At 47.8% G+C, this 402,720-nt stretch carries 372 protein-coding genes, 1 tRNA gene and 6 pseudogenes (1 of these 379 only partly in view); 247 read left to right on the top strand and 132 right to left on the bottom strand.

Features of this window, described 5'->3' with window-relative positions:
- Window positions 1–597: 597 nt before the first annotated feature.
- The 3 genes from gntK to PUW25_RS25245 all read right to left on the bottom strand — a co-directional run bounded on the left by gntK (window position 598) and on the right by PUW25_RS25245 (window position 4,548).
- A complete protein-coding gene (gene gntK, locus PUW25_RS25255; protein ID WP_047912555.1) occupies window positions 598–2,145 on the bottom strand; it encodes a gluconokinase in 1,548 nt (515 codons plus the stop codon).
- Window positions 2,146–2,323: 178 nt separating this feature from the next.
- The gene (locus tag PUW25_RS25250) at window positions 2,324–3,685 is read right to left on the bottom strand and encodes a GntT/GntP/DsdX family permease (protein WP_047912556.1); all 1,362 of its coding nucleotides are present in this window, start codon (window positions 3,683–3,685) and stop codon (window positions 2,324–2,326) included.
- Between the two features lie 194 nt (window positions 3,686–3,879).
- A complete protein-coding gene (locus PUW25_RS25245; RefSeq protein ID WP_047912557.1) occupies window positions 3,880–4,548 on the bottom strand; it encodes a GntR family transcriptional regulator in 669 nt (222 codons plus the stop codon).
- A 518-nt stretch (window positions 4,549–5,066) separates the two neighbouring features.
- Here PUW25_RS25245 and rpmH point away from each other — a divergent pair.
- The 12 genes from rpmH (at window position 5,067) to PUW25_RS25185 (ending at window position 16,997) form a co-directional block, all read left to right on the top strand.
- The gene (gene rpmH, locus PUW25_RS25240) at window positions 5,067–5,201 is read left to right on the top strand and encodes a 50S ribosomal protein L34 (RefSeq protein WP_039295761.1); all 135 of its coding nucleotides are present in this window, start codon (window positions 5,067–5,069) and stop codon (window positions 5,199–5,201) included.
- Window positions 5,202–5,376: 175 nt separating this feature from the next.
- Window positions 5,377–5,730: a ribonuclease P protein component gene (gene rnpA, locus PUW25_RS25235; RefSeq protein ID WP_047912558.1), complete on the top strand. Its 354-nt coding sequence runs from the start codon at window positions 5,377–5,379 to the stop codon at window positions 5,728–5,730.
- Window positions 5,731–5,800: 70 nt separating this feature from the next.
- Window positions 5,801–6,682, top strand: a complete 882-nt coding sequence (locus PUW25_RS25230; RefSeq protein ID WP_193746059.1) for a YidC/Oxa1 family membrane protein insertase — start codon at window positions 5,801–5,803, stop codon at window positions 6,680–6,682.
- A gap of 33 nt (window positions 6,683–6,715) precedes the next feature.
- On the top strand, window positions 6,716–7,420 hold the full coding sequence (jag, locus tag PUW25_RS25225) for an RNA-binding cell elongation regulator Jag/EloR (RefSeq protein WP_047912559.1): 705 nt from the start codon (window positions 6,716–6,718) through the stop codon (window positions 7,418–7,420).
- A 116-nt stretch (window positions 7,421–7,536) separates the two neighbouring features.
- Complete coding sequence (gene mnmE, locus PUW25_RS25220; protein WP_047912560.1) at window positions 7,537–8,913, top strand: tRNA uridine-5-carboxymethylaminomethyl(34) synthesis GTPase MnmE; 1,377 nt, start codon at window positions 7,537–7,539, stop codon at window positions 8,911–8,913.
- A 236-nt stretch (window positions 8,914–9,149) separates the two neighbouring features.
- Window positions 9,150–11,036: a tRNA uridine-5-carboxymethylaminomethyl(34) synthesis enzyme MnmG gene (gene mnmG, locus PUW25_RS25215; RefSeq protein ID WP_047912561.1), complete on the top strand. Its 1,887-nt coding sequence runs from the start codon at window positions 9,150–9,152 to the stop codon at window positions 11,034–11,036.
- Window positions 11,037–11,038: 2 nt separating this feature from the next.
- Window positions 11,039–11,764 (top strand): 16S rRNA (guanine(527)-N(7))-methyltransferase RsmG, encoded by a 726-nt coding sequence (rsmG, locus tag PUW25_RS25210; RefSeq protein ID WP_047912562.1) that lies wholly within the window; start codon window positions 11,039–11,041, stop codon window positions 11,762–11,764.
- A gap of 844 nt (window positions 11,765–12,608) precedes the next feature.
- Window positions 12,609–13,427, top strand: a complete 819-nt coding sequence (gene noc / locus PUW25_RS25205) for a nucleoid occlusion protein (RefSeq protein ID WP_047912563.1) — start codon at window positions 12,609–12,611, stop codon at window positions 13,425–13,427.
- Window positions 13,428–13,546: 119 nt separating this feature from the next.
- On the top strand, window positions 13,547–14,308 hold the full coding sequence (locus tag PUW25_RS25200; RefSeq protein ID WP_047912748.1) for a ParA family protein: 762 nt from the start codon (window positions 13,547–13,549) through the stop codon (window positions 14,306–14,308).
- A complete protein-coding gene (locus tag PUW25_RS25195) occupies window positions 14,301–15,149 on the top strand; it encodes a ParB/RepB/Spo0J family partition protein (RefSeq protein ID WP_047912564.1) in 849 nt (282 codons plus the stop codon). Before PUW25_RS25200 ends, PUW25_RS25195 begins: the two co-directional genes overlap by 8 nt.
- A 121-nt stretch (window positions 15,150–15,270) precedes the next feature.
- Window positions 15,271–16,434, top strand: coding sequence for an aminotransferase class V-fold PLP-dependent enzyme (locus tag PUW25_RS25190; RefSeq protein ID WP_047912565.1), 1,164 nt, complete (start codon window positions 15,271–15,273; stop codon window positions 16,432–16,434).
- A 62-nt stretch (window positions 16,435–16,496) separates the two neighbouring features.
- Window positions 16,497–16,997: a DUF4446 family protein gene (locus PUW25_RS25185; RefSeq protein ID WP_047912566.1), complete on the top strand. Its 501-nt coding sequence runs from the start codon at window positions 16,497–16,499 to the stop codon at window positions 16,995–16,997.
- Here PUW25_RS25185 and yyaC read toward each other — a convergent pair.
- Window positions 16,972–17,577 carry a spore protease YyaC gene (gene yyaC, locus PUW25_RS25180; RefSeq protein WP_047912567.1) on the bottom strand — a complete coding sequence of 202 codons (606 nt, stop codon included), beginning with the start codon at window positions 17,575–17,577 and terminating at the stop codon, window positions 16,972–16,974. The two genes, PUW25_RS25185 and yyaC, sit on opposite strands and share 26 nt — an antisense overlap.
- 105 nt (window positions 17,578–17,682) lie before the next feature.
- On the opposite strand from yyaC, the gene PUW25_RS25175 reads away from it, so the two are divergent.
- From PUW25_RS25175 to PUW25_RS25160, 4 genes are all read left to right on the top strand, one after another.
- Window positions 17,683–17,958 (top strand): putative Se/S carrier protein, encoded by a 276-nt coding sequence (locus PUW25_RS25175; protein ID WP_047912568.1) that lies wholly within the window; start codon window positions 17,683–17,685, stop codon window positions 17,956–17,958.
- A complete protein-coding gene (locus tag PUW25_RS25170) occupies window positions 17,958–19,049 on the top strand; it encodes a mechanosensitive ion channel family protein (protein ID WP_081872563.1) in 1,092 nt (363 codons plus the stop codon). Before PUW25_RS25175 ends, PUW25_RS25170 begins: the two co-directional genes overlap by 1 nt.
- Window positions 19,039–19,251, top strand: a complete 213-nt coding sequence (locus tag PUW25_RS25165) for a DUF951 domain-containing protein (protein WP_047912569.1) — start codon at window positions 19,039–19,041, stop codon at window positions 19,249–19,251. Before PUW25_RS25170 ends, PUW25_RS25165 begins: the two co-directional genes overlap by 11 nt.
- 55 nt (window positions 19,252–19,306) lie before the next feature.
- Window positions 19,307–19,398: transfer RNA gene (locus PUW25_RS25160), tRNA-Ser, on the top strand.
- 486 nt (window positions 19,399–19,884) lie between these two features.
- Here PUW25_RS25160 and PUW25_RS25155 read toward each other — a convergent pair.
- Window positions 19,885–20,079: a YjzC family protein gene (locus PUW25_RS25155; protein ID WP_047912570.1), complete on the bottom strand. Its 195-nt coding sequence runs from the start codon at window positions 20,077–20,079 to the stop codon at window positions 19,885–19,887.
- Between the two features lie 217 nt (window positions 20,080–20,296).
- On the opposite strand from PUW25_RS25155, the gene rpsF reads away from it, so the two are divergent.
- The 26 genes from rpsF (at window position 20,297) to PUW25_RS25025 (ending at window position 49,475) form a co-directional block, all read left to right on the top strand.
- Window positions 20,297–20,587 carry a 30S ribosomal protein S6 gene (rpsF, locus tag PUW25_RS25150; RefSeq protein ID WP_047912571.1) on the top strand — a complete coding sequence of 97 codons (291 nt, stop codon included), beginning with the start codon at window positions 20,297–20,299 and terminating at the stop codon, window positions 20,585–20,587.
- Between the two features lie 50 nt (window positions 20,588–20,637).
- Window positions 20,638–21,126, top strand: a complete 489-nt coding sequence (gene ssb / locus PUW25_RS25145) for a single-stranded DNA-binding protein (protein WP_047912572.1) — start codon at window positions 20,638–20,640, stop codon at window positions 21,124–21,126.
- Window positions 21,127–21,145: 19 nt separating this feature from the next.
- On the top strand, window positions 21,146–21,418 hold the full coding sequence (rpsR, locus tag PUW25_RS25140) for a 30S ribosomal protein S18 (RefSeq protein ID WP_047912573.1): 273 nt from the start codon (window positions 21,146–21,148) through the stop codon (window positions 21,416–21,418).
- Window positions 21,419–21,558: 140 nt separating this feature from the next.
- Complete coding sequence (locus PUW25_RS25135) at window positions 21,559–22,185, top strand: M15 family metallopeptidase (RefSeq protein WP_047912574.1); 627 nt, start codon at window positions 21,559–21,561, stop codon at window positions 22,183–22,185.
- Window positions 22,186–23,148: 963 nt separating this feature from the next.
- Entirely contained in the window at window positions 23,149–24,918 is a 1,770-nt protein-coding gene (locus PUW25_RS25130) for an ABC transporter substrate-binding protein (RefSeq protein ID WP_047912575.1), read from the top strand.
- 78 nt (window positions 24,919–24,996) lie between these two features.
- Window positions 24,997–25,962, top strand: a complete 966-nt coding sequence (locus PUW25_RS25125; RefSeq protein ID WP_047912576.1) for an ABC transporter permease — start codon at window positions 24,997–24,999, stop codon at window positions 25,960–25,962.
- Window positions 25,963–25,974: 12 nt separating this feature from the next.
- Window positions 25,975–26,898 (top strand): oligopeptide ABC transporter permease, encoded by a 924-nt coding sequence (opp4C, locus tag PUW25_RS25120; RefSeq protein WP_047912577.1) that lies wholly within the window; start codon window positions 25,975–25,977, stop codon window positions 26,896–26,898.
- 12 nt (window positions 26,899–26,910) lie between these two features.
- Complete coding sequence (locus tag PUW25_RS25115) at window positions 26,911–27,888, top strand: ABC transporter ATP-binding protein (RefSeq protein WP_047912578.1); 978 nt, start codon at window positions 26,911–26,913, stop codon at window positions 27,886–27,888.
- Entirely contained in the window at window positions 27,885–28,898 is a 1,014-nt protein-coding gene (locus PUW25_RS25110; protein WP_047912579.1) for an ABC transporter ATP-binding protein, read from the top strand. Before PUW25_RS25115 ends, PUW25_RS25110 begins: the two co-directional genes overlap by 4 nt.
- A 390-nt stretch (window positions 28,899–29,288) precedes the next feature.
- Entirely contained in the window at window positions 29,289–30,221 is a 933-nt protein-coding gene (locus PUW25_RS25105; protein ID WP_274337847.1) for a D-alanyl-D-alanine carboxypeptidase family protein, read from the top strand.
- A 387-nt stretch (window positions 30,222–30,608) separates the two neighbouring features.
- Complete coding sequence (locus PUW25_RS25100) at window positions 30,609–32,204, top strand: MFS transporter (RefSeq protein WP_274337846.1); 1,596 nt, start codon at window positions 30,609–30,611, stop codon at window positions 32,202–32,204.
- A 256-nt stretch (window positions 32,205–32,460) separates the two neighbouring features.
- Window positions 32,461–33,558 (top strand): LCP family protein, encoded by a 1,098-nt coding sequence (locus tag PUW25_RS25095; RefSeq protein ID WP_274337845.1) that lies wholly within the window; start codon window positions 32,461–32,463, stop codon window positions 33,556–33,558.
- 158 nt (window positions 33,559–33,716) lie between these two features.
- On the top strand, window positions 33,717–34,151 hold the full coding sequence (locus tag PUW25_RS25090) for a CBS domain-containing protein (RefSeq protein ID WP_047912583.1): 435 nt from the start codon (window positions 33,717–33,719) through the stop codon (window positions 34,149–34,151).
- Window positions 34,152–34,281: 130 nt separating this feature from the next.
- Window positions 34,282–34,584 carry a MazG-like family protein gene (locus PUW25_RS25085; protein WP_047912750.1) on the top strand — a complete coding sequence of 101 codons (303 nt, stop codon included), beginning with the start codon at window positions 34,282–34,284 and terminating at the stop codon, window positions 34,582–34,584.
- A 5-nt stretch (window positions 34,585–34,589) separates the two neighbouring features.
- Window positions 34,590–35,507 (top strand): DUF2232 domain-containing protein, encoded by a 918-nt coding sequence (locus PUW25_RS25080; protein ID WP_047912584.1) that lies wholly within the window; start codon window positions 34,590–34,592, stop codon window positions 35,505–35,507.
- Between the two features lie 11 nt (window positions 35,508–35,518).
- Window positions 35,519–37,522 carry a DHH family phosphoesterase gene (locus PUW25_RS25075; RefSeq protein WP_047912585.1) on the top strand — a complete coding sequence of 668 codons (2,004 nt, stop codon included), beginning with the start codon at window positions 35,519–35,521 and terminating at the stop codon, window positions 37,520–37,522.
- Complete coding sequence (rplI, locus tag PUW25_RS25070; RefSeq protein WP_047912586.1) at window positions 37,519–37,962, top strand: 50S ribosomal protein L9; 444 nt, start codon at window positions 37,519–37,521, stop codon at window positions 37,960–37,962. The genes PUW25_RS25075 and rplI overlap by 4 nt, the downstream gene beginning before the upstream one ends.
- Window position 37,963: 1 nt before the next feature.
- Window positions 37,964–39,325, top strand: coding sequence for a replicative DNA helicase (dnaB, locus tag PUW25_RS25065; protein ID WP_047912587.1), 1,362 nt, complete (start codon window positions 37,964–37,966; stop codon window positions 39,323–39,325).
- A gap of 417 nt (window positions 39,326–39,742) precedes the next feature.
- Window positions 39,743–41,029: an adenylosuccinate synthase gene (locus PUW25_RS25060; RefSeq protein WP_047912588.1), complete on the top strand. Its 1,287-nt coding sequence runs from the start codon at window positions 39,743–39,745 to the stop codon at window positions 41,027–41,029.
- A 282-nt stretch (window positions 41,030–41,311) separates the two neighbouring features.
- On the top strand, window positions 41,312–42,082 hold the full coding sequence (locus PUW25_RS25055) for a hypothetical protein (protein WP_274337844.1): 771 nt from the start codon (window positions 41,312–41,314) through the stop codon (window positions 42,080–42,082).
- 298 nt (window positions 42,083–42,380) lie between these two features.
- A complete protein-coding gene (locus tag PUW25_RS25050) occupies window positions 42,381–43,859 on the top strand; it encodes a peptidoglycan DD-metalloendopeptidase family protein (protein WP_274337843.1) in 1,479 nt (492 codons plus the stop codon).
- 164 nt (window positions 43,860–44,023) lie between these two features.
- Window positions 44,024–44,749 (top strand): response regulator YycF, encoded by a 726-nt coding sequence (gene yycF / locus PUW25_RS25045; RefSeq protein WP_047912590.1) that lies wholly within the window; start codon window positions 44,024–44,026, stop codon window positions 44,747–44,749.
- The gene (gene walK, locus PUW25_RS25040; RefSeq protein ID WP_047912591.1) at window positions 44,750–46,573 is read left to right on the top strand and encodes a cell wall metabolism sensor histidine kinase WalK; all 1,824 of its coding nucleotides are present in this window, start codon (window positions 44,750–44,752) and stop codon (window positions 46,571–46,573) included.
- Window positions 46,574–47,854 (top strand): YycH family regulatory protein, encoded by a 1,281-nt coding sequence (locus PUW25_RS25035; RefSeq protein WP_047912592.1) that lies wholly within the window; start codon window positions 46,574–46,576, stop codon window positions 47,852–47,854.
- 60 nt (window positions 47,855–47,914) lie between these two features.
- Window positions 47,915–48,655, top strand: a complete 741-nt coding sequence (gene yycI, locus PUW25_RS25030) for a two-component system regulatory protein YycI (protein ID WP_047912593.1) — start codon at window positions 47,915–47,917, stop codon at window positions 48,653–48,655.
- Between the two features lie 13 nt (window positions 48,656–48,668).
- Entirely contained in the window at window positions 48,669–49,475 is an 807-nt protein-coding gene (locus PUW25_RS25025) for an MBL fold metallo-hydrolase (protein ID WP_274337842.1), read from the top strand.
- Here PUW25_RS25025 and PUW25_RS25020 read toward each other — a convergent pair.
- On the bottom strand, window positions 49,444–49,650 hold the full coding sequence (locus PUW25_RS25020) for a hypothetical protein (protein ID WP_274337841.1): 207 nt from the start codon (window positions 49,648–49,650) through the stop codon (window positions 49,444–49,446). The two genes, PUW25_RS25025 and PUW25_RS25020, sit on opposite strands and share 32 nt — an antisense overlap.
- Before the next feature lie 432 nt (window positions 49,651–50,082).
- Here PUW25_RS25020 and PUW25_RS25015 point away from each other — a divergent pair, with 432 nt between their 5' ends.
- Window positions 50,083–51,327 carry a S1C family serine protease gene (locus PUW25_RS25015; protein WP_274337840.1) on the top strand — a complete coding sequence of 415 codons (1,245 nt, stop codon included), beginning with the start codon at window positions 50,083–50,085 and terminating at the stop codon, window positions 51,325–51,327.
- A gap of 155 nt (window positions 51,328–51,482) precedes the next feature.
- Here PUW25_RS25015 and PUW25_RS27565 read toward each other — a convergent pair whose 3' ends face one another.
- The gene (locus tag PUW25_RS27565; protein WP_420800549.1) at window positions 51,483–51,788 is read right to left on the bottom strand and encodes a DUF4181 domain-containing protein; all 306 of its coding nucleotides are present in this window, start codon (window positions 51,786–51,788) and stop codon (window positions 51,483–51,485) included.
- A gap of 261 nt (window positions 51,789–52,049) precedes the next feature.
- Between PUW25_RS27565 and PUW25_RS25010 the strand changes: the two genes are divergently transcribed.
- The 5 genes from PUW25_RS25010 to PUW25_RS24990 all read left to right on the top strand — a co-directional run bounded on the left by PUW25_RS25010 (window position 52,050) and on the right by PUW25_RS24990 (window position 61,002).
- Window positions 52,050–52,595: an SMI1/KNR4 family protein gene (locus PUW25_RS25010; RefSeq protein WP_274337839.1), complete on the top strand. Its 546-nt coding sequence runs from the start codon at window positions 52,050–52,052 to the stop codon at window positions 52,593–52,595.
- 330 nt (window positions 52,596–52,925) lie between these two features.
- On the top strand, window positions 52,926–53,093 hold the full coding sequence (locus PUW25_RS25005) for a CxxH/CxxC protein (RefSeq protein ID WP_076314175.1): 168 nt from the start codon (window positions 52,926–52,928) through the stop codon (window positions 53,091–53,093).
- Window positions 53,094–53,351: 258 nt separating this feature from the next.
- Window positions 53,352–56,573 carry a glycosyl hydrolase 53 family protein gene (locus PUW25_RS25000; protein ID WP_274337838.1) on the top strand — a complete coding sequence of 1,074 codons (3,222 nt, stop codon included), beginning with the start codon at window positions 53,352–53,354 and terminating at the stop codon, window positions 56,571–56,573.
- A 95-nt stretch (window positions 56,574–56,668) separates the two neighbouring features.
- On the top strand, window positions 56,669–59,572 hold the full coding sequence (locus PUW25_RS24995) for a glycoside hydrolase family 3 protein (RefSeq protein WP_274338502.1): 2,904 nt from the start codon (window positions 56,669–56,671) through the stop codon (window positions 59,570–59,572).
- Between the two features lie 167 nt (window positions 59,573–59,739).
- On the top strand, window positions 59,740–61,002 hold the full coding sequence (locus PUW25_RS24990; RefSeq protein ID WP_274337837.1) for an ATP-binding protein: 1,263 nt from the start codon (window positions 59,740–59,742) through the stop codon (window positions 61,000–61,002).
- 28 nt (window positions 61,003–61,030) lie between these two features.
- On the opposite strand, the gene PUW25_RS24985 is transcribed toward PUW25_RS24990, so the two are convergent.
- Together PUW25_RS24985 and PUW25_RS24980 are read right to left on the bottom strand one after the other, a co-directional pair.
- On the bottom strand, window positions 61,031–62,167 hold the full coding sequence (locus PUW25_RS24985; RefSeq protein WP_274337836.1) for a DUF4179 domain-containing protein: 1,137 nt from the start codon (window positions 62,165–62,167) through the stop codon (window positions 61,031–61,033).
- Window positions 62,136–62,702, bottom strand: a complete 567-nt coding sequence (locus PUW25_RS24980) for an RNA polymerase sigma factor (RefSeq protein WP_274338501.1) — start codon at window positions 62,700–62,702, stop codon at window positions 62,136–62,138. Before PUW25_RS24980 ends, PUW25_RS24985 begins: the two co-directional genes overlap by 32 nt.
- A 225-nt stretch (window positions 62,703–62,927) precedes the next feature.
- Here PUW25_RS24980 and rlmH point away from each other — a divergent pair, with 225 nt between their 5' ends.
- The 3 genes from rlmH (at window position 62,928) to PUW25_RS24965 (ending at window position 64,295) form a co-directional block, all read left to right on the top strand.
- Window positions 62,928–63,407 carry a 23S rRNA (pseudouridine(1915)-N(3))-methyltransferase RlmH gene (gene rlmH, locus PUW25_RS24975; protein ID WP_274337833.1) on the top strand — a complete coding sequence of 160 codons (480 nt, stop codon included), beginning with the start codon at window positions 62,928–62,930 and terminating at the stop codon, window positions 63,405–63,407.
- Window positions 63,408–63,579: 172 nt separating this feature from the next.
- Entirely contained in the window at window positions 63,580–64,038 is a 459-nt protein-coding gene (locus PUW25_RS24970) for a hypothetical protein (protein WP_274337832.1), read from the top strand.
- 47 nt (window positions 64,039–64,085) lie between these two features.
- On the top strand, window positions 64,086–64,295 hold the full coding sequence (locus PUW25_RS24965) for a hypothetical protein (RefSeq protein ID WP_274337831.1): 210 nt from the start codon (window positions 64,086–64,088) through the stop codon (window positions 64,293–64,295).
- Between the two features lie 198 nt (window positions 64,296–64,493).
- On the opposite strand, the gene PUW25_RS24960 is transcribed toward PUW25_RS24965, so the two are convergent.
- Window positions 64,494–64,955, bottom strand: a complete 462-nt coding sequence (locus PUW25_RS24960) for a DUF4365 domain-containing protein (RefSeq protein WP_274337830.1) — start codon at window positions 64,953–64,955, stop codon at window positions 64,494–64,496.
- Window positions 64,956–65,028: 73 nt separating this feature from the next.
- On the bottom strand, window positions 65,029–65,256 hold the full coding sequence (locus tag PUW25_RS24955; RefSeq protein ID WP_274337829.1) for an HTH-like domain-containing protein: 228 nt from the start codon (window positions 65,254–65,256) through the stop codon (window positions 65,029–65,031).
- 220 nt (window positions 65,257–65,476) lie between these two features.
- Here PUW25_RS24955 and PUW25_RS24950 point away from each other — a divergent pair, with 220 nt between their 5' ends.
- Window positions 65,477–65,770: a hypothetical protein gene (locus PUW25_RS24950; protein ID WP_274337828.1), complete on the top strand. Its 294-nt coding sequence runs from the start codon at window positions 65,477–65,479 to the stop codon at window positions 65,768–65,770.
- Here the strand turns inward: PUW25_RS24950 and PUW25_RS24945 are convergent, their stop codons facing one another.
- The 10 genes from PUW25_RS24945 to PUW25_RS24900 form a co-directional block, all read right to left on the bottom strand.
- On the bottom strand, window positions 65,771–67,441 hold the full coding sequence (locus PUW25_RS24945; RefSeq protein ID WP_274337827.1) for a recombinase family protein: 1,671 nt from the start codon (window positions 67,439–67,441) through the stop codon (window positions 65,771–65,773).
- A complete protein-coding gene (locus PUW25_RS24940; RefSeq protein WP_274337826.1) occupies window positions 67,438–68,997 on the bottom strand; it encodes a recombinase family protein in 1,560 nt (519 codons plus the stop codon). Before PUW25_RS24940 ends, PUW25_RS24945 begins: the two co-directional genes overlap by 4 nt.
- A gap of 11 nt (window positions 68,998–69,008) precedes the next feature.
- On the bottom strand, window positions 69,009–69,161 hold the full coding sequence (locus PUW25_RS24935) for a hypothetical protein (protein WP_274337825.1): 153 nt from the start codon (window positions 69,159–69,161) through the stop codon (window positions 69,009–69,011).
- A gap of 383 nt (window positions 69,162–69,544) precedes the next feature.
- Window positions 69,545–71,398: a DNA primase family protein gene (locus PUW25_RS24930; RefSeq protein ID WP_274337824.1), complete on the bottom strand. Its 1,854-nt coding sequence runs from the start codon at window positions 71,396–71,398 to the stop codon at window positions 69,545–69,547.
- Entirely contained in the window at window positions 71,350–71,898 is a 549-nt protein-coding gene (locus PUW25_RS24925; RefSeq protein WP_274337823.1) for a bifunctional DNA primase/polymerase, read from the bottom strand. Before PUW25_RS24925 ends, PUW25_RS24930 begins: the two co-directional genes overlap by 49 nt.
- A 35-nt stretch (window positions 71,899–71,933) precedes the next feature.
- Window positions 71,934–72,971 (bottom strand): hypothetical protein, encoded by a 1,038-nt coding sequence (locus tag PUW25_RS24920; RefSeq protein ID WP_274337822.1) that lies wholly within the window; start codon window positions 72,969–72,971, stop codon window positions 71,934–71,936.
- Window positions 72,972–73,286: 315 nt separating this feature from the next.
- A complete protein-coding gene (locus PUW25_RS24915) occupies window positions 73,287–73,943 on the bottom strand; it encodes a hypothetical protein (protein ID WP_274337821.1) in 657 nt (218 codons plus the stop codon).
- A gap of 108 nt (window positions 73,944–74,051) precedes the next feature.
- Window positions 74,052–74,552: a JAB domain-containing protein gene (locus PUW25_RS24910; RefSeq protein WP_274337820.1), complete on the bottom strand. Its 501-nt coding sequence runs from the start codon at window positions 74,550–74,552 to the stop codon at window positions 74,052–74,054.
- Between the two features lie 315 nt (window positions 74,553–74,867).
- On the bottom strand, window positions 74,868–76,175 hold the full coding sequence (locus PUW25_RS24905) for a hypothetical protein (protein ID WP_274338500.1): 1,308 nt from the start codon (window positions 76,173–76,175) through the stop codon (window positions 74,868–74,870).
- Window positions 76,176–76,224: 49 nt separating this feature from the next.
- Complete coding sequence (locus PUW25_RS24900; RefSeq protein ID WP_274337818.1) at window positions 76,225–77,805, bottom strand: hypothetical protein; 1,581 nt, start codon at window positions 77,803–77,805, stop codon at window positions 76,225–76,227.
- 220 nt (window positions 77,806–78,025) lie between these two features.
- On the opposite strand from PUW25_RS24900, the gene PUW25_RS24895 reads away from it, so the two are divergent.
- Window positions 78,026–78,394, top strand: a complete 369-nt coding sequence (locus PUW25_RS24895) for a helix-turn-helix domain-containing protein (protein ID WP_274337817.1) — start codon at window positions 78,026–78,028, stop codon at window positions 78,392–78,394.
- A 231-nt stretch (window positions 78,395–78,625) separates the two neighbouring features.
- Here PUW25_RS24895 and PUW25_RS24890 read toward each other — a convergent pair whose 3' ends face one another.
- The 3 genes from PUW25_RS24890 to PUW25_RS24880 are packed head-to-tail and all read right to left on the bottom strand — an operon-like array spanning window position 78,626 to window position 80,493.
- Window positions 78,626–79,657, bottom strand: a complete 1,032-nt coding sequence (locus PUW25_RS24890) for a hypothetical protein (protein WP_274337816.1) — start codon at window positions 79,655–79,657, stop codon at window positions 78,626–78,628.
- On the bottom strand, window positions 79,658–80,074 hold the full coding sequence (locus PUW25_RS24885; RefSeq protein WP_274337815.1) for a hypothetical protein: 417 nt from the start codon (window positions 80,072–80,074) through the stop codon (window positions 79,658–79,660).
- On the bottom strand, window positions 80,071–80,493 hold the full coding sequence (locus PUW25_RS24880) for a hypothetical protein (RefSeq protein WP_274337814.1): 423 nt from the start codon (window positions 80,491–80,493) through the stop codon (window positions 80,071–80,073). The genes PUW25_RS24885 and PUW25_RS24880 overlap by 4 nt, the downstream gene beginning before the upstream one ends.
- Before the next feature lie 359 nt (window positions 80,494–80,852).
- Between PUW25_RS24880 and PUW25_RS24875 the strand changes: the two genes are divergently transcribed.
- Both PUW25_RS24875 and PUW25_RS24870 read left to right on the top strand, forming a co-directional pair.
- Window positions 80,853–81,062, top strand: a complete 210-nt coding sequence (locus tag PUW25_RS24875; RefSeq protein WP_274337813.1) for a hypothetical protein — start codon at window positions 80,853–80,855, stop codon at window positions 81,060–81,062.
- A gap of 88 nt (window positions 81,063–81,150) precedes the next feature.
- A pseudogene (locus tag PUW25_RS24870) lies at window positions 81,151–81,303 on the top strand (DUF2188 domain-containing protein); the annotation flags it as partial.
- A gap of 589 nt (window positions 81,304–81,892) precedes the next feature.
- On the opposite strand, the gene PUW25_RS24865 reads toward PUW25_RS24870, so the two are convergent.
- The 6 genes from PUW25_RS24865 to PUW25_RS24840 all read right to left on the bottom strand — a co-directional run bounded on the left by PUW25_RS24865 (window position 81,893) and on the right by PUW25_RS24840 (window position 91,260).
- The gene (locus PUW25_RS24865; RefSeq protein WP_274337812.1) at window positions 81,893–83,089 is read right to left on the bottom strand and encodes a phospholipase D family protein; all 1,197 of its coding nucleotides are present in this window, start codon (window positions 83,087–83,089) and stop codon (window positions 81,893–81,895) included.
- A gap of 270 nt (window positions 83,090–83,359) precedes the next feature.
- On the bottom strand, window positions 83,360–85,009 hold the full coding sequence (locus PUW25_RS24860) for a class I SAM-dependent methyltransferase (protein WP_274337811.1): 1,650 nt from the start codon (window positions 85,007–85,009) through the stop codon (window positions 83,360–83,362).
- 331 nt (window positions 85,010–85,340) lie between these two features.
- Window positions 85,341–87,119 carry a hypothetical protein gene (locus PUW25_RS24855; protein ID WP_274337810.1) on the bottom strand — a complete coding sequence of 593 codons (1,779 nt, stop codon included), beginning with the start codon at window positions 87,117–87,119 and terminating at the stop codon, window positions 85,341–85,343.
- Between the two features lie 1,457 nt (window positions 87,120–88,576).
- Window positions 88,577–89,443, bottom strand: a complete 867-nt coding sequence (locus tag PUW25_RS24850) for an SDR family oxidoreductase (RefSeq protein ID WP_274337809.1) — start codon at window positions 89,441–89,443, stop codon at window positions 88,577–88,579.
- A 96-nt stretch (window positions 89,444–89,539) separates the two neighbouring features.
- On the bottom strand, window positions 89,540–90,388 hold the full coding sequence (locus tag PUW25_RS24845) for a helix-turn-helix transcriptional regulator (RefSeq protein ID WP_274338253.1): 849 nt from the start codon (window positions 90,386–90,388) through the stop codon (window positions 89,540–89,542).
- Between the two features lie 152 nt (window positions 90,389–90,540).
- A complete protein-coding gene (locus PUW25_RS24840) occupies window positions 90,541–91,260 on the bottom strand; it encodes a MerR family transcriptional regulator (protein WP_274337808.1) in 720 nt (239 codons plus the stop codon).
- A gap of 180 nt (window positions 91,261–91,440) precedes the next feature.
- Here PUW25_RS24840 and PUW25_RS24835 point away from each other — a divergent pair, with 180 nt between their 5' ends.
- Window positions 91,441–92,049, top strand: a complete 609-nt coding sequence (locus PUW25_RS24835; RefSeq protein ID WP_274337807.1) for a VOC family protein — start codon at window positions 91,441–91,443, stop codon at window positions 92,047–92,049.
- Window positions 92,050–92,233: 184 nt separating this feature from the next.
- Here the strand turns inward: PUW25_RS24835 and PUW25_RS24830 are convergent, their stop codons facing one another.
- Entirely contained in the window at window positions 92,234–92,980 is a 747-nt protein-coding gene (locus tag PUW25_RS24830) for an alpha/beta fold hydrolase (RefSeq protein WP_274337805.1), read from the bottom strand.
- Window positions 92,981–93,107: 127 nt separating this feature from the next.
- Here PUW25_RS24830 and PUW25_RS24825 point away from each other — a divergent pair, with 127 nt between their 5' ends.
- From PUW25_RS24825 to PUW25_RS27560, 3 genes are read left to right on the top strand one after another with little or no spacing between them, the layout of a single operon-like run.
- On the top strand, window positions 93,108–94,055 hold the full coding sequence (locus PUW25_RS24825; protein ID WP_274337803.1) for a helix-turn-helix transcriptional regulator: 948 nt from the start codon (window positions 93,108–93,110) through the stop codon (window positions 94,053–94,055).
- A 24-nt stretch (window positions 94,056–94,079) separates the two neighbouring features.
- Window positions 94,080–94,352: a type II toxin-antitoxin system Phd/YefM family antitoxin gene (locus PUW25_RS24820; RefSeq protein ID WP_090724999.1), complete on the top strand. Its 273-nt coding sequence runs from the start codon at window positions 94,080–94,082 to the stop codon at window positions 94,350–94,352.
- A gap of 27 nt (window positions 94,353–94,379) precedes the next feature.
- Window positions 94,380–94,493 (top strand): type II toxin-antitoxin system RelE/ParE family toxin, encoded by a 114-nt coding sequence (locus PUW25_RS27560; protein WP_420799961.1) that lies wholly within the window; start codon window positions 94,380–94,382, stop codon window positions 94,491–94,493.
- A gap of 63 nt (window positions 94,494–94,556) precedes the next feature.
- On the opposite strand, the gene hepT is transcribed toward PUW25_RS27560, so the two are convergent.
- Window positions 94,557–94,964, bottom strand: a complete 408-nt coding sequence (gene hepT / locus PUW25_RS24815) for a type VII toxin-antitoxin system HepT family RNase toxin (RefSeq protein WP_274338252.1) — start codon at window positions 94,962–94,964, stop codon at window positions 94,557–94,559.
- Window positions 94,965–95,069: 105 nt separating this feature from the next.
- Window positions 95,070–95,366: pseudogene (mntA, locus tag PUW25_RS24810) on the bottom strand (type VII toxin-antitoxin system MntA family adenylyltransferase antitoxin); the annotation flags it as partial.
- A gap of 81 nt (window positions 95,367–95,447) precedes the next feature.
- Here mntA and PUW25_RS24805 point away from each other — a divergent pair.
- The 5 genes from PUW25_RS24805 (at window position 95,448) to PUW25_RS24785 (ending at window position 100,186) form a co-directional block, all read left to right on the top strand.
- Complete coding sequence (locus PUW25_RS24805; protein ID WP_081872580.1) at window positions 95,448–96,449, top strand: sigma-70 family RNA polymerase sigma factor; 1,002 nt, start codon at window positions 95,448–95,450, stop codon at window positions 96,447–96,449.
- 64 nt (window positions 96,450–96,513) lie between these two features.
- Window positions 96,514–96,939: an SRPBCC family protein gene (locus PUW25_RS24800; protein ID WP_047912632.1), complete on the top strand. Its 426-nt coding sequence runs from the start codon at window positions 96,514–96,516 to the stop codon at window positions 96,937–96,939.
- Between the two features lie 43 nt (window positions 96,940–96,982).
- On the top strand, window positions 96,983–97,405 hold the full coding sequence (locus PUW25_RS24795; protein ID WP_047912633.1) for a VOC family protein: 423 nt from the start codon (window positions 96,983–96,985) through the stop codon (window positions 97,403–97,405).
- A gap of 177 nt (window positions 97,406–97,582) precedes the next feature.
- On the top strand, window positions 97,583–98,671 hold the full coding sequence (locus PUW25_RS24790) for a 5-methyltetrahydropteroyltriglutamate--homocysteine S-methyltransferase (RefSeq protein ID WP_047912634.1): 1,089 nt from the start codon (window positions 97,583–97,585) through the stop codon (window positions 98,669–98,671).
- 24 nt (window positions 98,672–98,695) lie between these two features.
- The gene (locus PUW25_RS24785; protein WP_047912635.1) at window positions 98,696–100,186 is read left to right on the top strand and encodes an aldehyde dehydrogenase family protein; all 1,491 of its coding nucleotides are present in this window, start codon (window positions 98,696–98,698) and stop codon (window positions 100,184–100,186) included.
- Between the two features lie 155 nt (window positions 100,187–100,341).
- Here the strand turns inward: PUW25_RS24785 and PUW25_RS24780 are convergent, their stop codons facing one another.
- From PUW25_RS24780 to PUW25_RS24770, 3 genes are all read right to left on the bottom strand, one after another.
- Window positions 100,342–101,073 carry a pentatricopeptide repeat-containing protein gene (locus PUW25_RS24780; protein ID WP_047912636.1) on the bottom strand — a complete coding sequence of 244 codons (732 nt, stop codon included), beginning with the start codon at window positions 101,071–101,073 and terminating at the stop codon, window positions 100,342–100,344.
- A 214-nt stretch (window positions 101,074–101,287) separates the two neighbouring features.
- On the bottom strand, window positions 101,288–101,689 hold the full coding sequence (locus PUW25_RS24775; protein ID WP_052512081.1) for a hypothetical protein: 402 nt from the start codon (window positions 101,687–101,689) through the stop codon (window positions 101,288–101,290).
- On the bottom strand, window positions 101,658–102,413 hold the full coding sequence (locus PUW25_RS24770) for an SDR family oxidoreductase (RefSeq protein WP_047912637.1): 756 nt from the start codon (window positions 102,411–102,413) through the stop codon (window positions 101,658–101,660). Before PUW25_RS24770 ends, PUW25_RS24775 begins: the two co-directional genes overlap by 32 nt.
- Window positions 102,414–102,538: 125 nt before the next feature.
- Here PUW25_RS24770 and PUW25_RS24765 point away from each other — a divergent pair, with 125 nt between their 5' ends.
- On the top strand, window positions 102,539–103,087 hold the full coding sequence (locus PUW25_RS24765) for a TetR/AcrR family transcriptional regulator (protein ID WP_047912638.1): 549 nt from the start codon (window positions 102,539–102,541) through the stop codon (window positions 103,085–103,087).
- A gap of 168 nt (window positions 103,088–103,255) precedes the next feature.
- Here PUW25_RS24765 and PUW25_RS24760 read toward each other — a convergent pair whose 3' ends face one another.
- Window positions 103,256–103,666 (bottom strand): Rrf2 family transcriptional regulator, encoded by a 411-nt coding sequence (locus PUW25_RS24760; RefSeq protein WP_052512083.1) that lies wholly within the window; start codon window positions 103,664–103,666, stop codon window positions 103,256–103,258.
- 136 nt (window positions 103,667–103,802) lie between these two features.
- On the opposite strand from PUW25_RS24760, the gene PUW25_RS24755 reads away from it, so the two are divergent.
- On the top strand, window positions 103,803–104,561 hold the full coding sequence (locus PUW25_RS24755) for an SDR family NAD(P)-dependent oxidoreductase (RefSeq protein ID WP_047912639.1): 759 nt from the start codon (window positions 103,803–103,805) through the stop codon (window positions 104,559–104,561).
- 83 nt (window positions 104,562–104,644) lie between these two features.
- Here PUW25_RS24755 and PUW25_RS24750 read toward each other — a convergent pair whose 3' ends face one another.
- Window positions 104,645–105,319, bottom strand: a complete 675-nt coding sequence (locus PUW25_RS24750; protein ID WP_047912640.1) for a class I SAM-dependent methyltransferase — start codon at window positions 105,317–105,319, stop codon at window positions 104,645–104,647.
- 142 nt (window positions 105,320–105,461) lie between these two features.
- On the opposite strand from PUW25_RS24750, the gene PUW25_RS24745 reads away from it, so the two are divergent.
- Entirely contained in the window at window positions 105,462–106,442 is a 981-nt protein-coding gene (locus PUW25_RS24745; RefSeq protein WP_047912641.1) for an alpha/beta hydrolase, read from the top strand.
- Window positions 106,443–106,517: 75 nt separating this feature from the next.
- On the opposite strand, the gene PUW25_RS24740 is transcribed toward PUW25_RS24745, so the two are convergent.
- The gene (locus tag PUW25_RS24740; protein WP_047912642.1) at window positions 106,518–106,949 is read right to left on the bottom strand and encodes a hypothetical protein; all 432 of its coding nucleotides are present in this window, start codon (window positions 106,947–106,949) and stop codon (window positions 106,518–106,520) included.
- The gene (locus tag PUW25_RS24735) at window positions 106,946–107,152 is read right to left on the bottom strand and encodes a helix-turn-helix transcriptional regulator (protein WP_047912643.1); all 207 of its coding nucleotides are present in this window, start codon (window positions 107,150–107,152) and stop codon (window positions 106,946–106,948) included. Before PUW25_RS24735 ends, PUW25_RS24740 begins: the two co-directional genes overlap by 4 nt.
- A gap of 276 nt (window positions 107,153–107,428) precedes the next feature.
- Here PUW25_RS24735 and PUW25_RS24730 point away from each other — a divergent pair, with 276 nt between their 5' ends.
- Window positions 107,429–108,112, top strand: coding sequence for a hypothetical protein (locus tag PUW25_RS24730; protein WP_047912644.1), 684 nt, complete (start codon window positions 107,429–107,431; stop codon window positions 108,110–108,112).
- Here the strand turns inward: PUW25_RS24730 and PUW25_RS24725 are convergent.
- On the bottom strand, window positions 108,081–108,950 hold the full coding sequence (locus PUW25_RS24725) for a helix-turn-helix transcriptional regulator (protein ID WP_047912645.1): 870 nt from the start codon (window positions 108,948–108,950) through the stop codon (window positions 108,081–108,083). The two genes, PUW25_RS24730 and PUW25_RS24725, sit on opposite strands and share 32 nt — an antisense overlap.
- Window positions 108,951–109,375: 425 nt before the next feature.
- Here PUW25_RS24725 and PUW25_RS24720 point away from each other — a divergent pair, with 425 nt between their 5' ends.
- Complete coding sequence (locus PUW25_RS24720; protein ID WP_274338499.1) at window positions 109,376–110,911, top strand: BCCT family transporter; 1,536 nt, start codon at window positions 109,376–109,378, stop codon at window positions 110,909–110,911.
- A gap of 120 nt (window positions 110,912–111,031) precedes the next feature.
- Here the strand turns inward: PUW25_RS24720 and PUW25_RS24715 are convergent, their stop codons facing one another.
- The 5 genes from PUW25_RS24715 to PUW25_RS24695 form a co-directional block, all read right to left on the bottom strand.
- On the bottom strand, window positions 111,032–111,862 hold the full coding sequence (locus PUW25_RS24715) for an ABC transporter ATP-binding protein (RefSeq protein ID WP_047912646.1): 831 nt from the start codon (window positions 111,860–111,862) through the stop codon (window positions 111,032–111,034).
- On the bottom strand, window positions 111,862–112,893 hold the full coding sequence (locus PUW25_RS24710) for a FecCD family ABC transporter permease (protein WP_047912647.1): 1,032 nt from the start codon (window positions 112,891–112,893) through the stop codon (window positions 111,862–111,864). Before PUW25_RS24710 ends, PUW25_RS24715 begins: the two co-directional genes overlap by 1 nt.
- Entirely contained in the window at window positions 112,890–113,930 is a 1,041-nt protein-coding gene (locus PUW25_RS24705) for a FecCD family ABC transporter permease (protein ID WP_274338632.1), read from the bottom strand. Before PUW25_RS24705 ends, PUW25_RS24710 begins: the two co-directional genes overlap by 4 nt.
- Window positions 113,923–115,023 (bottom strand): iron-siderophore ABC transporter substrate-binding protein, encoded by a 1,101-nt coding sequence (locus PUW25_RS24700; RefSeq protein WP_274338498.1) that lies wholly within the window; start codon window positions 115,021–115,023, stop codon window positions 113,923–113,925. The genes PUW25_RS24705 and PUW25_RS24700 overlap by 8 nt, the downstream gene beginning before the upstream one ends.
- Window positions 115,024–115,099: 76 nt before the next feature.
- Complete coding sequence (locus PUW25_RS24695) at window positions 115,100–116,194, bottom strand: iron-siderophore ABC transporter substrate-binding protein (RefSeq protein ID WP_274338497.1); 1,095 nt, start codon at window positions 116,192–116,194, stop codon at window positions 115,100–115,102.
- Between the two features lie 419 nt (window positions 116,195–116,613).
- Between PUW25_RS24695 and PUW25_RS24690 the strand changes: the two genes are divergently transcribed.
- The 7 genes from PUW25_RS24690 (at window position 116,614) to PUW25_RS24660 (ending at window position 126,159) form a co-directional block, all read left to right on the top strand.
- The gene (locus tag PUW25_RS24690; protein ID WP_274338496.1) at window positions 116,614–118,149 is read left to right on the top strand and encodes a malate:quinone oxidoreductase; all 1,536 of its coding nucleotides are present in this window, start codon (window positions 116,614–116,616) and stop codon (window positions 118,147–118,149) included.
- 235 nt (window positions 118,150–118,384) lie between these two features.
- Window positions 118,385–119,341: an ABC transporter permease gene (locus tag PUW25_RS24685; RefSeq protein ID WP_047912652.1), complete on the top strand. Its 957-nt coding sequence runs from the start codon at window positions 118,385–118,387 to the stop codon at window positions 119,339–119,341.
- Window positions 119,328–120,287: an iron chelate uptake ABC transporter family permease subunit gene (locus PUW25_RS24680; RefSeq protein ID WP_274338495.1), complete on the top strand. Its 960-nt coding sequence runs from the start codon at window positions 119,328–119,330 to the stop codon at window positions 120,285–120,287. Before PUW25_RS24685 ends, PUW25_RS24680 begins: the two co-directional genes overlap by 14 nt.
- The gene (locus PUW25_RS24675) at window positions 120,284–121,051 is read left to right on the top strand and encodes an iron ABC transporter ATP-binding protein (protein WP_274338494.1); all 768 of its coding nucleotides are present in this window, start codon (window positions 120,284–120,286) and stop codon (window positions 121,049–121,051) included. Before PUW25_RS24680 ends, PUW25_RS24675 begins: the two co-directional genes overlap by 4 nt.
- Before the next feature lie 266 nt (window positions 121,052–121,317).
- Window positions 121,318–122,391 (top strand): siderophore ABC transporter substrate-binding protein, encoded by a 1,074-nt coding sequence (locus PUW25_RS24670; protein ID WP_274338493.1) that lies wholly within the window; start codon window positions 121,318–121,320, stop codon window positions 122,389–122,391.
- Between the two features lie 351 nt (window positions 122,392–122,742).
- Window positions 122,743–124,374 carry a rhamnogalacturonan lyase B N-terminal domain-containing protein gene (locus PUW25_RS24665; protein WP_238546419.1) on the top strand — a complete coding sequence of 544 codons (1,632 nt, stop codon included), beginning with the start codon at window positions 122,743–122,745 and terminating at the stop codon, window positions 124,372–124,374.
- A 198-nt stretch (window positions 124,375–124,572) separates the two neighbouring features.
- A complete protein-coding gene (locus PUW25_RS24660; protein ID WP_274337798.1) occupies window positions 124,573–126,159 on the top strand; it encodes an enhanced serine sensitivity protein SseB in 1,587 nt (528 codons plus the stop codon).
- Between the two features lie 139 nt (window positions 126,160–126,298).
- Here PUW25_RS24660 and PUW25_RS24655 read toward each other — a convergent pair whose 3' ends face one another.
- The 5 genes from PUW25_RS24655 to PUW25_RS24635 form a co-directional block, all read right to left on the bottom strand.
- Window positions 126,299–127,015 carry a glycosyltransferase family 2 protein gene (locus PUW25_RS24655; RefSeq protein WP_274337797.1) on the bottom strand — a complete coding sequence of 239 codons (717 nt, stop codon included), beginning with the start codon at window positions 127,013–127,015 and terminating at the stop codon, window positions 126,299–126,301.
- A gap of 3 nt (window positions 127,016–127,018) precedes the next feature.
- The gene (locus tag PUW25_RS24650; RefSeq protein WP_274337796.1) at window positions 127,019–127,753 is read right to left on the bottom strand and encodes a glycosyltransferase family 2 protein; all 735 of its coding nucleotides are present in this window, start codon (window positions 127,751–127,753) and stop codon (window positions 127,019–127,021) included.
- Window positions 127,754–127,870: 117 nt separating this feature from the next.
- On the bottom strand, window positions 127,871–128,629 hold the full coding sequence (locus PUW25_RS24645; protein ID WP_274337795.1) for a MerR family transcriptional regulator: 759 nt from the start codon (window positions 128,627–128,629) through the stop codon (window positions 127,871–127,873).
- A complete protein-coding gene (locus tag PUW25_RS24640) occupies window positions 128,620–129,357 on the bottom strand; it encodes an ABC transporter permease (RefSeq protein WP_047912659.1) in 738 nt (245 codons plus the stop codon). The genes PUW25_RS24645 and PUW25_RS24640 overlap by 10 nt, the downstream gene beginning before the upstream one ends.
- Window positions 129,357–130,076, bottom strand: a complete 720-nt coding sequence (locus tag PUW25_RS24635) for an ABC transporter ATP-binding protein (protein WP_047912660.1) — start codon at window positions 130,074–130,076, stop codon at window positions 129,357–129,359. The genes PUW25_RS24640 and PUW25_RS24635 overlap by 1 nt, the downstream gene beginning before the upstream one ends.
- Window positions 130,077–130,232: 156 nt before the next feature.
- On the opposite strand from PUW25_RS24635, the gene PUW25_RS24630 reads away from it, so the two are divergent.
- Complete coding sequence (locus PUW25_RS24630; RefSeq protein ID WP_274337794.1) at window positions 130,233–130,793, top strand: pyridoxamine 5'-phosphate oxidase family protein; 561 nt, start codon at window positions 130,233–130,235, stop codon at window positions 130,791–130,793.
- 21 nt (window positions 130,794–130,814) lie between these two features.
- On the top strand, window positions 130,815–131,948 hold the full coding sequence (locus PUW25_RS24625; RefSeq protein WP_274337793.1) for an SGNH/GDSL hydrolase family protein: 1,134 nt from the start codon (window positions 130,815–130,817) through the stop codon (window positions 131,946–131,948).
- A 79-nt stretch (window positions 131,949–132,027) separates the two neighbouring features.
- Here PUW25_RS24625 and PUW25_RS24620 read toward each other — a convergent pair whose 3' ends face one another.
- Both PUW25_RS24620 and PUW25_RS24615 read right to left on the bottom strand, forming a co-directional pair.
- Window positions 132,028–132,645 carry an acetate uptake transporter gene (locus tag PUW25_RS24620; RefSeq protein WP_274337792.1) on the bottom strand — a complete coding sequence of 206 codons (618 nt, stop codon included), beginning with the start codon at window positions 132,643–132,645 and terminating at the stop codon, window positions 132,028–132,030.
- Window positions 132,646–132,769: 124 nt separating this feature from the next.
- Entirely contained in the window at window positions 132,770–133,681 is a 912-nt protein-coding gene (locus PUW25_RS24615; RefSeq protein ID WP_274337791.1) for a phosphatidate cytidylyltransferase, read from the bottom strand.
- A gap of 147 nt (window positions 133,682–133,828) precedes the next feature.
- Here PUW25_RS24615 and PUW25_RS24610 point away from each other — a divergent pair, with 147 nt between their 5' ends.
- From PUW25_RS24610 to PUW25_RS24570, 7 genes are all read left to right on the top strand, one after another.
- Window positions 133,829–134,374 (top strand): hypothetical protein, encoded by a 546-nt coding sequence (locus PUW25_RS24610; RefSeq protein ID WP_274337790.1) that lies wholly within the window; start codon window positions 133,829–133,831, stop codon window positions 134,372–134,374.
- A gap of 87 nt (window positions 134,375–134,461) precedes the next feature.
- A complete protein-coding gene (locus tag PUW25_RS24605) occupies window positions 134,462–134,926 on the top strand; it encodes a DUF6944 family repetitive protein (RefSeq protein ID WP_274337789.1) in 465 nt (154 codons plus the stop codon).
- A gap of 284 nt (window positions 134,927–135,210) precedes the next feature.
- Entirely contained in the window at window positions 135,211–139,611 is a 4,401-nt protein-coding gene (locus PUW25_RS27605; RefSeq protein ID WP_338000039.1) for a LamG-like jellyroll fold domain-containing protein, read from the top strand.
- Between the two features lie 283 nt (window positions 139,612–139,894).
- Window positions 139,895–140,650 (top strand): SDR family NAD(P)-dependent oxidoreductase, encoded by a 756-nt coding sequence (locus PUW25_RS24585; protein WP_205054717.1) that lies wholly within the window; start codon window positions 139,895–139,897, stop codon window positions 140,648–140,650.
- A gap of 206 nt (window positions 140,651–140,856) precedes the next feature.
- Window positions 140,857–141,525: a YdeI/OmpD-associated family protein gene (locus tag PUW25_RS24580; protein WP_205054718.1), complete on the top strand. Its 669-nt coding sequence runs from the start codon at window positions 140,857–140,859 to the stop codon at window positions 141,523–141,525.
- A gap of 115 nt (window positions 141,526–141,640) precedes the next feature.
- Entirely contained in the window at window positions 141,641–142,696 is a 1,056-nt protein-coding gene (locus PUW25_RS24575) for an LLM class flavin-dependent oxidoreductase (RefSeq protein ID WP_274337788.1), read from the top strand.
- A gap of 259 nt (window positions 142,697–142,955) precedes the next feature.
- On the top strand, window positions 142,956–144,518 hold the full coding sequence (locus PUW25_RS24570) for a histidine kinase N-terminal 7TM domain-containing diguanylate cyclase (RefSeq protein ID WP_274337787.1): 1,563 nt from the start codon (window positions 142,956–142,958) through the stop codon (window positions 144,516–144,518).
- Between the two features lie 3 nt (window positions 144,519–144,521).
- Here PUW25_RS24570 and PUW25_RS24565 read toward each other — a convergent pair whose 3' ends face one another.
- Window positions 144,522–145,412 carry a diacylglycerol/lipid kinase family protein gene (locus PUW25_RS24565; protein ID WP_274338250.1) on the bottom strand — a complete coding sequence of 297 codons (891 nt, stop codon included), beginning with the start codon at window positions 145,410–145,412 and terminating at the stop codon, window positions 144,522–144,524.
- A 199-nt stretch (window positions 145,413–145,611) separates the two neighbouring features.
- Between PUW25_RS24565 and PUW25_RS24560 the strand changes: the two genes are divergently transcribed.
- Both PUW25_RS24560 and PUW25_RS24555 read left to right on the top strand, forming a co-directional pair.
- Window positions 145,612–146,430: an alpha/beta fold hydrolase gene (locus PUW25_RS24560; RefSeq protein ID WP_274337786.1), complete on the top strand. Its 819-nt coding sequence runs from the start codon at window positions 145,612–145,614 to the stop codon at window positions 146,428–146,430.
- 312 nt (window positions 146,431–146,742) lie between these two features.
- Window positions 146,743–147,966: an MFS transporter gene (locus PUW25_RS24555; protein WP_274338492.1), complete on the top strand. Its 1,224-nt coding sequence runs from the start codon at window positions 146,743–146,745 to the stop codon at window positions 147,964–147,966.
- A 135-nt stretch (window positions 147,967–148,101) separates the two neighbouring features.
- Here PUW25_RS24555 and PUW25_RS24550 read toward each other — a convergent pair whose 3' ends face one another.
- From PUW25_RS24550 to PUW25_RS24535, 4 genes are all read right to left on the bottom strand, one after another.
- Window positions 148,102–150,033 (bottom strand): FtsX-like permease family protein, encoded by a 1,932-nt coding sequence (locus PUW25_RS24550; protein ID WP_274338491.1) that lies wholly within the window; start codon window positions 150,031–150,033, stop codon window positions 148,102–148,104.
- Window positions 150,030–150,785, bottom strand: a complete 756-nt coding sequence (locus PUW25_RS24545) for an ABC transporter ATP-binding protein (RefSeq protein WP_047912670.1) — start codon at window positions 150,783–150,785, stop codon at window positions 150,030–150,032. The genes PUW25_RS24550 and PUW25_RS24545 overlap by 4 nt, the downstream gene beginning before the upstream one ends.
- 101 nt (window positions 150,786–150,886) lie before the next feature.
- Window positions 150,887–151,891 carry a sensor histidine kinase gene (locus PUW25_RS24540; protein WP_274338490.1) on the bottom strand — a complete coding sequence of 335 codons (1,005 nt, stop codon included), beginning with the start codon at window positions 151,889–151,891 and terminating at the stop codon, window positions 150,887–150,889.
- Window positions 151,888–152,577, bottom strand: coding sequence for a response regulator transcription factor (locus PUW25_RS24535; protein ID WP_274338489.1), 690 nt, complete (start codon window positions 152,575–152,577; stop codon window positions 151,888–151,890). The genes PUW25_RS24540 and PUW25_RS24535 overlap by 4 nt, the downstream gene beginning before the upstream one ends.
- Window positions 152,578–152,758: 181 nt before the next feature.
- Between PUW25_RS24535 and PUW25_RS24530 the strand changes: the two genes are divergently transcribed.
- A complete protein-coding gene (locus tag PUW25_RS24530; RefSeq protein ID WP_274338488.1) occupies window positions 152,759–152,887 on the top strand; it encodes a hypothetical protein in 129 nt (42 codons plus the stop codon).
- A 69-nt stretch (window positions 152,888–152,956) separates the two neighbouring features.
- On the opposite strand, the gene PUW25_RS24525 is transcribed toward PUW25_RS24530, so the two are convergent.
- Entirely contained in the window at window positions 152,957–154,315 is a 1,359-nt protein-coding gene (locus PUW25_RS24525) for a multicopper oxidase domain-containing protein (RefSeq protein ID WP_274338487.1), read from the bottom strand.
- Window positions 154,316–154,523: 208 nt separating this feature from the next.
- Between PUW25_RS24525 and PUW25_RS24520 the strand changes: the two genes are divergently transcribed.
- Window positions 154,524–155,897 carry a leucine-rich repeat domain-containing protein gene (locus PUW25_RS24520; protein ID WP_274338486.1) on the top strand — a complete coding sequence of 458 codons (1,374 nt, stop codon included), beginning with the start codon at window positions 154,524–154,526 and terminating at the stop codon, window positions 155,895–155,897.
- 82 nt (window positions 155,898–155,979) lie between these two features.
- On the opposite strand, the gene PUW25_RS24515 is transcribed toward PUW25_RS24520, so the two are convergent.
- Window positions 155,980–156,567 (bottom strand): hypothetical protein, encoded by a 588-nt coding sequence (locus PUW25_RS24515; RefSeq protein ID WP_274337782.1) that lies wholly within the window; start codon window positions 156,565–156,567, stop codon window positions 155,980–155,982.
- Window positions 156,568–156,890: 323 nt separating this feature from the next.
- Here PUW25_RS24515 and PUW25_RS24510 point away from each other — a divergent pair, with 323 nt between their 5' ends.
- From PUW25_RS24510 to PUW25_RS24480, 7 genes are all read left to right on the top strand, one after another.
- Window positions 156,891–158,354, top strand: a complete 1,464-nt coding sequence (locus PUW25_RS24510) for a copper amine oxidase N-terminal domain-containing protein (protein WP_047912675.1) — start codon at window positions 156,891–156,893, stop codon at window positions 158,352–158,354.
- A 202-nt stretch (window positions 158,355–158,556) separates the two neighbouring features.
- Window positions 158,557–159,393, top strand: a complete 837-nt coding sequence (locus PUW25_RS24505; RefSeq protein WP_238546423.1) for an alpha/beta hydrolase — start codon at window positions 158,557–158,559, stop codon at window positions 159,391–159,393.
- A gap of 172 nt (window positions 159,394–159,565) precedes the next feature.
- A complete protein-coding gene (locus tag PUW25_RS24500; protein ID WP_047912677.1) occupies window positions 159,566–160,441 on the top strand; it encodes a helix-turn-helix domain-containing protein in 876 nt (291 codons plus the stop codon).
- A gap of 136 nt (window positions 160,442–160,577) precedes the next feature.
- Entirely contained in the window at window positions 160,578–161,609 is a 1,032-nt protein-coding gene (locus tag PUW25_RS24495; protein ID WP_047912678.1) for an ABC transporter substrate-binding protein, read from the top strand.
- Window positions 161,610–161,627: 18 nt separating this feature from the next.
- Window positions 161,628–162,638, top strand: coding sequence for a FecCD family ABC transporter permease (locus PUW25_RS24490; protein WP_047912679.1), 1,011 nt, complete (start codon window positions 161,628–161,630; stop codon window positions 162,636–162,638).
- Entirely contained in the window at window positions 162,631–163,653 is a 1,023-nt protein-coding gene (locus PUW25_RS24485) for a FecCD family ABC transporter permease (protein WP_047912680.1), read from the top strand. Before PUW25_RS24490 ends, PUW25_RS24485 begins: the two co-directional genes overlap by 8 nt.
- Before the next feature lie 185 nt (window positions 163,654–163,838).
- Window positions 163,839–164,234, top strand: coding sequence for a rhodanese-like domain-containing protein (locus tag PUW25_RS24480; protein ID WP_047912681.1), 396 nt, complete (start codon window positions 163,839–163,841; stop codon window positions 164,232–164,234).
- A 99-nt stretch (window positions 164,235–164,333) separates the two neighbouring features.
- Here PUW25_RS24480 and PUW25_RS24475 read toward each other — a convergent pair whose 3' ends face one another.
- Window positions 164,334–164,714 carry a winged helix-turn-helix transcriptional regulator gene (locus tag PUW25_RS24475; protein ID WP_047912682.1) on the bottom strand — a complete coding sequence of 127 codons (381 nt, stop codon included), beginning with the start codon at window positions 164,712–164,714 and terminating at the stop codon, window positions 164,334–164,336.
- 141 nt (window positions 164,715–164,855) lie between these two features.
- Between PUW25_RS24475 and PUW25_RS24470 the strand changes: the two genes are divergently transcribed.
- The 3 genes from PUW25_RS24470 to rlmN all read left to right on the top strand — a co-directional run bounded on the left by PUW25_RS24470 (window position 164,856) and on the right by rlmN (window position 168,280).
- Window positions 164,856–166,028, top strand: a complete 1,173-nt coding sequence (locus tag PUW25_RS24470; protein ID WP_274338485.1) for an MFS transporter — start codon at window positions 164,856–164,858, stop codon at window positions 166,026–166,028.
- A 29-nt stretch (window positions 166,029–166,057) separates the two neighbouring features.
- The gene (locus PUW25_RS24465; protein ID WP_205054727.1) at window positions 166,058–166,906 is read left to right on the top strand and encodes an aldo/keto reductase; all 849 of its coding nucleotides are present in this window, start codon (window positions 166,058–166,060) and stop codon (window positions 166,904–166,906) included.
- A gap of 285 nt (window positions 166,907–167,191) precedes the next feature.
- Window positions 167,192–168,280 carry a dual-specificity RNA methyltransferase RlmN gene (gene rlmN, locus PUW25_RS24460; protein WP_205054728.1) on the top strand — a complete coding sequence of 363 codons (1,089 nt, stop codon included), beginning with the start codon at window positions 167,192–167,194 and terminating at the stop codon, window positions 168,278–168,280.
- 242 nt (window positions 168,281–168,522) lie between these two features.
- Here the strand turns inward: rlmN and PUW25_RS24455 are convergent, their stop codons facing one another.
- Both PUW25_RS24455 and PUW25_RS24450 read right to left on the bottom strand, forming a co-directional pair.
- Entirely contained in the window at window positions 168,523–168,732 is a 210-nt protein-coding gene (locus PUW25_RS24455) for a hypothetical protein (protein WP_081872586.1), read from the bottom strand.
- A 247-nt stretch (window positions 168,733–168,979) separates the two neighbouring features.
- Window positions 168,980–170,470, bottom strand: coding sequence for a peptide MFS transporter (locus PUW25_RS24450; protein WP_274337781.1), 1,491 nt, complete (start codon window positions 170,468–170,470; stop codon window positions 168,980–168,982).
- Between the two features lie 477 nt (window positions 170,471–170,947).
- Here PUW25_RS24450 and PUW25_RS24445 point away from each other — a divergent pair, with 477 nt between their 5' ends.
- On the top strand, window positions 170,948–171,856 hold the full coding sequence (locus PUW25_RS24445) for a helix-turn-helix transcriptional regulator (protein WP_205054730.1): 909 nt from the start codon (window positions 170,948–170,950) through the stop codon (window positions 171,854–171,856).
- Between the two features lie 121 nt (window positions 171,857–171,977).
- Here PUW25_RS24445 and PUW25_RS24440 read toward each other — a convergent pair whose 3' ends face one another.
- The 3 genes from PUW25_RS24440 to PUW25_RS24430 form a co-directional block, all read right to left on the bottom strand.
- The gene (locus tag PUW25_RS24440) at window positions 171,978–173,174 is read right to left on the bottom strand and encodes a M20 family metallopeptidase (RefSeq protein WP_274337780.1); all 1,197 of its coding nucleotides are present in this window, start codon (window positions 173,172–173,174) and stop codon (window positions 171,978–171,980) included.
- Between the two features lie 132 nt (window positions 173,175–173,306).
- Complete coding sequence (locus tag PUW25_RS24435; protein ID WP_274337779.1) at window positions 173,307–174,353, bottom strand: FecCD family ABC transporter permease; 1,047 nt, start codon at window positions 174,351–174,353, stop codon at window positions 173,307–173,309.
- Window positions 174,353–175,393 carry a FecCD family ABC transporter permease gene (locus tag PUW25_RS24430; protein ID WP_274338484.1) on the bottom strand — a complete coding sequence of 347 codons (1,041 nt, stop codon included), beginning with the start codon at window positions 175,391–175,393 and terminating at the stop codon, window positions 174,353–174,355. The genes PUW25_RS24435 and PUW25_RS24430 overlap by 1 nt, the downstream gene beginning before the upstream one ends.
- Window positions 175,394–175,582: 189 nt before the next feature.
- On the opposite strand from PUW25_RS24430, the gene PUW25_RS24425 reads away from it, so the two are divergent.
- The gene (locus PUW25_RS24425; RefSeq protein ID WP_274337777.1) at window positions 175,583–176,380 is read left to right on the top strand and encodes a hypothetical protein; all 798 of its coding nucleotides are present in this window, start codon (window positions 175,583–175,585) and stop codon (window positions 176,378–176,380) included.
- Between the two features lie 17 nt (window positions 176,381–176,397).
- Here PUW25_RS24425 and PUW25_RS24420 read toward each other — a convergent pair whose 3' ends face one another.
- On the bottom strand, window positions 176,398–177,255 hold the full coding sequence (locus PUW25_RS24420) for a helix-turn-helix domain-containing protein (RefSeq protein ID WP_274337776.1): 858 nt from the start codon (window positions 177,253–177,255) through the stop codon (window positions 176,398–176,400).
- A gap of 204 nt (window positions 177,256–177,459) precedes the next feature.
- Here PUW25_RS24420 and PUW25_RS24415 point away from each other — a divergent pair, with 204 nt between their 5' ends.
- From PUW25_RS24415 to PUW25_RS24390, 6 genes are all read left to right on the top strand, one after another.
- Window positions 177,460–178,341, top strand: coding sequence for a sugar phosphate isomerase/epimerase family protein (locus PUW25_RS24415; RefSeq protein ID WP_274337775.1), 882 nt, complete (start codon window positions 177,460–177,462; stop codon window positions 178,339–178,341).
- A gap of 14 nt (window positions 178,342–178,355) precedes the next feature.
- Entirely contained in the window at window positions 178,356–179,390 is a 1,035-nt protein-coding gene (locus tag PUW25_RS24410) for a Gfo/Idh/MocA family protein (protein ID WP_274337774.1), read from the top strand.
- Between the two features lie 435 nt (window positions 179,391–179,825).
- Complete coding sequence (locus tag PUW25_RS24405) at window positions 179,826–180,746, top strand: macrolide 2'-phosphotransferase (RefSeq protein ID WP_274337773.1); 921 nt, start codon at window positions 179,826–179,828, stop codon at window positions 180,744–180,746.
- A gap of 185 nt (window positions 180,747–180,931) precedes the next feature.
- Entirely contained in the window at window positions 180,932–186,112 is a 5,181-nt protein-coding gene (locus PUW25_RS24400; protein WP_274337772.1) for a rhamnogalacturonan lyase family protein, read from the top strand.
- Window positions 186,113–186,271: 159 nt separating this feature from the next.
- Entirely contained in the window at window positions 186,272–188,365 is a 2,094-nt protein-coding gene (locus PUW25_RS24395; protein ID WP_274337770.1) for a catalase, read from the top strand.
- A gap of 218 nt (window positions 188,366–188,583) precedes the next feature.
- On the top strand, window positions 188,584–189,696 hold the full coding sequence (locus PUW25_RS24390) for a mechanosensitive ion channel family protein (protein WP_274337769.1): 1,113 nt from the start codon (window positions 188,584–188,586) through the stop codon (window positions 189,694–189,696).
- Window positions 189,697–189,826: 130 nt separating this feature from the next.
- Here PUW25_RS24390 and pepT read toward each other — a convergent pair whose 3' ends face one another.
- The gene (gene pepT, locus PUW25_RS24385; RefSeq protein ID WP_274337768.1) at window positions 189,827–191,062 is read right to left on the bottom strand and encodes a peptidase T; all 1,236 of its coding nucleotides are present in this window, start codon (window positions 191,060–191,062) and stop codon (window positions 189,827–189,829) included.
- Window positions 191,063–191,276: 214 nt separating this feature from the next.
- Between pepT and PUW25_RS24380 the strand changes: the two genes are divergently transcribed.
- Together PUW25_RS24380 and PUW25_RS24375 are read left to right on the top strand one after the other, a co-directional pair.
- Window positions 191,277–191,690 (top strand): SRPBCC family protein, encoded by a 414-nt coding sequence (locus PUW25_RS24380; RefSeq protein WP_205054740.1) that lies wholly within the window; start codon window positions 191,277–191,279, stop codon window positions 191,688–191,690.
- 5 nt (window positions 191,691–191,695) lie between these two features.
- Window positions 191,696–192,031: an ArsR/SmtB family transcription factor gene (locus PUW25_RS24375; RefSeq protein WP_047912699.1), complete on the top strand. Its 336-nt coding sequence runs from the start codon at window positions 191,696–191,698 to the stop codon at window positions 192,029–192,031.
- A 49-nt stretch (window positions 192,032–192,080) separates the two neighbouring features.
- Here PUW25_RS24375 and PUW25_RS24370 read toward each other — a convergent pair whose 3' ends face one another.
- Genes PUW25_RS24370 through PUW25_RS24360 form a run of 3 tightly spaced genes read right to left on the bottom strand, consistent with a single transcriptional unit; the run spans window position 192,081 to window position 194,152 of the window.
- Complete coding sequence (locus tag PUW25_RS24370) at window positions 192,081–193,043, bottom strand: DNA-3-methyladenine glycosylase family protein (protein WP_274337767.1); 963 nt, start codon at window positions 193,041–193,043, stop codon at window positions 192,081–192,083.
- A complete protein-coding gene (locus PUW25_RS24365; protein WP_274337766.1) occupies window positions 193,003–193,551 on the bottom strand; it encodes a methylated-DNA--[protein]-cysteine S-methyltransferase in 549 nt (182 codons plus the stop codon). Before PUW25_RS24365 ends, PUW25_RS24370 begins: the two co-directional genes overlap by 41 nt.
- Window positions 193,552–193,588: 37 nt before the next feature.
- Window positions 193,589–194,152, bottom strand: a complete 564-nt coding sequence (locus PUW25_RS24360; protein ID WP_274337765.1) for a bifunctional transcriptional activator/DNA repair enzyme AdaA — start codon at window positions 194,150–194,152, stop codon at window positions 193,589–193,591.
- 307 nt (window positions 194,153–194,459) lie between these two features.
- Between PUW25_RS24360 and PUW25_RS24355 the strand changes: the two genes are divergently transcribed.
- Window positions 194,460–195,521, top strand: coding sequence for an LCP family protein (locus PUW25_RS24355; protein ID WP_274337764.1), 1,062 nt, complete (start codon window positions 194,460–194,462; stop codon window positions 195,519–195,521).
- 69 nt (window positions 195,522–195,590) lie between these two features.
- Here the strand turns inward: PUW25_RS24355 and PUW25_RS24350 are convergent, their stop codons facing one another.
- Window positions 195,591–196,424 carry an AraC family transcriptional regulator gene (locus PUW25_RS24350; protein ID WP_274337763.1) on the bottom strand — a complete coding sequence of 278 codons (834 nt, stop codon included), beginning with the start codon at window positions 196,422–196,424 and terminating at the stop codon, window positions 195,591–195,593.
- 205 nt (window positions 196,425–196,629) lie between these two features.
- Here PUW25_RS24350 and melA point away from each other — a divergent pair, with 205 nt between their 5' ends.
- Complete coding sequence (gene melA / locus PUW25_RS24345; RefSeq protein WP_274337762.1) at window positions 196,630–197,928, top strand: alpha-glucosidase/alpha-galactosidase; 1,299 nt, start codon at window positions 196,630–196,632, stop codon at window positions 197,926–197,928.
- 110 nt (window positions 197,929–198,038) lie between these two features.
- On the opposite strand, the gene PUW25_RS24340 is transcribed toward melA, so the two are convergent.
- Window positions 198,039–199,499: an alpha-amylase gene (locus PUW25_RS24340; protein ID WP_047912704.1), complete on the bottom strand. Its 1,461-nt coding sequence runs from the start codon at window positions 199,497–199,499 to the stop codon at window positions 198,039–198,041.
- Between the two features lie 269 nt (window positions 199,500–199,768).
- On the opposite strand from PUW25_RS24340, the gene PUW25_RS24335 reads away from it, so the two are divergent.
- Window positions 199,769–201,175: an MATE family efflux transporter gene (locus tag PUW25_RS24335; protein ID WP_274338483.1), complete on the top strand. Its 1,407-nt coding sequence runs from the start codon at window positions 199,769–199,771 to the stop codon at window positions 201,173–201,175.
- Window positions 201,176–201,482: 307 nt separating this feature from the next.
- Entirely contained in the window at window positions 201,483–202,667 is a 1,185-nt protein-coding gene (locus PUW25_RS24330; protein ID WP_274338249.1) for an acyltransferase, read from the top strand.
- A 347-nt stretch (window positions 202,668–203,014) separates the two neighbouring features.
- Here PUW25_RS24330 and PUW25_RS24325 read toward each other — a convergent pair whose 3' ends face one another.
- The 3 genes from PUW25_RS24325 to PUW25_RS24315 are packed head-to-tail and all read right to left on the bottom strand — an operon-like array spanning window position 203,015 to window position 204,950.
- Window positions 203,015–203,689, bottom strand: a complete 675-nt coding sequence (locus PUW25_RS24325; protein WP_274337759.1) for a hypothetical protein — start codon at window positions 203,687–203,689, stop codon at window positions 203,015–203,017.
- Entirely contained in the window at window positions 203,689–204,582 is an 894-nt protein-coding gene (locus PUW25_RS24320; RefSeq protein WP_274337758.1) for an ABC transporter ATP-binding protein, read from the bottom strand. Before PUW25_RS24320 ends, PUW25_RS24325 begins: the two co-directional genes overlap by 1 nt.
- Window positions 204,582–204,950 carry a GntR family transcriptional regulator gene (locus PUW25_RS24315; RefSeq protein ID WP_047912709.1) on the bottom strand — a complete coding sequence of 123 codons (369 nt, stop codon included), beginning with the start codon at window positions 204,948–204,950 and terminating at the stop codon, window positions 204,582–204,584. The genes PUW25_RS24320 and PUW25_RS24315 overlap by 1 nt, the downstream gene beginning before the upstream one ends.
- 334 nt (window positions 204,951–205,284) lie before the next feature.
- Between PUW25_RS24315 and PUW25_RS24310 the strand changes: the two are divergent.
- From PUW25_RS24310 to PUW25_RS24290, 5 genes and pseudogenes are all read left to right on the top strand, one after another.
- Window positions 205,285–206,744: pseudogene (locus PUW25_RS24310) on the top strand (circularly permuted type 2 ATP-grasp protein).
- The gene (locus tag PUW25_RS24305) at window positions 206,745–207,746 is read left to right on the top strand and encodes an alpha-E domain-containing protein (RefSeq protein WP_274337757.1); all 1,002 of its coding nucleotides are present in this window, start codon (window positions 206,745–206,747) and stop codon (window positions 207,744–207,746) included.
- 7 nt (window positions 207,747–207,753) lie between these two features.
- Complete coding sequence (locus tag PUW25_RS24300) at window positions 207,754–208,620, top strand: transglutaminase family protein (RefSeq protein WP_274337756.1); 867 nt, start codon at window positions 207,754–207,756, stop codon at window positions 208,618–208,620.
- A gap of 97 nt (window positions 208,621–208,717) precedes the next feature.
- The gene (locus PUW25_RS24295; RefSeq protein ID WP_274337755.1) at window positions 208,718–208,861 is read left to right on the top strand and encodes a hypothetical protein; all 144 of its coding nucleotides are present in this window, start codon (window positions 208,718–208,720) and stop codon (window positions 208,859–208,861) included.
- Window positions 208,862–208,980: 119 nt separating this feature from the next.
- Entirely contained in the window at window positions 208,981–209,589 is a 609-nt protein-coding gene (locus PUW25_RS24290; protein ID WP_274337754.1) for a TVP38/TMEM64 family protein, read from the top strand.
- Here PUW25_RS24290 and PUW25_RS24285 read toward each other — a convergent pair.
- Both PUW25_RS24285 and PUW25_RS24280 read right to left on the bottom strand, forming a co-directional pair.
- Window positions 209,565–210,086 (bottom strand): cupin domain-containing protein, encoded by a 522-nt coding sequence (locus PUW25_RS24285; protein WP_274337753.1) that lies wholly within the window; start codon window positions 210,084–210,086, stop codon window positions 209,565–209,567. The genes PUW25_RS24290 and PUW25_RS24285 overlap by 25 nt on opposite strands.
- Window positions 210,087–210,221: 135 nt before the next feature.
- Window positions 210,222–210,374, bottom strand: coding sequence for a hypothetical protein (locus PUW25_RS24280; protein ID WP_205054753.1), 153 nt, complete (start codon window positions 210,372–210,374; stop codon window positions 210,222–210,224).
- 182 nt (window positions 210,375–210,556) lie between these two features.
- On the opposite strand from PUW25_RS24280, the gene PUW25_RS24275 reads away from it, so the two are divergent.
- The 9 genes from PUW25_RS24275 to PUW25_RS24235 all read left to right on the top strand — a co-directional run bounded on the left by PUW25_RS24275 (window position 210,557) and on the right by PUW25_RS24235 (window position 220,056).
- A complete protein-coding gene (locus PUW25_RS24275) occupies window positions 210,557–211,021 on the top strand; it encodes a DIP1984 family protein (protein ID WP_047912715.1) in 465 nt (154 codons plus the stop codon).
- Window positions 211,022–211,844: 823 nt separating this feature from the next.
- On the top strand, window positions 211,845–212,279 hold the full coding sequence (locus tag PUW25_RS24270; protein ID WP_205054755.1) for a DUF1641 domain-containing protein: 435 nt from the start codon (window positions 211,845–211,847) through the stop codon (window positions 212,277–212,279).
- Window positions 212,280–212,315: 36 nt separating this feature from the next.
- Window positions 212,316–213,497: an NAD(P)/FAD-dependent oxidoreductase gene (locus PUW25_RS24265; RefSeq protein WP_047912717.1), complete on the top strand. Its 1,182-nt coding sequence runs from the start codon at window positions 212,316–212,318 to the stop codon at window positions 213,495–213,497.
- A 263-nt stretch (window positions 213,498–213,760) separates the two neighbouring features.
- Window positions 213,761–214,405 carry an SDR family oxidoreductase gene (locus PUW25_RS24260; protein WP_274337751.1) on the top strand — a complete coding sequence of 215 codons (645 nt, stop codon included), beginning with the start codon at window positions 213,761–213,763 and terminating at the stop codon, window positions 214,403–214,405.
- Between the two features lie 50 nt (window positions 214,406–214,455).
- Window positions 214,456–215,172: a response regulator transcription factor gene (locus PUW25_RS24255; protein ID WP_274337750.1), complete on the top strand. Its 717-nt coding sequence runs from the start codon at window positions 214,456–214,458 to the stop codon at window positions 215,170–215,172.
- Window positions 215,169–216,545, top strand: coding sequence for a sensor histidine kinase (locus tag PUW25_RS24250; RefSeq protein WP_274337749.1), 1,377 nt, complete (start codon window positions 215,169–215,171; stop codon window positions 216,543–216,545). The genes PUW25_RS24255 and PUW25_RS24250 overlap by 4 nt, the downstream gene beginning before the upstream one ends.
- A 75-nt stretch (window positions 216,546–216,620) precedes the next feature.
- Entirely contained in the window at window positions 216,621–217,403 is a 783-nt protein-coding gene (locus tag PUW25_RS24245; RefSeq protein ID WP_177178728.1) for a PepSY domain-containing protein, read from the top strand.
- 179 nt (window positions 217,404–217,582) lie between these two features.
- Entirely contained in the window at window positions 217,583–218,206 is a 624-nt protein-coding gene (locus tag PUW25_RS24240) for a PepSY domain-containing protein (RefSeq protein WP_090724868.1), read from the top strand.
- A 236-nt stretch (window positions 218,207–218,442) separates the two neighbouring features.
- On the top strand, window positions 218,443–220,056 hold the full coding sequence (locus PUW25_RS24235) for an alkaline phosphatase family protein (protein WP_090724867.1): 1,614 nt from the start codon (window positions 218,443–218,445) through the stop codon (window positions 220,054–220,056).
- 1 nt (window position 220,057) lies between these two features.
- On the opposite strand, the gene PUW25_RS24230 is transcribed toward PUW25_RS24235, so the two are convergent.
- On the bottom strand, window positions 220,058–221,092 hold the full coding sequence (locus tag PUW25_RS24230) for a Leu/Phe/Val dehydrogenase (protein ID WP_090724865.1): 1,035 nt from the start codon (window positions 221,090–221,092) through the stop codon (window positions 220,058–220,060).
- A gap of 242 nt (window positions 221,093–221,334) precedes the next feature.
- Here PUW25_RS24230 and PUW25_RS24225 point away from each other — a divergent pair, with 242 nt between their 5' ends.
- Window positions 221,335–221,850, top strand: a complete 516-nt coding sequence (locus tag PUW25_RS24225) for a DUF2179 domain-containing protein (RefSeq protein ID WP_076314316.1) — start codon at window positions 221,335–221,337, stop codon at window positions 221,848–221,850.
- Window positions 221,851–222,148: 298 nt separating this feature from the next.
- A complete protein-coding gene (locus PUW25_RS24220; protein ID WP_274338482.1) occupies window positions 222,149–223,582 on the top strand; it encodes a pectate lyase family protein in 1,434 nt (477 codons plus the stop codon).
- Window positions 223,583–223,709: 127 nt separating this feature from the next.
- Here the strand turns inward: PUW25_RS24220 and PUW25_RS24215 are convergent, their stop codons facing one another.
- Window positions 223,710–224,414 carry a GAP family protein gene (locus PUW25_RS24215; RefSeq protein WP_090724863.1) on the bottom strand — a complete coding sequence of 235 codons (705 nt, stop codon included), beginning with the start codon at window positions 224,412–224,414 and terminating at the stop codon, window positions 223,710–223,712.
- Between the two features lie 161 nt (window positions 224,415–224,575).
- Here PUW25_RS24215 and PUW25_RS24210 point away from each other — a divergent pair, with 161 nt between their 5' ends.
- From PUW25_RS24210 to PUW25_RS24180, 7 genes and pseudogenes are all read left to right on the top strand, one after another.
- Complete coding sequence (locus PUW25_RS24210; protein WP_090724862.1) at window positions 224,576–225,121, top strand: TetR/AcrR family transcriptional regulator; 546 nt, start codon at window positions 224,576–224,578, stop codon at window positions 225,119–225,121.
- 311 nt (window positions 225,122–225,432) lie between these two features.
- The gene (locus PUW25_RS24205; RefSeq protein ID WP_256209735.1) at window positions 225,433–226,086 is read left to right on the top strand and encodes a glycerophosphodiester phosphodiesterase family protein; all 654 of its coding nucleotides are present in this window, start codon (window positions 225,433–225,435) and stop codon (window positions 226,084–226,086) included.
- Between the two features lie 436 nt (window positions 226,087–226,522).
- Window positions 226,523–226,726: a cold-shock protein gene (locus PUW25_RS24200; protein WP_047912726.1), complete on the top strand. Its 204-nt coding sequence runs from the start codon at window positions 226,523–226,525 to the stop codon at window positions 226,724–226,726.
- A 124-nt stretch (window positions 226,727–226,850) separates the two neighbouring features.
- The gene (locus PUW25_RS24195; protein ID WP_076314321.1) at window positions 226,851–227,066 is read left to right on the top strand and encodes a cold-shock protein; all 216 of its coding nucleotides are present in this window, start codon (window positions 226,851–226,853) and stop codon (window positions 227,064–227,066) included.
- Between the two features lie 149 nt (window positions 227,067–227,215).
- A complete protein-coding gene (locus tag PUW25_RS24190) occupies window positions 227,216–228,214 on the top strand; it encodes a glycosyltransferase (protein WP_274337748.1) in 999 nt (332 codons plus the stop codon).
- Between the two features lie 111 nt (window positions 228,215–228,325).
- Window positions 228,326–228,466, top strand: coding sequence for a hypothetical protein (locus PUW25_RS24185; protein ID WP_177178727.1), 141 nt, complete (start codon window positions 228,326–228,328; stop codon window positions 228,464–228,466).
- 114 nt (window positions 228,467–228,580) lie between these two features.
- Window positions 228,581–230,218 (top strand): annotated as a pseudogene (locus tag PUW25_RS24180) (ABC-F family ATP-binding cassette domain-containing protein); the annotation flags it as partial.
- 148 nt (window positions 230,219–230,366) lie between these two features.
- On the opposite strand, the gene PUW25_RS24175 reads toward PUW25_RS24180, so the two are convergent.
- Both PUW25_RS24175 and PUW25_RS24170 read right to left on the bottom strand, forming a co-directional pair.
- Entirely contained in the window at window positions 230,367–231,272 is a 906-nt protein-coding gene (locus PUW25_RS24175) for a DUF6612 family protein (protein ID WP_274338481.1), read from the bottom strand.
- 128 nt (window positions 231,273–231,400) lie between these two features.
- On the bottom strand, window positions 231,401–231,850 hold the full coding sequence (locus tag PUW25_RS24170; RefSeq protein WP_274337746.1) for a DinB family protein: 450 nt from the start codon (window positions 231,848–231,850) through the stop codon (window positions 231,401–231,403).
- Window positions 231,851–232,050: 200 nt separating this feature from the next.
- Here PUW25_RS24170 and PUW25_RS24165 point away from each other — a divergent pair, with 200 nt between their 5' ends.
- The 3 genes from PUW25_RS24165 to PUW25_RS24155 all read left to right on the top strand — a co-directional run bounded on the left by PUW25_RS24165 (window position 232,051) and on the right by PUW25_RS24155 (window position 235,234).
- Complete coding sequence (locus PUW25_RS24165) at window positions 232,051–232,998, top strand: nucleoside hydrolase (protein WP_274337744.1); 948 nt, start codon at window positions 232,051–232,053, stop codon at window positions 232,996–232,998.
- 260 nt (window positions 232,999–233,258) lie between these two features.
- On the top strand, window positions 233,259–233,726 hold the full coding sequence (lspA, locus tag PUW25_RS24160) for a signal peptidase II (RefSeq protein ID WP_274337742.1): 468 nt from the start codon (window positions 233,259–233,261) through the stop codon (window positions 233,724–233,726).
- Between the two features lie 590 nt (window positions 233,727–234,316).
- On the top strand, window positions 234,317–235,234 hold the full coding sequence (locus PUW25_RS24155; protein ID WP_047912730.1) for a prenyltransferase: 918 nt from the start codon (window positions 234,317–234,319) through the stop codon (window positions 235,232–235,234).
- Between the two features lie 70 nt (window positions 235,235–235,304).
- Here the strand turns inward: PUW25_RS24155 and PUW25_RS24150 are convergent, their stop codons facing one another.
- Window positions 235,305–235,841, bottom strand: a complete 537-nt coding sequence (locus PUW25_RS24150) for a nucleoside 2-deoxyribosyltransferase (protein ID WP_274338480.1) — start codon at window positions 235,839–235,841, stop codon at window positions 235,305–235,307.
- A gap of 130 nt (window positions 235,842–235,971) precedes the next feature.
- On the opposite strand from PUW25_RS24150, the gene PUW25_RS24145 reads away from it, so the two are divergent.
- The 11 genes from PUW25_RS24145 (at window position 235,972) to PUW25_RS24095 (ending at window position 247,973) form a co-directional block, all read left to right on the top strand.
- Entirely contained in the window at window positions 235,972–236,943 is a 972-nt protein-coding gene (locus PUW25_RS24145) for a quinone oxidoreductase family protein (RefSeq protein ID WP_274337736.1), read from the top strand.
- Between the two features lie 308 nt (window positions 236,944–237,251).
- Entirely contained in the window at window positions 237,252–238,460 is a 1,209-nt protein-coding gene (locus PUW25_RS24140) for an ABC transporter substrate-binding protein (protein ID WP_420799973.1), read from the top strand.
- 19 nt (window positions 238,461–238,479) lie between these two features.
- Entirely contained in the window at window positions 238,480–239,346 is an 867-nt protein-coding gene (locus PUW25_RS24135) for a carbohydrate ABC transporter permease (RefSeq protein ID WP_047912734.1), read from the top strand.
- Complete coding sequence (locus PUW25_RS24130) at window positions 239,346–240,176, top strand: carbohydrate ABC transporter permease (RefSeq protein ID WP_047912735.1); 831 nt, start codon at window positions 239,346–239,348, stop codon at window positions 240,174–240,176. The genes PUW25_RS24135 and PUW25_RS24130 overlap by 1 nt, the downstream gene beginning before the upstream one ends.
- 293 nt (window positions 240,177–240,469) lie before the next feature.
- Window positions 240,470–241,363 (top strand): oxygen-dependent tRNA uridine(34) hydroxylase TrhO, encoded by an 894-nt coding sequence (trhO, locus tag PUW25_RS24125; RefSeq protein WP_047912736.1) that lies wholly within the window; start codon window positions 240,470–240,472, stop codon window positions 241,361–241,363.
- A 41-nt stretch (window positions 241,364–241,404) separates the two neighbouring features.
- Window positions 241,405–242,031 carry a helix-turn-helix transcriptional regulator gene (locus PUW25_RS24120; protein ID WP_205054779.1) on the top strand — a complete coding sequence of 209 codons (627 nt, stop codon included), beginning with the start codon at window positions 241,405–241,407 and terminating at the stop codon, window positions 242,029–242,031.
- 388 nt (window positions 242,032–242,419) lie between these two features.
- Window positions 242,420–243,469 (top strand): ABC transporter substrate-binding protein, encoded by a 1,050-nt coding sequence (locus PUW25_RS24115; RefSeq protein ID WP_274337730.1) that lies wholly within the window; start codon window positions 242,420–242,422, stop codon window positions 243,467–243,469.
- A gap of 96 nt (window positions 243,470–243,565) precedes the next feature.
- Entirely contained in the window at window positions 243,566–244,489 is a 924-nt protein-coding gene (locus PUW25_RS24110) for an ABC transporter permease (protein ID WP_420799972.1), read from the top strand.
- Entirely contained in the window at window positions 244,489–245,283 is a 795-nt protein-coding gene (locus PUW25_RS24105; RefSeq protein WP_047912740.1) for an ABC transporter ATP-binding protein, read from the top strand. Before PUW25_RS24110 ends, PUW25_RS24105 begins: the two co-directional genes overlap by 1 nt.
- Window positions 245,284–245,408: 125 nt before the next feature.
- Window positions 245,409–246,581, top strand: coding sequence for a winged helix-turn-helix domain-containing protein (locus PUW25_RS24100; RefSeq protein ID WP_274338479.1), 1,173 nt, complete (start codon window positions 245,409–245,411; stop codon window positions 246,579–246,581).
- Window positions 246,582–246,641: 60 nt separating this feature from the next.
- Window positions 246,642–247,973, top strand: coding sequence for an MFS transporter (locus PUW25_RS24095; RefSeq protein ID WP_274337727.1), 1,332 nt, complete (start codon window positions 246,642–246,644; stop codon window positions 247,971–247,973).
- Between the two features lie 3 nt (window positions 247,974–247,976).
- Here PUW25_RS24095 and PUW25_RS24090 read toward each other — a convergent pair whose 3' ends face one another.
- From PUW25_RS24090 to PUW25_RS24080, 3 genes are all read right to left on the bottom strand, one after another.
- The gene (locus PUW25_RS24090; protein ID WP_205054785.1) at window positions 247,977–248,558 is read right to left on the bottom strand and encodes a hypothetical protein; all 582 of its coding nucleotides are present in this window, start codon (window positions 248,556–248,558) and stop codon (window positions 247,977–247,979) included.
- A gap of 31 nt (window positions 248,559–248,589) precedes the next feature.
- The gene (locus tag PUW25_RS24085) at window positions 248,590–249,123 is read right to left on the bottom strand and encodes a hypothetical protein (RefSeq protein ID WP_274337726.1); all 534 of its coding nucleotides are present in this window, start codon (window positions 249,121–249,123) and stop codon (window positions 248,590–248,592) included.
- Between the two features lie 200 nt (window positions 249,124–249,323).
- Complete coding sequence (locus PUW25_RS24080) at window positions 249,324–249,728, bottom strand: hypothetical protein (protein ID WP_274337724.1); 405 nt, start codon at window positions 249,726–249,728, stop codon at window positions 249,324–249,326.
- A 235-nt stretch (window positions 249,729–249,963) separates the two neighbouring features.
- Here PUW25_RS24080 and PUW25_RS24075 point away from each other — a divergent pair, with 235 nt between their 5' ends.
- From PUW25_RS24075 to PUW25_RS24060, 4 genes are all read left to right on the top strand, one after another.
- A complete protein-coding gene (locus PUW25_RS24075; protein WP_274337722.1) occupies window positions 249,964–252,552 on the top strand; it encodes a DUF6385 domain-containing protein in 2,589 nt (862 codons plus the stop codon).
- An 86-nt stretch (window positions 252,553–252,638) separates the two neighbouring features.
- Window positions 252,639–254,921: a TPR domain-containing glycosyltransferase gene (locus PUW25_RS24070; RefSeq protein ID WP_274338478.1), complete on the top strand. Its 2,283-nt coding sequence runs from the start codon at window positions 252,639–252,641 to the stop codon at window positions 254,919–254,921.
- On the top strand, window positions 254,914–256,737 hold the full coding sequence (locus PUW25_RS24065; protein ID WP_274337719.1) for a glycosyltransferase: 1,824 nt from the start codon (window positions 254,914–254,916) through the stop codon (window positions 256,735–256,737). The genes PUW25_RS24070 and PUW25_RS24065 overlap by 8 nt, the downstream gene beginning before the upstream one ends.
- 16 nt (window positions 256,738–256,753) lie before the next feature.
- Window positions 256,754–258,733: a tetratricopeptide repeat-containing glycosyltransferase family 2 protein gene (locus PUW25_RS24060; RefSeq protein ID WP_274337718.1), complete on the top strand. Its 1,980-nt coding sequence runs from the start codon at window positions 256,754–256,756 to the stop codon at window positions 258,731–258,733.
- A 31-nt stretch (window positions 258,734–258,764) separates the two neighbouring features.
- Here the strand turns inward: PUW25_RS24060 and PUW25_RS24055 are convergent, their stop codons facing one another.
- The 5 genes from PUW25_RS24055 to PUW25_RS24035 all read right to left on the bottom strand — a co-directional run bounded on the left by PUW25_RS24055 (window position 258,765) and on the right by PUW25_RS24035 (window position 263,869).
- Window positions 258,765–259,427, bottom strand: coding sequence for a class I SAM-dependent methyltransferase (locus PUW25_RS24055; protein WP_047911268.1), 663 nt, complete (start codon window positions 259,425–259,427; stop codon window positions 258,765–258,767).
- The gene (locus tag PUW25_RS24050) at window positions 259,424–260,767 is read right to left on the bottom strand and encodes a glycosyltransferase family 4 protein (protein ID WP_047911269.1); all 1,344 of its coding nucleotides are present in this window, start codon (window positions 260,765–260,767) and stop codon (window positions 259,424–259,426) included. Before PUW25_RS24050 ends, PUW25_RS24055 begins: the two co-directional genes overlap by 4 nt.
- A gap of 2 nt (window positions 260,768–260,769) precedes the next feature.
- A complete protein-coding gene (locus PUW25_RS24045; protein WP_274337717.1) occupies window positions 260,770–261,519 on the bottom strand; it encodes a glycosyltransferase family 2 protein in 750 nt (249 codons plus the stop codon).
- A gap of 11 nt (window positions 261,520–261,530) precedes the next feature.
- Entirely contained in the window at window positions 261,531–262,709 is a 1,179-nt protein-coding gene (locus PUW25_RS24040) for a hypothetical protein (protein WP_047911271.1), read from the bottom strand.
- Window positions 262,710–262,909: 200 nt separating this feature from the next.
- Window positions 262,910–263,869, bottom strand: coding sequence for an MraY family glycosyltransferase (locus PUW25_RS24035; RefSeq protein WP_081872347.1), 960 nt, complete (start codon window positions 263,867–263,869; stop codon window positions 262,910–262,912).
- Window positions 263,870–264,189: 320 nt separating this feature from the next.
- Here PUW25_RS24035 and PUW25_RS24030 point away from each other — a divergent pair, with 320 nt between their 5' ends.
- The 7 genes from PUW25_RS24030 to PUW25_RS24000 all read left to right on the top strand — a co-directional run bounded on the left by PUW25_RS24030 (window position 264,190) and on the right by PUW25_RS24000 (window position 272,422).
- Window positions 264,190–265,509: an ABC transporter substrate-binding protein gene (locus PUW25_RS24030; protein WP_047911273.1), complete on the top strand. Its 1,320-nt coding sequence runs from the start codon at window positions 264,190–264,192 to the stop codon at window positions 265,507–265,509.
- 90 nt (window positions 265,510–265,599) lie between these two features.
- Window positions 265,600–266,478 carry a carbohydrate ABC transporter permease gene (locus PUW25_RS24025; protein WP_047911274.1) on the top strand — a complete coding sequence of 293 codons (879 nt, stop codon included), beginning with the start codon at window positions 265,600–265,602 and terminating at the stop codon, window positions 266,476–266,478.
- An 80-nt stretch (window positions 266,479–266,558) separates the two neighbouring features.
- On the top strand, window positions 266,559–267,359 hold the full coding sequence (locus tag PUW25_RS24020) for a carbohydrate ABC transporter permease (protein ID WP_370510330.1): 801 nt from the start codon (window positions 266,559–266,561) through the stop codon (window positions 267,357–267,359).
- A gap of 371 nt (window positions 267,360–267,730) precedes the next feature.
- Entirely contained in the window at window positions 267,731–269,248 is a 1,518-nt protein-coding gene (locus PUW25_RS24015) for a DUF4127 family protein (RefSeq protein WP_370510326.1), read from the top strand.
- A gap of 30 nt (window positions 269,249–269,278) precedes the next feature.
- The gene (locus PUW25_RS24010) at window positions 269,279–269,998 is read left to right on the top strand and encodes an N-acetylmannosamine-6-phosphate 2-epimerase (RefSeq protein WP_047911277.1); all 720 of its coding nucleotides are present in this window, start codon (window positions 269,279–269,281) and stop codon (window positions 269,996–269,998) included.
- Window positions 269,976–270,800, top strand: a complete 825-nt coding sequence (locus PUW25_RS24005) for a MurR/RpiR family transcriptional regulator (RefSeq protein ID WP_047911278.1) — start codon at window positions 269,976–269,978, stop codon at window positions 270,798–270,800. Before PUW25_RS24010 ends, PUW25_RS24005 begins: the two co-directional genes overlap by 23 nt.
- Before the next feature lie 35 nt (window positions 270,801–270,835).
- Window positions 270,836–272,422: an FAD-dependent oxidoreductase gene (locus tag PUW25_RS24000; RefSeq protein WP_047911279.1), complete on the top strand. Its 1,587-nt coding sequence runs from the start codon at window positions 270,836–270,838 to the stop codon at window positions 272,420–272,422.
- A gap of 115 nt (window positions 272,423–272,537) precedes the next feature.
- On the opposite strand, the gene PUW25_RS23995 is transcribed toward PUW25_RS24000, so the two are convergent.
- The 3 genes from PUW25_RS23995 to PUW25_RS23985 are packed head-to-tail and all read right to left on the bottom strand — an operon-like array spanning window position 272,538 to window position 275,627.
- The gene (locus tag PUW25_RS23995) at window positions 272,538–273,365 is read right to left on the bottom strand and encodes a carbohydrate ABC transporter permease (RefSeq protein ID WP_047911280.1); all 828 of its coding nucleotides are present in this window, start codon (window positions 273,363–273,365) and stop codon (window positions 272,538–272,540) included.
- Window positions 273,366–273,380: 15 nt separating this feature from the next.
- Window positions 273,381–274,322: a carbohydrate ABC transporter permease gene (locus PUW25_RS23990; RefSeq protein ID WP_205054793.1), complete on the bottom strand. Its 942-nt coding sequence runs from the start codon at window positions 274,320–274,322 to the stop codon at window positions 273,381–273,383.
- A 45-nt stretch (window positions 274,323–274,367) separates the two neighbouring features.
- Complete coding sequence (locus PUW25_RS23985) at window positions 274,368–275,627, bottom strand: ABC transporter substrate-binding protein (RefSeq protein WP_047911282.1); 1,260 nt, start codon at window positions 275,625–275,627, stop codon at window positions 274,368–274,370.
- A gap of 355 nt (window positions 275,628–275,982) precedes the next feature.
- Between PUW25_RS23985 and PUW25_RS23980 the strand changes: the two genes are divergently transcribed.
- Window positions 275,983–276,741 (top strand): GTP cyclohydrolase II, encoded by a 759-nt coding sequence (locus tag PUW25_RS23980; protein WP_047911283.1) that lies wholly within the window; start codon window positions 275,983–275,985, stop codon window positions 276,739–276,741.
- A 68-nt stretch (window positions 276,742–276,809) separates the two neighbouring features.
- Here the strand turns inward: PUW25_RS23980 and PUW25_RS23975 are convergent, their stop codons facing one another.
- Entirely contained in the window at window positions 276,810–278,285 is a 1,476-nt protein-coding gene (locus PUW25_RS23975) for a PTS transporter subunit EIIC (protein ID WP_205054794.1), read from the bottom strand.
- A 333-nt stretch (window positions 278,286–278,618) separates the two neighbouring features.
- Between PUW25_RS23975 and PUW25_RS23970 the strand changes: the two genes are divergently transcribed.
- The 3 genes from PUW25_RS23970 (at window position 278,619) to PUW25_RS23960 (ending at window position 280,942) form a co-directional block, all read left to right on the top strand.
- Window positions 278,619–279,176, top strand: a complete 558-nt coding sequence (locus PUW25_RS23970; protein WP_205054795.1) for a glycerol-3-phosphate responsive antiterminator — start codon at window positions 278,619–278,621, stop codon at window positions 279,174–279,176.
- A gap of 25 nt (window positions 279,177–279,201) precedes the next feature.
- Window positions 279,202–280,695, top strand: a complete 1,494-nt coding sequence (gene glpK, locus PUW25_RS23965) for a glycerol kinase GlpK (protein WP_274337715.1) — start codon at window positions 279,202–279,204, stop codon at window positions 280,693–280,695.
- 82 nt (window positions 280,696–280,777) lie between these two features.
- Window positions 280,778–280,942, top strand: a complete 165-nt coding sequence (locus PUW25_RS23960) for a hypothetical protein (RefSeq protein WP_193746015.1) — start codon at window positions 280,778–280,780, stop codon at window positions 280,940–280,942.
- A 401-nt stretch (window positions 280,943–281,343) separates the two neighbouring features.
- On the opposite strand, the gene PUW25_RS23955 is transcribed toward PUW25_RS23960, so the two are convergent.
- The 5 genes from PUW25_RS23955 to PUW25_RS23935 all read right to left on the bottom strand — a co-directional run bounded on the left by PUW25_RS23955 (window position 281,344) and on the right by PUW25_RS23935 (window position 285,840).
- Window positions 281,344–282,351, bottom strand: a complete 1,008-nt coding sequence (locus PUW25_RS23955; protein ID WP_047911287.1) for a tyrosine-protein phosphatase — start codon at window positions 282,349–282,351, stop codon at window positions 281,344–281,346.
- A gap of 84 nt (window positions 282,352–282,435) precedes the next feature.
- Window positions 282,436–283,275 carry a phosphonate ABC transporter, permease protein PhnE gene (phnE, locus tag PUW25_RS23950; RefSeq protein ID WP_274337714.1) on the bottom strand — a complete coding sequence of 280 codons (840 nt, stop codon included), beginning with the start codon at window positions 283,273–283,275 and terminating at the stop codon, window positions 282,436–282,438.
- Complete coding sequence (gene phnE, locus PUW25_RS23945) at window positions 283,272–284,063, bottom strand: phosphonate ABC transporter, permease protein PhnE (protein WP_205054524.1); 792 nt, start codon at window positions 284,061–284,063, stop codon at window positions 283,272–283,274. Before phnE (PUW25_RS23945) ends, phnE (PUW25_RS23950) begins: the two co-directional genes overlap by 4 nt.
- A 1-nt stretch (window position 284,064) precedes the next feature.
- On the bottom strand, window positions 284,065–284,832 hold the full coding sequence (gene phnC / locus PUW25_RS23940) for a phosphonate ABC transporter ATP-binding protein (RefSeq protein ID WP_047911290.1): 768 nt from the start codon (window positions 284,830–284,832) through the stop codon (window positions 284,065–284,067).
- 78 nt (window positions 284,833–284,910) lie between these two features.
- Window positions 284,911–285,840, bottom strand: a complete 930-nt coding sequence (locus tag PUW25_RS23935) for a phosphate/phosphite/phosphonate ABC transporter substrate-binding protein (protein ID WP_047911291.1) — start codon at window positions 285,838–285,840, stop codon at window positions 284,911–284,913.
- A gap of 237 nt (window positions 285,841–286,077) precedes the next feature.
- Between PUW25_RS23935 and PUW25_RS23930 the strand changes: the two genes are divergently transcribed.
- The 4 genes from PUW25_RS23930 (at window position 286,078) to PUW25_RS23915 (ending at window position 290,084) form a co-directional block, all read left to right on the top strand.
- On the top strand, window positions 286,078–286,734 hold the full coding sequence (locus PUW25_RS23930) for a GntR family transcriptional regulator (RefSeq protein ID WP_052511847.1): 657 nt from the start codon (window positions 286,078–286,080) through the stop codon (window positions 286,732–286,734).
- Window positions 286,735–286,982: 248 nt separating this feature from the next.
- The gene (locus PUW25_RS23925) at window positions 286,983–288,638 is read left to right on the top strand and encodes a glycerol-3-phosphate dehydrogenase/oxidase (RefSeq protein ID WP_274337713.1); all 1,656 of its coding nucleotides are present in this window, start codon (window positions 286,983–286,985) and stop codon (window positions 288,636–288,638) included.
- Between the two features lie 118 nt (window positions 288,639–288,756).
- Window positions 288,757–289,068 (top strand): hypothetical protein, encoded by a 312-nt coding sequence (locus tag PUW25_RS23920; protein ID WP_152557685.1) that lies wholly within the window; start codon window positions 288,757–288,759, stop codon window positions 289,066–289,068.
- 35 nt (window positions 289,069–289,103) lie between these two features.
- On the top strand, window positions 289,104–290,084 hold the full coding sequence (locus tag PUW25_RS23915) for a Gfo/Idh/MocA family protein (RefSeq protein ID WP_047911294.1): 981 nt from the start codon (window positions 289,104–289,106) through the stop codon (window positions 290,082–290,084).
- A gap of 82 nt (window positions 290,085–290,166) precedes the next feature.
- Here the strand turns inward: PUW25_RS23915 and PUW25_RS23910 are convergent, their stop codons facing one another.
- The 4 genes from PUW25_RS23910 to PUW25_RS23895 all read right to left on the bottom strand — a co-directional run bounded on the left by PUW25_RS23910 (window position 290,167) and on the right by PUW25_RS23895 (window position 292,331).
- Entirely contained in the window at window positions 290,167–290,478 is a 312-nt protein-coding gene (locus PUW25_RS23910; protein ID WP_047911295.1) for a winged helix-turn-helix transcriptional regulator, read from the bottom strand.
- 136 nt (window positions 290,479–290,614) lie between these two features.
- Window positions 290,615–291,151, bottom strand: coding sequence for an AbrB/MazE/SpoVT family DNA-binding domain-containing protein (locus PUW25_RS23905; RefSeq protein ID WP_047911296.1), 537 nt, complete (start codon window positions 291,149–291,151; stop codon window positions 290,615–290,617).
- Window positions 291,152–291,262: 111 nt separating this feature from the next.
- Complete coding sequence (locus PUW25_RS23900) at window positions 291,263–291,937, bottom strand: LrgB family protein (protein WP_047911297.1); 675 nt, start codon at window positions 291,935–291,937, stop codon at window positions 291,263–291,265.
- Complete coding sequence (locus PUW25_RS23895) at window positions 291,873–292,331, bottom strand: CidA/LrgA family protein (RefSeq protein WP_274337712.1); 459 nt, start codon at window positions 292,329–292,331, stop codon at window positions 291,873–291,875. The genes PUW25_RS23900 and PUW25_RS23895 overlap by 65 nt, the downstream gene beginning before the upstream one ends.
- Window positions 292,332–292,506: 175 nt before the next feature.
- Here PUW25_RS23895 and cidR point away from each other — a divergent pair, with 175 nt between their 5' ends.
- From cidR to PUW25_RS23875, 4 genes are all read left to right on the top strand, one after another.
- On the top strand, window positions 292,507–293,394 hold the full coding sequence (gene cidR / locus PUW25_RS23890; RefSeq protein WP_047911298.1) for a cidABC operon transcriptional activator CidR: 888 nt from the start codon (window positions 292,507–292,509) through the stop codon (window positions 293,392–293,394).
- 101 nt (window positions 293,395–293,495) lie between these two features.
- Window positions 293,496–294,350 carry a carbon-nitrogen hydrolase family protein gene (locus tag PUW25_RS23885; RefSeq protein WP_274337711.1) on the top strand — a complete coding sequence of 285 codons (855 nt, stop codon included), beginning with the start codon at window positions 293,496–293,498 and terminating at the stop codon, window positions 294,348–294,350.
- A gap of 22 nt (window positions 294,351–294,372) precedes the next feature.
- The gene (locus PUW25_RS23880; RefSeq protein WP_274337710.1) at window positions 294,373–295,035 is read left to right on the top strand and encodes a GNAT family N-acetyltransferase; all 663 of its coding nucleotides are present in this window, start codon (window positions 294,373–294,375) and stop codon (window positions 295,033–295,035) included.
- 22 nt (window positions 295,036–295,057) lie between these two features.
- Window positions 295,058–295,729, top strand: coding sequence for a hypothetical protein (locus tag PUW25_RS23875; protein WP_047911300.1), 672 nt, complete (start codon window positions 295,058–295,060; stop codon window positions 295,727–295,729).
- 155 nt (window positions 295,730–295,884) lie between these two features.
- Here PUW25_RS23875 and PUW25_RS23870 read toward each other — a convergent pair whose 3' ends face one another.
- Entirely contained in the window at window positions 295,885–297,783 is a 1,899-nt protein-coding gene (locus tag PUW25_RS23870; protein ID WP_081872399.1) for an LTA synthase family protein, read from the bottom strand.
- An 819-nt stretch (window positions 297,784–298,602) separates the two neighbouring features.
- Here PUW25_RS23870 and PUW25_RS23865 point away from each other — a divergent pair.
- Entirely contained in the window at window positions 298,603–299,094 is a 492-nt protein-coding gene (locus PUW25_RS23865) for a hypothetical protein (protein WP_274338477.1), read from the top strand.
- 160 nt (window positions 299,095–299,254) lie between these two features.
- On the opposite strand, the gene PUW25_RS23860 is transcribed toward PUW25_RS23865, so the two are convergent.
- The gene (locus PUW25_RS23860) at window positions 299,255–300,244 is read right to left on the bottom strand and encodes a hypothetical protein (protein WP_274337707.1); all 990 of its coding nucleotides are present in this window, start codon (window positions 300,242–300,244) and stop codon (window positions 299,255–299,257) included.
- A 401-nt stretch (window positions 300,245–300,645) separates the two neighbouring features.
- On the opposite strand from PUW25_RS23860, the gene PUW25_RS23855 reads away from it, so the two are divergent.
- Window positions 300,646–301,950, top strand: a complete 1,305-nt coding sequence (locus PUW25_RS23855; RefSeq protein WP_274337706.1) for a hypothetical protein — start codon at window positions 300,646–300,648, stop codon at window positions 301,948–301,950.
- Between the two features lie 105 nt (window positions 301,951–302,055).
- On the opposite strand, the gene PUW25_RS23850 is transcribed toward PUW25_RS23855, so the two are convergent.
- Window positions 302,056–303,306 (bottom strand): ISL3 family transposase, encoded by a 1,251-nt coding sequence (locus PUW25_RS23850; protein WP_274337705.1) that lies wholly within the window; start codon window positions 303,304–303,306, stop codon window positions 302,056–302,058.
- Between the two features lie 144 nt (window positions 303,307–303,450).
- Here PUW25_RS23850 and PUW25_RS23845 point away from each other — a divergent pair, with 144 nt between their 5' ends.
- The 13 genes from PUW25_RS23845 (at window position 303,451) to PUW25_RS23785 (ending at window position 309,564) form a co-directional block, all read left to right on the top strand.
- Window positions 303,451–303,675, top strand: coding sequence for a hypothetical protein (locus tag PUW25_RS23845; RefSeq protein WP_274337704.1), 225 nt, complete (start codon window positions 303,451–303,453; stop codon window positions 303,673–303,675).
- The gene (locus PUW25_RS23840; protein WP_274337703.1) at window positions 303,672–304,043 is read left to right on the top strand and encodes a hypothetical protein; all 372 of its coding nucleotides are present in this window, start codon (window positions 303,672–303,674) and stop codon (window positions 304,041–304,043) included. The genes PUW25_RS23845 and PUW25_RS23840 overlap by 4 nt, the downstream gene beginning before the upstream one ends.
- Before the next feature lie 75 nt (window positions 304,044–304,118).
- Entirely contained in the window at window positions 304,119–304,505 is a 387-nt protein-coding gene (locus tag PUW25_RS23835; RefSeq protein ID WP_274337702.1) for a hypothetical protein, read from the top strand.
- Between the two features lie 15 nt (window positions 304,506–304,520).
- The gene (locus tag PUW25_RS23830) at window positions 304,521–304,709 is read left to right on the top strand and encodes a hypothetical protein (protein ID WP_274337701.1); all 189 of its coding nucleotides are present in this window, start codon (window positions 304,521–304,523) and stop codon (window positions 304,707–304,709) included.
- A gap of 37 nt (window positions 304,710–304,746) precedes the next feature.
- Window positions 304,747–305,004, top strand: coding sequence for a hypothetical protein (locus PUW25_RS23825; RefSeq protein WP_274337700.1), 258 nt, complete (start codon window positions 304,747–304,749; stop codon window positions 305,002–305,004).
- A gap of 58 nt (window positions 305,005–305,062) precedes the next feature.
- Window positions 305,063–305,257, top strand: coding sequence for a hypothetical protein (locus PUW25_RS23820; protein WP_274337699.1), 195 nt, complete (start codon window positions 305,063–305,065; stop codon window positions 305,255–305,257).
- 318 nt (window positions 305,258–305,575) lie between these two features.
- Window positions 305,576–306,118: a hypothetical protein gene (locus tag PUW25_RS23815; RefSeq protein ID WP_274337698.1), complete on the top strand. Its 543-nt coding sequence runs from the start codon at window positions 305,576–305,578 to the stop codon at window positions 306,116–306,118.
- Window positions 306,119–306,123: 5 nt separating this feature from the next.
- Window positions 306,124–306,336, top strand: coding sequence for a hypothetical protein (locus PUW25_RS23810; protein ID WP_274337697.1), 213 nt, complete (start codon window positions 306,124–306,126; stop codon window positions 306,334–306,336).
- Window positions 306,337–306,457: 121 nt separating this feature from the next.
- Window positions 306,458–307,054 (top strand): hypothetical protein, encoded by a 597-nt coding sequence (locus PUW25_RS23805; RefSeq protein ID WP_274337696.1) that lies wholly within the window; start codon window positions 306,458–306,460, stop codon window positions 307,052–307,054.
- The gene (locus tag PUW25_RS23800) at window positions 307,048–307,179 is read left to right on the top strand and encodes a hypothetical protein (RefSeq protein ID WP_274337695.1); all 132 of its coding nucleotides are present in this window, start codon (window positions 307,048–307,050) and stop codon (window positions 307,177–307,179) included. Before PUW25_RS23805 ends, PUW25_RS23800 begins: the two co-directional genes overlap by 7 nt.
- Before the next feature lie 183 nt (window positions 307,180–307,362).
- A complete protein-coding gene (locus tag PUW25_RS23795) occupies window positions 307,363–308,709 on the top strand; it encodes an ISLre2 family transposase (RefSeq protein ID WP_074730242.1) in 1,347 nt (448 codons plus the stop codon).
- 150 nt (window positions 308,710–308,859) lie between these two features.
- On the top strand, window positions 308,860–308,991 hold the full coding sequence (locus PUW25_RS23790) for a hypothetical protein (protein ID WP_274337694.1): 132 nt from the start codon (window positions 308,860–308,862) through the stop codon (window positions 308,989–308,991).
- A gap of 141 nt (window positions 308,992–309,132) precedes the next feature.
- Window positions 309,133–309,564: an EamA family transporter gene (locus PUW25_RS23785; protein ID WP_074728884.1), complete on the top strand. Its 432-nt coding sequence runs from the start codon at window positions 309,133–309,135 to the stop codon at window positions 309,562–309,564.
- A gap of 52 nt (window positions 309,565–309,616) precedes the next feature.
- On the opposite strand, the gene PUW25_RS23780 is transcribed toward PUW25_RS23785, so the two are convergent.
- Window positions 309,617–310,249 carry a DsbA family oxidoreductase gene (locus tag PUW25_RS23780; RefSeq protein ID WP_217437424.1) on the bottom strand — a complete coding sequence of 211 codons (633 nt, stop codon included), beginning with the start codon at window positions 310,247–310,249 and terminating at the stop codon, window positions 309,617–309,619.
- A gap of 155 nt (window positions 310,250–310,404) precedes the next feature.
- Between PUW25_RS23780 and PUW25_RS23775 the strand changes: the two genes are divergently transcribed.
- From PUW25_RS23775 to PUW25_RS23740, 8 genes are all read left to right on the top strand, one after another.
- Entirely contained in the window at window positions 310,405–311,232 is an 828-nt protein-coding gene (locus PUW25_RS23775) for a sigma-70 family RNA polymerase sigma factor (protein ID WP_274337692.1), read from the top strand.
- A 281-nt stretch (window positions 311,233–311,513) separates the two neighbouring features.
- The gene (gene pdaA, locus PUW25_RS23770; RefSeq protein WP_274337691.1) at window positions 311,514–312,296 is read left to right on the top strand and encodes a delta-lactam-biosynthetic de-N-acetylase; all 783 of its coding nucleotides are present in this window, start codon (window positions 311,514–311,516) and stop codon (window positions 312,294–312,296) included.
- 184 nt (window positions 312,297–312,480) lie between these two features.
- Window positions 312,481–313,587, top strand: coding sequence for a Fe(3+) ABC transporter substrate-binding protein (locus PUW25_RS23765; protein WP_377472887.1), 1,107 nt, complete (start codon window positions 312,481–312,483; stop codon window positions 313,585–313,587).
- A 2-nt stretch (window positions 313,588–313,589) separates the two neighbouring features.
- Window positions 313,590–315,242 carry an ABC transporter permease gene (locus PUW25_RS23760; protein WP_274337690.1) on the top strand — a complete coding sequence of 551 codons (1,653 nt, stop codon included), beginning with the start codon at window positions 313,590–313,592 and terminating at the stop codon, window positions 315,240–315,242.
- Window positions 315,239–315,880: an ABC transporter ATP-binding protein gene (locus PUW25_RS23755; RefSeq protein ID WP_274337689.1), complete on the top strand. Its 642-nt coding sequence runs from the start codon at window positions 315,239–315,241 to the stop codon at window positions 315,878–315,880. Before PUW25_RS23760 ends, PUW25_RS23755 begins: the two co-directional genes overlap by 4 nt.
- 121 nt (window positions 315,881–316,001) lie before the next feature.
- Window positions 316,002–317,348 carry an ISLre2 family transposase gene (locus PUW25_RS23750; protein WP_074730242.1) on the top strand — a complete coding sequence of 449 codons (1,347 nt, stop codon included), beginning with the start codon at window positions 316,002–316,004 and terminating at the stop codon, window positions 317,346–317,348.
- Between the two features lie 191 nt (window positions 317,349–317,539).
- The gene (locus PUW25_RS23745; protein ID WP_274337688.1) at window positions 317,540–318,259 is read left to right on the top strand and encodes a DUF3990 domain-containing protein; all 720 of its coding nucleotides are present in this window, start codon (window positions 317,540–317,542) and stop codon (window positions 318,257–318,259) included.
- Window positions 318,225–318,617: a hypothetical protein gene (locus tag PUW25_RS23740; RefSeq protein ID WP_274337687.1), complete on the top strand. Its 393-nt coding sequence runs from the start codon at window positions 318,225–318,227 to the stop codon at window positions 318,615–318,617. Before PUW25_RS23745 ends, PUW25_RS23740 begins: the two co-directional genes overlap by 35 nt.
- A 311-nt stretch (window positions 318,618–318,928) precedes the next feature.
- Here the strand turns inward: PUW25_RS23740 and PUW25_RS23735 are convergent, their stop codons facing one another.
- Window positions 318,929–319,432 carry an antibiotic biosynthesis monooxygenase family protein gene (locus tag PUW25_RS23735; protein WP_274337686.1) on the bottom strand — a complete coding sequence of 168 codons (504 nt, stop codon included), beginning with the start codon at window positions 319,430–319,432 and terminating at the stop codon, window positions 318,929–318,931.
- Window positions 319,433–319,660: 228 nt separating this feature from the next.
- On the opposite strand from PUW25_RS23735, the gene PUW25_RS23730 reads away from it, so the two are divergent.
- Together PUW25_RS23730 and PUW25_RS23725 are read left to right on the top strand one after the other, a co-directional pair.
- Window positions 319,661–320,488 carry a glycerophosphodiester phosphodiesterase gene (locus PUW25_RS23730; protein ID WP_274337685.1) on the top strand — a complete coding sequence of 276 codons (828 nt, stop codon included), beginning with the start codon at window positions 319,661–319,663 and terminating at the stop codon, window positions 320,486–320,488.
- Between the two features lie 187 nt (window positions 320,489–320,675).
- Entirely contained in the window at window positions 320,676–322,997 is a 2,322-nt protein-coding gene (locus tag PUW25_RS23725; RefSeq protein WP_274337684.1) for an ATP-dependent DNA helicase, read from the top strand.
- Here the strand turns inward: PUW25_RS23725 and PUW25_RS23720 are convergent.
- From PUW25_RS23720 to PUW25_RS23705, 4 genes and pseudogenes are all read right to left on the bottom strand, one after another.
- Window positions 322,978–323,250, bottom strand: coding sequence for a hypothetical protein (locus tag PUW25_RS23720; RefSeq protein WP_205054537.1), 273 nt, complete (start codon window positions 323,248–323,250; stop codon window positions 322,978–322,980). The two genes, PUW25_RS23725 and PUW25_RS23720, sit on opposite strands and share 20 nt — an antisense overlap.
- Window positions 323,243–323,989: an MBL fold metallo-hydrolase gene (locus PUW25_RS23715; protein WP_205054538.1), complete on the bottom strand. Its 747-nt coding sequence runs from the start codon at window positions 323,987–323,989 to the stop codon at window positions 323,243–323,245. The genes PUW25_RS23720 and PUW25_RS23715 overlap by 8 nt, the downstream gene beginning before the upstream one ends.
- Before the next feature lie 87 nt (window positions 323,990–324,076).
- Window positions 324,077–325,014: pseudogene (locus PUW25_RS23710) on the bottom strand (dihydroorotate dehydrogenase).
- Window positions 325,011–325,703, bottom strand: a complete 693-nt coding sequence (locus PUW25_RS23705) for a dihydroorotate dehydrogenase electron transfer subunit (RefSeq protein ID WP_205054539.1) — start codon at window positions 325,701–325,703, stop codon at window positions 325,011–325,013. Before PUW25_RS23705 ends, PUW25_RS23710 begins: the two are co-directional and overlap by 4 nt.
- A gap of 259 nt (window positions 325,704–325,962) precedes the next feature.
- Here PUW25_RS23705 and uxaC point away from each other — a divergent pair, with 259 nt between their 5' ends.
- The 4 genes from uxaC (at window position 325,963) to PUW25_RS23685 (ending at window position 331,855) form a co-directional block, all read left to right on the top strand.
- Window positions 325,963–327,390 carry a glucuronate isomerase gene (gene uxaC, locus PUW25_RS23700; protein ID WP_047911306.1) on the top strand — a complete coding sequence of 476 codons (1,428 nt, stop codon included), beginning with the start codon at window positions 325,963–325,965 and terminating at the stop codon, window positions 327,388–327,390.
- A gap of 261 nt (window positions 327,391–327,651) precedes the next feature.
- Window positions 327,652–328,281 carry a MarR family winged helix-turn-helix transcriptional regulator gene (locus PUW25_RS23695; RefSeq protein WP_052511851.1) on the top strand — a complete coding sequence of 210 codons (630 nt, stop codon included), beginning with the start codon at window positions 327,652–327,654 and terminating at the stop codon, window positions 328,279–328,281.
- A complete protein-coding gene (locus PUW25_RS23690; protein WP_274337683.1) occupies window positions 328,278–330,005 on the top strand; it encodes an ABC transporter ATP-binding protein in 1,728 nt (575 codons plus the stop codon). Before PUW25_RS23695 ends, PUW25_RS23690 begins: the two co-directional genes overlap by 4 nt.
- Window positions 330,002–331,855 carry an ABC transporter ATP-binding protein gene (locus PUW25_RS23685; RefSeq protein WP_205054540.1) on the top strand — a complete coding sequence of 618 codons (1,854 nt, stop codon included), beginning with the start codon at window positions 330,002–330,004 and terminating at the stop codon, window positions 331,853–331,855. The genes PUW25_RS23690 and PUW25_RS23685 overlap by 4 nt, the downstream gene beginning before the upstream one ends.
- A 158-nt stretch (window positions 331,856–332,013) precedes the next feature.
- Here PUW25_RS23685 and PUW25_RS23680 read toward each other — a convergent pair whose 3' ends face one another.
- Window positions 332,014–332,538: a hypothetical protein gene (locus PUW25_RS23680; protein ID WP_205054541.1), complete on the bottom strand. Its 525-nt coding sequence runs from the start codon at window positions 332,536–332,538 to the stop codon at window positions 332,014–332,016.
- A 166-nt stretch (window positions 332,539–332,704) separates the two neighbouring features.
- On the opposite strand from PUW25_RS23680, the gene PUW25_RS23675 reads away from it, so the two are divergent.
- Both PUW25_RS23675 and PUW25_RS23670 read left to right on the top strand, forming a co-directional pair.
- The gene (locus PUW25_RS23675; RefSeq protein WP_205054542.1) at window positions 332,705–334,015 is read left to right on the top strand and encodes a serpin family protein; all 1,311 of its coding nucleotides are present in this window, start codon (window positions 332,705–332,707) and stop codon (window positions 334,013–334,015) included.
- A gap of 104 nt (window positions 334,016–334,119) precedes the next feature.
- Window positions 334,120–335,019, top strand: coding sequence for a diacylglycerol/lipid kinase family protein (locus tag PUW25_RS23670; RefSeq protein ID WP_047911311.1), 900 nt, complete (start codon window positions 334,120–334,122; stop codon window positions 335,017–335,019).
- A gap of 10 nt (window positions 335,020–335,029) precedes the next feature.
- Here PUW25_RS23670 and PUW25_RS23665 read toward each other — a convergent pair whose 3' ends face one another.
- A complete protein-coding gene (locus PUW25_RS23665) occupies window positions 335,030–335,647 on the bottom strand; it encodes a TetR/AcrR family transcriptional regulator (protein WP_047911312.1) in 618 nt (205 codons plus the stop codon).
- A 185-nt stretch (window positions 335,648–335,832) separates the two neighbouring features.
- On the opposite strand from PUW25_RS23665, the gene PUW25_RS23660 reads away from it, so the two are divergent.
- The 21 genes from PUW25_RS23660 to PUW25_RS23560 all read left to right on the top strand — a co-directional run bounded on the left by PUW25_RS23660 (window position 335,833) and on the right by PUW25_RS23560 (window position 357,558).
- Window positions 335,833–338,064: an MMPL family transporter gene (locus PUW25_RS23660; protein WP_274337682.1), complete on the top strand. Its 2,232-nt coding sequence runs from the start codon at window positions 335,833–335,835 to the stop codon at window positions 338,062–338,064.
- A gap of 175 nt (window positions 338,065–338,239) precedes the next feature.
- Entirely contained in the window at window positions 338,240–339,193 is a 954-nt protein-coding gene (locus PUW25_RS23655) for a nucleoside hydrolase (protein ID WP_047911314.1), read from the top strand.
- Window positions 339,194–339,420: 227 nt separating this feature from the next.
- Complete coding sequence (locus PUW25_RS23650) at window positions 339,421–340,143, top strand: hypothetical protein (RefSeq protein WP_152557687.1); 723 nt, start codon at window positions 339,421–339,423, stop codon at window positions 340,141–340,143.
- A gap of 330 nt (window positions 340,144–340,473) precedes the next feature.
- Entirely contained in the window at window positions 340,474–340,818 is a 345-nt protein-coding gene (locus PUW25_RS23645; RefSeq protein WP_047911316.1) for a hypothetical protein, read from the top strand.
- Window positions 340,819–341,042: 224 nt separating this feature from the next.
- A complete protein-coding gene (locus PUW25_RS23640) occupies window positions 341,043–342,083 on the top strand; it encodes an ABC transporter substrate-binding protein (RefSeq protein ID WP_047911317.1) in 1,041 nt (346 codons plus the stop codon).
- An 11-nt stretch (window positions 342,084–342,094) separates the two neighbouring features.
- Window positions 342,095–343,036, top strand: a complete 942-nt coding sequence (locus PUW25_RS23635) for a nucleoside hydrolase (RefSeq protein WP_274337680.1) — start codon at window positions 342,095–342,097, stop codon at window positions 343,034–343,036.
- Window positions 343,037–343,858, top strand: coding sequence for an ABC transporter permease (locus PUW25_RS23630; RefSeq protein ID WP_047911319.1), 822 nt, complete (start codon window positions 343,037–343,039; stop codon window positions 343,856–343,858).
- A gap of 5 nt (window positions 343,859–343,863) precedes the next feature.
- The gene (locus PUW25_RS23625; RefSeq protein ID WP_047911320.1) at window positions 343,864–344,652 is read left to right on the top strand and encodes an ABC transporter permease; all 789 of its coding nucleotides are present in this window, start codon (window positions 343,864–343,866) and stop codon (window positions 344,650–344,652) included.
- A 21-nt stretch (window positions 344,653–344,673) separates the two neighbouring features.
- The gene (locus PUW25_RS23620) at window positions 344,674–345,735 is read left to right on the top strand and encodes an ABC transporter ATP-binding protein (protein WP_047911321.1); all 1,062 of its coding nucleotides are present in this window, start codon (window positions 344,674–344,676) and stop codon (window positions 345,733–345,735) included.
- Between the two features lie 152 nt (window positions 345,736–345,887).
- Window positions 345,888–346,304 (top strand): hypothetical protein, encoded by a 417-nt coding sequence (locus PUW25_RS23615; protein ID WP_274337679.1) that lies wholly within the window; start codon window positions 345,888–345,890, stop codon window positions 346,302–346,304.
- Between the two features lie 96 nt (window positions 346,305–346,400).
- The gene (locus tag PUW25_RS23610) at window positions 346,401–348,107 is read left to right on the top strand and encodes an adenine deaminase (protein WP_205054545.1); all 1,707 of its coding nucleotides are present in this window, start codon (window positions 346,401–346,403) and stop codon (window positions 348,105–348,107) included.
- A 93-nt stretch (window positions 348,108–348,200) separates the two neighbouring features.
- Window positions 348,201–348,317 carry a putative holin-like toxin gene (locus PUW25_RS23605; RefSeq protein WP_274337678.1) on the top strand — a complete coding sequence of 39 codons (117 nt, stop codon included), beginning with the start codon at window positions 348,201–348,203 and terminating at the stop codon, window positions 348,315–348,317.
- A 216-nt stretch (window positions 348,318–348,533) separates the two neighbouring features.
- Window positions 348,534–349,277, top strand: a complete 744-nt coding sequence (locus tag PUW25_RS23600; protein WP_047911323.1) for an HAD family hydrolase — start codon at window positions 348,534–348,536, stop codon at window positions 349,275–349,277.
- A gap of 329 nt (window positions 349,278–349,606) precedes the next feature.
- Window positions 349,607–350,086, top strand: coding sequence for a Dps family protein (locus tag PUW25_RS23595; protein ID WP_047911324.1), 480 nt, complete (start codon window positions 349,607–349,609; stop codon window positions 350,084–350,086).
- A 173-nt stretch (window positions 350,087–350,259) separates the two neighbouring features.
- Complete coding sequence (locus PUW25_RS23590) at window positions 350,260–351,426, top strand: nitric oxide synthase oxygenase (protein ID WP_047911325.1); 1,167 nt, start codon at window positions 350,260–350,262, stop codon at window positions 351,424–351,426.
- 166 nt (window positions 351,427–351,592) lie between these two features.
- The gene (rocF, locus tag PUW25_RS23585; RefSeq protein ID WP_047911326.1) at window positions 351,593–352,498 is read left to right on the top strand and encodes an arginase; all 906 of its coding nucleotides are present in this window, start codon (window positions 351,593–351,595) and stop codon (window positions 352,496–352,498) included.
- A 298-nt stretch (window positions 352,499–352,796) separates the two neighbouring features.
- On the top strand, window positions 352,797–353,933 hold the full coding sequence (locus PUW25_RS23580) for an ABC transporter ATP-binding protein (protein WP_047911327.1): 1,137 nt from the start codon (window positions 352,797–352,799) through the stop codon (window positions 353,931–353,933).
- Window positions 353,923–354,744: an ABC transporter permease gene (locus PUW25_RS23575; RefSeq protein WP_047911328.1), complete on the top strand. Its 822-nt coding sequence runs from the start codon at window positions 353,923–353,925 to the stop codon at window positions 354,742–354,744. The genes PUW25_RS23580 and PUW25_RS23575 overlap by 11 nt, the downstream gene beginning before the upstream one ends.
- Entirely contained in the window at window positions 354,731–355,534 is an 804-nt protein-coding gene (locus PUW25_RS23570; RefSeq protein ID WP_047911329.1) for an ABC transporter permease, read from the top strand. Before PUW25_RS23575 ends, PUW25_RS23570 begins: the two co-directional genes overlap by 14 nt.
- Entirely contained in the window at window positions 355,531–356,601 is a 1,071-nt protein-coding gene (locus PUW25_RS23565; protein ID WP_047911330.1) for an ABC transporter substrate-binding protein, read from the top strand. The genes PUW25_RS23570 and PUW25_RS23565 overlap by 4 nt, the downstream gene beginning before the upstream one ends.
- A 339-nt stretch (window positions 356,602–356,940) precedes the next feature.
- Window positions 356,941–357,558 (top strand): nitroreductase family protein, encoded by a 618-nt coding sequence (locus PUW25_RS23560; protein WP_047911331.1) that lies wholly within the window; start codon window positions 356,941–356,943, stop codon window positions 357,556–357,558.
- Window positions 357,559–357,653: 95 nt separating this feature from the next.
- Here PUW25_RS23560 and PUW25_RS23555 read toward each other — a convergent pair whose 3' ends face one another.
- From PUW25_RS23555 to PUW25_RS23535, 5 genes are all read right to left on the bottom strand, one after another.
- A complete protein-coding gene (locus PUW25_RS23555) occupies window positions 357,654–357,836 on the bottom strand; it encodes a hypothetical protein (protein ID WP_205054689.1) in 183 nt (60 codons plus the stop codon).
- On the bottom strand, window positions 357,817–358,977 hold the full coding sequence (locus PUW25_RS23550) for a hypothetical protein (protein WP_047911333.1): 1,161 nt from the start codon (window positions 358,975–358,977) through the stop codon (window positions 357,817–357,819). Before PUW25_RS23550 ends, PUW25_RS23555 begins: the two co-directional genes overlap by 20 nt.
- 18 nt (window positions 358,978–358,995) lie before the next feature.
- Window positions 358,996–360,192, bottom strand: a complete 1,197-nt coding sequence (locus tag PUW25_RS23545) for an MBOAT family O-acyltransferase (RefSeq protein WP_274337676.1) — start codon at window positions 360,190–360,192, stop codon at window positions 358,996–358,998.
- Window positions 360,193–360,446: 254 nt separating this feature from the next.
- The gene (locus PUW25_RS23540) at window positions 360,447–361,376 is read right to left on the bottom strand and encodes an aldo/keto reductase (RefSeq protein ID WP_274337675.1); all 930 of its coding nucleotides are present in this window, start codon (window positions 361,374–361,376) and stop codon (window positions 360,447–360,449) included.
- A 154-nt stretch (window positions 361,377–361,530) separates the two neighbouring features.
- Window positions 361,531–362,043, bottom strand: coding sequence for a hypothetical protein (locus PUW25_RS23535; protein WP_420799971.1), 513 nt, complete (start codon window positions 362,041–362,043; stop codon window positions 361,531–361,533).
- Window positions 362,044–362,204: 161 nt separating this feature from the next.
- On the opposite strand from PUW25_RS23535, the gene PUW25_RS23530 reads away from it, so the two are divergent.
- Window positions 362,205–362,591 (top strand): hypothetical protein, encoded by a 387-nt coding sequence (locus PUW25_RS23530; protein WP_205054554.1) that lies wholly within the window; start codon window positions 362,205–362,207, stop codon window positions 362,589–362,591.
- A gap of 86 nt (window positions 362,592–362,677) precedes the next feature.
- On the opposite strand, the gene PUW25_RS23525 is transcribed toward PUW25_RS23530, so the two are convergent.
- Entirely contained in the window at window positions 362,678–363,154 is a 477-nt protein-coding gene (locus tag PUW25_RS23525) for a DUF2798 domain-containing protein (protein ID WP_205054555.1), read from the bottom strand.
- Between the two features lie 157 nt (window positions 363,155–363,311).
- Between PUW25_RS23525 and PUW25_RS23520 the strand changes: the two genes are divergently transcribed.
- Window positions 363,312–364,346, top strand: a complete 1,035-nt coding sequence (locus PUW25_RS23520; RefSeq protein ID WP_274337673.1) for an AraC family transcriptional regulator — start codon at window positions 363,312–363,314, stop codon at window positions 364,344–364,346.
- A 117-nt stretch (window positions 364,347–364,463) separates the two neighbouring features.
- Window positions 364,464–365,258 carry an SDR family NAD(P)-dependent oxidoreductase gene (locus tag PUW25_RS23515; RefSeq protein ID WP_274337672.1) on the top strand — a complete coding sequence of 265 codons (795 nt, stop codon included), beginning with the start codon at window positions 364,464–364,466 and terminating at the stop codon, window positions 365,256–365,258.
- A gap of 137 nt (window positions 365,259–365,395) precedes the next feature.
- Here PUW25_RS23515 and PUW25_RS23510 read toward each other — a convergent pair whose 3' ends face one another.
- From PUW25_RS23510 to PUW25_RS23490, 5 genes are all read right to left on the bottom strand, one after another.
- Window positions 365,396–366,619: an NAD(P)/FAD-dependent oxidoreductase gene (locus tag PUW25_RS23510; protein ID WP_274337671.1), complete on the bottom strand. Its 1,224-nt coding sequence runs from the start codon at window positions 366,617–366,619 to the stop codon at window positions 365,396–365,398.
- A gap of 57 nt (window positions 366,620–366,676) precedes the next feature.
- The gene (locus PUW25_RS23505) at window positions 366,677–367,894 is read right to left on the bottom strand and encodes an NAD(P)/FAD-dependent oxidoreductase (protein WP_274337670.1); all 1,218 of its coding nucleotides are present in this window, start codon (window positions 367,892–367,894) and stop codon (window positions 366,677–366,679) included.
- 95 nt (window positions 367,895–367,989) lie between these two features.
- The gene (locus PUW25_RS23500; protein WP_052511853.1) at window positions 367,990–368,949 is read right to left on the bottom strand and encodes a DUF4097 family beta strand repeat-containing protein; all 960 of its coding nucleotides are present in this window, start codon (window positions 368,947–368,949) and stop codon (window positions 367,990–367,992) included.
- Complete coding sequence (locus PUW25_RS23495; protein ID WP_052511855.1) at window positions 368,950–369,597, bottom strand: HAAS signaling domain-containing protein; 648 nt, start codon at window positions 369,595–369,597, stop codon at window positions 368,950–368,952. It abuts the gene before it with no gap.
- Window positions 369,594–369,920 carry a PadR family transcriptional regulator gene (locus PUW25_RS23490; protein ID WP_047911339.1) on the bottom strand — a complete coding sequence of 109 codons (327 nt, stop codon included), beginning with the start codon at window positions 369,918–369,920 and terminating at the stop codon, window positions 369,594–369,596. The genes PUW25_RS23495 and PUW25_RS23490 overlap by 4 nt, the downstream gene beginning before the upstream one ends.
- Window positions 369,921–370,124: 204 nt before the next feature.
- Between PUW25_RS23490 and PUW25_RS23485 the strand changes: the two genes are divergently transcribed.
- On the top strand, window positions 370,125–370,505 hold the full coding sequence (locus PUW25_RS23485) for a YrhK family protein (RefSeq protein ID WP_274337669.1): 381 nt from the start codon (window positions 370,125–370,127) through the stop codon (window positions 370,503–370,505).
- Between the two features lie 104 nt (window positions 370,506–370,609).
- Here the strand turns inward: PUW25_RS23485 and PUW25_RS23480 are convergent, their stop codons facing one another.
- Window positions 370,610–371,833, bottom strand: coding sequence for an NAD(P)/FAD-dependent oxidoreductase (locus PUW25_RS23480; protein ID WP_274337668.1), 1,224 nt, complete (start codon window positions 371,831–371,833; stop codon window positions 370,610–370,612).
- A gap of 244 nt (window positions 371,834–372,077) precedes the next feature.
- Window positions 372,078–373,634, bottom strand: coding sequence for an FAD-dependent oxidoreductase (locus PUW25_RS23475; protein WP_274337667.1), 1,557 nt, complete (start codon window positions 373,632–373,634; stop codon window positions 372,078–372,080).
- 312 nt (window positions 373,635–373,946) lie between these two features.
- Here PUW25_RS23475 and PUW25_RS23470 point away from each other — a divergent pair, with 312 nt between their 5' ends.
- The 18 genes and pseudogenes from PUW25_RS23470 to PUW25_RS23385 all read left to right on the top strand — a co-directional run bounded on the left by PUW25_RS23470 (window position 373,947) and on the right by PUW25_RS23385 (window position 398,148).
- Window positions 373,947–375,575, top strand: coding sequence for an extracellular solute-binding protein (locus tag PUW25_RS23470; RefSeq protein ID WP_047911342.1), 1,629 nt, complete (start codon window positions 373,947–373,949; stop codon window positions 375,573–375,575).
- 49 nt (window positions 375,576–375,624) lie between these two features.
- Window positions 375,625–376,548 carry an ABC transporter permease gene (locus tag PUW25_RS23465; protein ID WP_047911343.1) on the top strand — a complete coding sequence of 308 codons (924 nt, stop codon included), beginning with the start codon at window positions 375,625–375,627 and terminating at the stop codon, window positions 376,546–376,548.
- Between the two features lie 11 nt (window positions 376,549–376,559).
- On the top strand, window positions 376,560–377,441 hold the full coding sequence (locus tag PUW25_RS23460) for a carbohydrate ABC transporter permease (RefSeq protein WP_047911344.1): 882 nt from the start codon (window positions 376,560–376,562) through the stop codon (window positions 377,439–377,441).
- A 31-nt stretch (window positions 377,442–377,472) separates the two neighbouring features.
- Window positions 377,473–378,594, top strand: a complete 1,122-nt coding sequence (locus PUW25_RS23455; RefSeq protein WP_081872355.1) for a glycoside hydrolase family 88 protein — start codon at window positions 377,473–377,475, stop codon at window positions 378,592–378,594.
- Between the two features lie 261 nt (window positions 378,595–378,855).
- The gene (locus PUW25_RS23450) at window positions 378,856–381,192 is read left to right on the top strand and encodes a helix-turn-helix domain-containing protein (RefSeq protein WP_047911346.1); all 2,337 of its coding nucleotides are present in this window, start codon (window positions 378,856–378,858) and stop codon (window positions 381,190–381,192) included.
- Window positions 381,193–381,207: 15 nt separating this feature from the next.
- On the top strand, window positions 381,208–382,569 hold the full coding sequence (locus PUW25_RS23445) for an extracellular solute-binding protein (protein ID WP_274337666.1): 1,362 nt from the start codon (window positions 381,208–381,210) through the stop codon (window positions 382,567–382,569).
- Between the two features lie 3 nt (window positions 382,570–382,572).
- Window positions 382,573–382,860 (top strand): hypothetical protein, encoded by a 288-nt coding sequence (locus PUW25_RS23440; protein ID WP_274337665.1) that lies wholly within the window; start codon window positions 382,573–382,575, stop codon window positions 382,858–382,860.
- Window positions 382,861–382,999: 139 nt separating this feature from the next.
- Entirely contained in the window at window positions 383,000–385,423 is a 2,424-nt protein-coding gene (locus PUW25_RS23435; RefSeq protein ID WP_047911348.1) for a bifunctional diguanylate cyclase/phosphodiesterase, read from the top strand.
- Window positions 385,424–385,606: 183 nt separating this feature from the next.
- Window positions 385,607–386,086, top strand: a complete 480-nt coding sequence (locus tag PUW25_RS23430) for a hypothetical protein (protein ID WP_047912465.1) — start codon at window positions 385,607–385,609, stop codon at window positions 386,084–386,086.
- A 1-nt stretch (window position 386,087) separates the two neighbouring features.
- The gene (locus PUW25_RS23425) at window positions 386,088–386,426 is read left to right on the top strand and encodes a hypothetical protein (RefSeq protein WP_274337664.1); all 339 of its coding nucleotides are present in this window, start codon (window positions 386,088–386,090) and stop codon (window positions 386,424–386,426) included.
- A 5-nt stretch (window positions 386,427–386,431) separates the two neighbouring features.
- Window positions 386,432–386,893, top strand: a complete 462-nt coding sequence (locus PUW25_RS23420) for a glutathionylspermidine synthase family protein (protein WP_274337663.1) — start codon at window positions 386,432–386,434, stop codon at window positions 386,891–386,893.
- Window positions 386,851–387,846, top strand: coding sequence for an ABC transporter substrate-binding protein (locus PUW25_RS23415; protein ID WP_274337662.1), 996 nt, complete (start codon window positions 386,851–386,853; stop codon window positions 387,844–387,846). Before PUW25_RS23420 ends, PUW25_RS23415 begins: the two co-directional genes overlap by 43 nt.
- 37 nt (window positions 387,847–387,883) lie before the next feature.
- Window positions 387,884–389,233, top strand: a complete 1,350-nt coding sequence (locus tag PUW25_RS23410) for an ABC transporter substrate-binding protein (RefSeq protein ID WP_274337661.1) — start codon at window positions 387,884–387,886, stop codon at window positions 389,231–389,233.
- 267 nt (window positions 389,234–389,500) lie between these two features.
- Window positions 389,501–390,979, top strand: coding sequence for an Lsa family ABC-F type ribosomal protection protein (locus PUW25_RS23405; protein WP_205055311.1), 1,479 nt, complete (start codon window positions 389,501–389,503; stop codon window positions 390,977–390,979).
- A 743-nt stretch (window positions 390,980–391,722) separates the two neighbouring features.
- Window positions 391,723–392,302: pseudogene (locus tag PUW25_RS23400) on the top strand (TetR/AcrR family transcriptional regulator).
- 31 nt (window positions 392,303–392,333) lie between these two features.
- Window positions 392,334–395,522 carry a bifunctional cytochrome P450/NADPH--P450 reductase gene (locus PUW25_RS23395; protein WP_205055318.1) on the top strand — a complete coding sequence of 1,063 codons (3,189 nt, stop codon included), beginning with the start codon at window positions 392,334–392,336 and terminating at the stop codon, window positions 395,520–395,522.
- Between the two features lie 122 nt (window positions 395,523–395,644).
- Window positions 395,645–397,360 carry a M28 family peptidase gene (locus PUW25_RS23390; RefSeq protein ID WP_205055317.1) on the top strand — a complete coding sequence of 572 codons (1,716 nt, stop codon included), beginning with the start codon at window positions 395,645–395,647 and terminating at the stop codon, window positions 397,358–397,360.
- Complete coding sequence (locus PUW25_RS23385) at window positions 397,357–398,148, top strand: GNAT family N-acetyltransferase (RefSeq protein ID WP_205055316.1); 792 nt, start codon at window positions 397,357–397,359, stop codon at window positions 398,146–398,148. Before PUW25_RS23390 ends, PUW25_RS23385 begins: the two co-directional genes overlap by 4 nt.
- 551 nt (window positions 398,149–398,699) lie before the next feature.
- Here PUW25_RS23385 and PUW25_RS23380 read toward each other — a convergent pair.
- The 4 genes from PUW25_RS23380 to PUW25_RS23365 all read right to left on the bottom strand — a co-directional run.
- Complete coding sequence (locus PUW25_RS23380) at window positions 398,700–399,743, bottom strand: NADH:flavin oxidoreductase/NADH oxidase (RefSeq protein ID WP_274337659.1); 1,044 nt, start codon at window positions 399,741–399,743, stop codon at window positions 398,700–398,702.
- A gap of 71 nt (window positions 399,744–399,814) precedes the next feature.
- On the bottom strand, window positions 399,815–400,711 hold the full coding sequence (locus PUW25_RS23375) for an SDR family oxidoreductase (protein ID WP_274337658.1): 897 nt from the start codon (window positions 400,709–400,711) through the stop codon (window positions 399,815–399,817).
- Between the two features lie 130 nt (window positions 400,712–400,841).
- Window positions 400,842–401,996 (bottom strand): GNAT family N-acetyltransferase, encoded by a 1,155-nt coding sequence (locus tag PUW25_RS23370; protein ID WP_274337657.1) that lies wholly within the window; start codon window positions 401,994–401,996, stop codon window positions 400,842–400,844.
- On the bottom strand, window positions 401,993–402,720 hold the 3' portion of the coding sequence (locus PUW25_RS23365) for a F390 synthetase-related protein (protein WP_274337655.1). The gene runs 601 nt beyond the window's last position; only the last 728 of its 1,329 coding nucleotides appear in the window; its start codon lies off the right edge, out of view; it ends in the stop codon at window positions 401,993–401,995. Before PUW25_RS23365 ends, PUW25_RS23370 begins: the two co-directional genes overlap by 4 nt.

The raw sequence follows: 402,720 nt of genomic DNA, 5'->3' as shown, positions 1-402,720 counted from the left end.
AGACTGTCACTCCTTTTAATCGTCCAAATGTGGCCCAGAGCCATGAGCGGAATGTCGAAATAAAATTTATAATGTAGAATTTATCCCCAGTGTCCAAAAGACCTCAGACAAAAAAAGAATGAACAACTCAAAATTGTTCACAACTTTATCCACAGGCTGTTGATAATATTATGGATCAAAACATATATTCACATCCAAAAGTAATATAATCATAGCAAAAGAAAGCTTATATTTCAACGGATCTCAGGATTTTATCCACAAATTCAATAACTTGTGTATAATTTTTAATCACAACACTATATATTGTTTATAATCTGTTTAGTTTTCGACAAGAATGCCCAAAAGGCGATAATAATTATTCACAGCTTGTCCTCTAGCAAGGAAGAAAACTGTTGAACAATTGGAGTCAGTCTGTGTACTTCTACTGAAGTTAAGTCTGTGGATAACGAAGGGAAGTAAGAAAATCACTCTCGAGGATATGTGTGAGAGGTGTAATTATTGCCGGGCAGTTTATATAACGATTCATTATTCGTATTGAGATTAGAGTATGCAAAAGAGCCGATCATTATGATCGGCTCTTTGTGCAAAATGTTAAATCTATTCGCTTACCGTAATATGCTCTCGCTGGAACTTCGCAATATCCTCATACTCTTCGGTCAGCTTACGGGATATGCGGATAAAGATTGGAAGCAGCTCCTGATAGATCGCTACATGGTTTTGATCCGGCTTGTGGGCATGAGTCGTTCCCACCATCTCTGAGACGATCTCAAGTGAATCTGTGCGTCCTGTAGCATAGAGACCGAGGACAACGGCTCCAAGGCATGAGCTCTCGAAGCTCTCAGGTACAACGACTTCCTGATCAAAGATATCGGCCATCATCTGACGCCACAGTGGAGAGCGTGCAAATCCGCCTGTAGCCAGGATGCGGCTTGGCTGACCCATCTGTTCCTTCATGGCAAGCAGAACCGTATAGAGGTTAAAAATGACGCCTTCAAGTACGGAACGAATCATATGCTCCTTCTTATGGTGCAGTGTAAGTCCGAAGAAGGAGCCTCTGGCATCTGGATTCCATAGCGGGGCTCTCTCACCAGCTAGGAATGGATGGAAGAGCAGTCCGTCCGCACCAGGGCTGACACGTGCAGCGATACGGGTAAGTACATCATACGAGCTGATACCGAGGCGTTTGGCTGTTTCTATCTCGCTGGCCGCCATTTCATCACGAACCCAGCGGAAGATCATGCCTCCATTATTGACAGGTCCGCCGACAACCCAATGCTTCTCTGTCAGAGCGTAGCAAAATGTGCGCCCTTTTGGATCAGTTACCGGCTTGTCTACAACGGTGCGGATCGCTCCGCTTGTCCCGATCGTAGCTGCCACTTCACCAGGACGTATGGCATTTACACCGAGATTGGATAGTACACCATCGGTAGCACCAACAACGAATGGAGTGGAGGCGGACAAGCCCATCTCTGCCGCATACTTTTCATTTAAGCCTTCGAGAATATGGGTAGTAGGTACAAGCTTGGACAAGCGTTCTGAAGTAATTCCCGCAATCTGCAGCGCTTCTTCATCCCAATTGAGCTGTTCAAGATTCATCAGTCCTGTTGCAGAGGCTATAGAATGATCGACTACATATTCATTGAACAGCTTAAACGTAACGTATTCACGGATCGAAATGAATTTGGCCGATTGATTAAACAGCTCATTGTGGTCATGTTTGAGCCATAGCAGCTTGGCCAGAGGGGACATCGGATGAATTGGAGTCCCGGTGCGGCGATAGATCTCGTGCCCGTTCAGCTCATCCTTTAATTTTCTAGACCATTTGTTACTGCGATTATCTGCCCAGGTGATGCATGGAGTAAGGGGATTCCCTGCTGCATCCATCGCGATGATACTATGCATTGCTGTACTAAATGAAGCAAACATCACTTGCTCTGGTGCAATGCCGCTAGTCTTCATGACTTCCTTAACTGTATGAATGACGGCATGGAAGATTTGCTCCGGATCCTGAACCGCTGCATCGGGAACAGGGGTGTGAAGCGGGTATTCCTCACTTGCTTTTGTAACCACTTGTCCATTTTCTTCAAACAGGACAGATTTCGTGCTCGTTGTCCCGATATCAATACCTAGCATGTATGATTTCATTACGTAAGAGCCTTCTTTCTAAAATATAATGGAATCAATTTCATAAAATCATTAATAAGGTGAATATGAAATTGATTCATTGGTAACGCAATTTGCCTAACACGAAGCTAGCAGTTCAGCTTCGTGTTAGGCAATTCTCATTGAAGTGTACATATATCCAGTGTACTATATGGAGTTTTTAGATGACAAAGCTTAATAGCAAAATAAGAATCAGTGCCACTACAGAAAGAATACATTCCATAACGGACCAGGTTTTTAACGTTTGGGATACAGACATATTAAAGAATTCTTTGATCATCCAGAAACCGGCATCGTTGACATGGGACAAGAAGAGAGATCCTGCACCTGTTGCCAGTACGACGAGCTCGACACTTACATCTGGAGACATTCCGAGAACCGGAGCAACAATGCCGGCTGCTGTCGTCATCGCAACAGTTGCAGAACCGGTTGCAACCCGGATCAGAGCCGCTACGAGCCATGCAAACAGAATAACGTTGATATTAATGCTTGTCGCAAGCTCAGCAATCGCATTACCGACGCCGCTGTCGATCAGCACTTGCTTAAATGCACCGCCGCCGCCGATGATCAGAATAATGCTTGCTGTAGGAGCCAGACATTCGCTGGTAAACTTCGAAATTTCGCTCTTGTTAAAGCCGCGTGCAAATCCAAGAGAGAACAGTGCAAAGACGACAGAAATCAGAAGTGCAACAATTTCGTCCCCGATAAACTCAAGAAAATGGGTTAGACCATTTGAACCTGCGGGGTCTACAATCATCGCTACTGAACCGGCAAGCATAAGAATAACCGGAAGCAGAATCGTTAGCAGCGTGATACCAAAGCCAGGGAGTTCGCGTTCGCTTTTCAATGAGAATTGTTCAGCGAGCTCTGCAGGCGGCTCAACTTGTACTCTTTTGCTAATAATATTACCGAATACAGGACCTGCAATAATCGCAGTAGGCAAACCAACCAGGATACTGTAGAAGATGGTCATACCTAAGTTTGCATCAAATGCATCGATTGCAATCATTGGAGCCGGATGCGGCGGCACCAGACCGTGCACGGTTGAGAGACCAGCCAGAATTGGAATACCAATCTTAATAATGGACAATCCCGTTTTTCGAGCGACAGTAAAGACGATCGGGATAAGCAGGATAAGACCTACTTCAAAAAATACAGGAATACCGACAATAAAACCGACGATCATCATTGCCCAGTGTACACGTTTTTGACCAAACCGATTAACTAGTGTTGTAGCAATACGTTCAGCACCGCCCGACTCGGCCATCATTTTACCGAGCATCGTACCAAGACCAATAACAATAGCTATCGTTCCGAGTGTTCCGCCAACCCCGCCAGTTATAGAACCAATAACATCTTCTGCGTTCATTCCTGTAAGTAATCCAAGCATTAAGGCGGATATTAACAGGGAGACGAATGGATTCCATTTATATTTAGAGATCAATACGATAAGAAAAACTATCGTAATTAATGTCCATATCAGCATTGTTGCCGTATGACTAAGTCCAAAAATACTATCCATAATTCAAAATCTCCTTTGCAGCCAATTAAAGTAAAATTCTTAAGTTGTGTAAACGAGAAACGCTTACAAAAGCATTTTAAAAGTCTTCTTATCGAGTACGAGTATACTTGTCGACAAGTTTGAGCGAAAAAGAGAAAGTACAGCGCTTGCACATTTCTCAATTTGAATATCTCGGTACTTATTGTGGAGAGAAATCATAAGGTTTTATGCAAAGTTTGCCGTGAATCATCAAAATAAAGCTTAACCTCATCCGCTACAACCTCAGAATCACGAGACTCGAGCCCACGTATAAGTCTGCGGTGCTTCTCAATCACGGTTTCGATCCGCTCATGACCATGCGAGAAAACTTCCTCTGTCGTAAGCAGCAGAACCGTCATAATGATCTGCCGGATACTCTTCCATAGATGCAGCATTCGAGTGTGGTTTGCTTCTATAATGATTGTTTCATGGAAACTCAAGTCTTGATAAGCAAATTCGACATGATCCTTATGTTTTGCCGAGAGCTCCATCTTATCAATGATCTGCTGCAGCTTCATAATCAGCTGCTCCGGCAAATCGGACGATAATCGCTCCTGAACAAAGCTTTCAATAAGGTATCTAACGTCATACAGTTCATCCATATCACGTTGACTAAGACCAAGCACGACTGCACCCATCCGTTCTAATCGAAGCAGGCCTTCATTTGAAAGCGTTTTAAATGCATCTCTAACGGGAGAACGGCTGCTGCCAAATTGAGTGGCGATTCGATTCTCGGACAAAACCTCTCCTACCGGAATGGCGCCATCGATAATTTGCAGTCTTAATTCGCTTACAATATATTCACCAAGAGACTCTCCTTGTAACCAAGCAGCAGGATATCGCATGACGTGACGCTCCTATCCAAAAGTATACTTGTATACAACTTGCTGTGACTTATCCTACACTATGATTGAATGTTTTGTAAACGATTAATTTAGGACAAACAAGAAGAAATTAATTGAATTTCCTAATTTAATCGATTCAAATTAATCGCAGGATGACGTATTAAGCGTATAGCTGGAGGATCACAGAATCATAATGAAGAAGTGAAAATTGAAGAAAAAATAAATTATCCACATGTGCATAATTTATTTTATATCAAAAGAATAACGATAATATTTGATATTGTGGACAATTATAAGAAAATAAATCATTATCTTGGCAAGTTAAATCATGATAAGCTGTATGAAGTCAGTTGACTTTTTGACTTGATCATGTTTAAATGTATAAAGGCATTTTCTGTGTTTATGAAAATGATTAAATTTCGATAATGTTATGGATTGCGCTAAGCAAATTAATACAGTTCATAAGCTCTACAAGATAGTTCAATCTGTACAGGATTCCTTTAAGGGGGTGCATACACATGAGACCAACATTTAGACCGAACGTAAGCAAACGTAAGAAAGTTCATGGTTTCCGGAAAAGAATGAGCACGAAAAACGGCCGTAAAGTTCTGGCAGCCCGCCGTCTAAAAGGCAGAAAAGTATTAAGTGCGTAATGCGTGCATAAAGACCACTACGGTGGTCTTTTTTTCTTAATATCACTCATTTGATTGATAAATATATAGGTAGCACTACACTTTGGATGGATTCGTTTATGTTCTTGGCGGATCGTCTATACTAGTTATGTTCATTTTTTTGAGGATTGTCAGGTAAGCAAGGAGAAGATTGCTCGTGCATAAAAGATTACGTTTACGAAACCGGGACGACTTTAATCGCGTATACCGTTATGGAAAGTCCTTTGCCAACTATCAATTTGTGGTATATGGATTGCGTCGCAAAGATGTCGATCAGTTTCGAGTCGGCGTATCTTGCAGCAAGAAAATAGGCAATGCTGTCGTTCGCAATCGTATTAGAAGGATTATTAAAGAAATCATTCGTCATCATGAAGCCGAAATAGTAGAACATATGGATCTTGTTTTTATCGTTAGAAAAGGCGCTGCTTCTATGAGCTATCAGGAGATGGAGAAGAGTATCCTTCATGTCTTGCGAAAAGCTTCATTGCTCAAGAAAAATCGCTTGAAATAGCGTTTTCTTTGTTCTTCTAATTATGGTATTATTTACGGTGGAATGGAAAGGTTAAGAGAGGGGTTATGAAGTGTCGCGATTCATGTCAATGAAGGGTAGAAAATGGCTCCTTCTTATCGCTGTCATTGCATTGGTCTCTGTGCTAGCAGGTTGTGCTCCTTCGGGTACAACGCATCTAACTACGGAAGACTTGAAAAACAGTGATTCATTTTGGAGAAGTAACGTCGTTTACTGGTTCTCATTCGCTCTAGATACTTTTGCGAATTGGTTTAATGGAGAATATGGTCTAGCAATCCTAATCTTGGTGCTTATCGTCCGTACGCTAATTCTTCCATTAACTATTAAACAAGTCAAAAGCTCTAGAAACATGCAAAAGGTTCAACCTTTAATTAAGGAAATCCAAACGAAGTACAAGGATAACCCTGAGAAGCTCCAACAGGAAACAATGAAGCTGTTCCAAGAGCATAAAGTCAATCCGATGGCAGGATGTTTACCTTTGATCATCCAGATGCCGATATATATTGCTCTTTATAACTCGATTTATATGAATTCCAATATCAGTCAGCATACGTTCCTGTGGCTGGAGCTCGGTTCACCGGATACGCTGTTTATCCTGCCGGTTCTTGTTGCGGTATCGATGTGGTTCCAAACTTGGTACATGATGAAGCAAAACCCAAGTCAGCAGCAAGGTCCTATGAAATTCATGCTGTGGGTTTATCCGATTCTGATGTTCGTCATGTCGTACCAGTTCGCATCTGCTTTGCCGTTGTACTGGTTCTATTCCAACATTTATACCATCGTACAAAACTTCTTCTTGTATCGTAATAACGATAAGCATGTGGCTGCTGCTAATGTTCAGGCTGCGACTAGCTCCAGCAAGGGACAAGCTAAACCAGGCAATGGTGCAAACAGACCGCAAGGCAACAAGAAAAAGAAAAAGAAAAGAAAGTAATCAGCTTGTGGTGAAGGAGGCAGGGCGTTCTATATGACCACCGTCATTGCGACAGGTAAAACGATAGAAGATGCTGTCATGAAAGGATTAACTGAGCTTGGTGTCAGCCGGGAATCGGTTACGTTAAACGTCTTAGAGCAGCCATCCAGAGGATTTCTTGGACTTATCGGCGTTAAGCCCGCTAAAGTGGAACTAACCCTTATACCTAAACGCAAGAGTGAGTCCGTCGTAACTGAGCCTGACCTGATCCAAATATCGAGCTTAACAGAATCGATATCTTCTGTGTCTGAGACAGACCCCTATTACGAGGCAAGCCAATTCGTTAAAGAAGTGGCTGCTGGCATGGGGCTAGAGGTTGATATTGATATAAAGAAAAACAGAGACGGAAAGATCTTTAATATAACCGGTGACAATTTAGGTCTGATTATCGGCCGTCGAGGGCAGACGCTGGATGCACTTCAATACCTCGCGAACATCGTTGCGAATAAGCACTCTTCAAGCTTTGTCCGAATCGTGCTGGACGCAGAGAACTTTAGGCAGCGGCGCCGCAAGACATTGGAGGAGCTGGCTGAACGTCTCGCGGGACAGGTTATTCGTACAGGAAAAGAAGTTATTCTTGAACCGATGTCGTCTCAGGAACGCAAAGTTATTCATGCGAAGCTGCAGCATCACCGTCAGATTAAGACCTACAGTAAGGGCGAAGAGCCGAACCGTAGAGTGGTAATCACACCTAAATGATGTAATTCAATGAGAAATTTTGCGAATACGCAATGGCTTTCTGCGGCATGCAGGAGCCATTGCTTTTTTCATAGTATGGGCGAGTCTTTATATAAATGGTAAAGAAGGTGAACCTCTTGATTAGTGATAATATAGCTGCGATCTCCACGGCCGTTGGTGAAGCGGGAATTGCAGTGATTCGAGTAAGTGGTCCGGATTCAATTACGGAAGTGGAGAGAATTTTCAAAAGTAAAAAGCCTCTTCATCTTGTAGATTCCCACACCGTACATTATGGACACATTATAGATTCAGACAGCAAGGAGCATATTGAAGAGGTGCTCGTTACTGTCATGAGAGCTCCGCGCTCTTTTACAACGGAAAATGTAGTCGAAATCAGTTCTCATGGCGGCGTTATTTCGGTTAAGCGGATTATGGATTTACTGCTTCAGCTGAATATCCGGGTCGCCGAGCCTGGTGAATTTACGAAGAGGGCTTTTTTGAATGGTAGAATTGATCTGTCGCAGGCAGAAGGAGTGATGGATCTGATTCGCTCGAAGTCAGACCGCGCATTCTCTGTCGCTTTGAAGCAAGTAGAAGGATCGCTGTCCTCCAAGATTAAAGATTTGAGACACACGCTGGTGGAGACACTTGCTCATATAGAGGTGAACATCGACTATCCAGAGCATGATGTGGAGTCACTTACCTCGGAATTCATTAAAGAAAAATCATCTTTTGTAATGAACGAGATCGCCAAGCTTTTAAAAACAGCAGAACAAGGAAAAATATTAAGAGAAGGCATTACAACAGCGATCGTAGGAAGACCAAATGTTGGCAAATCCTCGCTGTTAAATACGCTCGCCCAGGACAATCGTGCGATTGTAACAGATATTCCCGGAACAACCCGGGATGTCATTGAAGAATTCGTTACGATTAACAACATTCCGCTGAAGCTGCTCGATACCGCTGGGATTCGGGAGACGATGGATGTCGTAGAGAAGATCGGGGTAGAACGTTCGAGAACGGCTTTTAGTGAGGCAGACTTGATCTTAATGGTAGTCAATGCGAGCGAGCCGATTCACGATGATGAGATTGAGCTGCTCGAACAGATCAAAGGAAGACAAGCGATTATTGTCATGAATAAGATCGATCTTCCAACCCAGGCTAATCGAGAGATTCTTGAACGCTACGTCGATCCTGAACTCATTGTCCCGATGTCTGTAAAAGCCGAGGAAGGAATCGATGCGCTTGAAGCAGCCATATCCCAGTTATTCTTCAGCGGAAGCCTTGAATCTGCGGATCTGACTTATGTGAGCAATGTGCGCCATATTTCCCTGTTGAAAAAGGCAAACCAATCTTTACGTGATGCCTACGATGCCGCTGAGCAGTATATTCCGATTGATATGATTCAAATTGACGTACGAATGGCATGGGAGCATCTGGGAGAGATCGTGGGGGATACGGCACATGATGCGCTGATTGATCAAATCTTCTCTCAATTCTGTTTGGGTAAATAAAGGGTAAGCTGTTAGCCTACAGCTGACAATGCTGTTCACGTTATGCACGAATCATGAATGTAGTAAGCTGCATCTTAACTTAAGCAGAAGGATTCGTTATAATGAAGGATGGTGCTTGAGAAGAGCATTCTTATGCTCAGTACTATGTTTATAACCAATCGGATGAATAGTAGCCCGATTTTATTGTATAAGAAGCAAATAAGGGAGTATTCCCTGATTATAAGGAGGTAAGGACAATGGGATATGATGGCGGAACGTTTGATGTCATCGTCGTTGGTGCCGGTCACGCAGGTGTAGAATCAGCGCTGGCGGCTGCACGGATGGGTTGTAAGACGCTGATGGTGACCATCAATCTGGACATGATTGCATTCATGCCGTGTAACCCGTCAATTGGCGGACCTGCGAAAGGGCATGTCGTTCGTGAGATTGATGCACTTGGCGGTGAGATGGGCCGCAATATTGATAAGACCTTTATTCAAATGCGGATGTTGAATACAGGGAAGGGACCTGCCGTTCATGCGCTGCGGGCGCAGGCAGATAAATTCTCTTACCAGCATACGATGAAAGAGACGATGGAGAAGGAGCCGAACCTCACGATGCGTCAAGGCATGGTAGATCGTCTGATCGTAGAGGATGGACAATGTGTTGGTGTGATCACCCAGACAGGAACGGAATACCGGGCTAAATCGGTTGTTATTACAACAGGCACCTATTTGCGCGGGAAAGTCATTATGGGTGAGCTGATGTATGAGAGCGGTCCTAACAACCAGCAACCGTCCATTAAGCTATCAGATCACTTGAAGGAGCTGGGCTTTGAGCTCGTTCGTTTCAAGACAGGAACACCGCCGCGGGTGCATAAGGATACAATTGATTTCTCGAAAACAGAAATTCAGCCAGGTGATGATGAGCCTAAATTCTTCTCATATGAGACCGAAGGCTCGGATAATGAGCAGCTCCCATGCTGGCTGACATATACGTCGACAGTGACCCATCAGATCATTAATGACAATCTTCACCGTGCTCCGATGTTCTCTGGTGTAATAGAAGGAACAGGACCAAGATATTGCCCATCGATTGAGGATAAGATTGTTCGCTTCAGCGATAAGCCGAAGCACCAAATTTTCCTTGAGCCGGAAGGCAAGAATACGAAGGAGTATTACGTTCAAGGTCTGTCCACCAGCTTGCCAGAGGATGTTCAGCTGCAAGTGCTTCGATCCATCCCTGGGATGGAAAATGTAGAGATGATGCGAAATGGGTACGCGATTGAATATGACGCCATGGTGCCGACACAGCTGCTTCCTTCACTGGAGACGAAACGTCTGCCAGGTCTCTTCACAGCTGGTCAAATTAACGGTACATCCGGATACGAAGAAGCGGCAGGACAAGGGATTATGGCAGGTATTAACGCGGCACGTAAAGCCCAAGGTAAAGAGGCAGTGGTGCTGGATCGTTCGCAGGGCTATATCGGTGTGCTGATCGATGATCTGGTAACGAAGGGGACGAATGAGCCATACCGTTTGCTCACCTCACGTGCCGAATATCGTTTGCTGCTTCGCCATGATAATGCAGATCTACGACTGACACCTTTGGGCAAAGAGATCGGCTTGATCTCAGAGGAGCGTTATGCTCGATTCCTCAATAAGAAGGAAAAAGTAGATCAAGAAATTGAACGTCTGCGCACAACAAGAATCCGCCCATCGGAAGTGAATGAGCTGCTTGCAAGTCTGGAATCAGCTCCGCTTCAGGATGGTACAACGCTGCTTACGCTGATGAGACGTCCTGAGATTTCCTACAGCATTATTGAACAAATCTCTCCTGCACCTGAAGCGTTGAATGCTGAAATGAAGGAGCAAGTTGAGATTCAAATTAAATATGCAGGCTATATTGAGAAGCAATTAATTCATGTAGAACGTCTTCAAAAAATGGAGAAGAAGAAGATTCCAGACTCCATCCATTATAGTGAGATTCATGGTTTAGCGATGGAGGCCAAACAGAAGCTTGAACAGATTCGCCCCATCTCCATCGGTCAAGCATCCCGTATTTCAGGTGTGACACCTGCCGATATTTCGATCTTGCTCGTGTATTTGGAACATTACAATCGGGTAACGGCATCTAGGGGGTAACGATGGATCAAATACAGCAGCAGCTGCAGGATCGTTTGGATCCACAGGGTATATCGCTTACGGAGAAACAGTTGGAGCAATTCGAGCTTTATTATAAAGAGCTGGTATCCTGGAATGAGAGAATGAATTTGACGGGAATTACGGAGCGGGAGCAGGTCTATACGAAGCATTTTTACGACTCCGTTTCCCTTTCTTTTTATGTGGATATGAACAAGATTCAGACGCTTGCAGATATAGGGTCTGGAGCCGGATTTCCCGGTATCCCATTGAAGATTTGCTATCCGCATTTGAAGCTTACGATTATCGATTCATTGAACAAAAGGATTAACTTCCTTCAGCATATCGTGGATACGCTGGGCCTTACCGATGTCGAGCTTATCCATGGCCGTGCAGAAGAGCTGGGAAGACGTACAGGATATCGGGATCATTATGACCTGGTTACGGCTCGAGCTGTCGCTCGATTGGCTGTACTGAATGAATTCTGTTTGCCTTTTGTTCGGAAAGAAGGCATCTTTGCCGCAATGAAGGGAAGCGATCCTACTGAAGAATTGCTGGATGCTCAATTCAGCCTGAAGGAGCTCAAGGCGAAGGTGATCAACACGCACGCATTCCAGCTGCCCGTTGAAGAATCGGCAAGACATATTATTGTCATAGGCAAAACAAGCAGCACACCGAAGAAGTATCCCCGCAAACCAGGGATGCCTCTGAAAATGCCGCTTGTGAAATAGAGAGAAAGAGAATGTTTCACGTGAAACATTCTCTTTCTTTTTTTGTATATGGAATGTGCACCATTTGTCGGGCTCTCAAGCATAAGGAATTGAGCTCTAAGAGAAGATGGAGCCGAGTGGAGAGGAGAGGGATGAGGTTACTAATCATAGATAAGAAGAGAAGGTAGAAAATAAAAGGATTGAACGTATAGATGAGGTTGTACAGTTGCCTATTCAAGCTCGACTTGAAATTTAAGTTCCTACTCGTATTCAAGTCCCCATTCAAGTCCCCATTCAAGTCCCCTTCTTGCTCAACGAATAGTGCCCGTGCAGCAGCTCTGATTTGAGCTCTCACCTGTCATCAAGCTTAACTCATAGGGGATTAAAATGAGGTTTCTCAAACCATGCTCCTCTCCACTGATCATGTCACTTAAGATGAAATTCCCTCTACTGAGTTCTACAATGGATTCAAACTTGTATAAATAGAAAAAAAGAGTGGATAAAGCATGAAACAGGTGGTGTTTTCATAGCTTATTTTCATAGTGGAATTGAAAGAAATAAATCGATAGTTGAATAGGATTATGCGAGAAAAAGTGATAGAATACATAGTAGAATGAATGGGAGATTCAGACATCAGTTTGATCTATGTCGTATTCAGATGTCGGAAGCTCCATTATAGTTCAATCTGAGTGAATATCGAGAGTTCATGTCGTTTAAAGTGGAGCATCAACACCATCCCTACTGATATTTTTAACTTTTACATAGTCAGGTGTAGCATGCTGCAATTCTTTGTATACCGAAGCGAAGGTAAGACAGTGAAGTGTCCTTCAAGGCACTATTATGAAATTAGGTGGTAATATACGGAATGAAAGAACAATTTTCTAAGTTATTTGGTTTGACGGAACGCAGTAGCGGGGATGAAGTAAAGCAAATTCCGATTAACGAAATTGTCAGCAGCCCGTATCAGCCCCGTACGATTTTTGATGACGAGAAGATTGATGAGTTATGCCAGACGATCAAAACGCATGGTGTTATTCAACCGATTGTAGTCCGTATTCGTAATTCCCAGTATGAGATTATTGCTGGTGAGAGACGCTGGCGTGCCGTGAAGAAGCTTGGAATGGACCATATTCCAGCGATTGTTCGAGAATTTAATGATTCTCAAGCGGCTTCCATTGCTCTCATTGAAAATCTACAGCGTGAAGGGCTTACGGCCATAGAAGAAGCAGTTGCCTATCAGAAATTAATAGACTTACATCAGCTGACACAAGAGAGCCTTGCACAGCGTCTTGGCAAAAGTCAGTCTACGATTGCGAACAAAATCAGACTTCTGCAGCTTCCTGAGGAAGTGAAGAACGCACTGATGGAACGTAAAATTTCGGAGCGACATGCCCGAGCATTATTGTCACTGGATCAATTGGAGCTGCAGCTGAAGTTATTAGAGGAAATTATCAGCAAAGAGCTGAATGTTAAACAAACCGAAGCAAGAGTTGCTTTTTATAAGGAAGCGACCACCGTTAAGAAATCGAAACGTATCTCCTTTACAAAGGATGTGCGTCTGGCATTAAATACGATTCGTCAATCCATAGACATGGTGTCTGGCTCAGGCATGGATATTAAGACGAAGGAATCCGATCATGAAGATCATTACGAAATCGTGATTCAGATCCCTAAACGCAAGTAAGGAATAGATCAGAAGCGGCAATTTAGCCGCTTTTTTAGATAGCAGCTCGAGGAAGGCTAGCTATCAGTATCATGTATCTCATACCCCAAGGAATGACTTCTATATTTGAGGTGAATGAAGTGTCGAAGATTATTGCCGTAGCAAACCAGAAGGGCGGAGTAGGGAAGACCACAACTTCCGTCAATTTGGGTGCGGGGATGGCCTCGTTAGGTAAACGAGTGCTTCTCGTAGATATAGATCCCCAAGGGAATACAACCAGCGGGGTTGGTATTAATAAAGCAGACGTAGCCCATTGCATTTATGATGTTCTTATTGAAGAGATTCATCCCAGAGAAGCCATTGTAGAGACCCGTATTCAAGGCCTGCATATTATTCCAGCGACAATTCAGCTTGCAGGCGCAGAAATTGAGCTTGTTTCAACGATATCTCGTGAAGTAAGGCTTAAGAAATCACTGCAGCTCGTCAAGGACGAGTATGATTACATCCTCATCGATTGCCCTCCATCCTTGGGCATGCTCACTATTAATTCGCTAACAGCATCCGATTCGGTCATTATCCCTATACAGTGTGAGTACTATGCGTTGGAGGGACTGAGTCAGCTATTAAACACCATTCGTCTTGTACAAAAGCATCTGAATACCTCACTGCAAATTGAAGGTGTCTTATTGACGATGTTCGATGCACGTACTAATCTAGGTATACAAGTTATTGAAGAAGTGAAAAAGTATTTCCAACAGAAAGTATATCAAACGATTATCCCGAGAAATGTACGTCTGAGTGAAGCTCCATCACATGGACAGTCCATCATTACTTATGACCCTCGTTCAAGAGGAGCAGAAGTATATTTAGAGTTGGCAAAGGAAGTGATCTCATATGAGTAAGCGTTTGGGTAAAGGCTTGGATGCACTTATACCTTCGCTTTCGATTAACGAAGATGACAAGATTGTGGAAATACCACTGAGCCAGCTGCGAGCAAATCCCTACCAGCCTAGAAAAACGTTCGATGAAGATTCTATACAAGAGTTAGCCGAATCGATTCGACAGCATGGTGTCATTCAACCCATTATTGTACGGAGTGTACTGAAGGGCTATGAAATTATTGCAGGAGAACGTCGTTTTCGGGCATCTCAATTTTGTGGTAAATCCACCATTCCTGCGGTCGTAAGAAACTTTACGGAACAACAGGTGATGGAAATTGCCTTGATCGAAAATTTACAACGAGAAAATTTGAATGCCATGGAGGTCGCCGTTGCATATCAAGGACTGATGGATCAATTTTCTCTCACCCAAGAAGAGTTATCCATGAAGGTAGGTAAATCAAGATCGCATATCGCAAATTTTTTAAGACTACTGGCCCTGCCTGAGGAAGTGAAGGAGCATGTTTCACGTGGAACATTATCCATGGGACATGCGAGAGCCATTGTAGGAATCAAGGAGCAGAAGGTCGTTAAAGAATTAGCGAAGCAATGCATCCAACAGCAGTGGAGTGTGCGGGAGCTGGAAGAAGCCGTACAGCAACTGGATCGCAAAAATGAAGATCAAAAGGTGAAGGTTAAACAAAAGAAGAGAGATCCTTATATTGAAAATGTAGAAGAAAGCCTGCGCAATCGATTCCAAACGACAGTGAAGATCAAAGCGAACAAAGATAAAGGTAAAATCGAACTGAACTATTATAGTCAACAGGATCTGGAAAGATTGCTAGAGCTGCTGCAATTGCAGTAGACAGCTGCGATCAAAGGATAGGCAAGGTAATGAAGGGTGTTCGTATGAGATGACATATCGTCCTCTTACCGTAAAGGGAAGATGAGGTATGTCATTTGTTGTGTTTAGGGAGGACGGATATATGAAGAGGAACAGAGAAGACATTGTCTATTTAGATCATGCTGCCACGTCATGGCCGAAGCCGGAATCGGTAAAAGAAGCGATGGTGCAGGCGATGGACATCGCAGGGGCCAACCCGGGCCGGGGAAGCCATCAGATGGCGGTACAAGCCAGCAGAGTATTATTTCATACGAGAAGGAAGCTGGCAGAGCTGTTCCATATTCATAACCCAAATGATATTGTGTATACTTTTAACACGACACTAGCTTTAAATATGGCGATCAAAGGAATTGTAAATTCAGGTGACCATATCATTACCACGATGATGGAGCATAACTCTGTCCGAAGACCGCTTGAGTATCTGAAAAAACAAAAGCAGGTGGAAGTGGATTATCTTCCTCTTGATGATCAGGGACAAATCTCCATCTCCAAGTTAGAACAAAGCATTCGACATCATACCAAGCTGATCGTTGTATCTCATAGCTCAAATTTATTAGGAAGTATTCTTCCTCTTGAAGAGATCGGACGGATTGCAAGGAAACATCACATTCACTTTCTTGTCGACGCTGCGCAAAGCGCGGGAGTTCTGGATATTGACGTAGAACGAATGAGTATAGATATGCTGGCTTTTCCAGGACATAAAGGATTGCTCGGTCCGCAAGGTACTGGAGGGTTATACATTCATCCATCGATCGATGTAGAGCCGCTGATCCACGGTGGAACCGGAAGTCAATCGGAGGCGATTGATCAACCCACCGTAAGACCGGACCGTTATGAATCGGGAACCCCCAATACGATAGGCATTGCCGGATTAGGTGCAGGTGTAGATTATGTACTGGAGATGACGACGGAGCGAATCTATCAGCATGAATGGAAACTGACACAGCTACTGATGGAGGGTCTAGGTCAAATCCCTGGTATTCAGACACTTGGCCCAGGTTTGGGTGAACCGAGAAGTGGGCTTGTTGCTTTTTATAGTGAGAAGATAGATGCTGCAGAGCTTGCCTTTAAATTAGATAGGGAGTTCGGAATTGAAGTTCGTGCAGGGTATCATTGTACTCCACTGGCTCATGAAAGCGCAGGTACAGCGAAGCAAGGTGCAGTCAGGGCTAGTTTTGGTGTAAACTCTAATGAGAGAGAAGTGGCTATGTTGATTGCGGCTGTTCGTGAGCTGGCGAATAGTTAGGTAAGGATTCTGCGTGAGTCCCAAAAGAACAATGTAAAAGACGTTAGGAGTAGGAGCAATAAATGACAGATATGAATGAGCTGATTCTGGAACAACTGCCTTTGATTGTGTTTGGGATTGTATTGGTACTGATTATTTTATTGATCATGTTAATTGTGCAGACTGCAAAAGTTAGTAAACTGCGCAAAAACTACAACAAATTTATGTCCAGTACGGGCGTGGAAGATTTGGAGTCCTTACTATTGAACCTGAAGGTGCAGATGGATGCGATTGAGGACGAGCAGGCTGTGAATAAAGATATGGTAGCCACAATGAATAAGAAGCTTGATAGAATCCAAGGGAAAATGGGTATTAAACGTTATAATGCTTATGGTGACCGTGGAGCAGATCTGAGCTTTTCCATTGCTATGCTGAACGAGAGAGAGGATGGGCTTGTCCTGACAGGACTCTACAATAGAGATGGCTCCTATGTATACGCCAAGCCCCTGCAAGGGGGAGAGTCCACATATACGCTCTCAAACGAAGAGAAGGAAGCCATTACTCTTGCACGGCAAGCAGAGTAGAGCGATTATGCCATTCTACTAACGCAGCATACAGGCTGTGTGCAATAATATTGGACATCCGGACAACGAGACTTAGCCGGGTATTCTGCAGAACGAAATATTCCATGAAGCCGCCGACATTGACGATACCTGTTAAATGGATATCGCCTACCGGCGGCAGTTCTTTATTTACACCTGCTCCTGGTTTAAGTGGACCTGACGCGACCTGAATGCAGCCCACACTGGAGGCCTGACCTAAACAGGCATCAATTCCGATAATATAGGGATCTCTGTGTTTGCTGTATATCATGGTGAGCGTATCCTGAAGATTCATGGCGTGAACCGGATCTTCCAATGTCCCATAGAGATGGAAGAAAGGACTGTTATGCTCGGATAATGCGGTTCCAACAAGTGGGCCCAGGCAGTCGCCTGTAGAACGGTCAGTACCAATGCATACGATAACGATCTCTTTGTGATGAGGTGCCTCGAACAGATGAAATAATAAACGATGAATAATAGCTGATTGTACTCCCGGATCGGTATGCTGTAGTTTTAAACCAGGCATGTCCTGCAAATTTATCGCTTTTGGAATCCGATTCATAGCGCACTATCTTCCTTTCGTGCTTGGATTAGTATTAAATAGTATATGGAAGAAGCTTAGTTTTTATACTTGGTGCGTTTCGTATTCATAGACTGGAGGTATAGGATGGAGCTGTGGCTGACCATCGCATTTGATTCAACGCAGCAGGCGCTTCGCGCAGAAATGCTGCTCGAATATGCAGGGATTGATATTGATACCTATCCAACGCCGAAGGAAATAACGGCAGGCTGCGCACTGTCCATCCAGTTTCCATCGGAGGATTTAAGACAAGTCCATCAAATCATCGTGAGTGAAAAAGTGGAGATTCGCGGCATCTATGAAAAAAAAGGTGCTGAGTATATACAAGTGGAATGGTGTGAACAAGAAGGGGAGGAGTATTAATGTGGTTTGAAGCATCAGGAACGACTCCTGAAACGGAAACAAATGAAACACAGGAAGAGACTACTGGAACAGAGGAAACGGCACCGACTGAAGGAAATACAGATACAGGCACAGATACAGGAGGAAGCACTTCTGATCCTGCGGCTACCCCCGATGACGGAACACTCTCCGAAAATGTAGGGGAAGCGGTTCAAGGGACCGTTGATGAAGCGAAGCGTTTAAGTGATGTCTTCTGGAACTGGGTCACGGACACCAATATGTGGATTCATTACGCAGGAATTGCACTACAGATCATTATTGTATTTATTCTGACCCGGATCGCGATTAAGGTACTTCATAATGTCATTGATCGGTCCCTGTTGAATCGTCAGTCAGAGCGAAAAATTAGAATCAATAAAAGACGTGTAAACACAGTAGGCGAGCTGCTCAAAAATGTGGTCTCTATCGTATGTAACTTCATTCTTGTACTCCTCATTTTATCTCAAATGGGTGTGAATCTCGGACCCGTACTCGCCAGTGCTGGGGTACTCGGGTTAGCCATCGGTTTTGGTGCGCAAAGCTTGGTCAAAGATATTATTACTGGATTCTTCATTATATTGGAGGATCAGTTCGCGGTAGGCGATGTCGTTCAGTCAGGAACACTGAAGGGTACAGTAGAGGTCATTGGTCTTCGAACAACAAAGATCGTTAGCTTTACTGGTGAAGTGCATATTATTCCTAATGGAACCATTACGACGGTAACCAACTATTCGATGGCCAATTCCCGTGCGATTGTGGATATACCGATGAAAGGCGAGGAGCAGCTGGGAGAGAGTATGAGAATGGTGAAGGAAGCCGTTCAAAATCTGCCTGAGCGCAACAGCAACGTTTTAATGGTGCCGGAGGTCGTTGGCATACAATCCATGACAACCGCTGAATATGTGATTCGAGTAGTGGCTGAGTGTCTGCCCAATACTAATCATGAGGTGGAGCGTCTCATCAAGATGGATGTAAAAGAAGCGCTGGAATATAAGGAGAGCGTAAGGCTTGCTGAACTGGAAGCCGCTGCAGCCAATGAAGAAAATACGGGGGATGGTTCGAATGGAGCGTAAAGTGTTTAACCTGGGGGACATCGTTCAGATGAAAAAGCCTCATCCTTGCGGCAGCAATGAGATGGAAATTATCCGCATGGGGATGGATATTCGAATTAAGTGTGTAGGCTGCAAGCATAGTGTGCTTGTGCCCCGTCCTAAGTTTGAAAAGAATTTTAAGAAAGTTCTTCGCTCGGCAGCGGATCCGCAAGGACAAGAGTAGGCTGCAATCCATGCTTGCCAACAGACAAGCAAAAGTGTATAATATAAAGTGCTGCGGAAAGGTACCCAAGAGGTTATAAGGGGACTGACTCGAAATCAGTTAGGCGCCTTGCGGCGTGCGAGGGTTCGAATCCCTCTCTTTCCGCCACACCATTTAACTGTTCAATATATAGAGATTAGGCCCTGCATCTAATGCAGGGTCTTTTGTCGTTATGGACGCGGACGTTATAGATGGCTTGTTGACTAAAATAGTCACCAAAAAAGGACCCTTTCGGGCCCTTTATGGGGGGCAGTGCATTTTTTTAAAGAAAACATCTTTTACGACAGCTTCGGTTAGAAGCTCGGTGTACTGCTACGCAATACCAGTGCATCTGAATCCATAATTACTTCATCAATTGCACATTACCTTCCGCTTCTATCGCCACGTTAAAGACCCTCCTTCAAATGAATAAGTCCGGCTCTGTCTTCAAATCATCCAACGGAACCACACCTCTCTGTGAAGCACTGCCTTGATTGTATTATATCCGCATCAGCGAATTATAACCGGGAATTATATTGGTAAAGTTTGGATTGAAGAAGATCGAGCTTGCTTACGTATAACATGACCATGCTGATCGCTTTTCTGCTCATCGCCTTAATGAACCCGGGCTTTGGTCAGCTTTTTCCATTTTCGATTATGATTTGAGGTTTCAGGGAAAGTCTCTCCTTTTTTGAGCTTGATCCGCTTAGGATCGTTGATCTCGGTATGGAAGCTTCTTTCACCAATCTCCGTGTACTCTCCATCATTAGGTGCTTTGTCTCCTGGTTCAAACTCCGTTTTCTCACCCATTTGAATTGCCCTCCTTCGTTATTCTGATCTAAATATGTGTCACATTGGCTATTGTGCGCAGTCTCTTGAAGGAACATGTCTGATCAACATTGGTAAAAGAGAACATGTGCTTGCACTCGTTTATTGAAAATGGTATATTGATATGGTGCGAGTTTAATCTCGTTCCTTGCTCTTAAGCGATGACTTGAGGGCCTTAAGTCCATAAGGAGGTGCTAGTATGCGCAAATACGAAGTGATGTACATTATTCGTCCTGACATTGAACAAGAAGCTGTTCAAGCTGCAGTCGAAAAATTCCAAGGCATCATCTCCAACGGCGGTGGTGAAATTACAAAACACGACGTAATGGGTAAACGCCGTCTTGCGTATGAGATCAAGAAATTCCGTGATGGTCATTATGTGTTGGTTAACTTCACTGCTGAACCAGCTGTCGTTTCCGAAATGGAACGTATCATGAAAATTTCTGACGAAGTAATTCGTTATCTCATCACGAACGACGTTGTTGCTTAATTCGTTTCAAGTGATTTTGTAAGAACTACGCTCAGAAGGAGGGGATTAGATTGTTGAACCGAGTCATTCTGATCGGCCGGTTAACTCGTGACCCAGAATTGCGGTACACACCTGCAGGGGTAGCCGTAACGCAGTTTACCATTGCTGTAGACCGTCCGTTTACAAGCCAAGGCGGGGAAAGAGAAGCTGATTTTATACCGGTCGTTACCTGGAGACAGCTAGCGGAGACTTGCGCAAATTATTTGCGTAAAGGACGTTTGACAGCCGTCGAAGGGCGCATCCAAGTAAGAAACTACGAGAATAACGAAGGCAAGCGTGTATACGTAACTGAAGTTATTGCAGATAACGTTCGTTTCTTGGAATCCAACCGTGATGGCGGCAACGCGAACAATAACGGTGGTGGTATGCGTGAAGAGCCTTCCTATGGAGGCAGCGGCCGCGGGAATAATAGCAATAACAATTTCTCACGGAACAATCAGGATCCTTTTTCCGATGACGGAAAACCGATTGATATTTCGGATGATGATTTGCCATTTTAATTAGGAAGGACTGAATAGCATGAGCTTCAAACAAAGAGAAGGCGGAGACAACGATAAAAGACCGGCTCGCCGCGGCGGCCGTAACAAACGTCGTAAAGTGTGCTTCTTCACTGTTAACAAAATTACTCACATTGACTATAAAGATACGGATCTGCTTCGTAAATTTATCAGTGAGCGCGGAAAAATTTTGCCACGCCGTGTAACAGGTACAAGCGCAAAATACCAACGCATGTTGACGATTGCAGTTAAACGCTCCCGTCAAATCGCATTGCTTCCGTACACAACTGAATAGTTAACGATTCAGTGAACGGGAAGGACAGTCTGCTACTTAGCAGGCTGTCCTTTTTTTGTAGGGTTGTTCCTGGAATGGTAGAACGAATATAATAGAATACATAGATTTCATCATTTATCTAAAAAGCTTGAGGAGTGGTTATGAACAGACAGCGGCAGTATAAACAGAAGCGAAGATCAAGTGGACCTGTTCTTTTTGTATTTCTTGTATTGGGTCTTGTCTATTATATCTCTCAAACGGAATCATTTAATATAGATTGGGGAAGTCCTACGCATCTGTTTGAAGAGGATGAGCCGAAGTATGTAACAGAGCTCCATCCTGAAGTGGCAGCGAAGAAATCTCAGCTGGTAGAGCTTGCGAAGCAAAAAGGTATACAAATCATGATCACAGAAGGTCATCGCAGTGAAGAGAGACAAAATGAGCTGTATGAGCAAGGTAGAACGACGGAAGGGCAGATTGTCACCTCTGCTCGTGGAGGGGAATCGTATCATAACTATGGCCTTGCAATAGATTTTGCAATTCGGGTATCCGAAGACAAAGTGATATGGGACATGGAGTATGATGGGAACAACAATGGTGAATCCGACTGGATGGAAGTTGTCGCTATTGCCAAAAATCTTGGATTTAAGTGGGGCGGAGACTGGGTCAATTTCCCCGATTATCCACATCTGCAGTATGACTTTGGCTATAGTATTGCTGAACTACAGCGTGGAAAGAGACCGCCTGGTTATGAGATCAAGCCAGAAGATTTGGAAGCAAGTGAATAACCTATGAATGAGTCATTATATGATAAGGAACAAGCTAAGAAATATAGGAGAAGTAAGCTCTGTACATGGTTAGAGCTTACTTCTTTTCGTAGAATGTGAAGAAATGATAGCAGGCCGCTTCATTTTTCGATTTATTCGCGAGATTCATCATTTTTGACTTGAAATTAATAAAGATAATTGTATAATAGGAAAAAAGTTCTATTATAATCAACAAATATAATAGAAGTATAAAGCACCTGTTAATTTACTTTTGACGAAATAGAACCACGCTAATTTATCGTACAAATCCACTATCCGCCTCATTTACAGAATCATCATAGCAGATAAATCCAATTCAACTGAGTTAATTACATGTTATATTATATTACACTTAATAATGCTTTATAAGCTGATATTGGCTATGAAGTGTAAGTGGTATGTCATGTTTTGTTTGAAAAACAGATATTTTATGAAGAAAGTCCTCAACACAATCTAGAAGTTTAGATCTACAAAAACAGGTCTATATACCCCGTCTCTAAACCTTTAAACAACATTTTTAATAAAAATACGAAAAAATTATTGACGTTAGTAATATTTACACGTATTATTACAATAACTTATTCGGAATTGAAAATGTAGGTACATCTTACATTTATTGACCTTTGGTCTAAAAGTTTCTATCCTTTTCACATTTCGACCTCATAGACTCAGCAATAAGACCATCGAATTATGACTTAGATCCACTCCACAACTAGAGAAGCCCACATCTTGCGAGACTTGCCATCAACGACTAAACATTATTTACTCTACACAACGTCCTATCACTTACAAACTAGCATTTCGCTCTATTTCTTTCATTACACAACAGTGCATCATGATTAAATTTACTCACCTCTGTAATTATTCATGGATAAGTATTCATACATAATTATCCTGATAATTTATAAGCAACAAGCATTATAGAATTTTACGAGGAGGATTTTCATGAGAAAGAGATTTTCGCTAATGCTTGTGATCATGCTCATGCTGGTTACTGTGCTGGCAGCATGCTCCGGCGGATCAACAGCTGAAGAACCAACGACGGGGGAACCACCTGTAGAAACAACTGAACCGGCAGAGACACCAGAAGAGCCGGCAGAAGAACCAGCAGCAGAAGATGCTACGCAAAATGATGGTTTGTTCGAAGCATCGGACATGTCAATGAATCCAGGAACAGCAACAAACCGTACTGACACTTTAATTGTAGGGATTACATCTCCTGCAGGCGTATTTAACCCGATTTTTGCAAGTACTACCTATGATGTATGGGTAAACGATCTTATTTTTGAATCATTCCAAGGTATCAATGCAGACGGAACGTACTCTCCTCGCCTTGCTGAGAGCATCGAGGTTAGTGAAGACGGATTGCAATATACCTTCAAGTTGAAGCCAGATCTGAAATACACTAACGGTTCTCCAGTAACCGTAAACGATTATTACTTAGCTCTTAAGATGTACCATGACAGCAGCTATGATGGTCAATCCGATCCACTCTCTTGGAAGATCAAAGGTGGACAAGAGTATTATGATGGCACGGCTGATGAAATCTCTGGTGTAACCATTGTTGATGATCATACTGTAGAAGTTGAAGTTACAGAAGCAACAGCTCTGACTCAAGTATATCTCGCAGGCGTTCCTTTCATCCCTTCAGACTACTATGGTGAATCTTATACTCAAGGGAACCTGGATGGGGTTAAAGCACTGAACGACAAGCCAATCGGTTCTGGTCAATATGTAATGAAGTCATTTGTGCCAGGTCAAGAGGTTGTATTTGAAGCAAACCCAGATTACCACTTGGGAGCTCCAAAAATTAAGAATGTAATTTACAAAACGACGACGGACGAAACAAGACTTGCGATGCTTGAATCCGGTGAAATTGACATGGATATGCTCACAGTCGATGAAGATAACGTGGAAATGGCGCAGCTCCTTGGATTCTTGGATCTGAACATCTTCCCAACGAATGGATATGGCTACATCGGTATGAACCATGAAAGTCCGAAATTCTCTGATGTAAAAGTGCGTCAAGCCTTGGTGTATGGACTCAATCGTGCTGAAATTGTAGAAGCGGTATACGGTAAATTTGCCGATGTTATCAATATTCCACAATCCAAGCAATCTTGGGCTTATACCGAAGAAGGTATTGAAACCTATGCATTTGACACCGAAAAGGCTAAAGCACTTCTTGATGAAGCAGGCTGGACTGTAGGTGCAGATGGTATTCGTGAGAAAGATGGAGAGAAATTTAAAATTGACTTCTCTGCTACAGCGGATAATGTCGTAGTAGATGCACTTCTTCCAATCATGACAGCGAACTATGAAGAGCTTGGCATTGAAGTCGTAGCTGAGGTACTTGATTTCAACGCAATTACGGAAAAAGCGGAATCAGGAAACTTTGAGATGTTCTTCATGGCATGGGGCTTGACTCCAGATCCAGATACAACGGTTTATACAACAGAAGGTGCTCAGAACCGCCTTGGATATTCTCATCCAGCCTATGACGAGTTGGCAGCACAAGGTAAGGCAGAGCTAGATACAGAGAAGCGTAAAGAAATCTACGCTAAGGCATATCAAGAGCTTAATGCAACGATTCCGGATATCTTGATGTACCAAAGACGTGACGGTTGGGCAATCAATGGCCGTATCAACGGTCTAGAAATTACACCTTACAAAGACTTCACGATTGATCTGTACAAAGCCGAAATCGGAGAATAATTAAATCAGCATGATAACGATAAGCTCAGCTCTGGCAAGAGCTGAGCTTATCTACTTTTCAAACCCGGGAGGAATATTATGAAGCAGTACATTATCCGGAGGCTGCTGCAGATGATTCCGACGATGATCGGAATCACCATTATCTTGTTTGCCATAACAGCATTGGTGCCTGGAGATTTCATTACTTCACAGCAAAACCCGCAGATGACAGAAGAGAGAGCGGCTCAGCTTCGCGCAATATATGGTCTGGATAAACCCCCTGTAGAACGGTATTTCACATGGGTAGGTAATATGATTACGGGAAACATGGGTGAATCTCTTCAACATAAGCGTCCGGTAACAGATGTCATCGGCGATTATGTATGGAATTCTTTCGTTATTGCCTTTTTTAGTATGATCTTCAGCTGGATTATTGCCGTATTTACTGGTGTATTCTCTGCTAAGTTTCAATACTCATTCTTTGATAAGATGGTAACTTTGTTTGTGTTCCTATGTATGTCGCTGCCTTCCTTCTTTATTGGGCTCGTATTAATTAAGTTCGTGTCTGTAGATTTGGGATGGTTCCCTGTAGGGGGCATGAGTTCAGCAGGAGCGTCGAATATGTCCACTTGGGATTATCTAGTTGATGTAATACATCACAGCTTCTTACCTGTATTAGTATTAACGATGCTAAGCACAGGAAGTCTGACTCGTTATTTCAGAACGAGTATGCTGGAAGTTATACGCCAGGATTATGTTCGTACAGCCCGTGCCAAGGGTTTGAAAGAGAAAACGGTTATTTTCAAGCATGCGCTTCGTAACGCATTGCTTCCTGCCATCACAATTATGGGATTTGAGCTTCCTGGCTTGTTCGGAGGAGCCATTATCCTTGAGAAAGTATTTGTATGGCCAGGTGTTGGACAAGTGTATATGGAATCCATTAATATGCGGGATTATCCGTTTATGCTTGGTTTTACAGTCTTCATATCGGCGTTAACCTTAGTAGGTACGCTGCTGTCGGATGTGTTATATGGAACTGCAGATCCTAGAATAAGGTTAAAGTAGGAGGAGATTACATTGTCGATTGAGGCTGCACCCTTAAAATCGAATACTCAAGTTCCTGTAAAGCAGCCGGATTCACCATGGCGCATCTCGATGCGTCGATTTACTCGCAACCGGCTCGCAGTATTAGGACTTTTCATTCTAGTATTTATGGTTGTGTTCTGTTTAGTTGGTCCTATGCTTTCTCCATACAGCTTGACCGATTATTCTGTAGCGAACAAGAACCAGCCGCCCAATGCACAGCACTGGCTTGGTACGGATAAGCTCGGCCGCGATATTTTGCTGCGAATTATGCTAGCCGGCAGAATATCCTTATTTGTTGGATTTGTAGCAACCTTGGTTGCTGTTGTTTTGGGTTCTGTCCTAGGTGCATTAGCAGGATTTTATAGAAAATTTATAGATACGTTCATTATGCGTGTAGCTGAAATCTTTATGGCAATTCCTCAGCTTCCTTTGCTGATCATCATGGGAGCGATCTTGTCTGACTTGAAGGTGCATCCGGATTATCGTATCTTCTTCCTGGTTCTAATTATGGGAGTCATGGGCTGGACATCCCTGTCGAGATTGGTACGTGGGCAAATTCTTTCTCTACGCGAGCAGGAATTTATGCAGGCAACCGAAGCGCTCGGACTTCGAGATGGGCGTAAAATATTCAGACATCTAATACCAAATACAGTACCGATCATTATCGTAACATCTACTTTGCTTGTAGCAGGCATGATCTTGAGTGAATCCGCACTGAGTTATCTGGGACTTGGCGTTGTACCACCTACTCCATCTTGGGGGAACATGATAGCAGATGCCAACAGTCTGATTGAATTCCGTAAGAGACCTTGGGTCTGGATTCCACCAGGAGTTTGTATCCTGGTAACAGTAATAGGCATTAATTTGATCGGTGACGGGCTTCGTGATGCGCTCGATCCTAAAATGAAAAAGTAGGGAGATGCGAACATGGCAAAAGAACTTGTAGAATTTCGTAACTTAAAAACGCATTTTCATACATCCGCCGGGATCGTCAAAGCCGTAGATGACGTCAGCTTTACTATACGAGAAGGCGAGACTGTATGCGTCGTTGGAGAATCAGGGTGCGGCAAGAGTGTAACGGCGATGTCCCTCATGCGCTTGCTCGATACACCTTCTGCCGGAGGAGAAATTATGTTCGAAGGCAGAGATCTATTGAAGCTGAGCAATAATGAAATGCGCAAGCTTCGAGGCAACGAGATCTCGATAATATTCCAAGAGCCGATGTCTTCCTTGAACCCGGTTCTCACGATCGGGGAGCAAATTAGTGAACCGCTCATGCTGCATCAGCTGCTGGATAAGAAGGAAGCACGCAAGAGAGCCATTGAGCTGATCAGTCTTGTTGGCATTCCACGTCCTGAGGTAATTGTAGACTCCTACCCTCATGAACTGAGTGGAGGCATGCGTCAGCGGGTTATGATTGCAATTGCTCTCAGTTGTAATCCGAAGCTGCTCATTGCAGATGAGCCGACTACAGCACTTGATGTTACGATCCAAGCTCAGATTCTTGATCTAATGCGGGACATTAAAGAGAAGTTCAACACTTCAATCATGCTCATTACGCATGATCTTGGCGTTGTAGCCGAAATGGCAGATTACGTTGTCGTTATGTATGCTGGTAAAGTCATTGAGGAAGCTTCCGTATATGAGCTGTTCAGAGAACCGAAGCACCCTTATACCAAGGGATTACTTAAAGCAAAGCCAATTATTAACCAAAGACAAGAGCGCCTCTACTCTATACCAGGCCAGGTACCTAATCCTGTAGACTTGGAGAATAACTGTCACTTCCATGATCGCTGTGAGTTCTGCATGAGCATTTGCCGTGAGAAGGAGCCGCCGCTTCGGAAGAATGAGCAAGGACATAAAGTGGCTTGCTGGCTGTACGAGGAGGAGGCGAAGGTACGATGACAGAAGTAACTAGTGCGACAGTAACTGAAGCAAGACTAAGTCATTTAGCAGAACCGCTTATGGAGGTCAAAAACCTCAAGAAGTACTTTCCGATCACAGGCGGTGTTTTTCAGCGCCATGTGGGGGATGTAAAGGCGGTAGATGATGTATCATTTACGATCTATAGAGGGGAATCCTTCGGACTAGTCGGCGAGTCTGGCTGCGGCAAGAGTACGATCGGCAGAACCATTCTTCGTCTGTTGGAGAAAACAGAGGGAAGTGTTCTTTTTAAAGGTCAGGACATCCATAAGCTGTCTAAGCAGCAGCTAAGAAGCATCCGTCCACAGATGCAGATTGTATTTCAAGACCCGTTCAGCTCCCTGAATCCACGGATTAAAGTTGGAGAAGCGATTGGCGAGGCGCTGCTGGATCATAAGCTGATTCCCAAAAAAGAGCTTCGGGAGCGTGTAGAAGAAATTCTTCGTATCTGTGGTCTGTCGAGCTACCATTACAATCGTTTCCCGCATGAATTCTCAGGCGGTCAGCGTCAGCGTATCGGTATAGCGCGCGCGCTCATCCTTAATCCTGATTTTATTGTGGCGGACGAGCCTGTATCTGCTCTGGACGTATCGATCCAGGCTCAGATCATTAACTTGCTGAGTGATCTGCAGGCAGAGAAACAGCTCACTTATTTGTTCATATCCCATGATCTTAGTGTTGTCGAGCACTTGTGCAACCGAATCGGAGTGATGTATCTGGGATCGATGGTAGAGATGGCCAGTAAGGATGATCTATTCCAGAATCCACTGCATCCTTACACCAAAGCACTGCTGTCAGCTGTACCGATTCCAGATCCGACGATTAAACGGGAGAGAATTGTGCTGAAAGGCGATATCCCTAGCCCGGCGAATCCGCCTTCGGGCTGCAAGTTCCATACCCGCTGCCCGCTCGCTTCGGATATTTGCAAGCAGGAAATTCCAGAGTACCGCAACATGGGTAATGATCACTATGTCGCTTGCCATTTTGCATAAATAACGTCAAAAGTGTGGATTTGGGGTCCTGCTTGTGTACGGATAATATCATATGTTTGATTGCTCAGGAGCATCATTTCCATATCCGTTAGGGTAGAGGGGAGGGTGCTTCTTTTTTGTTTTTTTATTGGATTATATGGAAGCAGGGCCAAGGGAGGACCAATGAATCAAGATGTATAGTTTCATAAAAAGCAGGCATTTATGAAGGAGTAAGAAATTGGAATGAAAAAAAGAGAAAAAAATTTAAAAAAATGCAGACAAAATTGTCATTTCATACGTCTATATATATAGAAGTGTTTAATAAGAACTATAACGAAGGTCATTTACATAGAAGATAGCAACATCAACATATGAAATGCGGCAAATTCAGGAGAATGGAGGACAAGCTATATGAAAAAATGGATCCTGCGAAGCAGTGCTATAGTCGTTATTCTTGCACTGTTTGTGATTATCATCAGACCAGGCATATTAGTAGGTAAGCCTGCCATTCAATCGAATGCTGCACTGTTGATGGACGTAAATACAGGGGAAGTCATTATGAATATGAACGGTGATGTTCCGTTGCCAACAGGAAGTATCACCAAATTGATGACCCAGCTGATTATTATGGATGAGCTTTCCGCAGGACATATTTCTTGGGAGGATCAAGTTGAAATCAGCCAAAATGCCAGCGAAGTAGAAGGGCAGCAGGTGGCGCTTCGCCCTGGAGATCAAGTTACAGTACGAGAGCTGCTTGAAGTTGTATCGGTATATTCCGCTAATGATGCGATTGTTGCTCTTGCTGAGCACGCCTTAGGATCTGAGGATGTATTCATTGATCGAATGAATGACAAGGCCAAAGAATTAGGGCTCTCGGTCCATACGATATATCATAATGTAACAGGCAATACTTCCTCGGCAGGCGGCCCTACAGACAATTATATGACCGCCAGTGATATTGCGTTATTATCAGCCCATCTCATCCAAGAGCATCCGGAAATTTTGAAGATGGCAAGTCGTCCGCAGGTTGAATTAAGGGGTAAAGGACTCTACATGAGCAATACCAACTGGATGCTGGAAGAGATCAGCGGACCTTATTCCTATGAAGGGGTAGATGGCCTCAGAACAGGATATACAGAGGAAGCCGGATATTGCTATGCCGGTACGGCCGAGCAGAACGGTAAGCGGCTAGTTGCAGTCGTGCTTGGTGCAGAATCACAGGAACAACGATTTAATGAAGCTAGGGATTTGCTAAACTACGGATACTCACACGGATACACGACGGGAGGCTGGCATAAGCAGTGGGCATTGGCACTGCGGCAGGCCGTCGATCGAACCATATAACTTTATTGTAACTTTTTTGATTTTAGCCGATAACAGGATTGAAAAAACAGTCGCTGCAATAGAAAGGCATGAGTAAGGAATAGCGAGGAAGAGCAGAGAAAGAGCGAGGAAGAGCAGAGAAAGAGCAGAGAAGAGAAGAAAAGAGCAGGGAAGAGCAGGGAAGAGCAGGGAGTCACAGCCACCTCGCTCTTTTTTTATTTTTGGCAAAGTGAGCTGAGAGGGTTCAAGTTACAATATATATCATTTTGGAAGCAAAACTAACCTCGATATATGTTTATAGTTACATAATTTTTTCTTTACTTTTAAATTTATAGGCGTATGATAATAATTGACTCTTGGGTTAATTATAGGCCTTGAGTTGTAATCCTGAGTCTCGGAGGGATATGGATGAAAAAGCAATTACAATGGCCGCTTATTATTTTTGCGGTCGGTGTGTTCATGGCTGCCTTGGATAATGGCATTATTACTTCCTCTTTAACAACACTAAACGCTTCATTCGGTGTATCACCGAACTGGGGAGCATGGACCATCACTTTATACACACTAGGCCTGGCCATAAGTGTACCGATTGCAGGCAAGCTGTCGGACCGATATGGGCGGAAGAAGCTGTTTATGATCGAAGTGGCTTTATTCGGGCTTGGATCATTGCTCGTTGCATTGAGCCCAAACTTCATATTGTTCTTGGGTGCCAGACTAATTCAGGCTTTAGGAGGCGGCGGAATATTCATTATTGCAAGCTCTTATGTGCTCAGTACCTATCCTAAAGAGAAACAAGGCGGGGCACTAGGGATGCTGGGTGCGATGAATGGAGTAGCTGCCGTACTGGGGCCTAATGTCGGTTCTCTGCTGCTTCAGCTCACGGGTAACTGGCACTGGTTGTTTCTCATTAATGTGCCTATTGCGATACTTCTACTATTTCTCGGCTACAGATTCATTCATGAGGAGCAGGAGCTGAGCACAGCGAAGATGGATTGGATCGGTGTCAGTCTGCTCTCCTTAGGGGTACTCGGTGTCATGTTCAGCTTCACGAACCTGGAAGGAGTCAGCCTATTGACCAGCATGGGCGAGCCTGGATTTTATGGTTATTTTGCTGGCGGGTTAATCATGCTGATTCTATTTTATTTTTGGGAGAAAAGAATGGAGCTTCAAGGAGCAAGTCCGGTCATTTCCACGCAAATGCTGCGAGTGCCGTCCTTTTTATGGACCCTGCTCATCGCCTTTTTTTCGGGTGCGATCCTGGCGTCTGTCATTTTCATTCCGGGATTCGTGGAGCAGTATCTTGGTGTATCCAGCACGGCATCCGGGTATTGGTTTACTCCGCTCGCCCTCGCTGCTGGTGTCGGTTCAGCGCTCGGCGGGATGTATGTAGATCGCAAAGGGCCGATCTGGACTCTAGCGGTAGCTGGTTTAATAAGTGCGTTTGGCTTCCTTCTATTTGCTCTATGGGTCGACAGCTTATGGGAAATGGTCGTTTCAAGCCTGTTTGTCGGGCTTGGATTTAGTGTGATGCTGGGAGCGCCGGTCAATGTGCTCATTACCGAGGATGCCAAGGACTCAGAACGCGGCATTGCGCTTGCAACCAGTTCTTTATTCAGGCAGATGGCGATGGCCATTGCACCAACGGTCTTTGCCGGCTTTCTCGCTCGTTCCTTCTCAAGCTTCGGTGCCAACATAGAGGCAAGTTTTGCAGAAGAGGGGATTCAGGCAGATCCCGCTATCCTGCAGCAATATATGGGAGAAACGCAGTCGGCTTCAACCGATGTGAATTCCATTCGTGAAGCCTTCGCTTCCATTCCGGATACCTCCATATCGGATGCATTAACACAGGCACTTGAACTGACGGTGAACCAAGGGTACAGCCGATTATTCTGGTCCGCTCTGATCTTCAGTGTTCTTACGGCAGCAGCCTCACTGGTGACGGGAAAGATACGCAGCAAGAAGAGAAGTCAAAGGGAGCAAAGCACACAGACATCTCATCTATAACAAATACTGAAAACGTTAGAGAAGAAGCTCTTTCCGCGTGAAGGGCTTCTTCTTTGACTAAATATGACAATTTGCAGCATGCCTAACTTCTGATTATTATGGTAATATAGCAAAATGTACAAGTTGCAGGATGAAAAATAATAGGCCATCATAATAGAGGGATACATTCTAAGGCAGAATGTGCCGAAAATAATACTGTTATGACGTTGCTTTCACATAAGACGAATCTACAAATCTAATAGAGAAGGAATGAACTATGAGATCTAGAAGCAGAAACAGGCATCGTAGAAAGAGGAGAGGAAGAGGCTTACTCATCACCCTCCTGACTCTTGTCGTTGTAGTCGCGGTCGCTTATCCGTTCCGTCAACAGATTGCTATAGCCGCATTTGATCTATTCTTATCAGGCACGGTCAAGAACCAGCTTGAAAAATCATATAAACCATCTGGGAGTGCCAGCGCAGAGCCTGTTGTATATCAGGATGAGCCCTTCTCTGTACTCCTGTTAGGTACGGATGCAAGACCGTATGAGAAGACCCGCGGACGTTCAGACACCGTCATTTACGCTGTAGTCCGTCCTCAGGAATCCCGGGTACTGCTCGTCTCTATTCCACGCGACACTTATGTGGAGATTGTAGGACATGATGCAGATGAGGACGGCATGAATGATTACGATAAGCTGACGCATGCTTTTGCCTTTGGCGAAGAGGAGATGGCGATCAACACGGTTGAGAAATTCCTCGGGTATGAGGTGAATAATTACGCAACGGTCAACTTTATGGCTATTCAACAGGTTGTTGATGCTATCGGCGGCGTAGAGCTTCCGATCACGGAAGATATCGTTAATAAAAATCCGAATCATGTGCAATTTACTATCGAAGGCGGTAAACCAATATACAGTGGCGAAGAGGCATTATACTATATCCGTTACCGCGAAGATAGTGATTTTAAACGTGCAGAAAGACAGCAGATTTTCTTGAATGCGGTAGCGAACCGCATGTTGAATGTGAATCAGATTTCCCAAATTCCAGAGCTGTTTGATATTATGGGAGAGAATTTCCAGACGGATCTGCATCCAACATCTATAATTAACCTTGCCAAGCAGGTTCTTACACAAGGTAACCCAGAAATTTTAAGTTTCACGATGATGGGTGAAGGGGTAAGAAAGGATGACGGTATATTCTATACCGAAGTCGACGAGAAATATTATGAGTATTCGAAAGAAATGATCGCAAACTGGCTCGATCCGAATACGACGGAAGAAACACTGCTCAAGCCGGAGGATTTTAACAAAGAAGACGAAACCGAGAGCGATGTTACAGAGAGCAACGAAACCGTATCTTCTCAATCTCAATAACATAGACGTACGACAATCAGCACTGACGACATTCTTTTAGTCGGGTGCTGATTTTGTTGTCTTATATGAATATAATGGAATAAGAAGTTATTTTTCGCAAAATCCCATACTAATGGGTTGTTCTCATAATTGTGTGTAAAGAGGAGGAATAACTCGATATGAATATTGCTTTTTTCTTGCTTCCGAAACAAGAGGTGGCGACAGTAACCTCGGATGCAACGCTCAGACAGACCCTTGAACGGATGGAATATCACAGATTTACAGCGGTACCGATTCTCAGCAAGGACGGTAAGTACGAAGGTACGGTGACAGAGGGAGACCTGCTGTGGCATATGAAGAATTCCAGAGGAGAGATTACATTTGAAAACGCTTCAAAATATGTGCTGAAGGATGTACCCTTGCGCTTACATATCAAGCCTGTATCGATTGATGCCAACATGGAGGATTTGATCAAGCTGGCGAAGGTTCAGAATTTTGTTCCTGTCGTGGATGATATGCAGCGGTTCATCGGGATCGTACGACGGAGCCAGATTATTGAGTATTGTGAAGATGTCATGTCTAGAGGTTCTGTGAAATCTGATGCAAATTTATAACTAGCAGGCATATTCATTAGAGATTGACTACATCCTATAAGCTGTAGGACCGCGGGTCGCCTTTTTATGGATATTCCCTTATGCTATAATGGAGAATAAAGCATTTTACGGGAGTGTGACGAGCATGAGCATGCCAAAAGAACTAGATGTCGCAAAGCGCGCAAAAGTGATTGAATGGCTCAAAACCGAAGTGCTGGATCAAGTGTCACGATTGTTCAAGGCTCTATGGGAAGGAAGCAACGCTCGAATCAGTGACAGCCTTGCGAGTCTTATCATGAGCAGCTATATTCTTGGACGGAGGCTCGGCATATCGTTTAAAGATATGGATGACCTGCTCGTTGACAAGCTCAAGAAACACAAGAAGGAAGGTCACCAGCTTGAGGACTGGTACCAGGACATTTCCGCTCTCGAAGACCATATGCGTAAGAGGTGAACATTTTGAAATTCCGCTGGAAAACAGCTGTATGGAGTCTGATCTATCTGCTTCTGTTATTATCACTGTTAACTCCTTTAACAGCGATTAGTGTGTTTCTGATTATTTTACCAGGGGTTATACTTTATACCTCATTAAATTTGAAGTCATTCTTAGTACATGTTATACCCGTACTCTTGATTGGGCTAATCATAAGTCCGATTTATTTAATTTTCGGGATATTTTTCTTGATTCCAGCGATCGTAATCGGTCATTGTTATAAGAAGCAAAAGCCTGCGTTAAATACCTTAGTGCTTGGAACAGGCACAATCCTGGCTGAATTTTTGCTATTGCTCTTGATCAGTACAACCTTGTTCCAGATTGATTTTTCTGAATATATTCGTGAAACGATTGAGTTTACGATGACACCGGTAACCGAATCGGGCGGTAACAACGCCTTGACGAATGGATTGGTAATGGATGAAGAAATGGCCGAGGCAGTGAGCAGCGCGACCGTTCAGATGATTCCTTTTGCGCTTATCGTCACTTCACTGGTTATGGCTTCTCTAACCCATGTTATTGCTCGTCCTATTCTAGGCCGCATGGGAATCCGGGTGAACCGGCTCAAGCCAATCCGCGAGTGGAGACTACCGAAATCCCTGATATGGTACTATTTCTTGGGCATTATTCTTCAGCTGGTAGCTGGCAATACAGACAACGGCTTTCTAACGATGATTGCACTCAACTTCTCACCGCTGATTAATTTCTGCTTCATGATTCAAGCCATCGGATTTTTCTTTTTTGCTGCACATGCGAGATCATGGCATCCGGTCATTCCGTATCTGCTCGCTGTTGCCACGTTTCTGATTGGACCCATGCGGATTATCGGAATCATAGACCTTGCCTTCCCGCTCCGTGAAGCCATTTCGAAACCAAAACGATAGGATGAACCATGATGCCTAAATTTCTGTTAAAGCGTTGGCACGGTTATCAGACCGTCTGGGCGTTTGCTTTATTATTAATACTGGATGCATTTCTGGTTGCATATAACTGGCCGCTGGGTCTGGTTTGCTTCGTTCTTATCGCTGTACTCGGATTTATCATGGTCAAGAAAGAGTTCGTATTTCGAAGAGAACTGGTCGATTACATGGGCAGTCTGAATCTTCGGATCAAAAGAGTTGAAGGCGAAGTGTCTGCGAGCATTCCGCTTGGCATCGTGCTGTACAGTGAGGACCGTTCGATTGAATGGCATAATCCTTATGTATCCAGAATGTTTGAAGAGAAGACGCTGATCGGGAGTGAACTGACTTCTTTTTTTCCGCAGCTTCCATTCAAGCAGAAGGATAAGAAGGATGGCAGCAAGGAAAATGTGCATGGGAACGCTCATGAAATCAGATTTGAGTATCAAACGCTGGATCGGGTGTATGAGCTATTTCATTATCCCGAGGAACGGCTCATTTACATTTATGAGATAACAGAGCTCGCTACCTTGCGAGAGAAATACGAGAATGAGAAGATTGCACTAGGCATCATCATGCTCGATAATCTGGATGAAGCGTCGCAGGGGATGGATGATCAGCAGCGTACAGCACTCATTGCCCGTGTTGCCAGTGAGATTACAGCTTGGGCTAAGGATTATCATATCTATCTAAGAAGATTATCGTCCGAACGATACCTTATGGTGCTTCATTACAGCTCACTTCAGCAGCTGGAGATGAGCAGATTTGTTATATTGGACAATATCCGGGAGATGACGGCAGATCTGAAGGTACCGATGACACTGAGTGTGGGACTCGCCTTTGGATCAGAGAATATCCGGGAGCTGGGTGAGCTGGCTCAGTCGTCCCTTGATATGGCACTTGGCCGGGGCGGGGATCAGGCAGCGGTGAAGGCGGGACAGCGTCTTTCTTTTTACGGCGGTAAGACCAATGCAGTGGAGAAGAGAACCCGGGTCAGAGCCAGAGTGATTGCCCATGCCCTGCGTGATTTGATGCAGGAGAGCGATCGCGTCTTCATCATGGGGCACAAAATGCCAGATATGGATGCGATCGGTGCTTCCATTGGACTATGGAAAGCTGCTAATCTATATCATGTAGAGTGCTATATTGTGCTCGATTCTTCCAATCCATCCATCGATCGTTTGATGGAGCAGGTGAAGAAGGATGAGCGGCTGATGGAGGCATTTATTCTGCCTGAGGAAGCCATGCAGATGATGACCGAGCATAGCCTGCTCGTTGTCGTGGATACACATAAGGCCTCCATGACCATTGAGCCGAAGCTGGTGGACTCCATTTCCAGAGTTGTTGTGGTGGATCATCACCGCAGAGGCGAGGAATTTATTAATGATGCTGTGCTGATCTATCTGGAGCCGTATGCTTCATCGGCAGCAGAACTGGTCACAGAGCTGCTGCAGTATATTCATGATAAGCTGCAGCTCACTCCACTTGAGGCAACGGCATTACTGGCAGGAATTACGGTGGATACGAAGCATTTTGCCATGCACACCGGTTCAAGAACGTTTGAGGCGGCAGGATACTTGCGTAGAAACGGTGCGGATTCCATGCTGGTTCAGCGGCTGCTGAAGGAAGATTTACAGGAATATATTGCGAAAGCAGAAATCATAAAACATGCTAAAATGATGTATGGGCATATTGCGGTCGCTGTGACAGAGCCGGGACAGGTGATCCCGCAGCTTCTGATTGCACAGGTAGCCGACTCGCTGCTCAACATGACGGATGTCGTTGCTTCATTTGTTGTCAGTGAACGGCCGGACGGCGTAATTGGTATTAGTGCCCGTTCACTTGGTAAGATGAATGTACAGGTTGTCATGGAACGCTTGGGGGGCGGAGGTCATTTGACCAATGCTGCCGTACAGCTGGAAATGTCAATTGGGGAAGCAGAAGAAAAATTGCTGGAAGTATTGGCTGAAATCGAGAAGGAAGAGGGGTTGTTCGAATGAAAGTCATTTTTATAAAAGATGTAAAAGGTCAAGGGAAAAAAGGTCAAGTTAAAGAGGTATCCGAAGGATACGCATCTAACTTTTTGCTGCCAAGAGGTTTAGCACGTGCGGCTACGGATGGCAATATGAAAACATTAGAGAACCAGAACGCGGCTGAAGAGAAGCGCAAGCAGCAGGAGAAGGACGATGCAGCAGCACTGGGCAAGAAGCTTGAAGAGGCAACCATCGTGCTGAAGGCGAAAGCCGGAGAAGGCGGACGCCTATTCGGAGCAATTACGAGCAAGCAGATCGCAGAAGCACTTGCCGGGCAAGGCTTTAAAGTGGATAAACGCAAAATTGAACTGGACGAGCCAATCCGTAACTTGGGAGTGACTCAGGTTCCGGTTAAGCTCCACCCTGATGTCAAAGCTACGCTCAAGGTCCAAGTAACGGAGGAATAGGATGGGCGGCGAGATTTATTTTGATCGTGTTCCGCCGCAAAACCTGGAAGCCGAGCAAGCGGTTCTAGGTGCAATTCTTATTCAATCGGAAGCACTCATCACTTCGATGGAGCGAGTGACGACCGATGATTTCTACGACAAGCCCCATCAGCTGATCTATGAAGCAATGATTGAGCTTGGAGAAGGCAATCAGCCCATTGATCTTATTACACTGACCTCTCTCCTGCAGGATAAAGGGCAGCTTGATGAGATCGGCGGGGTAACCTATTTGGCCAAGCTGGCACATGCGGTGCCGACCGCAGCTAATGTTGATTATTATGCACAGATCATCGAGGAAAAATCGATGCTGCGCAGACTCATTCGCACAGCGACGCAGATCGTTAGCGAAGGCTATGCCGGCGGCGAAGACGTATCCGGCATGCTCAGCGATGCAGAGCGGCGTATTCTGGAGATCTCGAACCGGCGCTCAAGCAGCGGGTTCATCGCCATTCGTGATGTCGTCATGGAGGTCTTCGAGAAGGTAGAGTCACTGTATCAGAACAAGGGGAATACGACAGGAATTCCTTCGGGCTTCGTTGATCTGGACAAGATGACAAGCGGATTCCAGCGGAATGATCTTATTATTGTGGCTGCCCGTCCTTCGGTAGGGAAGACGGCATTTGCACTGAACATTGCTCAGAACGTAGCGGTTAGAGCGAACGAGACCGTAGCGATCTTCAGTCTTGAGATGTCCGCTGCACAGCTGGTACAGCGTATGATCTGTGCGGAAGCCAATCTCGATGCTGGCGTGATGCGGAACGGGGAGTTTAAAAGTGATGACGACTGGTCCAAGCTGACCATGGGCATCGCTGCTCTGTCAGAAGCCGAAATTTATATTGATGATACACCAGGGATTACTGTGGCTGATATTCGTGCCAAATGCCGCCGTCTGAAGAAGGAAAAAGGGCTCGGGATGATCGTCATCGACTACCTGCAGCTGATTCAGGGACGGGGCAAGGCCGGCGAGAACCGGCAGCAGGAAGTATCAGAGATCTCTCGTACGCTCAAGCAGATTGCACGGGAGCTAGACGTTCCGGTCATTGCTCTGTCACAGCTCAGCCGGGGTGTCGAGCAGCGCCAAGATAAACGGCCGATGATGAGTGACCTTCGGGAATCCGGTTCAATCGAGCAGGATGCCGATATTGTAGCCTTCTTGTATCGTGATGATTACTACAATCAGGAGACGGAGAAGAAGAATATCATTGAGATTATTATAGCCAAGCAGCGTAATGGTCCCGTGGGCACTGTCGAGCTGGTCTTCTTGAAGAACTTCAATAAATTCGTTAATTATGAACGTGTGCATTCGGATGCCTTTGCCGGGTGACATGCATTCTTATCTATAAGCATATCCATCCACTTCTCGCGTGCTGAATGCACCGGGCAGTGGATTCTTTCATTTTCAGCCAAGTTGCTCAGCAAATCCCGAACGATAAATTTTACTTATAATTTAATGTTCGCTTTTTTATTTGACTTTGATAGGAGTGACTGGTACACTTGAATTGCTGCTTTTTGTGGCAAACCTTACAGCAACAGTCATGTCCAGATGGAATGGCGATTAAGGTAGGGCTTTTTGCCGTGATATGAGGGCAGTTCGTGATCTTGTGAAATCTAGGACATTCGAATGTCTGTGAGAGCTGCAGTTATGAAGTAGCTGCGATATAGTAATCGTTTTTCTAATGTATATTTAAGTTCAAGTGTTAAGAAAATAAGGAGTGCAAAAGACACTCACGGGGGAATGAACATGTCAACAGTAGTCGTTGTGGGTACACAATGGGGAGACGAAGGCAAAGGCAAAATTACAGATTATCTTGCGGAAAGCGCCGATGTGGTGGCACGGTACCAGGGTGGTAACAATGCCGGTCATACTATTCTGATTGACGGTAAGAAATACAAGCTGAGCTTGATTCCATCCGGTGTTTTTTATGAGGATAAGAAGTGTGTCATCGGGAACGGTATGGTCGTCAATCCAGCCGCTCTATTGGAAGAGATCAATTATATTCATGAGAACGGCTTCTCCACGAAGAATCTGGTCATCAGTGACCGTGCTCATGTCATTATGCCATATCATATGGTGCTGGATGCACTTGAGGAAGATCGCAAGGGTCCTAATAAGATTGGAACGACACGTAAGGGAATCGGCCCTGCGTATATGGATAAAGCAGCCCGTAACGGTATCCGTATTGCTGACCTGATGGATGCTGAGGAGTTCGAATTGAAGCTTCGCCATATGGTGAAGGAGAAGAATCAAGTGATCGAGCAGGTGTACGGTGCAGAGGCGCTGGATGTAGAAGAGATTTTGCAACAGTATCTGGAGTACGCAGAACTCATTCGTCCATATGTAACGGATACTTCCGTTGTTCTTAACGATGCGATTGATGAAGACAAGAAAGTGCTCTTCGAGGGTGCACAAGGGGTTATGCTCGATATCGACCAAGGTACTTATCCGTATGTAACGTCCTCCAACCCGTCGGCTGGCGGCGTATGTATCGGTTCCGGGGTCGGCCCGTCGAAGATCAGTCAAGTGATCGGGGTTGCGAAATCCTACACAACACGTGTTGGAGATGGACCATTCCCAACTGAGCTGAATAATGAAGTAGGAGACTATATTCGTGAGAAAGGTCATGAGTATGGTACCGTAACTGGACGTGCTCGCCGGGTGGGCTGGTTTGATACGGTAGTGGTTCGTCATGCTAGACGTGTCAGCGGCATTACCGGATTGTCTCTGAACTCTCTTGATGTACTTACAGGTCTGGATACCGTTAAGATTTGCGTCGGATACAAGTATCGCGGTGAGTTCATCACTCATTATCCGGCAAGCCTCAAAATGCTGGCAGAATGTGAAGCTGTATATGAAGAAATGCCAGGCTGGAGCGAGGACATTACTGGAGCGAAGACGCTTGAGGATCTGCCAGAAACGACTCGTAATTATGTAAATCGTGTATCCGAGCTGACAGGTATTCCGATCGCGATCTTCTCGGTTGGACGTAATCGTGAGCAGACAAATCAAGTACTGCCAATCTATGTTTAATCTATAGACAGCTGTTAACTTCATATTGATATCCATAACCCTCTTCCCTTCTAGTATAGAAAGGATGGGGGTTTTTTGGTGTTCTTATCGGAACCAAGCGTAATACTGCTGTGAAAATATGAAAATTCGAAGGATAGAATCAAGAGAATTACGTCAATACTGAGTCTATAGCCTTCTTCGGGATGAATTAGACAACGTAAAATTAACGATGGACTGAATCATCCAGCTCATCTGCTAGATTAGGCGGCGAAGAGGGAGATCGATAGGAGGAGGCGTAAACGAATGAAATGGCTGAAATGGACGGGGCAGCTCCTGCTGACCGTCATCCTGGTGAGCACCCTGACCCTGCTGACAACAGGACTAATCGTGCAATCTTATATCTCATCACTGCTGGCTAGCTTCAACATTACCTGGGAAGGAGCGCCGAACAATCTTGCCGCGGTGTTTCAAGGTGCGCTGGGCATGAATCAGACAGCGAACACCTCCGAGAGCGCAGAGTCTAATTCTGAAACCGCATCTGGCAGCAATATGAACTCAGATCAATCCATGAATGGAACGGGTGACGAAGCGGATTCGGGTGCTAATGCAAATGATGAAACGAGTCAAACAGGCGAAACGGATCCAAGTCAGGCTGATCCTAACAATCCGGAGACAAACGGCGAGGAGGGAGTGAGCGGCGAAACAGACAGTGAAGCTTCTGGTGGAGGAGAATCAACAGGCGGTCCGTCAGGAAGCTCAGTGGACAGTTCGTCAGAGACTCCTTCCTCAAACACTACAGAAGAGGGAGCTGAGGCAGGCACTACTGAAGCGGATGATCAGATTGTCATCACACCAGAGGACATTACAGATCAGAAGGACTCTATCTCCACCGAGGATAAGACAGCGGTATTCGAACTCCTCATGAACAAAATTCCTGCCGATGAAATGCAGAAGATCTCTAGTACGATGGAAGGCGGCTTGACGGAAACAGAGCTGCAGGACATGGAGCAAGTGATTGCAAAATATTTAACAGAGGAAGAATATAATGAGCTGATGGCCGTATTGACACCCTAAAGGAAAGTTCAGGAAACCCGCGTTTTTCGCGGGTTTTTGGTATGTTTTGGTGAGTTGATCTAGTACTTCCGGCTGTGGTAAAGTAAACAAGTAAGCAAAAGGTTAAATTTTTGATACTATTTAGCAACCTTTTCTTCATATATCTAAGTAATCAAAGCGATAAGTGAGGACCAAACGTACAATCATACATATCGTTTACCGCTTGGATTGAAACTATGAATAAATTGGCTCATAAGTGATGCAATGGAGAGCAATAATATAGCTTGAACTTTTATAGGGCAGAGAAAAGGAGAAAATCATGAGCAGTATGAAAGACAACATGAAGAGCTCTGACAACTCGTTACCGAAAAAGGAGTTATCTAAGCCACGCAAATGGCTTCTTGTAACGGCGGCAGGACTATTTGTTACCATGTCAGCAGGGTTTGCGAGTGAGACGTATGTAACTGCGAATACGATCCCTTATTACAATGTATATGTTAAGGGAGAGCATATCGGAGCGATCAAGAGCGAGAACGAAATTGCGAAGCTGTATGAGAGCAAGACAGAGCAGCTTCAGCAGCAATATCCAGATGCTCTTATGCAGCTGGACATCAGTGGTGTTGAGCTTAAGGAAGAGCAGGCATATAAGCCTGAGATCGACAGCGAAGCCACACTTGGTAAGCTGAACGGATTACTGACCGGTTATGCGGAAGGTGTTAAGCTTAAGATTGATGGTAAAATGATCGGAATTGTTAAAGACCAGAAAACAGCGGATCAAGTCATCCAGAATGTTAAAAATAAATATATTACAGCTGAGGAAGAAGCGGCTCAGCCGGCTTCCAAGATCAGAACGGTTGCTGCGCTATCTTCCAATAGCTCACAAGGTTCAGAGGAAGAGCAGGTCAGCCTTGAATCCGTCGAGCTTGAAGAGCAGGTCGTGCTTACTGAAGTGAAGACTGATCCGAGTAAGATCCTCTCCAGTGAGGAAGCCATCGAACGACTGACCGAGGGACAGGAGCAGGAGACGGTATATGTGGTGAAGGAGGGAGATACGCTGAGTTATATCGCCCAGCATCACAACACAACGATTGCTGCTCTCAAGCAGCTGAATCCTGAGCTTGAAGAAGACAGTCTACGGATCGGAGACGAGCTCACACTCGTGCTTCCTAAGCCTCCGCTTACGGTAACGACGGTCGAGACGGTTGTCGAAGAGATTGAGACTGAACCTCAGGTGGAGATTCGTGAGACAGACGAACTGAAGTCAGGTGTTACCAAGGTCGTACGGGAAGGTCAGACCGGGCTTAAGCAGGTCGAGTTTCGGATTACCAAAGAAAATGGTGAAGTCGTAAAAGAGGAATGGCTCGGCCAGGAAGTGATTGAGGCTTCGGTATCTAAAGTCGTTCTCCAGGGAACGAAAGTGACGGGTGAAGGCAGCGGTATCTTCAAGTGGCCTGTAGCCAATGCAACGATTACCAGCGGATTTGGTGAGCGCTGGGGCAAGCAGCACAAAGGAATTGATCTCGTGGGTAACCGATCCATTACCGCTTCTGATGAAGGTGTTGTGACCTTTGCAGGACAACAAAGCGGATATGGCAATGTCATTATTATTAATCATCGTAATGGATATGAAACGGTATATGGTCATCTGGACAGCATCGGTGTCAAAGAAGGACAGATTGTTGACCAAGGCCAAAGCATTGGGATAATGGGGAATACGGGACGCTCTACAGGTACACATCTTCACTTTGAAATCAAGAAGAATAGTGTAGCGCAAAATCCGATGAAATATCTCCCTTAAAATAGGAAAGCATGATCTGTATAGGCAGATCATGCTTTTTTGTTGAGCGGATGAAAGAGCTCTTTTCACCTAGTGAAGTTGCCAGTTTAGGTATGTTAGAATGAGTATACGATTATAAAAAAAGGCAGTTATAGAAGACGCAAAATCAAAGGTGGGGCGAACGGATGCAGGGAAAGATTCTAGTGGTCGATGACGAACAGCCGATTGCAGATATCCTGAAATTTAATTTAGAGAAAGAAGGATACGAGGTTATCTGTGCATTTGACGGTATTCAAGCAGTGGAGCTCGCTCTATCCGACAGACCGGATTTGATCCTGCTTGATCTGATGCTCCCCGGCAAGGATGGAATGGATGTATGCCGGGAAGTTCGAGCTCAGCTGGAAACCCGGATTATTATGCTCACAGCAAAGGACTCCGAGATTGATAAAGTGCTTGGGCTTGAGCTCGGAGCAGACGACTACGTGACGAAGCCGTTCAGCACACGTGAGCTGCTTGCAAGAGTCAAGGCACAGATGCGAAGACAGCAGAAGTCAGAGACAGCAGCAGAGCCTCCACAGACTGAGGAAGAAGCACAGGGACTGAAGCTGCACGATCTTTATTTTGATACAGATATGTATACCGCCTACAGGAATGGACAAGCTCTTGATCTTACGCATCGAGAGTATGAGCTGCTCTATTATATGGCGAAGAATGCAGGCAAGGTCATGACTAGGGAGCATTTGCTTCAGGCCGTATGGGGGTTTGAATACTTTGGCGATGTCCGCACAGTGGATGTGACGATCCGAAGGCTGCGGGAGAAGATTGAAGAGAATCCGAGCAAACCGGAAACGATTGTTACCCGCCGAGGACTGGGGTACTTGATTCGGGGATCGAAGAACGGGGTCTTGTAGATGAAATGGACCTCTTATTTCCGCACGGTGCAGGCGAAGCTGATCATTGTATATGTGCTGCTTATTCTGGTGGCAATGCAGCTGATCGGGGTTTATTTTGTCAGTGCCATGAAGACCTCTCTCACGAGCAATTTCACAGAGGATTTGCATGCGCGAGCCGAAATGCTGTCTGTTCTGGTTGCTGAAGCGCTGGTTACAGGTGACAGTGAGGGAGAAGAGGACAGCACAGAGAATCTGGGCACGCTCGTCAACAATCTCTTTAACATCAACGGAGCCGAGATTCAGGTACTGGATGCAAGCGGACGGGTGCTGACGACGACGCTCAGCTCACATAATGATTATATCGGACGTAAGAATACGCAGACGGTGGTAAGCCGTGCGCTGCAAGGAATCCGTGATAATGAAGAAAACATTATTGATGAAGACAATGTCCGCAAAAAAGTCGTGGCTAAGCCCGTTTCGTCTGGGGGCAAAATCGTAGGTGCCGTGTATATCGCAGCATCGATGAATGAGCTGTATACGACGATGGAGCGGATTAATAACATATTTATCTCTGGGGTGCTGATCGCACTTGGCCTGACAGCTGTACTGGGCGTCATTCTGTCACACACCATCACGGCCCCTATCAAGGAGCTTACACGCAAGGCTAACGCTGTGGCAGAAGGCGATTTCAGCACCAAGATGCCTGTGCTCGGCAAGGATGAGATCGGACAGCTGAGCAGCACCTTTAACTATATGACGAGCCAGCTCAGAACGGCACTGTCCGAGAATGAAGAGGAGAAGGACAAGCTGTCTTCCATTCTGGCCAATATGAGTGACGGCGTAATCGCCATCGATGAGCTCGGCCGGATCATTCTGGTCAACAAACGGGCGAGCATGATGCTGGGCCGGGATGAAGCTGCGATGAGCGGCAGGCATTTTGCTGTCGTGCTCGGGCTTGAGGTTGAAGAAGCAGAGACGATGCTGAGCGGCATTACCGCGTCAACACTGCTTCAAATCCAGCCGTCCGGTCAGAACGATTCGGTAGTGATTCGGGTCACCTTCACACCGGTGCAGCGGCGCGATCAAGAGCGAACTGGAGCTATCATCGTGCTGCAGGATGTTACCGAGCAGGAGGAGCTGGAGGCCTCACGGCGAGAATTCGTGGCCAATGTATCTCATGAGCTGCGGACACCGCTGACGACGATTAAGAGCTACGCAGAAGCACTGGATGACGGAGCCATTGAGGATCCAGAGCTCGGAGGACGATTTGTTGGAGTTATTCAAAATGAAACCGAGCGTATGATTCGGCTTGTCACCGACCTGCTACATTTGTCCCGGCTTGATTCCAATGAAGCACCGCTGCGGAAGCAGCCGACCGTGATTATGGATGTGCTCGACGAGGTAGCCGACCGGTTCTCCTTCCAAATGCAGCAGAAGTATATGAATGTGGCGGTCATCGTGGACCAGGATGTACCGGAGGTGCCGCTGGACCGGGATCAGATCGACCAGCTGCTGGACAATCTGGTGTCCAATGCGCTGAAGTACTCGCATGAAGGCGGCAGCGTTACTTTATCCGCTACTCATATGGGAGATACGGTCGCTATATCCGTGGAAGATACCGGAATCGGCATACCGAAGAAGGATATCGACCGTATTTTTGAACGCTTCTATCGGGTTGAGAAAGGGAGATCGCGCAGCATGGGTGGAACGGGTCTTGGACTATCTATTGCACGTGAGATCGTCAAAGCCCATGGGGGAGACATTGAGCTGGAATCGGAGCTGGGCAGAGGGACGAAGGTCACCTTTACACTTCCGCTGGAGCAGGAAGGGAGTGAGCTGTAGATGAAGGAAAGATTCAAGACGATCGTGCTCGCGATCTTGATCACCGCAAGCTTGTTCCAGAGCTATTTTCTCATCTATCGGCTGCCGGGCAGCTATTCGGTTGTTACGAGCGAATCCAATTACATCAAGACCGAGAATATGGGTCAGGAGCAGCGAATCGAGAACTTAATCTTCCCTGATCATATGGTGATTCACATGGGTGAAGACCGGCATACACTCTTCTATCCGGAATCGACCTTCTATCAGCTGATCTACTCGCGTCTAGCGGGGCGCAGCTTCGGAGAATTCCAGAGACAGAGTGTGAGCTCGGAGAACTGGAATGAGCTGAAGAAAGAGAATCCGGGAATTGAGCTGTCTTTTGACGGGGGAATGCCGGTTGCGCTGCTGCAAAGAGTGATGCAGCTCGGCAGTGATCCATTATTTGAGGCCGAGACGATCAATAAAATATGGATATATACAGACAGTGATGACAAGGCACGTGCCTTGTTCTTTAGTTCACAGGGCGATGTGGTGTATGAAGCTGCCGATGTGGATCTTACAGTGCAGGATATCAAGCAGCATGTTGACTTTGGAGCAGGCTGGACTCCTTATAGGCTGACCAGTGAAGGATATTATCTTCCGGAGGAAGCGCTGGAGATGGTTCAGGTCGAGCTGGGTACCCAGCAGTACACGGTGGAGCAGATGCAGCGAAGCCTATTCTTCGATCCCAGCATGACACGGAACATCCAGGAGAAGGATGGATCTGAAATCTATACGGACAGCAAGCGCAGTCTGCAGGTGAACTTCAATCAGCGCTGGATCAGCTATAATGATCCGGCAGCCGTGCAGGCGAGTGAGGGCGATCGGACGAAGGATACCCTTGCGGCAATTGATTTTGTTAATCAGCATGGGGCGTTCAATGGTACGTCCCGGATGGAAATTGATTCCGACGGAGACAGCACGGAGGTCCATCTGTTCCCCTATTACGAGAGTTATCCGGTGCTCGATCTGCCGGAGTACGGATATGAGCATATGCGACTCGAGGTTCAGAAGGAGCTCGTATCCACGTATGAGCGTTCACTGCTGTATCTTGATGAAGCTGAAGAGATCAGCAAGGAGATGGTACAGCTTCCTTTTGGGGAAGAGCTGGCTGAACAGATCAAGGCGGCAGCAGGAGACCAGCAGGTTATCCGGCTGAATCCAGCTTATCAGCCGGTCGTTTCAGAGTCCGGCATGAAGCTGGTTCCGGTATGGGAAATCACGCTGGCCAGCGGTCAGGTGAGTACTATTCCATCTTCTTGATGCGCTTCGGTTACCCTGGACTTGTGCTGTCAAAGGTCTATAATGAAATGAGGTGAGGAAATGGATTGGGGCCGTGCTAAGAATGTGTTAATCTATGCTTTTTTGCTGCTGAATCTGGTACTCGGATATCAGCTCTGGATGGATGCGCGGGAATCTGCAGGCTCAAGTCTGGACTTCACCTCGCTGGGAGAGAGCACACAGCGGCTCATGGAAGAGAAGGGAATCGAAATTCTCGCTCCCATTCCAAGTGAAACACCTGCCATGCCCAAACTAACCTATCGGTATGTGAATGGAAGCAAGGCAGCCAAACCGATTCAGCTGGAAGAGCCGATTGACAGCAAGCTGATCTTCTCTGAGCAGGAGATGGAAGCCGCGCTGCAGCCATATATTCCGAACATTGCGGAATATAAGCTTGATCCGCTGGCCAATCCGGACGTGCTCGATCGTTTCATCCTGCATCCGCTGGCTGAACAGAAGTGGCCATTGTTTCATGTGGACCTAGCGCTGTATTATTCCAATCAAAAAATAACGGCTTATGAGCTGTCACCAATTGAAATGTCGACATTTGAAGAAGAACAACAGGTGCTTCCGGCTTCGAAGGCGCTTGGCACATTGGTTGAACTATTCTTGCCCGATGAAGCCGTCGTTCAGGATATTGAACTCGGATATTATGGAGAGGAGTTCAACTCGGACAGCCAGGTCGCAGCCCCTGCATGGCGATTCGTGCTCGAGAGCGGGCAGCAGTATTATGTGCAGGGCATCAGCGGAGAGGTTATTAGTCCGAAGTCAGATAAACCGTAAGGAGTTTTAAGCTATGGGGATCGCTTTTACCGTATTATCGAGCGGTTCGACAGGCAATGCGACTGTCGTGCGTAATGATGATACAGCTTTATTAATAGATGCTGGCCTAAGTGCCAAACGAATAGACGAGCTGCTGCTTGAACGGGACATGCTTGGGTCTCAGCTGGACGGAATCTTGGTAACGCATGAGCATTCCGACCACATTCGAGGACTAGGCGCAGTGGCACGCAAATATAATTTACCGATCTATGCTAACACGAATACTTGGAAGGCCATGCACAAGGCACTTGGCAAAATTCCGGAGGAGAACATCCGGATCATGGAGAGCGGAGAGGTCCGTGAGTTTGAGTCACTGCGTGTGGAATCCTTCGGGATCTCTCATGATGCAGCCGAGCCGGTGGGTTATTCATTTTATGATGGCAAGGAGAAGCTGAGTGTAGCCACCGATCTCGGTTATATGAGCGACAAGGTTAGACTTGCCATATCGGATGCAGATGTGCTCGTGCTCGAATCCAATCACGACATTGACATGCTTCGGATGGGACGGTACCCGTGGAATACGAAGCGCCGTATCATGAGTGATCTGGGACACTTGTCTAACGAAGCGGCAGGAGCAGCACTTAGTGAGCTGCTGAACGGCCGAACCAAACGAGCGTATTTAGCACATTTGAGCCGGGATCATAATATGATGGAGCTGGCGAAGTTGACCGTTCGCGGTGCGATGGAGGACCGGGGCTGCTTCTACAAGGATAGTGAATTTCAGCTGTGCGAGACGTATTATGACCGGCCTACACCGTGGGATAAGGTGGGCTCTCCATAAAGCTGTCGAGCTCGGCTGCTTTTTTCTCCACCTCTTCACGGGTCAGGATATTCTTCTCAACGAGCAGCTCGATCATTACACTGAGGGCGAGGGTATTGCGGTAATGTTCTTCCTTCAGATCAGCCAGCTTGGCTGCCATTTGGATCTCTTCCATTGCAGAGTAGACACGATTCATGTGTAGACCTCCTTCTATTAATCTCTTTAATTCGGCTTGTATTCTATTGTAGTCAGGAGAGCATAGAATCATTCCTGTTTTTTCCTCTGTAACGAAATATAGAGCCGTGGTATGCTAAAAAAGCTGTTTAAATCGTATGTTATACTGCTTAAATCTTCTAATTTTTGGTGAAATGAAGGTATATGTTTATCGTGTTTGGGATGATGCAGTCAGAGTTTGGAAAAAGTGATTAGAAACTTTTTATACCAATGAAGTGTCTTATATAGTGAGGATTAATCGTTGTCCTAATTAAGGGATGGTGATGGAGCCCATGTTCAGGATACTTACAGTAGGATAAGAATATTTATGTTTTGTTATATATAACAAAGTAACAAGTGTTAAGGCGAGCAGAATAGGTCTTGATGCGTAGTGATACGAAGGGGAGAGGATTTAATGGGTTTGTTTGATGACGAATTTTATTCCACCAAAGTATCGAAACGGACCGGAAAATCATTAGGGCGGGTAAGGTTCAGCCGTAAGAAATTCTGGCCAAAAACAGTAAGCAGTACATCAGGGTCCTCCTCTCTTTCCATGCTTCAAGTAGCCATTATTAGCTCGGTGATTAGTGCAGTTGTCTCTGTCGGTCTATTTGCACTCGTTGTGATGCCAGGGGATGCTCAGACGGCTTTCTCCGGGACCTCACTCAGAACAGCGCAAGGTGACCCGTATGAACGCATTATTACTGCCGGTGACAAGGTAAGGCCTGCCGTGGTCAGTATTGTCAGCCATCGTGAGATCGACGGCTCCCGCATAGAGGATGCAGCTCTGGGATCAGGAGTCATCTTTAAGATTGAAGGCGATACCGCCTATATCATGACCAATCATCATGTTGTGGACAGTGGAGATAATCTGGAGGCTGTTACTGTGGATGGGGTATCCAAGGAGGCTCAGCTCATCGGCAAGGACCGAATCAGCGATATAGCCGTACTGTCCATTGACAGCAAAGGTATCAATACAACGGTTGAGATCGGTGACTCGAAGCAGATTCGCCGGGGAGAAACCGTACTTGCGATCGGTAATCCGCTGGGGCTTGGCGGTACGATGACTTCGGGGATTGTAAGCTATACGAACCGAATGATCCCTGTATCGATTAACCAGGACGGAGTATATGACTGGGAGCAGAATGTTATTCAGACCGATGCTGCCATCAATGAGGGCAACAGCGGCGGAGCGCTGATCAATATGCAGGGCGAGCTGATCGGGATCAATACGATGAAGATTGCAGACATGGGCGTCGAAGGCTTGGGCTTTGCGATTCCGACGGAAGATGTGATGAAGATTGTGACCGATCTGATGGAGGATGGCAAGGTATCGAGGCCTTTCCTCGGCGTGTACACGATAGATCTGTCGAGCTCCTATGCACCGCTTGACGAGGAGCAGCGCAAGGAGCTGAAGCTGCCTGATTCGGTAGAGGAAGGCGCTCTGGTGCTGGAGTCATCCGGACCAGCGGGCGAAGCGGGACTGAAGCTGAATGATGTCATCGTTGAATTTGACGGCGAGCCGATCCAATCGACGATGGATGTGCGAAAGTACCTGTACGATAAGAAGAAGATCGGGGATGAGATGGTCATCTCTTATTACCGGGATGGGAAGCTGAAGGAAGCAACCGTGAAGCTGACCGATAAACCGGTGGAATAATGGTGGAACGAGTGGTGAGAGTAGAAGCTTAGACAGCTTGCTCCTCACCATTTCGCTGAAGTCCGACATGATGATGTCGGACTTTTTTTATGTGGATCAAGATGTGAAGTCTGATAAGAATTGAGTGAGGCTGCCTAGGCTGAACTGCAGCTGGCTTAGTGGTAGACGACAAAGGCAGTCACGGTGTATGCAGTACTGAAGATACATAGTGACAATGAGCGTAAATACTCTCTTGAGGGTCGATTGAGTTTCCATTCTTTAAACGCATTATAGGCATGAATCAGGGTAAACGCGAAAAATAGTAAGGCATTTGGCTGTTCCATGATATACACGCTAACCATGACAAGAGCCATCAAAATTATCGCACTTGCGATATCTATCCTCTTCAAGGCGGTTGTTTTCTCTATGGGCTCAAATCTTTCTATTTCAAAGCTCCAGGAGAACAGAAAGTAATACAGCACATTTAGAATAAAGAACGTAACTATCAAGAGAGAATTAAGATCGGAATGGATAGGGTTTCCCTCCTTATGTATACTGCCTACTATATCACATTGAAAGATGTGATTATTGAAAATAATTACATATATGGATGGTCATTGATATAATTGTGTTAGCTGAAAATATTCAATGGCCTAACTTGATACAATAGAACATCCAGGTGTAACAAGCAAGCCTGGTTCCACGATTACTACATATATACACAGGGAGGTAGTGATAAAACTATGAATGAAGAAGAATTTTTCCCAGCCTTAACCATTGAGTCTTTGATTGATATGCTCAGAAAGTTCAGCAAAGATGAATCGAAAATCTATCATTTGGGTGTTGTAGTCGATTATTTCTTTAAACTGAATCCGCCTGCTCCCAGCTCTGAAATAGCTTGGATTGAAAGAGAATGTGGATTAATTTTACCTAATGAGTATAAACGCTTCTTAATGCTTGTTGATGGACTACGATTTGGCAATGCAGAATGTGCAATTTGCTCATGTAAAGATGTAATGGATTTTTATTTTGTATTTGAGGATTTCTACCCGTCTAACATGCTAGTCATTGCTACTGCTGCAGGATCATATACACATATTTTGCTTCAGGTTAATGAAGATGGGTACAAGTTATTCGTAACCTCCGCTATAGGGGATGACTATATGTGGTTACTAAGTGATGATAATATATTGACCTTTTTTGATAAGTTTATTAGTACCTATGGCTTTCCTTTTTGGAAGGTGTACAAAGATGAAAGTACCGCGATAATGAAATTTAATGTAGATTAAAAACATGGAGCGTTCAGGCACTCCATGTTTTTTTTATCTGTGTGATATGAGGATAATTATTTGTATATAACTTGTTTGCCAATCACAAGTTCTTCAGTTCACATAGAATTTTTATTTTAAACTTATAATTAAGGTTCCCTGTGGGACAAGATAAGGATAGGAAGGATCATTTCTCTTCAACACGAAAACAGGATTTGAAGGGATTAAGGGTTTATTTTCTAGGACAGGTATGGTAGAACAGGAGAAGGGGTTATTAATTCATGCATTGCATGAAGACAGAGGATGACCCCATATAAGAAAGGCCTCAAGACAGAAAGGATGCTTGAATGAATGTACACCGTATGTAAAGAGCATGTGGAGCATGCCATTGATTTGTTCGTCGATGAGTTCGAGGACGCACCGGATATTGTCGATCTGAAGGAAACCGAATTCTCGGATTGGGATCCGCCGGTGAAATGCTCCGAATGCGACAACAATGCGGAATTTCTGGTCGTGTAGCATCGTAGGAAGCTAGAGCTTGATGTTCAATATAGGGATGGGAGAAGAGCGTATTAATGCGCTCTTTTTGTGTTTTATAGAGCCTTGTGCCAAAGTAGTTGCTTTAGCACACGAAATGTTCATTTATTATCCGTTCACGCCCCGCGCCCCCATTGATATAGTATTTGTAAAGCGCTTACATATATTCGATAGATTAATTACTAGGATCAGCATGAGTGTGCTTTTATTTTATTGGGATAAATGATGGGGGATGATTGAATGGGAAAAAGGATAGGCAGTCTTATACTGGCTGCGATGGTGGGGTTTACGGGATTCAGTATACCGGCGGGAATCGGAGGATCTGTGGCACATGCGAACCCACACGATGCGTACCTGATGAATGGCGGATTTGAGTCTGATTTTTGGACAGATGGATCATGGAATATTACTCCTGATGATTGGAATAGCGTGGATATTCAGCGTTTTGCTTATCAGGATGATTCCTTTATTGAGGGGGTTGAAGGAGAGCATGCCTTTAAGTATTGGATGAAGGATACGGCCGATGGAGAGCAGACAATTACACTTACACAATCGGTTTCAAGTCTGCCAGCAGGAACCTATGAGCTATCAGTGCATTCCATGGGTGGCGATGCAGCTACGGCGGGTAGTGTAACCTTGTTCGCGGGAACGGATATGGGTGATGAGACGCTTACGACGGGCTATAACGAATGGGGGAAGCTGAGTCTGCAATTCATTCTGGAAGAGGAGACGGCGGATCTGAATATCGGGGCAATCATCAGCGGTGCACCAAGTTCCTGGGGATACCTCGATCAGGCCGAGTTAAGACAAGTGAGCACGGATACGACGAAGCCGGTAGATGCAGATATTTTTGTGCAAAAGGTAGAGGGGCTGTCTCCCGACTTCATCAAGGGAGTGGATATCTCCAGCATTATCGCGCTAGAGGAGAGTGGTGTCCAGTTCTATAATGAGGCAGGTCATACCCAGGACATATTTACAACACTGCATGACGCAGGCGTCAATTATGTGCGTGTTCGGATCTGGAACGATCCCTATGACGCATCTGGCAATGGTTATGGCGGCGGTAATAATGACCTCGCTCGGGCGATTGAGATCGGTAAGCGGGCAACGGCTAACGGAATGAAGCTGCTGGTGGATTTTCATTACTCCGATTTCTGGGCAGATCCGGCTAAGCAGAAGGCGCCGAAGGCATGGGAAGGCATGAGCTTGGATGAGAAGAAGGCAGCGTTGTACCAATATACGAAAGACAGCCTGGAAGCGATGCGGAGCGAAGGCATTGACATTGGGATGGTTCAGGTTGGCAATGAAACGAATGGACAGTTTGCAGGGGAGACGGAATGGTCACATATTAGCGAGCTATTTAATGAAGGAAGCCGGGCCATTCGAGAGGTGGATTCGGAAATTCTAGTTGCCCTGCATTTTACGAATCCTGAAACCTCAGGAAGATACATGCACTATGCGGAAGAACTTGAGAGAAATAATGTAGATTATGATGTGTTTGCAAGCTCCTATTATCCATTTTGGCATGGAACATTGTCTAACCTGACAGCAGTCCTGACGGAGGTTGCGGATACGTACGGCAAAAAGGTCATGGTAGCCGAAACCTCATATACCTATACGGATCAGGATGGGGACGGGCACGGTAACACAGCACCAAGCAATTCAGGACAAACCCTTGAGTATCCTATTACGGTTCAAGGACAGGCTACCTCGGTACGTAATGTCATTGAGGCAGTAGCCAAGGTAGGGGAAGCCGGCATTGGGGTGTTCTACTGGGAACCGGCATGGCTTCCGGTGGGTCCCAAGGATCAGCTTGAACAGAACAGAACGATCTGGGAAGCACATGGTTCAGGCTGGGCATCCAGCTATGCAGCGGAATATGATCCGCATGATGCCGGGAAGTGGTATGGAGGAAGCGCCGTGGATAATCAGGCGTTGTTTGATTTTGCAGGACATCCCTTGCCATCACTGAATGTATTCAAATATGTTCATACGGGTGCTGTGGCCCCGATTGTCATAGATGCCGTTCAGGACATACACCTATCGGCTATCGCGGGCGAACCAATCTCATTACCTAGTGTAACAAGTGTGACCTACAACGATGGAACAACAGGGACCGTGACGGTAACCTGGGATGAGACGCAGCTGGGTAATGCCATAACAGCAGGCCCTGGCAGCTATGTGATCGAAGGCACGGCAGAAGGCGGGCATAGCGTACAGGCATTTCTGCAAATAAAGAAGAGAAATTGGATCGTGAATGGAAGCTTTGAACAGAGTGACCGGAGCATGTGGAGTATTACCTATCCGGAAGGTGCAGTACCGCACACGGATTATCAGAACAATGCAATGGATGCCAAGACGGGCAGCTACTCGCTGCATTTCTATTCTGCAGATCAGGTGGATTTCAAGGCCCAGCAGACCGTAGAGGGGCTGGATCCTGGCTACTATAATGTGTCCATGAATCTTCAAGGCGGCGATGCGGCGAATTCGGAGATGTATTTATACGCGATAGTGGATGGGAATGAAGTGAGAGCAGACACCGCGGTGAATGGATGGGTGCAGTGGAGCAACCCTGAAATCAAGGATATCCTTGTGACAGAGGGCGAGATCACGATTGGTGCAGCCATAAAAGCAGATGGAGGCGCATGGGGGACCTTGGATGATTTTTATCTGAGCTATGAGCGTGCTTATGAACCGGGATCGGGGTCAGGATCGAATCCAGAACCGACACCAACTCCACAGCCAGGCGTAGATGCTGGAACAGGGACTGTACCTGTACCTGACGGCTCTGCGGGTGAGAATGGGAATGGTCAGAACGACGATGCAAGTGAAGTAGACGCTGGAGATCCATCGGAGACGGAGGATAACGAGGATGCTACCTTCCGAGATGCGTATATAGCAGGCTATCCCGATGGCACGTTCCGCCCAGGTCAGGCCGTTACCCGTGCTGAGATGGCAGCCATGCTGTATCGGGTTCAGGCTGCAACAGATGGAACAGAGCATGCTGTGATGTACAACGACATTGATGCACTGGGATGGGCAGGCAATGAAATTGAACAAATCACAATGAGTGGTTTGATGTTCGGATATCCGGATGGTACCTTCGGGCCAGAGCGCTCGATTACAAGGGCAGAGATGGCAGCGATTGTTGTTCGCTGGGCAGGTCTGGAGTCGAAGCTGATTCAAGGCAGCACAGCCACTATTTTTACGGATGCCATAAATCATTGGTCTGAATCCAACATCGCATTGGTTGCCGAGGCAGGATATATGATCGGAACAGCAGGCGGACCCTTCCATCCGGATCAGTATTTGACCCGAGCGGAAGCCGTAACGGTGATCAATCGCGTGCTCGGACGTTCTGGGGTAACCGATGTGCAGCAGCAGTTGTGGACCGATGTTCCGCGAAGCCACTGGGCATACCATGCGATTCAGGCGGCTTCAAACCGCATTCCGCAACTCTAATATTCTATGAAAACGCCTCTAATTTTTCGGGTAGCCCCTATATCGGATATGTCATAAAATACGCTTGAGGGAGTCTACCCGAAGGAGGATTCAATATGTCGAGTACAACACAATATCCATTCCAGAACACTTCCCTTCCACTTGAAGAACGGGTAAATGACTTGGTTTCTCGCTTCACTTTGGAAGAAAAAGTGGGACTTATGATTCAATATCAAACGGCAGTAGAACGCCTTGGTGTTAAGGCTTATAAGCATGGTACAGAAGCGGCTCACGGTATGGCTTGGCTTGGTGAAGCAACTGGGTATCCACAGCCGATCGGTCTCGGATGTACGTGGGACACAGAACTCATGCAGCGAATTGGAAGCGCAATCGGTGACGAAGCGCGGGGCTTCTACAAAAAGAATCCGGAGATCAAAGGTCTGACCTTATGGGCACCGACGGTCGATATGGAACGCGATCCTCGTTGGGGCCGTACAGAGGAAGCTTACGGTGAAGATCCGGTACTCGCCGGTAAACTCGCATCCGCTCTGGTTAAGGGAATGCAGGGTGATCATCCGAAGTATATGAAAGCGATTGCGACACTGAAGCACTTTATCGCGAACAATAACGAGGTTGGCCGCGGCGATGCATCAGTCAGTATTGATCCGCGTAATATGCGTGAGTATTATTTGAAAGCGTTTGAGATTCCGTTTAAAGAGGGCGGCGCTCAGTCCATGATGACAGCGTATAATGCCATCAACGGCGTTCCAGCTAACCTTAGCCCGGATGTTAACGCGATTGTGAAGCAGGAATGGGGCATGGACGGATTTGTTGTCAGCGATGCGTTTGACGTATCCGGTACGGTCCGTGATCATGGCTACCTGGAGACTTACAAAGAGGCTGTTGCTCGTTCCGTTAAGGAAGGCGGCATTGACAGTATTACAGATGATGGCGAGCTCATTAAGCAGTCGCTTCGTGAAGCATTAGAGGAAGGACTCCTCAGTGAGAGCGATCTGGATGTTGCACTCCGCAATACGTTCCGTGTTCGCTTCCGTCTTGGTGAATTCGATCCAGAGGAAGGCAACCCGTATGCGGCGATCGATGAGTCGGTCATTATGCATCCAGAGCATGCCAAGCTGTCGAGAGAAGCAGCGGGCAAAGCGGTTGTTCTGCTCAAGAACGAAGGAAACATACTGCCGCTACAGGCAGATAAGCTGAAGAAGGTTGCCGTTATTGGCCCGCTTGGCGGTACGGTATATCGTGACTGGTACAGCGGCTCGCTGCCTTACGCGGTTACTCCGCTCCAAGGTATTCAGGACAAGCTGAGCAGCCATGGCGGTGAGACGGCGTTTGCTGGCGGTACAGACCGGGTGAAGCTGAAATCAAAAGAAAACGGTCGTTATGTGCAGGTGCGCAAAGAGGATCAGTCCTCTCTGGCTGCTGCGGGTGAAGCGGCTGATCAAGCAGCCATCTTCGAAATGACCGATTGGGGCTGGGACAGCCACACGATCATTGCAGAGGACAACGGTCTGTATCTGACCACAGATGATCGAATTTTGAAGGCATCTGCAGATCAGATCTGGGAATGGTTCACCAAGGAGGTCTTCCTTGTTCGTCCTGAAGGAGAGAATGCCAAGCAGGTTACCTTCTCCACATGGAACGACACACCGGTTACCGTGAACAAAGACAGCGGTGAGTTGCTCGTGGGAACAGGCCGTGCGGAAGAGACTGCGAACGAGATTAATGTATCCGGCGCCGCTTCGGTAGCAGGCGGAGAAGAGAAGATCAGCGCTGACATCTTCGAGGTGGAGACGGTGACCGATAAGTTCGCAACAGCGAAGGAGACTGCAGCCGATGCAGACCTTGCCGTTGTATTTGTCGGTAACCATCCGCTCATTAACGGTAAAGAAACGATTGACCGTCCGGACATTACACTTCCAGCCTCTCAAGAGCAGCTGATCAAGGAAGTTCTATCCGTCAACCCGAATACGATCGTTGTTGTTGTGGGCAGCTATCCTTATGCTCTGAATTGGACAGATGAGCATGTTCCAGCGATTGTGTACACGACCCATGCAGGTCAAGAGCTCGGAAATGCAGTAGCCGATGTTCTCTTCGGTGATGTGAATCCAGCGGGACGTCTGAACATGACATGGTACAAGTCGACAGATCAGCTTCCTGAATTTATGGATTACGATGTGATCAAGGGAGATCGTACGTATCAATACTTCCAGGGTGATGTGCTGTATCCATTCGGACACGGTCTATCCTACAGCTCCTTCCGTTATGACGGAATCAGCCTGGATACGAATATAGTATCAACAGATCAGGATCGTGAAGTAGGCATTACTGTTCGCATTACGAATACAGGAGCACGTGCAGGAGAAGAAGTCGTGCAGCTGTATGGACATGCAGAGCAGTCTCGTGTGAAGCGTCCACTGAAGCAATTGCATGCGTTCGAGCGTGTGCAGCTGCAGCCTGGTGAATCTGCCGATGTAAGCTTCAAGCTTCCGCTGAGCGAGCTGGCGATCTGGGACGTAACCCGTGAGCGCTTCTGTATCGAGAGCGGCAGCTATATGTTCATGGCAGGGGCTTCGTCTGCGGATCTGCGAGTGAATACGGAGCTGAAGGTAGAAGGTGAAGTCATTCCACCGCGTGATCTGAAGCAGCCTGTAAAAGCGATCAACTATGACGATTACGAAGGTGTACTGATCGGAGAATGCCATGAAGGCGGCAGTGCGGTTGAAGTGAAGGAGCAGTCCGGCTGGATCGTGTTCCAGGACGCTGAATTTGGTGAAGGTGTAAGCAGTGTAACCCTGCGTGCAGCAGCCCAAACGGCGGCAACCGCCGAGCTTCGTCTGCAAGGTCCGGAAGGCCCGGTGGCAGGAAGCGTAGAGCTTGAGTCCACGGGAGCACAAGGATGGCGTGATTACACGGTGACAGTAGAAGGCGTGAGCGGGCGTCAAGACGTATACATCGTGCTGAGCGGTAAGGCATCTCTAAGTACGATTCAATTTCAATAAATAAAATGCATAAGCCAGATTTCCTCACGATGAGGAGATCTGGCTTTATTTTTGTATAATTTCCCTAATATTTAAATAATGAGTTTAATTTACTTGGAAGGAGTAATTGGAGTAATATATTCAAATATAACATAGACATGCTATACCGATGAAAGGAAGTAGCCCCTTTGCTCGAAACGCTGTTGTTAAACTTTTTGATTTTGCTTTTTCCGGTCGTTATTTTCCTGATCTTCTTTGAAAATAAACCGCTCGCTTACAATAAAAAAGTGATGGTCTTATTATCCGCTGCGGCGATGTGTCTGTGTATGCTGATGCCTTTCAGATTGGAGTATGGGTATACATTTGATCTGAGGTATATTCCTTTTCTACTCGTTGCTTTGTTTGGAGGATATCGCTGCAGCTTCCCGCTATATGTGGCGCTCATCGTGTGCAGATTGTATGTTGGTGGAGAAGGAGTCTTACCGGCCGTTCTATTTGCAACCAGTATATTTATAGCGACTCCCATGTATAGCAGAAGATTTCTGGGATTGACGCCTAAAAGACGCATTGCAGGTGCGGCGGCAGCGGCTTTGGTGACGATGATCTGGTACTTGATCACCTTAATCATTGTGATTGAGCAAGTGGATCATACCTTCTGGATCCTGGCTGGACATGCGCTGACGACATATACCGTCTTCATGGTAATTACGATGCTTCTGATTGAAAAAATGATAGCCAATGTCCATTATCGGGATCGCGTGCTGCAGTCTGAACGATTGAACGTCGTCAGTGAGCTTGCAGCCAGTGTATCTCATGAAATCCGGAATCCGCTGACCGTCACGAGTGGTTTCTTGCAGCTGCTTAGTAAATCGGAGACGATGACAGAGAAGGAACGGGGATATATTAAGCTGTCGCTTGAAGAGCTGAAACGAGCCGAGAAAATTGTGAGCGACTACCTGTCCTTCGCCAAGCCGCAGTCACAGAACATGGTGTACGCGGACTTAAGCGAAGATCTGGAATATACAACGAATATTATTTTACCGTATGCGATGATATATGATGTCGAAGTAGAGACCCATTTTGACAATTCACTCAGTACAAACTACGACCAGCACCAGATGCAGCAATGTCTGATTAATTTATATAAAAATGCGATTGAGTCGATGAAAGAAAAGGGCGGCGGCAAGCTGATCATTCACATCTCGGAGCATAAAGGAAGCATTGTTATTCGTATCGAGGATACAGGGGTAGGCATGGATAAAGAGGAGTTGTCCAGACTGGGCAAGCCGTATTACTCCACGAAGCAGGAGGGGACGGGCCTTGGGATGCTCATGGTCTACAGCACGATTAACAAGCTGAAGGGCAGAATTGAAGTGGATAGTAAAAAAGGACAGGGCACCGTCTTCCGGCTGATTATTCCGGCTTCGGCCCCCGATGAGGAAAGAGCGTAAGCTGTATCATACGCTCTTTTTCGACGTACTATAGGTAATCTTTAAGTGAGATTTCAATATCGAGCTGAGGCAAATACTCCAGGAGGATATTTCCTTCCTCGTCCTTAGCAAAGGTAGTTTTTGTTGAATCGCTATATACATACTTATAGGGTCGCAGAATAATTCTCTCTGGAATTTCAGAAAACGGGTGGTATCTCATTTCAGATATAAATGTGTTACTTCCAGCCTCGTTGTACCCATTCCCTGTAAGGATCTGGAGCTTATTACCCTCCTCGTCTAATACATCAAAGGCTATGCCGTTCGTTCTCTCGTCATAGGCCACCCCCTCTGGGAATGAGATCGCTGTTGTAAAGTTCGTTGTAATTGGCGTAAGCTCGATTTTCTTGAGACTGAAGGTAAGGTTTCCATCATCCTTCGAAATACTAGGTTCAATCTCTATATGATCGCCACTAGTCATCGTCACAGGCACCGACAAGGATAATGGATCTTTGAAGCCGTTCATGGATAAGCGCAGTGTTATTTCAAATTGATCGGGGAAGGACTCTCCGCCTTGATTACTTAGATCGACAAATTCAATGATGGCTGAGTTATCGTCTGCTCCAGGAAAAGAAAAGATAGGAATATGATTTCCGCTCTCTGAGGCTTGGACATTTACATCATCTACCCAAATATCAATATCTGATATCTGATCTCGAAGTGACATCGAAGCTGAACTACCAGCTGCTCTTATCAGGCTTAACGATACTCGGTTCCCGTCATATACAACCTCGGGTACGGTAACCGTAATATCATCCGTGGATGCAACTGCATTGGGATGATCGGAGAGGTTCTCATTGGCTGCGCGGTAGAGCCCGAGATCTCCTGCTAGTCGAAAGATACTCTGCAGTACAGGGATCTGCTGTAGAGAAGCAGCCATGCTTGAGGATGTGAATAGACTTGCTACTAGAATGACCCCCGCAGCAGTGGAAAGCGAGGTAAGCAGCCAAGTTTTGTGACGGTTTTTTATACGGCTAAGGTGGTTGTGCTTAACTGGATGTCGCTTCTGCTGCTGGATATACAGCTCGGACATGATGGGCTCCGTAAAATCCTTATGTAAGCTTAACCCCCTAACTTGCGCAGAGATACGTTTTATTTCATCCTCTTGATTTATGGAATGCGGACTCATGGATATAACCCCCTTCTTGAGCATGATGCTCGTTTTTGAGCTTCTTGCGTAACCTTTCGTACTTTTTGCGGATGGTGGCAGGCTTTAAGTCCATGACCTCAGCTATTTCATCGTACGTGTATTCTTCAACAGCTCTTAGCAGCAGGATGTGCTTCTCCTCCATAGTTAATGGATTGAGCAGATCTTGGAGTTCAGATGAAGAGTCAATATGATGTTGTAGTGATGGGCGATACAGCTCTTTTAAGGTATGGAAGAACTTACGGTCACGGGCTTTTTTCTTGTTGAGATTCAAGCAGTGGTTATATGCAATCTTGTAGAGCCAGGCTTGAAACGATACCGTCGGGGAATAGCTGTTCATGTCTTGATAGCTCTTGATAAAGATTTCCTGGACGGCATCCTCAGCCTGATCTTTATCGTTAAGAAGACATTTACAGTACACATAGATCTGCCTTTGAAATTGCTGAATCACCGTGCGAAATTGCTCTATGTCACCTTGCTGAATCTCTTGGACAATCTGCTCAATATGGTTAGACATTGGATTGGGTGAGTGACCGGTATTCAGATAGATCGACTCCTTTCGTCACGTTTATATATGCTATATAACAACTAATCAGGATGATTTGTGACGAGCTGTAAAATTATATTTAGATGAAGGCAGGGTATGGTACACTCCAGTAAGGAGAATGTAAGTAATATAGTGACGTAAGTTAACAATTTTAAAATAAATAAAAGTTTAGATACAAGCAGGAGGCAGTACAGCATGTTGATTCAGATTATCGGCGTAGGAAAATTAAAAGAGAAGTACTTAGTGCAGGGCATTCAGGAGTATGCGAAGCGGTTAGGGCCTTATGTAAAATTTCAAGTCATTGAGGTGCCTGGCGAGAAAGCGCCGGACAATATGAGTGATGCCGAAGTACGGGGCGTCAAAGAACGTGAAGGTGAGCGTATTCTGGCGCATGTGAAGAGTGAAGCACATGTGATTGCACTTGCGATCGGGGGCCAGCTATGGAGCTCAGAGGATCTCGCAGCCGAGATGGACAAGCTCGGAACGTACGGGACAAGCCACATTGTATTTGTGATTGGCGGGAGCCATGGTCTGTCCGATGCGGTGCTGAAGCGTGCGCAGCAGAAGCTGAGCTTCGGGCGCATGACTCTGCCCCATCAGTTGATGCGGCTTGTGCTAGTGGAGCAGATTTATCGGGCGGTGAAGATTAATCGGGGTGAACCGTATCACAAGTAGGGCGAAATTTCATATCTTCACTTGCTGAGCAGATCATATCGTGGGTTGTAAATCACTATTCTAAATGTTCCAGATGTTCAAAATATACTAATTTGAAAGTTTTAAATTGACAGGAACATTCAAATCAATTACTATTACACTAGAAGGACATTTTGAATCCGGGGGTAAGGGCATGCAAACGACATTTCAAGTGGATCTAGACAACGAAAGGGAAGTGGAGAATCTCAGGCAGTTACTGGATTTGAGGCTTAAACAGCTTCGAAATGAACGCAGTGATTCGCAAAACGGCGAGGGTGGAATTGAAGGAAGTGTAAACAGAGCAAATGCAAAGCTTGGTAACATTGAAATTCTCAAGCAATTTGCTAGTGAAGCTTCACCAAATCAACATAAAGTTCTTAAATGGATGAAGGAACACCCTGGTGAGGTTTCGGCGCATGTCCTGAAGCGTGAAATGCCGTTCTTGGCACCCCAAGGGGCACTTCCTGGTGTTTTTCGACCCGGCAGATGGCAAAAGCTCTCTGGTGGAACAAAAGACGGTTTCCCCTTCTTACAGATTGCTTGGAACCACACTGAAGGTTGCGGAATATATCGAGGCCTAACAGTAGAGGAAGCTGGCATTCTGGACTTGTGAGGATCAAAAATATTCAGAAGTATTATAGTTAAGAAAGGATGATTTCAGTGAGCAATTTACCCGAATATTACCGTAAACGCTGGACCCAAGAGGAAAATGAAAAAGTAAACATATTCGCTGATAGTTTGAGTTCCCAACAAGAGCTTGCTGAACGTGGTCCGGATTTTGCTGCTTCAATGGGAAGACCGGTAAGTACAGTACAATATAAGGTCGAGAAGCGAAGAAATTGGTATAGTAGAAATACGAATAGAAATTAGTGGTAGAATTAAGAGATCATTGGAAGTTATAATAGTTAGCTATTGTCCCTTGGCAGAGGGGGTTTCCATACAAAGGAAACCCCCTTTCGCCGTGCCGTCTAGCTTGTCTATTCCTACTCATGCAGGCTGTAACGACCAAGAACGCGGCTCTTTAGGCGGAGTCCTCGGTGTTGCTCACAGCTTTCGCTTCTGTCGGAACTAGCAAAAGTCTTTAATGGATTCTTCAAATTTAAAAATCTCCAAAATGTCGTAGTTCCTGTTTGAGATGTTAATTCCGTATTCCGGTTTGCTTTTTTGTCCAGGCTTGTCATAGTTTCGATCAACAAAAACTTCATTTGGTGCTTTCCAAACTTCAGCGGGCAACAAGAAAAAGTCGGGCATTTGGCCATCCATGAAAATAACAAGAGCTAAATACAAATTACTATTTTGAATATTAAACTTACTCTTTTGAGCAAAAACATATCCCGTTCCTCGAAGAGATTTTACCTGAATCTCTATGAATCTGCCTGTTTTATCCTTAACAATAAAATCAATACCTCTATCATCTACTTCGGATGAAAATACTTCGAGACCATAAGATGCAAATTCCATCTTGGCAAAGTACTCAGCATAACGACCTAATTGCAATGAATTAAGTGCTCCCCAGTTTGTATTTGGCATGAGCGATCAGTCCTCCAAATATAAAGTGTTAATATATTATTACTTAGACGACCAAATGGCCCGCTTAAAGGGCTTATTCTCTTGTGATCACATATTCGGAGAGTTTTACTCCCTTGCTTACTTCCGTTGTATATGATTGACGTATTCCAGAAGCAACCACAATCTCTTTCACGCCAAACCCGTTTTTGAGAATAACATCAGCATATTTAATACCGAACAGATGTATCATAGCGACTTGATTCCCGTGAGGCGCACTTCGATACATATCCCTAAGAATTTTTCCAAGCTCAGTTACTGTCATGAACAATCCGTCCCTTCTGAATATCAGTTTACTATTGCTTCTGTTGATTTCAGCGGAAATCCTGCTAGTTAGTAGATTAGATGGTGAAAAGTTCAAATATTATATGAATAGAGTTTAGGACCTGGATCTAGAGGGAAAGCGCTTTGCCAACAAAATCCTTGCATAACGAGAATGATTTGTATACGATAGGCCTGCCAAATTAAATAAAGGGGACGCTTCTATGAAACTGGACATGCAAGAGCTCATTAATTTTATCATGCAAGAAACAGGTCATTCAGAGGAACTCGTCGAAGTAATATTGGATTGTGAATTGGATTTTTTACGGAGTAAGGGACTGGTTATGGATGGACCACCCGAAAATGAATCGGAACATCCGGAGCCTATTATTATTGATACGGACGAAATGGAAGCATATATTGCAGAAAAGTTGAAGGTTTCTAAAGATATTGTCGGTGGAGTTCTAGGCGGGGAAGATGCCTTTATGGAGGCTAAAGGTTTGGTAGAGTACGAGTAATTAGATTACAATAGAAATCAATTGCTTAAGCCGTGGGGCCTTTCCAGACAAAGGAAAGGCCCCTTCTGCCATGTTGCCAGCGGAAGGGGCTACACTTAAAAAATGCTTTTCGGTATCTTCATTAAACATGAGCTCGACATGTTCTACACGGCGCTTACTATCCAGCGTGATCTTCTTAACGACGAGATGCAGTAGGGTCTTTCGTTGTTGAAATGGTGAATTTTGAAGCAGGGCATCGAAATTCGTCATAAGGGAACGTACAAGTTCGTAGGGTACAGGATCTGCCTGATCGTCTTGCAGTTCCACTTCCAGCTTTGACCTGCGAGCAAGCTCGATATCGAGTTCTTTGTTTAAAAGGATCAAACGTTCTGAAAACAAGTTCCGGTCTATGTCGTTCATTTCATATAGTTCAAGGTATTTTCGTTTCTTTTCTTCCAGCTTGGAGATGCGGGTCTGAATGGCAACCAGTTCATCGCGGAGCGGCTTGGCTCGTCCAGATCGGTGTTCATTGACTCTTTTAACGACTCTTTGCAGAACCTTTGGATTTACCGCCGCTTCGCGAATCCGAGAGGTCACGGCCTGTTCTGCCTCATGTTTACGGATGCTGTTGGCGTGACAGACCGAACTGCCTTGACTACGGAACCGACCGCAGGAATAATACATTCGGGTAATTTTTGTGCCGTCCTTTGACCGATTGATCGTGCGGCTGGCGGTCATTGCTGCGCCGCATTCGGGACAGCGTATGAGTCCGGTAAGCAAATATTCTCCTTCAAAGCGTTTCTTGGGCAATGACCCCTTCTTTTTTCTCAGGAGTTTTACCTTATCCCACAATTCCTCGGTGATAATCGGAGGATGATTGCCATCAACGAGTATAGGCTCATTGCTTATACCCTTACGCCTTCTCTCTGCCCAGTTTTCGTAGCGATTGTAACGGATTTTGCCTATAAACATTGGGTTGTCCAAAAGATCTCTGATTGCTGTAGTGGAGAAAGGCTTGCCGGTTTTGGTTCTGTGGCCTCGGTGGTTCAGTTGATTGGCAATGGTTTTGAGGCCATGTCCGGAGGCATACTGCTCAAAAATATAGCGAACGATGGCTGCTTCTTCCTCAACCACAACAACCACCGATTTATTCTCCCTTGAATCGCCTTTTCCTTCAATGACCTTATAGCCGAGGGGCACCTTACCATTATGACGTCCGGTTTTTGCGCGTTGGCGATGGCCCATTTTCACATTATCAACAATTGTATTCCGTTCCAATTCGCCTACCGCACCCATCATTTGAAGAGCAAAGCGGCCCATGGGGGTTCCGGTGTCAAAATTCTCTGAAAAGGAACGGAAAGCAATGTTGTTTTTCTCCAGCAGATCGACAATATGAAGCAGATCAATATTTTTTCGAGCCATACGATTGAATTTCCAAACAATAACTTCATCAAACTTCGCTTCTTCGGCATCTTTCAGCAGCCGTTGGAGCTCATATCGTCCCTTTATGCTTTTACCACTGACACCTCGGTCTACATATTCACCGACGACTTCACTCCCGTACAACTCGCAGTATTTTCTCAAAGTATCAAGTTGAGCATCAATTGAATACCCATTTTCTGCCTGATCTTCCGTGCTTACCCTAGAATAAATGGCAACTTTCCGTACCAACTCTTGATTTTTCTCTATCATCGATGTTCACCTTCAATTTGATTTGTTGGAATATTGAGATTTAGAAGTGCTTCCGAGCCATGAATAACTGCTTTGCTGATGTCTCGATTAGCTGGTAATGTGATCTTTGCAATCATCCTTCGAAACAATGATTTTTGCTGTGTGGGTGTTGCACCTTGTAATACGGGTTGAAAATCGGAAAGCACGCGGCGAATGCGATCAATTGGAATAGGTTGCTCTGGATCACTGTCGATCTTCCGCTCTAATTCGGTCTGCTCTTGTTCCAATATGCTTATTTCAGATTGGAGATTTAGAAGCTTGTTTTTTAGTTCCTGACTGTCAATGTGCCCATCCTCAAAAAGCTCATAGCAACGTAGGTTTCGTTTCTTTAATGCGGAAATTTGAGTTCCTATTTCATTAATCCGTTTTCGGAAGGGTTCCAGTTTTCTATCCCGTTTTTGATTAAGTTCTATTGCCAATTTTTCCGCAACCGTAGGATGGCAAAGAAAATTCTGGATATGCCTGCCTACCAAATTCTCAGCCTGGTCGGCTCGCACATGATGAGGTTTACAAACTGCCCTGCCTCCAGAACTGTAACGACCGCATATATAGTACCGATCAATGTGCCGCATTCCATTCTTTCGAGTGCGTGAAACGTGAGATGCAACCATGCCGCTTTCACATCCAGGACATTTTAGTAATCCGGTAAGCGGGAATGTATCGGTAATGACTTTACTGGGCGGTTGTGAACGGCTTGCCAGTCGCAATTGAACCTGTTCCCAGAGCTTCATTGGAATGATGGGCTCGTGTTCTCCTTCTACAACCTTTTTAAGGCCCGGGGCGCTACTGTCGGTGTAGGAGATTTTTCCGATGTAATTCACATTTGTTAAAATACCGCGTACTGAAATGCAGCTAAACGTTTTTCCTCTTTTGGTGCGAACTCCGCTACTATTTAGCCGATTTACTATGGCTTTCAGCCCCAGACCGCTGTCGTACCATCCGAAAATGTTACGGACTAGCTTCGCTTCGTCGGGAATAATCTCAACACGGGAAAGGCTATGATTTACTGAATGTGGAATCCACTGATAGCCAAGCACCTGATTGCCGCTGTTCCACGTGCCCAGCTTGTTGCGCCGCTGCATTCCGAGGCGAACATTCTGTGCAATTTGTGCCCTCTCATGCTCGGCAACGGAGCCGAGCATCTGGAGGGCAAACTTTCCCATGGGAGTATCCGTTTGGAGATGTTCTGTCAGGCTGTGAAGTGTAACATCATGCTTTTCAAAGATTTCGGTAATGTACAGTAGATCCGTCAGGTTGCGAGAAAGACGGTTCAGACGAAGGCAAATCACTTGCTGGAAGAGCCCTTTACGAGCGTCTTCCAGCAACTCGGTTAGCGATGGCCTGCCTGAAATGGACTTACCTGAAAGTCCCGCATCGACATAGAGCTTGTAGACACTCGTCTGCGATTTACGGCAATGATCGTACAAGGCAGCTTTTTGCGCCTCCAGACTAAAGCCATGGACTTGTTCATCCGTTGATACCCTTATATACAGTGCGGCATTCATTTTTACTATCATGCACGACACCTCTATGCTGCTTCTTGCGACGACTGAGTAGAGAGTTTGTCCGCTCCAGTGGAGACATCCTCAGCTTTTAGGTAGTGGCAAATCATGTCCGCCAGAATGTCGATGAATAGCTCAAAATGGTGTGAAGGGTCAGTGTGATCGAATGTTTCCTTCATGCTTGTTCCCCCTTAATGATGATTTTAATAGTATCAAATTAATAATTTCAGCTTGAAAAGGGCTTTGTTACCCCTGCTACCTGGGTAACGCAATCATTCGCTTCCGTTGCGCTTGATTTTTAGACTGTCTTTCGGGAGATGTCTTGCGTGGTCTGGACTTTTCAGCCGGTTGTGTCGGTTGTGTCGGTTCCGTAAGCCGTTTGTTTGCCTACAGGTGTATGCTGGTGGTCTGTTTTTTGGCAGGGGGGATATTTCATTTGACCGACACAACCGACACTAGTCTAATCAGAGCCTTGCCGCGTAAGGGCCCTGACTGTGTCAGTAGAAGCTGTAAACCGACAGTTGAGCGCAGCAGACCGAACCACCCGGGACAGCACACTGGTTTAGGTGATATCCTCGATGTCGCCTACCGAAACACTTTCATTTAGTAGAGTATTTGGGTTCTTCATTAGCTTGATACCTTTGGTGTAACGACCATCCCCTGCGTTGCCTACCTCTGTTTTGATGCCCTTGCTTTGGAGAATTTCACGAATGTTTCGTAGTAGCCGGATTTGGGAATATTGAGCCAATGATCCGTGTCCCTGCCTTTGGCACCACTGCTTGAAGGAGGTTCCAATATCTTTGTTTTTCACGCGATCTTCTGGGGAACCCTTAACAATCATTTCATCGACGAAGCATTCTACAGGATTCAACTCTTCGCTAAATTCCTTGAGAAGATTATTAGCGGCTTGTGACTTGGTAAAGCGATACCCGTTTGCTTCCAGTCGTTTCAGGCCGCTCAATGCAAAATTTAGAATACCTGACAACTCTTCCGTCAACTTGTTCAGTAGGTTTACGTCAGCCTTTTCTTCTTTAAAGGTCTTGTTGAACGGAAGGATTACAAGGCGACGGAGAAAGCCGTAGCTTTTATCCTTTGTGTAAGGAAAGTTATTGAGTGCAAATACGAGCTTGCAGAACGGCTGGTAACTGAAACCTTGTTCATGCTTACGTTCCACGCGGATTGTATCGCCTGATACGATTGATTTGAAATAGGTCGTGTCGAAGCCGGATTTACCCACTTCATTTTCGGTAGCGAGATTGAGAATCTTATCTACCAATTCAGATCTGGCAAAGGAATTATCAAGCTCTCCGAGTGAAACAGAAGAGACATTTTCGATTCCGCAAAGCCGGTTCAATATCTCAGCCAAAACACTTTTCCCGTTGCTCCCTTTTCCATAGAGGATAAAGGCTTTGTGCGCCTTTACTTCTGTGGTGAGGCAGTATCCTTGCATTTCCGCAGTCAATTCGATAAGTTCTTGATCGTTTTGGAAAATATCACTCAGATATTGTAGAAACGTCGGGCATTTAGCAGTAGGATCGTAATGAATGGGCACCTGAATAGTTGAATAGTACCTTTTATCGTGTGGGACCAACTGATATTCTTCAAGGTCCAGCATACCGTTGGCCAAATTAATCATCTTTCGGTTTGGATCCATTTTATCTACCCGTGGAGCTTCGACCTTGAGCGCCGAAATATAGTCTAATTCCAGCTTGGGGGTCCAAGAGTCAGGAACAAAGCTATGCAGTATTCCACGAAGGATACGGGAAACCCTATTGGAATCTTCGAACTTCCATACGCCAGATGACTGGTACACGTAAAAGCGATCATTTGAGTAGATTAGATCAAGTTTTTTTTGAAGAATGTACCGAGCGTAAATATTGCCGTTTATTCCGATTAACCTTCCGGTTTTCTTGGAAACTTCAAGCCCAATTTGGCTAGGATCTACCTGTTGTTTCCAGGAGGGAGTTGTGGCAGTATAGCTGCTTAGTAAAAATCTTGCCGGGCTATTGGTTATTGTACCTTTCTCGTTTCGTCTCAACTGACCGGCAAAGCATTCCGCAATCTTTTGTTCGTCGCATCCCAAGGTTCGGCAGCGTACAAATCTCTTTTTCTCCGACTTTTGAAGGTCCCTAAGCCGCTCTTGGCTGCGTGGACCATGCTTAATGGATGCCTTTGAAAACTCCAATGCAGAATCGGCACCAGCAGAGTGGAAAAGAAGTGAGAGCCATTTGAACCATGTTTCTTCATCGAGGCCGCTTTGCTGCTGTGTAGTCCAGTCTTCGGCAAACACTTTACAACGGGAGACAAGTTTTTGAAGTGCTAGATTGGAATCGGCGGTAAGGGTTCTGGTCTGTTTAGTCATCCTATTTACCATCCATTCTGGAGCGGCTGCGGGATGTAGCTGCTGTTGATCCATTGGTATCTACCTCCGTTGGCATGAATTGATGGGGGAAGGATGGTCTGGCATCCTTCTCCAAGAAGACGGCATTCACTGTGGGCTTGCGAAGTATCCTGAGTCTGGTCGCTGTTCAGAGTGTATTTATCGGGAATTCGGTACAAATACCGCATTCCATTATTGGGAGTTTGAAACATCCACGTAGTTGGCAGATCCCCTCCACTGAGGTGACGGAGAAGGCGTTTACCGCCTTCTCCGTCAACGTCAATACCAACGAGCCCACTTGGACTGCCAAGCAAAAGTCCGATGTTAAAGCAACTCCAAGTATCGATCCATTCTTTAATTCGTTCTTCGTTGGGTGCTTTGCAATGTTGCCAATTTTTGATTAACGGGCGTTTACCCGGTCGATCACAAGTGGCTTTATGTCTACCTGTCATTCCGTCATGGTCATGTGAACAGACGGGGAAAACCGGCCAGCCCATCTCTGCATAAGCGTACATCGCTTTAATGATTGTTTGCATAGTTCTGACCTCCTTCAGGTATAAATTCTTTAAAATCAGTATTCCGTGTAGGTCAATATGAACTGAACGCTCAACACATCCAGGCTTAAATCGTGGAGAACCGGGATCACGAATGGGGAGAGAATCTCCTGAATATTTGCGACAATATCAGAAACTGTGTTAGCAAACGGGCCTTCTGATGACTTGCATTCAAGGTAAATGTGTCCACCAAACACCGTTGTCTGCAATACGTCAAAATGCTGGTTGACCAACTGAAGGATCTTTCCCGCAGATTGCCCCGCTGGGATATTCAGGTTAATTCTGAACGTAGGCATAAAGAAGATTGTGCGGGTAGAGGCTTCAAAATTATCAGGAAGGTTTATATCGAAGCCAATAGGCGCAGGGAGTTGGCTTTGAACAGCAGCCTTCAAGTTCTCCAAGTCATTATCTTCTCGAAAATAGCCCATGATCGTCTTTTCTCCATCTGACTGATAGGACGCAAGGAGGCCTTCAGCCCCATTGAATATGTCCGCGATTTTGCGTGGGAGAAAGTAGTAATCGTAGAACCAATCCTCCCGGCCACCTCCACCATCAATAACGGAGAAGCTCACGTCTTCCACTAGGAGACCCAAGACATCGACCAAATAGTTGTAAACGTTGAGTCGAACCTCTTCGACTTGTTTAGAATCAAAGTCCCCAAAGCAGATAAGTGTTGTTGGAAACCAAAGAACTTCGATTATGAAGTCACTCTCATAAAAATCCATTCTTGAACCGAAAGGCGATGATTCAATCCGCCGACAGGCTTCACTTATGAGGTGCTTACCGTTGTCCGATGAAAAGGGGGTGTTGTCGATACCGGTAATCACCAGCGAAATGTTATCCAAGTGCTTTTCTTGCAGATAACGGTCGTATTCGGTAGCCAACATCCGATAGAAGCCTAGGTCGGGCTGTGCGTCGGTCAAATCTAAGCCTTCAATACACTTCAACTCATCCAGTAGTGAGGGACTTACCTCTGCTTCGGACTTAATGTTTAAGATCCGATTCTGAAGATCGTAGTTCTCCAGAAATTTGATTGCATGAATACGATTTGCCATCAGTAAAACCTCCATTTAGTTAGATTTACCGCTTGCTATCTGCACTGCGGTATTTGTTCACCTTGCGATGAACCATGGCTGGAAACGGGCGCTTGTCTAGAGCGCTGGTAACCAGCGTTATTCGATTATCAAAGAACGGAGGATTTCAAAGCTGATCAGTACGAGAGGTGCTTCGAAATCTTATGGACAAATCATAAATTGATCAATAATCGAAAAGTATGTACTATTTTCTTGTGGAAATGTGGTTTGAGTACACAAACGTTCGTTCCTATACTAAAAAAACAGCAGCCGTTCGGCTGCTGTTATGCATGCAATTTATTCATTTCCTATTTGATTGTACCATTGCTCTTCATTCATTTTCCTTATGACAGCAGAGGCTTTCTTTATCGCCCTTTGAATCTCATTTCTGTAAAACTCAGTATACATTGTGGCACGATCTTCGGGTACTTTTTCGGCTATGTAAGTGAAGTCCTTCATGAGGCGTTCAGTAACTTCCATTTTCAATTGGTGGGCAATAATGAGGCGAATCTCTGATGAACTATAGAATAAATCGTAAAAATTAGCATAATCATCCATGTTTTTTTCCATATTTGCAAAATCAGCCCGATCAATAGCGTCCTTTGTTTCGATAAGATCCTTAGCGTACTCGGTGATCTTGTCATAATCCTGATTTTTGAAGGCAAGACCGGTTTTATAGATTGAGATATGACGAATTAAGAGCATGATTGCCGTCTTTTGGCTTGAAGGAATTCGAATCGGTGAATTTTTCTTAGTTCGATAATCATCCACACTTTTGCCTATAAGCGAACAAGCTTCTTTGAAATTGGCAAGAGTATTCCGGTATGCGCGTTCTTCGCTGATGTAAGGGAATATCTCTTTGGACAGCGACCTTAGAGAATAGTAATCTTTAGGTTCACTGGTTTTTTTAGATTTTGAATAGTGAGTGCGTCTATTGTACGGTTTTGTTTCCACCCTATTTAGCCCCTTTCGTGTAAATGATATCAGGAATAAGGAAGGTAGTCCAAAGTCGAGAGGGAGGATGGAAAAAAAGAACGAGGTAAAATCCCCGTCCTGTTATAGTTATATATAATTCTTTTCCTTGAGTGAGCAATAGTCTGTGTCTGCAATTATGATATGGTCCAGCAATTCAATACCGAGAATTTCCCCAACTTTACATAGTCGCTTTGTAATGGTGATGTCTTCCGGTGAAGGCGTTGCACTGCCGCTTGGATGATTATGGGCGATAAGAATTGTTGCGGCATTGCTTAGTAGGGCTGTCTTAAAGCATTCCCGGGGGTGCACGATACTAGCATTAAGAGTGCCAATATGACTTGTTGTAATCGAGTTGACTTGATTTTTGGTGTCCAGACAAACGACAATAAAGTACTCTCTGTCTGCATCTTGGAGAAATGACTGCAAGAGCTTTACGGCATCCAGGGGTGACCGAATGACCCGCTCCGGGTAGAGGAGCGAAGATTCCCTAACGATCTTTAGGCTGACGATATTGACTCGTTTGGCAGGCAGTTTATTTTCGTTGCAATTATCCAATGGCATTTCAAGTTGCTGTGGGTAAGGGTACATAGCTTACTCCTCCTTAAAAAATATGAAGGCACCTAATCCGTTTAATGGATTTGGTGCCTGAATAATAATGACTTCTGTAAAGGTTCTTGTATCTTTCGTTTTATACGTTCCGTATCTATGTTCCTACGTGCCGCACGCCGAGCGTCTCGGCGTTATACATGGTTATAATATACATTTATAACTATATTTGAAAGCATAGTCTCATGAAAGAGATTCCTGTCATTTAGTAACTTGAATATGGTGATAAATCATCTGGGCGTTATCAGAAAAAGAAGGAGCTATCGGTATTACCACCGATAACTCCTTATATATTCATTACTCGTAATCTGCCAACCCAAGATAGTGTAGGGAAATGACATTCTCGAATCCCTGCATGTATCCGTATACGTCGCGGTGCTCCCACATCTGATTGGCGTACTCGACCTTAGCGTCATGGAAACTTTGTAGCCGCATTTTCCCCTCATCAAGTCCTGCATAGTAGTGATAGATGAAATAGTATGGATTCATTTCCTGCAGCATCTCATAAGTAACAGGTACGTAGTCAAACCATTGCCCTTGTTCATTTTCTTCTACCATAGTCCAGACGTAGTTATTCATTCCGCCCCCGTTAGACGCCATGCCAGTATGCGAGATAGGGTTAATCATCTTTCCCTTCGTCAGGCCGTCATGGATGATGTTGTCCGAACCAAGTCCCTTAGCCGGGCTCAACCCCCAGAAAAACGCGGTGTAATAGTTAGAGGTCAGTCCGCTTTTTACAGTCGAGCGGCTCATAAACAATTCCTTGTTCTGTTTCGCGCCTTCTCCGTCACCCAAACTATTTACGACAAGGTCCATGACTCCCTTTTTGTTCTCTTGCACCAAATTGGCCTTCAAGTCCTTGTAATATGTGCGAAGGCCAAAATTCTTGAAGAGGCCAAATTCGTCCTTTAAACGATTCGTAAAGAAGGCCATATCGTTTTGTGCCAGGTTATCCTGAATATTAGTCGGAACGCTCAGCACAACAGTCGGAACGGACTTACCTTCAATCTGCTTACGGTAAGCGTCATAACGGTTTACATATCCGGCAATTTCACCCTTCGTCAGAGGCAAGCGGGATACAGGCCATTCGGGGATGAGGGTGAGTGGAGTATTCTTTTCGAAAATATCAAAGACAGCTATGTCGGAATTCAGATATTTACTGTCGTTCTTGAATGTCGAGTAGAAAAAGTCGGTAACGAATGTTTCACTGTCGTTGAATTCGACACCGTTCCATCTTTCGGTGGGTGCCATGGCTTGTACTTTATGTACATACGAGAAAGAGGGAACGTCATTAGCCACGCCGAAGATTTGGACACCGGCGACTTTTCCGCCGATCTTCTTCTGCTGGGCTTTCAGGGCATCAAGTAATTTAGTAGCTTCCTTGTAGTTTTTTGCGTCGAACAAAACATTGTTGGTGCCTTTGAACTTAGTGGTGTACTGCTTAATAGCTGCAAGGTCCTTAGCGTCAACCCTTGAACTATTGTAGACGAAGTAATAGTTGCTCTTTTCTGCGGCCGCTGAACTTGCATTGGCAATGCCGCCGAGAGGAAGTAGAGTAAAAGTCAATAGAATGAATAGCATGGACTTCCAGTAAAACCTCTTCATATGTAGCTTGCCTCCTGGTTCTTTTTGAATATCCGCTTATACTCACTGGTCACTGTTTTACGAATGTGTTGTTGCTGTATACATACTCGTCAAACAAGCCTTGAGAGCCAAACGGAAGCAGTATCTTGTTACCTTCGAGAATGACATCCGATTGTCCTTCTCCGTACCAAATAAGATCTAGCGGCTGTGTTCCATTTTCAGTGAATGTGTAATTGTAGCCGAAGACCCAGACGTAAGTTTCCAACATGCCGTCACTAGCTGCGATGACAATTTCAGGGGCCGTATCATCTTCGAAATAGTAATGGTTAATGTAAAGGCTAAAGCCTTCTCTCAGATCCCCAAATTCATCGAAGGGACTTCCGCTATCCGCGTTTGTATCTAAAGTGAGATTCCATCCTTGTCCAAGATTTTCGCTCATTGCAAGAACCTTTATGCCGTTGGGTGAATCTAAACCAACCTGTAGCGTTACATTCTCTCCGTCGAACTGCAGAGGCAACGTTGTATCAGGATCAGCGGGACTCCATTTGACGAAACTTGTCAAGTTAATTTCTTCAGATGAAGGTGTTACGGGATTGTTGGAATCTACATTAGAATTCTCTATTTGAGTTGCTGTTTCCTCAACTTCTACTGTTTGTTCTTGTTCTGGTTTGTTGCTTTGTTCTGCTGTCGCTGGAGACTCTACACCCTTGTACTTATCGACCATATCGGCCAGAAAAACATACCAGTCAGAGGTATGTAAGATTTCACCGTCAGAGGATGTTTCTACAGCCTCAAAATGATTTTCACCAAAAACCTGAAAAACAGTTCGGATGGAAACTTTTACGTCTTGATCTGAAAGTGTCGCTTGGTACATGACAAACTTGTCCAAATCGTTGCCTTCTTCTTTGACTTCCTTCCATTCAACGTTACTAAAATACTTATCATTCTCAAGCACCTGGCTCATTTTTAAATCAGTACCTGTGATGACCCCATTTTTTACCCACTCGACATACTTATTGTCCGCTCCGTCTCCAGTGCCGCCATTGGATTGTATGGCAACCATTAGAATGGCAAGAGCCACGACCGCCGCGCTAGCAAATAGAAAAGCAGTTTTTTTCTTGTTGCTTTCCTTGATTGGAATAACCGGCTGCGAAACTGCATGGTTTATCCCGTTTTCAGCGGTTACCGCTATTTCCAGGTGTGTATTGACGATTTTCGTTATTTTTTGAACAAAGTTGTTAGCGGCAGCTTTTGAGCCAGTTAGGATGCGAAATTTATTGCCTTGGTGATCGGTTATACTTACACAGGTATTAAACGTTCGCCATATGAATAATGCCGTTAGCAGGAGAGGCCAGAACGACATGCTGATTAACGTGACAATAACAAACAGGATGGAGAAGACAAGATCAAACCAGTTGATTTTGGAACTGAGTGAGACGCTTTTAATGTTTGAAAATGGTATATCGGTACTCTTAGGACTATTAGGAAAGGCACCTAAAATAAAGTTTTGCACAGTGATTCTGAGCCTGTCACTTAAAATAGCAACATTGCTCTTCTTCTTAAGATAGGTTAAATAACTAAAGCCGCCATTCCAGACAAAGGAGTATCCTCCTGCGCCTTCGTTTGTTTGAGTCATTTCTTGACTGTTCATTGTACACCTCTTCTAAATTTTTCTTGATCGAATTGAGTGTAGTCTTGGTCACATGAAGACCTTTGACCTTATATGACTGATATACTACCAAAGGACTAACTTAGGTAATATATCCCCATTGTAGGCACAATAAGTGTTTTAATCAATGAATTTTATAGTTTAATGATCTTTCTGTGTGAGTGCTGATTTCCCTACCCTTAACTAATAAGGGGTGGGTGGAATGTCAGCTTTTTTGCAACTTGTCGGGGCACGAATTAGACAACTGCGCTTGTTACGTGGGATGTCCCAGGCAAAATTAGCAGAAGCCGCAGATTTGCAGGTTTCGTATATCGGTGGGGTAGAACGCGGTGAACGAAACATATCTTTGAATACATTAGAAAAGATAGCCTCGGCACTCGAGGTTGAGCCGATAGAAGCTTTAAAATTCGGACAACTTGATGAAGTGGAAGGGGTAACTGAAAAGCATCATATACTCAGCATGCACCTATCTCTTTTAGAAGAGAGAAGTCTGGCAGAAGTTAAATTGGTCCATAGAATTACTAAAGATATGATCAGTACCTATAATGAATTGGAAAAGGAAAAGTATTGATCGGCATATCAACCATACAGATTTCTTTTAAAGATTAATGAGGCGGAATACTAAAGGAAAGCGAAGGGCTTGTAGTCTAAATTAGACCGCAAGCCTTTTTGATTATCGAGAAGTTAGCTTTAAGTACCGCCGAGGTTTTGGTATCAGATAAAGACCTTTGTAAATATCGAAAACTGAATTGTCTCGTGTTCGAACAGGGTCAATTAACCTACTTTCACTAATTACTAAAAATCACAGCTTATTATTATTTTTAATGTATTTTGGATTGATGGTGACGATATGATCTGCATAGCTGTCATAGAATCTCATGTCCCGGGTAGACTGGTTGGCTTGTTGCGTAAATATATCGACAATGCCAGGATCATCAAAGTGGAAATAGTCCCTGTTTTTTTGCCTTCCGAACATGGAGATTAGAGCATAGTTGTAACTACCGGCATTACAAATTCCGCCGCTACCAAGAGGAATTAAGCCCACTATGTCTTGTACGGTAAGTTTATCAGTGTTTTCTTTCTTTGTTTCTAATGTAAGTAACAGGCAGGCAAACAAAATATCTGCATTTGCTTTTTCCGAAATCAGATGTATGTTAAACCGGCTACTATCGACTTTCTCCCAATCAAGTGAACTTACGGTAGGCTCAAGGCTGCTGGTTTTAAGGACTTCACGATATCCATAGACATACAAAAAACGGCTCAGCTTCAAGGGAGTTTTATCGCCGAGGATGGGTTGCATCTTAGGTAAGAGCAGCCGGTAAAATTGGGTATATTGATCCACAGCAGTAGAAATTTTCTCAAAATCTGTGCATTCGTCTGATAGCTCTACTTCCATGAACAAATCGTTCATGCCTTTGATCCGGCGGGAATCAGCAAGCTCTACCTGCTCGGGACATAGAAGATGGGCGAGAAAGGCAACGGTATTGAATGCGTGTTCCCCACTTCCAAGCAAATCTGTCCAATAATTGATGATACGTATTGGTTCCGGTTCAATTTGCTCGACAAACCCCTTCCAGTGACTGACAACAGCCAAATGAAGCTTTTTATAAGAATAGAGAATACTTTGCTGCTGCCATTTGCCGCAAGACCAAGAAAGGGCAGACCGCAGTGTATTCGAATCGACGTTTGCAGGATCACTGAATTGTCGCTTCCAGACGTCCAACGGTTCGATCGGATATTTGGCAAAGGGGAAACGGGCTAAGTGCTGCTCATGATGGTTTTTAATAAGCGCAATGAGAGCCTTCCTTTTTGCATCAGTGAGTTGTAGGGACATTCAAAAACTACTCCTTTTTGTGAGTTGATAAGTTCCAATCGAATTAGTAATTAGCCAATGCTCTGCCTCTTCGGAGTGGAAGCCTTGTAACGTAAAAAACGTCATGCTGCACTCGTTGTCCAGCATGATGTAGATTTTGAAGAGGCTACTGCCATCGTCAAAGGTATGTTGTTCGATGAATTCGGGGTAAAACGTACCCAATGCACATAAAAATATCATCTGGTCATCATGAGCAGGGATTAACTTGTCGGTTGTCTCCAATAGGAAGAACCATTGACCAGGAGGTGGGAAGGGTTCGTCTTCAAGTGCCAAACATATTTGTTGCATGTAATTCTGGATAAATACTAAGCAGGGGTGGGGAAATGATTTGCTCGCGTACAGATTTAAAATTGCCTTGTCCGACGTAAGATCAATCATGTATCTGATCCCTCCTGAACATCTTCTTTTCTGGAGTCTCTGTTATGGATCGGGTTGTGAGATTTGGCCGCTGCAAGTGCTTCTGGCGAAACATAAAATGGTTCAGCCAGCTCCGACACCCATCCTAACGCAAGCTCAATAGGGCTTCCCTCGACAGCCGGAGGGCCGTCAGCCCATTTTTCTTCGAGAGCGAATTGAATTTTGTCCTCGCTCATTGTTACATATAGATCCGTGCCGTCATAATAAGGATTTACTGTGTTACCTTCCTGAAAAGTAAGAGCGATCCGCACTTGGTGTACGGATCGCTCTCTAACTACATATTTGGTTTGTATTTCTGAGATTGCAAGGATGTAGATGTCGCCATCAGAGTTAAACGTCTTTTCAAGTAGTGATAGCAATTGATTATATTTATTATCCATGTAGTCCTCCTTGTATTATATTCATAGTAATAATATATGATTGATGTAGTTTTTGTGGCGATTTCATATTTGAACTAATATGGTCTATTGTAACGAACGAGATAGGTATAAGTTAAGGAAATAAAGAAGTTCGTATTTTGTTACGTGAAATAATGTACGATTCTATCGCAATCGCCTTATCTGTTTAGGAAATATTAATCTTGCATATATTGGACTTTTACGTTGAATTGAAAAAGAAATGGAAAGTATCCATAGCTGCAATGGTAATGCGAGCACATCAATTGAAGGTAATCAACTCTAATCAGTATCAATATCTTCTGAGACAGATTTCAAAGAGGGGTTGGAGGACGAAAGAGCCTTTGGATGATATTATTGCAGTCCCGCAGCCAACGGTACTTAAAAAGGCAATAGATGTTCTTATTACAAATGATGCATTATCCGGTGATCAGCTTATTTTAGAACTTTCCCGCCATGGACTGAGCCTAAAACAGGTCCGAGATAGAGGCCTGTTGGGACTTCAAAAGGGGACTCTTAATAATAAAAATCAAGGGAGTCCAATAGAACTTTAAAAAGAAAAGAGAGTAAGGAGGAATAGGAAGATGAAAAAGTAACCAACATGTGACCCCACATCATGATGGTGGTTAGCAAGTAAAAGGAGCCGGTAATGAAAGAGCAACTGTACGAACAAACACTCAGGCAGAAGCTATATCACGAGCAACTGAAATTGCCAGAAACCAACGATCAGAAGTTGTGATTCGTCGCGAAAGTGGTCAGATTAGGGAAAAAAATAGCTATGGAAATGACCCATAATCCACCAAGTTCGATGTAGGTTCTTGATGTGGCCATTCAGGTTGTTCCACTTTTCCATGCGTCAGGAACGGATCCTGAGCTTGAAAATTAGATAGCACTCTGCAAGCTCGTGAACCGGGAAAATCGGATCGGGAAATCATACTGCCCATGAAAGATTAGGATGCCCCTCTACCCAGAGATCCTCCCATATAAAATATAAATTCTGCTGTTTGATTTTCCAGATTTCAGACATCAAGATTCCATGAACACGGTGTTAATGTCCCCACATGGTCTGTAGGTACGAAGTATTTGTCCTCACAATATCTACACGCGTTGAGTGTTAAAAACCAGCATATCCTTATCATGCAGGAGAGGTATTTCCTTCTGTTTAAAGAGTAATAGTTGATGATTTTCTTTGACCTTTATTGAATGATTTAGAGCTGAAACTAACATAATCCAGTTCCCATCGCCATTTTGGATTTCTGTTCAAATTCTGCCTTTTAAGGCGCTTTATATTTTTCATTGCAACCCAAACTCACTTAATTTCTCCTTAAAACTTTTCGTCAAACTAACCCCATTACGCCTTGAGCGTCATGGGGTTAGTTTGCTCCTACTGAATTTCAATTAAAAACTCATCTGCAGATCCAAGAACCTGAAACAGAGTAAGGTGCTTCTCTAACAGATTGCGATTGGCAATAAGTTTCTTGGCATTGCCCCACAAGAGGTGGGTCATAGGTTGCCGTTGCTCGTACGTTTTGGTATCCGTTCTTGTGTCGTGCTTAAGTTCCAATTTATACTCACCGTAGTTTATTCCCTCAATAATGAAGTGGAACTTTGCTGTTGCGTACTCAAAATGGCTGTCCTTTCCTGGCCTATTACTCCAGTTGAGGTGTTTAAAGACATCTTCACGAAAGTAAGTCTGTTGGTCTATATCATACTGGCCCTTTTTTAAGAGCATGGAGCCGGTAACATTTGTTGTAGTACCGGTAGGCACATTCAAATCCCTTTCTCTTAATTCTTTACTCATCCATACCTCCCTAAGTTCCATACTTTTATTATCCAAGATTGCAACAGTAGCGGGATCTAAGATTTCCGTTTGCTCTAATTGGTGCTTACGATCCATATTATTAGCCGCTTTTCTTGCCTTGGCAGGTAAAGACACCTTCTCGCGTTTTAGCAGCATTACAGGGGTTACTTCTTCACCCTTTTTATTTCTGCCGACATTTGATATCTTTTTAGGTTCCGATTCATCAATAAGTTTTCCTTCGTCAAACAACAGCTGGATAGTTTCTTTGCTACCGATTTTTATAACATTCTCTGGGAAGTTAGCTTTTAATTCAGCAAATACGTTAATGAAGCTTTGAACATATTGATTGTCATCAAAATTGTTTTTCAGATCGAGTTCTGTGACGGAACTCGACTCCAAGTTATTTACTAAACCACCATAAGTTAAATTTGCACTTCCAACAATAGAAACCGCCTTGTTAGAGTTCATTGACAAGAATGCTTTGGGATGGAAAATAAATCTGCTGCTTCCCGTGTCAACAGCGTAAGTTTCCACACCTAGTTCAAATAAGCTCTCAAAACCTTGCTTGGATGTTATACCGTTTCTCACCCCAATAAAGGCTGTTATTTTATCATTAGCAGCCTGCAGGGGCTCTCTAAGCAAATAAACCCCTTCACTGGTTAGAAAGGCCGTACTAAGGATAATTTGATTGGCATTTTCAAGCGACAGTAAATCCTCCACTGCTTTCTTGTGGTTAAATTCAGCGTTCATTCCTTGCATTAAAAACTGCATCTTAGCCATAATTGCATGTCACCCCACTTGGTTTCTGTAGGTATAGCATATTATATTCTACAGAAATTATCAAGCGGGATTTATTAAACCTGGAGGGAAAAGTGCGATTTATTGCTATTTATCGTTGAATATCCATGTTTTACTGTAGAAATATCGATTGGACATTCTACAGAATTTTTAAATTAAGCTGCAGAGGTATAATGGTAAGTACATAAAAAAGAGCCCTCCCCGTTAAGGAAAGGACTCTTTTGAATAGGTTGAATAATATATTGGGGGTTGCTAACGTTTTCTTCCCCGTTCTAACCGTCTGTTTCGTAATAATAACCACATGTCCCTGAACGCGGTGACAGTCTCTACGGGTATATTTAATAATTCAACAAGTATTCGCTTGTCAATCTCCGGAAGTATACCGAGTATGTCATCGTTATTTTTTACATGGTCATCGATCAAATGTAATAGTTGTTCAACATAATCGTCTGTTAATAGTTCAACTTGGAACAGGTTGGGGACAAATATCTTTTCGACTTCACCCGGTAATATCTCTAGTACGCCACCACCATAACTTCTGCCCTCAATTTCAGTAAAGGCAAGCGTTATACTGTTATAGTAAGCTAAAATAGCCCTTTTACTATCAATACCATCGGCAAATTTTATTCTATGCATTGTATCAGTACTTACAGCATTAAAATCATTAAGAACGAATTTTGGATAAAGGTAGTTCCTTCTCAAGAAGAAAGCATCCGGCGCCCAGATCGATGGGACCTGGTACCACCTGTTCCGAATGCGACACTTATATCCAGTGTTTTCGCCGCGCTCCTCACCTTCACTAATGTAACGTCTTTGCCCTTCGGGGTACTGTTCAAAATCAATAGTAGGGAAGTCCAGCAAATATGCTTTTGCTCCCCTATCAACATTTGCTTGCCAAACTTGTTCGTTGAAATATATTCCGTCCATACTAACACTTCTAGCTATTAAGGGCCTGGAGATATTGATCAATCCGTAATCTTCGGCAGTGGCACGGTCAACGCAAAAGAAGTCATTATTGCCGGTTGTAATTCCAATATCTACTTCCGCTATCTCATTAAACTGAATAAAATTAGCACTTTGCCTGATTTCATTTATTAAGACATTGTCATTTGTGCTTAAGAAATATCTCGTCCATTTCGTATTTGTAAATTCAATATCTACGAAAGGGACGGTATTGGTCTCGAAGTTTTCAACAAGATCTATTATGTTATTGAATTGGAGAATTCTTATCTGATGTTCTTCCGCATGCTCAACGTCCTTCTCTCCTAATAATAAAACAACCTCTTGTTCAATATCTTCGAAAACTAACTCACGGAACGTAACAATAGTTATATGCTGCAAGTTTCTCATTAAATAGTTTCTTAAATCTTCTGAGTAGGCAACCTGTAGGAGTTCGGCCGGTATAACTAAGCCGATTTTACCGTTTCTATCTAGCAGACTTACACAAGCTACTACAAAGGAAACCCAAGCGTTGATTAACTTATTTGATCTCATTCCATTAGATATTAAGATTCGAGACTGCTCTTCTCTTTGCTCTTCAGATAAATACTGATATCTTATATATGGGGGATTTCCGACGATAAGATCATACTTCTCGCCATTTAAATTCTCTCTGTACCAAGAATAGAAATCTTCGTGCATCACAGTAAAATGATCATTTCTTGTGGTCATGTTCTGCACTTTAAGCATTTCTTCGTGAATAATTTCAATAGCAGTACACGAGAAAGGTTGTTCAACCGCTAGGAGACTTTCAACAAAGGCTCCATCACCACAACTTGGTTCCAACACTCGACGAACATTATTATCGGTAAAGCCCCATCTAGTAATAAAATCAGCTAAAGCCGGTGGTGTATAATATCCTCCCCGTAGCTTTTCAGCTGTAGCATTTTCTCTTAATAACATCAACTCACCACCCGCAATAATTTTAACACAAAACAATGCTCTTGCCTTGAATATATATAGATCCGCAACGTGTCCTCGATAAAACTAGTTTAATGAAAACGGAGCTTTAATGGCTGTCAAATATACAGGAGTAAACATGGCAGCAGTATTGAAAGGTGGAAACCGTTTCTGCCTCCATTTACAGATATAAAAAGCACACGTAAGCAAGGGGGGACCCTTGATTTACGTGTGCTTCACGTTGGTATTAGCATAATCCATAGATAGAGTTTTGTCAAGAAAGACGCGAACGTTCGTTCTGCTGGGAAGGGGGCAACTTTTATATGTGATATTCTTAAGGTTTGCAGGTTATATGAGCTTGGAACCCCAACTCTTTACACGTAGAAATAAAGGATGAGAGTAGCCAAAACAGTTGAATAGTTTGTGCCGAAGTGTTACCACCTTTTCTTAACTCATTGAGCTCAGATATAACTCTACTTTTTGAAATATAGTTTACTACGATGTATATATGACTTGTTGCGTTAGGATGATTCAGCGTTTTTGTGAAGCTTACAATTCCATTCTCAACGCTGTCTCCTTTCCGCATCATTGCAATATTAGACCTCGAGTATAGAGAATTCCAACGTTCTCTTTTCTGTTCAAGTTGGGCGCTTGATGGAATCATGTTCCCTATATTTTTTAATGCTTGAGCAATTACAACTTGGAAGTCGCTAGCTGAAAATTGGGATGATGCATACTTTGCATGATAAAAACAAACGCTTCTTTGATTATAAATGGAGATAAAGTCAGCAAATTCATTTCCAAGGTCGTCACAAAATAGATAATCCGAGTCAAGTGCTAGGACTGAATCAACAAAGTCGAAGAGAGTATTACTCTCAAATCGAGACATATTTGCTTCAACGGTTCCTTTTTCTGAAAGGATACTTCCAAGCGCTGGATACTCTTCTAAAACATTTATAAAAGTGTCCAAATTTGCAAGTAGTTTGTTGTCTTTAAACAACCTTTTGTTTGTATATACAACATCAAACTCAGAAAATGTTACTATAAAACTTTGCGTGTTATTTATGTAGTCAATGAGTCTTATTTCGGATGTGGCATAAACAATGTAGATGTTTTTTAGCTTAGACGAGCTGATTCTCATGGAACTTTTAAGTTTCTTTAATTGCAATCTTTTATCGATGGGGTTTGTTACCCGATATATAGCTCGTTCGGTTCCTTCAACTTCATTAACACTAACTTCGCAAAAAGTATTAAAGGAGCCTATAAAATGCTGAAAATCAATGGAACGTATTTTTTGTTCGTCGACTCGGTACTCAATACGTTCAACATCGCCCCTATCTAATTGATCTAATAACTCTCCAAAGTGGAAAAGAATACTTGTGGGAACAAGTCGACCTAAGGTCTCTTGAACTTTTATAGGAGTGGAGAAGTTGTCCAAGTAGCTCTCCTGCGGTTGGAAATTCTCAATTTTATCCACTACCTGAATGACCCACTGTAGGTAATCCTCAAAAGACCCCTTCTTACCCAATCGATTTATTTTTGAGGTATTTAAAGCAAGTGTAATCCTATTGCTATCCTGGTCTTTTATTCTGATGGAATTTAAAATGTACTTGCTAGCGTATATAGGCGAAAATGAACTCTTAAGGTCAATAGCTTCAATATTTCTTCTTCTTACCGCATTGTCGCTAACATCCATATTTGACATTGAAAACTTCTCGAAAAATGCCCTGTCACTAAGAAACAATCGTGAGATGGTGACATAATCAATTTCGTTTATGTACTCCGAAAGAAGCCTCTCTACACCACTGGCGTTTTTCTTGCTAACAATCAACATGTTAGAATAATGTATCAGTAATACGTAAGAATATTTTTGCTCTTCCTCAGTACCTTCTGAATCTAAGAAGCTAGGCTTTCCTTTCGTTTTAAATATGCACAATGAAAAGTTGATAACTTTATTTCCATAATTCTTTGTTTCGTTTACAACTTTATACACGAAACGTCCAGTTTTATTTTTGGCAACTGACTGAAAAACTGTATTGATGAGAGTTGAAGTAAGTCTGCCTGAACTACGATAAAAATAAGCCGCCTCATTCAATAATAAACGATCTATCATTAATACAGGCCTCCCACAATCTTTGCTACTATAGTACCATATCATGGGCAATTATGTCGATTTACCCACTATATTTAGTAGAGGAGGAAACTTTGCTGCTTAAAAATTGTGAATATTATGGGTTTAGGTACTAATAAACGTATCTAATATAAAGTCACTGTTCCTTTAGTGAGATCGCCTATTTTATAAGGCGGTTTCTTTTTTGTAAAGCGTGCCCAGCCAAGCACGCATCTTCTAGCCGGTGAAAGTCCGGTCACGGGAGGGGCCAAGCCCCCGTGTAGTTAGGATTCTTGCGTATGGCGAAATCTGTGCGTAAAAGCGAATCGACCAAAGTACCTGTCAGAGACAGGGCGAGCAACATGTCAGGCCGTAACATGAAGTGAATCCTGCCGCGTCGTCAAAAAGGCCTCGCAAGAGGGAGAAGAGGAAGCCGAATCTTGGGTATATAGATGAAGGCCATGGAAGCTGTTATGAACTTGGAGTGACAGCGAAGAGGGGATCGGCATGGAATGAAAGAGGATGCAGTGAACTGGAGAGACCCTCCCCTGCACGGGATTTTTTTTGAAACCGTAAAGAGACGCTCTATAAGCACGAAATGCGAAGTGAATTGTCTGCAGGAAGGGAGTCCGAGGGGCTCATACTACCGAGGAACGCAGGACAACACAACCTCCGGGAGGGAAGGAGCCTTGCTTTGTTCGAACTAATCAAGGAGGTACGAGTTCGTGAATGCCCAAAGGGCTAACGACACGCAAGGAAAACGCTCAATAACTCCAAGAGAAGCTATGTCATGTAGCCAATGCAGTAACTGCAGCACGCACATGAAGGAAGAACATCGGAAAGCCGTATGAGGGAAAACCTCACGTACGGTTTGATGAGGAGGGGTAGAAAATCTCTGCCCTTTACTCTAGGAATATAAGTTGTCCAGGGTTACTTGAAATAGCTACAAAGAGGATTTGGTTGGATCATTTAACTTCTTGGATTACTGCGTTTGACTTTAGCGGCAGGGGTTCAACTAGTGACAGAGCCGAATCCTTCCAAAAGATTTACAACAGTCTGCTCCGATTCCTGGAGAAGCTGCGACTGCTAATTCGCATGAGTATTTACTTAGTATCAGACAGTTGGTTAAAGAGTCACGCCTTGCCAAATCAGTAAATACTGAAAAATCCGATTGCAGGCTATAACATCAAATGGGGGAAAGGTCATGTAGCCCTCGGTTAAGGGAGTTGAAATGGTACATTGTATCGTTTCAACCCTCTTTTTTGTTTACGGATATACTACGATGGAGCCCACCCAAAGGGGGGGATTATTTAGAGTGCAGCGTCACAAGGAATTTCGCCTTTAAGATGATACGGTGAACCGTATCATAAGTAACGGAAAGTTTTTAATTATGCTCCCCTGTAAGTACCGGCTACTTGCAGAGGAGCATATCAGTTGCTGTGGATGTCGAATTCTTAAAATTATTTCACCACATCATCTGAATCAGTGGAATAAGCCAGCTCTTTCTGTGCTTCCAGAGCAGCCAGTCTGTCTAGAAGGGCTGCCCGGATTTGCTCATAGGCGTCACTGCCCAGCGCCATACGTATCGGACCCTCTCCCTGATCCACACGGCGGATAATATGCTGCGCCATTTTATCTGGATCGCCGACAACCATTTGATTAAACATGCTCATATCTATACCTGGTAGTTCCCCCTTCATCAGGCTAACGAATTGACCTGCCTCCGTATCCCGGTACTCGTCCATCCGCTCGCCGAATACGGCGTTGCTTGTAATGAAATTCGTTCGAATTCCGCCGGGCTCCACTATTGTAGTCTTAATATTGAACGGAGCCACTTCCTTAGCGAGTGCTTCAAAGACTCCTTCGACCGCCCATTTCGAAGAGCAATACAGCCCCATACCCGGAATCGAATAATGACCCGCCATACTCGAAATCTGTACCATGTGACCGCCGCCCTGCTTACGGAAGAAGGGCAGGACTGCACGCGCTGCACGTAGGGATCCAAGCACATTGGTCATAAACTGGTGCTCAATTTGCCTGTCGCTTGCTTCTTCCACTGCGCCATACAAGCCATAGGCTGCATTATTGACAAACACGTCGATCGTACCCAGTTCTAAAAATGCGCGTTCCACCACCTCAGCAATCTCTTGAAAGTTTGTCAGATCTAAATTAGCCTGCCAAAGTTGTGAGCCATACTGTGCCTGCAGATCATCCAGCACCCCAGGCTTACGTACCGTTGCGGCTACACGGTCCCCTCGATCAAGCAACCGGCGAGTTATACGTGAAGCCAATCCTCCTGATGCTCCTGTAATGAACCAAGTTTGCATGCTAAACACCCTCCATTCGTTGTCATCCACTGAATCATACAAACAACTAGAGGGTGCTAGCCACAGCACGTCTATTCTATTAATGGGAGTAACAGTCTACGATAGCTGCCTGTCCTGCTCAAGTAAACGTAATAATCTCTCCTCCGTACCTGATCCGGGCACCGGAACAAAGAAACACCAGTGCAGTCCCGGGTCATTATCGATTACACCCGCGGAATGGAGCTTGAACTCCATCTCCTGTGCGCCAGGAACACGGAATAAAGCGGTGGCTACGCGTTTTTGCTTAATTTCATATAGCTCCCAGAAATGTACGAACTCGGCGCTTTCCCGCCTCAAGCGTTCAAACCGTTCCATATATAACGGGTTGTTCTTGTAAAGATCAAAGCCTGCTCGCAGAACGGCTACAGCGTATCGGGCAAAGCCTTCCCAATTTACCAGTCTGCTGCGATAATCCGGCTGTAAAAACATAATGTTCATCATATTCCGTTCGTTGTCCGGCAGATTGCCGAAATCGGCTACAATCAGTTCTGCCGCCCGATTCCAGGCGATAATATCCGTCCCTTCGTCTGTGATAAAAGAAGGATAATGCAGTTGATCTACAATTTTCTGCAAAACTGTCGTATCCGGCCCCCCGTTATTTGGCACTATGATGAAACTCGCCAAATCTACATTGGCTAGATCGAACAGATGCTTCTGCTCGTCTTCGTCAAGCTGAAGCGCTTTGCTGATACCTAGCAGCACTTCCGGCGAAGGATTAACCTCCTTGCCTTGTTCCAGCCAGGTATAGTAAGTCACGCTCATATGGGCAAGATAAGAGACTTCTTCTCTTCGAAGCCCCGGAGTGCGTCTTCGTCCGGGCAGCGGCTGAATCCCGGCCTCTGAAGGCTGTAGCCGTTCTCTGCGCGATTTAAGGAAGTCACCCAATGCGGATGAGGAACGATTCATTTTCAAGTGTGTCACCTCTATTTATTCATATGGAAGATACATATCGCTAGCCAAATGACCCCAAGCACTCTATACATGATTATTATAATCTCTGTATGTCCTTTTCGCCGTTATGACCGTTAAGCTGAACCTTCTCACAAGTAGAGCAAAATTTAGTTTGAATTTACCGGTGCTGAGGCACGGTTAGTAAGAATGTCAAAAAGCTTCTGCAAATAAGAAATTCCTCGTACTTGCTCTACGAGTGTATGGTCAATGTATTGTAAAGACTTAAGAGCAATTTCTTTAGCCTGAGCAACGTTATGGTTATCAAGATCCGACAATACTTCACGAACAACATCCAAGGAATAAACCACTCTCTGAACGGTACGAATGATCAGAATCTTTCGGACATCGGACGGGCTATAAATGCGAAACCCGCTCTCTTTGTGCCGTTCAGATTTAATTAATCCTTCTTTCTCCCAATGTCGAATTGCGGATGCAGATATGTTGGCCTCTCTCGCCACTTCTCCAATCGTAAAAAACGGTTTGCTGCGGTTGAGTGGAAGATCAGTAAGCTCTCTTAAATCAAGCATCTCGACTGTTCTTTGAACCGTTAGCTTCTCGGCATGCAGGTCCACTTGTGCTTTATTTATTAACCATAGAGCATCAAGCCTCTCCCCCTTGACGATGCGTGGCATGACTTCCTTGACCAGATCCATACCAAATCCTGATTTTAAGGCGCGAATGCATTGGAAATACGATTCATGCTCCTGTGTATATATTCGGTAACCATTCGATGCTCTTTCGACTGTAGGAATTAACCCCCATGCTTCGTAATGCTTCAATGCGCTCGTGCTGATATTCAACTTTTTAGCTATATCACGGCCATTCATCAAACTTTCAACCCCTTGTAATTCAACCTTAAAGCACATGACTACTTTATTTAATTATAGCCTATATTATAAAGGCTGATTTATTCAAACCTAATCATTTGCATTAATATTGTACGATAGGAGTGAAAGTCAAAAAAACCAAAGATCGCCGAACTTCGGCGTAAAACTGGAGGAGATCATTTGAGCAAAATCATTCCTATATTGCCTTGCGTGAGCATTGATGAACAGTGTGAGTTTTATGAGAGCATCGGCTTTACAATAACCACTAAGGATAAATCCCCATATGCGTATGCCGCTGTACGCTACGAGGACGTAAACTTACTTTTTTGGGGCAGTAAAAAAAACGACCCCAGCGCCAACGCGAGCATGGTGTTCATTGAGGTTGAAGACGTCGACAGCTTGAATGCGGAGTTCTGCGGCAATATGAAAAGCGCATGGAGAAAAGTTCTGCGAACAGGATTTCCCCGCATTTCGAAGGTGAGAGAATTAAAAGAGGACAGGCGGTTTACTCTTTGTGACCCTTCAGGTAATACATTTTATTTCGGCACACCCAACAATGGAGATACGATTACAATGCGTACGCTTGATGACGAACAGCTTGCCGAGTCGTTCGCGGTTATTTACGATTTGCTGCATTCGAAGGAAAGTCCCGAAATAGCAGCTAAGGCATTGTCGGTATTTAACCGCAACAAGGTCGAGTTGAATGTTTCGGATAAGGAAAAATTAGCGGTTCTAACATCGGAGATCGAAGAAGCATTAAAGGAAAGGGGTGATAATGGATTAGCCTAAAGAATTAAACCAAGCCAATGTATTAAGGCAAAAGGGGCCCTCACAAAGGTGCCCTTTAAATTTCTTATGATACGTTGAACCGTACCATAAGTGACGGCGAATTTTCCTATAAAAAATAAAAGTGGCTCTTCGCTCAATTGAGTGGCTAACACCAAATGATGTAGATTCATAGCATGGCTTCAAATTATTCGCGTTTCGGTATCCGCGAGCTCAGTTCATTCGATACAAACTCTACGAGAATCGACCTCAAACCTTCTGGATTGCTAATCATCGGTAAATGTCCGGTATCCAAGCTCCGTACGGCTTGCGGGGCAAAGTTTGAGATCATCTTATCTTGTAACGAAGAACTAAGCTCCTTATCCTTTGTGAGCTTCACAAATAACTTTGGTACACTTGGAACGGGCACGTTGACTCGGTCGGAATAGACGCGTCTGGATTCCGGAATGAATCCTCTTACGACTTTCGCAGCTTGATCGGCTGGGAGGTCGTTGCACAATCCCGATTGGATGATAGACTCCGGAGGTTTCGTACCTATGGTACGCAGCATGATGGACATTATGACTCGTTGGGGAAAAGGTAAAGCGGATAAAAATGAACCGCCCCGCGTTGGAATTACTGCGCCTACAGCGACAATCCCCGCTAGTCGATCGGTCAATAAGGAGGCCAGTTTAAGAGCAAGTGCGCCCCCAAGTGAATGGGCAACGATTACGATTATGTGAGGCCCCCACCCATCTACTTGTTTTTTCATTTCCGTCACGTAATCCTCCAAAGTAAGACCGTTTCTCGATTCCACGGAACCTTTCCTCTGAGGATACTCAGCTAGTAAAAAGGGATGTTCGAACTCCTCCACAACTTTACTCCAAACAAGACCCTCTAAGCCCGCCCCGTTGATGAAAACGAACCCTACTTTTTCTTGCGAATGTTTTATCATCAAAATTAGACCTCCGTTGGTTTTGAGTTTAAATTTTTCTTAAAGTTATCGTATCACCAAAATAAGACAGTTTATGTCTTATTTATGCAATACAATAAAATAAACGATAGGAAACGAGGTGGGCCCTTTGCAGAAGTCGCAGCGTCTCATTCAGTTGATCATGAGGATCAACGCCAAACCTTCTTTTACCGTTAAGGAACTAGCCGATGAATTCGGTCTGTCCACTCGAACGATTACGAGGGATTTGCTGGAGCTCAGCGAACTCGGGGTGCCGGTATATTCTGTTCAGGGAAGAGGAGGAGGCTACAGGCTGCTTCAAGAAAGACTCCTGCCGCCGATAAGCTTTACGGAGAGCGAAGCGATTGCGATGTTTTTTGCGTGCCAGTCGATGGAGTATTTTGGTTCCTTGCCTTTCGGGGAAGGGGTGGACTCCGCCCTTCATAAGTTCTATCACTACTTGCCTGCCGATGTAAGGGAACAAATCGACCGGCTAAAGAATAGAGTTATGTTCTGGAGTCCTTATCGATCGATGTCAGCTGGAGTTCTACAAACTCTCCTGAAAGCTCTTATGGTCGGTAGTGTAGTCAGTATCAAGTACAAATCCAGCAGCGGTGTATCGGAGAGAGATATTCAGCCGATCGGTCTATATGCCAGCTCTGGTTATTGGTATTGTCCGGCATATTGTTTCACTAAGGAGGATATCAGACAGTTTAGAGCTGATCGGATTCTTTCCGCTGCGCTCAACAATCAAATGGTTTGCCTTGCAGACATCAGCCAGAAGACCTTATTGGATAAGCCTAATCAGGATGATCGGGAACAGTCTACACTCGAGCTTGAAATGACAAATAAGGGGGTGTGGTTGATGGAATCTAATCCTCGGTTTCAACCCTTCATCCAGCTGAATACAGATGGGAGCGGAAGCTTGACGATGAAAATAGCGGCAGAGGAGATGAAGTTCTACGTGGACTTGATTTGGCAATTCGGGGATGAAGTCGAAATAGTGGCCCCCGCTGAAGCCAGAGCATTTATCCAGCAAAAAATCAGATCTATGCAATCGATTTATCTGTCAGAATAATGATATTAGAAAGGGTTGTTAAAAATGAACATCAAACCCTCGACAACAATTAGACAAGATTACGACGGTTTCTCAAAGTATTGCCATGAAATTGATGAACCTGTGGTATTAACACGAAACGGTGAAGCTGATTTAGTTGTCATGAGCCATGAGACATTCAGACGAATGGAGGCTCGCATCAAATTACAGTCTAAGCTGTTAGTAGCGGAAAAACAGATTGCAGAGGGTTCAGAATTACTTGATCATGATCAGGTAATGGAAAGAATGCGGAGGAAGATCGATGCCGCAAAAGAGTAAGATTAAATATACCCCAGCGGCAGTATTGTGGTGAGTCCGTATGTGGTGTTCTATCGGATCATAAATGATACAGTAGTCATCCACCGTATTTTGCATGGACGTAGAGATTATCTTCGAGAGTTGTTTAGCTCGTCTCAATAATATGAAATAGCCGCTCATGGGTTGAGTGGCTATTGGTGTCTAACTATAGAATGGAGAATACGATTATTCCCCCAACTGTATAATCACCTTCGTAAAAACTTTAAAATCATCAACATGCTTCTTTATAATCGCCTCTAAGATCTCAAGCTCTAATGTCTGGTAGTCATGCACAGCAATATTTCGGAATCCGACCATATTCATCATGGTCTGTGCTAAGCTATCTTCAATTAATCCGGCGTCTAGCAGCAGTTTAAATGCGTCACGACTCGCTTTTGGCACGCCCAGCTTACGATTGCTGACAATATGCATGGCTAGGGCAATGCTCGCTTTACAAGCACGTTGAATATTCAGAATGATGCTATCCTGCTTCGTAAAGTCCGTTAGGTTTGCAGGGTTGCCTTCGTACACTTCATGAATACGTTTAATACAACGTTCGATTGTCGCCGCCTTATTCAAAACAACATCATTCATTGCCGAATCCGTTTCTCGTTCTTTAATCGCATCAATAATGGTAGCGCGCTGTTCGCTTAACGTAGCATACATGCTATAGGCACGCATTTTTTGGCGTATAAATTCATTCTCGTTATGTATATAGATTGGAATGCCCTGCTCAAAAATTTGCATGTTGAACACGGTATCAATTTGTTTGATGTCGACTAAATCGACCTCTCGGCTGGCAATAGCCGCTAGCTCAGAAGCAAGTACAAAACGTTCATAAGGTGATAGCTGCTTGTCACTGAAATAAGCCAGATCGATATCACTTTCATCATGAGTTGTGCCTCTAGCGAAAGAACCAAATAGAATGACGAAGGCGGGACTTGTCTCTAGAATGATTTTATCCACTAACTTCTTTTGTAACTCTTCGATTAGCATGCGGATCACCTTCCTTTCTCGTATTATATAGTTTTTTTACAATAATGGAAGGGTGATTGCTAGACGCTCCTGTGTTAAACTATGACCAAATATATCCAAAATACCACCTGTCAAAAGGAGTCTGCTATGAGCGAGATGACATTGGATCTGCAAGTATTAGAAAATTTAAAGCCGGCGTTAACGTCGTTCTGCTACAGAATGCTGGGATCCATCGATGATGCGGACGATGCTGTTCAAGAGGTATACATCCGTGTATGGCAGAGCAGGGACTCATTCCGGCAGGAATCATCGTATAAAACCTGGATTTATCGCATCGCCTCGAACTTATGTCTGGACAAGCTGAGACAAGCTAAACGCCGTGCGCTGCCCGTTGATCTCTCCGAACCGGCGGCCTCCATCATTGAACCCCACGAAACGTTGCCCGACTCCTCATGGGTATGGATTGCTCCTGATATGGGGGGGAATCCCGAAGAAGCTTTCATTCGCAAAGATACTCTACAGCTCTGCTTCATTGCACTACTTCAAACCTTACCGCCTCGCCAGCGTGCCGTACTTATTCTGAAGGATGTATTTGACTGGTCATCTAAAGAGATTGCTGAAGCGTTGAGTTTATCGCCAGCGGCCGTCAACAGCGCTTTGCAAAGAGCCAGGGAGACGATGAACAGGACCCAGCTCCGTTCCGAAGAGCTTAGCCGGATGGAGATTCAGCCGGATCGCGAGCTGCTGTCACGGTATGTGGACGCCTTTGAACAATTCGATGTCGATGCGCTAGTCGCGCTATTCCATGAGGAGGGCTGCATGTCGATGCCGCCTTTCCCGATGTGGGTGCGCGGCAAGGACGATTTGTTCAAGTTCTTCTCGCTGACACGAGGTCATTGCGAAGGCTCACGCTTCCTGCCGATTACAGTAAACGGCGGCTATCCTGCTTATGCACAGTATATGCCAAGTCCTGATGCGTCCGTCCTGATCCCTTGGGGAATTCACGTCATTGAAGCCCAAGATGGGAAGATAAGGCATGTCCAAAATTTCATTAATACCAAATTATTTTCACGATTTGGGCTTCCTGAGCAGATAGACCGATGAATTTTGAGGCCCCATAACGTCTATATCATTGAATAACAAAAAAACGATAAGAGGTGTCTTCAAAATGGGAACAAGTAATGGAACGAAAATAACGGTTCAGGCCGTCATTCAAGCACCAATGGAAAAGGTATGGAGCTGCTGGACGGAGCCGGCACACATTATGAAGTGGAATCAAGCTTCTGAGGATTGGCATGTGCCGAATGCGGAGAATGATTTGCGGACGGGCGGCAAGTTTCTGACCAGAATGGAAGCGAAGGATGGCAGCATGGGGTTTGATTTTGCCGGTGTATATGATGAAGTGAAAACGCATGAGTTGATTTCATATACGTTAGGAGATGGGAGAAAAGTCGAGATCACCTTTATGGAGCAAGGCAGCGAAACGAAGGTCGTGGAAACGTTTGACCCCGAAAGCACGAATCCGGCCGAGTTCCAGCAAGCCGGCTGGCAAGCGATCATGGACAATTTCAAGGCGTACACGGAGCGATCCTAGGCGGTTCGTTCGAATATCGTCCAAATCCAAGGAGGTAGTATGTATGACTTCAAAACTAACCCCGTATATTACGCTGGAGGGGAACACGAAGGATGCCATCCAGTTCTATGAACAAGCCATCGGTGCCAAGGTTCTCTCGCTCATTACGTACGGTGAAATGCCGGATATGCCAAGTACATTTACCGATGATTTCAAGAGCCTTGTGGCACACGCAAAGCTGCAGGTTGGTGAATCGGAACTTATGTTTTCCGATGCTCCATGGGGTTCGCCTATTGCCGATGGAAAGCGGGTAACCATTTGCATTACATCGAATGAGGTGGAACAATCGAAACGAATCTATGACGCACTGCAGCAAGGCGGTCAAGTCAATATTCCGTTTAAGGAAGAGCCTTTTAGTCCTGGTTTTGGTGATGTGACAGATAAATTCGGCATAACCTTTCAAATTTTCACGGAATTTCAAAACTAAATGATGGCCAAGGAGTCGCCCAACATTGGTGCGGCTCTTTTTCTGCACATTTGCGTCCAGATGGGAAGGACTCGGCTATTACTAAAAGCTATAGCTAGCCATACGTTTTACATATAACATGCAATCTATTCAATCGTGATATATTCAATAGATTATAGCGTTGAAGGAGAGACATCTATGATTCCATTTCGTAATGATCATGTAGGCAGCTTTTTACGTCCTGCCAACTTAACTCAGGCACGTGAGCAATATAAATCAGGCAATATCACATATGAACAATTAACGGCAGTGGAAGATAATGAGATCATCCGTATTATTGAGAAGCAGAAGCAGAATGGCATAGCAGCCGTAACGGACGGCGAGTTCCGCAGAAGCTGGTGGCATTTTGATTTTCTCGGCGGCTTGGATGGAGTAGAGTTATTCGAAGAAATAGCGGGACTGAAATTTCACAACATGGTAACTCGCAAAGGCGGTATTCGCATTGTCGGTAAAGTGGATTTCTCGACGCATCCGTTTATTCAGCATTTCGAGTTTTTGAAAAAGCACGCGGGTGACACAGTGGCAAAACAGACCATTCCTAGCCCGAATATGCTTCTGTATCGTGTGGAATACAATGACGAAATTTATAAGGACCGTGAATCGTTCCTTCAGGACACCATCACGGCCTATCAAAAAGCGATCCAAGCCTTCTATGATGCAGGATGCCGATACTTGCAATTAGATGATACAGCCTGGGCAGATCTGTTCTCTGAAGCAGGTCACGATAAGCTGCGTGCAAAAGGCTGGGATCCGGCAGAAGAGCTGAAAATTATGCAGCGGATGATTAACGAGTCTTTGGCTCATAAACCAGAGGATTTAGTGGTGACGATGCATATTTGCCGTGGTAATTATAAATCCAATTATTTCTCAACCGGCGGTTATGATTACGCTTCTGAAGTCATATTTGGAGGATTAAACGTGGACGGGCTGTTCCTGGAATTCGATGACGAGCGTTCAGGTGGATTCGAGCCATTAAAATATGTGAATCGTAAAGATTTAAAAGTCGTACTCGGCTTAATCACATCAAAATCAGGTGAATTAGAAGACAAGGAACGAATTAAAGCGCGGATTGCAGAGGCGGCGACCTATGTACCGCTTGAACAGCTATGTTTGAGCCCGCAATGCGGCTTCTCGTCTACAGAAGAAGGCAATATCTTAACAGAAGAACAACAATGGCGTAAACTTCGTTTCGTGAAAGAAATTGCCGACGAAGTTTGGAATTCATAGATCCATACAACGGAGGGATTGAACATGACAATTCAAGCGGACCAAGAGACGATTGTAGTTGAGAACTTCATTAAGGGTCAACGAGTAAAATCCATTTCCCAATCAGCAAAAGAGAATCCGGCAAACCCAACTGAAATAGTGGGCTATTTCCCGGTCACCACAAAAGAGCAAGCGGCTGAAGCGATTGAGGCGGCGGCAGAGGCTTTTACAGCATGGAAGCAGAGTGCAATTGACGAGCGCATTACTCGCATGCGCAAGGCGATTGAGAAAGTTAGAGCAGCGGAGAATGACATTGTCCAATTGCTGTCTAGAGAGCACGGCAAGCCGCTTTATGATGCCCATGGTGAAATGTATGTTGCATTGATGTGGATGGAATTTGCCTGTGATCAGGCCAAGTCGGTTCTACAGGAAGAAGTTAAAGACCATGAGACGGGTAAAACGATCATATCCCATGATCCCATTGGTGTGGTGGCGGCGATTAGCCCATGGAACTATCCCATTGCGCTGTCCACGATTAAGATCGCTCCCGCCTTACTTGCCGGCAACACAATTGTGCTGAAGCCAAGTCCATTTGCCCCACTGGCAGCAACCAAAGTGGCAGAGATCATTGCGGGTGAGTTTCCGGCTGGTGTGATCAACGTCGTTCATGGTGAATCCGATGTGGGTATTGAACTGACCTCGAACCCTCTTGTCGCCAAGATTGCCTTTACAGGCGGAACCGAAACAGCGAAGCATATTATGAAGGCTGCTTCGGAAACGATTAAGCATATGACGCTTGAGCTCGGCGGCAACGATGCGGCGATCTTCCTGGAAGGCTTTGATGTTAACGATGAGCGGGCCATGCGCCGAATTGTCGTTTCTAACTTTTTGACAACAGGCCAGATCTGCATGATTGCCAAACGTGTATATGTTCATCGTTCGATTTATGATGCCTTCGTGGACAAATATATAGAGGCCGCCAATCGCTGGATTCGAATCGGAGACCCATTTGATCCGAATACGACGGTCGGTCCGGTCAATAACCTGAAGCAGAAACAATATGTGGAGGGCCTGGTCGAAGATGCGAAGAAACGCGGAGCGAGAGTCATTCCTCTGGGACAAATTCTCGATCAGAAGCGGATTGATGAAGGCTACTACTTGCAGCCGACCCTTGTGCTCGATTGTGACTATCGTGATCCAATTGTGGTAGAGGAACAGTTCGGTCCTACGGTACCGATCCTGCCCTTTGACGATGAAGAGCAGGTTATTGCATTGCATAATGAGAGCATCTATGGACTCACGAGCTCTGTCTGGGGAAGAGAAGAAGATGCCATTCGGGTGGCACGCAGGCTCGAAGCAGGTACGACAATGATCAATACAGCTGCTGTGCAAGGGCTCGATGTAAGGTTCCCTTTTGGCGGCGTCAAACAATCCGGCGTTGGCCGCGAATATGGCGAGGAAGGCATCCTCACTTATACGGAAACACATGTCATCAACGTACCGAAGGCACTGGATCTCCCTTATATACCGGAATAGTCTTTATAACGTACATCCTCGATATAGTAAATGATTTTTTGAAGAGGCGCTCTAATGGGCGCCTTTTTCTTGGAATTAAAAGAAACCATATTGCAAATGCCCTGATTACCTCAGCAATTCTTGAAAGTCATTTAAGTAAGCGTACCGGTCCCAGGTCACTTATACTCTTGAATGCTAAAAACATCCCGAAAGTCGTTCATATGAAAATGATGCTGATAGACGAAGCGATCGACATCCAGAACGATATCCAAGTCGAGCTCCTTGCACATACGCTCCAGCGTATCATATAACAAGGCGATTTCTGCCTGTTCTAGCTTCTTCAGTTTGAAGTATCCAAGCGATACATGCGGCACATATGACCTGTATTCTGGAAAGATCTTCTCCATACGATTGTATAAATCGGTTAATATCTCGTAATCGTCCTTGGATGCGGGTACATATTTAATACTAATGACATCTTTGCCGCTGGTACTTACTCCAAGAGAACGCATCCGAATACGCTGCCCTCCGTATAGTGCGGCTATGCTCCGGAATTCTGCCGCAATGACTTCTTCAAGCTGAGCTAATTTCTCCTGAATCACCTGCTTGCCACCCGGTGTGTTATTGACATTGCTGAAGGAATGGATCGTTAAATGGAAGGTTTCAGGCTCGAGTTTCACGAGTTGATGCTCCAACACGCCAAGCAGCCGTTCCTGCGCGACCCGGCACTTTTGACGATCCGATTCAGATAATGTGATAACAGAGGTAGCACCGTAAAAATCGTTCATTTGTCCTTCTTGCGTAATTTTGGCTGATAAACTCTCCGAAACGACCCATTCCTCCGGTCTATTATTCATATCTTGATTCCATCGTCGTTGCAGATCGGAAGCGTATGTCTCATAGTTCATGAATGTTCACCTCATCTGAATTAATTCTTTGTAGATTATCATCGTTTGATTATGGCTTATCACATTTTTTGTAAAGAATGATCTCCATCGGGCATAAAAAAAACAGCGATTCTCCCATGGAGGATCGCTGTTCTATGTATTGTTCTATTTTGAGGCCAAGCGGTATTATTCTACCGAGTATTTAATCAAATTCCCAGAGACGCCCATCATTTTCTCATAGTTCCGAAATTTCCCAGATTAGACTGGAGACCTGAGAGACCTTCCCTGCATTCTCCACAGCAAGCTTGCTGTTCTCTAGAATCTGCTCGCTTGTGGCCTGTAGCTCCTCAGCATGTGCCGCTACGTGCTGTACCATATCGATAAGCTCGTTCGAGATGTGCTGGGTAATCGGAATATTGATCGTATCTACGGGGAAACCATAAACTTCTTCACTGATATGTACGAGACTCGGCTCGCATCCGTTAGTTAAGGCTTTAAAGTCCTGAAACTCAGGAATGAGCGGATCGCCAACACCTCCACCGGAAGAGCGAATCGTATTTGTGGCACAGGAGGGCTGACGATTGAGTATTTGAAGTACGGCTGTTTCATCCCCGCGCAATTTTCTTCGAAAGGGCATCTGGAAAGTATCTGCCGGCAAAGCGTAGAAATTTGGAGAAGCCCGGGACGACCCTTTTTTTATTCTGCTCCATCCCATGGATTCCGTGCTTCACTAGTGAATCTAGGCTCATGTTGGGAATAGGGCCGCTGCTGTGCATATCCGGTTGGAGACTGGTTTCCGCAACGAGAGGCGGGACAAGCTCCATCACATGAACGTTTCTTCCAGACTTCTTGAGCTGGATTCGCAGTGCGTTGGTGAACATATGCACTCCTGCCTTCGTAGCCGAGTAGACCGGATGAGCGGGCGAAGAGACGTAGGACAGACCGGAGCTTACAGTGACAATCATGGCTTCGTCCTGCCTGCTCAATTGAGGGAGTAAAGCTTCTGTCATCCAGATGGTCCCGTTTAAATTCGTATCCACCTCTGCGGTCGTTCGCTCCAAATCGAGGTTGTCGTCCATCAATTCGAATGCGCGCATAATACCAGCTGAGTTAAATAAGATCGAGGCTTCTGGGTAGCGGTCACGTATGAATGCAGCCATTTCACGAACGGAGTTTGCATTAGAGACGTCACCTTGCAGTCCGATGAGCCCCTTATGTTTACTGGTAACTTGATCAAGGGTTGCCTGATTCCGACCGATGACAATGACTCTATTGCCGCGATTCATAAACTCTAAGGCGAAGGCAAGACCAATACCGGAAGTACCGCCTGTCACAATAATGGTACGCTTAGAAAGCTTCATCCAATGATTCTCCTTTTCAAGTTACATTTTTTTAATTTTGTAACAACCAAGCAAACTAAGCATACAATGCCGAGTTACAAAAATCAATAGTTGTAACCTCTATTGCCAATCTGTATAATACAATTATGAAAAATTTAAGCAGAGAACTCATTTTACAAACCGCACATCGAATGGTCGTTGAATACGGCATGGAGAAAGTGAATCTGTCCAAGGTTGGATCTGAGCTGGGGACCACGCACGCCGCGATCTACAAGTATTTCTCGGGCAAGGAAGAGCTGTGGACCGAGCTTGCATTATCCTGGCTGGACCATGAACTGGCGGGGCTGTTCCCATTCAATACGGACAAGTACTCATCTACGAAGGACATCGTGCACGACTGGTTATGGGAATTAAGTCATTCGAAATATGAAGCTTATATGCGTGAGACAGAAATGTTTAAGCTATATACGGCTTATATCGATGGGAATCCTAAGGTGCTCGTTCGGCACATTGGCGATTTATTGGGCAGTCTGAAGGCAGCGAGCGGCATAGAAGACGTTCAGCAGCTGCAGGCTATTTTGCTGGCGTTCTCTTATTTCTCCGCACCGGCTTATGCAGATAATTGGCTGAGGATTGACTTCAGAGCAGAGTTTGAATCAGTTTGGAAGCTGATTGAAGCGGGGATTATGGCATAGCGGAACTGCACATATCCTGTAAGATACAACAGTATAGACAAAATTAAAGAGCCATCCTGTACCGGATGGCTCTTTCGCAAGTGTTAATGGCAATCTTATCAATGAATCCGAAGGGAATAATCTGGTTTACATCAGTTTCATAATTGGTGGTGACTTAGAAGGGGAGCTCTACCTCCCATTTGCCAGGTCAGAAATAGAATGCGCACTTAAAACTTCTTTTATTTTTTGCTGCGATTCTAGGATGATGTCTAAGATGAACTGATCCATGTTATCAATTTCACTCACGACATCATTGGAATGTGCGTCCTTTGCTATTGCAACATATATATCATATAAGGTGGTTTCCTCAGGGTTGACTAGGAGTCTATATCCACCATAACGTCCTCCAAATCCTTCGACAATGTGTTCGCGCATTAATTTAGCCATCACTTTTCGAATAAAGCTGGATTCGATGCCTAATATCTCAGTTAATGCATTGCTTGTGACTAAATCGTCTTTATCTGCTAATATCGCTAATGACTTAATGGCTACGATGAAGTTTGTTTTACCTAAGTAGCTCAATTGTAAGAGGCTGTCCATGATTTCACTTCCTATCTCATTCATTTTAGCAATGTATCAAAGTAAATTAAAGAAAAATCAATTGACGTAAGGTGCTGCGATTTGTTAAGTTTTAATTGTGAAATTATATCACAATTAAAACTGGGGAGGTTACATCATGGCTCGTTTAGAGAATAAAGTTGCTATTATTACAGGGGCTGCTTCAGGAATGGGATTAGCGGCTCTAGAATTATTCACAAAAGAAGGAGCAAAAGTGGTTGCGACGGACATCGCGTTCGATCAATTGAAAGAAGTGACAGCATCCATAGAGGGTGAGATTTTATGTGCCCAATTAGATGTTACTTCGGAAGAACAATGGAAAAGTGTAATGGTTGAAGCAAAAGAAGCCTTCGGGAAAATAGATATTCTGATTAACAATGCGGGTGTATCGTTCCATAAAACACTTTTAGAAGAGACATTAGATGGCTGGAATCGTTCCATTAACTTAAATTTAACGTCTGTATTCTTAGGAATGCAATCTGTCATTCCATATATGCAGGATAACGGTGGAGGGTCAATTGTTAACTGTGTGTCATTATCCGCAATTATCGGCAGCGCAGATAATGGAGCTGCTGCTTATGCTGCGGCAAAAGGCGGCGTAAGAGCATTATCCAAGCATGCCGCCATTAACTTTGCACAAGATAATATTCGTGTGAATTCTATCTATCCTGGTGCAATCTTAACAGGTGCAGCCCAGCGTCATGGGGTAACATCGCGTGAAGTATTAGGAAAAGCATTTGAAGGTACAATTCCTTTACCGCCATTTGCTGGGGAAGCGCTGGATATTGCGAATGGCTATTTATATTTAGCATCAGATGAATCCAAATTTGTTACGGGTGAAGAGCTAATCATTGATGGTGGCTGGAGTTCCAAGTAGAGACGAATTTATAAACGGTGTATACCTGCAAAAAAGATGAGAGTTTTCTACATCGAAAAGATCTCATCTTTTTTGTGTCGTAATCATTTTCTTCCGAAAAATACGGCAAAATCCAAATGCTTATACATACAATCTACATCTTGGAATCCCGCTTGCTCCATCCACAGGATCTGATCCACTAGTTTTGCATTGATATCCAGTTTTCTTCTCTCTATGGATGCGTCGATCGCTTCCTTGCTGAGTCCACTTTCGTTAATACGCTCCAGCCAGCGTCGTCTGAACAATTCATCGTTTTGCGGAGTATTACCTGCTACTTGATCTGCATTTACAAAAATCCCGCCGTCATTTAATAGCCGATGTATTGTAGAGAATAATTGCCTTTTGGCGGTGTGAGTCAAATGATGTATCGATAACGAAGAGATGACGATGTCATAGTTTTGAGAGAATTTGAGGCTCGAATAGTCCCCAACCACATAGTGGATATTTTCTTTCTGGTGAAATCTCTTCCGTGCGCCCTCCAACATTTTTTCGCTTAAATCCACCAGTGTAATCTGTGAGTTAGGGTACTTTTGGCAGACCATGCTAGAAAATAACCCGGTACCTGCACCAAGATCAAGGATCTTTGGAGAGTCACTGCGGCTTTCAACCAAGGATAGAGCCATCCCATAAAAATCCTCGAAACAAGGGATAAGATGTTTTCTCTCCCGATCATAGTCACGGGCAACGGCATCAAAAAGCTTCTTCACGGATAATTCCATAACACGACCTCCTCAAACGATTTACTTCATTGTAGCGAGTAACGTTATAATTGGTGAAATATATAAATCGTATAAAGGCCATAGGAAATCACTATAACTAACAGATTGTTATCATAATCGTAGGATATTGGGAGGATTGCAGATGAAAGTAACGACCAAGATGATTGACAAGCAGCTTCGCTTCAGAGGAAGGTTGATTGACAGGCTGATGAGATCGAAGGATGAAGACAGCTGGAGAAGAGCCATGCACAAGTCGAAGAAGCGTTCGGATCGGTCCATTGGCAAAAATATTGAGGGATTAGATTGCCGTGAAGAGTGGATAACGAGACGGGATGGCTCGAAGCTGCGAATCCGAATCTATAAACCGCTGGATCACTCAAGTCCTCTTCCTGGTGTGCTGTGGATTCACGGAGGCGGCTATGCAATGGGTAATCCAGAGTTGTTCGGGCAAGCATACGGGCGGCTGATTCATGCCAGTCCTTGTGTTGTAGTGGCGCCGGATTATCGCCTGTCCATTGAAGCCCCGTACCCGGCTGCTCTAGATGACTGTTATGACACGCTTCTATGGCTCAAGCTCAACGCTGAAGAGCTCGGCATCAGAAGCAACCAGCTTATGGTTGGCGGAGAGAGCGCAGGAGGTGGTCTGACGGCAGCACTTTCGCTGTATGCAAGAGACCGGGGAGAGGTCAGTATCGCCTTCCAAATGCCGCTATACCCTATGCTTGATGATCGAATGGACAAGGAATCGGCTGAAGCGAACAATGCGCCAATCTGGAATTCGGACTACAATCGATGGGCATGGAAGCTGTATCTTGGCAATCTCTATGAGGGAGATGTACCGGAATACGCGGCCGCTGCAAGAGCGCGTGATTACAGTCATCTGCCGCCAACGGTTACTTTTGTCGGAGATATCGAACCATTCCGTGATGAAACGATTCAGTACGTGGAGGACCTGCGGAAGGCGGGCGTACCTGTCGAGTTTACATTGTTTAAAGGCTGCTATCACGGCTTCGACATCATTAACGCCAATGCAGAGGTAAGTAAGCAGGCCGTGTCTTTTTACCTGAATGCATATAAGCATGCGGTAGCGCATTATTTTGCAGAGCAGCCGAAGTCTGGCTAATCCTCAATCATAAAGAGCTGTCCCCGAAAAGTCATTCATTCGTTATGACTTGAAGGACAGCTTTTTGGAGTTGCATCACATCTCTTTGTAGTACTTGAAGCGGTAATAACTGTTACTCACAAGGATAATCAGATACGCAAATATCAATAGCAGTAATATGATTAAATCTATACCCATCAAGGATAGGGCTAAGATTAGCGCTCCAAATACAAAGGTCATCATATCGTACGCTTTTGCTTTTGCCCGGTTGGCGATCGCCAGATTGCGCTCATCGTTCTGGTCAATCTCAAGCTGCTTAGCAGCGGCGGGTGCCCGCTTCATTGCATGTTGGAGGATGACTTCTCCTATACCGTGACCAAAAAGAACACAGCCCACTCCTACACAAATATAAGGCAATGCTCGCAGCATACCTTCTGGATCTTCAAATGCTTTGATGAAGTACAGACCGCCTGCGAGCATCCCTATGCCTAAGACGGTAAAAATATAAGACGAAACCAATTTATTCATGCCTTCTCATCCTCCTCATAAATGAAAATTTCTTCGATATGCATACCGAAATAACGAGCAATCTTGAACGCTAACAGAATCGATGGGTTATAACGGCCGTTCTCCAGAGAACCAATCGTTTGCCGTGATACTTCAAGAGCTGCTGCTAATTCCTCTTGCTTAATTCCGCGCTGCTTGCGGATTTCTTCTAAACGGTTATTCATGTGTTTGCCCTCCATATGGAAAGTCAGCTTTACATATGGAGAGTATATCGTACAAGGCGAGCAATGTAAAGCGTGCTTTCCATTATGATTGAGGTACAGTTACCTATCCGCCACATTCCTGAGTTTTATTCCTGAGTCTTATCATTTAAGAGAGCATCTCGAGAGAGGTGCTCTTTTGAATTACAGCAAGATGTGAGAAGTAAAAGAAATCGGAGGGTGTTACGTTGTAGCTGTTGGTAGTCAACGACATCAGAATTCGAATGGAGGTAAAAAAACATGAGTAACAAGCACAACAAAAAGAAAATGAACCGAGGCCTGACAGCTAAGGGCATTTTCCGCGTGGCGGGCTTATCAGCAGTGGTGGCAGGACTTCTATACATCGTCATTCAGTTCATTCACCCGCCGGATGATCTGTCTTCTGTGAACTCCAGTTCTTGGGTCATGGTTGCATGCTTAACTCTTGTCATGTCTCTCTCCAGCCTGATCGGAATGACAGGGGTTTACATGAGGCAGGTAAAAGAAGCGGGGTGGCTTGGTCTGATCGGTATTCTGCTGTTCGGTCTATTTTGGCTCATATCATTCGCCTTCAGCTTCATCGAAGCCTTTGTTATGCCGCTGCTTACAGCGGATGCCGGAACATTTGTAGAAGGGATGTTGGGTATATTTGATGGAACGGAGAGTACGGCTCATCTCGGAATTTTTCCGGCACTAGCCGGTTTAGCGGGCGGCATGTATATACTGGGTGGACTGCTGCTTGGCATCGCCATATTTCGGGCCAGAGTTCTGCCGCGCATGGCAGGTATTTTGCTTGCTTGTGCTTCCGCAGCGACCCTCGCCACTTCAATCATCCCTCACCCGCTGGACCGAATGATGGCATTGCCCATGGGAGTAGCCCTGATATGGCTGGGATATGCGCTCTATGTCCAGTCTAACATTCTGAATCGGCAGGAAGCTTTTTGATGGGGGCATAGATGTGGTAGCTCGAATCGAGATTGTGGACGTCATCAAATACTTGTACGAGTTCGATATCGGATTGCTCAGCTTCTTGTCTGGAGATCTTTAGAAATCTGGCATAGTCCGTTTCGAGCACACTACCAATCTCAAGCAGGTCTCCGAAGTACTTGAACCGGGCACAAAAAATCTGAGGTACATTGACCGTAAAATAAAAGGGCTTATTGATTTGAATATCGCACGGAATTCCAAACAGAACCTTGAACTGGGTGGAGTTAGGCTGGCAGTTAGAGTAAATGACATAGCAGGGGCCACTTATGCTCTCATTAATCTGACTTAATAATAGCCCGGCATGCTCACGAATTCGCTCTTTATAATCGGCTATGGCTAAATCTACCTCAAAGGCAATGCCGCTGAGCTGGATCGCATCTAATTCGATGAGGGTAAAGTCGGTAACGATATCACCGTTGATGTTTTTAATGGGTCTTTTGACAACTGCAGGGACAGGAGTTGGTGAAATTGGTTGAGTTCCTGCTCTCAGTGAGCGGGGAGCTACACCGTAATGACGTTTGAAAGCACGGGTAAAGGAGGCTTGGGAACCAAAGCTGAGCTCGTAAGCGATGTCCGTTAGAGACATGTTATGGTTTTGTATCAACGTAACAGAGGTATTCAATCTTCTGGATAAAATGTATTGATTTAACGAACAGCCCATCATTGCAGAGAACAGCCTGTGGAAGTAGTACTTTGATATGTTCAAGGAGGCTGCAACAGATTCCACGGACAAATGCTCATGCAGATGTCCCTCGATATAAATTAACGCCCTTTCTACTGCCTCATAATGGTCCATGAATAGCTCCTTTGCTCAGGTGTTCTTTGATCATTTTGTAGTAAGTATAACGTAGCCGGAGGGATACACACCATCCTTTTAATTGATTCAAATAACTTCCAATTTGGACGTTCGATCTGCTCAAATATGGCCGAATACAACTTCTAAGGGAGTATTTATGAGAGTTAGCAGGTTCAACAGCCCTTAGCTTGGTTAAGAGGTGTTTAATTCGCTTGAGGCGTGAATATCGCATGTGTCTCATGTAATTATTATTGTTACACTAATAAAGTGCCTCGAAAAAGAACGATTCTGCATGTCCACTTCAAGGATTGGTTGGTATCCTCAGGAACGCTTCTTACTTACTTGGGTTCAGCATTTCTATAATGTTTTCAATCGCAAAAAAACCCACCGCGACAAAATCAAAGATGGGGAGTTGTATGTTTGATATGAAGAAGGCTTCAACTGTTTTTTATGCTTCAATTGCAATACTGGTAGTTCTAATTCTAATGGGAATACTGATGCCTGCATCGCTGGAGAGCATCACGACCACCGCACAAAATTTTATCACAGATAAATTCGGCTGGTACTATCTAGGAATCGTTACTGTGTTTGTGGGCGTGTGCATATATTTGCTGGTCAGTCCAGTCGGTCAAATCAAGCTTGGCAAGCAGGAGGATAAGCCGGAATTCTCACGCCCGACCTGGCTTGCTATGTTATTTAGTGCGGGAGTCGGCATCGGCTTGATCTTCTACGGCACGGCAGAACCGATAAGCCATTATGCGGTTAGCTCGCCTACAGGCCAGCTTGGCACAGATCAAGGCATCAAAGACGCCATGCGGTTTACCTTTTTCCACTGGGGTATTCATGCCTGGGCGATTTATGGCTGTGTTGCCCTCGTCATTGCTTACTTTACCTTCAGAAAAGGCGAGCTCAGCTTAATCAGCCGTACATTAAGGCCCCTCATTGGTAAACATGCCGATGGAATCGTGGGTAAGATCATTGATGTGATCGCTGTAATTTCCACCGTCATCGGTGTTGCAACGACATTGGGCTTTGGTGCAACACAAATCAATGGGGGACTCTCCTATTTGTTCGGGACACCGAGCAATAATATGATTCAGACGATCATTATCGTCGTTCTGACGATTCTGTTTATGCTATCTGCGCTTACAGGTATTAGCAAAGGGATTAAGATCCTTAGTAATTTAAATATGGGACTGACATTCGTCCTCTTTCTAATCGTGTTCTTCTTGGGATCGACTGTATTCACCTTGAATCTGCTCATGGATACCATCGGAGGTTATTTACAGAACTTCATCAACATGAGCTTTCGAATTGCTCCGCTCAATGAAGATGCGAGAAGCTGGATTAATGGCTGGACGATTTTTTACTGGGCTTGGTGGATTGCTTGGTCTCCATTCGTTGGTGTGTTTATCGCCAGAGTATCCAAGGGCAGAACCATTCGTGAGTTTGTTATTTACGTTCTGCTTGTGCCTTCCCTTATTGGCTTCATATGGTTTACGACCTTTGGCAGCGCAGCGATTATAACCGAAGTGTCCGGGGCGTTGTCGATCTCTTCCTTAACAGCGGAAGAATCTCTATTTGGTGTCCTAGAAGGCTTCCCATTCAGCATGGCGCTGTCCATTCTCGCTATTCTTATTATTGTCACGTTCTTTGTGACATCGGCTGATTCAGGCACCTTTGTTCTCGGTATGATGACAACGAACGGTTCCCAGAATCCGAGTGCGCAAATTAAAGTGGTATGGGGGATCTTTCTCGCCATTACTGCGCTCGCATTGCTCTATTCCGGAGGACTGCAGGCGCTTCAGAACACAATGATTATAGCCGCACTTCCATTCTCCATCGTTATGGGCTTAATGGTTATCAGCTTCCTTAAATCGCTGAATCAAGAGGCCAGAGAACTGGGAATTGGACAGATCAGAAGCAATAAGAAGCTGACAACAACAAATCAATCGACATAGCATTCTATAGAACGATCTTCTAAGGTTTCGCAAAAATAATGCAGAACGTACAAAAGGCACCCGCTCGGGTGCCTTTTGTACGTTGTGTATATAATTCTTATACGAATTCTGATACAAGCTCTAAACGTCTTGGAATTCTCTAGTCAAGGCTGCATTCACATGATATCGTCCCTTCGGCACGATCAGCGGAGAACCGGATACAGGATCTTCAATGACGGTGCAATCCAGTTCAAATACATCCTTGATCAGTTCACTCGTAATGACCTCCGCTGGCCGTCCCTCAGCGATGAGCTCTCCCTTGCGAATGGCATAGATATAATCCGCATATCGTGCAGACAAATTGATGTCATGAAGAACCATCACAATGGTTGTCCCGTGCTTCCGGTTAAGATCGGTAAGCAGATCGAGAATCTCTACCTGATAGGTGATATCGAGAAAGGTTGTCGGCTCGTCCAGAAAAAGAATGTCCGTCTGCTGAGCGAGTGCCATCGCAATCCAAACACGTTGTCTTTGACCGCCGGACAGCTCATCTATGCTGCGGTTGGCAAGCTCCGTAATCTTCATGATCTCCATCGCTTCTGCTACGGCTTCCGTATCCTTCTTCGTCCATCCTCCAAGAAGGGACTGATGGGGGAATCTGCCTCGGCCGATCAGATCGGCGACAGAAATTCCTTCAGGGACGATAGGGGACTGCGGCAGCAGTCCTAGTATACGCGCCAAAGCCTTAGGAGGAATCTTACTGATCGACTTCCCGTCCAGGGTCACTTCACCAGCTTCCGGCTTGATTAGCTTGGCGAGCGTTTTGAGCAGTGTCGATTTACCACAGGCATTAGCCCCGATAATGACACTAATCTGATTACTGGGAATGATCAGGTTGATATTCTCAATAATCGTTCGCTGCTCATAACCTGCTGCCAATTGATCTGCTTGAAATACGTGAGTCGGTTTCATTAAAAATCTCCCTTTCGATTCATTCGGATGAGCAGATAGATCAGATAAGGCGCTCCGAGGATTCCAGTGATGACGCCCACAGGGAATCTAGTCTCAAAAGCAAACTGTCCGATTAAATCTGCTGCCAGAACCAAGATAACTCCGACAAGACCGGCAGGAATGACAGTAGAGTAACCTGCACCGACAAGTCTTTTGGCAATCGGTCCAGCCAGAAAAGCGACGAAGGCAATAGGGCCTGTAGTGGCGGTAGCGACCGCAATCATACAGACGGTGCCGATAATCAGCGCTATTCGCGTTCTATCCGTATGGATACCGAGAGAAGTAGCTGCCTGCTCGCCAAGCTCTAGCAGGCTCAGATGTCTGCCTAACAAGACAACGATCGGTGTACATACAAGTACCGTAATGATTAGTGGCGGAAGCTCGTCCATCTGGGCGCCGTTAAGTGTACCGCTTAGCCAGCGGTACGCAGAACCGATGTCATGCTCGGAGCTGATCCGCAGCATATAAGATATAACGGAGCCGAGCATAGCATCAAGACCAATACCGACGAGAATTAAACGCCCGAATGAGAAGGACTTTTTATGAGATAACAGATAGAGAAGCATGACCGTAGCCAGACCGGCGATGACAGAGGCAATAAAGATAACCGCTTCACTCGTATGAAGAATGAGGATACAGTATACAGCCGCTGCACTTGAGCCTGAGGTAATGCCGAGTACGTTCGGATTCGCAAGCGGATTGCGAAGCATGGTCTGGAAGACGCTTCCGGCTAGACCGAAGGCAAATCCAGCGAACAAGCCTGCCAGCATCCTCGGCAGCCGGATCGTCTCAATCGCGAATGTCGCACCCTTGATATCCTCACCCGACAGTACGCGTGCAATCACATCCACCGGATAGATCGTATTCCCAAAATAGAGCATCAGGACGCACAGCACAAAAGCAATCGCAGCAAGTGTTGTCGTTACCAGCACATATTGGCGGCGTCTCTGACGTCGGCCGGATACAATTAAATTGATCGTATTATTCATCATAAGGCACGCACTTTCGATCTCATCGCTAGTATGATTAGAATTGGAGCACCGACGAAGGCAGTAACGATACCTACTTCAAGCTCACCGGGTCTTCCCAGGATTCTTCCAATAACGTCGGATCCGGTTAATACGATCGCTCCTGTCAGCGCAGACATGGGAATGAGATAACGCTGGTCAGGTCCGATCATCAAACGGATTAGATGTGTCGCCAGAAGTCCAACGAAGGCAATCGGCCCCGCAAGTGCCGTTACTGTACCACATAGAATAACCGCAGCGAACGACGCAATAAGACGCAGAACTCCGGTCCGAACACCCAGGCCGGTTGCTGCTTCATCCCCTAGTGCCAGCGCATTCAGTGCAGGAGCCGTAAATATGGCGATTAGAAAACTGATGAGTAGAAAAGGAAAGAAGATCCCGATATCGCTCCAATTTGCTCCCCCGACGCTTCCCACCTGCCAGTAGCGAACCTGATCCATCACATTCGAGCGTGGAATCATAATGGCGCTTACTAGTGAAGAAAGGGCGGCACTAGTAGCCGCCCCCGCTAACACGAGTTTAACAGGTGTAGGTCCGCCTCGTCCAAGCGAGCCGATCCCCATGACAAACATCGCAGTAACCGCCGCGCCGATACAGGCCATCACGATAAATTCATTAGGCGAGCCAATATTCAGGAATGCAATTCCGGCAACAACAAACAAGGATGCACCGGTATTTACACCGAGAATACTTGGATCGGCAATCGGATTGCGCGTGACCGCCTGCATGAGGGCACCGGCAATACCTAGTGCCCCTCCGCATAAGAGACTGAACACGGTTCGGGTAATTCGCTGCGCAATGACGTTGGCATCATAGGACTCGCTGCTCGGATGGAACAACGCGTCCATTAATTCTTTAAGTCCGATGACTCTTGAACCGAATGCAAGTGACGCCACTACGCAAATACCGAGAACAATTACGCTAAGAATCAGGACCATGGCAAAATGCTTCGGTGCGGGCGAATTCTGCCGCTTGTCTGTTAATGTCGCTGGATTATTCATTGACTTTCTTAGCAGATGCATCGATCAATTCCAAATATTCATCAATCGTACTTGCGATTGAAAGTGGATTTGGGTTACCTGCAGCTGCAAGCGGTGTGTTGTCTCCGATCACGACAACCGAACCTCTTTCAATAGCTGGGACTTTGCCAAGGAGTGGATCTGCTTGGAGCGCACTAAGCAAATTCTCGTCTCCATAGGTAACGATAATGTCCGTATCTTTAAGCGCATCCGCATTCTCTGCACTTAGCTGCAAATAGAAGCTGTCTTCCGACACTAGACTTGCAAGTCCTTCCGGGAACGTCATGCCAAGCTCCATCAGGAAGTCTCCGCGAGGGTCACCTGGCGCGTATACCGAGAGCTGTGACAGGTCGGTTGGAGTAATATATACGAAGGCAGCTGTCTTCCCTTGAATATCTGCAAACGCGGATGATTTCTCCTTGATCAGGTTCTCTGTGTCCTCGATGAGCTTCTCGCCTTCTGCCTGCATACCCATTCCCATTGCGTTATACAGAACTTGATCCTGCCAAGTGGTTACCCATGCTGTCTCTTGGTAAGGAATAACCGGAGCAATTTGGCTCAGTGTATCATAATCTTCTTGAGTAATACCCGAGTAAGTAGCGAGAATGACATCAGGAGCGGAGTCAGAGATCGCTTCAAAGTCCAGTCCGTCCGTATCATGGTAGACATTCGGATCCGTTACACCAAGTTCATCCAGCTTCTCCTTCGTCCAAGGCAGCAGTCCGCTGTCGTCTTGTACACCGTAGTTCGCTGCAGAGAAGCCAACAGGTACAACGCCAAGGGCAAGTGCAACATCATGGTTTCCCCATTGGATGGTAGCTACACGTTCAGGCTTGCTCTCAATCGTTGTTTCGCCAAAAGCATGCTTAATTGTGATGGGATACTGGGTAGCATCTGCATCCTCTTCGGTTACCGGTGTTTCCGTCTGAGGTGCTTCTGCCGTTGAAGAGTTCGCAGGAGCTTCATTCGCAGTTGAAGTTGAATCGGACTCCTGGGCTCCGCAGCCCACAAGTGCAATCGCGAGTATTGCCGATACCGTGATTGTTTTTAGAGAATATTTCTGAATGTCTTTCATAATACATACCCTGCCTTTTTGAATTTATATTTTTTTAGGGTGAGTCAGTTTAGAACTTAGAACTTAGAACTTAGAACTATTCCACCTTGCTGATTGCTTCTGAGATGAGATCCAGGTAATCATCAATCGTATAAGCGATGGACAGAGGATTCGGATTGCCGGAAGCCGCTAGAGGCGTGCCGTTACCGATAAATACAACGGAGCCTCTCTCGATGGCAGGAATTTTGCCAAGCAGCGGATCTGCTTTGACAGCTTCATACAAGTCCTCGCCGCCATATCCAACAAGGATATCTGCATCGTTCAGTACATCAGCATTCTCCGCACTTAGGCTCAGGGAGTAGCTGGTTTTGTCTTCAATCTGTGATGTTACGCTCTCAGGGTATTCCATTCCAAGCTCGATCAGGAACTCACCGCGTGGATCTGTAGGTGTATACACATGCATTTTGGACATATCGTCCGCTGAGAAGTTAACCCAGACGACTTTCTTGCCTTGCATTTCAGGGTGTTCACTTGCTTTTTCTTTAATCAGATTCTCGGTATCCTTAATAAGCTGCTCGCCTTCTTCCTTCATGCCCATGCCTGTTGCGTTATACTCCACTTGCTCACGCCATGTTGTAAGCCATGGAGCTGTCGGATAGGCGACAACCGGAGCAATTTGACTGAGAAGGTCATAGTCTTCCTGCGTGATACCAGAGTAGGCTGCAAGAATGACATCAGGATCAGAGTCGGATATGGCCTCGAAATCCAGTCCATCCGTATCCTGGTATACATTAGGCTGATCTACACCAAGCTCTTTCAGCTTCTCAGCTGTCCAAGGCAGCAGTCCACTGTCATCCTCAACGCCGTAATTGGCCGCAGAGAATCCTACAGGTACAACGCCGAGGGCAAGAACAACATCATGGTTCGCCCATTGGACTGTAGCTACACGTTCCGGCTTGCTCTCAATAACGGTTTCGCCAAAAGCATGCTTGATGGTGATTGGATATTCAGATGCTTCACTCTCTGTAACCGGTGTTTCCGTCTGAGGTGCTTCCGTAGTTGTAGAAGTGGCAGGTGCTTCCGTTGAAGTAGAAGTAGATTCTGACTGCTGGGCTCCACAACCGACAAGAGCAATGGCGAGCATTGCAGATATGATTACTGTTTTTAAAGAGAATTTCTGGTTTCCGTTCATTTACAAACCCTTCCTTTTTCTATTTATATTTTTAATGCGTTGCTAACACTGGGTAGGATACCGACAGAGGATGTTATGTATGATAATGATTATCAATATCGTAAAACATATAATCCATTTACCGTATTGTCAATAAAAATCTACTACATTTCTACTAATTAGGTAGAGATTTTGGTTCAAAGAGCAGGAATATTTAAGTTTCAGCCATCGGATTTCTCGGATTTTACACTTTTTAAACCGATTTAGATCGTTTATAATTGTCTGAGAACAAACACGGAATATTCTACAAAACATGGCACCGGATATGATATGGTAATAGCAGAAGATGTTAGTTCCAAGGTGACGCCCTTGCTGATTGCGACATTTATAGCAGAGCGCTGCCCTTTTTTTACAAATATAGGCGATGAGGAAGGGTTTCAATGAGTGACATACGGATGAATACAGACGTGATCTTGATTGGTGCCGGAGTCATGAGCGCTACCTTGGGTTCATTACTCAAAGAGCTGGCACCTGAATGGAAAATCAAAGTGTTTGAGAAGCTAGGAAGCGCAGGAGAGGAAAGCTCTAATGAATGGAACAATGCCGGCACAGGACATGCTGCTCTGTGCGAGCTCAACTATACTTCCGAGAAGCCTGACGGATCTATAGACATTAGCAAAGCGACGAAAATCAACGAACAATTTCAGCTATCTAAACAGTTCTGGTCTTATCTGGTCAAAAGCAACTTAATTCGTAATCCGCAGAAATTTATTATGCCCATCCCGCATATGAGTCTGGTACAAGGGGAGAAAAACGTATCTTATCTGAAGAATCGTTTTAAAGCGCTCTCACAGCATCCGTTATTCCAAGGGATGGAGTTCTCTGATGACCCTGTACAGTTAAAGAAATGGGTACCGCTTATTATGGAAGGACGCACATCCAATGAACCGATCGCAGCGACCAAAATTGACTCGGGGACAGATGTCAACTTTGGCGCTTTGACGCGCATGTTGTTTGATCACCTGAAGAGACAGGGTGTTGAGGTCCATTACAAGCACAGCGTAAAGGACTTGAAACGAACGAGTGACGGTCTGTGGCAAGTGAAGGTTCATAATCTAGACAGCAACAAAACAGAGCACCACACCGCGAAATTCGTATTTATTGGCGGCGGGGGCGGAAGCCTGCCGTTGCTGCAGAAGACAGGGATTCCTGAATCCAAGCATATTGGCGGATTCCCGGTCAGCGGACTGTTCATGGTGTGTAACAACCCGGAAGTGGTGGAGAAGCACCATGCCAAAGTATACGGCAAAGCTAAGCTTGGAGCCCCACCCATGTCTGTTCCGCATCTGGATACAAGATACATTGACGGCAAGAAGTCCTTGCTGTTTGGTCCGTTTGCGGGCTTTACACCGAAATTTTTGAAGACGGGGTCCTATTTCGATCTGATTGGTTCCGTCAAACCGAACAATATCCTGACGATGCTCTCGGCAGGTGTGAAGGAAATGGCGCTTACCAAATACTTGATTCAGCAGGTTATGCTGTCCAACGAGAAGCGGATGGAGGAGCTGCGCGAGTTCATTCCGAATGCGAAGACCGAGGACTGGGGAATTGTGGTGGCCGGTCAGCGTGTACAGGTCATCAAGGATACAGAGACCGGCGGCAGAGGAACACTCCAATTCGGAACAGAGGTGGTCAGTGCCTCGGACGGCTCCGTTGCTGCGCTGCTTGGGGCATCACCTGGCGCTTCCACGGCGGTGCATGTCATGCTGGAGGTATTAGAGAAGTGCTTCCCGCAGCAGATGAAGGGCTGGGAGCCGAAGATCAAGGAGATGATTCCTTCCTATGGCGTTTCGCTGGTAGAGAATCGTGCGATGCTCCAAGAGATCTCTACATCAACGTCCAAGCTATTAGGTCTTGGCAGTATCGAGCAGGCGCCTATCAAACCGTCTCCTATGAAGCTTAATGGAAGCATGTAGCTGCTGCTGTGCAGTATTCGGAATGTCTGTTTTATCATAACAATATAATATAGAGGCCTTGGATCCGAGTCTGGATTCAGGGCCTCTTGCATTGAGAGATCAAATGGTTCTAATCCACATTAATATGGAAAATGGTTTGATAAAAGACAGCTATTAAAATATAATTGACCCATACTTAGAATGATAATCGTTATCAATTGTCATGATAAGAATACTTTTAACACGAGGAATACATATGAGACTATGGATGTTAATAGCGGCAGCCGTAGTCCTGTCTTTTGTTTCGCTGTTTATTGGTGCGATTGATATTAACATCTTTGACTTGTTCAACGGTAATGCGGATAAGATGCACATTTTCCTTATCAGTCGGGTACCCCGTTTAATGGCAATCATACTGGCAGGCATCGGCATGAGTATCGCGGGATTGATTATGCAATCCTTAAGTCGCAACAAATTTGTATCACCCACAACAGCAGGCACGCTTGACGCAGCGAAGCTGGGAATCCTGATATCAATGCTCTTTTTTGCGAATGTAAGCTATACGTGGCAGGTCATTTTCTGCTTCGTCTTTGCACTTGCAGGTACTCTGGTATTTATGAGAATTCTGGATCGAATTAAGTTTAAGGATGTTATCTTCGTACCGCTTATCGGGATTATGTACGGTAATATTCTGTCGTCGATCACAACCTTTTTCGCTTACGAAGGTGATTTGCTTCAGAATATCTCTTCATGGCTGATGGGCAGCTTCACCCTTGTTATTGCAGGGCGTTATGAGCTCTTATATCTGAGTGTTCCAGCTGTTATTCTGGCGTATTTATATGCCAACAAATTTACGGTTGCAGGAATGGGCGAGGATTTTGCCAAGAATCTGGGTCTGAGCTACAAAACAGTGCTGAATATAGGACTTATCTTAGTTGCGATTATTGCTACAACTGTTGTGCTGACCGTTGGTGTTATACCGTTCTTGGGACTTATTGTTCCTAACATTGTGTCACTGTATCTGGGGGATAATCTGCGCAAAACCATTCCGCATACCGCAGCACTTGGTGTAGTATTCCTGTTGGCTTGTGATATTGTGGGGCGCATTGTAATTCATCCTTTTGAAATTCCAGTTAACGTAACGGTAGCGGTAATTGGCAGTGCGATCTTCTTATTTATGTTGTTTAGGGGGAGAGCATATGCAAAAAAATAGCACAAAGTTAATTCTACTAGGGGTTGTTGGGCTTGCATGTATTCTGCTCTATGCCTTCTATGACATAAAAGGCGGGTTTGATTATGCCTTCCCAAGACGCATGGTTCGCATCGGGGCAATGGTTGTAACAGGTATTGCTATCGCATATTCCACCGTTGTATTCCAGACCATTACACATAATCGGATTCTGACGCCATCTGTTATGGGATTGGACTCTATGTATGAGGTCGTGCAGACCATAATATATTTCTTTGCCGGCTCCATGTCGGTATGGGTGCTGAATAAGTACTTGAATTTTGGTGCGGCGATTGCTGCCATGGTTTTATTCGCACTTATCTTGTATCGGTTCCTGTTCAGGGCAGACAAGCATCCCATTTATTTGCTGCTATTAATAGGGATGATCCTGGGTACACTCCTCGGAAGCTTCGTCACCTTCTTGCAGGTATTGATTGATCCGGTAGAGTATTTAAGCCTTCAAAGCCGACTCTTTGCGAACTTTACCAACGTGAAGGATGACTTGTTATACGTTTCTATTGCGATTTTAGGTATAGCATTTATTTACGGGTATCGTATTATGCACAAGCTCGACGTCATGTCACTGGGCCGTGAGAATGCGATCAATCTTGGTATTAACTATGATGGCATGGTCATGAGAGTGCTGATCCTGTCTTCGGTGCTGATTGCGACATCTACTGCGCTGGTCGGCCCAATCACGTTCTTTGGACTCATTGTGGCCAATCTCGCTTATCAATTTATAGTGACCTATAAACACTCTATATTGATCCTAGGGGCCAGCCTAATCAGTATAATCGCGCTGGTCGGCGGACAGTTCCTCGTCGAGCATATACTGGAGCTGCGCACCACACTGAGCGTCATCATAAACTTTGTCGGTGGAATTTACTTTATTTTCTTACTACTTAAAGAAAGCAGGGCGGCTGGAAGATGATCGAAATCAAAGGATTAACGAAGCGATTTGGCAAAAAGCCTGTTGTAGAGGATGTGTCGGTAACGATTGAATCAGGGCTGATCACATCGTTCATTGGTCCGAATGGTGCGGGTAAATCTACCCTGCTGTCCATGGTCAGCCGTTTGCTCGATTCGGATACAGGGGAAATACTGATCGACCAAAATGATGTGAAGAAATGGAAGTCGAGTGAGTTTGCGAAGCGGGTATCCATACTGAAGCAGTCGAACTTTATTAATGTGCGATTGACGGTGCGTGAGCTGGTTTCCTTTGGACGCTACCCTTATTCAAAAGGGCGTCTTAATACGGAGGATGAGCAGTTCGTAGACCAAGCGATCGAATATATGAATCTTGCTGAAATACAGGATAAGTATTTGGATGAATTGTCGGGCGGACAGAAGCAGCGGGCATTCATCGCCATGGTCATTGCACAGGATACGGACTATATTTTGCTGGATGAGCCACTGAACAACCTGGATATGAAGCACTCCGTTCAAATTATGAAAATACTTCGCAAGCTCGTTAATGAGCTGGGCAAAACGGTCATTATCGTGCTTCACGATATTAACTTTGCCTCCGTGTATTCTGACCGGATTGTGGCGCTTAAGGACGGCAAGCTGGTGAAGGACGGGCCGACACATGAAATTATTAATACCGAGGCACTGCGTGAGATCTACGATATGACGATTCCGGTTCAAGAGCAGAATGGTAACCGTATTTGTGTCTATTTTGATGCACAATTGTAAATGAAATAGAATTCCTGATCTATAGGCTGAGGAGCAGCTGTAACAGCTGATTTCTCAGTCTTTTTTTATGATGAGCGCTCTCTGATTGGGCAGCATAAAACGAGAAAAATTGAACATTTTATTAATTTTTATATAAGAAATTATGAAAACTTTGTAAAAAACGTTTGACTTATCATGCTTTAAAGCAATATAATGAGAATCGTTATCAACAATCTGATAATGATTATCATTCTAAATAAGAGAACGAAAAGGGGAGAGTAGTGATAATGAAAAAGTGGAAATTTACTTCTGCAATACTTGCCATCGCTTTGATGCTCGGAGCATGCGGCACAACGGAAGAAGGTAGTACAGCGGAAGGAACGAATGAAACGGCAGTCGTTGAGAATGAGACAACGGCAAGCGGTAATGAGGCAGCTGGTGAAGAAGCAACGGGTGAAGAGACTGCTGTAGAATCATCTACATACCCGCTAACCGTATCTCCTACGGTTGGTTCATCTGAAAGTGAAGAGAACGGAACGATCAACTTTGATGATGTTACTTTTGAAAAAATGCCGGAGAAAGTCGTTGTATTCGACTATGGCTTTTTAGATACATTGAATGCGCTTGGTGTTGAAGGAATCGTTGGGGTTGCTAAAGACTCCACTTTGCCCGCTCACCTTGAAAAATTTGCTTCTGATGACTACGTAAGTGTAGGCGGACTTAAGAGCCCGCTCTTGGAAGATATTGCAGAGCTTGAGCCAGACGTGATCTTCATCTCTGGTCGTCAATCTGCTTACTATGAAGAGCTGAAAGAAATTGCTCCTGTCCTCTTCGTGGGTACACAGCAGGATGACTACTGGAACACTTTCCTTGCTTCTGTTGACACTGCAGCCAAAATCTTTGGTAAAGAAGCAGAAGCTAAAGAGTACACTGCTAAATTCGATGCAGCTCTTGAAGAGATCAATACGCTGGCAGGCAGCTTTGAGACGTCCCTAGTGACAATGTACAATGAAGGTAACCTGTCTGGATTTGCCTCTGAATCTCGCTTTGGCTACATGTATGAAGTATACGGATTCAAGCCAGTAACAGAGGATATTGAATCTTCATCCCATGGTTCTAACTTCGGATTTGAAGCCATCCTGGAATTCAACCCTGAAGTATTGTTCGTTATCGACCGTACCGCAGCTACAGGCGGCGAATCGAATATCGAAGCGGATATGGAGAATGACATCATCAAGAAAACAACGGCTTACGAGAACAATCGTGTCGTTTACCTCGACGGTCCACTATGGTACCTGAGCGGCGGCGGCTTGGAATCTGAGCTTGCTAAGATTGAAGAAGTATTGGCTGAATTGAAATAACACAAATGAACGAAGACTGCTACAGAGTAGGTTAGATCCTTATGTAGCAGTCTTTTTTTGTTACTATTTATGGTCATTTATATTTTTATTAATAAATTCTGTTGATCTAAATTTATCGGCTAAACTCCGTGTAAAATTCCATTTAATGTAATATAATGGATTTAACCTGAAGCTCTGAACCTGATGATAAGGTAGATTATATGGATTATATAAGGTGGTGTTAACAAATAAGCTAATTAATCAACCTCAATTATGGAAGCGCTTAACTTTGTAGTTTGTAGTGCGGATTAAGTATGTAATGATGTCGCAGCATGATTGAACGTAATAGCCAAATTGAAGGAGGAATGAATTGTGGACAATCGTTTCGTAAAAAGAATGGTTAGTTTCTTTCTGATCTTAGTTATGGTTGGTGCAGCGGTATTATACCCGGCAGATAAGGGCTATGCGGCAACGGTATATGTTACGGATAACGGCACTTCCATTGTAGTCAATACAGGCTCAGGACTTGAGTATACCGTGAATAAGGATAATGGTGATATTACTTCGGCCAAGATGAATGGCACAGAGCTGAGCAGCTCAGGCGGCAAAGGGTCTCATATTGCTTCAGGTCTCGGATCAGCTGCAAATGTGACTTGGAGCAAATCTCCTTCGGGTTCTACGGTTCTGATTACTGTAGCTACCGATACATTAACCCACTATTATTCGTCTCGCGGCGGTGAGAATACGATCTATATGGCGACTTATGTGACAGCTCAGCCGTCAGTGGGCGAGCTGCGCTATATTTTCCGTGGTAATGGAAACGTTCTCACGGGTGTGCCGGCGAATTCTAACAATCGAGGAACAACCGGTGCTATAGAGAGCCAGGATGTATTTGGACATTCGAATGGTCAGACAACCTCCAAATATTATGGTAATGATCAAGCCAAGGATTTAACGATTCGCGGAGCTACAGGGAATGGAGTCGGTGTCTTCATGGCATATGGCAATCGGGAGAAGAGCTCCGGCGGTCCATTTTTCCGTGATATTCAGTTCCAGAGCGGCGGCGATACTGAAATCTACAACTATATGAATTCCGGACATGCCCAGACAGAGAATTGGAGAATGGGGCTTCATGGACCTTATGCCTTGGTCTTTACAACAGGATCTACCCCGGCAGTACCTGACTTCAGCTGGATGTCGGGCCTTAATCTGCAGGGCTGGGTGTCCAGCCGAGGTAATGTAGTGCTTAATGGTCTATCCGGTATGGATTCAGCTTATACGTACACGATTGGCTTTGCGAATAGCAATGCTCAATACTGGGCAACGGCTTCTTCCAGTGGTTCTGCTTCGAAATACGGAATGATCCCTGGAACGTATACGATGACCGTATATAAAGGGGAACTCGCGGTATACACAGAGAATGTCACTGTGAACGCGAATGCAACGACCACGGTGAACACACGGACGATTAACAATGACCCAAGCGCTGCTTCTGCGATTTGGCGTATCGGGAATTGGGATGGCACACCGAGAGAGCTCCTGAACGGACAGACCATTCCGGTGCGGCATCCCTCCGACAGTCGTAATCCAAGCTGGGGACCTGTAACGTATGCCGTCGGCGGTGCAACAAATAAATTTCCAGCGATTCAGTTCCGCGGAGAGAATTCTCCAACAACGGTTACCTTTAATCTGAATTCGTCACAGGCGGCCTCCGCTCATGTGCTGAAGATTGGGATCACGGCAGCTTACAATAATGGACGACCAAGTGTGACGATTAATGGAAATACGCTCAGCAACCCGGCGGCATCCTCGCAGCCTAATTCCCGCAGCTTTACGATTGGCACTTACCGGGGGAACAATGCGACCTTTACATGGAATATTCCAGCCTCCTACTTCAATAACGGCGCCAATACTTTGACCATAACGCCGATCAGCGGTTCCAGTGATTTGGGCAATTGGCTGAGCGCAGGCTGGGTCTATGATGCCGTCGAACTGTTGAATTAATCCATACGGTAACGGAACGAACCGGCTATTGCCCTATGCTTGTTGTAGGTGCAAAGCCGGTTTATTCATAAACAATCGTATGGATAAATGGATAGAGAGAGATCATTTTATGTTACATTATGTATAGAGCACTGCATGAAGCCCGAGATAATATTTGATGAGGAAGCTCACTACAACTTCAGAGACGGAGGGAATAGGATGAACGAGAAACGAAAGGACGAATTAGGAAGAAGGTTTTTGCTAAGCCCCTATATTTTAATAGATGAGTGCAATGAACTGGAAATACAAGAACTGATCTTTCTCATTCATTCAGGTAAACACCTCAAGACAAAAGAGGCAGCCCCAGCCAAGCAGCTGGATGATAGAATCAGCCTGTTATTTAACGTGCTGCACGAGAAAGTAAGAGACGCAGAAGCGTTATACATAGCCTATGAGAAGAAGACGAATTACCCTTACATTGATGCAGAGGATCGCATCTGGATGTTCTCAACAGAGGAATATGCATTGCATGCAGCCGATTATTTCATGCAGCAGCAGCTGATGCTGGAGATGAAGCGGGTTGGCAGGGAAGATCTGATGAAGATGTTTGGCGAGCTTCACATGCTTGGGCTGCGAAAAATACTCGTAGATAATGGGCAGTACCATACCTTGCTGGATCGGGATGAACTGCTGCGACCACCGGACTTTGGCGATACACCTGAGATTAATATTCCTGTAACCAATCCAGATTTGCAGCATGCCATTATTCGCTTCTTTCAATTCATTGGCACCAGACGGAGCGGAGAAGGAGCAAAACAGCTGGCCAAGGAATTTGAGGCCAAAATGCTGTATGAAGTGATTCGTGCCAAGTATCTAGTCCCGATGCAGCTGGAGGAAAAAGTGCCTTCTACGCCGGATGAGCAGGGCAGAAAGACAATCAAGGAAGGTGCGCGAATCCAATTTGCCGTACTGGGCGGCGAGGGCGATTCGAAATGGCTGCCAGTATTTACAGATTGGAAAGAATTTGAGAAGGCTTACGATAAGAAGGTGTGGAGCAGCAACATTGCTACATACGATGACATCGTGGCGATATCGGCAAGAATGAATGGAATTGTCGTGAATTGCAGAGGGATTCCGATTCCCATCCATGAGAAAAATAAACAGATGATTGAGGCGTACAGACAGGAACTTGCTTCGGCTGCAGCTGAAGCTTCTAAGGAAGCGCCAACCGAGGCTGTACAAGAGAGTAATACAGATGATGTGCCAATCGAAGCAACGAGTGACGCTCCAGATCGAACATCTGATGCAGTGCCGGATGAGGTGTCGAACCAAGCTCCGAATGATGCATCAGCAGGAGCACAAAATGATAGCCAAGCTGATCGCGAGACGGAGAATACCACTAACATTGGAGCTCAGAACGAAAGTGCAGCCCCAGATGAGACGAAGCATTCACCTTCTGCTGCGGCAATAGAGGAAGTGCAGGTCCCTCAAGGAACAACGCTGCGGATTGGTGAACCTAATGAGGTGCCAGAACCTCTCGCCGACTCGTTAAAGGCTTGTCTGAAGAAGCAGAAGGGCGTTAAGAAGGCCTACTTGAAATGGATGATAAAGGGAGAGGAACAAAGCTATCTCCTCATCGTCGATTTCGAGGGGAGCCAGGAGGAGCTGTTCAGAGACATTGCTCAAGCAGCCACGCCTCATCTGAACGGATCATTGCTTGATATTGCCGATAGCAATGGCTGGGCTGCAGAGCATGTCAGGGGTGCAGAGCCATTTTATAAGAAGAAACGGTTTGGATTTATTTGATCTAAATAAACGATGGAAGAATTATAATTTAAAAAGAACGGAGCTGCGCTTTGAATGCAGCCCCGTTCTTTTTGTATAGATTCGTAAGGTCTTCGTATACTTCGCTGATACAATCCACCGGCTTGTAACGAAATGGAACTCAGCGGCGGCTTACGAATTTTTTGATATGATCCAATTTTAGTATTCGGTCTCCTCTAGACATCAGCTCCTGGTCACTAACGATCCATGTATGATCCTTGGAGCCCTTTCTTCGTACAGCAAAGAAGTGATAGGGATTCCCTGAATATATCTTGAAGCCTTTCTTGCGGCAAAGAGCGCAGAACTTCACACATTCGCCTTGTGTCTGGTCCGGAAAGCTTACGGTATCAAAAACTTCACGCTTCACGAGCAGTGTGGCTCCCTGCACCTGAGATACGTAGCATTCCGTGAGCTTGTGATATCGATGAAGCACGAGCTTACGGCTGCTCAAGTACATAAAATGAGCTCGCTTGCCCACAATGTCAGCTTGGGACTTCTGCAAGGTACGCATACTGTCGGCAAGATAGCTCGGCGCATAGTAGTCGTCATCATCAAACTTTGCGATATAGGGATGCTTCGCCATCTGGACTCCATAATTCAGACAGTGCCCCAAGCTTACTTGCTCTGGTTGACTGTAAATTTTGATATTACGATATTGTTTAACCGCTGCTTTATACTCCTCGATCTTCAAATGATGGTGATTCAAAATGATAATCAGCTCTTTATGCTTGTAGCGCTGCCTGAGAAAATTGTTAATTAAATTATCCATACAGTATCGTCTTTTTGTACAGGTGATGATTGACACCGCTTGTTTCGAAGAAAGCTCCTTCAGGGACATCGCCTACAACCCCTTTGGCTTGCGCTTAACGAATTTCTTGAAATGATGAACGCCGGGGATCTGTTTGTTATGGGCAATCATTTGCTCTTCATCGATGATCCAGGTATGTCCAGAAGAGTTCTTTCGGCGGATGGCAGCAAAGTTGAATCTGCCACCAGAATACACCTTGAAGCCTTTCTTTTTGCTGCGCAGACAAAATAGATCATCCTCTCCTACGTTCTGATCGGGAAAGGATACCTGTGACAGTACCTTCCGTTTCATCATCAGCGTAGCTCCAGGCAGTATGGATACGGTTTTGTTCTCATCCTGTGGAAAGCGGAGGATCAAGGTTTTGGATCCCTTCAAGTACATGTAATGGGCCCGTTTACCGAGCACATCGGCTTTACTCTTATGAAACGAGAGAAGGCCATCCGTGAGATAATGGGGAGCATAATAATCATCGTCGTCAAACTTTGCAATGAAGTTGTACTTGGTCTTTTTGAATGCATAATTGAGGCAGGCACCAAGCGAGCGACGCTCGGGAAGCCGAAAGACCTGCACATTCTTATACTTTTTGGCCTGGCGTTTATAAGGTTCCAGAGGAATTTGGTCATTATTGACGACGATAATCAGTTCCTTTTTAGCGTGAAGCTGCCTGCTGTAATTGAGAAACAGCTGTGACAGATAGCTATCTCGATTCGTGCAGGTAATGATGGATACCCCTTGCTTTTTTATGAGATGCTCTAGTCTTCTGCTCACCGGATCACTCCTCTCTATACTAGAGAATTAGAATCTTTCACTAACTTAGGATATGTAAATGAAAGATTAGGAGAAACGGTGATTGTCCATTTATGGGCCGCACATTCGAAGATATATTCATGATTCATAGAGATGCTGATGTTCATTAAAGAGCTTGATTGCAGATTGTGCTCCTTGAATGGCTTCAAGCAGAGACTCAGTGAGGCGATCAGTTACTGATACAATATCCTCATCATCCGAAGGGGAATTAAGGATGGTAATAACATCTGTGGGTCGCTGGTCCAGCTTGCGAAGCAAACGGAGAATGGCTTGGAGAGAGTAGTGTGCGCTTCTTAGTCCCCGAATAATTTGCAGCCTGGATAATTCTTTTTCCCCATAAATACGGTGTCCGTTCTCAAGTCGCGGGATCACAATCAGTCCATTGCGTTCCCAGTTTCTTAACGCTTCTGTCGTAACCCCTAATATATGTGCTGCTTCTGTTCGTGAGTATGTCTTATCTCCTGTTGGAACATCCGCATGCAGCCATTTCTCTACGGCTTTTGCAGCGAGCAGAGCATGCTGATATTCGTTTTTTAGATGGGATAGATACTCGTGAGTCAGACTTAACGCCTGTGGGAATTGTTCCTTCCCAGAAGCGGTAACAATCTCTCTTGCTTTATTACGGATGTCGCCTTGTACAATCTCACATTGAAACAGAATTCGCGCAATCTTCATCTGAAAGAGATGAATGTCTGAATATACACGGTACCCATTGGTAAGCCGAGGAACAGGAGAGATGTATCCCCATTCCTCATAGACTCTTACCGTATTGGGATGCACAGAGGCGAGAGAGGCAATCTCTGAGGTCTTGTACAACGGATAACGACCTACTTCCATCTAAAATATCGAATCGTGATCCCCATAGAGAGGATGATACACATTCCTAGAATTCCAATGTGCAGGAGACTGTTTGAGAGATCGGCTCCTGTACTTACGTCCTTTAATAAATGAATGCCATGGGCAAGCGGAAACACATCCATTCCCCATTGCAGAAAAGATGGCATAATCTCATACGGAATGGTTGCTCCTGAGAATAACAGCATCGAGAAGTAGGCTGCTGAGCTCCAGAGGTTGGCGGACTTGGTATCCCGAACAAGGCTGCCAATCAGTGTGCCAATACTGAACATGGATATAAGAACATATAAATAAGATATCAGGAACAACGGCCAGGAGCCCTGAAGTTCATAGCCAAACGCAAAGAGGTAAACGAGTGTAACGCCAATAAATGAAATGACAGCTGCGATCATCTGAACAAGTCCTTGAGCAATGACAATCTGAAGAGGGGATACCGGTGTAACCTGCAGCCTCTGCAGAATTCCCCGGTGACGATAATCGGCAAGCGTCAGGGACAAGCCCATCACCCCGGTTGCCAGTATACCAATCGTTATGACCGAGGCGTACGACAGATCAAAGTTGGACGCACCGCTCCCAGCACTGTCTTTACTCAATGTATAGCCAAATATAGACCCAAGTATAATGGGGAATAAAATCCCGAAGATGAGAATGTCGATACTCTTCCAGACGAGCTTTGCTTCAATTTTAAAGAATGTCATAAATGAATTCATCAGTAGATGTCCCCCTCTGTTCCTGCGAAATGTAAATATGCCTCTTCTAATGATTGCGTACCGCTGAGCTCAAGCGCTTCAGGTATCGTCCCTTGAAATACGGTATTTCCTTTATGAAGAATAAGGATTTCATCGCACAGGATCTCCACCTCATCCATGTAGTGTGAAGTAAGAACCATTGCCATCCCTTGTTGTTTCATATCCAGCAGTCGATTCCAGAGCATGCGGCGTGCTCGAGTATCCAGACCTGTCGTCAGCTCATCAAGAAATACCAGCTTAGGCTGGTGAATGAGCGCAAGAAGAACAGCGAGTCTTTGCCGTTCCCCACCGGAGAGTGTTTTGACGAGCTGATCTGATTTGTCCTCGAGTCCAAATATACGTAGTAACTCGTTGATATCTGCCGTTTGTTGGTATAAGCTCTTCCACTGGCGGCATGAGTCCTGAACGGTTATGTTTTCCTGAAACTGCGTAGATTGCAGCTGGACACCAACCTCTTGAAAAACATGCTTCCTCTCCTTGATCGGGGATTTGCCTAGAATGGCGAGCTCGTCATACTGGCTCTTCTCCATGCCTAGAACAGCGGAAATGGTTGAAGATTTACCGGCACCGTTAGCTCCGAGCAGCCCAAGCACCTTGCCTGATTCAAGTTCGAAGCTGATATGATTGACGGCTAGAGCAGAGCCGTAGGTAACAGATAAATTTTTGACGTTTAGTACCATTGAAGTGCCTCCTTCGTTTTTGGGTGAGAAGCAACTATATCAGAAGAAACGCAGGGTGGTGTCTTATTGGAGGGTTTGACAGCAGGAGAATACACCAGGGGATGGAATTGTAATATGAGAATTGCCTGATTCACAACATATGGGAGGTCGATTAGGATGGCAAAGCAATTCCCGGCTTTACTGCCAGAGCATGTTGAATTTATTGGAAATCAGCATCTGTTCTTTGTAGGTTCGGCGGCTCTATCACCAGATGGGCATGTTAACCTTTCACCCAAGGGCTATGATACGTTTCGTGTGCTGTCCGAGAATCAAGTCGCTTATCTCGATCTGACCGGAAGCGGCAGCGAGACGAGCGCACATATCAAGGAGAATGGCCGGGTAACCATCATGTTCTGTGCATTCGAGGGCCCGCCTAATATATTGCGGCTGTATGGAACGGGAACCGTGGTGCTGCACGGGACGAAGGAATGGGAGGAGTTATATCCCAAGTTTGATCCGCTTCCCGGATCAAGGCAGATTATTGTCGTCGACGTACATAAAGTGCAGACTTCCTGCGGCTACTCTATTCCGTTCATGGCATATGAGAAGGAAAGAGATACACTCCAAAGATGGGCTGATCAAAAAGGGGAAGAAGGACTGAAGAGCTACTGGGAGCAGAAAAACAGCGCAAGCATTGACGGTTTGCCAACTCCGCTTGGAATCCAGCTTAATAAGTGAGCAATAATAAGGAGTGGAGTCATGAAAGAAAATCCGAATCTGCAAGTATATCAGCTATCCGATGTTTCAAATTTAAAGGTTCACGGCCGAACAACGGGCAGGCTCGCACCGCTCACTTTATTTTGGACAGGGAGTGGCATTGAACTAAACAGCACAGGCTCCGAGCTCTGGCTCGAAGTCGAAGTGGACTACAGTCAGCATGAACAGTGGATCTCGATTCTGATCAACGGGGTACCGGCAGCAAAACAGATGCTCACGCACGGCAGGTACTGGATCTGTTTATTCAGAGGGATGAATGATCGTACGGTCAAAAATGTACGAGTTATCAAGGAGGTTCAGGCTATGAGCGCCGATCCTGATGCCTTGCTGCAATTTCACGCGGTCAAGAGCGATGGACAGTTTATGCCTGTTCCCGAGCGCGCTGTGAAGCTGGAATTTATCGGCGACAGCATCACTTCTGGGGAGGGAGCTATTGGCGCAAAATTAGAGCAGGACTGGATTCCGATGTGGTTTAGCGCGGTAAGCAATTACTGCAGGGTGACAGCCGCCGCGCTCGATGATGCGGAATACCGGATCCTGTCCCAGAGCGGCTGGGGTGTGCTCACAAGCTGGGATAACAATCCGAAGGCGAGCATGCCGCAGTACTATGAGCAGGTGTGCGGACTGCTGCCAGGAGAACGAAACCGGGAGCTCGGTGCACAGGAGTTGAACGATTTTGCCGCATGGCAGCCGGATGTCATTGTGGTCAATCTGGGTACGAATGATGGGGGTGCCTTTCATGCTCCTGAATGGAGAGATGAAGCAGGAGGAGCGACCCACAAACAGCGGTTAAATCCCGACGGTACCTATCATGAAGAGGATCTGCGGGCGTTCGAGAATGCAGTAGAGCAATTCCTCGTCACCCTTCGGAAGAACAATAAGGAGGCTCATATCGTATGGGCCTACGGTATGCTCGGAACACCGATGATGCCGGCCATTTATCGGGGAGTGGATGCATACCTGTCGAAATCGGCGGATCGGAAGGTGTCTGTCTTCCAGATGCCGAACATGACGGAAGCGACCATGGGCGCGAGAAGCCATCCCGGTGCATTAGCTCACGAGGAAGCTGCCACAGCATTAGCGGGTTATATTACAGGCATTCTTCCATCTAAATAACAGGATATATACAAACAGGCCATCTCCCGGATATCGGGAAACGGCCTGTTCTGATACATACCGGTTTAAACCAACAGCTTTATTTTTTGAAAATGCCAAATGCTCGTCCGACAGGCAGGAAGGTCCGTCCAAAGTGCGTATTAAGCACAGCAGCGCCCGCTCCATACAAGGATAGAAGTCCGATACCCATCTCTGCATAGGCTGCCAGCGTGTGGAAGACGTGAGGAGCAATGCCGAAGGCATCCAGCGTCAAGCCGAGGAAGAGCAGGTCGATCAGTACGAAAATAAAGAACAGCACTTTATGTGTCTCCATAGCTCCAATGGTCATTAATACGCTGAAGATCAAATAGCCGGCAAAAGCAAAGCCCAGCTGTCTGCCATCTGCTGCACCTGCAAGCTCCTCCCCGAACACGCCCATGTTCGTCAGCCAGCTGGCAGCTGTAGCGAACCAGAAGAAGGCATAAGCTCCAAAGGCGGTCATGCCGAAGGTGTTATTGTGCTTGGCGTCCAGCATGCTTGCGAACAATTGAGCGAAGGCTCCTAGAAAAATAGCCCATGGGATAACCAGGCTGAGGCCCTCGGTCAAGCCCAGCTTCTGCGAAGAAGCAACCAGTGTAACAATAGCCAGGCCGAATAGGCCGATACCGCTCGGATCAGCCGTTACGATCTTAACTTGAGTCGATGATGCATTTGACATGTTGTTTGTTAATGCCTCCAGTAATCTAATATAGGTGCATTCATTTCTTTAATTTCTGAAAATTATGAAAAAAATCATGCTGAATCATTTTAGCGCATCAAGACATTTTAATCTACTACAAATATTACATAAAATCGAAGAAATACCGGATAAAGTGAAACAGCACCGGCGAAGTGTAGGTTAAGCTGTCAATTTGACTGAGATAGCCTTTCTTCGGTGCCTCCGGCTTGTCGTCTCCGAGCAGCAGGTCCCGCTTCAGCACGGAGATCGTTAAGCTGCCGAAGAATCCGCTGAGGCTGATCAGCATACCTGTAATTAGGCCAAACTTCAAATCGAACGGCGTCAGGTGAGGATAGGCAAAATAAGCAGCCGCTGTCGTCACGAGAAACGCGCAGGCAAACCCCTCCCACGTTAGATAGGGATTCGAGGTTGGTACGATTTTTCGCTTGCCAAAATAGAGAGACGCTAAATAATGAACGACATCACCCAGCTGTGTCAGCAGCACGAGATATAAGACGATTCCAGCTCCATACTCGGGCGCAGCGAACTGATAATAGGCCAGGTGACTGAGACCGAATACCATCAGCATAAGCCCCCACTGGGTAGAGCTGACGCTGCGTACAAATCCGATTGTGCCTTTGTTAATCAGCCGCGGAAGCGGAAGGAACAGGAACACATAGACGGGGATAAAAATAATAAACATGCCGTACCAGCCAATGTAAATCCAATAGAACTGCACCGGAATCGACAAATAGGCCCACAGAAACAGTCGGCGGTCTGCCTTTCTCGTCTTGATCATAGAGAAGTATTCCCGCAGGGAGAAGAAACATAGCACCATCAACGATAAGAGCGAAACCGCTGGAGTGAACAGGGTAGCCAGACAGAAGATGAAGAACATGCCCCACCAAGTCTTGATCCGCTGGCCGATCGCCTTGTAGTCCTTGTCAGGCTGAACCCTGCCGATGATATGATAGATAATATGGATTGCAACTAACAACGTAAGAATAACGACAAGCGTATGTATAGAACTGCTCAATGTGTTGTCACCAACTTCTTCTTATTTCTAGGGCTATAATGAATGAAAACTACGGATAGAAGACCTTGATTATTCGAAAATTCCACCATTAGGATCATATGTTATTATGAAGGAATAGGTCAATCTTGATAAGGGGAAATTTGAAAAATGGAAGCTTCACGCTCAGTTTATATATTGCTTACGAATACAGGGACACTCTTTACGAAGATGATCCAGAGCTATACAAGGGCTCCCTATAATCATGCCTCCATTTCATTTGATCGGGAACTCTCCGAGCTGTACAGCTTCGGCAGAAAGCATCCGAATAATCCGCTGAATGGCGGATTCGTCAAGGAGGATATCAAGACGGGTACGTTCAGCAAATATCCCGATACGACATGTGTGCTGTATGAGCTGAGGGTCACAGACCGGGAAGTAGTGAAGATGAAGAGAGTGCTGCAGATCTTTATTCGCAGTCATCGTAAATACATTTACAATATCCTCGGGGTGATTGGCATTACGTTAAAAGAGCCGGTCGAATTCAGCAACTCTTATTTCTGCTCCCAGTTTGTCGCTGAAATCTTGCAGCGGTCCGGAATCAAGCTGTGGAATAAGCTGCCTGCACTAGTGACACCGGAGGATTTTCGCCAGTGTGACCGGCTGAAGCTGATCTATGAGGGCAAACTGAGCGAGTACGAACCTGATCATGGATAAAATCTAGCAGAATATCATTATCCTATCGGCTACCGGCTGCATATGCTATAGAAACTTACAGCACTCAGGAGAAAGCAGGGATGTACTGTGCCCGCCAAGCGACAGCAGCAGAAGCGGCTGGAGCGGCGCCAGCTTCCACAGCAGAAGAAGCAGCTGCCACAGCCGAGTAAGCGGAATAACTCCAATAGGTCCCCGCGGAAGAGGCAGCAGGGCCAGCAAAACCAGGCTAATGAGCAGTCTGAGCAGATCCAGCAGGATATTAATGTACAGCTTGCGATATATACATGGCTGCAGGCGATCGGCACGAACATCACAGCGATTGGACAGACCAAGATCCTATCCAGAAGCACGGAGGTACAAGACGAGGGACAGAACCTGGTGGTTATAGGAAACATTATTCAGTCCATCGCCAATGCAGTTCAAACCGAGCTCACTTTGCAGCAAACCCCCTTTGTTACGAACAAGAGCGCCAACAACTGGAATGCCTTCGGCAGCCTGCTGCAATCCATCGGGAATTCAATTCAGGCGATTGCAACAGAAGCATCGGACTAAGAAACACACATGATTATAGGAAGATAAAGAGCATAGCACTAGTAGGAAGCAGGCGGATGATTAGTCCGTCTGTTTTTTTGCGGGAAAGTTATTGACGCCATATGGTAAATAAAGTTAGAATACAAATGTTAACTCAATTATTTAGTAATTAATATTATTGTTAATTATATGTGATAACGGAGGTGAACAGTTCCTGTACAGCGGCTATCAATGGTCTAGTCTTAATTGTCAGCAATCCCGCAAGTAATCGAGCGATACAGCTATATTAATGAAGGAGGATATGCATGAAGAGAATGATGAAGAAAGTTACGGCCACGCTTCTCACATTTACGATGCTACTGCCTGGCGCCGCATTCGCTGACTCCAGCCAGAAGGAAGATGTGAGTGGTCATTGGGCGAAGGAGCAACTCAGCACCTGGATCGACAGCGGTCTGATGCAAGGATATCCGGATGGGTCCTACAAGCCAAACCAGCCGATCACACGGGCTGAACTTGCGACACTGATTAATCGTACGTTCAACTTGGTTGAGGTGAACAGCAGCAGTAAGTTCTCCGATCTGTCGGTGCAAGATCCTTTTTATCAAGAGATATTGAAAGCGGTTGCGAACGGTTATATGAACGGATATGCAGACGGTACAATCAAGCCGGACAGCTATGTTTCCCGTCAAGAAGCGGCGGTGATGCTGGGTAAGGCTTATGGGCTGCCGCTGCAATCTGCTCTCGGGTCTTCTGCACTTTCCGATGTGAAAGGGCTTCCAGACTGGAGCCGGTCTTATGTAAATACGCTTGTTAATGAGGGCTATGTGAAGGGCTATACGAACGGCACCTTTGGCCCAGAACGCGAGATTACGAGAGCGGAGGCTGTAACCCTCCTTCAGAACATTTCAGGACAGGTCATCAATAAATCAGGAACCTACAGCAACATTACATCCCGTAATGTGGTCATTAATCAGCCGGGTGTGACGCTTGAGGATACGACCATTGAAGGAAATCTCTATCTGACTCAAGGGATTGCAGATGGAGATGTGGTGCTTAACAATGTCACTGTCAAAGGTCAGGTTATCGCTAGCGGCGGTGGCGAGAATACCGTACATCTGCAGGACTCTGCCATTCGTGAGCTGCTGGTGAACAAGCTGAACGGCAATATTCGCTTGCTTGCTACAGGAAGTACGAACATCGACAAGACCTATGTTCTTTCCGGTGCATCTCTTGAAGAACAGGACTTAACCGGTGCCGGCTTCTTAAATGTCGCACTGCGAGCGGAGCTGCCACTGGATGCAGTCGTTCGATTGAGCGGGGAGTTTGAGCGGGTCGAAGTGGATGCAGAGAATCAGCCTACGATTGACCTGATTAAGGGTCTGATCAAGCAAATCATTCTGAATCAACCGGCAGCGCTTCAGGTTGGTGAGGGAGCGGTCATTGATAAGGTAGAAATCCATGTCGAGGGCTCCATTCAGGTAACAGGAAAAGGGAAAGTGAATTCCAAGGATGACCGCATTGTTCATGATCGCGGTGACGAAACAACGGGTGGGAATCCGAGCCCGGATCCAAATCCAGGATCGGACTCAAGTGATCCATCGACCCCTACGACTCCGACTCCTACGCCAGAAGAACCGGGTCAGGAAGCTCCTGCTTTTACGAACGTATCTGTACATGATCCTTCTATTATTAAAGAGGAAGATACCTATTATGTATTCGGTTCGCATATTGAAGCTGCCAAATCAGATGATTTGATGAACTGGTCTACCTTTACGAACGGCTATACGACTCCAGGTAACAAGCTGTATGGCGATCTGTCCGAGAACCTTGCAGGCTCATTTGCATGGGCGGGTGAGAATGACTCAGACAGTAAAGGCGGATTCTCAGTCTGGGCACCTGATGTGTACTGGAATGAGGACTATATCAATGAGGACGGAACGACAGGTGCCTACATGATGTATTACAGTGCGTCATCGACGTATATCCGCTCCGCCATTGGTATCGCGGTATCGCAAAACATTGAAGGTCCTTACACCTATGTTGACACGATTGTATACTCTGGATTTACCAAGAATGATGCAAAAGATGCAGACAGTCAGGTTAACAAGAAATGGACGAATACCAACATTCAAGGTCTTGTTGACAGCGAAGTGCTGGCAGGGCCGAACCCGAATTGGTTCAAGGCAGACGGTGCCTACGATAATGCACAATACCCGAATGCCATTGATGCTACCTTGTTCAAGGATGAAGACGGAAGACTGTGGATGACTTACGGTTCCTGGTCAGGTGGTATTTTCCTGCTGGAGCTTGATCCAGAGACAGGCAGAGCGATCTATCCGGGAGAAGACGGGAAGACCTCTGATGGACGTATGATCGACCGTTACTTCGGAATCAAAATCGCAGGCGGACATACCAAATCAGGCGAAGGTCCATTCATCGTATATGATGAAGCCTCCGGCTACTATTACTTGACCGTTTCCTATGGCTGGCTTGGAGCAAACGGTGGATATAACATCCGGCAGTTTAGAGCAGAGAACCCAGAAGGCCCTTACCTCGATGCAGCTGGAAATGACGCTGTGCTGCCAGCAGGAACAGAGAACGAGCAAATTGGAATTAAGCTTATTGGTAACTTCCTGTTCGAGAGAGAGATTGGTGAGGCTGGAACAGGAAGCGGTTATGGATACGTATCGGCAGGACATAATTCGGTCTTCTACGATGAAGAGCTGGATAAGCATTTCTTGTTCTTCCATACTCGATTCCCGCAAAAAGGGGAGGCACATGAGCTGCGTGTCCATCAAATGTTTATGAATAAGGACGGCTGGCCTGTTGTTGCCCCGCATCGCTACTCAGGTGAATCACTTGAAGAGGTGGCAGAAGAAGAAATTGCAGGAGAGTATAAATTCGTCAACCATGGGCTTGCCTATTCAGGAGATATTGTCAGCTCAGTGAATATCGTTCTGAACGAGGATCATACGGTATCCGGCGATGTATATGGAACATGGACTCTTGTTGATGACTACGAAGCGCAAATTACTATTGATGATGTGACTTATGACGGCGTATTTATATCCCAGTGGGATGAGATGACGAAGCGGGAGACGATGAATTTTACAGCCATCTCTGAAGCTGGCGAAACGGTATGGGGAATCCAGCAGCCGGACAAGTCAGATGAGCAGGTCGTACAGGATGTACAGCAGGCGCTGACGCTCGGGAATACTTCCAATGTAAGCTCCCGTCTGGACCTTCCAATAGAAGCGGCACGAAACACAACGATTACATGGACGACTTCAGATCCAAGTGTAATTACTGCAGAAGGAGAAGTATTCCCTCCTGAGGTAGGTGAAGAGAATCTAACAGCTGTACTGACGGCTACCATCACCAAAGGTGTCGCATCACGCACGAAAGATTTCAACATTACAGTCACACCGATTGATGTGACGCTTGGCTTATCTGCACAGTATTCCTTTGAAGAGAATCTTGACGCATCGGTTGGCGATTTCGGAGAGGGCACAATCACCGGAAATCGCATTAACAATGAAGGCGGAGCGATTACTTATGAGGCAGGAGTACAAGGGAAGTCCGCTGTATTTGACGGGAATTCAGGCATCAAGCTGCCCAATGGATTGATCGAAGGAAACGAATATTCGGTGTCCATGTGGCTGAACCCGGCACAGACAACACAGTATACAACGGCCTTCTTCGGAGGCTCGGATAAGAGCTGGATCAGCTTCGTTCCCCATGGAGGCGATGGGAATACGATGCTCTGGTCCGGGGAGAACTGGTACGATGCATCAACAGGCTCCCGAATTCGAACCAATCAATGGCATCACGTAGCCTTCTCCGTCAATGGTGAATTTGTTAAAGTGTTCGTTAATGGAGAAGAAGCTTACTCCGGAACAGGATTTCCTCATGTATTTACGACGAGTGAAGGCGTGTTTAGTCTTGGTGTGAATTTCTGGGATAAGCCGTTCAAAGGGAAAATAGATGAGCTTAAAATTTATGATGTAGCCATTACAGCCGAGGTTGCTGCGAAGCTCGCCGAAGACCTGCCGCCGCGTGAAGAAGGACCTACAGAGCTGCAAGCGCAGTATTCCTTCGAAGAGAATTTGGCAGACACTGTCGGTAACTTTGAAGCAGGAACCGTGATTGGTAACAATATCAATACTCCGGACGGCGGGAACATCACTTACCAGGACGGGGCAGAAGGTAAAGCAGCCGTATTTGATGGCAAGTCGGGCGTAAGACTTCCGAATGGGCTTATATCCAGTGACAGCTACTCTGTAACGATGTGGGTATATGCGGATGAGCTGCCAGGCGTGAATACGACCACTTTCTTTGGAGCGTTGTCGAATGCAAGCTGGCTTAGTCTAAAGCCGGCAGGTCCTGAGGGTAAGTCCATGCTCTGGTCGAACTCCAATTCGGCTTGGTACGATGCAGTAACAGGCGCTAAGCTTCCATTAAGTGAGTGGACTCATTTGGCCTTCACGGTCGCTGGCGATCAGATCAAGGTATATGTTAATGGGGAAGAAAAATTTGCAGGTTCGGGCTTCCCGGACATCTTCCTCGACAATACAGGAACCTTCAGTCTGGCTGTGAATTGGTGGGACATCCCGTTCAAAGGCATGATGGATGAGCTGAGAATATATCAAGGTGCCATTAGTGCAGAAGAGGTACAGGAGCTTGCAACAACATCGGCAGTGAACTAACACAGCAGGTGGATCAAGCAGGAATAACACAATAAGGGCAGACGAATGATAAGTTCGTCTGTTCTTTTTTTGCTGGGCTATTCGACGTATGGCATAAATCCTCATATTTAAGAGCTTCTTAGGCAAATATATAAAAATGTGGTTGTCTGGCTGCAGTTCGTCTTAAGCTCGAACCAACAAAGTTCGACTATATTTGACAAAACTGTGACAGAGGAGTACAATAACAATTAGTTAGTAACTCACTTCAACATACTTACTTTTATATACAAAGGAGTCCTGAATCATGTCTGAATTGAACGGAAAAGTTATTGTCGTTACAGGTGGAGCAAGCGGTATCGGCAGAGAAGCTTCCTTGCAGTTGTCGGCCAAAGGGGCAACGATCGTTGTAGCTGATTATAATGAAGAAGGTGCCAAGCAAGTCGTATCCGAGATTGAAGCGCAGGGCGGTACAGCGGCTGCGTACAAAGTAGACGTGTCCAATGGCGATGAGATCAAAGCGTTGATCGACTTTACAGCTGAGAAATTCGGAACCTTCAGCGGTATTTTCAACAATGCGGGTATTGGACTGGTTAAACCGTTCCTTGAAATGGATCCGGCGTCCTATCACCGTGTAATTGATGTTGACCAGCACAGCGTATATTACGGTATGTATTATGGAGCTAAGAAAATGGTTGAGCTTGGCGTCAAAGGTACCATCGTGAATACAGCTTCCATCTACGGAACCATTGCTGCTGTCGGCAGCTTCAACTATAACGCAGCCAAAGCGGCTGTTGTGATGATGTCCAAATCTGGTGCACTTGAGCTGGCAGAGCATGGGATCCGTGTAGTGGGTGTTGCTCCTGGCTTTATTAATACGCCGATTCTTGGGGAAGATGAAGCAACGAAGAAATTCCTGGCCGAGCAGCATATGCGCGGTGAACTGATTGAGCCGGAAAAAGTAGCAAGCGCTGTAACCTTCCTGTTTACCGATGCTGCTTCTGCCATTAACGGAACAACGCTTCCAGTGGATGATGGTTTCCTGAGCTTCAAAACAAAATAATTGCCGTTTTTGAATAGCTGACTTGCACACGAATCGGTGTATAGACGTTTAAAACGTTTATGCACCGATTTTTTCATAAGAGCAGGACACACGAACTAAATATCGATTCCGTTTCCTCGTGTTTATATCATTCGTTCGCTATAATCTCTAATGAAAGCTCTAGCTTCCTCTTTTTTCACAGAATATATGAATGGACAGGTGAGAAGATGACAAAGACCATTGTACAAAAGCTGAATTTACATAACTTTACCCGCAAGGCCGTGCTGAATTTGCCTGCTGACATCGATTATTTTGCAGAGCTAGGAGACTATGATCATGAACTGGCAGAGAGTAAATATGATCTGATCTTTGCCTTTGTGCTGGATATGGAGCAGATGAAGTCACAGGTGAGCAGGGTGATCGAAGAGGATCTGCTGGAAGAGAAGGGTTACCTGTACTTCGCTTATCCCAAGAAGGGCAACAAGGTTTACGCTACCTACATTCACCGTGATGAGATCTTGGGAGGAATAGGGGCAGACGAAGACGGCTATGTAGGGACAAGCAGTATTAAATTTGCCCGTATGGTGGGTATGGATGACGTATTTACCGTGGTAGGGCTGAAGAAGGAACAGCGGAAGAGCAAGGAGTCCTCCAAAGCAAGCCAGAGAGTAGACGATTATGTCGCCATGATCCCAAATGTGGAGCAAGATTTGCAGAATGAGCCGGAGCTGCTCGCCTTCTACCATACCCTTACACCTGGATATCAGAAGGACTGGGCGCGATACGTATACAGTGCCAAGCAGGAAGCAACGAGGGAGAAACGGCGTGAAGAGATGAAGATGATTCTCGGAAAAGGGTACAAGAGCCGCGAGCTGTACCGCCAGGAGCAAGGGTAGATATTCGGATAAAATAGTACTTGATAAATCAGCCATTCGACCTCAGAATATAGATAGTGCATTAAAGTTATTAACTTACAAAAAATAATTAATATAAAGCAGGAGGAGTCATCGAATGGAGATAGGAATCAGTACTTTTGCAGAGACATCACCCGATGTGCATACCGGTGAGGTGATGAGTCACGCGCAGCGTCTGCGCGAAGTGGTGGAAGAGATTATTCTTGCCGATCAGGTGGGACTTGATGTATATGGAGTGGGGGAGCATCATCGAAAGGATTATGCCGCATCCAATCCTGCAGTCGTTCTGGCAGCAGCTGCACCGCAGACCCAGCGAATTCGGCTTACGAGCGCCGTATCCGTGCTGTCATCCGCTGATCCGGTACGTGTGTTCCAAGACTTTGCGACCCTGGATGGCATATCGAACGGACGCGCGGAGATTATGGCGGGCAGAGGGTCTTTTATCGAGTCCTTTCCCCTGTTTGGCTATGATCTGAATGACTATGACACCCTGTTTGACGAGAAGCTCGATTTGCTGCTCAAATTAACCGCATCGGAGAAGGTAACCTGGCAGGGAACTCATCGTCCGGCAATCAACAATCTTGGTGTTTACCCAAGACCGGTTCAGGACCCTCTTCCGGTATGGATTGGCAGTGGTGGGAATCAGGAATCGGTCATCCGGGCCGGGCTGCTGGGGCTTCCGCTCGTGCTTGCGATTATTGGAGGAAGACCGGCACAGTTTGCACCGCTGGTACAGCTGTATAAGAAGGCGGCTGCCCATGCAGGGCATGATGCTTCCAAGCTTCCAGTGGCTTCTCACTCCCATGGCTTTATTGCAGCAGATCAAGAGACAGCGGTAGAGAAGTTCTTCCTTCCGACCCAACAGAGTATGAATGTCATCGGACGAGAACGGGGCTGGCCAAGCTACTCGCGTCAGAGCTATGATTCAGCCCGCAGTCTTGAAGGGGCGCTGTATGTAGGTGACCCGGACACTGTGAGTGAGAAAATTATATATTTGCGGAAAAATGTCGGCATTACTCGGTTTATGCTGCACGTTCCCCTTGGCACAATGCCGCATGAGGAGGTCATGACAGCGATCGAGCTGCTTGGCACGAAGGTAGCCCCTCGGGTGCGGGAAGAGATCGCTGCGTGGGAAGCGAATGGTGGAGCCTAAATCAAGTGATATCATGATACGTGCTTGATCATAAAAAGGAGATCTTCAAGCCTTACCTTAAGCGTAGGGACTGAGGATCTTTTTTTTGCGTTAAAGGATCCAAAAAAGTGAAAATAAATAATCACAATTATTCCTATCGTGATATAGTAGATTAAAGTCGTTTTATGTAGAATTATGGCTAGAGAACGGGAACAACCTGCTTTATAATTTAATGAGGGTTTAGCATAAAACGATAAAAGTAATCATGGAGTAGATGAAGATGGCAGAAGAGCTGCGCTTACCGGTATTCATGATCATGGCTGGCGGCAGTATTAGTGTAATTTTATGTGTATACGGACTGCTGAGGCTTAAGAGTGCACCTGGCGGGATGTACTATGTCTGGATGACATTAATGGCATCCTTTTTTTCATTCGCCTATGCGGCGGAGCTGACCAGCTCGACACTGATGCAGATCAAGTTCTGGATCACCGTCGAATACATTCCGCTTCCGCTTATTCCTGCATTCATGCTGCTCATGTGCACACAATACGTCGGTGTGGCTATAAAAAAATGGGTTTATTATATCCTTTTTGCCATCCCAGTGACGACGACACTCATCCAAAGCACGAATGAGCTGCATCATCTGTACTACACCTCCGTGACACTCCGGGAGAACGCTCCATTTCCGATCGTGGAGCTGACTTATGGACCGTGGTTCGCGGTGCACTCGGTTTATCTGTACGGATGCATCATCGCGAGTGCCGCTATCCTGCTTGTACAATGGGGCAAGGCAGCGCCCGCCTTTCGGAGGCAGCTTCTTACGATGGCGGTTGGGAATCTTGTGCCGATTATCGGCGCCTTTTTGTACTTGGCGGGTATGAGTCCTTACGGGATCGATCTGGGGCCTGTTTTTATTAGTCTGTCCTTTATATTTCACAGCATCGCCCTGTTCCGGTTTCAGATGTTCAGCGCCGTACCTCTGGCGAGAGAGATGGTATTCGAGCATATGAGGGAAGGAGTCGTCGTATTGGATGACAAGGACATCATTGTTGATTACAACCAAACAGTGCTGACTGTGTTTCCAAGAATGACCAAGGGGGTTATAGGCCGCTCGGCATCGGCTGCACTTCTGGATTATCCTGAGCTTGCGGAGCTGGTTCGCCGTGGGCTGGAGTTTGACTATATGCTCAAAATAAATGGAGTGAATCAGCATTTTCACGTCAGATTTACACCGATGATGAAGCAAGGGATGCCGATCGGCCGCATCATCACCTTTGCCAACATCACAGAGCGCATCCTGATGCAAGAACAGCTCAAGGAGCTGGCTGATACGGACGGTCTGACCCAACTCCTAAACAAAACCGCACTACTGAGAGAATCGGATAGGGTCATTCGTGAGTACACCGAGCATGGGGGAAGGCTCTCCGTGATCATGTTCGACATCGATCTGTTCAAAGAAGTTAATGATACGTACGGTCATGAGGCAGGGGATATCGTGCTGACCCATGTGGCAGATGCCATTCATTCGACACTCAGCGGTGCAGGATTTGCAGGCCGGTATGGCGGGGATGAATTTATTCTCTGGCTTCCGGACACCTCCCTGACGGAGGCGTGTGAGCTTGCGGAATCGATTCGTAAAAATATAGCTGGACGCCAGATGATTGTTGAGGACCAAGAAGTTAGGGTAACCTCCAGCTTTGGTGTAGCGCATGCCGGTATCGTCCCTGGCGAAGGAGAGCATTCCGCTCAGTCCCTCATGAGGGAAGCAGATAAAGCGCTGTATACCGCCAAGAAATCGGGGAGAAACAGTGTTTATCCGCTTAGAAAATGGATTCATGTATAAAATCTAATCTTCCTCTGGAACGATCACATCAATATGACGGGATAATATACGCAAATGGAGGGGCAGAGAAGGACCAGCTTCTCCATCAATATTGGTAGACAATGACTCCTCAGATCGAACACGGACTTCCTTCGCTGTAAAATAAACCACGTCGGAATGATCCTTTAAATTCCCGAGTAAGAGCGACGTTCCAACAGTAAGTGTGTTAAAGACATTTATATCCTTGATGATGAAACAGTGAATCAGTCCGTCGTCCACGGAGGCCGAAGGCACCATCTTCTCAAATCCGGCGACAGAGTTCGTTAATGCAGCCACGAACAAGGGGGATTCACCTACCCATGTTTCATCATCATGCTCGATAATCAGATGATTGGACGGGCTGTTCACGAGGCGTTTGATGCCTTCTTTGTAATAAGCGAACGCGCCGAGCTTCGATTTTTGCTCAGAGCTCACCTCAGCCAACACTTCGGCCAGCATCCCGACCGCAATGACATTGGCAAAGATCCGATCATTGATTAATCCGATATCAATTGGCTTCAAGCGGGTAGAACGGAGCGTACGAATCGCCTCATCCGGATCAAGCGGGATATGGAGTGCTCTGGCAAAATCGTTAACAGTGCCGAGAGGAACAATGCCAAGCTTGGGTCTGTGCGCTTGATCCATGTAGCCGTTCAGCGTCTCGTGCAAGGTACCGTCTCCTCCGATGGATACAACCAGATCATAGCAATCCTCACAGGCGGAAATGCAGAAGGCTGTTGCATCATACTCCTTCGCTGTTTCGTTTACGGACGTCTGGTAGCCCTGTTCCTCCAAGACCTCCTGTACATCTCTCAGATAGGCAAGAGCTTCTTCCTTACCTGAAGAAGGGTTAATAATAATCATTGCCTGCTTCATATCGTTGTTCCTTCCTTGGTTATCATTTTGATATTCTTTACCCGGAGAAGTCCCCATGTGAATACCCGGCAAGCCTACATCCTCAAAAAATAAGAAAAAATCGCCCACATACCTTCTATTTTTCACAGAAGCATTTCCCTTTATTATCGTATGTAGATGCAGCTACGCTGTTTGCGATAAATAAGAGAGGTGTGTTGATATGACTTCTACTCCTTTAACGGATAAATATATAAATTTAGATACCTGTGCTGTCGTTACAGAATTTCCTTATATGCTGAACCCATTCATGCTGTCCGATGACGAGAACCGTTTCGTCACGCCGCCTGGAGAGCTTGTTCCGGTGGGGGATCGCCAGCTTCACGCGCTGATTACCGGATCAGGCGATCAGACGATTATTCTGGAAGCAGGTAATGGCGGCTGCTCACAGGACTGGTCGCGGATACAGCCTGAGCTGTCGAGGCATGCAGTAGTGCTCTCCTATGATCGTGCAGGATTCGGCTGGAGCAGGGGAGAGGAGAAGCAGCAGACCTGCCGAGAGGATGTGGAGGATCTGCGAACCCTATTGGCTGAGAAGCAGCTAAAGCCTCCCTATGTTCTTGTCGGGACCTCGTTCGGTGGAATGACCATACGGCTGTTTGCTTCCATGTATCCGGATGAAGTGTCTGGATTGCTGCTCGTCGATTCGATTCATGAGGGCATGAACATCGAGGCTATAGCTCCAGGATATCGCCGTAGTACATTTTCAGTCGCTGATCCTGAGATTGAGCTTGGGTGTGCTCGAGAGAGTGTTCGACAGCTGTATAGTGCGGCTCCGCTTCGGCCTTCGATGCCCGTCATCGTGCTGACGGCAGGCAAGCAAACGGAAGAGTGGAAGGACAGCCAGCAGGCACTGTTTGAACTGACGAATTGCACGATACCGCTAACGGTTCAGGACAGTGAGCAAGACATTCATATTCATCAGCCGGAAGCGGTCGTTGATGCAGCGCTCTCCCTGGCCATACTCGGCCAGCGTGGATAGTGTTTGGTCTGTGTAGTTGCGATTATATCTACAGCAGAGCTGTCGCCTTCCGAGACGATCATGATTTTGAAGGATTCCTTTACCTTATGGGTTGAGGAGTCCTTTTTTAGGTACGCCTCATACGGCACCTGGACATATGTAAAAAAGTACATTATAATAATAGAGCAATATAGTTACCTAGGGTAACTAATAGCGAAAAGAACACGTCCTTTTTTGACTAATTAAGCTCAATAAAGCTTTTTACTGCAAAGAACCAGACTTGCACCCATGCGGGGTGGTCCTTTTTGTGATGTATAGAAAGGGGAATATGCAATGGAACAGACAATTTCAAAGGACCGATTATGGACAAAGGATTTCTTCATTGTCTTCGGTGTGAACTTTTTATTATTTTTATGCTTCTATTTGCTTGTCGTGATCATGCCATCTTACGCGATCAATGAGTTTGGGGCATCGGAGAGCATGGGTGCATTCGCATCCAGTATTTTTGTGATCGGTGCATTGATCGGCCGGCTGGTTGGAGGCAGCACGATTGAGAAGGTGGGACGGAGACGGATGCTCTTGACCGGGCTGATTTCTTTTGTCATCCTGACCTTTCTTTATTTCGTCACCCCTAATCTGGGAGTGCTCCTGATCGTCCGTCTGCTGCATGGGATTGCCTTTGCGCTAGCCTCTACTGCGACAGGAACCATCTCGGCCAGCCTCATCCCTCATTCCAGAAGAGGAGAAGGAACCGGATATTACGGGGTCAGCATCATTATTGCTTCTGCCATTGGCCCGTTTATCGGATTGCTGGTTAAGGAACACGGAAGCATCACGTTAAACTTTATTTTATGCGCAGTTCTTGGCGTATTATCCTTGGCTTCCTCTTTCTTGATGAAGGTTCCGAAGCTTACACTGACCGCGGAACAGCAGAAGGATCTAAAGGGCTTCAAGATATCCAACCTGGTTGAACCAAAGGCCATTCCGATCTCCATCATCAGCTTCGTCATGGCGTTTGGATATTCCAGCATTCTTACGTACCTCACCTTGTTTGCCGAAAAAATAAATCTGGTGGAGGTCGCAAGCTTCTTCTTCATCGTCTATGCGATTGTCGTCATTCTAACCAGACCCTTCACAGGAAAGTGGTTCGATAAGCATGGAATCAATGTGGTCATGTACCCGGCTATTGTACTGTTTGCCATTGGACTTGCGATACTGAGTAAGGTGCACAGCGGTCCGTTGCTGCTGCTCTCTGCCGTCTTCGTCGGGCTTGGCTACGGTACAACGCAGGCCAGCGCTCAGGCGCTCGCCGTGAAGAGATCTCCTGTTCACCGGATGGGGCTGGCAACCTCGACCTTTTATATCTTTGTTGATGTGGGAATCGGCGTGGGGCCGTTTATTCTCGGGTTCCTTACACCGGTCATCGGCTACAACGGCATGTACATGGCAATGGCGGCACTAATGATCGTTGGATTTGTTCTTTATTATGCACTGGTGGGCAGAAAAGAAGCCGCAATGCAAAATTCAGAGCTCAAAATTTTAAATAAAACCTCTTAAGTGATTCGCATTCGCATATTAGAAATACTCCCCGCCTTATTTGGCAGGGAGTATTTTTTATATCAGCACCGTTTGTTCATGCGATCGCGAATGGTATCTTGCTTAATGCAAGGGGGTGTTCAGGCTTTGCTCAGCTTACAGCGAGCTTTTGATCACCCGCTTGTAGTAGTTAACGGACAGGATGCCAAAGATCGAGTAGAGCACGGTGTACAGAATCATCACGATCAGCATCGGCGCCATGAGCTCGGTACCGAAGAGGAACCAGCCTGACTTGACGGCGAAGTAGCTGTGGCACAGACCGACAATGAGCGGAATACCGAAGTTAAACAGCTGCTTGAATTGAATGCCGCGCATCAGGTTGCTCTCTGTAAAGCCCAGTTTACGCAGAATCGTATAATTAGGCCGCTCCTCTTCACTTTCATCCATCTGTTTAAAGTACAGAATACAGCCGGAGGTAATCAGGAAGGTCAGGCCGAGGAAGCCGACGATAAACATGATGAGTCCCATGTTATTACGTTGATTCAATTCAAAATCATATTGAGCGAAGCTTGGTACGCCCAGATTCATCTCTTTATATATTTGATGTGCTTCTTCGACCTGTGAACGGTCCTTGAGCTGAACCCCGTAATAGTCGGCACGGTCGTCTGTTTGAAGCTCCGGATTCCTATCTTGGCGCAGCTGCTCATACACAGTCTCATCTACAATTACAGTAGGAAATCCGCCGCCGTAGTAGTAGGACAGCACAGCGTCCTCCTTGTTTCCGATTAGTTTCTGATGAATTTCAGCTCCACTTCCTCCAATAAAATGGAACTCTCCTGTCTCCGCAATCGTCATGAAGCCTGATAAAGCATCATCGTATCCCATGAATACAGCCTCACCAGGTTCAAGCTCGATACCTTCAACCATCGCTTCGCTGAGCACAGGTGTGTGAATCGTTTCATCGGCAAATGTACTATTAGACATGAGTTTACTTGCATCCATCTCGACTTCAATCGGTTGTCTGTGAATGACTTCATAAGCGATCAGGTGTGAATCCAGCTCGGATATGAAATCTTCTTTGACTTGCTCCTCTGCAAAGGAGAAGTCATGCGGTACACTGCTCTTCGCACTCGATTCAGCAGAATAATAAGAGATATAGCTGAGTGACAGCAGGCCGATCGCGAGCGCCGAGACGGTCGTGATGACGGTAAGGAGCATAGCATTCGATTTCATCCGGAACATAATGGATGAGAGCGACAGCACCTCGCCAATGGACAAATATCCATTCTTGCTCTTGCGGATCGCGTTGAATATGAAGCTGACCGAGCCCTTATAGAAGAGATAAGTACCGATGATGACGGACGCCAAAATAAAGATCATGGCCCACATCAGATCTTCCATTTCCGTAAAGCGTCCTCCGAATAATTGAGTGGAAACATAATAACCGCCCAGAATCAGAGCGATCCCAAGAACGCCGAGTAATATTTCGAACAGTGACATCTTACTCACCCGCTGCTGTGCGGTGGATACGACACGGAACAGGGAGAGTATGCTCTGTCTGACAATGAACAGATAGTTCATGATCATAATCAGCACATAGATGAGTGCAAACACAATGACGGTCTGCGTGAGAGCTTCAGGTGAGAAGCGAAGGGCTGCCAGCTCATCCACACCAAGTATTTTGAACAGAATCATGAGAATAAGCCGCGAAGCGGCGAAGCCTGCCGCAATACCGATAACCATGGAGCCAAAATACAGAATCAGGTTCTCCGCCGTCAGGATCCGGAAGATGCGGCCTTTCGTCAGACCAATCAGCTGGAACAGTCCGATCTCCTTACTCCGACGCTTGATGAAGATCGTGTTGGCATAGAGCAGGAAGACGGCGACAATCGCAACGAGTAAAACGGAAGCTGCCCCAAGTGCCGCAGCCCCTTTGACCGTACCCTTCGCTTCATCCATGGACGGATCGTATTGCAGCGTTACGAATGAGAAGTACAGGCCGACACTGAAGATAAGAGCAAATACATAAAGATAGTAATTGCGTATGTTCTTCTTCAGGTTTCGAAAAATAATCGTATTCAGATTCACGCTTGAACACCGCCCAGCACGCCTTGGGTTTTCATAATGTCGCTCAGGAAGGAGGATCTCGGCTGCTCGCCCTTATTCAGCTGCGAGTATATCTGTCCGTCCTTGATGAAGATGACCCGGCTGCAGTAGCTTGCCGCTACGGGGTCATGCGTAACCATAATGATCGTTGCCGCATGCTTCTCGTTCATGTCACTGAGCTTATTCAGCAGATCGGAGGCGGATTTCGAATCGAGCGCTCCCGTTGGTTCATCTGCAAAAATAATGCCTGGATCATGGATGAACGCTCTGGCAGCAGAGGTTCGCTGCTTCTGTCCGCCTGAAATCTCACTCGGGTATTTATCCGCCAGCTCGTAAATGCCAAGCTCGGATGCAACCGCCTTGAATTTTTCCAGCGCAGCCCGTTTGGATACGTTCTTAATGGATAGCGGAAGGAGCACATTTTCCTTAACCGTCAGTGTGTCGAGCAGATTATATTCCTGAAAAATAAAACCGAGGTGGTTCTTGCGGAACTCAGCGAGATCCTTCTCCTTCATGCCTGTAAATTCTTTGCCCTCAATCTCGATGGTTCCCTCGCTCAGCTTGTCGATGGAGGACAGCACATTCAACAGGGTGGTCTTGCCGGAGCCCGAGGCGCCCATGATGCTGACAAACTCTCCTTTGTTTACTTTCAGATCGATCCCTTTCAGCACTTCCTGCTTGTTAAATTTGTTGCCGTATATTTTGTGGATCTTATTTGCTTCCAATATAACCACGGGTTTCACTCCTTATGTTCTTTATGAATCCATCTTACCTCGCTCACGTCGAATTCTCCTTCGATTCAGCGAACAAAGCACAAAAGCATGTGACAATGTTGTCACATGCCTGCAAGATGATCGAAATCATTAGGAACAGGAAAGGTAAGATAGAAGGCCGTGCCATGCCCCACAGCAGACTGAACCTCAATATGAATCCGAAGGGAATCAGCCGATTTCTGTGCCAAATACAGCCCCATTCCCGTAGCCGCGCTTTCCTGATGCCGGGTTGTTGAGGTGAAGCCCCGATCAAAAATGCGGGGCAGATCCTTCGGATCAATACCGCGGCCGTAATCCTGAATGGTCAGAAGGACATGTCCGTTCTCCTTCCGGCTCTCTACGATAATGTCCGAAGCCTCGCTGTATTTGACGGCATTGGTCAGGATCTGCCGGAGGATGAAGCCGAGCCATTTTGCATCTGTGAGCACCTGAGGCGCGTCCAGTGATACGTCAAAGCCGATTCCTTTTTGAATACACCAAGATTTCAAGTCCCGAATCTCCTTGTAGATGATCGGCTCAAGCGAGGTCTCCTCGATATACAGATCATTCTCGATAAAAGGAATCCGCTTCTGGTGCAGCTGCTGATCGAGCAGATGGTGAATCCGCAGCCATTCGAACTGGAGCTGGCTCTTGAGCGCATCATCAGGCAAACGGTCAATCATGAGCCGCATCGCCGTCAGGGGTGTCTTGACTTCGTGAATCCATGAGAGCAGTTCATCCTTCTCCTGCTCGAGGAGCAGAAGGCGGCCGGATGCTTCTTTTTTATAGTGCTGGGTCTGCATCGTCACTGCATCCTCCACAATCTGCTCGAAGGGACTATCGGCGTTCTTGAAGGCAGTAAGATCATAGGTGTGATTCCAGGCCTTTAACTGTTTGAAGAACTTGGTTTCCTTATGATACCGAATAAAGAAGAACAAAATACAGAGCATGGAAGACAGCAGTGTAATATACAGAATGGGCAGCAGTGGAACAGAGGTATCGATATAGGCGACGAACAGCGTCAGCAGCTGCAGGACGAGGATCAGCAGCAGCCAGCTGCGCCGTTCAATAAGAAACCCCCGAATCATGGGGCAGCCTCTTCCGTAGCCATGTAACCCTGTCCGACCTTGGTTTCAATATAAGCACCTAGGCCGATCGTTTCGAGCTTCTTCCGCAGGCGGTTCACATTGACGGTGAGTGTGTTGTCGCTGACAAAATGCTCATTATCCCACAGACTTTTGATGAGGTCCTCTCTGCTGATGATTTGGTTCTTCTGCTCAATCAGCATTTTGAGGATAAACATTTCATTTTTCGTCAGCTCTGCTGAGCCTTGATCATTTGAAATGGAGTTCTTCACATATTCTATGGCTGCTCCTCTCCAGGTCTTAAGCTGGGTCGGCTCTGTATTGTAATTGTAGACACGGCGGAGCGTAGCCTGGATCTTGGCGATCAGGACATCGAAATGAAACGGCTTCTGAATGAAGTCGTCAGCTCCGAGCTGCATGGACATCACCATATCCGTCGGATGATCACGGGAGGACAGAAAGATGATAGGAACATTGGAATGGGCCCGAATCATGCGGCACCAATGAAACCCGTCGAACTTGGGAAGCTGGATGTCGATGATGACTAGATCGGGCTGGATTTCCGCAAACTCCTGCATGACCTTATCAAAATTTTGTACACCGTATGTATCATAAGACCACTGCGATAAACGGTCCTTCATTTCTTGAAACAAGGTCAGATCATCCTCGATGAGCATGATTGTGAACATATGACAAGTCACCACATTTCTCTATAGATTACTATAGCCAGTGTATAGGAAATTGTTTACTGATTAAAGTGAGGAACTATTTGATGAAGGATACTCACAGTGAATCGAGTGCCAGGTTCAATTTGCTGTAAAGGGTTAATAATGAGCATACGTACAACTTTACAGAAAAGAGGGCTGCATCATGGTTAATAAAGATACACAAAACAATGAAGAAGATAAAGCGATCCGTGATGATGAACCGGACCAATTCGAGAAGACCGGCGGCAAGGCTGGCGAGGATGAAGAGAAGTCTGAGCAAAGCAACGCGTAAGCTAAGCACCAAACACCCTTTCGCTACAAGGCGAGAGGGTGTTTTTTATTGAAGTGGGTCCTGTATTCCTTACTCTACAATGACGCTGGCTTCCATACTCGGATGCGTAGCACAATAATAGTTATAGGTCCCTTTCTCATGAAAAGTGTGACTGAACTCCTCCCCAGGTCCGAGATGACGGCTGTCGAAGGCGCCTCCTATATCCGTAACCGTATGAAAGACAGGATCCTGGTTCTCCCAGGTGACGGTAGTTCCGGCTTTAATTCGAAGCTCTTTCACAGAATATTTCATGTGACTGATTGCTACCATAGCTCCTTCCCGGGACTCTTCCAAGGGGGAGACAGGAGCACCAGCTGTTCCTGTTATGCTGCGATGATGTTCATTTTCTGTTTGTCTCCCGGCCTCACCATGCTGTCCATGCCCTTCATGCTCTGATGCCGGTCCTTGATCACCGATCATGACCATCGTATGCATGCCGCCAGGATAGACACCATGGTTCGTATTGTCGACAATGTTATGGCTGTGGAAGGGGTAGGCCCCTTCCTGGATGAATGTAATTAACAGGTCGTAGCGCTCACCGGGCCCGATATTTACCGTGTCCTTCTCAAGCGGGGCAGGCAGCGGCCTGCCGTCAGATGCGATCACTTCAAAATGATGCCCATGCAGATGCATGGCATGAGGCCGGTATCCGGAATTGATGATGCGGACGAGTACCTTCTCCCCGATCTTGCCTGTAATGAGCGTACCTGGGTCCTTCTCGGTGTCAGGATAGGCCTTGCCGTTAATCGTAAAATAGGTAGGCTTGAAGTCAGTACGATCATACTTCTTGCCCTCCTGCACGGCCTTGTGCCATACCGGATCAATCTCGTTCAATACGAAAGTATATTCTTTGTCGTATTTCGGACCACTGGTCCAAGCCTCATTAGCTCCGTCCTTTGCTTTGACAATAAAAGCCCCGGTCATTCCCATCTGCAGATGCTCAATCGTATCGACATGACAGTGATAGAAATAGGTTCCTGCATGATCGGCCTTGAATCTATAGGTATAGCTGTCTCCCACAAGCAAATCCTTGGAGGTGTGCGGCACACCGTCGTTTGCCTGATCCGTATCGAGTCCATGAAAATGAATCGTATGCCCGACCTGCTTAATCCCCTTCTGGGAGGTGCCCAGATTGGTCAAAGTAACTTCTACCAGATCTCCTTCATTAACGGTGAGGGTAGGGGCAGGATATCCGGCAGACCCCTTTGCTTGTTGCTCACTATATCCCCACACGTATACAGATGTCTCATCAGGGAGCTTGAGAGTACCGTCCGTGGCATAGAGGTGAAAACGTTTGGTCTCCGGAAGAGACGTGTTTTTCTCGTTTGGACTGTGGGAAACAGCCGCTGCAGAGAGACTAGACCCCAAGCCGGTCCCTAAATTTATCATCGAAAATAAAATCATAACAATAAGCAGGATTGTGATTGTTCGGAACAGAAGTGCTTTTCTGGATGAATTTATCATATGTTGTTCCTTTCCCCTTGAAATTGGGTATATGTAACAGAGATAATAAATCGAAACATTTCATTACGCTAAGCGTCCATATAGTTAGGATACTGGCTTTCAGTTTAAGCAAACAGGGGGAGGAATATGCGTAGTGAGGAAATACATAGCCATAATGCTTGTTTTCTTAATCATCAGTATGGGTGTTGCCTTTCAGGCCTCCTTTGCTGCAGCGTACACCGAAGAAGTATTTATTGAAGATGAGGCACTATCCTATGGACTGAAGTCAATACTTAATAAGCCGGTTGATGAGCCGCTCACGACAGAAGATTTGACTTCCTTGAAGGTCGTTGATCTGCGGAGCTTGGGAATTAAGAGTCTGGCTGGACTAGAGCACGCGGTAAATATGACCCATCTGAGGCTGTCCGGCAATGAAATATCTGATCTTGCACCTATAAGCAAAATAAAGACCTTGCGGGAAGTCGATGTAAGGAGTAACTATATTACTTCAATTGAGGAATTAGCAGAGCTTACGGATTTGGGAAGACTGTACATAAGCAATAATGGAGTTGCATCCATCGAGGTCGTCAGCAACTTTCCTCGGTTACACACCCTTCTGATCAGCGGCAATCCGATAGACCGTCTGGATGCGCTGGAAGAAGCCAAGGCATTAAGCTGGCTGGAAGCAACCGACAATGGAATTACAGATATTTCGGTGCTGGCTGAGCTTCCGGCCCTTCGGTATGTTCAGCTGGACAATAATGAGATCGAGGACTTGTACCCTCTTGAGCATCTGACAGAAACACTTGAGGGAATCAGTATGAACAATAATGAAATCACCGATATAGCGCCACTTGCAAGTCTGACGAATTTAAGGTCCATCCAGCTGGCAAATAACCAGATCTATGATCTGGCACCACTGGCAGATTTGGCAGAGCTCAGCGAGCTGCAGCTGTCAGGCAATCGAATATGGGATATTTCGCCCCTTGCAGATCATGACTTTATCTATTATCCGGCAAACCAGGTTGGAAACGTGCTGGAATACTATTCTTTGGGGCTCGCTGACAACTATCTGGACTTAAGCGAAGGAAGCGATACATTAGATATTTTTGAGAAAATAACGGCGAATGACAAAGACAAACGATCCCAAGGCGAGCTGCAGCGCTTAATCATTGGATCAAGCACAGCCTATGCCGGCAGCATGGAATTTTCTTTGGAAAGTGCCCCGTATATCAGCGATAACCGCACCTATGTACCGCTTCGGTTTGCAGCAGAACAGCTGGGGGCAGTTGTTGAGTGGAATCAAGATCTTAGAGAAGCGACGATCCAGGCTGGAGACACAACGATTCGCTGGGCAGAGGGAAGCAGGCAGGTGGATGTGAATGGCAGAATTGAACGGTATGATGTCCCGCTCATGCAGCAGCATGGCAGCTTGTTCGTTCCTGTCCGCTTCATATCCGATCAGCTGAATGCGGATACGGCCTTTATCAACGAAACGAAGACAGCCCTCATTTTCAATAAGGAATAAAAAAAAGCCATCCATTTCATTCTTTTGTTGTGAACCCTCATCTTTCTGATGGGGGTTCGCTTGTTCGCATTGGATCTACTTTCTAGTCCATGGTAGCGATGATCCACCTGTCCTCTTCTGTCCCCTTCTCCGGAATCAATGTATATTCAAAAGATCCATAGGTGACTTCTTCTTTCATCTGAATGGCATAGCTTACTGCAATTTGGATTCTTTTCTCCTTCTCCAAATAAGTGATTGAATCAACAGATTGGAACTCAATCGCTTCTCCATCCGTGTGCAGATAGGCTAATAAATTCAGATTTTGTTCCATTGCATCCTCGGACATTCCTTCTGAGAAGCCTTCTGAATCATTGCTGACGATCGCTTCCATATTGCGCTGGATGGTCTCCGCCATGTCCAATGTAAAAAAATCCTGTACATAACCTGCCATATCTATAGAGACACCTTCTTGAAATTTAGTGGGATCAGAGGGGGCGGACCTTTCAAATATAATCGTTTGTTCTTCAGCCTCCGGCTGCTCTGCTGGAACAGTTTTTGGCGCTGTTTCTGTCGCATTAACAGGGTCGGGAAGATCAGGAGTCGAAGTCTCCGTCTCTGCTTGACTACATCCAGTGATCCATAGTAACACTGCGGCGCTTGCTGCATAGAGGATAATTCGGCTTTTTTTCATCTGTATAACGACTCCTTTTGATTTAATTTAATACTTCTACTGACGCCGGCGTTCTACATAAAGTTGCAATAGAATCTTTATTACATCATGCCGAAAATATTAATATTTTCATGAAAAAACAGAGGAATATGATAGATTGTCGACTATTGTCATCATTTCTCAACAATTGATACACAAGGATATATAGGCATTTTTTTAAAAAAATAGGTTTACATATTTTCCCTCTAAATATAGTATGAAGGAGTACGTCCATAACGTTTAAGGGGGAGAGCAATATTATTAATCGTAAATCTTTCAAATGGCTTGCTGCGCCGCTCATTCTGATGCTGGTCGTATTGACAGGCTGTCAGTCAGTAGGTGGATTTGATGTCAATTCAGCCATACTAGGAAGCAAGGAAAAATTATATCAGCCGATGGAATCCCGTCAGACACTCGATCTGGAAGTTACACCGTCTGCGAATGCAACTGCGGAAGATAAGGAAATGATAGACCTATTGAACTCCATTTCCGTACATATTGACAGTGCCAAATCGGAAGATATGGATCATGCTTCGGTTACAGGCTCTGTATACTATTTGGATAATGAAATTCCATTCCTCTTCAGCATGGATAAAGCCGGGTTTGCTCTTGATATTGAGGGTGCAGAGAAGCCGGTCTACTTCTCGCTTGGGGAAGAGATAGAAACACCAGAGATGACAGAATATTATGAGCAGGTAGAGGATGTAACCTGGGAATTGGCGAGCTTCTTGGTGAAGCATTTGCCTAATCCAGACACGATCTCGGTTGCAAAGGCACAAGAGACAGTTAATGGAGAGCAGCTTGACCTCACTCAGCTTCATGTGGAACTCAGCGGTACAGAGATGGTCGAGCTTATCCGTCCGTTCCTGACTTCTATTGCTGAGGATGAAGAAGGCTTGAAGCAGCTCATTGGCAATCTCTACGATGCCATCTCAGTTATGTTTGTTGCGATCGAAGCGGAAGATGAGTCCCTTGAAGGAGCTTCGGAGTTCCTGTCTCCGGAATCCAAGGATACGACGGTAGCGATGATTCATGGCGCGATCACGGGTTATCTGGATGAGTTCCTTGTGGATTATGATCAAGAAGTTGAGAAATTGTTCAATGAAACACCAGAGCTGAAGACCGTATTTGGCGATGATACGAATCTTACAGTAGATTATTATTTCGACAGCGAGCTGAATGCCCGCAAATCAGATATGGAGCTGAAGGTAGCCATTCCCGCATCGGATGAACTGCCTGTCAGTGAAATCAAGCTTGTAAATACCTCTGAGATCTGGAACTACGGAACAGAAGTCAAGGCAGATCAGGTCGATACTTCGAGTGGCGTTCTTGATGTGATGTACGGTGAAGCAACGACAGGCGAAATTCTTCGTAATTTTGAAGGATCCGCACCAGTGCATGAGCTGCTGCTGAACTCCGGTATGACCAGCATGTTCACTTATCTTGATCCGGAAGACGAGTATTACGGATTGGTGAATAACGACGGTACCGGATTTGTAGCCCTTCGTTATTTTGCAGACCAGTTTGAAGCGGATGTGAAATGGACCAAAGGCTCGAATCAGATTGTGGTGACGAATGACCTGACGCTTGCGCAATCCACTTATACGCTGGGCTCTAAACAAGCTGTCGTCAATGGAGAGAAGGTAACCTTGCCTTCTGCACCTTATATGGAGCATGGGATGGTCTATGTTCCACTGCGTTCCATTGCAGAAGCACTGGATGCAACGGTTACGTTTGAAGACGGCTGGTATGCCGTAGAACGTAAGTAATAGCACGACACTGTAACATGAGCACTGAGCTGTTCAATGCTGCCGATGGCGGTATTGAGCAGCTTTTTCTTTACAACTTCTGCAGGCCGGGTTAAATAGAGCGAGCAGAGATTGAAAAGGGGAGGTCTGATACGGAAAAAGTCCATGTTTTGTCCGGGGTGAATACTCTATAATGGCTAGGCAAGTAGGGAGGAGGAGAGGTATGGCAACAACTTCAGCGAAGCAGGTCACACTTTCTGCAACGAAAGAATGGATCATGCGATCCCGATTTAACGGACATGACTATCGAATTTGTGTGTATTGTCCAGTAGAGGAGCCTCCAGCAGAAGGCTTTCCTATCATTTATACCCTTGATGGCAATGCGACCTTTGCAATGACAACGGAAATGATTCGAATTCAATCGGTGAGACGGGAGAAGACGGGGGTCGTTCCAGCGATTGTGGTCGGTATTGGCTATGATCTGGATGCGCCGTTTCCGCCGCGCAGACACTATGATCTGACGATGCCGGCTAACGAAGCAGAGCTGCCTGCAATGCCAGGAGGAAGAGAACGCCCGGAGCAGGGCGGAGCTAGGGAATTTATGTCCTTTATCGAAGAACAGCTCAAACCGGAAATCGAGCAGCATTATTCGGTGAATGCAAGCAAGCAAATGATCATCGGACATTCACTCGGAGGCTTGTTCGTGCTGCAAATGCTGTTTGCGAGACCGGGTACTTTTCATACATACATTGCCGGAAGCCCTTCTATTCATTGGAATGAGTCTTATCTTGCAGTGCAGGAGGAGACGTGGACGAAGGCGCTAAATTCCAGAGAGCTTGCGTCACTGAAGGTTCGGGTTCTGGTGGCCGTAGGCGAGCGGGAGGGGAGCTTCAAGATCCCGATGATTGAGAATGCCAAGAAGCAGGCAGAACGGCTCTCCGCTCTATCCGAATATGGCGTACACGCTGCATTCAAGGAATTCGAGGACGAGAATCACAGCTCCATACTGCCTGTACTGATTAATCGGGCTTTACGATTTGCGGATTGGGCGAGCGAATAACGGACAACAAGACAACTTTTCTCAGGAGTACTTTTGAGGAAGTTGTCTTTTTTTTCTGCGGATGAAAATGAATTTTCGTATATTTCAAAAAAAATCACTGCAAAGTCTTGAAATTTGATATACTCTTTATGATATTGATAATCATTATCATTTATGAGGTGGTGATTCCAACATGTATGAATGGAAGATGGATAGCGCAGATCATGAATTGGCAAGCAAGACGCTTGATTATTCATCGGTAAGACTGCGTGATATTGCAAGAGTCAGTACCAGATCAAGATGGTCCCTTCCGAGAACCCGTACAGCATCACGCAGACTGCTAGTGATCACGGATGGAAAGGGCTCCCTTACGATGAACAACTGTTCATATCAAGTAGAGAAGCCCTGCGTGTACTCCTGTGTGCCGGAAGCGAGTATTGAAATGACATGCAACTGCGGCCGGGATCTCGATTTAATGATTATAGAGTATGATATCTACCAGGAACAGGGCAATAAGGGTCCGCTTGTCGTTGTCGATGATTACATTATGGAACCAGGCAGTGAGCTGCTCAGTCAGGAGGCAAGCTGGTTCACAGGGATGTGTCAGTCCATATATGGTCATTGGCACAGCGGTGAGGGACTTGGACGCTACCGCAGCCAGATTATTTTTCAGGAATTCCTGTACTGGGTTGCAAAGAGCCGTACGGCTGAGGTGCAGGACTCGAACTCAACGCTTCAGAAGACAAAAGAGTATATTGACCAGCACTATGATGAGAATCTGACACTGGAGCGGCTTGGACGGATGGCGGGACTCAGCTTGAAATATTACAGTGAACTGTTCAAGAAGCAATATGGAGTGAGTGTAACCGAGTATATTGCAACGACGCGGATGGAGCATGCTAAGCAGCTCATGATGGATTCAGAGCTCAAGCTGCGGGATATTGCCCACTTGGTTGGGTACCCGGATGAATTCTATTTCAGCCGTAAGTTTAAAAAAATGATGGGCGTTTCCCCATCTGAATATAAGAAGCAGCAGGAGTTAACCTTCTTAGGCAGCCGATTTTCCTAGGTATTGGTAAAAAACATAGAACCAGTCCATGCCTTTACCGGAAAATGTCCATGGATACCTTTACAAATCTCTTATAATATTCAATAATGATAATCATTATCAATTATGGAGATATAAGAGAGGGGTTCCTATTTTCATGAAAAAGATTTCCTTTTATGCCATGCTCGTTCTGATGCTGGTCATGCTGGCAGCATGCGGACAGGCAAGCGACACGAACGACTCGGAGACTGCAAGCGGCACATCAGAGACAACTCCAGCTGCTTCTGAGCAGCCTGCCGAAACGGATACTACAGAAACCGATACAACAGAAACAGACAGTGAAGGCGAGACACGTACGGTTACATATCTGGGAGAAGAGTATACTCTTCCAGCAAATGTGGAGAAGATCGTCGTAACGGGCGCTATGGAAGCGATGGAGGACGCTCTTGTACTTGATGTGCCGCTGACAGGTGCTATCGAAGTAGGCGGCGAGTTCCCTGAGCGTTACGCTTCGATTACGGAAGGGGCAACATCGATCGGAGCGAAGCAAGAGCCTAACTTCGAAACGATTCTTTCCTTGAAGCCAGACGTTATTCTGGGAACAACCAAATTCAAACCAGAAGTTGTAGAACAGCTGAAAAAGATCGCTCCACTTATTCAAGTGTCACATATCTCAACGGATTGGGAAGCTAACCTGAACCTGATGGGTGAACTGTCCGGCAAACAGGATGAGGCAGCTAAAGTCATTGAAGATTACAAAGCAGAGGCAGAAGCAGCCAAAGCGGAGCTTGGTACGAAGCTTGAAGGCAAGAATGTCATGGCGATCCGTATTCGTGGTGGAGAGATGTATGTTTACCCGCAGGACGTATTCTTTAACCCCGTGCTATACTCTGACCTTGGCTTGACTGTTCCAGATGCAGTCGCTGCAGCCAAAGCGCAGGAGCTGATTACGGTTGAGCAGTTTGCCGAGATTAATCCTGACTATGTCTTCCTGCAATTTGCAGATGCGGAGAACGCGGATAAACTTACTGCACTCGAAGACATCCAGAACAACCCGATTATTCAAAAAACAAATGCGTTCAAGGATGGACATGTATATACCAATATCATTGATCCATTGTCTGAAGGCGGACCTGCTTGGAGCAGAACAAACTTCCTGACAGCTGCTGTAGCAGAGCTGAAGAAGTAAACGAGCTTTCATTCATCCATGTTATCCAAAAGACGAGTACATCCGCTGCTCATATGCCTGGTCGCTCCGGTCATCATAGCTGTTACCATTCTCGTCTCGATACTATATGGTGCCAAGGATATTAACGCGTCTGAAGTATGGAATGCCTTATTCCAATTCGACTCGGACAGTATCGATCACCAGATTATACTAACCTCACGACTCCCTCGAGTCGTGGGGGCATTATTAATTGGTGCGTTTCTAGCTGTCTCCGGTGCGCTGATGCAGGGGATGACAAGAAACTATTTGGCTTCACCTTCCATAATGGGTGTATCGGACGGTTCCGTATTTGTAATCACAATTTGCATGATTCTGCTTCCTAATACATCCTCACTAGGATACATAGCTTATTCATTGATCGGTTCTGCCATCGGTGCCGGCATCGTGTTCTCACTTGCATGGCTGCTGCCGAGGGGGATGACACCGGTCAGGATGGCCATTCTCGGAACGATCATCGGGACCTTCTTGAGTGGACTGTCCGAGGCGGCCGCTACTTATTTTCAGGTATCGCAGACGGTCAGCTTCTGGTACAATGCCAGACTCCATCAGATGGATCCTGAGCTGATCAAGCTCATTGTTCCATTCGCGATTGCCGGCCTCGTGCTTGCCATGGGTCTGGCACGGTCCATTACGATTCTGTCGATGGGCGAGGAGATGGCTACCAGTCTTGGCCAACGGACCAAATGGGTCAAGGCATTATCCATTCTCAGCGTAGTCATTCTGACAGGAATTTCAGTAGCGCTTGCGGGTAAGATCGGATTTGTCGGTCTTCTCATTCCGCACATTACCCGGTTTATTGTCGGTATTGATTATAAATGGGTCATCCCATGCTCTGCGTTAATCGGAGGCATATTCCTGGCTTGGTGTGATATTATGAGCCGGTTTATCAACGCTCCGTTTGAGACGCCGATTGGCGTTGTGACAGCCATATTTGGTGTACCATTCTTCCTCTACCTGATCAAGACCAGAGGAGGGAAGTCCAATGCCTAGAACCGCTCGTTTTAAGCGATGGACGGTTGTTACCGTTTCGCTATTCATTATCCTAGCGGCTTCTTATATCAGTGTAACGAATGGCACCTTTGACATGACGGTAGCTGAGGTGATCAAGACACTGCTTCGGATTGATCCGACGCCAGAGCATGATCTGGTAATCTTTGATTTCCGGCTGCCCCGAATTGTCATTGCCGTATTACTCGGGCTTGGTCTTGGGGTAGCGGGTGCCGTTATTCAGGGTATCGTCCGTAATCCGCTAGCTGACCCCGGGATGTTAGGTATTAACGCAGGGGCTGGCTCAGCAGTCGTGCTGTTCATGTTCTTGTTCCAAGGAACGATTACAGGAGCGAGCTTTGGCTCCATCATGCTGATGCCCTTGTTCGGACTTGTCGGCGGACTTATAGCGGCGGCTTTCATCCTGCTGTTTACGATGGACAAAGGAAGACTCGATTCGCAGCGGCTCATTTTGGTAGGGATCGCGGTATCGTCAGGGTTCGGTGCACTGACCTTGTATGTATCGCTCAAAATGAACCCAAGTGACTTCGAGATGGCCACAGTATGGCTGTCAGGCAGTATTTACAATGCGAACTGGCAGTTTATCCTTGCCATGCTGCCATGGCTGATCATTTTAATCCCGCTGATCTGGAGTAAATCACTCGTGCTTGATGTCATGCAGCTTGAAGAGCTCAGTGCCTTGGGAGCCGGTGTGCGTGTACACCGTGAACGCTTATGGCTGCTCCTGTTCAGTGTTGGTATTGTGAGTGCGTGTGTAGCCGTGTCAGGAAGCGTAGGCTTTGTCGGACTGATTGCACCGCATATTGCCCGCAGGCTTGTTGGGATTAAGCACCGGCATGTTATTCCTGTATCCGGGCTTATAGGGATGGCGATGGTGGTCGTCGGCGATCTCATCGGCAAGTCTATCTTTGCACCGGCGGAGCTGCCGGTTGGTATCGTTATATCTATTATCGGGGTTCCTTACTTTGTGTACTTGCTATTCAAGACTAGAGTATAGTGAACAGATGATATATGTGGAATCCATTATGATGGAAGGGACAGGGGTAGTGGAGGACTCCTGTCTCTTTTTTTATAAGCCTATTGAATCAATCATTTCGCATAATTGAATCGTGCATGATAGAATAAACAAGGCGCGAAGTTAAAACGTGCCAATCCCCATACGGAAAAAGGAGTGTATGACGAATGGCTTTGACATTTAAGAATATGATTGAAGAAGCACTGAAGCATGTATCCGGGATTAGCTCCCAGGAAGCGAAGCAGCAGATTGCTGACAAACCGAACACGCTAGTGATCGATGTACAGGATGCCGCTGATGCCGGTGCTTGCGGACTGATTCCGAGCAGTGTCAACATCTCTCTTGGCATGCTGCCGATCCGTGCAGACCTTGAGCTGCCAGCCGAGCTTCGTGACGAGCGTCTATCTGATCGCAGCCGTCCTGTCCTTGTTACGTGCGGTGCAGGCGGACAAGCTACTCTAGGTGCTTATATCTTGCATCAGATGGGCTTCACTGACGTTCATTTTATTGACGGCGGTACAGCAGCGTGGAAACAAGCAGGCTTTGACGTAGAAGCACTGTAAGAGACCAAATCATATATTAGATATGCACAAAGAACGCCGGGCACCCACTGCGAAGTGGCTCCGGCGTTCTTTGTGTGTTCTGTTCTAACCGAGAATATACTAATTGACCGAATGCTCTTCCTTCTTGTTCAGAATGCTGTCCTCCAGCATATCGGTCAAACTGCCATGCTCCTTAATAATATGGTGCTCTCCCCAATTGCACATGGAGTCCAGAATCGGTTTGAGGCTCCAGCCATACGGGGTCAGCTCATATTCCACCCGTGGCGGGACCTCGTTATAGCTGATGCGGTTTACGATGCCGTCCTCCTCAAGCTCGCGAAGCTGCTGGGTCAGCATTTTTTGCGTAATATTGGGCATGAGCCTGCGGAGATCACTGGTGCGCTTCCTCCCGTGAGTCAGGTGGCACAGGATGACGCTCTTCCACTTACCACCGATGACCTCAAGTGTTGCTTCCACAGAAATGTTATATTTCTTCGTCATGTTCCTCATCCCTTTCCAAAAGGCACTAAAAAGTACCTATAGTACTTTAAAGTACGTACTGTTCATTATAACTCATATGGATCATAATAGCTTTTGCCGGCCGGCGATTACGATCATACAGGAGCGAAAAGTCCATGTCACTTGAAAGAAAACGAAGCACGTGCTTTTGCCATTGGAACAACCGAGTTTATCAGTGTAGGGCTGCTGCCTATGATTGCTGATGACCTGAATATATCCGTTACGACCGCAGGACTGACGGTGACACTGTATGCGCTTGGAGTCACCTTCGGGGCACCGATTCTGACGTCCCTTACGGCCCGTGTGCCGCGCAAAGCGTTGCTATTATCCATTATGATTCTATTTATTATTGCGAACAGTGTAGCCGCCATGGCGGACGGCATCGCAATTCTGCTGACCGCCCGTGTTCTGTCTGCATTTACACATGGGGTCTTCATGTCGGTAGGATCAACGATCGCGGCAGATCTCGTCACGGAAGATAAGCGGGCAAGTGCCATATCCGCCATGTTCACAGGACTTACGGTTGCGACCGTAACGGGTGTGCCGCTGGGTACATTTATCGGAGGCCAGATCGGCTGGAGAGCGGCTTTTGTCACGATCATCATTATCGGTATTCTCGCATTCATCGCGAATGCCATCCTTGTTCCATCTGAGCTGCAGAAGGGCAAGACTGTGCGCTTTCGGGATCAGGGCAGGCTGCTTACGAACGGAAGACTACTGTTAATTCTAGCGATAACAGCACTCGGATACGGAGGAACGTTTGTTGTTTACACTTATTTATCCCCGTTGCTGCATGATATAACCGGATTTTCGGAAAATACGGTAGCAGCCATCCTGCTGCTATACGGAATCGCCATTGCCGTTGGTAATATCATTGGCGGCAAAGCAGCCGATCGAAACCCGCTCAAGTCGCTGCTCGTCATGTTTATTCTACAAGCTGTGGTGCTGCTTATGCTTGCTTTTACAGCACCGTTTAAGATTGTAGGGCTCATCACCATTTTTATGATGGGATTGTTTGCCTTTATGAACGTTCCCGGACTGCAAGTCTATGTGGTTATTCTGGCAGAGCGGTATGTGCCGGAGGCCAAGGATGTAGCTTCCTCACTGAACATCGCAGCCTTTAATGCGGGAATTGCGATCGGAGCTTATCTTGGCGGCGTGGTCAACGATTCCATCGGATTGATTCATACCCCTTGGGTTGGATCGCTGATGGTTCTGGGGGCAGTACTACTCACCATATGGAGTTTAATACTGGAAAGAAAACAGGTATCGGTTCACACGAGCCCGGCAACCTGAACGATTAACAATAATGGAGGAATGTACAAATGACTACAGCAATGCATTTACAAGACACGGTTAAGCTGAATAACGGAGTGAAGATGCCATGGTTTGGTCTTGGTGTATTTAAAGTGGAGGAGGGCGAAGAGCTCGTTCAAGCTGTGAAAAATGCAATAGCTCACGGCTACCGCAGCATCGATACAGCGAGCGTATATCAGAATGAGGCCGGCGTTGGACAGGCCATTCGTGAAGCTCTGCAGGAGAACGGACTCTCAAGAGAGGAGCTGTTCATCACTTCGAAGGTGTGGAACGCTGATCTGGGATATGAGGAGACGCTGGCTGCCTATGAGGCAAGTCTCAACAAGCTGGGACTGGAGTATCTGGATCTGTATCTTGTGCATTGGCCGGTGCCAGGTAAGTATAAAGAAGCGTGGAGAGCGCTTGAAACGCTGTACAAGGATGGAAGAGTGAGAGCAATTGGAGTGAGCAACTTCCACATCCATCACCTGGAGGATCTGCTGGCGGATGCAGAAGTCACGCCGGTCGTTAACCAGATTGAGCTTCATCCTTATTTGAGCCAAACCGAGCTGCGCAATTATGCGGCCAAGCATCATATTCAGATTGAAGCCTGGTCCCCGCTCATGCAGGGACAACTGCTGAGTCAGCCGGTGCTGCAAGACATTGCGGAGCGCCATGGCCGTTCAGTGGCACAAGTCATCTTGCGCTGGGATCTCCAACACGGAATTGTCACGATTCCCAAATCCACTAAGGAGCATCGGATTATAGAGAACGCCACTGTATTTGACTTCACCCTATCGGATGAAGAGATGGATAGAATAGATCAATTGAATCATAATGACCGGGTAGGTCCAGATCCGGATCATATTGATTTTTAAAAATTTCGAGTTAAGGCGGTTCCTCATCTTATAGGAGCCGTCTTTTTCAAGTTCCATGGATTAAGCCTTGTTTAAACGTGAAAATTTTGGGACAATAATAGACGGATTACCGCATGATTATAGAGACCAAATTCCGGTTGTTCGTCACTATGCTGATCGTTGTCTATACGACATTTTCAAATTCATCGTTTTATTGATTGTTTAAATATATTGAAGTATGAGGGTTCTGCTCGTTCAATATAGAATGGCGCATAATCCTGGTATGTGAAAAGAGGGCAAAGATTCATGATTAAACCATCCATCTATGGATTAACACTTGATCAAATGGGAGCCTGGCTCGAAGAGAAGGGCCACAAGAAATCCCGGGCCACCCATGTATGGGAATGGCTGTACAGAAGACGGGTTACAGAATTTGACCAAATGGAAGAAGTCAATAAGGAGTGCCTTCAGCTGCTGTCTGATCACTTCTCTATTCAAACGTTGACAGAGCATACGCGTCAGGAGTCCATCGATGGGACGATTAAATTCCTGTTCCGCTTGTCCGACGGCAACTTGATTGAAACTGTGCTTATGCGCCACAAATTTGGCTTGTCCGTCTGTGTGACAACGCAGGTTGGCTGTAACATCGGCTGCAGCTTCTGTGCGAGCGGCTTGCTCAAGAAGAGCAGGGATCTGAGCAGCGGTGAGATTGTGGAGCAGATCATGAAGGTGCAGCTGCATCTCGATTCGATGGGTACGGGTGAGAGAGTGAGTCACATCGTCGTTATGGGGATCGGAGAACCGTTTGATAATTATCAGAACATGTCTGATTTCATTCGTGTCGTGAAGGATCACAAAGGGCTTGCGATCGGAGGACGCCACATCACCGTCTCAACCAGCGGACTGGCCGGCAAGATCAAGGAGTTCGCGGATTCGGACCTGAACGTTAACCTTGCGGTATCGCTGCATGCACCGAACAATGATCTAAGAACACGTATTATGAAGATTAACAAGGCCATCCCGATTGAGAAGCTGATGGACGCGCTTGAGTATTACTGGGATAAGACCAATCGCCGGATTACGGTGGAGTATATTTTGCTGAAGGATGTAAATGACCAGCCGGAGCATGCATTAGAGCTCGCAGAGCTGCTGAAGCATAGACGGAACCTCGCGATCGTCAACCTCATCCCATACAACCCTGTCGATGAGCACAGCCAGTATCAGCGGAGCGAGAAGGACTCGATCACCTCCTTCTATGATACGCTCAAGAAGCAAAATATCAGCGTAAGTGTGCGGCTGGAGCACGGAACGGATATTGATGCGGCCTGCGGCCAGCTGAGAAGCAAGCAGATCAAGAAGGACGTGGACGGCAGCCGGGAGAAGGTACTGTCTTAATATACGAATGGTAAGGATGAGCACGGGGATGTCCCTGGGCTCATCTTTTTTTTTACATAGCACACAAAAAAGATGTTCCGGGAACATCTTATTTTACATAGCACAAAAAAAGATGTTCCTGGAACATCTTATTTATATAGCAGACAAAAAAGATGTTCCTGGCTCATCTTATTTTACATAGCACAAAAAAAGAAAGGGATTCCTCCCTTTCCTTCGGCATTTCGTATCTAATTAGGCACGACCTAGCTTGAACTATATTTTCTGCTCTTGTAGTACGAGGAGCCGTTACGGTTGTGTCTGTGCTTGTAATCGGACGAGGAGCCTCTGCGTGAATAACGATGAGAGCTGCTTGAGTAACGTTTACGATATTTTCGGTCTGAGCTGCTGTATCTTTTGCGTCCATTGCTGTGCGAAGTAGAATGAAGAACCTTATCGATCAGTTTTCTAAGCATATATTAACACCTCTTTATTTCTTAGCGTATTCGCATCCATAGGGGATATGATGATTAATATAACCCACCGAAGCCTTCCCTTAAACAGAGCGAAATCGCTAAATATCATATTATTATAGGGGAGCAAGCTTAATGCATCCTTAAAACAATGTAATCGCAATGTAAAATTTAGTCTGCATCCGTCCGTACAAAAAAAGAGCTGTCTCGAGTCAATTAGATGACCTAGACAGCTCTTTGTGTATAATCCTTATCTAACGCCCTTCATGGCACGCTGGATGATTGGAGAAATAGCGAACAGGATAATCCCGAGTACGATGGATATCGCCCCGATAATACCGAAGTATGCCATTTCAGATTCAGGCGAGTACAGCTTAACGACCTGAGCATTAATCGCTTGAGCAGCGGCATTCGTTAAGAACCACAGACTCATCGTTTGGGCCGAGAAGGCTGCAGGCGCCAGCTTCGTTGTTGCGGACAGGCCAACCGGTGACAGACACAGTTCACCGAGCACGACGATGAAGTAGCTGAGTACGAGCCACAGCGGATTAACCAGTGTGTCGCTTCCGCCGAAGTAGGCTGGCAGCAGGATCACAAGGAACGATAGACCTGCGAACAGAAGCCCGAGCGAGAACTTTTGCGGAATCGATGGCTGACGATCTCCGAGCTTAACCCACAGCCATGCAAATACCGGTGCCAGGATAATGATAAACAGCGGATTCGCGGATTGGAACCAGGCTGGTGCAATCGTGATGCCTGCGAATTCCAGCTGAGTCCGGTTATCTGCATAAGAAGCGAGAATCGTTGAACCTTGCTCCTGAATAGCCCAGAACATAACAGAGGCAATAAAGAGCGGGATGTACGCGAGTATACGCGAGCGCTCCACCTTATTTGTTTTGGGACTGTTGTACATGACAATAAAGTAAGCGGCCGGAATTAGAATACCAAGAATCCCGACGATGAAAATAAACGAGTCGAACGTAAGTAAGCCGATCTGAGCAGCTGCAACAGCGATAACAGCAACGACAATGATTCCGATCAGAATCGAAGTATACAGCTTCTTCTTCTTCTCAGGAGCGATTGGGTTGGCTACCACTGTACCCGCAAGACCGAGGTTCTTCTTCTTGGTCAGCATGAATACAACAAGACCGAGGAACATACCTACGGCTGCGACACCAAATCCAAGGTGATAGTTGTACTCGCCCAGCGTACCTACGATCAGCGGAGCAAGGAAGCCCCCCAGGTTGATCCCCATGTAAAAGATACTGAAACCGGCATCGCGGCGATCATCTTCCGTCGCATAAATATCGCCGACGACACTCGACACGTTGGGCTTCAATAATCCGGTACCGAGTACGATCAGTACCATGGAGCCAAAGAATGTGGCCACACTGCCTGGAATCGCAAGCACGATATGACCGAACATGATAAGTATACCACCATAGAAGACGGCCTTGGACGTACCAAATACCCGGTCGGCTAACCAGCCGCCGATGATTCCGGACATGTATACGAGGGAACCATAGATCGACATGATGGACAATGCAGTGGATTCGGCAATGCCAAGGCCACCGTTTGTTACAGTATCGTACATATAGTAGAGAAGGATTGCTCTCATTCCATAATAGGAGAAGCGTTCCCAGAACTCTGTAAAGAATAAGGTGAACAACCCTTTAGGATGTCCAAAAAATCCTTTCTGCGGGACACTGTCGACAATGTCCTTTTTCGTGATGTCTGACATGAAATAACCTCCTGTGCTTTTGCTAATCATACCGTTAGATGTTTTTACCTGTCAAAAACTTTGCAGGAGGTAATATTAAGCATCTGCCTGTCAAAATATCATGAACAAAGAAAAAAGGGCTGCGTACTTCCTGCAATATCAAGTAGAAGTTCAGCTAACGGTGGTTTGTCTCCTATGTAAACGGGGAGGGTTACCCTTCCGTTTATTTATACCCATGTGTAGTAAATATTAACAAAGCAATCAATCCATTTCATATGGCAGTAAATATAGATTGCCTCCGGCAGCACAAAACAATACGGATGTATGAATCTCTGGACTGCTTTGTAACTTTAATACACAAAAGCTAAAATAGGATAAAAAAAGTCCATGTCATCCACAATCCGTTTATGATCATCAATAATACGGTTTGAGAGCATGAAACTGGGTCTCCTTCAGGCCCGTTATCTTCTGAAAATCAACAAAGGTGGAGGTATGCTGATGAATCGCAGAAGACTTGCCATCATGAGATTATTGAATTCTCGCAAGAAATATACGGCCCGTGAGCTTGCACAGCGGTTTGAGGTGTCCATTCGTACAATACAGCGGGATCTGACTGCCTTGCAGGAGTTAGGAATGCCTGTATATACCGAGGTTGGAGCCCATGGCGGGTACCAGGTCTTGCAAAATGGTATTTTACCACCTCTTCAGCTTCGTTTACAGGAAGCATATGGAATCTACTTGATGATGGAATGGCTGGAAAAGATTCAGGATATGCCTTACGGCGGTATCAGGGAGGCATTGTCAGAATATTATGCGCACGACCTTCCCCTTGAGGTTCAGGATCGAATTGACCGTACAAAAGAGTATATTATGTTTATCTCGTCCGTCAAGGCAAGACCAGCTCCATACACGACAGAGGTACTGAATGCAGCGATAGATCGAAGAAAGCTACAGTTTACTTACGCAGGAAAATCAGGCATGAAGGTTCATGACGCGTTCCCGCTGGGCCTGTACTACGAGCATGGCTTCTGGTATATGCCGGCACAGAACGAAGACGGGAGAACACTGCTGTACAGGGTAGATCGGATGGATGCTGTCAAGATGCTGGAAGAGAGTAATGAAACGGTCCCTACTTTGAAGGAGTGGTTCCATCGGACAGAGCAGCCTCGAGGACATGCGGCGGTCATCGTCTTTACAGATATTGGACAGCGGCTGGCTGAGAATGATTCCATCTTTGCGGTCTTGCACGATGGAGTATGGAGAGGGAGGATCCCGGAATCGGAGCTCGCCTATACTGCACGGCGATTGCTGTCCTATGGTCCCGAAGTGAAAGTGCTTGAGCCGGATGTACTCAAAGAACATGTTCGATTATTACTGATGCAAAGCTTGAAGCAATATGAAGAATAGCCGCTCACCCAAGCGGCTATTCTTCATGAATATATGGATGAGACTAAATATGGATGAGACTAAATATGGATGAGACTAAGACCCTTAATTTCGATTGTTAGGGTTAGGTTATCTGATCAAATTAAGTCCATTTCAGCAGCTTCTCTGCTGTTCTGACAAAGACTTGAACGCCATAGGCCAGCGCTTCATCGTCTATATTAAAGCGTGCATGGTGGTGAGGATAGATGATACCCTGCTCTTCATTACGAGAGCCTACTCTGAAGAATACACCAGGGGCTTCCTGCTGATAAGCCGAGAAATCCTCTCCACCCATCGCAGGTCGAATCATAGCGATACGATCTGGACCAAACAGCTCTTCAGCTGCCGTGTGCACGACTTGAGTGACCTCCGTCTCATTCACGACGGGATGGTAGCCATACTCATAGTCGAGTTCATACTCGGCATTATGAGCTTCAGTAATTCCGCGCAGTATGCGATGCATCAGCTCGGGAACCTCACGGCGCACTTCCGGAGTGAAGCTGCGGACTGTGCCAGCCAGTTCAGCAGAGCCGGGAATGACATTATAGGCGGTGCCGCTAATGAACTTGGTAACAGAGACGACTAAATGATCGATCGGGTCTATGTTGCGAGATGCGATATGCTGTAGATTGGTCACAACCTGTGCTCCGACGGCAATCGGATCGACCGTCATATGAGGATAGGCAGCATGCCCGCCCTTGCCAGTGATCGTAAGACGGAAACTATCCGGCGAAGCCATGGCCGGGCCATAAATGATGCCAATCTGACCGGTAGGGAGACCTGCATCAAGATGGCTGCCAACGACGTAGTCTACACCTTCCATCACACCTGCCTTGACCATCTCCTGGGCTCCCCCAGGCAGCAGCTCCTCCGCATGCTGAAACAGAAACCGGATCTCGCCATGCAGGGAATCCTTGCGCTCCGCGAGGATCTTGGCGACCCCGAGCAGCATGGCAGTATGTCCGTCATGTCCGCACGCGTGCATTACACCTTCATGAATCGAAGCAAAGGGGATATCATTCTCCTCTGTAATTGGCAGGGCATCCATATCGGCTCGCAGTGCCAGTACTTTGCCCGGCAAAGGACCAATTAGTCTCGCCATGACGCTGGTAGGCGTGGGTCTGCTCAGTTCAAGACCGGCAAATTGGCTGAGTGTATCAAATATGAACTGTGAGGTTGCGAATTCTTCAAAAGACAGCTCCGGGTGCTGGTGCAAATGTCTTCTCCATGTAATAATCTGCTCCTTCAGCTCCTCTGAGAGAGCACTGGACGTACTGTGAGATACCGCATCAGTGGACATGTAAGCTCCTCCTCCATTTATCAAACGATACCTTATTCATTCGCGCTCTCTTTCCGCACACCTTCTTCACTTTAGATGTTAGAAATGAATCGAATCGCGATGTCATGCCTGGAGCTTGCCTAAGTGATAAGCCTACATTCTCGAACGCGACAGTAAGTATAAGAAATAAGGAGCTCCAATTATGGCTACCATGATCCCTGCATGGATCTCGGAGGGCTGGAGGATGGAGCGACCGAGTGTATCGGCCACCAGCAGGAGTAGTGCCCCGCCTAGTGCCGAGGCTGGCAGGAGCATGTTATGGCTAGGACCCACAAGCCTGCGGGCGAGATGAGGGGCAATCAGCCCGACAAAGCCGATACCCCCGGTAAAGGCTACACAGGATGCGGCAAGACCTACAGCGATCAGGATTAGAAACAGTCTTTCCTTGTTCAGTCCAACACCAAGAGACATCGCCACATGCTCATCCATCGTCAGGGCATCCATCATTCTGGATCGCGCGAAGGCAATGATGATCAGCAAGAGGACCCAAGGCACAAGGACAATGACTTGATTCCAGGTGGAGCCCCAGATGCTCCCCGCAAGCCAGCTCGCGACAATATCATACTTCTCCGGATTCAGCCTGAGCATCAGCACAATCATGAGCCCGTTTACTGCTGCGGTAATGGCAATACCGTTAAGCACCATACGATTAGGATTGAGGCCGTCTTTTTTGCTGTATGAGAGAGCATAAATGATCGCTGCTATTGAGAGTCCCCCGATGAGAGCAAGGATGGGAAGCAGATAGGCAGGGGCATCGGAGTTGCTGGAATAGAAGGATATATAGATTACAACAACGAAGCCCGCGCCTGTCGTAATGCCGAGAATGCCTGGATCTGCGAGCGCATTGCGGGATACACCCTGTAATATACATCCGGATACGGCAAGACCGGCGCCGACCAGCATCGAAATAATAATCCGCGGCATACGGAACTCAAATAGAATGAGATTTTGCTTGGCCGTTCCGTTCCCCAGCAGTGTATTTAGAACCTCAGCCGGGGTCAATTTGGAAAACCCGGTATTTATGCTGATCAGCGTAAATACGATAATGAGCAGAGAGAAGCTGCTGAGTACGATCCACTGCTTCGTTCTTTTCTTGTGCTTACTCGACTGAATTTGCTGTCTAAGTGATTCCTGGGTCATTATAGTCCCCTCCCTGATTTGCGAGCGATGTATAAGAAGAAGGGAACGCCGACGAGGGCGAACAGAGCACTGATTGGTGTTTCATAAGGAGGATTGATGGTCCGCGCACCCATATCCGCCAGGAGCATGAGCAGTCCGCCAAGGACAGCCGAGCAAGGGATGATATAGCGGTAATCTACGCCGACAATATAACGTACCATATGAGGCACAACCAGACCGACGAAGCCGATCGGACCGGCAACGGATACGGCTGCTCCGGCCAGAATGAGTACAATAATTCCACCGAACAGCTTGACGAGGCCTGTTTTTTGACCAAGCCCGGAGGCGATATCTTCTCCTAGACTAATGAGTGTGATGGATCTGGAGATCAGCATTGCACAGATGAGCGCCCCGGCAACCCATGGGAACACGCCGATGAGCTGTGACATCTTGATGCCTGCTACACCGCCTGCTACCCAGTAAGCGAGATCCTGGCTTAATCTAAAGTGGATCGCGATCCCTTGACTGAGCGCCGTTAATAGTGAGGTAATCGCAGCACCTGCCAGCACAAGTCGCACGGGTGTAATCTTCGCCTTGCCCAGATAGCTCGTCCCATAGATCAGACCGGTTGCCAGAGCGGCTCCAATAAAGGAAAAGAGGATGGTTCCTCCATACGACATGCCAGGAAAGAAGGCGAGCGACAGAGCAATCATAAACGTAGCACCTGCATTGATGCCAAGAATACCGGAGTCCGCGAGCGGATTGCGTGTCATTCCTTGCATGACCGCACCGGATACAGCGAAGGCGGCGCCGATAAGCACATCTGCTAAGGACCTGGGAATGCGTAGCTCATGAATAATGTTATGCTGGGTAGAATCGGGATCAAACCTGAAGATTGCATCAATGACAGTTTGCAAATGAATATCAGCTGCTCCGACAGCAATAGATACCCCAATGAATAAAACGATGGCAGCCAGGCCGATGACAATGGTAAGCAATGCTCTGACAGGGCGTGCTTGAATTTTGGGTTTTTTCGGAGGTTCAGAGGGTTTTGTATGCACGTTATATACTCCTATGTCATCATCAATAATGAGTATCATTATCAATTAAAGATATTTAGTTCATTCTATATAGTTTTATAGGAAATAACAATCGATTTCCATGGACTAATGTAACTATAGCACACCCCACACTTTTTATGGAAACCTACATATAGTATATAGAATACGCGGCAATAAGGAGGGCTTGTAATGCCTGTGGTATCAACAATGAATGTATTAAATCAAGTGGTACAAGGTGTCCGGCCTTATAGCCAAGCACTCATCAAGATCATTAACAATGCCGATTCAGCAGGAACCTGCTACCTGACGGGGACAGTGAACAGTACGGGGATTCAGGGACTATTTGCAGAAGATCTATTCCTCATCAATCCAGGTGAGATTGTAAACAGGACGTACCTAGTGACCTACGATTTCTTCCAATTTGATGTTAGATGCTCACTGCAGGGGATGGAAGTTGCCATCTACGGAATTAGTCCGGACAGCTCCTATAGTCCCCTCTCTCTGCGGGAGCTGAATATAAGCCGAATCACATCGGAGATTCGCCCTGATTTCTCGGTAACAGATGCGTACTTCCCGGCCATCAGCTATCAGCGGATTCCTTCTTTTGCCTTGCCTGAAGGTGTTGCCGCAGCGGTCTATCCGCAGAGCTTCGACATTCTGTCCAAGCAGCCCGTCCGCTACATGCTGGTGGAGGGAGGGACGATTGACGGGACTTTTGTCAATTTTCCTACATCAACAACGAGCATACCGACGAATGATACTGTGCTTCAAGTGAACACAACCGCCACGACCATCACTGGTGGAAGAGTGCTGACCCAGGGAACCTCGGCAGGCTTGTCGGGCGCGTATGCGAATACGACGGTATATTTTGCAGCTCAGGATCTTGCGTATGCGCTGAATTCGGGTACGATCCTTACCTTAGTTGTCAGCTCATTGACGGGCAGTGATGACTTGGTCGTCTCTTTTCGAATGGAGGAGGAATGGTAGCACGGGCTCTCATGTACCTAAGGCATGGATTTCATTTTGCGGACATCCGATGGGGGGATGTTCTTTATTTTTTTGAAGACTCTCCCAAAGTAAGTTAAATTCGAGAAGCCGACCGCCTCGGCGATTTCACTAATACTATAGTTTGTAGTTAGCAGCAGCTGCTCTGCTTCCTGGGTACGAAGCATATGGATGTACTCCTTCAGTGTCTTTCCTGTGACTTTTTTAAATACACTGCAAAAATAGTTGGGGCTTAAGTTCACAAGCCGGGCCGCTTCCATAACAGAAATATCCTCCTGATAACGCTCGCGCAGCATTTCGAGGAGACGGGAGAGATTGTGTGTGTCCGGCTGACGGTAATTTCGAACCTTAGCTACCTGCTGTGCATGGCGGAAATACTGTCCAAAGATATGGAGCAGCTCACTCTTAACCATAAGCTCATATCCCGGCTGCTTCCTCTCAAACTCCTCTACCAGTCTTAGGAAGGACAAGCTGATCGGCTGCATACAGGCTTCACGATTTCTCACAATTCTCGGCCACTGCTGTTTGAGATGGAGGTAAGGGAGAAAGTAGTGATGCTCTGTAATATCGAGCCCATTGCCTCTGACGAGAGCTTCATTAAAGACGATGCATACAAGCTGTGTATCCGGTGCCAGCTGTTCAGCTCGATGGAGCTGCTTTGAATTAACAAAGGCAAGATCCCCTTGCTCCAGAACATCAAAATCACCATCGATCTGGAGCTTCACTTTTCCTGTCTTTACATACACCCATTCCATATGATCATGCCAGTGCAAATAGATGCCGTTTACGAAAAAAACGTTAATCGGAAAAGTTCGATCAGGTATCCATGTGTTTTCCTTGTGTGGATGCATCGTCATTGAATAACCTCCTTAGCCAGAGTCATGTGTACTCAACCATTTCTATCAATATATTGGAGTGAAATACGGAATGTCAACGCTATCATTGACCCCAAATGCGTAAGATTGTGCGAATATATCGCTAATTCAGATATAGCAGAGGCAAGGCTCCTTTCAGTACCATAGTACTTAGTTAAAGATCCTACTTTAAATGGAGGTTACCAAATGCATCCTATTCGAATTGGAACATTGGTTAATGGAGGCGATGCCGTACGTGTACTGCCTCAGATTATCCCTCATGGGTTTGAGTCCTTTTCGCTCACTTTCTGGCAGACAACTGCCGGGATTGATTTGAAGGAGCTCGCCAAAGAGGTGCGGGAACTACTGGATCCGCATCTTATCCCAGTTACGAGCTTATCCATATTTGGCAATCCGCTGACTGGGGAGGGGAAGAATGCGGATACGCTGGCAAGCTGGAAGCGTCTGATTGAGCATGCCTCTGATTTTGGAACAGATCTTGTGACGGGGTTTACGGGTCGTATGCCCGGCTCCATTGATGAATCCATACCACGGTATGTAGAGGTGTTCGGTGAACTGGCTCGCTTTGCTGAGAGTAAAGGGGTGCGCCTAGCTTTTGAGAACTGCAGCATGGATGGAGATTGGAAGAGTGGAGACTGGAACATCGCCCATCATCCCGCAGCATGGGAGCTTATGTTTAATGCCCTGCCGATGGAGAACATCGGACTGCAATGGGAGCCCTGCCACCAGATGGTCGGCCTGATTGACCCGATCCCACAGCTTAGAAAATGGGTGAGCAAAGTGTTTAATGTACACGGCAAGGATGCCACCATTGCCTGGGATGTTATCAAGGAGCATGGGATTCATGGTCCGAAGCCTTATGTATGGCATCGCACGCCTGGATTCGGGGATACCAACTGGACCGATGTCATTACGATCTTAAGACAGGCCGGCTACACAGGCAGTATAGATATTGAAGGATGGCATGATCCGGTATACCGGGGAGAGCTGGAGATGACAGGTCAGGTGCACGCACTCCGTTACTTGAAGCAATGCCGTGGTGGTGAATTCATACCGAATCCGGTGTAGAGGGGGAGAGACTTATGCCTAAGCACAAAATTGTCGTTGCAGGATGCGGCGGGATGTCCAATACCTGGCTTGATTATGCTGCAGCTAAGGAAGATGCGGAAATTGTTGGGCTGGTTGATCTATATGAAGAGAGTGCGAAGAAAATGGCGGAGCGCCGGAATTTGCAGGTGCCGATATTTACGGAGCTGTCATCCGCTCTTCAAGCGACCGATGCCAATCTGGTGTTCGACTGCACCATACCTGCCAGTCATAAGGACATCGTCACCTGTGCGATGAAGGCCGGCTGCAATGTGTTCGGTGAGAAGCCGATGGCAGAGAGCTTTGAAGATGCGAAGGAGATTGTAAGAGTCAGCAGTGAGACGGGGAAGCGTTATGTAGTCATGCAAAACCGCCGATATCTAAAACAAATCAGGGCACTCCGTGATTTCTTGCGCCATGACAGGATAGGCAGAATAGGCGCTGTGCATGCCGATTTTTTTCTTGGACCCAGGTTTGGCGGCTTTCGTGACCTCATGAGCAGTCCGCTCATTGTTGATATGGCGATTCATACCTTCGATCAAGCACGGTACATTTCAGGGGCCAATCCAGTGTCTGTCTACTGTCATGAATACAATCCGGAAGGCTCATGGTATGAGGGTAATGCATCTGCAATCTGCATCTTTGAAATGAGCGACGGCTCGGTATTCAGCTACCGCGGCTCGTGGTCAGCCATCGGACTCAGTACATCCTGGGAGGCGGATTGGCGTGTTATCGGAAGCGCTGGAACTGTGTGCTGGGACGGGCAACGGATGCCGATTGCGGAATATATCAAAGATCAGGGAGGCACAGGATTTTTTCATGAGGTAGAGCAGGTGGAGCTTGAAGAGAGCTGGACAGGACGCGAGGGACATTACGGCTGTCTAGACGAGATGTTTCAGGCGCTGGACGAGGGAAGGCTGGCTGAGACCGACTGCACGGACAACATCTATAGTATGGCCATGGTGTTTGGTGCGATCGAGAGTGCAAGATGGAACAAGAAAGTTGATCTGCGCCCGCTCCTGTTGATTTAAATCGTATATTACCTTTCATAGACGTATCTTCTTATTGTTTAGCAGGTCTAGGGTATGCTAAGCTGATACTAACTCAAATGCGAACGGAGGGTTACGTGTGCTGATTGCTTATATCCGCTTGAGAAATGCTTAGTGCTAAGTCATTCCATATGAATTTAGCAGCTGAAGAGAAACTCTTGTCATCTGTCTTGTGCATAGATGAAGCGGGATAAGTATGTCCACATGTAGATAACTTCTAACGAAAAGTATGCTATATCAGGCTGTGAGCAGCGCTCGATACTTTGTATACGGAGTTGGAATTTAATTTGTCATGTTGCTTTTTTTGGATCCCGTAAATCGAAACACAGGCAGAGGTATGCCTGTGTTTATTTATTTTTAAACCATCGAATCAATGTCATCGGTTATTTTAATTGATTCAATCAGGAGGGAATTTCAATGACAAATGGATATGAAGAACAGAAGCACACGGGTGCGGCTAGGGAGCTTCTCGAGCTTGCTCGCAAATACGGATTACAGTTTGCTTCGGATGAAGCGAAGGTAACCGAGTCGGGAATGGATTTCCAAGTAGCGATGGCGAAGGATGCGTCGGATGTAGACTGGATTATTCGTAAGCCAAGAAGGTCAGATGTACTGGAGCGTGCTGCGAATGAGAAGAAGGTGCTTGATTATATTCATGGCAGACTGCCCGTGAATGTTCCGGATTGGAAGGTGTTCTCGGATGAGCTCATCGCCTATCCAAGACTTGATGGTATTCCTATGGCGGATGTATCAGCATCGGGCTATGCCTGGAATACGAACCATGAGGAGCTGAAGGACGAATTTGTACGATCTTTGGCAGCGGCGCTTGCAGCCCTGCATGCGATTAACGGCACCCAGGCAGCTGCAGCAGGGCTGCGGGTGAAGACACCGCAGGAGGTAAGAAGCCACTATGCCTCCCAGGCACAGGAAGTCAGGGAGAAGATCGGGGTGAACGAGGAGCTGTGGGACCGCTGGCAGGCCTGGCTCTCCGATGAGACTTACTGGCCTGATGCATGCGGGCTCATTCACGGAGATCTTCATCCGCCTCATATTTTGCTGGATCATGAGCAGCGAGTTATTGGTTTGATTGATTGGACGGAGTCCGAGGTGGCGGATCCGGCTGCCGACTTTACGATCTACTACGCCATTTTTGGCGAGGACGAACTTCAGCGGTTGCTGACTCATTATGAAGCAGCTGGAGGGAAGGTATGGCCGAGAATGAAGGAGCATATTGTGGAGCGATATGCGGCCTACCCGGTTCTTGTGGGACAATTTGCTCTACTGTCTGGTGATGAAGGAGTTATGGCAATGGCGCGAGGGGCACTTGGCTTGGTTTAAAGCCTCGATGAGACCGTCTTTAACACCGCAGGTCTATCCAAAACGGAGACCTTGCGGTGTTTTTTTACGTCGATGAAAACACTGATTTTTGAGTAAAAAACACTGTTTTTTAAATGTTAAATCACGAGACAGACCGCTATTATGAAAGGGAATGTATTCCATTTTCAAAAGGAGGCCGCGTTGAAGTGAACAGGAAGAGCAGGCACCAAATCGGTAGAAGGCGTTTTTTAATCCTTTTTCTAGTCATGATCATGGTGCTGTCTACGATGATTACACCAGGTGAATGGGGGGTTCAAACTGTGCAGGCGCAGGAGGAGACAGGACCTCTAGAAGGAAATGAAGCTGTAGAAGGAAATGAAGCTGTAGAAGACAGTGCGCCGGAGGGAACGACGCCGAATGAAGAAGCACCAGGTGAAGAGACAGGAGGAGAAGAAGGATCTAACGAAGCAGGGCAGGGAGAAAGTGAGGCAGAGGAGGGCTCATCGCAAGGGGAGGTTACTAATGAGGAGGCAGCTCCAGCAGTAGAGGCAAATGAAGCAGCATCGCCTGATTTGCAAACGCTTACCGAAGGGCTGTATCGCTTTGACTTTGGGAATGGAGCAGGAGCAGCAGGCTATACTCAAGTTACGGAGCCGAATGTATATACAACAGAAGCAGGTTACGGATTTACGGACCCTTTACAAGTCACAATGACAGACCGGGGCGGAGACGATGCTGTTCGATCGGATTATGCCCTCATTCAGGATGGCGGGGTATTCCAGATTGATTTACCAAATGGGGATTATACCGTATCACTCGTAGCGGGTGATGCTGCAGAGGCGTCTGAGATCGCTGTATCTGTAGAAAGCATGCAAAAAGTACAGCTGACTTCAAAGGAGGCTGGAACGTTCCTTGAAATGAACTTTGACATTGCTCTGGTTGACGGTCAGCTGAATTTTGGATTCAGTGGATCAAGTGCGAAGCTCAATGCCTTGGTGATCACGAAGCTGCCAGACCGCATAGCGAGCGAGTATCCATTGATCTATATTGCGGGTGATTCTACAGTCCAGACCTACGATCCTTACTGGAAGCCGGAGGCGGGATGGGGACAGATGCTGCCGCGCTATCTAAGTGAAGAGATTATGGTTAAGAATCACGCCATCGGCGGGCGGAGCACGAAGAATTTTATTTCGCAGGGACGGCTTGATGAGATTCTGAGGGTTATTCGTCCGTCAGACGTGCTGCTGATTCAGTTCGGTCATAATGATGCGACCATTTCGATTCCGGATCGTTATGCTTCGCCTGAGGATTATAAGGTGTATCTCAAGACCTATATTGATGGAGCAAGGCAGCGTGGAGCAGAACCGATTCTGGTGACACCGGTGGGACGCCGAGACTTTAATCCAGATACGGGCAAGTTTAACGTCAGCTTCTCGGAATACGTACAAGCCATGAAGGAAGTGTCTGAGGAGCAGAACACCCTGCTCATTGATCTCAGTACACTGAGTGTCGCCTACTATGACTCCATTGGACCTGAAGAGGCTAAGTCTGTGTTCTTGCATGTAGAGCCGGGCGTATATCAAGCCTTTCCAAATGGTGCGGAGGACAATACGCATTTTCAGGAGTATGGGGCTATTCAACTGGCAAGGATGGTTGCCGGTGCGATTCAGGAATTGAATATTCCGATATCTCAGTATGTACAGGAACAAGCTCCCCCTGATTCGGCGCCAGGGCAGCCGACTGGGCTTGCTGCCGGGAATATCAGCAACAGCGGAGCATTGCTGAAATGGAACGAGGTTCCTGGTGCAGACATTTACCGGATCTATGTGAAGGGAGCAGAGGAAGCAGAGGCGGCCTACAAGCTGGCCGGTACAGCTACGATATCTAGCTATAATATAGCAGGTCTCAAGGAAGGAGCTGCCTATACAGTAAGAGTTACCGCAGTGAACAGCAGCGGAGCTTCTGAGCCGTCAGAGGAGCTTGCAATCGGGACTAAGTCAGCAGCGCTGCGATATGACTTCGGACCAGCTGGATCGCCTGTTGCAGAAGGCTATACAGAAGTCAATCAAACCGTGCTGTATACCGCGGATAGAGGCTATGGACTCATGCTGCACGAAGGGGCCTTTGCCGATCGGGATCGCGGCGGAGCGACGGATGCGCTGCGCCGGGATTTCATCATTAACTTTGGCGGGCGTTACGAATTCAAGGTGGATCTGCCGAACGGAACATACGCGGTTAAGACTTATACGGGCGACTGGATCGGTTCAGCAAGAACCAACATAAATATCGAAGGCAAAGATTATGGTACAGCGAGCTCAGGCAAGGAGACGATAGCGGAGAAGGTACACAGCCCGATCACCGTGTCGGACGGCCAGCTGAATGTGATGATCTCGGGTCAGACGGCTCATTTGAATGGTATTGAAATAACGCCGCTCCTGCTTGCTCCCACGGGTCTGCAGCTAGCGGGGACTGATCTGGAGAGTGATCCTCCATCGGCAGATATGACATGGCAGCGTGTAGAAGAAGCTGTGCTATATCGCTTATACCGCCAAGCGGAAGGAGAAGATAAGGCTTCTTTCATTGCCGAGACCAGCGACACCTCCTATATTGATCAGGGTATAGATATCGGAATGAACTATGTATATACCGTAACCGCCGTTGACGCGGCAGGGCTTGAATCCGTGGCATCGGCAGAGCTTGCGGTATCCATGATTGATCCGGCCGTAGAGAAGGCAGGAGTACCGCAAGGTCTTCGCGTAGATTCCATCCATAAGAATGAGGTTACTCTTTCGTGGAATGAGGAGTCTGCGGCAAAATACTACAATGTATACCGCTCTAAGTCGGAGAGTGGACATTATGTCCTTATCGGCAAAACCAATGAGCCGGTGTACACGGATCAAACCCTTCTTAGTACGATACCTTACTATTACAAGGCTGCCTCAGTGAATGCGGGAGGAATTTCAGAGCTGTCTGACGTCCTCTCGACTCCGGCAGTAACCACCCTATATCGTCAGATGGAGAATCTCGACCGTGCACCGGTAGCCGTGCAGACGGAGGAAGGTGTGTTTGTCAGCTGGAGGATGCTCGGACTCGATCCTGACTCTATTGCTTTTAACGTCTACAGGGACGATGTGCTCATTACGAATAAGCCGCTGACGGATCGCACGAACCTGCTGGATCCTAAGGGCAGGGCGGATTCTGTCTATAGAATCGAGGCCGTGGTGAATGGAGTGAAGCAGGAGAGTGTGGAGACGGCTGAGGTATGGCAGAACGGGTATAAGAGCATTCCGCTGGATAAGCCGCAGGATGCTTATACAAAAGACGGCCAGCCTTATTCCTACTATGCAGGAGATGCAAGTGTAGGTGATCTGGATGGGGACGGCCAGTACGAGATTGTCATGCTGTGGTCACCGACGAACGGCAAGGATAATTCTCAGGCCGGCTATACCGGAGAAGTGCTCATGGATGCTTATAAGCTGGATGGGACCAAGCTGTGGAGAATTCAATTAGGTCATAACATTCGGGCTGGAGCGCATTACATTCAATTCCTGGTCTATGATCTGGACGGTGACGGCAAAGCAGAGATTACCATGAAGACCGCAGACGGAACGACAGACGGCACGGGACAAGTGATCGGCGACGGCTCACTAGATCACCGGAACAGCTCAGGTTACGTGCTGCTGGGTAATGAATTCTTGACCGTGTTTGAGGGAGCAACGGGAAAAGCGTTAAATACGGTTCCTTATGATCCGCCAAGAGGAGATGTCAATGCTTGGGGTGACGGCTATGGTAACCGGGTAGACCGCTTCCTGGCTACGATTGCTTACTTGGATGGAGAACATCCAAGCGTTGTCTTCTCTAGAGGATATTACACGAGAACTGTGCTGGCTGCTTATGATTTTGCCGGTGGAGAGCTGGTGAAACGCTGGCGCTTCGACACGAATGATGAGGGCCTCAGCAGTTATGCGGGGCAAGGCAACCATAACTTGTCGGTCGGTGATGTGGATAATGACGGTAAGGACGAAATCCTGTTCGGGGCAATAGCGATTGACGATGACGGAACACCGCTGCACAACACTGGACTTGGGCATGGCGATGCTATGCACTTCGGCGACTTGAATCCGAACCGCGATGGTCTTGAGGTCTTCAGTGTTCACGAGAGTGCGGGCGCAGCCTATGGCATGGAGGTTCGAGATGCGCAGACAGGTGAGATTCTGTGGGGCATTCCAATGGGAAGAGACGTTGGCCGGGGAATGTCCGCCGATATCGACCCGAACTATCCGGGTGAAGAGGTATGGTCCGCCACCATTACCAATGAGGAGCATATCCCGCTTAGTGGATTGTACAGCATTACTGGTGAGCAAATTTCGAGTCAGATTCCATCCTCCACGAACTTCGGAATCTGGTGGGATGGTGATTTGCTGAGAGAGCTTCAGGATGATATTCGTATCGACAAATGGGATTACGAGAATCAGACAACGGTGAATCTGCTGACGGCAGAAGGAGCAGCGTCGAACAATTCGACCAAGGCAAACCCGAGCCTTCAGGCTGATTTATATGGAGATTGGCGGGAAGAGGTGATCTGGCGCTCCAGCGACAGCTCGGAGCTTCGCATTTATACGACAACGGATGAAAGTGAGCACCGGATTCGTACTCTCATGCATGATCCAATCTATCGTCTAGGTGTTGCCTGGCAAAATGTCGCTTATAACCAGCCGCCTCATACCGGCTTCTATCTGGGGACAGGAATGGAGGAGCCTGCTGCTCCGAACATCCGTTATGCCGGAGCGGAGGAAGAAGGACTTGCCAAGAGTAAACCGGGAGTTCCTGTACTATCAGATAACAATGGGCACGACCATGGACTTCTGGACGGAGAGTATACCATTACGATGAACATGTGGTGGGGGGATAATGGCACCCGCTACAAGCTGTATGAGAATGGCGAGCTCATCTATACCGAGCTTCTGTCCGATCAAACTCCCGGCGCACAGAGCGTTCAGGTACCATTATCCGGAAGAGGAAACGGGACCTACACCTATACCGCCGAGCTGGCTAACCAGCATGGAGTGACACAGTCAGTGCCGCACACGGTGACGGTTAGAGATGCTGCACCTGGCAAGCCAAGTATTTCGAGTAACAATTGGGACGGAGATGGCAGCTATGCTGTTACGATGAATATGTGGTGGGGCGTAAACGGAACAACGTACCGTCTCTATGAAAATGGAGAATTGATCGATACTCAGGAGCTGGCTGCCCATACACCCAATGCACAGACAGCCTCCACTGAGATATCAGATCAGGCGGCCGGAACCTATGAATATTACATTGAGCTGATCAACGAGCATGGCAGCACAAGAAGTGAGACGATCCGTGTAGAAGTGAAGTAAGAGTGAAAATGAAATGAAGAAACCATGAGGTAAAGGTGATCTTTACGCTCATGGTTTTTTTGTTGGTGATGAAGCCGTTTAACCGTAATCCACGCAGGGTACTTAATTAAAAGTTTGGACTTATTTGGACTTAGATGATTAAAGAGGAGGAAGACCAGGATGAGTCAAGAGGATAAGCGTATTAATGAGAATAGTAAGCAGGAGCAGCTGGATTCCTATCGTGTGCAGGATGACGGCAAGCATATGACGACTAATCAGGGACTTAAGGTGTCGGAGGACGAGCACTCTCTCAAAGCAGGGCGGCGCGGACCAACACTCATGGAAGACTTCCATTTTCGTGAGAAGATGACGCATTTTGACCATGAGCGTATTCCGGAGCGGATCGTACATGCCCGTGGATTTGGTGCCCATGGTTATTTTCAGGTGTACGAGCCTTTAACCTCTCTTACCCAAGCTAAATTCTTGCAGGACCCTTCTGTGAAGACACCGGTCTTTGTCCGCTTCTCTACGGTTGCCGGTTCCCGGGGTTCAGCGGATACTGTGCGGGATGTGCGGGGATTCGCGACTAAATTTTATACAGAAGAAGGGAACTATGACCTGGTTGGTAATAACATTCCCGTATTCTTTATTCAGGACGCCATGAAGTTCCCGGATTTAATTCATGCCGTGAAGCCGGAGCCGCATAATGAGATTCCTCAGGCAGCGTCTGCTCACGATACGTTCTGGGACTTTGTCGGGAACAACCATGAAACGGCACATATGGTCATGTGGGCGATGTCGGATCGTGCCCTGCCACGGAGCTTCCGTATGATGGAGGGATTTGGTGTACATACCTTTAGACTCGTAAATGAGGAAGGTGAAGCACACTTTGTTAAATTCCACTGGAAGCCGGTACTTGGCGTTCATTCCTTGGTATGGGATGAGACCCAGAAGGTAGCGGGTAAAGATCCTGATTTTCATCGCAGAGATTTGTGGGATGCCATTGAGACAGGAAATTATCCGGAATATGAGCTGGGGCTTCAGATTATTAAGGAAGAGGACGAGTTTTCGTTTGACTTTGATATTTTGGATCCGACAAAAATTTGGCCGGAGGAGATCGTCCCTGTAAGGATCGTCGGCAAAATGACGCTGAATCGTAACACAGACAACTTCTTTGCGGAGACGGAGCAAATTGCCTTCCATCCGGGCCATGTTGTGCCGGGGATTGATTTTACGAATGATCCGCTGCTGCAAGGGCGGCTGTTCTCTTATACAGATACCCAAATCTCCAGACTCGGCGGGCCGAACTTTGCCGAGATTCCGATCAACCGGCCTGTCGCACCGGTGCATAACAATCAGCGTGACGGGATGCATCGGATGACGATCAACAAGGGAGTAACAAGCTATCATAAGAATGGTATCGCCAGCAATTCACCGTCACCTGCCACACCGGAGGAGGGCGGCTACAAGCATTATACGGAGAAGGTTGAGGGGCACAAGATCCAGGCAAGAAGCGAGAGCTTCGAGGATTTCTACAGCCAAGCCTTGCTGTTCTGGAACAGTATGTCGGGTCCTGAGAAGAAGCATCTGGTGAGTGCATTCCAGTTCGAGCTAGGGAAGGTACAGCGGCTGGAGGTGCGTCAGTCAGTTGTGAACATGCTCATGAACATTGATACAGAGCTTGCTTCACAGGTGGCATCCAAGATTGGAGCGCAGCTGCCTGAGACGGCAGAGAATCCGGCCAAACCGCCGATGATTCCATCTTCACCAGCCATCAGCATGGCGAATACAGTGCACTCCGTGAAGACGCGTAAAGTGGCCATACTGGCCGGAGATGGTTTTGATCAGCATGCAGTTACCTTGATGAATGCCTTGACTGAAGCGGGCGCCATGGCCGAAGTGGTCAGCGATCATCTGGGACCTGTTGCAGGACAAGGAGGGGCGAGTGTTGAAGCAATGCACACTTTCCTCACGAGCGATTCACTGCTGTTTGATGCGATCTACGTGGCCGGCGGTGAACATAGTGTGCAGGCTCTTGCAGCCGACCCTAATGCAGCGGAGTTTATTAAGGAAGCTTACAGACACTACAAGCCGATCGGTGCAGTAAATGAAGGGGTAGCCTTTCTTGTAAAAGGTCTGGGTATGGCGTCTGATTCTGCAGCTTCCTCAGCGCCGGGAATCATAACGGCTGCAAGTGGAGAAGAGCTGGGAAGCTTCGCTGAGGAATTCCTGACTGCTGTAGCAGCACATCGCTTCTGGGACCGCGTTATTTAAGGAAATAGAAACGGAGTAAAAGTTGTTAAAAAAATGAATATTAAAGACAAGCAATCAAGTGACGGTTGTTCACGTCGTGATTTGCTTGTCTTTTTTTGTTTCTCTTTCATCCTAGTGGAATAAAGCGGTTTTGGATTTGCAATGTCTCTTCATGTTACAATGGTCGGTAGTATTTTAAGGTTATTCGTTTTAAATCGAAGTAAAAGGTGTGTCTATTATTGAATTTAAATAGTGTTGCTGAATTTTTTGGCGAAATTAATTGGTTTCGACTAGCCATTGCGGTGCTGCTTCTGTTGGTCTTTACGGTTTTTAACAAATGGACCTCAACCCGTCTTTTTCGTTTAATGAAACGATTCTTTGGTATGAAGTGGGATAATCTCTACCTGACTGTTCGCAATCCGATCCGTGCTCTAATGATCCTGCTCGGCGTTTCCGGTGCAGTTCGGTTTTATTTTGATGGAGGTGGAGAATGGGTTCTATTCTCCCATCTCATTCGAACCGCCTTTATCGCATGTATCGGATGGGGATTGTACAATTTATCGGGAAGGTCATCCCGATTCTTTGCCGGTTTTTCGACCAAGTGGGGCGTAGAAGAGTCGGACATGATCATTCCCTTTTTATCCAAGGTGCTCCGATTCTTAGTCATTGCATTGACGCTGACAATTATCGCAGCAGAGTGGGGTTACAGTATTAATGGTTTGGTTGCAGGACTGGGGCTTGGAAGCCTTGCCGTTGCGCTGGCCGCTCAGGATACGCTCAGTAATCTGATTGCAGGCGTTATTATCGTGACGGAGAAGCCTTTCTCGAAGGGGGATTGGATTAAGACCGATACCGTCGAAGGTATGGTAGAGGATATTTCATTTAGAAGCTCTAAGATCCGTACTTTTGCGGATTCTATCGTTATTATTCCGAACAACATTCTTGCGAAGTCGGCCATTACCAACTGGAGTCGGATGGGCAAGAGACGTATCACCTTCGATCTCGGTGTTGCGATTGATTCGGATCGGAAGAAGCTGGTCAAAGCCGTTGAGCGGCTTCGCGAATATATTGAGAGTCATCCGGAAGTGGACAAAGAGCTGCTGATGGTTCGTGTTAAAGGAATGACAAATGAACAGATTACGATCTTCTTCTATTTCTTTACGTATACGACGGTTTGGGTCGAGCATATGCGGGTGCTGGAGTCGATCAACTTTGAGATTCTGAACATACTGGAAGAAGAGGGGATCAAGCTGGCTGTGCCGGCACAGCGTTTGTTCGTTGAGAAGAATATGATCTTTGAACCAGAAGAGGAAGTGGATGTGGAGAAGGAACGCGTCTACGCAAACAACTAGTCTCCACATCTGGATAAGATAGAGATTACTCTGCAGTATAGCTTAAGCTCAAGCAAGCGGCACATCTGTCCCCGCAGGTCAGATGTGCCGCTCTTTTTTATAGATGGAGATGTACAAGCTTGATTTAAGTTTAGGCTTCCCGCTGCTCAAACCGCTCTATGATGCCGATAATCACCTGCGTTGCTAAGACCATATGATCGACAGATACATATTCGTAGCGTCCATGGTAGTTCTCTCCGCCGGTGAAAATATTCGGTGTCGGCAGTCCCATATAGGACAGCTGGGAACCGTCAGTACCTCCGCGAATCGGAACAATGTGAGGTTCAATATCGAGACTCTTCATCGCTTCGCCGGCAATATCAACGATAAATTTGACGGGTTCAATCTTCTCACGCATGTTGTAATATTGGTCGCGCAGCGTAAGCTGGATGCGTTCCTCACCATATTTAGCCTGAAGGTCCTTGGCGATACGTTCCATGTTTGCTTTTCTTGCCTCAAAGCGGGCACGGTCAAAGTCACGGATGATATAGCTGAGCGTGGTCTCTTCTACGTCTCCCTGCACAGAGCTCAGATGATAAAAACCATCATAGCCATCCGTATGCTCCGGCGCCTCCTCTACTGGAAGCAGACCGTTGAACTCCATAGCGATTTTGGCGGAATTGACCATTTTATTCTTGGCTGTTCCGGGGTGAACGTTCTTGCCCTTGAAGACGATCTTGGCCGCCGCCGCATTAAAGCTCTCGTATTCCAGCTCTCCAAGGGGTCCGCCATCAACCGTATAGGCATATTTTGCGCCAAAGGCTTCAACATCAAACCGGTGTGGTCCGCGTCCAATCTCTTCGTCTGGTGTGAAGGCGACGCGAATCTTGCCGTGCTTGATCTCAGGATGATTCAGCAGGTAGTCCATGGCAGTCATAATTTCGGCAATACCGGCTTTGTTATCTGCACCGAGCAGGGTTGTCCCGTCCGTTGTGATCAAGGTATGTCCTTTATAGTTTGCAAGCTCCGGAAAATCTTTGGCTGACAGAATAATCTTCTGCTCTTTGTTCAGCACAATATCATTACCGTCGTAGGCGTCGATGAGCTGAGGATTTACGTTCTTGCCTGTAAAATCAGTAGCTGTATCCAGATGCGCTAGAAAACCGATGACCGGAACTTCCTTGTCGGTATTCGCAGGCAGTGTTGCCATCACATAACCGTTGTCATCCATGGTGACTTCCTGCATCCCGATCTCCTGAAGCTCCTCTACAAGCTTGCGTCCTAGTTCCAGCTGGCCAGGTGTAGACGGACAGGTCTCGCCGTTCTCATCCGATTGTGTATCCATACGAACATAACCGGTAATACGCCGAATCAAATCTTGTTTCATCTATTTCTCATCTCCTTATTCTGGCGGGATGATGATCCCATGTTCAATATTCCCATTTTATCATGAACAAACGAAGATTCATAAATTGGAAAATGAAACTATAAGGTTTCCCTTTACATGAAACCAAAAGGTGTCATATAATCATGAGAGAATTTGAACACACTTATAATCTGAGAGAAATTTAACCCGAGAATAGTGAAGGAGAAGAGATTAAATGACGCAAACTTTGCCGGATATTCAGAAGACCATCGTTATCGATGCGCCCATCGAGAAAGTGTGGAGTACAGTGGCAACGGCCGACGGTATTGCTGCCTGGTTTATGCCAAATGACTTTGAGCCCGTGCTGGGGCATGAATTTCAACTTCAGGCAGGACCGTGGGGAAATTCGCAGTGCAAAGTGACTGAACTCGAACCGCCGCATCGGCTCAGCTTCACATGGGACAAGGATTGGCTCATTACCTTTGAGCTTGCTGAGAAGGATGGGCAGACGGAATTCACACTTACCCACGGCGGCTGGACCTTGGACGAGAAGACCTCCTTCGGCGAAGATCACAGCGTAGTGCGTGACCGGATGTCAGGCGGCTGGAGTGGAATTCTTAGCAAGCTGGCAGCTCAGTTTGGAGCGTAGCATTCATGTCAGCTGCACCTAAGCATGATGTCTTTCAAGCGATTGCAGATCCTACCCGCCGGGATTTGCTTCATCTACTAAGTCATGGGGAGATGCCGGTTGGTGCCATCAGTGAGCGGTTTCCCATCAGCCGAACCGCCGTATCCAAGCACCTGCGTGTGCTGGCTGATGCCGGGCTTGTGAAGGACCGCAAGGTTGGACGCGAGACCAGGTATCGACTGGATACCGAGCCTCTGACCGAGCTGAAGCGCTGGTTGTCTTATTATGAGCGGTTCTGGGATAACAAGCTCACGATGCTGAAGCGATATGCAGAACAGGAAGAGCGTTTGAAAGAGGATTAAAAGTGTAATTAAAAAGATCAAAAAGATCAAAAAGATCAAAATGAGTGACCTACAACGTAAGGGTTCGCCATAGATAGAAGACGGCGTAGGCTTCATAGCCTGCCCAAGGCTTAAACAGCTCCCGGATCTGATCAGGAGTCGGCTTCACGCTGAGACCAAGCTGCCGCTTCAGCGCAGCATGAAGTCCGGCATCACCGATAGGAAAGGCAGCGGGATCACGCAGGCAGCGCATCAGCACATAATGTGCTGTCCAGGGGCCGATCCCGCGAATGGAGATGAGTGTCTGCTCGGCCTCATAGTATCCCGAAGCAATAAGGCCACCTTTCTGGAGCTCACCGCTGCTTATCCGCCTGGCCAGATCCAATATATATTCGCTTTTTTTGGTCGTAATCTGCAGCTCCTTCAGATCCTGTACGGATGCTGTCAGCATGGACTGAGGCGTCGGGAAGAGATGGTACGTCCGCTCTCCGTATTGGTGACGCTCGCCATAAGTCTCGGTAAGCCGGCGTTTTAATGTATAAGCAAAGGTCAGATTGATCTGCTGTCCGAGCACTGCCCAGCATAAAGCCTCGAATAGATCAGGAACACCAACGATACGGAGTCCTCGTAACGATTCAGGGAATTTCGAGAGAATGGGGTCAGACGCGACAAGTGTCTCCACAGGAGTGAGATCTCTGTCCAGATCCAGCCATTCGGTTATATAGGCAGCTGCTGCTTGGCATTCCTCAGCAAGGAGCGGTGTTTCGAGCAGGGATTGAACATTCAACGCATGTGCCTCTTGATCATACTCCAGTTGAAACGGAAGCATGGTTTCCGCTTCCTTAACTCTAATCAGTTTATATACCCTCCCCTGATCCACCTGATGCAGACATTCCAGCTTGGAACGGTTCAAATAATACAGAATTTCTTCATAGTTAAACAGCTCCGGCAGAGACAGCTTGAAGCGAATATCTCCAGGATAGAACTCCACTTTAGAATTGGAACCGGGCATGTCCTGCTGCGGTATATCCATGATATCCCTCCAAATTAAGAAGTGCTTCCTTTACTTTCAATCCACCTGCAAACCCCGTCAGTGTGTTGTTCTTACCAATGACACGGTGGCAGGGTACGATCATGGGCACAGGATTCGCCCCGTTTGCCGTACCAACGGCACGAACTGCTTGCGGGCGGTCAATCCCGTGAGCAATATCGGAATAGCTGCGCGCTTCGCCAAAGGGAATTTGCTGTAACGCCTGCCATACCTTCTTCTGAAATTCCGTACCTCTCAGATCCAGCGGCAGACTGAAGCTCTGTCTTGCTCCATTCATATATTCGTTCAGCTGAGTGACATAGGGCGCGAGCTTCTCAGAACTCTCTACAATATCTGCTTGTGGAAAACGGCGGTGAATCCAGCTCATCAGCACCTCCATCGAATCTGTAGGCCAGGTCACTTTGCACAGTCCCTTCTCTGTTGCGGCTATATACATTGTCTGATTTTGAAATAAAGAATGTCTGAGCTCTGCCCAGTAAACGGTCTCCATACGGTATACCTCCTCATCTGTTCAAAATGAATAACCTCTATGTGATATCCCCTTTACGGTACTGCTGGGGTGTGACTCCTGTTCTCTTCTGAAAAACATGGATAAAGTGCGAGACGCTCCTAAAGCCTACGTTTAATGCTACATCCTGAATCTCTGAATCAGTGAACTTCAGCTGTTCCTTCGCATACTCAATGCGGACATACTGCAGCTGCTGAGCCGGTGATATCTCGGTAACTCTCTTGTACACCCGCTGCATGTGATATGGACTGATACTGAGCGCTTCAGCGATCTGAGGAAGAGTAAGCGGCTCTCTGTAGTGTGCGTAGATATAGCGGGTAACCCGTTCTGCAATATCGGCATCAGGGTTAATGAGCTCGTGCTTATTTGGCTGGCACCTCTTACAGGCTCGATATCCGCTGCGCTCCGCCTCTTGAATGGTGGAATAGACAGTGACATTTTCCGGCTTCGGCGTTCTGGAGCGGCAGGAGGGTCTGCAGTAGATGCCCGTCGTTTTGATCGCGGAATAATAAATGCCGTCATACCGGTCGCTTCGCGCAAGTATCGCAGCATACACTTTGTCAAACAGCTCCTGATCCCTCACAATCATCATCCTCCATATCCAAATCTTTTTTTGTCTGAATCAATTTCATGATATCTTTTTTGTCGCTTTAATAAAGGATGAAATTGATCCTGCTAAATCACATTATAGGCAACATTCTTCCTAAAAGGCACGTTATAGAAATAGGAGAGCAAGATTTCGACATTCTGTGAAATGAACATTCCTTAATATGGAAATCTGTAGTATATTAGATGAGTTATCGAATCAAAATCTGACCAAAAACATCAAATTTTATTAAAAATGATATATATTACGTCGACAAAAAAGATAGTGAAGAAAGGAGAAGCTGATGAGCGATCTTGAATACCCGTTGACACGGAGCAACCGTAAGAAAGCCGGCAAGAACAAAAAAGCGAAGAAGAAGACGAAAAAGCCATTAATTGTCTCTTTTATTATCCTGCTGTTAGTCGGCTCATTCGCTTATATTTTTCATAAGGAGCTGGGGTGGGCAGCACTGCAGCTGTTCGTAGAGAAGCCGGTCAAGACGGCACTCGATGATTCTTATGAACCGCTTGATGAAGTTACTGGACCCGCTGTGACAGAAGAAGAGAAGGAGCTGGAACCGTTCAGCATGCTTCTCCTTGGTGTAGACGAGCGCGAAGGGGATGTCGGCAGATCCGACACGATGATCTACGCCGTATTTCGTCCAGAGGATCACCGGATGCTGCTCTTGTCGATCCCGCGTGACTCCTATGTGCAGATTGCCGGGAGAGATAGAAGAGATAAAGTGAATGCGGCTTATGCCTATGGCGGTGCCAAGATGAGTGTGGAGACCATTGAGCAGCTCTTGGAAACCGACGTAGATTATTATGCAAAAGTGAATTTTAATGCGCTTGTCGAGGTGGTCGATGCCCTCGGTGGTGTCGAGCTTCCTATCACAGAACCGATTCAGAACAAGTACAAGTACCATATTCCACTGTATATTGAGGCGAACAAGCCCATCTATACAGGGGAGGATGCACTCAATTATGTAAGGTACCGTGAGGATTCCGACTTCAAGCGGACGGAGCGCCAGCGTATCTTTCTCAAAGCGGCAGCAGAACGGATGCTGCAGATCGGAAATATCACCAAGATTCCAGAAATTCTGTCTATTGCGAGCAGCAACATGAAGACAGATATGACCTCAGACTTTATCCTGGATCTTGGCAAGCTGCTCTATGATAAGGAAGCTGTTCCGCAGATGACCAGTTATATGCTGGAGGGAAGCGGCAAGAGCGATGGGGCCTGGTACTACATGCTGGACGACGAGAAGCTGGACTACGCGCAGCAATTAGTCGATAACTGGACAGATGCATCCATTACCAGCGATCAGCTGATGGATCCGGAAAAGGATGAAGAGCAAACACCATAATATGAAGGGCCTGTCTATGTAGACAGGCCTTTTTGTGTGATACGCCAGCAAGGGCGTCATTTACGATCATTATTTAAGCAGCTGCCGATAATGGCGGGGAGAATGGCCCTGCTTCTTCTTGAACATCTTGGAGAATAAGAAGGCATCGTTATAGCCTACGGAGTGGGCGACATCACTGATCGACAGCTCCGGATTACGAAGCAGCTCTGCGGCCCGTCTCATCCGGTATTCCAGCAGATAGGACTGAAGCGATACGCCAAAATGCTCCTTGAAGATACCTGACAGATAGGTGCGGTCAAGGCCGATGGCCTCTGCAATATCCTGAATTGTCATCTTCTGACTGTACCCGTTCTCAATGAAGCGGATCGACTTCCGAATATAGCTGTCCCGTGAAGGGGAGGACTTATGGTAGGCAGTAGGAGCAGGAGCACTACGTATGAGATCGCCCAGCACTTTATACAGAATACCCAGACTATGAACATCTCCACCGGCATGATGACGAACGTTAATGAGATCATTATAGAAAGAAGAGAAACCGGTTCCGGATGCAGCTGAATAAATGGGATGCCCTGGCGTACAGCTTCCGCGCTGCAGCAGGGATTTGGCATATATTCCTCTGAAACCGATCCAGGAATAAGTCCAGGGGTCCTCTTCATCGGCGGTATAGTGGATACGTTCATCTGGGAAAATGACAAATCCCTCTCCTGGACCAAGCCGAACCGTCTGATCTTCATAGCGAAAGCTCCCATATCCATTATGAATGTAATGGAGGATGTAGGCATCTCGGAGACCCGGACCCCAGCTGTGCCCTGGTTCACACTCCTGCAGGCCGAAGAAATCCATGCGGAGCTCCATCTTCTCCTGCGAATCCTGAAGGGTAAAATGGACTTCGTTAATTGGCATTGTATGATATCCCCTTCTCACATATATAGCTGTATTATACCAAATAACAGGGGCAAAGCGTCTCTAATCGTATTCATGTCTCTAATCAATCAACTGGGATTATGACATGTTTATCTTGGACTATTCTATGTCCTCCTACCCTTGCCCAGGCGTATAGTTAGGCTGTATTCAATACAGCGGTTGCTGACTATGGGAGGCAGATAAAATGTCCAAAATTACATTCATTGGTGCGGGGAGCACCGTTTTTGTCAAAAATGTACTTGGCGATGTGATGACAACACCCGCTTTGCAGGATTTCGAGCTTGCTCTGTTTGATATTGATGAAGAGCGGCTGCGGGACTCCGAGCGGCTGCTTAACAGCATAAAGGAAACGCTCGGCAGCACCTGCCGAATCATCGCCTATCATGACCGCAAAGAAGCACTTCGCGGTGCCAAATACGTCATTAATGCAATTCAGGTCGGCGGCTATGATCCGTGTACGATCACTGATTTTGAAATTCCGAAGAAATATGGTCTGCGCCAGACGATAGCGGATACGCTGGGGATCGGGGGAATCTTCCGTAATCTTCGGACGATTCCGGTGATGCTGGATTTTGCCCGCGATATGCAGGAGGTCTGCCCGGACGCTTGGTTCCTGAACTACACCAATCCGATGGCCGTGCTTACGAATGTTATGAATACAGTTGGCGGCATCAAGACGGTTGGACTCTGCCATAGTGTACAGCACTGCGTATCCGATCTGTTCCGCTCACTGGAGATGGATACGGCAGGAGTAGAATCGAAGATTGCCGGCATCAACCATATGGCCTGGCTGCTTGAAGTGAAGAAGGATGGCAAGGATCTGTATCCGGAGATTAAACGCCGGGCGGCTGAGAAGCAGAAGGAGAAGCATCATGATATGGTGCGGTTTGAGCTGATGCTTCGGTTTGGCTACTATGTAACAGAATCTTCAGAGCATAATGCAGAATATCATCCCTACTTTATTAAGAAGAGCTACCCTGAGCTCATCGACAAATACAACATACCGCTGGATGAGTACCCGCGCCGCTGTGTTAACCAGATTAATGGCTGGAAGGAAATGCGAGACAAAATATTTGCCAGCGAAAGTATTGAGCATACAAGATCTGCCGAATATGCCTCATACATCATGGAAGCGATGGAGACAGGCAATCCGTTCAAGATTGGCGGTAATGTCATGAACACCGGACTCATTACGAACCTTCCGAAGGAGGCTTGTGTTGAAGTGCCGTGTCTGGTAGACCGCTCTGGAATTACGCCGACCTATGTCGGGGATCTGCCGCCTCAGCTTGCTGCACTGAACCGTACGAACATCAACACCCAGCTGCTGACGATTGAAGCAGCGGTAACTCAGAAGAAGGAGCATATCTATCATGCAGCGATGCTTGATCCACATACAGCTGCTGAGCTGTCCTTGGACGATATTACTTCCCTGTGTGATGACTTGATTGAAGCTCACGGTGACTGGCTGCCGGCATTCAAATAATAGGCCAAGAAGCTGTTCCAAAATTAAATAACATAAATCCCCTGCCTCTCCATAACGTTAGAGGGCAGGGGATTTGTAATTTGGTAAGCATGTTCTATCCAATTAGCGGATTAATTGTTCGATGCTTCAACCCATACCGATACGCTTCCACCGTTCACAGGGAAGTCGGCAAAGCCGTCTTTGCCGATCTTGATCTGATCTGTCCGGTTGCCCGTAATATCAATAAAGGTCTGTCCGGCCCGTTCCGAGCCTACCTTCATGTGCTTCTTGCCCTCTTCACCATTGCCGATAACGACGGCACAACCGGAATGAGGAAACTCGGCGACCCCGCGTCGTACCCAGCCAATCGTATTCGGATGGTCGAAGTAGTCCTCCTGTGGACCATAGGCATAGTGATATCTGGCATGAAGCAGAGGATCAATCGCATCCTTCTTCGGAGGAATCGGGTGCTCTCCGGATATTCCATAATAATCACCGTAGAATACACAAGGGTATCCACCTTGACGCAGCAGAATCAGCGCATAGGCACTCTGCTTGAACCAATCATCAATCCATGATTCCAGTGCCTCTTCCGGCTGAGAGTCATGATTATCAACGAACGTTACCGCATGAGTCGGATGAGTATTAACGAGTGTATCCTGGAAGATCGTGCTGAGATTGAAGTTCTTTCCAGCCTGGGAGGCCTCATGCAGCTTATAGTGGAGAGATACATCAAATAAGTCAATCTGGTAATCGACCGTGTCCAGGAAGTTCTGACAGGCCGCTAGATCGGGCTTCCAGAACTCACCGACAATGTAGAAATCCTGTCCGCGTTTGTTGATCATCTCTTTAGCGAATTCCTTGATGAATTCATGGTTGATGTGCTTGATGGCATCCAGACGAAAACCGTTGCACTGTAAAGTGTCGATGAGCCATTTGCCCCAGCGGATCATTTCCTCTCTGACCTCAGGGATGCTGTAGTCAATGTTAGCGAACATGAGATAGTCATAGTTGCCGAATTCATCGTCAACATTCTCGTTCCAGGCCTTGTCTTCTTCTGCCATGCGGAATATGCCGGTCCGATTCGTCTTGGCATCATAATCTGTGCCGTTGAAATGAGTATGATTCCATTTGAAGCTGGAATACTTGTCACCCCGTCCAGGGTAATCAAATTTGGTCCAGCCCTCAATCTCAAACGGCTTGGAGATATCCTTCGTCCGGTTGTTAGGATCGACTTCAATGACTTTGAAGCGCTCCGTTGCATCGGCTCCGGCCTTGTGGTTCATAACCAGATCGACGTAAACGGCTATGCCGTTCTGCATACAGGCGGCCAGTGCTTCGAGCAGCTCGGCTTTGGTTCCGTACTTGGTTCGAACGCTCCCTTTTTGATCAAATTCACCGAGATCGTATAAGTCATATACTCCATATCCCGTGTCTTCAGGCGAAGAGCCCTTCGTAACTGGGGGAATCCAGACGGAGTCAATGCCTTGTGCCTTCAGCTCGGGAGCCTTCTCGGCCAGCCGTTTCCAATGGGAACCGTCCGGTTCAACATGCCACTCAAAAAACTGCATCATCGTATGATTACGTTTCATGGTATGTTCCCCTCTCCATATCAAAAATCTCGTGCATCCTATATGTATACTAAGATCGCCGCAAAGGCGGAACTCCAGAACACATAAATGCTTTTATTGTAGAAATAACCCCGAAAAACCTGCATCTAAACGAGGTTCCGCAAAAATATTCTTTTTTTTAGGTGATCAAATGAAAATATTATGATAAACTACCTATGTTTTTCATCAATTCCAGAAAGTTTTCGAAAGCCGTTTTCTTATACAATGAATGAGTCAGTAAGGGAGAAATTATGACGACGACAGCAACGGGCGGGGGCGCCGCCGAAACGAATAATCTTAAGCTTTTTGCCTTAACCTGGCCCATTTTTTTAGAGCTGCTTCTATTCATGCTGATGGGTACAGTCGACACCTTTATGCTCAGCGCGGTATCGGATGAAGCGGTATCCGCTGTTGGTACAGCGAATCAGATCGTAACCATCGCCATTCTTATCCTGGAGGTCATCGGTAACGGAGCAGCCATAGTCGTTGCCCAGTACATCGGTTCAAGGAAGCTGGCAGAAGCCTCAAGAGTATCTGCTATCGCGATTACCCTGAATCTGTGTGTCGGACTTGCGATCAGTATATTGTTTGTATTTGGAGGTCGCTCCATACTACAAGCGATGAATCTTTCGGGAGAGCTTCTTCAGCTCGGTGAGGCTTATTTGACCATTGTAGGGGGAGGGATATTCCTCCAGGCCTTGATTAACATCCTTGCCGCGATCATTCGGACTTATGGATATACGAAGCAGACAATGCTGGTCTCCCTCGTGATGAATGTTATTCATCTGGTCGGTAACTATGCGCTTATATTTGGACATTTTGGTTTTAGTCCGCTGGGTGTTCAAGGTGCAGCCATCTCGACGGTGCTCAGTCGATTAATCTGTGTCGTCATTTTCTTCTGGCTCCTGTACAGGGTGCTGTCTGTTCGTATCGAGTGGAAGCATTACTTCACGATTTCTAGAGATTATGTAGGAAAAATTCTGAAGATCGGCATTCCGTCGGCCTTTGAGCAAATTATTTATCAGGTCTGTCAGCTCGTCTTCTTATATTATGTCACTTATCTGGGAACGGAATCCCTGGCGACAAGGCAGTATGCTGCTCAAATTTCACACTATATCTATCTGTTCAGCATGGCCGTCTCCATTGGTACCTCCATTCTCGTAGGACGCTTCGTTGGTGCAGGGAATCCGGAAGAAGCCTATGCCCGTTTGCGAAAAAGCGTCAAGATCGGGCTGACCTCCACGATCATTATGGATTTAATTATTATTGCGCTGCGGGAGCCGCTGCTCGGGATCTTCACAGACAGCGCCGAGATCATTCGTCTTGGATCGCAGGTGATCCTGTTCAGTATTGTGCTGGAGACAGCCAGAACCTGCAATATGATCATGATTAATTCGCTGCGCGCTGCTGGAGATGCGCGTTTCCCGGTATATATGGGTCTCATCTCCATGGTCGGTGTAAGTCTTCCGCTTGGCTATGTGCTCGTATTTTCTCTGGATATGGGTCTCCTTGGTGTATGGATGGCAAATGCTGCAGATGAGTGGATTCGAGCGATCATCATGCATTTTCGCTGGAAGAGCGGCGCTTGGCGCAAGCATGCGCTTGTAGAGCATCCTCCCGTACATGAACAGGCTCAGCCTGCTGTGACACAGTCCTGATGAATACCGACGATGTTTGCGATTTCATGCAGTTAGCACCTATCCAAAAATAGCTAATATTCGTAAAAGCCGCCAATAGGCGGTTTTTTTACTAGCAAAAATACAAATAAATCATGTTATCATATACAATAGATTGGGCAGAGCCACTTCGATGTTGTTTATCGGAATTTAAAAATAGATTAAGAGATTCTTAAGGTATAACGAGCATGAATGAACTAAGATAGATAAAGCGCTGCGAGTTCGGAAATCCTGTTTAATAACGACAGATTGCTGAACTCTATTAAATAGAAACAAGGAGTTTTAAATGATGAGTCAAACACAATTAGAAAAAAGGGAACGTATTCCCGAGCTGAACCTGGTGCGATGTATGGCGATTCTCGGGGTATTGACCGTGCATTCGTCTTCATTTGCGACATTAAACATGATCGATTCCGGTATGTACGGCGTATACAACTTCTTTAATATTTTCATGAAGTTCGGTACACCGACATTTATTTTTCTCAGCAGCTTTGTCTTGTTCTACAATTACTACACAAGACCGCTGGACAAACAGCTGGTAACAGGCTTCTATAAGAAACGGCTGCTTTACATCCTGATTCCGTATTTTATGTTCTCACTCTTTTACTTCGGGATCCTGCATGTGACGCATTACCCGGACCGTTCCTTTGTGGATACCATAACCAGCTTCACGGAGAAGCTGCTCACAGGTAAGGCGTATACGCACTTATACTTTGTATTTATAAATATGCAGTTCTATATTTTATTCCCGCTTGTGCTGTGGCTGTTCAAGAAGGCGCCGTCGCTTGTCAAATGGGCAGTCCCGATCGGACTTGCGATTCAATGGGGATTCATTGTCATGAACAAGTACGGTGTGATCTCTGTTGCGAATAAGGGAAGCTGGTCACCGTCTTATTTTGCCTATTTTATGCTGGGTGCATTCCTGGGCGTATACTTCCCTAAGATCAAACAGTGGATTGTGATGAAAAAGGAGCATGCCACACCTGCTAAGATTACCACCTGGATTGCGCTGTGGGCCGTATGGCTTGGTGCAGGGATCGCCCATGCTCAGATTTGGTACCTGAACCGTAAAGGCATTGCCGTATATGATTCGCTCTGGTATGAATTCTTGTGGAACCTGCACACATTTGCAGCGGCTCTGGTGCTCTTCCAGATCGCCTTCCTGCTATATAAACGTGAACGTGGGCAGAACGCGATTGTACGCGGTATGTCTCGAATTGGAGGACTGTCGTTCGGGATTTACCTGATTCACCCGTTCTTCCTGCTAATCTACCGCGAGTTCCCGCCGCAAACCGGGATCTCCATGCTGCACCATCTGTGGTACGTAGGCGGCTTCCTGGTCGCATTGATCGGTTCATATATTGTCGTGTCGCTGGCTTCCCGGATTCCACAGTCGTGGATCCTGTTCGGTAACCTGCCGAAGCCGAAGAAGAAGGAGCGCGCAATTGGGGAGAAGAGAGACCTCCCTGCATAATTCAATCTTTTCTCATACAAAAAAGCATGCCGCGTAATTTACGGCATGCTTTTTTGTGCCCAAACCATGGTCGAGCCGTTAGCGAAGACCATGCGTACTACCTCATATCCCAAGCGGAATGGTTGGACGGCGAACGACTTTGCGACATTGATTTCAACGAAATTTTTGCAGCTCAAGCGTAATTTTTTGATGATTTTGATGGAAAGCATGTAAACCCCGAGTGGAATTTTTGGATGGCGAACGACTTTTGCTTTAGCAACCGGAGAGAGAGAATCAAAAAATGAAACGACTGAATCTGCTAAATCAAAAATAGAGTGTCAAGTAAGCCGCTCAAAACATGGAGCGGCTTACTTGACAGTCGACCTGCGCAGCAAGAAATAGGCCATGACGACAAACAGCAGAGTGAAGGGAGCCAGGTACCAGATCGATTCGGTCTGATGCGTTGCGAAGAATCGGCCGACCTCATCCCACAGCTCATAGAACGTAACGAGCACGCTCGCAATTCCAAGCACAACGAACATGAGTACAATCAGCCCAGCCAGCACAAGGGCACCGAATCTGCGGGCGATGCTCGGGAGCAAGAACCCGAAGAAGCAGAAGAAGGTGAATACGACAAAGTTGAGCGCGAGAAACTCCAGGAAGCCCAGCTCGTTAGTAAACGGAAAGTTAAAGAATCCAAGCCCCGTCCCCCAGGAGGTGGCCTTCTCTATGGCCCGCAGCACAGCAAGAACGATCGAGGCGACGAGCATATGGACGGTCAACCAGATCACAGTACCTGAGTAGTAATCCTTTCTTCTAACACCGAAGCCAAGCAAGAATGAGAAATTCATTGGCACGACGATGATACCAAGGGTCATCATGAACACATATATGCTCATCACGCCTCCAGAAGTATAAGGGCCGGTAAAGGTGCTGACGATCAAATTGGTCAAAAAGTTAAATATCATAATCGTGTAGGGCATGTAAACCCACAGCCACCGATCCACATGATGGGTTCTGATGACATTACTTATACCTGGCATTATAGAGTCACCTCTTCCTTATTACGGTTGTGGGTCAAATGAACAATCAATTGCTGAAGCGATACAGGGGTGACATCCAGGTGTTTGCTCTCTGCTTGTTTACGGAAGTCCGAAATTCCTTCGCTTCGTACCGTGACTTGAAGTATAGAGCCCAGCGTCTCTCTGTGAAGGACTTTTTTGTTATGAATAAATGCTTCCACATCCTGCTTCTTCCCACTGATCGTATAGGCAGCTCCTCTTAGCTTCTCTGCCTCTTCGCTCAGCAGAATCCGGCCGCTGTCAATGACGATAACATGCTCAAGCATAGCGCTGATCTCATCAATAAGATGGGTAGATAAAATAATGGTGCGAGGATGCTCCATATAGTCCTGAATCAGCCGGTCGTAGAACATTTGTCTTGCGGTAGCATCCAATCCGAGATAAGGCTCATCGAAGATGGTAAGCGGAGCGCGGCTGGCCAGCCCGACTACGATACCGACGGCAGAGAGCATCCCCCGAGACAGCTTCTTCACATGACGTTTCAGAGGGAGATTGAACTCCATCAGCAGGGTGTCTGCAAGCTTCGCGTCCCAATTCGGAAATTGGTAGGAGGCAATGGCGATTACATCTCTGATCCGGAAGGAATCCGGGTATTTTTGACTCTCTTTAATAAAGCACGTTTGATTGAGCGCCTTGGCATTCTCATAGGGCTCCTCACCAAACACCCGAATTTCGCCGGACGTGGGGAATATTTGGGCAGTTAAGATGTGCATCAAGGTTGTTTTACCTGCTCCGTTTCGTCCGAGAAGTCCATATATTTTGTTTTCTTCTATGTTCAGACTGATGTTATTAATCGCGGTGACATCATTTCCGAAGCTTTTGGTCAGATTCCGAATTTCCACTACATCACGCATTATCGTTTCTCCTCCCGTTGAATCATAATAGACAGCTCTTCTTTGCTGATGCCGAGCTTCTGTGCCTCTTGGATCATCTTGGTGACATATTGCTCATAGAATTGCTCTCTGCGTTTCTCCATAACCATCCCCCTCGCGCCTTTGGCTACAAACATGCCGATTCCTCGTTTCTTGTACAGCACGCCTTGATCGACCAGCAGATTTACACCTTTGGCGGCTGTGGCAGGATTAATTTGATAAAAAGAAGCAAATTGATTCGTTGAAGGGACCTGAGCTTCTTCTTCCAAACCCCCCTCAATAATGTCGTCTTCGATTCGTTCCGCGATCTGTATAAAAATGGGGCGGTCATCATCCATTTGCAGTCCCATGTGCCACCTCTCCTCATTGGTTAGTTACTCATGTAATTAACCATACAAGCAACAAGGTGAGAAGTCAACACTTTTTACAAAAAATGGGCGAAATGTTATCACAGCTGCTCTTCATTCCATCCAAGCTATCGTTTCAGTTTATAAAAATAAAGTGTAATATAATCTAACGTGTTGTATAATGATTAACACAAATCAGCTAAATTTTATTAATTATTCACAACTAATTAGCAGGAAATATTACATCATTCATCATGAAGCCTTAGTTTATTCGACGTTGTTCTGCTTCAATAGGCAGCTTCCCTGACATAAGAAAAAGACAAAAGGGGATGACGCTATGCTGATTCCGTATCCAACGGAGCCGTTTTTTGATGAGATGTTCATGCAGGCGGGTGAGCCAAGGCTTCATTATGCCGAGTTCTATCGCAGACTCAGACGCTTTACAGCGGAAGAGCTGAAGGAGAAGCATGAAACTGCTCAGCTGTCATTTTTAAGACAAGGAATTACATTCACCGTATACAACAATGAGATCGGAACAGAACGGGCAATGCCATTTGATTTTATTCCTATCATCATTCCTCCTAGAGACTGGGAGCTGATTGAGAAGGGGATGATTCAGCGAACAGAAGCCCTCAACCTCTTTTTGGAGGATATCTACGGGGAACAGCACATTATTCGCGACCGGCTCATTCCCAAAGAGCTGATTATGAACAACCCCTATTACTACCATAAGCAAGTTAAGGGAATGGATATTCCACTAAACAACCATATCTTCCTCGCAGGCATTGATCTGATTCGGGATGATCAGGGTAAATATCATATTCTTGAGGATAATCTACGCAATCCATCCGGTATGTCCTATGTGTATCAGAACCGTTATGTGATGCGCCAGGTCTACCCTGAATTTTTTGCCAGACACTCGATTCACCCGCTGGAACATCAGCTTGTTCATCTCTACCAAGCTTTGCTTGACCATACACCGCAGTCCTTTGGCTTCTCCTCCTCCCCCTGTGCGGTGCTATTGACTCCAGGTATGTACAATTCGGCTTATTATGATCATGTGTTTTTGGCCCAGCAGATGGGTATTCCATTAGTAGAGGGAAGAGACCTCACAGTGGCAGATGATGTTGTATATATGAAGACGATCCGCGGACTACGAAGGGTCGATATTATCTATCGCCGGATTGATGATGATTTTCTTGATCCGCTGCATTTTCGCAAAGACTCTGTCCTTGGTGTCTCGGGCCTCCTCTCCGCTTATCGCAAAGGCAATGTTGCTATATTGAATGGCATTGGGAACGGTGTTGCTGATGACAAAGCCATCTATGCCTACGTTCCTGATATGATTCGTTATTATCTAAACGAAGACCCAATCCTGTCCAATGTCCAAACGTACCGTTTAACCGAACGCTCGGAACGCGAGTGGGTGCTGGACCATCTGGAGGAGCTGGTCGTCAAGAACGTCGGGGCCTCCGGCGGCTATGATATGCTGATTGGACCGCATGCTACAGGCGAAGAGATCGATAGGTTCAGGTACAAAATTAGGCAGCAGCCACATCAGTATATCGCTCAGCCCACCATTCGCTTATCCAGAGCACCGTCCTTTCAGAACGAACGTTTTTACCCGTGTCATGTCGATTTGCGCGTATTCGTTATCCGGGGCCGGAACACGCATGTGCTCCCTGGCGGACTCTCACGAGTTGCTCTTAAGGAGAGGGGTCACTTGTCGTTAATTCCTCGCAAGGCGGCGGTGGAAAGGATACATGGATTCTGCGGAAAGAGGGAGGAGAGGTATAGATGCTGAGCAGAGTGGCAGATTGCTTATATTGGATGTCCCGCAACATTGAGCGGGCAGAGAGCAATGCGCGTATACTGAATGTACAATTCATTCAGATGCTGGAAGCCTCAGAGGAAGAGATTCTTGCCAAGCATGACTGGGAGATGATCTTCGAAATATGCGCCCGGACCGATCTGTTTCATGAAGCGATGCAAGAACCCACGGGGGCGGATCAAGCACTTATTCACCAGCTTGTCTTCGCAAGGGCCAATCCCAATTCTTTGATGAACTGTGTCCAATATGCCAGGGAGAATGCAAGAATGACGAGGACTCAGCTCCCCGATGATCTCTGGGAGATCTGGAACGATGTTTATCTGGATATGAACAGGATGAACAGAGGAGAAGATATCGACAGCAGAGAGGTGAGACGCTGCCTGGAGCGGACGAAGATTGCTTCCCTTACTGCGAGAGGAATTATCGAATCTTCGATGTCACGCGGACCTGCCTATCATATGATCAATGTTGGTAAATGGCTTGAGCAAGCAGAGAAGACAGCCCGGATTCTGGATGTTGTAAGCAGTTATATCTATGCAGATCCGGCCTGCAGAGGACAAGGCGAATCCTATTACTGGCGTCTGGCCCTGCAATTCGCAAATGGGTATGAGGCATTTCTGAAGCGCCATCCACCGGCCATGGAGCCTGGGCCGATTCTCAGCTTTCTCGTTGCGGATGAAGCCTATCCCAAATCGATCCGCTACTGCATAAGCCAGGTACGGGAGTCTGTTCAAATTCTGGAGTATGGCAGGGTATCTCATTATTCCTGGGAGATGTATGCTTCCCTTGATGATCTGCTGGGTATGCTGGATGAGGTCCATATTACGGAGCTGAGGGGACCGGAGCTGGACTTCTTCCTTAGTCAATTTCAAGAGAAGTGCAAGGAGATCGGCCATGTGTTCTCGAGAACTTATTATTTAATGGATACAGGAGAGCGGCAGTTTCAATTTCACTACGCAGGAGAATAGAGAAGCGATGAAATACAAAATTGTGCATACCAACACGTTTAAATACGACGCTCCGGTTGATCAGAGCATGAATACAATACGGCTGCGACCACTCGAGGATGAGTGCCAGCAGCTGATATCATATCGCACCGATATCCATCCTTCGGCAATGACGAAGGGGCATGAGGATGTGTGGGGGAATTATGTGGAAGAATTCTTCATTGCTGAGCCCCATACCTCTCTGGAGGTCGTTGCTACCTCCATTGTGACGGTGCAGCGGAGTCCTTTTTTGCAGGATATTCGGTACTCCTCTGAGATGAAGACGTTGTTTGAGTCTCCTTTATATAAAGAGCATTATGGTGCTTATCTGGTGGAGACCGCGTATACCAAGCTTAATATGGAGCAGATTCGAGCTGTTCAGAAGGTAGCGGGGAGCATGAAGGATCCGCTCAGCTATGCATTACAAGTGATGGATTATTTGTACAGCAGCTTCATCTATGATAAAGACTCTACTGACGTAGAAACAACGGCCGAGGCGGCTTTTGAGCACAGTAGAGGGGTCTGTCAGGATTTTTCTCACGTTATGCTGGGAATTCTGCGGGCCAGTGGCATTCCATCACGTTATGTGAGTGGTTATCTGTACGTAGGAGAAGATTCGGCACTGAAGGGAGATGCTGCTTCGCATGCGTGGGTTGAGGTGATGGTGCCTGGCATTGGCTGGGCAGGTCTTGATCCGACGAACAATGTGGAGGCACTATCCAATCATATAAGAGTGGGTACGGGCCGTGATTATGCAGATGTAAGTCCTCTGCAAGGAAAGTATCGGGGCGGAGAGTCTACTCTGGATGTCGGTGTATCTGTACAGCTGCTGGATGCAAACGAACGACATGATTAGCCGCAAGACTGAAGCGAGAGGGAATCGTTTCGTATGGATGCTTCACGGTTAATAAGAGGAGGATATATCAAAGGTACAATAGAGAATAGGTGATAACATGATGAAATGTCATATTTGTGGTAAATCATTAAACGATGTATTGGAGCATGTTGAACATATATTACACGAGTGCAGTCAGATTCAGGCAGATCAAGTGCTGCAAGCAGATCATGAGCAGGAAGCGGGATATGATCCGGCATAGAATAAATATAATGTAGAACCTGCCGAGGGGCAGGTTTTTTTATGGACAGCGATGTTTTAATCGCGAGGTTTAAGCTATACTATCTTTAAAATTTACCAGAATACCTGGGAGGCTCCTAAATGTACAGTTGGTCCGTCTCGGATATCATGTCCTTTTTCACGGAAGAAAATATCATCATGCTGCTTGAACAGTTTCGTTCCTATGGACCGCTGCCCGGAATTCTGATCACATTTCTGAAATCCTTTATCCCGCCGCTGCCAACCCTGCTGATCGTGGGAGCGAACGGGGTTGTGTATGGCTGGGCTGGATTCATCTACTCCTGGATTGGCCTGGTGGGAGGCAGCTTCCTAACTTTTCTGATTATTCGCAGAATTGCGATGACTTCCTACATCCAGCGCTGGGCACAGAAGCCCAAGGTTCAGAAGAGCTTACGCTGGATACAGCGCAATGCGTTCAGCTATGTGTTCCTGCTGGGGATGTTCCCGATGGGACCGTTTGTGCTGGTGAACATGGCAGCAGGCGCAGCTCAGATGCGCCCCGGTCTCTTCCTGCTCGCGGCAGGGCTTGGCAAAGGAATCATGATATTTTATGTGACTTATATTGGTACCAACCTGGAGGAGATTATCCAGCATCCGCTTATTCTGGTTGGCGTCGTCATATTCATCATTTTGACGATTGTGGCAAGCAAAAGGATAGAAGCTTATTACACTGAATCTTCTAATCGGTAATAGGTGTGGAGCGGTCCGCTCTTTCCAAATACCGGATCTTGATCGGGCAAGGGAACTTGCTTGATGTCCTGAAGTACTTTGGGCCGCTCTCCGGATTCGCCTGTATAGGTGTCATATTCGATGCCATCGGGATAACCACCAACCACCTGAAACTCACGGCTTGCTTCAATCCTCTTATGGCCAGTACCGGCAGGAAGAACGATCACATCCCCGGCTGCCGCAGTGACCACGATCCCTTGCTCACCGCCAAGCTGCAGCTTGACCGATCCGCTGATCACACCGAGAACCTCATGTGTGTTGCTGTGATAATGATGATAAGGGAATACACCGCCTGTCCAGGTGTTCTGCCAATTGTGGCTGTTGAATAGGGCTTCCATCTCCTCTTCTCTCCCTCTTAGAACGCTCGGATATAAGAGAACAGGTAAGTTCGGGTGGTTTGGGATGATGCCATCATCCTTGAAACGATAAGCCCGTGTCTTAAATTCGGTATGTGCCATGTGAGTTTTCCTCCTTCTGTTCGCTGTTAAAGCTCATATATGAAACAAGCCATGAACAAGGGATAACCTCTGGTCATGGCTTGCAGGTGCAGTATACGATAACGTTAATGCACTTATTCTAATCCTTTTAGCAGATTAAGACTGCTTCAGATTGTCCTCAGATCGGGGATTCCAGTTCTCGGCTTGAGGCTCCACGTCCTCATGCTTTTTCATTTTGTCTACCTGCTCCTTGGAGTCCTTCTCCTTGTCCAATTGATTGCGTACCTCTTCGCTTGATTGCTGTTTCATCGTGAACGCCTCCTTGTTCATCATGGATATAGTTATTACATACCCGGTCTGTAGAAAGGCAAACATGAAGCTGAGACGGGCCTATCTGATATCGGTAATAAACTTATATAATAGAAGTTACATATGGAATAAAATAACTTAGTAGGATAAAATAGCAGAGATATTAACTGTGGAGGTATCCTATGAAACTCGCAGAAGCACTTATATTACGTTCGGATATACAAACTAAAATACAACAATTAAGATTTCGTCTGGAAGGTGTCGTCAGAGTGCAGGAGGGGGAGCCGCCTGCCGAAGATCCTGCCGAGTTATTTGCTGAACTGGAGGAGAGCTTGAGCCAATATACGAAGCTGGTTCAAGATATCAATCGCACCAACTCTCAAACCCTGCTCGACACGGGCATCAGTATCGCGGATGCGCTTGCACTGCGTGAGAATTATGTGAAGCATCGGGATGTGCTGTATGATGTCATCAGGCAAGCAACCATTCGTCTGGAGCGGACAAGCAGATCCGAGATCAAGTTCGTTACCACGGTTGACCACAAGAAGCTGCAGAAGCAGGTTGACGAACTTGCAAAGGCTCACCGTGTATTAGATACGAAGATCCAGGAGAAGAACTGGACGACAGAGCTGATCACGACAGCGTAATAACGGAAGTGACAGCATGCTTTAAGTAGAGCATCGGTAAGTTGGTAGCCTTCCTGAAGAAAGCGAGCATAAGCCTACCAAGGCAGGCAAGGTCTTGGAACCCATTTGATAAAAAATCGACGAGAGCCGGGGACTCCATTCATCACAAATTATCCCCAGTACAGTGTACATATCACATGTAATTGTTAATGTTATGACCAAATGCTGATTTTTCAGGTAATGGCGAGGGCGGGCCAGGGGACAATACCGAGATGATAAGACGGTTCGTGCGAGAAGGCATGAGCCGTCTTTTTATTTTGGAGGATTTGGGCGAGTTAAAAATTAACATGAGTGAGAATAAAACTTTATGGAAATTTTAAGCGGTATACGTTGATACATATAGTGATCAGCATGCTCTTTGACACCGCATATAGTAGCAAATATGAGAAAAAGTGAATTCATGGATGGAGAACAGGCTATTGCACGTCGTATTGACAAAAAAGGTGTATTTGTTACAATGTTCACAAGGTATTCACAATTGCCAAAATATTTATCTCATGTTCACGTGTAAGAAGTGTAATATTAGGGTATAGGATCCGTTTTTATGACCTGTTCGGTAAGTTTGTTATTGCGATGGAATGATCATATTCGTGTCTGCAATAGATCCATGGAATACATCACACTTCTGCTGTAGAGCTGCCTGAGCCGCCCTTAGTGGCATCGGCTCTTTCTTTGTGTGAAAATTGTTACATTACAATCATGTAGTTCCTTGATCGACTAGATTGCTTAGCAGAAATGTCAGGCGAGCGGGCTTATAACCCAAAGTAAAGGAGGACGTTCTCTTATGTCACAACCGACGCAACAAGAAGTACCTGCTACAGGTGCTCCTCAAGCACAAAATGATGTGCTCGATCAATTGATGAAGCCGGAGGTTCAGGAGTCTCTTACTGTTCTGGTTGAGAACTTGCCTAAACTGGCTGAAATGGTAACTGCAATGACTACAGCTTATGACTTTGCTCAAGGGCTGGCGAAGGACCAAGTATTCGTAAACGACATGAAAGTTGCCTTTGGCGAATTTACTACTCCAGTAGTAGAAAAAGCAAAAGGTGTTGCTTCTGCAGCCATCGAAGCTGGCGATCGCGCTCATGCGGAACAGTCTTCTGTTGGCTTGTTCGGCATGCTCAAAATGCTGAAGGACCCTAACGTACAACATACGCTTCGTTTTGCTCAAGCTTTCTTGAGCATCTTGAACGAGCGTCAGCAAAACAAACAAGACTAAGATTTTTTCATACGAAAGTAAGAACGGAGGATGGATATGTCGAAGCAAATTTTGATCCTGGGCGGCGGCTACGGCGGATTGCTGAGCGCACTTGCAGCGCGTCAATACCTGACTGCTGAAGAAGCAACCATTACGGTTGTGAACCGTTTCCCGACTCACCAAATCATTACAGAATTGCATCGTCTGGCTGCAGGTACAATCAAAGAGAAGGCTGTTGCTCTTCCACTTGAGAAGCTGCTCCGCGGTAAAGACGTGAATCTTAAAATTGATACGGTTGCCGAAATCAAGCCTGACGAGAACAAAGTCACAATGAAGAGCGGAACCATCTATAGCTATGACTACCTCGTTGTCGCTTTGGGTAGTGAAACAGCATTCTTCGGTATTCCAGGACTTCAAGATTACAGCTTTACGCTGAAATCGGTTGAAGAGGCGAACAATATTCGCGCTCACGTGGAAGCTCGTCTGGATGCATACAAGAAAACAGGCGAGAAAAAAGACGCTACCATCGTTATCGGCGGCGGCGGCTTGACAGGTATCGAGCTTGTTGGTGAGTATGCAGACGTGCTTACTGAAGTTTGTAAACAAAAAGGCATCAACCGCAGCGAAGTGGAGCTCTACAGCGTAGAAGCAGGTCCTTCGATTCTGGCAGGATTCCCTCCAGAGCTGGTTGAGCGTGCACAAACAAGCCTTGAGAAACGCGGCGTGAAATTCATCGTTGGCGTAGCGATCACAGAAATGCAAGAGCATACGGTATTCCTGAAAGACGGCAGCTCCATCGAGACAAGCACTCTGATCTGGACTGGCGGCGTTCAAGGTAATGCTGTAGTTGCAAACTGCGGTATTGAAGTGAACCGCGGACGTGCAACGGTAAAAGAAACACTGCACTCTACATCGCATGAGAATGTGTTCATCGCTGGTGACAGCGCAGTTGTTATTCCAAGTGAAGGCGCTCGTCCTTACCCTCCAACAGCACAGCTTGCTTGGCAAATGGGTGAGACGATCGGACATAACCTGGCAGCTACCATCAAGGGCGGTGAGCTTGAAGTCTTCACTCCAGTCTTCTCCGGTACACTGGGAAGCCTTGGACGTAAAGATGCCATCGCAATGCTTGGAGGAAGTCAGACTCGTCTGAAAGGTCTTCCTGCAACACTCATGAAAGAAGCAAGTAACATTCGTTACCTGAAACATATTGAGGGTCTATTCGCTCTGGCGTATTAAGCTCCTCATCTAGAAGGCGTCCCCTTAGGGGCGTCTTTTTTTTGTTTCGGCATAGCTCTAAGTACAGAGGTGCATTACATATAAACATATATTAAGATGAGATGTGTACTACAGAAGAGCCAAACGGGGACAATAGATCAAGAAGTGAACCTTTATATCCATATAAATGGTTGCTATTAGCTGTTCAATTTGGGTAAGTAGATAGGAATACCTTTATATAATCTAAGGGTATGCATAATTGAATGGAAGGGAGCTATTGCATCATGAATGTACTCGTTATTGGAGCGAATGGACAAATAGGAAGACATCTTGTATCTCAGCTGAAAGAGAACCCGGGGCATACTGTTCGTGCTATGGTTCGTAAACAGGAACAGTTAGAGGCACTCGATAAATCAGGGATAGAGGCAGTTCTTGCCGATCTGGAAGGCACAGTAGAGGAGCTGGCGGAAGCCATGAAGGGGAATGATGCTGTTGTCTTCACGGCGGGATCAGGCGGAAGTACAGGGGCAGACAAGACCTTGCTCATTGATCTGGATGGTGCAGTGAAGACGATGGAAGCGGCGGAGAAGGCAGGCATTTCTCGTTACATTATGGTAAGCGCCATCTATGCAGAAGACAGAACCAAGTGGCCAGACGCTATCAAGCCATATTATGTGGCCAAGCACTATGCAGATAAGTGGCTGGAGAATTCGTCCCTGAATTATACGATTATTCGCCCAGGAGGGCTTAAGAATGAGCCAGGGAACGGCAAAGTATCTTTGAATCCAGAGGCCGGAGAGAGCAGTATACCTCGCGAAGATGTAGCTGCTGTCATTGTGGCTGCGCTTGATGCGGACAACACGTGTAGAAAGGCCTTTCCACTGGTATCCGGAAGGGAATCCATTAACGAGGTGATTGAACAAATTTAGTCCTGTGATCTATGATGATATTCATATTTAAATGAAGCGGGGGAGTCGTCATGAGTGCATCCATTCTCATTGTGGAGGATGAAGAGAAGATTGCTCGATTGCTTGAAATCGAGCTGGAATACGAGAATTATAAAGTGCATAAAACGACAAGCGGCACGGAGGGGCTTACGGCTTATCAACAAGGGGAGTATGATCTCATTCTGCTCGATGTGATGCTGCCGGGACTGAGCGGAATTGAAGTGCTGCGGCGTATTCGGAGCCAGGATGAGCACACACCGGTCATCCTGCTGACAGCGAAGGGATCTGTGGAGGATAAGGTGTCGGGACTTGATCTGGGGGCAACGGATTATATCACCAAGCCGTTTCAGATTGAAGAATTGCTGGCTCGTGTACGGGCTGCGCTGCGTTTGAGCAGTAAGCTGCAGCACCAGCCAGCAGCAGCTTCTAACGCCGGAGAGTTCGAGACGTGGCTCACAGCAGGTAATCTGCGTGTGAATGAGGCCACTAGAGAGGTCAAACGCGGGGAGGGCTCGATAGAGCTCACTCCCCGTGAATTTGATCTGCTTGTCTATTTGCTGCGCAATCAGCGCCAAGTATTGAATCGAGAGCAAATTCTTGAATCGGTGTGGGGTTACGACTACATGGGAGATACGAATGTGGTTGATGTCTATATACGTTATGTCCGCAAAAAAGTGGATCATGGTCATGAAACTGGACTTATACATACAGTGCGCGGTGTCGGTTACGTGCTTAAGGCGGACGCATGAAGCTGAGAACGACGATTTACGTTTATACGTCCGTATTTTTTATGGTACTGCTTCTGTTGATTAATGCATTTATCTATATTCTGTTTGATCGCATGTCGATCAATACCCAGACAGAGCGGGCAGAAGCAGAAGCGAGTGCCGTTGTGGAAGGAATAAAGAACGCAGCGGTGAGCGTTGCTCCGGATGATCTCCTTCGCGCTTTTGTTCCGGCCGATGGCATGCTCCGTCTGGTACGGATGTCGGGCGAGGGACAGGTAGTAACATCTCAAACCCAGCAGCACTTAAGAAATCTGGATGCGCCATACCGTCCCAATAAAGTATCACAGGTCACGGAGGTGGATGGAGCAAGGTACGTATTTGTATCGATGCCGATTATCTGGGTAGACGGTGAGGTCGTAAATATACAAATTACTGAAAGTCTGGCGAGCGCAGATAACAATCTGCGTGTATTGCGTAACGTACTATTTTCCGTCTCAGTAGCAGCACTCATTGCGGTCATTATTTCCAGTCGTCTGCTCAGTGGAATCATTATCAAGCCGATATCAAGAATGATTGACACGATGAAAAATATTGAACAGGGCGGCGGCTTCAAATCCATCGATTTGGAGAAGAAATCCAAGGATGAGCTGTTCGAGATGGGCAATACGTTCAATCGCATGATTGACAGACTTGAGCTGAATTATGAGAAGCAGGAGCAATTTGTCTCTAATGCTTCACATGAGCTCAAGACGCCTTTAACTGTAATTGAGAGCTATGCAAGCTTGCTGAAACGCAGAGGAGCAGAGCGGCCTGATCTGTTCAATGAGTCTGTTGAGGCCATTCATTCTGAGGCGGTAAGGATGCGTGAAATGACAGAGCAGCTGCTGCTCATGGCTAGGCAGACTGAATCTGCCGGGGTGAAGCTGGAATCCTGCAATATCGCGGATATGACGCAGGACACAGCCCGGTCCTATCAGACAGCCTATCGCAGAGAGGTGAATGTGCATATCGAAGCCGCTGAAGCTGATGAGCAGATGTTCGCGATCACGGATCTTAATAAAGCCAAGCAGCTCCTTATTCTGTTCCTCGATAACGCGAGAAAATATAGTGAAGAGCACATTGATATCCAGGTCGAGAAGGAAGAAGGTCATATTAAAGTCTCGATTCGAGATTACGGTATTGGCATGTCGGACAGTGAGCTCGCCAAAGTATATGACCGCTTCTATCGTGTGGATCAGGCCCGAACACGTAAGCAAGGCGGATCAGGACTCGGTCTGTCGCTGGCCAAAGAGATTGCCGGTCATATTCAGGCCGAGATTGATCTGAAGAGCCGTCCTGGAGAAGGTACTACGGCGATATTACGCTTCCCCTCCTTTCTCAGCAAATTCTCATAAAGCTCCGCTATAATGGCATACAAAAGCCATATATGGCTGTGTTGTGATATGAAACTTAAGAGGGGTGTTCTCCTAATGAACGTTAAAAAGTGGGGTTTATATGGCGGTGTGGCTGCAGTACTGGTGCTGGCAATTGGTCTTTATTATTTTCAGCCATGGAATAAATCAGATATTTTATCAGCGGAGGCCGTATCCGAGAGTGTGCTTCAGCAGTACCCAGACTTCAAGATTGAGGATAACCGATTGCAGGGTAGTGAGTATCACCTTCGGCTGGTTACGGAAACGGGTGGCGAATACCGCCTAACGGTAGATGCGGAGAGTGGAAGCATACAAACCATTGAGCAGATTTCAGAGGGGGAAGTGGATACACCGGTACCTCAGAGCAGAGAAGCTATCAAGAAGGCTGTCCTGGCTGATACTCCAGGAAAGCTGCTGTTACTGGAGCTTGTCTCTGATTCCCCTGAAGGAAAATATTACAAAGCTGAGGTACAGACGAAAGATCAGATCGTAGAACTAAGGCTTGATCCGTACAGCGGGGAGGTTCTCTCCCGATCTGAAACAAAGCCTCAGAATCCCGATTCAGACAATAAACAGCCAGCTGAAACACAGGAACCGATCCGTCTGATCAGTGAACAGGATGCAATCGATATCGCGCTAGCCGAGGTGAAGGGAGAATTCGAAGACATCGAGCTGCGTGCCAGAGAATCGGATATTCCTTATTATTTGGTTGAAATTGAGAATGTGAGCGGTGAGGAGATGATCGTTCAAGTGCTTGCCATTACGGGTACGGTCAAATCTGTTGAGCATGAGGATGATTTTGATGACAATGACGACGATCAAGATGATGAGAACCAATAATCCTTTCTTTAGTACTCAGTTAACTAATCATTAGAGACGATTTCATGTAGCTGAGAAATCACTTCATTTTCTCATCAAATTCTAATCTTACTCTTTCTTTGCTCTCATTTTGCAGGGGTAAGATGGTGTTGTAAGGGAGAAACGAACAACCCAATAACACGAAATGGAGCTGATGAGTAATGAAGAAACAAGTCGTATTGAGCGGAGTTTTGGCAGTAGGTTTGATCGCTGGAGGGACGGCAATCTTCGCCGCAAGTAATACGGGAACAGGAACTGCAAGTACAACGGGAAATAGCGGGGTATCCTCATCCTCCTTCAACCCGGACACGATGATAAACTTCGGTGAGGCGAAGAAAGCAGCGCTGAAGGCAGCTGGGAATAAAGGTCATATCGATGATATTGATTTGGAGAGATATAATAACAAAGCCTTCTATGATGTAGAAATCGAGCAAGGCGACAAAGATGTTACCGTTCATATCGATGCTTACACGGGAAAGACACTTGATGTATTCACAAGCAATGATGATGACAATCGTTATGATGATGACCGCTACGAGGATGACGATGATCGTTACGAGTCGGAAGCCATCGCTTCTGTGAAGCTCTCTGCAGCGGATGCAGAGAAAATAGCGAAGAAACAGCTGAGCAACAGCAAGGTGGTACAGATTGAGCTGGATGAGGATGACAACCGGCTTCAATATGAGGTAGAGGTTGTTAACTCGAAGTATGAAGCAGATGTTGAGATTGATGCGAACACCGGCAAGGTGCTGTCTGTAGACAAGGATGAGCGTGACGACGATTAATCGAGAGTGAGCTGGTTAACAATTACAGCCTTATTAGATGTAAATGCATGATGGAAGGCCCTCACGAGTGAGGGCCTTTTTTTGATTTGAATAGCTAGATTAATTTAACAAAATATCCCTAGTAAGTTTCTTTATGCTGTGGCGAACGATAACAATGATGAATGATGCAAATGTTGAAGTTTATGCTAATTCATAAGTTATACGTGAATCGACGGATAGAGGGGGTAAAGTGATACATGAGAGATCTACTGTGCAAGGTAATGATCATGGTTCTTATTCTAAGCTTGGTAACAGGGTGTCAGCATCAAAGCTCGCAATCCGAGGATCAAGATCTGCTGCACGTGAAGTCGGCGGACAGAGTTCAATCCAAGAAGGTTATATTTCTGCTGGTCGATTCGTTAATGGCAGAAGCCATTGATCAGGGTATCCGGCAGGGTGAGCTGCCAAGCTTCAAATACTTAATTGATCACGGCCAATATTACAGGGATATGGTTACCTCCTTTCCTACGATGTCGGTTTCTATTGACAGTTCTTTGCTGACGGGTACCTATCCTGATGAGCATCAAGTTCCAGGACTCGTGTGGTATTCCGCACAGGAGAAGAGATTGATCAACTATGGATCAGGTCCTGCGGAGATCTGGAATCATGGCATCAACAGAACACTAGCAGATGCTCTGATACATCTAAACGACAAGCATCTGAGCTCGCAGCATTCCACAATCTACGAGGATTTGGCACGTAAACATCTAAAATCCGGTTCAATAAACGGGTTGATCTACCGGGGGATGTCGGATCATACACTTCAGCTTCCCGCTTGGGTGTATGGACCGTCTTCATTGCCGCAGCAAATCCAGGTCAAGGGCCCCGATCTGCTATCTTTGGGTTCGATCGCCAATCCATTAGAGAACTCGTCCGGGGGTACAACTGCGCATAATTTGCCCGATGGTCTCCCTGATCGGATGGGTCTTACGAACAAATACTCTGTAGAAGCAGTAAAATATTTGGTGAAGCAAAACAAGCTGCCTGATTTTCTATTTGCCTATCTTCCCGATTTGGATCAAAAAATACATAAGAGCGGCCCGCCTGGACTAAAGGGAGTCAAAGAAGTAGACAAGCAGCTTGACGGAATCCTGCAGGCTTTTGGATCGCGCGAGACAGCGATGGATAAGTCAATTATTATCATTGCGGGAGACAGCGGAATGACGAGACTGCTGCCGAAGGATCAGAACTCGGTGATTGATCTGCCCGATCTGTTCACAGGTTATCAAGTTCTTCGTGCGGGTAAGGAAGTCAATGACGAGACAGATATCATTCTCGCTGTGAATGAAACGATGGCTTATGTATATCCAAACCTTGCTGTGAAGTCCTATGAAGAATGGGCTCGTCTGATGACGATAGACCCTCGTATCGATTTTGTATCATGGCAGGAGGGTGAATGGATCCATGTACGCCAAGGGGGAACGAACAAGGAGCTTATGTATCGAGCTGGCGGGAGCCTTGCCGATCCCTACCAGCAGAATTGGACGATTAAAGAGGCGGGGAATGTACTGGATTTGAGCATAGATGAGGGGCGTGGATCGTTAAAATATGGTGACTATCCTGATGTGCTCCGGCGATTGTCTAGTGCACTTCACTCCCATCCAGGAGATTTCATGGTCGTCACAGCCAAGCCGGGATATGAATTGGCGGATCGCAGCTCACCGACACATGAAGGTGGCGGCGGGCATGGTTCCATCCGCAAGGACGAGTCACTCGTCCCTCTGATTATATACGGAACGGATCAGAAGCCGCCTGAACATGTAAGGATTATTGATTTGAAAGGATTTGTGCTGCAGCTGCTCGCGGACTGAATTAAGCAAACTTGGCTTCGGCAATGGAATCGGCTGCAGCAGCCGTTGTAATGCCGTTCTTGCGAGCATAATCGTACAGATACTTAAGGGTATGGGGTATCTTCTCTACGGCTGCAGCCGCCCCCCGTGCCCCGGTTCCGGCAAGCTCTGCGCCGGTACTAAGGATTCCTCCTGCATTAATGGCATAATCAGGAGCATACAGAATATTTCGCTGCTCCAGCATATCGCACAGCTGTTCATCAGCCAGCTGGTTGTTAGCTGCACCGGCAATAATCCCGCAGGACAGCTGGGGAATGCTCAGATGAGTAAGTGTTCCGCCCATCGCGCAGGGAGCATAGACCTCACAGCTATGCAGATGAATATCGTCAGGTGAGACGGCTAATGCTTTGAAGTCACGAACAGCTTGACTCATTTTTCCTGAATCAATATCAGATACGATCAGCTGAGCCCCGGCCTGATGAAGGCGCCTTGCCAAGGCATATCCGACTTTGCCCAGTCCTTGGAGCGCGACGCGGACTCCATTCATATCACTCAGCCCATATTTATGGGTCAGTGAAGTCTGAATGCCAAGAAATACACCATAGGCAGTCATTTCGGCAGTGAAGTTTCCGGTTGCTCCGAGCGTTCCGCTCTGATCGGTCACATGCCTCGTTTCACGATGGATCTGGTCCATATCGTGTGGAGTCGTGCCAAGATCAACCCCGGTAATGTACTCTCCGTGTAGTCTCTCTATGAATCGGCCGAGTGCAGCAAATGCTTCATCCCGCCTCATCCCAGCATGCTCCATGACTACGGCCTTGCCTCCGCCGTAGGGCAATCCGGAAATAGCCGCCTTATAGGTCATGCCTCTGGCGAGCTTCATGGCATCCTGGGCTGCCTCCTGCTCCGAAGCATACGACCATAAACGGCAGCCGCCTAGTGCCGGTCCCAGCTTGGTGCTGTGCAAGGCGATAACGGCTTTGAGACCACTCTTCTGATCCTGACAAAATACGAGCTGCTCCATCCCGCGGTCCTGCATTGCCTTCCAGAGATCCATGGCTGATGCGCCTCCTCCGTTGTTCTATCTGCACCTTATATTTGTCTAATATATTCGCATCGTCTCTTGAAAGCGCATGGACAGATGTACCGATTATTGGTGCTTCGCAGGAAACGGCTTGATTCAGTATAATGATACAGGTGTAATACAATTGGATATGCTGTATTTAGGAACATCGGATAAGGCACCGAATAAGAAGAGCGTATTGGGGCTTACAGCTTGGCAGACAGGAGTGTGATGACATGGGCACAACGTTGCTTTTTATTTTTGCAATCCAGATTGTATACGTATCGGCTTATACGCTGAGGATGATTCTGACGCTGAAGGGCCAGAAGTATATCGCGGCGCTCATCAGTATGGTCGAGATCGTTATTTATGTACTCGGATTAAATCTGGTGCTTAGTTACTTGGATCAGATTGCCGCCTTGGTCGTATATGCGGTTGGCTACGGTCTGGGTATCTTGATCGGGGCCTGGATTGAGGAGAAGATCGCTCTTGGCTATGTGACAGTCAAAGTGATCTGTGACCAGGCAAGAGGAACGATTGTAACCACGCTTAGAGAAAAAGGCTACGGGGTTACCTCGTGGCTCGGCAATGGACGGGACGGAGACCGGCTCGTGATGGAAATACTGGCGAAGCGTAAAAATCAGAAGAGGCTCTACCAGTCCATTCTGGAGCTTGATCCCAAGGCGTTTATTATTACGGTGGAGCCCAAGCAGTTCCATGGAGGATTTTGGACAAGATCTATTAAGCGATAACAGACTGAACTCATCTCAAAATGAGGATACCAAAAACAATGAGCTAAAGATTGCATGAGTATAAAGAGACTAAAAGCTTGTAAAGTCCAAGAAGTCCAATGAATCTAAAGCCTAAGAGCCTGGCGAGCACCATAGCGGTGTGAGCAGGCTCTTTTTCTATTACAGCGCATGTGAAGAAATGATTATTGTCCTGCTGAAGGAGTGCATTATCTAGCCCACAGCTGTTCTGCTGATTATTGTTGTAATCGCTTCCATACGTTAAATTGAGAGCAATTCGAAACAGAGGAGGCAAGAAATAATGAAAAGAAAGCAGAAACCTTGGAGGACGCTGTTTGCAGCGGTCGTTAGTCTCGCGCTGGTCATAACGGTTGTTCCTCTACAACAGACGGCTGCAGCAGGAATTACAGATTATAACCTGACAGGCTTCTCGGCCGGGAATACGGGAGGGGGGATTGTCAGCGAGACCGACACAGCAAAATATCGAAAAGTTTATAATGCCACAGAACTGGCGGCCGCATTAAAGAAAGGATCAGGTGTCAAGGTAGTGGAGATTATGAACGACCTTGATCTAGGCTGGAACGAGCTTCCTGCTGCGGCTCAAACGTCGCCTTTTGCCGAGCATAATGATGCCTTGACTCACCCTGTGCTGAAACAGACAGGTGTCAGCAAGCTGACCATTGACGGATTTAATGGACTTACGATCTTCTCTGCAAACGGAGCTACAATCAAGCATGCAGCGATCAGCGTGAAGCGCAGCCAGAATGTGATCATTCGAAATCTAGAGTTCGAAGAGCTATGGGAGTGGGATGAATCCTCTAAGGGGGATTATGACAAGAATGACTGGGATTACATTACCCTTGAGGAGACCAGCAAAGTGTGGATCGACCACTGTACGTTTCATAAAGCCTATGACGGGCTGGTTGATTCGAAAAAAGGAACAAATGGTGTCACGATCTCGTGGTCAGTATTCAAGGGTGATGACAGAAGCGCAAACAGCTGGGTTACACAGCAGATCAATGAACTGGAAGCAAACCGCTCCTCCTATCCAATGTACAATGATCTGCGCAGCATCGCGGTAGGTCTGAGCAAGGACGATATTATTGCCATCGCAGCCTCTCAGAAAAAAGGACATCTCGTCGGCTCGACTTCATTTGACTCCGGAAATCCAAGTCTATCGATAACATTGCATCATAATTACTACAAGGATATTCAAGATCGCTTGCCGCGCCTCCGGGGCGGAAACGCACATGCCTATAACATCGTTATGGACAGTGGAGATGCGAGGCTGGCCAAGCAGCGAATTACACCGGCGATGGCTGCTGCCATCTCATCCAAAGGATATAAGTTTGATGTAACGAGCAATGGAGCTATCTCAACCGAGGGAGGCGCTGTGCTCGTTGAGAAATCAAGCATCATCGGCATCCAGTATCCAATGCGCAACAACCAGACGGACCCATCCGATGCTTCGTACACAGGTAAAATTCGCGCCGTTGACACGATGTATTCACTTGATGGCTCCTCCTTCCGGGGCAGCAGTGATACAGCTGGCAGCCCGCTCGCACCTGTGCCTGCCCCAATTGTTCCGTTCAGCTGGAGCGGGATAACCTCGCTGCCTTACAGCTACACGATGGATGATCCTTCGACGCTCCAATCGAGACTCACGGGAGCGGCAGGAGCGGGAGCAGGCAAGCTGAGCTGGAGCAAGGACAATTGGCTGAAGACGGCTTATTAACTCTTGCACCAAGCTGGATGTTCCGTAAGCGTTTTGGCTTTAGCTGCACGCAACTGTTCCAGCTCAACTTCGTCCTTTTGTTTCATCCAGAAGTAATGGTTTGTCGTTACTCGTAGCGAAGAGACTCCTAGATATAGTGCAATAATCTTCTTAAACAGTCGGTCAACAACCAACTTGAGAAACCTATTAGTAAAAGCGGCATTGCAATGGCTATTGTCGCGTTCATCACACGTTTGAATTTCACTTCGAATAATTGGTATCGGCTATTGTCCAGTTTAACAAACACAATATAGACAAGGATCATAGGTAAAATATATAGAAAGCTGTATATCAGAAGAAACAAAGGCTCTATTGTCGTCTGGTTCTCCAGTGTTGCGAGCGTGGCAATAAATGCACCGTACGGTAACGCAGTAGGCAGGTCGACTAAGGTTGACCCAGCCGCAAGGAGAAGTAACGACACGGGATTTACAAAGCGTGCTGACCGCCCGACCCAATTTGGCAGCGGAACTTTTCGTTTCCACCTCATCCACGACCGCCATGCTAAGGTAATGCCGAAACCCAGCATAAGAACGGCTGCTGCCAATTCCAGCCAGCCAATGAAGGGTTCCACTTTAACCATAATGCTCATTATAAGAGGCGCAACAAATCGTTCCGCTCCCCAGAGAGACAGAAGGCCAAACAAGAAATAAATGAAAAAAGTAGCTCCGATATAATACCAGGCATGCTGTCGCCTCGTTACCAGCGGCATGAGAAGTATCATAGTGGCGATCGTAGACGGATTCAGACTATCCAGCAGCCCCCATCCAATCATCGACATGATAATTGTCACCATTGTTCCATCTCCAAGTCGTAAGTGAAGTTTTGATGATGAAAAAATAATACCATCCAGACGGTCTTTTTGTCAAATTCAGCCCTCCTTTTCCTATTTTGACCTCTTTAGGGTTTCATGCTATAGTATGGGCACAATTATGGAGAGTCGGGGGCTTAAAGAGAATGGGGCGTTCCTTAGAAACACAGCAAAAGCTGATTCGCGCAGCACATGTTGTTATACGGGAGAAGGGGATAGGCGGGTTTACGTTAGAAGCGGTTGCCAAGCAGGCAGGCGTCAGCAAAGGTGGGCTGCTTCATCATTTCCCGTCCAAGGATGCCTTGATTGAAGGCATCCTTGAGGAGGAAATGAATCAGTTCGAGCGACAATTGCAACAGCGTTACGAGCATACAGAGAAGAAACGCGGTGATTTGCTTCGCGCCTATATTTCATTGTCGAGTGAGCCATTGGATGCGCAATTCGGCTATTTTGGCCTAATGGCAGCTGTTGGTATTAATCCGACTCTACTGGATCTGGTGAAACGTAAGCAGAACGAGTTAAACGAGCGCCTCGTGCAAGATGCCAACGGGAGTGCCGAAGCGGACCTCATCCTTATGACGCTCGATGGTTTGCTGTTTAACGATCTCTTTCAATTAAACACGCTAAATTCGCAGCGCAGAAGCAGAATGTTGCGTTTGTTGTATGCATTGGAGAACATGAAACTTACTTAATTTGCTGGGACATTAAAGTCTTTCTCAAGTGTACCAATCCCAATGGCTGCTTCGTTTGCAGAGAGTTTCAAGGCAGCTCTTACGATGTGCTAATCAGTCATACGCGATATTATTCTCGCGCATATATTCTCCTGCCTTCTGATCCACCTTATTTATTGAGATCACACAGCCTGGTGAGCATCGCAGTACAGAGCTCGCTGGGCTTTTTCTATTAAGTTATACATGCTCTTCATTTTCAGATAATCGTCTCTTAATAAATCTTCGTAAGATGTATTTAGAGGTTAGATGTTGATAAGGAGGCTGTATAGAAAATGATTGAGCAACTGGAATCCGCAGCAGGCATGGTCGTCGCAGGACATCGGGGGTATAAATCAGCTTACCCGGAGAATACACTGCTATCCTTCAAGCGTGCTATTGAAGTAGGTTGTCACATGGTGGAGTTTGACCTGCGTATGTCAAAGGACCGTGAAGTCGTCGTTATTCATGATGCAACAGTGGACCGCACGACGAATGGGAGCGGTGAAGTGAGGGAGCAGACCCTCGCGGAGCTGAAGAAACTGGATGCGGGAGGCTGGTTCGCTCCGGAGTTCGAAGGCCTTAAAATCCCTACATTTCAAGAGCTGTGCCAGCTGCTTGCCGGATATCCGGACATCTTGCTGAACGTGGAGATCAAATCCAGCCCGGATGCGAAGGATACCGCCGATGCTGCAATAGAGCTGCTTCATGCATATGAACTGTATGAGAGATGTGTCTTCACCTGCTTTGATGCTGAAATTATCGCTTACCTCTATGATCACTATGGGGCCAAGACTCAGGGGTTCAAGGCGGAGGTCATGCGTAATTTTGTGCATGGGGAGAACGGCACATACTCCAAAATGTGGGCTATCGGGATAGAGATGTCGCTTCTTCATCGGGAGGATGTACAAGCATTTCGGAATAGGGGTCTGCAGGTGTGGAGCTACTGACCGGACACAACTGACAGCGTCCTCTATGCGGTCGGCTGCGGAACACCGATCATGACCTGTAATGACCCGCTTCCTGCGCTGCGCATTAAACAGCAGCTCGAGGGTACGGTTTAAAAAAATGCCAATTGCTGTGGTATGATAAAGCCTGATCTGGGGAATGAATGAAGAGGCGGCGAAATGGCAGAGTCATGCCACAGCTTACTTTTTTAAGCGAGTGCACTACGTCAAGAAATCAACAAACGCAATCTAGTTTGGTAAATTAAGTAATTTTTTCTTAATTTCTATTGCGTTATTGATTTGAATATGGTAATGTATACGAAACGGTGTAATTCACATTTTGGAAAGAGCTTCATTTCGAAATGGCACTTTTTCCAATATGTGAATTTTTTTTATGAAAATAACCATATTAATATAAGAGTAAAGGAGAATGACCCTAATGCAAACAGGTACAGTTAAATGGTTTAACGCAGAGAAAGGCTTCGGTTTCATCGAAGTTGAAGGCGGAAGCGACGTTTTCGTACATTTCAGCGCAATCACTGGCGAAGGTTTCAAAACCCTCGACGAAGGACAACGCGTTGAATTCAACGTGGTAGAAGGAAACCGCGGACCACAAGCAGAGAACGTAGTAAAAGTATACTAAGCCGACCTGCTAAACTGCCTTTAACTGACAAGTTGAAGGCAGTTCTTGTTTTCACTCCAAAATAGCGAATGCGGGATAGACGGAAATGAGCCGTTTATTTGCGTAGATAGGAGGGGAAGTATTCATGTACAGACGTCAAGTAACAGAGGAAATCCCCGAGGAAAACACAAAAGTGTGGTCATGCACCAATGATGACTGCAAAGGCTGGATGCGGGACGACTTTACGTTCGAGAGCGAACCAAGCTGCAGTTTATGTTCCTCGCCAATGGAGCGGCAGATGAGAATGCTGCCTGTACTCTCCAACGCAACCAGTGATTTGAAAGCAATGAAAAAAGGTTAGTTTTTTTGTATGTATGTTGATGCAAAATGGAATACAAGAAATAGCATAGCTCTGTAAGTGTACCGCGATAAGGTAAGGTTACTCCTTCCCCTATGGCGGTTTTTTCATGCTATATTTATCGATAAGACAACGATAGGGGGAGAAGGCTATTGGATAAGGTTGGACTCGTAATGCGCAAAATTCAGTTTGCCGAAGCACAAGGACCTCGGGTTTTTGCAGACAGGCTGCAGAGCATCGGACGGGAGCTGGGTGTCGAGATCGTATTTATATCGCCGGAGCGGCATGTCAGCGGATATGACTGGGTGCAAGGCTATGAGCACGAGAAGGGGGATCTGGTTAATTATGATATCGTGCTGGATCAGCTCTATTCTCAAAATATAGAGCATGTGATTTACACGGTATCCGGCTTTACTTTTCTGAAGATGTTCCTCGATAAAAGCGTACTCTTTCCGCACAGCTTCCCCGATCCTGCGCTGACCGGCTATGAGATGATGAAGCCGTTCTATTCCATTGTGGACAAGGCGATTGTACAGACGGAGTTCTTGAAGAGAGAGATGAACTCAAATTACGGCGTTCAGGACATTACCGTTATCCCCATCGGGTTCGATGAAGAACTGGCGAAGAAGCATTATGATCCGTCTGCGGTCGTGGATAACCGGGTCATGTGGATTGGGCGGGATGAGGCAAACCGCAGGCCGGATCTCGTGCTGGAGTATGCAAGACAGAATCCGGACAAGGAAGTCTTCATGGTGTTCGGTGGACGCCGGTATAAGGAGAGCATGAAGAAGTATGATATTCCGGATAATATTCAGCTTCGCTTTGCTCTGACTCAAGATGAGGTGTTCGAGCTGATGAATTCCTCCAAGGTGTACTGGAGCTCTTCACGCTTTGATACATTTGCCATGCCGCTGACAGAAGCACTGGCCATGGGCAAAATGGTGGTGAAGCCCGAGCATCCCTGCTATGGTCATATCAACTCTACCCATGCCTTCAGCGGGAATGACCGCAATTTCTTCGAGCTGGTGAACATGGCCTGCGCTTCTCCGCGCAGAACGTCTGAGGATAACCGGGACTATGCCTTCAGTGCATTCTCCAGAACGGTAATGAAGGAAGGCTATCGCAGGTTCTTTGATACATGGCTTAAGTAGCTGACAAAAGTAAAGAACAGCTATAAACATTTTTTCCGCACGAGCCGGGTAGGGTTATCATTCTTTTTGTGGTATAGTTAACAATAACTTTGATGAGAGGAGGTGAGGCAGGTGAATATTGAATGGGTAAACAACCGCTTGAGCCAGCTGCCAATGGTGCTGTCTGGCATCTTTTTCAGAGGTTTCGAAATACGGGAGAAGTCTGTCCAATTGTCCCATATCGTTACCCATTCGAGAAGATGCCTGCCATAACCTCCAGAACGGATCAGATTTGTTTCCGATTAAGGAGTCGCGGGGCTTGTTCCCGCGGCTCTTTTTATTTGCGGCTAAGGTCAGGGTCTTCTACACCATAGGAGGATCCTTAAGATGATCATAATGAACGGTCAAAATATACAAAAATACCACGGCGCCAATCTGGTGCTGAATGATGTAACCATCGAAGTGCATGAAGGCGAGAAGGTAGGACTGATCGGTGCGAACGGAAGCGGCAAATCAACACTGCTCTCTCTTATTGCAAGATTGGAGAAGCCCGATAAAGGTCTGCTTACGGTGAAAAAGGAAGCTCGAGTTGGGTATTTGCCGCAGATACCCGCTGCTTTTGAGAAGCTGACAGTATATGAGGTGCTGTCGCATGGCTTCAGCAGGCTTGCTGACTGCCGTCAGAGGATGTCCCGGATGGAGCAGCAAATGGGTGATCCGGCTGTAGCAGCTGATCCGGATGCACTTGAACGGCTGCTGCATAAATATGCTGTGCTCCAAGAGGAGTATGAGCGGGGCGGAGGCTACGAGATCGATGCCAGCATTGATCAAGTGGCGACAGGACTTGGCATTAAGAAATTAATGTATTCGAGGCCCTTCGATACACTATCCGGCGGGGAGAAGACTCGAATCGTGCTCGCATCCCAGCTGATTATGAAGCCTGAGCTGCTGCTGCTCGATGAACCGACCAATCACCTGGATTTGGAAGGAATGGAGTGGCTCGAGCAATTTTTACGGCAATACTCAGGGGCGTGCATCATTGTATCTCACGATCGCTTTTTCCTTGATCGGGTGGTGACCAAAATCGTTGAGCTGGAGGACGGTGAAGCAAGCACTTTCTTGAGCAGCTATACCGGCTATGTCCGTATGAAGGAGGAGCGTGTACTTCAGCAGTTTGCCGAATATCAGGAGCAGCAGAAGCAGGTCAAGAAGATGAAGGAAACGATTCGTCAGCTCGAGGAATGGGGGCGGATCGGCGGGAATGAGAAGTTCTTCAAGCGTGCTGCTTCCATACGCAAGGCTCTGGATCGAATGGAACAGGTGAAGCGGCCGGTCCTGAATCCGAAGCATGCTTCCTTTGATCTGGGAACGAGAGACCGCTCCGGACAGGTCGTGTTACTATTCGAAGCGCTGTGTAAACAATTCGCGGATAAACAGATACTTCAGAATGTGGAGGGAATGATTGAGTTTCGGGATAAAATCGCCCTTCTCGGCACTAATGGTTCTGGCAAATCGACCTTTTTCAAGCTGCTGCTTGGTGATGAACAGGCAGATGAGGGATACATTGAATGGGGAAGCGGTGTCACCATCGGCTATCTTGCTCAGCAGGAAGAGATGAAGGAGCCCAAGAAGACGGTGCTTGAATTTTTCCGGGAAGAGGTAGGTATGGAGGAAGGCGCTGCAAGAGGGATACTGGCGAAATATATGTTTTATGGACCGGATGTGTTCCGGGAGATCGGGAAGCTGTCAGGTGGTGAGTGGTCGAGACTCAGACTTGCCGTGCTCGTAAATAACAAGCCGAATGTTCTGCTGCTCGATGAGCCGACGAATCATCTGGACATTGCTTCTAGGGAGGCGCTTGAGGAAGCACTTGAGGACTACCAAGGGACCGTACTCGCGATCTCTCATGATCGTTATTTCATTAACCGACTGGCGGGCAAGGTATGGGAGCTGCATGAAGGGGCTCTTGATGTATACCTTGGCAACTATGACTACTATGCGGAGAAGAGAAAAGAAAAAGAAGATGGTGTGTCATCAATCATCTAAGTTAAAGCATAAAGAACACCTTCAAGACAGACTTCCGGCAAAAGCTTCAAAAGCAGAAATTTGCCGGATTGTTCTTGTCTTGAAGGTGCTTGTTCTCTGTATATTTTAGAAATTTTGCTTGCTGATATTATTGTGATGCTGAAGCATCGAGAACTTCTTGTGGAATATCAATTTTGTCCAGTTCATTATACTTGGAGAAGGAGCCGTCCATCGCCATAAGAATACTTACATTCTGACCTTCCATTTCCATGCTCATCTCCATGTTGTAGGTCATATCTGCAGGATAGTAAGTTTCTTTGTTCACGCTATAGGACAGATCAATACTCTTAATATCCATCTGCTCCATCATGGCTGCCATTTGCGGATCGGTTGCACCTTGCTGTGCAATCATTTCTTGAGCAAGGTCCTTAACGCCATCACCGGACAAATTCGCTTTTAACCAATATACATCGCCCTCTTCCGTTACTTCGATCTCGTTCGCGATGCTGTTCAGCTGATCATACTGTTCGGCAGCACTGCCTTGGGACTTAAATTGCTCGACCAAAGGTCCAATGGACTCCTGAGGGAGCTTCATCCATGAACCCTCTACATGGGAGTAAATCGCGTCTTCGGTTATGTATTGCTTGATCTCCTGAGCACCGCTTTCTGCAGGTAAAGAGGTAGATATTTCTTGATATACAGCAATGGGTGAGAGAACCATGTCCTGCTTCATGTTCATTTCTACATCTTGAGTTTGCTCTTGACCGTCAACTGCCATCGTAATATTTTGCGTGATATTTGTGTCCATGGAGTAGCTCTCTATGCTGCTGCTGGATTCAGACACCTGCTTCAGAAGCTCCTCCGCTGTTGGAATCTCTGCTGACGTTTCTTCTGCTGGTGCCTCTGTCGATTCCTCGATGTTATCTGCACCTGTTGTCGCTTCTGTGTTTGCCTCATCCGTAGGTGTGACCTCCTGGCTCTCATTCTCTGCGCCGCAGGCCGCCAGCATAAGGACGAGAATCATTCCGATCATTGAACATTTCCACTTTTTCAAAATATGAGACCTCCTAAAATTTTATCTCCATATTTACCCATATGTAAGGCGTGTTAATCAGCCTAAAATAGCAATATCCGAGTCGAAGGGGACCCGGATATTGAATAAATCATAGTAAACAATTTAAATTACATAAAGAAAGGAAGCTCTTTCACACCAGCAATTCGCGCATACGTGAGTAATTGGCCCTTATGATGAATTTCGTGATCCAGCGTTTTACTTAAGAACACATGAGCAGGTGCAGTTTGGCCGAAGAACGTAATTTCTGCCTGCAGCTGCTCGTTTGTTATGGAAGCAAGAATCTCCTTCGTCGCTTCTGTATACTCATGCACAAGACGTTGTACGTCTTCGAGTGTTGTCCATTCATCTTTGGTTTGCGGAGGGGTGAATTCCCCCTTGCTGACCATGTTCGCGAACATTTGTGTAGAGCTGGCGATGTGAAGGGCAAGCGTTCCGTAGCTCATTCCGCCTTCCCAAGGGGTGAAGTGAACAAGATTATCCTGATCTAGTGTGACCAGCTTATGTAGGACCTCGCGATGGGTCAGCCAATGCGGTGTATAGCTATCCATATTTAACATATAAAATCCTCCTATTAGATCTTCTCCGTAGAAGATGTTAACGATTTATGCCTGAAATTGCAAACGTATCTGAATGAAGTCATTTGTGTATGGGAGAAGCTATGAAGCATAAGTTATTTTTCGCTTGCAGGTCGTGACGCTATAATGGTTCAATAAGGAATGATGACAACATGAACAAGACAGGTGAGGGGGAACTACATATGAAGAAAGTCATTATTGATACGGATACCGCCGGTGATGACACGATTGCGATCCTGACGGCTCTCCATTATTTTGACGTGCAGGGAATTACGATTACAGGCGGTAATGTGGAATTTAACCAAGAGGTCGAGAATGCGCTGTACACGGTTCAGGTTGCGGGCAAAGGCGGACAAGTACCTGTGTACAAAGGGTATGAACGGCCAATGCTTACCCTTGGTTCAGGGCAGCACCGTTATGTCGATGATGTTCATGGAGATGACGGAATGGGAGGGGCTCATTTTCCATTAGCAGATCAGCGCCCTGAGTCAGGACATGCGGTAGATTATATCATTGAAACAGTGCACGCGAATCCGGGACAGATTCATCTTCTTGCCATTGCGCCGCTGACCAATATTGCGATGGCTATCCAAAAGGACCCGAGTATTGCATCCTTAATCCCTCATATCTATATTATGGGCGGAGCCAACAATTCGCTGGGGAACATCACACCGGCGGCTGAGTACAACTTCTACACAGATCCGGAAGCAGCTCAAATCGTGCTGCATTCCGGTATTCCCATGACCATGGTAGGCTGGGAGATGTGTACTCGCTATTCCATCATGGATGATCAGGATCATGAAGAGATTGCGGCACTGGGTACTGCCGGGGCTCAATTTTTTATCGATATCAACAAGGTCGTTATGCAGTTCAATAAGTCAGTACACAGGCTTCCTGGGACAACACACCCGGATACACTCCTAATGGCTGCTGCTGCAGATGAATTAATAATGACAAGAACAGGTCAATACTTTGTAGATGTTGAAGTGGGCGGTCAGTATACCAGAGGGTACAGTGTCGTTGATATTAATGGACGTCTGGGACAGGCACCAAATGTACGTGTATGTGAAGAGATCGATCGTGAAGCCTTCAAGCGAATGCTGCTTGATGTGCTCTCATCCATTAAATAGAAAGATTAGGTGATCAAGGGGCTTCTCTAACTTATAGATGAAGCCCCTTTTTTTGCTGGTTAGAAAGATTGGGTGTACAGGATTTGGATTTGCACAGACCGGCTGTGTTACAGTGAAGTAGATAAGAATAGAAGCAGTCAGCTAACACGCAAATACATAACGATTAGGAGTAAGAGGCGCGGATTGCAGTATAAACGTAGTTTGAAGTTTTTATTTCCGGTTATAGATATGGAGCAGCAGATGAGGAGAAGGAGGAAATAATGCTATTTTATATTACGGCGATCGTTATATTGATTATAGACCAGGCTAGCAAGCTATGGGTTCGAGAGCATATGGACATTGGCGAAGTGATTCCTGTTGGCAGTATTGTTCAGCAATTAGAACACTATGAGAACTCGGGGATGGCATTTAGCCTGTTCCAGGGGTATGCACGATTATTTGGCATCGTTGCGCTTGTGTTTATCGTACTTATTATGTACTACAGGCAAAAGGGAGAGATTCAAGGCCGGGTGATGAACATGGGGGCAGGCTTTCTAGTCGGCGGCGCGGCGGGGAACATGGTAGATCGATTCTTCCGAGGCACGGTGACCGATTTTCTTAAATTTTCGGAAGAAGGCGGAATACTGAATTTCGCAGATATCGCTTTGAATGTTGGTGTACTGCTGTTTATCGCAGGAGCCGGACTTAGCTGGCTGAGATCCTGGAGGGTGCGCCGCTCGCATTTTTGAGCCCTGCACCCACACAGGCGTCTGCGAGCAGCCCCACAAGCCTTGCCCGGCAGAGAGGTTTTTGGATGTAGAACGACTTTTGCCGCAGGCAACCGGAGAGATACAGCCAAAATACCGAACCCACACAAGCCTTCCTCGAGCAGCCCCCAAAAGTCTTCCCCCCGCAGAGAGGTTTTTGGATGTAGAGCGACTTTTGCCGCAGGCAACCGGAGAGATACAGCCAAAACACCGAACCCGCACAAGCCTTCCCCGAGCAGCCCCCACAAGTCTTCCCCTGCAGAGAGGTTTTTGGATGTAGAACGACTTTTGCCGGAGGCAACCGGAGAGATACAGCCAAAACACCGCTCGCCCACACAAGACTTCCCTGAGCAGCTCAAGCCAAGCCTTCCCTCTCCAGAGAGGTTTTTGGATGTAGAACGACTTTTGCCATAGGCAACCGGAGAGATACAGCCAAAACACCGAACCCCAAATACCGAACCAAAAATTTTCCGATTACAACTCCGCAGATTTGGTGTATAATCAAACATTGTGTGAACGTTGTCACAAAGTGTTGAGATTATTGTCATATTAGGAGGCTCAAAAAATACATCATGAGTAACTGGACTTTTTTTAAACGAATGACTCGATTATTTTCAGTGACCGTCATGATTGTTCCTGTTGTTCTTGGCACGATTACAGCCTATGCGTTTGATAAGGAGTTCAACTTCCTGTTGTTCTTGCTGACCTTGGTGGGGGCTGTATCCGCTCATATATTTTCGAACATGGTTAACGATCTGTGGGATTACCGTAACGGTACAGATACAGAGGCGGCTGAAACAGAAGGAGCAATATCAACGAATTCTGGATTCCTGACTACGGGAACGATGTCGGAGAAGAAGTTTGCTGTAATTACGTGGGGATTTCTTGTTCTAGCTGCGGTGTGCGGGCTGATTCTGACCATCGTCAGCGGCTGGCCGATTCTGGTGCTTGCCCTGGTTGGTGCGCTTATCGCATACTTCTATGTTGCGCCTCCGATCAAATTCGGATACCGCGGCAAAGGCTACAGTGAGATCGGGATCTTCATTTCATTCGGTGTACTGCCTGTACTTGGAGCGTATTATGTACAGACTGGTGAATTTGCAATTGCACCGCTGCTGCTGTCACTGCCTGTCGGCATGCTGACCACGATGCTGCTGTTTAACCACCATTTTCTGCATTGGCGTGCGGACCGTGAGATCGGCAAGAAAACGCTGGTCGTGATGTGGGGAGAAGAGCGGGCGCTGCGTCTGTCAAAAATAATGACGGTGCTCGCCTATGTGCTCTTGATTGTGAGTGTCGTGTTTGGGGCACTGCCTGTGTATGGGCTTCTGGCCGTTGTCTCTGTCATACCTATGTACAAAGTATATAAATCTCTCGGAAAAGTAAACCCGTCCGAGGCCTACCTTCCGCTTATGGGAGCTTCACAGCAATCCTCGGTGCTCTGCGGTTTGATCATGTGTATTGGACTATTGATTCAAGGAATGGCATGAAATCATTAATAATGAATATTTTTCAAAAAAGAAAGAACGTTCATGGCGAACGTTCTTTTTTTTGAATTCATCAGTGAGACTGCTCAGCATCCATACCCAGATCTGTACGAAGTCTCTTTAACGCATCCTCTAACGTCCCTTCTACAATGGTAACAGGAATGCCGAGCATGAGATTGGTGGGCAGATTGAAGTTCTCAATCGTCATACCGTCTTCATACAGTCCTGTCGCAGGATCTGTCGCAGGTGCTAGCTTCTCCCCCATCGTACGTGCATCAAGAACATGGGCATACAGCTTCTTGCCAAGTCCGTATCCAAGCCCGCATTCAAATACGGTGCCGGAATCCGGCTCCTGCCCGCGGAAGGGATTCAGATTGGCGATGATGATATCACATTTCTCGATCAGTCTCACATTGCCTTCGAATATAGCGGCCGCCGTCTCATGTCGTGTAGGCTGGGGTTTAATATCCTTGTCTAGTGGAAAAATACCTTCAAATCCATATTCAGCGCACAGCGCCTTCATGTGTTGCCCGAGCTCGGAAGCATCGGTACGGAACACCTCAAAGCCAGCCATATAGACACGGAGAGGTTTTGTTTCTACGGAGTTCATGTTCTCGCTGCACCTTCACTTTCTTCAATATGAGTAGGAGATCATATAAAATATATTATATTATCATGTGTCAACAGGGCATGAGTATATATTCAAAAAATATATAATCCTTAAGGGAGGATGAATATAAATGAAAGCTTCAGTATTTAGGGAATTTGGTGGTCCTGAGGTGCTGCACATTGAAGATGTGCAGACGCCTGCACTTAAGCCGGGCTGTGTGCTTGTTCGAATGAAGGCCGTCGGTCTAAATTATGCAGATGTGTATCGCAGAAAAGGAAATTATCATCTGGAGGGGGAACCGCCCTACATATTAGGCTACGAAGGAGCCGGTATTGTGGTGGAGACTGCAGACGATGTTACAGGCTTGCCGCCAGGCAGCCGTGTGGGTTTTGCTGATGTTCCACATGCAAATAGTGAGCTGGTATTGGTTCCTCAGGAGAAAGCCATTAAGCTGCCTTCCGAGATTACGTATGACCAGGCAGCAACCGTGCTGCTACAGGGTATGACGGCCCATTACTTGTTAAATGACAGTTATCCTGTACAGGCTGGGGATGAGATTCTGGTGCACGCAGCTGCAGGTGGAGTAGGTCAGCTGCTTGTCCAGCTTGCCAAAGCAAAAGGGGCAAGAGTATTAGGGGTTACTTCTAGCTCGTCAAAGCGTGACATTGCTCTGCAAGCGGGAGCTGATGAAGTTCTGCTGTACAATGAAGGCAATTGGGTAGATCAAGCAAGGCAATGGTCGTACAAGCAGGAAGGTGTCAGAGCGGCCTATGACTCGGTTGGAAGTACGTTAATGGACACTTTCCGAGCAGTTCAAATCAAAGGCCATATCGTGTTCTACGGCATGGCCGGAGGTAATCCTGTTCCAGTCGATCCAAGGATGCTGATGGATACGTCCAAAACATTAACCGGGGGAGACTTATGGAATCATGTGACAGATCATGCCGACCGTGTGCGGCGGGCGAACGACCTATTTACAGCCATTACAAGCGGAGACATTAAACTAGCTGAACCCATGAAATTTTCGCTTGATCGTGCAGCAGAAGCACATCAATGGATTGAAAGTCGGCAAAGCACAGGAAAAATTCTGCTCATTCCCTAAACGAGTCTGTTTCAAAAAATTAAAGGTTCTAAAAATTCAACTACACAAAATTCATTATGCAGGTGTTTAAACCAGGATACGGGTGTTTAATAAATATCACTCGTTTTTTTTCTTGTCAATCGAAACCGGTTTCGATTGACAAGACTGCAATGGAACTAAATACATATATCTTAAAGTTAGACATTTATAACCATTGGTTATTAAAAACGAGTGTGCTATGCTTTACACCGAGTGGAAATGTAAGCACTTTTATCAGAACAAGATAGAGGGGGTACACCATGAGATTTCAGTGGCTTAAGAGTTGTAAAATGCTCCTCATTGCCGGTGGAGCAGCATTAATGCTTACCGCATGCGGCAGCAGCGAAGGGGCCTCAGGCAAGGTCCAGATTGAGTTCTTCCAGAACAAGCCCGAGGCGAAGGAATCCTTTGACAAGCTTGTAGAGAAATTTAATCAGGAGCAGTCTGAAATTGAAGTGATACAGGTCAATCCACCGGATGCAGAAACGGTGCTTAAGACCCGGCTTGTAAAGAATGATGTCCCGGACATTATGGCGCTGGGCGCAACGGATACATTCTCGATGCTGTCTCAGAGCGGTATTTTCATGGAACAGACCGATCAGGAAATGATCGATTTGATCAATCCGAGCTATATTCAGATGGTTAAAGACGTAAGTGGTCTTGAAGAGCTTACAGGGATTCCATTTGCAACAAATGCAAACGGTATCATGTACAATAAGACGCTGTTCCGCGAGATGGGGCTTGAGGTTCCGAAGACTTGGGATGAGCTGATTGCGACAGCGGAGAAAATTAAAGATGCAGGTAAAATACCTTTTTACCTAACTTATAAAGACGACTGGCAGACCAACCTTGCTTTTAATTCACTTGCACCAAACTTGGAGGGGATTGACTTCTATCTGCAGCGCAGAGAAGGTGAAGTTACATTCCAGGAGCGTTACCGCGAAATAGCCGAGAAGCAGCTTAAGATTCTCGATTATGGACACAGTGACAACTTCGGTAAGACCTATGCAGACGGCAACCGTGCCTTCGCGAACGGAGATGCCTTCATGTATATCCAAGGTACTTGGGCAATCCCAGAGATACGTAAGGCCAACCCGGATATTGAGATCGGCTTCTTCCCTTTCCCGACAGGAAATGACCCTGAAGAGATCAAGCTGGTAAACGGAATTGACACGCTGCTCACGATCTCTGAAGATACAGAGCATCAGGCTGAGGCTATTGAATTTATCAAATTTTTGCTGCGTGAAGATAATATGAAGCAGTATATTGATGAGCAGAACTTGTTTGCGGCAGTAGAAGGCGTAACGCAGGATGATTCGAGCGTAGCTGAGATCCTTCCTTATATCGAGAGAGGCCAGGTCACCGACTTTGCTGACCACTACATTCCGTCTGCTGTTCAGCTGAATTCAATTGTACAGGAATTTTTGCAGGTCGGAGACATTGATGCTTATCTTAAGAAGCTCGACGAAGAGTGGGATAAGGTAGCAAATCGAAGATAGGATACGAGGAGGAACAAACATGAAGAATCGGCTTACTCCGTTCTACTGGATGACTTTGCCTGCCGTAGCACTGTTCTTTGTGTTTATGACCCTGCCTGCATTGCAAGGGTTGTATTACTCATTTACGAACTGGAACGGCTTCGGCGATCAATATGATATGGTTGGATTCAAAAATTATATTAATCTGTTTGCAGATGAGAACGTGTGGAATGCATACGGATTTACTATTAAATATGCCATTGTGGCAACCATCTTCATTAATATTATCAGCTTGCTGATTGCGCTGGGACTGAATGCGAAGATCAAATACCGGAATTTCTTCCGGGCGATATATTTCCTTCCCAACATTTTGAGCATTCTGATCGTCGGATATATATTCAACTACCTGTTCTCGAACGTATTCCCGATCTGGGGTGAAAATCTAGGACTGACTGCCCTGTCCACCAATATATTGGGCAGCCAGGATCTCGCATGGGTTGGGGTCGTATCGGTTGCGATCTGGCAAGGGATTGCATTCAACACCATCCTGTATCTTGCCGGGCTGCAGACCATCCCAACGGATCTGTATGAGGCGTCCAATCTGGACGGAGCGGGCAAATGGCGTGAATTCTGGAGTATTACGTTCCCGCTTATCGCTCCATTCTTCACGATCAACATGGTTCTTGCCATGAAGAACTCGCTTATGGTCTTCGATCTCATTGTAGCCATGACGAACGGTGGACCAGGACGGGCCACACAATCCATCGCACACTTGATCTATACCGGCGGTTTCGAAGGCGGCGAGTTTGCTTATCAATCGGCCAATGCCATCATTTACTTCATTCTGATCGCCATTATATCGATTATTCAGCTTCGATTTCTGCAGAGAAGGGAGAGTGACATGTAATGAAAAAATCACGCTCACGCACCAATTGGCTGGTTACGCTGCTCGTCGCGATGGGTACGATTGTGATCCTGTTCCCTCTCTACATGACGCTGACGATTGCGATCAAAAATCCGGAGCAGATGCGTCAATCGGTCTTCTCCTTTCCCGCAGATATTCAGTGGGATAACTTCTCTCGTGCCATTGAGATGACAGGCTTCTTCAACGCACTGGGCAACAGTGCCATCGTGACGATATCGACGGTGGTCCTGACATTGCTGACCAACTCGCTTGTCGCCTATGCGATCGCGCGGAACATGAATCACAAATTTTTTAAAGGGTTGTATTTCTATTTTGTCAGTGCGATGTTTATTCCATTCCAGATTATTATGCTGCCTGTGGTTAAATTAACTTCGAATCTCGGGATGACCAATCTCGTTGGACTTATCCTGCTGCATACCGTGTATGGTCTGGCCTTTAACGTATTTATCTACGTGGCTTATATTCGCTCTATTCCAACCGCTTTGGAAGAAGCGGCCAAGGTCGATGGGGCAACCACATGGGGTACGTTCTGGCGAATTATCTTCCCGCTGCTTGCACCGATGAGTGCAACGGTCGGCATTCTGACCTGTCTGTCTACCTATAACGACTTCCTGCTGCCGCTCATTATGATCAGCGATCAGGATCAGTATACACTGCCGCTTGTGCAGTACATCTTCCAAGGGCAGTTTAATACCGACTTCAACCTGGCCTTTGCCTCATACCTGATGGCCATGCTGCCGATGATTATCATCTATCTTTTCGCACAAAAATGGATCATCAATGGTGTAACTCAAGGGTCGGTCAAAGCTTAATTCACAATTAAAGCACCAGCGGAATCATGTGATTCCCTGGTGTTTTTGTATGTTTACAAGCAAAAAACGGATGCTTTTCCAACAAGCCTCAACCCCCTTTTTATACATAAATATTGACTAAGCTTCGGTGTTTTTATAGACTTAATATATACATTGCCCGAGAACTGACGGTAGCGGCGGAAGGGAATCCCTTTTTTGCGGCTGCTTCTTGTCGTTTATGAGGTAATAAACAAATTCAAGTTGTCTAATTCATAGCTTGGAACTATAAATAAAGACAGGTGGAAATGAAGAAAATGAGTAATTCTAATTATCGTGTATTGTTGTACTACAAATATGTCCAGATTGAGGATCCTGAGGCTTTTACACAGGAACATTTAAAATACTGCAAAGACCTCGGTCTCAAAGGACGGATTCTGATCGCCAAAGAAGGAATTAACGGCACCGTATCCGGTACCTACGAGCAGACCGAGCAATATATGAACGACATGAAGGCCAATCCGCTGTTCAGCGATATTTGGTTCAAGATTGACGAAGTGGAAGGGCATGCATTCAAGAAGATGTTTGTTCGTCATAAGGAAGAGCTCGTTACCTTCCGATATGATGAAGAGCTTGATCCGAATGTAATCGGCGGCAAACGCCTCAGCCCGAAAGAATTCTATGAGCATCTTCAACGCGATGACGTTGTTGTCATTGACGGCCGCAATGATTATGAGTACGAGATCGGCCACTTTCGCGGTGCGATCCGTCCAGACGTCAAATCCTTCCGTGAGTTTCCGGAATGGATTCGTGAGAATCTAGGCGATATCAAGGACAAGAAAGTCATCACCTACTGCACAGGCGGCATCCGCTGTGAGAAGCTGACCGGATTCCTGATCAAAGAAGGCTTCGAGGATGTAGCCCAGCTTGAGGGCGGTATTGTGACTTACGGTAAAGACCCAGAAGTACAAGGCCGATTGTTTGACGGAAAGTGCTATGTATTCGATGAAAGAATTTCCGTGCCAATCAATCAGACGGAAGAGGATATTGTCATTGCTTCCTGCTACCACTGTGGAACAACGCATGACCAATATGTGAACTGTCCAACATGCAATCTCCAATATGTATCATGTGAGGCATGTGAGGAAGAGCATCAGCATTTCTGCTCCGATGCTTGCCGGGAAGAGGCGCACGCGAAGGCTATATCTTAATTAGATCCGCATCTTCACTGACATGAAAGCAGGTGGTTGTAATGAGCGCGCCCAAAGAGAAGTCCACACGTCAGCGAATCCTTCACATGCTGAAGGTTCAAGGTCCCTTAAGTGCTCGTGAAATTACAGCTGAACTGGGCATTACGGAAATGGCGGTCCGCAGGCATCTGGCGACACTGGAGAAGGATGGACATATCGCAACGAGCGAAATCCGGCAGACAGCCGGTCGCCCTTCTGCAGTATTTGGCCTTACCGAGCGTGGAGAGGGGCTGTTTCCGAAGACGTACCCGAAGGTAACGCTCGATCTGCTGGGCGAGCTTGCCGAGGAGTCGGGTGAAGAGATGATCGACCTGTTATTCGAGCGGAGAAGGAACAAGCTGCACCAGCGGTATGCCACGGAGATGCAGGGCAAGGACCTGGCTGGCCGAGTTCGATCTCTTGCCGCCATCCAGAATGACAACGGATATATGACCGAGCTGATGGAAGAGGAACAGGGCTTCGTGCTGAAAGAATACAATTGCCCCATCTCTGAAGTAGCGGATGCCTACGGACAGGCCTGCCGCTGTGAGTTGGAGCTGTTTCAATCCTTGCTTGAGGTTTCGGTATCCCGTACGGAGTGTCTTGCCAAGGGCGGAAGATGCTGTACTTACAAGATCGGGATGTCTTAGTCGAAGTATCTTAGAATAATCATATGAAGCTTGAGAAGAAGCGTTTTGGCGGAATTACCCGCCGGATGCTTCTTTTTTTTACATGACATCTTTTAAATGAACTGTGGAAATAAATTCGCAGTAAAAGTATTAATTGACGAATAGTACAAGCACCCTTAATATTAGGGAAAAAGTGATATCGACCGTGCGTCAATTATTTCCAAGACTTGGCATGTCCCTTGCCTAATTGCTTTAGTGCAGTTAAATATAAAAGCGCTAATGCTATTATGTGACACAGCATGTTAGAGGGATAATATGGAATTAAGGCGTGCGAATAAGTAGCTGGATTTTGAGTGGGTCTAATGAAAAGTAGAAACAGACAATGTGAATGAAGAGAGGGGAAGCATGAATGAGTAAAAAATGGTGGATGTCATTATTGGTAACGGCTTCAATTGCGCTGGTTGCGGGATGCGGCAACGATCCTGATAGTACTTCAGGTTCTGCGGGTTCTGGAGGCACCGGTGGCGGAGAGGAAGCAGAAGGAAAAACCTATTCTATATCTATTTCTCAATATGTTGAGCATCCTTCACTGGACGCAACACAGGAAGGCTTTATTGCAGCGCTCAAGGATGCAGGACTTGTAGAGGATGAGAATCTGAAGATTGATTATAACAACGCACAGGCCGATGCAGCGAATAACAACTCCATCGCCCAGAAGATTGCAACGGACAGCAGTGACCTCGTTCTTGCGATTGCTACACCTTCCGCACAGGCTGTCGTAAGCCAGGTGAAGGACAAGCCTGTATTGTTCGCGGCTGTAACTGATCCACTTGTTTCTAAGCTAGTGACCGATCTTAAGAAGCCGGGTGGCAATGTCACTGGAGCATCCGATACAAATCCGGAAGCAATTGTGAAACTGGCTGATTTTATCGCTCAGCAAATGCCGGATATCAAATCCGTTGGGCTTGTTCTTAATGAAGGTGAGCAGAACGCAGTTGTCATGGCAGACAATGCGGAGAAAGCGTTTGCTGAGCATGGTATTAAGCTGGTTAAGGCAGCAGCAACCAATACTTCCGAAGTCCAGCAGGCAGCTGATTCGCTCATTGGCAAAGTAGATGCATTCTATATCACGCTGGACAATACGGTCGTCAGTGCGGTGGATACCATGATCAAGACAGCGAACGATAATGATATTCCTTTCTTCTCCAGCGACCGGGATACGGTAGAGAAGGGTGCTTTTGCTACCGTCGGCTTCAAGTACTATGATCATGGCTACCAAGTAGGCGAGATGGCGGCTGACATCCTCCAGAACGGGACGAATCCAGGTGATCTTGAGGTGACTGTACCGGACAAGCTGGATCTTATCCTGAATCTGAAGGCAGCTGGAGAGCAAGGCATTGAAGTTACGGATGAAATGAAAGCAGCAGTAGAGGATCAAGAGAACAACATCATCGAGTAACCTAATTTAAGTTAGTATGCTGAATGCTCGGAAGCAGGGTGGACGACATACCACCCTGCTTTTTTGCAAATAGGAGGATAACACATGTTAGAAACGATGCTTAGTCTGCTAAAATCGACTCCTGGAGCGATTGAACTAGGGCTCTTGTATGCATTAATGGCTCTCGGTGTATACATAACGTTCCGAATTCTTGATTTTCCGGATCTTACGGTAGATCAGAGCTTTACTACAGGTGCGGCAATTGCTGCCATTATGATTACGAATGACTTCTCACCTTGGCTTGCGACACTTGCAGCCTTTGGAGGGGGGCTGATCGCCGGGGCATGTACAGGGCTCTTGCATACGAAGGGTAAGATTAATGGACTGTTGTCCGGTATATTAATGATGATTGCCCTGCATTCGATTAACATGAGAATTTTGGGTGCACCGAACCTGTCTCTGCTGGGTGTTGACAATGTTTTCTCGAGTCTGAATGTTCTACTGTTTATGTTCATAGTAGCGTTTGTTGTTAAAGTGCTGCTTGATGTGTTCTTCAAAACAGATCTCGGTCTGGCTCTCCGTGCAACAGGAGACAATGAGCGAATGATTCGCAGCTTCGGAGCGAACACCGATACAACCAAGCTGGTCGGTATTAGTCTGTCTAACGGACTGGTGGCTCTATCCGGTGCATTTTTGGCACAGTATCAAGGATTTGCGGATATAAGCATGGGAATTGGAATGATTGTGGTTGGACTCGCGTCAGTTATTATCGGGGAAGCCATCGTGGGCAAGCGCAGCATTTTCCTGGCGATACTGTCCGTAATCATTGGTTCTATTGTATACCGCATCGTCGTTATGATCGCCCTTCGGGTACCTGGATTCGAGACTTCAGATTTGAAGATTATTACGGCTGTTATCGTTATTCTGGCGCTTCTGATTCCTTCTATACAACGCAGTATTCGTCAGAAGAACATGGCGCGGCGGAGAACGACAGAGCTGCTGTCCGGCACGGGTAGTAAATCGATGGGAGGTGACCTGTAATGCTGCATATCAATCACGTGTCCAAGCTGTTTAATCCAGGTACCGTGGATGAGAAGATTGCGCTTATGGATGCCCACTTAACCTTGAATGAAGGAGATTTTGTCACAGTCATCGGCAGTAATGGTGCAGGTAAATCGACTTTGATGAATATTATATCGGGTGTAATGAAGCCAGATGCAGGTGAAGTGCAGATTCGGAATCAAACGATCAGCCAGCTGCCTGAATACAAGCGAAGTCAGTGGATCGGCCGGGTGTTTCAGGACCCGATGGCAGGAACTGCACCGATGATGACGATTGAAGAAAATTTGGCGATGGCCTACCGGCGCGGGAAATCCCGCGGCTTATCCTTTGGCATCAACCAGAAGACGCGAACGCTGTTCCGAGAGCAGCTGGAGAAGCTGGGGATCGGTCTTGAGCACCGAGTCAGAGCTAAGGTCGGCTTGCTGTCCGGAGGTGAGCGTCAGGCGCTCAGCCTGCTCATGGCAACGTTCACCCAGCCGGAGATTCTGCTGCTGGATGAGCATACGGCTGCACTTGATCCATCAAGAGCTGAGCTGATTACGAATATTACCGAAACGCTGGTCCGTGAGATGAACCTGACCACACTGATGGTTACTCATAACATGGAGCAGGCTATAAGGCTTGGCAACCGGCTCATTATGATGGATAAAGGCCGGATTATTCTTGACGTCAATGCCGAACGCAAGAAGACATTAACTGTACCGGAGCTGCTTCAGGAGTTTGAGCGAATCAGCGGAACGAAGCTGTCAGATGACCGGGTTGTGCTCGGTTAAAGATATATGTATTAAACCTCTTACGCCCCTCACGGCTCTCTCGTGCAGGGGCTCTTTGATGTGCGTGCAATTTTTGGCTCGACCGATATACAATAGAAGCAGCATCAGGCAAGGAGTGAACGAGCATGGCTCACATTTACTTTCATGAAGGAGATTATACGGTAAGCAGTTCGGGCGGACAGGTCACCTTGCTGTCCAAGGAGTTCGCACTTCTCTATTTTCTGTACCGGAACCAAGGGAAGACCTTTACGCGGGAGCATTTGCTGGACCAGGTATGGCCGCTTGAATATCCCGGGGAACGGACGGTGGATGATCATATCTACAGGCTCCGCAAGAAGTTGTCTATCATTTCGGAAATTAGTATACATACCGTCAGAGGCTTGGGATACCGTCTTACGGCAGAAGAGAAATCTTCGGGTGTTCTCAATCCATCGATGGCGGATACGGAGCTTCAATCGGCAGTCCATCAGTTATTCCAAAAGTACCATCTCTTCGGTCAAGGCAAATCCATTACAACGCTGATCGCACAGCAGGAGGCGCTCGGGATTGAAGTCGCCCCTTTTTACGAGAACTATTTGCATTTTCTGGGGGGTGATCTCGACTGGTTTATGAGCCGTGATGACCTTAAGGCTGAGGATAGGCTGTACTGGCTGCTGATTCTGTATGGCGTGATCGCATCTCCTCAGGAAGGGCTTCAGCTCTGTGAGACGGCACTGTTACACTCCAGACTGGAGCCTGAGTTCCACAGGGAAATGTATTATCTAAACATCATTGATCTCTATGTCGAGAATGGCATGTATTCCGAAGCAGAAGAACGAATAGCCGCTTCCTATAGGCTGCTTGACGGAGAGGACGACTTGGAGGGCTTTCGTATTCCACTCATGTTATCTGAGCTGCTCCTATATATTCATGCAGCGGATTGTGCCGGAGTTGAGAAGAGCATTCAGGAGATCAGCCGATCGCTTGATCATAAGCCCTATCTGCGGGAAATATGCAGATTTCTCTATATGAAAGGAATATGGTATTACCGACAGGGACAGATCAGGGAGGCTTCAGCAGCGGTGGATGATGCGCTTGAAGTCTACGGTCAATCCGGATTCGTGCCTCACATTCTGCTGTCTGTGCGTCAATTTTTGTATTATATGGAGCTGCACCCTCCTGCTCAGACGGATAAGGGGGTTATAGGTCTAAGATCGAAGCTTCGGAGCATCTTTCAGGATCTGGACGAACGTCATCACTATACCTCGCGAAAAGAGGCCTGCTCCTCTGTGATCAGAGGACTCCTGCGCTCTGTCTGATATTCCTCTGATATAACCCCGTTATGCTGGATACATTCTAAAGATAGCGGGGGAATTCATATGCTGCATAAATGGTTCAACACCAAACTCCAGAGTCGAAGTCTACTCTCTAATAAAATATTTATGAGGCTGTTCTCTGCCTACGCGACAGCTTCTTTTGGCGATTGGTTTGATGCCATTGCCATTCAGGTGCTGCTCGTCTATCGGTGGGGAGTAACACCAATGACCTTGGCACTGGTTCCTGTCGCCATGGCATTGCCGGGACTGCTGCTTGGCTCCTTAGCGGGTACAATTGCAGATCGAGTACCTAAGGTAAGGCTTATGTTCTTATGTGATTTATTAAGCGCCGTTCTGACCCTGTGTTTACTTGTCGCACCGAGTATCTACTGGATTATTCCCGTTCTTATGCTCCGGTCAGCCGTATCGACTTTTGTGATGCCAGCTCAGCAGGCGATGACAAGACAGGTGGTTAAGGAGGAGGAGCTGCTCCAAGCGACGTCGATTAATGGGCTGGTCAATCAGCTCTCCAAGATTGCGGGTCCTCTTCTCGGCGGTGTAATTCTCGCGATGTTCACACCTCAGATATGTATTTTAATCGGTGCAGCAGGAAGGATCGCTTCTTGTGCAATGCTCTGGACGGTTCGACATGCTTCAGACGATGTGAAGAAGACGATACCGGTCAGTAATGCTTACACAGAAGTGGTTCAATCCGAGGAAGGATATATTCGGAGAGGAACGGTGTGGCAGGAGTGGAAGGAAGGGTGGAAGTACCTTTTGCAGCGTCGGGTATTGCTGCATACGATGATTTATTGCTTTTTTGGCCTGACAGCCTTGTTGATGGTGGATTACCAGTTTACCGTTCTGCTCCGGGAGATTGCCCCTAATAACGAATCGATGCTGGGCATATTGGTAGCTGCAATTGGGCTGGGCGCAGTGATTGTGCTTCTCATTGTAAACAGGCAGGAGCATATAGGATACCGATTTGGCCTGGGTACAGGTGCGATGGGGATCGGTCTCGGCATTGCCGGGCTGGGGCTTGTTCCAAGCGGGAGCTCTTCATGGATGATCACTGGACTTGCCCTGGTTATTGGGCTCGGAAATGGTCTGTACATGGTCACGAACCAGACCATCATGCAGAAGGAGAGCAGTACAGAAATGGTAGGCCGTGTATTCGGCATTAGTAATACGCTGGTGAGTGTCGCGCTCGTCACTGCGCCTTTGGCAGGAGGGGCGATCATTGAGCTGGCGGGTGTAAAAAGCGCCTTTTTTGGGATTGGATTCATCGTTGCAATGATTGGATTGATAGGTCTGCTGTTCGGTAAGAAGTGGTGGGGAGTTCAGCACATGAGGAGTGAGGACCAGCATGAATCTAAGCAAGCAGCAATACAGTAAAGACTAAGCTTCCCACCACATCACATTGGCTGTAGAAGCGAGCAGACCGGCTACGGATAGAGAACCGCTGACCGTTAAGGTGTAGGACTGGCCTGGCGGCACAATGAATCGACCGATCTCATCGAAGCTGAAGGGCCCTGTAGCGAGCGGCATGGACAGCACCGGTGTTCCGCCTGTAGACGCAGTGTTAGAAGACCTCGCTGTCATCAGAGATGTACCGCTGCTAGCGAAATTCGTGTTCACTGGAGTCAGCACAGCCGGACTTCCAAGTGTTCCATTGCGTACAATAGCCAACGTTCCGGTGAAGGAGGAGAGGAGGTTAAGAGCGACATTGATACCGCCGGTTATACGAGAGATATAAACGTTTCTTCCGCTGCCGGCAGGATTCGTAATTTGAACGGTGATAATAACACTACCGCCAAGCAGTCCCAGTGAAGTCGAGTTTGTGGCTCCCGCAGTGAATAGGGCTCCAGCTCGGCCTGCGCTCGATTCGGGAGGGGCGCCGATCGCTGGGGCTTGATAGGTATTCACATTACGATCCGCAAGGGGCTTGTTCGCAGATCCGAAGATATGGTCGTTTGGCACGCAGATCCCTCCTTTATGAATGTATTCATACTCAGACCTCCCACCAAGTCAGGTTGATGGAGCCGGTAAGCGATCCAGGGCCGATGCTAATGGTTACTGAGCGTCCGGGAGGAACGATAACAGACCCGCGCAGCTGAATATTGTATGCTCCAGCAGTAAGAGGAATACTCATCAGGGTGACCGGCGAGCCGGTTACGGTTCCTGTTACCTGCTGTGTTGTCACTGCACTGGTCACACTGTTTCCGAAGTTGTTGTTAACCGGAACAGGCGTGGTTCCTCCTGTAAGTGTCCCGCCATTGTACACAATAAGTGAAGCGGCGGCTGTACTGCCTCCGATGATCTGAGATAGATATATTGTACGTGTGCTTGCTGCCGGGTTAACGACTTGCAGCAGCAGATTTGCGCCGCCACCTGCGCTGACATTTCCTGTGGTCAGGGTAAACAGCCTGCCTGCAGAGGCGGCGCTGAGATCAGGCATGGATTCAATAGCAGGAGACACGTAAGTGTTGGTCTGCTGTACATAAATGGGCTTGTTGGCTGTATTGAATACAGAGTAATTCGTCATAGGATCCTCCTCCCTTACGTTTTGAAGATTCAATTGGTTAGCAGCTGCCGTTCACGACTACCTTGAATTATATATATGCGAAGTTTGGCGGACGGGTTTGGGTTGTCTCTCTAGATCGCGCAGGAGAAAATGAAGCGGCTCATAAAAATAAGAACTGTTCATGAAATCAAAAATTTTATAAGCATTGTAAGCTACCGGAATCATTTATCTTTATTTTTCTGTTCCAGCCAATCCCAATACACCGCATAAAACTCATCGTGTAAAAATCCCTCGTGAACATCCTCCTCATCCGACTTCCGTTCTCGTAATGTCAGTCCCAGCCAAGTCTGCTCCCCTTCAACAATTCCGGGGTCTCCTACGGCATCCAACAAGGCAAAAGCACGGAAGAATGCGCCCATAATATTTTCTCTGACTGTTTTTTCTATAGCGGATAAGGCTGCATCATCAAAATTATAGTTTTTCAAAGCATTCACTTCTTCTGTGCTCAACTTAAACTCATCCCACGTTATGTTATCCTCTGATGGGTATACAAGTTGATTTCGTATCTCGGAGCTATTTTTAATGATTTCGTGCAGTTCAATCAAAAAAATTTTCTTTGGATCCATGTGATAGTTGTCCTCCTTAGTAAGAAGCTGAATAGCAGTCTATTTCGCCCAGGACCATCTTTTTCCTGCTTCAACATAACCATCTGATCCGTGACCGTGACTCTCAATTATAAAAGGCTTAGGCATCATTTCCCGGCTTGTGCCGTTACCGCGTGTCCCTCTGCTTGCATACAGTACGGTAGCACTTTATATGTGTGAACCCTTGGTTAAGCGATAAGGAGGTGCAATGTGAGAAATGCCTAACTTTTCAACCTTTAACTTGAATCCGGATAATTTAAGAAGTTTAATTTACGGGACTGATGACGCAAATGTCAGCCATCCGGTCAGAACAGATACAAGCGGCAACCTGATTGGCGTTATATTGGACGGAACCATCAGTAATATGCCAGGCATATCGAATGTAACGATCACTGCCGGGACGCTCACAAGCCTGCTGGATGGAACCATCTCGAATGTGATGGGAGCCACCATTACAGCTGGGACCATTACGAGCGTGCTTGGAGCGACGATTACCGCCGGAACGATCACAAGTGTGCTAGGCACAACGATCACGGCGGGAACGCTGACGAACTTGCTGGATGGAACGTTGACAAGCGTGCTCGGAGCCACGATCACCGCCGGAACGATCACCAGTGTGCTAGGCACAACGATCACGGCGGGAACGCTGACGAACTTGCTGGATGGAACATTAACGAGTGTACTTGGAGCGACGATCACGGCGGGAACCTTAACGAACTTACTGGATGGAACCATCTCGAATGTGATGGGAGCGACCATTACAGCGGGAACGCTGACGAACTTGCTGGATGGAACGTTGACGAGTGTACTTGGAGCGACGATTACGGCAGGAACGATTACAAGCGTGCTGGGTACGACAATCACGGCGGGAACGCTGACGAACTTGCTGGATGGAACGTTGACGAGTGTACTTGGAGCGACGATTACGGCAGGAACGATTACAAGCGTACTGGGCACGACGATCACAGCGGGAACCTTAACGAACTTACTGGATGGAACCATCTCGAATGTGATGGGAGCGACCATTACAGCGGGAACGCTGACGAACTTGCTGGATGGAACGTTGACGAGCGTACTTGGAGCGACAATCACCGCCGGGACAATCACGAGCGTACTGGGCACGACAATTACGGCGGGAACACTGACGAACCTGCTGGATGGAACATTGACGAGTGTGCTTGGAGCTACGATCACGGCGGGAACCTTGACGAACCTGCTGGACGGAACGTTGACGAGTGTACTCGGAGCGACGATTACCGCCGGAACGATCACAAGCGTACTGGGCACAACGATTACGGCGGGAACGCTGACGAACCTGCTGGATGGAACATTGACGAGTGTGCTTGGAGCGACGATTACCGCCGGAACGATCACAAGCGTACTGGGCACGACGATCACAGCAGGAACGCTGACGAACCTGCTGGATGGAACATTGACGAGTGTACTTGGAGCGACGATTACCGCCGGAACGATCACAAGCGTACTGGGAACGACGATCACAGCGGGAACGCTGACGAACCTGTTGGATGGAACATTAACGAGTGTACTTGGAGCGACGATCACGGCGGGAACCTTAACGAACTTACTGGATGGAACCATCTCGAATGTGATGGGAGCGACCATTACAGCGGGAACGCTGACGAGTGTGCTTGGAGCGACGATCACCGCAGGGACGATCACGAGTGTGCTAGGCACGACAATTACGGCGGGAACGCTGACGAACCTGCTGGATGGAACGTTGACGAGCGTACTTGGAGCGACAATCACCGCAGGGACAATCACGAGCGTGCTAGGCACGACAATCACGGCGGGAACGCTGACGAACCTGCTGGATGGAACGTTGACGAGTGTGCTTGGAGCTACAATCACCGCCGGGACAATCACAAGCGTACTGGGCACGACAATTACGGCGGGAACACTGACGAACCTGCTGGATGGAACATTGACGAGTGTGCTTGGAGCTACGATCACGGCGGGAACCTTGACGAACCTGCTGGACGGAACGTTGACGAGTGTACTCGGAGCGACGATTACCGCCGGAACGATTACAAGCGTGCTAGGCACGACAATCACCGCAGGAACGCTGACGAACCTGCTGGATGGAACATTAACGAGTGTGCTCGGAGCGACGATTACGGCGGGAACCTTAACGAACTTACTGGATGGAACCATCTCGAATGTGATGGGAGCGACGATCACCGCAGGGACGATCACAAGCGTGCTGGGCACAACGATCACGGCGGGAACGCTGACGAACTTGCTGGATGGGACGTTGACGAGTGTGCTCGGAGCGACAATCACCGCAGGGACAATCACGAGCGTGCTAGGCACGACAATTACGGCGGGAACGCTGACGAACCTGCTGGATGGAACGTTGACGAGCGTACTCGGAGCGACGATCACAGCAGGAACAATCACAAGCGTACTGGGAACAACGATTACCGCCGGTACACTTAGCAGCGTCACCTCCATTTCACAAAAAAGCTTTACGGAAACTCAGGTGCTCGGCATTCCGACAGCGGATGCGTTCACCCCGCTGGGTCCGGTAAGCACCAGCGTATTCGGAACGTACTCCTTCTTCGTATATAATGCAGGCCCTGCAAACAGCGTGGACGCAAGGGTAGAGATCAGTGCCAACGGAACGAACTGGTTTGCCGATGTAGACACGGTTACCGGCATTACTGCAGGGTCGGTAGACGTGCTTGTGCCTCAGCGTTTTCTTAAATACACACGGCTTGCCTATCGTTCAAGTACACCGGGTGCTGCAACGACAATTGATGTGTTTTTCAACGGACAAGGAACATAAGACAGCCTTATTTCATATAGGTACAGGGAATCTCTATACACGAAAGAGCCTGTACCTTTTTTTGCGTGTAAAGGAGGAAAGACAAGTTGAAACAGCCTACACTAGGTGTTCACATGATTATACGTAACGAGGAAGCACGTCTTGCGAATTGTCTTGCCTCCATTCAGTCCATCGCGGATGAGATTATTGTTGTAGACACCGGGTCTACGGACAGATCTATGCAGATCGCTAAACAGTTCGGAGCAGTTGTCGTATGCAGCACCTGGAAGGAAGACTTCGCAAAGGCACGGAATGAAGGGATATCGCTGGCAGGGACCGACTGGATTCTGGTACTGGATGCAGATGAAGAGCTGACGCATGGTCAGAACGAGATCAAGGCTTTTTTGCAGGGGACATCTGCCGATGTCTGTACGATACAATTGGAGAATTGGACGGGATTGCAGCCCGAGGATCGAACGTTCTATGAGGCGGAGCGAGTATTTCGTAACTTTCGCGGATTTTATTATAAGGGAATCATTCATGAACAGCTTGTGCGAAACGACAACATGAAGCCAGAAGGAGCATCCGAAGCTTGTATCGGCAAAAGTCCGATTCGTGTGCAGCATTATGGCTATCTGCCTGCAGTTTTACAGGAGAAACAAACCGCTCGGCGTAACCTTGGCCTCATTCAAAAAGCATTGGAACTCGATCCGAAGGATACGTTCCATCTCTACAATCTTGGGGTTACTTGCTGTCAGCTTGGCATGTGGGAGCAGGCGAAGGAAGCTTATGAGGCATCACTACGGGATTCTCCGTTATCTGCACCTTACCGTGCGACACTGGTCCGTGATCTCGCTAAGCTGCTGCATGCACTGGAGCTGTATGATGAGGGGAGAGCTCTGTTATTGACGGAGCTGCTGCATTATTCAGATTATGCAGAGCTGCACGTTCTGCTCGGAATGATTGAAAGGTCACAAGGCATGATGAATCTTGCCTATGCGTCTTTTCAAGCGGCGCTTGAGGTGAAGCCTGCCGGTTCCTATGTAACGGATGCAGGAATGAACAGCTATGTGCCACAGGTACATATGGCAGATATTGATAAACATAAAGAGCGCTGGGCCCAGGCCGAAGAGCGATATTCTGCCAGTCTTGAGGAGTGTCCCGGCTACGTTCCTGCCGCGATTGGCCTTGCAGATCTTCTACATCTTCAAGGGGAAAAGGACACGACGATTACTCAGCGCTTACTTCAGCTCATGACGCCGACGGATCCGATATTCCTATATAAAGCAGCTCATGCCTTGAGCTTGTGCGGGGCATATGAAGCTGCGTTGTCCGTTCTGCCGGAGGACCGCATTCAAGCAAGTGATGAGGCTTGGGTACGTTTATGCCTCATGCAGACTGAGCGTTATCCGTGGGCAGCCGGACGCGCCCAGCAGCAGATCAGCTTGCTGCAGCAAGCACAAGCGGCTGCTCAAGAGGAAGTCGAAGACACAGCCGCGATCAGAACTGAAGGGGAGAGGGAAGCAGAGAGAGAAAAAAAGACAATGACAGAAACAGAGAGAGAGACAGGGACAAGAGCAGCGACACAAGAGTCCGCAGAGACAGAGGCGCAGGTGAAGGAGAGGGCAGCGGTAATGGAAATGGCAGTAATCGATTGGAGCTTATCCGAATGGAGGATAGGAGCCAGATTGCCGGAAGCTCTTGTGACGATACTTGGCGAACAATCGAGAGTGTATCTTCAGATGGAAGCTCGATTGTTTCATTCCGGGCTGCAGACGGAGCAGAGCGGCGAAGGTGAAGCGGATACGGGTGCTGCAAATCCTGCAACGGATGAAGGTGGAGCGGATCCGGGTGCTCCGAATCCTGCAGCGGAAGCTAGAGCGGAGGAAGCCGCACTGTCCGCTCTAGCTGTCCGCTTGTGTGAGCGGGCAGCAGAATGCGGCTGGAAGCAGCTTGTTCTTCAAATGAAAGCTGCCGGACTTATCACCACAAGACAGTGCGCTGGCATTCTGTATCGCTGTGGTTACCGCCGGACTGCGGCAGATCAGTACCTGGAGCTGCTAGCTCAAGACCAGCTGGATGCTGATGGGGCATTTGAGCTTGCTGAATTGCTGTACGATCAGAAGCTGTATGCCAAATCAGCGGCATTATTCGATAGAGCGATCCAGCTGAATCCCCAGCATCAACCATCCCGTGCGGGTGCAGCAGCGAGTTACTTACAGCTGGCTTACAACACGGCGGTCCAGACACTGAATTCAGCAGGGCAGCTGCCAGGAGCTTCCCAGCTTCAGAGTCATCTTAGGAAGCTGGGCGATTCTACTCTTCAATTGATGGATCTGGGATGGCAGACGCGGCGATCCGGACGAGAGCGGAGGAATGGGCATGTCTAGTGGCCGAATCTCTTTATGCATGATCGTGAAGAACGAAGAACGGAGCTTGCCTTCTTGTTTGAACAGTGTGCGTGGGGCCGTTGATGAGGTGATCGTGGTTGATACAGGATCTACCGATCAAACGGTACAGCTTGCGAGGCAGCAAGGTGCTATTGTAATTCCATTCGAGTGGTGTGATGATTTTGCGGCTGCCCGCAACAGGGGTCTCGAGGCTGCAACAGGAGATTGGATTCTGTTTCTGGATGCGGATGAAATGCTGGATGACAAGGCTAGGGAAGAGCTTCCGCTGTGGGGCGTACAGGAGGGAGTAGACGGATTTTTTCTGCAAATTCACAATTATACCGGCAACGGATCGGGCGGAGTCACCATCAATCCTGTACTGCGGATGTTTCGCAATGACCCGAAGCATCGTTTTTCCGGACGCATTCATGAGCAGATTGCCGAATCCATTGTGAATCACAATCCACAGGCGCATTTTCATATGACAGATATGATCATTCATCATTATGGCTACAGCGAAGAGATTGTGCTGGAAAAAGACAAAGTCAGCCGAAATACACGGCTTCTTCAGCAGGTGATTCATGAGGATCCAGACAATCCATTTCACCGGTATAACATGGGGGTTGAATGGCTGAGGATCGGCCGACTGGAGGAAGCATTGAGCTCGTTTCGCAGGGCGTGGGAGGGTCTTGATCCAATAAAGGCCAGCTATGCTCATCTGGTGCTTAAATACGAGATTCGATGTCTGCAGGCGCTCGGCAGATGGGAGGAAGCGGAAGCACAGATTACGAAGGGGCTGCAGCTGTATCCGGATTATACCGACTTATTGCACTGCCGAGCCTTGACCGAGGAGGCATTTGGCAGGGAAAAGCAGGCGGAAGCCGCGCTCAGGGAAGCACTGCGTCTAGGTCCGGCGCCGGATCTATATCATACGGAAGAGGGAATCGGCACCTATCAGACGCATTACCTGCTGGGATTAAATGCAGAGAAGCGAGAGGCACTGGATGAGGCGGTTGACTGTTATGTGAAGGCGATTCGCTGCAAGCCCAGCTTAACTCCGCCGCTCTATCGGATATTTCGGATTATGCAGGCTGCGCTTCAGGAGGAGCATATTCCGGAACTGCTTAAGGCACGGTTCTCCTTCTCGACACCGGAGAGCACATGGAAAGTGATTCATATTCTGAACGAATGCGGATGCTATTCTTCTGTAATCCCAATGCTGCATCAGCTGGAACAAGAGAGTCCTCCGCATGCGCGTAAGCAGATTCGTGTCCATCGGGTGGAGGCGATGTGGAAGGCAGGGGAATGGAAGCAGGCTGACCGGTTGCGGCGCAAAGCCCATATTCCGTCCTCCTTTTCTCCATCTGAGCTTATGAACTGGAGCATGGACATACGGAGTAAGGAAGAGGCTTATCAAGATCCGGCTATTCGGCTGCTTCAGAATAAATGTTCCTTGTCGGAAGCACTGGGCGGCGGAGCAGAACAGGGTGCAGCTGCCAGAACAACCCGGGAGGAAATCCCGCAGCTCTGGAGCTCATTCGCAAGCTTATGCCAGGCAGCAATGAATGCGGAGAGGCAGGAGCTGTTCTCATCGGTTCTAGAAGGCTGGATCGAGGCGGTTGACCAAGGCTTGCAAGAGGGTGAACTCACTTCTGTGTCCGGGGTCCATATGCTTCTGCAAACGATGATCAGTGCTGCTGACCACCATTTGGCCCATATGACCACCCTTCAGCGTGAGCAGGAGCATCGAGGCAAGGACTGGCGGATGATTCAGCGGCTTCGGCTTACATTGCCATGGAGCGATGGACATCAGTGATGAGGAGAGAGCGGGCATGAATAACAGATCACCTATTTCCTTATGTATGATTGTTCGTGATGAGGCACTGTTCCTGGAGCAGTGTCTGGCTTCGGTAGCGAGTGTCGTCTCCGAAATGATCATCGTTGATACGGGGTCCACCGATCAAAGTGTCGATATCGCTAGACAGTACGGAGCAACGGTTGTCCATATGGATTGGCAATCGGATTTTGCTGCGGCTCGGAATGAATCTCTTCGACATGCGGCACAGCCCTGGGTTTTGATTATGGATGCGGATGAACAATTGGTCGAAGGACAGCAGAGCCGGCTGTTTTCATTGCTTGAAGCAAGTGATGGGGTATATGGATTTGAGGTGGAGATCAAGAGCCTGCTTGGTCGTTCTGGAGAGGAGTCTGTGACGGACAGTGCCTGCCGGATCTTCCGGAATGATACGAGAATCAGGTTCAAAGGGAGGATTCATGAAGAAGCGGCCACCTCTATCCTTGCACTCGGAGCCAATACACTTAGAGCCTCGGGGCTTCAGCTCCTGCATTATGGGTACCTCGATCACATCGTTAAACAGAGAAATAAAAGCGAACGGAATGTTCAGCTCATTAACGAGGCCTTGCTGCAGGAGCCAGATAGCAGAATATTGCAGTATGCACTGGGTACAGAATATTTTCAGCTGGGGGAATATGATGCTGCGGTACGCATACTCGAGCCGCTTCTGGATGGGATGCCGCCAGAGGCGGGATATGCCTCCGATGTATTTCTTAAGACGATATTTGCTTTGCGGGAAAAGGGAGAGCTGCATCAAGCGGTAGAGAAGGCGGAAGAGGGTGTATCCAGGTACCCGGGGTTTGCCGACTTGCAGGAGCTGAAGGCTGTTCTGCTTATGGACCTGGGGAGGGACGATGAGGCGCTGGGTGTACTGACTAACATAAGTCATAGCAGGGAGTATACCTCCGTATCCGGTGCAGGTACCTATCGTTCCTCTTATCTGATGGGAATCGTTTATGAACGCATGGGTGAGGGAAAGCGTGCTTGTGAAGCTTATGAAAAAGCAGTGGAGGCGAACCCTGATTATGTGCCGGCGTGGCAGCGCTGGATTCCACTTGCTGTATGCAGCGGTGAGCTCGCTCAGGTAGAGCGATGGACTCGAAAAAGGGGACTTACAGAGAAGGCGCAGCAGGTTGTTCTCCAGCAAATGCTTGATATGCAGCAATTTGTATGGGTATCGAAACAGAAATGTTGGCTGCAAGAAGCCTTTATAAAAATGCCCTGGGCAGAAGCCATCCTGCTGGCTCAGCTTGGAGAACGGCGTGTTGCTGCAAGGCTGCTTGAGCCTTGGCATACCCATCAGGATAAGGCCGCAGAGATCGGCATCTATCTGCAGGTGCTTTGCTCGGATGCTGCCGACAGAGGACAGCTGCGCAGCCGCGATACCGGCCGATCTATGGCCATGGAGGATGTACGCTGGATGGGGAAGCAGGCAGAAGCGTTCATCCGGCTGAGGGCATGGGCTGGCTTCGGTGCCTGGCTGCCAGAGGTGAAGGAAGCGTCTGCCGTTCTGGTTCAGCTGTCTCCTTCTGCAAGAATAGGGCTGCTGCTGGCTCCGCTGTCCGTCCGCAGGGAGCTCTACTCCTTGCTGCAGGAGCAGAAGGAGGTTGACCGAGAAATGATGGAGAGGTCACCTGTATCTGAAGCAGCATATACGAGCCGACCGTCAGATCACGAAGCAGCCGCCGTCCAACAAGAGGAGGACTATTCTGACCGAGGGGTGCAGCCTGTGCAGCTGTTTATGCGGCTTGCCTTGAGAGCCAGCTTCAAGGAGAAGGAGGCAGGTCCAGCTCTCCCTAGCTATGAGCAAGAGATTGCTCAGATTCAGAAGTATAAGCCCGCATCTTCTATCGAAGCGGCTCAATACGGATGGAACGCCTTAGAGCTGTTCATGAAGCAGAAGTCTCAGTGTGCTGAAGCCAGATTTCAAGCAGCAGCTCAGCTCATGCTGTTATAGAGGGATGATTTTTGGGATACGGTCTTTGCCGTCACAAATCACCCTTATGTCTTTTTTTGATAAGTGCTCGAAAGCAGTAGATGGCTGAACCATACATGGTCGTAAATATCGCATCATCCGGCCGTTCGGTGCTCAGCGGACCCACGATCATAAGACCTGCTTCAGACAGGAGAGTGGTCAGCTGTTCCGGTTCAATTTCGGGCACATCCACAGTAAGCACGAGTCTGCCGTCAGGCCTTAGTACCCGGGCAAATTCCTTAAGTGACTTCAGCCTTGTGGGGTGATCTAAATGCTCCAGTACAGAAATGCAGAAGACCGTATCAAATTGCTCATCCGGATAAGGCAGTGCAGCTAAGTCAGCCTGGGCCCGCTCCACATTCTCGATGTAACGCTCTGGCAGAATTCTCGATATTTGAATGCCAAAATCGTCCGCGACTGCGGAACGGATCGCTTCATTGGATAAGATTCGCGGGTCCAGATCACAGGCGTATACTTTATGCACACGGTCAACAAGCCAGAATTTGAAAGGGTGAGGAATGCCGGAGGCCGCGTCCAGCACAGTTTCTTCCGCATGAGCGAATTGACGGGCCCAGGCGTATTCATACGGTCTGCTCCACCAGGCTGGATGCAGTGGAACCAGCACCGTGTCCATTCGATCATCATCACGCCGTACATATCTTGAGTCGAGTGTCATCGCGGCAATAAACGCTCCTTCCGGGCCTTGCGGCTGAGGTGATGTTGAAGCACCGTTTTCCAGGCCAGCTCCCATTTGTGATCATCATAAGCAAGTGCTGTTTGTCTTGCCTGATTCCCCATCCGCTCCCTAAGCTCATCATCATCGATCAGCCTGCATATGGCGGCGACAAGGTTCTCCTCTACGGGAGGAACAGACAGTCCATTGAATCCGTCCTGGACGATATCATTTAATCCTCCGACATTGCCCGCGACAACGGGGAGCCCGCAGCTCATCGCTTCAAGGCAGGCATATGAGGTTCCTTCCGAGAAGATTGTCGGAATTACAGCGATATCCGCCTGCTGATAGGCCAGCAGCATTTCATCAAATTTATAGCTCTTCGCATATATGCGATCTTTGTGTGGATGATGCTTTCTCCATATCTCGAACGTCTTCCCGATCGTACTGCCTTCAACCCGTTCACCTGCAAATTCAATCGTGAGTGCGGGGTAGGCGCCCAGCAGACGGTCACTGGCCAGCATCATCGGAATAATGCCTCGCTCCAGGCTGATTCTTCTGGGGAACAAGAGCCGGATGCTCTTCTGGTTAGAGCTGTCTTCAGCAGCCTGCAGGTCCGAGGCTTCAGTCACATCATGGAGATCTGGGGGAGAATGGGAGTCCTTTTCGTTGTCTTGATCTCGGAGTTCTCCATCCTGCTCTTCATCTCCATGATGAAGGTAGGCCGTCCGGCCCTTCACTTTCTTGCGCAGTGCTTCTTCATCAATCGTCTTGTCCGCTTCGGCGTCTCCGAGCATCAGGTGCACAGGCTTGAAATATTCGGTATCGACACTATTCGGAATGAGCACAACCTGATGGGGATCCTGATAGGTGCATGCAGCGCGGCAGTAGGTGAGAAAATGCGAATCTACCGACACAAGGGTGTCGAGCTGGTCCAGCGCCCTTTGAATCGAGCCGGCAATCTCGCGTTTGGCAGCCGCCGGAAGGTTGTGTCGATCCCAGTTAATACCGTGGCAGATACCGAGACTGCCTGGCGCATAGTTCAGCGGGTGCCATATACAGCTGGCGTAGATGAGTGGGCCACGGGCGCGAGAGGCCATTTCGTCAAAAGCTTGTGGGATGTGGTCCGGATCATAAGGGTAACCGAATACCTCAATCTCTTCTATCGTTCTATGGAATGCCTCGTAATAGGAGAGCTGGTGCACTTCCGGAATATGGCCGATATCACGTATGACCTGGCACAGCCGAAATATGTACCGTTCCAGTCCACCGCCAAACAGTCGTTCGAAGTCACGATTGTAGCCATCTGCGAAGCTGTGCGTAAGCACACTGATATACCCCATGCTTAGATCTCCTCCTTCCACTCCACTAGGCTTGGGGATAGATCCAGAATGGATTCATACTGCGCGATATTCCCCCATTTGCCTTCAGGATCAAGCTTTTTGTAGCGGACATACTTCTGAACGCGCTCCTCAAGAGGGCCGGCCCAGCCCAGATGCTTGATCCGCAGATCGGTCGTTAATCCCTGCAGCGCCGCACAGGTGGCTGGAAGACGGGGAACATGATGCGCTCTTTCGGGATAGAGATAGGGGAAGCCTGGAAAATAGCGGACAAGCGTCATCGTCTGACGGCGATGCGCCTGCCACAGTTCATCCTCCCGATAATACTGTCTGCTCCCCCACATATCATACAGTCGGAAGCTGACCCAATCGTAACGATCCTGGTTAATCAGGTTCCGAATACTCCGCTTCGCACGCTCTTCATACAACTCATCGGCATCGACGGCAAGGATCCAGTCTGATGAAGTGGAGACCGTCGTCTGCCACAGGATCGAGCGGAGCTTCCACTCCTCATCAAACAGAGACGAAGCCAAAGTAACCAGCTTCTCTACCTTGTCGCAGGATCTGCAGATTTCAAGCGTGTGGTCTGTGCTTGCATCGTCCACAATCACGATATGATCAACAAAGGTAGACAGATCCTCCAGCACTTCCTCCAAATATCGGCCCCCTTCATTACGAACCTGAAGCATGGCCGTCAGCTTATTGTTATCCTTCTTCCTCACTGGGGATATAGGTGATGAATTAGATGTTGTCATCGTCTTTCGGCTCAGCTCCCTTGCTCCAGAATGCGAAGCTTCTCGTCGAGCGCATCGAGCGCAATAATCTGCACAAGCACATCCTCATCGCTCTCGGCTGCTTCCATGAATAGGCGGATTGCGGTGTGCCGGTCACCTCTCATGGCTTCTACACTGCCTGACAGTATGCGGAATTCCCTTCTGTCCTGCTCCGTTTGCAGATCGGAGGCTGCAACCTCGCCGAGTGCTTTTTCGAGGCGGCCGGTTTCCCGGTACAGCTGAAAGGATAGATGCCTTGCATTCTGCTCTGACAGTAGGTCCAGCATGGATAAGGCTGCACGATAATCATCGTTGAATCGATAGATATGGAACAAGGCCGTCGTTCCTTGCCCATCAGCCATGAATTGAAGAAGTGAATGATATTTGTTCGTGTCAGCATCACTATAGGCTGTAATTCCGTAGGTGCTGACAGCCTGAGTCAGATTGCCCTGCTGTGCTTGAATGGCCGAGAGGAATCTGTAATGCGTGATCAGTGCGTTATTTCTGCCCTGCATGACAGCCTGCAGGAAGGCCTCCTCCGCATAGCGAAGAGCATTCTTATCCTCCAGTAAGTACATATAGACCGACAGCAGGAAGGAGACCGTCTCATGAGGACCGGATTGTTCCCGTAACGATTCGTAGTAGGCGGCTCGCTCTGACCACTGACGGCGATAAACGGATGTCGTCTCACTGCGGATAAGCTCATGAATGGCCTCTTGAAAAAGCACATCATAGACAGCAGATTCCTCCTGTAAGAGGAGGGAGGCATAGCCTCGGAAGGCCCAGTCCAGACATTTCATCTCTGAGTCAGAGCATACAAGACTGGATATCGCCGTCAATTGCTGCATACATGCTTTGTATAGTCCTTCATCTGACTCATCAAGATGGGCAGGCTCGTATGTAATCATATGCTTCGGGTGCATGGAGGCCGCTGCATGCACCCAGTATGGATGGGCCACGAAGGCAATGGTATTCTCATTCCAGATCTGAGGCAGCACGCTCCTGAGTATATAATTTAATTTCACAGGTTCGGAGTGTTCATGGAATTCTTCTTTCGGCCGGCTTGTAACATAGTATACAGGGGCTGACTCACAGAGAAGGGCCAGGAGTCGCTTCAGTATCGGATCTGCGATGTTGGGTGATGGAAATATGACAAATTGAAGAGTGTCCAACTTCATCCGCTCCTTCAACAGCTGTACTGATACACAGGCTTCTGCCTGCATCTATATACTGTATGGGAGCAGAGGGCAGTTCATGAACAATTTCTTATGCTGGGCATATCGGACTGGCGGCTTCCAGGCGCACAAAAAAAGAGCATGATCCCTGAGTTTGCACTCAGATCATGCTCTTTTTGAATATTAATCCTATGCGGTTAGATCTGTACCAGCATCAGAATGATCGAGGACAAGCAGAGACATACACTCACGAGACATAAGACGGCCAAAGTCTGCTTATGGGTCAGGCCTGCTCTGAGTAATCTGTAATGCGCCTGGCTTGCATCTGCCTGATAGATCGCTTTTCCTTCAAGGAAACGCTTAATGACAACGAAGAGGTTATCGAAGATCGGAACACCTAATGCCAGAATCGGAATAAGAATCGATAGAACCGTTGCCTGCTTGAATGCTCCATCCAGGGCGATGACGGCGAGAATAAACCCGAGGAACGTAGCTCCCGCATCTCCCATAAATACTTTGGCAGGCGGTTTGTTGAATTTAAGGTAGCCTGCAGTTACACCGACAAGTACGATTGCGAGCAGGGCCGAGTGGCTCTGACCCATCGTTAATGCCACAATGAACAATGTCGTGCCCGAAATGGCGGATAGCCCACCTGCCAGCCCGTCCATTCCATCGGAGAAGTTAATAACTGTCGTAACACCGAAGATCCACAGAATGGTCAGTGTAAATTGCAGCCAGACCGGAAGTGAGATGTATTCCTCACTGAAAGGGTTATAGAAGCCGGTAAAACGAATACCAGCTAAATATACAATGACGGCAGCGGATACTTGAACGAGCATTTTGGGCAGAGCGGGAAAGTCCTTGCCTCTGGTCTTGTACCAATCATCAACGGTTCCAATGACGAGCAGAAGCAGTCCTCCGGCAAATAAGGCCGCCGTCTGCCATGTATATTCGCCCGAGAATAGCAGATAGGCGATGAAAAATCCGGCAAAGATCGCATAGCTTGCGGTCAGAGGGATCGGTTTCTTGTGCAGCTTGCGCTCCTCATTCTCTCTAGGCTTGTCCACAAAATCAATCTTAAGAGCAAGCCTGCCTAATGGAGGAATGAGCAGCACAACAATGAGCAGGGATACGATAAAGGCACCAGCATACAGCATGGAACAGAAATCACCACTTTTCAGCATTTTTTTAATTATGAAATAGATTCCATTTATTCAAATTATAGCTGTTTGTTTCGGGAATTGTCGATGGTTTTCTTCAGTCCTTACTATTCCGAGTAACAAGAGCGTGATAGTACAAAAGAAAAAATATTCCACTTTTTAATTAAATTTAGGAAAAAATCTTTTTTATTTTGGTTTTGTTTGCTATAATTTCCCACAAAGAGAAGCGAAAGGTAAAACTTCCGTGCTTTCTATCACAACATCACGTCTTTCTCTTCGCAAATGACTCTTGTCGATCATGAAGGGGGAAAAAAGGAATGAGAAGAAGCAAAAGAGGTTTCAAGCTGTCGTGTTTAACCCTGTTGTTGCTATCCCTATTGCTTAGTGCATGCAGTGGTGGAGGCGGTAATAACGGAGCGGACCCTGCACAAACACCTGCTGATCCGGGTTCAGGAGGAACAGAGGAAACCAGTGAGCCGATTGAGCTTGAGTTCTGGACGATTGCCCTTCAGCCTACGTTTAACGACTATTTTAACGGACTGATTGACGAGTACGAGGCAGCACATGAGAATGTGACGATCAAATGGAGTGATTTTCCGTTTGATGCGATCACCCAGAAGCTGCTGACGACAACAGCCAATAATGAAAGTCCGGATGTCGTGAACCTCAACACCGAGTTTGCGAGTCAAATGGGCACCAAGGGTGCGCTGACCGACCTGAACGAACACCTCACAGATGAAGAGAAGGCCGTATATTTTGACGGAATCTTCAATTCCACCATCATTAACGACAAAGCTTATGCCCTCCCATGGTACACCGGTACCGAAGTGCTGTTTATGAACAAGAAAATAGTGGAGGAGGCTGGACTTGATCCGGCAAATCCGCCGCAAACCAGAGAGGAACTGGCAGAGTGGGCCCGTACGGTTAAGGAAAAGACCGGCAAAGCCGGTTATGCGGTGCAGCTCGTTTCGAAGCTTCTGCCCATCGACGGTATCCAGATTCTGAACGAAGACAAGACCGCAGCTGCCTTCAATACACCTGAAATGGTGGCTATGATCGAGAACCTGAAGGGGTTAATGGAAGAGGGACTGGTCGTGAAGGAGGATGCTGAATTCTCCAAGCAGATCCAGTTCTACTCGGCAGAGCAGACGGCCTTTGTACTTGCTGGACCAACCTTCATCAACTTTATCAAGACATCCGCACCTGATGTGTACGAGAACACGATTGCTGTATCCTTGCCGACAGGTAAAGCCGGCCTCAGATTGTCCAACTCCATGAACATTGTCGTTCCTTCCAAGACTGAGCATCCGGAAGCAGCAGCTGAGTTCGCCAAATTTATTACCAATGCAGCCAATCAAACGGCTTTCTCCAAAGTAGCCAATACACTGCCTTCCACGAAGGAGTCCGTTGAGGATCCGTTCTTCAAGGAATCTGATGGATCGCTTGAAGCTGAAGCGAAGCTGGCATCGAGCCAAAGTCTTACCGAAGCGACAGACTACATGGTCGGCGTACCGAATGCAGGCGACATTAACTCTGCGATCGCACGCGGACTGCAGGAGATCTTGCTGAACGGTAAAGAGATTCAGGCCACGCTGGATGCAGTAGAGACCGAAGTGAACAATATCCTGAAGCAGTAGTGCCACTTGAGTGTAAGAAGAACTGGAATGCATTAAGTGAGGCAAGGAATACGTTTCTTGCCTCATCTAATTCACAAGGGGGGAATGCAAATGAGGTGGGTTCGTTCTGAATCTTTTGCAGCCTGGGCATTCATGACCCCAGGTTTGCTCATTATTGCCGTGTTTGTATTTTGGCCGATTATTTATGGAATACCGCTGTCATTAACGAATTATTCCGTCATTGGGGAAACCAAGTATGTCGGTTTGGATAACTTCAAGAATGCGTTCCTGGATAAGAACTTCACCATTTCCTTATGGAATTCACTGGTATACGTTATCGTGGTTCCGTTTATCCAGATCTTTTCTATCTTAATGGCGATTCTCGTGAACAGCCGTATACCTGGAATTAAGCTCTTCCGTGCGGCGTACTACATTCCTGTCGTTACCTCCATGGTTGCTGTAGCCTTGATTTGGAGCTGGCTGCTGAGCAGCAATGGGGTGGTCAACTACCTGCTGATGCAGGTAGGAATTATCAGTGAGCAGGTATCCTGGCTGTCGACCAGTGAAACAGCACTGGCTACGCTCATGTTTATTACGATGTGGAAAGCGCTTGGATATTACATGATGCTGTATCTCGCAGGACTTCAGGGTATTCCGAATGACCTCTACGAGGCAGCGAGAGTGGATGGGGCAAACCGAATGCAGCTGATTTGGTCCATTACCCTGCCGCTTCTGCGCCCGCATATCTTTTTCTGCTCCTTGATCTCCGTGATGGGTGCAGTGCGCGTATTTGATGAGGTATATATTCTGACCAAGGGCGGACCGGGGACATCGACGCTCGTATCCAGTGTGTATATATTTGAAAAAGGTTTGGAGCAGTTTAATTTCGGTTATGCCTCTGCGCTGGGACTCATTGTGAGTGTGCTGATCGGCGGACTCAGTGTCATCGTGTTTAAGCTGAACCAGAAGGGCGGTGTCAATTCATACTGATGGAAACAGTCGAGTTAACCCAAGCTGACAAGTTGATCGAGACGAGCAAGCGCAAGAAAAAAGTAGTCAACGGATTGCGGATGGCGATTACGTACTTGCTATTGCTCCTCCTGGCTATCTTTATGATGGGACCGTTCTTATGGCTGCTGAGTGTGTCGCTGATGCCGGGTCGTAATATTTTCTCGTCGCCGCCTGCGATCTTCCCGACCTTTATTGATTTTGAGAACTATGTGCAGGTATGGCAGTTTATGAACTTCCCGAGGTATATCTGGAACACCGTTGTGATTACGGTGCTGGGTGTAGTGTTCAATATTGTATTGTCATGTATGACAGGGTATCCGCTCGCCGTATTCCGATTTAAGGGCCGTAATTTCGTGTTCGTGACCTTGATTGCAACGATGATCATTCCATCCTCCACCGCGATGATCGTGCATTACCTGACCATTCAGGATTTGGGACTAGGCGGCTCGTACCTGGGTGTTGTGCTGCCTGCGGCGGTGTCTGTTTTTAATATCTTCCTGATGCGGCAGACGTTCCTGAATATCCCGATTGATGTGCGTGATTCCGGAAAGATCGACGGAGCCTCCGAATTTAGGATTTGGTGGCAGCTGATCCTGCCGCTGGTGAAGCCAGGGATTGCGGTTATTGCCCTGCTGGAGTTCATGTCGTTCTGGAACAGCTTCCTGTGGCCGATGGTTATTCTGGATGACCCATTGAAGTACCCGCTTGCGTCCGCGCTGACGACGCTGAATGGACAGTTCTCGTATAACTTCGGCTGGATTGCCGCCGGTACGATGATCTCGGTGATTCCGATCATCGTTGTGTTCCTGTTCACACAGCGATACTACATGGAGGGTATCGCCGGAGCAGTGAAGGGCTAAGGTTTACTCTATCCCGCAGGGGAGATAGAGTTACGCCGCAGGCTAAAAGGGTTTAGAACTTCTCTATCCCGCAAGGGAGATAGAGTTACGCCGAAGGCTAAAAGGATTTAGATGTGCCTCTATCCTCCAAGGAGGTAGATGCAAGCCGCAGGCTAAAAGGTTTTCATGTAATTCTGATCTTTCATCCCTTAACAAACTAACTAAATATCAAGGCAAGGGTGACGCGAAGCAACCCGCCACCCCTAAGCGCCAGCGAGTGTTCTGGATTCTGAGCGACTTTTGGCTTTGAATGCATGAACAACTCCGAAGCAATCACTTCGCATTCAAAACAAGTCGGAGCGAAGAAGTCAGAACAGGAGTGAATGATAATCATGCAAACCATCTTCATCCCACTCGACGAAAGACCATGCAACTACGAATTCCCGTACATGCTGGCAGAGGGCACGGAGCTTACAGTAGAGCGCCCTCCACTGTCGATGCTGGGACTAAAAAAAAGACCAGGCGATATTGAACAGCTGTGGACCTGGCTCGAAGAGAAGGCCGAAGGTGCAGGAGGAGCTGTTATCGCACTGGATACCCTTTTATACGGAGGAATTATCCCCTCCAGACTTCACAAATTCACCGAAGATGAACTCATTGCAAGGCTGACAAGGCTGCGCAAGCTCAAAGAGAAGCATTTAAATCTTAAAATTTTTGCATTTCAGCTCATCATGCGCTGTCCGCAGTACTCCATATCAGATGAAGAGCCGGATTATTATGCCGATTGGGGACGTGAAATTTTCCGCAAAGGCTATATCGGTCACCGAGAGGAGCTGAAGATAGCCACAGCGGAAGAGCTTGCAGAGCTTCAGGATATGAACAGCCGCCTTCCACAGGAGGTACTGGATGATTATCTGGGAAGAAGAAGCATCAACATTCAGGCGAACCGGGCCGTACTGGACTTAGTGAAGGATGGGGTTATTGACTTCCTGATCTTCCCGCAGGATGACTCTGCACCGTATGGTTATACGGCAAAGGATCAGCAGGTGGCGAGGCAGCGGATCAGTGAGCTCGATTTGGAGCTGAAGGCTTACATGTATCCAGGAGCGGATGAAGTCGGCTGTACACTGATAACTCGGATGTTGAACGAGACGAAGGGAGTAAAGCCGCTTGTGTATCCTAGACTATCCTCGATACAAGGGGCATTTGTTACCCCGGTATATGAAGATCGTTTTTTCTACGAGACACTAAAGTATCAGATCACGGCAGCAGGAGCTTTAATTGCTTCCAGCGCGAGTGAAGCAGATCTCATCCTGCTGGCCAGTACCCCGGGTGAGACGATGATGGAGGCGGTGTCGCAGGAGCATCCATTTTTCAGCTACGATGTGTACCGCAACTTGATGGAGCTGATTGAGTACGGAAGCTACATGATGAGGGAACAAGGCAAAGCGGTAGCGGTTGCCGATGTGGGCTATGCGAATGGTGCAGATCTCAAGCTGGTCAAAATGCTGCGCCAAAAAGGCATGCTGTTTGATCTGGCAGGCTATGCCGCTTGGAATACCAGCTCGAATTCACTTGGGACTGTCATCTCGCAGGCACTCATTTATACGCTCTACGGACGTACGCAGGAGCACCTTGATTTTCTCGCGCTTCGTTATGCGGAAGATGCATGCTACTGTGCTACAGTCCGCAAAGAAATGAATGCAGGCGTTGTGGAGGAGATGGGCTGCAACAAGTTTCTGCTGGATGGACCGCGTGGGAAGGTGGCGGAACGCGTCGAACAGCGGCTTATTCAAGTGCTGGAGGAGAAGATCAACGGTCCGGCAGGCCGAATTGAAATTGTGGATTGTTACATGCCGTGGAATCGTACCTTTGAGGTTGGACTGAAAGTGAAATATCATGCCGTATGAATCAGGCAGGAGTAACCAGGAAGAGGGTGTATGCTAGTGAATCCCGTATTGGAGCAAATACGATATGGACTGATTGCATCATGCCAAGCTTTACCGGGTGAACCGCTTCATGGTTCGGAGACGATGGCGAAGATGGCCAAGGCGGCGGAAGAAGGCGGGGCGATCGCGATTCGCGCGAACAGCGCTGAAGATGTGAGAGCGATCAAGCTGGCAGTGGGTCTTCCTGTCATTGGAATCGTCAAAAGAGATTATCCGGATTCGGAGGTATATATTACGCCCACGACGAAAGAAGTCGATGAACTTATTGAGGCGGGAGCGGATATGATCGCTCTGGATGCTACGCGAAGAAAGCGGCCGGGTCAGGTTACGCTGGAGACGATGGTGGAATATATGAAGTCACGAAATATGCCGGTGATGGCCGATATCTCTACCTTAGCAGAAGGGCTGTATGCCGCGTCCCTCGGTGTCAGCTGTGTGTCAACCACCTTGTCAGGCTATACGTCCTACTCACCGAACCTTGCAGGTCCACATCTTGAATTGGTCAAGGAGACTGCGGAGCGGCTTGCCATTCCGGTAATCGCGGAAGGGAGGATCAGTGAGCCGGCTCAAGTGGAGGAGGTGCTTCGACTCGGTGCCTATGCCGTCGTGGTTGGTTCCGCTATTTCCCGTCCTCAATTAATAACGAAGCGGTTTGCGGAAGCCGCACGGAAGGCAGTGATTTCAATCCATGGAAATGAAAGATCGCATTAATACCTACTATCCTTCGCTGACCAAGTCAGAACAAAAAGTAGCAGAATGCGTACTGCAGAATGCGGATGATCTCATGTATTACTCTGTCACGGAACTGGCCGATTTTGCCGGGGTGGGGGAGACAACGGTCATGCGCTTTTGCCGGAAGATTGGATTCAAGGGCTATCAGGATTTCAAGCTGTCGCTGGCTCAGAACGCTGGGGCGAAAAAGCCGGGAGAGCAGGATGAGGACAGCAAGGATTTTGTCCGTATGGTCTACGAGAACAATATCGACATTCTGCATTCAAGCATGAGTCTCTTGAACAGGAGCAAGCTGGAGCAGGCGATCGAATGGATCGATCAGGCCGGCAATGTGCAGTTCTTCGGCGTAGGAGCCTCTGGTATTACAGCACTGGATGCCAAGAACAGACTACTGCGAATCGGCAGACGATCCGAGGCGGTGGCAGACAGTCACATTCAGGCGATGATGGCGGTCAGTATGCGGGAAGGTGATGTTGCCTTCGGAATTAGTGTATCTGGCAGTACCCTGGATACCAACGATATGCTGCTCAAGGCGAAGCAGAGCGGGGCGAAGGTCATTGCCATTACCAACTATGCCAAGTCACCGATTACATCCATAGCGGACCTCGTGCTGCTGACAGCGGGCAAGGAGATGCCGCTCGAAGGGGGATCTATTGGGGCTAAAATATCACAGCTGTTCATAATAGATCTCATCTGCGAAGGTCTGGCAAGAACAAACATAGTAGAAACGAAGAAGATGAAGGAAAAGACAGCAAGGTCCGTTATTGATCGAAGCTATTGATACAGGCAGGGCCTTAGAGGAGAGGAGACCAGGAAATGACGTTAGTTTTACATGCAGATGTCATTGTAGTTGGGGCAAGTCTCGGAGGAACGATAGCGGCAAGAGCGGCAGCAAGAGCAGGTCTGAACGTGATTTTGACGGAGGAAACAGATTGGATCGGGGGGCAGCTCACTTCACAGGCCGTTCCGCCGGATGAGCACCGATGGATTGAATCCTTCGGCTGTACAGCGAGCTACCGCGAGTTTCGGGACCGGGTAAGAGAGTATTACAGACGGAATTATCCTCTTAACGATGAGGCGATGAACGATCCTATACTCAACCCGGGCAACGGTTGGGTGAGCCGGATTGCTCATGAGCCGAAGATTGCGTTAAGAGTACTGGAAGACATGATGGCGGCCTATATCAACTCAGGACAAATTCGTATCCTCTATCATACGGTGCCGACTGGAGCCGATTGTAAGGGTGACCACGTACAGAGCGTCAATGTAAGACAGGTGTACACTGGCGAGGAACTCGTGCTAACAGGTGAATACTTTCTGGATGGTACCGATAACGGGGATTTGCTGCCGATCGTGGGCGCAGAGTTTGTGGTAGGTGCGGAATCCGGTGAGGACACGGGCGAGCCGCATGCTTTATTCAAGGCTGACCCCTGTGATATCCAGTCCATTACGCATGTCGCAGCGCTGGAATACGTGGAGGGCAGTGATTTTACGATTGAACGTCCCGCATCCTATGATTTCTGGAAGACTTATACGCCGCTGCCGGATCGGATGCCTCTGTTCAGCTGGTACGCAGGAGATGCGAATGACACAACGAAGCAGAAACAATTTACGATGTTTCCCAATGATCAAGGAATTACACCGTTATGGACGTACCGCCGAATTGTAGACCCATCCATATGGCGGGAAGTGTTGCCGACAGGAGAAGTGACGCTGCTCAACTGGGCGCAGAACGATTACTACTTGGCACCAATCATTGGTGTTGGAGCTCAGAAACAGCGGGAGCATGAGGAACAGGCACGGGATCTGACACGCTCGCTCGTCTACTGGCTGCAGACCGAAGCGCCGCGACTCGATGGAGGTGCAGGTTATCCCGGAGTTCGGCTGAGAGGGGATATTCTGGGCACAACCGATGGTCTGGCCAAAACGGCATATATTAGAGAGTCACGAAGAATCAAGGCACGCTACACGGTTACCGAGCATGATGTCAGCAAGGCGCTGCGCGGTGATCAAGGTATCAAACGATACAGAGACAGCGTTGGCGTCGGCAGCTACCATCTGGATCTGCATCCGACAACCAAATCGCTGAGATCCTTTTACATACCTAATTATCCTTATGAGATCCCGCTTGGCTCACTTATTCCGATTCGGATGAAGAACCTGCTTCCTGCCTGCAAAAATATCGGGATGACGCAGATTGCGAATGGCTGCTACCGTCTGCATCCAACCGAATGGAACATTGGCGAGGCAGCCGGCTATCTGGCCGCTTATTGCCTGAAACAGGGCATCCATCCTGCTCATGTGTATGATTCAAGCGAGCATCTGGAGCAGTATCAGCTTCTCCTTACGGAGCAAGGTGTTGAGCTGCATTGGCCTGATGAAGTGTATGATACGATGTACTAAGTTTGTACGAATAGACAATTTAAATAAGCGTCCCCACTGTAGCACTAATGACGTGGGAACGCTTATTTTGATTTTTGCCTAATTCCATTTTATGAAGCTGCAGCTGCAGCTCAGATTAGTCCTTGATTGCCCCTGCTGCAATGTCTGAAATGAACTGCTTGCTGATAAATAGGAACAGAATGATGAGTGGAATAATAGCCAGCAATGTTCCGGCGATAATCATGGCGTAATCTGTATTGTACAGTCCATTTAGCTGCGACAAGGCAATCTGAAGCGTATATCTGCTCTCGTCCGTCAGTACAATGAGCGGCCAGAGATAGTCGTTCCATACGCCGATGAAAGTGAAGGCACCGAGAAAGGCAAACGCAGGACGCAGAATCGGCAGAGCCACATTAAAGTATAGTCGGAAGAAGCCTGCGCCATCCATCCGTCCTGCATCCAGCAGCTCCTTCGGGATCGAGCCCTCTGCATATTGCCGAATCCAGAAGATCCCGAAGGCATTGACCATGCCGGGAATAATGAGTGCTTTGTAAGAGCCGACCCAGCCGAGCTCAGCCATAATAACGAAGGACGGTACGAGCGAGAGCTGGGTTGGTACCATCATCGTGGCAAGCAGCAGAACGAACAGCCACTTTTTGCCCGGGAATTCAAATTTGGCAAAGGCAAAGCCGGCGAGCGAATCGAAGAACAATACCAGAATGGTAACAACAGCTGAGACAAACAAGGTGTTAAGAAAGGCTCCGACAAAATCAATCTGTTCCATGACCCTCGTGAGATTGTTCCAGAACTCTCCCCCAAACCACAGCTTCGGAGGGAAGGAATAGATATCTGCCGTCGTTCTCGTTGACATGACAATCAGCCAGTAGAAGGGAAACATCGAGATAACGAGACCAATGGCTAAGCCGACGTATAGACCGATAGATTTGAGTCTTGCCTGTATCATGAAGCCTCACTCCTTCTAATTGGATGATTTGCCTTGAACGAGCTTCCAGTTAATGATCGAGAACAGTGCGATGAGGATGAACATTCCCCAGCCGACAGCTGCACCATATCCAAAATAGTTGTTAATGAAGGATTCACGGTACAGATACAGGACAATCGTCATTCCTGCTCCGCCGACCCCGCCATCATTGCCAAGCAGGATTTGCGGCTCGGTGAACAGCTGCATGCCGCCGATCGTGGAGGTAATGACCGTAAACAGGATTACAGGACGGAGCAGGGGTATCGTGATACGGAAGAAGGACTGGATGCCGGTTGCACCGTCAATCTTAGCCGCTTCGTACAGCGTCTGCGGAATGGCCTGAAGGCCCGCCAGATAGATGACGGCATTGTAGCCTGCCCAGCGCCAGATGACCATCGAGGCAATGGCCGTCTTGATGCCCCAGCCGGTATCCAGCCACTGCACCATGGGAATACCGAAGAGATTAAGAATGTAGTTGAATATGCCGTAATTGTTCGAGAACAGGGCGGCGAAGATAATAGAGACGGCAACAATGGACGTGACATTGGGAAGGAAGAAGCCGACCCGGAAGAAGGTCTTGAATTTGACAAATGGAGCGTGAAGCAGAAACGCAATGACAAGGGCGATGAACAGCATTGGGAAAGTGGAATAGATCCAGATTATGAGAGTGTTCCCAACCGCTTGCCAAAATTCCGGATCCGTCACCAGGTAGCTGAAATTGTTCAATCCGTTATACGTCATTTCACCGATGCCGTCCCATTTCTGGAAGGCTAGATACAGAGAGAATCCAATCGGGAACAGACCGAAGATGGCGAACACAATATAAAAAGGAGAAATGGCTGTGTACACGGCTCGATTCTTCCAAATTTCAGACCATAGCGATTCTTTCTTGGCTGCAGGCACATAGGATGAGCCTGTTTTCGGTTCCAGAGATTGCATATCGGTAGCCTCCTTTTGTGAGTGAGGAATACGTGCAGGTAGTTCCTATCGCTTCAATTCCCGCTCGACCCTTTGCAGCGCTTCATCAAAGGCCGTTTCCTGATTCAGATTGGAGATGTTCTTCAGCCAGCGGGTCATGATGCCATGAACCGCAGGGTAGCGCTCGCCGAAGAAGGAGACTTTGACATTGTTCGCTGAGGCAGCGAATACTTCTCCGGTCACCTGACCGCCAAAAAATTCTTCTTCCTTCTGAACCGTATCGCTGTCAAATACACCCGGTGTAGACGGGAAGAGATTGAGGTTCGATAGGGCTGTCTCTTGGTTCTCTGGGTTTTGCAGCCATTGGATGACCTCGAAGGCTTCCTGAGGGTGCTCACTGGATTTAGGGATCGCCAGGAAGGAACCGCCGACATTCCCATCTCCGCCCGGTGCCCTTGCTACCCGCCATTTTCCTACGCTGTCTGGAGCCGCTTCAAGCAGTGGCTGCTTCATCCACACGGCACCGACATAGGAAGCAATCGTTCCTTTGTTGATTCCCGCATTCCATTCCGGTGTCCAGTGCTCAGCATTTGCAATGAGGCCGTTATTCGAGAACGCAACCGCTGTATCCCATGCGTACTTGATCACCTCGTTCTGATCACCGATGTATTGTCCATCCTCTGTAAAATATTTCTGCTCACTTTGTGAAATGATCTGATTGTAAACGTTGTCAATATTGTCGGTCATAAATACCTTGCCATCAAAGGTCTCCTTGACCTTCAGGCCGGCATCCATATAATCTTCCCAGGTTGAGAGGGCCTGGCTGACCTCATCCGGATCGGTTGGCAGTCCGGCCTGCTCGAATAGATCTTGTCGATAGAAGAGTGCGGTCGGACCGGTATCCATTGGAAACGCGATCATTTTACCGTTTGGTGTTACTCCTTGCTGCCACTTCCAGTCAAGATAGAGATCTTCGACCTCGGCAGCTCCGAGCTCATATAAATCGTAGAATCGGTCCTCACTCGGAAAGAGCTCCATGACCCAGTCGTTCAGGGCAACGATGTCGGGCTCTCCGGATTTGGCGGCAAGCGTCGTTTTCAGCTTCGATTTGAAATCACCGCCGATTTTTTGAGTGACCAGGTTAATGTGGGGAAATTGTTCTTTTGCTTTGGCGAGAAGTCCATCATCAATACTTCGATTCCAATACCATAATGTAAGCGTTATCTTTTTGTCAGATGCAGAAGAATCCTTAGATGCACCAAAGCTGCAACCGCTCATGACAAGCACAACAATGAGACTGACAATAATCAAGGACGTCCGTTTCATAGGTTTTCCCCCTTGGTAGTCTTCGTTTGTTACTCGCATAACTATGGATATGAGACAAGAAGAAAGATATGAGGTTTTTTTCTGTAGAATCTATGATGTTTGTTACATAATACCATAAAATCCCCGAATTGTTCGTGGCTGAATCAATTTTCTATCTACCATTTTAATCATTTATAAAATAATTATTATTCATAGTTGTTTACTTTGTTTTATGTTGACAGTAATGAGTAATCTATTTTATACTTACTTACGTAAAGTAACTATAAGAAAATATGGCACATACCCTGTGGCGATTAATACGATAAATACATGGTTCTATTAGCGTACAAGGAAGACCTGAGTAGGGGGAGCATAAATGATCACGAACGATACGATCCAAATATTGAAAAATAAAATCAAGACGATCGGCGGCGGTGACGGCGAGAAGCACATCTATCTGGTCGGTCCTGTTCAGCTTCCGGTAAACATGGAGGATAACACCTTAGTGTTTAAGTGGTACAGCTGGATCACCTCAGAGAAGCAGATGGATGAGCAGGAGCTCATCGCTTCCCTTGCCAATGCGCAGCTTGCTGATCAGCAGCAATCGAGCGTGCTGGTGTATGGGGATTTTGAACACCATCCGGATGCGATGATACGGATGCACAGCATTTGTCATACGGGAGATATCTTTGGAAGCAAGCGCTGTGACTGCGGCTATCAGCTGCATGAGTCAATGAAGATGATCGCTGCTCACGGTGCAGGCGCAGTCTTCTATCTGGCCAATCATGAAGGCCGCGGTATTGGCTTGTTCAGCAAGACGATGGCTTATCTCCTTCAGGAAGAGGGCTATGACACAGTAGATGCCAATCTGGCACTTGGCTTTGCCGATGATCAGCGGGATTACAGTGAGACCATTCGTGTACTGAGAGCGCTGAGAGAAGAGCCGGTACGTCTGATTACGAATAATCCGCGCAAGCTGGCATCTCTGCAGAAGGCGGGAATGTCGGTAAGCGGCAGAGTTCCGCTCTGGGGAGACCGCTCTGCCTATAACGATAAGTACTTGAAGACAAAGGTCAGTCGTTCAGGGCATCTGGAGGAGCATGCAGAATGGGTTCAAGATGTGCGGCTATCCTAATTATCCGATAGAATTCCGAATGAAAAAACCTGCTGAAAATTTTCAGCAGGTTTTGTTATATTACGGCTTTACATTTTCTTCTTGATCTCGTCCTTGAGCGCTTCGGATTGGGTTCCGAAGATAACCTGAACGGCACCGTTGCCCAGACGCATAATTCCTGCTGCACCCAGCTTCTTGAGCCCGGCGTCATTTACAACCTTCTCATCGCGAACGACAAGCCGCAGCCTTGTAATGCAGGCATCTATGCTCTCAATGTTATCAGCGCCGCCGAGCTGATGAAGCACTTGATCTGCCTTTGTATCTCCTGCTGCAGAGGCCGGAGCTACTGCTGGTTTATCTGAGGCATCTCCCGTTCCTGTTCCTTCTACAAGCTCATCATCATCTTCACGACCTGGGGTTTTCAGATTGAATTTGACGATGACGAAGCGGAACAGGAAGTAATACACAACTCCAAATGCAAGGCCCACCGGAATGAGCAGCAGTGGATTCGTTGCGAGCTTCATATTGAGCAGGTAGTCGATCAAGCCTGCGGAGAACGCGAAGCCCAGCTTGACGTCAAGCATATACATAATGAATCCGGATAAACCGGTCAGAACGGCATGGATGACGTACAGTACAGGCGCCAGGAACATGAATGAGAACTCCAGCGGCTCTGTAATCCCTGTCAGGAAGGAAGCAATGGCCGAACCGATAAAGATGGAGCCAACCATTTTTCGCTTGGACGGCTTTGCGGTATGAATGAGCGCGAGCGCTGCTGCCGGCATAGCGAACATCATGATCGGGAAGAATCCGGACATGAACATCCCTGCAGTTTTGTCCCCTGCAAAGTAACGCGTCAGGTCACCATTCACAACCTCTCCAGCTGCATTCGTGAATTCCCCAATCTGGAACCAGGCAATGGAATTTAGAACGTGGTGAAGCCCAATAGGAACAAGCAGCCGGTTGGCCGTACCAAAGATAAATGCACCGATGCCTTCAAGACTCACGACCCAATTACCAAATGCAGCGATGGCATCCTGAATCGGACTCCATATCATCCCGAGCAATGTGGCAAAGACGATGGTAGCAACTGAGGTAATAATCGGTACGAACCGTTTACCTGAGAAGAAGCCAAGCCATTCCGGAAGCTTGAGCGTATGGAACCGTTTGTATAAATAAGCAGCCAGCAAACCGGTCATAAATCCGCCGAGCACCCCGGTGTTGAGCACAACATCGTCCGGGATATATCCGAACACCAGCGGAACCTGCTCCAGAACCTTCACCAGAATGAGATAAGAGATGACGGCAGACAACGCCGCAACGGCATCCCCTGCGAGACCAATGGCAACACCGACGGCGAAAATAATCGGAAGATTGCCGAAAATCGTTCCAGCACCCGCATTCAGAAAGGGGGTGATGAACTGGTTGATGAAACCGCCTACAGCTCCGAGCGGAATATCCTGTTGGTAGTCTATTAAAGCAAAAGCTTGGAGAATACCCGCTGCAGGCAAAGTAGCGACCGGAAGCATCAGTGACTTGCCGAGCTTTTGAAGACCTTTTAACATGCTTACTGCACTCCTTTTCGATGAGGATTTCGCATCATTTGATTGAGCTTTCTTATTAGAGAGCTATGCAGAATCCTTAATAGATGAAAATAGTTTTCGTGAAAACGGTTAAAAAATAGAAAAATATTTTTGCGACACTTGCTATTATAACGATATTTGTGGAAGATGGAATAGGACTTTTGCATCTTGCAGGTGCCCTGTATTGACTTCTTCACTTCAACCGGATAGATTAACTATGAAAAAGATCACTAAAATCAAGGCTTTGCGCCCGTTTTCTTTGAAAGCGCTTCATGCGTATATGCCAACAAATACCTTTATTAAGGGGGAGGGCATATGGCTTTTCATTCGCTGCCTATATTACCTGCAGTCAAGAGCATGAGAGAGCTGGAACGCGTAATGCACAGTCCTTATATGTATATTGTTCTGCTCGATTCTCATGTCGCTCAGCTGAAGAATATTGTCAAGCTTGCAGAGCAGCATGGCAAGAAGATCCTTCTTCATGCCGATATGATCAACGGGCTCAAAAATGACGAGTACGCTGCCGAGTTTCTATGCCAAGAGATTCGTCCCGCCGGCCTCATTTCGACCCGTGCCGGTGTCATCCGTGTAGCCAAGCAGAAGGGACTGATCGCGATTCAGCGCATCTTTTTGCTGGATACGATCGCGCTTGAGAAGAGCTACGCACTCATTGAGAAGACCCAGCCTGACTATATTGAAGTTCTTCCTGGTATTATGCCCCATATTATCAAAGAAGTTTCATCCCGAACGGGAATCCCTATATTTGCGGGCGGCCTCATTCGAACCGTGGAGGATGTAGACAATGCCATCCAAGCGGGAGCCACATATGTAACCACATCTAATCAGGAGCTTATCGCTCATTATCAAAAATAGCATCGGTAAACAGGAGGTAGAGCACATGGAGCAGTACATCATGTCATTAGATCAAGGAACAACGAGCTCGAGAGCCATTCTATTCAATAAAAAGGGGGAGATCGTATACACCGCACAGCGGGAGTTCCCTCAATATTTTCCGCAGCCCGGTTGGGTAGAGCATAATCCCAGTGAGATTTGGAGCTCAATTCTTGCTGTCATTGCAACTTGTCTGGCAGAAGCGGAGGTGAAGCCCTCCCAGATTGCCGGTATCGGTATAACGAATCAGCGGGAGACAGCGGTTGTGTGGGAGAAGGACACCGGTCATCCGGTATACAACGCGATTGTGTGGCAATCCCGGCAGACAGCAGATATCTGTGCCGACCTGAAAACGCAAGGTCATGAAGATATGATCCGTCAAAAGACGGGACTGCTCATTGATCCGTATTTCTCCGCCACCAAGGTCAAATGGATATTGGATCATGTGGAAGGGGCAAGAGACAGAGCGGAGCGTGGCGAGCTGCTGTTCGGGACAATAGACAGCTGGCTGATCTGGAAGCTGTCGGGAGGTACAGCTCATGTCACCGATTATTCGAATGCTTCCCGGACCATGATGTATAACATTCATGAGCTGGAGTGGGATCAGGAAATATTGGACCTGCTTGATATACCAAGAGCGATGCTGCCTGAGGTGCGCGGTTCTTCCGAAGTGTATGCCCATACGGTTCCGTATCATTTCTTTGGCTCAGAGGTTCCGATCGCAGGTGCTGCAGGAGATCAGCAGGCTGCGCTGTTTGGTCAGGCCTGTTATGAAGAAGGCGCCATCAAGAACACTTACGGTACGGGCTGCTTTATGCTGATGAATACAGGAGAGCGGGCTATCCATTCACAGCACGGACTCATTACGACAATCGCATGGGGAATTGATGGCAAGATTGAATATGCTTTGGAGGGAAGTATTTTTGTTGCCGGTTCGGCAATTCAGTGGCTTCGTGACGGGCTTCGCATGCTCAAGGACTCCAAGGACAGCGAGCTGTATTCTTCCCGTGTGGACTCGACGGACGGCGTATATCTGGTGCCTGCCTTCGTAGGACTGGGCAGTCCCTATTGGGACAGCGAGGTTAGAGGCGCCGTATTTGGGCTGACACGTGGTACGAGCAAGGAGCATTTTATCCGTGCCACGCTGGAGTCACTGGCCTATCAGACCCGGGATGTACTGAATGCAATGCAGCAGGATTCCGGTAATCCCCTTGCCAAGCTTCGAGTTGATGGCGGCGCGGTGAAGAATAATCTGCTGATGCAGTTCCAGAGTGATATTCTGGGTGCTCCGGTCGAGCGGCCGGTTATTAGTGAGACCACGGCGCTCGGAGCGGCTTATCTTGCCGGTCTTGCCGTTGGATTCTGGAGCAGCCGGGAGGAGATCTGTGAGCAGTGGGCATCAGAGCGGATATTTGAGCCGGGGATGGCTGAAGAGCAGAGAGAGCGGCTGTATGCAGGCTGGCAGAAGGCTGTGGAGGCGGCGATGGTGTTTAAGGTGTAGTGGCACTGCAGGTTCCGAATGATCTGGTTCAGTAAAATGACAAAGGTGTTTCATTCACTGTTAAAGTGAGGAGAGCATAATTATGTTAGCTGTTATCATATTGCTTCAGATTATTATCATTGGATACTTGATTAAAATTGATGGAAAGCTTCCGAAGAGGGACGTTGTCGCCGATGCTGTACAAGAAGCAATGGAACGAGATGAGAAAATTCGCAAGGAAAAGGAACGAAGTCAATCAACAAATTGATATGGTATTGCAATGATTGGAAGATTGGAAGATTGGAAGATTGGTAGTGTGGCAGAGAGGCAGAGAGGCAGAAATGCAGAAATGCAGAGATGGCGGTTCTTGTGCTGCTCCGGTAGTGAATATTCCGTACGATCGTTCTTGGACAGGGATGGCAGTGAATTGTCTATAAGGAAGCCATCCCTGTCCAAATACGAACGCTGTCGCTTCTCCCTGAATATTTCACTCCCTCCGCAAGTGGAACCGCAAGTAGAAGCAGCTCTCCCCTCCTCAAACGGGAGGGGAGCATAGTAAAGTCCGGCTTAGCAATTCGCCAGCCGGACTTTGATTTGGGTCGGTTTATTTGACTTGGGTAATGAACCTAGCAAGGCTAAAAATGGGGAAGGTTCACTTCTGGGTGATGGTTAAACCAGGAATTTGTTCTTAAGCTGTGTTCTTTCTTCCTCGGTAATGCCAAGGCCCTCGTGAAGGTAGTTCTCAAATGTTCCATAGTTATCGTCGATCGCTTCCAGCGAAGCTCGGATAAAGGCAGCCTTCATCATTTCTGGAATCCCATTTTTCAGTTCAGGCATTTGATCCATGTATTGTTTATAATCTTCCTCTTTACTTGAGGACAGGAATCGCTGCATGAGTCCATCAAGCGCCAGGTTGGTAAGCTCATAATCTTCAATAACTACCTCGCGAGGCACTCCAAGCGTTAAGAGAATCAGTGCACATACGACACCCGTACGGTCTTTACCCGCAGCACAGTGGAACAAGGAGGTGTCGCGATCTTCTTTCAGAAGCTCATGCAGGATAAGTGAGCATTTATTTGTGTTCAAGATCATCGCCTTATAGCCTGCATTCAGGTCAAGTCCAATCTTCTGCATTTCTTGCGGACTTGCTTCGGCCATAAAAGGGATATTCGTGTTGATCGCTTTACCGATTGCAGGGCTAGGGCGGCTTGTAACTTCAAAATCACTGCGAAGATCACAGATCCAATCAATTCCCAGAGCATCTGCGGTCTTCAGGTCCTGTTCACTCAGTTCATGCAGATCTGCGGAACGCAGGAGCATTCCCCAGCGGGTTGTCCGTCCATCCTCTGTATGATATCCGCCCATATCACGGAAATTGACCACTCCATCGGTGTGAATCATACGGTCAGTTACGGTAGTGACGGAGCCATCATTAAACTTTATATGATAATAGCTGCGCCCAGGAAACGGCGTTCTTGTAAAGGATGCACCTACCGGCTCGATCTGAACATCAAGTGGTGTGCTGCTGCTCTCATCAAATTCAGGGCTGGCTGAGAGGTAGATCGCTTCGGCCTTAAGGCTCTCTGGCATATTCCAGGCGAGCGTAATGATATTATTGCTGGTGTATTTCGCTTGTACAACCGGTCCTTGCTCCAATGATGGGTTAAATGTAGACATAATAAAATCCTCCTTTAGATTTCGATGAACATAACAGGCTCAAAATTCATTAAACCGATTCATAAATTGAATCGACTTCACATCTTAACTCTTACGTGTTCTCAATTTCATTTTATACCTATTCGCAATGAACTCCACGCTGAACACCATGACGAAGACGACCAGGCCGACAAACAAAGCTGCCGCAAAATTGTAGGATTTCATCGCATGCGTCATTTCAAATCCGATCCCGCCGGCACCGACTGCACCGAGAATGGTGGATTCGGCAATACCGCCTTCGAGCTGGAGTACACACCAGGCGATGAACGCCGTTTTCACCGTAGGTAGCACACCCTGCATTACGATCTGCAGCCAGCTGGCTCCAGTTGCCCGCATCGCTTCAAGCACACCCTTGTCGATCTCTTCGAGTGACTGGGCAAATACTTTGACGAGCATACCTGCAGCAGATACGGCGATGGCCAGGACGCCAGGAAGTGGCCCAAGTCCGACAGACACGATGAAGATGAGCGCCCACACAATGGTAGGAATCGCACGCAGCAGAGAGGCTGCGCTTTGGATAACCCATGCAATCAAGGGATGTGGTGTCAGGTTGCTTGCTGCGAGAAAGGACAGGAAGAACGCAACGACTATACCCAGCACGGAGCCAATAATGGCTACTTGCAGTGATTCTACGGCAGCGAGCAGGACATGCTTCCAGGCAGAGAAATCAGGAGGGAACATCGTCCCCACATAACCCCACAGCTTCGTGAAGCCCTCAGCAATCTTGGCATAATCAAACTGCAGCTGCAGGAGACTGAATATAAACAGTACAGCGACCAGCGGAAGACCGATCACAACCAGCTTATTTTTCTTCGGCTTCGGCGGCTCGACCGTCGATGTCAGCACCGTAAAGGATGGTTTAGGCCCGTTTAGCTGCATACTCATATGATCCGCTCCCTTACGCGATTGGTAATCGTTTCAACGACAAGGACGATGACGAGCACGAGCAGAACGGCCATGCTGGCTTCCTGGTACTGAAACAATTTCAATTTGGATTGCAAAATAAATCCGAGACCGCCGCCGCCCACCATACCGACGATCGTGGAGGCGCGAACGTTAATTTCAAAGTTGTACAAGGTCCAGCCGATAAAACCAGGCAGAAACTGTGGAATGACGGCTTGAGACAGCACTTGAAAATAACTTCCGCCCGATGCGCGGACGGCCTCAACCTGTCTCATATCAATTTCTTCAAGCACCTCGGCAAAAGAGCGGGTCAGCATTCCGATTGAGATCAGAATGAGGGACATCGTTCCTACGACCGCACCGAGTCCGAATGCAGCAACAAGCAGGATCGTCCAAATAATGACCGGGATATTCCGGAAGAGCGACGTTGCCGCCCGAACGAATACCTGCAGGTAAGGGTGCGGGCTCGTTGTCGCCGCAGCCAGGAAGGACAATAGTCCAGCAACAATAGAGCCGATTACCATCGCAACGACACTCATATATAACGTCTGCAGAGCAGGCTCTACGAGCTGGGACAGGGAAGAGAAGTCCGGCGGCAGAAAGTCGAAAAAGATAAATCGGAAGCTCTCACCAACGCCTGTAAACAGAGCTCCGAGAGTAAACTCAGCACCGATGGAGGACCAGATGATGAGGGCAAGCAGCACGATGACAAACAGAATTGTTTGAGTGCGTTTCATTTTACGGGCAGATTGCATTTGTGCCGCATTCATGTCAGGCGGTCTCCTTCACTTGGGAATTAGTCTGGTTGTAGATCAGCCGGATCATCTCGTCTGTAAGCTCATCTGGTGTTCCATCGAATACTTTGGTACCTTTGTGAATACCGATAATACGGGATGCATATTTCTTCGCAATGTCTACTTGATGCAGATTACATAGACAAGCAATGCCTTCCTCATTACAGATCGTGTACAAATAGTTCATGATCGTTTCTGATGAAGCGGGGTCCAGACTCGCGATCGGCTCATCAGCAAGAATCAGATCGGGTCTTTGCGCAAGTGCGCGGGCAATCCCTACCCGCTGCTGCTGTCCACCGCTCAGCTCGTCGGCCCGCTTATACATTTGTTCAAACAAACCGACGCGCTGCAGCATCTTCTTCGCAGCTTCTGTATCTGATTTGGAGAAGAGGCCAAGGGCTCCCTTGAACGCACTCATGTAGCCCAATCGGCCATGAAGTACGTTTCTTAGTACGGACACACGGGTGACAAGATTATATCCCTGAAAAATCATACCCATATGACGACGCAGCTCGCGCAGCCTTTTGCCCTTAATCCCCATCGTTTCGCTGCCTTTAAACTGGATTTTGCCGTCCGTTGGCTCAATCATCCGGTTCAGGCTGCGAAGCAGGGTGCTTTTTCCCGCTCCGCTCGGCCCGATGACAACAACGAATTCTCCCGGATTAATTGTAAGATCAAGGTTATCAAGCGCCTTCGTGCCGTCAGGATATACTTTGGACAAACCTTCCACTTGTAGTAGTGTCATATTAAAAAATCCTCCCCACATTTCAAATACTCAGCTTATTTGAATCAAATTTATCTTCGCTATGAATTACGAAATTCATTATTTGCTTAACAGTTCTTCTGGAGACATATCAAGTGCCTCTGCAACATCACGAATTGGATCAAAGTCGCTGTCACTGCCTTCTACAAAACGGGATGCCCCCATACTCTCAAGGAAGCTAGGATTCTTCTCATGGTAATCCACCATAAGCTCACGCAGCTGTGTTACCAGTTCTTCAGGCAAATCCTGACGATACAAAAGCGGCGCACCGCCGACAATCGGCTCGGATTCAGCAATCACACGGTAATCATCTTCGCTCACAAGACCGGATTCTGCCATCATAGGTACCATGAGGCTTGAAGTACCGATCGCATCTGCATTGCCGTTAGCCAGCGCAAGCAGGGATTTGTCATGTCCACCGGAGAAAGCAACACTGCCGAAGAAGGAATCCAGCTCTTCATTCGTCAGGTCAAGCTCTTTCATAAGCGTTGCACGCGGGTATAGATTGCCGGAAGTGGATGCTGGATCAGCGAACAAGAAATCTTTGCCTTTCAGATCCTGTACCGTTTGATAAGGAGAATCCTTCTGAACCAGAATTACAGTATTCGATGGTTGATCACTTTCTGAACGGACAAGCAGCTTGGCGTTAGCGCGTTCTGTAGCAATGATGTATCCGAATGGACCGATCATGCCGATTTCAATCTTGCCTGCACGCAGTGCTTCAATAACCATGTTGTAATCTTCAGCTACAAAAATTTCAGCAGGAATGCCGGTTGCTTCTGTAATATCTGCGGCCAGCTGTTCCTGCGAACGATTCATCTCGCCTTCTTCACTTGGCATCATCCCAATTCGAATGACCTCCGGCATGCCGCCCTCACCTTCACCAGAGGTTGAGCTTGCCTCGGCACCGCAGCCAGACAGAATAACGAGCATAAGTACAAGTGATACGATTAAGCTTTGACGACCTTTACGACCCCTATTTTTCAACATGTTATATCCTCCCGATATTGAAGTTCAACTTCTGTGGTACACAAGTAGGATACAAGTTGAGTGTAAGAAGAATGTATCGGCAATTTTGAAGATTTGTAAAATATTCGGCAGGGTTGCGGCCTTTCTTCGCGTATTGTTAATATGAGGTAAAATGATATCGAAAATATAGATATTTTGTTCGAACTGTGATAACAATCGAGTGTGAGTATAAGTCATGGGCAGAAAGGGACTACATAAATGATGAAAAAAAACTCGCTGGTTGATACGGCATACACGCTGCTGCGTGATCAAATCGTTCGCGGGGAATTAATGCCAGGGACGCTGCTGTCAGAGAATGAGCTGTCCGTAGATTTTCAGATGAGCCGGACACCTGTCCGTCATGCCATCGCTCGTCTGGAGTCAGAAGGATATGTAACAGCACTTAAGAACCGTGGAGTCCTGGTCAAGGAAATGAACAGCAAGGAATTCATCGATTTGAATGAACAAATTCAGGCCATGCTCTTCTACTGCTTCGAGGTAATGAAGGACCGCGGCAGAGATATTTATATAGATCTCGAATCACTGGCTGCCCATGTAGAGGCACAGCGGATTGCAGAGCAGAATAATAATTATGTGTCTTATATCGAGCATCATTTTCTGTTCATGAGGGAGATCGTAGAGTCGATTGGTAACACCGTGATGCTGAGTACCTTCGATTCCTTTAAGGATAAATTGGGAATGTATGCGATTGTCCGGTTCAAGCTAACGCCTCACATCAAGCACTATAGCGCGATAGGAATTAACCGGGATACGCTGAAGGTGCTGGAGGAGCAGAATTATAAAGCTGCCCAGGAGGTTGTGCTGTCACTGAGCCGTATATCGAGGGAGCGTATGCTGGCTACTGGACAGTTTTAGCACGAAAGAGAAGAGCATACTTTTCGTCAACGAGGTAAGCATAAACAGATAGTCGGTTTTAAAAATCCCAATTACAGTTAAAGGTTTGCATTACGGTTAACCCGTGTTATGATAGTTGTAACAAGTTAATAGTTGTCAGGAGACGAGGAGAGACCGCGAATACATTATTTGGCGCCATGCCATTAATGTTTATTTCGTGGTCTCTTTTTCTGTTTTCTGTGTAAATACAAGAAGCGGAGGTCATACGTATGACAGGATTTGCTGAAATGAACAGAACGGATGCCATAACGGCAATGAGCAAGGAGAACTTTGATTTGTTGATTATAGGCGGCGGTATAACCGGCGCGGGCATTGCACTAGATGCCGTGACTCGGGGAATGAAGGTTGCCCTCGTTGAAATGCAGGATTTCGCAGCAGGTACTTCCAGCCGTTCCACGAAGCTCGTGCATGGAGGACTGCGTTATTTGAAGCAGATGCAGATCGATGTTGTCGCTGAGGTCGGGAAGGAGCGCGCCATCGTTTACGAGAATGGACCGCATGTGACGACACCGGAGTGGATGCTGCTCCCCTTCTATGAAGGGGGCACATTTGGTAAGTTCATGACTTCCATTGGACTTCGTGTTTACGATTTTTTGGCGGGGGTGAAGCGAAGCGAGCGCCGGGTTATGCTCAGCAAGGAGAAGACGCTCAGCAAGGAGCCCCTGCTGAAGAAAGAAGGAATGCTGGGCGGCGGCTACTACGTGGAATACCGGACGGATGATGCACGACTAACGATTGAAGTTATGAAGGAAGCTGTGAAGAATGGGGCTCTCGCCATAAACTACGTCAAGGCAAACTCGTTCATTTATAAAGACGGCAAGGTGTGCGGTATCCAGGCGAAGGATCTGATTGGTGGCTCCGACTTTACCATACATGGAGCGAAGGTCGTGAATGCGACCGGTCCTTGGGTCGATCAGCTGAGAGAGAAGGACCAATCGAGGCAAGGGAAAGTGCTCCAGCATACCAAAGGCATTCATCTTGTTATTGATCAAAGCCGGTTTCCACTGAAGCAGGCGATCTATTTTGACACACCGGATGGACGAATGGTATTCGCTATTCCACGTGACGGCAAGGCATATGTGGGGACGACGGATACGGTATATAAAGAAGAACTCGCGAATCCTATTATTGAAAAAGAGGATGCCGAGTATGTTATCAAAGCGATTAACTATATGTTCAGTGATCTGGACATTACGATCGATGATGTCGAATCCGGCTGGGCGGGTATTCGTCCCCTTATTTTTCAGGAAGGAAAGAGTGCCTCAGAAATATCACGGAAGGACGAAATTTGGCAGTCTAACTCCGGTCTGATCACGATTGCGGGAGGCAAGCTGACTGGTTATCGCAAGATGGCGGAGAACGTTGTGGATCTGACTGCGACACTATTGCATAACGAAGGAAAAGGGCCTTTCAAGGCATGCCAAACGGTTCGTATGCCGATATCAGGCGGGCATGTCGGGGGAAGTGCGGGCTACCCTGCATTTGTGCAGCGAATGACGGAGGTCGGTATGCGGCATGGACTGACTCAGGCAGATGCGGTACGGCTGTCACACATGTACGGATCGAATGCAGAACGGTTATTCCAGCATACGGAAGGCAGTGAACAATCTCTTGGCAACAATCTGCCGATGGAGGTGCTCATGCAGCTGAATTATGCAATGAAGGAAGAGATGGCGGTAACGCCAGCCGACTTTTTCATCCGCCGAACAGGAGCGCTCTTCTTCCATATGGACTGGGTTAAGAAATATAAAGCTCCCGTCATTGAGTACATGTCGAAGGTGAATGGCTGGACAGAGGTCGAGCAGCAGATCTATACACAGGAGCTGGACCAGCTTATCACAGAAGCGAAGCCGGCAGCAGGCTGAGACGATTCAGAACAGATCATGATTAAGATGCCCTCTTCAGGAGGGCATTTTTTATCGGTGGTTTAGATAGAGTTCACCGGTTAAATTTGTTATCCTTAATAAGGAAATTGAAGATAACATGCGGAGGCGTTTCATGGGTTGTCTTGGCTGGCTGTTTAGAGTGTTCGTTATGTTCACCGCCTTGGGGATTTTTATCGTAGGTGGAGGATACATAGTGCTTACTTTTATTGAAGCCGTATTTTTTGAGGGTACATGGGGTCCGTTCTGGATTTCACTTGGTTTGTTTGTGGCAGCGAACTATGTAATGGGCTGGTTTATGCATGTCAGATGGAAGAACGATGATGTGGATATGCCCCTGTTTGCATTCATTTCCTGCACAATTATATTCAAAGGGATAAATCGCATGTTTGGTTTGTACCGGTCTTTGTGAAATCGCTATCTTAATTAGAAAAGGGGAATTTGGAGATGACACTCAGAATTGGAATTATCGGAACGGGCTGGTTTAGCAAGGTGCATGCCGGACTGCTGCAGCAGATGGAAGGGGTTAAGGTCCAGTCCATCCTTGGGACAAGCCAGGAGAAGGCAGACCGAATGGCAGCAGACTATGCTGCAAAAGGTTATGATCAGCTGACAGACATGCTGGATGCAGAACAGCTGGATGCGGTATATATTTGTGTTCCCCCTATGTCTCATGGGGAGATTGAGCTCGCGCTCATTGAGCGGAGCATTCCTTTTCTGGTGGAAAAGCCGCTGGCAACGGATCTTGCTCTACCGCAAAAGATAGAGGCTGCCATTCAGGAGAAGGGGCTGCTGACATCGGTAGGCTATCATTTCCGTTATCAGGAGACGGTGGACCAGCTGAGGCAGGATCTGGCCGGACATACCATTGGCATGGCAAATGGAGCGTGGAATGGCGGCATGCCGGGAGTTGCTTGGTGGCGGCGTCAGGAAGGATCAGGCGGACAATTTATTGAACAAACGACACATATTGTAGATTTGCTGAGATATGTTGCCGGAGAGGTAGTGGAGGTTCAGGCCATGTACGCAAACCGCAGCCTGCACGAGCTTCATGAAGGTGTAAGTGTACCTGATGTGGGAACGGTCAATTTGCGGCTTGAGAGCGGAGTCGTAGCGAATATTTCCAATACATGTATTCTGCCGGATGGTGTGCCGGGTAGCAGCGGGCTGACCTTCTATTCATCTCGAGGCGTATGGAATTGGAATCCGGAGAGACTGCAGATTGCGCAGCCTGAGCCTGCAGGAATGACGATAACAGAGAATAAGAGTAACGCATACTTGCTGGAAAATGAGGCCTTCATCCATGGACTGCGTACAGGCGACCGAAGCCGTATCCGTTCAGACTATTCCGATGCTGTTCGTACACAAGCGGTCACGGTGGCTGCCCTGAAATCTGCGCAGTCCGGAGAACGTGTGTCTCTTCTATGATCTTCATCTAACATATATGACATAGCAGACAGCCCTGTGCAGTCGCATTGATTCATTCTGCTCAGGGCTGTAGCTCATCGATTTATATAATCCACTGGGTAGACCATTCGTAAATTTCTTTAATAACGGGTTCAATCGCATGGCCCTTATCCGTGAGCTCGTATTCGACACGTGGAGGAATTTCGGGATACATTTTGCGAGTGACAATACCAGCGACTTCCATCTCCTTCAGTCTTTCGGACAGCAGCCGGCCGCTGATGGCCATAGCCGCTTCCAGCTCCGTAAAGCGTTTCGGGCCAGATAATAAATGATACATGATGAGGACAGCCCATTTCTTGCCTAAGAGGTCCATCGCCTGGGTAATCGGGCATCGCTCGTTGTTTTGGGGCTCCATGAGATCACCTCGAATTGTAATAAAACAGCATCATATAAATGGATATAACGTTATTATACCTCTTAACTCCATAAATTCGAACTAACCCTCCCGATATTACCGAGAGGGTCATTGTGATTCATAGGTCTTCGTATTACTAGAGAAGCTTCTTAAGCTGAGATACACGGCCTTGACTAATGCCTAATTTCTCAGCGATTTGATTCTGCGATATACCTGGATTGCCTTCTATAATTTCTTTCATTCTGCGAAGCATTTGGGCTGTCTTGGGACGTACGTCACGGGCAAATTCATCCGATCCCGTTGAATATAGATGTTTATGTACAGCTGATGAACCTGCGTATTTCGGATCTGAAAATGGGGATAGACGATGTTCTTGGTTGGAATTAGTCGAACCTTGTCGATCAGATTCAGGCGTGTCCACCGAATGATCCGTAAATTTCAGTTCCTGGGCGCAGCTCTTGCAAATAAATTGTTCCTTGAAATACATCTCCGTGTCCACATTTCCACAAAAAATGCATAGAGTAGACTTGTATTTCCGAAGAATTAATTCTTTACCTTCAATAAAAAACTCCAGCGGATCTCCGATATCGATCTCCATGGTGTCACGCATTTCCTTGGGAAGTACAATACGGCCAAGACGGTCGAGCGCTCTTTTCATACCGGTTCTTTTCATGGGTAATCTCCCCCGCTAATCAGCAGATATTATCATTTCTTCATTTTAAGGGAAGAATGTACTGCAATACAATAGGTTTTTTCAAAAATTAGCCAGTATTATAGACTAATATTATAGAAATACCGAAAATAAGGGGGAGACCATGAGGGTAACCAGAGCGGCAAGAACCATGGAAATGCTCGATATGGTACCCGTCAGCGGGCTGTATTCGAATGCTTTGGAAGTCCCGGTACCGTGCGCACTTGTGCCAAAAGCGATTCCTCTGGCAATCTCTCCATCGATTTTTAGCCATTTTACTACATTGGGGCCGATCAGCAGTCCAGTAAGACCTGTAATGACAACGAAAACAGCAGTTATTTGCGGAATTCCGTCGATCATTGTCGAAATGTCCATAGCTATCGGTGTTGTGATGGAGTGAGGAAGCAGACTGGTTTCCAGCGCTGTGCCCAGATTCAATAGTCTTGTGGTAACCAAGGTGGAGATGATGGCGGTAAGCGAGCCGATGGTCACTCCAGCCGCAATCTCTCGCCAGTTCTTCTTCAAAGCATCGAAATGCTTGTAGAGCGGTATTGCAAAAGCGATCGTAGCAGGCTGAAGCAGCAGTGTAATGAGACTGCCGCCCTCGTTATATGTCTCATAAGGCGTGCCGGTCAGAAGCAGAACGACGACAATCACCGCAGGTACGATGAGCAGCGGGGAGAGGTAGACCTTAGGGAATTGTTTATACATTTTTTTGGCCAGCAGATAGATGGCTATGGTGAACAGGAGACACAGCAGGGCTGTCATAGGGTTTATTCTCCTTTCTCTTGGTGATGGCCTGAGCCGCAAGCCCGGATAGTGCCATGACGACAAATGTACTGATAAGAATGACGAGCAGAATGCTGAGACCGCTCTGTTTCATGAGATCCAGATGGTTCATGATTCCGACAGCGGAAGGAATGAAGAATAGCAGCATTTCTGCTAGCAGCCAGCTGGCACCGGCCTCGATCCAGCGCAGCTTCACGATACCCGTCTTCAACAGTATGAATAGCAATAGCATGCCGATGATGGAGCCGGGGATCGGCAGCTGTAAGAGCTGTACCAACCCATTCATCACAAATGAGATGACGAGCAGAATCACGACTTGAAATAGGATCGTTCGAATCACGACTTGAAATAGGATCGTTCCCGTTTGCTTCATAAGATGAGTCCGCCTCCTTTATATTAAGGTTATAATGATGTCTTCCATTCGTTGTATCGAATCCTAGAATGTATACTAGTTGTTACTGAAATTTTACATGATCTATTTTCATGAGTAAAATGCATAATAAGCATGCCTATCATTCCATTTTTCTATAGAAGGAGATCGTTAATCGATGGATATTCGGCATTTGCAGTATTTTCTCGAGGTGGCAAGGCAGCACAGCTTCACGAAGGCAGCACAGGTGCTGTTCATCACGCAGCCAACGATCAGCAAAACGGTAAAGAGTCTTGAGGACGAGCTTGGTGTGACCCTGCTTGATCGTTATGGCAAGAACGTGAAGCTGACCGATGCAGGCGAGGTATTTGCCCGGCAGGCCCAGGAGATCGTAACTTCATTCCACAACTTATCCTCCGAGCTGGATGACCTGATGAATTTGAAGAAAGGGCATATCCGAATCGGACTCCCGCCTATGATTGGCGCTTCTTTTTTTCCTAAAGTAATTGGAGCATTCTATAAGCAGTATCCGAACATTACAATTCAGCTGTTTGAGGATGGCGGGAAGAAGGTCGAGAATGATATTCTGTCGGGCGCGCTGGACGTGGGGGTAACGGTACTGCCAGCAGATGAGGATTTATTCGACAGCTATATTTTCGTTGATGAATCCCTGAAGGTCGTGCTTCACCCCACACATCCACTTGCAGAACAGGATGAGATTCAATTGGCTGAGCTTAGCGAGGATGGATTTATTTTGTTCCGCGAGGATTTCTCACTGCATGACCGGATTATTGGCGCCTGTCAGAAGGCAGGATATCAGCCGCGAATTATATATGAGAGCGCACAGTGGGATCTAATTAGCAACATGGTCGCCGCCGGACTCGGGGTTGCTCTGCTGCCGGAGACGATCTGCAGAGAGCTTCGCCAGGAGGAGGTAAGGATACTTAAGCTGAAGGAGCGGATTCCATGGGATCTCGGCATGGTGTGGCGGAAGGATCGCTACCAGTCATTTGCGGTACGAGAGTGGATTGCTTTCTCAGAGAAAATGCTGAAGCCTAAGGACTAAACAGAAGGGATATTCCCTGATACAATGGCTTTGAAGTGACGATTCAATACTTAGACCATGACCCACATCGAACTTTAGATAAGTTAAAGGAGGAAGCCCGAATGAAACTGCGTGTATCTGCCGTACAATACAAGCTTCAGACCATTACCAGCTTTGAGCAGTTTGCAGCCCAGGTGGAGCATTATATAAAGACAGCCGAAGAATTTGGCGCCGAGTTTATCCTGTTTCCAGAGTTTATGACAACACAGCTGATGTCCATCGGTGATGAGAATGGGAAGGCACTTGGAATCGAGGATTTACCGAATTTTACAGAGGCTTACGAGGCTTTATTTACACAGCTCGCGAAGCACTACAATGTCCATATTATTGCAGGCACCCATGTGATCAAGAAGGATGACAAGCTGCTGAATACCGCACATCTATTTTACCCGGACGGCGCGATCGGACGGCAGCCGAAGCTGCATATTACGCCTACGGAAGTGACGGAATGGAATATGGGAGCAGGCGAGGGACTAACGGTATTTGAGACAGATAAAGGAACAATTGCGGTGCTCACCTGCTACGATATCGAGTTTCCTGAAATTGTCCGCATGGCCAAAGTCAAGGGAGCGGATGTGATCTTCTGCCCTTCTTGTACGGATGACCGTCACGGATTCTATCGTGTTCGGTACACAAGTCATGCAAGAGCTGTAGAGAATCAAGTATATGTGGTTCTGACCGGGACTGTCGGAAGCCTGCCGACCGTTGACTTCATGCGCGCCAATTATGGTCAGGCTGCGATCATTACCCCGAATGATATTCCGTTTCCACCGCGTGGAATTATGGCCGAAGGGGAAATCAATGATGATATGATCGTAACTGCGGATCTGGATCTGGATCTGCTGTATGAAGTACGTGAGCGCGGAGCGGTTACAACCTGGCGTGACCGCCGGGTAGATCTGTACCCAGACTGGTAGAGAAGGCAGGTGAGCTTTTGCGGTGTATCATAAAGAGATGTATATCCTAAGTGAGGGCAAGCCGGTTCCTGTCGTCATTCGGAATTATACCGAGACTGACTTTGATGAACTGATTGCGATTCAGGCAGAATGCTTCCCGCCGCCCTTTCCACCAGAGCTGTGGTGGAGCAGAGAACAGCTGAGCAGTCATATTACTTTATTTCCACAAGGTGCGCTCACGGTAGAGGTGGACGGCATATTAGCTGGCTCAATGACGGGGCTGCGCACGATGTTCGACCCGGCCCATCCTGAGCATACCTGGGCAGAAGCAACTGATGAAGGCTATATTCGAAATCACCAGCCGGATGGTGATACACTATATGTCGTGGATATCAGCGTCCGCCCTGCTTATCGCAAGCTTGGCATTGGACAGCTGCTCATGCAATCCATGTACCATGTCGTTATACAGGAAGGTGCTCTGCGGCTTCTGGGAGGCGGCCGAATGCCCGGGTATCATACAGCAGCGGACAAGATGAGTGCTGCAGAATACCTGTCCGCCGTCACCTGCGGTGAGCTTCGTGATCCCGTCATTTCTTTTTTGCTTCGCTGTGGGCGAACACCCGTGGCTGTCGCTGAGAATTACCTGGATGATGAGGAATCCTGTCACTATGGAGCACTGATGGAATGGCGTAATCCGTTTAAGTAAGTTGAAGGAGGAGGTAGTCATTATGGAATATATTCGTATTGTCTCAATCAAGGATCCGCTGTTTGCACAAATGCATAAGCTGATGCAGGAGGTATTTCCTCCGGAGGAAGTGCTCGAATTCTCCTTGTGGGAGGATCCATTGAAGGACCCGGGTATCCGGGTATTTGTGGCGGTGCTGGACGATCAGGTGGTTGGTGCTACGGAGTATCGTTATTATTCGGATTGGAATGTAGCGATGACCGATTTCACGATTATCGGGCGTGATGGACTCGGGATCGGACCGTTTCTGGCCAATGCGCGCCGGCGTGATCTGAGAGGCCTGGCACAAGCGGAAGGCAAGGAGCTCTTTGGCATGTTTGCTGAAATCTATAATCCCTACATATCGGATGAGCATGAATTTGGCGGCATCAAGTCGATGAATCCTTATGTCCGTAGAGAAGTGCTGTCTCACCTAGGTTATTTGAGAATCGATTTCCCTTATGTCCACCCTTCATGGCAAGGTGATGGACAGGCGGTCGGCGGGCTTGATCTGTGCTTCTTGCCGACAGATGAATCACAGAAGGGGATCTCCAGCAAGCTGGTGGCGAACTTCCTGAAGCGCTATTATGCCGTGCTGCCTGTTAAGCCGGCAGAGTGGACTTCCATGGTGGATCAGCTGGAGGAGCAGGAGGAACTGAAGCTGCTTCCGCTCTAATTGGGCTGACATAGCGAAGCCGAATGATCCACGGACAGATCTGATGCTTAGCTTGAATAATCAGTTGTCTGGTCCGAATATAGAATGAAAATAAGCCTTCTGCCAGCGGCAGAAGGCTTATTTGTTGCTTATCGTTATAAATCGAAACGACTCTATTATTCCTCTGTCTGAGTGCGCTCAGGCAGCTGTGACACATAGCTGTATGAATAATGCATCAGGGCAAGTGCTCGCTCGTATTGATCTTGGCTTACGTCAGGAACCTCCGTTCCTGAGGCTTCCTTCGCGAGCAGAGGGTCTTCGGGAGACTTAAGAGAATCTATAAATTCCTTGGATGCTGTTTCTTCAATCTCAGGCAGCTTATGCTGCGTGCCATCTTCAAATCCACTGCCGGGAATAAACATTCCCTCCTGGCTGATGAACGATCCGGTTGGCAGATAATAGCGCTCAGGAAGCAGATTCGGCTGTCCGCTCAGCAGATCCTGGCCGAAATGAATATAATCGTCCATTGAGATGCCCAGCAGGCTCGCCACCGTCGGTACGATATCGACCTGACCGCCAAGCTGATCTACTCTTGCACCTTCTACGACACCAGGGGCAGAAATAACGAGCGGAATATTGATCATGTCTGCCATGGAATATTCACGTCCGAATATTTCCTTCATCAGAGCTTTGTCCTCCGATTCAAGTGAATAGATGGGCAGGCCCAGGTGATCGCCATATACAACGATGAGACTGTTATCCCAGACACCATTCTCTTTCAGCTGCTCGATAAACAGGCCGAGCTCGTAATCGGCGTAATTCTGTGCACGAATATAATTGCCGACCAGTGTTCCCTCGAAACGTTCCGGCAGGTCCATCTTGTATCTGTCCTCAGGCAAATGGTAAGGATGATGGGCAGACATCGAAATGACCTGTGAATAGAAAGGCCGCCCTTCCTCTTGCAGAGCTGCCAGCTCCTCTGCTGTCTTACGGTACAGCACGGCATCAGATGCCGCGAATGCAATCATATCCTCTTCCCCGAAAAAGTCATATTCGTAGTAATCTCCAAAACCGAGAGCAGAGTACATCTCCAGCCGATTCCAGAATTCTACATGGTTTGTATGGAAAGTGGTTGTATTATAGCCGTTCTCTGTAAGCAGTTTTGGCAGACTTGGCACTTCATAGTCCGCATACTCCTGTGAAGCAGCCCCACGCGGTGGGATGTAGTAGGAGGAATTGACGACAAACTCGGCGTCAGAGGTATTCCCCTGCCCGACCTGCTGATAAAAATGCGGGAAATACAAGCTTTCCTGCGCCAGTTTATTCAGATTAGGCGTAACTTCTTGGCCATCCACGTTCAGCCCGACCAGGAAATTCTGGAAAGACTCGAGCTGTATGATAATCACATTGCGGCCCTTGGCTGAGTCCCAGTAGCTGGATATGGTGGACTCTGGTGCATCGATGCCTTTGAGCTCATTAATGCTCTCCTGGGTAATCTCCTTCTGAGGCACCGGGTCCTCAGGTCTGTCTGAGGCAATCAAGAATGCCTCGTAATTGAGTATACCCATGGATTCCGCTTGATTCAGCTCATTCATACTCGCCCGGTTCGGCCAGATGTTAAATATGGTGATGATGGCCGAGATGACGAATATGCTGGCAGCGGTTCTCTTCCCAAGCCGTGGCAGCTTCTTCGGCGTATAGAATACCTGTTTATTCATACGAATGCGGCGCTGGATGAAATATACGAGCAGCACAATAATATCTACAAAAATAAGCAGATAATAAGGAGCAAGCAGTGAGAAGATACTGCTGTTGACCGAAGTTACCTGATTAACCTGGGCAAGAGCATGGTAGGTAACGATGACTCCGTAATATTTGTAGTACATAATAGCCGCAAAAAAGATAATCGTTATGATGAGGTTCGTTATCATGTAATACCCGATCTTTCTCTTGTCAGCGAAGCGTTCAATGATGGCAAAGATCAGCCATACAAAAGGAATCTCGGTCAAGAGAGGCTGCCAGAATGGAATATCATCAAATATGGCGTACCAGGTAAGGTAGCTCTTGATCAGCATGATTAAGGTAAAGAAAACAAACGGCTTGGTTAAAAATGTCTTCCAAGCGAAGCGTTCCAAATGTACCGCCTTCCTTCCACTTGCAAGCAGTCTGCAATGTAAAATAATGGTATTAGTATACAATAAGATCGGGTGCTTGTTACAGCACTGCAATAAAATATTATCCTATGGATTTAAAAAGTTGTCAAAATCGGTCAGGTGGGAAATGAATGTAAAATAGCCCGCATTCACCAGCCCCAAATGATCAGGATCAGGTAATACGGGCTTACATGAGGATCATGTTAGTCTTTCATTAGATTATTCCACCGTGTACGTCGTAATAAACGAAGGACGGGCAAAGATCGAAGGCGCCTGAGCCTTCAGCCCAGCGGGTTCTTCATTTTACTGAATATCCGTGCGTTGATTTTGTGTGCGTTCAATCAGCAGCTTCGTAACTTCTGTGATATGAAGGGCCTCGGATTTCGGCAAACTTTCGACTGTATTGGATACATTGCGCCACACTTCCAAATAGAGTGGAGGTGGGATCAGGGCTTTGGTTCACGCATAAGACAACTACGTTCTAGCCGCGCGGCTGGTCAACTGAAGGGCGGGAGGGACTGTACAAGTACGGTAAATTGTTCTATCATAAAAGCATACCTTGATGAAGTACCCGAACGAAACCTTTACTCGCCGGCCGACGCTGGTGGGCATTCTAAAGCATCTTTTTTGAAGAACGTTGACAGGCACCCTTGGTGTGCCCTGTTGGATTCTTCGAATGGATGCTTTTTTTGATTTCTACGCCACGCTCTATAAAGAATCTAACCCAAAGGAGATGTTTTGATGAGAAGAAATAAGCCCCAACAGATTCGGAAGTCCCGCTCCCAAGTGAAGAAAGATTATCAAGAACGGCTCATAATCCAGGCTAATGCTGTTCGAGAGGATCATGATACGACCATCGAGCTTAAGATGGCGACCGAGGAACTTTCTTTTTGGCACGAAGTGATCAGCGATGCGTTTGACGAGGCTTCCGATAGGCAAGACATTGATGTAATGGAAGCCTTGGACGACATCCGCGAATTCGACGAGATGCTTTGCGAGCTTGAGGAGATTATGGCATTCTCTCCTGAAGGTGGCTCGATTCACCTTACGATCAATCAAATGCATAAGCTGCTCAGTGCCACAGAAATGCGCAAGTTGAGCCACCGGTTTAACGAACCGAATATCGAGCTTTTCCGTCTTGCCGAAGGATATGAGAACGAACTGAAGCGACTTGCCCAGCCCTATCAAAAGCAGCTGGAGGCACTCGACCAAGTGATCGGGATCGCACGTTGAGTAACCAAGAACCCTCATAATGGCAGGCGTTTTTAGATAAGGTGACTTTTGGGTGACCTTTTGGTCACTTTAAGTCACCTTATCTTTATTCATGCTTTCTCGCGTGGAGAAGGATACAAAATAAAGAGAGAGACCGTACTGGTCTCCCCCAGGGTTATCCTTATTGTCGTTCAAGTTTATAATTGCTGTACCTTCCTTGAACATAAAGGCTTTGTCCTTCCGTGCTCGTGTTCGTAACGATTGCGTAGTCTCCATACCCAGTGACGCTTGAAGTGTATTTGTAACTAGGCGCATACTCCGTTGGAGCAGTCAGTTCTTGCCCGTCAGAAGAGTAGGTGGCGATGGTGAATTTACCCCCATTGGGTTCGATCGTGAAGGTCGAAGAAATCGTGTTCACATCAGTGACCTTGATCGTCTGACCGGGCTCTACAGCGAGTATATTGTAGATGCTCTTTACCGGAGTAAGTGGAACGGTGTCCTGGAGTTTGGATACCGTGACCCAATGGGTGAAATAGTTCAACACGACTTCAGTTGTGCCTTCGTTGGTAAACTCTGCAGATCCTTGGTACGGCACGTTAACCGCGAAATACCCATCCCCGCTTCCGCTTGTACCCTCACCATTGGCGTAAACCGAGTAAGTAACACTGTTTCCGTTCGGATTATCTACGGCTACATCAATACCCGGTCTCGCTTCACTGGCGGTATATGCTGCTTTGAAGGTTTCACCCGGCTGAATCGTTACCTTACCCGTTTGCTCGACAGGCACGAACTCTTTGCCCACTTTTTGGCCGGCAATATAATTCGGGTCGAAACTGAGTTTGTAATCGCTGATCCCGGTATTTGTAACCAAAGTTCTGCCTTCTGCATATACGTTGAAGCTCGCGTTTCCGGTGAACCCTTTCATCTCCCGGATTGTTTCGTTGTCGCGGTCCAACTCCAAGATATCGATTTGATTGCCGAGTCTAATCGGCTGCTGAGAAAACTGGACCTGATACGTCGGAAGGTCAGCTTTAACGAGGACGAATTCATACGTTTCCCCGGGTTTCATAATAAACTCGGATGTTGCTGCCGCGCTCGCGACCGAAGAGAAGGTAAAACCGTAAATCATTAATACGAATGCCATAATGGAACTGATAAATCCTTTTTTCATGCTGAACCTCCTAATTGAATGTTGACGGTTTGTGTTTCCTGCGCAGGATACCCTAACTCTACACTGCAGGGAAATAGCCAGCAATTTTCGAAGGAGGTTAATTGGTTCGTCAACGAAATGAATAATTAACTGAATACTTTTTTGAACAGAAATATGAACTGTTTGGGAGGCGGCTTTTCACTTGTATTCCCTCTCAGAGGCAATCGTGATACAATGTAGGCATACCTTATTCCATTTCTCACTTTTACTTTCCGGCAGGCGCAGGAAAGCTTTCTAAAGCAAAAATGCATCTCTCAAGATGATCAATGATTATTTCGCACGATCCCCGTGTGCTCATTGGTCGGTTTGAGAGGTGCATTTTTTTGCGCCTACAACCCAATTCCATTTAAGGAGTGTGTTCAATGACTGGGCTCAAATTGAAAACCGTAACAGCTGAGGAATTAACAAAGGCGTACCAAACGCTGTTTCCTCAAGAAGTAAAAACCGAATCGGACTTTAAGGAAACGGAGCGTATTCTTGGCAACTGGCTGAAAGGTTATGCCGAATGTCCGGAGCAGAAACTTGCAACGACAAACTGGTGTGGGAAAGTAACCAAAGCACTTTTCTTGGCTCTCAATATCAAAATGCCGAGAACCAAGAAAGAAATGCTGGTTGTGCTCCAATCTCATGAAATGGATGCAGCATCTCAAGCGAAGCTGCGCGATGTGAAAACGCACCTCGATGAAATCCAAAATCTCTTTTTGGATCGGATGTCGGAGCAAAATCTTTCCGAGCGCCTGAAGGATGTTAAGACGGTGCCGGAAGCATTTACCCTGCTGGAGGATAACTCGCTTTCCGAAGAAGAACGTAATGATCTCGTATCCTCCCTGCGCATGGCTCTCTCTGATGCAACCGAGAACTTCTTGTTTGAATACCTCCTTCAGCGCGGCTATTACAAGAGCGAGGAGGATTTTTGTCAGGAATGTTCCTCGGACTCCGGCCTCATAGAAGGGGAGGGAGAGCCTTACCTGGATATGCGGCTGAAGAGCGAGTTTACCATCTATGTTCAGCTGCACTCCCGTCTTTTCACGGACGAGAATGAAGCGACGGCGTATTACAATGATCTGACCCAGCAATTTGAAGACCGGTGCAAGGAGAAGGTGTTCTTGCGCGTTTGTCAGCTTCGGGATGACCTGCAAACTGATATCGAAGGCCTTGAAATCCAGTGGGAGCAGGCCGAGAGCACGGACCAACTGGACAATCTGAGAAAAGAACGTCTGGAATCCCAACTTTATGTCACTCGCAACATTCTTAAGCGAGTGAAGGGGATTGTGAACGATTACTTCGGGATTAAGGATGAGGAGCAAAAGGTTATTCAACCCGCTCCGGTACAGAATTTCTCGGAGGAAAAAACCGTTGTTGTCTCCTTTACTCGGACGGTAACCATGGATGTGCCGGCAGGGGCAGACGAGGAAATCATTAAGGTGCTGGCTGCCGAGGAGTACAACTCCCTTGACCCGGAAGACCGGAATATGGGTCCGCAGCATGCCTCAATTCTGGAGTACCTGAGTGTCCCCGCCGCGAGCAAACCTTTGCGGCTATCGAGCTTCTACGAGAAAGACCGCCAGCAATCCGAAGTGGAAGCGATCTTCTATTCTCATCCGAGACAAGAGTTCATGGCTCTTCGCTCTACTGGGTGGGTACCGTGCAAAATGTTAGTTTCATAACCCCTTCCGCCTTTAAGAGATTTTCAGATGTGGAAACAGCCGTCAAGGAGATCGCTTGACCGCTGTTTCCACATCTGAAGCGGGGTGGGAAGGCGGAAAGGAATACTATGCTCGTCGCGCCGCGAGCACTGGCAGACGAAGCTTGTTCGCAGTCATGTAGACCATGGCGATTAGGTTTTCAACATTGCGGTAGCCTCTTGCTCGCCGTTTCGCTGCTTGAACCAGTCCGTTGATGCCTTCCAGCAACCCATTCGTCATCTTGCTGTGAAACCAGCGGAGGATTCCTTCTTCATGCTGCTTTATGGTTTTGGCCAGACTCATCATCGGTTGAAGCTGGGAACGGGTTGCCCAGCCAATCCACTCCCGGAGGAACACATCCGCAAATATGTGGGGCGTTGACCAAAACTCCTGTAATGCCAGCTTTAACCGGTAGGCACGTCCGGTTAACAGGTTGGTATCCTTCAGGCGGTACAGCATTTCCTTTTGCTCCGCCTTCAGATTCACTTCGTTTTTCAGCCAGATGTACTTGGTTTTCTTCAGCTCCGGCCGCTCTTTTTGTTCTTGGATACGCACCTCATCGACGGCTTCGCCGACCAGCTTCATGACATGAAACTTATCAAAGGTGACCTCTGCTTTCGGGAAATACTCCTGAATGCCGCTAATGTAAGCGGGCGACATGTCGCAACACACCTCTTGAATCGCGTCTGCAGTAAGGCCCTTTTCCGTAAGGTGGCGTTGAAATCGGTCCAACGTATCCTTGCCCTTACCTTCTGTAGCGAACAGGACAATCTTGCGATCTACGTCTACGAATAAGGTGATGTAACGATGGCCTCGCTTGGAGGAGGTCTCATCAATCGCGATACGCTTCACGTTTGAGAGATCGAGTTCCGACATGGCACTATCCACATAGTGGTGAAAGATTCTCCACATCCGGGTGTCGTGCTCCCGAAGTTCACGTGCTGCCGCATTAACCGGCATTTCAGCCATCAGACGCATTGCCCAAGCTTCGAATAACAGGGTGAAGTGCGAAAGAGGCCGGGCCCACTTCGCATACACCTGCGTAACCTTATTACAGGAGGTGCATTTTACTCGCGGCATTCTTGCGTGCATGAAGGTTTTCCAATCCCAGAAGTCCAAGTGGCGCCAGTGTTTGATGGCGCTGTCGTAAGCTTTACACTCGGCACCACACTCTGGACATGCAAAGATTGCCCCCCGCTCAAAATCCAGGTGCAAGTGCCAGGCTTGATCCTGATCATCAAACTCTATATGTGTGAGCTCCCATGGTTTTTCCAATCGCAAAGCCACTTTGAACATATCCATAATCACGTTTTCAGCACTGCTTAACGAGGTCCACATCGCCAATCCGCTCCTATTAACGTAATACTGAGCAGTATTGACTATTTTTCTATAATTCAGACTTTAAGCCACAAAGTATAGCGACGAAGCGAGTTCATCATCGATGCCGGCTTCTACCTGGAGATTTACGCAAACCCGGACGGAGTGTTCGAAGAAGAGCAAAGCTCCAATGGAGCTTCTACCTTCATCTTCTTTGATCAGGACGTTAAACTCGACGATCTCCTGAAGTATTTCGAGGACGAAGGCCGGCTCAAGGATGATACGCTGACCATCTCGATTATTCCGAGCCAGGATGAGGCGTACCAAAAGGAGCGGTCACTTGCTGAGGAGAATCCCGCCTCCAAGATTGATTGGGGGAAATCCGAATGATGGTTCAACAGCTGCGAGCAATTGCCGAAGAGGTGAGGACGCTGCTCGAGGCCAAATACGGCAGTGAATACTCTGACCTGCAGGGGAAGTGCGTGGAGGCATCCGAACTCATTTCGAAGAAGCTGACGAAACAGGGAATCGGCCATCGAATTGTGGAAGGATGGATTATCTACGATGATGCATCGAGCTGTTCGAATCGGGATTATGACGAGCATACCTGGGTCGAAGTAGGGGGCCTCTATATCGATGTCACACTGACCCAGTTCGAACCGTTCTTGGAAGGCCCGCTTCAGCGAGTTATTGTCGGAGAAAAGCCGTCATTCCTTGTTTACGAGGAACCGGCTGAATCTTGTGAAGAAGTTGTTTGAATCAGCATGGAGGCGGGCTGCATCATTCCCGCCTCTTTGTTTTTCAATAAAAAAGCCGATTAGGAGAGTGGATGTATGGTAATCAAAGGTCTAAAATCCTTGGATACATGGGATGTAACGGAGGAGCGCGACTATTCACTGGAAGAAATCCGTGAACTCCTTAGGGGAGGAAAACATTCCGTATTTCTTGTGGTAATGAAATACGAAATTCTGGGAGTCCCTTGCTTCGGGTCCGGATTAACGTTGTGGGATGAGACGCATGCTCCGATCCTTCGGGACGGCAGACTGGTGGTATCGACTTATTTCCGTCGTGCTGACCTTGGTCAAGCGGGAGGGATCGGTGACCCCGAAGAGCCTATCCCTGTCGATGTTGTTATTGATCCAAATGAGCCGATACTTTTTATTTCGGTTAAACGGGTTCATGCAGCACCGCATCCGCTTGATGAAATCATTCATAATTGAAAGGCAGGGCTAACCATGGGACTTACACTTGTTTGTGGAGTATGCTTGCAACCGATTGATCCAGTTGCAAAATCGGAGAAATACAAAGCCGGCCATCGCATCTGTGAAAGCTGCAATGAATCCATGTCGGAGGAAGAAGTTCGCGCCGAGGTAAAGGAACGAATGAAGAATGTTACGATCGTAGCTGATCATCCTCTTCAGTGAATCCGGCTCAACATTATCGAAAGCGAGGAAATCGTTCATGAAAAAAACAGAAGCCGTTATCGATATCCGGACCCCATTTGCCCATCTGAGTGATGAGGATTTGGAGAAGGCTTGGAAAGAATATCGTACCTTTGGAAACGGAGCGGGTTGGCACCCTGGAATCATCCAAGGGATTATCCAGCAGCTGAAGCGGGACTATGAACGAATCACGATTGGGATGCAGCATTCCATTCCCGCTCTGGTCATGCCGGAAATGATTAAGCGTTACCGGTCGAAGCTGGGGATCTCCGATTAAATCCCGGGCTATTGACTAAAAGAGTGAGTCGTAGTCTAATCACATCGAGGTGATTTTCATGAATATGATTTGGCATGTGGGCTGCGATGGTATGGCTATGCCGGTGGCAGCAGAAACGAGAGCGGAGGCTGAACAAAAGGCTGAGAAGCATCTTGCCGAAAATGGGTACCGATGTGGAAGAATCCTTGCAACCAAAGCAAGCCAAGGTTATCTGGAGTGGATTGAGGCACATCAAATTCCCGTACTCCTATAATCATCACGAATCGGGTCTGCGCCTTTTGCAGGCCCTTTTCTTTTTGATTCTCCATTCGTTATGTTCGTGCTATAATAAGCTCATACCTTATATTGTTTGACAACTTTCCTTCTTTCCCGCAGGCGCGAGAAAGCATTCTATGAAACAAGCACCTGGCAAGGTGACCAAGGCTAAATACACACGATACGTGTGTCTTTTTCTTTGGGATTTTGCCAGGTGCTTTTTTCTGCGCCTACAACCCAAAACCAATTCTTTGAAAGGAGCAAAAACAAGATGTCCAAAGAAATCACGATAGGAAGTACCATTAAGGAGGTTCACATGAAACTGGAACCGTCCGGTTTTTCTGATCCGGTTATCATCGACCACACGGTCAACTTCGTAAACAACGAAAGCATGAGATTCGAAGGAATGCAGCCACATGTGTTCTTCATGTTGAGCGAACTGGATGTTGTTCGAACATACGCGCGATTTCCGGATACGTTTCAGCAGATACGTCGATTTGGTTATTGCCGGGCCGAGGACCTGGAGACCTTCAAATCCAAAATGATCAACGAGATGCATGATGTGCTAGTCGGCTACCGAGAAGGACTGCTGTCAATGCAGGAGCATCTCAACGCCCAGTTGCCCCAAGAGGTAGATGAGAGCATCGTGATTGATTGGGATCAATACCGGTGCGCTGCAGTATCCGATTCTATCCAATGGGTTTCCCCATATGAAGAGGGAAATGAGATGGACTGGAGCTCGACACAGGAAGTCTCGAAGACGCAGTTCGTGTGGAGATGGAGGACCGTATTTCCGGCGCTATGCTGTACGCCAAAGGGTTGGAGGGCCTCGAAGGTGCCGCCCTTATTAACCGGATGAAGAAAGTGATTCGCGATCACGAAGGAACCCCGAAGTACATCATCGTCTCGGATGAGGGCTTCTGGAACAACCGGGATGGCTGGTGCCTCTCCAAAAAAGATGCCACCCGCTTCGTTCACATGGAGCCGGTGCTGCCGATCGGGTCAGGGGTAAAGCTTATTCCCGAAACGGAGCAGCATTCTTTCACCGACGAAGAAGGAAACCAAATTACGGAGTAGATTCTTGCTAAGAATCTTGATCCGGCATATGCGGCCTCTGGAGCTGATAACCACCGTTTTATGGTGGAATCGGACCGGGGGCCTTTTTAATCCAAATATCCATGAAGGAGCGAATTCAACAATGATGACTGCTACGGTAACAAAGATTGAGGTTTGTGATTTCTGCGGCGAAGAAAGTCCCATGGGCTGTACAGGCATTGGGCCGAAGACGGAGGTCGGCGTAATCGAGGTCATGTCGATTTGCCCGCGTTGCCGTCTGACTTCGCTTCATTCCTCCATCGAAAGCACAAAGAAGAAAATCGAGGAGTACCAAAAACGGGACATGCTCCTGGAAGACTATGAGTGGGAAAATTATTTCCTAACCGAGGATTCGCTTGAAGATTACATCCTGGACCTCCGGTACTTGGTGAATAAGACGATCGAACATTACACGGCCTTGTACCCGCTCCTGATTCAGCCTCTGAATGCTTCCATTAGCGGGGCGACTCGTTCCGGCATTTACGCCCACCTCGACCAAGGAGATCGCGTCAAGGTTCGGTTGGTTGAGATTGAGGGACCATCCATGCATCTTTACACCATTTCTGCTGCCTTTTCCCGAGATCTTGGCTTGAACTCGTATTCCGTTGTACATCCAATTGCCGGCATTGGGTCTCCTTTGATTAGCGGAGCCTCGGATGTCATATCCGTTGTGAATGGCGAGGGGGTGAGCGTATGCTAAAAGCTGAATTTCGCCGTAAAGTACGTTTGGCTTTCCCTGGCTATGATATTTCCTTTGAACACAATGAGGTGCAGAATGGCGCTGTGATTGGGGAATTTTTCTTTCACAACATGGTTCACTCTTAGGCCGTGTTCGGAGTTTGGCGCGGCAACGACATTGGCCGTGCCATCGGAATTGAGAATGCGGTCAGTTGGGTTAGTGTAAAATCTCCGTGGGTGTAGGAATTGGAAAAAGCGGATATAGAAAAAGAGCTTCTCCCTTGGTAAAGTGATGTTTGCGCACAACACACCAAGAAGGAGGAAGCTCCTGTGAGCCACTTTACCACAACAATGCCGACGATGAAAGAGATTGAGCAATGGATTTTCCGGAAAATGCAGGAGGAATTCGCTCGTGCGATGAAGCAGGTGCTGGAGGCGCTGGATCAGCAGATCCTGGAGCAACGGGACCGAGAGCGTTATCGAGTAAAGGACGAGCGTGAAACAAGCGTCAACACGGTGTTCGGGAACGTGCGCTTCAAGCGGAGATTGTATTGTGATCGTAGAAGCGGAAAACACGTGTATCTGCTGGATCAGCTGTTGCAATTCGAAGGGCGCGGGAAAGTCAGTCCGCATTTGGAGGAGACAGCAATCGCATTCGCAAGCCAAGGACCGTCGTACCGGGACAGCGCTAAGCGGCTGGAGCAGCTGCTGGGATACAATGTGCTAAGCCATCAAGCGATCAGGGAAAAACTGATGGAGCGTGCGGAACAGCCGATGTCTGAGGTGAAGCGACGCCCAGCGCGAGTATTGTTCGTGGAAGTGGATGGGCTATACACGAAGCTGCAGCGGAGCAAGAAGCGCGGGATGGAGAACGCAATCGCGGTCGTACACGAAGGCTGGGAGAAGAACGGCAAGCGGGTGGAGCTGAAAAATAAACAGCATTACCTGCATACGAGCGGCGGCGACTTCTGGGAAGGGTTCGGGGACTTTCTGGTGGAGCGTTACGAAATCGACGAGAACACGTGGCTTGTGGTGAACGGAGACGGCGCGGCGTGGATCGGGGAATGTACATCCTACTTCCACCAATGCCTGTATATGCTGGATCGCTTTCATGTGGCGCGTGATTTGAAACGGTTTGTCGGACATTTGCCAAAGGTATGGGAGACCGTGAGACGGTCGCTGGCCAAACAGGACGCAGCCGCGCTTATGGCGGCCTTGGAAGGCGTGTCGGAGCAAGAGATAGCGGAAGAGAAGCGGAAGGATTGGAAGCCGTATAAAAGCTTTCTGAAGCGGCACGAGAAGCATTTGGACGACTACCGAAAAACACTCCAGGCGAAGGGGATCGACACAAGCGGCATGCGCCCGATGGGAAGCGCGGAATCGCAGATGCGTATATTCGCCAGGCGGACGAAGCGTGGCGGGTACAGTTGGAGTGAGCAAGGCGTCAGGGCGATGCTGAGGACGATGATGAGGATTCAAGAAGCGGGCACGGTGGTAAGAACGGTTGAAGGACAAGCGAGTAAGCAGGCAACGCCGCAGCAGCCGATAAACATGCGGCAATTGCTAAAGAACGTGACGCAACCGGTCAAGGGTTGTATCGCTGGAATGATTCGCATGCTGCAAGGACCGAAGCAAAGCAGCACAACGGGTATGGCACTCAAAGCACTTCGCGGATAACGGCAAAAAATTCTGACAAATCACTTGTATTTGATGAAAGAACGAAGCAAAGCGCTTACAAGGAAGAGGTTCCTTCGGGGTTCGCGTTCCAGGCATCTTAAATGACTGCCCACGCTAGCTTGACACTGACACCGGGCAAGGGGCATTATTATGGAGGCGAACGATGATGTATACTACGTCGTGTGGGAGGATTTTTTCTCCAGCTGGGAGAAAGGCGAGCTGCTCTCCAAAATAGCTCTTAGGTTGGATGACGATCAAGGTGCAGATAGAAATCGTGAGTGAACATACGGAGTAAACCATAACCAGGTGCCCTTGCGGTGGTACCGGGTCACCGCTTTGCCGTTCAGCCGGTGTGCCTTAGTATGTTAATTCTTCTTGAAGCCAACCTAAGAGTACTACCATATTACTGCAAAGAGGGATTGTATGAGTTATTTATGGTTGGTTTTCGCTTTATTATCGGCCATAACCGCCGCGCTGGTCAGTATTTTCGGCAAGATCGGGCTGCAGTCGGTGGACGCCAACACGGCAACGGCGGTCAGGGCCGTCATTATGGCGGTATTTTTAGTGGCCGTGGTTGCGTTTCAAGGCAATATCGGTAAAATCCCGTCTCTTTTCGAAGACAAAAAAACGCTGCTGTTCATCGTGCTGAGCGGAGCCGCCGGTGCCGCTTCCTGGTTGTTTTATTTTTGGGCTTTAAAGCTCGGTAAAGTTTCGCAAGTCGCCCCGGTCGATAAATTAAGCGTGGTCATTGCGACGATAGCGGCCGTTGTGTTTCTGGGGGAACGCCTCAGCTGGATCAGCGGAATCGGCATAAGTCTCATTGCCATCGGCGTCATTCTGATCGCATTCAGCTGAAGGTATTATATAAGAAAAACAAAGGACACCCGCCCCGGTGTCCTTTGTCTGTCTATTCCGCTGCGACTTTCTCGAGTACTTTGATCAGCTCGGCGGGCGGGTAAGCTCCGGAGAGGGCGTACTTGTTATTGAATACAAAGAAAGGTACGCCGGTAACGCCGATTTGTCTGGCTGCTGTCTGGTCATGGGTTACCTTGTCGCTTCCTTTCCCCTGTTCGAGCTGTTCCCGCAGATGGACCGGATCATGACCGAGGGAGGCGGCGATGCCAAGCAGAATATCCAGTTGGGCTATGTCCTGGCCCTGTTCGAAGTAAGCGTTCATGATGGCATCGATCATAGCCTCCTGCTCGGAGGCGGGCAACAGGGCCGTCAGCCGGTGGGCCAGCTTGGTGTTCGGCATGCGGGTCACCTGATCGAAACGAAATGTCACCCCCACCGCTTCCCCCGCCTGGGTCACACGATCGGTCATTTGCTTCAAGGAAGCGGCATTGCCGCCCATTTTTCTGATCATAGCGTCCTGAAAGGGAAGTCCCTCGGCCGGCAGCGTCGAATCCAACTCAAAAGCCCTAAAATGGATCTCCACCTCGTCTTTAGGACCCCATGCAGCCAGAGCATCCTGTAAATTTTTCTTGCCGATTCGGCACCATGGACATACCATGTCGGAAAAGACATCGATTTGTATCATCGATATTTACCTCCAGTCAGTAACTTACTTTGTTATAGTATGATCGATTTGCCGGCGAAAGGCAACCATGGATCATTTACCATCGGATATTTTTGTTTTTATCTGTAACAAAAACAGAGATCAATCGTTATAACTCTTGCGAAAGGGGGAGAGGCATGCAGAAGGATTCGTTTACAGAGCTGTTCCGGATGTTTCAGCCCTCTCTCTATCGCTATTTATACCGCATGTGCGGGTCTAAAGAGGTGGCCGAAGAGCTGCTTCAGGAGACGTTTTATCGGGCCATGCTCTCGCTTCGGCTGGAGGATATGAGATTGGCCCGGGCCTGGTTATATAAAGTAGCCCGAAATCTGTTTATCGACTGGGTACGCAAGCGGAAGGGGGAGGCGGAGATGCTGCAGGCCATAGAGATTCACGCTTCCGGCACTAGCCCGATGCCTACTCCTGAAGAGGCTTTGCAGCTGCAGGAGCAGCGGAGAAAAATGACCGGGGTCATGCGTAAGCTGCCCGAGCATTACCGGACGATTCTTTATTTGAGGGAAATGGAAGGCTCCAACTATCAAGTGCGGGTTCTCAGCATGCCGGTTTATGCGGGAGAGCTGAAGGGAGATCTGAAGAATATTCCCCATTCGACCTCAAATGAACTCCATTTCGTGCCCCATCTTACGTTAAGGCCTTTTGTAAAGTATCAAGAAGAGGGAAACGGGATGAGCTGGGCCGGTTGGCTGGAGAATGCGGACACCCTCAAGCAATCCGTCGATCAAATGCTCAAAGATATCGAATGGCTGAGACAGGAGAGAAGCTACCGGGAGTCCGAAAACGACGGGAAGCGTTTGGACTACCTGAAAGAGAACGGAGTGAAAGTATATGGCGCCGTTGTTACAGGACCGGTGCGCGAGCTGGAGAAGCTGAAGCAGGAGCAGGGCCTGTTTTATTTTCAATTGGGAAGGATCGAAATTTGGAACTGGGAGGAACACACATCGTAACATAGGCCCATAGGTTAAATCCCCGTACACAAAGGCATCAAGTCTGGCGGTGTGTTATCGACACCTTTACATTTTTCCATATGTCAATAATTGCAATTTTACAGGACTTAAGTGCCAAGCAAGAGGGTTAACGGATGGGTATGCGAGGTGAAAACATATCCATTGGCCTGCTTATCTTTCCTTCTACAAGGAAACACATAACTTTCTGTTTTTTGTGGAACATTACCCCTTAGCCGATGACCGCATAAGAAAAACCATCGCCTAAGGAGTGAAATGGTTACATGAAGCGTTATGTCTCTTTCCTCGCCGCATTCGTTGTGCTTTTGTGTTTGATTTTACCCCATTCGGCCGAAGCCAATGCGGACAAACCTTATCACTTCGGGTTTAAGAAGAGCAGGAACCATGAGCTTCCATCGATTCAGGAAGAGGGGTTCCGGTCCATTGTCCAGAAGCATGATGCCATTTTTTTGGGCGATACGAAGCAAAAGGAGCTTTATCTTACGTTTGACAACGGCTATGAGAACGGGTATACGAGCAGGATTTTGGATGTACTCAAGGAGAAGCAGGTACCGGCCATCTTCTTTGTGACGGGACATTATATTCAAGACCAGCCCGAGCTGTTGAAGCGAATGGTGCAGGAGGGCCACCTCATAGGCAATCATTCCTGGAGCCATCCCGACCTCACACAGGTATCCGACCAGAAGCTGAAGGAAGAACTGGATCGTGTCAAAACGAAAGTAGCGGAGCTGACCTCCCAAAAGGAAATGCCGTATTTGCGCCCGCCGCGGGGGGTTTTTAGCGAACGGATGCTTGCGGCCAGCAAAGGATACGGGTATACCAACGTGTTTTGGTCGATTGCTTATAAGGACTGGGATCCGAAGCTGCAAAGAGGATGGGCTTACGCATACGAAAGCATCATGTCGCAGCTGCATCCCGGTGCGGTCATCCTGCTTCACTCTGTATCGAAAGACAACGCGGAGGCGTTAGCCAAAATTATTGACGATGCCCGGAAGCAAGGATATGAATTCAAGAGCCTGGACCAGCTGCAGACGAAAAATTATTAATTCATCCGTAACCCTCACATCGATGTGGGGGTTTATTTTGTATTCATACCGAAATCTGCTTTTGATGGAACCGTTTGCGGTGACTATAAAATAATGGGTTGACAGTAGGGTTTATTCTTGCTAGAATCCAAGTTGCAAACAAATGATAATGATTATCAGTACCAACTTTAAAAAGGGGAGTGTAATGATGTTGAAGAAACACCGGAGATTCTTATCATCCGCAATAGCGGCTATTCTGAGCGTCGGGCTTTTGGCAGGATGCGGAACGGCATCACAAGGCGGACAGCAAGCTGCGCAGCCGCAAGAGCCGAATAGCGGAGCTTCCGAATCGAAGACGGAACAAGTCGTCAATCTTTATACGGCAAGACATTATGAAGTGGACGACGTTCTTTATGCTCAATTTACGGAGAAAACCGGTATTAAAGTCAATGTCGTCAAAGGCAAGGCGGAAGAATTGATTGAACGGTTAAAGCGTGAGGGAGAGAGCACTTCCGCCGATTTGTTCATCACAGTGGACGGCGGAGTGCTGAATAACGCCAAGCTGAACGGAGTGCTGCAGCCTGTAAAGTCGGATGTCATTGAGGCTAATGTTCCTGCACAGCTCCGGGATAAAGACAACGAGTGGATCGGTCTGTCGACGCGGGCCCGTGTGATCGTATACTCCAAAGATCGGGTTAAACCGGAGCAGCTCTCTACATACGAAGATTTGGCTACCGATAAGTGGAAAGGAAAAGTGCTCGTGCGTTCCTCCACAAGCTTGTATAACCAATCGCTGCTTGCTTCCCTGATCGAGTTGAACGGGGAGCAGAAAGCGGAAGAGTGGGCTAAAGGCATCGTCGCTAACCTCGGCCGTGCGCCGGAAGGCGGGGACCGTGACCAAGCAAAAGCCATTGCTGCGGGAACCGGAGATGTAGCCATTATGAACACTTATTACTTTGGACAGATGCTGAACTCCAAAGATGCGGAAGAAGTGAAGGTTGCACAGCAGCTCGGCGTGTTCTTCCCTAACCAAAGCACGACCGGCACGCACCTGAATATCAGTGGAGTGGGTCTTGCAAAGCACAGCAAAAATAAAGAAAATGCCGTGAAGCTGATCGAGTTCTTGACCGATACGGAAGCGCAGGCACTGATGTCCAAGGAGAACTTTGAATTCCCGGTAAACCCCAAGGCGGAGAAACCGGAGCTTCTGAAATCTTGGGGAGAGTTTAAGGCCCAGCAAATTGACTTTGCCAAGCTGGGAGAACATAATAAAAAGGCTGTTGAGATTTCTAATAAAGTAGGTTGGAAATAAAAATGCGCTTTAGAGCAGCTATACGCAATATAAAACAACATACAAACGGCTGGCTTTATGCCAGCCTTCTGGGGGCAGTGGTCGTTCTGCTGCCCATTTTTACTATATTCGTGTCGCTGTTCCAACCGCCAAACGAAAACTGGCAGCACATCAAGCAGTATTTACTGCAGGACTATGTGTTCCAGACCGTTTGGCTTGTGTTGTTTACTTGTCTGTTTACCGTGCTGCTCGGGGTAACGTTGGCTTGGCTGATCGCGGCTTATGATTTTCCGCTCAGACGCTTTTTTCGCTGGGCGCTTGTGCTGCCGCTGGCCGTTCCTCCGTACATTGCGGCATACACCTACAGCACGATGTTGAGCTATACCGGCATTGTCCAAACCACGCTGCGCAATGAATTCGGGGTGATGCCAAACCCGGAGTGGTTTGGCATCATGTCGATGAGAGGCGCCATTTTCATATTTACGATGTTCTTGTTTCCATACGTATACATGATTACCAGATCCTATCTGGAGCATCAGAGCGGCTCTTATATTGAGAATGCCGCCCTGCTCGGGAGAAAACCTTTTTCCATATTTCTCTTTATCGTGCTGCCGATTTCCCGGCCTGCCATCGTCGGCGGTGTCATACTTGTCGTATTCGAAGTGCTTAGCGATTATGGCGTATCGAGCTATTACGGTATCCAGACCATCTCCGTGGCGATATTTCAGACCTGGTTCGGAATGTACGATGTCGACTCTGCCGTCCGTTTGGCCGCATGGCTGATGGCGGGGGTCGTCGGGATATTCGTGGTGGAACGGCTGCTCCGCCGTCAGCGGAGCTTCGCGGCTTCCACCAGTAAATCAAGACCGCTTACACCCAAGAAGCTGAAAGGTATCCGCGCTGCGGCTGCTTTCATGTTCTGTGGGCTTATGTTTGCGTGCTCCTTCCTTATCCCTGTCATTCAATTGATCGTATGGGCCGCCTGGAGCTATGACGATGTGCTTACCCCGGCTTTTTTCGAATTGACGTATAACACGATAGGCCTTGCTTTGACGGCCACGGCGATCATTATGGTGTTCTCGGTGATTACAGCCAATGTAGTTCGTCAGCAATCGAATGTGCTGACCTATGTGCTGGCCCGGTCGGTGACGTCCGGCTATTCCGTTCCCGGAGCGATTATTGCCATCGGCGTACTGGCGCTGTTTATCGGCCTTGATCAATGGCTGGCCCCGCTATATGCCCGCATGGGCCTGGGGAAAGCGCCGCTTGTGCTCAGCATGTCCTTGGTTATGCTGGTTGTCGCTTATGTGGTCCGCTTTATGGCCACCGGATACAATGCGGTCGAGGCCGGTTTTGAGAAGATCGGGATGAAATATACGGAAGCCTCAAGGCTGCTCGGCCTGGGGATGACGAAGACCTTTTTCAAGGTGGATGCCCCGCTGATCAAGGGCGCCTTGTTCAGCGGCGTTATTCTAACGTTCGTGGAAATTATGAAAGAATTACCGTTAGCCTTGCTGCTTAGACCGTTTAACTTTGAAACGCTGGCGACCAAGACCTATCAATACGCAAGCGACGAACGCATCTATGAAGCTTCCATACCCTCTTTGTTTATTATCGGTGTCAGTATGGTCTCTGTTATCGTATTTCATCAATTAGGGAAGAGGTTGAATTCATGAAGATCGTGAATATTGGTAAACTTTCATTTTCCTATTCCTCCAAACAGAAGCCAGTGATTGACCGCTTCTCCTTCGATATGGAAAAAGGGGAGATCGTCGGGATTTTGGGGCCTAGCGGGAGTGGAAAAAGTACGCTGCTGCGGCTTGTTGCCGGGTTGGAGTCGCCAACCGGCGGAAGCATTGCGATTTCCGGGCGTACCGTGGTGGACGATACCTCCTTCATACCTCCTGAAAAGCGCGGCGTCGGCATGGTGTTTCAGGATTATGCATTGTTTCCGCATATGACCGTAGCAGGCAACATCGAATTTGGCCTGCATCGTCTGTCGAAGAAAGAACGTGCAGAGCGGCTTGCAGAAATGCTGGAGCTGGTGCAGCTATCAGGCTTTGAGAAGCGTTATCCCCACGAATTAAGCGGGGGCCAGCAGCAGCGTGTAGCCTTGGCAAGGGCTCTTGCCCCGCGTCCTTCCATTCTTCTGATGGATGAACCGTTCAGCAACCTGGATACAGACCTTAAAGTCTCTATCCGCAGCGAGCTTAGAGATATCCTGAGAAAAGCGGAGATGACCTGTTTGTTCGTAAGTCACGACCACCAGGACGTTGATGCGATTTGTGATCGTACGGTGATGATGGTTTCTTAATCAAGGGGTTAGTGTAAAATCTCCGTGGGTGTAGGAATTGGAAAAAGCGGATATAGAAAAAGAGCTTCTCCCTTGGTAAAGTGATGTTTGCGCACAACACACCAAGAAGGAGGAAGCTCCTGTGAGCCACTTTACCACAACAATGCCGACGATGAAAGAGATTGAGCAATGGATTTTCCGGAAAATGCAGGAGGAATTCGCTCGTGCGATGAAGCAGGTGCTGGAGGCGCTGGATCAGCAGATCCTGGAGCAACGGGACCGAGAGCGTTATCGAGTAAAGGACGAGCGTGAAACAAGCGTCAACACGGTGTTCGGGAACGTGCGCTTCAAGCGGAGATTGTATTGTGATCGTAGAAGCGGAAAACACGTGTATCTGCTGGATCAGCTGTTGCAATTCGAAGGGCGCGGGAAAGTCAGTCCGCATTTGGAGGAGACAGCAATCGCATTCGCAAGCCAAGGACCGTCGTACCGGGACAGCGCTAAGCGGCTGGAGCAGCTGCTGGGATACAATGTGCTAAGCCATCAAGCGATCAGGGAAAAACTGATGGAGCGTGCGGAACAGCCGATGTCTGAGGTGAAGCGACGCCCAGCGCGAGTATTGTTCGTGGAAGTGGATGGGCTATACACGAAGCTGCAGCGGAGCAAGAAGCGCGGGATGGAGAACGCAATCGCGGTCGTACACGAAGGCTGGGAGAAGAACGGCAAGCGGGTGGAGCTGAAAAATAAACAGCATTACCTGCATACGAGCGGCGGCGACTTCTGGGAAGGGTTCGGGGACTTTCTGGTGGAGCGTTACGAAATCGACGAGAACACGTGGCTTGTGGTGAACGGAGACGGCGCGGCGTGGATCGGGGAATGTACATCCTACTTCCACCAATGCCTGTATATGCTGGATCGCTTTCATGTGGCGCGTGATTTGAAACGGTTTGTCGGACATTTGCCAAAGGTATGGGAGACCGTGAGACGGTCGCTGGCCAAACAGGACGCAGCCGCGCTTATGGCGGCCTTGGAAGGCGTGTCGGAGCAAGAGATAGCGGAAGAGAAGCGGAAGGATTGGAAGCCGTATAAAAGCTTTCTGAAGCGGCACGAGAAGCATTTGGACGACTACCGAAAAACACTCCAGGCGAAGGGGATCGACACAAGCGGCATGCGCCCGATGGGAAGCGCGGAATCGCAGATGCGTATATTCGCCAGGCGGACGAAGCGTGGCGGGTACAGTTGGAGTGAGCAAGGCGTCAGGGCGATGCTGAGGACGATGATGAGGATTCAAGAAGCGGGCACGGTGGTAAGAACGGTTGAAGGACAAGCGAGTAAGCAGGCAACGCCGCAGCAGCCGATAAACATGCGGCAATTGCTAAAGAACGTGACGCAACCGGTCAAGGGTTGTATCGCTGGAATGATTCGCATGCTGCAAGGACCGAAGCAAAGCAGCACAACGGGTATGGCACTCAAAGCACTTCGCGGATAACGGCAAAAAATTCTGACAAATCACTTGTATTTGATGAAAGAACGAAGCAAAGCGCTTACAAGGAAGAGGTTCCTTCGGGGTTCGCGTTCCAGGCATCTTAAATGACTGCCCACGCTAGCTTGACACTGACGTCAGTTGGTTACGTACGGACGAATTGTTCCAATTATGTTATAATAGCAGTGGAGGATTATATGGCCAATTACATTACCTCATTAAGACTCCCTGACGTGGTTTATCACGGCACCACAATGGGAGCTATACCCAGTTTAAAGCGGCAACTCATTAATTTTCAATTTCTGAGAAAGAGCCGGGACCGGGATTTCGGTACAGGTTTCTACACTACATTGGATCTCAATCAGGCTATGAAGTGGCACTTTAATAAGCTCTCCAAAAAAATTAAACGTGGGGAAGAGATTAATACGGATGAAATTCCTGCCGTTGTAAAAATTCGTTTGCATCCGAATCGTTATAATGACGATATATCGGTTCTTGATTTTCGCGGAGAAGGAATGGACTGGATTAAATTTCTCCTATCCCATCGCCTCGAGAGTTCCTTAGATCATTGTACGTGCTTAGAGGATTTCGGACATCCTCACCCACAAATTGTCTGTGGTTCAATGGCTGACAATGATACAGGACCGGTCCTACTTGAATTTAAGATGTCCGGAAGATCTAAAAATATTCCAGAGGATGTCCTCTGGTTTGCAGATCAGATCACCCGAGACGAGAACGGAAAAAGGTTATTCGGGCTCGAGCTTGGCGATCAAATTGTCTTCTTCGATGAGCGTTTGAATAAAATGCTAACGGTTGAAGGATACTATAAGTTTAACGTGGAGCTTTTTTCCGGAATTCTTAATCGAGAGGAGTGGACATTTTATGACCCAGATGACAAGCCGGCGAGTGATGAATAAACACTATGCAGGAGCCGTCATTAATGAACTTCAGAAGATTGGTTATCCTGGTGATGAAGCGAAGGAAGTTTTCTTTCGTCACTACAGGGACATGAAGCGTTTGTTTGGACTTGAGCCAAACGTAAGCGATTTTGCAACGTTAGTTGATGAATTTGAACGGTCAATGAAACGAAAATATAATCCGCAAGATCCGAATCAAATTTATGTCGGGCATCTGCGGGATCGGGCCAAGAAAATGAAGACGGTACGAGTACATTTACGGTCGGCCCCTGGTCGCCGGATTGTAAAAATGGGAACCATTCCAAAAAATACTGACGGGATGGGTGTTATCAAGGTTGGGTCCAATAAACGAAAATGAGTCAGACTTAAATAGCGACGAAACGGAGTTCCTCTTTAATGTGGAGCTCCGTTTTTATTTTTGTAAACTGTTAATCGTATGATATAATGACTTCATACCTTATTTTATTCCCTGTTATCTTCTTTCCCGCAGGCGCAGGAAAGCTTTCTGACGCAGAATGCACCTCACAAGGTGACCAATGTAAATTCACACGGTATTCGTGTGCTTACAGATGGTCGGTTTGTGAGGTGCTTTTTGCATTTTAGCGCCTAAACAACCCAACCCATTAAAGGAGGAATTATTCATCATGGAGCTTGTCACAATCACCAGCATCAATGGACACGAGGTAAAGGGTAAAGACGAGAATGATACGGAGCTTTTGGTAACGAAAGCATCCCGCATTCCGGATCTGAAGGTAGGTGACCTTGTTCAAGCTGATGCGCATGGGCAAAGGCCTGAGATTGCTGCCAAGCCTCAAAGCTTGCTTTGGAATCCCATGCGGTAAGGATGACGTACGTATCGCTGTTCAGTGGGCGAAGCACGCGAATACCTGCAAAGCCCGGCTCGTCCTCTACTTTTCGAGCACGGTTCATAAATCTGGCTTCAAATGCTTCTCTTCCATCGTCTGTGACTGGAATGTTGTTCATGACAATGAACTTACTCCCCGTAAGGCTTCCGCTTGCATCAATCGCTTCATAGGCAGGAATGGCCGGGTCGTTGTCGACCATAGCATCCAGTTCGATCACATAACGTGTGTCTTCATCATTCTGAAGTGTGAAATAAGGGTGCTCCTTAAGTGCATCCGATATTGGTGATGACAAAAAATATAGATACATCGCTCAGACCTCCTGTTATTTAACATGTTCAATATCAATATAGCATAACTCATTCTCTCCTCTATTAACTAAACAGATCAATGGAAACAATAACGCTGCGGGTATTATGAATTGAAATCGGGTATATAACAGTAAACTCAAAATCTTTACATTCATATACAGCAGATGATGATAGGTCTTTACATTCTCCTGTTATGTTGAGGTAAAAAAAGGAGAGGTGAGTCGGGCGTGGTCAAAACCTTGAGAACTTTGCTTATCGCTTCCATCATCGGAATTGGTGGAGATACAGATCATATTGCCGCTGCCAACTCGGCTGATCCGGTAGTTGTTGCTCATCGGGGAGCAGCGGGGTACGCGCCGGAGAATACGATGGCTGCTTTTGAATTAGCATACCGAATGCAGTCAAGTATGATCGAGCTGGATGTGCAGCGGAGCCTGGATGGAGAGCTCGTCGTCATTCATGATCTCACATTGGATCGGACGACAAGCGGGACGGGAGAAGTCAGAATGCATACGCTGGAGGAGCTGAGAAGCCTGGATGCAGGAAGCTGGTTCGGAGGAGAGTATAGCAGCCAGCAGATTCCTACTTTTGAAGAGGTTCTGGCGCATTACAGAGGTAAGAATATCGGGTTTCTCATAGAATTGAAGGCACCCGAGATGTATCCCGGCATCGAGAGACAAGTGGCGGACTCCTTGATCAAGTACGGATATGACAAAATGGGGCCCGGGCAGGTGATCGTTCAGTCCTTTAACCATGAATCCATGGCGACATTCCATGACATGCTGCCTACCGTTCCGACCAGTGTGCTGATCGAGGATCCTGCAGATTTGGATAACGACAAGCTGGATGAATACCGAGCCTATGCTTCGTATGTGAATCCGCATATCTATGCTGTAGAGCATTCACTCGTTCGTCAAATCCATGCCAGAGGCATGAAGATTTATGCTTGGACACTGCGCAGCCGTGAGGAAGCAGACTATCTGCTTGATCTGGGGGTAGACGGAATTATTACCGACTATCCAGATTACGTGCCTTATAAGGAAACGAAGAAATAAACCGAATTTAAAGAGATTCATATGAATTGTTCATAGAAACCCCTCTCTGGCTGCTTTCATTCAAGTGGTCGTAAGAGGGGTTATTGTAGTTCTTTTACGGACACCGATAAGCGCTTAGAGAACTGGTATCTTCACCTCCATTTTGTTACAGTGAGAAGACGAAAATGAACAGGAACGGGTGAAAAGCATGCCATATGAAATTTCAATATCCGTCAGACCTTTGGTGGAGTATGTATATCGAAGCGGCAGCATTACGGGGGGATTCCGGACGAATGCGACGATGCACGAAGGGACCCGGATTCATCAGAGCATTCAAAAGACCTATGCAGATACGGATCAAAAAGAAGTGTTTCTCAAGGGCGAGATCCCCTGCGGAGATCTTCTATTCAAGGTGGAAGGGAGATGCGATGGACTTATTCAGCTGGACGGGGCATGGACGATTGATGAGATCAAGTCGACAGCAGCTCCGCTGGAGGACTTGGGGGACGGGCTTCCGGTTCACTGGGCACAGGGTAAAATGTATGCATATATGTATGCCAAGGCAGAGGGACTCTCAGGCATGCAGATCCAGCTGACCTATGTACGGACAGGCAGTGGTGAGCAGAAGAGAATGCTGGTTACCCACTCTATAGAAGAGCTTGAGGTCTTTGCACGTGAAATTGTTGAAGCTTATGCACCTTATGCGGAGATGTTGAGGGAGCATGAAGAGAAGCGCCAGCCGTCCATTGAAGCGCTTGGCTTTCCTTTTCCTTCTTACCGTGCGGGACAACGCAAGCTGGCAGGTGCCGTATTCAAAACCATCTCCGAGGGTGCCGGGCTGATGGCGAAGGCGCCGACAGGAATTGGCAAGACGATGTCGACTTTATTCCCGGCTGTCAAGGCAGTCGGAGCAGGACATATCAGCAAAATCTTCTATTTGACGGCGCGGACAACGACCCGGGCAACGGCGGAGGAAGCCTTTGCGCGAATGCAGGCACAGGGGCTGTATATGAACTCGGTGACAATCACCGCCAAGGACAAAATCTGCTTCAAGGAAGAGGAAGCATGTGATGCCGGGCAGTGCAGGATGTGCGAAGGATATTACGACCGGATCAACGGGGCAGTTCTGGATATTATGAAGCACGAGACGATCATGACTAGGCCGGTCATTGAAGCGTACGCACGCAAGCACCAGGTCTGCCCATTCGAGTATTCGCTCGACATTGCTTACGCGGCGGATGCGGTCGTATGTGATTATAATTATATTTTTGATCCGCGAGTGTCCTTGAAGCGATTGTTTGAGGATCAGAAGAAGAAGACGGCTGTGCTGGTCGATGAGGCTCACAATCTGGTCGATCGAGGCCGGAATATGTTCTCGGCGGAGCTCGTCAAATCCGTCTTTCTCGGGATCAAGGATGAGTACAAGACGGCTAATGAAGGGGTATCCCGAACGGCCGGAGAGGTTAACTCGTTCCTGTACGCAGTCAAGAACAACTGCAACAGCGAGGGGCGGATCATTCAGTCTGAGCTGCCGGAAGAGCTGATCAAGCGGCTGGAAAAGTTCGTAGAGACAGCAGAAATTGAGCTGGTCTCCGGCTCTTCTGCAGACCGGGTCAGTCTTGAGGCGCAGGAAGAGCTGCTCGGCACATATTTTGCGGCCCAGAACTTTATTCGAATGGCCAAGCTATACGATGATCACTACCTGACATATGCGGAGATCATCCGCAGTGACTTCCGAATCAAGCTGTATTGTCTCGATCCTTCGGAGCTGCTACGGCAGGCTGGCAAAGGCTACCGGTCTATCATTCATTTCTCTGCCACACTGTCTCCGATGAATTATTACCGGGATATGCTGGGTGCTGGCGAAGAGGATTATACGCTCAGCATTCCTTCGCCGTTCAGCAAGGAACAGCTTGATGTGCGGCTGGTACCGCTGTCGGTCAGATACAACGACCGGGAGAGGTCGAAGGGAGCCGTCGCAAGACTGTTGCAGCGGGTCGCAGAGGAGCGGCCGGGGACCAACCTGCTCGTCTTTTTCCCTTCTTATTCCTATATGCAGGAAGTATATGAAGTCTATACTCAGGATGAAGGCAAGGGTGTAGATGCCATCATACAGCAGTCTTCCATGAGTGAGGAGGAGAGGGATGCCTTCCTATCCGGCTTCCAGCCGAATCCTGAGCGCACGCGGCTGGGGTTTGCGGTGCTCGGGGGCGTATTCTCCGAAGGGGTGGATCTTCCCGGTGACAGGCTGAACGGTGTAATCGTCGTGGGTACAGGCCTGCCTCAGATTGGACTGGAGAACAATATGCTGCGGGATTACTTTAATCAGACGGGGCGGAACGGATTTAATTACGCTTATGTTTTTCCGGGAATGAACAAAGTGCTTCAGGCAGGCGGGAGACTCATCCGTACGGAGGAGGACGAGGGTGTGCTCGTGCTGATCGATGATCGCTTTGCACAGGAGCCTTACCGTTCCTTGCTGCCTGAAGAGTGGAGGGAGTACAAGCAGGTTAACCCTGCTTCGATCTAGTATAGCTGTGGACGAGCTTGATGAAGTAGAAGAGGAAGATCCAGGGCAAGATGAATTTCGTCATCCACTCAACACAGCTGATGACGGCATTAATAACGACTTCAATACTTATTCCAAGAGAGCTCATGAGGATACCTACAGTGAGAATGACCAAAAGAATAACGATCATAACAACATAGAATGAGTTTCTGGATAAAAGGTCTGTTGAAGTATGCTTCTTATTAACTGAATGCTCCTCCGCATTGTTATTCATGCAGTCTGATCACCTCCAGCGGCTCTACGAGCTTGGATAAGGCACCCTTGTTGAATTGTTCACGGGCGTCTGGTGACGCATAACCGTCATGGTAGTGCATGAGCTGGATTTTAGTCTGGATGGGCAGCGGTAAGGACTTAATATCGTCCAAATGGGTGTGCGATGAGATGGTCACGTTCTGCAGATGGCATTCATAGAAAATAACCTGGACATCATCAGCAATGCGCTCAAGCAGATCGGAATCCATCGTTGCATCACCGCTGTAATAGAATAGTCCAGGTGCATACAATCCACAGCTCAGCATGCCGGGTACATGATTCGTCAGTGTAAGCTCATATGTAACGCCTCCAATGCTGAAGGGCTTCTGTTCCTGCAGCGGAACCAGCTCGAAATAATCTTCCAGGGTGCGTTCACCCTGTACGGTATAACGCATCCCAGGCTCAAGCGAGCGCCAGAGCGGCTCCATTAAATCCTCGTGGATGTAGAGCCTAGGCTTCTGCTTACCAAATACTTGCGCGTAATAACCGAGCTGCTGCAGGCCGTTGATGTGATCATCGTGCAGATGGGTTATAAACACATCCTTGATCTCATCCAGCTTGATTCCCATCTTATACAGCACTTTCGCGTTCGACTCGGGAAAGTCAATAATGAGCCGAGTGTCATTATACAGGAGCATCGCGCTATTGTGGTCTTGTTCGAAGCTGAACATATCTCCCGTCCCCAGAAAAGTAATTTGCATTTGTCCGATACACCTCATTTTCGTTTTTCTCAATTATACCGTTCCCAATATAGAAGAACGTTAAAATTCAGAAAAAGTTGGATCAAATTACACGATACCGCGGATCTCATCCAGGGTGTATACGCCCTCTCGGGTCATCCATTCGGATAGTCCCCTGATCAGCTCAGGACCTGCTTGGTGATTCACAAAGTTCGCTGTCCCGATCTGGACTGCTGCCGCACCAGCCATAATAAATTCAATCATGTCATCAGTGCTCATGATCCCGCCCATTCCGATGACCGGTATACGGACAGCATGAGCGGTCTGATGAACCATACGAAGGGCGATCGGCTTGATGGCAGGACCAGACAATCCGGCATAGCCCTGCTTAAATACGCTTCTCCGCTCACGGATGTTAATCCTCATCGCAGAGATGGTGTTGATCAGAGAAATTGCATCCGCCCCTCCTGCTCGCACATTTGTGCCATCTCTACCAGATTCTCGGCACCCGGTGATAGCTTGACGATGAGTGGCAGACGGGTGGCTTCACGTACCGAAGAAATAACGCTTCTTGCGGCCTCTGTGTTGATACCGAAGGCCATTCCACCTTCCTTGACGTTAGGGCAGGAGATGTTCAGCTCGATCATATCGATGGAGCTTCTACCCCCGGTTGAGCGGCTGAGTCTCTCTTCATGCGCTTCGATTTGAGCAGCACCATCTGTATATTCCTGCAGGGATCCTCCCCCCAAATTCACAATGCGAACGGTATCGAGTGTTTGCCAGAAGGGAGATTCCTTCGCCAGAAAAGCATCAATCCCCGGGTTCGCGAGCCCGATACTGTTCATCATGCCAGAAGAGGTCTCTATGATCCGCTCTCCATCATTGCCTGCTCTAGGATGCAAGGTAAGACCCTTGCCAACGAATCCACCCAATTGACTGATATCGTAGATGCCGTTATATTCACGGCCAAATCCGAAGGTTCCGGAGGCCATAATGACTGGATTCTTGAAGTGAACGCCGGCAATACAGCAGGATAGATTCATCATAGGAGAGTTACCTCCTCCGCCCGGAATACAGGACCGTCTGTACAGGTCTGAACTCTGCCGGAGTGATGCTGGATACTGCATGCGAGGCAGGCGCCTACTGCACAGGCCATTTTATTTTCTACCGATATATAGACGTTCGTACGACTACCCTCTGCGGCTTGCTTCATTTGTACCGCCTTCAGCATGCCTGACGGTCCACAGGCGATCACAAGATCGTAGTCTGAGAACACCAGACAGCCGAGGATGCTTCCTCCGACATCAACCTTGACAGAGGAGGCCATCCTGCTGAATTCTTCAACCAGATAGGGTTGCTCACTGAAGCCGAGGTAGAGGTCGGCACTCTTGTATTGCCTGGCAGCATAATAAAAGGGAGCGACTCCAATGCCGCCGCCGACAAGCGCTACTCGTCCAGTCAGCTGGGGAAATCCGTTACCGAAAGGTCCGGTGATCTGAATTTCTTCCCCTTGCCGCAGACGATACAGCTGCCGAGTACCTTCCCCCACCACCTGGTATAGAAATTGTATAGAATGCTCCTTCACATCAAAAATGCTGATCGCTCTCGGAAGCAGCGGCCCTGCATTCCAAGCGCGCAGCATATAGAATTGTCCTGGTGCTCCGCCGCTTGCGGCTTCCACCTCCAGAAGACCAATGTGATCATTCACTTGTATATTAGAAATAACTCTCGCCACCAGAAGCCCTCCCTGATCCAAATTCTCTATTCAATTCTCCGGTTCATCACAATGCCGAGATGTCAGTCAACAGTCATTTACATTGCATGAACTCACGAAAAATGTCAGTGAGTGTACGCACATGTCCATTCAGCAAACATTTTTGTTAGCGTTCTCATTTTATTGTTGAACTTTCTTGGGAAAGGGTGTAGCTTAGAGTTTGAGATCAGAAATAAACCTGAACGAACCAAAATCAACCTAAAGGGAGTGGGTAAGGAAGATGAAGTCTTTTTTGGATGAACAATTTCTACTTACGAATGATACAGCGATTGAGCTGTACGAGAAGTATGCAAAGGATATGCCGATTATTGATTATCACTGCCACCTGAGTCCCAAGGAGATTTATGAGAATAAAACGTTTCGCAATGTAACCGAAGCCTGGCTGTACGGCGATCATTACAAATGGCGGCTGATGCGGGCAAACGGCGTTGAAGAGAAGTATGTAACAGGAGGCGAGGGAGTCAGCGATTACGATCGGTTCCTCGCTTGGGCAAGAACCGTGCCGATGACGATCGGCAATCCGGTATATGCGTGGTCACACCTGGAGCTGCAGCGTTTCTTCGGTGTATATGAGCTGATTAATGAGAAGAACGCGCCGGTCATCTGGGAGAAAGTAAATGCCAAACTGAATGGTGAAGGCTTTGGTGCTCGCGACTTGATTACGAAATCTAAAGTAACCGTAGTCTGCACGACAGATGATCCTGCGGATACACTGGAATATCATACCGCGATTCGGGATCTGAATGGTTTTGATACCGCGGTGCTGCCTTCATTCCGTCCTGATAAGGGTCTTGAAATTAACCGCGAAGGGTTCGGCGAGTGGCTCTCCCGCTTGGAGCAGACCGCCGGACGTTCGATTACGAGCTACGATACGTTTCTTGAGGTGCTGGAGGCAAGGGTGGATTACTTCCATTCTGTTGGAGGACGTGTGTCCGACCATGCGCTCGATTATGTACCGTATGCGGAAGTAACCCGCGAGGAAGCAGCAGGCATCTTCGCCAAGGTGTTAAATGGCGAGAAGGCTAGTCTGCTGGAGGAGCAGAAGTATAAGACCTACACACTGATCTTCCTCGGCAAGCTGTATGCGGCACGCGGCTGGGCGATGCAATACCATATCAATGCAGCAAGAAACAACAACTCACGTATGCTCGGACTGCTTGGCCCGGATACCGGCTATGATTCCGTGAATGACAGCCCGCTTGCCGGTCCGCTGGTGAAGCTGTTGGATGGACTGGCTAGTGAAGATGCGCTGCCAAGAACGATCCTGTATTCGCTCAATCCTCGAGACAATGAAGTGCTGGCTGCGATCGCTGGCAGCTTCCAGGGTGACGGTATTCCTGGCAAAATCCAGCTCGGTGCGGCATGGTGGTTCAACGATACGAAGGACGGCATGCTCGCTCAGATGAAGGCATTGTCCAACGTCGGTCTGCTCAGCCGGTTTGTCGGCATGCTGACCGATTCAAGAAGCTTCTTGTCCTACACACGGCATGAGTACTTCCGCCGCTTGCTGTGCAATCTGCTTGGAGAATGGGTAGAGAACGGAGAGGCGCCGCATGACCTTGAGCTGCTCGGCCGTATCGTGCAGGGCATATCCTACGAGAATGCACGGACTTATTTTAACTTTGAGAGTGCGTATAGCAAGGTATAGTAGAGTAGTTATTAATGCTGAATCGTAATGAGCTGAGCATGGAATAGATGCAAGGATAACAGTTCTGTGGATGGACGGCTGTGGCTATAGAGTCACGGTCGTCTTTTTTATATGGAATAAAGAGAATGTGAAGGCCCAAGAACAGCCAATATATAAATTATGGATTTGCAAAATTCTGCAAGGTTCCGGTTTGACACTTAGGAGTGCAAAAGCATATAATCTGCATGGATTTATAATTAATTAGGAGACCTAATTAATTCGTTGCACCGCAATTTCGTTATGAATCTTGTTCAAATAAAAAAAGTGGGTGAGGCATTGAAAGAGAAGGATATACTAGCACAGAATCTGCTCTTTGCATTTATGAGATTTAACCGCAGCAATTGGAAGCAGCCTAAGACGGAAGGCCGCAATCCGAGCGAGATTGTGCTGCTGGTTACGTTAATCCGAGGGAAGGAAACGCCTGAGAAGCACGATCCTGCTGTGGTCGGGCGGATGATTACAGAATTTCAAGAGAATGGTCCAACGACCAAGGATCAGCTTGAAGGGCTTAAGATATCCGAGATCAGTGATATTATGCGGGTCAAGGCGCCGACCATTACTCCTGTCATTCAAGGGCTGGAGGAGCAGGGTTTAGTCGAGAGAAGAATGGACGAGACGGATCGCAGAGTGATGCGGATTACCATCACTGAAGCCGGACGAGAGGCAGTCCGCGGCGTTCACCGCGAGCTCATTAGCAATATGAAGGAAATGATTGAATATCTAGGTGAAGAGGATAGTGCTCAATTAGCGAAATTACTGACTCGTGTGTACGAGTATAAGGAACAGAAGCGGATAAGCACTGACCCGCACTGCAAAGATAGATTTTCAACAAAAGGAAGTGATCACACATGATGAAACTGCTGCGGATGCTGAATCCGTATAAGGCGGGTGTAGCGCTCGTCGTTTTTTTACTTCTGCTGCAATCGTTATCTGATTTATTCTTGCCTACATTAATGTCTGATATCGTCAATTTTGGAATACCAGAGGGGGACGTTTCTTACATATGGAGTATTGGCGGTGTAATGCTCATTGTCGCTCTGCTCGGTACAGTATGCTCGATTCTTGTGAGCTTCCTGTCCTCCCAGGTTACTGGCAAATTTGCACGTGATCTTCGCAGCCGATTGTTTAGACATGTAGAGAATTTCTCTCTTCACGAGTTTGACCAGGTGGGAACAGCTTCGCTCATCACCAGAACGACGAATGATATTACTCAGGTTCAGAACGTGCTGCTGATGATGCTGCGGATGATGATCAGTGCACCGCTGATGTTTATAGGTGGTCTTATAATGGCCATATCCCAAGATGCCAAGCTGTCTCTTGTTCTTGTAGTATCGCTTCCGATCCTTGCAGGAGCTATTGCGCTGATTGCCTTCAAGGGGCTGCCGCTCTTTAAGGCCATTCAGAAGAAGCTGGATCGTCTGAATCTCGTTCTGCGCGAGCAGTTGACAGGCATTCGAGTCATCCGTTCATTCAATCGTACCGGGTACGAGAAGGTGCGCTTCACCGAGGCGAATGGTGACCTCACAGATACCGCAATCAAGGTGAACAAGATTATGGCCTTCATGATGCCGGTTATGATGCTGGTGATGAACTTCTCTGTCATCGCTATTATTTGGTTCGGCGGTCTTCGGATCAACACGGGAGAGATCCAGGTGGGGAATATGATGGCGTTTATTCAATATGCCATGCAGATCATGTTCTCTCTGCTGATGGTGTCGATCATCTTCGTCATGCTGCCCCGGGCAGCAGCTTCTGCGGCTCGGATCAATGAAGTGCTGACAATGAAGCCGGAGCTTGCAGATCCTGAAGTGTCCAAGCCGGCTGGTCAGCTGCATGGAACACTTGAATTTGATAATGTGTCGTTCAAATATCCGGGCGCCGAGGAATATGCGCTTAAGGATATCAGCTTCACGGCACAGCCGGGAGAGATTACTGCCATTATCGGTGGAACAGGGTCGGGCAAATCAACACTGCTTGCGTTGATCCCGCGCTTCTATGATGTCACCGAAGGCAGTGTTCGCGTGAATGGCATCGATGTAAAAGATATTTCTCAGCAAGAGCTGCGCTCGAAGATCGGATATGTCCCGCAGAAAGCCGTACTATTCACGGGTACCATCGCAGACAACATCCGTTACGGCAAGGAGGATGCAACCGAGGAGGAGATAAGGCATGCTGCAGAGGTCGCTCAGGCCGCTGAGTTTATCAGCGGGATGGAGGAAGGATATGAGAGCATGATCTCGCAGGGAGGCAGCAATGTATCAGGCGGACAGAAGCAGCGACTGTCTATTGCGAGAGCCTTGGTCCGCAGACCGGAGATCTATGTATTTGATGACAGCTTCTCCGCTCTGGATTACAAGACGGATGCCAAGCTTAGAGCTGCTCTTGTTGACGAAACCGTCAACTCAACGGTGATTATCGTAGCCCAGCGTGTAAGCACGGTAAGAGATGCGGATCGGATTCTTGTTATGGATGAAGGCGTAATCGTAGGCAGTGGAACTCACGACGAGCTGCTCCGAAATAGTGAGGTATACCGAGAAATTGTGTCCTCACAGCTGTCAGAGGAGGAGATTGCATGAGTCGTAAAAATAAAGCTTCGCAGAACCCGTCCAGTACGGCAGGGCCGAAGCATCCAGGGGGCCATCCCGGCCGTGGGCCGGTTGAGAAGGCCAAGGATTTCAAAGGCACGATGAAGAGGCTGGTTCGTTATCTGAAGCCGCAAAACACAATATTGATCGTTGTGTTTATTATGGCTATTCTGAGCACGGTGTTCACGATTGTTTCACCTAAATTAATGGCGGTGGCGACAAATATTTTATCCGAGCCGCTGTTTGATCCGAATGCGGTCATTGATTTTGTAGAGATTGCCAGAATTCTGATGTGGCTTGGTGCCCTGTATCTATTGAGCTCTCTGTTTGCTTATATACAGCAGTATCTCATGGCCGGTGTCTCACAGCGTGTTGTATTTGAGATGCGGGAGCAGATTAACGACAAGCTGTCACGGCTTCCGCTCAAATATTTTGATGGAAGAACACACGGGGAAATCCTCAGCCGGGCTACGAATGATGTAGATAATATCAGCAATACGCTGCAGCAGAGTCTCGCGCAGTTCATTACCTCGTTTGTAACATTGGTCGGTGTCATCATCATGATGCTTACGATCAGTCCATTGTTGACACTGATTACAGTGCTTACGCTGCCGCTCAGCTTAATTGTGGTGGCCATAGTCGCTTCCCGTTCACAGGGATATTTTGTGGGCCAGCAGAAGAGACTCGGCGAGCTGAATGGTCATGTTGAAGAGATGTACACCGGGCATAATGTCATTAAGGCATTTGGACGTGAAGAGCAGTCGATCCGCAATTTTGACAAGATCAATGAGGAGCTCTATGAGACCGGCTGGAAGGCCCAGTTTATTTCGGGTCTGATCATGCCGCTCATGATGTTCATCGGGAATATTGGCTATGTGCTGATCTGTGTGGTTGGGGGAATTCTCGTATCGACACGGTCACTGGATGTCGGAAGTATCCTGGCGTTTATTCAATATTCACGTCAGTTCTCTCAGCCGATCAATCAGCTGGCTAACATTGCGAATGTCATCCAATCCACGGTGGCTTCGGCCGAGCGTGTGTTCGAGCTGCTGGATGAAACAGAAGAAGTGCCTGAACAGGATACAGCCCGTATTTCAAGCAAGGTGCAGGGTGCAGTAACCTTCGAGCATGTAAAATTTGGCTACAGCGAGGACAAGCCGCTCATCACTGATATGAATGTCGATGTGAAGCCGGGACAGACGGTGGCCATCGTAGGACCGACAGGGGCAGGCAAGACAACACTTATTAACCTGCTCATGCGCTTCTACGAAGTACAAGGCGGCACGATTCGAATTGATGGTGTAGATATTACGGATATGCCGCGAAGCAGACTGCGGAGCATGTTCGGCATGGTGCTGCAGGATACATGGCTGTTCAACGGTACAATCTATGACAACATTGCATACGGCCGTGAGGCGGCTTCGGAGACAGAGGTTCGGCAAGCCGCAGTTGCAGCTAGAGCGGATCATTTTATCCGTACACTGCCAGATGGGTATCAAACGGTTCTTAATGAAGAGGCATCTAATATCTCACAAGGCCAGAAGCAGCTGTTAACGATTGCTCGTGCTATTCTTGCCAATCCTTCCATCCTTATTCTCGATGAAGCGACAAGCTCGGTTGACACCCGGACTGAGACCTTGATTCAGCAGGCGATGAATGAGCTGATGAAGGATCGCACCAGCTTTGTGATTGCCCACAGACTGTCAACAATTCGGGATGCAGACGTCATTCTCGTCATGAACCATGGGGATGTAATTGAAAAAGGAACCCATGAGGAACTGCTTATGGCTAATGGATTCTATGCAGAGCTATATAACAGCCAGTTTACAGAGGTAGGCTGATTAATGTAGATTGCTGTCAGCTTAGAAAATTATGAAATAGATTCATCTAGCAAAAAGACACCGTACTCTCTTGAATGAGCAGGAGTTCTCCTCTCAAGAGGTACGGTGTCTTTTAATTCTCATGAACAGCATGATCATGACGGACAGCTTGGATCAGGTCATACTTTAACCGTGTCTACAATAACAGCGTCTGCCGGTATTTCCAGCTCTTTCGCTCTTCTCTGCTCGATCAGCTGTCTGGCGACGTTATAGCAATCCTCTACATGCTTATTGCCAACATACCGCATGGCAGAGAAGCTCAGCGCTGCAGATAAAGCGTGACCGGCGATAGGGATAATGCGTGCCGCTTGTTTGGCCGCCATCCGTACGCCAACCTTCTGGAGCAGCTTGATGACCAGTTCCCGTGTGATGAGCTTACCGATTACTGCGCTCCCCATGGACATGACAAGTCCGTATATCGCTGCTTTGGATTCCGCATCCATACCGCTCAGCTGCTTCTCGGACAGGCCGAATTTATCATTAATGGCAGGCAGGAGCTGCATCAGCATGCCTACATCCGCGACAACATCTGTTCCGGGAATCGGTACAAGCGCAGTGCCGCCGGATGCGAAGGCTCTCGTATTTACCATGGAACGGCATTCTTTGCGAATAGCTTCAAGTTCTTCAAGCGTTGCTGGAATCATAGGAACACTCCTCCTCGTTATGGACATCATTTTACAGCTTCATTACCCTCTTGAGCGGTATAAGACACGCTAGAATTTAAGAAAAAAATTCCATACCAGACACTAACATCATTGGAACCATCCTGCTGCCGAGAGAGTCTATCAATATAAAAGGGGGATGACTAGGATGCTGATGACGAAGAGAGGGAAGGCAGTGAAACGATCGTTTCTGGCCATCATGCTTGTGCTCGGTTTAAGTGCTTGTGCATCTCAAGCAGATGTGAAGGGAGAGATTCCGCAAAGCCTGTCCACGCTGCCTGCTAAGGTCGAGCAGATAAGTTCAGAGGAGCGTGATCGGCTGGCTGCAGCATTAGACCCGGTGTTGATTCAATCGCAGAATACGCTTGGTATCCAGCTGATGGAGGAGCTTCAAGCTCAGGACGCCGCGCCTAAGAATGTATTGATCTCGCCCTACAGCATTGCCTCTGCCTTAACGCTTGCTTATACCGGCTCCAATGGTGTAACGGAGCAGGAAATGGCAGAAGTACTTGGGCTTACTGGCTTAAGTATGGAAGGGGTGAATGAGGCCAGCCGCATATATATGCAGCTTCTGAACAGCCCAGGTCAAGGGGTGGAGCTGATGACAGCAAACTCGGTCTGGGTAGATACGGGATACACCTTAAAACCGGCGTTTCTTGAAGCGGCAGGAACCAGCTATGGAGCTGAGATCTTGGAAGCAGAGCTGTCTTCCGAGGAAGCCATGAATTCCATCAATACCTGGGTCAGTGAGAGAACAGAAGGTCTGATAGACAAGATGCTGAGCGAGCCTCTGGACAGCGCGGTGAGAGCTTATTTGCTGAATGCCCTATATTTCAAAGGAACCTGGCTGTACACCTTCGATGAGAATCTAACAAAGGAGGAGGCTTTTACAACCGGGGATGGTACGGAGCTGAACATACCGATGATGCACGATACCAATCTGTATGGGTATAAGGAGTCAGAGGACTGGCAGGCCGTTCGTCTGCCATATCGTGATTCAAGCATGAACATGCTGGTGATTCTGCCGGCTGAGGGCAAGAGCTTGGATGACACCATGAAGCAGCTGATACAGCAGCCTGAAGTATTTGCCGCTCCATTCGATGAACATCTGGTTCAGCTCTCCATGCCGAAATACAAGGTCGAATATGAAGCCGGGCTGGTAGACTCGCTTAAGAATATGGGGATGAAATCGGCTTTTGGCCAAGGCGCTGACTTCTCAAGAATGTCAGGTGGGAACTTATTCATTAGTGATGTACAGCATAAAGCCGTGCTTGAAGTGAATGAAAAGGGCTCCGAGGCAGCGGCAGCGACTTCCGTGGCTATGGAAGAATCAGCGGCAATGGTCACAGATACCAAAGTGATGAATATCAATCGGCCCTTCTTTACAGTCATTGAGGATGAGGATACGGGAGCCTGGCTGTTCGTGGGGTCCATAAATGATCCAATGGGTACACAATAAAGCGATCGGTTCATCGTCTGCAGCGCTGAGCTTGTTTTATTTCTTCCTCATTTAGGGTAGATATATAGAAGTAAAGACTTGATTTTGGTGGGGAGGAGATAAGCATGGATATTCAAAAAGCACTCCTCATCCATAACGAAGCAGCGGGTTCGGCAATGAGTATGGTCGGCGGAGCGGTGTCTGCGCTGGCCCCTGTTATTCCAGAGCTTGTGGTTATGAAGACTCAGAGAGCAGGAGACGGGGAGAAGATATGCCGAGAGCGGGGCGAAGATGTGGATGCGGTCTTTATTCTGGGTGGAGACGGTACAGTTCATGAATGCATTAACGGGCTGGCACAGCTTCATCGTCCGCCTGTAGTAGGCATATTGCCGGGCGGGACCTGTAATGATTTTGCACGAACGCTCGGTATTCCGATCAATGTGCCTCAGGCGGCGGAGGCTTTGATCCACGGAGACGCGGTAAGCCTGGATCTTGGCATGGCCAATGATCGGGTATTCACGAATTTCTTCGGAGTTGGGATCATAACGGAGACTTCTGAAAATATTGATCCGACCCTCAAAGGATCACTCGGCAAGCTGAGCTATTTCATCAGTACACTGCAGACGATTCGGGCTGCCGAACCTTTTCGTTATCAGCTGAAGACGGAGAGCATACAGATTGAAGATGAGGCTGTGATGATCTATGTATCGAACGGCAGGTCTCTAGGCACCAGCACACTGCCATTTGCCAAGGATTCGCTTACGGATGGACAATTTGATGTACTCATCATACGCCAGGCGGGTATCCCTCTTCTCCGGGAGCTGCTGGCAAGGAAGCCGGAAGGCAGGTGGGAGCCGCATAATGACAGCCTGAAATATTTCAAGGCGAGTCATATTCATCTGCAGACAGAAGGAGAGATGCCGGCAGATACGGATGGAGAAGTCTATCTCTCTGCACCGGCTGAGATAAAGGTGCTGGAGCGCAGACTGAAATTTCTCATGCCAAAGAACGGAGACTCACCATGAGCTCCGTTCTTTATTGCTGCGCAGCACCTTGCAGAAACAATTCGACCAGCACTTGTGCAAGATCTAGCGGGGCGGGGTACTGAATTCTTGTGTCCTCCCGATTGCCGAGCATCAGCATCGCTGTGAAAGCCTGGGCGAGGAGCATGGCATTGCCTTTCTTAAGTACACCTTGTTCCATAGCCTTCTCAAAATGAACAGACATCACTTCATAGATGCGGTATTCTGCATCTCGAATTTCCTTGATCTGCTCCGGGCTTAAGAACGCTTCGGCTTCACGCATAATCGTCTCCATCTCCGCGTGAGGTCTAGCGATCTTGGCCTCGGCAACGCGAAGCAGCCCTTGTTCGAATGTATCAGCTTCTTCAAGGAACTTTGCTGTATGCTTGTACCCATTCGTCAGCATGGTCGTCACAGAAATCTTGAAGAGCTCAGGCTTGCTAGTGAAATGATAGTAGATGGATGCCTTGGTCACATTACATATTTTGGCGATTTGAGCAAGCGATACCGGCTCATAACCGTTCTCCATGAAGAGTATGGAGGCTGTCCTGAGTATCGTCTCCTGAATCGGAACTTGATCATGGGTTTGCTTGGGTCTGCCCGGCGTACGCGGGGTTTGTGTATTTTTCATATGAAACCTCCTGTGAACAGTTTATGACAAGATACGAATTTTATCAAAATTAAACTTGATAATTAACCTTCCGGTATATATAATTGCTTTGATCATATTATTAATGGTTTCCTTATTCAAGTTAAATGAGTCGGTGTTATGAATTGAATTCAAAAAAAGCAATATCCAAAAAGGAGAGAACTATAATGCTTGAATCCGGCCCGGATTATGGTAAATGGGTTGCAGGAAAGCGAAGCAAATGGATTACGCTCCTCGTATGGATCGTCCTCGCTCTCGTTCTTAACCTGACGCTGCCTGCCGTAGGTGAACGTGAGAATAACAATGCGGAGAACCTTGCCGATGACAAGGCATCCGTACAGGCAGAGCGTCTGGCTGCTCAGGAGTTTCCGAACAATACAGGTGTTCCAGCACTAATCGTGTGGCACCGGGAGGGCGGGCTGCAAGATGAGGATTTAACCAACCTTCAGCAGCTTACCGAAGAACTGACAAGCAAGCCTGTGGCTAATCAGAGCCTGGTTGTCCCGCTGCATGAGCTGCCGCCTCCGGCACTGGATGCCCAACTGTCTGAAGACCGCAGCACGATTATACTTCCGGTGTTCTTTGATGAAGCCGCGGATGCAGCTGCTCTGGAGGAAGGAATCAAACAGCTGGAGGTCAAGGCTGAGGAGTTATACGGTGCGAGTCCTTTTGAAGCCGATATCAATGGTGACGAGCTGAGTGCGCGTGTAACCGGACCCGTCGGTATCTCCATTGATGCTACCGGGTTGTTCGAGGATGCGGATGTATCCCTGCTCATCGCAACCGTATTGTTAGTACTAATCCTTCTGTTACTTATATACCGATCTCCGATCTTGGCAATCATCCCGCTGATCGGGGTTGGCTTTGCCTATATGGTGACCAGTCCCCTGCTCGGGCTACTGGCTGATCAAGGCCTGATCACAGTGGATTCTCAGTCCATTGCCATTATGACCGTGCTTCTGTTCGGGGCAGGTACAGATTACTGTCTGTTTATCATTTCGAAGTTTCGCCAGCTGCTGTGGCATGAATCTGACAAGAAGAAGGCTCTGTTCAAGGCGATTATGACCTCCTCAGGCGCTATCGCCATGAGCGGCTTTACCGTTGTGATTTCCTTGTTTGCTCTGTTGTTAGCCGAGTATGGGGCTTATCAGCGCTTTGCAGTTCCATTCAGCCTGTCGATTCTGATCATGTTTATTGCCAGCCTGACACTGATTCCTGCACTGCTTGCGATTTTTGGCCGGGCCTCCTTCTATCCGTTTGTGCCAAGAACACCTGAGCTCGCTGCAGTGCATGCGAAGAAGAAAGGCAAGCCGGTTCCTGCTCCGCATAAGGAGAAGGAGAGTAAGGTGGGCAAAATCGTTACGACACGTCCATGGACGGTTATCATATCAGCTGTGCTGCTGCTAAGTGTGCTTGCTGCATTCTCACCGCAGGTGAAATTCACCTATGATCTGCTGTCCTCCTTCCCGGAGGATGTGCCTTCACGTGAAGGCTTTACGATCATTGGTGAGCAGTTCTCTGAGGGAGAGCTTGCTCCGGTCAAAGTAATGGTGGACACCAAGGGGGAAGAGGTTGACCTTGGAGAGCGTTTGGCTGGGCTTGAATATGTAGATCTGGTGTCTGAACCGCAGCAAGGGGCTGAGAACAGCCAGATTGCGGGCTATGATGTAGAGCTGTCCATGAATCCGTATTCCATGGAGGCGATGCAGCACATTCCCGATCTGAGAGCAGAGGCAGAAGCCTCACTGGCTGCAGCCGGCGTGGCCAGTCCTGAGGATCACGTATGGATCAGCGGGCAGACAGCTGCACAGTATGACTCCGAGATTACGGGCGAACGGGATTCCAGAGTGATCATTCCGGTTGTTATTGGTCTGATCAGCCTGCTCTTGCTGCTCTATCTGCGCTCCATCGTGGCCACCCTTTATTTAATCGGGACCGTCATTCTGTCTTACTTCTCGGCGCTCGGCCTCGGCTGGCTTATTATTCATTACGGCCTTGGAGCGGACGCCATTCAGGGAGCAATTCCGCTATATGCTTTTGTATTCCTTGTTGCACTCGGAGAGGACTATAATATCTTCATGGTCTCAAGCATTTGGCAGAAGCGCAAGCAGATGCCGCTCAAGCAGGCGATCAAAGAAGGGGTTGGAGAGACCAGCTCTGTTATAACCTCTGCAGGACTTATTCTGGCAGGAACCTTCGCCGTTCTGGCGACACTGCCGATACAGGTACTGGTGCAGTTCGGTATTATTACAGCGCTTGGTGTGATGCTGGATACCTTCATTGTAAGACCGTTCCTAGTTCCTGCAATTACTACCGTGCTGGGAAGATGGGCCTTCTGGCCAGGCAAGCTGAGCCGTAAGGAAGCGGTTCAGACTGCAGATCAACAACAGAAAATGTAAAAAAATATATAATTAGGGGCATGTTAGCAGAAGTATAGAGGCTAACATGCCCTTTTGCATTAGTAAAGAGATAATATCAGCAGAATGGTTGCATTTGCAGCAGGATAAGAATTAAGATGGATGAAGTTTAACCCGATATGAAGCATCAGACTAGACAAGCAGGGGGATTTACAACATGACAAAGAAGGCAAAAGTATATCTTAACCATGACGGCGGTGTTGATGATCTTGTTTCACTATTTATGCTGCTGCAAATGGATAACGTTGAGGTAACCGGTGTATCTGTTATTCCGGCGGACGGCTATTTGGAACCGGCAACAGATGCAAGCCGCAAAATTATAGATCGATTCAGCACCTATCCGGTGGAAGTGGCTAAATCGAATTCACGCGGTAAGAATCCTTTTCCAAGCGACTGGAGAATTCATTCTTACTTCGTTGATGCACTGCCGATTCTGAACGAGTCGGGCATGATGGAAGCTCCGTTGTCGGAGCTGCCTGCACATAAACATATCATTGAGACACTGAACAATACAGAAGAGAAGACCGTGCTCCTCTTCACAGGTCCGCTTACCGATCTGTCACGTGCGCTTGAGGAAGCACCGGAGATTGAAGAGAAGATCCAACGTCTGGTTTGGATGGGCGGTACGTTTGAGAACGGGAATGTTCAGGAGCCGGAGCATGATGGAACAGCGGAATGGAACGTGTACTGGGATCCGGAAGCTGCACATCAAATCTGGCAGACGGGTATTGAGATTGATCTTGTGGCGCTGGAGAGCACGAATAAGGTTCCACTTACCCCTGCTGTACGTAATCTGTGGGCGAAGGACCGCAATTACGAGGGTGTAGACTTCCTGGGTAACTGCTATGCCGGAGTGCCGCCGCTCGTATACAGCGAGACGAACTCTACCTACTATTTGTGGGATGTTTTAACGACAGCAGCTGTGGGTCGGGAAGACCTGGTTACACGAAAAGTGGTTCATTGTTCCGTCATTCCAGACGGTCCGAGCCAAGGACGTACGGTTATTGATCCGAACGGCAAGCCAGTAAATCTGGTATATGATACAGATCCGGATGCCTTCTTTGCCTATCTGGTAGAGCTTGCGAAGAGAGCAGCGCCTAAGCGCTATTAATACCTGCCTTACAAAATAAGAGTGCTGATGTTTCCCGGACCGGGCTGTTCCTGATCCGAAAATCATCAGCGCTTTTTTTTGTACGAGCCTTGTACGAACGGTTTTCACTCTAGGCCCTGTTTTGGTAAAATGAAAGGATGCGTCTTAGGCATGAACAGCAGATTAAGCGCCGAGCTGAGGACGGGAAGTCACCTTCAGGTGTTGACGAGAAAGGATATTCAACGAAAATGAATGATAAGCTAGTTATATGTATTCCAGGTCAGTGGAAGGATCGGGACAGGCTGAAGCGTTCGGTTCAGAAGAAGAGTCGGAGCGAATATGTGCTGGCTGAAGATTTGCTGATGGATACGAAGCACAATCGTGCGTTTGAAGTTCGATTCCAGGAGCATGAGGCCAAGCTGTCAGAGTCCTTCTATTATTCGGAACGAGGCATGATGAACGACAAGGCATTGCACAAATTGGACAAGCATACTCATGTATTACGTCTGATGAGCTATATGGGCGGCTTGGATGCGGTACAAAAAATCGTGCCGGCAGTACAGCTTCTGCTGAAGAGCGGCGGGCTGGCGGTGAAGATTGAGAATTCAGGCAAAGCTTATACTTCCGAGGAATGGGACAAGCTGACCCGTGAAGCCAGAGTCGACCAGCTGCTGCATACCTTTGTCAGCTATCGGCAGAATGAGCAATACTACTATTCCTGCGGGATGCAGATGTTTGGCCTTCCCGAAGCAGCGATCAGCATAGATACCGATCCGGATGCTTCAATGCAGGTCATGTCTCAATTCTTGTATGGCCTGCTGACGCAGACGGAAGAAGAGAGCAGTGCAGGCAAAGAATTCAAGATTTATGGTAGAACGTATGCCAGCCAGTATGAACCCGAATGTTTTAATGAAGAAGAGCCGTATTTGTACAACCCGAGCGGTATGTACGTGCTTACCGAGGTCGGGTAAAGGATCAGGAATACGCCCATATTTATTGAATGTATTATGAAATGGATTCATAAATGAAAACCTTCCATTAGAGGCACACTAGATTTATGGGCACTAATGGGAGGTTTTCTTGTTCTTATCAAGAACCTTATATATGTCGGCATTGATAACAGGAATCTGGCAGCTCCGAATAAAACAAGCAAATGACCCTTGGCAATGTTCGTGTTTTAATAACCTTTTGTGTAAAATATTCCTTATCGCTTGCTTGAATCCGAATGATTATGTATAATCAAACCTGTGAGATGTCCGAATGTACGGTAGTATCTTTCGAATAGTGAAGGTGGTATCTGAATGCAGCTGGACACGAACGAGAACAAGAAGAAGATGTGCCAGATTTACAATGAAGTATCTAAGGAGCTATTCGGATTCGGCACGACCCTCCTGAAGGCTAGTGTTGACGATCGGATTGTTACCTTCTATGCGAAGCACCGCCGTTCACCTCGTTCGGCTGCTCTTGAAGGGGAAGCCCCTGAACTCAAGCAGGAAGTTGATTTTCGAATGTCTCTTCTATACAAGAAGATATTTCGGGACAAGCTTGAGGAGCAGATGAACCTTGAGATAGAAGCATTGCTGAGAGATTATGACGCTCCGACGCAGATTGCGATTACGACGCTGATCCTGCGCGAAGAGTCCTGACAATAGGGTGAAGATCGAGTCTACAACTCATCAATTCCCATATATGACGGCAATCAACTTCGGATCTACTCTGGAGGAGAACCAGTGAATTTAGAAGCGGGTGTCGCTATTTCTTTGTTTACGAAGAAAAGTGTTCTTGTACATTGACAAGGATACTTTTCTTTTTTTTGTTTCATTTTGGGCCATATTACAAAAGACAAAAGATTCTAAGGGGGAAATTTACAATGAAAAAGGTACTGACAGGAATTACGAGTGTTGCACTAGCTTCCATGCTGCTAGCAGGCTGCGGCGACGGCGGCGGAGCGGCAAAAGAAAAACTGGTCATATCGACTTGGGGCTTCTCGGAAGAATTCTTCAATGAGCAAGTATACGCTCCGTTTGAAGAAGAGCATAACGTTGACATTGTCGTTGAGGTCGGAAACAACGCAGAACGTCTTAACAAAATCCGTCAAGGAACTTCACAGGTCGATATTGTGTTCCTGTCCGACTATTATGCACAGCAAGGTATTGCGGAAGGGTTGTTTGAAACCATCGATCGTGCGAACATCCCGAACATCGAACAAATCTATGATTCTGCCAAAGCACCGCTTGGTGAGGATTACGGTCCAGCCTACACCGTGGGACAGCTGGGCATTGCCTATAACCCGAACCTGATTAAGAACGAAGTGACATCCTGGAGCGATCTGTGGAGCGATGAATTCGCCGGAAATCTAACTCTGCCGAACATCACGGCAACAGCAGGACCTATGGTGCTTGATGCAGCATCCACCGTAGCTGGCAATACCGCATTCAATGAAGATGCTGCTTTTGCCGAACTGACTAAAGTGAAGGATGGCGTGGTGAAGTTCTACAGCCAAACCTCAGAATATGTGAACATGTTCGCTCAAGAGGAAATTGCGGGCGGACCGATCATGGAAATGTACTTCAAGGATATCCAGGCTGCTGTGCCTGAAGCGAAGTTCGTAACACCTAGTGAGGGCGCGTATGCCGTAATGAATACAGTGAACGTCGTAAAAGGATCGAAAAATAAAGAGCTTGCAGAAGAGTTCATTAACTGGCAGCTGAGCGAGGAAGTACAGACCGCTTCTGCCAAAGCCAAGGTGGATTCCCCAGTTAACGTGAACGTGAAGCTGACAGAGGAAGAAGCAGAGGGTATCACTTATGGTGCAGACGTTGTAGACCAGCTGAAGCTTCTGGACATGGAGTTTGTAAACAACAATGCAGCTGTATGGACAGACCGCTGGAACCGTGAAATTGCAAACTAAGGAGGAGCCCTATGAATCCGATTCTGCTGGATGTCGACACAGGTATTGATGATGCACTCGCCATCATGCTGGCGGTTCAAACTCGCAAAGACGACATTGCCTGCATTACGACCGTATGCGGCAATGTGTCACTGGATCAAGCTACAGAGAACACATGTAAAATACTTGAGTTCATGCAGGCCGATCAAATTCCTGTATATCGCGGCTCGGAGAGCCCGCTTATCCGCAAATCGTATTATGAGCACCGCGTGCATGGACAGGATGGTCTAGGCGGAGCACTCAAGGAGTACACAGCCAAGAAGCAGGCGGACAGCGGATTTGCCCCAGACCGTATCATCGAGACGGTAATGCAGAGACCAGGCGAAGTGACACTCATTATGACAGGGCCCCTGACCAATCTGGCGCTTGCGCTGCTCAAGCAGCCCGATCTCGTTAAGCATGTCAGAGAAGTGATCTTCATGGGCGGCGTTGTCAAAGGCATGGGCAATGTCACACCGGTTGCAGAGTACAACACGTATGCCGATCCTGAAGCAGCCCGTATCGTGCTGCAGGCCGGATTCCCTAAGCTGACGCAGGTGGGGCTGGATGTGACACGGCAGACGCTGCTGACGGAAGCTCATATTGAGCGTCTCACCATTCCTGCGATCAAGGAATATGTCGCGCAGAGCACAGCCATCTACATCAAGCGCTATGAACAAATGAACGGAGTCCGTGCTTGTGCTCTGCACGATCCGCTTGCAGTAGGGGTAGCGCTGAATCCCGATTTGGTAACAAGAAATACGTATTACGTCGATGTAGAAACGGCAAGCCGCTTGTGCGATGGACAGATGGTCTGCGACTTCCAGAATCGACTGGGACAAGAAGCGAATGTACTGGTCTGCGAGGAAGTGAATCAGGCTGCTTTTCTGGAACATTTTATTGAAGCACTTAACAAACCCATTGGAGCCTCTTAAATGAAGAATAAATATGCTTATTACCTTCTCTTGCCGGGTTTCCTGTTTCTGACGCTGTTCATGGTGGTTCCGATCGTGCTGACGATCGGCTCTACCTTTGTGCAGGATGGGAGCCTGACACTTGCGGGATACCAACACTTTTTACAAGACACTTATTTTCTGAAAATTCTGTGGACTACGCTGCAGGTCAGTGTGCTGACGACGGTGCTATGTATTTTGCTCGGATTTCCGACAGCCTACTATATTGCCAAGCGCAGTGCTCGTAAGAAAGCGATCCTGATTGCACTGGCGATCTTCCCGATGCTGACAAGCCCGGTTGTCCGTTCCTTCAGCTGGATGATCATTCTTGGCCGCAAAGGACTCGTCAACAACGCTTTGATGGGTATGGGTCTGATCAATGAGCCGCTCGACCTGCTCTATACACCGATCTCGATCACGATTGGTCTCTTGCATCTGTTCCTGCCGATTATGATTATTTCACTGGTGGGTGTGCTGGAGAATATCGATACGGATCTGATCAAGGCTGCGGAGAGCCTCGGCGCTTCCCGGTTTACAGCCTTCAGACGCATCGTGTTCCCGCTGGCGGTTCCGGGCCTTGTGCTGGGCTCGACGCTTGTGTTCGTCGGCAGCTTGACGGCCTATACGACACCTGCGCTGCTGGGAGGTAAAGAACGGGTCGTATCCACGTTCCTGTATCAGAATGCAATGACGCTGAACGATTGGTTCCTCGCGTCGGTTATCGCAACGATTATGATCGTCATTACGTTTATTGTCGTCGGTCTAATGAACAAGGCGGCGAACAAATTAAATCCGAAGGGGTAAACAACATGCGGGAGAAAAATATCGGGCTCAGCCTGATCAGTCTTGTGGTCTTCATCTTTCTGCTGGGCCCGCTTCTGATTATCGCTGCCAGTTCATTCGAGCCGGGGACGGTGCTGAAATTTCCGCCGGAGGGCTTCTCCCTCAGGTGGTATCAAAATATTTTTGAGCAAGGAAGCTTTGTGCGAACCTTTATGATCTCGGTTATCATTTCGCTGGCGGGCAATGTGCTCGCGCTGCTGATCGGCGTGCCGGCCGCTTATGCAATCAGCCGGTTCCGGTTTAAAGGCCGGGATGCACTGAATGCGATCTTTTTGTCCCCGGTGCTTATACCGGGAATCGTACTTGGTTTTACACTCATGCGTTATTTAATCGTCGTGTATCAGCTTCCGCTGTATGCGGGACTGCTGATTGGACACACCGTAATTATGCTGCCATTTATTATTCGGGTGATCGGCTCCAGTCTGTCGAACTTCGATTTTGCGATTGAAGAGGCGGCACTGAGTCTGGGCGCAGGACGGTTTGCGACCTTCTTCAAGGTGGTTCTGCCGAACATTAAATCCGGTATTATTGCCGCGATTCTGATCGCCTTTTTGGAATCATTTAATAACGTTGACATTTCCGTCTTTATGACCGGTCCCGGGGTAAGCACCCTGCCGATCCAGATGCTCACATATGTAGAGAATTATTTTGACCCGACGATCGCGGCGATATCCGTGCTGCTGATGGTCGTTACCGGTGCATTTATGTTCTTGATTGAACGGATGATGGGTCTATCCTATTTCACGAAACGCTAAAGACAGGAGGCACTTCAGATTATGGCATTGCTAACTTTAGACAAAGTCTCAGTAGCCTATGACAACAATTATATACTCAAGGATTTTGATCTGGCGCTTGAAAAAGGACAGCTCATCTCCCTGCTCGGTCCGAGCGGCTGCGGCAAAACGACAACACTGCGTCTGATCGCAGGCTTCTTGGAAGCCAAAGACGGCAAATTTACATTTGACGGTAAGGATTACACACGGGTGCCGGTGAATAAGCGTAACTTTGGCTTTGTGTTCCAGAGCTATGCATTGTTCCCGCATTTGTCGGTGTACGAGAATGTTGCATTTGGACTGAAGATGCGGAAGGTCAAGGATGATGAGATCAAGAAACGTGTGATGCGTATTCTTGAGGTGGTCAGCCTGGCCGGATTTGAGAAAAGACTGCCGCAGGAGCTGTCGGGCGGTCAGCGCCAGCGGGTGGCGATTGCCCGCTCGCTCGTGATCGAGCCGGATCTGCTCTTGTTCGACGAGCCGCTGAGTAACCTGGACGCGAACCTGCGGGTGAATATGCGTGTGGAGATCCGCCGTATTCAGCAGGAGCTGGGGATTACGACAGTATATGTATCGCATGACCAGGAGGAGTGCTTCTCGATCTCCGACCGAGTGGCGATTATGAATAAGGGGAATGTGGAGCAGCTGGAGCGCCCCGAGACAATCTTTAAGTATCCTGCGACCGAGTTTGTAGCCCGGTTTATCGGCTTCCATAACTTTGTCGAGTTTGATGAGCGGAGCGAGCAGGATGGAGTGATCGCGCTGCGTGTCGGCGCCCGTCAGTTTACCGCAACGAAGAACCCAGGCACACTTACGCCGGGAGCGCGCAAAGGAGCAATCCGCCCGGATGATCTGATCGTGACTGCGGCAGATGGGGGAGAATTGCCTGCGAATGCACTGCCGGGTGTGGTGAAGGTGAGCACGTATCTTGGTCGCAGCTACCAGTATGTAGTGGAGACTGAGCTGGGCGACTTTACCGCGAACCAGGAGATGGAGAGCGCGTACCTGAGCGGCCAGAGAGTGAATTTGATCTTCCCGCCGGAGAAGCTCGTACTTGTGCAGTAATATTTTGATTTTGGTTTAGCCTATTTTAATCTTTTATCTTTTATCTTTTATTTTTTGTTTTTTGTCTCTTGCCTTTCGTCTTTGTGTCAGTCGCATGACGAAGGAATGCCGCTGACACACCGGAGGAAGCGGAGCCCGAAGGCACTCTGCTCTTGCACTTTTGGGACAGAGAGCGAAGCTTCGCTGGCCCCCGCCGGAGCGGACGAAGTGCGGAGGCAAAAGAGATATTTAGCGCACTTTGGGACAGTCGAGCGAAGCTTCGCTGGCCCCGCCGGAGCGGACGAAGTGCGGAGGCAAAGGAGATCTTCCCGCGCTTGGGGGACAGAGAGCGAAGCTTCACTGGCCTCGCCGGAGCGGACGAAGTGCGGAGGCAAAAGAGATCTTTCCGCGCTTGGGGGACAGAGAGCGAAGCTTCACTGGCCCCCCGCCGAGCAGACGAAGTGCGAAGGCTAAGCGCCTCTACGCACAAGAGCCATGCGGCCAAGCGGCCTGACGGAAATATTCGTCAGTCAAGCTCGCATCGCGGCTCCACGCTCCATCGTAACCATAGCAAGTTTGAACTAAACTAATGAACCGCCAATTCCGGGTGTCCAGAGGGCAGAGTCCTCTGGGGCCCTCCCTGTCAGGGAGGGTTTGGGAGGGTGATTGTAAAAGGGGTTCCTGACGTGAGAATAGATCAATTAATCTTGAATGTAAAAATTTACAATAGTTACTATAAAGTGTTTGAAGAGGGCAGCGTGGCTGTATGCGACGGACGGTTCTTATATATCGGACCGCGCGGGGAGAAGATGTTTACCGCCAACGAAATTGTGGATGGCCGCGGCCATTACATGATTCCTGGGCTGATCGATATCCATCTTCATATTGAGAGCACGATGGTAACACCGGCGACGTTCTCCTACGGACTGCTGCGCTGCGGGGTCACAACGATTGTACCTGAACCGCATGAGATGGCGAATGTATTCGGCATTGAGGGTGTAACGGAGATGATGGAAGCGAGCAAGGAATGCACGGTTGATATGTTCTATGCCATTCCAAGCTCCGTTCCGGCTACACCGATGGAAACGACAGGTGGCAGCATTGAGATCGAGGATATGGACAAGCTGATGGCCACAGGCGAGATTATCTGCCTTGGCGAAATCATGAACTATGTCGATGTCATCAACAAGCCGGACAGCAAGACAAACCGCATTCTGAAGCATATGAAGCAGAACTATCCCAAGCTCGTCATCGAAGGCCATACACCGAAGCTGATGGGGCTTGATCTGCACCGCATGATCTATGCAGGGGTAGATTCCGATCATACGCATCAGAGTATTGAAGGAATGAAGGCACGTATTGCTGCAGGGATGTTCATCGAGCTGCAGGAGAAGTCCATGACCCAGGAAGTCATGGATTACGTGATTCATCATCCGGTATCCTCTCATTTCTGCTTTGTCACGGATGATGTCATGCCGGATTCCTTCGTGGAAAAAGGACATCTCGATCATATCGTGCGCAAGGCGATCCGCATGGGCATGAAGCCGGAGGATGCTATTTTTGCAGCGACCTATACCCCTTCGAAGCGGATGAAGATGGATGACCGGGGGAGTATCTCACCTGGTAAAGTTGCGGACTTTGTACTCGTATCCGACTTGTACCAATTTGATGTCAAGCAGGTATACAAAGGCGGCAAGAAAGTATTCGATCTATACGAGAATGATGTGCAGAAGAGTGAGACCGGGGCGTTCCCTGCTCATTTTTACAGCAGTGTGAAGCTTGCGCCTCTCAGCCTGGAAGACCTGACAGTGAAGGTGGATGTACCAGATGGTTCTCATCAAGCACGGGCCATGATGGTCAAGAATGGTTCGACCTTCACTCAGGAAGCGCATGTTGATGTGACGGTTCAAGACGGCGTGCTGCAATGGGAAGATACAGGCTATGGTCTGATTGCTACGTTCGAGCGCTACGAGAAGAACGGAAATCATGCATTTGGACTCATTGGAGGCGATACGATCAAGCGTGGAGCCATCGCGACGACGTATTCCCATGACAATCATAACCTGCTGATCGTGGGGGCCAATCCAGAGGATATGCTGCTCGCAGCGAATACGGTAATCCATAGCCAAGGCGGATTCTGTGTGGTGGAGAATGGAGAAATTTTGTCTCATGTGGAGCTGCCGGTGGGCGGAATTCTGACGGAGGAGCCGCTTCATATTGTGGCCCATCAAGTGAAGGAACTGCGTGAAGCGATGCTGTCGCTCGGATATGTGCACTATAATCCGATTATGTCGCTCAGTACGCATTCACTCGCCGTCAGCCCAGCGCTAAAAATTACGGATCACGGACTAATAGATGTAAACGAGGGTAAGATTGTTTCTTTAATCGTTTAAGCAACCTGCAATTCTAGATGGTATAATATGGTTTGTACAACAGTATCGGCTATAAGGCGGTCGGCTAGTCTCCTATTCAAGGAGGTGATGCCTGTGGAGGTAAACGAAGCATTGGCTTTAATGATACAATTCGGCTCGCTCATCGTAGCGCTGATCGGATTAGTCGTTAGCATCGTCGTTGCTATAGTGAACCGAGACAAAAAGAAATAGACCGCCCTTTGTGAGTGAGGATCACGGTCTATTTCTTGAGCTTACACCCACTGCCGACCGCTCTTACAGCGGTATGTTGTGCAGGGAGTCGTGTGTAGGAGCACGGCTCCCTTTTTCTATTCTTATCTTAACTTATCCATATTTAGACTTCAATAATCAAAAACACCTCTGTTAAGATAAAACTAGAAAAATAGGGATCTGGAGGGACTAGCTCAGATGGAACACAACAGCACAGCAGCAGAAGCAAGCGCAGCGGTATTCTTCGATGTGGATGATACTTTGTACGACCATCTCACTCCACTGCGAGAGGCTTTAACACAGAGGCTTCATCTGCCGGGGACATTGCCGTACGAGGAGATCTACCACCGATTCAGGTATTACAGCGACTTACTATCCGCGGAAAAGAACCTATCTGCTGTCCCAAGGCCAGAGGATATGGCAGACATGCGCAGACGCCGGTTTATGCTCGCCCTGGCGGAATTCGGTGTATTCATCAACGAGGCGCAGGCAGAAGCAGCGCAAGCGGCGTATCTCGATATGCAGTTTAGAATCAAGCCGTTTCCGGGTGCTGTAGAGCTGATCCAGCAATTGACGAAGCATGGAATTCTGGTGGGTCTCATTACGAATGGGCCAGAAGAGCATCAGCTGGCGAAGATTAAGGCACTTCAAATGGAACGGTATGTGGATCAGCAGTTGTTCTTCGTCTCAGGCGGAGTGGGGTATGCAAAGCCGGATGCCCGGCTGTTCCAGCATGTGAACAACGTTACAGGAACGGTGCCCGAGAACTGTTATTATGTAGGCGATTCATGGAGAAATGACGTGGTCGGCGCGATTGGTGCAGGGTGGACGGTACTATGGTTCAATCACCGGAGAGCAGAACCGGAATCAGAGCATATACCGCATTATATTGCTGCTGACTATGAACAGCTTGGAAATATGCTGAAGCAGCTGTTGTACTAAATAGAACGAATATTGAATGGTAGATACATAAACATCGGGGGTTTCGCTAAAGAGTAGAGCGGGAGCGTCCGATGTTTTTAGTATAGCCCCAGCGCGACAAGAAAAAATAATTCTAAATTACATGAAGCAGCTACAGGTATTATGAAATTGATTTACATAAATTATTTTCAATAAACCCTTCCTTTTTCTAGAGAACATGTTATAATGATATCAGGATTTAGATTAAGTCTAAATCGAAATACAAAATGATCACGATCATCGTAGTAAGAATTAGCAGTGAAATAACCTACTTAGTTAATGAAATTCTAAATTTAAAGGAGATAACGAATATGACAACAACTCAAACAAACCAAGCGAACCAAGTGAAAGATGAGCAATTCCTGCACAGCTCCCTGAACCGCCAAATTGCCGGATGGTCCGTGCTGTATACGAAGCTTCACAATTTCCACTGGTATGTCAAAGGACCTCATTTCTTCAAACTGCATGAGAAATTCGAAGAGTTCTATAACGAAGCAGCAGAGAACCTTGATGTTGTGGCTGAGAGACTGTTAGCCATTGGCGGACGTCCAGCAGCTACCATCTCTGAGCATTTGAGCCTTTCGCCAGTTGAGGAAGCTGCACAAGGCTTGAACGCAGAACAAATGGTTCAAGCAATCGTAGAAGACTATACGACAATGGTCGAAGCGATGGCTGAAGCACAGGAAGCGGCGGAGAACCTTGATGATCAAGTGACTGCAGATATGCTGATCGGCATGCAGGCATCCCTGCAAAAGCAAGTGTGGATGCTGAACGCTTTCTTGGGTAAATAAGCAGGATCCCGCTCAACAAATAGACACATGAAAGTGTCCAACTGATGAACTTCCTCTTGCTCTTGTAGTTTCAGAGATACCGGATGGGTATAATGGAACTAATTCAAGAGTCAGGCTTACCAGTGAGTTGTTAGAGGGTAAGATGACGGTAGAACGAGAGGTCGGCAGGTCGGATGACAAACAAGACTGCACTTATTAAAGAAGCGGAAGCTTTTATATATACAAGCTATGAAGAGCTGGGTCTGAGCCGTGATATGGCAGAGACCCGGCTTATTCGTATTCGTGAAGATATTGAAGTAACAGGCACCTATGAGCATACGAAACAGGAGCTGGAGTATGGCATCAAGCTGGCTTGGCGCAACAGCAACCGTTGTATTGGTCGGCTGTTCTGGGAGACACTCCGCCTTGTGGATGCACGTGACGCCGCCACTGCCGAAGAAGTGGCTGAGCTGTTAATCTCCCACATCCGGCAGGCGACAAACGGAGGCAAGGTCATCCCTATGCTGACCGCCTTCAAGCCGATGAATGCAGCGGGGCAGGCTCCGATCAGAATATGGAATCACCAGCTTATCCGATATGCTGGCTACAAGACGGAGCAGGGTATAATTGGTGATCCTGCTTCGGTGCAGCTGACCCAAGAGGCGCAGCGTCTCGGCTGGGAAGGAGAAGGGACTGCCCATGATGTGCTCCCGCTGATCATCGAGATCCTTGGCGAGAAGCCGAAGCTCTTCCCGATTCCGAAGGAGCTGGTGCTGGAAGTGCCGATTAGGCATCCGGAGTGTTCTGCTATCGCAGAGCTCGGCATGAAATGGTATGCGGTTCCGATGATTTCGGATATGCAGCTTGAGATTGGAGGTATTCATTACCCGGCAGCTCCGTTTAACGGCTGGTATATGGGAACAGAGATCGGTGCGCGCAATCTGGCAGATACGTTCCGTTATGATATGCTGCCTCAGGTAGCGAATCTAATGGGACTGGATACCTCATCTGAACGAACACTCTGGAGGGATAAGGCACTTGTTGAGCTGAATCTGGCGGTACTGTATTCGTATAGAGAAGCTGGAGTCAGCATAGTAGATCATCATACAGCAGCGAATCAATTTGCGAGGTTTGAAGAACGGGAAGCAAATGCAGGCCGGCATGTCACAGGGGACTGGACCTGGCTTATCCCGCCAGTCTCGCCAGCAACTACGCATATCTTCCATAAATCCTATGACAACACGACGCTTAAGCCGAATTTCTTCTATCAACAGGCTCCTTACCCTGCAGATCGGGAAGTGGCAGAGGATACAACGCAACTGCAAGAGACCGTTCCTTCGGTGAAATGCCCTTTTCACTAGGACGGGTTCATTCTCATCATTCATTTTGAAACCGTCAGGCTTATGCCTGGTGGTTTTTTTGTGTGCTCATCGTAAGGTGCGAAGGAAGCATGTCATTCATCGGCCTGTTTCGGAATAGATATAATGATAAGCTCTCGAATCACCTTACACGAGGGAGGGGCAAGGAATGGACAAAAGCCAGCTGATTTCTCTGATTAAAGTGCCCTTTGGATACGGTGCGGGCCGAATGGGCAGTGAGCTTGGCCCTGAGCGTCTGCTGCGTTTGGGTCTGCTAGAGCAGTGGAAGGAGCTTGGGTATGTGCTTGATGAGCCTTCCCGTATTATATTGAAGGATCAATGGAGCGATAAGGCAATAAACGTGCCCTTGAAAAATGCGTCTAAGGTGTTGTCTATATGCACGGCATTAGCTAGTGAGGTTAAACTGAAAAGAGCCGAAGGGCATTTTCCATTCATCCTCGGCGGGGACCACAGCATCGCAATGGGGTCGCTAGCCGGGCTGACGGCGGATGGAGGGAGCCTCGGTGTTATCTGGATGGATGCCCACTCTGATCTCAACACGGAGGAGACGACGCCATCAAGGAATATGCACGGTATACCCTTAGCTGTCGGATTGGGAAGGGCAGCGCTGAAGCTGTTTCACATCTGTGAAGGCGCAGCAGACATTGATCCTTCCAAGACCGTGCTGATCGCGGCCAGAGAGCTGGATCCCGGTGAGAAGGAGCTGATTAAGGAGCTGGGAATCCATTGCTACACGATGCATGAGATTGATAAGCTCGGCATTCAGAAGGTGATCGATGAGGCGGTCGATATCACCAGCAGTGGAACAGACGGCGTTCACCTCAGCTTCGACATCGACAGCCTTGACCCTGCGGAGGCACCGGGAACAGGTACGCCGGTTCAAGGCGGATTATCTTATAGAGAGGCCCATTTTGCCATGGAGCTGCTGTATGAAGCCGGGATCATTACTTCCTGCGATTTTGTAGAGGTGAACCCGCGGCTGGATCGGAATAATCGGACCTCGAAGCTGGCGGTGGATTTGATCGGGTCGTTATTCGGCAAACGTATATTGTAATCCTGGATTATATGGGATAAATTATTTGAACAAAGGGTTATGAGCCAAGCACCTCATGGGAATTTGTATCCGTGAAGGTGCTTTTTTATGATGCAGCCTCTCTCCAAATCTCCATTCGTGTAATTGCATTATGAAAATCATTTTCTGAAAAATTGTCAATCGGTCGAAAAAAGAGTTTGCGCGATGGAGTGTATTTTATATAATAGTTTCGATGTGTGCCCGAACGGATATAATGACATATGCATAACGAAACCGAAGGCTTATGGCACATCCCCTCAAAAAAGGAGGTTTTCATTACATGACAAATCAGGAGTCTATCATCCGTTTCGAGAACGTCACAAAACAATATGATAGCGACGATCCGATCCTTAAGTCGGTCAGCTTTGAGATTGAGAGAGGTAAATTCTACACCCTGCTAGGACCCTCTGGCTGCGGAAAGACGACGATTCTTCGTCTCATTGCCGGCTTTACCGAGCCGTCGGAAGGAAATATTTATTTTAACGGCAGCATTATTAACCGGGTCCCGGCGCATGAACGTCAGGTTAACACGGTGTTTCAGGATTACGCACTTTTTCCTCATCTGAATGTGTATGAGAACGTAGCGTTCGGTCTTCGAATCAAGAAGATGAAAAATGCCCAGATCAAGGAGAAGGTCAGTGAAGCACTTCGCTTCGTTAACCTTGCAGGATACGAGAACCGGGAAATTACGGAAATGTCGGGTGGTCAGAGGCAGCGTGTGGCCATCGCCCGTGCCATTGTCAATCAGCCGGAGATTATCCTATTGGACGAGCCTTTGTCAGCACTTGATCTGAAGCTTCGTACCGAGATGCAGTATGAGCTGCGTGAGCTGCAGCAGCGGCTGGGCATTACCTTTATTTTTGTCACGCATGATCAGGAAGAAGCCCTTGCCATGTCAGACGAGATTTTCGTTCTGAACGAGGGTGTCATTCAGCAGAGCGGCACACCGATCGATATTTATGATGAGCCGATTAACCGATTTGTCGCTGATTTCATCGGAGAGTCTAACATTGTGGCTGGAAAGATGAAGGAGGACTATCGGGTCGAGTTTGCAGGCAAGACATTTGAATGTGTGGACAAGGGACTTAAGAAGGATGAGCCGATTGAAATCGTCATTCGTCCAGAGGATCTCGAGATTACGACGGCAGACCATGGCAAGCTCCAGGTGCGTGTAGATTCTCAGCTGTTCCGCGGGGTTCACTATGAAATTTCCAGCTATGATGATGCAGGGAACGAGTGGCTCGTGCACTCTACGAAGCGCGCTGTTGTTGGAGAGACCATCGGGCTCTATTTTGACCCGGAGGCGATTCACGTCATGCGTTTTGGCGAGACAGAGGAGGAATTCGACAAACGGCTTGAATCCTATGGCGATCTGTCCGAAGGAATTCAAGGACAAGGAGTAAGTCATGAATCGTAGCATGGGTTCCCGCAACTTGTATCTGATCCCTTACATGCTGTGGATCGTGCTGTTCGTCGTTGCCCCAATTCTGCTGATTCTGTACTACTCTTTCTTTAATGTTGAAGGACAATTTACATTTGAGAATTATGCGAAGTTTTTTACACCGGTTTATTTAAAAATGACACTGAGCTCGTTCTGGTATGCGCTGCTTATTACGATCTTCTCGCTATTAATTGCTTATCCGACCGCATATCTGCTGACTCGAACGAAGCATAAGCAGCTGTGGCTTCTGCTGGTTATTCTGCCAAGCTGGATCAATCTGCTGCTGAAGGCGTATGCGTTCATCGGGCTGTTCGGAACGTATGGGTTCACGAATGCACTGCTTGAGACGATTGGAATTGGAACACAGCAAATTCTGTTTACGGATTTCAGCTTTATTTTTGTCTCGGTATACATCTTTATTCCGTTTATGATTCTGCCGATCTTTAACGCGATAGAGGAGCTTAATCCATCCCTCATCTATGCAGCAAGAGATCTGGGGGCGTCGCCCTTTACCACGTTCCGGCGGGTAATCTTTCCGCTGACCTTAAGCGGAGTGAAGGCCGGTATACAGGCTGTCTTTATTCCCGCGTTATCACTGTTCATGATTACAAGACTGATTGCAGGTAACCGTGTGATTACGCTGGGTACGGCCATCGAGCAGCATTTTCTCGTGACACAGGACTGGGGAATGGGAGCCACCATTGCCGTCTTCCTGATCATTATTATGATCGCGATTATGTTCATCAGCGGTCAAGGAAAGCGGGGTGTGCCTCATGGGAAGAAATAGCAAGCTCTCAAATTTGTATCTGTTTATCATCTTCGCCATACTGTACCTGCCGATCTTCTATCTGATCTTCTACTCCTTTAACAGCGGTGGAACGATGCAGAACTTTGAAGGCTTCACACTCGAATGGTATGAAGAAGTGTTTGCAGACACAAGGCTGCTGATTATTGTACTGAATACATTTGTTATTGCGCTGTTGTCGGCGGTAGTATCCACCATATTGGGGATTGCCGGCGCACTTGCGATTTATCAGGTTCGGCGCAAGCGCAACAAGAATACCTTGCTCTCACTTAATAACGTGCTTATCGTGAGCCCAGATGTTATTATCGGTGCCTCCTTCCTGATCTTCTTTACGATGCTGGGCATTCAGCTCGGGTTCAGCTCGGTACTGCTGTCTCACATTGCGTTCAGTGTGCCGATTGTTGTCCTGATGGTGCTTCCTAAGCTGCAGGAGATGAGCCCGACACTGATTGATGCAGCAAGAGATCTAGGTGCCTCCGGCTGGCATGTACTGACAAGAGTCATTCTGCCGTTTGTTAAACCAGGGATTTTTGCCGGATTCTTTATGGCATTGACTTACTCGCTGGATGACTTTGCTGTGACGTTCTTTGTTACAGGCAATGGCTTCTCCACCCTGTCGGTCGAGATCTACTCACGCGCAAGGCAGGGGGTATCACTCTCGATCAATGCATTGTCGACGCTGCTATTCCTGCTTACCATTGTGCTTGTTATTGGTTATTACTTCATTAACACCCGGCAGGCCAAGCTTCAAGGAAAGGGGCTGAGACCATGAAGCAGCTGGTACAGACGTTCAGTGTTGTGCTGATCGTCGCATTTCTGCTGATGTATCTTACATCGGTTCTCAACTCCAGTGAAGGCTACTCCGGCGGCAACACCCTTACGATCTATAACTGGGGCGATTACATCGATCCTGAGCTGATTACGGAGTTTGAAGAAGAAAGCGGACTGAAGGTCATCTATCAAACGTTTGATTCCAATGAGGCGATGATGACGAAGATTCAGCAGGGAGGTACGACGTATGATATCGCGATACCCTCTGAATATGCCATCAGCAAAATGAAGGAGGATGATCTTCTGCTTCCGCTGGATCATTCTCAAATACCGAATCTGAAGTATATCGATGAACGATTTATGGATTTGTCCTTTGATCCCGGGAATGAATACTCTATTCCTTATTTCTGGGGGACGGTGGGCATTGTGTTCAATCCGGAGCTGACAGATCTCACCTTCAAGAGCTGGGACGATCTATGGGATCCGAGTCTGAGGAATCAGATCCTGCTTCTGGATGGGGCGAGAGAGGTCATCGGGATGGGGCTCAACAGCTTGCATTATTCACTGAATGATACCAATGAAGACCATCTGCAGGAAGCACTCACGAAGCTGTCCACCCTTACTCCCAACGTCAAGGCTATCGTAGGAGATGAGATCAAGATGCTCATCGCTGGCGAGGAGGCCGCGGTAGGTCTTGTCTGGTCCGGTGACGCATCCGAAATCATGAGCGAGAATGAGAAGCTCGACTATGTTGTTCCGGAAGAAGGCTCGAACCTATGGTTTGATAACATGGTGATTCCGAAGACAGCGAGCAATATAGAGGGAGCACATCAGTTTATCAACTTCATTCTAGATCCGGAGAATGGGGCAAGAAATGCAGAGTACGTCGGTTATTCTACGCCGAATGCGGCGGCGCTTGAGCTGCTGCCTGAGGATATCTCTGGAGATGAGCGGTTCTATCCTGATGAGGAGCTTACCGGGAAGCTGGAGGTCTACGATAACCTAGGCAGACGAATGCTGTCCCATTACAATGATTTATTCCTGGAGTTCAAAATGCATCCGAAATAAGCATTGATTTGAAGACTCGTTGTCCACATGTGGATAACGAGTCTTTTTGATTACCGACTGAATATTTATGCAGTTATTGTATATGACAAATTAAAGCGGCTATTTTGATCGATGGCTATCCATCATATTTCTTATCCATCAGGAGTAATTTATTTTACATACTTATTTTCACTTACTAAATAATATATAATATAATCAATTTCATAATACCTTTAGCTGCTTCAATCAAGGGTATATATTGTTTCAAATCCACCTTTTTTATGATTTATGAAATTGATTCAATAAGGTACAAGCTTGTGAATACATACGCATCATACTTAAGAAAGTAGGGTTAACACAATGGGAGATTTGCAGACGGTAATTAAAGAAAGGCGTTCCGCTATGAAGTTTAAGGAAGGAGCTGTAATTAGCAAACAAGAGCTTGAGAAGCTGTTCTCGCTCAATAAATTTGCTCCTTCGGCGTTTAACTTGCAGCATACGAATTATCTGGTGCTTCAAAGTCCGGAGGACAAGCAGAAGGCCTATGAGGCATCAGGTCAATATAAGACTTTGACCGCATCCGCAGTCATTATCGTGCTCGGGGATACCAAGGCTTATCAGCAGGTGAAACGACTGTACGAAGGAATGCTCGCACTTGGGATGCTGACACAAACAGAATACGACTTGGAGACAAGCAGTGTGATTGAGATGTACGAGACGAGAGGTCCTTCCTTCCAGCGGGATGAGGCGATTCGTAATGCGAGCCTGTCAGCGATGCAGCTCATGCTGATTGCGAAGGATATGGGCTGGGATACCTGTCCGATGATCGGTTACGATGATAAGCAGCTGGTATCGCTTCTGAATATCCCGGAGGACCTAATCCCTGTTATGATGATTACGCTCGGTAAAGCGGATGAAGAGAAAATAAGACCACGGGGATATAGGAAGCCTGTGGATGAATTTGTGAGTATCTATTAAGTTTGTTAAGTCTAATATGTGGATAGCTTCTATATAAAGGTTATCAACACGGCAAAGGTCTGACTACTGCATCGTGCAGAGTCAGACCTTTGTTGTTAAAAATTCATATAAATAAATTCCGTGGATTCCCCCGAGAAGAAGATGATCCCCAGCACAACGGCGATAATTACAATTGCACCCGCAATCGATATCAATCCATAAGCCGCAATTCGAGCTGCACGTGGAATGATATCAAAGAGATCGGGCTCTGTCCGCGTTTTACTGCGCTGTAATTCCATATGGCAACAGCCTTTCGTATAAGATTTCCCCAAAGATTCGGCTTCCTTCATCTACCATGTGCGAAGAGTCGTGATAGAACTCATGCGGTATCAGGTTACTCCCCCCGGCATTGAAATCAATGAAGGGATATCCGCGGGATTCAATAAGCTCCTGGTAGGCCCCCATAACCGTAAAATAGTCTGTCCAATTCAGCATGTTGTGCCGTGTAATCAGATCCTTGTCCAGTGGTGCCGAATAGAAGACAGCCTGCTTGTCATGCTTGTCCAGCAAATCGAGGGTCTTGTTCATTAGGGTCAGTCCGAAGCTGCTCTCTGCATGAAATGGCTTGCTCCATGTATATAGATTGGTAAAATGATTGACAATGCCCGCTTGCTGCTCGGCTGTTAGCTGCTCATAGGGTGTATATGGTGGAGTGTAAGGTGTCACGATACCTTGTCTCTCATTTCGTTCCGCAGTTACCTCCCTGCGCAGCTTCTCAAGTGAAGTACGTGTAGACAGCAGGCGGTAAGTTAATACATCGCGGTCATGGTACAGCGGCCAATGGCTTAATATTTCGGTTGTCATGAAATCGTGAACGGTATTAGGTACGGACTCCTCGTTCTTCGCAGGAGAATGAAGCAGCCACGATTTCGGAATATTTTGATCCAGCTTGCTGAGCAAGGAAGGGTATACCGTTACTTCAGGATCATTATCTGTCAGTGGAAGTATACCGTAATTGATCTCATAGACAACATAATCGACCTTATCAATGACAGAGGCGAGGATGGCATACGTTTCGGCCAGCCGAGCCCCCGTTAATCCGAGGTTCAGCACACGCTTGTCGTTCAAGTGAACCTGCAGCACGCCGGAGGTGGTGTTACTGCTATCTCTTACAGTTGTTCCGTACACGGTGGAAGCTCCGAACAGCCCAATCCATGGCTGATGGTCATCCGGCTGCGCCTGTAAATGCTCAATCCACAGGGGTGTATATACAACGGAATCATAGGCAGGCACCCTCAGCTCTTCTTCAGCGTAGGATACGATCGCTTGCTCTGACTCTTCCACAGCACTGCCGGCCCAGATGGTTATTGCGCATAAACCAAGGACAGCGAGAGCCAGCATCGCCATCGTCAGTTTTTTAATAGGAAGCTTATTTAACATGATCTTACATCCTCACTCTCAGGAGCCAAGACCGAACAGTCTTAGCATTAAATCCATTCCATCCGATACGGGCAGCACGAAGAACACCCGGCTCAGGGTAACGCCAAAGAAAGTCATTCCAATGGCAAGCAGTGTCGTTCCAGGTTTAAGCCAGACCGGTACGGGTCTCACAAGGGGCTTGATTTCCTTAATAAAGAAACGATGAATACAGAGCATGATGCCATGAAACATCCCCCATACTACAAAGTGCCAGGCTGCACCATGCCACATTCCAGACACGGTCATCGTGCACATCAGGTTTACATAAATCCGTGCTTTGGGTACACGGCTTCCCCCGAGTGGAAAGTAGACGTAACGAGTAAGCCAGGAGCCCAGCGAGATATGCCAGCGGTTCCAGAACTCGGCAATACTGCGGGCGAGATAGGGATTACGGAAATTCTCTGGTATAACGATGCCGAATAAACGTGCCGTCCCGATTGCAATATCTGAGTAGCCCGAGAAATCAAAATAGATAACAAAGGTGTAGGCAATCAGCGATACCCATAAAGTCCATGTGTCCGCGCCGCTTATTCCTTCCGGCGAATAAATAGGCTGAGCAAGAATGTCAAGGGAGGCGGCGAGCACCAGCTTTTTGAATAATCCAATCCCGATACGCAGGACGCCGATTCGAACATTCTTCCATTGAAAAGCGGCGGTCAGCTGAGGGTAGAACTGCTGAAACTGCTTGATCGGGCCAGCCACCATCGTTGGAAAGAAGAAGAGAAATGCCAGGAAGCCCACAGGCTTATGCTGCGGTAGATTTCCACGCTTCTTCTCAATGACATAATGAATCAGCTCAAAGGTAAAGTAAGAAATCCCTAGCGGTAGTATGAGATCATCTACGGTAGGAAGGGAAGGTTCGTTTATAAACCCAAATAAGCTGTTCACCATGCTGCCAAGCCAGCTGCCGTACTTGAAATATCCGAGTACAAGGATGATTAACATGATGGTCGCAGGATAGATCCAGCGTTTACCACGTTTCAAGGAGCTATGAATCAGCAGGAAGGCAATAATCGCCTCTGCAAGCAGCAGTAGGACAAAGGAGCCTGCATAATAGGAATAAAATGAAATCCCCGCCGTAATAAGTACAAGCGGTCTAATCCGATGAGGGCTGATATAGTACAGGACAATTGCTGCGAGTACGAATAGCCAATATAGCCAGTCTGTGTACATCATGTTTTTTCTGTTTCCACCATTTCTGATTGAGCAAGCTCAAATTGATCATGAATTCGTTTATAAGTTCACTTGATAATTATTCAAATTTCAGGCAGGAAGTGCCAAATATAAATTTTACCGTAAAGAGGGATATGGTGCCAACCTCATTATATGGAATAACAGAGTGGATAGTAGAAAAAACGCCAAATATAGGTTGGTTTTCTGCATAAAAAAGCCCGCAGCGTGACTGCGAGCTTGGTATAAATGGATTGAGACTAAGAGAAGATATGGCCGATCTGTGCGATTTCTGCTTCGTTCAGCTTCACTTCCAGTGTCTTCAGGTTGTTCAGTACTTGTTCAGGCCGCTTCGCGCCAGGGATGAGTGCATCAACGGAGTCCTTCGTCAAATACCATGCGAGCACCAGATGAGCGACCTCAACGCCCTTTTGATCTGCAATCTTGCGAATTTGCTCTACTTTTTCCAGGTTATGCAGATAGCGCTCCCCCTGAAATTCCCGATTATCCTTCCGTAAATCATTGAACTGGGTGTCCTTCGTATATTTGCCGCCAAGAAGGCCTGATACTAACGGGAAATAAGGGATGAAGGTAATCTGATTGGCCGCAGTATAAGGCAGTATTTCACGTTCTACCTCGCGATTCAGCAGATTATATTCGGATTGAAGGACATCCACATAACCATCCTTGTTCGCTTGCTTCAGCTGTTGGGTAGAGAAGTTGGATACCCCGATAGCTCTAATTTTACCTTGGTCCTTAAGCTCCTTCAGTGCCCCAACGGCTTCATCCTTCGGCGTGTCCTCATCTGGAAAGTGAATATAATACAGATCAATGTAATCCGATTGGAGTCGATTTAAGCTGTCCTCCACCTGCTGCTTCAGAAATGCCGGGGAGTTGTTGGGTGCATACTTGTTATTCTCATCATGGGCGCCTTTGGTCGCGATAACGACTTGATCACGGGCTCCCATCTCTTTAATAACCTGTCCGATCAGCTCTTCCGAGCGTCTTGGGCCATAAATAAAGGCTGTATCAATCAGGTTAACACCGTTCTGGATAGCAGTGCGAATGACCTCTTTTCCCGCCTCTTCATCCAGGTTAGGGTACAAATTATGTCCTCCGACCGCGTTTGCTCCAAGTCCGATCGGATTTACGTACAGTTCTGATTTACCGAGCTGCGTTGCTTTAGTCAATTCAATTGCCTCCTTTTTTGATGCGTTATGGATAAGATCTCCACTTACTATTCTAAAGGGTGTAGTTCTTTAAAGCAAAAAACCTCTGCCCTAAAACGAGGAGAGGCTTGCCGATGTTATATGTAGCCATAGCAGACTAGAATTCTGTCAGACATCAATAGAAATGCGGCTTCTTTTTGCGGCGAAACAGAACCAATACTCCAGCTACGATGAGAATCAGCGCAATGAAAGGCTGGACAACAGAGAATTGATTCAGCATGGAGCCAAGCGAGAACGCAATGAAGAAGACGAAGGACAAGGCGGTCAGAATATTGATCGGAATCAGCAAATATTTATTTCGCCCGCCGAACCAATACAGTTCAAATAGCCCGGCTGCGACAGCAAGGATAAAGCCCGGCCACATCGTAATCCAGCTGTCGGTTACAATAGCAATCTGGCAGGTCAGTCCTGCGACGAGCAGGATCCCTCCGGGTACAAGCAGCCCGATGCCTCTTCCGATCAGCGAGAAATATAGCCAGTGAAAAAAGATGCCCAGCGGGATGATGAAAAAGGACGGCCAGAAATAGGCGAAGATGGAGCCGGTTCCGAGATGTTTACCTGAGTTCAGCAGCAGGAACACACCGACGATAATGAACAGCGGGGCAAACAAACTTGCTTTGTTTTTAATACTCAAGGCGAGACACTCCTTCCCTCTAAATTTTATCTAAGCAGAATCTTATCATACTTGTTATACGCTGTAATCGGTCTTGAGAAAGTGAATTATACTGGACCTGAGTCTAGTATAATTAGATGAGCATCTTAGGAGTCGAAGAAGAAAGGTGGAACAATGTGCTTGCAAACGGTATTGCTCTAATCATTATGACTATCATCGTCATCGTATTAATAAGAAAGAAAAAGTTCAAAACAAGTATTAAGTGGGGCTACTTCTACAAACATGCAGGAAAGAGTCTCAGCATCTCCTATAAGAAATTTACTGGCGTTGAGTATTATCAATTTGTATTAAGGAAAGAAGAGACGGTCACATTCTCCTATGAGGTAACAGTTGAAGAAGGGGAGCTAGTTCTGGAATGGAGTGACGGCAAACAAATAGTGTGGAAGGAAAAGTTTGAGGAGGATAAGCAGGGGACATTAACCGTTCTTACAGCTCACCGCATTCACTTGATCAAGGTGGAGGGTGATAAGACAAAAGGGGGATGTCGTATACAATTTATATAAATTTGTAAAGGGTGAGGTGATAGATTTCCCACTTTATTGGAAAAAAGAAAGCTGCCAAGGGCAGCCTGCTTCCTTATTTATTCGCTTCACTCCGGCTGAAGCTGAGGTGCTGGTTTAACAAACTTCGTTAGCAAGAACCGTGAGATCGGTCCCACAATCAGCAGCTGTGCCGGGAGTGCAACGATAATGTTTAGACCGACTGTTTTGAGGTAGGCTGTGAAAATAGAACCTTCGATTCCTACCATCATGGATTTCAGAATCATGCCATAGACAGACATGATGAGCACCATCATCGGGACCATACACACGGCAATGGCTAGAATGATGTTAATGGGCTTCGATTTATCATAAGGCAGAGATAATGCCAATTTACGCGCCTTGGGTTCCACGACAGACTCTGCGAGAAAAGCGATAATAAAGGTTATGACAAATTGAATGGCAAACGTTTGGACATGAAATGTGGAGAATCCGACTAAAGCTGTGTTATACAGTGACATGATCAGGACCATTCCAAAACACATAAACAGTCCAAAGATCATTCCTTCTTTCTTATTACTAGGCAATTTCATACATCCTTCCTTTATTAGAACAACATAAAGGTTATGATATATGACACGCTGCTTGCTTCATAAGTGACAATTTTGTGTCTTTTTTAGAAGCATTAGCGCTAGCTCAGCTGATGGGAAGGAATTAGGCTTAAGTAGACAAGGAGGCTTGTATATGACATCACACACTGCTGCGCATATTAAATTTCCATCGGGATTCTGGTCCGGACTCAAATCGTTAGGAATTGCTCCTCTGGATGTAGCTCGCAGAGCAGGACTGCCGCTTACGGTCATCACGGAGCCAAAAGTCACCACTAGCGAGTACTTTGCAATATGGCAGGCTTATTCAGATCTAGCAGGGGATGCTGCCGAAAGTATCATTGGACTTGCCCAAGCCTTCGAAACCGCACAATATCCGCCGGCTGTGTTGGCGACATACCATGCCCGCAATTATCGAGATGCTCTATATCGCATGGCAAGGTACAAACAAATGTGTCCTCCTGAGGGCTTGCGTATTACCGAGGCAGGCGAGGACTGCATTGTCGAGCTGCAGTGGCAGCATACGGACGCGCCTGGTCCATCGGTATTGGTGGGCATTACGCTAGCCTACCTTCTGGAGCTGGGGCGCCGGGGAACAGGGCGTGAATTGACAGCACGCTGCGTTGAATTTGTACAGTCCATGGGTAATGTGCAGACATTGGAAGCTTATTTCGGATGTCCTGTCCGGGTAGGTAGAGACAGAAACCGGATTACGCTGTGGCAACGGGACTTGGATCTTCCTTTTACATCATATAACGAAGAGCTGCTCGATATCCTGACCCCGGTGATGGATCGAACGCTGGATGAGGAACAGCTGCACCACCGCTCCCTTACTGACACCGTAAAGTGGATGATGAAACGGAGCCTTATGGGAGGCAGGCCCGACATGCAGACGGTGGCGAAGGAGCTCCATATGAGCGACCGAACACTTCAGCGGAGGCTTACTGACGAAGGTACGAGTTATAAGGTGCTATTAACGCAAACGAGACATGAGCAGGCAATCGAATATTTGGCCGATCCCTCGCTCGAGATCAAAGAAGTGGCGTTCTTGGTTGGATACGAGGACCAGAATTCATTTTATCGCGCTTTCCGTCAATGGGAAGGGGACACCCCTTCTCATTGGCGCTCCGAATATCTAAATGGCGGGAAGAAGATATTTATTGGCATGTAATGCAAGAAGCTTGACGCCATGAGCTAGATGCATGACTAACTTCATAAGGTAATATAATCCCTATCGCATAGATGGATTTGCGAGTCTATGTCACCACAATTTTAGGGGAAATGCATTATGGATATGGGATTACACAACAAGACGGCTTTGATCACGGGTTCAACGAAAGGTATAGGGAAGGCCATTGCTATTGAACTTGCTAGAGAAGGCGTGAATGTACTTATTAATGGAAGAAATAACGAAGAAGTAGAACTAACCCTTAACGAAATTCGGTCGCAATTTCCAACGACTTCTCCTCAAAATGCGGCTGCCGACATTGTAGATATGAAACAGAGAGAGACTCTGTTTGAGAAATATCCGCATGTGGATATTTTGGTTAACAATATGGGGATCTATGAAATTATGCAATATGAGGACGTGGATGATGCAACCTGGGAAAAATATTTCCGTACAAATGTACTTGCAGCCAACGGTCTGTCTAAATTTTATTTACCTCAAATGCTGAAAAATAATTTTGGACGCATGATCTTTATTGCGAGTGAGGAGGCCGTGATGCCTTCAGGTCAGATGCCGCAGTATTGCATGACGAAATCAATGCTGCTGTCCTTATCGAAAAGTCTGTCCAAATTAACGATAGGCACTGAAGTAACGGTCAATACGATTATGCCGGGACCAACGCTCTCCGAAAATGTGCAGCAGATCATCGAGGGGATTTATGCTGACGATAAGATGTCTTTTTCGGAAAAGGAGAGACAATTTATGGCGTCAAATCTACCCCAATCGGAGATTCAGCGATTTATCAGACCGCTGGAAATTGGCAGACTAGCTGCATTTATATGCAGTCCTTATGCCTCCGCATTTAAAGGCTCTCCGATCCGTATGGATGGGGGAATGGTGCCGACTATTTATTAATGCAATGCCCACGATCATCGATTTCAGTGAGTTAAAACGTCCTAACGTGTAGGGGCAGTAATACAAATAAACATAAACAGGAGGCAGCCACGGACTCTATCTTTCGTCCATGGCTGCCTCCTGCTTAAATTTTGGAGTTATTCCGTATGAAGAGGTCTGGTGTTCAGATAGATGCCGAGGTCTGGGCTTGATCCCTCAGTAATGACATCGGCCAATATTCTGGATAAGACGCCATTGTATACAATGGCTGTGTCCCCATAGCCCATCATCATGTGACAGTGCGGATACGCTTCATACCGGCCTATCATGGGAAGACCGTCATGCGTTACGCTCAAGAAGCCGCCAAGCCAATATTCAGGCTCTGCCGGGATATCTGGAAACAGCTTGTGGAAGGCTTCCATTAATTTGTCCCGGCTCCGCATGATTTTGGTATCTCTGGCCTCAGGGATGGTGGTATCTTTGTCCATTCCACCAATGATGACACGATTGTCCGGTGTTGTCCGCATATAGACATAAGGACGTGCGGTTTCCCAGATTAATGTGCGCTTATACCAGCTGGAGAGGTCAGGTACCGGCTTGGTGATTACAGCATAGGAGCTGATCATATCAGCATTTTTCTCGGATTGAAAATCACGGTTCTCATTCCCTGCAGCGATAATGACATGCTGGGCCTTGATCTGGTGCCGGCGAGGAGCAGCCGTATAAAAGACAGCTTCCTTCAGATCCTTTCTTCTTCCTGTAATTTCTGTTTCACCGTAAATGGAGCCGCCGAGAGACTTCACCCTCTCCAATAATCCATACACGAATTTGAGCGGGTTCAGCTCTGCCTCGTTGTAGCTGTACAGTGCAGCCGGTTTGTCGAAAGGATACACAGCTCTGATCTGCTCCCTATTCCACAACTCGACTGGAAGTCCAAGCCTGCTCATGAAGTCATACTCCTTATGAATGGAAGGAATGTCTTCGGTAGAGGAAGCGTAATACAGGCTGTCTCTGCGAACAAACTGTGCATTAATCGGCAGCTTCGTACAAATGTCTTCAAGCTCATTCAGCGCCTGCCAGCACAGGTGTATATGCCGCGCGATGATCTGTTCACCATAGTGGTTGGCCAGTGTCACGAAGCTCTTCTCACCTGATAGCTGGATAACAGCGGTATTGGCACTGGTGCTGCCTTCTCCGATCCTGCGTTTGTCTACGACAGCAACCTTTAACCCCCGTTCAGCAAGATGATAGGCGCACAGAGATCCTGATATTCCCGCCCCGATTACTAGAACGTCACACTGAATATCCTCTGCTAAAGACGGATAAACAGGAGGATTGCGGACCGTGGTTGGCCAGTATAATTTGCCGCTCTGCATATCCATGATGCATGTCTCCCTTTGATGTTGACTAATGATATATTGGACTGGACAAGCACTGACTTAGTGGGTGACTAACGGTCTGTTCTGCAGATAGATATCGAGGTCAGGGCTTGATCCTGTAACGATTTGGTCGGAGACAATTTTGGCTAAGACTCCATTGTATACGGTCCCGTTATCTCCATAGGCCATAATGACATAGCTGTGAGGATAACCTTCGTATTGACCGATGATGGGCAGCCCATCATGCGTGCCTCCGTAGAACGCTCCGAGAAAATACTCTGGTTCTGCATTCATGTCAGGGAACAGCTTGTTAAATTCCTGAATCAGCTTGTCCTTGCTTGCCATGATTTTGGAATCCCTTGTTGCCGCATAGGTCGTGTCTTTATCCATACCTCCGATAATAATCCGGTTGTCCGCAGTTGTACGCATATATACATAGGGCCGCGCGGTTTCCCAGATCAAGGTACGCTTATACCAGCTGGTGAAATCGTCAATCGGCTTGGTAATGACAGCATAGGAGCTCGTAAGAACAGCGTTCTTCTCTGTCTTGAAATCCTTATCCTCGTATCCGGCAGCGATAATGACATGTCTTGCACGAATTTCGCGGCGTTCCTTGGTATAGAAGAGAGCGTAATCCTGTTCAAAACGCTTACCTACAATTTCTGTCTCCTCATAGATGCGCCCTCCCTGAGATTTGACCTTCTCCAGAAGCCCGTAAACAAACTTTAAAGGGTTCATTTCGGCGTCGTTATAATAATAGAGTGCAGCGTCTTTTTGAAAAGGGTAAAGTCCAGATATCTGCTTCTCATTCCACAGATCAACTTGAAACCCGTGTTTTTGAAGGAGGGCGTGCTCTTCGGCTAAGGCAGGAACATCCTCCTTGCAGCTGGCATAATACAGACTGTCTCGTCTTATAAACTCTGAATCGAATGGCAGCTGAGCGCACACCCGCTCAATATCGTTAATGGATGCCTCACACAGCTTGAGATGACGTGCCGCCACCTCTTCACCGAAGGAGTTGCTCAGTGATACGAAGCTCTTCTCGCCTGCGTACTGTATTAATGCTGTATTGGTGCTGGTGCTGCCTGCACCTGCTTTTCTTTTATCAACCACGACCACAGATAGATCATGTCCAGCCAGAATATTGGCACACTGTGCGCCTGAGCTGCCGGCGCCGATAATGAGTACATCACAGGATATATCCTCTTCCAGCCTGGAATAGGAAGGAGGCTGAACAACAGTTGTAGGCCAGTATAATTTACCGCTTTGCAAATCCATACCTAATCTCTCCCTTTGCTATCATGAATGGATTCATGAAATGGATTCATATAGTATGGATTTTTTGGCGAACCTCAATGCAAGATAATTGAAGCTTACGGCTGTTCGATTTGAATATTTCCGGAAGTGGTGCGCACTTTAATGAGCTCTGTTCCGGTTCTTGGTGAATCAGGAGCATGGATGCTTCCAGATATGGCCTGAACATCATAGAATCCGGCAAAATCAGGTGCTGCTATAACCTCGACATCGCCGGATACGGCTCGGATATCTAAGTTTCCGATCACCGATTGACTGACTTCCACATTCCCGGACTGTACTTCAATGCTGGCGTCTCCGTGCAGATCGTCAATTTCGATATCCCCGGAAGTGGACTTAACCTCCACCTGACCCTGTATTGCCGCCGCCTCTATACTACCGGACTGGAGCTTTACTGCAATTTGACTTGAAGTGAGGTCCTCAAGCTCAATATCTCCAGAGATCATCTCAAAGCTTGCACTTTCCTTGGCAATGACATTCTTCATATCCAGATTGCCTGAAGAGAGACTCACGGCCAGTTGACTGGCTTGAACATCTTCGAGCTCGAAATCGCCTGAGGTTGATGAAATAGAAACATGCTGTGCCTTGACTCCGCTAATTTCGTTACTGCTTGATATATTGTCAACAATAAGCTCATCTAGCATTTTGTCTGAGGGCATCCGAACCTCGATATGATTGTCTGCGAAATCCAGATTAAAGGACAGAAATTGAAAAGAATCCTCCGCTGTCGTATCCATTGTAAGTGTGCTGCCCTCTGGCGCGGTCTGTTCAATTCGATCTATGGCATCCTGATGCCATTTGCCTGTGAACAATACGGTAATTTGATCCTCCTCAGTCGGTACAAACTTAATATTCGTACTGCTATCGGTCCTCATTACAAGGGAATGGATGCCTGCTTCCGGAAATGCGAGCTCTTTCTCGTATGCAATCCGTTCATCTCCAAATTCAAAACCGAATATGGACATGCCGACAACGCCGACAGCAATACAGGCTATGCCAAATCTCAACCAGTTCTTCATTTATTGGTCCCTTCCTTTCACCACTTTGACATTCCAGCTAACATAACTCCGTGTGAGCATTCCGAGCTTCTTGGCGGCCCACAGCGAGAAAATGCTGAGCAGGATACCTATTCCAAGCATGGTGATACTAACGGACGCTTCTGCCCAGATCACACGCTGCTCCTGGAACATAAAGTCGGCCAGGGCAAGGAATGGAGCAAGGATACCAGCGGCTGATGTTAAGGCAACAGCCAGCCACACGGACCATACGGTTGCAAAGATCGGCAGGGCAAAGATGAGATTCAGAAAGAACATGCCGATGGCAGAGAATAAGCTGCGGAAAGCGCGGTGGCTTGATCTCGATTCTGTCACATATGGCATACTGGCTGTGAATGGCACACCGGCATTGTTAGATGCACCATAGGCGTTATTGTAAGTGAACCCAGGTGAAGCGGCCTCCTGTGCTGGGGGAGCATACCGATCACCGAGGGCTTCCAGCGCCAGCTCTCTTGGATGACCCAGCTCTCTAGAAATATCTTCTTCCGTCTTGCCCTCAGCTAAGCCCATTTCAAAATGCTGCTCGTAATCACTTAACAGCTCCATCCGTTCACCTTCGTCAAGCAGCCTAAGCTCGCGTTCCAGAGCCGTCATAAACATACGTCTGTTCATTCGCTATATCCTTCCTTCAGTAGATTGGTAACACTGGACACAAATACATTCCATTCAAGCTCCAAATTCAGCATATAGGCAAGTCCAGAATCCGTTAAACTGTAATACTTACGCGGAGGCCCCTCGTTAGATTCACGCAGATAGGTGGTACAGTACCCATCTGCGACTAATCGGCGAAGCAGGGGATACAAGGCGCCTTCGGCAATCTCAATATGCCTGGATACGGCTTGAGCCAGCTCATATCCATAACGGTCTTTACGGTGGATCAGCACAAGAACGCACAGCTCTAATGCGCCTTTTTTAAATTGGATATTCACATTCAACCAGATTCGAGTCTCCTTTCCGTGGCCATCATTTTAAATATAATTACTAAATTTAGATTAGTACTGTTTATTATATAGTAGTGAACAGGTAAATATTAACACTCAGTACTGAATAATGCAAGGTAGTGAAATTTATGAAGCGGCTCATCCGTTTGAAACTCTCCCCTACGGGTAAGGTAAGCAGAGAAGGAGAGGAGATCGTACATGAACCACAACCATCAAGAGGCGAAGGAGCCCAGCGCATATAAACAGGAGCATTCCCAGAAGAAGCATGCTAAGAAAAGAAGAATCGGTCTGCATTTCTATCGTAGAAGATCACCCCGATCCAGAAAAAGACTTCAGATTCGCAATCGTTATGAAATCGCGCATATGATTAGCGAAATTGCCACATCACTCTTGTTTCTTGCCGGCAGCTTCTGCTTGTTCTATCCAGAAGTCAAGCTGATCGGTACCTGTCTATTTATACTGGGAAGTATTCAAATGCTGGTCCGGGCATTAATTCGAATGTCATATATGCTTAAACTTAAAAAGTGGGACTACATTGATGAAAATAGGGATCAGGAGCAGAACCACATCATGCACTAAAACTTCCATCGAAGTGGGAAATAATCATATGTGGACAAATGAAAGACCGCCTGCAGCTGACTGGACAAGCAGCTGCAGGCGGTCTATTCACATTTGTTTGATTACTACTGGGCTTGCTTACGCGGCGGCTTCGAGCGCAGATACAAGTTGAGGTGAGGACTGCTGCCCTTCGTTATCATGTCGGTGACAATGCGGGACAGGGTCATATTGTATACCGTCCCATTGTCTCCATAAGCCATGATGTGGAAGCAGTTCGGGTACTCATCACTTCGGCCAATCATCGGAAGACCGTCAAGTGTACCGGCAAAGAAGGCACCGAGCACGTAATCCGGTTCGGTCTTAATTTCTGGGAACATCTCGGACAGATTTTTCATTAATTGATCTCGTCCGGACTCAATGTGCGCATCCCTGCTCACGGAGCGATGCGTCTCCTGGTCCATGCCGCCGACAATAATTCGATCATCCGGTGTTGTTCTCATATACATGTATGGACGAGCCGTTTCCCATAGAAGCGTTCGCTTGTACCAGCTGCTCAGATCAGCAACAGGCTTCGTAATCACAACGTACGAGCTGGTAATTGTGGCATTGGCGTTAGGCGTCAGCTCCATCTGCTCGTAACCGGCTGCCATGATGACATACTTGGTGCGAATCTGGTGTCCACTCTTGGTATAGAAGACGGCCTCATCTGAACTGAACTTCTTGCCGGTAATTTCGGTTCCTCCGTAAACTTGGCCGCCCATCCCTCTGACTTCTTCAAACAAGCCGTAAATATATTTTAGCGGATTCATCTCCGCATCGTTTTTGTAGTACAGAGCGCCGGATTTACGGAACGGGTATTTCGCTGCAATTTGGTTCTCGTCCCATAAGTCCACATCGAATCCGTGCTTCTTCAGTAGAGCATGCTCCTGCTTAAGTGCAGGTACATCAGCTTCCGATGAGGCGTAATACAGGCTGTCTCTGCGAACGAAATCAGCCCCATCCGGCAGCTGACTGCAGGCTTGTTCGATGTCGTCAATGGCTTGTCTGCAGAGCTTCAGATGAGCCGAAGCCTTCGCTTCACCAAAATCCGCTGCCAGCTCTGTAAGCATCTTGTCACCGGCATACTGAATGAGTGCCGTATTGGTGCTTGAGCTTCCGCCTCCAATCGTTCGTTTATCAACCACGACGACATGAAGGCCTTGTCTCGCAAGCTGATATGCACTCTGGGCGCCTGAACTGCCCCCGCCGATAATGAGCGCATCGCACTGAATATCTTCTGTAAGCGGGGGATAGATGGGAGGACTGCTCACTGTAGCAGGCCAATAGAGTTTGCCAGTTTGTAAATCCATATGAAATGCCTCCTAATAATAAGCTGAAAAAGTTCATGCTATCTATCGATATTATGAACTTAAGTTGTTTTTTCTTAAGTTCATGCTATCTATCGATATTATGAACTTAAGTTGTTTTTTTCTTAAGTTCATGCTATCTATCGATATTATGAACTTAAGTTGTTTTTTTCTTAAGTTCATGCTATCTATCTACCATGATTTCGCTTATTAGAAACAAGGCAATCCATAAATTTTGAACAAGCCGCTAAGCCTGATGTGCATCAAGCTTAGGTAAAGGCTCCACTGCAGGTCCTTCAAGGACGGAACCGTCATAAGTAAACCGCGAGCCATGGCAAGGGCAGTCCCACGAGCATTCGCCCGAGTTCCATTCCACCTCACAGCCCAGATGGGTGCATGTCGTATCGACAAGATGCAGCGTACCGGATTCATCCTTATAGGCTCCGGCGCGCTTGCCTTCATGTCGTACAACAGCACCCTCACCAGGCTGAATATCCTCAATCTTCTTGTGAACGAGACCCAGTTTGCCCGAGATGAGATGCTTGGCTACATCCAGATTATCCTTTACGGCGTTCTTAATCGAAGGATCAGCCTTGAACCGGCCGGGATCAACCAATTCTGTATAAGGATTGTGGCGGCCGACGATGAGATCCGTCAGAAGTCTGCAGGCAACAGTACTCGTTGTCATCCCCCATTTGCGGAAGCCGGTGGCGACCAGCACCCTCTCATAAGCTCCGCCAATCGGTCCGATGAACGGCATCTTGTCGATGGTGACCAGGTCCTGTGCAGACCAGCGGAAATGCACCTTTTTCACACCAAAATGCTGTCCGGCAAACCGAACGAGCTCTTCAAAATGCTGATGTGTGCTGATGCCCTGACCCGTCTTATGATTCTCTCCGCCAATAACGAGGAGCTTCTTGCCATTGTACAGTGCAGAGCGGACAGAGCGCTCCGGCTTGTCGTAGCTTACATACATGCCGCCCTCAAACTCCGTTTCCGGCTCCACAGCAATGGCGTAGGAGCGCTCTGCATGCATACGGGCAAAGTACATACGTGGATCATGGAACGGAAAATGACTTGCCACGACCACATGCTCGCTTGTAATGTGATGGCCGCCTCTTTCCAGCATGACGGTCACCTTGTTATCCTCCTCTTTGAGGTCAGCAGCCGTCGTTTTTTCATAGATCTTAACGCCGAGGTGGATCAGCTCTTCAACCAGCTTCTTGAGATAAGAGAGTGGATGGAACTGTGCCTGATTCGGCACACTGATCCCCGCTACAGCCGGTACCGGAATCGGCAGCTTATCATGCCACACACTGGGAATAGCCAGCTGCTGATAGGCATCGAATTCGTCCTTCAGCTTCTTTAGATCATTCTCCGATTGAATATAGACATACGCGTCCTCTTCCGTCAGCTGACAGTCGATTTCTTTTTCGGTAATGACACTTCGAATAAAACGCAGTGCTTCCTCATTGGCCTCATAATACAGTCGGGCCTGCTCATGGCCGAAATGTTGAATGAGCTCGTGATAAATCAGGTTGTGCTGGGAAGTAATCTTCGCGGTCGTATGACCTGTCGTTCCATCCAGGATTGAGCCTGCCTCAATAAGGACAACTTTATAGCCTTCCTTGGCGAGAAGATATGCGGTAGTAATCCCCGTCATACCGGCACCAATAACTGTTACTTCTGTGTTCAGGTTCTCAGACAAACGTTCAAATGAAGGCAGAGAGACGGTTCCACGCCATAACGATTCCCGGCTCTTCGGCAGCTCTGCTGCAGTAAATTCCTGATTCATGTCATTCATATATTCAAATCCTCCTATTCAAGTACGGGCCTAATATGTTCCGATTTCTCAATTATTACCACCCGGCACCTGATAGAAACGCGCGTTAGCCAGAAACATTGCGCTTGGAAGCAAATTTAGGTGACCTCTAGGTATTCTCGAAGGAGCCATTCCATCGCTTTTTGAGTTTTTGTCTATTGCATTTGCGAAATGGTCAGTTCAGTTAAACAAAATAAACACTCCATTTGATGATTTGCACATATCGCGCTCTGGCGGCCATCCCTTAACCTGTCAATACAGCAATTCAATTCAATCAAAGTGGGGGTTGGGTACATGAAACGTTGGTTTGTTTCTACGCTTGTGATGGCGCTGATGTCATCCTTATTGATCGGCTGTACTGGAAATGGAGGAAGTGCGGAGGAACCCAATGAAGGAGATCAAGAAGCTCCGGTGGTCACGGAAGAGACGACATATCCAATCGAAACCGACGTGACACTATCCTATTGGGGCGAGCTTCCAGGGAACCTCATAGGAGTCAAGGCTACACACGATGAAGTTCCTTTTTTTCAGGAGTGGCAAAAGGCAACCGGAGTTCCGCTGTCCTATACCGCTCCCCCATCCGGACAGGCTCAAGAGGCACTCAATGTCATGCTTGCCTCCGGGGATCTGCCAGACATGATTGAGTATAATTTCCTCGGATTTCCGGGGGGGCCAGAGAAGGCGATCAAAGACGGTTACATTATTGAGCTGAATGAGCTTATAGACAAGTACGCACCCAATTTGAAGAAGTACCTCTCGGAGCATCCGGAGATCGACAAGATGGTGAAGACGGACAGCGGCAGTTATTATGCTTTTCCGTTCATTAGAGAGGACGAGTACCTGCGTGTATTCCAAGGGCCCATCATTCGTAAAGACTGGCTCGATGAGCTGGGCCTTCCTATTCCAGAGACGATTGATGAATGGACAACGACGCTGCGTGCTTTCAAAGAAGAGAAGGGTGCCGCTGCTCCATTCTCCGTCGTCAGTAAACCGAGATTCTTTAATGATTCAGGAAATGGTGCATTTCTAGGTGCATTTGGTGTCACGCGAGGCTTCTATCAGGTGGATGGACAGGTGAAATTTGGACCGGCAGAGCCAGGATTCAAGGAGTACCTTCGCTTATTCAACAGCTGGTATACAGAGGGATTGATCGACAAGAACGTCGCTACGACAGATTTGAAAGCGATTGACAGCAATATGGCCTCCGGTGAGACGGGAGCCACGGTCGGTAATACAGGCGGAGGCATTGGGAAGTGGCAGCCGCTCGTTGAAGCAAATGATCCGGAAGCTGTGCTTGCTGCCGCCCCTTATCCCGTCCTAAACAAGGGAGAGGTACCGATGTTTGGACAGCGGAATCAGGCGTATTCCTCGGAGGGAACGGTTGCTGTTACCTCAACATCTGAGAATCCAGAGCTGGCTGTGAAGATGCTCGACTATGGGTACAGTGAAGAGGGTCATATGTTCTTCAATTTCGGCAAGGAAGGCGTCAGCTACAATCTGACGGAAGACGGATACCCGCAGTTTACGGAATTGCTGCTCAAGAACCCGGACAATCTGGCGCCTGCTCAAGCCATTTCCATGTATGCGCGAAGCAGCTACAACGGACCTTTTGTCCAGGATAGACGCTATATAGAGCAGTATCTTGCGCTTGAGACACAGCGTGAAGCGATAGAGATCTGGAGTAAAACAGATGCAGAGAAGTACAGTCTGCCGCCGATTACGCCAAACCCGGAGGAGAGCTCCGAGTACGCCACAATTATGAATGATATCAATACGCTTGTGGACGAGATGACGATCAAGATCATTCTCGGAACCGACCCTGTAGATGAATTCGAGAGCTATGTAGCGAAGATGAAGCAGCTGAACCTGGATCGGGCGATCGAGATTCAAATGGCCGCACTGGAGCGTTATAACAACCGTTAACCAAAAGGATCAATAAACTCTCAAAAGAATGAGGTGACTAAACCGCCCCATGAACCATTCCCGATCTTTCAAAAGCCGGTTTATCCGGGATTTCATGTTGAATAAATACCTTTATCTCATGATGCTTCCGGTCGTCGCGTACTATCTCATTTTTCATTACACGCCGATGTACGGTGCAGTCATTGCTTTCAAAGACTATACCCCTATTAAAGGCATTCTCGGCAGCGATTGGGTCGGTCTGAAGCATTTCATTGATTTTTTTGACAGCTACTATTTTTGGCGGATTCTAAAGAACACGCTGCTGATCAGCCTATACTCTCTGCTGTTTGAGTTCCCGATGCCGATACTGCTGGCTCTGCTCATAAATGAGGTTCGACAGCGGCGGTTCAAGCGGGTCGTCCAGACAATTACGTATATGCCTTATTTTATTTCATTGGTCGTGATCTGCGGAATTATTACGGATTTTACAAATGCGGATGGTCTGATCAATCGATTATTCATGTGGCTTGGCTATGATGGGCAGGCGATGCTCCAGAAGCCCGAGCTGTTCAGGCCGATCTACATTCTGTCCGAAATATGGCAGCGGATCGGCTGGGAATCCATCATCTACATTGCGGCACTTACGAGCATTGACCAAGAGCAGTATGAAGCTGCACGCATTGACGGAGCGAACCGTTTGAAGCAGATGTTCTACATTACTCTGCCCGGCATTCTGCCTACGATCACGATTATGCTCATACTCCGGATGGGGAATCTTCTAAATGTCGGCTTCGAAAAAATTATCCTGCTGTACAATCCGGTGACCTATGAGACAGCTGATGTCATCTCCTCCTTCGTCTATCGGAAGGGACTTCTGGAATTCGGATGGAGCTACAGCTCAGCGGTGGGCTTGTTCAACTCCGTCATCAATTTGATTCTGCTGGTGACAGCCAACTACATTAGCCGAAGAGTCAGTAATAACAGCCTATGGTGAGGTGAAGCGATATGAAAAAGGAAACTGGCTGGTTTGACCGAATCTTTGATCTCATCAATTATACATTCCTCCTGCTGCTGGTTACAGCGACGCTGTATCCCTTGCTGTATGTACTATTCGCTTCCTTCAGCGATGCGGCGAAGCTGCTGCAGAATGACGGAATTCTGTGGCGGCCGCTAGGCTTTAATCTGGATGCTTATCGAAGCGTGCTTGCTAACCCGGGGATTGGACTCGGGTTTCGGAATACGCTGTTCATTGTCGTGGTGGGGGTCACCGTGAATTTACTGATGACTTCTCTGGGGGCGTACGTGCTGTCACGCAAAAATGTGATGTGGAATAAGGTGTTCATGTTCCTGATCGTATTTACGATGTTTTTCAGCGGCGGGCTGATTCCTCTCTATCTTGTGGTCAAGGGCGTCGGACTGCTGGATTCGCTCTGGTCTACCATTATTCCTTTCAGCATCAGCACGTTTAACTTAATCATTATGCGTACGGCATTTATGGGCATACCGGACAGTCTTGAGGAATCGGCCAAAATTGATGGTGCCAACCACTTTACCATCTTATTCCGTATTATCATTCCGCTGTCCATGCCGGTCATTGCCGTTATGATTCTGTATTATGCCGTAGATAAATGGAACGGCTGGTTCTATGCATCGGTGTTCATTAAGAGCCGGGAGCTGTTCCCGCTCCAGCTGGTGCTGAGGGAGATTCTGATTGCCAACTCCACAGACAGCATGTCCACTGGCGCCTCAGCCGGAGACCGTTTTCAGATTGGGGAAACGATTAAATATGCCACAATCATCGTCGCAACAGTACCGATTCTGTGCGTGTACCCGTTTGTGCAGCGCTTTTTCGTTAAAGGCGTCATGGTAGGTTCGCTTAAAGGCTAGTATCCAAATTCAGCGGATGGAGGGATTGTTCATGGTACAAGTGCAAACAGCCGCAAATCAGGCGGTGTGGGAACAAATCGGTAAAAAGGTCGATGCGGTGCTTCCCAAGATAGCTGGCAAGTGTCCTCATGTGGCGAAGAGTGACGGTATCTACGATGATACGAGACTAGATTGGTGGACGTCCGGATTCTGGCCGGGTATTCTGTGGATTATGCATGATATGACGGGTGAGCAGCGGTACAAGGATGCCGCCTGGAGCTGGGATGAACGAATGGAGCAGCTGTTCCTGACGGAGAACCGTTATGATCATGATGTGGGCTTTCAGTTTCTGCCGACAGCGGTCATCAAGCACACGATTACAGGCGACAAGGATGGAGCAAGAAGGGGGTTGTTTGCGGCCAATTTCCTCGCAGGAAGGTTCAATCTGAAGGGGGATTTTATCAGGGCCTGGAAAGCGGATAAGACAGGATGGTCGATCGTCGATACCACAATGAACCTCTCTTTGTTGTTCTGGGCTGCGAAGGAGAGCAGCGATCCAAGGTTCATGCATGTGGCCAGAGCTCATGCGGATACGGTCGTGAGGCACTTTATTCGGGAGGACGGCTCTACTTATCACATCGTCCGGTTTAACCCGGAGACAGGAGAGTGGGCAGATGCAATCGGCGGTCAAGGGGCAGCTCCGGAGTCGGCCTGGAGTCGGGGAGCAGCGTGGGCACTGTACGGGATGACGAATGCGTATACGCATACAGGAGATGAGACGTATCTTCGCGCTGCACAGCGTGTCGCTAATTTCTTCATCGCTCATCTGCCAGAGGATGGGGTCCCTTACTGGGACTTTAGAGCAGAGGAAGAGGATGGGGGGATCCCGAGAGACAGCTCCGCGGGGGCCTGTGCAGCTTCGGGTCTCATCGATCTGGCGGGACATCTTGGAGACACCCAGGGGAGAGGATATCGTGCAGCAGCTGAACGTATCCTCAGTTCTCTGTATCAGTCTTACGGAACATGGGACAACAGTGCCCATGAAGGAATGCTCCTGCAGGGGACGGGAAACCGTCCTGCGGATGAGAATGTCAACGTGTCGCTCATATATGGAGATTACTTCTTCGTCGAGGCGACCGCGAAGCTGAATGGTTGGAAGCATCGGATATTCTAGTATTGCTGGATATACAGCTCAATATAGCGCAGATCCCCGAATGACAGTATAGCGGCTGTCCTTCGGGCTGTCCCGAATGACAGTATAACTGCTGTCCTTCGGGCTTTTTGCGTTCATTTTTATTAATCATCTGGCTGCGGATTGTACGTTTTGCTCATGGTATTGTACTTATTGTATATTCCGTCCCTGCCCTTGTTTCGTTATAATGTAATCCACAGTCAGTGAACTTCACAAAAAAACGAATAATAGGGTGATGGACTATTGAGGAACATTCAACATTTGTGGCAAAAGCGTGAGAGCATCATTGTCACCTGGCTTGTTTCTTACACGGCAGTCCTTTTTATACCGATCATCATCAGTCTTGTCATCTACTTTCAGGCAAGCGATACACTGAAGGGCGAGATTGACCGGGCGAATGATTCGCTTCTGAAGCAAGTCAGATATACGATCGATAACCAAGTTGATCTGATGAAGCGACTGAGTATGGAGATGACCTGGAATTCGAACCTGCAGACACTGATGTACTCCAATATTTCTCCTGAGGAATCTTCCTATACTTCCTATCAATTAGTTCAGCAGTTCAAGCTGTACAAGACATCTTATGCCTCAATCGACGAGTTCTATATTGTTCGGGACAGCGATCATTCTGTCCTCCGTTCCGGGAATGTGCGGGATATGGAAACGGCGTTTCGCACGCTGCATGATACAGGGAATCTCACCTATGAGCACTGGAAAGATACAATTCAGCGTCCAGGGCCAAGCCGCTTTACGGTACTGCCCCATTTAAATAATACGGAGCTACCGTCATCCATTGCCTACATAACACATCTGCCTAAGGGCTTAAATGGGAGAGATACCGGAAGCGTGGTCGTTATGGCCGATATGACCCGGTTTCAGAAGCCGCTGGAGAGCATTGCCGGCTTTAATGAAGGGCTGCTGCTCATTCTGAATGACAATAACGAGGTGCTTATGTCCACTCGTCCGGATGCACCGGAGCTTGCTCCATTCCTGAAGGGGCAACGGGTAGAGCTATCCGCAGCAGCAGCAGGAGAATCGGAAATATTTTATATTCCATCAGCCGTATCGGAGTTGAAATATGCGCTCATTATCCCAAGCCGGATCTATTGGGAAAAAGCCGAATATGTCCGCAGCTTCACATATATCAGCATCGCCGTGAGCATCATCAGTGCGATACTCATTACCTGGTTTTTTATGAGAAGGAATTATTCGCCGATCCAGCAGCTGGTGCGTGCACTGACAGATCATACTGGAACGGTGGAGCCCCAGGAGGGCAATGAGCTGCGTTTTATCCAAGAGGCAGTCCTGCAGACAAGAACGAAGCATGATGAAATCACCATGCAGCTGCACAAGCATGAACAGGTGCTCAGGTCCAACTTGATTAATCGTCTGCTGAAGGGCAGGCCCGATACACTGGTCCCGTATGAGGATGCCTTTCGCTCCTTTCACATGCCGCTGCAATCGCAGGATTTTGCTGTCATTTTGTTCGACGTGGAAAATGAAGAGAGCTTGTATGAGAAGCTTCCGGGTATTGATATCAACGAACGAAGAAAGCTCATCCAGCTGATCGTTTCCAATGTGGCAGAGGAGCTGGTGCATACGCATCAGCATGTAGGGTATGTTGCCGAGGTAGATGATATGATGGTGTGCCTCGTAAATTTGAAAGCGGATTCTTGCGAGCCGGCGGCCGATCTTCATGCCATTGCATCAGAAGCGAAGCAGTTCCTTTATCGATATGAGATGGAATTAACCGTATCGATCAGCGGGCAGCACAGCTCATGGATTGGAATAGCTACAGCCTATCAAGAGGCTGTGGATGCGATGGAATATAAGATGGTTCTGGGCAAGAGTGGAATTATCCAGCATGAGGATATTCGAATAGAGGGAGCCCTGGAAGATCAATATGGCTACTATTATCCGCTGCAGGTCGAGCAGCAGCTGATCAATCTGATCAAGGCCGGAGAAGTAGAGCAGGCAACCGATTATATGACAGAAATAACAGATCGCAACTTTAACAAGCCGGTCATGTCCTTAACCATTGCCCGGTGTCTGATGTATAACCTTGCGGCGACCATGATGAAGGCGATTAACGAGGTCGATCGGAGCATCATGGAGCGAAATCCGCGCTTCATTGAACACATTACCGATTGTGATACGATTCAGGAAATGCGTGAGGCGCTGGAGTCCTTGTTAAAGGAGGTTTGCTCTTATGCAGCAGCCAAGCGCACACTCGGTATCACGCAGGAGAGAGAAGACAGCCTGGTGCGTTTGACGGCACAGGTCACGAGCTACATCGAAGAGAACTATCAGGATATGAATTTGAATGTTAATTCGATTGGAGAGCATTTCGAGCTGAAGGGGAGCTATCTGTCCAAGCTGTTTAGAATGCATACAGGAGAAGGTCTGCTTGACTGCATTCACAAATATCGGATCGAGCAGGCCAAGCAGATGATGACTGCCAAGCAGGATTCCATCAATGAAATCTCCAAGCATGTAGGATATAACGATGCTGCAACATTTATCAGAGTGTTCAAAAAGTATGAAGGGATTACGCCTGGCAAATATAAAGAGCTCTATTAGAAAGGAGGCACATGGATGGGAGGCCGGCTGCTACGATATCAGCGAGGGTGGATCGCTGCTCTGGCTGTTCTAACCATGCTCATGCTGTCCGCCTGCATGCTGAGTACAGGGGAGAATAATGAATCTTCTCTAATGAGTGTGGCTGAACTTCATCATACGGAATCTGATGATGTACGGGATAACGAGGCCCATCTAACGTATTGGGCAGGCCTCAGCAATAACGCGGCAAGTATCAAATCTAATCTGGAGGATATTCCTTTCTTTCAGGAATGGAAGCGGAGAACAGGTGTGAATGTTACGTTTATGAATCCGCCTCTCAATCAAGGTAAAGAGGCGTTTAATGTGATGATCACATCCGGTCATTTGCCAGATATGATCGAGTATGAATGGATGAATTATCCTGGAGGACCGGAGAAGGCGATTCATGACGGCATTATCCTTCCACTAAATGAGCTTATCGAGGAGCATGCCCCCCATTTTAAACAGTTTCTCGAAGAACACCCAGAAATTGATCGTCAAATCAAGACGGCAGATGGAAGCTATTACGTCTTTCCGTTCATTCAGGCAGAGGATAAGCTGCGCACCTATCAGGGTCCGATTATAAGGAAGGATTGGCTGGATGAGCTTAAGCTGCCTGTCCCTGAGACCATTGAGGAGTGGCATACCGTACTAACCGCCTTCAAAGAGCAAAAAGGGGTACCTGCTCCGCTTACGATCCTGGGTAATTCAAACCCTTTATCCGGTATTGAGAGCGGGGGCTTCGTAGGAGCCTACGGAATAAGAAAAGGCTTCTACATGGAGGACGGAGCTGTCAAATTCGGTCCGATGGAGCCTGAATATAAGGAGTTTCTTGCTTTGTTTCGATCGTGGTACGCGGAAGGTCTCATTGACCAGCATTTTGCAACAACCGATACCGAAACCCAGGATATGAACATGACGATGGAGAGGAGCGGTGCAGCGATATGGAATGCAGGAGCGGGTATTGGAACATGGCTGCCGAAGATCAGGGAAGAGAGACCTTCAGCAGAACTCATCGCAGCACCTTATCCCGTCCTTAGTGAAGGGATGCGTCCCAAGTTCGGACAGCTGGCTCCTGAGGTGGGCATCAGCGGCGGGGTAGCACTGTCAGGCAGTATTCAGAATGCGGAGGCAGCGATCCGTATGCTGGATTACGGCTATGGAGAAGAAGGACACCTGCTGTTTAACTTTGGAATGGAAGGCTTGAGCTACGAGATGATCGATGGATATCCGACTTATACGGATCTCATCCTGAACAATAAGGATAAGCTCTCTCCGTCACAGGCGCTCGCGATGTACACCCGTGCCAGCTATTTTGGCCCGTTCGTTCAGGACATTCGTTATTTGGAGCAGTATTAAACATTGCCTGAACAGAAGGAGGCGATTCAGATCTGGGCGGACACGGATGCCTCGCTTCACCTTCTGCCTGCACTGCCGAAGTCGGAGATGGAGAATGCTGAGCTGTCTGCCATTATGCAGGAGGTCGACAAGCATGTGGATGAAGTGTCTCTCAAGATAATTATGGGGATTGAGCCGCTCTCCGAGTTTGACAGCTATATACAGCAGCTGAAATCTATGAACATTGAGCAGGCCATTGCTATTCAGCAGCAAGCGCTTGACCGTTACAACAGCGGTGCCCGTCATCCTTAACATAACACAGCCTTAGTTCGTTATTAGACGAATTAAGGCTTCTTTGTTGATTAAATGGTGACTCGTGATGTTACTTTTTGCATTTTATTGGACGATATATTATTCATTGGTGTGTATGACAAATGAAAGAGGGACTTCCATGGAACACAATGAACATTCTGTTGACCAATTGTTGGTACTATTCTCGTATCTGATCGCTGTCGTCTCATCCTACAACGTATTGACATTGGCGGGAACTCTGAACAGGTCGAAGGGAGCAAATCGGGCCTGGCTTGTGTACGGAGCCATTGTTTTGGGGCTGGGGGTATGGTCCATGCATTTTGTCGGCACAATGGCCGGCTCTACTCACCTGACCGTTACCTATGATCTGACGCTGATTCTGGCTTCTGTTGTGGTCGGGATTGGAGCTTCGTTTGTCACCTTGTATCTGGTAGCACATGAATCATTGACCAGAACGCGATTATATCTAGGGGCGAGCATCATTGCGGCAGGAATTGCCTCTATGCACTACATGGGGATGGAGGCTATGGATGTTGACATCTATTACAACTGGGTTTATGTGGTCCTATCTGTGCTCGTTGCTTTTCTGGCGTCTGTTGCAGCTTTGTGGCTCTCCTTTTATTTTGTTAAACATCCAAAGTATACGAAGAGCTGGTATTATAAAAAGCTCGCCGGTGCGCTCGTCATGGGTGCTGCAATTTCCGGTATGCACTATATCGGCATGCTGGGGACTGAGTACGATATGAATCATATTCATATGGACCAGTCAGGGGTTCAGCTCGATCAAATATGGCTTGGTTATCTCATTGCCGGCGGAGCTATGCTTACTCTAGGTCTCTCTATGATTGGATTGTATGTGTCACGCAGGTTCTCTCATCAGGAGATGGAGAGGCGAGAGCAGGAACGATGGTATAAGTCCCTTTATGATAACAATCAGGATGGGGTAATCTCGGTCAATTTGAATCATCACATCATCGGATTTAATCCTGCTGTCGAGCGAATCACGGGGGTAGCAGAAGAAGAACTGAAGAACCGGCATATTGAAGAGATTCTTCCGATATTTCACCCGGGTGAACAGGAGAGAGTCCGGGAAATGTATAAGAAATCTGTAGCAGGGGAGAAGCTCAGCTACGAATCGGTGATCTATAATCGGTCGGGAAGCCGTGTTGATCTTAACATGGTGCATGTACCCGTCATTATCGAGGGGAAGGTAACGGGACACTACATTATCGTTAGAGATGTTACCAATGAGAAGCAAGTGAGGGAGAGGAATCAATTTCTAGCGTTTCACGATGATCTGACCGGCTTGCCTAATCGAAGATTGATTAATAACGTGCTTGCAGATCTGATTGACAGAGAAAATAGTGAGTCACAGCCATTTGCGCTAATGGTGATGGATCTGGATCGATTTAAGATTATCAATGATTCGCTGGGTCATTTATATGGGGATCTTCTTTTGAAGGAGATAAGCAAGAGGATCGTTCATCATACCACGGATAAAAATGTGGTGATAGGACGTATCGGGGGAGACGAGTTCTCCATATTGCTGCTTGATTATACACATGAGTCAGATGCTGCTGAACTGGCTGAACGCTTAATGGCCGTAATCAGTGAGCCTTATGATATGAAGGGAAACAACTATTATGTCTCGACCAGCATTGGAATCGCAGTATATTCAGTCCATGGCAGGGACGCAATCCAGCTGATGAAGAATGCCGATACGGCGATGTACGAGGTGAAGAAGAACGGGAAGAACGGCTACCGCTTCTTCTCCTGCGAGCTGAACGCCCAGGTCGAACAGCGGGTAGAGCTGGAAGCCGACCTGCGTAGAGCGTTGGAGCGGGGTGAATTTTTACTCCACTACCAGCCTCAGATCCGGGCAGATGATGAGTCCATTATCGGGGTCGAAGCCCTCGTAAGGTGGAATCATCCGACGAAGGGGATATTGCCTCCTGGACTGTTCGTCCCTGTGGCAGAGGATACCGGATTAATCATGGAGCTGGAGTCGAGGGTATTATACGAAGCATGCCGCCAAATGCAGTCTTGGCATGAATCAGGGGCGCCTCTGATCTCAGTAGCCGTCAACCTGTCATCACATCAGTTCTATCATTCGAGCCTGACACAGCAAATTAAGGATGTTATTGAGCAGACGGGGCTTGAGGCCAAGTACTTGGAGCTCGAAATTACGGAAAGTCTGATGATGAATCCGGAGGTGTCCAGCGGCGTACTCAAGGAGCTGGCCAATCTGGGTATTAGAATAAGTCTGGATGATTTTGGAACCGGCTACAGCTCGCTGAGCTACTTAAAAAAACTGCCCATTAACAAGCTCAAGATCGACCGTACCTTTATTCAGGATATCGCTCACAATGATAATGATAAAGCGATTGTTGCCAGCATCATTGATATGGCGCATCATTTGAATTTGAATGTCATTGCCGAAGGGATTGAAACGAAGGATCAGCTGGAGATTCTCAGCCAGCATAATTGCAGAGAGGTTCAAGGCTATTACTTCAGCCGTCCTCTGCCTGCAAGTGAGCTGGAAAGAGTGTATCTTCATCCGTGATCATTTACTTCGGATTCCTCACTCCGAATGTTGCATACAATCCTTATCCATATAAAAGGTGTTAAAGGAAATTTTGAAAATTTTTGTAACCTCTTCCCCTGTTGGTGCGTTTAAAATTAAGCATAAACAAGAGGCCTGATCTGTAAGGCAAGAGAAGACTCAAGATGGGAGACAGATAACAACATGCATGTACCGGTAATATATGAGCACTGGTCTGAGTCGGATAAGAAAGTGATTGAACCGCTCACTCAGCTTCATGTGTCTCAAGAAGAGCTGTTTGTCCGCAAGCTGGTGAATGCAACGATCATTCGCGGCGAGCTGTATGAGCATACGGCTAACGAATCGGAAGATGGACATCGACATTTGATCTACGCGAAGAAATTCAATCCGGAAGACTACAGCTATGGAAAAGCACTGTATGAAGCCGCATTCGATGCTTATCAAGTATCGTCAGGCAGTATCGCTTGTGAATATGTATTGTGGAAGGGGCGATCTTTCCAGTCGTTCGAGCTGAATATCCCTCTGTCCTCGACAATGGATATTGCACGGCTCCTGCTGGATCATTATCTAGTTCACCGTGATGAAACCTATGAGAGTGTGTACACCGTGTTTGATACCGATCGGTCCAAGGTTGTGCTGTATTTGAAACGAGGTGAATTCTAAGATGAACGGACAGAACCCTGAAATGACGGAAGACAGTAGACTTAGAACGAATAAGCCTCCTAAGAAAATAAACGCACAGAAGATGGTGACCTTCTCTCTTCTCCTCACCCTCCCTGTAGCGCTGGCAGGCTGCGGCAATAATTCGGATGACTGCTACGATTATAATAATGATGGATATTGTGATGATAACAGCGGGTCGAGCGGCGGCGGAGCTTATTACTATGGAGGCAGCAGCGGATCAAGCTCATCATCAGGCAAATCCTCAGCTACTTATAAATCAAGCTCGAGTTCCAGCTCCAAGGGCTTTGGCAGCGGCGGATTCTTCAGCTCTGGAGGATAAGCCGCATGAATCGAATTTTGCCATTTGATAAGCCGCATGATGAAATTTTTGCCGGGGAGAGAGCTGAACAGATTCCCTACCATCGGATGTACGGCAAACAGTATTGTCTCCCTGCTGCAGTACGTTACTCGGAAAAAGAAATCGAGCAGCTGATGTATGCGTCAGAGATAATTGACAGCATCTATCTGAGTACACTGCGCTTTGCTCAGCGATATTTGCCGGATGCCTTTCTTACGCAGCAGCTGGGTGTTCCCGCAAGCCTTATTCCAGCAGCACGAATGGAGGTCCCTGGACACGGGGTATCCAGGCAGGATTTTATTCTTGCGCCCGGCGGGAAGATCAAATGTATTGAGAATAATACGGATACCCCGACGGGAATTCCCGAAGCCTCGTACCTTGCACGGGAGCTGAGGAAGGCAAGCTGTTGGAGCTGGACCCGATCATCAAGCGGCAGGAGTACGACTTGAGCGGCTACATGCCGGCCGTTCTCGCCAAGCTCCGGGAGGAGGGGGACGGCAAGCTGTATGGTCTGTCCCCGAATTTCAGAAGCTTCGGTCTCTATTACAACGCCGCCTTGTTCGAGAAATACGGGATAGAGCGGCCTCGCGATTCGATGACGTGGGAAGAAGTGTTCGAGCTGGCGAAGCGGTTCCCGGCTGACGGAGAAGGGAACGACAGGGTGTACGGGTTTACGTTGGACGGATTTTCGTCGCCGCTGACGGACATTGTGTACAGCCTGATGGCGCAAAACAGAAAAATTCTCAATGCGGACGGGACGGCGGTCGGGCTGGAAGGCGATTCCTGGAGGGGGATTTTCGAATCGATCGTCAGCGTCGTGCGATCCGGGTCCTTCTACTTGCCGACGCCGGAAGAGACCGCCAAGCGGACGAGATTCATAGAGGACGACCGATTCCTGATGGGGAGGTCGGCCATGACGTATCGGGATCATCTCTATCTTCGCCAACTGGAGAATGCCTCCGTCGACTGGGCGGTCGTCAGCGCTCCCGTCGATGCGCTTAATCGCACGCAGAGCAGCGCCTACGAGCCGGGTCCGGCATTCGTCATCAGCAGGCAGTCTGCCAATCCCCGCGCGGCGTGGGAATTCGTCAAGTACGCCAATTCCGGGGAGTTCGCCCAGATCAAGTCGAAATCGAGCTCCGACTTCCTGTTCAGCAGAACCGAATACATCCGTCCTCCGTCGGAGCGCGACGTGACGGGACTGTATACACTGGATCCTGTCGCGAATGCGAGCGACGAGTTCGCGGCGCTCGAACCGAGGCTTAAAGTCGACTTGGTGGAGTTGATCGCAAGCGAATTGACGGCCGCGGCGGAAGGCAGCAAGACGCTGGACGCGGCAATCGAAGCAATGCGCGAGGACGGCAATGTTTTGCTGGCGCAGATGAAGGCGGCGAGACCGTGAATGCTCGCGAGAAAAAACGGTCAAGGGGCTGTTCGACATGAACCATATAGGCCGGATAAAATCGGCGATTCTCGCATTTGCGCTAGTCGTCGCAGGCTGCGACGGCGGAAGCGCGCCAAGCGGTGAGTGGGCGCCGCTCGGCTCGGAGGAAGAAGCGGCGATAAGAATCGGCTATTGGAGCGAGAAGCAATTCAACGACGACTACGGATTGATGTTTCGGAGCAAGTATCCGAACGTGAGCTTCGAAGTAATCGGCTTGGACGACCTGTATTCCGACCCGACCCTGACCGCCGCTCAGGCGTATGCCAAGTATATCGAACGTCATCAGCCGGACGTCTTGTATCTCGGCAATACTTACCGAACGTTGGCCCAGGAAGGAATGCTGCTTGAACTGGACCCTTGGATCGAGAAGCACAAATTCGATCTGGACAGCTATTCGCCTGTGTCCCTCGCGCTTCTTCGCCAGGAAGGGGACGGTAAGCTGTACGGGCTAAGCCCGAATTTTTCTTCCTACGGAATTTTCTACAATGCAAAATTGTTCGAGAAGCACGGCGTCATGCTTCCTCATAACGCGATGACTTGGGAAGAGCTGTTCGAGCTGGCGAAGCGGTTTCCGACGGCCGGGGACGACGACAGCCGGCTCTACGGATTCACGATCGACGGCTACTCGTCTCCGCTGTTCGACATTCTGTACAGCCTTGCCGGCCAAAATAGAAAGCTGGTGGACGCCTCGAAGTCAAGGTTGACGGTTGACGGCGAGCAGTGGAGAAAGCCGTTCGAAGCAATCGTCGACGTATTCCGCTCCGGTTCGTTCCGCCATCCTTCGCCCGAAGAGCTGACCAGAACGATGAGGACGGCCGGGGACAATCGGTTTCTTGCCGGCCAGTCGGCGATGACTTACAGCCAGTCGTATTTGATTCGGGCGTTAAGCTCTTCGGCCCTCAATTGGGGCGTCGTCTCCGCGCCGGTAGACGGGCTCGACCGGTCGAAGAGCGGCTCGTATAGTCTGGACGGCGTGTTCGCCATCAGCAAGACCACCCGCAACGCGCGGGCGGCATGGGAATTCGTCCAATACGTCAATTCGGCCGATTTCGCCCAGGTGACGTCCAGAGCGGGCAGGGAAGTGCTGTACAGCCGTTCCGAATTCATACGGCCTCAGGAGGGCCGGGACATCTCCGGCTTGTACAGTCTTGAGCCTCTGCTCCACGCAGATGAATCGTTCGCTTCACTTCCGAATCCGGTTCAAGCGAAGCTTACGCTTGCGATCGTTAACGAGCTCATCGCGGTCATCGATCATTCCAAAACGCTGGACGAAGCGATCGAAGCGATGCTGGCGGAAGGGGAGGAGATACTGCTTCAAACGAATGCGGAGGAGAAGTCCGGTTGAAATGACTCTTTGATCGTGTTAGGATATACGTATTCTAATGTTGGGAGTGAATGGATCGAATGTGATTATTCTTGCGAACGGTAAAACAATATCGCTTCAAGCGATCGTCTGTTTTATTTTGTCGTGCAAGAAAATTGCATTCCTCTTTCGCTCAGACCGTATATCCTGATTCTGCCCGCTTGCGGGTCGGGTTAGCCGTATATCTATTTGAGTCGCGAGAATGTAATTTTCTTGCGGCTTATTTATTTGTGCGGAGGGATGTATTTTATGTCATTAATTAATGTGCAAAACCTTACGTTCGCCTATGACGGCAGCTACGATAACATTTTCGAAAACGCGAGCTTTCAGATCGATACCGATTGGAAGCTCGGATTCACGGGGAGGAACGGCAGAGGGAAGACGACGTTCCTCAACCTGCTGCTGGGCAAATACGAATATGAGGGAACGATTCACGCGAGCGTGGATTTCGAGTATTTTCCGTTCCCCGTGCGGAACAAAGAAAGCAATACGTTGGACGTCGTCGACGAAATATTGCCGGACTACGAGTATTGGCAATTGTCGCGCGAGCTGTCGCTGCTCAAGCTGTCGGACGACGTGCTGTACCGTCCGTTCGAATCGCTGTCCAACGGGGAACAGACGAAGGTGCTGCTGGCCGCGCTGTTTCTGAAGGAAAACAGCTTCCTGCTGATCGACGAACCGACGAACCATCTGGACTTGAACGCCAGACGAATCGTGAGCGACTACTTGAAGGCCAAGAAAGGCTTCATTCTCGTCTCGCACGACCGTGCCTTCCTCGACAACTGCGTGGATCACGTTCTGTCCATCAACAAGACGAATATCGAGATTCAGCGCGGCAATTTCTCCGACTGGTGGGACAATAAGCAGCGCCAGGACAACTTCGAGCAGGCCGAGAACGAGAAGCTGAAGAAGGACATCAAGCGTCTGAACGAAGCGGCCAAGCGGACGAGCAAGTGGTCGGACGAGGTGGAGAAGTCGAAAACCGGCATCCGGAACGCCGACTTCTTCGTGGACAGAGGCTATATCGGCCATAAGGCCGCGAAAATGATGAAGCGTTCCAAATCGATGGAGCGCAGGCAGCAAGAGGCGATCGACGAGAAGTCGAAGCTGCTTAAAAACGTCGAAAATGCGGAACAGCTGAAGCTTGCGCAGCTTGCTTACCATAAAAGCCGGCTTGTCGAGCTCGACCGGGTATCGATCCGCTACGGGGAGAGAACGGCGTGCGAGGACGTCGGCTTCACGGTCGAGCAAGGGGACAGAATCGCGCTAATGGGACCGAACGGTTCCGGCAAATCGAGCATTCTCAAGCTGATTTGCGGGGAAAAGCTTGAGTACGACGGTACGCTCAGGGTGGGAAGCCAGCTCAAAATTTCCTACGTCTCGCAGGACACGTCGTTTTTGCGCGGCAGCTTGACGGATTACGCGAGGAGCAGCGGCATCGACGAAAGCTTGTTCAAGTCCATTTTGCGCAAGCTCGACTTTGCCCGGGTTCAGTTCGAGAAGGACATGTCCGCCTACAGCGGCGGGCAGAAGAAGAAGGTGCTGATCGCGCGCAGCCTAAGCGAGCAGGCGCATCTGCACGTATGGGACGAACCGCTCAACTTCGTGGACGTCATCTCCCGCATGCAGATCGAAGAGCTGCTGTTGGAGCATTCGCCGACGCTTCTGTTCGTGGAGCACGACAGCGAGTTCTGCGACAATATCGCGACTAAGGTCGTGCGGCTGTAATAGGGGGATTGGCGGGGCTGCAACCGGATGGGATCGGGTTAGAGTGAGTCGAGGCGTGTGTTTAGGGCTGCAACCGGACTGGGTCGGGTTAGAGCGAGCGTCGGCGCATTTTTAGGGCTGCAACCGGATGGGATCGGGTTAGAGCGAGCAGCGGCGTGTGTTTAGGGCTGCAGCCGGACTGGGTCGGGTTAGAGCGAGCGTCGGCGCATTTTTAGGGCTGCAGCCGGATTGGGGCGGGTTAGAGCGAGCGTCGGCGTGTGTTTAGGGCTGCAGCCGGACTGGGTCGGGTTAGAGCGAGCGTCGGCGCATTTTTAGGGCTGCAGCCGGATTGGGGCGGGTTAGAGCGAGCGTCGGCGTGTGTTTAGGGCTGCAACCGGATTGGGATCGGGTTAGAGCGAGCCACGGCGCATTTTTAGAGCTGTAGCCGGGTTGGGTCGGGTTAGAGCGAGCCGCGGCGCATTTTTAGGGCTGCAGCCGGATGGGGGCGAGTTAGAGTGAGCGTCGGCGCATTTTTAGGGTTGTAGCCGGATGGGATCGGGTTGGAGCGAGAGAATAGAGGTTGGTGAAGCTTGTAGCCCGACTGCGTCGGGCTATTCTTTCTGTCCATCATTTTTGTCGGACTGACTCATGGGGATAGCCCCTTCATCATGCAGCAGAGTTGATATTGCAATTAAAATGAGATAAAATGATATCAAATGATAGATCATACTATCATATACAGTGAAAAGGAGGAGGAAGAAGCTATGAGCAGCGGCAGAACGGCAGCCAAGGAGGCGAAGCTTCGCGCCATTCTCGACGCGGCGACGGAACTGCTCGTCGAGAAGCCGACCGCTTCGTTAAACGATATCGCAGAATACGCCGGCATCGGCATCGCCACGCTGCACCGCTATATCGAAAGCAGGGAGCAGCTTATGCTGCAGCTCGGCCTGCGGGCGGTCGAGGTTGTGGAGGAGACGTTAAGGCGGATTCGGCCCGTCGGGGAGATCGGCGACGATTACATTCGGGGAGCTGATCGAAGCGCTTATTCCGCTTGGCGACAAGATCAACTTCCTCGCCAACGAAACATCGCTTCACTACAGCGAAGAGATGGGCGCTGCCGAAGCAAGGGTGAAGGAGCCGATCCGGGAAGCGATCCGATCGCTCCAGAGCGGGGGCGCATTCCGCGAGGATATGAGCGCGGACTGGATTTTGGAAGTGCTGTATTCGCTGCTGTTCGTTACCTGGCAGCAGGTTCACGAGGGGCGCATCGCCAGCAAATCGGCGGCGAAGCTGGTTATCGACACGTTGTATCACGGTGTGGCGGCAGACGCGGATCGCGGCTGACGATATCCAATCGGAGAGGATGTGGAGCGCGATGAAGACCGGTTATGTTCCCGAACCGAAATCCTACGGCTTGCTTGGCCATCTGTCTTTGATCGATAAAGAAAAGCCGACCCTGTCCATGTGCAAGCTGGCGGAGGAGCTCGGCCCGATCTACCGGCTGCGGGGCCCCGGATTTTCCATGCTTGTCGTGTCGGGACACAAGCTAGCGGCGGAAGTGTGCGACGTATCCCGGTTCGACAAGAACGTCTACGGCGAATTGCAGAACGTGCGCGCCTTCAGCGGCGACGGGCTGTTCACGAGCTGGACGCACGAGCCGAACTGGCGCAAGGCGCACAACATTTTGCTGCCGACGTTCAGCCAGCAGGCGATGAAAGGTTACCACGACATGATGACGGATATCGCTCTGCAGCTCGTGCAGAAATGGGCGCGGCTGAATTCCGACGAGAGCATCGACGTGGCTGACGACATGACTCGGCTTACGCTCGATACGATTGGCTTATGCGGTTTTAACTATCGATTCAACAGCTTCTACAAGGAGAGCCACAGCCCGTTTATCGTCAGCATGGTGCGCGCGCTGAACGAGGCGATGAATAGGAGCGGACGGCTCGGCATCCAGAATTTCTTCATGGTCAAGACGAAGCGGCAGTTCCAGGAAGATATCGCGACGATGTTCGAACTGGTGGACAAAATTATCGCCGAGCGAAAGGCCAAGGGGAGCCAAGGCGACGTCGATCTGCTGGCCCGCATGCTGAGCGGCAAAGACCCGCAGACGGGGGAGACGCTGGACGATGAGAACATCCGCTACCAGATCATCACCTTCCTCATTGCCGGACACGAGACGACGAGCGGCCTGCTGTCGTTTGCGCTCTATTTTCTGCTGAAAAATCCGTCCGCGCTCAAGAACGCCTGCGAGGAAGTCGACCGCGTGCTGACCGGATCGATCCCGACGCACAAGCAGGTTACCCAACTGAAGTACATCCGCATGATTCTGAACGAGTCGCTGCGCCTGTGGCCGACCGCTCCGGGGTTCGACTTGTACGCCAAGGAGGACACGGTGATCGGCGGGCAGTATCCGATGAAAAAAGGAGACACCGTCAGCGTGCTGCTGCCGCAGCTTCATCGCGATAAAGAGGCATGGGGAGAGGATGCCGACTCGTTCCGCCCGGAGCGGTTCGAGGATCCGTCCAAGGTGCCGAATCATGCCTACAAGCCGTTCGGCAACGGAGAGCGCGCCTGCATCGGCATGCAGTTCGCGCTGTATGAGGCCACGCTTGTGCTCGGCATGATTGTCAGGCATTTCGAGCTGATCGATCACCGCGACTATCAGCTGGACGTAAAGCAGACGCTGACGATTAAGCCCGGCGACTTCACGATGCGCGTCCGTCTTCGTCCTGGACGGCAAGTATCGGCGGCAAGCGCGGCTCCGGCAGCGGCTGAAGAGATCGCCGGGCAGCAGGAGGAGCGCCAGCCGCTTGCTCCGACCGCCGTGCCGGGGGCGGAGAAGACGTCCTTGCTCGTGCTGTACGGCTCCAACCTCGGAACGGCGGAAGGCATTGCCCGGGCGGCGGCCGATTCGGCCCGCGCATTCGGCATGAAGGGCGAGGTCGCGCCGCTTAACGATTGGGCCGGCAAGCTGCCGACGGACGGAGCGGTGCTGATCGTGACCGCGTCCTATAACGGCAAGCCTCCGCAGAATGCAGCCGGCTTCGTGAAATGGCTGGAGCAGGCCAAGCCGGGGGAACTGGAAGGCGTGCGCTACGCAGTGCTCGGCTGCGGCGACCGCAACTGGTCGAACACGTACCAGAGCGTACCGCGATATATCGACGAGCTGCTTGAGAGGAAGGGCGGCCGCAGAATTTCCGCCCGGGCGGAAGCTGATGCCGGCGGCGATACGGAAAAACAGCTCGGGCAGTGGAGGCGGGCGCTGTGGGCGGATATCGGCAAAACGTTCGAGCTGAACGTCGGCGGAGACGAGGGGCGGGAAGGGCCGGCGCTGGGCGTTCGGTTCGTCAACGCGCCGCCGGACGTTCCCTTCGCGCGAACCTACGGCGCCGCGTACGCCGACGTGCGCGACAACTGCGAGCTTCAGTCGGAGGGCAGCGGGCGGAGCACGCGCCATCTCGAAATCGCCGTACCGGCAGGAACGGCATACCGGGAGGGCGATCACCTCGGCGTGCTGCCGGTTAACGGCAAGGATAACGTCGACCGCGCCATTCGCCGCTTCCGTCTTAACGCGAGCAGCCAATTGATCTTGACCGCGGAGGGGAGCGGCGCTGCGCATCTGCCGCTGAACCGTCCCGTGAACGCAGGCGATCTGCTCAGCCATTGCGTGGAGCTGCAGGAGCCGGCGACCCGCGCGCAATTGCGGGAGATGGCCGCGTATACGGTCTGCCCGCCGCATAAGCGCGAGTTGGAGAGCTGCCTGGAAGAGGCCGCTTACGAGGAGCGCATTCTGAACCCGCGTGTATCGATGCTGGATTTGCTCGACAAATACGAAGCGTGCGAGCTGCCCTTCGAGAAATTTCTGGAGCTGCTCCCGCCGCTTAAGCCGCGCTACTATTCGATCTCCAGCTCGCCGCGCGTCCAGCCGGAACGGCTAAGCATAACGGTCGCCGTCGTCCGGGAGCCGGCCCGAAGCGGGTTGGGCGAATATCGCGGCGTCGCTTCCACTTACTTGGCCGGCCGTCAAGCGGGCGACGACGTGCTCGTATTCGTCCGCTCGCCCGAATCGGGCTTCCGTCTGCCGGAAGATCCGGCTGCGCCGATCGTTATGGTCGGGCCGGGAACGGGCGTGGCCCCGTTCCGGGGTTTCCTTCAGGCGCGGGCGGAACTGAAGAAGCAAGGAGCCGGGCTTGGCGAGGCTCATCTGTTCTTCGGCTGCCGGAGCGAGGCGGATCATCTGTACCGGGAAGAGCTGGAGCAGTACGAGAAGGAGCGCATCGTTACGCTTCATACCGCCTATTCGCGGATGGAAGGAAAGTCCAAGACGTATGTGCAGCATTTGCTGTCCCGCAACGCCGCCGAAATCATCCGTTTGTTATCCGAGCAAGGCCATCTTTACCTTTGCGGAGACGGCGTCAGGATGGCGCCAGACGTCGAAGCCGCGCTGATGCAGGCATATCGCGACGAGCGGGGAGCGACGCCGCAGGAGGCGGCGGATTGGCTGCTCGCCCTGGAGCATGAAGGCCGGTACGCAAAAGACGTGTGGGTCGGAAAATAGCAAAGAAGGTCTCGGGCCGTCAAGAAGCGAATGTAATCTTGACGGCTTTTTCGGCTATGTTGCGATCGCAGGCAACGACGGCTTCGGCCAGCCAATTCGACTCGTCCGTCAGGAGGGCTTGCATGACTTCTCAACCGCCTCTCGCCGGCAGAGCTTCCGCCGGAGCCGGCGCGGGCGCGGCGCGACTGCTGAAGCGCACCGGCATTGCCTCGGCGCTGTTAGTCGCGCTGTTCGCCGGACTGCTGCAGGTTCGCGCTCCGCAGCCCGCCGGTCCGGACGCTCCGGCCGACGCGTTCTCCGCCGCACGCGCGATGGAGAAGGTCGGTGTCATCGCCGCCGAGCCGCGTCCTGCCGGATCGCCCGCCCATGACAGGGTGAGGGATTTTTTGCTGGCGGAGCTTACAGGGCTCGGACTTCAGCCGGAGGTGCAGACGGCGGAAGCCGATTCGATATGGGAACCCGGGCGTCGCGTCCCCATCGAAAATATCATCGCACGTTTTCCCGGCACGGCCGGCGGCAGCGGCAAAGCCGTCTTGCTCATGGCGCATTACGATTCCGTCCCGGGCACTCCGGGAGCGGGAGATAACGCGGCGGCCATCGCCGCCATGCTCGAAACGGCGCGGGCGCTTAGAGCGGGCGAACCGCTCAAGAACGACGTGCTGCTGCTTATGACGGACGGGGAAGAAATGGGGCTGCACGGAGCCAAAGCGTTTGCGTACGAGCACCCGTTGGCAAGGAGCGTCGGGCTGGCGCTTAATTTCGACGCGCGGGGCAATCGCGGGCCTTCCTTTATGTTCGAGACGAGCGAGGACAACGGCGGCCTGATCCGGGAATTCGTTCGGGGGGCTCCGCAGCCGGTAGCGTATTCCCTGCTGCATTATGCGTATAACCTGCTGTCCAACGAAACCGATCTGACCCCGCTTATGGACAGCGGGCTGCCCGGCATGAACTTCGTGTTCGCCATGGGGCTGAACGCTTACCACAAGGAGAGCGATACGCCGGACAATCTGGACGCCGCAAGCCTGCAGCACCACGGCAGCTATATGCTGGGCCTTGCGAGGCATTTCGGTGGATTGGACCTGGAGAATATCCGGCGGGAGGATAGAGTGTATTTCAACGTTTTCGGCGGAACGATGGTCAGCTATACGCACACTTGGGCGGTCGGTCTGACACTGCCGTGCGCGCTGCTGCTCCTCGCCACGCTATGGCACGGATTCAAACGGCGGCGCTTGACCGTCGGAGGACTGGGAGGCGGCCTGCTGCTGGCGCTGCTCGGCATAGGCCTGACATACGGAATCGGAGCGCTGGCATGGTCGATCGTTCGGGCCGAGGCGTCGCCTCCTCAATATGCGGAGATCGTGGAAGACCCGATCGTCTCCGCGTTCTATTTTGTCGGCGTGCTGGCATTGGCGCTGGCGATCGCGTTTGTGCCGGTTCGGCTCGTCTCCCGATTGATTCGGGCGGACGATCTGTGGGGCGGCGCGCTGCTGCTGTGGATGCTGTTATGCGCAGGAACGGCGCTGTGGCTGCCGGGCGGGAGCTACCTGCTGCTGTGGCCGCTCCTGTTCAGCTTGATCGGCTTGAACGTCAGCTTCGCCGTGCAACGGAATGCGGCCGGGATGCTCTCCGCTCTATCGGCGATGCCGGGCATCGCACTTTTCGCGCCGGTCGCGTATTTGACGTTCGTTATGCTCACGTCGGAAATGACGGCAGAGCTCGTCGCGTTCTCGACGCTTCCGTGCACGCTCATCTATCCGCTGTTGAAGGGCGCGGGACGCAATGGGAACGGGAAGGGCGCCAGTAGAGGGAAAGAGGAAATGGAGGAGCAATTGACTTGATTCGAGAATTAACGCCGGATGAGCTTGATCAAATTTTAAGTACGATAGACAGGAAACGTCATTTTCTATACTACTCGTATCTCACGATCCGCAGGCCCAACACGATTCATTTCGGACAGTATTCGGAGCGGGGGGAACTGCTCGGCGTATTGGCTTTTTTAAGAGGACTGCCGTTTCACGCCTTCTCCGTGTATCCTCTGGCCTGTTCGTTCCGGATAGGACCGCTGTTGTCGTTCGCGCGAACGCGGCTGAGTCTGCCGGACGGCGCCACAGGCAGCTTTATCGTCAACTCGAAGGATTTGGCCGATCTGGAGGCGCAGCTGAGATGGACGGGATCTCCAAGGGAACTGCTGCTGATGAAGCACGTTCGCGAAGAGATTTTGCCTTTGCCGTCTGAAGGACCGCAGGTTCAACTGCTCGACGCTTCGTATTTCGGCCGGATCGAGGCCAAGCAGCGGGAGTGGAACGCGATGGCTTTTTCCCGGGAAGAACTGAACTATCCGTTCTACGGGGTGACGGAGCAGGGGGAGCTGGTGGCGGCGGGCGGCTACCATGTCTTTACCGACGAATACGCGGAGCTGGGGAACATAGGAACGGACGTTGCGCGAAGAAGGAGGGGGCTCGGAACAAAAGTGTGCGCGGAGCTGACCCGCCATGGAAGGGCGGCTTGCGCCGAAGTGTACTTGAACGTGCTGACGGAAAACGAAGGCGCGGTTCGACTGTACGAATCGCTGGGCTACGAGATCGTGTGCAGGCAGTATATTGCCGAATTCGCCGTCGAGGGCTGAAGAATGCGCGCGGCTGGACGAAAAGGAAAGAGGGGCTGGGACAGCCCCCAACCCCTTAAATACGAGGGATGTTGTCAGGTTAATCTAAATTCGCGAGGTTGTAGGAGCAAATGTTCGCAATCGAACGACTCGGAATCGCATAGGACGATGGGATAACGTTATGGGTTTCGGACGTTGACGGTTGAATGAAGGTTAGCGTTATGGCGTAACGTTATTTCATGGGTTCAGGACGAGATCGGGGGACAAATGGGGAAATAACGTTATGCCGTCGCTCTATTGGCCGCTAGCCTGGCCCGCGTCGGGCATTTAACGTTACGCCGTAACGTTATGCGATTACCGCCATCACCACGACCACCATCGCGACCATCACCAACGACCACCATCGTCACGATCACGACGTCTACCCAACGGCAGTTGTTCCCCGCGAGCCAGGTTCCCGCCCACCCAACCTTGTGCAAAGGGATGGCGGTGTCGCGAAGCGTTGTTCCTGGCTGTATGCGTTGCTCCCTCTCTGGGGCTTAATCTGACCACATTGGGACAGCCCCCTCATCTTAACGGACGTAGATGCCTCTTGCGTATTGTACGGGCGGTTCGGCTTTTCTGGCGACGGTCATAATCGCGTGAAGCGCCCAATAAGGATCGTTCAGCATACCCCGCCCGACGGCGACCAGTTCGGCGTCTCCGTTGCCCAAAGCGGCCTCGGCCAAGTGCGGCTGGTCCAAATTGCCGACGGCGATGATCGGCACGTTCAGCGCTTCCTTGAAGGCGCGCGCGAACGGAAGCTGATAGCCGGGATGATTGGCGGGCTTGCGGCTGCCCGGAGGCGCTTCGCCGCCGCTGGATACGTCGAACATATCGACGCCGGCGTCCTTGTAGCGCTTCGCGATCCGCAGCGCATGCGCGAGGTCGTAGCCGCCGTCCATGTATTCGACCGCGGACATGCGCATGATGAGCGGCATGTCCGCAGGCATGACGCTGCGCGCGGCCTGCACGATTTCCTCGCCGAAGCGAGCCGGATCGCGTCCGTATTCGTCGGAGCGATTGTTGATGCCCGGGGAATGGAACTGGTGGATCAAGTAGCCGTGCGCGCCGTGCAGCTCGATCGTGTCGAAGCCGGCCTCGACGGCGCGGCGGACGGCGTCCCGGAACTTCCCGACCATCGTCCGGACTTCCTCGGCGCCCAGCGCCCGCGGACGCCGGGAGACCGGGTCTCCGTTCGCGCCCGGAACCGGGATATCCGACGCTCCGACGGGCGTCGGCGCATCCTCCGCTTTGCGTCCTGCGTGCGCGATCTGGATGCCGATTTTCGCCCCGTATTTATGTACCTCATCGACGATTCTCGCGAAGGCGGGAATTTGCTCGTCCGACCAGAGCCCCAAGTCGCGGTCGGTTATTCTTCCGTCCGGCTCCACGTCGGTCATCTCCACAATGATCAGTCCCGCGCCGCCTATCGCCCGGGAGACGTAATGAACGAAATGCCAATCGTTCGGCTTGCCGTCGTTCGTCTCGACGGAGTATTGGCACATGGGCGGCATGACGATGCGGTTTTTCAAGGCGAGCCCTTTCAGGGAAAAGGGGGAGTCTAGATGGGTCATCGCTGATCTCTCCTCAGTCTATATAGATTGAACCAATGAAACGGGAAGTTCAACCTATATAGTTAATGGTGTTAAATTTCTTTCGTATTGGCGTTCTCCGGACTTGTTGTCTTGGACGCGCCCCGGTCCAGCGTCTTGCGAATCGCGGTTTCGATCCAGCGCCAGGGCAGAAAACGGACGGCGGTCACCAGCAAACGGGCGCCTCGCCCGATCGGATGCCTTAGCTTGCGCGTTCGGCCGGAGGCTGCCAGCCGGGCGACCAGCTCGGCGACTTCCCGCGGATGCGGGGCGGATTCGGCCGATTTGCGGGCGAAGCCCAGCACGGAGTTAAGCATTTTCCCGTAAGGGGAGTCGGGCTTGGCGTGGATCGCAGCGAAACCTTTGTCCCAGATCGGCGTACGATAGGCTCCGGGCTCCACGAGGTACACCCGGATGCCGTAGGGCGCAACCTCGAGCCGCAGACTCTCGCTGAAGCCTTCGACCGCGAACTTGGAGGCGGCGTATGCTCCGTAGCCGGGCAAGCCGATCCGCCCGCTGACGCTGCCGATCTGGATGACCGTTCCTTCGCGCTGCCGGCGCATGATGGGCAGAACGGCCTGCGTCGCAGCGACGACGCCGATGAAGTTCGTCTCCATCTGCGCTCTCCACGCTTCCAGCGGCACTTCTTCGGAGAACCCGCCGACGGCGTAGCCGGCATTATTCACGAGCGCGTCGATCCGGCCGTAGCGTTCCATAATATGCGCGACGGCCGCTTCAATCGATACGGGGTCGGTAACGTCAAGTCGGACGACCTCCAGCCTGTCGCCGACGCCGAGCCTGTCCGCTTCCTGCATGAGCGGTTCCCGGCGATCCGGATCGCGCATCGTGGCCACGACCCGGTACCCGCCGCGGGCCAAGGCGGTGGAGATCAAAAGGCCGAAGCCGCTGGAGGCTCCGGTTACGAGGGCGATTCGCTCAACGGTCGACATGGGTCAACCTCCTTCTGCTGCTCGAATGATATGGAACTGCTGTTCGTTTGTACCGTCTCTCCCAGTGTACCACGTTTTGCTCCTTGGGGCTTGCCGCCCGGGGAGGGAGAGAAGCAAGGCAATTTCTGCGCTACAGCTTGTGCTTTCTCAGCAGCGGTACGCCGATGCGATTCAGCAGCTTGCCGAGCGTCGCCCAAGGCATGCGGCGCTTCAGCGGCAGATGCCGCACGTAAACCGCAGAAAATTCGATCTCCGCCTCGGCGCCCCGATTGCGCTTGAACTGGGCCGCGCCGGAGCTTTCGTGCAGCAGAAATCCGCGCTCGCCTGCCAATTCGATGAGCCGGGCGGACAGCATCCGGTACAAGCCGAGCTCCTGCGGCAGCGAAGTGTCGTAGCCGAACAAAGGCGTCGTCATCACGCCGTCCCTGGCGTAGAAGCCGAGCGCCGCGTCAAGCCTTCCGTTGCGGCGAAATCCGTGCAGCTCCAATATGCGGTTATCGAGCGCCTCCTCCAGAAAACGTTCCGTGAACTGCGGATTGTGCCAGGAGTACTTATCGAGATACAGCAGACGATACAACTCCGCGATGCGGGGGAGATCCTGCCGGGTTACGTCGCCGGGGCCGACGGTCTCGTAGCCTTCCTTGGCAGCCAGCGTGCCGTCCCGCTTCAGCAGCCAGCGGGATTTGGCGTTGCCGAAGCCGGCATCGCCGGTTCTCAGCAAGTAAATTTGTCTGCTCGGGACGAGCAGGCAGCCCTTGGAACGAAAGAGGTCCAGCATGGGCGCATTGAGAGACGGATTAAGCGAGCGAAAAGCGATCGCATGCCCGGGGAAGCGGGCGACCAGCTTGTCCAGCACGGCGTCCCATTGCGCGGCGTTCAGCTCCGGGTACAGATTGGTCGACAGCAGCCAGTTGTTGACGTGCACGACCCGGTTAAAGCCGCTGAGCTTCAGCAGGCGGCCGATTCCGGACAGAAGCGCGTCCAGTCCGGCAATCAGCGCGCGGTTGCCCAGCAAGTTAAGCTCCTGTTTCGCGTAGCTGACATAGTGGGTGTACGGGGAGCAGACGTAGCTGTTGTCGTACTCCTCTTCATTCACGGTGATCGGAAGCGGAATCCCGTCCGCCGTCAGCACGAGGATCCGGGTACGGACGTTCCGTACGAACCGCTCTGAACCTTCCTGCAGAAGAGGCAGCAAATACCGCTTGGCATAGCGTCCGTATTCGTTGTCGGGCCACTCGAGTTCGCTCGCGTCGGCCGCTTCGTACAGCTCGACTCGGGACTTCAAAGCTTGTATCTCCTTTCGACGCGCCTCAGCTTCGCGATGCCGGCTTCATGCGAGTAGGCGGAGAAGACGATTCGCGGCGTACGGCAGCGAAGGCGGCCGCACAACGCTGCGATTGCCGCGCGAACCCGCTCTTCGGCCATGTCCCGCTCCGCCTCCGGCAGCTCAAGCTCGACCGTCCATTCGTCCAGTCCCGTCTGGATCGCCCGGTATTGCGCGATAGCGGGAGAAGCGCCGATAATCGCGCGCGTGACGAAGTCCGGGTAGATCGTGACCAGCGCTTCGTCTTCGTCAACTCTGCTACCCGTCGCATAGAAAATATCGTCGCAGCGGCCTTCGATCCGCTCGATGGCCGTAAACGGGGAGCCGCACGGGCAGGGCTGCTCGCTCTCGGTCAGCAGATCGTTGAGCCGGTAGCGGACGATCGGCTGAGTCGTGCGGGAGAAGTCGGTCACGATCGGCACGAACGTGCGGTCTTTGCCGGGTACGTACTCTTTTTCGATATAGACGAGATCCTCATTCAGATGCAGCGTGCCATAGGGGCAGGTGCAGCCGAGAAACCCTTCCGTGCATTGATAGATTTGGTGGACGGTCTGGCCGAACGCCTCCTCGATGTATTCCCGGTCAAGCGGGTCCAGCGCCTCGGCGACGGAGATGATCCGCTTGGGCTTCGTTAGCAGGTTGCCGGAGCGGGCGGCTTCGGCAAGGCGGCGCAGCACGGAGGGAG

This window comes from Paenibacillus urinalis (assembly GCF_028747985.1).
In the GTDB taxonomy this organism is placed as follows: Bacteria; Bacillota; Bacilli; order Paenibacillales; family Paenibacillaceae; genus Paenibacillus; species Paenibacillus urinalis.
This window is presented reverse-complemented; position numbering and strand designations above follow the sequence as displayed.

Coding starts and splice junctions, on each gene's coding strand:
- gntK (WP_047912555.1), bottom strand. CDS start 2,145: ATGAAATCATACATGCTAGGTATTGATATCGGGACAACGAGCACGAAA.
- PUW25_RS25250 (WP_047912556.1), bottom strand. CDS start 3,685: ATGGATAGTATTTTTGGACTTAGTCATACGGCAACAATGCTGATATGG.
- PUW25_RS25245 (WP_047912557.1), bottom strand. CDS start 4,548: ATGCGATATCCTGCTGCTTGGTTACAAGGAGAGTCTCTTGGTGAATAT.
- rpmH (WP_039295761.1), top strand. CDS start 5,067: ATGAGACCAACATTTAGACCGAACGTAAGCAAACGTAAGAAAGTTCAT.
- jag (WP_047912559.1), top strand. CDS start 6,716: ATGACCACCGTCATTGCGACAGGTAAAACGATAGAAGATGCTGTCATG.
- mnmG (WP_047912561.1), top strand. CDS start 9,150: ATGGGATATGATGGCGGAACGTTTGATGTCATCGTCGTTGGTGCCGGT.
- rsmG (WP_047912562.1), top strand. CDS start 11,039: ATGGATCAAATACAGCAGCAGCTGCAGGATCGTTTGGATCCACAGGGT.
- noc (WP_047912563.1), top strand. CDS start 12,609: ATGAAAGAACAATTTTCTAAGTTATTTGGTTTGACGGAACGCAGTAGC.
- PUW25_RS25195 (WP_047912564.1), top strand. CDS start 14,301: ATGAGTAAGCGTTTGGGTAAAGGCTTGGATGCACTTATACCTTCGCTT.
- PUW25_RS25190 (WP_047912565.1), top strand. CDS start 15,271: ATGAAGAGGAACAGAGAAGACATTGTCTATTTAGATCATGCTGCCACG.
- PUW25_RS25185 (WP_047912566.1), top strand. CDS start 16,497: ATGACAGATATGAATGAGCTGATTCTGGAACAACTGCCTTTGATTGTG.
- yyaC (WP_047912567.1), bottom strand. CDS start 17,577: ATGAATCGGATTCCAAAAGCGATAAATTTGCAGGACATGCCTGGTTTA.
- PUW25_RS25175 (WP_047912568.1), top strand. CDS start 17,683: ATGGAGCTGTGGCTGACCATCGCATTTGATTCAACGCAGCAGGCGCTT.
- PUW25_RS25170 (WP_081872563.1), top strand. CDS start 17,958: ATGTGGTTTGAAGCATCAGGAACGACTCCTGAAACGGAAACAAATGAA.
- PUW25_RS25165 (WP_047912569.1), top strand. CDS start 19,039: ATGGAGCGTAAAGTGTTTAACCTGGGGGACATCGTTCAGATGAAAAAG.
- PUW25_RS25155 (WP_047912570.1), bottom strand. CDS start 20,079: ATGGGTGAGAAAACGGAGTTTGAACCAGGAGACAAAGCACCTAATGAT.
- rpsF (WP_047912571.1), top strand. CDS start 20,297: ATGCGCAAATACGAAGTGATGTACATTATTCGTCCTGACATTGAACAA.
- rpsR (WP_047912573.1), top strand. CDS start 21,146: ATGAGCTTCAAACAAAGAGAAGGCGGAGACAACGATAAAAGACCGGCT.
- PUW25_RS25135 (WP_047912574.1), top strand. CDS start 21,559: ATGAACAGACAGCGGCAGTATAAACAGAAGCGAAGATCAAGTGGACCT.
- PUW25_RS25130 (WP_047912575.1), top strand. CDS start 23,149: ATGAGAAAGAGATTTTCGCTAATGCTTGTGATCATGCTCATGCTGGTT.
- PUW25_RS25125 (WP_047912576.1), top strand. CDS start 24,997: ATGAAGCAGTACATTATCCGGAGGCTGCTGCAGATGATTCCGACGATG.
- PUW25_RS25115 (WP_047912578.1), top strand. CDS start 26,911: ATGGCAAAAGAACTTGTAGAATTTCGTAACTTAAAAACGCATTTTCAT.
- PUW25_RS25110 (WP_047912579.1), top strand. CDS start 27,885: ATGACAGAAGTAACTAGTGCGACAGTAACTGAAGCAAGACTAAGTCAT.
- PUW25_RS25105 (WP_274337847.1), top strand. CDS start 29,289: ATGAAAAAATGGATCCTGCGAAGCAGTGCTATAGTCGTTATTCTTGCA.
- PUW25_RS25100 (WP_274337846.1), top strand. CDS start 30,609: ATGAAAAAGCAATTACAATGGCCGCTTATTATTTTTGCGGTCGGTGTG.
- PUW25_RS25095 (WP_274337845.1), top strand. CDS start 32,461: ATGAGATCTAGAAGCAGAAACAGGCATCGTAGAAAGAGGAGAGGAAGA.
- PUW25_RS25090 (WP_047912583.1), top strand. CDS start 33,717: ATGAATATTGCTTTTTTCTTGCTTCCGAAACAAGAGGTGGCGACAGTA.
- PUW25_RS25085 (WP_047912750.1), top strand. CDS start 34,282: ATGCCAAAAGAACTAGATGTCGCAAAGCGCGCAAAAGTGATTGAATGG.
- PUW25_RS25075 (WP_047912585.1), top strand. CDS start 35,519: ATGCCTAAATTTCTGTTAAAGCGTTGGCACGGTTATCAGACCGTCTGG.
- rplI (WP_047912586.1), top strand. CDS start 37,519: ATGAAAGTCATTTTTATAAAAGATGTAAAAGGTCAAGGGAAAAAAGGT.
- dnaB (WP_047912587.1), top strand. CDS start 37,964: ATGGGCGGCGAGATTTATTTTGATCGTGTTCCGCCGCAAAACCTGGAA.
- PUW25_RS25060 (WP_047912588.1), top strand. CDS start 39,743: ATGTCAACAGTAGTCGTTGTGGGTACACAATGGGGAGACGAAGGCAAA.
- PUW25_RS25055 (WP_274337844.1), top strand. CDS start 41,312: ATGAAATGGCTGAAATGGACGGGGCAGCTCCTGCTGACCGTCATCCTG.
- PUW25_RS25050 (WP_274337843.1), top strand. CDS start 42,381: ATGAGCAGTATGAAAGACAACATGAAGAGCTCTGACAACTCGTTACCG.
- yycF (WP_047912590.1), top strand. CDS start 44,024: ATGCAGGGAAAGATTCTAGTGGTCGATGACGAACAGCCGATTGCAGAT.
- walK (WP_047912591.1), top strand. CDS start 44,750: ATGAAATGGACCTCTTATTTCCGCACGGTGCAGGCGAAGCTGATCATT.
- PUW25_RS25035 (WP_047912592.1), top strand. CDS start 46,574: ATGAAGGAAAGATTCAAGACGATCGTGCTCGCGATCTTGATCACCGCA.
- yycI (WP_047912593.1), top strand. CDS start 47,915: ATGGATTGGGGCCGTGCTAAGAATGTGTTAATCTATGCTTTTTTGCTG.
- PUW25_RS25025 (WP_274337842.1), top strand. CDS start 48,669: ATGGGGATCGCTTTTACCGTATTATCGAGCGGTTCGACAGGCAATGCG.
- PUW25_RS25020 (WP_274337841.1), bottom strand. CDS start 49,650: ATGAATCGTGTCTACTCTGCAATGGAAGAGATCCAAATGGCAGCCAAG.
- PUW25_RS25015 (WP_274337840.1), top strand. CDS start 50,083: ATGGGTTTGTTTGATGACGAATTTTATTCCACCAAAGTATCGAAACGG.
- PUW25_RS25010 (WP_274337839.1), top strand. CDS start 52,050: ATGAATGAAGAAGAATTTTTCCCAGCCTTAACCATTGAGTCTTTGATT.
- PUW25_RS25005 (WP_076314175.1), top strand. CDS start 52,926: ATGTACACCGTATGTAAAGAGCATGTGGAGCATGCCATTGATTTGTTC.
- PUW25_RS25000 (WP_274337838.1), top strand. CDS start 53,352: ATGGGAAAAAGGATAGGCAGTCTTATACTGGCTGCGATGGTGGGGTTT.
- PUW25_RS24995 (WP_274338502.1), top strand. CDS start 56,669: ATGTCGAGTACAACACAATATCCATTCCAGAACACTTCCCTTCCACTT.
- PUW25_RS24985 (WP_274337836.1), bottom strand. CDS start 62,167: ATGAGTCCGCATTCCATAAATCAAGAGGATGAAATAAAACGTATCTCT.
- PUW25_RS24980 (WP_274338501.1), bottom strand. CDS start 62,702: ATGTCTAACCATATTGAGCAGATTGTCCAAGAGATTCAGCAAGGTGAC.
- rlmH (WP_274337833.1), top strand. CDS start 62,928: ATGTTGATTCAGATTATCGGCGTAGGAAAATTAAAAGAGAAGTACTTA.
- PUW25_RS24970 (WP_274337832.1), top strand. CDS start 63,580: ATGCAAACGACATTTCAAGTGGATCTAGACAACGAAAGGGAAGTGGAG.
- PUW25_RS24960 (WP_274337830.1), bottom strand. CDS start 64,955: ATGCCAAATACAAACTGGGGAGCACTTAATTCATTGCAATTAGGTCGT.
- PUW25_RS24955 (WP_274337829.1), bottom strand. CDS start 65,256: ATGACAGTAACTGAGCTTGGAAAAATTCTTAGGGATATGTATCGAAGT.
- PUW25_RS24950 (WP_274337828.1), top strand. CDS start 65,477: ATGAAACTGGACATGCAAGAGCTCATTAATTTTATCATGCAAGAAACA.
- PUW25_RS24945 (WP_274337827.1), bottom strand. CDS start 67,441: ATGATAGAGAAAAATCAAGAGTTGGTACGGAAAGTTGCCATTTATTCT.
- PUW25_RS24940 (WP_274337826.1), bottom strand. CDS start 68,997: ATGATAGTAAAAATGAATGCCGCACTGTATATAAGGGTATCAACGGAT.
- PUW25_RS24935 (WP_274337825.1), bottom strand. CDS start 69,161: ATGAAGGAAACATTCGATCACACTGACCCTTCACACCATTTTGAGCTA.
- PUW25_RS24930 (WP_274337824.1), bottom strand. CDS start 71,398: ATGGATCAACAGCAGCTACATCCCGCAGCCGCTCCAGAATGGATGGTA.
- PUW25_RS24925 (WP_274337823.1), bottom strand. CDS start 71,898: ATGCAAACAATCATTAAAGCGATGTACGCTTATGCAGAGATGGGCTGG.
- PUW25_RS24920 (WP_274337822.1), bottom strand. CDS start 72,971: ATGGCAAATCGTATTCATGCAATCAAATTTCTGGAGAACTACGATCTT.
- PUW25_RS24910 (WP_274337820.1), bottom strand. CDS start 74,552: ATGTACCCTTACCCACAGCAACTTGAAATGCCATTGGATAATTGCAAC.
- PUW25_RS24905 (WP_274338500.1), bottom strand. CDS start 76,175: ATGAAGAGGTTTTACTGGAAGTCCATGCTATTCATTCTATTGACTTTT.
- PUW25_RS24900 (WP_274337818.1), bottom strand. CDS start 77,805: ATGAACAGTCAAGAAATGACTCAAACAAACGAAGGCGCAGGAGGATAC.
- PUW25_RS24895 (WP_274337817.1), top strand. CDS start 78,026: ATGTCAGCTTTTTTGCAACTTGTCGGGGCACGAATTAGACAACTGCGC.
- PUW25_RS24890 (WP_274337816.1), bottom strand. CDS start 79,657: ATGTCCCTACAACTCACTGATGCAAAAAGGAAGGCTCTCATTGCGCTT.
- PUW25_RS24885 (WP_274337815.1), bottom strand. CDS start 80,074: ATGATTGATCTTACGTCGGACAAGGCAATTTTAAATCTGTACGCGAGC.
- PUW25_RS24880 (WP_274337814.1), bottom strand. CDS start 80,493: ATGGATAATAAATATAATCAATTGCTATCACTACTTGAAAAGACGTTT.
- PUW25_RS24865 (WP_274337812.1), bottom strand. CDS start 83,089: ATGGCTAAGATGCAGTTTTTAATGCAAGGAATGAACGCTGAATTTAAC.
- PUW25_RS24860 (WP_274337811.1), bottom strand. CDS start 85,009: ATGTTATTAAGAGAAAATGCTACAGCTGAAAAGCTACGGGGAGGATAT.
- PUW25_RS24855 (WP_274337810.1), bottom strand. CDS start 87,119: ATGATAGATCGTTTATTATTGAATGAGGCGGCTTATTTTTATCGTAGT.
- PUW25_RS24850 (WP_274337809.1), bottom strand. CDS start 89,443: ATGCAAACTTGGTTCATTACAGGAGCATCAGGAGGATTGGCTTCACGT.
- PUW25_RS24845 (WP_274338253.1), bottom strand. CDS start 90,388: ATGAATCGTTCCTCATCCGCATTGGGTGACTTCCTTAAATCGCGCAGA.
- PUW25_RS24840 (WP_274337808.1), bottom strand. CDS start 91,260: ATGAATGGCCGTGATATAGCTAAAAAGTTGAATATCAGCACGAGCGCA.
- PUW25_RS24830 (WP_274337805.1), bottom strand. CDS start 92,980: ATGATAAAACATTCGCAAGAAAAAGTAGGGTTCGTTTTCATCAACGGG.
- PUW25_RS24820 (WP_090724999.1), top strand. CDS start 94,080: ATGAACATCAAACCCTCGACAACAATTAGACAAGATTACGACGGTTTC.
- hepT (WP_274338252.1), bottom strand. CDS start 94,964: ATGAATGATGTTGTTTTGAATAAGGCGGCGACAATCGAACGTTGTATT.
- PUW25_RS24805 (WP_081872580.1), top strand. CDS start 95,448: ATGACCAAATATATCCAAAATACCACCTGTCAAAAGGAGTCTGCTATG.
- PUW25_RS24800 (WP_047912632.1), top strand. CDS start 96,514: ATGGGAACAAGTAATGGAACGAAAATAACGGTTCAGGCCGTCATTCAA.
- PUW25_RS24795 (WP_047912633.1), top strand. CDS start 96,983: ATGACTTCAAAACTAACCCCGTATATTACGCTGGAGGGGAACACGAAG.
- PUW25_RS24790 (WP_047912634.1), top strand. CDS start 97,583: ATGATTCCATTTCGTAATGATCATGTAGGCAGCTTTTTACGTCCTGCC.
- PUW25_RS24785 (WP_047912635.1), top strand. CDS start 98,696: ATGACAATTCAAGCGGACCAAGAGACGATTGTAGTTGAGAACTTCATT.
- PUW25_RS24780 (WP_047912636.1), bottom strand. CDS start 101,073: ATGAACTATGAGACATACGCTTCCGATCTGCAACGACGATGGAATCAA.
- PUW25_RS24775 (WP_052512081.1), bottom strand. CDS start 101,689: ATGCCCTTTCGAAGAAAATTGCGCGGGGATGAAACAGCCGTACTTCAA.
- PUW25_RS24770 (WP_047912637.1), bottom strand. CDS start 102,413: ATGAAGCTTTCTAAGCGTACCATTATTGTGACAGGCGGTACTTCCGGT.
- PUW25_RS24765 (WP_047912638.1), top strand. CDS start 102,539: ATGAAAAATTTAAGCAGAGAACTCATTTTACAAACCGCACATCGAATG.
- PUW25_RS24760 (WP_052512083.1), bottom strand. CDS start 103,666: ATGGACAGCCTCTTACAATTGAGCTACTTAGGTAAAACAAACTTCATC.
- PUW25_RS24755 (WP_047912639.1), top strand. CDS start 103,803: ATGGCTCGTTTAGAGAATAAAGTTGCTATTATTACAGGGGCTGCTTCA.
- PUW25_RS24750 (WP_047912640.1), bottom strand. CDS start 105,319: ATGGAATTATCCGTGAAGAAGCTTTTTGATGCCGTTGCCCGTGACTAT.
- PUW25_RS24745 (WP_047912641.1), top strand. CDS start 105,462: ATGAAAGTAACGACCAAGATGATTGACAAGCAGCTTCGCTTCAGAGGA.
- PUW25_RS24740 (WP_047912642.1), bottom strand. CDS start 106,949: ATGAATAAATTGGTTTCGTCTTATATTTTTACCGTCTTAGGCATAGGG.
- PUW25_RS24735 (WP_047912643.1), bottom strand. CDS start 107,152: ATGAATAACCGTTTAGAAGAAATCCGCAAGCAGCGCGGAATTAAGCAA.
- PUW25_RS24730 (WP_047912644.1), top strand. CDS start 107,429: ATGAGTAACAAGCACAACAAAAAGAAAATGAACCGAGGCCTGACAGCT.
- PUW25_RS24725 (WP_047912645.1), bottom strand. CDS start 108,950: ATGGACCATTATGAGGCAGTAGAAAGGGCGTTAATTTATATCGAGGGA.
- PUW25_RS24720 (WP_274338499.1), top strand. CDS start 109,376: ATGAAGAAGGCTTCAACTGTTTTTTATGCTTCAATTGCAATACTGGTA.
- PUW25_RS24715 (WP_047912646.1), bottom strand. CDS start 111,862: ATGAAACCGACTCACGTATTTCAAGCAGATCAATTGGCAGCAGGTTAT.
- PUW25_RS24710 (WP_047912647.1), bottom strand. CDS start 112,893: ATGATGAATAATACGATCAATTTAATTGTATCCGGCCGACGTCAGAGA.
- PUW25_RS24705 (WP_274338632.1), bottom strand. CDS start 113,930: ATGAATAATCCAGCGACATTAACAGACAAGCGGCAGAATTCGCCCGCA.
- PUW25_RS24700 (WP_274338498.1), bottom strand. CDS start 115,023: ATGAAAGACATTCAGAAATATTCTCTAAAAACAATCACGGTATCGGCA.
- PUW25_RS24695 (WP_274338497.1), bottom strand. CDS start 116,194: ATGAACGGAAACCAGAAATTCTCTTTAAAAACAGTAATCATATCTGCA.
- PUW25_RS24690 (WP_274338496.1), top strand. CDS start 116,614: ATGAGTGACATACGGATGAATACAGACGTGATCTTGATTGGTGCCGGA.
- PUW25_RS24685 (WP_047912652.1), top strand. CDS start 118,385: ATGAGACTATGGATGTTAATAGCGGCAGCCGTAGTCCTGTCTTTTGTT.
- PUW25_RS24680 (WP_274338495.1), top strand. CDS start 119,328: ATGCAAAAAAATAGCACAAAGTTAATTCTACTAGGGGTTGTTGGGCTT.
- PUW25_RS24675 (WP_274338494.1), top strand. CDS start 120,284: ATGATCGAAATCAAAGGATTAACGAAGCGATTTGGCAAAAAGCCTGTT.
- PUW25_RS24670 (WP_274338493.1), top strand. CDS start 121,318: ATGAAAAAGTGGAAATTTACTTCTGCAATACTTGCCATCGCTTTGATG.
- PUW25_RS24660 (WP_274337798.1), top strand. CDS start 124,573: ATGAACGAGAAACGAAAGGACGAATTAGGAAGAAGGTTTTTGCTAAGC.
- PUW25_RS24655 (WP_274337797.1), bottom strand. CDS start 127,015: ATGTCCCTGAAGGAGCTTTCTTCGAAACAAGCGGTGTCAATCATCACC.
- PUW25_RS24645 (WP_274337795.1), bottom strand. CDS start 128,629: ATGGAAGTAGGTCGTTATCCGTTGTACAAGACCTCAGAGATTGCCTCT.
- PUW25_RS24640 (WP_047912659.1), bottom strand. CDS start 129,357: ATGAATTCATTTATGACATTCTTTAAAATTGAAGCAAAGCTCGTCTGG.
- PUW25_RS24635 (WP_047912660.1), bottom strand. CDS start 130,076: ATGGTACTAAACGTCAAAAATTTATCTGTTACCTACGGCTCTGCTCTA.
- PUW25_RS24630 (WP_274337794.1), top strand. CDS start 130,233: ATGGCAAAGCAATTCCCGGCTTTACTGCCAGAGCATGTTGAATTTATT.
- PUW25_RS24625 (WP_274337793.1), top strand. CDS start 130,815: ATGAAAGAAAATCCGAATCTGCAAGTATATCAGCTATCCGATGTTTCA.
- PUW25_RS24620 (WP_274337792.1), bottom strand. CDS start 132,645: ATGTCAAATGCATCATCGACTCAAGTTAAGATCGTAACGGCTGATCCG.
- PUW25_RS24610 (WP_274337790.1), top strand. CDS start 133,829: ATGGAAGCTTCACGCTCAGTTTATATATTGCTTACGAATACAGGGACA.
- PUW25_RS27605 (WP_338000039.1), top strand. CDS start 135,211: ATGAAGAGAATGATGAAGAAAGTTACGGCCACGCTTCTCACATTTACG.
- PUW25_RS24585 (WP_205054717.1), top strand. CDS start 139,895: ATGTCTGAATTGAACGGAAAAGTTATTGTCGTTACAGGTGGAGCAAGC.
- PUW25_RS24580 (WP_205054718.1), top strand. CDS start 140,857: ATGACAAAGACCATTGTACAAAAGCTGAATTTACATAACTTTACCCGC.
- PUW25_RS24575 (WP_274337788.1), top strand. CDS start 141,641: ATGGAGATAGGAATCAGTACTTTTGCAGAGACATCACCCGATGTGCAT.
- PUW25_RS24570 (WP_274337787.1), top strand. CDS start 142,956: ATGGCAGAAGAGCTGCGCTTACCGGTATTCATGATCATGGCTGGCGGC.
- PUW25_RS24565 (WP_274338250.1), bottom strand. CDS start 145,412: ATGAAGCAGGCAATGATTATTATTAACCCTTCTTCAGGTAAGGAAGAA.
- PUW25_RS24560 (WP_274337786.1), top strand. CDS start 145,612: ATGACTTCTACTCCTTTAACGGATAAATATATAAATTTAGATACCTGT.
- PUW25_RS24555 (WP_274338492.1), top strand. CDS start 146,743: ATGGAACAGACAATTTCAAAGGACCGATTATGGACAAAGGATTTCTTC.
- PUW25_RS24540 (WP_274338490.1), bottom strand. CDS start 151,891: ATGATTCGGGGGTTTCTTATTGAACGGCGCAGCTGGCTGCTGCTGATC.
- PUW25_RS24535 (WP_274338489.1), bottom strand. CDS start 152,577: ATGTTCACAATCATGCTCATCGAGGATGATCTGACCTTGTTTCAAGAA.
- PUW25_RS24530 (WP_274338488.1), top strand. CDS start 152,759: ATGGTTAATAAAGATACACAAAACAATGAAGAAGATAAAGCGATCCGT.
- PUW25_RS24525 (WP_274338487.1), bottom strand. CDS start 154,315: ATGATAAATTTAGGGACCGGCTTGGGGTCTAGTCTCTCTGCAGCGGCT.
- PUW25_RS24515 (WP_274337782.1), bottom strand. CDS start 156,567: ATGAAAAAAAGCCGAATTATCCTCTATGCAGCAAGCGCCGCAGTGTTA.
- PUW25_RS24510 (WP_047912675.1), top strand. CDS start 156,891: ATGCTGGTCGTATTGACAGGCTGTCAGTCAGTAGGTGGATTTGATGTC.
- PUW25_RS24505 (WP_238546423.1), top strand. CDS start 158,557: ATGGCAACAACTTCAGCGAAGCAGGTCACACTTTCTGCAACGAAAGAA.
- PUW25_RS24500 (WP_047912677.1), top strand. CDS start 159,566: ATGTATGAATGGAAGATGGATAGCGCAGATCATGAATTGGCAAGCAAG.
- PUW25_RS24495 (WP_047912678.1), top strand. CDS start 160,578: ATGAAAAAGATTTCCTTTTATGCCATGCTCGTTCTGATGCTGGTCATG.
- PUW25_RS24490 (WP_047912679.1), top strand. CDS start 161,628: ATGTTATCCAAAAGACGAGTACATCCGCTGCTCATATGCCTGGTCGCT.
- PUW25_RS24485 (WP_047912680.1), top strand. CDS start 162,631: ATGCCTAGAACCGCTCGTTTTAAGCGATGGACGGTTGTTACCGTTTCG.
- PUW25_RS24480 (WP_047912681.1), top strand. CDS start 163,839: ATGGCTTTGACATTTAAGAATATGATTGAAGAAGCACTGAAGCATGTA.
- PUW25_RS24475 (WP_047912682.1), bottom strand. CDS start 164,714: ATGACGAAGAAATATAACATTTCTGTGGAAGCAACACTTGAGGTCATC.
- PUW25_RS24465 (WP_205054727.1), top strand. CDS start 166,058: ATGACTACAGCAATGCATTTACAAGACACGGTTAAGCTGAATAACGGA.
- rlmN (WP_205054728.1), top strand. CDS start 167,192: ATGATTAAACCATCCATCTATGGATTAACACTTGATCAAATGGGAGCC.
- PUW25_RS24455 (WP_081872586.1), bottom strand. CDS start 168,732: ATGCTTAGAAAACTGATCGATAAGGTTCTTCATTCTACTTCGCACAGC.
- PUW25_RS24450 (WP_274337781.1), bottom strand. CDS start 170,470: ATGTCAGACATCACGAAAAAGGACATTGTCGACAGTGTCCCGCAGAAA.
- PUW25_RS24445 (WP_205054730.1), top strand. CDS start 170,948: ATGAATCGCAGAAGACTTGCCATCATGAGATTATTGAATTCTCGCAAG.
- PUW25_RS24440 (WP_274337780.1), bottom strand. CDS start 173,174: ATGTCCACTGATGCGGTATCTCACAGTACGTCCAGTGCTCTCTCAGAG.
- PUW25_RS24435 (WP_274337779.1), bottom strand. CDS start 174,353: ATGACCCAGGAATCACTTAGACAGCAAATTCAGTCGAGTAAGCACAAG.
- PUW25_RS24425 (WP_274337777.1), top strand. CDS start 175,583: ATGCCTGTGGTATCAACAATGAATGTATTAAATCAAGTGGTACAAGGT.
- PUW25_RS24420 (WP_274337776.1), bottom strand. CDS start 177,255: ATGACGATGCATCCACACAAGGAAAACACATGGATACCTGATCGAACT.
- PUW25_RS24415 (WP_274337775.1), top strand. CDS start 177,460: ATGCATCCTATTCGAATTGGAACATTGGTTAATGGAGGCGATGCCGTA.
- PUW25_RS24410 (WP_274337774.1), top strand. CDS start 178,356: ATGCCTAAGCACAAAATTGTCGTTGCAGGATGCGGCGGGATGTCCAAT.
- PUW25_RS24405 (WP_274337773.1), top strand. CDS start 179,826: ATGACAAATGGATATGAAGAACAGAAGCACACGGGTGCGGCTAGGGAG.
- PUW25_RS24395 (WP_274337770.1), top strand. CDS start 186,272: ATGAGTCAAGAGGATAAGCGTATTAATGAGAATAGTAAGCAGGAGCAG.
- pepT (WP_274337768.1), bottom strand. CDS start 191,062: ATGAAACAAGATTTGATTCGGCGTATTACCGGTTATGTTCGTATGGAT.
- PUW25_RS24380 (WP_205054740.1), top strand. CDS start 191,277: ATGACGCAAACTTTGCCGGATATTCAGAAGACCATCGTTATCGATGCG.
- PUW25_RS24375 (WP_047912699.1), top strand. CDS start 191,696: ATGTCAGCTGCACCTAAGCATGATGTCTTTCAAGCGATTGCAGATCCT.
- PUW25_RS24370 (WP_274337767.1), bottom strand. CDS start 193,043: ATGGATATACCGCAGCAGGACATGCCCGGTTCCAATTCTAAAGTGGAG.
- PUW25_RS24365 (WP_274337766.1), bottom strand. CDS start 193,551: ATGGAGACCGTTTACTGGGCAGAGCTCAGACATTCTTTATTTCAAAAT.
- PUW25_RS24355 (WP_274337764.1), top strand. CDS start 194,460: ATGAGCGATCTTGAATACCCGTTGACACGGAGCAACCGTAAGAAAGCC.
- PUW25_RS24350 (WP_274337763.1), bottom strand. CDS start 196,424: ATGCCAATTAACGAAGTCCATTTTACCCTTCAGGATTCGCAGGAGAAG.
- melA (WP_274337762.1), top strand. CDS start 196,630: ATGTCCAAAATTACATTCATTGGTGCGGGGAGCACCGTTTTTGTCAAA.
- PUW25_RS24340 (WP_047912704.1), bottom strand. CDS start 199,499: ATGAAACGTAATCATACGATGATGCAGTTTTTTGAGTGGCATGTTGAA.
- PUW25_RS24335 (WP_274338483.1), top strand. CDS start 199,769: ATGACGACGACAGCAACGGGCGGGGGCGCCGCCGAAACGAATAATCTT.
- PUW25_RS24330 (WP_274338249.1), top strand. CDS start 201,483: ATGAGTCAAACACAATTAGAAAAAAGGGAACGTATTCCCGAGCTGAAC.
- PUW25_RS24325 (WP_274337759.1), bottom strand. CDS start 203,689: ATGCCAGGTATAAGTAATGTCATCAGAACCCATCATGTGGATCGGTGG.
- PUW25_RS24320 (WP_274337758.1), bottom strand. CDS start 204,582: ATGCGTGATGTAGTGGAAATTCGGAATCTGACCAAAAGCTTCGGAAAT.
- PUW25_RS24315 (WP_047912709.1), bottom strand. CDS start 204,950: ATGGGACTGCAAATGGATGATGACCGCCCCATTTTTATACAGATCGCG.
- PUW25_RS24305 (WP_274337757.1), top strand. CDS start 206,745: ATGCTGAGCAGAGTGGCAGATTGCTTATATTGGATGTCCCGCAACATT.
- PUW25_RS24300 (WP_274337756.1), top strand. CDS start 207,754: ATGAAATACAAAATTGTGCATACCAACACGTTTAAATACGACGCTCCG.
- PUW25_RS24295 (WP_274337755.1), top strand. CDS start 208,718: ATGATGAAATGTCATATTTGTGGTAAATCATTAAACGATGTATTGGAG.
- PUW25_RS24290 (WP_274337754.1), top strand. CDS start 208,981: ATGTACAGTTGGTCCGTCTCGGATATCATGTCCTTTTTCACGGAAGAA.
- PUW25_RS24285 (WP_274337753.1), bottom strand. CDS start 210,086: ATGGCACATACCGAATTTAAGACACGGGCTTATCGTTTCAAGGATGAT.
- PUW25_RS24280 (WP_205054753.1), bottom strand. CDS start 210,374: ATGAAACAGCAATCAAGCGAAGAGGTACGCAATCAATTGGACAAGGAG.
- PUW25_RS24275 (WP_047912715.1), top strand. CDS start 210,557: ATGAAACTCGCAGAAGCACTTATATTACGTTCGGATATACAAACTAAA.
- PUW25_RS24270 (WP_205054755.1), top strand. CDS start 211,845: ATGTCACAACCGACGCAACAAGAAGTACCTGCTACAGGTGCTCCTCAA.
- PUW25_RS24265 (WP_047912717.1), top strand. CDS start 212,316: ATGTCGAAGCAAATTTTGATCCTGGGCGGCGGCTACGGCGGATTGCTG.
- PUW25_RS24260 (WP_274337751.1), top strand. CDS start 213,761: ATGAATGTACTCGTTATTGGAGCGAATGGACAAATAGGAAGACATCTT.
- PUW25_RS24255 (WP_274337750.1), top strand. CDS start 214,456: ATGAGTGCATCCATTCTCATTGTGGAGGATGAAGAGAAGATTGCTCGA.
- PUW25_RS24250 (WP_274337749.1), top strand. CDS start 215,169: ATGAAGCTGAGAACGACGATTTACGTTTATACGTCCGTATTTTTTATG.
- PUW25_RS24245 (WP_177178728.1), top strand. CDS start 216,621: ATGAACGTTAAAAAGTGGGGTTTATATGGCGGTGTGGCTGCAGTACTG.
- PUW25_RS24240 (WP_090724868.1), top strand. CDS start 217,583: ATGAAGAAACAAGTCGTATTGAGCGGAGTTTTGGCAGTAGGTTTGATC.
- PUW25_RS24235 (WP_090724867.1), top strand. CDS start 218,443: ATGAGAGATCTACTGTGCAAGGTAATGATCATGGTTCTTATTCTAAGC.
- PUW25_RS24230 (WP_090724865.1), bottom strand. CDS start 221,092: ATGGATCTCTGGAAGGCAATGCAGGACCGCGGGATGGAGCAGCTCGTA.
- PUW25_RS24225 (WP_076314316.1), top strand. CDS start 221,335: ATGGGCACAACGTTGCTTTTTATTTTTGCAATCCAGATTGTATACGTA.
- PUW25_RS24220 (WP_274338482.1), top strand. CDS start 222,149: ATGAAAAGAAAGCAGAAACCTTGGAGGACGCTGTTTGCAGCGGTCGTT.
- PUW25_RS24215 (WP_090724863.1), bottom strand. CDS start 224,414: ATGGTGACAATTATCATGTCGATGATTGGATGGGGGCTGCTGGATAGT.
- PUW25_RS24210 (WP_090724862.1), top strand. CDS start 224,576: ATGGGGCGTTCCTTAGAAACACAGCAAAAGCTGATTCGCGCAGCACAT.
- PUW25_RS24205 (WP_256209735.1), top strand. CDS start 225,433: ATGATTGAGCAACTGGAATCCGCAGCAGGCATGGTCGTCGCAGGACAT.
- PUW25_RS24200 (WP_047912726.1), top strand. CDS start 226,523: ATGCAAACAGGTACAGTTAAATGGTTTAACGCAGAGAAAGGCTTCGGT.
- PUW25_RS24195 (WP_076314321.1), top strand. CDS start 226,851: ATGTACAGACGTCAAGTAACAGAGGAAATCCCCGAGGAAAACACAAAA.
- PUW25_RS24170 (WP_274337746.1), bottom strand. CDS start 231,850: ATGTTAAATATGGATAGCTATACACCGCATTGGCTGACCCATCGCGAG.
- PUW25_RS24165 (WP_274337744.1), top strand. CDS start 232,051: ATGAAGAAAGTCATTATTGATACGGATACCGCCGGTGATGACACGATT.
- lspA (WP_274337742.1), top strand. CDS start 233,259: ATGCTATTTTATATTACGGCGATCGTTATATTGATTATAGACCAGGCT.
- PUW25_RS24155 (WP_047912730.1), top strand. CDS start 234,317: ATGAGTAACTGGACTTTTTTTAAACGAATGACTCGATTATTTTCAGTG.
- PUW25_RS24150 (WP_274338480.1), bottom strand. CDS start 235,841: ATGAACTCCGTAGAAACAAAACCTCTCCGTGTCTATATGGCTGGCTTT.
- PUW25_RS24145 (WP_274337736.1), top strand. CDS start 235,972: ATGAAAGCTTCAGTATTTAGGGAATTTGGTGGTCCTGAGGTGCTGCAC.
- PUW25_RS24140 (WP_420799973.1), top strand. CDS start 237,252: ATGCTCCTCATTGCCGGTGGAGCAGCATTAATGCTTACCGCATGCGGC.
- PUW25_RS24135 (WP_047912734.1), top strand. CDS start 238,480: ATGAAGAATCGGCTTACTCCGTTCTACTGGATGACTTTGCCTGCCGTA.
- PUW25_RS24130 (WP_047912735.1), top strand. CDS start 239,346: ATGAAAAAATCACGCTCACGCACCAATTGGCTGGTTACGCTGCTCGTC.
- trhO (WP_047912736.1), top strand. CDS start 240,470: ATGAGTAATTCTAATTATCGTGTATTGTTGTACTACAAATATGTCCAG.
- PUW25_RS24120 (WP_205054779.1), top strand. CDS start 241,405: ATGAGCGCGCCCAAAGAGAAGTCCACACGTCAGCGAATCCTTCACATG.
- PUW25_RS24115 (WP_274337730.1), top strand. CDS start 242,420: ATGAGTAAAAAATGGTGGATGTCATTATTGGTAACGGCTTCAATTGCG.
- PUW25_RS24110 (WP_420799972.1), top strand. CDS start 243,566: ATGCTTAGTCTGCTAAAATCGACTCCTGGAGCGATTGAACTAGGGCTC.
- PUW25_RS24105 (WP_047912740.1), top strand. CDS start 244,489: ATGCTGCATATCAATCACGTGTCCAAGCTGTTTAATCCAGGTACCGTG.
- PUW25_RS24100 (WP_274338479.1), top strand. CDS start 245,409: ATGGCTCACATTTACTTTCATGAAGGAGATTATACGGTAAGCAGTTCG.
- PUW25_RS24095 (WP_274337727.1), top strand. CDS start 246,642: ATGCTGCATAAATGGTTCAACACCAAACTCCAGAGTCGAAGTCTACTC.
- PUW25_RS24085 (WP_274337726.1), bottom strand. CDS start 249,123: ATGACGAATTACTCTGTATTCAATACAGCCAACAAGCCCATTTATGTA.
- PUW25_RS24080 (WP_274337724.1), bottom strand. CDS start 249,728: ATGGATCCAAAGAAAATTTTTTTGATTGAACTGCACGAAATCATTAAA.
- PUW25_RS24075 (WP_274337722.1), top strand. CDS start 249,964: ATGCCTAACTTTTCAACCTTTAACTTGAATCCGGATAATTTAAGAAGT.
- PUW25_RS24065 (WP_274337719.1), top strand. CDS start 254,914: ATGTCTAGTGGCCGAATCTCTTTATGCATGATCGTGAAGAACGAAGAA.
- PUW25_RS24060 (WP_274337718.1), top strand. CDS start 256,754: ATGAATAACAGATCACCTATTTCCTTATGTATGATTGTTCGTGATGAG.
- PUW25_RS24055 (WP_047911268.1), bottom strand. CDS start 259,427: ATGACACTCGACTCAAGATATGTACGGCGTGATGATGATCGAATGGAC.
- PUW25_RS24050 (WP_047911269.1), bottom strand. CDS start 260,767: ATGGGGTATATCAGTGTGCTTACGCACAGCTTCGCAGATGGCTACAAT.
- PUW25_RS24045 (WP_274337717.1), bottom strand. CDS start 261,519: ATGACAACATCTAATTCATCACCTATATCCCCAGTGAGGAAGAAGGAT.
- PUW25_RS24035 (WP_081872347.1), bottom strand. CDS start 263,869: ATGCTGTATGCTGGTGCCTTTATCGTATCCCTGCTCATTGTTGTGCTG.
- PUW25_RS24030 (WP_047911273.1), top strand. CDS start 264,190: ATGAGAAGAAGCAAAAGAGGTTTCAAGCTGTCGTGTTTAACCCTGTTG.
- PUW25_RS24025 (WP_047911274.1), top strand. CDS start 265,600: ATGAGGTGGGTTCGTTCTGAATCTTTTGCAGCCTGGGCATTCATGACC.
- PUW25_RS24020 (WP_370510330.1), top strand. CDS start 266,559: ATGGCGATTACGTACTTGCTATTGCTCCTCCTGGCTATCTTTATGATG.
- PUW25_RS24015 (WP_370510326.1), top strand. CDS start 267,731: ATGCAAACCATCTTCATCCCACTCGACGAAAGACCATGCAACTACGAA.
- PUW25_RS24010 (WP_047911277.1), top strand. CDS start 269,279: ATGCTAGTGAATCCCGTATTGGAGCAAATACGATATGGACTGATTGCA.
- PUW25_RS24005 (WP_047911278.1), top strand. CDS start 269,976: ATGGAAATGAAAGATCGCATTAATACCTACTATCCTTCGCTGACCAAG.
- PUW25_RS24000 (WP_047911279.1), top strand. CDS start 270,836: ATGACGTTAGTTTTACATGCAGATGTCATTGTAGTTGGGGCAAGTCTC.
- PUW25_RS23995 (WP_047911280.1), bottom strand. CDS start 273,365: ATGATACAGGCAAGACTCAAATCTATCGGTCTATACGTCGGCTTAGCC.
- PUW25_RS23990 (WP_205054793.1), bottom strand. CDS start 274,322: ATGCAATCTCTGGAACCGAAAACAGGCTCATCCTATGTGCCTGCAGCC.
- PUW25_RS23985 (WP_047911282.1), bottom strand. CDS start 275,627: ATGAAACGGACGTCCTTGATTATTGTCAGTCTCATTGTTGTGCTTGTC.
- PUW25_RS23980 (WP_047911283.1), top strand. CDS start 275,983: ATGATCACGAACGATACGATCCAAATATTGAAAAATAAAATCAAGACG.
- PUW25_RS23975 (WP_205054794.1), bottom strand. CDS start 278,285: ATGTTAAAAGGTCTTCAAAAGCTCGGCAAGTCACTGATGCTTCCGGTC.
- PUW25_RS23970 (WP_205054795.1), top strand. CDS start 278,619: ATGGCTTTTCATTCGCTGCCTATATTACCTGCAGTCAAGAGCATGAGA.
- glpK (WP_274337715.1), top strand. CDS start 279,202: ATGGAGCAGTACATCATGTCATTAGATCAAGGAACAACGAGCTCGAGA.
- PUW25_RS23960 (WP_193746015.1), top strand. CDS start 280,778: ATGTTAGCTGTTATCATATTGCTTCAGATTATTATCATTGGATACTTG.
- PUW25_RS23955 (WP_047911287.1), bottom strand. CDS start 282,351: ATGTCTACATTTAACCCATCATTGGAGCAAGGACCGGTTGTACAAGCG.
- phnE (WP_274337714.1), bottom strand. CDS start 283,275: ATGAGTATGCAGCTAAACGGGCCTAAACCATCCTTTACGGTGCTGACA.
- phnE (WP_205054524.1), bottom strand. CDS start 284,063: ATGAATGCGGCACAAATGCAATCTGCCCGTAAAATGAAACGCACTCAA.
- phnC (WP_047911290.1), bottom strand. CDS start 284,832: ATGACACTACTACAAGTGGAAGGTTTGTCCAAAGTATATCCTGACGGC.
- PUW25_RS23935 (WP_047911291.1), bottom strand. CDS start 285,840: ATGTTGAAAAATAGGGGTCGTAAAGGTCGTCAAAGCTTAATCGTATCA.
- PUW25_RS23930 (WP_052511847.1), top strand. CDS start 286,078: ATGATGAAAAAAAACTCGCTGGTTGATACGGCATACACGCTGCTGCGT.
- PUW25_RS23925 (WP_274337713.1), top strand. CDS start 286,983: ATGACAGGATTTGCTGAAATGAACAGAACGGATGCCATAACGGCAATG.
- PUW25_RS23920 (WP_152557685.1), top strand. CDS start 288,757: ATGCGGAGGCGTTTCATGGGTTGTCTTGGCTGGCTGTTTAGAGTGTTC.
- PUW25_RS23915 (WP_047911294.1), top strand. CDS start 289,104: ATGACACTCAGAATTGGAATTATCGGAACGGGCTGGTTTAGCAAGGTG.
- PUW25_RS23910 (WP_047911295.1), bottom strand. CDS start 290,478: ATGGAGCCCCAAAACAACGAGCGATGCCCGATTACCCAGGCGATGGAC.
- PUW25_RS23905 (WP_047911296.1), bottom strand. CDS start 291,151: ATGAAAAGAACCGGTATGAAAAGAGCGCTCGACCGTCTTGGCCGTATT.
- PUW25_RS23900 (WP_047911297.1), bottom strand. CDS start 291,937: ATGACAGCCCTGCTGTGTCTCCTGTTCACCATAGCCATCTATCTGCTG.
- PUW25_RS23895 (WP_274337712.1), bottom strand. CDS start 292,331: ATGAAGCAAACGGGAACGATCCTATTTCAAGTCGTGATTCGAACGATC.
- cidR (WP_047911298.1), top strand. CDS start 292,507: ATGGATATTCGGCATTTGCAGTATTTTCTCGAGGTGGCAAGGCAGCAC.
- PUW25_RS23885 (WP_274337711.1), top strand. CDS start 293,496: ATGAAACTGCGTGTATCTGCCGTACAATACAAGCTTCAGACCATTACC.
- PUW25_RS23875 (WP_047911300.1), top strand. CDS start 295,058: ATGGAATATATTCGTATTGTCTCAATCAAGGATCCGCTGTTTGCACAA.
- PUW25_RS23870 (WP_081872399.1), bottom strand. CDS start 297,783: ATGCTGATCAAGAGCTACCTTACCTGGTACGCCATATTTGATGATATT.
- PUW25_RS23865 (WP_274338477.1), top strand. CDS start 298,603: ATGAGAAGAAATAAGCCCCAACAGATTCGGAAGTCCCGCTCCCAAGTG.
- PUW25_RS23860 (WP_274337707.1), bottom strand. CDS start 300,244: ATGAAAAAAGGATTTATCAGTTCCATTATGGCATTCGTATTAATGATT.
- PUW25_RS23855 (WP_274337706.1), top strand. CDS start 300,646: ATGACTGGGCTCAAATTGAAAACCGTAACAGCTGAGGAATTAACAAAG.
- PUW25_RS23850 (WP_274337705.1), bottom strand. CDS start 303,306: ATGTGGACCTCGTTAAGCAGTGCTGAAAACGTGATTATGGATATGTTC.
- PUW25_RS23840 (WP_274337703.1), top strand. CDS start 303,672: ATGATGGTTCAACAGCTGCGAGCAATTGCCGAAGAGGTGAGGACGCTG.
- PUW25_RS23835 (WP_274337702.1), top strand. CDS start 304,119: ATGGTAATCAAAGGTCTAAAATCCTTGGATACATGGGATGTAACGGAG.
- PUW25_RS23830 (WP_274337701.1), top strand. CDS start 304,521: ATGGGACTTACACTTGTTTGTGGAGTATGCTTGCAACCGATTGATCCA.
- PUW25_RS23825 (WP_274337700.1), top strand. CDS start 304,747: ATGAAAAAAACAGAAGCCGTTATCGATATCCGGACCCCATTTGCCCAT.
- PUW25_RS23820 (WP_274337699.1), top strand. CDS start 305,063: ATGAATATGATTTGGCATGTGGGCTGCGATGGTATGGCTATGCCGGTG.
- PUW25_RS23815 (WP_274337698.1), top strand. CDS start 305,576: ATGAAACTGGAACCGTCCGGTTTTTCTGATCCGGTTATCATCGACCAC.
- PUW25_RS23805 (WP_274337696.1), top strand. CDS start 306,458: ATGATGACTGCTACGGTAACAAAGATTGAGGTTTGTGATTTCTGCGGC.
- PUW25_RS23800 (WP_274337695.1), top strand. CDS start 307,048: ATGCTAAAAGCTGAATTTCGCCGTAAAGTACGTTTGGCTTTCCCTGGC.
- PUW25_RS23790 (WP_274337694.1), top strand. CDS start 308,860: ATGGAGGCGAACGATGATGTATACTACGTCGTGTGGGAGGATTTTTTC.
- PUW25_RS23785 (WP_074728884.1), top strand. CDS start 309,133: ATGAGTTATTTATGGTTGGTTTTCGCTTTATTATCGGCCATAACCGCC.
- PUW25_RS23780 (WP_217437424.1), bottom strand. CDS start 310,249: ATGATACAAATCGATGTCTTTTCCGACATGGTATGTCCATGGTGCCGA.
- PUW25_RS23775 (WP_274337692.1), top strand. CDS start 310,405: ATGCAGAAGGATTCGTTTACAGAGCTGTTCCGGATGTTTCAGCCCTCT.
- pdaA (WP_274337691.1), top strand. CDS start 311,514: ATGAAGCGTTATGTCTCTTTCCTCGCCGCATTCGTTGTGCTTTTGTGT.
- PUW25_RS23765 (WP_377472887.1), top strand. CDS start 312,481: ATGATGTTGAAGAAACACCGGAGATTCTTATCATCCGCAATAGCGGCT.
- PUW25_RS23760 (WP_274337690.1), top strand. CDS start 313,590: ATGCGCTTTAGAGCAGCTATACGCAATATAAAACAACATACAAACGGC.
- PUW25_RS23755 (WP_274337689.1), top strand. CDS start 315,239: ATGAAGATCGTGAATATTGGTAAACTTTCATTTTCCTATTCCTCCAAA.
- PUW25_RS23745 (WP_274337688.1), top strand. CDS start 317,540: ATGGCCAATTACATTACCTCATTAAGACTCCCTGACGTGGTTTATCAC.
- PUW25_RS23740 (WP_274337687.1), top strand. CDS start 318,225: ATGACCCAGATGACAAGCCGGCGAGTGATGAATAAACACTATGCAGGA.
- PUW25_RS23735 (WP_274337686.1), bottom strand. CDS start 319,432: ATGTATCTATATTTTTTGTCATCACCAATATCGGATGCACTTAAGGAG.
- PUW25_RS23725 (WP_274337684.1), top strand. CDS start 320,676: ATGCCATATGAAATTTCAATATCCGTCAGACCTTTGGTGGAGTATGTA.
- PUW25_RS23720 (WP_205054537.1), bottom strand. CDS start 323,250: ATGAATAACAATGCGGAGGAGCATTCAGTTAATAAGAAGCATACTTCA.
- PUW25_RS23715 (WP_205054538.1), bottom strand. CDS start 323,989: ATGCAAATTACTTTTCTGGGGACGGGAGATATGTTCAGCTTCGAACAA.
- uxaC (WP_047911306.1), top strand. CDS start 325,963: ATGAAGTCTTTTTTGGATGAACAATTTCTACTTACGAATGATACAGCG.
- PUW25_RS23690 (WP_274337683.1), top strand. CDS start 328,278: ATGATGAAACTGCTGCGGATGCTGAATCCGTATAAGGCGGGTGTAGCG.
- PUW25_RS23685 (WP_205054540.1), top strand. CDS start 330,002: ATGAGTCGTAAAAATAAAGCTTCGCAGAACCCGTCCAGTACGGCAGGG.
- PUW25_RS23680 (WP_205054541.1), bottom strand. CDS start 332,538: ATGATTCCAGCAACGCTTGAAGAACTTGAAGCTATTCGCAAAGAATGC.
- PUW25_RS23675 (WP_205054542.1), top strand. CDS start 332,705: ATGCTGATGACGAAGAGAGGGAAGGCAGTGAAACGATCGTTTCTGGCC.
- PUW25_RS23670 (WP_047911311.1), top strand. CDS start 334,120: ATGGATATTCAAAAAGCACTCCTCATCCATAACGAAGCAGCGGGTTCG.
- PUW25_RS23665 (WP_047911312.1), bottom strand. CDS start 335,647: ATGAAAAATACACAAACCCCGCGTACGCCGGGCAGACCCAAGCAAACC.
- PUW25_RS23660 (WP_274337682.1), top strand. CDS start 335,833: ATGCTTGAATCCGGCCCGGATTATGGTAAATGGGTTGCAGGAAAGCGA.
- PUW25_RS23655 (WP_047911314.1), top strand. CDS start 338,240: ATGACAAAGAAGGCAAAAGTATATCTTAACCATGACGGCGGTGTTGAT.
- PUW25_RS23650 (WP_152557687.1), top strand. CDS start 339,421: ATGAATGATAAGCTAGTTATATGTATTCCAGGTCAGTGGAAGGATCGG.
- PUW25_RS23645 (WP_047911316.1), top strand. CDS start 340,474: ATGCAGCTGGACACGAACGAGAACAAGAAGAAGATGTGCCAGATTTAC.
- PUW25_RS23640 (WP_047911317.1), top strand. CDS start 341,043: ATGAAAAAGGTACTGACAGGAATTACGAGTGTTGCACTAGCTTCCATG.
- PUW25_RS23635 (WP_274337680.1), top strand. CDS start 342,095: ATGAATCCGATTCTGCTGGATGTCGACACAGGTATTGATGATGCACTC.
- PUW25_RS23630 (WP_047911319.1), top strand. CDS start 343,037: ATGAAGAATAAATATGCTTATTACCTTCTCTTGCCGGGTTTCCTGTTT.
- PUW25_RS23625 (WP_047911320.1), top strand. CDS start 343,864: ATGCGGGAGAAAAATATCGGGCTCAGCCTGATCAGTCTTGTGGTCTTC.
- PUW25_RS23620 (WP_047911321.1), top strand. CDS start 344,674: ATGGCATTGCTAACTTTAGACAAAGTCTCAGTAGCCTATGACAACAAT.
- PUW25_RS23600 (WP_047911323.1), top strand. CDS start 348,534: ATGGAACACAACAGCACAGCAGCAGAAGCAAGCGCAGCGGTATTCTTC.
- PUW25_RS23595 (WP_047911324.1), top strand. CDS start 349,607: ATGACAACAACTCAAACAAACCAAGCGAACCAAGTGAAAGATGAGCAA.
- PUW25_RS23590 (WP_047911325.1), top strand. CDS start 350,260: ATGACAAACAAGACTGCACTTATTAAAGAAGCGGAAGCTTTTATATAT.
- rocF (WP_047911326.1), top strand. CDS start 351,593: ATGGACAAAAGCCAGCTGATTTCTCTGATTAAAGTGCCCTTTGGATAC.
- PUW25_RS23580 (WP_047911327.1), top strand. CDS start 352,797: ATGACAAATCAGGAGTCTATCATCCGTTTCGAGAACGTCACAAAACAA.
- PUW25_RS23575 (WP_047911328.1), top strand. CDS start 353,923: ATGAATCGTAGCATGGGTTCCCGCAACTTGTATCTGATCCCTTACATG.
- PUW25_RS23570 (WP_047911329.1), top strand. CDS start 354,731: ATGGGAAGAAATAGCAAGCTCTCAAATTTGTATCTGTTTATCATCTTC.
- PUW25_RS23565 (WP_047911330.1), top strand. CDS start 355,531: ATGAAGCAGCTGGTACAGACGTTCAGTGTTGTGCTGATCGTCGCATTT.
- PUW25_RS23560 (WP_047911331.1), top strand. CDS start 356,941: ATGGGAGATTTGCAGACGGTAATTAAAGAAAGGCGTTCCGCTATGAAG.
- PUW25_RS23555 (WP_205054689.1), bottom strand. CDS start 357,836: ATGGAATTACAGCGCAGTAAAACGCGGACAGAGCCCGATCTCTTTGAT.
- PUW25_RS23550 (WP_047911333.1), bottom strand. CDS start 358,977: ATGTTAAATAAGCTTCCTATTAAAAAACTGACGATGGCGATGCTGGCT.
- PUW25_RS23545 (WP_274337676.1), bottom strand. CDS start 360,192: ATGATGTACACAGACTGGCTATATTGGCTATTCGTACTCGCAGCAATT.
- PUW25_RS23520 (WP_274337673.1), top strand. CDS start 363,312: ATGACATCACACACTGCTGCGCATATTAAATTTCCATCGGGATTCTGG.
- PUW25_RS23515 (WP_274337672.1), top strand. CDS start 364,464: ATGGATATGGGATTACACAACAAGACGGCTTTGATCACGGGTTCAACG.
- PUW25_RS23510 (WP_274337671.1), bottom strand. CDS start 366,619: ATGGATATGCAGAGCGGCAAATTATACTGGCCAACCACGGTCCGCAAT.
- PUW25_RS23505 (WP_274337670.1), bottom strand. CDS start 367,894: ATGGATTTGCAAAGCGGTAAATTATACTGGCCTACAACTGTTGTTCAG.
- PUW25_RS23500 (WP_052511853.1), bottom strand. CDS start 368,949: ATGAAGAACTGGTTGAGATTTGGCATAGCCTGTATTGCTGTCGGCGTT.
- PUW25_RS23495 (WP_052511855.1), bottom strand. CDS start 369,597: ATGAACAGACGTATGTTTATGACGGCTCTGGAACGCGAGCTTAGGCTG.
- PUW25_RS23485 (WP_274337669.1), top strand. CDS start 370,125: ATGAACCACAACCATCAAGAGGCGAAGGAGCCCAGCGCATATAAACAG.
- PUW25_RS23480 (WP_274337668.1), bottom strand. CDS start 371,833: ATGGATTTACAAACTGGCAAACTCTATTGGCCTGCTACAGTGAGCAGT.
- PUW25_RS23475 (WP_274337667.1), bottom strand. CDS start 373,634: ATGAATGACATGAATCAGGAATTTACTGCAGCAGAGCTGCCGAAGAGC.
- PUW25_RS23470 (WP_047911342.1), top strand. CDS start 373,947: ATGAAACGTTGGTTTGTTTCTACGCTTGTGATGGCGCTGATGTCATCC.
- PUW25_RS23465 (WP_047911343.1), top strand. CDS start 375,625: ATGAACCATTCCCGATCTTTCAAAAGCCGGTTTATCCGGGATTTCATG.
- PUW25_RS23460 (WP_047911344.1), top strand. CDS start 376,560: ATGAAAAAGGAAACTGGCTGGTTTGACCGAATCTTTGATCTCATCAAT.
- PUW25_RS23455 (WP_081872355.1), top strand. CDS start 377,473: ATGGTACAAGTGCAAACAGCCGCAAATCAGGCGGTGTGGGAACAAATC.
- PUW25_RS23445 (WP_274337666.1), top strand. CDS start 381,208: ATGGGAGGCCGGCTGCTACGATATCAGCGAGGGTGGATCGCTGCTCTG.
- PUW25_RS23435 (WP_047911348.1), top strand. CDS start 383,000: ATGGAACACAATGAACATTCTGTTGACCAATTGTTGGTACTATTCTCG.
- PUW25_RS23430 (WP_047912465.1), top strand. CDS start 385,607: ATGCATGTACCGGTAATATATGAGCACTGGTCTGAGTCGGATAAGAAA.
- PUW25_RS23425 (WP_274337664.1), top strand. CDS start 386,088: ATGAACGGACAGAACCCTGAAATGACGGAAGACAGTAGACTTAGAACG.
- PUW25_RS23420 (WP_274337663.1), top strand. CDS start 386,432: ATGAATCGAATTTTGCCATTTGATAAGCCGCATGATGAAATTTTTGCC.
- PUW25_RS23410 (WP_274337661.1), top strand. CDS start 387,884: ATGAACCATATAGGCCGGATAAAATCGGCGATTCTCGCATTTGCGCTA.
- PUW25_RS23405 (WP_205055311.1), top strand. CDS start 389,501: ATGTCATTAATTAATGTGCAAAACCTTACGTTCGCCTATGACGGCAGC.
- PUW25_RS23395 (WP_205055318.1), top strand. CDS start 392,334: ATGAAGACCGGTTATGTTCCCGAACCGAAATCCTACGGCTTGCTTGGC.
- PUW25_RS23390 (WP_205055317.1), top strand. CDS start 395,645: ATGACTTCTCAACCGCCTCTCGCCGGCAGAGCTTCCGCCGGAGCCGGC.
- PUW25_RS23380 (WP_274337659.1), bottom strand. CDS start 399,743: ATGACCCATCTAGACTCCCCCTTTTCCCTGAAAGGGCTCGCCTTGAAA.
- PUW25_RS23375 (WP_274337658.1), bottom strand. CDS start 400,711: ATGTCGACCGTTGAGCGAATCGCCCTCGTAACCGGAGCCTCCAGCGGC.